Origin of the sequence: Cognatundibacterium luofuense (assembly GCF_018139685.1) — a bacterium.
Lineage (GTDB): Bacteria > Pseudomonadota > Gammaproteobacteria > Burkholderiales > Burkholderiaceae_D > Undibacterium > Undibacterium luofuense.
This window is the reverse complement of record NZ_JAGSPN010000001.1, coordinates 230,686-692,058: the sequence shown is the minus strand read 5'-3', so window position 1 is coordinate 692,058 and position 461,373 is coordinate 230,686. Positions and strand designations below refer to the sequence as shown.

The following is a 461,373-nucleotide window of genomic DNA, read 5'->3' as shown; positions in this document are numbered from 1 at the left end:
TTACCGGAGAGTCTGCACCGGTGATTCGTGAATCCGGCGGTGATTTCAGTGCCGTTACCGGTGGTACAAGGGTTTTATCAGACTGGCTGATCATCCGTATCAGTGTCAATCCGGGTGAAGCCTTTCTGGACCGTATGATTGCGATGGTGGAAGGTGCAAAACGGCAGAAAACGCCGAATGAAATCGCACTGACAATTCTGCTGGTTGCACTGACACTGGTGTTTCTGATGGCAACAGCAACATTATTTCCGTTTTCAGCCTTCAGCACCGAAGCCGCGGGCGGCGGAAGCACGGTCACAATCACGGTACTGGTCGCTCTGCTGGTTTGTCTGATTCCTACCACCATCGGCGGTTTGCTGTCGGCGATTGGTGTTGCCGGTATGAGCCGTATGATGCAGGCGAATGTGATTGCCACATCCGGGCGTGCGGTGGAAGCTGCCGGTGATGTGGATGTGTTGTTGCTCGATAAAACCGGCACGATTACGCTGGGTAACCGCCAGGCAGCCGCGTTTTATGCCGCACCCGGCATCTCCGAAGCGCAACTGGCTGACGCTGCGCAATTATCTTCGCTGGCAGATGAAACACCGGAAGGCCGCAGTATTGTGGTTCTGGCCAAGCAACGCTTTGCCCTGCGCGAACGTGACATGGAAAAACTGCAGGCAGAATTTATTCCTTTCACCGCGCAGACAAGAATGAGCGGCGTGGATCTGCATTCCGGCAATACAGTTCGCCGCATCCGCAAAGGTTCTGCCGATGCCATCCGTCGTTATCTGAATGAGTCGGGACAAGCGCTGCCGCCCGCCATTTCCGAAACTGTGGATCAGATTGCACGTCAGGGCAGCACGCCGCTGGTGGTGATTGATGATCAGACCGTGATGGGCGTGATTGAGCTGAAAGATATCGTAAAGGGCGGCATACGCGAACGCTTTGCAGAACTGCGCCGCATGGGCATCAAAACCATCATGATTACCGGTGACAACCGTTTGACTGCTGCCGCCATCGCAGCCGAAGCCGGTGTTGATGATTTTCTGGCCGAAGCGACACCGGAAGATAAACTGCGGCTGATACGCCAGCATCAGGCTGAAGGCAAACTGGTCGCAATGACCGGCGACGGCACCAATGATGCACCGGCGCTGGCGCAAGCGGATGTCGCCGTTGCGATGAACAGCGGTACTCAGGCGGCCAAAGAAGCAGGCAATATGGTGGATCTGGATTCGAATCCGACCAAGCTGATCGAAATTGTGGAAATCGGCAAGCAGATGCTGATGACACGCGGCGCACTGACCACCTTCAGTATTGCAAATGATGTTGCGAAATACTTTGCAATCATTCCGGCTGCGTTTGCAAGCACTTATCCGCAACTGAATGCGCTGAACCTGATGCACTTAAGCAGCCCTGCCAGCGCCATGATGTCGGCTGTGATTTTCAATGCCCTGATTATTATTTTTCTGATTCCGCTGGCCCTACAGGGAGTGCGCTACCGTGCGCTGGGAGCAGCCGTGTTATTGCGCCGTAACTTACTGATTTACGGCTTGGGCGGACTGGTTGTGCCATTTATCGGCATCAAACTGATTGATATTGTACTGACCGTCTTCGGTCTGATCTGAGGAGAAATTTCATGCAAATCTTACGCCCTGCGCTGACAAGTTTTGTACTGCTGTCCGCCATCACCGGCATCCTGTATCCGCTGGCTGTAACCGGCATCGGTCAGGCAGCATTTCCTGATCAGGTCAACGGAAGCCTGATCAGGCAGTCCGGTCAGATCAAAGGTTCTGAACTGATCGGCCAGCAGTTCAGCCAGCCACGTTATTTCTGGGGCCGCCCTTCTGCTACCGCTCCGTTTGCTTACAATGGTCTGGCATCCGGCGGTTCAAATCTGGGCCCGACCAATCCGGCACTGAAAACGGCGGTGGAAGAAAGAATCAAAGCCTTGCGTGAGGCTGATCTCGAAAACACAGCGCCGGTGCCAGTCGATCTGGTCACCGCTTCCGCCAGCGGACTGGACCCGCATATCAGCCCTGCTGCAGCAGAATATCAGTTGCAGCGCGTGGCGAAAGCACGCGGTCTGCAGGCAAAACAAGTTCGTCAGCTGGTCACGCAATACACGGAAGCACCGCAGTTCGGCATCTTTGGCGAAGAACGTGTTAACGTATTGAAACTGAATCTTGCACTGGATAGTCTGAAACCATGAATGTCGCCCGCCCCGATCCCGATACCCTGCTCGGCAAACTGCAGCGCGAGGAAGAACGCGCCGCACGCGGACACCTGAAGATTTTCTTCGGTGCCTGTGCTGGCGTTGGCAAAACCTGCGCAATGCTGCGCGCAGCCCATGCTGAACGGGAAAAGGGCCGCGACATCGTCACAGGTGTGATCGAAACCCACGGACGGAAAGAAACGCAGCAACTGGCTGACGGCCTGGAAGTCCTGCCACCACGGGCAATTTCTTACAAAGATAAGACGCTGTATGAATTTGATCTGGATGCCGCGCTGCAGCGCAAACCGGCGCTGATACTGATGGATGAACTGGCACACAGCAATATTGCCGGATCGCGCCACAGTAAGCGCTGGCAGGATGTGGAAGAATTACTGAGCGCAGGTATCAGCGTGTACACCACGGTCAATGTACAGCATCTGGAAACCCTGAATGACATCGTCGGACAAATCACCGGCATACGGGTATGGGAAACCGTACCCGACCGTATCTTTGATATGGCCGATGAAATCATGCTGGTCGATATTCCACCGGATGAATTGCTGCGCCGTTTGCAAGAAGGTAAGGTTTATCTGGAACAGCAGGCACAGCGCGCCGCCAGACATTTTTTCCGCAAAGGAAATCTGATTGCGCTGCGTGAGCTGGCATTACGCCGCACTGCCGATCAGGTCGATGTGGCAATGCGCGACTACCGCGCAGACAAATCCATACAGCAGGTATGGCAGGCAAAAGAACGATTGATGCTGTGTGTACCGCCAGGTGCAGCGGCGCTGAAACTGGTACGCAGCGCTGGCAGGCTGGCCAGCGGTTTACGGGCTGACTGGATTGCTGTGTTTATCGAAACAGAAGAAAACGCAGCCTCTGACAGCAGCAGCGAAGCCCAGCGCAAAGCCATGAAACTGGCAGCAGAGCTGGGCGCAGAAACCACCACGCTGGCGGGTGAAGATATTGCCGGACTGGTGCTGGCCTATGCCCACAGCCGCAATGTATCGCGGCTGGTCATTCCCAGAGAACACCGGCACTGGCTGCAACGGGTAAGACAGTTTGGCCGCCCTGCGCTGGCAGATGCTCTCAGTAAACGCGATCATCACCTGGATATTATTCTGATTCATGCCGAGGCAGCTGAATCAGTTTCCGCGCCCGAAACCGCCGGCGTGCAACGCTGGCTGAATGCGGAAACAGGAACAGGCTCGTTTGCCGGTTTTGGCTGGGCAGCGCTCGCCTGCACTGCCATCACGGCTTTGTCCGGTGTGCTGACACATTTTTTTGATCTGGCAAATGTGGTCATGCTGTATCTGCTGGCGGTCGTACTGATCTCGGTGAAACTCGGTCGTAATGCTGCGGTGTTCGGCTGTTTTCTCAGTGTTGCCAGTTTTGACTTCTTCTTTGTACCACCGCGATTTTCTTTCAACGTCTCTGACAGCCAGTATTTACTGACTTTTTTTGTGATGCTGGCGGTGTCGCTGATCATCAGTCAGCTGACCGCCACCCTGCGCGCGCAAACGCTGACGGCGCATTACCGTGAACGGCGTACCAGTGCCTTGTACACAACCAGCAAAGCTTTGTCCGGTGCGCTGATGTATGAACAGATTATTGAGATCGCGCTGGAACACCTGACGCCGGTGTTTCAGGCCCGCATTGCGATTCTGCTGCCGGATAGTCAGGATGTGCTGCGGCAACCGGTAATCAGCACGACTGCGGCGCATGATGCCTTACTGCCGGAACCGGATCTCAGCGTTGCGCAATGGGTGTACAGCCATCATCAGGCCGCCGGACTGGGCACCGATACGCTGCCCTCTGCATCAGCGCTGTACGTACCGCTGCGCGCGCCGATGCGCACCCGTGGCGTACTGGCGATTGCACCGCTGCAGAACGGGCTTCCATTCCCGCCGGATCAGCAATTACTGCTGGATACCTTTGCAGCACAAATCGCGCTGGCACTGGAGCGGGTGCATTATGTGGAAGTCGCGCAGGATGCGGTGGTCAGCATGGAAGCCGAACGCTTACGCAATTCGCTGTTATCCGCGGTATCACATGATTTGCGTACACCGCTGACGGCGATTGTGGGTCTGGCCAGTACGCTGCAACAGGATCTGGCGGCAACGCAACGCGATGAGCTGAACAAAGCCTTGCTGGAAGAATCGCTGCGCATGAACGGACTGGTGGTGAATCTGCTGGAAATGGCGCGCCTGCAATCCGGAAAAGTCACGCTGCAAAAACAATGGCAGCCGGTGGAAGAAGTCATCGGCAGCGCCTTGCGTGCCAGCGCACAGGCACTGAAATCCTGTCAGATATCCACACAGCTGGCACCGGATCTGCCGCTGGTGGAACTGGATGCTGTCTTAATCGAACGGGTCTTGTGCAATCTGCTGGAAAACGCAGCGCGCTACGGTCATGGCGAAATTCAGTTGCGGGCAACAGCGGATGACGGCGCAATGCTGATCAGCGTTTGCGATAACGGCCCCGGCTTACCGGCTGGTGTCGATATTTTTGAAAAATTCACCCGCGGCAATCCGGAAGCTGCCAGCCCCGGCGTTGGACTGGGACTGGCGATTTGTGAGACTATCATGCGCGTTCATCACGGCAGCATCCGGGCTGAAAACCGCGCTGAGGGCGGCGCCTGTCTGACCATCACGCTGCCGCTGGGTGAACATCCGCCGCTGCCGCCGTCAGCTGAAGAAGAGTACGAACATGAGTGAATCACGCCTGAACATCATCCTGATTGAAGATGAAAAACAAATCCGCCGTTTCCTGACTACTGCACTGGAAGCAGAAGGCATGAGCGTGTTTGAAAGTGAAACCGCGAAACAGGGTTTGATACAGTGTGCCACCCGCAAGCCGGATCTGGTCATCGCTGATCTCGGATTGCCGGATATGGATGGTGTGCAGCTGATCCGCGAACTGCGCAGCTGGAGCAGCATTCCCGTGATCGTTTTATCAGCCCGCACACAAGAAAGTGAAAAAGTCGCAGCGCTGGATGCCGGTGCAGATGACTTCCTGACCAAGCCCTTCGGCGTGGCAGAACTGATGGCACGCATACGCGCACATTTACGCCGCCGCCAGCCGGAAACCGCGCAGCAGGAATCGCTGTTTTGTATCGGTGAGATTCAGATTGATTTCAGCCTGCGCACCATCATGCGCAAAGGCGAAGCAGTACATCTGAGCCCGATTGAGTACCGTTTACTGAGCACCCTGTGCCGCCATCCCGGCAAGGTACTGACGCATCAGCAATTGCTGAAAGAAGTCTGGGGGCCGGGCAATCTGGAAAACGGACATTATCTGCGTATTTACATGGCGAACCTGCGCCAGAAGCTGGAAGACGAACCGGCGCAACCTGTGCATTTCATTACCGAAACCGGCGTTGGCTATCGTCTGGTGTTGTGAACATCCCGGCTGAAGGCTAAAACCACCCTCCTACCGTCATTTTTTGCCTCAAATGCGGACTTTCGCACAGGCATACGGCGGTCGTCGGCAGAAAGTCCGGCTCTCCGTAAATCAGGTTTGACGATATCCGCATAATTTACAGCCCGGGTAGCAGCCTGTTGCACTTCAGTCACCGGAATACGCTGCCCGGCGGACAAAGCAAGGTTGCTGCGCAAAAAACGGATTAGCATGGCATATCCATCAACGCGAAAGCTGACCACCGGAGACCCGTATGAACCTGAAACGCCGCTATCTTTGCCTGAGCTTACTGGGTGCCGTACACGGCATCACACTGGCCGCCCAGCCTGATCCTTTGTGGGAAAAAGTCGTGCAGCAATACAAAGCTGCGGACAACTACGCCGCCAAAGAAATACGTCAGAACATTACCGTCGAAAAAGATCAGGAAACCCGTCACAGCGTGGTGCGTTTGCAGCTCAGCGGCTGGAAAGACAATACGCCGGAGTACGAAATTGTCAGCATCGATCCAGCACCCAAAGAAAAGAAAAAGCCGATGAATATGGATGCGATGCTGAAAGACGCTTACCGGCAGGTATTCAGCACGACTGCACAACCCAAACGCAGCGATAACGTCAGACTCGGTGAACAGAACGCCACGCTGTTTGAGCTGGATGAAGGTTCGCTGCAGAAAGTCAGCCTGCAATTATGGGCAGAACCGTCCACCGGCAAAATCCTGCAACTGAAAATGCAGGCCAGAATGCCGATGGCGTTTGAAGCCAGCATCAGCACCAGTTACCGCCCCGGCCCCGACGGCATGAGTTTCCCCGCACAAAGGCAAACCGCGTTTGAAATCCATATCCCGTTTAAAAAAGCCAAAGGCAGCTTCGATGAAGCACTGAGCCAGTGGGAAGCCCGCCCCGCCTCAGCCGGCACCAGCGCCAAACCTGCTTCTCCGTAAACTGGCAATCCGTATTCAGCCTGCGATCGCACTGCCGTCTGTGTTGCTTTACAGGCACAACATGCAATATTCATATTTCCAGCCGGCATTTATTTAAATTAGGATGGCTTTTCGCTTTAAAAATATAACAACTCATCCCAGGGAAGACATATGAAACCAGTACGACGCCTGTTACTCGCAGCCATGCTGAGCATTATTCCGGCTGTCAGTATGGCGACAGAACACGACGCATTGTGGAGTAAGGTCACCGAGCAGTTCAACACTTCGGAGAGCTACGCTGCGAAAGATATACGTGAAACCATTCACTTTGAAATGAATGAAGAAACCCGGCATACCGTCATTCAACTGGCATTGGGGGGCTGGAAGAACGGTCAGGCGTATTACCAGACGATCAGCGTTGAACCTGCTTCCGCGACAAACAAAAAACCTTTCCGGTTTGATGAAAAAAGTAAACCTGCATTGCGTAAATTCTTTGCCAGCGAACAAGCACCGAAGAGAACCGATAACGTCATGCTCGGTGAAAAAAATACCATCCTTTTTGAAGGTTCCAATACGGAAGGAAAGGATAAGTTTCAGTTTCAGATCTGGGTCGATCCGGATACGGGCGCAATTCTTCAAAATAAATTTTATATGACCGGCCCAGCCAAACTGGTGATCTCCGCACTGACATCCTATGCGGTCGGACAGCAAGGTATCAGCTTGCCATCAAAGCGCCACATTGATCTGGAATTTAACGAGCCATTCCGAGTGAAAGGTACCGTCGACGAGGAACTGCTTCACTGGGAAGTGGCCCCCGACGTAACGCGCACCGGCAAACCAGCCTCTCCTTGACTATGTAAAGGCTTGCAAAGCGGTAATTCGACGCAAATGCAGATTCCGGCACAGCGATATGGCTGTCGCCAGCAGAAAGTCAGGGCTTTGCGAAAGTGCAGATGACGATGTCTGCACAACGATCACATCATCACCACGGCAATGCCTGTCCGTCGTAGCTGAAAAATCCGCCGCTATCCGCCGGTGTTTTGGCGCGGATCACGGATAACAGTTCCGCCGCAGCGATTTCCGGTGCGCGGGCGGCGTGGCCACCTTTGAATGGTGCGGACAGCGCCGATTGCACTGTGCCCGGATGCAAGGCCAGCAACACTTGTTGCGGACAAGTGCGCTGCACTTCAATCGCCGCCGTTTTGATCAGCATGTTCAGCGCGGCTTTTGAGGCGCGGTAACTGTACCAGCCACCGAGCCGGTTATCGCCGATGCTGCCAACCTTCGCCGACAAAAACGCCATTCTGCCCTGCTGTTTATCCAGCAGCGGATGGAAATAGCGCAATACCAGTGCGGGGCCGAAAGTATTGACCGCAAAGGTTTGCTGCAATTGCGCCAGGTGCAGATCGCCGAGTTTCTTCTCCGGCATTGCTTCGGGTGTATGCAAAACACCGGCGGCATGAATAATCAGTTGATACGGAGCCTGATCACGCAAGGCCTGTGCCGCCTGCTGCACACTGTTTTCATCAAGGAGATCCAGCACCGGCGTGCTGTTACGCGACAATGTCACAACCTGTATCTGCTCATCACGCAATTGCGCGGCGATGGCGCTGCCGATGGCACCGGAACCGCCGATCACCAGCGCACGCGTTTTTTGTTCAGCGTATATGATGTTTTCCTTCAGGGTTTTCAGAGTTGATCGAGATGGCTGCGGCACCACGCGGCACGTAACTGCAGCGCGGTTTTATCTTCTTCTTTCATTTTCGCCAGCTGCGGATAAATCATGCCGAGGCGCGGATTACGCGCAAACTGTTCGCGGTGACGTAAAAAGAAATCCCAGTACATGGCATTAAACGGGCAGGCTTTTTCACCGGTTTTCTGCTTGCGGTCATAAGCGCAGCCTTTGCAGTAATCGCTCATTTTGTGGATATAAGCGGATGTCGATACATATGGCTTCGTCGCCAGCAAACCACCATCAGCAAACTGGCTCATCCCCAGCGTGTTCGGCAATTCCACCCATTCAAATGCATCGATATAAATCCCCAGATACCACTGATGTAATTCCTGCGGATCCAGCCCGGCCAGCAAGGCAAAATTGCCGATCACCATCAGGCGCTGAATGTGATGCGCGTGAGCATGCTGCAAGGAAGCCTGTATCGATTGCGAAAGGCAGCGCATACCGGTTTGTCCATTCCAGAACCACGGCGGCAGCGATTGCGCGTGTTGTAAGGCATTCTGTTGCGCGTAATCCGGCATGGCAGCCCAGTAGATGCCGCGCACGTATTCGCGCCAGCCCAGAATCTGCCGGATAAATCCTTCCGCCGATGCCAGTGGCACCGCGCCGTTTTGGAAGGCTTGTTCGGCTGCGCGCACCACTTCCAGCGGGTGCAGCATTTTCACATTCAGCGCAAACGAGAGTAAGGAGTGGAATAAGCGTGGTGCAGCGCTGTGCATTGCATCCTGAAAACGTCCGAAGTACGGCAGCACTTCGCGGATAAAAAAGTCCAGTTGCTGCAAGGCTTCGTCGCGATCCAGCGGCCAGCGAAACCGCTGTGCCGATGGCTCGCCGAAACTCTTCACACCCGCCGCCTGAATTTCTTCCCACAACAAACGGTGATCATGCACTGGCCGCTGATCCTGCGGTTCTGCCGGTGTACCGCGCCAGGCTTCACGGTTATCGTGATCGAAATTCCATTGCGCGCCGACAGGCTGATTGCCATCCATCAGCACCTGATGTCTGACCCGCATCTGGCGATAAAAGCTTTCCATCAGCCAGCGCTGCCGCTGACTGAACAAGCGTTGCGCATCATCGCGCGCACTCAGAAAATGCGCGCTGTCGTCTGCACTGGTTTGTATGCCCGCTTTCTCAAAGTCCGCTGCAATCTGATGCAATTGCTGATCCAGCCGCCATTCATCGGGCAACTGATAACTGAATTTTTCTATCCGGTATTGCTGACACAATTGCTGCAGATTGGCGGCAATGCTGTGCTGATTTGCGCTGTCGCTGATTTTGAAATACCGGACTTTATGCCGGCGAGCGGACAGTTGCTGTGCCAGTCTCCGCATTCCGGCAAAAATCGCGATGATTTTCTGCGCGTGGTGCAGTACGTAGTCGGTTTCCTGACGAACTTCCATCATCACGATCAGCACTTCCGGGTCCGGCGTCTGAAACCACGGATGTTCGGGATTCAGCTGGTCTCCGAGAACCAGTCTTAAATGGCGTATGGTTTCACTCATACTGCAGTCCCCCAGCAACGGCGATAGTTGCCTTCGCTGTCATATTGTTTAATCTGACGGCGAATATCAAAATGCCGCCCGCCGCGCGGATCGGTGCCATGACCGGAAATGTATAACCAGTTACCCTGATTGCTGAATACATCAAAATCCAGCAATTGCGCTTCAAACCAGGCCGCACCGGCGCGCCAGTCACCCTGCATTTCATTCAGCCAGTAACTGGCCACAATTTGCCGCATACGGTTTGATAAATAACCGGTCAGCCGCAGTTCCCGCATACCGGCATCGACCAGATCACAACCGGTGTTACCGCTGGTCCAGCGCTGCCACTGCACTGCATCATGCTGCTCCGGCCCGTGATAAATATTTGACAGACCTTGCTTACGATACAAAAGACTGCCGTATTGCCTGTGTAAAAACCGGAAGTAATCCCGCCATAGCAATTCAAACCAGTGCCAGTAAGTGCTTTTGTTTTCGCCGGACTGCTGCTCTGCTTCGCGGATCATTTGCATCGCACGCCGTGGCGATAAACTGCCGCAAGCCAGCCACGGTGACCATTTGCTCGAAAAATCCAGCCCCTGCAAAGCGTTACGCGTGGTTTCATAGGTATGGGTTAGACCTTTTTGCGCATAGCGATTCAGATGCTGCAGCGCCACTGCTTCACCGCCCTGCCAGTGTGGATGTGTCAAAGGAAAAGAGCTGTACTGTTGGCGCCCGGCGATCTCAGGACTGACAGGAATATCCGGAATGACAGAACGCGCCTGCCATGCTGCGATGCCATCCGGTAATGGCGGCAATTGCAAAGGCGCAGGCAAGCATTCCGCCTCCCGAACCGACGCATTTTCCAGTTGCTGACGAAAATGGGTGAACACCGGTGGTAAATCCTGTACATCAAACGGCAACTGATGCGGCAACAGCAAGCTACTGTGCCAGACCGTGTTCAGCGTTACTCCCTGTTGTTGTAACACAGGCTGCAATGCCGCAAGCTGCTGCTCCTCTTCGGGCGCGGGTAAGTCTTCCGTCCATACCGCCCGGATTTGCAGCGTAGCGCACAGCTCAGGAATCAATGATTCCTGTTTTCCGTGCAACACCAGTAAATCGCTGCCTTTTGCACGCAGGGCTTGCTGTAAAGCCTGCACATTTTGTGCGAGCCAGTGCAAACGTAAATCGCTGTAACGGGCATGGCCCCAGCGCGTTTCCGAATTCTCCGGCCAGAAGAAGACCGGCAGTAAATCACCATTCTGTTGCAACGCCTGCGTCAGTACAGCATGGTCATGCAGTCGCAAATCCTGACGAAACCACAGCAATGCTGTCATACGCCCTCCTTCCCGTTTGCGCCCTGACGACGGCAACGTTCCGAGCAATACCGCACTTGTTCCCAGTCACGCTCCCATTTTTTTCGCCAGCTGAACGGCAGTCCGCAACTGACACAGACTTTGGTCGGTAATTCTGATTTTTTCCGCATCTTCATAGTATGAATATGTTTTTTAATATTTCAGTAAAACGGTTTTCTTATTCAAATAAAGAAGCTTGCACGACTTCCGGTAAAGTCTGACGGGGCTTACGTTTAGGTTTGTCTGTACGACTGACACGGGAGCCGTGTTTCTCAATAACCGCTGCTTTTGCGGCACGGACTTCCGGCTGTCCGCGGACTGCAAATAAGCGCTGTTTTGCAAGACGTGTCGCCTGCTCGAGCTCCACGGGTGGCTGCGGCAATTCCTGTCCCAGTGTGAAGCCGAGTTGCTGCTGCATCACCGGCGGCATTTTCCAGGGCTCAAACAACCATGAATCCGGCACTTTACGCATTGCAGGAAGCCACCGACGTACGAAGCGCCCATGCGGATCATGATCGCGTGCCTGTTTCAGCGGATTGTAAATACGCGGAACATTCATACCGGTCGTACCGGATTGCATCTGCATCTGACTCCAGTGAATACCCGGCTCGTAATCCACAAACTGTGTCGCCAGCCAGCAACCGACATCGCGCCAGTGCAGCCATAAAGGATAAGCCGCAACGGAGACCAGCATCGCGCGCATACGAAAATTCAGCCAGCCGGTTTCGCGCAGCATCGCCACACAGGCATCCACCAGCGGCCAGCCGGTACGGCCTTCCGTCAGCAATTGAAAATGCAATGGGTTCCAGCCATCTTCACGCAAACCGGTGTAACCACGGTGCATGGGCTGAAATTCGATTTCCGGCTCGCTCTCCAGCTTTTGTATGAAATGACAGTGCCAGTACAAGCGACTTTGAAATGCCTGCAACCCTCCGCGCTGGCGGCTTTCCTGCTCGGGCAGCTTTAGTAGTAGACGACGTACGCTTTGCACTGTTTCACGCATGCTGATGCAGCCATAACTCAGATATGGAGATATGCGGGAACAGGCCGTCGGCGCAGACAAGGGAGAAGAAATGCCGCCGCGATACTGCATACAGCGCTCCTCCGCAAAAGTGTTCAATGCTTGCAATCCCTGCTGACGACCACCGGGTTGCCGTGACGGCGGATCGGCCTGATGCAAACCGAGCGCCGCCGCAGCTGGCACCTGTACATCAAACGGCAGCTTCTGCCATTGCAATGACTCCGGCAATGTCTGCAAAGGTTTCGCCATTTCAGTTTCCCATGCAGTTTGCCAGCGGTTTCTGTCTCGCAAGCCGCGTACCACACCGAACTGGCGGTGCTCCTGCCATTGCACATTTTTTTCACGACACCAGACCGCGACCTGACGATCGCGTTCATAAGTCCAGCCATTACCGGTTTCTTCGTGTGAATGCATCGTATGGAATGGCGAATGATCATAGAGTGCGTTCAGAACGCTGATGATGTCGCCATGCAAAATCAGCAATTGTCCGCCCATTGCACGCAATGCTGCGTACAAAGACCGCAGGCTTTCGACGATAAAGTGATAGTGCGACGCGGCCATGTCCGGCTGTTGCCACAAGCCGGGCTCAATCACATATAAGCAGGCGAAGGGGCCGTTACGGGCAGCGGCCGACATAGCGGCGTGATCCTGCCACCTCAAATCACGTTTTAACCAGACCAGTGAATAGCTCATGAGGATAAGCTGTTTGCTGTCAACAGGCTGCATTCTGGCATGACTGCGAAAATGCCGCTGACGGGCCACTGAAAACACAAAAGCCGGCAAATGCCGGCTTTTGTTTTTCGTCTGATTAGCTATTTCAAACCATTTACGCGGTGGCTTTTTGTGCCACTGGCTGATAGCGTGTCAGGCTGCTTTCCAGATGCTGACTCAGTGTTTCATTCGAATCCACCGTCATACCGAGTGGCTGCAGCAAGCCATCCTGTAAGCCATAAACCCAGCCGTGTACAGTCACTTCCTGTCCGCGATCCCAGGCATCCTGAATGATGGTGGTTTTACATACGTTCACCACTTGCTCGATCACGTTCAGTTCGCATAACTGATCTCCGCGTACCCGGTCATCCACAATTTCGCCCAGATAGCGTTCATGCTTCTGATGGACATCCTGAACATGGCGCAGCCAGTTATCGGCCAGCCCGACGCGACGGTTCATCATCGCAGCATGCACACCGGAGCAGCCGTAGTGACCACAGATAATAATATTGCGCACTTTCAGCACATCGACTGCAAATTGCAATACAGATAAGGAATTCAGGTCAGAATGTACGACCACATTGGCGATATTCCGGTGTACGAATAATTCACCTGGCAGCATGCCAAGCAATTCATTGGCCGGAACGCGGCTGTCTGAGCAGCCTATCCATAAGTAATCAGGGGTTTGCTGGGAAGCCAGGGTTTCGAAAAAATGCGGGTCTTTCTGACGGATAGCGTCCGCCCAGCGCCGGTTGTTTTCAAAGAGTTGTTCCGGCGTAAATTTATTGGTTGTCTGTGCAGTCATCTTGTCGCCTGTTGATTGAACAGGCGAGATTTTACCCTGCCGCCTGCCGAAAGGCACGGACAAACGCAAGCAGCCCGCTCACTGGCGGGCTGTGATATTGATACGGCGCAGATCAGCGGTTATTGCCGCTACGTTCGTCCTGTTCTGCCAGCATGGCTTTTTTCAAGCCTTTATCAACAGGACTTTCACCCAGCCAGATTCGCAGAATCGCGTTATAGAAAGCCAGATCAGGATAAGGCTCTCCCATTTTCTTACCATTCAGCATCACGATCGTGCCCTGATTAGGAATCCAGTCAACAATCATGGTGTCGCCTTTTTTCAGCTCCGGCACCGATGCAAACAGCTCACCAAAACGCATGAACTGAGATGTCATTTTCAGCTTCTCAGACTTATCGGTATTTTGCTGAATACCTTGCATAAAGCCGCGACCGAAATCTTCGTTACTCAGGTCGCGCAGCATGGTGATGGCAACCCGGCGCGGCCCTTGTGCAGCCAGCACATCCGGCACAGTGTTCTTTTTTTCTTTCAGATACAACGCAGCGACGTAGACCTTAAAAATCGCTTTATAACGAATACCGGCACCGTTGAGCTTCAGCTCATTTCCGGCAACCTGCACCGCATCATCCAGCTTTACACCCGCTACCTCGGTTGCACCGGCATTCATCAGGCAACCCAGACTCAGACTCAAAGCAAGCATCCATTGTTTACTGCGTTGTCCAAACATAATCGTCTCCGTCTTGTTTTATATTATTTATCACTCCCTTGACTGAAATCCTTACCAGCGCGGGCGCTTTAGCATAACCGAAAATGCAAGCCACATACATGTCTGACAACCGAGCGTATCCTCTAGCACACACGACTGCAGAAAAATGATCACCAAAATAAAAAACGCAGATCAGAGATCTGCGTTTTTTACCGGGCAGCCTTTGCAGGCATCAGCGGGATTTATTCAAAAAACTTTTTGACTTTATCCATCCACGAATTGCTTTGCGGATTGTGTTTTGAACCGCCTTCCACCGTCAGCTGTTCAAATTCACGCAGCAAATCTTTCTGACGTTCTGTCAGACGTACCGGCGTTTCAATCACAACATGGCAGAACAGGTCACCGGCATAACCGGAACGCACACCCTTCACACCTTTACCGCGCAAACGGAAGGTTTTACCGGATTGCGTACCTTCAGGAATCGTGAACGATGCCTTGCCGCTGAGTGTCGGTACTTCCACATCACCACCGAGTGCAGCGGTTGCAAACGAAATCGGGATTTCGCAATGCAGGTCATCGCCTTCGCGCTGGAATACCTGATGCTGCTTAATGTGGATTTCAACATACAGATCGCCCGGAGGCCCGCCATTCACGCCGGGCTCGCCATTACCGGAAGAGCGAATCCGCATACCGTCATCAATACCGGCAGGCACTTTCACTTCCAGTGTCTTCTTACGTTTAATGCGACCTACGCCCGAGCAGCTTGTGCACGGCTCAGGGATAATTTTGCCTGTGCCATGACATTTCGGACAGGTTTGCTGAATCGCAAAGAAGCCCTGCTGAACACGAACCTGACCATGACCACCGCAAGTGGTACAAGTTACCGGTGACGTACCCGGCTTTGCACCGGAGCCGTGACAAGTATCGCACTCATCCCAGCTTGGTACCTGAATGGTAGTCTCATAGCCATTCGCAGCCTGCTCCAGTGTGATTTCCAGGTTGTAACGCAAATCTGCGCCACGATATACCTGCGGGCCGCCCCCACGACGGCCGCCACCGAAAATATCACCAAAAATATCACCGAATGCATCAGCAAAACCGCCCGCACCGGCACCGCCGCCACCCATGTTCGGATCCACGCCGGCATGACCATAGCGGTCATAGGCCTCGCGTTTTTGCGGGTCCGAAAGCATTTCGTAGGCTTCTTTGACTTCTTTAAACTTTTCTTCCGCCGCCTTGTTATCCGGATTACGGTCCGGATGGTATTTCATGGCGAGCTTACGGTAAGCTTTTTTGATTTCGTCATCGGAGGCATTTTTGCCCAGTCCGAGTACTTCGTAAAAATCACGCTTTGCCATGTCAATTAACCTTGTGATCGCTGCTGTCCTGACACTGCGGAAAACAGCCTGTTCCTGAATTGCGTTTACAACTGAGGCGCAGAGTACACAGAACTCAGTTCTGCGACCTCTGCGCCCCGGCAGATACGTTAAGCCTGAGACTTAACGATTATTTGTTGTCTTTGACTTCTTTGAACTCAGCGTCAACAACATCATCGTCTTTAGCTTTTGCATCCGCACCGGCTGCGCCGCCTGCTGCTGCAGCTTGTTCCTGCGCCTGCATATCGGCATACATTTTTTCGCCGAGTTTTTGCGCTGCAGTCGACAATTCACCGATCTTCGTATCGATCTCAGCTTTTTCGCCGTTTTTCAGAACATCTTCCAGCGCTTTGATCGCTGCTTCGATTTTCTCTTTTTCACCGGCTTCCAGCTTGTCACCGTGCTCACCCAGCGCTTTACGGGTGGAGTGAACCAGTGCATCACCCTGATTGCGGGACTCTGCCAGTTCTTTGACTTTCTTGTCTTCTTCCGCGTTCAGTTCTGCGTCTTTCACCATGCGCTGGATTTCATCTTCAGACAGACCGGAGTTTGCTTTGATGGTGATCTTGTTTTCTTTACCGGTTGCTTTATCTTTCGCGCCGACGTGCAGAATACCGTTAGCATCGATGTCGAAAGTCACTTCGATTTGCGGTGTGCCGCGTTGTGCCGGTGGAATACCTTCCAGATTGAATTCACCCAGCGCTTTGTTACGCGCAGCGATTTCACGTTCACCCTGGAACACTTTGATCGTTACTGCAGGCTGATTGTCTTCTGCAGTAGAGAATACCTGGCTGAACTTAGTCGGGATCGTGGTGTTTTTCTGGATCATTTTTGTCATCACGCCGCCCAGGGTTTCGATACCCAGAGACAACGGAGTCACGTCCAGCAGCAACACGTCTTTACGGTCACCGGACAGAACAGAACCCTGAATCGCCGCACCAACCGCAACTGCTTCATCCGGATTCACGTCTTTACGCGGATCGCGGCCGAAGAATTCTTTTACCGCGTCCTGCACTTTTGGCATACGGGTCATACCACCGACCAGAATCACGTCATCGATATCCGATGTTTTGATGCCAGCATCTTTGATTGCCAGACGGCATGGCTCGATCGTTTTCTGAATCAGTTCTTCTACCAGTGCTTCCAGTTTTGCACGGGTGATTTTCATGTTCAGGTGAGTCGGTACGCCATTTGCCATTGCAATGTATGGCTCATTGATTTCTGTCTGTTGCGAGCTGGACAGTTCAATTTTTGCACGTTCTGCAGACGCTTTAATACGTTGCAGAGCGATAGGGTCTTTGGACAGATCCAGACCGTTGGTTTTTTTGAATTCGTCGATGATGTAATCAATCATGCGCTGATCGAAATCTTCACCACCGAGGAAGGTATCACCATTAGTAGACAGCACTTCGAACTGCATTTCGCCATCAACGTCAGCGATCTCAATGATAGAGACGTCGAATGTACCGCCGCCGAGGTCATACACCGCAATCTTGCGGTCGCCTTTTTCTTTTTTATCCAGACCAAACGCCAGTGCAGCTGCTGTTGGCTCGTTGATAATACGTTTCACTTCAAGACCAGCGATACGACCGGCATCTTTGGTTGCCTGACGCTGAGCATCATTGAAGTAAGCTGGAACGGTAATCACTGCTTCAGTTACTTCTTCGCCGAGATAGTCTTCGGCAGTTTTTTTCATTTTGCGCAAAACTTCAGCGGAAATTTGCGGCGGAGCCAGTTTTTTGTCACGCACAGAAACCCATGCATCACCGTTGTCAGCTTTGCTGATCGAGTAAGGCATCAGACCGATGTCTTTCTGCACTTCTTTTTCTTCAAATTTACGACCGATCAGACGCTTTACTGCGTACAGTGTATTTTTCGGATTTGTTACTGCCTGACGCTTCGCAGAAGCACCCACCAGAATTTCACCATCTTCTTGGTAAGCAATGATCGATGGCGTAGTACGCGCACCTTCTGCATTTTCGATTACTTTTGGCTGGCCGCCTTCCATCACTGCTACGCAGGAGTTAGTCGTACCCAAGTCAATACCAATAATTTTTCCCATGATTTTCCCTCGGAAATGTCTGTTTTTTCGTTAATTTCGTGAATTCCTGATCATTTTCACTGATTCAGGCATTGTCTGATCCCGATATAAGGTAAAAAAAACGCTTTTCAAGCACTTTTTTTGCTTTTTTCAGTGTTTATTTACCTTGTGCAACTGTAACCAGCGCAGGACGCAATAAACGGTCAGCAATCATGTAACCTTTTTGCAATACTGTGACAACGGTATTTGCCTCCTGATCCGCAGGTACCATCGAAATTGCCTGGTGTTTGTTCGGATCCAGCTTTTCACCCTGTGCGGGATTCACTTCTGCCAGACGATTTTTTTCGAATGCAGCATTCAACTGCTTCAGTGTGATCTCCACACCCTCTTTCAGCGATTCGACAGTCGGCGCTTCCACTTTCAAAGCCATTTCCAGACTGTCTTTGACCGGCACCATGGCTTCAGCAAAGCTTTCGACTGCAAATTTATGTGCCTTAGAAATATCTTCCTGTGCGCGGCGACGGATATTTTCGCCTTCCGCCTTTGCACGAACGAAAGCATCCTGCATTTCGGCCAGTTTCAATTCCATCTCGGCAATTTTGTGTGCAGTTTCATCTGCCGGCTCTTCTGCTGCAGCCTGAACGAACTCTGGTGTCAGATCCTCAGTCACCATTTCAGCCGGCTCAACCGGAGCATCTGTTGCCGGCACCTCTTGTTGAGCCTGTTTGTTTTCCTGCTCTTGCATATCTTTCTCCAGTCTAAAAACATATTACCCGTCCATATAGTGGTGTCTTTCCCATTTTCAAGACTGAAGCTGAAACATTTTGCGACTTTTTTAAACACTGCAATAACACTAAAACATCCTAACCAGACTATGCTGAATTTATCCTAATTTGTATGCACCATTCATAGGGAGGGTCATATGCGACTGACCGTCATTTCTCTGGCGTTGCTGACGTATACCGTCATTACTGCCATTCTTATTTGCTGGGCGAAAATTGCCTGATTAACGGCAGACAGTCAGGCAAACACATCGACGAAATTCAACAAAACTCTAGTAAAATGAAGGGTTTATTATTCTTCTCCCATTTATCTGGAGTAGTGCATGATTTTTGTCACAGGCGGCGCAGGCTTCATCGGAGCCAATTTTGTACTGAACTGGCTGGCTCAATCCGATGAGTCCGTCCTCAATTTCGACAAACTGACTTACGCAGGCAATCTCAATACCCTGAAATCCCTGCAAAATGATCCCCGGCACTTGTTCGTACAGGGCGACATCTGCGACACAGCAGTGTTAGACAGCCTGTTTGCCAAACATCAGCCGCGTGCGATTGTGCACTTTGCGGCCGAAAGTCACGTTGACCGCTCCATTCACGGCCCTGCCGCGTTCATTGAAACCAACGTCAACGGCACGTTCAGTCTGCTGGAAGCAGCACGCAAATACTGGACTGGCCTGAGCGATGAAGCAAAAGCCGGCTTTCGTTTCCTGCACGTTTCCACAGATGAAGTCTACGGCACACTGGAAGCAGATGATCCGCCATTCAGCGAAACCACCGCTTACGCACCGAACAGCCCGTATTCAGCCTCCAAAGCTGCATCCGATCATCTGGTGCGCGCCTATCACCACACCTATGGCTTGCCGGTATTAACCACCAACTGCTCGAACAATTACGGTCCTTACCATTTCCCGGAAAAACTGATTCCGCTGGTCATTACCAGTGCGCGCGCTGGCAAAGACCTGCCAGTGTACGGTGATGGTTTGCAAGTCCGTGACTGGCTGTTTGTGACAGACCACTGCGCAGCGATCCGCCGCGTTCTCGAAGCCGGTAAGCCGGGCGAAACCTACAATGTCGGCGGCTGGAATGAGCAGACCAATATCAGCGTAGTCCACACAATCTGCGACCTGCTGGACGAACTGGCCCCGAAAGCCAGCGGCAGCTACCGCGATCAGATCCGTCACGTTAAAGACCGCCCGGGCCATGACCGCCGCTATGCGATTGATGCACGCAAAATTGAACGTGAGCTCGGCTGGAAGCCGGCAGAAACCTTCCAGACAGGACTGCGCAAGACCGTGGAATGGTACCTGAATAACAATGAATGGGTTGCCCAGGTGCAATCCGGTGAATACCAGAACTGGATCAACTTACAGTATCAGCAAGGATAAGCATGACGCAGGCAATCAACCGTAAAGGCATTATTCTGGCGGGCGGCTCCGGCACTCGCTTGTATCCGGTAACACAGGCTGTCTCGAAACAGCTGCTGCCGGTGTACGACAAACCCATGATTTATTATCCGCTGACCACGCTGATGCTGGCTGGAATCCGGGAAATTCTGATTATTTCCACACCGCAGGACACACCGCGTTTCCGCGAACTGTTGGGTGATGGCTCACAATGGGGCATCCGGCTGGAGTATGCGGTGCAACCGTCTCCTGATGGTCTGGCACAAGCCTTCATCATTGGCCGTGAGTTTGTCGGTAATGCCCCTTCTGCGCTGATCCTGGGTGACAATATTTACTACGGCCACGATCTCGTGTCTTCTCTGGAAGCAGCAAACCAGCGCACTGCCGGTGCAACGGTATTTGCTTACCATGTACACGATCCGGAGCGTTACGGTGTTGTTGAATTTAACTTAGACCGTCAGGCTGTCAGCATCGAAGAGAAACCACAGCAACCCAAATCCAATTACGCGGTGACAGGCCTGTATTTCTACGATCAGCAGGTATGCGATATTGCAGCGTCGATCAAACCATCTCCGCGTGGTGAACTGGAAATTACGGACGTCAACAATGTTTACCTGAAACAGGCCGAGCTGAAAGTTGAACTGATGGGGCGCGGTATGGCCTGGCTCGATACCGGCACACATGAGTCATTGCTGGAAGCAGGTCAATTTGTGGCAACGGTAGAAAAGCGACAGGGTCTGAAAATTGCCTGTCCGGAAGAAATTGCCTTCCGTCGCGGCTATATCAGCGCTGAACAGGTTGAAAAACTGGCGCAGCCGCTGAAGAAAAATGAATATGGTAATTATTTGCTGAAATTGTTGGAAAGACAGGCGTACTAATATGAAAATCATTCCGACGAGCTTACCTGAAGTATTCATTATCGAACCCCAGGTGTTCGGCGATAGTCGCGGCTTTTTTTATGAAAGTTTCAATGCACGTAAATTCGCAGAACTGACCGGCGTTCGGGCTGAATTTGTGCAGGACAATCACTCCAAATCCGGAAAAAACATTCTGCGTGGTTTGCACTATCAGATCCAGCAAGCACAGGGCAAACTCGTCCGCGTGGTGTCAGGTGAAGTATTCGACGTTGCCGTTGACATCCGAAAAAGCTCCCCGAACTTCGGTCAATGGGTCGGCGTCAATTTATCTGCAGAAAACAGCCGGCAATTGTGGGTGCCACCAGGTTTCGCACATGGTTTCGTAGTTCTGAGTGAACAGGCGGAGTTTTTGTATAAAACAACCGACTACTGGGCACCGGAACACGAACGTTGCCTCGCGTGGAATGATCCTGAAATCGGAATCGACTGGCCCATCAGCGAAGCGCCGTTACTGTCGGCGAAAGACCAACTCGGTAAAAGCTTGTCAGAAGCAGAGGTCTTCGCATGAAAATTCTGATCACCGGTGTCAGCGGCCAACTGGGTCGCAGCCTTGTGGAACGTCTTGGCAATGAGCATCAGATTATTGCGGCAGACCGGACAATGCTGGATCTCAGCAAACCGGATATGATTGTGACCACAGTCAGACAAATTGCGCCGGATCTGATCATCAATCCGGCAGCATACACGGCAGTGGATAAAGCAGAATCTGAACCGGAGCTGGCAGCAACAGTGAACACTCACGCTGTTGCCTCGCTCGCAGAAGTGGCTAAAACACTCAATATTCCACTCATACACTACTCAACCGACTACGTGTATGCAGGAAATAAAAAAGATACAAATGGCAAGTTAGCCGCTTATACCGAATCCGATCCGGTTGCGCCGTTGAACATCTACGGTCAGACCAAAGCGGATGGTGAACAAGCGATCCGCGACACTGGTTGCCGCCACCTGATATTCCGTACCAGCTGGGTATATTCACCCTACGGTAAGAATTTTTTACTGACAATGCTGAAACTGGCAAATGAACGTGAACAATTGAATATTGTGAACGACCAGTTCGGCGCTCCAACCTCGGCGATCACCATTGCTGATATTACAGCTCAGATTATTGCTCAGATGAGCTCTGCCAGAGATACCACTTGCGCGGAGAACTGGTGGAAAATGCATCAGGGAACCTACCACCTGGTGAATGCCGGCACGACAAACTGGTGTGATTTTACGCGCGCGATTGTGCAGGAAGCACAGCAAGCGGGCCTGTTAAAAACTCCGGGGCCTGCGATCAGCGGAATTCCGGCGGTCAGCTATCCGACGCCGGCCAAGCGTCCGGAGAATTCCATGCTTGATCTGAACAAGCTGAAACTGGCATTTGGTGTGTCGGTACCTGAATGGCGGGAATCCATGCAAGAGTGCATTCGGTATCTGAAGTAAATGCATTTCAATACAGTAATTAATCCATGATTTATATCGCCATCATCAGTCACGGCCACGAAGAAATGCTGATTGAAAGTCAGCTTTGCGGCCTGGCGGGTAACGCTTCCGTCCACATATGGGTTAAAGATAATTTACCATCTGTAAAACTCGAAAAATTTTGCCAGCAGCATCAGGTTCGCTACACGAAAGAAAAACCTGGCATGGGTTTTGGTGAGAACAATAATTTCCTGTTCAAAAAAATCAGCAGTGAATACGCGTTGTCGGTAAAGGATTTATTTGTGGTCATGAACCCTGACATCAGGGCAACCGCTGAGATGTTGCAATCCCTTGATCTGCAAATGCAAATGGATAAAGTGTCTCTGGCAACGGTAAATCTGTACAAAGATCAAAGTTATCAGCAACCCGATGCCAATATCCGGTATTTTCCGTCGTTGCTGACACCGTTTCGCGTTCTGAAAATACGCGGCCTAACGGAAGCAATACAAAAACCATTGTTAACCCGGGATTCTGACGTGGACTGGGCCTCCGGTGCCTTTCTGGCATTTCGCCCCGCACATTTTCAGGAGCTGAAAGGCTTTGATACCGACTTCTTTATGTATTTTGAAGATGTCGATATTTGTTACCGCTCTTCCTGCATTACAGGTCGCAAAGTACGTTATTACCCCGGGCTGAAGGCTGTCCACCAGGCAGCTCATCGCAATCGCAGCCTGCTGTCACCACATGCACGCTGGTTCCTGACCAGCTTCCTGCGCTTTTTGTGGCGCAGATCAGTCATCTATCCTTTTACGCGCGGAAAGATCAGGCAAAGCCTATGAACCAGTCTATCCTTATCACTGGCGCCAGCGGTTTTGTGGGAAATGCACTGACGGACACTATGCTGGATGCGGGCTACTCACTGATTTGCCCGACACGCCAGCCACTCGTCCGCCAGCATCCGGGATTACAAAATCCTCAAATCAGCAGTCTGGATAAACAAACCGACTGGCTACCGTTATTGCAGCATGTGGGCGCAGTCATTCACTGCGCAGCCCGCGTGCATGTTATGCATGAAACTGTCAGCGATCCGCTGTCCGTATTCAGATCTGTGAATGTTGATGCCACTGTACATCTGGCGCAACAGGCTGCAGCAGCCGGAGTAAAGCATTTTATTTTTTTAAGCTCTGTGAAGGTCAATGGAGAATCGACACAACCCGGGTACGCATTCACAGAACAGGATGTTGCAGCTCAGCATGATCCCTACGGCTTATCAAAACTTGAGGCGGAGAAAGCCTTACTCGCTGTTGGACGAAAGACAGGAATGGCTGTCACGATTATTCGCCCTCCCCTGGTTTACGGGCCGGGAGTAAAGGCAAATTTTCAAAGCATGCTGCAATGGGTAAGGCGCGGCATCCCGTTACCATTGGGATCCATTTGCAATCAGCGCAGTCTGGTGTTTGTCGGTAATCTGGTGCATTTTATTTTGCACTGTCTGTATCACCCGCAAGCGCGGCACGAAATCTTTCAGATATCAGACGGACAAGATTTATCAACGACTGAATTACTGGAAAACTGCGCTGTGGCGCTGAAGACAAAATCACGCCTGTGGAAAGTGTCGCCTGACTTACTAACGACATTTGCAAAAATTACAGGAAAACAAGCTATTGCTCAGCGTTTATGCGGATCACTGCAGGTAGATATCAGTAAGGCGCGTAATTTACTCGGATGGAATCCACCGTTCTCTGTGGCAGAAGGACTAGCCATTACCGTTGCGCCAGAATCTGAAGAAAAAGTATGAATATGAAACGTGCACTGGATTTAACTGTTGTTCTGATCGCAGGTTTTTTTCTGCTAGTACCTCTGATTCTGACTGCGCTTGCTGTCAGACTAACCTCTCGCGGACCTGTCTTGTACTGGTCAGACCGGGTAGGCAAGCATAACCGGATTTTCCGTATGCCTAAATTTCGCAGCATGCGTATCGATACTCCGGCCGTTGCAACACACTTACTGACCGACCCTGAGCAATATCTGACTCCTGTCGGTTCTTTTCTGCGTAAGTCCAGTCTGGATGAGTTGCCTCAGTTATGGAGTATCCTGTGCGGTGACATGAGTCTGGTGGGCCCTCGTCCGGCCCTGTTCAATCAATATGATCTGATACAAATGCGCACAGATTGCGGCGTCCATACCCTTGTTCCGGGCCTGACCGGATGGGCGCAGATTAACGGACGTGACGAAGTCCCCAACGAACAAAAAGTCGCGCTGGATCGCTATTATTTAGAAAATGTTTCGATCTGGCTGGATTTACGCATTCTCGTCCTGACTTTCATAAAAGTTGTACGCCGCGACGGAATTACCCACTGACAATAATGTTGCACACACTGACCAACTTACCCCGCCGCTATAAGCAAATAATGGCGATGGCAATGGATTTCATCTGCCTGCCGTTGTTGCTGGCTGTTGCCATCTGGCTGCGTTATGAGGGGCTGAATCCGGATTTGTTGCGCCACTATTTCTGGCTTTTTATCGCGGCTCCGTGCATCAGCGTACCGGTTTTCGCGCGCATCGGCTTGTACCGCGCGGTCGTCAGATTCATCGATCAGAAAATTATCGGCGTCATAGTTCTCGGCGCAACAACCTCGGTGCTGGCACTGACTTTCATCAGCCTGATGCTGCATATTCTGCCAATCTCGCGCGCGGTCTTCGGATTTTTCTGGATGGGCTCTATTTTTTACCTGTCCGCCAGCCGCTTTGCTGCACGACACTGGCTGGCAAGAGTCAGTCTGCACGAAGATGCAATTCCGGTGTGCATTTACGGTGCCGGACAAGCAGGTGCGCAACTGGCAGCAATGATGCGACACGACAGCCAGTATGTCTGCGTTGCATTCGTCGATGATAACAAGCAAAAACATGGCGCCCTGATCGGCGGCATTCGTGTCTACGACCCGAAGGAACTCAGTCGGTTAATCACGAAATTCGAGATCCGTGAGTTATTGCTGGCAATGCCATCCATATCCCGTGCACGTCATAAACAAATACTTGACCAACTGGAACCTTGTAAACTAAAGATCCGTTTGACGCCATCTCTGAAAACCCTGATGTCCGGCGAATTGAAAATGCAGGACATCCGGGAAGTCGATGTTGAAGATTTACTGGGACGCGATACGGTGGAACCGGATCAGCGTCTGCTCGGTCAGTGCATAAAAGGGCAATATGTTGCGGTGACCGGGGCCGGAGGTTCAATCGGATCAGAACTTTGCCGCCAGATTCTGCGCCAGCAGCCACTTCGGCTGATACTGATCGAATCATCGGAATATGCACTGTACTCCATTGAACAAGAGTTAGCGCAGTTAGCAAAACAATATGCACCGGACTGCGAATTACTTCCTGTTCTGTGCTCAGTACGTCAGCAGGACAAACTGGAAGCGTTGTTCTCTGCGTTCAGCATCACAACGGTCTACCATGCTGCAGCATACAAACACGTACCACTGGTGGAACACAATCCTGCGGAAGGTGTACTGAATAACGTTTTCGGCACCCTATCAGTAGCGCAGGCTGCGATGGCAACCGGCGTGAAAAATTTCGTACTCATTTCAACAGACAAAGCTGTCCGCCCGACCAATGTCATGGGTACAACCAAACGCATTGCAGAACTGATACTGCAAGCGTTTGCACGCGAACAACAAGGAACCCGTTTTTGCATGGTGCGCTTTGGTAATGTGCTTGGATCTTCCGGCTCTGTTGTTCCATTGTTCAAAAAACAGATTCTGGCGGGAGGTCCGGTGACGCTGACACATCCGGATATTACCCGTTACTTCATGACGATTCCGGAGGCCGCTCAGTTAGTCATTCAGGCTGGTGCGATGGGTGAAGGTGGTGACGTATTTGTATTAAACATGGGTGATCCTGTACGCATACACGATCTCGCGCGGCGTATGATTCATTTGTTTGGCCTTGAAGTCAGATCAGATGTGCATCCCAACGGAAGCATTGAAATACAGTATGTTGGCCTGCGCCCGGGAGAAAAATTGTACGAAGAGCTCCTGATCGGTGACAATGTTGAGGGCACGACACACCCGCTGATCATGCGTGCGCAAGAGACAGAGCTGCCTTGGGAACAGTTACAACAGCTGCTGAACAGGCTGCGTATTGCATGCGAACAAAATCAGGTGAACGAACTGCGTCTGATGTTGTTACAAATCGTGGCAGAATACCAACCGCAGTGCGGGATTGAAGATTTTCTGTGGAAACAGAAACAGCATACCTGACTTCCTTTTTTATAATCACAGAACAACATGACTCAACCAGCTCAAAGTATTTTCAAGGCCTACGATATCCGGGGCATCGTGGGTAAGACTCTGGACGCAAACGTCGCCCATCTGATTGGTCAGGCGTTTGGTACAGCGGCCCTGAAAAAAGGTGAAACCACCGTCGTCATCGGTCGTGACGGTCGTTTGTCCGGCCCGGAACTTGCCGGTGCGCTGGCTGCCGGCTTGCAGGCAGCTGGTGTCAATGTGATTGACCTCGGTCAGGTTGCGACACCGATGGTGTATTTCGGAACAAATGTACTGGATACCCGCTCCGGTATCATGGTGACTGGCAGCCACAATCCACCAGATTACAACGGTTTCAAAATGGTACTGGCAGGTGAAGCGATCTACGGAGATACGATTCAGGCACTGTATCAGGCTATTCTGAAACAGGAATTTTCCAGCGGCTCAGGCAGCTACCGCACTCACGATATCCGCGCTGCTTACCTCGAGCGTATCACCAGCGATGTCAAAGTCAGCCGTCCGGTCAAAATTGCGGTTGATTGCGGCAATGGTGTCGCTGGCGCATTTGCAGCGGACCTCTATCGCGGCATGGGTTGTGAAGTCATTGAATTATTCTGTGATGTGGATGGTACTTTCCCGAATCACCATCCGGACCCTGCACATCTGGAAAACCTGGAAGATCTGATTCATTGTCTGAAAACCACCGATGCGGAAATCGGTCTGGCATTTGACGGTGACGGCGACCGTCTCGGTATTGTGACCAAAGACGGACAAGTGATTTTCCCTGATCGTCAACTGATGCTGTTTGCAGAAGATGTACTGACACGTCATGCCGGCGCACAGATTCTGTACGACGTGAAATGTACACGCCATATCAGCGCATGGGTAAAGGCACGCGGCGGTGTGCCACTGATGTGGAAAACCGGTCACTCGCTGGTCAAAGCCAAACTGAAAGAAACTGGTTCGCCGCTCGGTGGCGAAATGAGTGGGCATATTTTCTTCAAAGACCGCTGGTACGGTTTCGATGATGGCTTGTATGCCGGTGCACGTTTGCTGGAAATTGTCAGCCGCCTGCCGGATATGACGGCGACCCTGAACGGTCTGCCGCAGTCCAGTTCCACACCTGAATTGCAACTGAAGCTGGAAGAAGGTGAGAACTTCCGCATCATCGCTGAAATGCAAAAACAGGCTGATTTCCCCGGTTCGGATGAAATCATTACGATTGACGGCTTGCGTGTTGAATATCCGGATGGATTTGGTCTGGCCCGTTCTTCCAACACAACACCTGTCATTGTGATGCGCTTTGAAGCCGAAACACCGGAAGCGCTAGCGCGCATTCAGTCTGCACTGAAAGCGGCTATTCTGCGCGTGAAGCCGGACGCTGTATTGCCATTTTAAGAAACAGATCAAAGACCGCCGGCTTCGTGCCGGCGGTCTTTTTTTCTTATTGCCTGAACTCAAACAACTGCGCTGCATATTGTGAAAATTTTATTGATCCGTGTCTCCTCGCTCGGAGATGTCCTGCATAACCTGCCACTGGTGGATGATCTGCACCGGCATTATCCGGGTGCGCAAATTGACTGGGTTGTCGAAGAAGCGTACGTCAGTCTGTTGCAGCTGCATCCTGGCATACGACGCATCATTCCGTATGCGCAACGGCGCTGGCGTAAGCATTTGGGACAAGCTGCGGTTCGACAGGAAATTCGCGGATTTATTCAGACTCTGCGCAGCGAATCTTATGATCTGATTCTGGAAACACAGGGATTACTGAAAACCGGCATTATTCTCGGTCTGGCGAAAAAAGCGCCCGGTGGCCGGAAAATTGGTCTTGCCAACGGCACAGCCGGTTCCGGCTATGAAGGTATTTCCCGTATCTTCCATGATCAGAGCATAGCGACCGATCCCTACACACATGCCGTTGACCGCGGACGTCTGGTTGCTGCAAAAGCCATTGGTAAAGAACTGAATACCCCGGCCAGTTTTGGTTTGCTGCCGCCATCTCTGGAAGCACCGTGGAAACCTGCGGGCATCTATATCGTATTTTTTCACGGTACCGCCGGAGCCGCAAAGAAATGGGCACGTGCAAACTGGATCGCACTCGCCGCGAAGCTCGCCAGTACCGGCATGCCGGTACTGCTGCCATGGGGCAATGAAGAAGAGAAAAAAGAAGCCGAGGCAATGGCCACTGCTATTCCGCAAGCCAGCGTATTACCCAGACTCAGCATGATGGAAGCGGTTTTACTCGCCCATTCTGCAAGACTGGCAATCGGCGTGGACACTGGCCTGACCCATATCGCTGCCGCCTACGAAACGCCGACCGTAGAAATTTATACCGCCTCACCACGCTGGAAGACTGAAGGCAACTGGTCACCGCGTATCCGCAATACCGGCGATGCCGGAAAAATCCCGTCTGTGGATGAAGTCTATGCTGCTGCTATGGAGTTACTGAACTGATGTCTGCCACTCTGCTGAAAAAAACACCCGCCATCAGCGTGGTGATTGTGAACTTTAACGGTGGCCAGCTGGTTCTGGATTGCCTGGCGAAACTGCGGGAGCAAACGCTGCGTCCGCTGGAAATCATTCTTGTCGATAACGCCAGTCAGGATGGTTCCGGACAACGTGCGGAAACAGAATTTCCCGAAGTCAAAGTTATTCATGCCGGCGCCAATCTGGGCTTTGCCAAAGGGAATAATCTCGCTGTGCAGCAGATGCATCCCGACAGTGAATGGATCGCCTTACTGAATCCGGACGCTTTCCCTGATCCTGACTGGCTATTGCAGCTCGCTATTGCTGCAGAAAATCACACTGATTTTGCCATTTTCGGCAGCCGGCTGATGGATGCTAACCGTGAACAGATGCTGGACGGCGTCGGTGATGCGTATCACCTGAGCGGACTGGTTTGGCGCGAAGGGCATGGACAAGCAGTGACACCGGCACATTTACAACAGAAAGAAATTTTCTCTTGCTGTGCTGCTGCCGGACTTTACCGTCGCGATGTGTTTGATCGGCTTGGCGGGTTCGATGAAGATTATTTCTGCTATGTCGAAGACATCGACCTCGGTTTCCGTTATCTGCTGGCAGGTTACCGCTGTCTGTATGTGCCAGCTTCCGTAGCACGTCATGTGGGCTCAGCAATTACTGGCCGCCGCAGTGATTTTTCTGTTTATCACGGGCATCGCAATCTGGTCTGGACCTATGTAAAAAATATGCCGGGACTGCTGTTCTGGCTTTGCCTGCCACTGCATCTGATGCTGAATCTGGTCGAAGTACTGCATTTTGCACGCCACGGCCAGTTTCAGGTGATTAAGCGATCCAAACTGGATGCCATCCGCCAGCTGCCGCATTTTTGGAAAAAAAGACAACAAATTCAAGCAAGCCGTCAGGCAAGTATTGCCACCGTCTGGCGCTTGCTGAACAAAAATCTGACCAGAAAGCGAAATTAAACTAAGATCACGCTCTTTTACGCGATTCGGTAGCTGCATGCGTTTGCTTTATTCTCTGATCTGGACTGTTTTACTGCCTGTCGTACTGGCACGTCTGTGGTGGCGTGGCCGGCGCGAGCCCGGCTATCGTCAGCATATCGGTGAACGCTTCGGTTTTTATCCACCAGTCAGCGCCAGCCGCATTATCTGGGTGCATGCAGTTTCTGCCGGAGAGACCCGTGCGGCGGAACCACTGGTGCGTGGCTTGCTGGAAAACTATCCGGATGCCAGCATCCTGCTGACCCATATGACTGCCACCGGACGTGAAGCCGGCACGCAATTATTCGGACAACATCCGCGGGTGATGCAAGCGTTTCTACCTTATGATCTGAAGCTGCTGGTACACCGCTTTCTGCGCCGTTTCCGTCCGCAATTATGTGTACTGATGGAAACAGAAGTCTGGCCGAACCTGATAGCTACCTGCCAGCAGGAAAAAGTTCCGGTGGCGCTGGTCAATGCCCGCCTGTCAGAACGCTCGCTGCGTAAAGCGCAGCGCCTGTCATCTCTGATCACACCGGCAGCCAAAGCTATTTCCGTGATCGCGGCGCAAACCAGCGAAGACGCGAGCCGCTTGCAAAGCCTGAGCGGCAGCACGCCCGCCATTACCGGCAATATCAAATTTGATGTCAGCGTTCCGCATGCGCAACTGCGGACCGGTGAGGCAATGCGGGCGCACTGCGACACGCGCCCTGTCCTGTTGTGCGCCAGTACACGGGATGGTGAAGAAGCCCTGATTTTAGAAGCATTTCTCAAAAAATGGCCGCGCGGCAACAATGCAAACAATGCACCATTACTGTTACTGGTGCCACGCCACCCGCAACGCTTTGATGCGGTAGCCACGATGCTGGCAGAAGCAGGCTTGCAGGTAGTGCGCAGGTCAGCCCTCACTACGCCGGAGCATATGGCAGCACTGGCATCCTGTGATGTGCTGCTGGGCGACAGCATGGGCGAAATGTTTATGTATTACGCAATGGCCGATCTGGCTTTCATCGGTGGCAGTCTGCTGCCGTTTGGCGGTCACAATCTGATCGAACCCTGCGCCATCGGCAAACCTGTACTGATTGGTTTGCATACCTTCAACTTTTCTGATGTCACCGGTCAGGCCATTGCTGCAGGTGCAGCTTTACGCTGTGCCGATGCGGGGTGTATGCTGGAATCCGCATCAGAATTGTTATCTGACCCTGCCGGACGGCAAACCATGGGTGGCAAAGCACTGGACTTTTTCCATCAGCATCAGGGTGCTACAGCACGCACACTGCAAGTGCTGAAACCTTATCTGTCCTGAAGTCTGCTCCTCCGAATTCATGTATTAGCCTGTAAGGAATTTCCGCCTGTCCGGAAAATCCTGCGGGCTGCCGCCGGTCTTGAGAGCAGTCAATGACATATTCCGGGCATTCTTTACACTGCCTTAGCCAAATCACTCCCGAGTTAATCCCTACTATGAACGCTGTTGATCAATTGCCAGGAATCACTGATATGAATCCCCAAGAAATTTCGCTGGATGTGTTGCTGGAAAAATATGCCAAGGGCGATGAAGCCACGATCCACGATGTGCAAAGCCGCGTTGCGCGTGCGCTGGCCAGCGTGGAGCAAGCAGATGTCCGCGCTTATTACGAAGAAAAATTTTTGTGGGCGCAAAAGAATGGTTTCGTGCCTGCCGGCCGTATCAACTCGGCTGCCGGTATGGATTTGCGTGCGACCCTGATCAACTGCTTTGTACAGCCTGTCGGCGACTCCGTATCGAATTCCACCGATGGCAAACCCGGCATTTATGCTGCTTTAGCGGATGCAGCGGAAACCATGCGCCGCGGCGGCGGTGTTGGCTATGACTTCTCTACCATACGCCCGAAAGAAGCACTGGTACGCGGCACACGTTCGCGCGCTTCCGGCCCGGTATCCTTCATGCATGTCTTCAATGCATCCTGCTCCACCGTGGAATCTGCCGGTGCGCGTCGTGGTGCGCAGATGGGTGTATTGCGTTGCGACCATCCGGATATCCGCGAATTTATCCGCTCGAAAGATCAGGGTGCTCTGACCAACTTTAATATCTCCATCGCTGTCACCGACGAATTTATGGAAGCCGTGGAAAAGGACGGTGATTTCAGTCTGGTACACAAAGCCGAACCCGGTGACGAGAAAAAAACCGCAGGCGCATGGCTGCGTGATGATGGCCTGTGGGTTTATGAAACCGTACGTGCGCGCGAACTGTGGGACATGGTGATGCGCTCCACGTATGACCACGCAGAACCGGGCATTCTGTTCCTGTCACGCATGAATGCAGAAAACAATCTGTATTACTGCGAAAAAATCGAAGCGACCAATCCGTGTGCGGAACAACCGCTGCCGGACTACGGTTGCTGCTGCCTTGGCTCCATCAATCTGACCCGCTTTGTGCGCAATGCCTTCCAGCCGGATGCCAGCTTTGATGTGGAAGCCTTCCAGAGCGTGGTGGCGGTCGCGACCCGTATGCTGGACAACGTACTGAACGCGACGGCATGGCCGCTGGCACAACAGGAAGCCGAAGCAATGTCCAAACGCCGTGTCGGCCTCGGTTTCCTCGGTCTTGGCAGCACACTCATCATGCTGGGCATCCGTTACGATTCTGAGCAAGGCCGCGCCTTTGCCGCCAAAGTATCGGAAGCCATGCGCGATCAGGCCTATTTATCGTCAGTGGATCTGGCCAAAGAAAAAGGCGCATTCCCGCTGTTTGATGCAGAGAAATACCTGAGCGGTACCTTCGCCCGCCGCTTGCCGAAAAACGTGCGGAATGCAATCAGTAAACACGGCTTGCGTAACTCGCACCTTTTGTCGATTGCACCGACAGGCACGATCACACTGGCCTTTGCTGACAATGCCTCGAACGGTATCGAACCGGCGTTCTCCTGGGTGTACAACCGTAAAAAACGCATGAAATCCGGCGAAACCCAGACCTATGAAGTGGCAGACCACGCATGGCGTCTGTATCGCGCGATGGGCCATGATGTTTCTGACAGCAGCAAGCTGCCGCAACAATTTGTGACCGCGCTGGAAATGTCTGCCGCCGACCACATGCAAATGCTGGAAGCAGTGCAGCCTTACATCGATTCGTCGATTTCCAAAACCGTTAACGTCCCTGCTGATTATCCTTACGACGATTTCCAGAGCCTGTATTTCGATGCCTGGAAAGCCGGTCTGAAAGGTCTGGCCACTTACCGTCCGAACAATGTGCTGGGCAGCGTGTTATCGGTTGCCAGCGAAACACCGGCAGCCGCACCTGAAGTCCGTACGCAGCCGGATGAAGACTTGCTGCGCAAGCAGTTTGAAGGCCGCCCTTTCGGCGATCTGGAATCAGTCACCTCCAAAGTGCAGTACACCACCTATGAAGGCAAAAAAACCGTGTATCTGACGGTCAGCTTCATCCATGTCGAAGGCGTAGTCGGTGGTGAGCGCGTGACGATTGAACGTCCGTTTGAATTCTTCATGCCAGCCGGTCAGAAAAATGATGGTCAGCAATGGATTTCCGCCAGTATGCGTCTGCTGTCGATGGCAGCGCGTTCCGGTGGCTCGATTGCGAAGGCTCTGGCTGATATGCGCGAAGTGGTGTGGGATAAAGGCACGGTGCGCTGCGGCACCATCACCAAAGAAGATGGCAGCACCGTACCGCTGTTCCATGAATCCGAAGTGGCTGCGATTGGCTACTGTCTGCAGCGTATTCTGGTCAAACGCGGTTATCTGGACGTCAACGGTAACCAGATTCCGGTACAGGTACTGGCAGAACGTTTCAAAGCCCGCGCACAGCAATATGGTCTTGAAGATCTGAACGACGAAGCTGACCACACACCGCTGCAAGCCAGCAGCGGCGGTAAAAAATGCCCGGAATGCGGTGCTCATGCATTGCAGAAAATCGATGGCTGCAGCCGTTGCGTTGCCTGCGGCTATGTCGGTGCCTGCGGCTGATTGAGCATACGCCGGGCATGGCTGACGACTGATGCCGGATAGCCGATTGCCAATGCTGCCGGCAACAGTTGAATGAAAAAGCGGACCTCGCCGGTCCGCTTTTTCTTTTGTCCGCCAGCGCCAGCCTTCCCCCGCCCCGACTCCGGATTGCTCCGGATTGCCTCAGAATTGCCCTAAATACCCTAAATGCGGTGTTCAGCACAGGTTTTAAGCCATTTTTCACGGTCGTCCGCGAAAACGCTCGCTCTCCGGGCAGGTGATTTTTTGGGTAAATGCGGACTTCTGCACAATGCTGGTCACAAACTGCTCAGATGAAGCATAAAAAAACCAGCCTGCGAACAGGCCGGTTTTCGGCTAACAGTATCAGTGTGACTCAGCGAACGCTTATTTCGCCGGACGGTTCAGATGGTCTTTCAGCCAGTCGAGCACGGTGTGATGCCACAGCACAGAATTGGCGGGTTTTGTGACCCAGTGGTTTTCATCCGGATAAATCAGCAGTTTGCTTTCAATACCACGACGTTGCAGTGCGGTGAAAGTGCCCAGTGCCTGTTCGGTCGGGATACGGAAATCAAGCTCGCCCTGCACTACCAGCATCGGCGTCTTCCAGTTTTTCACGAAACGCACCGGATTGAATTTCTCGTGCAGTTCCGGCACATCGTAGTAAGCGCCGCCGTTTTCCCATTCAGTGAACCAGATTTCATCGGTTGCATACGCCATACCCCGGGTATCGAAAACGCCGTCATGATTGACGATGCAGCGGAAACCATCGTTCCAGTTACCGGCGATCCAGTTCATCATATAGCCGCCGTACGATGCGCCCAGCGCACAGGAACGGCTGGTATCCAGCCACGGGTATTTCTGTGCCGCCGCTGCCAGACCTTTTTTCAGATCTTCCAGCGGTTTGCCGCCCCAGTCACCACTGATGGAATCGGTGAATTTCTGACCGTAACCAGTGGAACCGTGGAAATCGATAAACACCGCAGCATAACCGGCACCAGCATAAATCTGCGGATTCCAGCGGTAACCCCATTCATTGCCAAAGCTGCCCTGCGGGCCGCCGTGCACCAGAAACGCGACCGGATAACGCTGCCCCGGCTGCGCATTCCACGGCTTCATGACGTAGCCGTACACGGTTTCACCATTCGCACCGGCAAAGCTGAACTGTTCATAGTCGCCAAGACGGATATCTTTCATCATTTCCGCATTGCGCCCGGTCAGGCGTGTCATTTTGGTTGCTTCAGTCTGTGCAGCACTGCTGAGGCGGGTACTGAACAACTGACTGTCACCGGACAAGCTCGCATGGCTGATCACCAGCGTATCGCCGTGGGTATCAAAACCATTGACGGAACCGGCGCCAGTCAGCGCACGTACCTTGCCACTGGCAACATCCAGCGCAAACAAACGACGCTGGCCGATATCATCCGCTACCGCCAGAATCTGACGACCATCGCTACTCCAGCGGAAATCCATCGCCGAGCGGTCCCAGTCAGATGCCAGCGCGCGTTTCTTGCCAGTCGCCACATCCATCAGCATGACCTGAAAGCGGTCTGCTTCAAAGGTCGGACGTTTCATCGCCAGATACGCCAGCGTTTTGCCATCCGGCGAAAAACGCGCCTTGGTATCCCATGCCTGATTGTCTGCCGTCAGATTTTTCGGCAAAGCAGAACCATCTGCCGGCACCTGATATACATCGAAATTTGTCGACCAGGCTTCGGTTTTGCCCGCGATACGTGCCGCAAACACCACGGTTTTACCATCAGGACTGAACTGATATTCTTCGTGGTCACCATCCGGACGTGACGGCACATCGCCATCCAGTGTCAGGCTCAGTGGTACCGGCTCACCCTGTACCTTGCCATCATTGCCAAGCTCTGCGCTGAACAGCGTCGCACGGCGACCATCAGCCCAGACGTCCCAGTGACGTACGAACAGGCGGTCATAAATACGACCGGTGGCTTTTTGTTGTTTTTGTGCCGCCAGTTTGTCTGTCGTGCACTGCAGCACTTTGCAGTCATGGAACACCGCCAGACTGAATAAAACGCGGTCACCTTTAGGGGAAAGACGGAAATTGTCCACATCCAGCGGTAAATCCGTTACCTGCTGCGCTTCACCGCCTTGTAAAGGCAAACGCCAGATCTGGCTGCTGCCGGAACGGGAAGACAGAAAATAGACCGCGTCGCCATTTGGCGACCATTCTGCATCGCTGGCGTCGGTGGCGGTCAGACGCTGCTCTTTACCGGGCTTGCTCAGATCCTGCATCCACAGATTCGTAACGCCACGGTTTTTTTCCATGTCAGTCACACGCACGGTGTACAGCACTTTTTTGCCATCCGGCGATAACAACGGCGCGCCGACACGTTCCATACGCACCAGATCTTCAATCTGCAAACCACGTACATCAGCTTGTGCACTGCTCCAGCACATTGCGGCCAAGGCGGCCAGCAAACGGTATTTCATTACTCCTCCTGTCAACAATGCCGGCTCCCCCGGCAGCGCAGGCATTGTAACAGCAGCGGCATGCTGCATTCCGGTCCGCACCACAGCTTCGTTGATGCAGTGCGGCAATTTTCCGGGGAATTTTCCGGAACGAAACGGGTCACAGATCAGATCAAATGTTGTGACATTTGTTATAAGAATTTCTTTTCAGAAATCTCTAGAATCAAGCCATAAAACAAACAGTTATATTCAGATGCAGGACGGAGGAGGCGCTATGATCAGCATGCAACATTTCACAGCAGGATTGCTGACTCTGATGTTTTGCGGAATGGTCTGGCAAATCGCTCAGCACAGTAACGCCCCGGACAACGAGGAGCAGCAAGCACTGCGCGAACTGGGCTGGCTGAATTCTGCCAGACCCGAACAGGATGTCAGCGCAGCGATACGACGCGGCGACTACCGTTTCATCACCTGGAGCGACAGCCAGCATCAGGTACCGGGTCTGGAGCAGGCTTGTGCGATACCGCCGCATGCGATTAATAATATGAGCGGCACCACCGCCGTTGCACATCAGTATGAACACCGTAAGCTGGCGGCGATTGCGCAAGTCTATGCAGAAGAATACAACCTGCAAATGAGCACCTGGTTGCAGCGTGAAGGAAAATGGCGCTGTCAGGCGCCTGCATGACACAACGCAAGCACCCTGCTGACAGGTATTCCGGTCAGGCTTGCCGCTTGATACGCAGCAAGATACCGGAACACGGGAATGGCAGCATACCGCCTGGTCTGCATGACTCTGTTATGCTGACCAGCCGGTATGTGTCTGAGCACCAGCATTTCGCCTACCGCGCCCGTTATTACCCGTGATTCAACTTCAGAGAAAACCCCTGTCATGCCCGCCAAAATTGTTGTTCTGTTTCCTACTGCCACCGAAGCCAGCCTGTTCCGTTCTGATGATGTCATCAGCATTGTTTCCGGCGTCGGCCTGACCTGCACCGCCTACGCCACGATGAAAGCGATTTACGAACATCGTCCGGACTGGCTGATCTTGTCCGGTATTGCCGGTGTGTTTCCGCACTCAGACATGAAAATCGGCGATGTGGCGCTGGTCGAAGCAGAAGTTGAATCCGATCTGGGCTTCTTCACCAAAGATGGTTTTATCCACATGGCGCATTTACCAATCGAAATGGATTTCGAGCGCCGTCACACACTGCACTGCCCGCATTTTCCGGAAGATCTGGACATGCGTCGTGCACGCGGGATTTCGGTCAATGCCGCGATGGCACCTTTTATCGATACCACGCAGTCTGACCTTGAAAACATGGAAGGCGGTGCATTTTTCCATGTGTGTCTGAAAGAACAGCAACGCTTCATCGAGCTACGCGCCATTTCCAATATCGTCAGTACAGAAGATGATCAGTGGGATATGATGGGTTCTGTGGCGGCAATGACTGAGGGCTTGCATCGTTTGATTCGTCATCTGCAGCAAGGTTAAATACAGTTAAGAAACCGGCACGACGGCAAGACCGGTGTACGATAGCGGCAAGGAGACTCTTATGCAAACTGTTCATTGGCTGGAAACCAGCCAGCGTTCCATACTGGTCATGGTGCCGACCTGGATAATCTGGTGCGGACTGATCGCATTTTCTGCACCGTATCGTCCTGACGGCGTAGCATTCATGCTGTTTTTGTTTTCTGCCGGCATTTGTTTTCTTGGCTGCAGCTGGATGATGGCTCCGCTGATGCCAGAGCGTTTCGGTCTGTTTACGCGTTTGCTGTCGCAAACAATTTCCGGCCTGATCCCGTTTGCTTTCATCGTCCTGATCGGACATTATCTGGGAACAGCGACCCGTCACTGGCTCAGCTGAGCTTTACTGAAACCGCAGGACAGATACCAGCCTGCGGTGTTCTGTGCGATCATGGCAGACTGTTTACACTGCATGTACCTGCCAGCCTGTCATGTATCAAATTGCCGATCCGGATCCGCGTCTAACCAGTCTGCTGCTGCCAACACTGGTACTGCATCTTGATGGCTGCAGTGGCAATATCCCCGCCGCACTGAGCCCTTCCCTGCATTTTTTTCTGCGTGGCGGTGGTGAAATTCTCGGCCCCGACGGTGAATATCATCCGATTCCGGATGCTTATTTACTCGGTCCGTTCATCGAACATTTTCATACCCGCTATCAACCAGGCACTGTTGCGTTCTCCGTCTGCTTTCGACCGGGTGTGTTGTATGAAGCCTGTGACATTCATCCAGCTGGTCTGGTTGGTGCCTATCGGTTATTGCACGAAGTTTTCCCGGTTGCTGCCTGCGAAGCACTGATACAAGCCCGTCGTCAGCAAGTCAGCGTCAGCGATGGTCTCGCTGCGTTTCAGGCATTTTTGCTGGCTGTACTACCACACAGTAAAACCGGTTTGTTTGCCGACGTACTGATGAAGGCACAACACAAAATTTTTTTTCCGATGGTGGATTTGTCTGAGGCTTTAGGCTTTGGTCAGCGCCAGCTCGAAAGAAGAATTATGGATGCATTCGGTTTACCCTTGCGAGATATACGCCGCATGTCACGTTATGGTTATTCCATGCTGCATCTGCTGAGCAATCGCCCTGAGCATGGTGAACTGACACAGATTGCGCAGGAATTCGGCTATTACGATCAGGCACATATGGCCAGAGAATTTGCCAGCCTGATTGGCCACAGCCCGACGCAACTGCTGCAAAAAATCGCTTCCGATGATCCGGGTTACTGGCTGTACAGAATCGCCGCGCCGGATTTCCAGCGTCTTTTCTATGTGATGTAATAATAAAAAAACGCCTCACTCGGAGGCGTTTTTTACAAACACAGGCAAGGGTACAGACGAAAAATTACTGTTGCAGCAAGGTATTGATTTCGTTCAGGTCAGCTTCTTTCAGAGAACCCGCTGCAGCTTTCAGGCGCAAACCATTCAGAATCGTATCGTAACGGGCTTTCGCCAGATTCTGACGTGTGGTGTACAACTGTTGCTGCGCATTCAGTACATCGATATTGATACGTACACCAACCTGATAACCCAGTTTGTTGGATTCCAGCGCAGACTGGCTGGAAATTTCCGCTGCTTCATACGCTTTTACCTGCGCCAGACCACTGGTGACGCCCGCATATGCCTGACGCGCACCCAGTGCAGCCGCACGGCGGTTTGCCTCCAGATCGTTACGTGCTTTTTCTTCCAGCGCGATCGCTTCCTTGACTCGGCTGTCAACAGCAAAGCCGGAAAAAATCGGAACAGCCCACTGAATACCAATCGAATTCGATTTAGATACACCGCTGCCGCTGGCACCGGCAACGGAAGAACTACGACCAGATGATGCAACCAGATCGACGGTCGGGTAGTGTCCGGCGCGATTCAGCTGAATCGTGCGCTTTGCAATCTCAACACTGAGTTCCGATGCGGTCACACCGTAATTTTGTTTCTCTGCTGCGCTGACCCAGTCATTAATGCCAACCGGATCCGGAGAAGCCAGCTTCACAGCCGGTTTCAGCGTTGACAGTGCACCGGCAGGCTTGCCGATGATCTGCTGTAATGCAGATTTTTTCACTTCCAGATCACTCTGCGCCGCCAGTTCCTGCGCCGTTGCCAGATCGTAACGCGCCTGCGCTTCGTGAGTATCAGTAATGGTCGCCGTACCCACTTCGAAATTGCGTTTTGCAGATGCCAGCTGTTCAGAAATCGCAGTTTTCTGCGCCTTCAGTGTTTCCAGCGTATCCTGCGATGCGAGTACATCAAAGTAAGCCTGTGCCACGCGCAGAATCAGATCCTGACTTGCCTGTGCGAACTGTGCTTCGCTGATGGCAACTGACAATTTGCCTTGCTCATATTGCTGCCAGTTCGCCCAGCGAAACAGCGGCTGCGACAGACTCAGACTCACCGAATTGCTGTATGAAGTAACACTGCGGTCAGGAACCGGCAAGTCGCTTTGCAAAGTGCTGTTAGTACGGATATCGCTGCCGCTGAGACCAATGGTCGGCAGCAAACCGGAGCGTCCCTGTACGTATTTTTCCTGGCCTGCGCTCAATGCAGAACGGGCACTGGCAAACGTCGCATCATTTGCAAGTGCATCTTTATACACTTGCAGCAAATCCGTTGCCTGCGCCTGCAGACTGAAAAAAGCACTTGCGAGCAAAGTCGCAATCAAAGGCTTACGCATGTAACGCTCCGTCTAAAAGTAAAATTAATAAGTCGGCATTGAAGGGTCGACCTGCAACGCCCACGCATGCACACCACCGGTCATGTTCCAGACATTCGCAAATCCCTGAGCGATCAGAAAATGTGCGACCTGCATGCTGCGACCACCGTGATGGCAGATACAAACAATCTCGGCGTCCTGATCCAGTTCATTCATACGCACCGGCACGGTACGCATCGGCATCAGTTGTACGTTGGCAATATGACAGGTCTCATACTCTGCTGGTTCCCTGACATCCAGTAAAACCGGTGTTTTTCTTTGCGAATCCGCCAGCCAGGCGGCCAGCTCAGTAGCTGTAATGTGTTGCATGGACGGTTTTACTTTCTGTCAGAAACTGAATTTAGAAGCTGGTGTTGCGCCCGGCAGCAGTGGCAGCACGGTATCAAACACTTCCTTGCGGCTGAACGCGGTGTCAGACTCACGGGTAATCAGCAACGCACGCATCATTGGTAATTCGCCGACAAATGCCAGCAAGCGGCCACCGTTATTCAGTTGCTTTTGCAGTTGTTCAGGCAACTGATTCAGACCACCGGCGACAACGATCACATCGAAGCGACCGGATTGTTCAGCGGTCAGGCCATTCACATTCAGTACTGTTACGTTACGCACGCCATCAGCAGCCAGATTTTTTTCCGCCAGCGCTTTCAGACCTGCATCCGCTTCCAGCACAGTGACGTGGCGACCAGCATGTGCCAGCAATGCTGCCAGATAACCGGATGCTGCGCCCAGCAACAGAACAGATTCTTGCTTTTTGACGAGCACTTCCTGCATAACACGCGCTTCCACACGCGGGAACATCGCTTTATGTCCGCCCGGCAGTGGCAGTTCTGTATCAAAGAACGCCATCGATTTCTGCTCTTCAGGGAAATAATTCTCACGCTTCACCACGAGCAGCATGTCCAGCACATCTTTATCCAGAACGTTCCATGGACGGATTTGCTGCTCAATCATGTTGAAACGGGCTTGTTCGATATTCATTTCTTCACTCGGTGCATAAATTAAGGGAACCCGCATTTTAGCAAAGGCCATGCCCGCACAGGGGCGAATTCCCAGCTTTCTCTGTATTTCCTGTCACATCAGCAGCGCAGTTAAACGCTGTTCAGCAATCCAGCGGGCGCAAGCCATGCAAAGCCAGTTCAATATAGTGCGCCAGATAGTCGTCCAGCTTGTCCGGATCCACTTTGCAAACACCGGTTGAATGTTTCCACATCATCATCATGATCATCGGTGAAATCAGCAAGCGTGCATCAATTTCCAGATCAACATCACGGATTTCCTTGCGCTCCATACCCCGGCGCAACATGCTGGCAACCATACGCTCACCGCGTTCAATCACTTCTTCCTGATAGAAAGCAGACAACTCCGGAAAATTACCGGCTTCCGCCATCATCAGTTTCGGCAAACCTGATAACTTCGTATTACCGACGCTATCCCACCAGGTACGCATCAGCGTGCGAAACAACTCTTCTGTTGTGCCGGTAAATGAATCCACCATCGACTCAGCTTCCCCGATCAGCGGCACCATGCCATTACGCACAACAGCTTTAAATAATTCTTCCTTGCTCGAATAATACAAATACAAGGTACCCTTAGAGACGCCTGCGGCTTTTGCCACATCATCCAGCCGGGTTGCGGCAAAGCCGCGCTCGACAAATAAATCCAGCGCCGCTGACAGCAACTCCTGAGGACGCGCTTCTTTGCGCCGCTCCCACTTTGGCTTGCAAGGAAAAGACATAAAAGACCCGGTAAAAATAACTTACTCTTGAGTCAGTAATGTAATTCCTGCCGCATACAGCGTCAAGCGCAGACGGGTTGGATCATGTCAAACAAAGCGGCACAACACCATGTGTTTGCGACAGACTGACGGTTTAAAGGAACGGACTGCAGAAAACCCTTGCCGAAGCAGCAAATAAAACAGGGAGCCTGTGGCTCCCTGTATCTGAAGGAATTGCAGTGTATTCTGACTCAGACCCGGATTTTCATACTTGCACCGCCATTGAAATGCAACGCGATCCCGTCACCGGTCGGCACGATCGCTGATAATGCACCGCTGACCGGCGTTGCGCAGACTTTGCTGCCATCGGCACGGAACATGGCAAACCAGCGCTTACTGCTTTGTATCGCCCGGGAAGCAGAACTGACCGCCAGCAGTAAATATTCTGCACCGCGGATACGAATACTGGCGCTGTGCAATTCGCCCCTGGCAAACTGTAATGGCAACGGGGCATGAATGATTGTTTCGCCATCCCGCTCAACCTGCATCAGCATACTGCGGGTTGATTGTAGCGGAGACAACTGAAAGCGATACGCACCAAGTTGCGCAGGTGTACCGGAGCGAATTTCCGTTTGCTCGCTGAAACCCTGAAAACTGTTCGCTATCGCGGCGACCGCTGGCTGGTCTGCGGCGGCCGGTTCGGTGAATGAAGTTGCTGAGCTGAAATGATCGCTGCGGTCCATCGTCGTCTCCTGGTCGGTATGCATGTACTGGTTCAAAAAGTATTGTCGATCAAAGCACATTACTCAAACCGAATTCACAAGGTAGCAATAAGCAGTACTTTTCACTGAAAATTCCTGCCCATTTTTTAGGCATCGCTATTTCCCCCGCCCCGTCAGGCAACAAACTTCAGCAAAACAGGTGCCGTCTTACACAGGTTTTTGTGTGCCAGCGGGCATAGCGGCATGGTAAGCTTCGAGCCGTTTTATTTTTTCCAACCTTTCTGGCAAACGCAAATGGATCTGATACTCGCAATCAAAGTCATCATTATGGGCATCGTGGAAGGCCTGACCGAATTCCTTCCGATTTCCTCCACCGGTCATCTGATTCTGGCAGGCAGTCTGCTGGACTTTACTGGTGAAACACAGAAAGTGTTTGAGATTGTGATACAAGCTGGTGCTATTTTTGCGGTTTGCTGGGAATACCGAAAAAAAATTGCCAGCGTTTTGCTGGGACTGGGTTCCGACCCGAAAGCACGCATGTTTGCGCTGAAATTATTCATCGCATTTTTACCTGCAGCATTGCTGGGGGTACTGTTTTCCAAAAGCATTAAAGCCCATTTGTTTGCACCGGTACCGGTAGCGATGGCTTTCATCATCGGTGGCCTGATTATTTTGTGGGTGGAGCGCCGTCAGGATGGCAAACCGGCACTGGATGATTCAAAGGCTCGCATTCAGTCCGTGGATGACATGACGATTGCCGACGCGGTCAAAGTCGGTCTGGCGCAGGCATTTGCGCTGGTACCGGGTACCAGCCGTTCCGGCGCGACTATTATCGGTGGCATGCTGTTTGGTCTGTCCCGTAAAGCTGCCACTGAATTCTCTTTCTTCCTCGCGATTCCTACCCTGCTGGGTGCGACGGTGTACTCGCTGTACAAAGCGCGCAATGATTTGTCGGTGGCAGATTTGCCGATGTTTGGCCTCGGTTCCGTGGCCGCGTTTATTTCTGCATTCTTTTGTGTGCGCTGGTTGCTGCGCTACATCAGCTCGCATGATTTCCGCGTTTTCGCCTGGTACCGTATTGCGTTCGGTATCATGATTCTGATTACGGCTTACACTGGTGTGATTAACTGGGTTGATTAAGCTGCAGTGACTGATTCCGCTTCTCCGCTACACACTGCCGTGCCAGACGACGCACTGTCACAGCAAGCCTTGCATCTGCTGCAAACGGTATTCGGCTATCCGGCCTTCCGTTCGCAGCAGGCACAAATTGTCGGCCATGTCGCCCGCGGCGGCGATGCACTGGTGCTGATGCCCACCGGCGGTGGTAAATCCCTGTGTTATCAGATTCCCGCGCTGCTGCGCAAAGGCGTCGGCATCGTTGTATCACCGCTCATCGCACTGATGCAGGACCAGGTTGATGCACTGGAAGAAGTCGGCGTTCGTGCCGCCTTTCTGAACTCCACACAAAGCTTCGATGAAATTCTGGAAGTCGAACGCCGTATGCGCGAAGGCTCAGTCGATCTGGTGTACATCGCACCGGAACGCTTGCTGACCCAGCGTTGTCTGGAAGTACTGGAAATCACACCGATTGCCTTGTTTGCGATTGATGAAGCCCACTGCGTTTCACAGTGGGGCCATGATTTCCGTCCTGAATACATGCGCCTGTCGGTGCTGCATGAACGCTTTCCGGATATCCCGCGCATCGCCTTAACCGCGACTGCGGATCAGCAAACGCGGCAGGAAATTATTTCGCATCTGCAGCTGGAAAATGCGCTGCAGTTTGTCGCATCGTTTGACCGCCCGAATATCCGCTACCAGATCGTTGAAAAAGCCAACGGACGTAAGCAATTGCTGGACTTTATCGAAGCGCAGCACAAAGGCGACGCCGGCATTGTGTATTGCCTGTCGCGCAAAAAAACGGAAGAAACTGCCGCGTTTCTGAATGAGCACGGCATTCCTGCCCTCGCCTATCACGCTGGCATGGAATTGCAGGAACGCACATCGAACCAGTCCCGCTTTCTGCGCGAAGATGGCATTGTGATGTGCGCCACCATTGCGTTTGGTATGGGAATTGATAAACCGGATGTGCGTTTTGTTGCGCATCTGGATTTACCGAAAAGCATAGAAGGTTATTATCAGGAAACCGGTCGCGCCGGACGCGACGGTGCAACCGCGAATGCATGGATGGCCTATGGTTTGCAGGACGTCGTCATGCAGCGCCGCATGATAGAAGAATCCGAAGCCAGCGACCTGCACAAACGCGTACTCGGTGAAAAACTGGATGCGATGATCGCACTGTGCGAAACCCTGAGCTGCCGCCGTGTGCATATGCTCGGCTATTTCGGGCAGGCATCCGACCCCTGTGGCAACTGCGATACCTGCCTGCAACCGCCAACCTCATTTGACGGCACGGTCGCAGCGCAAAAGCTGCTGTCGACCATTTACCGTGTTGGTCAGCAATTTGCAGCCGGTCATGTAATCGACGTTTTACGTGCGCAGGAAACGGAGCGCGTTCAGCAATGGCGGCATCATGAGCTGACCGTATTCGGTATCGGCATCGACAAAAGCGAAGCGGAATGGCGCGCGATTCTGCGCCAGCTGATTGCACTTGGCTTTGTCATGGTCGATTACGAACATTACAGTGCGCTGCGTCTGACCGAAGCTGCGCGCCCTGTGCTCAAAGGCGAAGAAAAAATCCGTCTGCGCCAGTATCAGAAGGCAGCGAAAGCCGTCAAACATAAACGCCAGTCTGCGAGCGACTTTGCAGAAACTGAACTGAACAGCGAACAGCAGGCCATGTTTGAAAAACTGCGCTGGTGGCGGGTGGAAACCGCACGTGAACACAATGTACCGGCGTATGTGATTTTCCCTGATGCGACACTGCGTGAAATTGCGCGCAGTTGCCCGCAAACACTCGAAGCATTGCGCGGCGTTTCCGGTGTCGGTGATAAAAAGCTGGAAAGCTACGGCACAGCCATCCTGAAAATGACCTGCCCTTCCGGCGAGGATTAAGATGTCACGCGCAGAACGCTTGCTCGATCTGATGCAGATACTGCGCCGCCACCGTTATGCGATCACGGCGCAACAGCTCGCAAGCGAACTGGGTATCAGCGTGCGCAGCGTGTATCGCGATATCGCTGCCCTGCAACGACAGGGGGCAAAAATTGAAGGCAGTGCCGGTACTGGCTATGTGCTGCGCCCCGGCTCCACGCTGCCGCCGCTGATGTTCGACACCGAAGAAACCGAAGCACTGGCGCTGGGCATACGCTGGGTTTGTGACCGTGGTGATCCGCGGCTGGCGCTGGCTGCGCGCAATGCACTGGCAAAAATTGCCGCAGTATTGCCCGCTGAAGCAAAGCGGGAACTGGAAACCAGTGGCTTACTGATCGGCCCGGCATTCGACAATCCCGGTGGCGAACAATGGCTGGCTGAAATCCGGCTGGCGATACGCCAGCAAAACCGTATCCGCATTCAGTATCAGGATGAAAAACAGCGCAGCAGTGAGCGCTGCCTGTGGCCGTTTGCGCTGGCATTCTTCGACAACATACGGGTGTTAGTGGCATGGTGTGAATTGCGGCAGGATTTCCGCCACTTCCGTACCGACCGCATCGCAGGTCTGCATCGCCTGGATGAACACTATCCGGCATCGCGTTCTCAACTTTTGCAACGCTGGCGCGACCAGCAAGGCATCACTACTGACAAAAACTGACACAAGCCACAGGCATGATGTTGTTTGTCCGGTGCCATTTCGGCACCACCAACACCAGGAGAAATCATGTCTGCATCTACTTATCTGCTGTTTTATGTGAACGACCCGCAACGCAGTGCTGAATGGTACGCGCAACTGTTGCAAACAGCACCACTGGAAGCCAGCCCTGGCTTTGCCCTGTTTGCGCTGGCTGACGGTACCAGACTGGGTTTATGGAAACAGGCTGCGGTGCAACCGGCCAGTCAGCAAGCTGCCGGTGCCACTGAATTATGTCTGATGCTGGACAGTCAGGCTGCTGTGAATACCGAGTTCGCACGCTGGCAAACCCTGACACTGCCGGTACTGCAAGCGCCGCAAGACATGGACTTCGGCTTTACCTGCGTGACTGCTGATCCGGATGGTCACCGTATTCGCATCTTCCATCCTGCGGCGTAAGCAAGCACGATGACAAAGCGCTTCAGTGCATTGAAGCGCTTTGGTTTTTCCAGTAACGCATCAGCGCCGCTTTGCCGGAAATGCCGAGTTTTTCATACACCTGATGCGCCTGATTGCGCACGGTGGCAGGCTGATTACCGAGGGTACGGGCAATTTCTTTATAGCTCAGACCTTCACTGAGCAATTGCGCGACGCGGCTCTCCGCCGGACTCAGCGGCAACTGTATCCGGATTTCTGTTAACGATAAAAATAACAAACCATGTTCCTGACGCCAGCGTACCTGCAGCGAACCGTCCTGTACCACACCGGAAAAATCAGCCAGCAATAAGCGATGCAGGCGCTCGGGCAAAAACGGCGGACGCCAGTCCGGATAATGCTGAAACATCAGTGCAGACAATGCCGGATCGACATACATAATCTGCCCGTTGAGCCCGCTGATTAAGCTGTGATGCTGACTGCCGTACATTTTGCCGACGTGCAGTTCGCGGTTGGTCAGAAACGCACGGAAAATATGTGGCAGAACGGCATTCGCCAGCCTGCACTGGGCACTCGTATACCGCGCTGCCGATTTACGGCGCCACAGCGACAAGGTCTGCAAAGGATAACCGTTCGTGGCAGGCAGCACCATGGTCAGCGTATTCACCGCGTCAGTAGCATCTGCATACTCTTGCAAACGACGATCCCCGAAATCGGCAACGTTGCCGTGCACCGCTGTTTGCGGACGAATAAAGCCTGCTTTGATCAGCGGATCACTACTGACCAGTTCGCGCAGATCATGCATTTTCTCGTAGCCCAGCATTTCCATACGCAAGCGCAGCTTACGTTCTGCATCGATATTAAATGCCGATGCCGACGTCATTCTTAACTGCTGATGTTCTGCAGCAGAAAACTGTACGTATCCGCCACTGTCAAAGCGCAGCAGGGTTTGTAAATGTCCAAAAGCGTGGCGGGTGAATTGTTCGACATTCAGCGTGGGGACAGCATCGTACAAATCCAATAGATAACGGCTGAGCTGTTCGGTATTCATAGCAATCAGAAAAATAACAGATACACAATATCTGTCCGGTTGTGCGGGGCATTTTAGCCAGATTCAATTTCATACAACAAAAGCAATATCAAGGCGATGCGAAAATACCTGCATTACTTTCCGGGCATTCATTTTTTGTCGCCTGCATCTGACAATGCTTCCAGTACTGCGCGTGTCGCAGCCAGATTGTCATTTCAAAGGAAATAGCAGTCTGCATAAACTATAAGAACTTATAGCTTGACCGGCGGATTGCCATTCAATGCCGTATGGTCATGGTTGCAGCAAACCCAGCGCCAGGGCACGTGCCACGGCTTGTGTGCGTGTGCTGGTTTGTAATTTACGGCTGGCATTACTGATATGAAAGATGATGGTTGCTTCAGCCAGCCCGAGAATGCGGGAGATTTCCCACGAGGTTTTTCCTGCCGATACCCATTGCAGAACTTCGCACTCTCTGCGTGTCAGGCTGATCTGACTGACGGTGTGATTCACAGGCAAACCCAGCCTGCAAACAGATTCGTGCAGATACGCCAGCAACATATATCCCTGTGCCAGCCGGCTTTCTACGCGGCGGCGCTCGCTGGCATTAGTGCGCTCAGAGGTCAGACTGAAAATCGCCAGCTCGCTGCTTTTGCCGATCACGGAAAACGTTGCGCCGGCAGCCAGCCCGTGCTCAGACGCCTCATGAAACAGGGTTTTCACCCGCTTGCTGTCCGGCTCAGGCTGCTGATGCCAGATAACTGGGATGATGGATTGCGAGCAATGGCTGACCAGCGGATCAATCTCAATATACTTTTCAGACTGATAGCGTTCAAACCAGGATGCCGGATAGGAAGAAATCACGCCGCCATGTTGTTGCTCAGTACCATCGAAAATAAAGCGGGCACGCTCGCCATCGGCTTTGACCGGCGCATGTGCACCGTAATGAAATGAAGAAAATCCCAGCTGATGTGCCGCATCACGTACCGCTGCGCTCAGCGCTGTCACGGAAGTGGCCTGCAGTATGGCTTCGTAGGGATAAATCAGCTGGCTCACCGGCATCCGTGTCAGTATTTGAATTGCATTATTTTAATGCAACAGCTTGCCAGCTAAGTAAGGAAATGCTGTATCAGTCACACGCTGACCGGAGATACAACAAGCCATCTGAACCGGCGATATGGCGATGGAAAGCCATCGGAACCGTCAGGAATGCCAAAAAACAGCCGTTTTGCGGACTTCTGCACAGCAATCCAGCGGTCGTCGGCAGAAAGTCCGGCTCTCCGAAAAACACAAATGACGATATTTGCACAATAAAAGCAGACTTCGGGCGTCCTGCTCAGGAACCTGACCCGGAAAGTCTGTGTGTAAGAGTGGACGTATCCACAGTACGAAATCACCGGATTCCGGCCAAATTCAATATATCCCAACCAAAAAGTAAAAAAGCGCACCACAATGGATGCGCCTTTGATCTGCAAGCAGATGCCTGAGCCGTCAGTGCGTCAGGCCAAAACGGTTAAGCCTTTTTACGGAATACCAGATCCCAGACGCCGTGTCCCAGACGCAGGCCACGGTTTTCAAACTTGGTGACAGGACGATAATCCGGACGCGGTGCGTAGCCGTCTGCGGTGTTTTCCAGCGCTTTTTCTGCGCTTAACACTTCCAGCATTTGCACAGCATATTCTTCCCAGTCAGTTGCGCAGTGGATGTAACCTCCGGGTGCCAGACGGGAAGCCAGCAATTCCACCATCGGGCCCTGAATCAGGCGGCGCTTGTTGTGGCGCGCTTTGTGCCACGGATCCGGGAAAAATACATGAACACCGTGCAGACTGCCCGGCGCCAGCATGTAGTTCAGCACTTCCACCGCATCATGCTGAATAATGCGCTGATTGCTCAGGCCCATTTCTTCAGTCAGCTTCAGCAGGCTGCCTACGCCAGGCGTATGTACTTCAACGCCGACAAAATTCAGATCCGGTAAGGCCGCAGAAATTTTTGCACTGGTTTCGCCCATACCGAAACCGATTTCCAGCACCAGTGGCGCAGAACGCGGGAATGCGGTATTCAGATCAGTGACTTCTTTTTGATAAGAAATCATGTACTTCGGGCCCAGTTGTTCCAGCGCACGCGCCTGCGCATCAGACAAACGTCCGGCCCGGGTCACAAAGCTGCGGATACGACGCTCGTTCGGATCGTACAGCATGGATTTGGTGTTTTTTTCAGAATCAGACATAAGAAGATTTTTCGTGATGCGCGCACAGACAATCCGGCGCAAAACCCGTCATTGTACGTGGCTGCCTGTGGAATTGCCAGCGCAGCGGCATCTGCCAGCCGCGCACGGCACCGGCTTAATCATCGAGCAAGACGCCGCCATCCGGCCCGCGCCGCACATAAGTAATCCCCGGTTCCAGTGCTTCCAGCCGCTGTCTTTCCGCCTCTTCACGACTCAGATCACCGTGCAACTGTCGCGCTTCATTCGCCAGTTGTTTCTCTGCCAGAATCTGATCGTGACGTTCACAGGCTTGCGTGAACACCTCGCGTAACTCTTCCGTTGTCCATGGCTTGGAAATAAAACGGAACGCTTCGGCTTCGTTAATCGCACCGAGTATCGTCTTAAATTCGGCGGAAGCACTCAGCATCATGCGTACTGAATCCGGCTGCACTTCGCGTGCAATACGCAGAAACGCAACGCCATCCATTTCCGGCATATGGTAGTCGGCAATAATCAGATCAAATGCCGATTCCGCCAGCCTTTGTATCGCTTCTTTCGGTGAACTCAGACATTCTGTGGTCAGCGCATCCGGCCCGGCAATCTGGCGCAGGCTGCGGTTCAGGGCGGACAGCACATTCGGTTCATCATCCAGTAACAGGACATGGCGCATCATTTCCTCCTGTTTGTATAAATACGGACATTCATTTTGTGATCGAACGGTTCGCTGAAAATCTGCAAACGTTCAATCACATGTTCATCCAGCACATATTCTGCAGGTAACAGCAATAAACCATCTTTGGAAAGCACATCGGCAGACAACACCATACCGGGTTGCAGCAACAGAACATTCAGTTCCTGATCATGTGGCTCTTCAGGAATTCCGGCGATGATTTGCTGAAATACTTCCACCACTTTCGGATCATAGCGATTGCCGCTGCCACGCAAAATCAGCGGTACCGCCTCATCATGATGTACGCGCTTAGGCGCCAGCACGCCAATCTGTAAATTATCAAAATCGCTGGCCAGCGACAAAATCCGCGAACCAAGCGGAATCGCAGCCGCCGATAACTGATCGGGAAAGCCACGCCCGTCAAACCGTTCGTGCTGGTTACGGATAATTTTGGCGACACCCGCCAGATCCGGCAAAGGCATCAGCAACTCTTCCGCACGCAGCGTATGTTTGTGATACTGCCCGAGCTGATCACCGGTCATCTGACTGACCGGTGTGGCCAGCAAATCATCTGAAAATCCGATTTTTCCGATATCGGCCAGCAAAGCCGCTACAAACACTTCTTGAATTTCTTTGCTGTCCAGCCCCAGCCGTCGTGCGATTTTACGCGACAGATCAGCGACGCGGCGTACGTGGCCGGCAAGCTTACCGCCGCGCATTTCAATCAGGCTGGAAAAGACTTTAATCGAGGTCAGGAAATTATTTTTCAGCTTTTCATTCGCTTCCATCAGCGATGAATGGGCAAGCCACAGATCTGCTGTACGCTCTTCTACTTTCTTTTCAAGATTGCCGTTCAGTTCCCTGAGCTCGTCATTCTGACGGCGCGTCAGTTCTTCAAGCCGGTTCTTTTCTCTTTCCAGTTTTTTGCGTTCCAGCGCCTGCCGCACAATCAGCAGAATATCGTTGTCGTCCCAGGGCTTGGTGATGTAACGATAAATTTCACCATTGTTGATTGCTTCAATAATCGATTGCACATCAGCGTAACCGGTCAGCAACAGGCGGATGCAATCCGGCCAGCGCTCACGCACTTGCGCCAGAAATGCAGCGCCATCCATTTCCGGCATGCGCATGTCAGAAATCACCAGATCAACGCTTTCCTGTTCCAGCAGCGCCAGGCCTTCGCTTCCGCTGTTGGCAACAAACACCTGATAGCCACGGGCGCGGAATAAGCGGCGCAGCGATGACAGAATGTTCGGCTCATCGTCCACAAACAGCAGCCGCGGTGCGCTTTCCTGTTGCAGTTCAGTGTCGCTCATTATCGTCGTTATCGTTATTAATCGGTTCTGAAACACAGCTCCGCTCAAACCAGCGTCTTTCTGTCAGCATAGTCCAGCCAGTGCTGCAATCCAATAGCAAGCCTTAAGGCTGCACCCAGATACTCTGAATTTCGCGGAAACCGGCATCTGCTTTTTCCGCCATATCTTCCAGCAATTGCTCATCCAGATTCAGTATGCTCCAGATCAGCTCATTCCTGCGCAGTTGCTGAATTTTCTCCGGCAGACTGAAGGTTTCTTTGACCAGAAAATTCGCTGCGTGAATCAGTACCGATAAGGTATGCATTTGCATCGTTACCGGCATATGGTGCTCACCGACCGCCTGCTGCATTTCAGGTGGAAAATGCCAGTGTGCAGCGAGCAATTTTCCGACCTGAGCATGGTTCATTCCCATGATGCCCTCTTCCGCATCACATAAACTGATATCCTTAGTCTTCTGTAATTCGCGTACCTGCGCATAATGTGCAGGAAACTCTGACAGCAGAATCAGTTTCCCGAAATCATGAATCAAGCCCGCAGTAAATGCTTCTTCCGGCAAAAAATGAACATGTGATGCCAGCAGCTGCGCATGTACCGCAACCTGAATCGAATGATTCAGCAATGCTTCCAGTTCATGCTCATCCACATCGAAGTGATGAATCTGATTTGTCACCACCGTTGCCATCACCAGTGCACGCAGACTGCGGAATCCCAGTATCGATACCGCATCGGATAGAGAATGCACATGATAGGAAAGGCCGTAAAACGAGGAATTCGCAATGCGCAGGGTTTTGGTAGTTACAGCCTGATCCTGCGCCAGCTTCATAATCAGCGAACGCTGATCTGTATTGTCACGGTCAATCGCATGAATCACATCGGTCAGTGCTTTTGGCAGAGATGGTAATTCATGCATTTTTCTGAGAACAAAATCTTCTGTAACGGGTTTCATGATGACACCTGATGCATCCGTGGAACCAGCTGGTCCGGGCTGAACAATATCAAGACTTTACCGCGCGCTGTGGAATGCTGCCCCATCGCTTTCCAGCATGCGCGATAAAGCGTCTGATGCAGGTTCAGTTCGCGTATGGCACCTTCACTTGTTTCATGCAACACCGGCAGCAATGCCGGCATGGCAGTGCTGACGTATTCGTCCAGCGGCAGCATCTGATCTCGGAATAAGGTTTCAGCGGCAAGATTACAAAAAACAATTTTCTCTTCACTGTCCGTACCGATCACGGCGAAGGGCATCTGGTGCAAAATTTCACGGATTACGTTGATACTGACCTGATCGCGCCGTATTTGATGCTCCTGCTGATACAGTAAATCTGACAACTGGCGGTTCACATAAGCCAGCTCACGATTAGAAACACGGATTTCATCAGATAAGCGATGGTTCTCTGTCAGCATTTCCTTGAACGCAAACGCATCGGCAATATTCTTGCGTATCAGTTCATCGTCCCAGGGTTTGGTCAGGAATTTATAAATCGCACCTTCGTTAATCGCATCAGTAATGTATTGCAGCTCCGAATAACCGGACAAAATAATTCTGACGGTATCCGGCGACATTTTGCGTGCCTGACGCAAAAATTCGACGCCGGACATTTCCGGCATACGCTGATCAGACATGATCACATCGACTTTTTCATTACTCAGGATGTCCAGTCCCTCCGGCCCGCCGGAAGCAGTCAGAATGCGGTAGCCATCTTTGCGCAGCAAACGCCGCAGCGCCGATAAAATATTCGGCTCGTCATCCACCAGCAATAATGTACGCTCCGGCTGCCCAGCAGGCCGCATCACAGCAGGCAGTATCAATTCTGTATTCAGCCATTGCTCAGCCTCCTGCACACTCAGCGGCACAGAAAAATAGAAGCCCTGAATCTGGTCGCAAAGCTGTTCAGCCAGGAACTGACCCTGCTCCAGTTTTTCGACACCTTCAGCAATCACAGCAATTCCCATGCTGTGAGCCATCGAAATTATCGCTTTACAAATCGAAGCATCGCTCTGATGTTCCGGCAAACCACGTACAAAAGACTGATCGATTTTGACGTAATCAAACGGAAACGCTTTCAGATAACCAAGGGCTGAATATCCCGTACCAAAGTCATCCAGTGCGAAATGAAAACCCTCTTCCTTAATCGCACGCATCAGTTCCTGCAATGCAGCCTGATCGTGAATCAGTACACTTTCAGTAATCTCCAGTGAAAGTTCATGCCCACGCACACCATGCTGATGCGCCAATGTTTGCAACTCACTGAAAAACTGCGGATCTAAAAACTGTACAGGGGAAATATTGACCGCAATATTAGCAAACGGAATATTCGCTTCGCGCCATTGTGCGATCTGACGGCAAGCCTGTTGCAATACCCATTTACCCAGATCAATAATCATATCGCTGCGTTCTGCCAGCGGAATAAAACGCGCTGGCGGAATTTGTCCGAGTTCAGGATGATGCCAGCGTAACAGCGCTTCAAATCCTGCGTGATTACCACCGCTTAGTAAGGACACTTTCGGCTGATACACCAGTGTCAGCTGGTCTGTGCGGATTGCTTTGCGCAATTCGCGTATCAGCTTCAGATCGTCTTCGAGTTTTTCATTCAGCTGGCTGGAGTAAAAATGTAAATGCTCAGCACCGGCTGCCTGCGCTTTATGATAAGCAGATTCCGCACAACGTGTAATATCTTCCGCCAGTTGTCCGTCATCAGGATAGCTGGCGATACCTGCGGAAGCAGTGAACTGCATGGATTCATTCAGCAGCACAACCGGTTGTGTCAGTACCCGGGCGATACTCTGATAAAAGCCGATCAGCTCTTCGCTACTTCCTCTGTTAATCAGAATAAATAAGAATTCTCCACCGCCTACATGGGTCAGGATGTCGTTATTGCGCAAGGCATCACGCATACGGATTTCCAGCGTTTGCAGAATCAACCGTGTTGTTTCAAATCCGTGTGTATCCACAACATACTGATACTGATTCAAACCCAGATATACAACAGACATTTGCTGGATAGATGAAGAATGAGCCATCGAATGCTGAACCAGCTTGTCCAGTTTCACTCGTTTCTCATCGTGATTACTGTCCTGATCTTCTGCCACCGGTGCTGCCGGCTCATCGTCCGGCATCACACGCAACTCAGTCAGATAGGATTCGAAAAAGCGTTTCTTCTCAACTTCCGAATACACTTCGAGCGCAATACCCAGATCGAACATCGTAATTTTGAATACCAGCGACATCAGCACCGGCATTGCCTGCTGACTTTGCGAGACCGGCTCTTGCTTCAGATGCTCCCAGACCGGAGCCAGATATTTGCGGAATGCAGAAAAATACCAGTCTTTGTTCAAACCCATTTGCTGATGGGCGAACTCAATACGGCTGGGATCATTTCTGAATTGTTCTTCCCAGACCGGATTAGCCAGCCGTTCAAATAACTGGCTTTGCTGATGACGAATGCGGTCAATTAAACGTTCCGGCAATGCGTAGCTGATCAGGTGAGAATCCCTTAAGTGCGCCATGAATGCCTGATCAAGCAAATCACGGAACTCGTGCATACGAGGGCGTAAGCTTTCCAGCAATGCTGTTTCAGCTGGCTCCAGCTTCAGCGCTGTCATCATTTCAAACAAGGTACTTTGCTGCAGATTCAGCAAAGTAGAAAAAATTTCTGTTGCAGCCACAGGCCCGTTTTCCATGTCTGCTCCCTTATGCAACAGTAACTTTATCCGGATCAACCGGTAAATGAATCGTGAAACAGGTTCCTTTTCCTACTTCACTCTGTACTTCAATCCGGCCATTGTGTTTCTTAATGATTCCGTATGAAAGAGAGAGCCCCAGTCCTGTGCCCTGCCCGATGGGTTTGGTGGTAAAAAAGGGTTCAAAAATCCGGTTCAGAATATCCGGCGGAATCCCGCCGCCGTTATCGGCAACAGAAATGAAAACGCCGCCGGGTTCAGTACCGGTACGTATCGTAATCGTTCCTTTTTCTTTGATCGCATGAGATGCATTCACCAGCAAATTCATGACTACCTGATTAATTTGTGAAATCACACATTTCACCAGCGGCAGTTTTCCGTATTCTTTCTGTACAATCGCTTTGTATTTGATTTCGTTGTACACAATGTTCAGCGTACTATCGATGCCATGATGAATATCGGCTTCCTGCCAGTCGGTTTCGCCCACATGGGAAAAGTCTTTGAGCGACTGCACAATATCTTTGACCCGCTTCAGACCTTCCATCGATTCACGTACCAGATCACTGACATCGTCCTGCAGAAATTCCAGATCCGCGTCACGACGCAGTTTTTCCATCGCCGTCACCTGTGCCTGGGCTCCCGGACACTGACGTATCAGTTGCTCATATTTACCAATCAGTTCAAACAGACTGCCGACATAACTTTCCAGCGAACCCATATTCGAATTTACAAATCCGATCGGATTATTAATTTCATGTGCAATCCCGGCAGCCAGCTGACCAATCGACGCCATTTTTTCTGATTGCAGTAACTGATCCTGCGCTTCCTGTAATTTCTGGATCAGACGCTGCTGTTCTTCGCCCTGACGCTGTAACGATTCTTCCATTGCTTTACGCTCGCTGATATCCGTTAAAGAGCCCACAACTTCGAGGGGGTTACCGGATTCATCACGAATCAGACGCAGCGTGTCATGCATCCAGATGTATTGTCCGCTGCAATCTTTAAACCGGTATTCGTAAGTACGCTCGCCTTCAGAAAACAGCATGGCGAGACTGGAGAAAATTTTCGGCACATCGTCCGGATGAATATGCTCGAACCAGAAGTTCGGATCCGCCACCATAATGCGCGGGTCGTAGCCGAGAATACGGCGCGCGTTACTGCTGACATAAGTCATTTTAAAATCGCCGGTCGGCACGCTGCTGTAGATGATGGCAGGTGTGTTTTCGATCAGATAGCGCAGACGGCGCAGCTGACGCTCAGTCTGATCTGCCGGAGGCTCGGAGGAAACCGGAGCCTGACCGCTGATTTCTATATATTCCGATTGCTGTTCCATCTGTCATCCTCTGCGATTTTTTCACCGCGTGGCCGGTACAGACTGTTTTTGTGGTGGTGATGGGTCCTGACATTTGCAGACGGATACCCGTCACCGTTTATGGTTTCTGACCTGCCGGACGACGGCAAGTTTTCCTCAGAAACCGGATGCTTTTTTGTGCACTGCAGTGCGCAGGTCAGCGCACCATGAATGATTAAACAGCATCCCGGTTTTCATAGTATGCGCATTTTTTCTATCTGCAAGTGCGGTTGCGACAACAATTGTTAATTCAGGACAACATATCCTGCTGCTAATTTAACCGGCCATACAACACGCGGTGCATAAGCGCCGTGTTAGCATCATTTTTTCTTTTTTCGGAGCCTGAGATGGCACGACTGGAACTGAATTTACCTGAGCACGCATTTTGTTTCAGCACGCAAATTGAAGTCCGCGTGACAGATGTGAATGCAGCAGATCATCTGGGAAATGAAGCACTGGTGGCTTTACTATCTGAAGCGCGGGCGCGCTTTTTACAGCATTTGGGAATAGATGAAACCGGACACGATGGCCCCGGTATTCTGGTTGCTGATCTGGCGGTGAAATACCGCGCCGAAGCGCACCGCCATGATGCGCTGCTGTTTGAAACCGGATTTTGTGATTTCAATAAGTATGGTGCGGATATCATTTACCGCGTCAGCCGTCCGGCAGATCAGACACTGATTGCCATCGCCAAGACCGGCTTTGTGTTTTTTGACTATCAGGCAGGCAAGATGCTGACGGTGCCGGATAATTTCCGGCAACAGTTTGCCGCTGGCTGATACCGGCGGTAACAGCGGCGGTGACAGCGGCAGATTACAGATACAGCATGCGCTGACGCTCTTCATCGGAAGGCTCGATATCGTGCGCTTCGTAGAAGGCAAAAATCGCATCCACGATATTGGCCGGCTCATCGATCACTTGCACCAGATTCAGGTCTTCCGGCGAAATCAGACCGTTCCCTGCCATCTGGGTTTTAATCCATTCCAGCAAGCCGCTCCAGAACGTCGTACCGACCAGTATCACCGGAATCTTGCGCGACTTGCCGGTTTGCATCAGAGTCAGCACTTCACTGACTTCATCCATAGTGCCGAAGCCACCGGGAAACACGACGTAGGCATCCGCATATTTCACGAACGCCACTTTACGCGCAAAGAAATGGCGGAAAGTCAGGCTAATGTTTTGCCAAGGATTGCTGCGCTGCTCGTGCGGCAATTCGATATTCAGGCCTACCGACGGTGATGCGCCCTCATAAGCGCCCTTGTTGGCTGCTTCCATAATGCCGGGGCCGCCACCGGAAATGACGGAGAATCCGGCATCCGACAAACGCCGTGATAAATCCACGCATTTTTCATAGTAAGGATCATCCGGTTTGGTGCGGGCAGAACCGAAAATCGTGACTGCCGGACGAATCGATGATAAACGCTCGGTAGAGTCGATAAACTCTGCCATAATCGTGAACATGTGCCAGGACTCGCGTGCCTTGAGTGCTGTAGCCTTATCCTTATCCATAATCTGGCGCAGTTGCGCCACATTTTTTCTGTTTTCGATTTTTTCACTCATATGCAAAATACCCTGTTGTTAGTCGATGGGTCGAGTTATCTTTACCGCGCATTTCATGCGATGCCGGATTTGCGCAATGCACATGGCGAGCCCACCGGTGCGATTTACGGCATGATCAATATGCTGCGCCGTTTGCGCAGCGATTATCCGGCAGCATACATCGCCTGTGTTTTCGATGCAAAAGGCAAAACTTTCCGCGATGACATGTATGCGGAGTACAAAGCCCAGCGTGCACCGATGCCTGACGATCTGCGTGCCCAGATTGAACCGATACATCAGGTCGTGGCTGCCATGGGCTGGCCGATACTGATGGTGGAAGGTGTTGAGGCTGACGATGTGATCGGAACGCTGGCTGTAGATGCGACCCGCCTCGGCATGCAAACTGTGGTTTCCACCGGTGATAAGGATCTGGCGCAGCTGGTCAATGCGAATGTCACACTGATCAATACCATGAGCAATGAAATCATGGATGACGCCGGTGTGCTGGCGAAGTTCGGCGTACGCCCTGACCGCATCATCGATTATCTGACCTTAATCGGCGACACCGTAGATAACGTGCCCGGCGTCAGCAAATGCGGCCCGAAAACCGCAGTGAAATGGCTGACAGAATATGATTCGCTGGATGGCGTGATCGCCAATGCCGCCAGCATCAAAGGCGTGGTTGGTGAAAATCTGCGCAATGTGCTGGACTGGCTGCCAACCGGCCGTCAATTGATTACCGTAAAAACCGATTGCGACCTCAGTGCGCATATGCAAAGCATTACCGACACGCTGATCAGCAAACCGGAAGACAAAGAGGCGTTGCTTACCTTCTTTGGTCGCTACGGTTTCAAAACCTGGCTGCGTGAATTGTCCGGGGATGCCACTGCCGGCGCGACGCCACTGGCAACGGCACGTCCGCAACCGGATGCACCGCAACTGGCGGCTGATAGTCAGGGCAGTTTATTCGGCGATGCCACCGAAGCTGCTCCGGCAGAATATGTGACGGTACTGACCGAAGCCGCACTGGACGACTGGCTGAAAGCCATCGACGCAGCAACGCTGACGGCGGTGGATACCGAAACCAATTCGCTGGAACCGATGCATGCGCAACTGGTCGGCATTTCCCTATGCTGCGAAGCGGGCAAAGCTTGCTATATCCCGCTGGCGCACACGGCGCCGGGTTCGCCGGATCAGTTACCACGTGAACTGGTGCTGAACAAACTGCGCAGCTGGCTGGAGAATCCGGACAAACTGAAAGTCGGCCAGAATCTGAAATACGATGCCCACGTGTTTGCCAATGCCGGTATCACGCTGCGTGGCATTGCGCACGATACACTGCTGCAATCCTATGTGTTTGAATCGCACCGTCCGCATGACATGGACAATCTGGCGCTGCGTCATCTGGGCAAAAAAACCATTGCTTACGAAGAAGTCTGCGGCAAAGGCGCGAATCAGATTGGTTTTGCGGAAGTCGATATTGAACGTGCAACCGCCTACGCCGCGGAAGATGCCGACATTACTTTGCAGTTGCATCAGGCCATGTATCCGGAAGTGCAGAACAACAAAGGTTTGCAATACGTTTACAGCAATATCGAAGTACCGGTTTCTGTGGTGCTGCAAAAAATTGAACGCAACGGCGTGCTGATTGATGCGGACATGCTGAACCGTCAGTCCACAGAAATCGCGCTGCGTTTGCATGAGCTGGAGCAGCAAGCCTATGTGCTGGCTGAGCAAAACTTTAATCTGAATTCACCGAAGCAACTGGGCGAAATCTTCTTCCAGAAACTGGGTTTACCGGTCGTCAAAAAAACGCCGTCCGGCGCGCCATCGACCGATGAAGAAGTCTTGCAAAAACTGGCGGAAGATTATCCTTTACCAAAACTGGTGCTGGAATACCGTGGTCTGGCGAAACTGAAATCGACCTATACCGATAAGCTGCCGAAAATGATTCATCCGCACACCGGACGGGTACATACCAATTACGCGCAGGCGGTGGCGGTGACAGGTCGTCTGGCATCGAATGATCCGAATCTGCAGAATATTCCGGTGCGCACCGCCGAGGGCCGCCGCATCCGCGAAGCCTTTATCGCCGCGCCCGGTCACCATATCGTCTCCGCTGATTATTCGCAGATTGAACTGCGCATCATGGCGCATATTTCCGGCGATGCGAATCTGCTTAAAGCCTTTGCCAATGGCGAAGATATTCACCGCGCCACCGCCGCTGAAATTTTCGGTGTGACACCGGATGTGGTCACCAGCGAACAGCGCCGTTACGCCAAAGTGATTAATTTCGGTCTGATTTACGGCATGAGCGCCTTCGGTCTGGCCGGTAATCTGGGCATAGAACGCAGTGCGGCGCAAAACTATATCGACCGGTATTTCCAGCGTTATCCGGGTGTGGCGCAATACATGGCGGATACGCGTACCAAGGCGAAAGCCCACGGTTTTGTGGAAACTGTGTTTGGCCGCCGTTTGTGGCTGCCGGAAATCAATGGTGCCAATGGCCCGCGCCGTCAGGGTGCGGAACGGGCGGCGATTAATGCGCCTATGCAGGGCACGGCTGCTGATCTGATCAAACTGGCGATGATTGCTGTGCAAAACTGGCTGGAAAGTACACAGTTACAGACCCGCATGATTATGCAGGTGCATGATGAACTGGTGCTGGAAGTGCCGGACAGTGAACTGGAACTGGTGCGCACCCGCCTGCCGGAACTGATGGCGAATGTCGCAAAACTGGATGTGCCGCTGATCGCAGAAACCGGTATCGGTGCGAACTGGGAAGCAGCGCATTAATCTGCTTGTCGTACAGCGGCAGCAGGTTACCACCACTGTGCAATTATCGTCATTTGTACTTTGTAAAAGCCCGGACTTTCTGCCGACGTCCGGGCTTTTGCTATGCTGAACTCCGCAAATGGTGCTGTTCCGGGCTATTTTGGGTCGTTATGGGCTGATGAATACCTTTGGCGTGAGCGATACCGGTGCCCGCCGGATCAGCTCAGCAGTGGCTTCAGCGGCGGCTGACGGCCCGTCCGCCCCTTCCCTGCAATTGCCGCAGCCGGACGAATGCTCAGTCCCTCCGCCAGCATGAAGCGCGCTGCCATATCTTCGAGCTGATGACTGAGCCGTCGCATGGATTCCGATGCTGCTGCAGCTTCTTCCACCAGCGTCGAATTCTTTTGCGTAACCTGATCAATATTGGCAATGGCAGCCTGTATATGTTCAATACCGGTACGCTGTTCCGCGCTCGCATGGTCAATTTCAGCAATCACTTCGCCAACTTTTCTGACGCTGGATACCATACTGCTGATACTGGCTTCGGTTTCTTTGACCAGCCCCGTGCCTTTTTTCACTTTCAGTTCCGAATCGGCAATCAAGTCTTTGATTTCCTTCGCCGCTGACGCGCTGCGCTGCGCCAGTGTACGGACTTCGCTGGCAACAACGGCAAAACCACGTCCCTGCTCACCGGCGCGTGCTGCTTCTACCGCGGCATTCAGCGCCAGCAAATTGGTCTGAAAAGCGATGCCATCGATCAGGCTGATAATTTCCACAATTTTTCCGGACGACTCGCCGATTGCATCCATATTCCGTATCAGCGCCGCAACCATGTCGTTGCTGGTACCGGCCAGTGCTGTCGATTCAGACGCCAGTTGATTGGCCTTCCAGGCATTTTCTGCATTCAGGCGTACAGCCTCGGTCAGCTGTTCCAGTGCTGCTGCCGTTTCTTCCAGCGAACTGGCTTGCTCTTCAGTACGCTGTGACAAGTCAACGTTACCCGAAGCAATCTCATCAGAAGAATGCGCTAACTCACCGGCACTGCTGCGTAATTCCGCCACCATCACCGATAAGGCCTGACGCATTTCCGACATCGCAAACAGCAGGCTGCTGTTGTCTCCTGCTTCCACAATGACCGGTTTCGACAAATCACCGGAAGCAATAATGCCAGCCACCTGTACCGCATACGCTGGTTCGCCACCCAGTTGTTTCAGCAGCGAGCGGGTAATGGCAACCGAGATCACAATCACCAGAACCAGTGCAGAGGCTGTGATTCCCGCCATGATCAGAATACTTTCCTGATAAGCGAGTTCAGCCTGATGTTCATCCGCAAGATTCTTTCCCCGCTGCAACGTAATGAAATGGTGGATCATGTCCTGCCATTGCGTATTGGCCGGAATGGCTTCTTTCATCAGCACAGAAGCTGCCGCTGCCTTGTCTCCGGCCAGTTCCAGCGCCAGAAAGCGGTCGTTCAGCGGACGTGTGACTGTCGCCTGATGTGCAATCTCCTTCACAAATTGCGTGCCAGCATTGTCCAGCGGCATCGCCTTCAGCGACTCAAACGCTTTATTGTATTTTTCACGGGTTTCCGGAATCTTTCTTTCCTGATCTGTACGCGCAGCAACGTCATCCAACAACGCAACGGTGCGCATCACACGCGACACCACATGCACTGCATCCGACATATCTTCCAGCAATGCCATCTTGCGGACATTCACGTCCACCACGTGATGCAGCGCCTGATTGGATACCCGCAATCCGTAAAATCCGGTCACCGCCACCACCATCAGCAACATGAACATGAGCAGATAGCTCACGATCAGACGCCGGCGTACCGTCCACTGACTCAGTTTCATTTCTGTCTCCCTCACCGCTTTTTCTGTTTTTGTAATGCCCGATCAGCAAATCGCCTCGCCGGATACCAGGCCAGCCTACTGTGCAGAAGAGTTACTAAAAACCCCTCAGGACAGGCTGTTTATGCCATTACTTGTTTATTCGGTCAGCGTATTGCAATAGCCTCTGAGGTCAGAGTATAGAAAAATATTTCCGTACAGCAATCCAGTATGACAATTCTTCACTTTTCAGCAGCAAAGAAGCGACAGTGCTAATCTCCGACACATCTGTTGTGCAGATATCCGCATCTGCCATTTTCGGAGAGCCGGACTTTCTGCCGACGACCGCCGGATCGCTGTGCAGAAGTCCGCAAAACAGCCTGAAAATGCCGGAAATGGACAAAAAAAAGACCGGCACGCAGCCGGTCGGGATTCATGGTGGAAAGTCAGGCTTATTTCAGCCAGCCACGGCGGCGGAAATACCAGAACGGGGTAATTGCGGAAGCCACCATCAAGACCAGCGCAAACGGGTAACCGAGTTCCCATTCCAGTTCCGGGAACCAGCCTTTAAAGTTCATACCGTAGATGCTGGCGATCAGTGTCGGTGGCAGGAAAGCAACACTGGCAACCGAGAAAATCTTAATAATTTTATTCTGATTAATGTTGATGAAACCGACGGTCGCATCCATCAGGAAGTTAACCTTATCGAACAGGAAAGAGGTGTGACCGTCCAGCGATTCGATATCGCGCAGAATCTGACGCGCTTCCTCAAACTGATCAGCATTCAGCAAACGGCCACGCATCAGAAAGCTGACCGCACGGCGCGTATCCATCATATTGCGGCGGATACGGCCATTCAGATCTTCCTCTTGCGCAATGGCATTCAGCGCGGCAGCCGCGTCCTGATCGCTGAATTCTTTTTGCAGCACAGCGCGGCTGACGTCTTCCAGCTTCTGATAAATCCCTTCCAGCGCATCCGCAGAATACTCAGCATCGGTAGCATACAAATCCAGCAACACATCGCGGTAATCATTGATGGAACCCGGACGCGAGCGTGCACGCATACGCACTAAACGGAATACCGGCAAATCGGTGTGATGCACCGAGAACAGAATTTCCTTGGCCAGAATAAATGCCACGGTCACGGTCTGCGCCGGTTCATCTTCGTTTTCTTCATCGATCAGAAAATCGGTGCGCAAATGCAAATCACCGTTATCTGCTTCGTAATAACGCGCGGACGCTTCGATATCTTTGACTTCGTCTTCACCCGGGAGCGTGACGCCGTAAATGCTTTTCACCCATTCGCGCTCTTCTTCGTTCGGGTCGGTCAGATCGACCCATACCGGCAGCGTGTTCTCAAGATCAGCACGGCTTTCGATATTGATCTGACTGAGGCGGCCATTATGAAGAACGAAGACATTGATCATGGAGACATCCGGAAGAAGCGGGTTAATCGAATGACCGCGATTTTAAACGGGTTTGTGCGCGCTGAATACCAGAGCAGGCATTTTCCGGCATCGCGGAAGCAAAAAATTTCAGGCGGCGGATGTTGAGGCAAAAAGCAAAAAAGGCAGCCGCAGCTGCCTTTTTATCCGTACTGACGTGATCTGCCGTTAAGTCTCAGCGACTGGCTTTATCAATCGCCTTATTCAGCATTTTCTGACGGAAATCCTGATCGCCCACACTTGCGCTGCTGTCATCTTCTTTTGGCTTAGGACGTTCAAATCCTTTGGCATCATGCAGTTTGACGTTTTTTGCATCAGCACGCTGATTACATTCGGTATCCGAATACGTGGTGCGGCCATTAATCACACATTTTTTCACGCCGGATTCCACCGTCACCGGTGCTGGCATGTTTTCATTCGGTGCAACTGTACCGGACGCGGGTGCTGCAGTGTTTGCGCCGTTTGCCCCACTCACACCGGCGGCGTTTTTCAGTTCATTCGAAATCACACCGGCAGATTTGCCCCAGCGCTGTAACTGATCATTCAGCGGCAGACGACCGGTACGGATGGTATATAAAAATCCCATCGCCAGTGCACCCAGCAACATAAAAATAATCATCACAGAAATCAGACTGAGTCCTGCCTGCTTGCGAATTTTCATGGTAATTCCGCGCTGTTCATCCGTTTCAGGATCATATCCGTGCGTTTTTGCAGATAAGCTGATCCCTGGTGTTTATCGTAGTAGCGCGGACGCGGTAACATCACCGCCAGCCGCGCAGCCTGCGCAGGCCCGAGTGACGATGCCGGAATGCCGTAATAATGACGGCTGGCTGCTTCAGCCCCGAACACACCGACACCCCATTCCACCACGTTCAGATAAATTTCCAGTATCCGTTCTTTATCCATGCAGGCTTCCAGCATATAGGTGATGATGAGTTCCTCACCTTTGCGCAAATAACTGCGCTCACCGGATAAAAACAGATTCTTGGCAAGTTGCTGTGTGATGGTTGAGCCGCCAGACACCACTTTACCCTTTTTCTGGTTTTTTTGATATGCTTTTTGCATAGCTTCCCAGTCCACACCCTCGTGTTCTGCGAAGCCATCGTCTTCCGATGCAATCACGGCGCGTTTCAGATTGGCGGAGATTTTGTTATACGGCACCCATTTGTGCTGCAATTTGAATGCGGGATTTTGTTCGCTCAGCACCGCTTCCTGCTGACGCATGAAACTGGTGGAGGATGGATTGTGATCAACCCACCAGAGTATCTGTACAAAGAAATAGGCCTGTACCAGCAGGAACAGCAGCGTGGGCATCAGCACCAGCCAGAACAGTAAACGACGCAGCAACTTCACAGCCTTATCCTTTCTGCAGCATAGTCCTCAGTTCAGCCAGCACAGCCGTAGTTTGCGGTCTGACCTGACGCCACAGATAAAACGCTTCCGCCGCCTGCTCCACCAGCATACCCAGCCCGTCGCGGGTTTGTGCACCCTGCTCACGCGCATAACGGCAGAATGGTGTTTCCTGCGCGCCATACATCATGTCGTAGGCCAGGGTTTCTGCATGCATTAAGCCTGCCGGTAACGGTGGTAATTCTCCGTGCAGGCTGGCAGAAGTCGCATTGATAATCACGTCAAACGGTCCCTGCAAATCTGCAAACGTGCTCGCAGCAGCAACACAGTCCGGCGCATCACTGCGCAGCACGGCCAGTAAATCCTGTGCGCGTGCCAGCGTCCGGTTAGCGATCACCAGCGCAGCCGGGGCCTGCTCTGCCAGCGGCAGTAAAGCGCCGCGTGCCGCACCACCCGCACCCAGCATCAGCACCCGCTTACCACGCAGACTGCAGGCAGCGTTCTGTACGATGTCGGTGACCAGTCCGATGCCATCAGTGTTATCCGCAAGTATTCTGCCATCCTGAAACAGCAGTGTATTTACCGCACCGGCGGCACGGGCGCGCGCGGTCATGCTGTCTGCCAGCGCAAATGCTTCCAGCTTAAACGGAACAGTGACATTTGCACCGCGTGCACCGCTGTCCATTAGCTTGCGCACTGTGGCGGCAAATTCATCCAGCGGCGCTTCCAGTGTGCCGTACTGCAGCTGCTGCGAGGTTTGTGCAGCAAATGCAGCGTGTATGTAGGGAGATTTACTGTGTCCTACCGGGTTTCCGATGACAACATAAGCATCCGGTTGTTGCATTACTTCACGCCTCCGCGTAATTCGGTTTCCAGTTGCTGATCCCGCGTGAAGCGGAAATGGGTAATGACCACCCAGACATCGTCTTTATCGCGCGAACGCATGTTTTGCGGAAAATGCCCGTAGGGTGCAGAGTTACGTACGATTTTCAGTGCTGCTTTGTCCAGATCTTTATTGCCGGACGATTTTTCGATGCGCGGGCCGCCTTCTTTTTCATAGATGCTGCCATCCTGAAAAATCGGGATATACACAATCAGCTCGCCGTACATTTTCTTGCCGTCTTTACGCGGAAAGTTCAGCGTACCGAATTCTTCAATCCGCTTTTGCAATTGCTTGTAATAAATCGCATAACCAACGCGCTGTGTGGTTGGCGTAATGAACGATTTACGCGGGCGGCGGTTCTGGTCTTCAATCGTCTGATTAATTTCCGCCGCCATACGCGCAATTGCTTTGGACGTTTCCAGATCTTCTGCGCCCGGCGTGTTCACCGGCTTCTGATCCAGTTTGCGCTTATCCTGCTCGGCAACGTGGAAATTGGTTTTGGCTTTTGCCTGATCGAGCAAATGCTTCTGTACCTGCTCCAGCTCTTCAATGCGGCGCGCAGCTGCACGCAGGCTATCGCCGTTCTCTACTTTTTGCAGATCCGGCAGCGGTGATTTGCTGCGGCCATCTTCCGCATTACCGCCACCTTCCAGATCGGCCTGTGCCAGTAAGTCGGCCTTTGCCGGTTTTTTGTCGTGACGGGTATTCACCAGTATCACTTCCAGCCCTTTATCCTGCATGGCTTCAGAACGGGTCACCGGCGCGACAAAATGGACAAAAAACAAGACCAGCAAATGCATCAGTGCCGACCCGCCGAGGGTCAGCACCAGCAAACGATCAGAACGCGATAATTGTTTCAGCATGCTCAAAAAGAAAAGTAATCAGACTGCATTCAGTCCGGTATCAACAGCATCCTGTGGTTCGGTTTCCGGCATGGTTTGCGCATCTTCTGACGTGGCGACATCTGTTTCGGCTTCGCTGTCAGCGGACATTTCCTCTGACATATCAGCATCTGCATCAGCATCTGCCTCATCTTCCGCTTCGTCTTCGCCCAGATCGGTTTGTCCCAGCACTTCCAGCAAGCGTGCTTCGACACTCAGATCCAGCTCATCCCAGCGCAGAATATCCAGTTTCACCTGTGCGCCGCGTGCAACTTGCGCCATGCCCGGCATACGGATCACCAGGGGAATATCACTGAGACGCAGAATTTCATCTTTCAGCACCACCGCATCCACCTGACGCGCCTGCTCCTGTTGCAGCCAGCGCAGACACCAGTAGCGCTCCATGCCGGACTGGAAGTCCGCATACGCCGAATACGCCGCATCGAAACCGGACACAATCGCATACAGATCAGCATCTTTCGGTTTGAACGGCGCCACCAGCGGTGCGGTAATGCCGTGCTGCACACAAGCGATGATCTGCCACTGATTGATCAGATCGGTATAACGGCGCAGCGGCGATGTGCTCCATGCATACTGATCCACACCCAGCCCCTGATGCGGTGCTGCATGGGTCAGCATACGAACCTGCATACGCGCAGTCCAGTTCCCCGGACCACGTCCGCCGGCCACGCCCTGTGCACGGTAAATGCCCGGAATCCCGTGGTCAGCCATCAGCTTACCCCAGGTACTGTTTGCAAAAATCATCAATTCTGCAACCATTTTATCCAGCGGCGCACCACGTTTACGACGAACGATGCTGACAACGTCGTTTTCAACGTAGAAATTGAAATCGACGCGGTTATTCTGTTCCGGCTTCAGGCCAAAAGCTTCACGCTTGGCCATACGGGCTTTTTCCAGCACCAGCGCCCATTGCCAGATGTAAGCGATATCGGCCTTGTGCGGATATTCACCGGCGCCGGCTGCCAGATTTTCTTCCGTGACGAGTGCATCCAGATCGTTATGACGCAAATTCGACGCCACCGGAATTTTCTCAATCCGGGTTTCGGTACTGAGTACCGACCAGTCCTGCGTATCGAGCACGGTGTACAGGGACACCGCCGGGCGGGTCTGACCTTCGCCGAGCGTGAATACGTCGACCAGCGAATCCGGCAGCATCGTAATCTTATCGCCCGGCATATATACCGTCGACATGCGCGAACGCGCTAACTGATCAATTGCATCATCGCGCTGAATTGCCAGCGCCGGCGCGGCGATGTGAATACCGATACGCACTTTGCCGTCATCGAGCGGCGTAACAGAAAAAGCATCGTCAATTTCTGTGGTCGTGACATCGTCAATCGAAAAAGCGGCAACATCCGCAACCGGCAAATCGTCCGGCAGAACCGGCATAGGCAGTTCCGGGAAACCTGTGCCTTTCGGGAAATGCTCATAATGAAAGCGCGCCAGATGCAAATCTTTCGCCGAAGCAAAACCGCCGGTTTCCAGCAGCAGGCGTGCCGGTGTGGTTTGCAATTGCTCGCAGGCTTCCGCCAGCGCTTTATATTCGATGCCGTTTTTATCCGGTTTAAACAATAAGGCACGCGCTAGCGGTTTAAACGCATCCGGTAACTGATGCTGTTTCAGTTGTTCCACATAGGCAGCCTGAATCAGTAACTGCTGTTTCTTTTTCTCAATACCCGCCAGCGCCGCTTTCAGCGTTGCTTCCGGTGCGGCTTTATAACGACCACGCCCTTTTTTCTGGAAATACACCGGCGACTGATGCAATGCCAGAATCAGTCCTGCCGTTTCATGGGTGGCCGGTGTGCCACCGAAATATTCCGCTGCGAGTTCGGTAAAACTGAATTCTTCCTGCCCTGCCACTTCCCACAAAAATCCGAGATCCATGTCAGCAGCCACTGCGCGGGCTTGCTCCATCATGTCTGCCGGTTCAGGTGCACTGAATTGCAGGAACACATCCTTGCCTTTCACTTTGGTGCGTTTGCCGGTCGGCAATTCCACCTGAAATGCTTCGCCAGCCTGACTTAATATGCTTCCCGCTTTGAAATCGCCGGATTCTTCAAAAAAAACATTCATGCATTTATGCTTGGTTTAGGGAAACAGCAGACTGCACATCTGCAGCCTGCTGCTCCCGGTTAATCGTATTCACTGCACCGGCAGGTGGCAATTGCAGCACCGCCGGTAAAAAAACTTCGGTTACCATCAGACAGGCACCTTTACGCCAGAACAAAGAACGTCGTGCTGGCAGACTGTGAATGCCGCGCAATTCCGGCAACTCACGCCAGATGCGCTGCATCAGCGGATGTCCCGCATTCAGACGCGCAAATTGCAAATCACCGCGCTGCACCAGCGGATCAGAAAATAAAGTACTGCCAAGCGAGCGTTCACCCAGCGAACTGAATAAAGGCCATTGCTGATGGCTTGCACTTAATGGAACAACCGTGTGTCCGTAAATGACCGGCACACCGTCACAACGTAAAATCACTTCGCGCTGATGTACCCGTGTACGCCGCGCCAGACCAAGTGCCGCAAATTCATCGGAGAGACTGCATGCCAGTTGCTGCGACAGTTTCTGCACCCGGAATTGCCGGCAGCGTGCCACCAGCCTTGCCGTCAGTGATCCCCGGTCTTCCAGCCAGTGTTTCAGCGCGCGTCCGCCACCGGTGGCTGCACTGTGGGCATGCCATACTGCCGTGCGACGGAATTGCATTACAGCTGTCTGCTTCGTTGCATCAGCCATAACGACGATCACAGAATTGCAGAACAAACGGTAAATGATCGGCAAATTCAGCGATACCATGATCGCTGCCCTGAATAATCATTTGCATCGCGCCATGGTAGTAACTGAGCATTTCGCGATAATCCAGTACTTCGTCACCGGTCGAAGCCATCAGGAAATAGCGTTCAGGGCGCGTGATGCCACCGACTGCCAGCGCACGCAGCTCATCCACATATTCCGGCAAAAATTCAAACACTTCGTTACTGTGATAGTAAGTGGTGGTGCCGACATAGGATTCCAGCTCACGCGGTGGTTTCACCGCCGGATTCACGACCACTGCGCGACAACCGGTATGCTCTGCCAGCCAGGTCGCATAATAGCCACCCAGCGAAGAGCCGATCACGGTCAGTTCGCTAGCGGGAATGCCCTCAATCAACGACAGCGATTGTTCTATTGCGATTTTCGGCGATGGTGATAATTGCGGGCAGACAAAATCAGCGGCTCTGTCCTGCTGCTCCATGAAGGCTTGGATAGCACGGGCCTTGAAAGAGGCAGGTGACGAGCGGAAACCGTGTAAGTACAGAATCATGCTGCAGCGCTCCGCGCTTTCAGCACATCCAGTAATTTCTGATGCACACCGCCGAAGCCACCGTTACTCATCACCAGTACGTAGTCACCCGGTTTTGCAGCAGAGGTGACTGCAGCAATCAGCGCGGGCAAATCATGGTAGGCCGCAGCTTTTTCACCCAGCGGTGCCAGTGCGCCGGCCAGATCCCAGCCGATTGCATCCTTACCTTCGAGCGCGCCATAACCGAACACCAGATCCGCATCTTTCAGGCTTGGTGGTAAAGCATCTTTCATGGTGCCAAGCTTCATCGTGTTGGAGCGTGGCTCCAGCACTGCCAGAATACGTGCATTGCCGACACGGCGACGCAAACCGCTGACGGTAGTTTCAATCGCGGTCGGGTGATGCGCAAAATCATCGATAACCGTAACGCCACCCTCAACCCCGCGCACCTCCATACGGCGCTTAACGCTCTGAAATGCGGACAGAGCTTCTGCCGCAACTTCAGGCTGCACGCCGACATGGCGGGCGGCAGCAATCGCTGCCAGGGCATTCATACGGTTATGCGCACCATTCAGTTCCCACTGGACGCGTCCGCACAGCTTGCCGTGGAAATACACATCAAACGCTTCGCCTTCCTGCAATTCGAGTGACCACGCCTGACCATTACCAAACAGTTCACATTCACTCCAGCGACCGCGCTCCAGCACACGCCCCAGCGCCTCTTCATTACCGTTGACGATCAGACGACCGACACCGGGAACGGTGCGCACCAGATGGTGGAACTGTGTTTCTATCGCACGCAGATCCGGGAAAATATCGGCGTGATCGTATTCCAGATTATTCAGAATTGCGGTGCGTGCATGGTAGTGCACAAATTTACTGCGCTTATCAAAGAACGCTGTATCGTATTCATCGGCTTCAATTACGAAGAAATCGGAGCTGTGCGCTCCCTGCAGACGCGCAGAGATACCGAAATTGCGCGGTACGCCGCCAATCAGGAAACCCGGTGCATAACCGGCGTATTCCAGTATCCATGCCAGCATCGCGGAAGTAGTTGTTTTACCATGCGTCCCGGCGACCGCCAGCACCCAGCGCTGACGCAGTATGTGCTCACCCATCCATTGCGGGCCGGACACATAAGGCAAACCGCGGTTCAGGATTTCTTCCATCAGCGGATTGCCGCGCGAGACGACATTACCAATTACATATAAATCCGGTTCGAGGGCGGTTTGTTCTGCCCCGAAACCCTGAATCAGGGTAATGCCCTGCGCTTCCAGCTGGGTACTCATCGGCGGATACACATTGGCATCGCAACCTGTGACGGTATGACCAGCCTCTTTTGCCAGAACAGCAAGACCACCCATAAAGGTGCCACAAATACCCAAGATATGAATATGCATAGAATTTCCAAACATCCGAATCCTGCAATTCTACCTGAGCCTGTTGCTTTTCCCTATGCGCAGGCGCATAAGCTGCGCTGACGGAATCGCGGGTTTTCAGCTTCTGACCGGCGGCTGGCAGGCTTTTACCGCATACGATATGATGCAATCACTATGATTTATCACCCTCAAGAAGCAGAAGCACTCCGTGCTGAAATTGCCGCACTGGCGGCGCGTATGATCGCTGAAGACGGCGCGGACTATTCCAGCGCCAAACAAAAAGCTGCACGCCAGATTCTGGGCAAACAGAAAGTGCGCGGCGATTACCTGCCGGACAATGCCGAAATCGAACAACAGGTTCGTGAATATAATGAAATCTTCTTCGGCGACACCCAGCCCGCGCGCTTGCAGCAATTACGCGAACTGGCACTGGAACTCATGGAACAGTTGGAAGAGTTTCAGCCTTACCTGGTAGGCTCAGTATTGAATGGCACCGCCGGTGAGCATTCTGATATTTACCTGCACCTGTATCCGGACAATATCAAAGAAGTATCGATCTTCCTGTTAAACAAAGATGTACAGTTTGACGTCGGCGAGGGCAGTCGCGATGACGTGGAAGAGACGCTGAGCTTTATGTACCGGCGCGAAGGCGTGCATCTGATTGTGCATGACCGCGATGCAATACGCCGCGGGGGCACCAAAGCTGCCGAGCGGGCTGACATTACGGCTCTGCGCAGACTGCTGGAACAGACAGCGTCGGCAAGCGATACAGAATCGGAGTAAGATGCATTTGTTTTCTGGTATCCGCACGATACCCGGAATACATTTTTACGAAATAACTGACCGCGATCACCAACAGAACCCGGTATGAAAAAAAAATTCCTGATTGCCGCCATCCTGACCGGCACACTGAGTGCCGCCTTCGGCATTTATGCTGCAACCACGCCTGTGAACAATGATGCCACTGCGAGTCTGCTGAGTCGCCCGTTCAAAGACAGCAATGGCCAGACACAAACGCTGGCAAACTATCAGGGAAAAATGCTGCTGGTGAATTTCTGGGCAACATGGTGCGCACCATGCGTAAAAGAAATGCCTGAACTGTCAGCACTGCAGAAAGAAATGCAGTCCAAAGGCGTGCAAATCGTTGGCATCGGCATAGACAGCCCGTCGAACATCAAAGAATTCCTGCAAAAATATGATGTCAGCTATCCGGTGATGGTTGCAGGCATGGAAGGCACAGACTTATCCCGCCAGCTGGGCAATAAATCCGGCGCACTGCCATTTACTCTGTTAATTGACAGACAAGGTAAAGTCGCAAAAACCTATCTGGGCCGCCTGAAAATGGAAGAATTGCATACAGATATCACCAAATTATCTTCAGAAAAATCAAAATAACACGTTTTTTTCTTGCCATTCTTCATTTATTAGCGGCAAAATGCGGCCATCTTCGTCAAATTCAACGCGACTATGGCTGGCAAACTTCTGCTGCTGAACGGCCCGAATCTGAATCTGCTGGGAACGCGGGAACCCGCGACCTACGGGTCAACCACGCTGGCGGATGTTGAGGCGGCTGCGATTGCACAGGCACTGGCAGCAGGCGCCACGCTGCAATGCTTCCAGAGCAATCACGAAGGCGCACTGATAGACCGCATTCATGCTGCGCGTACTGAGCAAATTGACGCCATCATTATCAATCCCGGCGGTCTGACCCATACAAGCGTCGCACTGCGCGACGCACTGGCCGGCGTCGCCATCCCGTTTATCGAAGTCCACATTTCCAACGTTCACGCACGGGAAAGCTTCAGACACCACTCATATTTATCGGCAATTGCCCGCGGCGTACTCTGCGGCTTTGGCACAGATGGTTACCGCATGGCAGTCGATTTCGCATTAAAATCAATCTAAATCCATTTATCTTCGCGCATCTTCGATTTACGCGAATTAATTTAGGATATAATCCAATAATCATCAGCGTTGCAATAACCGAGGAATCATTCTATATTGCGCGCTTATTTTCAAAGAACCACTCTTTTCTAGGGGACTCCATATGGATTTAAGAAAACTCAAGACCCTGATTGACCTCGTCGCAGAATCGGATATCGCAGAACTGGAAGTTACCGAAGGTGAAGGCAAAGTCCGTATCGTCAAATCGTCGGCGATCCCTCAGAATCAAGTGGTCATGATGCCCCAGCACGCTCAAGTAGCGCCAGCTCAGGTTGCTGTCGCCGCACCAGGCGCAGCAGCACCTGCGACGCCGGCTGCACCAGCAGTACCGGAAGGCCATATCGTTAAATCCCCGATGGTCGGCACCTTCTACCGCGCATCTGCACCGGGCGCTGCGCCGTTCGCAGATATCGGCAAATCCGTTGCCAAAGGCGACACCCTGTGCATTATCGAAGCAATGAAACTGCTGAACGAAATCGAAAGCGATTTCGAAGGCACGATCAAACAGATTCTGGTTGAAAACGGCCAGCCTGTTGAATACGGTCAGCCACTGTTTGTGATTGGCTGATACAGGCCGGTGCCTTTCGCACTGTAAGCTGCAACCTTAGTCACAGCACACCTTATCATGTTTGAAAAAATCCTGATTGCCAATCGCGGAGAAATTGCGCTGCGTATCCAGCGCGCCTGCCGTGAAATGGGCATTAAAACCGTTGTCGTGCACTCCGAGGCCGACCGCGAAGCAAAATATGTCAAACTGGCCGACGAGTCCGTCTGTATCGGCCCTGCACCATCCGGCCAGAGCTATTTGAGCATGCCGGCTATTATCAGCGCCGCTGAGGTAACCGATGCACAGGCGATCCATCCTGGCTACGGTTTTCTGTCTGAAAATGCAGACTTCGCTGAACGCGTAGAACAGTCCGGCTTCGTCTTTATCGGTCCGCGCGCTGAATCTATCCGCATGATGGGCGACAAAGTTTCCGCCAAGCACGCAATGATCGCTGCAGGCGTTCCGTGTGTACCGGGCTCTGAAGGCGCGTTGCCGGATGATCCGAAAGTCATCGTACAAACCGCACGCAAGATCGGTTATCCGGTCATCATTAAAGCAGCCGGTGGCGGTGGCGGTCGTGGTATGCGTGTTGTGCATACCGAAGCTGCACTGATCAATGCGGTTACCATGACAAAAACGGAAGCCGGTGCAGCATTCGGCAATCCTGAAGTCTATATGGAAAAATTCCTGGAAAATCCGCGTCACGTGGAAATCCAGATTCTGGCAGACCAGCACGGCAATGCCGTCTGGCTGGGCGAACGCGATTGCTCTATGCAACGCCGCCATCAGAAAGTCATCGAAGAAGCGCCTGCACCGGGCATTCCGCGTGAGCAAATCGCGAAAATCGGTGAGCGCTGCGCAGAAGCCTGCCGCAAAATCGGCTACCGTGGCGCAGGCACCTTCGAATTCCTGTACGAAAACGGTGAGTTCTATTTCATTGAAATGAATACCCGTGTTCAGGTTGAGCATCCGGTCACTGAAATGATTACCGGTATCGACATTGTGCAGGAACAGATCCGTATCGCGTACAATGAGAAGCTGCGCTTTGCGCAAAAGGATATCCAGTTCCGTGGTCACGCGATTGAATGCCGGATCAATGCAGAAGATCCGTTCAAATTCATTCCTTCGCCAGGCCGCATTACCTCCTGGCATACGCCGGGTGGCCCGGGCATCCGCGTGGATTCACATGCTTACGCCGGTTACTTTGTACCGCCTAACTATGACTCCATGATCGGCAAAGTGATTGCCTACGGTGAAACCCGTGAACAGGCCATCCGCCGTATGCAGATTGCGCTGTCAGAAATGGTGGTCGAAGGGATACAAACCAACATCCCTCTGCACCGCGAACTGATGCTGGACGCCAGATTCTTTGAAGGCGGAACCAATATCCATTATCTGGAGCACAAACTGGCAGACATGCCGGGGCTGGATAAAAAATCGAAGTAATACCTTGCTGCCGGTCCCTGAGACCGGCAGTGTTTTGAGAGAGTCAGAAAAATGGGTTGGACAGAAATCGTTGTGGAAGTAGCCCGCGAACAAGCGGAACCTTTATCCGATGCACTGATGGAAGCCGGAGCTTTATCCGTTTCCGTAGAAGACGCAGATGAAGGCACCGAGGCCGAAAAGCCTTTGTTCGGCGAGCCAGGCATGGAACCGGAAGAAACCGCGTGGGAACGCAGCCGCGTCGTCGCGCTGGCGGATACCGATATTGATCATGCCGATCTGGTTCGTATCGCTGCTGAAGCTATCGGTCTGGCCGAGATCCCTGCCTGGCAAACTCGCAGTGTGGAAGAACAGGACTGGGTGCGCTTAACGCAGTCTCAGTTCGCTCCTATCCATATCGGTAAAAATATCTGGGTTGTACCAAGCTGGCACGACGCTCCGGAACCGGATGCACTGATTCTGGAACTCGATCCGGGTCTGGCATTCGGCACCGGCAGCCACCCGACCACGCGCCTGTGCATGGAATGGCTGGAAAGCAATACCCCTGCAGATAAAACCGTGCTCGACTACGGTTGCGGCTCCGGCATTCTGGCCATGGTGGCAGCGAAACTGTCCGCTAAATCGGTGGTCGGTGTGGATATTGATCCTCAGGCAATCGAATCTGCCAATTTCAATGCTGAACGCAATCATTGCAGTATCGAGTTTGCACTGCCTGAACCTTTTGCAGCCAGCTATCCTGAATCGCATCAGTTTGATGTCGTTGTCGCCAACATCCTGTCCAGTCCGCTGAAACTGATGGCACCAATGCTGTCCGGTCGCGTTGCGCCGGGTGGCTCGCTGGTATTGTCCGGTGTGCTGGCACGTCAGGCTGAAGAAGTTGCTGCAGCTTACGCACCATTTATTACACTGACTGTCTGGGCCGAGCACGAAGGCTGGGTTGCCCTGAGCGGTCAGAAAACACTGTAAGCCTATGGCGCTCGCCACCCGCTGCCCCCATTGTCAGACGACGTTCCGGGTTGCTAACGACCAGCTCAAGCTGCATGCGGGGCTGGTGCGTTGCGGCGCCTGTCATCAGGCTTTTAACGGCATAGAACATCTGGTGCCACCGGATCAGGCAGCACGTCCGGCACCGGCTGCGCCACAAGCCACAACCGCTCCGGCGACAAATTCAGTCACCGCAGCCGCAACTACCGTTACCGGCGTAGCTGCGACTGCCTCTGCTGCAGAAACAGAAAACACTGAAACTGCAGCATTGCCCAAGCAAGCATCTGCAGATTTATCCGAAGATTTATCCGTCAATTTGCCGGAAACTGACAATACCGGTTCTGCAGGATTACACAGCACAGCGTCAGCATCCGCAGCTGACAGAAACATCCACACTGAACAAGCACAGGAAGATGCGGTGCATGTGTCTGCTGAGCCGCCGCAAGTGTGGACCAACCCGCACAGAATTCCTCCCGCAGGTGATACCAGCGCCGATGCTGTTCTGAGTTTCCCTGAACCGGAACCTGAGCCTGAAACCGAGCCGGCAAGCTCGCAGCTCATACAGGATGAAGCAGATGTGCAGGTATTTCCGCCATCTGCGATTGAACCAGTATCCGAGCCTGCATCAGCAGCACCGAAAGATGATGTCCTGAATATTGCCAGTGCATCAGAAATCGAGTTTGACCTGGGTGACGATATGCCATCCATGATGGCAGAGTCTGTCGCCACCGAGCGCGCCCCCGAGCAGGATCTGGCAATGCAGATTGAGCTCGAAACCCGCGCTGCGATTGCCGAGCCGCAAATCGACTGGTCCGTCAGCGATGCAGCCGCTGAACTGCCGGCCGGACCTGAACCCGACCCTGAAGCAACGCTGGCTGCACTGGATCTGAGCCTGCCTGAGCCGGAAGCAATTGCTGACACCGCAGATGCAGCAACTGAGCAGGATATTCTGCTGGCTGCACCGGAAACCGGTTCCGGCGAAGCGGATGAAGATAAGCCGGAATTTGTATTGCAGGCAGAACGCGCTGCACGGCGCGGACGGGTGATGACCATTGTCTACAGCCTGCTGATTCTGATTTTGCTGCCCCTGTGTCTGGCGCAACTGGCGATTGTTAACCGCAATAGTCTGGCTGCGCATTATCCGCAAACCCTGCCTATGCTGAAGCAAGTCTGCGCGCCGCTGCATTGCGAAATCCACTTACCGGCAAGGATAGATCAGATATCGATAGAGGCGAATGAATTGCAGTCGCTGGATGCAGACAGAAATCTGTTCCAGCTGAATGTTCAGCTGATGAATACCAGCAGCGCGCCTATGGCCTGGCCGCATCTGGAACTGCAGTTGAATGACAGTAAAGACAAACCGGTCATTCTGAAAAGCTTTGCGCCGAAAGACTATCTGCCGGAAGGTACTGATGCGCTTAAAGGGATTGCCGGTCACGGTGATCAGCAGGTCAAAATTTACTTTGAACTGAGTACCAGCAAAGCATCCGGTTATCACGTCGCAGCATTCTACCCCTGAGATCCCCCTTATTTCATGCGGGTTTCCAGCCAGCCTGCCCGGAGAGCCAGACAGGACGCAGCTTTCCGGCAGGGGTAGCCCGGAAGCCTTACAGCATGCGGGCTTCAGGGCATCATACTTGCCGGATCTGCTTTAAATCTGCTTTAAAGCAGCCGCCAGACGCGCTCCGCACACCGCGTTATTTTTGACCAGCGCAATATTGGTCGTCAGACTGCGGCCGGCTGTCAGTTCTTTAATTCTTGCCAGCAGAAACGGTGTCACGGCTTTACCGCCTATGCCCTGCTGTTCTGCTTCAGCCAGCGCCTGATTCGTCATCGCCTCGATTTCTGCTTCCGGCATAGCGTCTGCTTCAGGTACAGGATTTGCAATCACCACGCCACCCTGCAAACCCAGTTCCCATTTGGTTTTCAGGAAAGCTGCCTGCTGCTCCGGCGTATCCAGACGGAAATCCGCTTTAAAGCCACTGTTACGGGTGAAGAAGGCCGGGAATGCCTCTTGCCCGACCGACACCACCGGCACACCGTGCGTTTCCAGATACTCCAGCGTCAGTCCCAGATCCAGAATCGATTTCGCACCGGCACAGACCACTGCCACGGACGTTTGCGCCAGTTCCTGCAAGTCTGCAGAAATATCGAAGCTGGTTTCTGCGCCACGGTGTACGCCACCGATACCACCGGTCACAAATACCGGAATATTTGCCAGCGCAGCACAAATCATGGTCGCAGCAACCGTGGTTGCACCGAGTTTTTTCTCGCTCAGTACATACGGCAAATCACGGCGGCTGACCTTGATCGCATCGCGTGACTGTCCCAGCAATTCCAGATCTGCATCCGACAAACCGATATGAATGCGGCCATTCATGATCGCAATTGTCGCCGGAACTGCACCGTGATCGCGGATAATCTGTTCAACCTCACGTGCTGTCTGCACGTTTTGCGGGTAAGGCATACCGTGCGAAATAATGGTGGACTCCAGTGCCACGACCGGACGACCATCAGCAATCGCCTGCTGAACTTCTTGTGAAAACTGTAAATACTGCTGCATCTTTTCCTCACTCAAAAATAGCCGGATGAAGATCTCCGGCAACGGTTTGTTCACTTTGCAGCGTCAGTGCAGCCAGCTTTAAGCCCTGACGCGCCGCAGCCTGCAAATCATCCGGTGCGCGCATCAGCCCGGCAAGCACACCGGCACTGAATGCGTCGCCCGCACCAGTCACATCTCTGACCTGTACCGGTAAGGCTGGTAAATGCCAGCTTTGCGTGGCTTCCACGCCCCACACACCGTGCTCCCCTGCGGTAACCAGTACTTTTTCAGCACCGCGCTGCAGCAGACTGCGCGCCAGCGCCTGCCAGTCCGCACCGGCATGACTTGTTGTACCTGTCGCTGCCAGCAATTCATCACGATTCAGTATCATCAGTGCCGTGCCATCCAGCCGCTCCGGCAAACGCGCCATTTTGGGCGCGGATACGGCGACGATGACCAGCTTTTGCAATCCTTTACTGCAACGCTGCATCAGCCACGCCAGACTGGCCGCAGGCAGATTCATATCCGCCACCAGTAGCGGATAGCCGCTGACCGGCACCTGCGCACTCAGATACGACACATCCAATTGTTCGTAAATATCCATCACCGCCAGCGCCAGCGTCATTTCGCCCTGTGCATCCAGCAGCGCGGTATACGTACCGCTGGACATATCACGGCAAATCCGGCTCAGAGACGTATCGATACCGCAAGCGCCAGCATGCTGCATCAGCCCCTGCCCGGCGCTGTCGGTGCCGACAGCCGTCAGCAAACTGACCGCCACGCCGGTACGCGCCAGATTTTCAGCAATATTGCGCGCCACCCCGCCAAAGCTCTCGCTCATGCTGGCCGGGTTCGATGTTCCCATTTGCAAAGGCAACGCAGTACGCAGCTTACGGTCCGTGTTTGCGCCACCGATGCAGAGCACTCGCGCGGCTTCAGGAAACTGGTAAGCACGCCCCAGCAAACGCCTTTCACGAATCAGTCCCGCAATGTGGCCCGCAACAGCAGAACGGGACAGCGACAGGCAATCCGCCAGCTCTTGCTGCGAAATCATGGGTCTTGCACGTATCAGTGCATAAAGCTGCTCTTTTTTTGACATAAAATTTTCTGGCTGACTGCGCAGCCAAGCTGTGCAGAATTCCATATTCAAACATTTGTTCGCGACATTAAACAAATGTTTGAATATGGTCAAGCGCAGCTGGTAGCAAAACGCCGTTTTTTGCATGACAACAGCGAAGAATTTGACAGTACACGGCAGGCAAGCCACAATCTGCGCCGCCGCCAGAATCAATTCAATTTAAGCGGCTCCGGCATCACATTCTTCTGACCTGTTTCCCCCGCCTTGCAGCCTGTCCGGCACACGTTCCCGGACGCTCGTGCTTTTGCCAGCGCTGACCTGCTGTGCAGACCGGAAAACATCAGCAGAGTGAGAACGGAAGAGACCAATCCTGCAATCGCTGTAAGGTAAAAAGCAAAGCCGCAGGCAAGGCTTGTTCAATATGCAGATTCTGCGTTTTTCAGAACGTGGAAGTTGCACAAAAAACAGGCAAAACCCGCGATTCTGCTTGACTGCTGACAGGCGGACATAGTTAAATACGAAAACGTTTGCGCAATCGTTTGCGCAACGATAAATAAAAACGAGTTACAAGATCATGAAGCCACAAATCTGTGTTGTCGGCAGTTTCAATATGGACCTGGTTTTCCGCACGCCGCGCATGCCCGCGGTAGGTGAAACCCTGCACGGTCACGAATTCCGTCAGATCCCGGGCGGCAAAGGTGCGAATCAGGCCGTTGCTGCCGCACGCCAGGGCGCGCACGTCCACTTCGTCGGCGCCGTCGGTGACGATGGTTTTGCCCACAATGCACGCGAAGCCTTGTCGGCTGACCAGATCAGCCTGAACCATCTGCACAGCATTGCTGCCACCGCAACCGGTGTAGCCGGCATTCTGGTCGATGATGCAGGCAGCAACAGTATTGTGCTGGCTGCAGGCGCAAATGCCTGCCTGAGCACTGCGCATATCGATGCTGCTGCGGACAGTATCCGCCAGTCAGCCATGCTGATCTGCCAGTTGGAAACACCCATGGACACTGTGACCCATGCGATCCGTACAGCCAAACAGGCCGGTGTGCCTGTCGTGCTGAATCCGGCACCGGCACAAGCACTGGACAGCGCATTGCTGGCCATGGTCGATTATCTGATTCTGAACGAAACTGAAGCCGGTCAGCTGAGCGGCATTCCTGTGACTGACCGTGACAGCGCACAGCGCGCTTCCGAAGCCTTACTGGCAATGGGTATCCGCGTCGTGCTGCTGACCATGGGCGGCGACGGTGCGATCATTGCAGAAGCCGGGAACGTTCGCTTTGTTCCGGCAGTCAGAGTCAGTGTCGTGGATACCACTGCAGCCGGTGATACTTTCGTCGGTGCATTTGCAGTAGGTATTGCGAATGGCTTATCGCTGGATCAGGCTGTTACCGAAGCGCAGTACACTGCAGCAATTACCGTGACACGTCTGGGCGCACAAACCAGCATCCCGCATCGTGCGGAAGTGCTGGCCCTGATGCAAGAAAGACAGGCTGCCTGACGTCAGGCGGCAACGGGCAGTGAAGTAAGTTTTGATACAATTTTTGCGCGGCGCGTGTTCACACCCGCCGCGTTTGGCATGTGATCAGGAACCAGTACGGCAGACCGGCACATGCTGACAACCTACAACTGAATAAGGAAGCTCTCATGAAACTGAAGCAAATCAGTCTGACTCTGGTCAGTATGCTGGCCGCAGCCAGTGCTTATGCAGCAGACCCGAAATTTGCGGTGATTTACGATGCCGGCGGTAAGTTTGATAAATCCTTCAATCAGTCTGCTTCCGAAGGCGCTGAGCGCTTCAAAAAAGAAACGAAAATCGGTTTCATGGAAGTACAGGTTGCCAGCGACACCCAAACTGAACAGGTTTTGCGCAATCTGGCCCGTAAAAAAGTGGATCTGATCGCAGCGATCGGTTTCGGTCAGGCGCAAGCGGTACAGAACGTTGCGAAAGAATTTCCGGCGACACGCTTCGTACTGATCGACGGCGTGGCAAACGGTGCCAACGTGAGTTCGGTATTGTTTAAAGAACAGGAAGGTTCTTACCTGGTTGGCGTTGCTGCTGCACTGGCATCCAAATCCAAAAAAGTCGGTTTCATCGGTGGCATGGATATTCCGCTGATCCGCAACTTCTCCTGCGGTTACGCACAAGGCGTGAAAGCGACTGACAGCAAAATCGAATTCGTTCAAAACATGGTCGGCACCACCACAGCGGCATGGAATGATCCTGCCAAAGGCGGTGAACTGGCACGTGCGCAAATGGAACGCGGCGTGGATGTGATCTTCGCAGCAGCAGGCGGCAGTGGTCTGGGCACCCTGCAGGCAGTCAAGGAAAAAGGCAAGCTGGGTATCGGCGTGGATTCCAACCAGAACTACCTGCATCCGGGCAATATGCTGACCTCGATGGTGAAGCGTGTTGATCAGGCGATTTACGACAGCTTCATGCAAATCAAAAACGGTACATGGAAAGCCGGCGTCGTTTATAAAGGCGTTAAAGAAGGCGGCGTAGACTGGGCGCTGGATAAAGATAACCGCAGCGTCATCAGCGCGGATATCGAAAAACGGGTGAATGCAGCGAAGCAGGACATCATCAACGGTAAGATCAATGTTGTTGATTTCCGCGAAGCCAAAAAATGCCCGGCCTGATATTCACGGTCTGAAACCACAGGGGCGTTAGACAACGCCCCGTCATTTTTTTAGTACTTAATCTTTGCCCTCCTGATACCCGGAACCTATGCAGCCAGCTGTCGAATTCCAAAACATATCCAAGCGCTTCGGTGCCGTTCAGGCCAACCGCGACGTGAGTTTTTCTATCGCCGGTGGCTCGATACACGGCGTGATCGGTGAAAATGGTGCGGGTAAATCCACGCTGATGAGTATCCTGTACGGCTATTACCAGGCCGACGAGGGCAATCTGCTGATTAACGGCAAAGCAGAAAAAATCCACAACAGCCACGAAGCAATCGTTCTCGGCATCGGCATGGTGCATCAGCACTTTATGCTGGTCGAAAACATGACCGTGCTCGATAACGTGATGCTGGGCGGCGAAGGCGGTTTCCGTCTGAATGCGAACCGCAAAAAAGTGGAAGCAGAACTGCGTGAGATCTGCCAGCGCTACTCGCTGGATGTGGATCCGCTCGACAAAATTGAAGACTTATCGGTTGGCGTACAGCAGCGCGTGGAAATTCTGAAACAGATTTACCGCAGCGCCAATATCCTGATTCTGGATGAACCGACCGCCGTACTGACGGTGCAGGAAACCCAGTCACTGTTTGATGTGTTACGCCTGTTCAAGGAACAAGGCAAAACCATCATTCTGATCACACACAAACTGCAGGAAATTCTGGACATCACCGACGAAGTCACCGTGATGCGTGCCGGTACTGTGGTTGGTTCAGTGCATACGCGTGACACCAGCAAAGAACAACTGGCTGAAATGATGGTCGGCCGTCCGATCGAAACCCAGTTACCGCGTGCGCCTTACAATCCGGGCAAAGTGGTGCTGGATGTGCAAAACCTGAATCTGATCAACAGCCAGCAAGTCAGCCTGCTGAAAGATATCAACTTCCAGATACGCGCCGGTGAAATCGTGGCGCTGGCCGGTGTATCCGGTAATGGTCAGAGTGAATTGCTGGAAATTCTCAGCGGTATGCGTGTGCCGGGTTCCGGTCAGATTACGCTGGATGGCGCTGCACTGCCGTATCAGGGTAAAAAAGATGCCGATGGCTTGCCAGCACGTTACCGCGAACTGGGGATTGCCCACGTTGCGGAAGACCGTCTGCGCCACGCCGTCGTGAAAAACTTTTCGGTACTGATGAACAGTTTCCTCGGCTACCAGAATAAATTCCGCAAAGCCTTTGGCCTGCTCGATAAAAAAGCCATTGCAGAACACTGCGACAAAATGATCCGCGATTTCGATGTGCGTCCGGCTGATCCGGCGCTGCGTATTGCGCTGCTGTCCGGCGGTAATCAGCAAAAAGTGGTAATGGCGCGTGAAATGGCGGCCAGCCCGAAACTGATTCTGGTCGGTCAGCCTACCCGTGGTGTGGATATCGGTACGATTGAAAGTCTGCATGCACGCCTGCTGGCGCTGCGTGATGCCGGTGTCGCGATTTTGCTGGTATCGGTAGAACTGGAAGAAGTGCGCGCACTGGCAGACCGGATTCTGGTCATGTCCGGCGGCTGCATTACCGGTGAACTGAAAGTCGAAGAATTTGACGCAACGAAGATCGGCCTGCTGATGGGCGGCCTGCACAAGCACTGATTGCCGTCTGCAACCTATCTGAACTGAGTGACAACATCTTATGAATCAAGCTGATCTGCCACGCTGGGCCACTTCGGTCGCCATGCCCCTGTTGAATCTGCTGTCTGCTTTGCTGGTCGCAGCCGGTGTGATTTACCTGCTCGGAGAAAATCCGGCCGAATCCATGGGCATCCTGATCAATTCAGCGGTACTCAATCCCGAAGGTCTGGGCTACACCCTGTTTTACGCTGCCACCTTTATCTTTACCGGTTTGTCGGTCTCGGTTGCAATGCAGGCCGGACTGTTTAACATCGGCAGCGAAGGCCAGATGTATCTGGGCGGTCTGGGTGCCACGCTTGTGTTACTGGCACTGGATCACACCCTGCCGGGCTGGTTGCTGATTCCGGCAGCGATTACCGGTGCGGTGCTGTTCGGCGGCCTGTGGGCATTCGTCCCCGGCTATCTGCAGGCGAAACGCGGCAGCCATGTGGTGGTGACGACCATCATGTTTAACTTTATTTCTGCCAGCCTGATGAATTACGTCATCGTCAGCCATCTGATACCTGACGGTGAACAAAGCCCTGCCAGCCGCGTGTTTGCGGAAAGCGCATGGCTGCCGAAACTCAACAGCATACTGCCTGTGCTGGGTGAAACACCGCTGAATATCAGCTTTGTGCTGGCGCTGGTGGCACTGGTCATTTACGGTGTCGCCGTCTGGCGTACCAGCTGGGGTTATCAGTTACGCGCTGCCGGTCTGAATCCGCATGCGGCGCACTATGCCGGTATTTCCATCAGTAAAACCATCATCGTAACCATGCTGATCTCCGGTGGTCTGGCGGGTCTGGCGGCAGTGAATCCTGTCATGGGTTCCACTCACTATCTGGGTCTGAACTTCCCCGCCGGTGCCGGTTTTATCGGGATTGCGATTGCTCTGATGGGGCGTCAGCATCCGGTCGGCATTCTGTTGTCGTCGATTCTGTTCGGCGCGCTGATACAGGGTGGTTTCGACTTATCTCTGGAGAAACCAAATATTCCGCCGGAGACCTTCATTTTCATTCAGGGTCTGATTATTCTGTTCTGCGGTGCGATGGAAAACCTGTATGCACCGGTTCTGTCGGCCATGTTCAAACGTAAGGACAAATGATGTTTGACGATTTTCAGTTTGCCAGCATTCTGGTATCCACTGTCCGTAACGCGCCGGTGCTGATTTTTGCAGCGATGGCAGGTTTGTTCGCCGAACGCAGCGGCGTGGTTGATCTGGCGCTTGAAGGCAAAATGCTGGCTGCCGCGTTTGTGTCTGCCGCTGTTGGTTTTACCACGCAGAATCCGTGGCTCGGTATCGCTGCCGGTATTGCAGTATCCGCTGCGATTGCGCTGCTGCAGGGCTTTGTCAGCATTACCCAGAAAGGTAATCAGCTGGTTGCCGGTATCGCGCTGAATATCGCGCTGAGCGGCCTGACTTTCGTGCTGGCGCAATTCTTTTTCATGCAGGGCGGACGCACGCCGGATCTGGGCGCAGCGCGTCTGAGCACCATCGTGCTGCCGGGCGCGGAAGCCGTGGCCGGTGTGCCTGTGATCGGCTGGATTTACAGCAGCCTGCTGAGTGGCCACACGATTCTGACGTATCTGGCGTTCGCGCTGATTCCGCTGGTGCACTGGGTGATTTATCACACCCGCTTCGGCCTGCGTCTGCGTGCTGTCGGTGAAAACCCGCATGCAGCGGATGCCGCAGGTGTGAATGTGGAACTCACTCGCTTTATGGCGATGCTGACCGCAGGTGTACTGTGCTCCTTATCCGGTGCCTATCTGTCCATCGTACAAAGCGGTTTCTTCCTGCGTGATATGTCCGCCGGTAATGGTTATCTGGCGCTGACGGCGCTGGTGTTCGGCAACTGGCGTCCGGTCTACACCGCGCTGGGCTGCCTGATGTTTGGTTTCTTTGCTGCGTTACAAGTACAGATCGAAGGCGTGGTCTTCCCTGTGATCGGTAAGGTACCGGGATCACTGATTCAAATGATTCCGTATGTTGTGACCGTCGTCGTTCTGGCCGGTCTGATGGCAAAATCTGTTGCACCAAAAGCCATCGGTCAGCCATTTGTGAAATCACGTTAATGCCGGTGCGCAGGCCGCGCTGTTGGTACAGCCGCGGCCATCTGTAACGCACATCGCAGAATACGGCCTCCTTGAACCGGGTCTATTGCAACAAATCGCTTCGCGTCTGGGTTCTGACCAATGGCCAGCCGGAGCAATTTTGGAGAATATCCATGCAAGTTAAACATAAAGTCATATTTGATACAGACCCGGGTGTCGACGATGCAATGGCGTTGTACTTTGCTCTCGCGCACCCTGAAATCGATGTAGTGGGTATCACCACAACCTTCGGTAATGTTTATGTCGAACAGGCGACTATCAATGCGCTGTACCTGACGCGCATCGCGGGACGTGAAATCCCGGTCGCACAAGGTGTGAATGTGCCATTCGCGAAAGCGGCCGGTACACCACCTGACTTTATCCACGGCGCAGACGGTCTGGGCAATCTGCCTGGCCGCGTCAGTGTGACTGCGAAAGCAGAAACCGAAAGTGCTGCTGAATTCATCGTCAAGATGGCACGTCAGCATCCGGGCGAAATTACTCTGGTGGCGGTCGGACCACTGGGTAACCTCGGTCTGGCACTGAAAATGGAACCGCAACTGCCTAAGCTGCTGAAACAGGTTGTGCTGATGGCCGGTACCGTGGATGAACCGGGCAATGTATCGCCGGTAGCAGAAGCGAACGTCTGGAATGATCCGGACGCAGCGGATCTGGTATTCACCGCAGGCTGGGACCTGACCATGGTTGGTCTGGATGTGACTCACCGCGTGGTACTGCCATCCACTTTCTTTGCCCGTCTGGCAGAACAACACAAGCACATCGCGATGGACACCCTGTCGCACGCAGTGAATTTCTACGCCAACTTCTACCAGAGCATCCGTCCGGATCTGGGCCACGCCTGCTACGGTCACGATGTACTGGCATTCGTCTGGCTGGTCGCACCGGAAATTTTCGAAACCCGCAATGGCCGCGTCCGCGTTGCCAAAGAAGGTATCGGCAATGGTCAGACCATGATGGCAAAACTGCCGATTCCTTACCCGCAACCGGGCTGGGAACCGACCAAACCGGAAACCCGCGTTTGTATGAAAGTCGATGCAGAAGCCTGCGCACGCCTGATCGATTCCACCCTGTCCCGCGACTGGCTGAAACCAGCGCTGACCAACTGAGGAGAACCACATGCTGATTCAACCAGTTGATTACCGCGATCCGGATGCCGCTCGCAAATTCACCGAAAGCCTGCACAACACCGGCTTTGGCGTACTGACTAATCACCCGCTGTCGCAAGACTTGCTGAACACGATTTATCAGGAATGGTACGACTTCTATCAAACCGATGCGAAGAACAACTACCACTACGACAAAGAAAAAATGGACGGCTACTTTTCTCCGAAAGTATCCGAAACCGCTAAAGGCTTTGAAAAACGTGATCTGAAAGAGTTCTATCACATCTACCCTACCGGCCGTTATCCGACCGAAGTGTCGGATGCTGCACGCCGCTACTACGACGCCGGTTCTAATCTGGCCAAAGAGTTGCTGCAATGGGTGGAAGATCACTCTCCGGCAGACGTAAAAGCAGGGTATTCCATGCCACTGTCTGACATGATTACCGACAGCGACCTGACCCTGCTGCGCGTGCTGCACTATCCGCCATTAAGCGGTGATGAAGAGCCGGGCGCAGTCCGTGCTGCTGCCCACGGCGACATCAACCTGCTGACCGTACTGCCTGCGGCAACCCAAGCCGGTTTGCAAGTGCTGGGTAAAGATGATGCATGGCACGATGTACCGTGCGACTTCGGTATGCTGATCGTCAATATCGGCGACATGCTGCACGAAGCATCCGGCGGCTACTATCCGTCCACCATCCACCGCGTACTGAACCCGTCCGGCGAAGAAGCGAAAAAATCGCGTATTTCTCTGCCACTGTTCCTGCATCCGCGTCCTGATGTGAAACTGTCTGAGCGTTACACCTCCGGCAGCTATCTGCAGGAACGTCTGCGCGAACTGGGCGTGAAGTAAGCGGCCATGACCGGTACATTGCGTACCGGTCAGCTCCGGTCATACCCATCCTGCCGTTCACCAGCGGGCATCAGCCATCCCTGATCTGCTCTGTTTGTGGACGGTATTTTTTTGTCTCAGCGTGAAAGCGTTGTGCAGAACTCCGCATCTGTGATTTTCTGACAGCCAGAGTTTCTGCCGACAAGCGGGGAATCGCTATGCAAAACTCCGCATTTCAGGCATTTTTACCCCATTTCCGGCGTTTCCACGCCCCGTTCAGGAGAACCTCAGATGAACCAGCAAGAACTGATCGCTGAAGCCAAAGCCGCACGCCAGCGCGCTTACGCACCGTATTCCCGTTTTCAGGTCGGCGCTGCCGTACTGACCAAAGACGGCAAAGTCTTCCACGGCTGCAATGTTGAAAATGCCTCCTACGGCCTGTGCAACTGCGCAGAACGCACCGCCCTGTTCAGCGCCATCGCCGCCGGTTACCGTCCGCGCCAGTTCGCCAGCATCGCAGTGACAGGCAACACCGACGGCCCGATCGCTCCTTGCGGTGCCTGCCGTCAGGTCATGATCGAACTCGGCGGCCCGGAACTGGAAGTAATTCTGACCAACGAAAAAGGCGACATCAAAGTCACCACCGCCGGTGAACAATTACCGGATGCGTTTTATCTGGCGACAGAGTAATTCCCGCCTGCCAGCTGCAGCTGCGCAGCTGGCAAACAATGCACACCATCATCCCTCTCCCGCTTCAGGCAATTGCTTGCAACAAATCAATATTCTGTTCAGAATGGCGTTTTGAATTTTTAATAATAATTATTCAAGAATAAGCTGTACCTTGCTTTCAGCTCTGATCTTAGCCTTGCCACCACCATCAGCACCGCTTCCCGGTACTGACAAAACTCAGCGCACAACTTATCGCGTGCCCAGCAAAGACACAGAAGCCTGAACAAGATGCTTGTCTCAGACAAGCCCAGCCCGCCAGCTATTGAAAGCAGAAATTTCAACACCGACTTTATTTACTAAAAACATATGGGAATTATTGCTTATTACGTTCACGTTGATGCTGACCAGCTGAAAACAATAAAAGAAAAACCTGCGCTGGTATGGAATATCAAAAATGATGCCAGGTTTAACAAAGCAGAGATCATCGATGTTGATAAAGACTGGCAGATTCTTTCGTGGCTGGCATCCCCGAATAAGAGACGGGAACAACAGCAAACGACTGCGATGATGAGGGTAATGGATCGAAGAAATGCAGACGAGTTAATGCAAGATGATAAAAAATATGACAAAGCCATCGCCGAAGAATGCGCAAAACTCGGGGTAAAACCGGAAAACATGAGAGATATCCCGAGTGACCCGATGGTAAGGGCACTTGAGGGACGCGGCACTGAAAAGCAAAGAGAAGCAGCATTCAATTTCGGATTCGGTGGAGCTCGCGTATTTCCGCCGGAAGAAGTGAAGATCATCGCAGTATCGTTCAGCAACTTCAAAGAATCTGAGCTGAATGCCAATTTCAACCGAAAAGAAATGCACAAATTTAATGTTGGTGGCGTTAACTGGCTGAACGAAAACGACACTGTATTAAATAATTTTCTTATTCCGAGTTTCAGAAAAGTAAGTAGGTTTTATCAAAATGCCGCCAGTCTGAATCATTATGTCCTGGTGATCTACCGCTGAAATGTGCTTTACACATCTTCTCAAGGTGCCGCCGGCACCTGCCATACAATACGCATGCCGCTGGTGACCTGATAGCGCGGCAGGTAGGCAATGGCGCGCGGGTTGGATTTCAGCAGTGCGGCGATTTGTTCGGCGTTCATTTCCTGTGGTGGGCGGCCGCGGCTGGTGAAGACCATGCGTGACCAGTAAGCGCGCATCTGATTGCGGTTTTTGCCGAGTAACTGCTGGTAAAACTGGTCGCGGATTTCACTCTCGGTCAAATCCAGCGGTGTCAGATTCTGTGTGGCTGCGCTACTGTTCTGACCGGAAAAAACCGCGCTCAGGGTTTCCGGTGTGATGTCTTTTAAATCGTTTTTTTCACTGACAACGACCACGATACGCATATCCGGAAGGCGTGCATCGGCCGGTGCAAATAAGGCAGCGGTCAGCAGTAACGAATCGATGCCCATGTCAGTAACTCCAATCCAGCACTACACTGAGTACCCGCACCCGCTCCTGCCCCGCTGGCAGCGGCGTTTGCAGCAAGCCGGGTTCACCGGCATTCACACGCACCTGATCCCATTGTGCTTTCAGCGCCATGCCGGGTCTGAGATCCCAGCGCACACCCAGCGACAGCGTTTGCTGCTCATTGCGCTTACCCAGTAGCAGTGCCTGCGCTGCCTTCAGCGCATTGCCCGTGACACGGTTTTCATCGAGATTACTGATGCCGCGCAGGCTGGCGAAACTGATATACGGCATCCAGTCGCCGACGCTGTAACCGGTGGTCAGATACCAGGCGCGCTGATCCGGCAGGGTTTTTCTGCGTAAATTGGTGCGGGCAAATTCGCCCTGTACCAGCCACGGATGCTGTTCGTAACGGAATCCGGCATTGCTGTAATGCAGCCAGCCGAGTTCACCGGTCTGATAGTCCGCTCCGGCTTGCGGATTCTGTGCCGTGATCAGATCCGCTACCGTCTGTGCAGCCGGTGCGTGGTAATCCGTTTTTGCCACCAGCGTCGAAACGCGGAACAACCAGCTGTTATTCGAAATACTCAGCGCCAGCGCTGCATTCGGATGATTCTGATAACGGTATAAAGGTCGGGCCAGTGTCACGCGGCCTGCGTGCGCGGTAACACCCAGCTGCCAGTCGCTGAGCGGACGGTGATAGCGCAGCATCACGCCATCGATATTCGATGTTTCACCGCCCAGGTTATACAGTTCCACCGGTGGTCTGACCCAGGGTTGCGCATAGCCCACCGCCTGATTATCTGAGGTCAGGAACAGCGTATTCTGAAAGCGTCCGGCCTGCACCGCCCATTCCGGTGCGGGCGTCCATTGCAGCATGCCCCACAGCCATTCTGCGCCGACTTCATCTCCGCCGTTGCGGCGCGCCAGTACGTGCGCCACCACCGCCAGCGAAGGGGATAAGGTGTAGCGGGCCTGCACGCCGATGCGGTCATCCAGCCGTCCACTCCATGTGTCATGCAGAATATTGCGGGAAGACACTGTAGGGCGATAACCGGCCTGTGCCTGATCGGTCGATGCCAGCCCCAGCGTGCCGTAAGCATTCAGTGTCAGCGGTGATTCCGTATTTTCTTCCGGCAGCGATTGCGCCATCGCCGGCAGATTCAGCGCACAAGCCAGCAGTATCAGTCCGCATTCTGAAAAAAAACGTGAGCGCATGATATTAGGCCTCGCTGTCTGTATGTTGCGGCAAACTCAGAATCATTTTTGTGCCCTGCCCCGGCTGGCTTTCTGCATGAATTTCTCCACCCAGCACACCGCTCACAAGGTTGTACACCATATGCAGACCCAGACCATTGCTACCCTGTCCGAAACGGGTGGTGAAGAAAGGATCAAAAATCCGGTTCAGGTCCTGCGGCGCAATCCCATGTCCGTTATCGGCAATGACAATGTGCACGCGGGCAGCGGCCGTTGATTGTGGATTGTCTTCCATTTCGGCAGATACGGATAATTCCGGTGCGCTGATTCCGCTTAAACCGTGTACCAGCGCATTGTCCACCAGTTGCATCAGTACGCGGTATAAAGCCTGATACGCGCAGGTCAGTTGCAATCCGGTCGTAATATGAATATTCAGAGTTACACCCATGCTCTGCCATTGCGTCTGCGTATCGCGCATGACCTGTTGCAGCAAGGTATCCAGCATCATCAGGCCGGGTTCAGCGGCACTGTCTTCGGTGGCAATCGCTTTAAAACTTTGTACCAGACTGGCCGCCCGCTCGATGTTTTTGATCAGCAATTCACCGGCCTGCCGGTTATCGCTCAGATACTGTTGCAGCGCTGATTTACGCAATCCGGTGCTGACTTGCTGCTCAAAGTCCTGCTGTTTATCCAGCATGGTGCTGGCAACGGTTAACGCGCTGCCCAGCGGCGTATTCAGTTCATGGGCGACACCGGCCACCATGCGCCCGAGCCCGGACAATTTTTCTGACTGAATCAATTTTTCCTGCGTTTGCTGCAGGGTCGATAAGGTACTGGCCAGTGCCTGATTTTTATCTGCCAGTTCCGCCGTGCGTTCTTCCACACGCTGCTCCAGTGCGGTATTCAGATCACGCAAGCGGTTCTGGGTTTCGCGCAGATCAAAAATATCCATCGCCACCAGCGTGGTGTAACGCTCACCATCCACCACAAACGATTCCGCATACAACATAAACGGATGACGGGTGCCATCGGCCAGAATCATGTCCATTTCCAGCGGCGGCAAGGCATCCAGCTGCGCCAGTTGCTGCATCAGTTGCTGTTTCGCCTGCATGCTGGCATATGGCCGGTGCGTGAGTTTGAAATCTTCCAGACGGCCAAAGCAACGGATGGCAGCCAGATTACGGTCGATACGCAACAGTTCACCGGCACTGTCCAGCCGGAACAGCGCCATCGGAATCGGCGCCGCATTCAGCACTGCTGCAAACTTTTTATCGCGGGTTTCCACTGCGCTGACCATGCGGTTGAACTGATGCGACAAATGCGCGAGTTCATCTTGTCCCTGCTCCGGTAGCCGCCGCGCGTAGTCGCCGCCGACGATATCCTGCATCGCCTGCATAATCTGATCCAGCCGCAATTGCAGCCGCTGGCCAAAAAATACCAGCACCGTTGCCGTCAGCACCAGACCGGCAATACTGACCACCAGTGCGATATTCAGCATCTTTTGCAGCACGGCTGAAATATCGCCGGTTGCAATACCGAAGCGCACTTCGCCGACCTGATTGCCGCTCAGTAAAACCGGTTGCCTGACATGGTAAATACCGGCTGCGATGGCGTGTCCGGCATCCGTGCTGGGTACGGGCAATGCCTGTCCGCGTAAGCCGACAGATAACAGCACCTGCTGCTTCTCATCGCGGATCACGATATAGCGCAAGCCTTCGTCTGATTCGCTGATCAGTTCACTGAAAAAATCACTGAGTACATCAAAGCGGCGCTCGTAGGCATACGGTGCCACGCTGAGATTCACTGACTGGGAAATGGTTTTGGCCGAGGTTTTCAGCGCCCGTTCCGCGCTTTCGCGCAAAACTTCGGTAACGATCAGATAAAACAGGAGCAGCAGCACGGTCTGCAACAGCATCCCTGCCAGTAACAGTTTTCCTTTCAGACTGTGTCTCAGTGAAGCGTGCTTCATCGTGGCCCTGTGGCGGAGGTTCCGGCCGGTTCGGAGGAAAAGTGCTAAGCTGCCGGAGCTTCTGAGTGTAAACGAAAATCACAGTGCCTCCGCGCAAACCTCTGGCAAATCTGATCACAGATTGCATAAATGCACTGTTGATTGCGTTTTTTTCCACAACTTTTATCAGGAAACACGCATGCAACCTTCACAAGACCAGCAAGATCTTTTCAGCCTGATTCAGCACGATGGCGGCGATAACAGCATCAGCCGCCGCCGCTTCTTACATACCGCACTGGGCGCAGGCTTTGCCGCCGCAGCCTTGCCAGTCTGCGCACAAACCATGATCACCACGCCGGATACCGGCCTCGTCACCGGCCAGTTTTCAGTCGATGTACAAGGACAAGCCGTGCCGGTCTATCTGGCTAAACCCGCTAAGGGCAGCAATTTTCCGGTGATACTGGTCACATCCGAAATTTTTGGCGTACACGCACATATTGCCGATGTGGCGCGCCGTTTTGCGCAAGCTGGTTATCTGGCGGTGGCACCGGATTTATTCGTGCGTCAGGGCAATCCGGCGGCGTATCCGACCATTGCCGAACTGATCAGTCAGGTCATCAACAAAGTGCCGGATCAGCAAGTGATGCAGGATCTGGATGCGGTGCTGGCATGGACTAAAACCCAGGGCGGCGACATCAGCCGCGCCGCGATTACCGGCTTTTGCTGGGGTGGCCGCATTACCTGGCTGTATGCCGCGCATAATCCGTCTATCCGCGCCGGTGTCGCCTGGTACGGCCGCCTCACCGGTAACCAGTCTGCGCTGAATCCTCAGCATCCTGTGGATATTGCCGCCGGTCTGCGCGTACCGGTGCTGGGCTTGTACGGTGCAAAAGATACCGGCATCCCGCTGAGCAGCGTGGAAGCGATGCAAAAGGCGCTGGCGCAGGGCAAGAGCCAGTCCGCCTTCCATGTCTATCCGGATTCCGGCCATGCCTTCCATGCCGATTACCGCCCGAGCTATATGGAAGCCGATGCACGTGACGGCTGGCAGCGCTGTCTGCAATGGCTGCGCGATCATCAGGCGGTTTGAAACTGAACTTCTGACAAGGTTTTACAGCGGCCGCAATTGCACAATAGCGGCCGCTGTGCTTTAATCTGCAACTTGGTTGCAAATTCAAAGGCTACAAAATTTCATCCCCATTATTCTCCATCATCCTGACCACCACACTGGCCGGGCTGATCAGCATTACCGCCGCCGCCATTTTTTCGTATGCTGTTTTGTCCCGCATGGTCGATCGTCTGGTCAGCCTGTCGGTCGGCATTATGCTGTCGACCTCGCTGCTGCACGCCTTACCGGAAGCCTTTGAATCCGGGGCGGACACACGCTCGCTGTTTATCTGTCTGCTCGGTGGTTTGCTGGCATTTTTCCTGCTGGAAAAAGCGGCGATTCTGCGTCACTCGCATCATCACGAAGGCGATGGCCATCATCATGAACACGGCCACGACGCGCACGAAGCCGGTAAAGCGGGCTGGATGATCTTAGTCGGCAATGGCATGCACAACCTGACCGACGGCATTCTGATCGCCGCCGCGTTTCTGGCCAATCCGCATCTGGGCATCGTCACTGCGTTTGCGATCATCGCGCATGAAATCCCGCAGGAAATCGGTGACTTCATCGTGCTGCTGAACGCCGGTTTCAGCAAAACCCGCGCTTATCTGTACAACCTGATCAGCAGCCTGATGGGCGTGGTCGGCGGCGTGACTGGCTATCTGATGCTGGAAAAAGCCGGTTCGCTGATTCCGTACGTGATGGTGCTGGCTTCGTCCGGCTTCATCTATATCGCGGTCAGTGATCTGATGCCGCAAATGCAGCGCCGCACCACCCTGCGCGAATCCATCCCGCAAGTCATCCTGATCGCCGCCGGTATCGGACTGGTGTTACTGGTCACCCACTGATTTTCTCAGTCTGCTTTCCCACCTGCTTTTCCACCCGTTTTCCCACACTGCACAGCACTGCAACACCCGCAGAGCTGTGCAAATCTCCGCATTGACCTTTTCCTGACGACCAGACTTTCTGCCGACGACCGCCGGATCGCTGTGCTGAAGTCCGCATTTGGGGCAAAAACGGGGGTTTTCGGGCAATCAAAAGACTATGGCAGGATGACTGAAACCCTGTGGTGTGGCCGATAAACAAACAGCCGGTTCGCAAACCGGCTGTTGTTGCGGGCAATGCAGATACGGATCAGGTCGCGACCGGGCGGGACGGGTCGGCGCACCATTCGCTCCATGAGCCGGGGTACAGCGCCGCGCCGGGCAGACCGGCATGTTCCAGGGCCAGCAGGTTGTGGCAGGCGGTGACGCCGGAGCCGCATTGCATCACGGCGGAAGTGATGGCAGGCAGAATTGCTTGCCATTCGGCGCGTAATTGCTCGGCGGGTTTAAAGCTGCCATCGGCTTGCAGATTGTCTTTGAAGAAGCGGTTAATCGCGCCCGGAATGTGGCCGCCGACCGGATCGATGGTTTCGTTCTGACCACGGAAGCGGTCCGGCGCACGCGCATCCACCACTTGCAGCGCACCGGTGCTCAGATTGGTAACCAGAAATCCGACATCAACCTGCGCCGTCAGCGCCGGTTTCAGATTCAGCGAACCTGTGGCAGCGACCGGTACGTCGGTCGTCAGCGGCAAGCCTGCGTTTTGCCATGCAGCCAGTCCGCCGTCCAGTACCGCAACGGCAGCGTGTCCCACCCAGCGCAGCATCCACCATAAACGCGCGGCAAACATACCGCCGTGCGCATCGTAGGCAATCACTTGTGTCTGATCGGAAATGCCGAGTGCGCGCATGGTCTGAATAAATTGTTCTTTGGATGGCAGCGGATGACGGCCGCGAAATACCGGGCCATCTTTCGGCGCGGACAACTGCGTATCAATATCCACAAACAAAGCACCGGGCAAATGGCCCTGTGCATAAGCATCTGCCCCTGCACGCGGATTCAGCAATTCGTGGCGGCAATCCAGCAACACCAGCGGTGTCGCACTGCTGCTCAGTGCTTGTAATTGCGTAACGGAAATCAGAGTGGAAAACATGCGTGCTCCTTTCGGGGTAATAAGCGGAGATTTTACCAAGCCTTATGCAGATCAGGACGCTGGCGGCAGATAACTGCTGTTACTGCCATGACGTACCAGAATATGCAACGCCGGATGTTGCAAACGCACGGCAAGCCAGCGCTGCAAACGTTGCTGTTCATCACGGCTCAGCGCCTGTGTGCTGTCTATCATTGTGATGAGTTCGGGCGGCGCGCCACTGTCTTTATTATCTGTTTTTTCAGAATCAGAAAAACGGCTGATTCTGACTGTGCTGACTTGCGGATACTGCGCCCGGATTTCGTCTGCCAGCGCAGCATACAATTGTCGTTGCTGCTGTTGCTGCGTTTGCTGCTGGCTGAGTTGCTGTTGCAGGCGCTGTATCAGCACATCTTTTTCATTCTGGCGCTGCACCAATGCAGGATCGTTCATCACGGCTTGCCGCAGTGATGCCAGATCGAGCGGGCGCTGTCCGGCCTGTGTGATGTCGAGTCTGGTGTCCTGCAACTGATAATCCGCCAGTTTTTTCTGCCAGTTGCGGATCATACTTTCAGTCTGCCATTGTCCGACCAGTTTCAGGCTGATGCTGCGTTGCTCCGGCTGAATGCGGCGTTCCGCGATGACGGCCTGTTCCGGCTGAATCTCCGCTGCAATAAACTGGCGTGCTCTTTGCTGAAACACTTCTTTGCTGACAAGATCATAGGCCAGAAAAATGGAGGGAATCGCAGTCAGCGCAACGATGCCGGTCACGCTGCGTCTTACCTGATACTGGGTGCGCTGATCTGCCTGACGACTTTCACGCGGCAACATCAGCGACAGCATAGTCAGCGTGGCAAACGCAATGAAGACGCTGTTAATTGAAAACAGATACAGCGCGCCGAGCATGAATGACCAGTTGCCATGGGCCAGCCCGAAACCAGCGGTACATAAAGGCGGCATCAGTGCAGTGGCAATGGCAACACCGGGAATCACATTGCCTTTGTCTTTGCGGGTTGCACCGATCACGCCGACCACACCGCCAGCCAGTGCAATCAGCACATCCCACAGTGTCGGGCTGGTACGTGCCAGCAATTCAGATTGCGCTTCGCCCAGCGGGCTGACAAAGAAATACATACCGGATGCCAGCAGGCTAACCAGCGAAGCAATCGCAAGATTTTTTAAGGATTTGCGCACCAGCGCAAAATCATAAATCGCGATACCGTAACCGGCACCGACGATAGGCCCCATCAGCGGGGAGATCAGCATGGCACCGATAATCGCCGATGCAGAATTGACGTTCAGTCCGATGGATGCCAGCAGAATCGCGCAAATCAGCGCCCACAGATTGCTGCCACTCAGCGACACACCGGCGCGTATGGTTTCGTCAATCTGCCGGTCATCGGCTTTATCGCTGTTCAGGTGAAAACGCTGGCGCAGATCACGCCAGAATCCGGGCGGATTATCCGCTGCCGTTTGCAGTGGTTCGGGTGCATTCATCTGACAATTCCTTTGATAAAAAGGGAAGCGTGGCAGGTGCTGCGTTGAGAGTGCGCACCTGCTGGCATCTTATGTCAGCTTGTTGCTGTGTGGTCAGTTACGGACGGGGACAAACCGCAGTTTGTCTGTTTTACCCCAATATCGCGCCTTGTCAGCGCGATATCAGCGCGATGTCAGTGGATGATCAGCATGGTATCAGCGCCGCGCCGCCTGTTGCTGGCGGTAGTTGTAAAAGCTGGCCAGCGAACCACTGCCCAGAATCACCAGTATGCCTATCCAGCTGAGGCCGCTGAGCGGATCGTTCCAGATCAGCAAATCCCAGATGCTGGAAAATACAATGCCCAGATATTGCAGATTCGCGACCAGCAAGGTGTTACCGAGACGGTAAGCGCGGGTCATCGCCATTTGCGCCGCCACGGCTGTCACGCCTATTGCCAGCAGCAACACGGTGCCGCGCAGGTCGTGGCTGTGCCAGCTGATCTGATCCGGATGACCGGGTAACAGCCATGTTCCCGCCATGCCAGCCACCGCGCAGGTCAGACAAAAGTAAAACACGACGCGGTATTCCGGCTCGCCGCGCAAACCCATATCACGCACCTGCATATACGCCAGCGCTGCAAGAACACCGGAAATCAGCGCCAGCACACCGCCCACCCACTGGCTGGCATGGATACTCGGTTGCAGCAGCAGAATCACACCGGCAAAGCCCATCAGGATCGCCAGTACCAGTCGCCAGTCCGGCAGGTTACGGCCTTTGCGCAAAGACGCGGTGAATAACATCGCGGCAATCCACAGTGGCGACATCGCATTCAGTGTGACGGCCATTGCCAGCGGTAACTGGCCAATCGCAAAAAACCACAACCACAATGCCGCCACACCAACCAGGCCGCGCCAGAAATGCGATGCGCCCATCGTAGTGCGCAGCGTGCCGCCGTGCAGACGCAGCAGACTGCCCAGTATCAGCATGCCGATCAGGCCGCGGTAACAGACAATTTCAGAGGTGGAATATTGCGCAGACGCCAGCTTGACGCACACACTCATCACAGAAAATAACAGACTGGCGACCAGCATCCACAGCGACTGCATAACTTGCTTTCTTCCAATAACAAAGGGAGGCCTGGCCTCCCTTTATTGTGTAACGGTTGTATTTCAGAACTGCATTTTGCGGCGATACCATTCATGGAAGTGCTGCATACCATCTTCCATTGGCGACTGATAAGGCCCGACTTCATTTTCACCGCGATCAAACAAGGCTTTGCGGCCCTGATCCATGCGGATACCGATTTCATCGTCTTCGATACAGGTTTCCATATACGCAGCACGTTCTGCTTCGATGAATTCGCGCTCGAACAGCACGATTTCTTCCGGATAGTAGAACTCCACCACGTTACGGGTTTTACCGGTAGCCGTTGGCCACAGCGTGGACACTACCAGCACATGCGGATACCACTCCACCATGATGTTCGGATACAGCGTCAGCCAGATCGCACCGTATTTCGGTGCTTCACCGTTGCGGAACTTCATCAGCTGTTCCTGCCAGCGCTGATACACCGGCGAACCGGAGCGGCGCAAACCGGCATTCACACCAACGGTCTGCACGCTGTAATCTTCACCGAATTCCCAGCGCAGATCAGAACAGGTCACGAAGTTACCCAGACCCGGATGGAAAGGCTCGACGTGATAATCTTCCAGATAGACTTCAATGAAAGTCTTCCAGTTGTAATCACATTCATGCACTTCCACGTGATCCAGCATATAGCCGGAAAAATCGAGGTCTTTGGTCACACTCAGTGTGGCCATGCGTTCCATCACGTTGTAACCGTTTTGCTCGAACAGCAAGCCATTCCAGTTTTGTAACGGTGTGCGTTTCAGATGCATGCAAGGCGTGTCGGCAAAGTGCGGCGCGCCGATCAGTTCACCTTTTAAATCATAGGTCCAGCGATGCAGCGGACAAACGATGTTGTCTGCATTACCGCGGCCTTTAAACATCAGCGCCTGCCGGTGACGGCAAACGTTGGACATCAGTTCTATGCCCTGTGGGCTGCGAACCAGCATACGGCCTTCGTTTTCAGCTTGCAGTGTCGCAAAGTCACCGACATTCGGCACCATGAGCTCATGGCCGACGTAGCGTGGACCTGCCTGAAAAAGTTCTTTGATTTCACGCTGTAACAGCGTTTCATCAAAATATACGTTGACCGGAAGTTGCGCGTCAGAACGCGCGAGTTTAGACAAAGAAGCCAGATCGGACATCCCCACCCCCAAATTAATTTTCACCAACCTAAGAGAGAAAGAATCCAAAAAAACTTTATCGCCCGGATCTGGCCCGGACGAAGTTCAGACGATCAAACGACTTGAAGAGGAATTTTGGACAGAGCGCGGGATTATACCCGAAATCATACTGCGGGGTATCCGGACTGAGAAAAATCTGTGAATAATCAAATTCTTACAGCAAATCAGGGGTAAAAAAGGCAACAAATGATATGGATCATTAGCGCCTCAGTATCTCAGATACGCCGTCAGGCGGAGGCTTCCTGCAATTCAGGTTCCGGGTTGTCGGCAGCGGCTTCCGGCAAGCGTTGCACCACTTCCTGCAAAGCGCGGTCCATGATTTTTTCGACTTCCAGCAAACGCGCCTGTCCCGAGCGGAAAGCCTGCTGCACTTCCTGTGTGGATAAAGAGAAAGTCTGATCTTTCTGTACTGTCGTGAAAATATACAGGCTGCGCATCGGGCTGACCCAGGCCAGTCGTACACGCACCGGTTCCGGCAAACCATCACGCTGCAAGGCCAGCCAGATACCGCGCTCCAGTTGCTCGACCAGTTGCACATACGGGTCTTGCGAGGTTTCCTGTTGCGCCACCTGCTCTTCCTGCGTTTTACGTTCGGCTTCAGCACGTTTTTCCAGACGGCGTTCGGCGGCACGCTGCGCGGCTTCCACGGCCAGTTCAAGCTGACGATCCGGCGACAATTCCAGCGGCGCACGCACAATCGAGGCGTGGCATTCCGCCAGTTCTGCAAAGAAACGGACGCGATCCGCGTCATCCCATTTAATCAGACTCAGCCATTTATTCAGACGCGCCAGAATCGCGGGCAAACGGCGCAATAATTCCTGCCGTTCCGGCATCGTGATCTTCGGCTTCACGCTCCAGATCAGATCATCCATGGTGCGGATCGCATCTTCCACCGCTTGCGGTTTTTCATCCTGCACGCTGTACGCCAGCGTCAGCACTTTGACCCAGCGGTTTTCCAGAAAGGTTTCGACAAACGCGACGATTTCACCGCTGCCAACGCGCAATTCCACTTCGTGATTCGCCGTCACAGTGGCCTGACGGATTTTTTCTTTGCGCAAGGCACTGCGTATCGGTGCCTGTAAGGCTTGTTCAGCCGCTTTTTCCTGAGAAGCCACTTCGGCTTCCAGATCGCGCAGCGCTTCATCGAACAGCGCGACTTCCTGATCGAATTCGCGGGTGACGCGCTCCACATGCTTTTGCATGCTTTGCAGCAAAGGGTCTTGTGCTGCTTTTGTTTCATCCACACCGGGGCTGAAACGCGACAATGCATCGATCAAACGGCGCGCCGGATGCTGGGTGTTAAAGAAAAACTGCTGATCCAGCATGGCTGCTTTCAGCACCGGAATCTGCAGCAGAGAAATCAGTTGTTTAACGGCAACCGGAATTTCATCGTTGCGGAATACTTCGTCAAAAACTTGCGACAGCACTTCCAGCGTTTGCGGCGCAACGCCCTGATGGAAGGCTTCCGGCATTTGCTCGCGCATGCGTGCCAGACTGACAGGACCCTGCTCCTGCGACAGCCATTGCATCAGTGCCTGACTGTTTTGTAATGCGGATAACTGCTGTAATCCTGCGGCGCTGGCAGCACTGCTGATTCCGGCACCGGCTGCACCCATAGCGCCGGTAACACCCGCCGTACCAGCGGCAGATCCTGCCTGACCGGGCATCCCGAAAGCCGCATTACCCTGAACACCCTGTCCCGCCTGCGCACCCTGTCCGCCTGCAGCGACGGCAGGTACTGCGTTGTCTGTGGCGCCGGACAAAAACTGGCGCAGACGTTCACCGTCATCAGCCGCTTTTTTATCGGCACTGCGGGTTCGGCGGACGCGGTAAGAATCCTGCAAGTCCGGCAAAATACCTTTGCTGACCAGATGCTGATTCAGTTCATGCAGCACCGGGGTCAGATCAAACAAAATATCGGCGTTCAGCAGCGGCAGCACCAATCCGTGCGTGCCCTGTTCAGGATCAAACTGACACCATGCATCCCACAAGGCATGCAGGATCACTTCAGGACGATAAGGATTCTGGGCGATGCTCAGCGCATCTTTCTGCAATAAGCTGGCAAAGCGCATATTCAGCGCTGCATACTGCTCGGCAGCCTGCAATTCCACCGCACGTGCGGCGCGGCTGAACGCCAGCTTCTTATCCATTTCTTCATAGCTGACCAGACTCAGCTCATCTTCAGACGCATTGCTGGCTGCACCGGCTGCTTTTCCGAGTAATACAGCGGTTTCGCGACGGAAGGCTTTTTCCAGCTCGGCAGACACCAGATAGTAGTAAGCGTAGGTATTTTTTTTGATCAGTTGTCCGGCACCAAAGCTCAGGCTGGCTTCACGCGAATCGTGGGCCGATTCAGAATGGGCCAGCAAAGCATTCGATAAACGCCCGGAAAAAGCATCTACCTGCGCCAGCATCAGATGGGTCGCCACAGAAACCAGCGCCTGCAACAGTGCCTCCGGATTTTCCCGGCTGCCACTGAAGGCGGTTTGCGCAGATGTTTCTGATTTCAACATGACAACAACCTGTGAACTGATTTCGATAAAACACTGGAAAAAAACGGACTGTAAGGCGGAGAGCTGGCCTGCATCTGATCGCAGGAACCGGTTACGCAACTATAGCCACTACGTTTCCACATGGAAATGAATTAAACGCAATTTCGCGTTTTTTTCGAGTGTAATCTGCACACATAACGACAACCGGTTTCAAATTCGAAATTTTTGTTTCTATTTGTAAGCAAAATAGGGCTACAAAAACAGGGGATTTTTTTATATCTTGAGCCGATTGCTCTAAAATAGCGGGTTGGACTCTGCATAAGAGATTTGCAATTTGATCAGAACCGTTTTAAATACCGCTGCAGCCCGTCTGCAGAGACGGATACAAAAAACTGGTTCAGGTCCTGTTCTGACAGGTGAGGCATGCCCAGAAAACAGACGGAACCGTCCCAGACCGCGCCAACGGATTTACCAGCCAGTTTTGAATCAGCCATGACAGAGCTGCAACAACTGGTCGAACAAATGGAATCCGGCAGTCTGGCACTGGAAGCATCGGTGGCTGCCTATCAGCGCGGTGCTGCACTGATACGCTACTGCAGCGGTCAGTTGGAACAGGTAGAACAACAAGTGCGGGTGCTGGAGAACGGCATGCTGCGCCCGCTGAACATCTCCCCCAGAGAGGATCTTGAATGAATCAGGAATTTCAGGTCTGGATGAAAAACATCCAGCAGACCTGTGAACAGGCTTTATCGGCTTATTTACCGCCGGTCAGCCAGACGCCGGCACATCTGCATGAAGCCATGCGCTACACCGCACTGGATGGCGGCAAGCGCGTGCGCCCTCTGCTGGTATTCGCTGCCGGCGCGCTGTTCAATGCACCGCAATCCCTGCTGGAACGCGCTGCCTGCGCTGTGGAAATGATCCATGTGTACTCTCTGGTACATGACGATATGCCTTGCATGGATGACGACGATATGCGTCGCGGCAAACCTACCGTGCATGTGAAATACGATGAAGCAACCGCATTACTGGTCGGTGATGCACTGCAAAGTCAGGCCTTCCTGACACTGGCACAGGCAGATGCAGCGCCAGCCACTGTGGTAGGCATGATACGCACACTGGCTGAAGCTTCCGGTTCTGCCGGTATGTGCGGCGGACAGGCAATTGATCTGGCCAGCGTTGGTCAGCAACTGAACCGCGCCCAGCTGGAACAAATGCACAGCCTGAAAACCGGTGCGTTGCTGCGTGCTTCAGTCATGCTCGGCGCACAGGCTGGTAAGGAACTCAGCGTAGCGGATATTTCTGCACTGAATACTTACTCGGCTGCCACCGGACTCGCTTTCCAGGTGGTTGATGATATTCTCGACGCCACCGCAGACTCTGCGACGCTGGGGAAAACTGCGGGCAAAGATGCCGCCGACAACAAGCCGACCTATGTCAGCCTGCTGGGGCTGGATGCATCACGCCAGCTGGCGGCAGAACTCTGCCAGCAAGCACACACTGCACTGCAGGCATACGGCGACCAGGCGCGCCAGCTGCACGATATTGCAGATCTGATTATTCAAAGACAAGCCTGATTTAGTGACGCTATGACGAGCTTATTACAACAAATTCAATCGCCGGCAGATCTGCGTAAGCTGCCGCGTCCGCAACTGAAAGCAGTGGCTGATGAACTGCGCCACTTCCTGCTGGATTCCGTTTCCAAAACCGGTGGCCATCTGTCATCGAATCTGGGTACGGTGGAGCTGACCATCGCACTGCATTATGTGTTCAACACGCCGGAAGACCGTCTGGTCTGGGACGTCGGTCATCAGACTTATCCGCATAAAATCCTGACTGGCCGCCGCGACCGTATGCCATCGCTGCGCCAGTATCAGGGTTTGTCCGGCTTCCCTAAGCGCGATGAAAGCGAATACGATACTTTCGGTACAGCGCACTCGTCGACCTCGATTTCTGCTGCGCTGGGTATGGCGCTGGCAGCGCGTACCAAGGGCGAACAACGCCACGCCGTCGCGATTATCGGCGATGGCTCGATGACCGCCGGTATGGCATTTGAAGCGCTGAACAATGGCGGCGTGTACGATGATGTGAATCTGCTGGTGATTCTGAACGACAACGATATGTCGATCTCCCCACCGGTAGGCGCGCTGAACCGTTATCTGGCACGCCTGCTGTCCGGCAAATTCTATGCTGCTGCGAAAAATGTCGGCAAATCCGTGCTGCCTTCCGGCATGCTGGAACTGGCAAAGCGTCTGGAAGAACATGCGAAAGGCATGATCGTGCCGGCCACCATGTTTGAAGAATTCGGCTTTAATTACATCGGCCCGATTGACGGTCATGATCTGGATTCGCTGATTCCGACGCTGCAAAACATCCGCAGCCTGAAAGGCCCGCAATTCCTGCATGTGGTCACCAAAAAAGGTCAGGGTTACAAACTGGCGGAAGCCGATCCTGTGCTGTACCACGGCCCGGGTAAATTCAATCCGGCGGAAGGTATCAAACCTGCCACCAGCAGCAAAAAAACCTACACCCAGATCTTCGGCCAGTGGCTGTGCGATATGGGCAAGGCCGATCCTAAACTGGTCGGTATCACGCCGGCGATGCGCGAAGGTTCCGGTCTGGTCGAATTTGAAAAACAATTCCCTGAACGTTATTACGACGTCGGTATCGCGGAACAGCATGCAGTAACCTTTGCAGCCGGTATGGCTTGCGAAGGTTTCAAACCGGTGGTGGCGATTTACTCGACCTTCCTGCAGCGTGCCTATGATCAGCTGATCCACGACGTCGCTCTGCAAAATCTGGATGTGACCTTTGCGCTGGACCGCGCCGGTCTGGTCGGTGCCGATGGTGCAACTCATGCAGGTAACTACGATATCGCGTATCTGCGCTGTATCCCGAACATGGTGGTGATGGCACCGGCGGATGAAAATGAATGCCGCCAGATGCTGACCACGGCTTACCTGTATCCGGGTCCGGCAGCCGTCCGTTATCCGCGCGGTGCAGGTACCGGCGCAGCCACCTCGGAAGCACTGGAAGCACTGGAAATCGGTAAGGGCAGCATTGTTCGCAACGGCAGCAAAGTCGCGATTCTGGCCTTCGGCTCGATGGTGCATCCTGCGCTGCTGGCTGCAGAAAATCTGGATCTGACCGTTGCCAATATGCGCTTCATTAAGCCGCTGGATAAAGAGCTGGTGGTTCAGCTGGCGCAAAGCCACGATGCACTGGTTTGCGTCGAAGAAGGCTGCGTGATGGGCGGCGCGGGTTCTGCCGTCATGGAAGCACTGGCCGAAGCCGGTATCGCCAAACCGGTGCAATTGCTGGGCTTGCCGGATCAGTTCATTGATCACGGCGATCCTGCAATCCTGCTGGCAAATTGCGGTCTGGATGCTAAAGGCATTGCCGCTTCGGTACAGCAACGCTTCGGCGATTTGCTGACACCGGCAGTCGCCGCGACCGGCACCTGAGCTGGTCACACGAACGATCAGACTCCGCTCAGCCGGTTTCTGATCGGGCGTTCAGCAAAGTAAAAAAGCAGCGTTTCCGGTGATGGAAAACGCTGCTTTTTTATTGTGTCTGTACCAATCTGCTTTTACGGGCTTTGTATCCGCTGTTCAGGCTGTCCCGCTGCCTCGCCCCCCTATGCTCTTTCATCATACCCAAGAGGCTGATAAGAGTCTAAAAGGGTCTCAAAAGGCCTGAAACTGCCTCAGATTGCCTCAAATGCGGTGTTCAGCACAGCGATCCGGCGGTCGTCGGCAGAAAGTCCGGGCCTCAGCGAAATACAAATGACGATAGCTGCACAATCAGAATGCAGTTCAGGCGAAATGCCATTCACGCTGGCTTTGCGACGCAAACGCAGGTGGTGCCTGACGGACATCATCGAAGCTGACAATTTCATAGGCTTCAGGATCTGCCAGCAAAGCACGCAGCAACTGATTATTCAGGCCGTGACCGGATTTATGCGCTTTGTAGCTGGCGATCAGCGGATGGCCGATCAGGAATAAATCGCCGATCGCATCCAGAATTTTGTGGCGCACAAACTCATCGTTGAAGCGCAAACCATCTGCATTCAGGATTTTGTATTCATCCATCACAATCGCGTTTTCCATCGAACCGCCACGCGCCAGTCCGATACCGCGCAGCATTTCCACATCCTGCATAAAGCCGAAAGTACGTGCGCGCGCCACGTCGTTGACGAAGGATACGTGGTCAAAATCCACTTCTGCGGTCTGCACAGTGCCATCGACTGCCGGATGATTAAACTCGATAAAGAAATGCAGCTTGTAACCATCATGCGGTTCCAGACGCGCCCATTTCTCCTGTGCGCCCTGCCCTTCGCGGATTTCCACCGGTTTCAGCACGCGGATAAATTTCTTCGCAGCATCCAGCTCCTGCAATCCCGCTTGCTGCAACAGATACACGAAGGAAGACGCAGAGCCATCCATAATCGGAATTTCTTCCGCGCTGACATCAATATACAAATTATCAATACCCATACCCGCGACCGCTGACAGCAAATGCTCCACCGTGGAAACACGCTGACCATCTTTGGTCAGGGTCGATGCCATACGGGTATCGCCGACAGCATTGGCATTCGCAGGAAAAACCAGCGGCGGATTCAGATCAGTACGGGTAAATACAATGCCGGTATCGGCTGGCGCAGGACGCAGAACCAGTTCGACTTTGGTGCCGGAGTGCAGGCCGACGCCGGTGGCGCGGACAGATTGGAGGATAGTGGTTTGTTTCAGCATCCCGTCATTATAGCGATTATCCGGCACGGCTTCCGGCACAACGCGGACGAGAGGCAAAGAGGACGCGCTGCGTCCTCTTTTTGGCAACATCAGCCCAGCTGTTTCAGCATGGTTGCTGCATCAGAGACTTCAAATTTGCCGCCGGCTTCCACATTCAGCTGCGCGACAACGCCGTCTTTGACCAGCATGGAATAACGCTGGGAACGTGTGCCCATGCCGTATTTGCTGAAGTCTGCATCCAGACCCAGCGCTTTGGAGAAGGCCGCATTACCGTCCGCCATCATGCGTACGATACCAGTTGCTTTCTGATCGCGACCCCATGCACCCATCACGAACGCATCATTAACCGAAATACACCAGATTTCATCGACGCCTTTGGCTTTCAGTGCTTCTGCGTGTTCGATGTAACCCGGCACGTGCTGTGCAGAGCAGGTTGGCGTATAAGCGCCCGGCAAGCCGAAAATTGCAATGGTTTTACCTTTTACCAGATCCGCCACCTCAAAGGTGTTCGGGCCTAAGCTGCAGCCATTGCCTTCTACTTCGATAAACTCTGCCAGTTGACCTGCAGGCAGTTTGTCTCCGGTCTGAATTGTCATGGGACTTCTCCTTTTTTCAAAAAAACGTGGCCTGAGATTAACATACTCCGTATTTTTTTTCCGGCGGCCCCCAAACAATGCCAGACTTCATGACGGGTCAATTACAATACCTGTTTGCGATAAATATATTTAAATACACGAGCAAGGGGATTCAGAATGCGTTTGCGACACTGGCCGGCACGTCCGGCAATTGCGCTGTTAACGATTTCAGCAATGCTGGGCGGTTGCGGCGGAAATGGCGACAAAGACCAGATCCGCAGTGCGGTATGTAACCGGGTGAATGATTTGTTTGCTTCCCAGATGGGTTGCAATGCCACACCGGCAAAACCTGTGGTCAGCATTGATGTTTTCGGCGCACGCGGACAAACCCTGATCGCCCGCGTCAGCACCGGCACCTGTACCGAAACACCCAAAATAGCCTGGAGCAATTCCTCTGGCCAGAGTCTCGGTACTGATCTGACGCTGGAAGACAGTACGCCAGACAGCAAACTGACCATTTCCGCCACCTGTGGCACCGGCAGCGCAACGCAAACGCTGGCAGCCAACAGCGTCAGTACCGCAGGCGCTGCGTTTGCCGTTTTGCAAAACGGTAAAGTTTATTTGTGGGGCAGCCCGGAATGGGGTGGCGCATACACACCGGTCGAAAGCATCAGCAATATCAGCAAAATCATCGCAACCGAACGCGGTTTCGCCGCCTTGCTAGCCGATAACAACGTGATGTCGTGGGGCCCGGATGCGATCACCATCGAAAAACCAGCCGACGCCACCAGCGGACAAACACCGAAAGCCACAGGCGCGCTGCAAAATCTGAAAGATATCCAGTCCGGCTATAACGCTTTCTTTGCGACGCGTCAGGATGGCAGCTTTGTCGCGTGGGGCAATCTGTATTCGGTCACGCAGGATGATTATTTCCCGCTGAACCATTCCCAGCTTGGTCTGACAGCAGAACAAATTACCGCGTTATCGAATTTCCGTTCCGTCGCTTACACCGAAAGCGCTTATGCGCTGATCGCGGCCGATGGCACCGTGCAGAGTTTTGGTGAAGCAGATTCCGGCGGTAACAGCTACAAGATCGGCAGCCAGAAACTGCGCCGCGTCGCTGGCAACCGTTATGATTTCGTCGCTCAGACAGAAGACGGCAACATGGTAGGCTGGGGTTCCGGCTACAGTTCACCGCTGTACACCAGCAGCGGCACACAACTGAGCAATGTCAGCAGCTTTGTACTGAATGGCTACAGCGGTGCTGCAATCGACAGCAGTGCTAAAGCACAGGCATTCGGCTCTCTGGCCTATATCGAAAGTGCAGATTCTTCTGCGGTCGCCGCGCAACTGAGTGACGTGAAATCCATCGTCGCTTCTGAATACAGCTTCGCCGCGCTGAAGAAAGACGGCACCGTCGTACACTGGGGCGACAGCCCGCGCATGCAGGCCAGCTTCGATGCCGTCAAAAGCAAGCTGACACAAGTCATCCGTTTATTTGCGAATGATCAGGCATTTGTCGCATTGAAATCTGACGGTACCGTCGTCAGCTGGGGCGACGCTGAAAAAGGCGGCGACAGTTCTGCCGTCAGCGCCGATCTGAACAATGTCCTGACGATCACTGGCAATCAGTATGCGTTTGCCGCGCTGCGTTCCGATGGCAGCGTAGTCAGCTGGGGTATGCAAAGTAAAGGCGGCAACAGCAGCAGCGTGAAAGCGCGCCTTGCGAATGTGCGTGCCATTTACGGAACCGCATTCGGCGGATTTCTCGCCGTCACCAAATCCGGTGATTATGTGACCTGGGGCGATGCCTGGGCTGGTGGTGACAGCAGCCGTGTTTCCGGCAAGCTGACCGCGATTCCTTACTACGCCCAATAAACAGATGATCACAGGTGACTTTATGAATTCTTTGTTTTCCCGCTTTTCTGTGACCGCAGTTCTGTTAGCAAGCGTTGTCACATCTCAGTCTGATGCAGCCAGCTTTCCGCGCCGCCAGATCAAATCCAAACCTGTCGCTGCGGAACAAGCTCGTCAACTGATCGTGCATTACCGAAACGATGCACGCTTTGCACGCAGTGCTGCTGCGCTGGCAGGTACTGCACCGCAACTGGAAAGCCAGTTACAGCTGCGCTCACAGCAAATCAACCGCTACGCTTCCGCAATCGGTGTGCGCTTTCAGCCTTTGCGTCAGATGAGTACCGGTGCGTGGGTATTCCGCGCGGACAAAGCGATGCGTGTACAGGATCTGCAGCAAATCAGCCGCCAGTTGCAAAGTAATGATCCGCAAATTGCGTATGCCGAGCCGGACCGCATCCGCCGCCCGTCTTTCGTTCCGACAGATCCGTATTTCTTCAGTGACCAGTGGGATCTGCAGGACACACAGGTTCAGAAAGGCGGCATGAATTTGCCTAAGGCCTGGGATCTGTCATTTGGTAAGGATGTAGTCGTCGCGGTGGTGGATACCGGTTACCGCCCGCATCCGGATTTAGTTGCAAATCTGATCCCTGCACCGGGTGGTCAGGGCTATGGCTACAACTTCATTAGCGATCCCGACACTGCACGCATTACCGTGGCAGATGGCGTGACATCAGCACGCGGGCCAAACGGTATTGATATGGGCGACTGGGTTGATGATTTCAGTTGCTATAACTCGGACAGCAGCTGGCACGGTACCCATGTGGCAGGCACGATTGCTGCCGCTGCGAATGGTAAAGGTGTCGTCGGCGTTGCGCCGCAGGCGAAGATCCTGCCGGTGCGGGTGCTGGGTAAATGCGGTGGCCAGACTTCAGACATTATCGATGGCGTTGCATGGGCTGCAGGTTTGCCGGTAGAAGGCGTACCAACGAATACCACACCGGCGAAAGTCATTAACCTCTCGCTTGGCGGCATGGACTTATGCAGCAAAACGGAAGCCGCCGGTTTTATGGCCGCCAAACAAAAAGGTGCGGTGGTTGTCGTTGCTGCTGGCAATGAAGGTCGTAATGCACGTCTTTCGACACCGGCCAGTTGCCCGGGCGTGATTCCGGTAGCATCCAACGGCATCGATGGCAGCCGTGCGTTTTACTCAAACTATGGTGGCCATGTAACCGTGACTGCTCCGGGCGGCGGCCGCAGCAGTGATCAGGACTGGATTTTATCCACTCTGAACGCAGGCAGAACCAAACCGGGTGACGAGGACTACTATGGCTACTACATCGGCACGTCGATGGCAGCTCCGCACGTAGCCGGCGTTGCCGCGCTGATGCTGGCAATCAATCCGGCTCTGACACCGGATCAGGTTCGTAATATTCTGATTAAGACCAGCCGCCAGGCACCTGCAAACTGTGTTGGCTGCGGCGCAGGTCTGGTCGATGCCGCTGCTGCTGTGAGTGCAGCCAAAGGCAATTAAAACTTCCACTTCATAAAAAATACTTTAAACGCCACTGTCATCAGTGGCGTTTTTTATTGTCACCTGCATCTGGTCTGCTGCCCGAAGCATTGCAGATTCTGCTTATGCAACTGCTGCGCGGCTGAACATAACTGGCTTATTTTCTGAGAATGGATGCCTCATCGTCGGTTATCGCATTAAGCTTTTCCGTAGCGAGCAGGCGATTCCGGTAAGGCTTACCGCACGCCTTTTTATCGAAAATTGCATCAAATGCGGTGTTCTGCATAGCGATCCAGCGGTCGTCGGCAGAAAGTCCGGACTTCCGAAAAATGTAAATGACGATAATTGCATAGTATCGCCACAAAACTGCGCGGCGTTACCAGAACTTATTTCATAAATATCGTGCAGCATCGCAGACTGAAATTCCGACCCCGGTTTCTTCGTCCGCATGATTCAGATGAAGAGAATCAGCTCAGGCATTACCGTTTCAGCGAATGCGGAATTAAGAAAGGCACAAAAACAAAAACCCGCCGGATGGCGGGTTTTTATCAGAACTATTTGCAAGCAAGCGCTTAGTCAGCCTGTTTGCGCAGGAAAGCAGGAATATCATAGGTTTCCATGCCATTCTTTTCCAGCGCACGCACTGTGTCGGAAGCGGACTCACGACGCCATACAGCAGGCTTAGTCAGACCGTCAAACGCAGGTACAGGAACAGGATTAATCATACCGTTGTTAACAGGAACTGTTTTTTCAACAGGTACGGCAAGGAAAGCTTCATTCGTCGTGCCGTCACGCAAAACTTTAGGCTGCACCAGCTGAATGCTCTTCTTACCACGGCCAAGGCCAGTCGCAACCACGGTCACACGGATTTCGTCGCCCATAGCGTCATCGTAGGCAATACCTTGCGCAATCGATGCATCAGGTGCAGCAAATGCACGCACTGTTGCCATGACTTCCTTGATCTCTTTACCTTTGAGACCACGGCTGGCAGTCACATTGACCAGCACGCCACGCGCACCGGACAAATCAATACCATCCAGCAACGGCGAAGCAACTGCCTGCTCTGCTGCGATACGCGCACGATCCAGACCGGATGCAGTTGCAGTACCCATCATCGCTTTGCCCTGCTCGCCCATAATGGTTTTCACGTCATTGAAGTCGACGTTGATATGGCCCGGCACATTAATGATTTCAGCAATACCGGCAACCGCATTGTTCAGCACGTCGTCTGCATGCTGCAACCATTCGATCATGCTGTCGTCTTCGTAAATCTCTTCGAGCTTCTCGTTCAGAATCACGATCAGAGAGTCGACATGCTGTGTCAGCTCTTCCAGACCGGCTTCTGCCAGCTCCATACATTTACCGCCTTCATAAGAAAACGGTTTGGAAACGACCGCCACGGTCAGCGCGCCGAGTTCTTTCGCAACCTGCGCTACTACCGGTGCCGCGCCAGTGCCTGTACCACCGCCCATACCGGCTGCGATAAACACCATGTGCGCGCCGCGCAGCGCATCTTCGATACGGCTGCGCGAATCTTCGGCCAGTTTGCGGCCAACATCCGGTTTCATACCAGCGCCCAGACCACTGTCGCCGATCTGAATCACGTTATGCGCTTTAGACGCTGCCAGCGCCTGCGCATCTGTATTTGCAGCAATGAACTCAACGCCGGAAACACCTTTGTTGATCATGTGCTGAACCGCATTACCACCCGCGCCGCCGACACCGACAACTTTAATCACAGTGCCCTGGGTCGCATTATCAACCATATCAAAATCCATCATGAATCCTCCTGGAAGGGCAGTTACCAGTCGCTAATGATCACTGGCGTCGAGACGACTAGCGACTAATAACTGCAGATCAGTTCATTATAAAATGCCTATACCAATAGTGGTACAAAATACTGCTTAAAAATTCCCCAAAAACCACTCTTTCATGCGCTGCCACACTGCTTTTGCAGATCCTTCCTGTCTTACGACAAGATGTCCCCGCAAATACTGCTTTTTCGCCTCAAGCAATAAGCCCAGAACAGTTGCATAACGCGGGCTGCGAACAACATCGGCAAGCTGACCTGTGTAAGCAGGCATACCGAGTCTGGTTGGTTTGAGGAAAATGTCTTCTGCCATTTCTACCATGCCCGGCATCGATGAAGAACCGCCGGTCAGTACCACACCGGAAGACAACACATCTTCATAACCGGATTCACGCACAACCTGATGCACCAGCGCGAATAATTCTTCAACACGCGGCTCAATCACAGCAGCCAGCGATTGCCGGGACAGCGAGCGCGGCCCGCGGTCACCGAGACCCGGTACTTCCAGCATATCAGCCGGATCTGCAAGCACTTGCTTCGCAACACCAAAGCGCACTTTGATTTCTTCTGCTTCGGATGACGGCGTACGTAAAGCCATCGCAATATCATTAGTGATCTGATCACCGGCAATCGGAATCACAGCCGTATGACGAATAGCGCCTTCACTGAAAATCGCAATATCCGTCGTACCGCCACCGATATCGATCAGCACAACACCGAGTTCTTTTTCATCACGTGTCAGCACAGCTTCTGCCGATGCCATAGGCTGCAGGATGAGATCAGATACTTCCAGACCACAGCGACGCACACATTTCACAATATTCTGCACAGCAGACACTGCGCCTGTCACGATGTGCACTTTGACTTCCAGACGAATACCGCTCATACCGATCGGCTCACGCACATCGTCCTGACTGTCGACAATAAACTCTTGCGGCAGCGTATGCAGTAATTGCTGATCCGTCGGAATATTCACGGCTTTCGCGGTCTCAATGACACGCGAAACGTCAGCAGCAGTAACCTCTTTATCTTTGATCGCCACCATGCCGCTGCTGTTAAAGCTGCGGATATGACTGCCTGCAATACCTGTATAGACGCGGGTAATCTTGCAATCCGCCATCAGTTCCGCTTCTTCCAGCGCGCGCTGAATAGATTCAACGGTGGACTCGATATTGACTACTACACCTTTTTTCAGGCCTTTGGATTCATGTTGTCCGAGGCCGATGACTTCATGACGCCCGTCCGGCATGACTTCTGCCACCACGGCCACAATTTTTGAGGTCCCGATGTCCAGTCCAACAATCAGATTCTTCGCGTCTTTAGTCATGTCTTTCCACTAGCTTTTGTCTGTTTTTTTGTCATCGCACTGTGCGATGAGCGAAGCGCCAGCCCGTTCGGGTAACGCATATCCACACTCTCTATGCTGTCCTGCAAGCTGTTCACTAACTGCGGATACACTGCCATTAAACGATCAACCCTTTGCCGTATCGTGTCTGCATCCTGCACACGCCCGAGCTCAACCTGCATTCCATTGTCAAGTTTAACGCTCCATGCATAGCGATTGGAATAGCTGACAGCCACCGGAGCCAAATGAATTTGCTGAAAACGCGATTTTAGCTCGGTATATTGCGCCAAAACCTCACGCTCACTGCCATCGGGGCCACTGAGTGCGACCAGATCTGCATCATCTTCAGCTTCAGCAAGATTGGCAGTGAACACATCGCCTTTTACCGAAATCAGTTTTCCCTGATCACCCCATGTTCCCATCACTGCATGCTCTTCCAGCGTTATGCGCAATTTATTCGGCCATTCACGCTGCACACTGGCTTTGCGCACCCATGGCACGCTTTCAAATGCAGCACGCACAGCGTCCAGATTCGCAGTAAAAAAGTTACCACGAATTTTAGGCAACGCAGCATTCCGCACCGTCAGTGCACTGACATGACGCAAACCCTGCTCGCCCGTGGCTTCAACACGAATCGACTGCAGTGTAAATACTGGTCGCTGAATCACCCACCAGACACCGGATGCAATCAGAACCAGCAGCACTGCGCCAAACAGCGCATTCGCAAGGTTATTAAGTAATCGGGCATCATGCCACATAGCCAGTCAACTCCGTCTTACATATTTTCCGAACGGATTTTCAGGCGTGCAGTACGCAAAATTTCAACGCACAGATCTTCATAACTCATACCGATTGCACGTGCCGCCATCGGCACCAGCGAATGTCCGGTCATACCGGGCGACGTATTAATTTCCAGCAAAAATGGCTGCTGATCTGTTTCGCGCAGCAGCACATCAATCCGCGCCCACCCCTCACAGTCCAGTGAGCGGTATGCTTTCACCACCATGTCCTGAATCGCTGCAGTCAGTTCATCGCTCAGCGGTGCGGGGCATAAATAGCGGGTATCGTCCGTAAAGTACTTGTTCTGATAATCGTAATTGCCATCAGGCGCCACAATTTCGATAATTGGCAGTGCCCGAGCATCTTTTCCTGTTCCGAGTACCGGTACAGTCAGTTCGCGTCCGGCAATAAACTGCTCTGCCAGCACCACATCATCAAAGCGCGCCGCAAGAGAGTAAGCCTCTTGCATTTGCTCCTGAGAAGTAACTTTTGTAATACCAATTGTCGATCCCTCGTGCGGAGGTTTCGCAATCAGTGGCAATCCCAGGTCATGCACAACTTGTCCGAGATCACTGTCCGGCGTCAGAACTGCATAAGCAGGGGTCGAAATATTATGGGTTTGCCAGATGCGCTTGGTGAAGATCTTATCCATTCCAACTGACGACGCCATAACACCGCTTCCGGTATATGGGATATTCAAATGTTCAAGAACACCCTGTATCGCGCCGTCCTCACCATAGCGACCATGAAGTGCAATGAAAACACTGTCAAATTTTTCATCGGCAAGCTCAGCAATATTGCGCTCTGCCGGATCAAAAGGATGGGCATCAATACCTTTGCTGCGCAATGCATTCAGAACGCCGGAGCCGGACATAATCGACACTTCACGTTCTGCAGAACGTCCGCCAAATAAAACACCGACTTTGCCAAAAGATGCTGGATCAAATGCTGTCATGACTTTTCCTGTTAAGCTTGTTTCGCCAGTTTTCCCGACACCGCACTGATACTGCCTGCACCCATTACAATCAGCACATCACCGTCGTGCAACTGGCGCAGCAGAGTTTCAGGCATTTCCTGAATATCTTCGACAAATACCGGCTCGACTTTTCCTGCCACGCGTAAGGCACGTGTCAGTGCACGACCGTCCGCAGCCAGTATCGGTGCTTCACCGGCAGCATAGACTTCTGCCAGTACCACCGCATCTGCAGCGGAAATGACGCGGACAAAATCTTCAAATAAATCACGTGTGCGTGTGTAACGATGCGGCTGAAAAGCAAGTACCAGACGGCGCCCGGGATAAGCACCGCGAGCCGCAGCCAGCGTCGCTGCCATTTCGACGGGATGATGGCCATAATCATCCACCAGCGTAAAGCTGCCGCCAGCAGGCAACGGGATATCACCATAACGGGTAAACCGGCGCCCGACGCCATGAAATTCATTCAGTGCGATGGTGATAGCCTCATCGCTCACACCCAGTTCACGGGCAATCGCGATGGCGGCACATGCATTCTGCACATTATGCATACCCGGCTGATTCAGACTGACATTCAGTGCCGGATAGTCTTTCTGGATGACAGTGAACTCCATTTTTCCTGCGACAGCTTTGGCATCCACTGCGCGTACTTCTGCATCTTCGTGAAAACCGTATGTCACTACCGGTTTGGATACCGATTCCATAATTTCTCTGACGTTTGCATCATCAATACAGAGCACAGCAACGCCATAAAATGGTAAGCGGTTAGTGAAATCAATAAACGCTTGTTTCAGGCGTCCAAGATCGTGACCATATGTTTCCATATGGTCTGCATCGATATTGGTGATCACTTCTATAACCGGTAACAGATTCAGGAACGATGCATCGGATTCGTCTGCTTCAACGACGATAAAGTCGCCGCTACCGAGCCGGGCATTGGCACCCGCACTATTCAGACGACCACCAATCACAAATGTCGGATCCAGTCCCCCTTGCGCGAGAATACTTGCGACCAGGCTGGTGGTAGTTGTTTTTCCATGTGTACCGGCAATCGCGATACCGCTCTTTAAGCGCATTAGTTCCGCCAGCATCATTGCGCGCGGTACGATAGGAATATGTTTTGCACGTGCTGCAATCACTTCCGGATTATCTGCTTTTACCGCGGTAGATGTGACAACCGCATCTGCATCGCCGATATTTGCAGCATCATGTCCGGTATAAATTGTTGCCCCCAGAGTTGCCAGACGCTGAGAAGCTGCGTTACTGGACAAATCAGATCCCGAAATAATGTATCCGAGATTCAAAAGAACCTCGGCAATACCACTCATACCGGAACCACCGATACCTACGAAATGTATATGTTTTACTTTATGCTTCATGCCAGCTCTTCCAGTATGCGGGCAATATTTTCACTTGCCTCGCGTCGACCCAGTGCATATGCAGTGATTGCAAGTTCGCTGCACTGTTTACGATTTAATTCTTGTATTGTTTTTGCCAGTGATTCAGGCGTCAACTCCGTTTGCGGCACGTAAAGTGCAGCTTGCTTCGCTGCCATCCAAACTGCATTTTGCTTTTGATGCGATGTGCTTGATGCCATAAAAGGCACCAGCAAACTGGCAACTCCCGCTGCCGTCAGTTCTGAAACGGTAATTGCGCCCGCCCTGCAAATAACCAGATCTGTTTCAGCGTAGCGAACAGCCATATCATTAATGAAATCAACTACTTCAGCCTCAATTCCTGCCCGTTGATAATTCTCCCGCAAAGCGGCGATATTCTGCTTACCAGACTGATGCGTTACATGTGGGCGTTTATCCTCCGGAATCAGCGCAAGCGCTGCCGGAATCGTATCATTCAGCACTTTTGCTCCAAGGCTTCCACCAACGACCAGGATGCGCAATTTCCCCTGACGTTTTTCGTAACGCAGATCAGGCGATGGCAACATACAAATGTCATGACGAATTGGATTTCCCGTCCAGACCATTTTGTCTTTTAACACCGTATCCGGCGGCAATCCGAACATCAGTCTTGCCGAGAATGGCAACAATGCATGATTGGATAACAACAGCGCTGCATCAGCATTCATCAGCACCACCGGTTTGCGACGTAACCACGCAATCAACCCGCCGGGAACAGTGACGTATCCGCCCATCCCGATAACGACATCCGGCTTTCGCTTTCCTATAATTCCCCAGCAGGTGTAAAGACTTCGCAATAATTTCCATGCGCCGGATAACGTATGCTTCCAGCCTTTTCCTCGCATGCCGGTGAAATCAAGTTTATCAAGATCAATTCCACGAGCTGGCACAATGTCCGACTCCATACCGGCACTGGTTCCCAGCCAGCTGACATCCCAGCCACGTGCTTTCATGAGCTCTGCAATAGCAAGCCCCGGAAAAATATGCCCGCCCGTTCCGGCTGCCATAATCAGCAAACGCTTTTTATCTGTACTCATGTTCGGCCTCCGCGCATCATGACACGGTTCTCATAGTCAATCCGCAGCAAAATAGCGAGTCCGACACAGTTAATCATGACACCGGAACCACCGTAACTCATCAACGGTAACGTCAGTCCTTTGGTTGGTAACAGCCCCAGATTTACCCCCATGTTGATGAATGTCTGGACGCCAATCCACAAACCAATACCTTTTGCTGTCAGTCCGGCAAAAGTCTGATCAAGTGCAATAGCCTGCCGGCCAATTTCAAAAGCACGTTTAACAAGAAAATAAAACAGCAGGATCACCGTCAGTACGCCGACAAATCCCAACTCTTCACCAATAACTGCCAGTAAGAAATCTGTATGTGCCTCCGGCAGATAATGCAGTTTTTCAACACTGGCACCGAGCCCGACTCCGAATAACTCACCGCGACCGAAGGCAATCAGCGAATGGGTCAACTGATATGCTTTACCAAGAGCATGGTCGTCGTCAAACGGACTAAGATAAGCAAAAATCCTCTCCCTGCGCCATGGAGATAGCAGGATAACCATGGTAAAAATTCCTACCAGAGTAGCGGCAATACCACCAAACCATACACCGTTAATTCCTCCGAGGAACAAAATTCCCATCGCAATACAAACAATCACGCCAAATGCACCGAGATCTGGTTCCAGCAACAATAACAAACCAACCAACCCGACTGCCGCCAGCATCGGCAAAAAGCCTTTTGTTAACTTGTGCATATACTGCTGTTTGCGCACGGTATAGTCTGCCGCATATAAAACCATGAACAGCTTCATTAATTCGGATGGCTGTAAATTAATTACCTTCAGTGAAATCCAGCGTTTTGCGCCGTTAACGCCTTTTCCAATAAACGGAATCAGTACCATTACTAACAATATCAGCGTTGCGACAAACAAGTATGGTGCAACTTTCTGCCAGGTTTCAATACGCACCCGAAATGCGAACGCCGCTGCCATTACCGACAAAAGTACAAACAAGCCTTGGCGAATAAGGAAGTGCGTATTTTTATAATTCGCGTATTTCGGTGAATCAGGCAAAGCAATCGATGCTGAGTACACCATCACCATCCCAAACAACATTAGGATCAGCGTCACCCAGACCAGTGGCTCGTCGTAAGTCATCATCCGGGAACGATTAACCAGCTGCGTCTGCGGTTCAGGAGCAGCAAAAGGAAGAAACTTCTGAAGAGACTGACGCCACTCCATCAGCAAACCTCCCCACGTTCCAGTGCGAATTCACGCACAGCATCTGTAAATACCTGAGCCCGGTGGGCGTAATTACGGAACATATCCAGACTTGCACATGCTGGTGACAACAATACTGTATCGCCCTCCTGTGCAATATTTCCTGCGCGCGCTACAGCATCTTCAAGTGACGAAAAATCTTCTAACTGGATATCTGTATCCCGCAATACATAACGAATCTCAGCGGCATCCTTACCAATCAGCATGACTGCTTTCGCATATCTCGCAACAGGCTGCATCAAAGGGAAAAACGATTGCCCTTTACCATCACCACCGGCAATCAGCACAATACGTCCGGCACGCCCTTGCTGCCCCAGCCCGTTTAATGCAGCAACTGTCGCTCCGACATTTGTACCTTTGCTGTCGTCAATAAAATCAATACCGGCGACTGTCGCAATCAGCTCAACACGGTGCGGCTCGCCTTTATATTCGCGTAATCCATGCAACAGCGGAGCGAGAGGCAATCCAATCGCCCTGCATAATGCCAGTGCGGCCATCGCATTTGCCATGTTATGCTGCCCACGGATTTGCAAGGCATCACCCGGCATCAGACGTGAGATCAGAACCGGTATTTCGACTGACTCTTTTTTACGTCTTTTGGATGGCGGAGCATCCTCTTCTGCAGGTGTCGCCAGCACCAGCCATTGCATGTCATGTTCGCTAAGCAAACCAAAATCACCAGCGCGCTCCGGCAAATTTAAGCCAAAACTGACTTGCATTGCTCCCTGACGCGCCATAGCCATCACATGGGTATCATCCCGGTTCAGAATCTGCACTGTTTTTTCACTGAAAATTTTCGCTTTGTCGTTGCAATACGCTTCAAGCGAACCGTGCCAGTCGAGATGATCCTGCGAAATATTCAATACCGTTGCAGCATCTGCATGCAGACTAGCTGCTGTATGCAGCTGAAAGCTGGAAAGCTCAAGTACCCATACGTCGGGCAAATCCTGATTCAGCTGGCATTGTAAAAGTACATCCAGCATCGATGGACTGATATTGCCCGCAATCCTCGTTTTTAATCCAGCTCTCTGACAAAGCAACCCGGTTAAACTGGTTACCGTCGTTTTTCCATTGGTTCCCGTAATTGCAATCACTTTTGGGTTGTACTGTGAGGCATCTTTCAGGGTACGCAGAGCGTATGCAAAAAGTTCGACCTCTCCCCAGACGGGTATATTTTTCTCGACAGCTAACGCTAAAACTTCTTTAAGCTCACCATTCGGAGACAAGCCAGGACTGACGAAAATAAAGTCCGCATCATCAGCTAAAGCCTCGCTAAACGCGCCGGAAACAAACTGAATATTTCCACCGAGTGCCAGCAATGCCTCCAGACGCGCAGGAGCCTCCCGTGTATCTGCAACAGTAATTTGTGCAGTTTCAGTCCGGTGCAGCCACTGCACCATCGCAAGTCCGGACTCTCCGAGCCCGAGGATAAGCAACTTTTTATCCGCAAACATTGTTAAGTCCGGTTATCGTAATTTCAATGTGGAGAGACCAACCAACACCAGCAGAATCGTCACGATCCAAAAACGGACGACTACCTGGGTTTCCTTCCAGCCCTTCTTCTCAAAATGATGGTGCAGCGGAGCCATTAAGAACAAGCGACGACCTTCGCCATAACGCTTTTTCGTGTATTTGAAATACGACACCTGCAAAATAATCGAGACAGTTTCCGCGACGAATACCCCACCCATAATGAACAAAACGATTTCCTGACGAACGATTACAGCAATCGTCCCCAATGCACCGCCTAAAGCCAGAGCACCGACATCCCCCATAAACACTTGCGCCGGATGTGCGTTAAACCACAGAAAGGCAAGGCCAGCACCGGCCATTGCACCACAAAAAATCAGAATTTCACCTGCGCCGGGAATGTATGGAATCAACAAATATTTCGAATAGATTGCGTGACCTGTGAAATAAGCAAAGAGTCCAAGCGCCCCACCGACCATGATAGTCGGCATAATCGCAAGCCCATCAAGACCATCAGTAAAATTAACCGCATTCGAACTGCCGACAATGACACAATATGTCAGGATAATAAATCCCCATACACCCAATGGATAACTGATCGTCTTAAAAAATGGAACTATCAGATCTGCTTTTGGCGGAAGATACATACTAAAACCGGATTGCGCCCAATCATAAATTAACGGCAAAATTTTCTCGCCTGTTGGTGCCGATACCGAAAACGCCAGATAAAAAGCGGCGGCAATACCAATCAGAGATTGCCAGAAATACTTTTCCCTCGAACGCATTCCTTCAGGATCTTTGTAAACGACTTTACGGTAATCATCGACCCATCCGATTGCACCGTAACCCAGTGTTACAACAAGAACTACCCATACAAAGCGATTACTTAAGTCAGCCCACAGCAGAGTAGCAATGCCGATAGAAATCAGAATCAGTACACCGCCCATCGTCGGCGTACCGCTTTTCACCAGATGTGTTTCCATTCCATAACTACGCACAGCTTGCCCGACTTTCAATCGGGTCAGCATGCGAATGACTGCAGGACCAGCAAATAAGCCGATTGCAAGCGCAGTCATGGTCGCGAACACCGCCCGGAAAGTGATAAAACCGAACACCCTTAAAAAGCCGATATCCGATTTAAAATATTCTGCCAACCAAAGCAACATGCCTTTATTTCCCGTATGTTTTTATATTTATCTAAAACAACTCAGTATTATGCTTTCAGCAAATACTGAACAACTCGCTCCATTTTCATAAAGCGGGATCCTTTTACAAGTACAGCCATTCCGCTCCGGACTGTTGCATCGAGCGCTTCATTCAATTCATCAAGTGAAGAAAAGAATCGCGCATTCGAACCAAAGCCGTCCGCAGTGTGCTTTACCAGATTCCCGAGCAAAAATACCTGCTCAATACCGGCCTCACGTGCATACTGTCCAATCTCAAAGTGGAATTCATCGCCTTTCTCTCCCACCTCTCCCATATCCCCCAGGATAAGCAAACTATCGGTATAGATGCGCAAAACATCAATTGCAGCACGCACGGAGTCCGGATTAGCGTTATAGGTATCATCAATCACAGTCACATGACTTTCAGACAAATGTACCTGCAGTCGTCCTTTAACCGGAGAAAACGACGTCAATCCATCAGCAATTTGTTTAAGAGTTAAGCCAGCGGCAAGGCAGCACGCAGCTGCCGCCATCGCATTTCGTACATTGTGAACACCGCTGGCATTTAACTTAAACGAAACACGTTCACCGAATGCTGTCAGATGGATCGTGTTTCCAGCCTGATCTGCTTCGTAGTCAGCTGTGACATCTGCATCCTGGCTGAAGCCAAATGAAATCACTTTTCTCTGCCCGGCAAACTCACGCCAAATAGAAGTGAAGATGTCATCCGCGGGGAAAACTGCCACTCCGCTCGACGGCAAACTATTGATTACTGCACCATTTTCTCTGGCAACCGCCTCAACGGTATGCATAAACTCCTGATGTTCACGCTGCGCATTATTTACTAATCCGATAGTCGGTTCAGCTGCGACCACAAGTTGTGCGATTTCGCCCGGATGATTCATTCCCATTTCAATCACTGCTGATTCATGAGAAGAATTCAGCTGCATGACAGTCAGCGGAACACCAATTTCGTTATTCAGATTTCCGGAGGTCGCAAGTCTTTTATTCTGACCAAAATGACTGGCAAGTACTGAGGCAATCATTTCCTTGACGGTTGTTTTTCCATTACTTCCGGTAACACCAATCACCGGAAGCATAAACTTACGACGCCAGAAGCGCGCAATCATTCCCAAAGCTACTTTGGTATCAGTTACCTTCAATGCCGGAGCATTCCACCCCTCGGGTAAGACTTCCGCAACGACTGCTGCGGCACCGTGGTCGATCGCCTGCTGCAGAAATTGATGTCCATCGAATTGTTCACCACGGATCGCGACAAACAACTGGCCCGGCTTAAAATTTCTGGTGTCAGTCGTTATGCCTGAAAAATTAACATCCTGAATACAAACAGCGTCAGGAATGTCCGCCGTCAGCGCCAGTAAACTGCCTGCTATCATGTGTTCCTCTTCATACTGGTTGCAACGGTTGCCAATGCCAGCGAGGCATGCTCCTCATCAGAAAATGGCCATTTCTTCCCGTTAATATCCTGATAGGTCTCATGGCCTTTGCCAGCAAGCAAAACAACGTCTTTATCCTGCGCATGCTTAATTGCATACAATATCGCCGTCGCGCGATCTTCAATCACATGTGGCTGAATTGTCATGCCTGATAAAATATCCCGGATAATTAAGGAAGGGTCTTCTGTACGGGGGTTATCACTGGTGACAACAATCTGATCCGCTTTTTGAGAAATTCGACCCATTTGAGGACGCTTACCCGGATCACGGTCTCCCCCGCAGCCGAACAGACACCAGAGTTTGCCCTGCCGTTCTTCAGCCACTGGTAATAAGGCTTCGATGGTTTTCTCAAGGGCATCAGGCGTGTGAGCGTAGTCAATGACAACCATCGCGTGCCCGGCTGAGCCCAGTAATTGCATACGACCCGGCACTGGCGTCAGCTTTTCAATGATCGACACTACCTTAGCAAAACTATGCCCGTTGCCCAGCAAAACAGCCATTACCGCCAGTACGTTACTGACATTAAAGCGGCCGACCAACTGAGTTCGTATTAAACCGTGGCCGAACGGAGAGTCGAGGTGAAAGCTGGTACCTGCATGCCCTGTCTTTAAATGGGTTGCCCGCAACAGGGGAAACCTTGCATCTGCAGTACCTTCGACGGAATATCCGATGATCGCCAAGTCAGGATGAGTCTTAATTATTGTTTCCGCAAATTCAGATCCGGTTTTGTCATCGACATTTAGAACCGCAAGACGTAATCCAGGCGTTTCAAAGAGACTGCGCTTAGCATCAGCATAAGCAGCCATCGTGCCGTGATAATCCAGATGATCGCGGGTTAAGTTTGTAAATACAGCTGTTTGAATATCGAGCCCGGTAAGTCGCCCCTGATGAATTCCTATCGACGAAGCTTCAATTGCGAGCGCCTTTGCCCCTGCCTGCTTAAGAGAATTTAAAGACCGCTGTAATTGAATTGCGTCGGGAGTCGTGAAGCCCGTCTCCCGCATTTCACTCAGGTGTCCCTGACTCCAAATACCATTTCCCAGCGTTCCTATTACTGCGCATTCGGTTTTCAGCAATGACATTGCTTTCGCTATCCACTGCGTCGTTGAAGTTTTGCCGTTTGTGCCGGTAACAGCGACAACGGCTAGCTCCGCATCTGGCATTTCGTACCACGAAGCAGCAATTTTCCCGCAAATTTTATCGAGGTTCTCTATCTGAATTACAGGTATATGCAGGGAGGTCAGAGATGCGCCATCACCTGCTTCCCTAACGATGGCCGCAGCGCCATTTTCAACCGCCTGCTGAATATAATCACGCCCGTCTCCGGCATGGGTTTTCATCGCAAAGAAAATATCACCAGGACGGATTTTTCTGGAATCCGCAGTTAAATCAGCCTTCGGTGCGATTGCCCGTAACTGTGAAATCAATTCTTCCATGTGCAAATCAGAATGTGTCGTCATTACATACTCTCCTGAACTGCATTTGTGTCCGGAATAATACTGGTGACCGAAGAGTCAGGTGTCACGTTCAGTGATCTCAATACATTTGCGGTAATTGCGGCAAAAACAGGTGCAGCAACTACCCCGCCATAGTGTCCACCGACCGTAGGCTCATCAATCATGACTGCGACGATTACGCGCGGCTTAGACACAGGAGCAAATCCGACAAAATCAGCAACATATTTATTCACATAGCGCCCGCCTTCAAGCTTATGTGCTGTACCTGTTTTACCTGCAACGCGATAACCCGGAATGCGCGCTTGCGTTGCAGTTCCACCGGGTTGCGTCACGGACTCCATCATCAGTCTCATCTGCTGAGCGGTTTTATCAGAAATGACCCGCTGCCCCTTCACAACACTGTCTGTCTTTTCGAACGTAACCGGAATCAAATCCCCGTCACGGGCAAAAATTGTGTAGGCACGTGCCATTTGCACAAGAGATACGGAAATTCCGTGTCCGTAGCTCATTGTTGCCTGCTCAATCGGACGCCAGTTTTTATAATTTCGAAGGCGACCCGCAACTGCACCGGGAAAACCGAGTTTCGGCTGCTGCCCGAATCCCACGGTTGTATACAACTCCCACATTTCTTTTGGTGACATTTGTAATGCCATCTTTGCCGTACCAATATTCGATGACTTCTGAATTACCTGCGCTACCGTTAGAGCACCTTCTTTATGCGCATCATGAATCACAGCAGGGCCAATCGTCATAATTCCTGGTGCAGTCTGAAAGACTGTCTCGGGAGTAACGCGGCCGGTTTCCAGTGCCCATGCAACTGAAATCGGCTTCATTGTCGAACCCGGCTCAAAGGTGTCAGTCAGTACACGATTACGCAACTGTGCACCAGTCAAGCCTCCGCGTTCATTTGGGTTGTAAGTTGGCAAATTAACCAGCGCCAGCACTTCGCCGGTTTGTGCATCAATAACAACTGCACCACCAGCTTTTGCTTTATGTTTTTCAACCGCTTCTTTTAAATGTGTATAGGCAATGTATTGAATTTTGCTGTCAATCGAGAGCGTCAGATCTTTACCGTTATGCGGTTCGCGAATAGCACGGATATCCTCAACAATGCGCCCCAACCGGTCTTTAATAACCCGGCGGCTGCCATTTTTCCCGGCGAGGTTCTTTTCGGCACCAAGCTCCATTCCTTCCTGCCCGATATCTTCGACATTGGTGAATCCAACGACATGGGCCATCACTTCCCCTTCCGGGTAATAACGCTTATATTCCTTTCGCGTATCAACCCCGGGAATTCCCAATGCAATAATTTTTTCTGCAATGTCGTTTTCCACCTGGCGCTTCAGATAAACAAATGTCTTATCTGAATTGAGTTTCTTTGCGAGATCTGCATCAGAAATGCCCAATAGTGAGGCTAGCTGACGCAGCTTCTCCTTGGGCGCGTCTTGTACGTCTTCAGGAATTGCCCAAATCGCTTTTACAGGAATAGAGGATGCGAGTACCTGACCATTCCGGTCAGTAATTTTTCCACGGGTTGCCGGTAGTTCCATTGTTCTCGCGTAGCGGTTTTCTCCCTGCTTTTGCAGGAAATCCGTGCTCTTTACTTGCAAAAAGAGTGCTCGTGAAATCAGTGCAACAAATGCAATAAACAAAAAAAACAACACCAGTCGCGAACGCCATGATGGCAACTTCACCTCCAGAACAGGACTGGATGAATAGGCAACACCACGTGATGCCGCTTTCCGCGAGACGTTACCAGACCTCTTCATTTCACTTCCGCCGCTTTGAGGAACTGCGTACGTTCCGGGGTGACCGGCACCATATTCAATTCGTTACGGGCGACAGACTCAATGCGTGAGGTTTTCCCGTAAATGGACTGATCCAGCCGCAACTGGGTCCATTCCGTCTCATATTGTTTACTTAGACCCTGTTCGCGCTCCAACTCAAAAAAGAGCCGACGAGCCTGATATTGAGAATTAATCAGCAACAAGGCGCAGATAATCAGAGAAAAACCAAGAGCGATATTAATTTTCGTCATCGGACCTCCCCTTGCGTACGCTCTGATATACGCAAAATGGCGGAACGTGCACGCGGATTGGCAGAAACTTCCGCATCCGATGGCTTAATTCGCTCAATCAGTTTAAGAGGTGGCTGGGGCAAATCCACTGCGCGAATAGGTAATCTGCGATCCGGTTGAATTACTGACGAATTAGAAGCGAAAAACTGCTTTACTATCCTGTCTTCCAACGAGTGAAAACTAATGACTGAAAATCTGCCCTGATAATCCAAAAGGGAAAGACCGGCATTCAGTCCGGTTTTGAGATCTTCGAGTTCCTGATTGATGTGAATCCGTACAGCCTGAAAGGTGCGGGTTGCAGGGTCCTTACCCTTCTCGCGAGTTTTGACGGCGTTTGCAACGATTTGTGCCAGTTGCCGGGTTCTGGTAATGGGCTCGACCTGGCGGCAAGCAATAATCGCCTTTGCAATCTGAAAAGCAAACCGTTCTTCCCCATATTCCTTAATTACCTCCCTGATTTTTTCTTCACTTTCAGTGGCAAGCCAATCCGCCGCAGAAATACCACGCGTAGTATCCATCCGCATATCGAGCGGACCATCCGACCTGAAACTGAAACCTCTTACAGCGTCATCCACTTGTGGCGAGGAAATTCCGAGGTCCAGCAAGATGCCATCTACTCTGTTAATTCCAAGTTCACGCAGGGAAGAACATACTGACGCAAAACTGTCATGAATAATTCTGAAGCGAGAGTCCTGAATCTGATTTGCGCAAGCGATTGCCTGCGGATCTTTATCAAATGCAATCAGTCGTCCGCGATCAGATAACTGACTCAGGATCAGGCGACTATGTCCGCCACGTCCGAACGTCCCGTCAATATAGGTACCGTGAACACGATCACCGGTCAGATTGAGACCGTCAACCGCTGCATCCAGCAGCACGGTTTTATGTGCGAATTCTGTCGCTTGCTGATTCATCATTGGCTGCGATCAGAAAGAAAAGTTATGCAAAACATCTGGTGCGCCAGCGGCTTTAGCGTTGGCTTCATTTTCAGCCAGCCTGCCTGCATCCCAGATTTCAAAATGACTCCCCATGCCCAGCATCATAATGTCACGCTGAATAGCAACAGCATTACGCAACTCAGGGGCAATCAGGATACGACCTGCAGTGTCCATATCTACATCAAAAGCGTTCCCCAGAAAGATACGCTTCCAGTCACGAGCCTGAATTGGCCATGCCGCAATTTGCTCACGGTGCGACTCCCATACAGTCCGGGGAAACAGCAACAGACAGCCATCCGGATGACGGGTCAGCGTTAACTTACCGTCAAACTCTCGAATCAGGGAGTCACGATAGCGCGCAGGAACAGACATCCTGCCTTTCGCATCGAGATTGATTGCGGATGGACCCTGAAACACGTTGTGACCTTTTTAGTGGAAATAAATACTGAGGAAGTTAATGGTGAAGATATCGGAATTAAGGGAATTTATCCCACAAAATTACACTTTTTCACACTAACGCCCACTTTAGTGGATGGTTGCCTTCCGGTCAAGCGCATTACCCTGACACGACGACAATTTCTTTAATGAAGTCAATGACTTAGATCAGCGTCGACTAAGGATTAGCGTAGAAATATGAGATAAATGAAGGACTTAGGCGATTATTCGAAGAAGTCGCCTGAAATTCAGAAGGAAAATGAAACACAAGTCAGAAATACGATGCAGCAACGATGCTGATTTCGTCAAAAACAGATAAATGTATTTGCTTCGATCAGTTCAATACTTGCTGTTGCAACAAAGCAAGAAAATCCCGGGCCGGAATCGCTTTGCTGAAAAAATAGCCCTGATATTCGTCGCAATCGAAATTTTGCAACGTTTGCAGTTGAGTTGCCGAATCAACTCCCTCTGCAATCACTTTTAAGCCGAGTGTATGCGCCATCGCGACAATCGTATGGGCAATCGCGGTGTCATTCGGATCTTCAGGAATATCTTTAATGAAAGACCGGTCGACTTTGACGCTATCAACAGGAAAACGCTTTAAATAAGCAAGAGATGAATAGCCCGTTCCGAAATCATCGATCGATAAGCTAAAGCCTTCTTTTTTGAATGCGTCCATTAAGACAATTGCCTGGTCGCGGTTATGCATCACCATGCTCTCGGTAATCTCAAACTCCAGCGCATTCGACGGAACACGCCAGAACTCCGTTACCCCACGGACCTCATCCAGTAGCTGATACTCATTAAATTGCGAAGCTGACAAATTAATTGCCACACGCCCGAATCCGGCATCAACCTGACGAAAACTGAGAATATCTTTACATGCAATATCCAGAACCAGCATACCCAGCCTGGAAATAAGCCCTGCCTCCTCCGCCAGTCCGATGAAGTCATTCGGAAACAAAATTCCGCGGTCTGGATGATTCCAGCGCACTAAAGCCTCTGCGCCGACAATTTTCCCCGTGGCTACAGACACTTTAGGCTGGTAATACACAACAAATTCACGTCGCTCCAACGCCTTACGTAAGCGTGCTTCAAAAGCAAGTTTCTCGACGGTGTGCACATTCATTTCCGATGCATAAAACTGGTAATTGTCTTTACCCTTGTTTTTTGCCCGGTACATCGCGATGTCGGCATTTTTTAGGAGCGTCTGCGCATCCTTTCCATCACTTGGGAAAGTTGCAATACCGATAGAGGCGCTCAGTTGACATTCCTGTCCATCAATTTCAAATGGCTGAGATGCTTCAAATAGTAATTTATCTGCAATACTTCCTAAATCACTAGGATCACTAAATTGATCAATTAACAAGATAAATTCATCACCACCGATTCTGGCAACAATATCGGACTCCCTTAACACCCGTGTAAATCGCGCGGCAACATCCCTGAGAACTTTATCCCCTTCGTCGTGACCGAATGTATCGTTGATATTTTTAAAGCGATCCAGATCAAGAAAGAGCACCGCCAGTTGCGTCTGATTTCTTTCTGCAAGAGAAAGTGCCTTACTCAAATGCTGGTTATAGAGAAATCGGTTTGGCAGTCCGGTCAACTCGTCATAATGCGCAAGACGTAGAATTTTCCGCTCAGATCGTCGCGCCTCGATTGCAATGATCGCAATTTCTATCATGGACATTATGAAGCTGTGGTCTTCTTCGCTAATTAATACAGCCTCGCGCAATAAGAGTGTAAAGCATCCCAGAACCTGGCCATACTTATCCATCAAAGGCCATGAAAATGCTTCCCGATAAACTGCAAGTTGTTCAAGTTGGTTCACAAACTGCATTGAACTATCATTTGGCAAGTCTTTAGCGTGCACTGGACTCGCATGCATTGCGGCATCACTCCACAGCCCGTTGCCATGGGTAACTGGCAGATCCTTTAGCTGCACATGAATAAATTCAGGAAAACGACTCCCAATGCCAGCAACAAAAGTACGCTGATCCTCACTAAGCAACTGAATACCGACAGTCCAGCGAACGCGAACCGAGTGCATAAAATCACATACAGCATTCAGAATTTCGATCGGGTCCTGATTTGCCCCGATCATTTGCAACAGCCTGTTTTGACCTTCCAGTAATTGTTCCGACTTTTTCCTGACACTGACATCACGCTCTACACAAAATACCAGTGGCTCGTTATTAATTTCTACTTTGCTCAGTGTTATTTCGATATAGCAAGGACTGCCATGCCTTTGCATGACCCACTCGAGTCGCTGCACCTCGCCATTGAACGCAAGATCAACATATTTCCTGACCAGCTGTTTGCTGCTTGTCAATGATTCTCCAGCGATATTCTGGTGTGTATCTGAGAAGTCTCCTGCCTGACGCCCTAGTACATAGCTGGCATCTTTCACCCCTAGTAACTCAACGGCAGCCGGATTACAGTCAACGTACTCATAATTCCGGTTAATCAGCAGAATTGCGTCCTGTGCACCAGCAAATAACAACCTGTATCGGCTTTCACTTGCTTCAAATCGCTCACGCGATTCCTGCAATCGCTTTAACTGAATCAGTAAAATAATGGCGAGGGTAAAGATGAACAGCAATGTCGTTCCGGTGAACAAGACTTTCTGATGCATGCGTCCGTGCCATTCCCGCAAAATATCGTCTACATTGCGCGAGAAAACCAACGTAACAGGAATACCTGAAACCTTACGAAACGCATATAACTGCTCCGCATCGGCTCCTTGCATATCCGGCGCTATCAGACTGCCATCTTGTTGATCTGCTGAAATTGCACGCAACAACCATTGCTCAGTTATAACGTGCGATTCAATACTTTGATCAAATGGTGCCCTGGCGAGTAACTGCCCCTGGTAGTCGTGCAAAGAAATTACACCACGATTTCCTCTGGACAATATTTCATAGAACTCGAGAAAATAGGCAAGGCGGACATCCGCTTGCACAATGGCGATCAGTTCGCCTGATGTGCTGAAGACATTTTTTGTGACTGGCAAGATCCATTCACCATTGCTCTTAACCTTCAGTGGGCGTCCGATAACCAATTGCTCAGAAGAGCTTAATTTTTGCGAATCACGGATTTGCTGGCTTGTAGCTGGCGCATCCTGCTGAACATCATATGCCCGGCTGGTTTGGCGAATCTGCCCGTAAGGATCGTAGATACTGACAGAAGCAAGAAATTGCGTATGAAGCGGAGCAGACCTTAGTAACTGGCTTACCGCTTCGCCATTCAGGTTATGGGAATGATCATCGTTTAGCACTACGCTGACCATGGAAATGGCTTTGACCGACTCACTGAAAGCCCGGCTTGCATGTTCCTCAAGTATGCGTACCGCGAACTCGCTGTTCTGGCGAGCCTCAGAAAGCGTTCTCTCCTGATCTTCGCGTACAGACCACCAGCTTTGCACAATAACAATTACCAGTATCAACACCATGCAGCCAACAAAGGCAAGCAAGGGAACATTGCGTTGAGACGGTTGTGTGCTCATAACGACTCTTTCAGATCAGTTGAAGCTTGTCCTTCTGCGTTTCGAACAGGGACTTAAAGGCGGCGCAAGTTTATCACCAGAAACTCCGCGATCACTGGCACCACAGCACCAAACAATGAAAATCATCAAAAACTCCACTGATCATTGCATCATAGTCACTCAGGTGCTGCAATTAAATAGCTTTACCAGTGCGAATGTCTAATAACAACAGGCCAGCACATCAATGATTCCGTAAAGTTCCGATCAGTGACATTTTTCGGAATACGCTATGAAAAAAGGGAAAGCGGATTTCTGATGGCTGAATTGCCATCCATCCGGTTAGTGAGGGGAAAAATAAAGCAGGCCGGTAGGCCGGATTCTGTTACGGTCTGATCACTCAGACTATGACAATCATTCCTCTAGGCGCTGGATTGCTCCAGTGCTCAAGCTTTCTACCCGCACGCTCCGCGAGCCACATCAATGCGTGCCTATTTGAAATTGCTCCGGGTGGAGGTTACCGCGTTTCACCGTAACTGAATACGCTCGTCTCTGTGGCCCTATTCCTCGCCTTATACCTTGCGGCTTTCAGCGTACGGCCGTTAGCCGTCACCCTGCTCTGTGGAGTCCGGACCTTCCTCCCGCTGCTACATTGCTGTAACAGCCAGCGATTGTCTGGCCTGCTTCGGTCGCTATTGTAACCGATCAGCGACGATTTGACCGCAACCGGAAAAATCCAGGCCACATCCCATGATTTCTGATCACCTTGCTATTGGAAAATCAAAATAACCGCGATTCCGTGCAGATACTTTTTACAGACACAATATAAGGAATCCATTCCACATAAGGCAGGCTTTCTGGTAGCTTACCGTTTTCTTTAACAACACGATAAAAAATACAATGGAGACAATCCGCTCTGGTGGTCAGTTGATAGTGGATGCTTTGCGCATTCATGGCGTTGAAACCGCATTTGGTGTTCCTGGCGAAAGTTATCTCGCGGTTCTGGACGCCTTACATGACAGTGATATCAGTTTCATTATTAATCGCCAGGAAGGCGGAGCCGCATTCATGGCTGATGCCTATGGCAAGATGACAGGTAAGCCCGGCATTTGCTTCGTTACACGTGGGCCGGGTGCAACCAATGCCTCCATCGGCATCCATACCGCCTATCAGGACTCAACGCCGATGATTGTATTTATCGGTCAGGTCGGTAACGACTTCGTCGAACGCGAAGCTTTCCAGGAAATCGATTACCGCCGAATGTTTGGTCAGATGGCAAAATGGGTAGCACAAATCGATCGCGCAGACCGTGTACCGGAAATGGTGGCCCGCGCTTTCCAGATCGCAACCAGCGGTCGTCCGGGTCCTGTTGTTCTGGCGCTACCGGAAGATATGCTGATACAAGAAGTCCGCGTCAGCGACACCCGTCGTTACCAACCGGTTCAGGCGCACGCTTCGCCAGCGCAACTTTCACAGTTCAGCTCTATGCTGGCAGCGGCGCAAAAACCCGTTGTCATTCTTGGCGGAAGTGGCTGGAATGCAGCAGCCTGCGAACAAATTCTGGCATTCGCCCGCAAACAGCACCTCCCTCTGTCTTGTGCATTCCGCTTTCAGGATCTGATTCCGAATAGCGATCCGCAATACATCGGCGATGTCGGTATCGGCATTAATCCTAAACTGGCTCAGCGGATCCGTGACTCGGATCTGGTGATTGCGATTGGACCGCGCCTTGGTGAAATGACAACCAGTGGTTATACGCTGCTGGAAGCACCTGTACCTAAGCAAAAACTGATACACATTCACAGCGATACTCTGGAACTTGGCCGTGTATATCAGGCTGATCTGATGATCAACAGTGGCATGCAGGAAATTGCAGCAGCACTGGTCGCCTTGCCTGCCGTTTCCGAAAACCCGGTCTGGGCCGACAGCGTTACCGATGCACGCGCTGAACTGCAAGCATGGCAGGCAGAGCCAGCCATTTTTGCCAAAGAAAATGCGCCATTAAATTTATGGCAAATGGTTCAGGAGCTGCAAAAACAATTGCCGGCCGACACAATCATCACCAACGGCGCAGGAAATTATGCGACGTGGGCACATCGTTACTTCTGCTACGGTGGTTTCCGCACCCAGCTTGCACCGACCTCAGGTGCAATGGGCTACAGCGTGCCATCCGGTGTTGCAGCAAAAATTATCGCGCCAGAACGTACGGTAGTCACTTTTGCAGGTGATGGCGAATTTCTGATGAACGGACAGGAACTGGCCACCGCTGCACAGTATCAAGCCGGATTGATCGTGATCGTTTTCAATAATGGCATGTACGGTACGATACGCATGCATCAGGAACGCGAATTCCCTGCCCGTGTTTCCGGTACGCAATTACAAAATCCCGATTTCGCTGCACTTGCACGTGCATTTGGTGGTCATGGAGAAACTGTGGCGACGACTGAAGCATTTGGTCCGGCATTAGCCCGCGCCGTCGAATTCACTCGCGAGCATAAAAAGCCAGCATTAATTGAATTGCAATATGACGGGAATCTGATTACGCCCGGAGCGAGTCTCATGACGATTCGTGAGCAAGCCATCACCTCTGGCAAATAACGCTTTACAAAGATCACAGCCGGTCATCCGTGACCGGCTTTTTCTTTGCCTGTTTGCAATCCTGATACAAAATGCTAGCCTGCTGATAACAAGACGACCTGACTCTTTGGGCAAATGTATAAGTCCCATGGCTTATTATCTGAAATCAGCAGCAGGCATTTTTTTTGCTATCCCGTTTGTATTTCAATCAAACTGCGCCAAGACTTAAAAGACACATGAACGACACAGCCTACACGTTGTCCTCCCCGCTTGCGGCAAAAGATCCGCAGGAGAATCCATTGCTGGCACTGACCATTTGCTGGCATCCGGATGAATCCCGAATCGGAGAACAGTTTATCTCCACGGATTTTGCCAACAAAATCGAACTGAACCGGTATTTTCCGGTATTCCAGAAAACCGGTGGAGAAGGCTTGCCAATCGGACATGGAGCCGTATCGCGTGATCCTGTCAGAATTGAACGCAGCGATCAAAACCGCATCACGATTACACCACCCTCCAGCAAAATGATTGTTGAGGTGAATGGGAATTCTGTTGCCGAACCGATCAGCTTTCAGTCGGAAGAAACCGCCAATGGAATTATTCTAGCACTGGGACGCAGCGTCATTATTTGCCTGCACTGGATGCGTTCGCTTCCGAAAATGAATGCGATTCCCGGTGTTATTGGTGTTAGCGATGCTGCAATTCACTTACGTGATCAGATCAGACAAATTGCCGGCACAGACATGCCTGTTTTACTGCTCGGTGAAACAGGTACCGGCAAAGAAGTAGCCGCACAGGCAATCCACCGGCTCAGCGCTCGTCAGCATTTGCCAATGGTCAGCGTCAACATGGCCGCACTCAATGAGTCCCTGGCAGCAGCCGATCTTTTCGGCGCAGCGCGGGGAGCTTATACGGGGGCGCAACAAACGCGGAAAGGTTATTTTTCTGAAGCCAGTGGTTCGAGCCTGTTCCTTGATGAGATAGGAAATACACCTTCTGCAATTCAGCCTATGCTGCTCAGGGTACTCGAAACCGGTGACTACCGGCCGCTCGGCGCTTCACAGGATATGCGATCTGATGCGCGGCTGATTACAGCGACAGATCAGGATTTATATTCGGTACAGTTTAACCAGGCTCTGTTGCGTCGCCTGGAAAGCTTCGTGATCCATTTACCACCACTGCGCGAACGGCGTGAAGACATCGGTGTACTGATCGTACATCTGCGCCAGCAAACTGGTATCGGAAGCCAGCAATTATTGCCATTCGAAATCATCAGTGAACTGATGCTGTACAGCTGGCCGGGAAATATCCGTCAGCTTTCGCATGTGTTACGACGCATACTGATTGCGTTGCAAAGTGGCGAAAACCCGCGTCTGGCGTCACTGGTACAGAGTTACGCACCGCATCACGACAGCGCAATTAACGTCACTCACAGCACACCAACGAGTTCAGCGAGCCACGCGAAGCCAGCAGCACAGAGAAAAAGGCTGCATGAGTTGTCCGAAGACGACGTGACCCGGGCGATGATTGAAAATGACTGGTATATCCAGGGAGCAGCACAGGCGTTAGGTATTTCACGGCCGTCCATGTATAAATTACTGGAGCAACACTCCCAGATTCGGAGGCCAGAACAAATCGCACACCATGAGCTTCAGACTGTGCTTCAGCATCACAAGATGAATATCGAACTGAGCGCTGCTGAACTGAAAACCCCGAGTGAAGCCCTCCGTCGATATGCCCGGGCAGTTAATCTGATCTGAACGCTCTGCCGCGTTACAAAAAAAAGGAACCTTTGCAGGTTCCTTTTTTCAACACTTCCGGAATTAACAATTTTCAGCCGAAGGTGGTGGATTACCTGTGACAATCACCATCTCCGGATCAGGTAACTGATATTGATATTGTTGCTGATCTTTGTCTGTAAATGTCGCGTAAATCGCATAGCACCAGGACATCAGTTGACTTGGCGGGAATGAGGTCGCAAAGTCTTCGCGAATCGTCAGCTCACCATCTGTAATATCCAGAATCGGGAAGTTGCCACCCGCTGCTCCGGTCACTGGATTTGCGCTCATCGCGTTTACTTTTGGTGTAAAGCGGATCACAGCAAAATTCAAGGTCAGCGGGCCATCATCAAATTTAAACAGAATCTGGTCACCACCGTACAGCACTGCCGGTGCGAAACCATCATGCCACTCGTAGCTGAGGTTACCAATCAAAGGATATCCGCCTCTGATTTGCGGCACTGTTAAGTTCAGTTGATAGATTGCCATACAATTCCTTTCGGTTGAGTTTGGTCTTCAATTAAGACCCGAAGGCCGGGTCCCTGCGCAATTCCAGCAAATCAGGCTCTGCTTCGATAAATTGTTTCGGATAACCCGCCACAATTGCCAGTTGCAGAGTCTGCATTGCGAGAGCACGCTTACCTAGCAATTCATATGCCAATCCTGCACGAAACAAATTATCAGCTTGCTTAGGAGCGAGTTTTAAAGATTCCTCAATCAGTGACATTGCCTCAGCTTCCAGTTTCAGTCGAGCTGAGTACAGTGCCAAACGCGAAATCAAGTCATAACGGCCGGGCTTTCGCTCCATCCGTTTTTTTAACAGTTCCCGTGCCTTTCCGTACGCCTGCATTGCAGATTCGCGCTCACCGGGCAACCACAACAGAGTATCCGCGAGATTCGCCCAACCTAAATAATCTCCGGGGTCACCTTTGTCGACAGAGACTGCATTTCTGAATGCATCTGCCGCAGCAACATAATTACCCTGCAAAAATAATAAATTACCGAGATTCGTAAACAAACCCGGACTCGACCTGATCTGCAGGCCTTTCTGTAAAATCTGCTGCGCTTCAGCGATACGGTTTTGCCGGATCAGGACATTTGACAAATTGATATAAGCAAACACAACATCCGGATCAATATCCAGACTGGCGCGAAAAGCTTTCTCCGCGGCTTTTAAATCTCCGCGCTGAAAGTAAATTTCACCGATAGAATCTGCAAATAAACGTTGTTTAGGATGCAGACGTAACTGCTCCGTAGCGATCTGTAAGGATTCGTCGTGACGCTTCAGCGCATTCAGCGTTGCGATTTTCAGCGTCCAAGCGAAGTAAGTGCCCGGATCCAGAGAAATCGCCTTGTCATAGTATTGCAGCGAAAGATCATAGTCATGACGCAAATAATGATACAAACCCATAGCAACCTGACTCAATGCCAGTGAACTGTTCAGTTTTTCGGCCTGTAAAGCACTCGCCTCAGCTTTTTTTAGATACAGTTCATCACTGAACTCAAACCAGTAACGGTAACTGTTCACGATCGACAAACCTGCAGCCGCTGCCGCATGATTCGGATCGTGCGCCAGCACACTCTGAAACGCTTCCTCAGCCGTCTTCAGAGAACCCGGTCTGTCGTTGTACTGCAAAGCCTGCAATCCGGTTTCCATTGCGCGTGACTCTGAAAATCGCTCGAACAGACCTGCACTGTTCAAATAGTGATTACCTGCCCACAAAGTCACAGATAATCCCAGCACCACTGCAAACACAGCAAGAATCCGGCGGGTCAGGGCTGGCCTGACCGGAAATACGCGAATACGGGCGGTATTTTCATCCTGCATCACCGCATTGATGGCACTGGCTGATGCCGCCGCAACAGGTGCCTCTGTCGTCAGTGCCTGCTGTAATGCCAGCATTGATGTAAAGCGGCGTTCGGTGGTTCTGGCAGTCATCTGCAAAATCAAACGGACTAATGGCCGTGAGATTTCAGCCGGATAATTCCAGCCGTCAGATGAGGTCTGCATCAGCGCTGCTGCCAGCGCCAGTCCGTTCCTTTCTGGGAATGGGCGGTGGCCAGTCAGCGCCTCGTAAAAGATAACACCAAGTGCATAAATGTCTGCTGATGCGGTCAGAGCGCCGCCCATCAGACGTTCCGGTGCCATGTAAGCTATGGTTCCTTGCGGATCAAGCTGATTCGTGGAGGTTGTGACCTCGGTATCGTTCACCAGTGCCAGTCCGAAATCAAGAATGCGATACCGCCCGCTGTCATCAAGCATGATATTTGATGGCTTCAGATCACCATGAACCAGACCGGAAGCATGGGCAACCTGCATGGCTGCAGACAATTGCATCAGCATATCGCGTGCATCCGGCTCGCTCATCGGCCCCTCATGCAAAATTTTGCGCAGGGTTTTACCGCGAATCAGCTCCATCACAATGGATGGCGGATCCTCTTCATCTTCAATCGCGTAGATTTTGACAAATGCCGGATGATCCAGCGATGCGGCAGCTCTGGCCTCATGCAAAGCCTGACGTGATTGGGAGCGATGCTCACCGGACTTCAGGCGCTTTACCGCAACATAGCGCTCAAGCTTGCTGTCCCAGGCCTGGAAAACCTGCCCGAAACCGCCCTCACCCAGCTGTTCACCCAGCAAATAGTGACGCAGGGTCGCAGAATACTCAGGCTCGCCCGAGTTGTTCGCTTGTTGCTGGTCCGGTGTAAATTCAGAATTCGGCATGGATCACTTCAGTGGTACAACCATAAAACAAATAAGTGGTTTGGATGCATTGTAGACGATTTATTTTACACGTTAATTAACACAGAAAAAGGCATATACATGTCAACAGCAAGAGCCTCCTGAATTCCGGGAATTCAAATCTATTCAGACACGGGTCAGCATGTTGAGTCCGGCGAGATCAGCGCATCTCTATATTGACGGCACAAATTCAGGCTACAACACCCGCCTTGTGATAAACCGGCAAAAAACCGTCAGGAAAATAAGTTTTTCTGATAAATCTGCGAAAACATCAATATGGACAGAATAATAATCAAGACTTGAGCACCTGTCCGTGCTTTTTCCGCGCAATGGATTGCTGCAAGGGAGGTAAGGAGGGTTTGGATGCGGATGACGTCGCCAATGCACCACAGAATCAGAATACTCTGCGGTGCACCGGATATCAGTCCTCGTTCAGGTCGCGCTGCCTGACGCGAACATTCAGCAATTGTTTTTCACTGCGCCGCAAAGAACGGACAGTCTGATGACGATCATGCGAACCGGCGGCTTTCTGACGTGCCGCCAGTGCATAAGGATTACGCGGTTTGACGGATAACTGTCCGCGTACAGTTTGAGATTTTTTCATAGGGTCTTTCTGTTAAGCGCAGCCGAATAGCTGCTCCAGATTGCACCCCGCCGGTCAGTTTACCGGAAAGTCGTGAAGCTGACTCAGAACGACTGATAAGTCACCGGAAAAGTGCATGTGTATTTTTGTGTAATGCCGAAGGTTTGCATCGCAATTCTCCTTTCCTGATGCTGAAATAAAGTCAGATTGCGCTGACTGCGTCCGGCTATTGATGCCGGAGATAGTTGCGCCGTTTTCCGGCTTAAGCTGTACTTACATGACAGACAAACAGCTTCGCTTCCTCAGTAAACTGTATGCTGACGGGCAAAAACGCGCGTATAACTGCGGCATTGGTACGCGTATGCTCCGATAAAACCGACATCGTATAGCTGCCTTCGCCTGCAATTGCCATCAGCAACAATAACTGATCGGCAAGATATTCTCCGACTGCGGCTTTACTGTCCAGAAATTCCTGCATCTCTGTCGCTGCCTGTTGCGCAATCTGCGGTGCAGGCACGCCTTTTTGTCCGAATGCGGTCACCATGTCCGTCACATGCTCAAATTCAGCACGCAGCAAAATTACATTTCCGGGCCCCCATGCTGCCGGTAACTCCAGAATGCGGGACGTATCGCGCGAAAGCTGAAACGAATCGCGCAATACTTCCAGCTCACGCACTGCGATGCGTGGCGGAATTCCTGCAACACAAGCAGTAGCATGCAGTGTCCGCAGTGCGCCGCGACCACTCAGGTGAATAAGCTGCAATCTGTCCACAGGTTGTAGTTTCACGGTCAGTTCACCGCCACCCGCCGGATAGAAACCGTAACGCGGGCAGTCTATCTCCACCTGCGCACCCATGCGCTGCAACAAGGGCTGATACACCTCACGTAAAAAATCTGCCGGTGGCGCCATGCCATTATGCGTGCCACCGCGTATGCACAAGGACGAGGGCTGTGCGGCAAACAGCAAAGCCGGAATCAGCGTCTGTGCCACCAGCGTCGTACTGCCTGCACTGCCGATATCAAAACTGAATTCACCGCCGCGTATCGCACCGGGGATAAATTCCAGTGTTTGCGAGCCCGGTTCAGCACCGCGTACTGTTGCCTGACTGATTTCTGCCGCCGCCTGCACCGCAACCAGATGCTGACGCAGCAAACCCGGCTTTGCACGTCCGGCACGGATGCGCCGGATACGGAAAGCGCGTCCGGTCAGCATAGCCAAAGTCAGCGCAGTTCTGAGTATCTGCCCGCCGCCCTCACCCAATGCGCCATCCAGTTCTATCCACTGTTGTTCTGCAATGCCATTTTTATTAATCAGATTATTCATACAATCGCTGATCACCCTTTCACGCAAACGACTTGTTTCAGGGTATGCACCACTTCCACCAGTGATTCCTGCGCCTGCATCACCGCATCAATATCCTTATACGCCATCGGAATTTCATCGATCACATCCGCATCTTTACGGCACTCCACACCTTCGGTGGCAGCAATCTGATCTTCAATCGTAAAGCGTTTTTTTGCCGCAGTACGGCTCATGGTACGACCTGCACCGTGGCTGCAGCTATCGAAACTTTCCGGATGCCCTTTACCACGCACGATAAAACTCTTTGCGCCCATCGAACCCGGAATAATTCCCAGTTGTCCCTGTTTGGCAGAAACCGCACCTTTACGTGTGATCAGCACATTTTTTCCGAAATGATGTTCGCGCTGCACATAGTTATGATGACAGTTCACCGCTTCCACATGGGTATCAAAAGGCTTACGGATTACCGTACGCAACGCTTCAATCACGTTCTGCATCATCACTTCACGGTTCATACGGGCAAAACGCTGCGCCCACTCCACCGCTTCGATGTAATCATCGTAGTGCTGCGTTCCCTCCGGCAGATACGACAAATCCTGATCCGGCAGACGGATGAAATGGCGTTCCATATCCTTCTTCGCCAGTTCGATGTAATGGGTACCGATCGCATTACCGACACCGCGTGATCCGGAATGCAGCATGATCCATACCGCCTGATTTTCATCCAGACACAATTCGATAAAGTGATTTCCGCTTCCCAGGGTTCCCAGATGGCGGTAATGATTGGTCTTTGCCAGATGCGGTGTTTTTTCGCAAATGGTTTCAAAATCATCTTTCAGATCCGCCCATACACGATCCACCAGCTTCGGCGGATTTTCCCAGCTACCTTTATCACGCCCGCGGAAACCACGGGTTTTCGGAGACATCCCGTGCGGCACGGCGCGTTCAATCGCGGTACGGATTCCGTGCAGGTTGTCCGGCAAGTCGCTGGCAAACAGCGTCGTTTTCGCGGCCATCATTCCGCAACCGATATCCACACCAACCGCCGCCGGAATCACCGCACCCAGCGTCGGAATCACGCTACCGATCGTCGAACCTTTTCCCAGATGCACATCCGGCATCACGGCAATATGTTTATAAATAAATGGCATGCTGGCAGTGTTTTTTAACTGCTGCATCGCATCGCCTTCCACCGGTACGCCTTTGGTCCACATTTTTATCGGCTTACCGTTGGCACCGGCTTCTACCACATCAAAATCTTCGTGTTTCATACACTGTTTTCCTTATGGATTCTTTACCGATTCGTTATCGGTTCTTTGTTCGTTTTTATCTTGTTGGTTGCTGATTCAGCGCTTTATTCATTTTTGCATGCCACAAGGTATTCGCAAGCAGCGTGCCAGCCACACCGAAATCAACAAAAATCAATCATAAGTAATTGATTTTAAATTGAATTACCGAAAATCGCGGCAATTTCCGAAAAATTTTCAATGCCGTCATTTCAGGCTAAAATGATCTTTTCAGATAAGCACTTATAAAAATGGATAAGCCTAAAAAGCGGGTCATGATCGGCATACTCGGCAGTCAGCTGGATGCCGGACGCGGTGCAAAGCGCTGGGAGAAATGGCGTCCCACCGTTGCCATGCATCAGCAAAACGATGTGATTATCGACCGCACCGAAATTCTGCACGCAGCATCACATCAGCAAATTGCTGCGCTGGTGCGCGAAGACATCATCAGTTCCTCACCAACAACCGATGTCCGTCTGCACGAAATGCAGGTCAAAGACCCGTGGGACTTAGGTCAGGTGTATGCGGCGCTGTTCGATTTTGCGCAACGCTATCCGTTTGATACCGAGCGCGAAGAATACTGGATACACATCACCACCGGCACCCATGTTGCACAGATTTGTCTGTTCCTGCTGACCGAAGCCCGCTATCTGCCCGGCGTATTACTGCAAACTTCGCCGCCACGCCGGCAGGATGGCAGCAGCCCCGGACATTACGGCCTGATTGATCTGGACTTATCGCGCTACGACCAGGTGGCGGTGCGCCATCAATCGGAATTACAGGAACAGCGCAGCCAGTTAAAAGCCGGTATTCCTACCCGTAACACCGCATTTAACCGCATGGTGGATGAGCTGAGCCTGATCGCTGTGCGCTCATCCGCACCGGTGCTGCTGATGGGGCCGACCGGTGCCGGTAAATCCTTTCTGGCGCAGCGTTTATATGAACTGAAAAAACAGCGCCATCAGCTCAGTGGTGCGTTTGTCGAAGTCAATTGCGCGACGCTGCATGGCGATGGCGCAGCATCGGCGCTGTTCGGGCATGTGCGCGGTGCATACACAGGCGCAGCGCAGGACCGCGCCGGTTTGCTGCGCAGTGCGCATCGCGGTTTATTGTTTCTGGATGAAATCGGTGAGCTGGGCTTAGATGAACAAGCCATGCTGTTGAAAGCCATCGAAGAAAAACGCTTTTATCCGGTCGGCAGCGACACCGAAGTACAAAGTGATTTTCAGCTGATTGCCGGTACTAACCGCAATCTGGCGCAGGATGTGCGCGCTGGACGTTTTCGTGAAGACTTGTTAGCGCGTATTAAACTCTGGACTTACACCCTGCCCGGCTTATCTGAGCGCCGTGAAGACCTCGCACCGAATCTCGATTATTTACTCGAACAGTTCAGCGCACAGCAAGGCCAGCGCATCCATATGAATAAAGAAGCGCGCGACATCTATCTGCGTTTCGCCGCATCGCCGGCAGCTTTATGGAGCGGTAATTTCCGCGATCTCAGCGCCAGTGTCACACGCATGGCGACGCTGGCGAATCAGGGTCGTATCGATACGCCGCTGGTGCAGCACGAAATTCAGCGCCTGCAGCGCGACTGGCAGGCGCTGGGCGCGGAACCGGCTGCATTGCAAACCGACAGCGTGCTGAGCAAACTGTTCAGCGAACAGCAACTGGCCGATATGGATTTATTCGATCAGACGCAACTGGAAACCGTGGTCAGCGTCTGCCTGAAAAGCGCCAGCCTGTCCGAAGCCGGACGCACCCTGTTCGCTGCTTCACGGGCACGCAAAGCACAAAGCAATGACGCCGACCGTGTGCGCAAATATCTGATGAAATTCGGTCTGCAATTCGAGCAAATCCGCGCAGCGGTGCAATGAAGTCTCAGCCGCCTGATGTCTTTACGCCTGAAACCAGCCGTCACTAGTCGCATTTGGTAAGACTTCGCGTGAGCTTTATGCAAAGTTCATAATTCTGGTTACAATCCCTGCGCGCCGCAGACCTGCTCTGCGTCGCCCGTACACAGCAGCCGCTGCGCACGGAAGGTTTTGTTTCCGGAATCAACGATGTTAAAACGCCTGACCCTCGCCCTTGCTCTGTTACTGAGCACCACCCTGAGTTTTGCCGCCGATTTTTCTAACTGCCGTGAATTCTTTGCCAAAGGCGAACCGCCGGTCATACAAGATCCCGCGCCGCTGAAAACCCGCGCCCTGTGTTTCTCGGAATTTGCCGTCATGCACTCCGGCCGCTCGCGCACGCCGCTGTATGTTGCAGAACGGATTAACCGCAGCACTTTAAGCGACGGCAAAGATCTCGAACGCACCAACCGCTTCTATGCCGATGCGCGTTTGCCGCGTTCGGAACGTGCAGAACTGGACGATTACAAAGGTTCCGGTTACGACCGTGGTCACATGGCACCGGCTGCTAACCGCTATAGCCCGGAAGGTATGGCGCAGAGTTTTTCGCTGGCGAATATGGTGCCGCAGTCTCAGGAAAATAACCGTAAAACCTGGGCAGGCATCGAGAAATCCGCGCGTAAATACGCCAGCCGCGCTGCCGGTGATGTGTACATCATTTCCGGCCCGGTATTCGCCGCACAACCGCCAACCATCGGCAGCAATAAAGTCTGGGTACCGAAAATCCTGTACAAACTGATTTACGATCCCGCTACCAACAAAGCCTGGGCTTACTGGGTGGAAAATACCGACGACGCCAAAGCCGGCAAACCGATCACCTATCAGGAACTGGTACAACGCACCGGCATCCGCTTCCTGCCAACGCTGAACCCAGCCGCAGTCAGCGGCGGCGCACCCGACTAAACATTCACTTCTGTTTCACGGCGGGCCAAAACAGGCCCGCCATTCCCGCCGTCCTTCCGCGATCGGTGCACCGCATCTGCAAGACCACCGTACCAACCCCGCCAGCGGTCATTCTTCAGCCTGTTTTTATCCGTTTTTTGCCCGTTTTGCGGATTCCTGCACAGCACTCTGTCGGTCGTCGGCAGAAAGTCCGGGCTTCCGCAAATGGCGGATGCGGAGTTCTGCATAATTAGTCTGAAGTTGCGAAAAAAGAGGAGGCAGCGAATTTGTATGACTTCATTCACCCCGCTGACACCATCAACATCAATGAAAAAGATAAATTCCTTTGTCAACATCATGATGCGATGCCGGTGAGGACAATCAGACACCTTTTAAACTAGCTAGTAGTTAAAGAAGTGCCTGCCCGTAATCAACGCAATAAACCGTAATTCATAATCCTGCCTCCTTCCATGACTTGAAATTCAGCCGCTTTAAGAGACGTCCAGAAAGACCACAACTCCAAGAACACATTTGAATTTTATGGTGAAAATGAGGTTGTTCCCGCCATAGTCTTTCCACGTATTCCAAAACCGATTGATAGAAGGCTGATTGCTCTGCTTGTTTTGGGAGACGATTTATCAAACTAAGAGTTGGTGAAATTTTATGGTTTGACGTAATCGCGGCAATGATTAGCTTCTGTAAAACGGGCTGCTTTATCGCAGCGGATGCTTGAGAAAAGCGATCGCACCATGAGTCGTCACGATTCCTCCATGCGTCAACAAGTGATGGGATATCCTCTTCCGACAGTCCTGCAATTAATTCCTCTGCATCAAGAAACGAATCGGTATCGTAGTAAATATCTTCATCTGAAGACAGCAAGGTATCAAGCTCTGGGAAGCCACTCATATTAACTCGCCAATCTGTATAAAAAACCCACTCTACCCGCTTGCCTCAGCATCACTGAATAACTTCTACTTCGATTTTTCGACCATTACAAACATTGGCAATCAATTCACCTTTTCGCCACGACACTGCCTCTACAGTCAGCCTGTTTGTTGCATTAAATGCTAGCGAATTAACCAAGCGACCAAAACCTCCCCTGAGCTCGTAGGCAGTAAAACCATCGTAGTACATTCTTCCAGACTGGCAGTCAAAGGAGTAACTACGCTGAATTGAACGAATACATACCGCTGGCGAACTGCTGGCTTTATCTTTGTTATGATAATTTTCGTTATCAAGCAGGGAATATGTCAGTTCGCTATGCGAGATTAGCCGCTTATCACCATTACTTAATGTCTCTAGCTTATTTGTTTCCAGGTTACCTTCCTCATTGATCAGAAGGGCACTCCAGTCATCACCAAGCAACTCACGAACCTCGGACTGAATACTGTCAACTGAATAAGAATTTCGGCTAAGCGTTAATGCCTGCTGATATTTTATTGAGCCAGTCGAAGAATTGGATGGGAGTGTTTTTTGACAGATATCAGTAATGGATTCTTCTGTCAGGGAGTCGATATACACTAAATGCCATCCCCACAAACTTCTGATTGGTTTGGATACTTCTCTGACACGCTCCGCGAACAACGCATCCTCAAACTCTCTCGGCATCTCTCCCATTTCAATAATTCCCAGATCTCCGCCTTTATCTTTAGAGCCGCGATCAATGCTCCTCTCGCGAGCAATTTTCTGAAATTCTTTGAATCGATTTTTCGTATTGATATCTTTTAATTTTCCATAAATGAAACTTGCCTGATTTAAGTCTTTAAACATAATGTGAAAGACATGCGCTCTTTTTAACGAGCCTCGCTCATCAGTGCCGTTAATTTCTTGAGCGACTGAATTTGTCGAGAATGTTAAGAAAAGTGTGATTGCAAGATAAGCTCTGAAAAATTTCAGCATGATTAGTTGGTAATTTCGATTATTTGGAAAGTTTAAATTTGTGCTTACCCGAATTATGATTCTTGGTTCACCTAAACACCAAGGATTATTAATGCAAGCGAAAATACTTCAATTTTTTCAGAATTTATCCTGATTGCATCATCACTCAAACATTGACTGAACAGCAATTCAGTCACTATTTTCTACGCTTCACACTCTTAACTTACGCACTATTTCTACCGGATACCAATCCGCATTTCTCTACACAACCGCCAACAGCCATTTTCAAGCCAATTTTTGCCCATTTTGCGGATTCCCGCACAGCACCCCGACGGTCGTCGGCGGAAAGTCCGGGCTTTCGAAAATGGAGGATGCAGAGTTCTGCATAATCGTCGTTTACTGAAGGCGAAAAAAACCGCTGGCCGGTGGTCCGGTCAGCGGCTTAAGCCTCGCTACTCTTTGGTTCTCAGGTACTTAGTCGAACTGAGAAAAATCCGGTTTGCGTTTCTGGAAGAAGGCGGTGAACGCTTCGCGGGCTTCCGGTGCGCCGAGCATGGCGGCGAAGTGGGCGTTTTCGGCGTTCATCACGTCCTGCACTTGGGCTGCCTGTCCCTGACGCATCAGCGCCTTGGTCACGCGCACGGATTTGGCTGGCAGCGCAACCAGTTTGTCGGCAACAGCGCGCGCATGGGCCAGCAGTTCGTCGGCTGGCAGCACTTTGTTGACGAAGCCGAGTTGCATCGCTTCTTCGGCGCTGAAGTTTTCGCCGAGCAGCAGCTTTTCTGCGGCGCGCTGATAACCGGCCATGCGTGGCAGCATCATGCTGGAGGCAAATTCAGGGCACAGGCCGAGCTGGCTGAATGGCATCGACAGTTTGGCATTGTCGGCCAGATACACCAGATCACAGTGCAGTAACAGCGTGGTGCCGATACCGACTGCCGCGCCGCTGACAGCAGCGATCACAGGTTTGCCGCATTCATTGAGTGCGCGCATGAACTGGTACACCGGTGGCACTGCGCTCGGATTGGCGATGCTGGCGGCGTTTTTCATGAAATCTTCCAGATCATTACCGGCAGTGAAAATGCCCGGTTGTCCGGTCAGGATGATGGCGCGTACTGTGTTGTCCTGTTCTGCGGCACGCAGCGCATCGGCCATCGCCTGATACATCGCTTGCGTGATGGCGTTTTTCTTTTCAGGACGGTTGAACGTGATTGTCAGTACGCCCTGTTCTATCTGGGTCAGAATATCCATAGTCTCCATCTTTCTTCTCAGCCGTGGCTGATGTTTGCTTAACTGATTGGCGTCAGTGCTGCGGGCGATGTCGCCTGCAGGAAAAAAGCCGCACAAATTGCTTTGTGCGGCCTCTTGAACGGACGATTAAACCGAATCAGACACGCTCAAAAATACCTGCAGCACCCATACCGGTACCAACGCACATGGTCACCATTCCGTATTTCAGGTTGTTACGGTGCAGTGCGTGGATGGTAGTGGCGGAACGGATCGCACCGGTTGCGCCCAGCGGGTGACCCAGCGCAATCGCGCCACCCATCGGGTTGACTTTGGCCGGGTCCAGACCCAGATCCTGCACTACTGCCAGAGATTGCGCAGCAAATGCTTCGTTCAGTTCGAACCAGTCGATCTGATCCTGTGTGATACCGGCAGCTTTACATGCTGCAGGAATCGCGACTTTAGGACCGATACCCATGATTTCCGGTGGTACGCCGCGTACTGCGAACGATGCGAAACGTGCCAGTGGTGTCAGGTTGAACTGTTTCAGGATTTTTTCGCTGACCAGAATCAGTGCGCCTGCGCCGTCGGATGTCTGGGAGCTGTTACCTGCAGTCACGGAACCTTTGGCCGCGAATACCGGTTTCAGTTTTGCCAGACCTTCCAGTGAGGTGTCAGGACGTGCGCCTTCATCGCGGTTCACGATACGTGTTTTCAGGTCGATCTGACCAGTCGCCAGATTCGGTACACGTTCGATGATTTCCACTGGTGTGGTTTCTGCATCGAAGTAGCCAGCAGCCTGTGCTGCCAGTGCGCGCTGATGAGATTGCAGTGCGAACGCATCCTGCGCTTCACGGCTGATCTTCCATTGCTCTGCCACTTTTTCTGCAGTCAGACCCATACCGTAGGCCATGCCGACGTTTTCGTCTTTCAGAATCGCCATGTTCATCGACGGGTTGTTACCCATCATCGGCACCATGGACATGGATTCCACACCTGCAGCGATCATCACGTCTGCCTGACCAACACGGATGCGGTCAGCAGCCATCGCCACTGCAGTGATACCGGATGCGCAGTAACGGTTGATAGTGACGCCGCCGATGGTGTTTGGCAGACCTGCCAGCAACACACCCATACGGGCCAGATTCAGACCTTGTGCGCCTTCAGGGAAGGAACAGCCAACGATCGCATCTTCGACCAGTGCCGGGTCCAGATCCGGCACTTGTGCCAGCGCGGATTGCAGCACTTTCACCAGCAGATCGTCAGGACGGGTATTACGGAAATAACCACGGCCAGACTTACCGATTGGGGTACGGGTTGCTGCGACGATATAAGCGTCTTGAAGTTGTGTAGTCATATTCTGTACTCCGATTAGTTACGTACTGGCTTACCGGTCTGCATCATGCCCATGATGCGTTCCTGCGTTTTCGGATGGTTCAGCAATTCCATGAATGCTTTACGTTCACCGTCGAGCAGCCATTGTTCTGTGACCTGGCTGTTAGCATCCATATCGCCGCCGCAGACGATTTCGGCAATCATCATGCCCAGTTTGAAGTCATGCGCGGAGATGAAACCACCGTCACGCATATTGACCAGCTGTGCACCAATGGTAGCGATGCCGTGACGGCCCGCAACCGGAATCAGTTTGCGCATTGGAGCGCGGTAGCCTGCGTCAAACATTGCACGGGCTTCGGATTTTGCGACGTGCAGCAGTTCGTATGCGTTGTACACGATCACGTCGCTGTCTGTCAGGTAACCCATTTTCTTCGCTTCCAGCGCCGATTTGGAAACGGCTGCGGTTGCGGCATTCATGAAGTAGCCTTTCAGGGATTGCAGCAGATCGCCGCCTTTGGCATCGGCTGCAGCGCGTACTGCGGCTTCTTTCAGACCGCCACCGCCCGGTACCAGACCAACACCGACTTCGACCAGACCGATATACGATTCCAGCGCAGCCACGCGGCGTGCTGTGTGCATCATCAGTTCGCAGCCACCGCCCAGTGCCAGACCGGCTACTGCAGCAACGACTGGAATATTCGCGTATTTCAGTGCCTGATGTGCATCCTGCAGACGGGAAATCGCTGGTTCAATTGCTTTGATACCGCCGGACATGAACAGTGGCAGCATCGCTTGCAGGTCAGCACCGGCAGAGAATGCGCCGCCTTCGGCTGCATCAGTATTCCAGATCACCAGACCTTTGAAGTTTTTCTCGGCTTCAGCAATCGCTTTTTCCATGCCTTCGATGACGCCAGGGCCAATCACGTGCATTTTGGTTTTCAGCGACAGGATCAGCACGTCATCGTTCTGATGCCAGATACGGACGGAATCATCTTCGAAGAAGGTGACGCCTGCGGTTTCGCCGGTGATTTCACCGGAGCCCAGTACCGGCGCGCGGAATGCCTGACGGTCATACACTTTGAGTGCGGAGCGTGCGGCGTAAGATGCCGTGGTCGGGTTCCAGGAACCGTCTTTGGTGTGAACACCGGTACGGCCATCGAATACCCATGCCGGCAGCGGTGTGCTGCACAGTGCTTTACCGGCTTCGATATCTTCTTTCACCCAGCCAGCCACTGCCTGCCAGTCGGAAGCCTGCCATGTTTCGAACGGGCCGACTTTCCAGCCGAAGCCCCAGCGCATTGCGAAGTCGATATCGCGAACGTTGTCAGCGATAGAACCTGCGTGCACAGCGATGTAATGGAATGCGTCACGGAAAATCGACCACAGGAATTGTGCCTGTGGATGTGTCGATTCACGCAGCGACTTCATTTTCTTCACAGGGTCTTTTTCTTTCAGCATGCGGTTCACCAGATCGTCCGCTTTCGCGCCGCCGGATTCGTACTGCATGGTGGAGAAGTTCAGACGCTGAATGTCTTTACCGACTTTTTTGTAGAAACCTGCGCCGGATTTCTGACCCAGTGTGCCCGCTTCGATCAGCTTCGCCAGCACTTCCGGTGTCTGATACACGGAGAAGAAAGGATCATCTTTCAGGTTGTCCTGCATGGTTTTGATCACGTGACCCATGGTGTCCAGACCAACCACGTCCGCAGTACGGAAAGTACCGGAAGAAGCACGGCCCAGTTTTTTACCGGTCAGATCATCCACCACGTCCACTGTCAGGCCGAATTGCTGTGCCTGATAAATGGTTGCCAGCATACCGAAGATACCAACGCGGTTAGCGATGAAGTTCGGTGTGTCTTTCGCACGTACCACGCCTTTACCCAGCGATGTAGTCAGGAAACCTTCCAGCTGGTCGATGATTTCAGGACGGGTCGATGCGGTAGGAATCAGTTCCACCAGGTGCATGTAGCGCGGTGGATTGAAGAAGTGAACGCCGCAGAAACGGGCTTTCAGCTCTACATCAAAACCTTCAGACAGCGCTGTAATCGACAGGCCGGAAGTGTTAGATGCGAAAATCGCGTTGGCGCTGATGTGCGGCGCAACTTTTTTGTACAGATCGTGTTTCCAGTCCATACGTTCTGCGATCGCTTCAATGATCAGATCGCAACCGGACAGCAGGTCCAGATTGTCTTCGTAGTTGGCGACTGCTATCAGGGCTGCATCTTCTTTATTGCCGAGCGGTGCAGGATTGAGTTTTTTCAGATTCTCGATGGCACGCAGAACGATGCCATTTTTCGGGCCTTCTTTTGCAGGCAGATCAAACAGCACTACAGGTACTTTCGCGTTGACGCAGTGTGCAGCAATTTGCGCACCCATCACGCCGGCACCCAGCACAGCGACTTTCTTAACGATGAAATTAGTCATGGTTTTTCCTTGTTGAAGGGCTCAGAGACAGCTTGGTATTGCCAGCCTGCTGCTGTGTTCTGCGGCCTGCTTCCGGGGAGGAAAGGCAGACCGCAGAGGTGTTTGCAACAGGTTTTTTACTCAGCTTCAGTGCATCAGAACAGATCGGCTTCCAGTGCCAGCAGGTTGGCGGAACCGGAACGCGCCTGACGGATCAGCATCGCTGTTTCCGGATACAGACGGGCAAAGTAGAAACGGATGGTTGCCAGTTTCGCTTTGTAGAATGTGTCGCCGGATGCTTCTTTTTCCAGCGCAATTTTTGCCATTTGTGCGAAGAAGTAGCTGTACACCATGTGACCAACCACACGCAGGTAAGGAACCGCTGCCGCGCCGACTTCGTCAGGATTCTGGAAGGCTTTCATACCGATTTCCATGGTCAGCTTGGTGACTTTGTCGCCCAGTTCAGCCAGCGGTGTCACGAATTCAGACATTTTTTCATCGGTACCGTTGGCTTCAACAAACGCCTGTACTTTCGCGCCGAATTTACGCAGTTTGTTACCGTTGTCCATCAGGATCTTACGACCCAGCAGATCCAGCGACTGCACTGTGTTTGTGCCTTCGTAAATCATGTTGATACGGGAATCACGTACGTACTGTTCCATACCCCATTCAGAGATATAGCCGTGGCCACCGTACACTTGCAGACATTCGGAAGTGGAAATCCATGCGTTGTCAGTGATGAAGGCTTTGATGATCGGTGTCAGCAGCGCAACTTCATCCGCGCATTCTTTACGGACTGCTTCATCAGGGTGATTCAGTTCTTTATCCAGTTGCAGCGCAACGTAGGAACAGAATGCACGGCCGCCTTCAGCGTACGCTTTTGCAGTCAGCAGCATACGACGAACGTCAGGATGCACGATGATAGGATCAGCTGGTTTTTCCGGTGCTTTCGGGCCGGACAGGCTGCGCATTTGCAGACGGTCACGGGCATATACCAGTGCGTTCTGGTAAGCGATTTCGGTCAGACCCAGACCTTGCATACCAACGCCCAGACGTGCAGCGTTCATGAATACGAACATTGCCTGCAAACCTTTGTGCGGACCGCCGATCAGCCAGCCGGTTGCGCCATCCAGATTCATCTGGCAAGTGGAGTTACCGTGGATACCCATTTTTTCTTCGATCGCGCCGCAGAAAATCGGATTGCGTGCGCCATTGCTGCCATCTGCATTCGGCAGGAATTTAGGAACGATGAACAGGGAAATACCTTTTGAACCTTCCGGTGCGCCTGGCAGACGTGCCAGTACCAGATGGACGATGTTCTGAGACATGTCGTGTTCGCCAGCGGAAATAAAGATTTTCGCGCCGGTGATTTTGTAGCTGCCATCTTCCTGTGGTTCTGCTTTCGTGCGCAGCAGACCCAGATCGGTACCGCAGTGCGGTTCGGTCAGACACATTGTGCCTGTCCAGTCACCCGAAATCAGTTTTGGCAGGTACAGGTTTTTTTGTTCGTCCGTGCCGTGTGCGTGGATACATTCATAAGCACCGTGCGACAGGCCAGGATACATGGTCCATGCCTGATTCGACGAGTTCAGCATTTCGTAGAACGAGTTGTTCACTGTCAGTGGCAAGCCCTGACCACCGTACTCCGGATCGCAGGACAGCGCTGCCCAGCCGGCTTCCACGTATTGCTGATACGCTTCTTTAAAGCCTTTTGGTGTAGTAACAGTTTTTGTTTCTTTATCGTGGTGGCAGCCTTCGCGGTCACCGGAATGGTTCAGCGGGAACAGTACCTGGGAAGTGAATTTGCCGCCTTCTTCCAGGATCTGGTTGATGATATCTGCATCGACTTCGGCGTACGCAGGCAATTGTTTGAGTTCCGCTTCAACATTCAGTAACTCATGCAACACGAACTGCATATCACGCAATGGAGCAACATATTGACCCATAATTTTCTCCTGACGGCAAATTGAATATGGTTAATTAAACAGGTACTGCAAATACCGGAAGATCAGGCGACTGCCTTCGTCACCGGCGCATAATATTTGATCATTCGTTCGAATCCGGCCTGAGCTCGTTCAACACTACCCGGTGTGCGCATAAAGCGCGCATCGTGATGCAGTGCCAGAATCAGGCCATACATTTCATACACAATCTGATCTGCGTCGACATCATTACGCAGATGTCCCAACTCGACTGCCTGTGCTGCTGCACGCTGCAAGGCACCTTGCCAGGCTTTGACCATCCCGACCAGCGCTTCGCGGATCGGGCCGGGTCTGTCGTCGTACTCGACTGCGCCACTGATATAAATACAGCCGGACGCAATCTCCACCGTCACCCGTTTCACCCACAATGCAAACATCGCTTGCAAACGTGGCAGTCCGCGTGCTTCTTTCAGGCTGGGGTAAAACACTTCCTGTTCAAAATGGTGGTGATACAGCTTGAGTACTTCGATCTGCAAATCTTCACGCGAACCGAAATGCGCGAACACGCCGGACTTACTCATGTTCATTTTCTCGGCCAGCAAGCCTATAGTCAGCCCTTCCAGCCCGTCCCGGCTGGCGGCATCCAGCGCTACGTCGAGAATCGCAGCCCGGGTCAGCTCACCTTTACGCATGAATTTTGATGTCATATTCATATCACATTGCAATTCTGAAATCATTTACTGCTTCACAGTTATAACAGTTAATCAGCAAATTTATCGAACGCTCGTACTATTATGCAGAGTGCCTTAAATGTCAAACTCAAAGGCTTTGCATTAGAGTGGAGTATCTATTTATCTGTGACGAACCGGCGTACCGGTTTTTCTCCTTTCTGACGGCTTGACCACCGCCTCGCAGCCTCTGTTTAACCCCAGCCGGAATCCAGCCTGCGGCGGTCACGCTTGGTCGGACGTCCGTGTATCGCAGCAGCCGGTTCATGAAAATAACGGCGCTTCTCAGCTTCTGTTGCCCGTGCATTGCGACTGGCTTCCGTTTCCTCATACATAGCCTGCGCCAGCGGTGCAGGGCCGCGTGTTTCTGAAACCAGTAACACCGTCACCGTCCACACTTGCTCCCCGTGATGGATTTCCAGAATATCGCCGCTGCGCACTGTATGTGCCGGTTTTACTCTTTGCTCATTTTGCAACACCCTGCCCAACTCAATCGCATTCGTTGCCAGTGTGCGGGTTTTAAAAAAACGGGCGGCCCACAGCCATTTATCGAGCCGGGTGGTTTCAATCAGCGGAAGTTTCATGGTGTTATCAATATCAGAAGAGACAGCATGCATAGTCAATATGTCATTGCAATGACATGCTGCGGCAATGCGGTGCAAGGGTAAATTGCACGTACGTTCATACTATTTCGTGCACTCTATTGCAGCAATGGTTGAATGACAAGGCATTTAAAAACGACGCCTTGCTACGTCTCTGCAGCAGGATTTCCGCGGGGGATTTCGAGAACGCAAAATATCATTTTTTGCATTAAGACATGATCCAGAGATGCATTCAAAGAACATTACATGTAAATTAAAAATCCTTACGTTCTATACACACAACAATACGTAGATTTTCGTTTTAAAACAGCACAATTTTCATCAAAATACGGCTATTCTTTAAAAATCAAAGAAGTACGTCAGGATTTGCGATTAAATTCCGGCTCGCGGTGTAACAACTGATACCAGCATGTAAGTTGAAGCAATGCGGTCTTAAAATAAAGTCGTGTGCCTGTCCCGCATTTTGACAGGCTGTTCAATCGCATCCCGTCCCACAAATCACCAATGAAAAAATCATTACTCTTTAAATATCTGGCAACCGGTATTTTTGCGTTATCCGCCAGTATGTCGTGGGCAGCGCAGTCTGCCGCAGTCTGTACGAATACCAAAGATAACGCAGAGCTTATGGAATGCCTTAATGAACAAATCAATTTACGGGCAGCGAAGCTTCGAAAGTATTTAGCGGCAGCGCGGAAACTGGAAAAAATGGCCGGTGGAACGGACAAAGAATTAGTTGAAACACAAAAAATCTGGACTAAGTATTCTGATCAGCATTGCGAATATGTTTTCAGACGCGAACCGGGAACCTCGCGTTATCGCTATTCGGCTGAATGTCAGATACGAATGCTCGATGATCGTATTTACGAAATCTGGGTAGATTATCTGGCTTACTATGACGAAAGAAATCCGCTGCTCCCGAATCCTAAAAAATAGCTTTTACACTCACGGCAGCATAGTAATACGCACCAGAGGGAATTAAAGTTGCAAGGATTAAGCTGTTAGTTGCACACTGAAATCGATTGTAGTTAACACTTGCATTCTGTTGGCAGCATCAGGGAGACGTCATGTCCGGTCAGGCGAACAGCGTATTACAGCAGGAAATGCCGTTTGACACCGTCATGCGGCAATCACCGCTGGGAATGGCCGTCATCGCCATGGACGGCACGTATGTGGCTGTGAACGATGCCTATGCGCGCATTTATGGTTACCTGCCGTCTGAAATGCAGGGACACTCTTTCCTGATGATTTTCCCCGAAGACCAACAGCAATCATTATTGCGTCTGCATCAGAATTTTCTGACGCGTGGCGGGTCGCTGAGTGGTGAGTGGGAGGTCGTTCGGAAAGACGGTACACATTCCCACGTGATCAGCGAATCTGCCTGCATCCGTGGGCAGGATGGTACTGACCGGAGACTGGTTTATGTCACGGACATTTCGCTGAGACGCAAAATCGAAGCTGAACTGGAAGCTTCCAAAATATTCGCGCATGCGGTGATTGACGGATTAAGTTCGCAACTGTGCGTGCTGAATGAAAACGGCATCATCGTTTCTGCCAATCATGCATGGCGTCAGTTCTACATTGAAAATGGTGGTGACCCGGAACTGCTGCTGAGACCAGTCAGTTATCTGGAAATCTGTGCAGCTGCCAATGGATCGCAGCGACGCGGGCAAACAGATAGCAGCGATTTTCCGGAGCAACTGAAACGGGTGTTACAAGGTGAATTACAGACTTTCGAAATCGAATACCCGTGGCATACAGTAACCGAACGCCGCTGGTTTATTGCCAGAGCGTGTCGTTTGCCGGGCGTCAGTCCGGCACGTATCGTGATCTCACACGATAACGTGACGGCATTAAAAAATGCGCAGGAGGAATTGCACGAAACCTTAAGGTTTACCCGCAAAATAATTCACTCCATGCAGGATGGCTTCATGGTGCTGGATAAGCGTTTTCGGCCTGTAGAAGTAAATCCTGCTATGTGCCGGATGACCGGATATACAGAATCCTTACTGCTTTACAGCGAGCATCCGTTTCCTTACCTGCGCCACATGGCGTCTGAAGAACTCACGCAATTGTTCCATCAGATTCACGATGCCACCGAACGCGAAATCGAATTTGTGATTACACATCCGGAAAAAGGACAATTTCCGGCCAGTATGACTGTATCGCGTATTTATGATGAAGATGGCGAAGTGATGCATTACATTGCCATCGTAAAAGATATTACCGAACGCCGCAGGGTGGAACAGGAAATTCAGCGACTGGCGTTTTACGATGCGCTGACAGGTTTACCAAACCGGCGCTTACTGCATGATCGCCTTGAGCATTGTCTGCGCGGCAGTCGCCGTCACGCGCTGCACGGCGCAGTGCTGATGCTGGATCTGGATAACTTTAAACCACTGAATGATCATTTCGGACACGATGCCGGTGACTGCCTGCTGATTGAAGTTGCCAATCGCTTACAGACCTGCGTCCGCGCATCCGACACTGTCGCACGGCTGGGTGGCGATGAATTTGTGGTGATTATTTGTGAACTGGATTCTGAAACTGGCGCATCGTTTGAGCTGGCGGCACAAATTGCAGAAAAAATGCAGCAGAGCCTGACCATTCCTTATCAATTGCGTTTGAGAAATGGCGAATCTGAAAAAGTGTTACAGCACCATTGCTCAGCCAGTGTCGGCGTCGCCTTATTTGCAGCACCGGAACATCACGCAGCCGACATTCTGAAACGCGCTGATCAGGCGATGTATCAGGCGAAAGAGCGCGGACGTAACCGCATCTGCTTTGCGGATTTTCCACCAAGACGGCAAGCGTCAGTTCACTAAAGCTCAGATTGTTTTTGCTATTGCGGAATTCACATCCGCAGCTCAGACATCACAGCCAGCGATCCAGCCTTCTAAGGCATCAAACGCCGGCAAACCCCAGTTGTGATCACGCCGCTGCCACGCCCAGCCTGCCAGCAATAAACACAGCAATGCATCCAGATGATCGCCACTACCATCCTGAATGATTTGCTCTGCAAAAACATCACAATCCACTTTCAGATACCAGCGTGTTTCACCGCGCTGCAATGCCTGCAAAATCTGTATACGTGCCTGCAAGCGTGCCTCAGTTTGCTTTTGTTTCTGATCATTCTTATAGGATGCGGTGGTAATACTGCGCGCGACCATGCCCGGATACGCCTCTAATGCAATCCGTTGCGGATGTCCATGCAGCATGCCCGGCAAGGTCGCGTTTGCTTGCAGCAATATAGGTACACCAGCATGCAGCATGATGGCGACCGGTGGATTGATCCATTTCATTGAAGGCGATGAACCCGCAGGCCGGTCGGTCTGCCGATGAGCGAATTTCTGACCGGGCGGATGTGCATCGCAGTACGCTTTGCAGGCAGCGCGTAGCTGATCACGACTGAGCTGCTGCAAGTGCTGTATCAGGTCGGGATAACTGAGCGGCCAGTCATGCCATTCGATCAATGCGCGCGGCAGCGAAAATGGTAAATCGCAGGCGGCCAGCCATGCAGGCTCTGCCTGCAACCAGTCGGCAAACTGCGCCAGCGTTATAAATGTTTTAAAGCCTGTTAAGTGCAGGCATTCAGCACGCACTTCACCGGTCGCCACCACAACAGGTTTGCGGCGCGAAGGCGCGCTGGTGAAATCCACACCAGCCAGTATCATCCGTAATATCCCAGCGTAATGATGCGCATCAGTGCGCGGTACACGACGTAAGCGAAACCGTTATACACCCTGCGCCACCAGGGAATTTTGTCGTAATCCGCAAGCAGAATTTCCCGCCCTTGGGCAATACCGTCGCGCAATTCTTTATCGATATCCGCTGTCAGCCGGTGATCGCGGACAACGATATTGGATTCGTGATTCAGAAACAGACTGAGACCATCGAAATTACTGGAACCGACGCTGGCCCAGTCATGGTCCACAATCGCGACTTTTGCATGCAGCTGCGTGCGATGAAATTCGACAATCCGCACACCACGCTTCAGCAGACGCGGATAGTAAGCCTGCGTCACTGCATCCTGCAGCCGAAATTGCCCGACGCCGACCAGCAGCACCACTTCCACACCACGCTGCGCCGCCATGGTCATAGCACGACGGAATTTACGGCCCGGTGCAAAGTAAGGTGTCACCAGCACGGCGCGCTGCTTTGCTTTGCCGAGCGCCTGCAAGAACGCCTTTTGTATGCTGGTTCGGTTACGCAGATTGTCGCGTACCAGCAAAGCAGCCAGACCGGTTTGCTGACTGGCGATGCGCGCCTCCTGACGCAAACTGCGCAGCAATTCAAAACGGGAGCGCAAATCCATCGTCCCTGCTTTACGCCACTGGGCATCAACTTCGCTGTGAATCAACGGCACCAGCGGGCCCAGTACGCGCAACGCGAAATCCCAGCGTGGAAACGGTAAAGGCATGCCGGAGCCGTCATCGGCAATCAGGTCATCAATGATATTCAGACCACCGACGAATGCGACCTGTCCGTCACACACAGTGATTTTACGGTGCGTACGCGCCAGTCCGCGCCGGAACCAGGGATTGAATAAGCGGCAGGCAACGCCTTCGCGCAACAGGGTCAGGCACAATTCCTCGGCTGCTTCGCGCCCGCTGCCCAGCCAGTCAATCACCACCCGCACACTGACGCCGCGTTGCGCAGCCTGTATCAGTGCTTGCCGGATACGTAATCCGGTATCGTCCGGCTGGAATATATAGGTTTCCAGATAAACTTCATTTCTGGCTTCACTAATGGCATGCAGCAATGCCGGAAAATATTCCGCGCCACTGCGCAGCAGGTGCAAATCATTGCCCTGAATGAATTCAACACGCGGCATGATCAGCGTTGCTCAGAAAAATCCAGTTGCACCATAATCGGTGCGTGATCCGATAACTGCCGCCACGGTGCGCCCTGTAGAACCATTGCTTCGCTGATACGAAAGCCCCGCGTGTACACGCGATCCAGACACAGCCACGGAAAGCCCGCCGGAAAGGTGCGTGCATGCACCGGCGCTTGTTTGCTCAGATGTCGTGCCAGCGGCAGTATGGCCGAAGTCTGCCCGTGTTCACATACTGCATCAAAGGCTTCGACCACGCCGAGTTCCTGATACAGAGTCTGACTCAGTTGCTGATTCCAGTCATTAAAATCACCGGCGATAATGACGGGTTCATTGTCAGGTGTATCGCGCTGCACGGTTTCGATCAGCGCCTGTATCTGACGGCGGCGGCTGGCCGCAAACAATCCAAGATGAATCACGAAACAGTGCACTGCGATCTCACCGATGCCAACCCGTGCATGCAGTATGCCGCGCTGCTCCAGCCGGTGATCGGAAACATCATGGTTTTCTGCGGAGAAAATCGGATAGCGGCTGAGTAAAGCATTGCCATGATGTCCATGCTGATACACCGCGTTTTTGCCATAAGCATGATGATGGCTGTCGCCCGCCAGAAATTCATGCTGTCCTGCATCCGGCCAGCCTGCATGACGCTGCGCATGCAGATCGTGCCTGCCCTGCACTTCCTGCAGAAACAGAATATCGGCATCGAGCCCGGCAATGGCCTGCTTCAGATGATGAATCCGTGCCTGACGCCCGAAGGCGCTGACACCTTTATGAATGTTGTAACTGGCGATGCGCAGTATGCTCATAAGGCGCTCATGATTTCCGGCTGGTGATAACGGGGCAATAGCAGTATCGCTTCGGTATTCGACGGTGAAAAGCACAAGTCAGCCGCTTCCCGCCACGGCAGCCAGCGGTAGCGCAGATGCTCACGCGGAGCCAGCGTCACGGCTGTGCCTTCCGGCACACACAAACCAAACACATGCTCGGTATTTTGTGTCACACCCGGCGCATAACGATGACGCCAGACCGGATAAATTTCATAGACATTGCGCAGCTGCCAGTCTGTCAGCACACCGCAGGCAGCATCGATGCCTGTCTCTTCCGCCACTTCACGTACAGCCGTCTGCAACAGCGGTTCATCCGGTGTATCGCGCGAACCGGTGACGGATTGCCAGAACTCTGGTTTATCGGTGCGCGCCATGACCAGTACATTCATTGCAGGCGTATAAATAACCACCAGTACCGATTCCGGAATTTTGTATTGAGTCATCCGTGATCCAGAAAAAAAAGCCAGCTCCTATTATAGAACTGGCTATCAGGTAACGCACGGACCGCCTCACGGCGACAGACAACAGAGTGAAGTTGCTTAACGCTTACAGCTGCTCAGACCAAACGGCAGATAGGCGGGACACCAGCGAATCAGTCCCGTCATCAGCGGAACAATACCCAGCCAGCCCCAGTTAGTCGGCACCAGCCAGACCAGACTCAGCAAAACCAGGCCAGCAATAATACGTACCAGACGATCTGCACCACCGACATTTGCCTGCATGATGTTCTCCTGAAAAAGATGATGGCTGTATTTCATCACACAGCCTGGTAAGGCTCAGTGACTAAGTCACGCTGACTGTTGCAGAAACTGCTGCATCTGATCAGGATCAAGCAAATGCAGGTTGCCGCGCTGAGTCTGCAGCCAGCCTTTGCGTTCAAATTCTTTCAGATAACGGGAAATCACTTCGCGCGCCGTACCCAGCTCTGCCGCCAGTTCCTGATGCGTTTTACGGATTTCGGTTTGCCCTTCTCCCGCCAGCTGCAGTAAACGTTCTGCCAGACGGATATCCAGCCGACGCAGGGCCACCGATTCCACCAGCAGAATAAGCTCACTAAGCCGCTCTCCAAAGGCCTGAAACACGAACTGACGAAACGCTGCACTCAGCCCCAGCAATTCGCTGAACACAGCAGAAGGTACCAGCATCAGATTCAGCGGCGTTTCCGCCACACCTTCCGCCGGATAAGGATCGGCTGCCAGCAGACAGGACGTGGTCAGCGCGCAGGTCTGGCCTTCGCCGACGCGGTACAGAACAATTTCACGGCCATTCTCAGCGAAGCGGCGCACCGCCACCGAGCCATTCAGCACGACGACGTAGTGCTGGCACAAATCACCCGCATGAAACAGGCTGGCGCCCGCCGGCACCGGCATCAGGCGAATCTGCGCTTGCAACTGTTGCCAGCGCGGCTGATGCTGTAAATCGGGAAAACGTGACCAGAAAGCCTTCAGTTCGGGCTGATCAGACATGGTAAATACCGGTGAAAAAAATGGATTATTTCACGCTCTGAAAGGCTGTACCAGCATGTCTCAGCACATCGTCATTATGCAGTTATCGTCACAGGCTATTCCGGAGGCCCGCTGTTTCTGCGGACGTCCGGGAAATCCTGTGCCAAAGTCCGCAAAACTCAGGGTTTTTGCCCTTTTACCGGCACTGCAGGTGGCAATTCTTTCGATTGCAGCATCTGCACCTGACTGACCAGCTTGTTATGCGCATCAAGGAAGGCGGCCACAATCACTTTGGCTTCGTTGGTATTGCTCCAGCCTGCTCCCAGACCACCACCACCGGCACCGAAGCTCAGACCACCGACACCCAGATCGGTCGATTTGGCGGAACCGGTTGCTGCTGCGATTTGTTCGGTCGTTTCATTGTCTGTCAGCAGCAGTGAAACCTGGGCTTCTTTAAAGCTGACTTTTTCTGCAAAGGCAGTGAAATTTTTCAGGAAGGGAATCATGCCCATAATCGCACCAATGCCACCACCTGCCTGTGTCTCCGAGAAAGTCAGCCCCGGCGTCATCGTGTATTGCGCTTCGTAACCCTTGCCTTTATGGACAGTGGAATTCTGACGAATGATGCCCTGATCTTTCAGACTTTGTTCCTGCACCACAGCTTTCAGGCCGGATGCACGATCCACCACGCGGAAGCATCCGCTTTGCTGCGCCAGCAAACGAATCAGCGGCACCGGAGAAGTTGGCAGGTGATACGAGCTTTGCAGCACGTAACCGTTAGGATTTTCGACAAGCGCCATCGTCGCCACCGGCGCGGTACATTTCACCAACGCCTTGTTCGCGCCGTTCGCACCGGCCGGCCCCGCAGAACCGGTTACTTCCGATGAACCCTGTCCGAGCTCGGTTTTCTTTTCATTACAGGCACTGAGCACCCCGGCCATCAGCAAAATGGCCACAGGCACCAGCACAGAACGCATTGTTGTCATCACTGGCCTCCGGAATAAAACCAGTAAATGTAACCGATGCATTCTGCATGATGATGGCTTTTTTGTAACAACTGTAACCAACTCACAATGAGTGCCGGGTAAATGCAAAAAGCGCGGAACCAGTCCGCGCTTTTTTGCTTACTGACCGGCCAAAGCCGGTCTGACATGAGTATCAGCCTTTGATTGCTGGCTCAGTCGCACGCAAACGAATGTGCAGTTCGCGCAATTGTTTTTCGTCGACCACCGATGGAGCGTGTGTCAGCAGACACTGAGCACGCTGGGTTTTCGGGAATGCGATCACGTCACGGATCGATTCTGCACCGGTCATCATCGTGACGATACGGTCCAGACCGAAAGCCAGACCACCGTGCGGAGGCGCGCCGTATTGCAGTGCGTCCAGCAGGAAGCCGAATTTCAGACGCTGTTCGTCTGCATCGATCTTCAGTGCGTCGAACACTTTTGCCTGTACGTCAGCACGGTGAATACGGACAGAACCACCGCCCAGTTCCCAGCCGTTCAATACCATATCGTAGGCTTTAGCAATACATTTGCCCGGATCGGTTGCCATGTAATCTTCGTGGCCGTCTTTTGGCGATGTGAACGGATGGTGCGTCGCTGTCCAGCGATCGTTTTCATCATCGTATTCAAACATCGGGAAGTCGATAACCCACAGTGGTTTCCATGTGTCTTCGAACAAGCCGTTCGATTTACCGAATTCGCTGTGACCGATTTTCACGCGCAGTGCACCGATCGCATCGTTAACAACTTTCGCTTTATCCGCACCGAAGAAAATCAGGTCGCCGTCTTTAGCGCCAGTGCGTGCCAGAATTTCTGTCAGCGCTGCATCGTGGATATTTTTCACGATAGGCGATTGCAGACCGTCGCGGCCTTTTGCCAGTTCATTGACTTTGATGTACGCCAGACCTTTTGCGCCGTAAATACCGACGAACTGGGTGTAGGCATCAATTTCTGAGCGTGGCATTGCGGCACCGCCCGGCACCAGCAGACCGACAACGCGGCCATTTGCCATATTGGCTGCGCCGGAGAATACTTTGAACTCCACGTCTTTCATGACGTCAGTCAGTTCAGTGAATTTCAGTTTTACGCGCATGTCCGGTTTATCGGAACCGTACAGGCCCATCGCTTCCGCAAATTCCATCACCGGGAACGGGTCTGGCAGATCGATATCCAGCACGTTTTTGAAGACCAGACGGATCATGCCTTCAAACATGTCACGGATTTCCTGCTCGCCCATGAACGAAGTTTCGCAATCGATCTGGGTGAATTCAGGCTGACGGTCAGCGCGCAGATCCTCATCGCGGAAGCATTTGGTGATCTGGTAATAACGGTCAAAGTTTGCCACCATCAGCAATTGTTTGAACAGCTGAGGGGATTGTGGCAGCGCGAAGAATTCGCCGGCATTCACACGGGATGGCACCAGATAGTCACGTGCGCCTTCCGGAGTGGATTTGGTCAGCATCGGTGTTTCGATGTCGATAAAGCCGTTGGAGTCCAGGAATTTACGGACTTCCATCGCCACCTGATAACGCAGACGCAGATTACGCTGCATTTGCGGACGGCGCAGATCCAGTACGCGGTGGGTCAGACGTGTGGTTTCGGACAGATTGTCGTCATCCAGCTGGAACGGTGGCGTGACGGATGCGTTCAGCACTTCAACCTGATGTGCCAGCACTTCGATTTTGCCGGATTTCAGATTGCTGTTTGTGGTGCCTTCCGGACGTGTACGAACCACACCGGTAATACGCAGGCAGTATTCATTACGTACAGATTCTGCTGCGGCAAAAACGTCTGCACGGTCAGGATCGCAAACGACCTGCACCAGACCTTCGCGGTCACGCAGATCGATAAAAATCACACCGCCGTGGTCACGGCGACGATGAACCCAGCCGCACAGGCTGACTGTCTGACCGAGGAATTCTTCTGTTGTCAGACCACAATATTGGGTACGCATGGACATATCTGTTACCTGTCGTAGGAAAAATTAATCACTTTACAAGACTGCAGCAAGCGCTGCCGTCTGCATTTATTTTTTTGGTGGTAATTGCTCGGGAGCCACCACGCCCATGGAAACGATGTACTTGAGCGCGGCATCCACACTCATATCCAGCTCAATCGCGTCTGCCTTCGGCACCATCAGGAAGAAACCGGAGGTCGGATTCGGCGTGGTTGGTACATACACACTGACATAATCGCCCTGCAAATGATTCACCACATCGCCACCCGGAACGCCGGTCAGAAAACCAATAGTCCACGAGCCCTGACGCGGATATTCAATCAGTACTGCTTTGCGGAAAGCATTGCCGGACGAGGAAAACAAAGTATCGGACACTTGTTTTACGCTGGAATAAATCGAATTCACGATAGGAATGCGGTTCAGCAAACCTTCCCAGACGCGCACAACATAGTTACCGATGAAGTTACGTGTCAGCAAACCAGTGATCAGGACGATCAGCAAAGTCAGTACAACACCGAAGCCGGGAATATCGTGTCCGAACAATGCCTTCGGACGCCATTGCTCAGGCAATAACAACAGCGACTGATCCAGCGTACTGATGACCGCATGCAGCACCCAGAAGGTAATTGCCAGCGGTACCAGAATCAGTAAACCGGTCAGAAAGTATTTACGCAGCATAGTCGGGCTTTCTTCGTCAGACTAAATCAGTTGTTGTAATTGCCTGATGATGATCAGGCGCTGGTATCCGTTGCGCAGCCACCTGCAGCACAGGCCGGAGCACCACACGCTGGTTCTGCAGGCGCACTGGCAGTCGCCGTCGCGCCGCCGGTTGCAGAGGCACCGCCGGAACCGCCACGGAAATCCGTGACATACCAGCCATTACCCTTGAGCTGGAAACCTGCGGCCGTGATCTGCTTGCGGAAAGCAGACTTCCCGCATTCCGGGCAATCTGTCAGCGGCGCATCAGAAATTTTCTGCAATACATCTTTGGCGAAGCCACATTCTTCACAACGATAGGCGTAAATTGGCATACTTTTGCTCTGAAAAACTGATAAAACCCTGAATTATAAAGGTTTTGGCTGAAAATTTGGGCACTCTGCTGTCAGTCAGGCCTTTATCAGACCTTTGCCTGATGACTGACCCATTGTGGCATCAGCGAACCCAGCACCATGCCGCTGATACTTGCCAGCAAACCAGCCAGTTGCGGTGGCCAGAAACCTTCCGGTGCCAGCAATTCAAAACCTATCCACACAGCAACACCGCAGGCAATCGACACTATGCCGCCCTGTGCTGTTGCACGCTTCCAGTACAGGCCGAAGGCTAATGGTACGAATGCTGCCACCAGTGTGACCTTGTAAGCATTCTCCACCATCTTGTAGATACTGGATTCGGTGTTCATAGCGAACATGGTTACAACCGCCGTAAATACAAGCACCACAACCCGCATCATGAACAGAAACTGCTTATCACTTTGCTTAGGGAAGAACGGTTTCAGGATATTTTCAGTGAAGGTGACCGATGGTGCGAGCAGGGTTGCACTGGCGCAGCTTTTGATTGCAGACAGCAAAGCACCGAAGAACATAACCTGCGCCAGCATCGGCACTTTGGTCATAATCAGTGTCGGCAGAATCAGCTGAGAATCTTTATCCAGCAATTCAGCGACCATAGCCGGATCAATCAATGTTGCCGAATACGCCAGAAACATCGGAATAAACGCAAAACCGAAGTACAGCAAACCACCAAGTACCGATGCGCGACCAGCAATCTGTTCGTTTGCAGACGAAGCCACACGCTGAAAAACGTCCTGCTGCGGAATCGAGCCCAGCATCATGGTAATCCACGCGGCAAAGAACCAGATCATTTCCCTCGCCTCTGGTTTAGGCCAGAATTCAAACTTGCCAGCATTCGCTGCATGTTCGATGACCATACCCGCACCGCCAACCATGCCGGACACTTCCCATCCGATATAGAACATACCGACGACAATAATGATCATTTGCAGGAAGTCAGTAATCGCTACCGACCACATACCGCCCATCAGTGTATAGACGAGCACACTGGCGGCACCGATGATCATGCCGACATTCATGGTGATGTAGCCACCGGACACAACGTTAAACACCAGTCCCAGTGCCTTAATCTGCGCGGCCACCCAGCCCAGATAAGAAATCACAATACAAATGGTGACCAGCACTTCCACCAGACGACCGTATTTATTGCGGAAATAATCGCCGATGGTCAGCAGGTTCATACGGTAAAGCGGGCGAGCAAAAAACAGACCGACCAGTACCAGACACAACGATGAACCGAACGGATCTGCCACCACGCCGCGCAAACCTTCTTTGACAAAGGTCGATGAAATTCCAAGTACCGCTTCTGATCCGAACCAGGTCGCAAACACCGTGGCTGTCACCACATACATGGGTAAGGAACGACCTGCGACGGCAAAGTCTTTGGAGTTATTGACGTAGCGCGCCGCGTAAAGGCCGATACCTACCGAGATCACCCAGTAAAGAATGACAAACCAGATAAGAGTGTTCATGAAAATGGAATATCAAAAGATCAATAAAAAGCCCGCTTTTCGGTTGCGGGCATTATAGACTGAGTTATCCAGCGGACTTCCCTGAAATTCGCGGAAATTGTCGCAGAATTGTCGTAATTAGGCCGGAATTTCTAATCCTGAACGGAAATCGCTGCAGGCTGAAAATTTCGGTCACAAGAACATATTTAAAAATCTATTCTTTTTTATAAAATCCAGGTTCAGATTATCTGTCTAATGATTAGTAGCACTACCAGCAGCAGCGACTGTTGACTGCCTTACCGGCAAACTACTCAGGCGCAGGTCAGCCTGACGTAAAGCCTGTTCGATCAGGTCAATCACTGCCATAAATTTCGCAGGCTGGATTTTCTCTGCGACATCTCCGGGCTGGTGATAATCTGCATGATCTTCCACACCGAAGTACAGGAACGGAATCCCTGCGCGGTGAAACGCAAAATGATCAGACTGGCTGGCCCAGTCATCCTGCCCAGTTCCCGGTAAATCATGCCCGGCAGTCAGACGCAATGCAGGATTGGCAGGAATTGCCTGCACCACTTCCTTCAAAGCCGGTGTATGGTGAGTACCTGCTACATATAATTCATCTTTATCTGCGCGCCCCACCATATCCAGATTGATATTCAGTGCTGTCTGACGTATCAGTTCGGGGTTATCTTTCACAAACATATGTGATCCGCGCAAACCCATTTCTTCAGCATCAAAAAAAGCCATTGCCACCGGATGCTCTGAAGGTGCCTGCTTCAGACGCGATGCGATTTCCAGCAATGCAGCAACACCGGATGCATTGTCATCCGCACCAAAGAAAACTTTCTCGTGATGTGCACCCAGATGATCGTAGTGCGCACTGAGCACAATTACTTGCTGATCTGCAGGCAAGGGCGACTGACAAGCCAGCACATTTGTTCCGGTCAGCATCTGACCATTCGCCTGAAACTGAAACCGCTGTTCCCAATGTTCACCGCAAGGTTTCCAGCCAGCATCGGTTAAACGCGATATCAGATACTGCCGCGCCAGTTCACTGCCGGCGCTGCCCGTCTTGCGGCCAGCCATTTGCAGCGATGACAAATGATACAAATCCCGCATCGCAGGGGTTTGCTGCTGCTCTGCCACTTCCTGCGCAGAAACAGACAAACTGCCAGCGAGTAAACACAAGCCAAACAAAAAACTGCGTATTTGATTACCTTGCCCTGCACCGTTCATTGCTGATCTCCGATGTTTGCAAAACGCAAAATGTAGCAGCAAAACGGCACAAAGGCACGGGGTACGACTGTTGAGTCGACCAGCAGCAACACTCCCTGCTGCGTCAGGCAGCAGGGCCCCGGTGAAAAATCAACTCCTCCACTGGCTCGCCCTGGCATAAATGCTGATCAATAATCTTATCCATATTGCTGTCTGTCACGTTGTAATACCAGATGCCGTCCGGCTGCACACACATCACCGGCCCGCCTTTGCATGCAGCAAAGCAACTGACGCGGCTGCGCTTGACCCGCAATTCGCCTTCGTTCAGTCCGGCCGCTTTAAACTTTTCGCCGAGACTGTCGAATAATTGCTGCGACTCACCATCCTGAGTACAACGGGTACCGGTGCAGACCAGTAAGTGTTTGCGATAACTGCCGATTTTCGGTTTCACAACTTCCATGCTTACCGCGTTTTTTTCATCGCTCATCGTTGTACTCCTTATTCCGCCGTATTACTTGCAGGGTCATCAGCCGCTGCATCAGAAAACTCTGGCACAGGCATTTGTTGCACCCTTTGCAGATAACTGAGCGGCAACCCGTATTCGGCAGCCAGATCGGAACAGGTTGCACCTGCTGCAAACTGCGCCTGCACTTGCGCTACCCATCCGTTTAATCCCGTACTTAGTGAGCGGCCTGCTTTCTCACCGTCTTTGGTGGAGCCATCTTCCATCGCATACTTATTCGCGTAACCACGCGGCGTGACCATCAGCCCGTGACGTACAAACGTATTACTGTTACCGATCAGTACCGTACTCAGCATACCGATATCGCACTCCGCCATAGCTGCCAGCGTTGTCATTTCAATTCGCTGTTTAGGGCGATAAGCGGATTTAACAATGGCGACCGGCGTTTCCGGTGTACGGTAGTGCAGAAAAATTGCCTGAGCTTCCAGAATTTGCTGAGTACGGCGTCCGCTCTTCGGGTTATACAAACCACACACAAAATCAGCGCTGGCAGCTGCATGCAAACGGCGCGCAATCACCGGCCATGGTGTTAATAAATCCGATAAGGAAATCGAGCAAAAGTCATGTGTCAGCGGAGCTCCCACCAGCGACGCGCAAGTATTCAGTGCCGTTGCGCCGGGTACAATCTCCAGTTCAATATCACTGTCCGGCGTCCAGCCCGCCTGAAACAGAACTTCAAAGGTCGGCCCTGCCATGCCGTAGACACCCGCATCACCGGAAGAAATCAGTGCAACTTTCTTGCCCTGCTGCGCCAGTTCCAGTGCATGAATTGCACGATCCAGTTCCTCGGTCATGGATTTCCGTACGATTTCCTTACCTTCAATCAGCTCTGCCACCAGCTTGATGTAGGTAACGTAGCCAATCACACTGTCCGCTTCTGCAATGACTTCTCTTGCACGCCGCGTCATATGCGCCTGATTGCCCGGCCCGATACCGACCAGCGAAATTTTTCCGCGACCAGTAGCATTTGTTAACGTTGATATTGCTTCACTCATATTCTTTGATCTTCCGCTATCGAAATCGTGACATTCTTTCCATCTTCACCACAGAATTTCAGTTTTTCCACCAGCAATTCCGGTGTGCTGTTACCGGGCTGAAAGCCGGCTGTTAATAAGGCCGCAGCTTCTGATACCGAAGGTGTTCCCATAAATTTCAACACCGTCGCTGATGGCTGACGTACTAGTACTTTTGCCAGTTCCTGCGCCGGATAAACGATAAAAGGCACTTTTAAACGTTGCACCAGATGCAGAATTGCTGTTTCATCAGATTTCTTGTCAATACTCGCAATATGACGAATCTGAGGCATTGCAGCACCGCACTGCATCAGCGCCAGATTCAGTCCTGTCATCAGCGTTTCTTCAGAAACATCACGATCGCAACCAATCCCCACACTCAGAGATTTCATACCTGACCTTCCGGCGGACGATAAACCACAAGCCGGTCACGCAGGGTTTCCCAGATATGGCCCGGGATATCCTGGCGGGTAATCCACAGTACAGAACGGTACTTATCCAGATCCACCGCATTCAGTTGCGAAAACAAATGGATGTTGTCGGGCAAAGGTGTAGTCCGTGTCCACCAGTGCGGACTTCCGGCCTCCTGCACCACGGCAATCAGTTCACCGTTCACAACATCAGCGGAAACACGGGTAATATGAATTTTCGGCGCAATGACTTCCCAGCCCAGCTCGCGACCAAGAATATCTACCGGAATCGTTTTACCTACATCGGATGCGGTGGTCAGTACAGCCTGCGCACCCATCAGATGCGCCAGATGTTCTGCCCACGCATTAGCGCCGCCAACGTGGCCGGATAAAACCGGAATCACAAACTGACCCGCATCATCCACGACAATCACGCCGGGATCTTCATCCTTACTGCGCAGCAGAGGTGCAATCAGGCGCACAACAGCACCCAGCGACACAAAGAAAATAATCTGATCGTAACTGGCAAATAGGTCCGCCATCTGATCGCGTAAAGCACCGCTGTACACCGTGCTGCGCTCAGAAAATTCCTGCACCTTCGCAGCGAATTTATCACTGACCAGTATCTGTGCATCCGGTAAGTGCGGCGCAATGGCAGTCAGTTGCTGCACGCCATGTTTGGTAATTCCCACCAGTGCCAGTCTGGCCTGGCGGGACTGAGGTAAATGATCAGTTTTCAAGAACCGGCTCCTGTGTTTTCTTTTTGCAGCCGCGCACCATCTCGCCGCGCTGACGATGCGGGTTGCGAACCACCAGTAAGGACAAATAGTTAACCTTCTCGCCGCGCAGGCTCAGCACGTCGTGCACGATACGCTCTTCCGGTGCACCGGCTTTCTCAATAAAACGGGCGTACTGCGCGATATCATGCGCTTCCAGCAGATTCAGAATGTCATCCAGCAAAGGCTTTACTTTCATCAGCACCAGCGTGTCGAAATCACGCAGCATGCGGGCAATCGCCGATGTACCGTAAGCAGCCGGTACGATCGCAATCGTGTCATCCTGCTCAGACAAAGGCATTTGCAATGTCGCGCATGCCGCATTGAACGCATTCACACCGGCAATCACTTGCGTTTGCAGATGCGGCGCAATCGCCTTCAGCGTGCGTCCCAGATAGATATAACTGGCATAGGTTGATGCATCACCTTCCACCAGAAACAAAACATCGCGTCCGCCTTCCAGCATTTGCTGCACCTGCTGTGCAGCGCGCATCCAGTGTTTCGCCAGAATCTCCGTGTCATGCGTCATCGGAAACAACAGGGCCTGATGTTGCTCCGGCATGTGCAAGCCTGCACGCTGTGCGATGGCCAGTGCATAACTGTCTTTTTTCAGACTGCGAACCGGATACGTCCAGATCGTATCGGGGCGGCACAGTTGCTCCCATGCATGGCGGGTAATCAGGCCCGGATCACCCGGCCCCATCGATACTGCGATCAGGCGTCCGTGCTGCATGGCGCCTCCTTGCTTGCGCAGACCAGCCACACAGGATTCTCCGCCGCCATTCTGTGCATATCGAGTATGGGTTTTGAACGCGCAGCCTGTAACATCAGCACGTCCCATTCGCAGCCGGACTCACTTAAAACGCTGGTTGCTGCCGCCAGATTTTCCAGCGTCACAAAATTCATGACCAGCCTGCCGCCCGGACGCATTCTTTCCATACAGAGAAGAATCAATTGCGCTAACTCGCCACCGGAACCGCCGATAAATACGGCATCCGGCGCTGGCCAGTCATGCAGACCTTCCGGCGCTTTGCTGTGGATTAAACTGTAGTTGGACACAGCTGCTGCGCGCCAGTTAGCAGTCGCAATCTCAACATCCGCTGCATTTTTCTCAACGGCATACACATGCCCGTTACTGCTTAAACGCGCTGCCTCCAGCCCGACCGAACCCGAACCGGCACCGATATCCCAGACGATACTGTCCGCACGCAACTGCATTCTTGCCAGCGATACTGCGCGCACTTCCTGTTTGGTGATCAGGCCTTTTTCCGGCTGCCTTTGCTGATAGGCCGTATCCGGCAAACCAAATATCACCGTTTCCTTTTTTTGCTCCGAACGCCACAGCAGCATCACATTCGGTTCTGCGAACTGCATACCTGCTGCTTCAGTGACTGATAATTCGCTGTGGATATGCTCATCCGGCAAACACAAATGTTCACACACTGCAATGTGCCAGCCATCCTGCATACCTTCTGCCAGCATCATACGTGCGATACGATCAGGGGAATTTTGCGGACTGGTCAGCACCACCAGCCTTGGTACATGCCGCAATTGCTGAAGCAATAAATACATGCCGTGTCGCGCATCACTGCCACGTTGCCATTCACCCGCATCCCGGCTATGAACGGAGCAAAGCTTCATTTCCTGCCACGGCATTCCCAGTCGCGCACATGCAAGCTGTATCGTGGAGACATTCGGAATCACTTCCAGCGCATCGACACACAAATGCGCCGCCAGATAACCGGCAATGCCATACATCAGCGGGTCGCCAGTCGCCAGCACCACTACCCGCAACGCATCGGCCAGCGCGGCACGAATGACTTCCGGTACAGCAGTCAGCGCGCCTTTCAGCGGACGCCGTATGGCTTGCACCGACATCACATCAGCAAACAAAGCCAGTGTGCGTTCCGCTCCTATGATCAAATCCGCCTGCGCCAGATGCTGTAAGGCGATTTCGCTGAGGCTGGCCTTACCGTCATCCAGTACACCGATAATGCGGCAGCGTGGGATAGCTTTCCTGTTGTTTAATTCGCTCATGCCGATACGGCCTCCGTTATTTTATTTCCGTCGAAATCACAAACCATGACACGTAAAGAGAACTGATCCGGGTAACGGTTTTCCAGTGTGGATATCACCCGTTTTGCCAACAGATGATGAAACGCGACGCCAAGTCCGATGGCATCCATACGCTCACCGGCATAACGTGCCGTTTCTGCCGCTGCGATATCTGTGCAAACATCTGCCGGCGCGCCCAGTTCAGCCGCCAGTTGCGCCAGCAATCCGGTATCCACTTCGGCGCGTCCGGCATGGGTGATTTCTTCGCCCTGCGCGATCTTGGTCAGCTTGCCTATCATGCCGCCGATCACTACATGCCGAATGCCATGCCGCTGCGCGGCGCTCATTGCGTAACGCAGAAAATCCCCCATCTGCACAAACGTTGCAGGTGGTAAATGCGGTAATTCCGTCATCACAAATTTTTCCGTGCGGCCGCCGGTCGTCAGCACCACCGTGGATAAACCCAGCGTCGCCGCCACCTGCACGCCCTGCACCACACTGGCGCGATACGCTGCGGTTGAATACGGACGCACAATACCGGTGGTTCCGAGAATAGAAATGCCACCCAGAATGCCAAGGCGTGCATTCAGCGTCTTCTTCGCCATCTCTTCGCCTTGCGGTACGGAAATCGTGACACGCACACCGCACTCATCTAAGACCGGCGCTAACACGGCTCTGACATTCTCAATAATATTTTTACGAGGCACAGGATTAATCGCCGGCCCGCCGACATCCAGCCCCAGCCCCGGCATGGTGACTACACCCACGCCAGATCCGCCGCACAGCTCCACGATGCCGGGCGCATGCGGCAACCATTCCAGATCGGCAGTCAGTCTGGCTTTATCGGTGCAGTCAGGATCATCACCGGCATCTTTAATCACTACTGCACGTGCTTTTTTGCCGTCAGTAACAGCATCAGTGACTTCGAAACACACTTGCTGACCATTCGGCAGCAGGCATTCCACTTTCGGAGGAACCTCGCCTTGCAGCAAACCCGTTGCCGCAGCACGCGCTGCCGCTGCTGAACAAGCACCGGTGGTAAAACCGGTACGGGTGCCGCGTGCTTCTTTTTTCATTGACGCTGTTCCGCTTCCGCCAGCCCCAGCAAAGCGTGAATCGCCGCAACCACCAGTGTGGAACCACCTTTACGGCCCTGAATAACAATCCACGGTACTTCACTGACGGTTTCCAACAGTGCTTTCGATTCTGCAGCCGATACAAAACCAACCGGAAACCCAACCACCAACGCGGGCCGGATACCCTCTTCCTGTATCAGCCTGACCAGCTCAATCAGAGCCGTCGGTGCATTTCCGATGCCGACAATTGCGCCGTGCAGTAAACCCAGCCTGTGCGCTTTACGCATGGCCTGCACTGCACGCGTCGTATCCTGCGCTTTGGCGTCACGTATCACGTCATCATCTGAAATAAACTGATGTGTGCTGAGCCCGAAATGCTGTAAGCGTGGTTTGGACAACCCAACGCAAATCATTTCCACATCGGCCACCAACGGCGTATCGCCTTTCAGAATCGCATGCATCGCGCTGCGGATTGCATCCGGATGAAATGCAGTTAAATGCTGAAAATCAAAATCCGCATTTGCATGAATCATCCGCCTGACCACCGCCCATTGCGCAGCATCGTAACTGTGCGCTCCGGCTTCTTGATCAATGATCGCAAATGAATCATGCTCAATCGCGCGTCCGGCAGCAGTCAGCTGTTCGGTAAACACATTGCTCATCACTTACCCCGCCCCGGCAACCGCACAATCGCCTCGGCCAGCTGCGCATGGCTGTGCTGATGATGTGTGTGGTGATGAATATGATCATGCGAATGATCGTGCTCATGGTGACGCTCATGCCCGTGCGCATGATCGTGGTGGTGAGCGTGCGTTTGTGCGTGTACATGTTCGTGCACATCATGCGTATGATGCGCATGGTCGTGATGATGGTGATCATCCGGTCCGTGATGATGCGGCCCCATACCATGTTCAGCCGCAAAGCTGCGGAATTTGCATCCATCACAAGCCATCATGCCTTGCGGTGCGCCGTGCTGCAGATCATGCACACGCTGCTCCAGCAATTCGGTAATTTCTTTTTCAAAACCGAAATAAGTCGAGGTAGCAAAGCGAATCTGCGGATACTGCAAACGCAGATGCTCGACCTGACGCTGTATGCGTTCGATTAATGTACCGGTGAACAGGTAATACGGCAGAATCACAATCTGTGTCATGCCGAGCAAAACCTGACGCTGCACCACGCGCTCAATACGCGGATGCGTGATGCCGGTAAAGGCCAGATCCACCAATTCATGATCACACTCTTCCATCAGCCAGCGCGCCATTTTCGCCATATCACCATTCGCCTGCCGGTCTGAAGAGCCGCGTCCAAGCACAATAACACCGGTAGTACGCGGGTCCGGCATATCCAGCTTATTCATTGCTTTGCGCAGATGGCGTTTCAGAATAGTCAGAATCGGATCGCAAGCTGTCAGATGCGGTGCATACAAAAATTCTGTAGAAGGATGACGGGAACGCGCCTGTTCGATGGCAGCCGGAATATCCATTTTCACGTGACCAGCCGCGTTCAGAATCAGCGGCAGCACATACACGCGCTCGCCTTTTTCTGCAGCACGATCCAGCCCCAGATCCATGGGTACATCAGAGAATTCGATAAAGCAGACTTCGATCTGCCAGTCAGGACGTTTAGCGCGCCACTGATGTGCGAATTCTTCAATCTCCAGATTGCCGGAAACTTCGCGGGAACCGTGTCCGACCAGTAAGATGCATTCTTTCATTATTCTGCCTTCAGGGTAATTTGATCTGCGAACGGCACGCTGACGCCGTTATCCGGAATGGCGCTGGCTTTGCGGAAACGATGCGTAAACGCCGGATCATAAAGTTTGGAGCGGATCAGCTGATCCCAGTGCCGCGCGCCCAGCGTGGGGCTGGCAATAATCATGGCCTGACTGTGAATCTGCTGTTCACGGCACAAAGCCTGTATCGTTGCTATCGTGCCGCGCACGACCTTTTCTTCACCGGGCCAGCTGGCTTTCTGCACCACCACTATCGGTGCATCTTCGGCCCAGCCCGCAGCCCGCAACTCGCGGCAGACTTTACCCAGTAAAGTAATACTTAAGAAAATACACAGTGTGCTGTGGTGTGATGCCAGTGCCGCCAGCGATTCACCTTCCGGCATCGGGGTGCGTCCTTCCACCCGCGTCAGAATCACGGTTTGCGTGACTTCCGGCAGTGTCAGGCTTTCGGTTGCAGCCGCTGCCGAAGCCATTGCGGATGAAACGCCCGGCACCACGCCTATGCTGATACCGGCCTGATCCAGAGGTTGTATCAGCTCGATCAGCGCGCCGTATAAAGACGGATCACCGGTTTGCAGACGCACGACGGTAGCGTGGCGGCTGGCTTGCCATTGCAGCCATGCCGACATTTCTTCCAGCGTCATATCTTTTGAATCGCGGATCTCGCAATGTTCCGGTGCCCAGCGCGTGACGGCTTCGCTGACCAGCGAACCGGCAAACAACACTGCACCGGCACGCGCCAGCAAAGCCTGTCCCTTCACCGTGATCAGTTCAGGATCACCGGGTCCGGCGCCGACGAACCAGACCTTGCCGGGCAAACCGGGTTGTTCAGCAAACTCATTCATACACGTGCCGACCAGCGACCTTCATCGAGGCAGACACGCATCCAGCGCGGCAGTTCCGGACGCTGACGCAATACACGAAACACCGATAACAAGGCCAGCGTCATGACCGGCTCAGCGGCAACCACCAGCAGATACGATGCAGCGAATTGCAGCCACGCGCTGAACGGCGTCGCCACTTCAGCCATGCTCAGCCAGAACGCCACCATCAGCGTGACACCGCTGTAATAGACCGCATCCAGCTTCAGAATACGCTGCCAGTTCAGTTCCGCAGTCTGTTTGCCGAAACGCCAGTGCACCACCGTCAGCGGGATCACCAGACTCAGCGTATTTACCGCCAGATGCACCATATCCTGCGGTTCAAAAATCAGTGCCTGCAAAAATAAACCGATGCCAAAACCCAGCATGGCCGGCAGATAACCAAAGCTCAGATACACCAGCATTGCGCCGATGAAATGCAGTTCGGACGGCCCCACCTGCATGTGGAAGGCCTGCATGAACATCGAAAAAAATACCGCTGCCAGCGCAGTGCGTACCCACAAGCGCGGCTGACGCAGCCAGCGTGGCAAAACACGGAGATAGACCAGCGCCGCAGTAGCAGCCGCAAGGCTGAGTTTAACGGGCGCAATAAGACCGGGTTCGATATGCATCCTGATTCCTTCGTGAAAAACCACAGTCGGACAGCAGGAATGCGCGCGCACCTCGCCTGATCAGCAATCAGACAGACGCAACGAACGATCCCGGCCGCACACCCGCGGTCTGGTTTAAAAAGGCAATCAGGGAAGGAAAAGATGGAGGTCCGGCAGTGACCGGAATTTGCTGAACAGGCAGAACTCCGCCATCAGGCAGAACTTCTGAAATCTGAACACCGCATGCATCGCCCTCCGCGATTAGCCCGTTATTGCTAAGGCCGGTATCAGGACTCAGAAGCGGTATCACCGCACGTTGCGCCTTCCCATGTTTTCACACAGTGGCATCCTGCAACGTGTTAACTTCTTTACCTTTGCGGGGGCAGTGCCGGAATAGCAGTCTGAAGACTACGCACCGGCTTCCCGTTTACTTTTGCCCGGACAGGCAAAACACCATTAGCAGTGCGGATTGTAAACGAATTTATTTGAGATACAAATATATCAATCAACTTTTCAGGATTGGCAGCCACCTGTTCTGAAGCAGGCAAGCAGACAATTCGGGGGAGCAGCAAGCGATGGATGATCCCGACAACTTCAACGGCTCTGCGCTTCAGCGAGTCGCAAAATCACGTTTTTTAGCTCACCAGGCCCCAAATGCAGACTTCAGCACAGCAATCCGGCTGTCGTCGGCAGAAAGTCAGGACTTCACAAATTGTCGGATGACGAATATTGCACAGCCTTTCCTGAATTTACGTGTCTGCAAGATGAATGGCTCCGCACGCTGTGCTGGATAAACCTGAAGCACATTTTGATTGTTCAGCCTGAACCCGGACCATTGCTTCAGGCATGTACGCATTAGTCAAAGAAGCATTAAGACTTGGCAACATACTCCGTCACTTCCGTGCTCAGCGCTTCTTTCCAGCGACGAACTCGCGCGATTGCCCGACGAATGACAAAAGTAAAAAGTAGCCCCAGAGGCATACCCAACATCATATGAGCGACACTCACAACCTCCGAAACCAGCGGTTGAACCGTTCGGGCCGATGCAGAGTAGGTGAAGTGCATACTATGACTATCGAGGTACTCCACGCGGACGCGCTGTTGCTCAGGTGAATGCGATTCGACCTGATATTCCCATGCGAGATCGGCAGTCTTACCAGTGCGGCCGGACAGTAACAGCGTCGCATCAGGATGCATTGCAAAGAAATCCCGGACTTCACTTAACAGAACAGCTTCAGGAAGCTCGCCTTTTTCCCGCTCGATCAACACCGTGAAACTCGCATGAGGTGCTTCACCGCGCTCCATGCTGCGTGAGCATCCGGTTTGCATGCAGACCAGTTCCATGCCGATGCGAGAGCCAGCCAAAAAGCTGACCGGCATGAACCACACTGAACCTATGATCGCCAGAGCCACACTCAACGTCTTATTAATGAAGGTTACTTGCATTTGCATTGCTGACGTTCGCTTTCAATGTATAGAGACGTAAAAAAACCAGTAAGGAATTCCCCTTACCGGTTTTTCAAGTTGTAACTGCCGCGAAATTTTATAGCGCTTGAAGAGCTTTGCAATAAAGCTGAAAATTCCGACGATCATTTTTTTTACTCTGTCTGGGTGCGAGCTACCACTGCCACCGCTACTTCGACATTGTTGAGTTTTTGCGGAGCGGCGCCAGGAAACATTGGTTTATGGGAATTCGCCCTTGCGAGACTACGCTCAATCTCCCTGCTCGCCGTTTAACGCTGCCAGCGAGCTTTTCCGGCTAAATGAGTAAAAAAACGCGACAATAAAACAATTCCGGTAGACTGAATTATTACAACAATCAACACGCTGAACCAAATCGCTAAGGCATCGCCAACACCGCCATTAAATAACCGAATCATTAATTCAAACAGTATATTTAAATTTTCATCAAGTTTATCTGGTAAAAACTTCACTATTACTGCCGCGGGAAAAATTACCGGAAAATACGAGATAGCAACAACGATCTCAACACCTTGTGAATGAGCCCAATTTTTTACGTGTCCTGCGAAAGAAACAAACAGTAGCAAGTTTGATGTATTGGCAATCATCCAAAGAACCGCCATTTTCTTAAACGAGCGACGCTCTTCAGAAAAGAACATGCATAAAATCCATAGCAACCAAATGAGGGAAACGTAAAAAAGCAGGAATACGGAAAAAGAATAAATTGCTTTTGTTATTACACTCAATAATGAAAATACGAGACCGAGAAGCACCGCAAACCGGGTAAATCTGTATATTGAATAAGTGGGCATATTAAATTAACTCTTAAAGAAGCGCTGATTTAGTCCTTTTTTCGCTGTCGAGCCAGGCATAAGTGGTTGATTTTTAAAGAAACTGATTTCCGTGAGGCGAATAAATCAGCGGTTCCCTAGTAGGTCGCCCTATCTTGGTGGTCCTGTCTCGGAATTTCTTTCGGATGAAAACTGACAGAAACCAAACAGCCAGGGTTTCTGTCCATAAATTCAAAAGTTATGCGTCCCCATCCCGAATACTGGACATAAAGCGTGCTATCCATTTCCCCATGTCCACGCTTACCCACTTCAACTTTTAACTCAGCAAAACGAGATCGCAGTTCTTTCTTTGGTATACATGGACCTTCAAAATCTATGAGCAATAAATCTGCCACATCAGTATTTTTCGGAGTCCGTAATAAAATTTTTGGGATTACCACACCATCTCCCAGCTTAATTAAATTCCCTTCCCAATAATTAAAATTAGTAGACGAACTACTTGCCGAAAATGGTGTTCCAAAATAATCATAAATTTTTTTATTCTCAAAAGACTTCAATGCCATTACGCCATCTACAATCTCCCACGCAGACTTCAGTTTTTCGGCATGTGATTCTTTAGGAAAATTTACACATCCTGCCAATAACAAATTAACCAATAGTACTGAAACGGCACTGTATAAAAAATTACTTTTTTTGCGGAAAATACTTTTCATACCAATCCCCACAACATTGTTAACAATTTTTGTTTTCAGGTGAGATTTAAAAAATTGCTGATTTAATTTTTTTTCGCCATCGAGTCAGGCATAAGTGCTTGATTTTCAAAGAAGCTGATTTCCGTGAGGCAAATAAATCAGCACCCCTAATTTAGCAAAAAATATTAAATATCACATCTTATTAATTTCTCGAAATAACAAAAAGCACAATAAATGCTATTCCAATTAGCGTCCAGGATATTAAGTCAATCATTGGTGAAGAGAAAGGCCATACTGTCAACCTGTAACTAATGCCAAACATAACCAATACAGAACAGATAAAAACAAGAGTCAATTTTATTATTTTCATTTGGCAGCGACTCCTTAAATACACAAACGTCATAGCGCATTAATTCAAGATGAATGCGGAAAAAACCAAAAAAAATAATATAGTGCCAAAAGAATAAAGTATTGCAAGTATTTAGGCGCCTGATCAACCTTGAATTTTGCTGCATATATTAGCCAGAAAAAAATACTCAGTAATACGAATGAGCCCGGCAAAAACACTGAATATCCGGGTGATCTTTTCTGAACCGCTGCTAACAAAGTGAAACCTAAAATAATCGCGACGATAACATTATCTCGAACATCGTATGCCAAAACTACTTTCGCACCGCAGCTCCGGCAATGATCAGGTCGCATGAATGGTATTAATCCACGTAATACCTGAGTGAACTGAATTGTTTTTTCCCCGCAAGCAGGGCAGCTGTACGATCGCATATGATTAACATTTAAAAATGACTATTTGATACATGCGCATTTTCGAAGCGCAAGGGGCAAACATCTACTGCAGCGAAACGTCAAGGTATAGCCCGTAGTTGAATGCGACAAGGCCGTTTTTGATATGTTCGACACTCATCTGCTGCTCACAATTTCCTGGTAAGCCTGTTCGTTCTGTTTCTTCCAGAACGGATCTTTCGTGCGGCTAACAGCAACATCAATTACCTTCATCAGATCGCGATCTCCCGCGACGTCATAGCTTTTTTGGATAGCCATTTGCTCAATCACGAGCAAAATATCCCTGGTCGTTGCATCGCTGCGTGAATGAGATAATTTCTCCTTCAATAATCCAGCTGCCTCCCGTCCTTTTTTTGCGAAGGGTATGGCCAAATGAACGGACGGCGGTTCTCTCGTCTGACATCCGCAAATGTAGATCGCATATTGCGTTTCTACATCCTGCTTGATGAATTCATCTGCCTGAGAAGTGACAGGCTTGCGGAAGAAAGTATCCGCAAATGCGGAACAATTCAAATGCGACAAATCATCATTTTCCGTAGTGCAGGCTGAAATCAGCATCATAATCAACAGCCATTTTATTGATTGCATCCGCATCCCCCATTTGCTTTTGTAAGTTCCATACGAATCTGCATTTTGCTTAGCGTATGTTTTTGATTCAGAATGAATTCTCCTTGCTCTGTCCATCCTGAAATTTCCAGAAAAAAAAATGATACGCCGTCCGTTGTCTTCATTACACAGTTAATGCGTTAGTCATACGGGATACAAAAAAGTGCAGAACGACGTTGATCTTAGCCGTAACGCCCGGCGTTAGCACGAGGCTCCACATGATCGCACCAAGCCGCGAACGACCTGATCAAACCGGATAGTTAATGCCTTACAAACCAGACACGGAAATGACTGCATACAACTGCCCTCAGAAATAATCTGAAAACGGGTTTCTTCTTACCTGACTTTGATGCCAAGAAGTGATTGTTGACACGGTACACTTATACAACGAGCAACTTTCCAGATAAAGCACTTTTACATGAGCTCACAACTTCGGCTGCCGGTTTTTTACCAAATTCACCATCGTCTTTGCGTGAGGCAAATGTGAGCAGATTTCTTCATCGATCTTTCGGCCATCACTTTCCGGCTATGAACGCTCTGCCAGTGCATGCTCTGGTCAGCGTCGGGAAGCCCAAAAATCGCCCGAAAACGCCTCAAATGCGGTGTTCCGCACAGCAATGTGGCGGTCGTCAGCAGAAAGTCCGGTGCTGGCTGAAATCAAAATGCGGGAAATTGCACAGCGCTGTGACTGTTTTCTTTCCAGTTTTCGGGTATTGCTTCTGAAAAACCGGGAATTGCCTGCCGCAGAAGGCGGGTTCTGTCGGGGCAATGAGTGCTTTTTCTGACAATTCTGGTATGCTGATTTCCTCATTTCCCTCAGACAACAAACGGATTAAGACAAAAAGCAACAAGCTGCGCAGCGGATTTGCGCTGTGTCGTCTGCTTGTCATGTTTTTCGTTCAGACTGAGGGATGGTGCCGGCTTCGGCGATACTGGTTTTTCAGTCCGGATTTTTACTAGGGTGAACTATGAAACAGACTTCTGCTCCACGTCGTGGATTCTTACAAGGTATGCTGGCAACTGCGGCCGGCGCAGGGCTGGCAGCGCCAGCGCTGGCAAAACCGGCAGCACCGGCGGCGGCTTCCGTTTATCTGGATCCGGCTAAATGGTCGCCGCGTAACCACGCTTTGCTGACTTCGATTATTGCGAAGCACGGCAACACCAGCAAAACGTACAATCCTAAACGCCGCCCTTACGCAGTGTTTGACTGGGATAACACCAGCATCATGAATGACTGCGAAGAAGCGCTGCTGATGTATCAGATCAATCATCTGGCTTTCAAACTGAGCCCGGCAGAGTTTTCTGCGATTATTCGTCAGAACGTGCCGGCAGGCCCGTTTGCAGCTGACTTCAAAAACAGCGCCGGCAAAATCGTTGATCTGGAAAGCATTTGCGCCGATCTGGACAGCGATTACGCTTTCCTGCACGCGAATTTCAAAGGCATGGCTGGCAGCAAGTCGCTGGAAGAAGTGACGGCGACTGAGCAATTCCAGGATTTCCGCGCCAAACTGTATTTCCTGTACGAAGCAGTCAATGACACTCACGGCGTGAACGTCGGTTATCCATGGGTCATTTACTTCTTCACCAACATGACCATGCAGGAAGTCACGCGTCTGGCAGAAGCGTCGCATGATGCAAATCTGGGCATGGGTCTGGCCAAAACCAAATACACCAGCCCTGCTTCGCTGCCGGGTAAAGCCGGTGTGATCACCACAACGCATTTTGCCGGTATCCGTCTGTGTACAGAGATCGGTACGCTGATGAATACTTTCCGTCAGCACGGTATTGATGTGTATGTCAGCACTGCGTCGCTGGAAGATGTGGTTGCAGTGTTTGCAACGCTGCCGAAGTACGGTTACCACGTTGCGCGTGAAAACGTACTGGGTCTGCGTCTGGAACAGGATGGCGATGTACTGAAAAACGCTTACCGTAAAAACTGGCCACTGAACTGGGGTCCGGGCAAATCGGTGGTGATTCGTCAGGAACTGATCGCGAAGAAAGGTTACGGCCCGCTGTTCGTGGCTGGCGACAGCGATGGTGATTACGACATGCTGCGCGACTTCCCTGAAACTGAACTGGGTCTGATCGTGAATCGTCTGAAAAAAGGCAAGATCGGTGAATTGTCCAAAGCTGCCGCTGACAGCCTGAAAGCGGAGAAACCACGCTTTGCGCTGCAAGGCCGTTTCGAGCAAACCGGTAACTGGCTGCCAGTCGAAACCACGATTAAATACGGTAAATCCGGCGACGCACTGCTGGGTTAATTCCGGCCGTAAAACACCGTTTCCGGTAGTCTGCAAACAACAGGCTGTGTGGCATAAGCTGCACAGCCTGTTTTTACTGGCAGCCAGCGCAGATTTGCGGTTATGATGTCTGGCTCCCGTCTTCGGGCGCATATCCCCTGCCCGACGCAAAATATTGTTCGGTTTCGCACGACAAAATCCTGCCATATCCGTACAAACTTCAAGGCTGTTGCAGCATTGTGCATCGCAATAAGCTAGAATGAAGGCAACCCTTCTAACTATTGCAATACCGCAAGGCCTGCTTCATGCGCAGACCCAGCCTGCCACGATCTGCCTTGCCTGCATGACAACATACATTCAGCAGATGAACGCCCCAATCCAACACGCTGTTCTGCCCGCGCAGACACACGAAGGCAAACCCGACCGGGTTCGTGAAATTCCGTACAACTACACCTCGTTTTCCGACCGCGAAATCGTGATCCGTCTGCTTGGCGCTGATGCCTGGCAATTACTGGATCAGTTACGCGGCAAACGTCAGACCGGGCGCTCCGCCCGTATGCTGTACGAAGTGCTCGGTGATATCTGGGTCGTGCGCCGCAATCCGTTTTTGCAGGACGACATGCTGGATAACCCGAAACGGCGTCAGGCGCTGATCGATGCTTTGTACCACCGTCTGAATGAAGTGGAAAAACGCCGTCTGAATACCGATGGTGACAAAGACGGTGAACGCAGCAGCAGCGTGGAAACACTGGTTGCCGCGGCACGTAAAGCGGTGGAACTGTTCGCCAGCGAGTTTGAACACAGCGCAGAATTGCGCAAAAAAACCAGCAAACTGCTGGCCCGCCACACTGCGCGCGACAATATCAAATTCGATGGCCTGAGCCGCGTTTCGCATGTGACCGACGCAACCGACTGGCGCGTTGAATATCCGTTCGTGGTGCTGACACCGGATACCGAAGCCGAAGTCGCCGGTCTGGTCAAATCCTGTATCGAACTCGGCCTGACAATCATCCCGCGCGGCGGTGGCACCGGTTATACCGGTGGCGCGATTCCGCTGACGCCGATGTCGGCCGTCATCAATACCGAAAAACTGGAAGATATCGGCGCGGTGGAATATGTGCGCCTGCCGGGTGTGGACCGCGATTACGCGACCATCGCCACCGGTGCCGGTGTAGTCACCAAGCGTGTTTCGGATGCGGCGGATAAAGCCGGTCTGGTGTTTGCGGTCGATCCGACATCGGCGGAAGCGTCCTGTATCGGCGGCAATATTGCGATGAATGCGGGTGGTAAAAAAGCGGTGTTGTGGGGTACGGCGCTGGATAATCTGGCTTCATGGAAAATGGTCGATCCTAACGGCGACTGGCTGGAAGTCACCCGCCTCGATCACAATCTGGGCAAAATTCATGATGTGGAAACCGCGCGTTTCCGCCTTGAATGGACGCATCCGGGTGAGAAGCAAGCCTTCCGTACCGAAACGCTGGAGATCAAAGGCCGCGTGTTCCGTAAAGAAGGTCTGGGCAAAGACGTTACCGATAAGTTTCTGGCTGGTTTGCCCGGCGTGCAGAAAGAAGGCTGCGATGGCCTGATTACGTCTGCGCGCTGGATTCTGCACCGTATGCCGAAATTTGCCCGCACCGTCTGTCTGGAATTTTTCGGGCAGGCGCGTGAAGCGATTCCGAGTATTGTGGAAATCAAAGATTTTCTGGATGCCGATGCCCGCAACGGCGGTGCGATTCTGGCCGGTCTGGAACATCTGGATGAACGCTACCTGAAAGCCGTTGGCTACACCACCAAATCGCGACGCGGCGTGTTGCCGAAAATGGCGCTGATCGGTGACATCGTCGGTGACGATGAAGATGCGGTCGCACGTGCTGCATCGGAGGTGATCCGTATCGCGAATACCCGCGTCGGCGAAGGCTTTGTCGCCGTCAGCCCGGAAGCACGTAAAAAATTCTGGCTGGACCGCGCTAAAACAGCGGCGATTTCTAAACACACGAATGCGTTTAAGATCAATGAAGACGTGGTGATTCCGCTGCCGCGCATGGGTGAATACACCGATGGTATTGAGCGCATCAATATTGAATTATCGATCCGCAACAAACTGGCGCTGACAGAAAAACTGCATGCCTTCTTTAAAAACGGCAATCTGCCACTGGGTAAAAGCGAAGATGCAGACGGTGACGATATTCCGGCCGGTGAATTGCTGGAAGACCGCGTACAGCAAACGCTGGCTTTGCTGGATCTCGTCAGCGCACGCTGGAACTTCCTGCTGCAGCAACTCGATATGCCGCTGGCCGAAGCACTGCCGCAACTGATGGCGCTGGGCATAGACAGCGCCGCTTTGCAGGCGCGTCTGGCAGCGCAACCGGACGTGAAATTATTTTCTGTGGTGCAGGACCGTACGATACGCATTTCGTGGAAGCAGGAATTGCGTGCGCCGCTGCGTCAGATTTTCAACGGCGCTGCCTTCCGTCTGATTCTGGAAGAATGCGTGGCGCTGCATAAACAAGTGCTGCGCGGCCGCGTGTTTGTGGCTTTGCATATGCATGCGGGTGACGGCAATGTGCATACCAATCTGCCGGTCAATTCCGATGATTACGCGATGCTGCAAGTTGCGCACCAGGCAGTGGAACGCATCATGCAACTGGCACGTTCGCTCGGCGGCGTGATTTCCGGTGAACACGGTATCGGTATTACCAAACTGGAATTCCTGACTGAAGAAGAATTGCGCGATTTCCGTCAGTACAAAGCCCGCATTGATCCGGAAGGCCGCTTCAACAAAGGTAAGCTGATGAATCTGCCCGGCTTCGCGGCAGATCTGCGCAATGCGTACACACCTTCGTTTGGTCTGATGGGTCACGAATCGCTGATCATGCAGCAAAGCGATATCGGCGCGATTTCCAACAGCGTCAAAGACTGTCTGCGCTGCGGTAAATGTAAACCGGTCTGCTCCACCCACGTACCGCGTGCGAATCTGCTGTATTCGCCGCGCAATAAAATTCTGGCGACTTCGCTGCTGGTGGAAGCTTTCCTGTACGAAGAACAAACCCGGCGCGGTATTTCGATCAAACACTGGGATGAATTCTCGGACGTCGCCGATCACTGCACGGTCTGCCATAAGTGCGCCACACCTTGCCCGGTCGATATCGACTTCGGTGATGTGTCGATGAATATGCGCAATCTGCTGCGTAAAATGGGTCAGAAGAAATTCAATCCGGGCACAGCAGCATCGATGTTCTTCCTGAACGCGACCGATCCGGCCACGATCAACGCTACCCGTCAGGTGATGGTGGGACTGGGTTATAAAGCCCAGCGTGCCGGTCATGAATTACTGAAAAACCTGAGCCGCAAACAAACTTCAGCACCACCGGCTACCGTCGGCAAAGCTACGATCAAAGAGCAGGTGATTCACTTTGTGAATAAAAAAATGCCGGGCAATCTGCCGAAGAAAACTGCGCGCGCCCTGCTGGATATTGAAGATAACAAAGTCGTGCCGGTGATCCGTAATCCGCAAAGCACCACCGTGGACAGTGAAGCGGTGTTTTACTTCCCGGGCTGCGGTTCGGAGCGTTTGTTCTCGCAAGTCGGTCTAGCAACACAGGCCATGCTGTGGCATGCCGGTGTGCAAACTGTGCTGCCACCGGGTTATCTGTGCTGCGGTTATCCACAACGCGGCAGCGGTCAGTTTGATAAAGCGGAAAAAATGATGACGGATAACCGCGTCTTATTCCACCGCGTTGCGAACACACTCAATTATCTGGATATTAAGACGGTGGTGGTTTCCTGCGGCACCTGCTATGACCAGCTGGCAACCTATGAATTCGATAAGATTTTCCCGGGTTGCCGGATTGTGGATATTCACGAATTCCTGATGGAAAAAAATATCCGTCTGGAAGGCGTAACCGGCACGCGCTATGTTTATCACGATCCCTGCCATACGCCGATGAAATTGCAGGACCCGCTGAAAACCGTGAATACGCTGATCAGCGCGGTGGACGGACAAGCCAAAATCGAAAAAACCGACCGTTGCTGCGGCGAGTCCGGCACGCTGGCAGTCAGCCGTCCTGACATTTCGACTCAGGTACGTTTCCGCAAAGAAATCGAAATGAAAAAGTCTGCCGACAAAGTGCGTGAAGACGGTTTCAGCGGCGATGTGAAAGTGCTGACATCCTGCCCTGCCTGCCTGCAAGGCTTATCGCGTTACAATGACGACAGTGGCACCCAGGCCGATTATCTGGTGGTCGAAATGGCCCGCCATTTACTCGGCGAAAACTGGCTGGTGGATTATGTGGAACGCGCCAACCAGGGTGGAATTGAACGCGTACTGGTATAAAACAATGGAACAATGTGAACTGTGCCGCGCCGGCGGCGAAGATGTGGTGATTCAGTGCCAATGGTGGCGGGTAATTCTGGTGAATGATCCGCTGTATCCGGGCTTTTGCCGTGTGATCTGGAATGCGCATGAGCAGGAAATGAGCGATCTGCATGAAGCAGAACGCGAAGAACTGATGCGCGTGGTCTGGCTGGTGGAAGCCGCGCAGCGTGAAGTGTTTCAGCCGCGCAAAATCAATCTGGCCAGTCTGGGCAATATGGTGCCGCATCTGCACTGGCATGTGATTCCGCGCTTTGAAGACGATGCGCACTTCCCGCAACCAGTCTGGGGACAGCAACAGCGCGAGCCGGATCAGGCCGTGCTGGAACAACGCCGCGCACAGCTGAATACGCTGCGTGACGCGATCATTTACCGCCTGAGCTGAGGTTCGTATGACCACATCACAGCATCAGCCGGTTTCTCTGGACGTCCGCACCCGCAGCCGCGTACTGGACATCAGTTTCGCCGATGGCAGCAGCTTCAGCCTGCCGTTTGAATATCTGCGCGTGTATTCGCCCTCCGCCGAAGTACGCGGCCACGGGCAAGGACAGGAAACCCTGCAAACCGGCAAGCGTCTGGTCGGCATCACCGGCGTGGAACCGGTCGGCCATTATGCGATTCGCCCTTTATTCGACGATGGCCACGATTCCGGCATTTACACCTGGGATTATCTGTACAAACTCGGACAGGAACAGCAAAGCCTGTGGGCCGCTTACTTGCAAAAACTGCAGGAAGCCGGTTACGAAGACGACAGCGGCCGCGACGCCGCCATGCTGCCCAAAGGCGGCGGCTGCGCAACCCGGCACTGATCTCTGCTAATTCAGTTCATAAATGAAGACAAAACGGACAGCTATGGCTGTCCGTTTTGTTTTGCGCTGGATCGTATTGCAATCAAGTTCACAAGGATGGCCTGTTGTTACTTGCTGAGCTTCTGACTGTGCAGCTATCCGCATCCGGTATTTCCGCAAGCCCGGACTTTCTGCCGACGACCGCCCGGGTGCTGTGCGGGAATCCGCATTTGAGGCAGTTTCAGCCCGTTTTCGGGCATTTTCTGGCCTGATGACGGTCTGATCCTGTCAGCGCAGCCGCTTTCTGCTGGCAGGCAGGAGAATCCGCCCACCGGTTCTTACCCGCGACTGCAGCGGTTTGCGGTCAGATAGCGGACAGGCCAGCCGCGCGCGCCGTCATGCTTTGCACCTTGCTGCTTTGCGGGAAAACAGATGCCGCCGGACACGACATCCCCTATAATGCGGCTTCTGAACAGGAGTCTTGTCACTATGAGCAATTCCACGCATTTTGGTTATACAACCGTTGCCGAAGAAGAAAAAGTCCATAAAGTCGCTGAAGTGTTTCACTCGGTCGCTGCCAAATACGACATCATGAATGACGTGATGTCCGGTGGCTTGCACCGTCTGTGGAAAATCTTCACCATCGCCCAGGCTGGCGTGCGTCCCGGCTTCAAAGTGCTGGACATCGCTGGCGGTACCGGCGATCTGACCAAAGAATTTGTCCGCCAGGCCGGTAAAACCGGTGAAGTCTGGCATACTGACATTAACGAATCCATGCTGAGAGTGGGACGTGACCGCCTCTTGAATAAGGGCTTAGTCACCCCCACCTTGCTGTGTGATGCTGAGAAACTGCCGTTTCCGGATAATTATTTCGATCGTGTCACTGTTGCGTTTGGTTTGCGTAACATGACTCACAAAGATCAGGCTCTGGCTGAAATGCAAAGGGTACTGAAACCGGGCGGCAAATTACTGGTTCTCGAATTCTCCAAAGTAAGCGAACTGCTGCAAAAACCTTACGATCTTTATTCGTTCAAGCTGTTGCCTGTAATGGGCAAGCTGATTGCGAATGACGAAGACAGCTATCGCTATCTGGCAGAATCCATCCGTATGCATCCGGATCAGGAGACCTTAAAAGGGATGATGGAACAGGCGGGTCTGGAGAAAGTCCAGTACTTCAACCTGACGGCAGGTGTGGCCGCTTTGCACACTGGTATCAAACTATAAAAATCCCAAGGAGTTTTTCCATGAAAAAGTTATTGCTTGCGATGGTCATGGTTGCCAGCACTCTGGCCATGACCGCACAGGATGCAGACGCAAAACGTCTGGGCGGTGGCGGTTCCAGCGGCCGTCAGTCGACTAACGTTGCACGTCAGGCAACACCAGCAGCACCCGCACAGCCGAATCAGGCGCAACGCCCTGCGGCAGCACCTGCACAAGGTGCGGCACCGGCGGCTGTTCCGCCAAAACCAGCTTCACCGTGGAAAGGCATCGCTGCCGGTCTGATCGGTGGCGCATTGCTGGGCGCAGCGCTGTCCCACTTCGGTCTGGGCGGTGCAATGGCCAGCGCACTGGGTTCGATTCTGACTTTCGCGCTGATCGGTCTGGCGATTTTCTTCATCATCCGTATGCTGCGCGGTATGCGTAACGGCGGCAATCAGGCGCAACCAGCGTTTGCCGGCATGAACAACGCGCAGCCAGCGTACCAGCCACAGGCATTCCAGCAACAACAGCCGGAACCGGCTGCGTATCAGGCAAACAATTTCAGCGGCGGCAGCACACCTGCGGCAGATCCGAATCAGGGCACCTGGTCGGTACCGGCTGACTTTGATGTCAATGGTTTCCTGCGCAGCGCTAAGGGCTACTTCATCCGTCTGCAGGCTGCATGGGATAAAGCGGATCTGAACGATCTGCGTGAATTCACATCGCCGGAAATGTTTGCTGAACTGCGTCTGCAGATTCAGGAACGCGGCAATGCAGCGAACGTGACTGACGTGGTCAGCATCGATGCGCAATTGCTGGGTATTGAAGACAATGGCCGCGATTATCTGGCCAGCGTACGCTTCACCGGCATGATCAAGGAAGATGCCGGCGCACCTGCAGAGCCATTCAATGAAGTCTGGAATCTGGCCAAACCATCCAATGGTTCCGGTGGCTGGGTGCTGGCAGGTATTCAGCAGGGCTGATCATCGTCACTTTGCATCTGCATCAAGCATTGTGCCGATCCATCCGGCCTGAGGCCGGAAACTGTTACACTGAAAACCGCCCGCATTCCGGGCGGTTTTTTTATGTGTAACGCACACAACAAACACCGACAGACGAACACTCTGACAGGATTTATGATTTCAGCTGCTCCTTTCATCAATCACTTGCTGGCCCGCGATGACCGCGCACGGCACATGCTGCAGGCCCATGCCGGAAAATCGGTATGTGCTGATCTGCAAAGCTTCCGTATTCATTTGCTGATTACCGCTGACGGTTATCTGCAGAATGCCGGTACGGAACAGCAAGCCAGCGTCACCATTCACATTCAGCCATCCGATTTGCCAGCCATGCTGCAACAGCGCGAACGCGCGTTCTCGTATGTGCGTATCGATGGCGATGCGGATCTGGCCAATACCGTGTCCGCGCTCAGCGACACGCTGCGCTGGGATGCCGAAGCCGATCTGAGCAAAGTGTTCGGTGATATCGCCGCCGTGCGCATGACCGCCGGTGCGAAACAATTGTGGCAGCACGCCGGGCAAGCACATCAGCGCCTGCAGGAAAATGTGGCTGAGTATTTACTCGAAGAAAAACAAGTACTGGTCCGGCCGGCGGAAGTCCGCCAGCAGGGTCAGCAAATCCAGAAAACCCGCGACGATACTGAGCGCTTACTGAAACGCATAGAACGTCTGGAAAGGAGTCGTTCATGCTGATGAAGTTTTTACGTCTGATCAAAATTTTGCGCGTCACCTTCCGGTACGGCATCGATGAAATCGCCTTAAGTGGCCTGAAAATACCGCGTGCATTGCAATTGCTGGAAGCGGTGATGTTCTGGCGCGATTTGTCAGCACCGCGCGGCGAACGTCTGCGCAAGGCGCTGGAAGAACTGGGCCCGATTTTTGTGAAATTCGGTCAGGTCTTATCCACCCGCCGCGATCTGATGCCGCCGGATATCGCTGAAGAATTATCGCTGCTGCAAGACCGCGTGCCGAGCTTTGATCCGGATCTGGCCATTGCGCAGATCAAAAAATCACTGGGTGCACATCCGGATGAACTGTTTGCCAGTTTTGAACGTCAGCCGGTGGCGTCAGCCTCGATCGCGCAGGTGCATTTTGCGACACTGAAAGATGGCCGTGAAGTTGCGGTAAAGGTGCTGCGTCCGGGCATGAAAGACACTATCGATAAAGATATCGCGCTGATGCAGGTTGCTGCTGGCTGGCTGGAAACCCTGTGGGCGGACGGCAAACGTCTGAAACCGCGCGAAGTGGTCGGTGAGTTCGATAAATATCTGCATGACGAACTGGATCTGATGCGCGAAGCCGCGAATGCCAGCCAGTTGCGCCGTAATTTTGCAAATTCGGATTTGCTGCTGGTGCCGGAAATGCACTGGGATTACTGCTCGCCATCCGTGATTGTGATGGAGCGCATGCACGGCATTCCGATTTCGCAAATTGAGCGTCTGCGCGAAGCCGGTGTGGATATGGGCAAATTGTCCCGCGACGGCGTGACGATTTTCTTTACGCAGGTATTCCGCGACGGTTTTTTCCATGCCGATATGCATCCGGGCAATATTCTGGTGTCCACCCGTCCTGAAACCTTTGGCCGCTATATTGCGCTGGATTTCGGGATCGTTGGTACGCTGAATGATTTCGACAAAGATTATCTGTCGCAAAACTTTCTCGCATTCTTCCAGCGTGATTACAAACGGGTCGCTGAAGCGCATATTGAATCCGGCTGGGCACCGAAAGATACCCGCGTGGATGAACTGGAAGCGGCGGTACGTGCCTGCTGCGAACCGATTTTTGATCGTCCGCTGCGCGATATTTCTTTCGGTCAGGTCTTACTGCGCCTATTCCAGACTTCACGCCGCTTTAATGTGGAAGTGCAGCCGCAACTGGTCTTGCTGCAAAAAACTTTGCTGAATATCGAAGGTCTCGGACGTCAGCTCGATCCGGATCTGGATCTGTGGAAAACTGCGAAACCTTTCCTCGAACGCTGGATGAGCGAACAAGTCGGCTGGCGTGGTCTGAAGCAAAAGCTGGCAGCGGAAGCACCACGCTACAGCCATATCTTCCCGCAATTGCCACGTTTAGCCCATCAGGCGCTGACCCGTTTATCGGAAGAGAAAGACGATCAGAAAGTGTTGCTGGCAATGCTGGAAGAACAGCGCAAAACCAATCTGTTGCTGCGTACCATTATTTTCTTCGGCGCTGGTCTGATTTCCGGTCTGATCATCGCGCAGATTCTGTTCCGGCATTATGTCCACTGAAACCGCAGTACCGCAGTTCACCCACCGCGATCCTGCGCTGCCTGCGTTCTGGGAAGAACGCTTTGCGCAGCAGTTCACACCGTGGAATCAGACTGCCGTACCGCAAGCCCTGCAGCAGTTTCTGGCGCAGCAGCCTGCCAGTAAAGTGCTGATTCCCGCTTGCGGACATGGTCACGAAATTCCGGCTTTTTTACAGGCTGGCTGGCAAACTGAAGCCAGCGATTTCTCCGCAGCGGCCGTGGACATCGCGCGCCGCCAGCCGGGTGTCAGCCCTGCTGCGGTTATCTGCGCTGACTTTTTTGAATATCAGCCAGCGTTCACGCCGGATCTGATCTACGAACGTGCCTTTCTGTGTGCCATCCCTGCTGTCATGCGGCCGCAACTGGTTGCGCGCTGGGCGGAATTGCTGCCCGCCGGTGGCTTGCTGGCCGGCTTTTTTCTGACCGGTAACCGCGACGCGGCAGCACGGCGCGGGCCACCGTTTTTCATCACGGAAGAAGACCTGCATGCCCTGCTGGAACCGTTGTTTACCCTGCGCGAACAGGCCGTTCCGCCGGATTCACTGGCCTTGTTTCAGGGCGGTGAACGCTGGATGGTCTGGCAAAGAAGATAATTGGCGCCTGTATGGCATAACGAAGTGCTACACTCCGTGTGTTCTGTTTTGAATTCTGACTATGCGATTTTTACGCCCCCGACATACGCTGGATCAACTGCCTGCTCTGGCAATCCGTCCTGAATCGGTAACCACGCTGCATTCTGCAGCGGACTATAAAGCCGAAATGCTGCACCGTATCCGTAGCGCAAAAAACCGTATTTACCTGTGCTGTCTGTATCTGCAGCATGATGAAGCCGGTGCTGAAATTCTGGCGGCACTGCACGAAGCTAAACTGGCGCGTCCGCAACTGGATGTGGTGGTAATGGTCGACTGGCACCGCGCCCAGCGCGGCCTGATCGGTGAAAAGAAAATCCCCGGACAATTAAGCGGCAATGCCGCCTGGTATCAGCAGCAAGCGGCGCTGCATCACAGCGGCGTCGCGATTTACGGCGTACCGGTGCAAACCCGCGAACTGTTCGGCGTGCTGCATCTGAAGGGTTATGTGTTCGATGATCTGGTGTTTTACAGCGGCGCCAGCCTGAACAATGTGTATCTGCACCAGTTTGCCAAATACCGTCACGACCGTTATCTGCTGATTGAAAACCGGGCGCTGGCCGACAGCATGACCGACTTCATGCGCGAACACTTGCTGGCATCGTCCGCCGTACACAGGCTGGATCAGCCGGAATTACCGGCCACCCGCCACATCCGTGGTGAAATCCGTGCCTTCCGTGCCCGCCTGAAAAAAGCCCACTATACGTTTTCTGCTTCGCAGGAAAAATCTGCAGGTACGCTGAATGTCACACCGCTGGTTGGCGTCGGCAAAAATAATGCGCTGAACCGTGTGATTTGCCAGCTGATCGCGCATGCAAAACACCGCATTGTGATCTGCACCCCGTATTTCAATTTCCCGCTGGCGATTACCCGCGAAATCAACCGCGCGCTGAAACGCGGTGTACAGGTGGATATTGTGGTCGGCGATAAAGTCGCGAATGACTTTTACATTCCGCCGGAACAGGGTTTCAAAGCCATCGGCGCGCTGCCGTATCTGTATGAAATGAATCTGCGCCGCTTCCTGAAATCGCATCAGAAAGCCATACGCCAGCAACAGTTGCAGGTGCATCTGTGGAAAGATGAAGACAATACCTATCATCTGAAAGGCATGTGGATAGATGACGAATATGCGCTGATGACCGGCAATAATCTGAATCCGCGCGCTTTCCGGCTGGATCTGGAAAACGCGCTGCTGATGCATGATCCCGAACATTTGCTACTGGCTCAGCGCACCGAAGAGCTGAACAGCATCATGCGCCATACCCGTGCTCTGCAGGCTTACACCGACCTCGATCAGTTGCAGGATTATCCGGCAGAAGTCCGCAAGCTGCTCGGACGCCTGAGTACAGTCAGGCTGGACCGGCTGGCTTACCGCGTACTGTAAGCGCCAGCACTCAGCAATCCAAAACGCCGCTGCATGCGGCGTTTTGTTTTGGATTACGGCAAACACAAAAGCGCAGCTAAGCAGGCTTTACTGCTGTGGAAAAAGCACTTCGCATCCACAGTTTTGTGCAGAGATCGTCATGCGTACTTTACGGAGGCCCGGACTTTCTGCCGACGACAGCGCGATCGCTATGCCACAATCCGCATTTGAGGTATTTTCGGGGGCTTTCGGGCGCTTTCAGGCAGCTTCCGGCAATCACATCATTGTCATGAGCTGCGGGCAGCGCTGCGGTTTCAGTCCCGTCACGGAACCCTGGCTGACTCAGCGATTGCAGCTCTGAACGTCAGCAGAAGTGACATAACGGACATCAAACGGAAGTCCGTCAGCTTACGCGTATATGACAGGGAGGCGGGGAAACTGGGATGTGGAAAAGCGTCGTTCAGTGCACATTGCAGACGCAACGCCGGAAGCAATCGCCCGACTCAGGCTACCGGCAGGATTTCGTTATTTTGCAGACGCTTGGCGCGGAGTTTGCGGCGTGCTGATCTGACTGCATTCATACTGCGTGCCATCGCAATCCGCCAGCCGGCATTCGGAACGCACTGCACTTCCTGATAACTGACTTCCTGCGGCCCCCAGCGGGTTTTGGAAACATCTTCACCAACCGACAAATTCACGCGGCGGTAGCCCTGCTCTATTGCCCATTTCATCGTCTCCGCCACCAGCGTAGTCATCACACTGTAGCGGCCATAGGCCAGATCGTAGCCGGAGTAATACAGATACAGTTCGTCCGGCATCGCAAACGCCAGCCGCATTGCCACCGCCTGTTCGCCAACATACAGCACCAGCATGCAGCAACGCTGAGCGGAGCCGGATGCGATCATGTCTTCAATCAGACGACGGTGACGTTCGACGCAAAAATAGTCGGGATGAGAAATCGTGTCTTCTGCCGATGCGCGCATGCCATGCAAAGCATAAAACCGTGGCAGAACAGCCATGATTTGCTCGCCCCGGAGCACTTCCAGCCGGTGACTGAGTTCATCGCGCTTCAGCGAGTTATAACAGCGGCGCAGCGATTCTTTGATATTACGTTTCAGGCCGCTGCGGAACTGCTCCCAGTCATCACCGAGCTCAACGATGAAATTTGGAATCGTCCGCTGCGACAGCAAGTGCAGATGCGGCGTGTGTTCTAAGGTGGATGCGGTCAGCGCGGCTGGCAGCACCATCTGAAATTCAGTCAGACCGAAGGTTTCACGCTCTGCCAGCTGATCCCAGACCAGCGCCAGTGCTTCTGTGTAAGCGGGATCTGCCAGCGGGACACGCAATTCCGTCAGGTTAGGATCTGCACCGAACGGACGGATGTTGCGGTATAAGTGGTAATCGCGGTGACCAAGCCGGGTATCCACCAGCGGCATGACTGCCACCAGCATTTGCTGATCAAACACGGCAGCAATCAGTAAATTATCTTTGATCCAGACCGCATTCCGTGCAAAATGCCGCCACCAGCAAACATTCCAGTCATAAGTCTGAAACGGTAATAAGCCGGGTACGCGGGATTCCAGCGCGCGCCAGCCGGCTTCCAGCCCTTGCAGGTCTGCTTCACTGGTGATCCATCTGACGGTAACTGCACGCATATCCGCTACATTACGTTACAAAAACAGTGCTTTATGCCACAGTTTATCGCTGAGGACAAGTTTGCACCGCCCGGACGGTGCAACAATGTTTTCTGTTGATTCATCCCCGCTTTGCAACTGAATGGTCTGCAACGGGCACTCCGGAACTCAGACTCATTTGTGCTGACTAAGTTCTGTTCTGCCGCTTACCGAGAATTTTATGCCCTTGTCTCATGCTTTACCGGAAGGTTTTGATCAGTGCGATCCCCTGCAACAGGCGCTGTACACCACGCTGTTTACCCGTCGTGATGTCCGTTCACAATTTCTGCCGGATGCAATTCCCGATGAAGTGCTGGCACGCCTGCTGACCGCCGCCCATTACGCACCGAGCGTTGGCTTCATGCAACCTTGGAATTTTATTCTGGTGCGTGATCCCGCGACCCGCGAGTCTCTGCACGGTGCCTTCATGGAAGCGCATCTGGAAGCCGCCGCCATGTTTCCCGATGAGCAGCGTGACAAATATCAACGCCTGAAACTGGCCGGCATTCTGGATGCGCCGCTCAGCCTGTGCATCACCTGCGACCGCGAACGTGCTGGTAAAGTGGTTCTGGGGCGCACCCATATGCCGGAAATGGATTTGTACAGCACCGTGTGCGCCGTGCAGAATCTGTGGCTGGCAGCGCGCGCCGAAGGTCTGGGCGTCGGCTGGGTTAGTATTTTTCAGCGCGAACGACTGCATCAGATACTCGGCATCCCGGACAATATTCAGGTCATCGCCCTGCTCTGCATCGGCTATGTCAGCCACTTTGAAGCGACGCCGGAATTGCAAACCAAAGGCTGGCGTCAGCGTCTTCCGCTGGATTCTCTGATCATGGAAAATCAGTGGAATCAGCCTTTATCCGCTACCGAATTCCGTCAAATGATCGTGCAGACTCAGCAATCTGCTGAGGTAATTGCGCACAACACGAATAAAGCAGTTAATGAAAGCTTGTTGACAACGCCAAAGTCATGAACAATCACATGCTGTTACCTGAAAAACCTGTACAGGAAATCAGCATGTCTACTCTGAATGAAATCGCAGAAAACTATGTCCGCCTGACACTGGCAGTCGGTGAACACGATCCCGGCTATATCGATGCCTACACCGGTCCGGCAGAATGGCAGCAGCAAGTGCGCCAAGCCAGCCTCAGTGATTTGCTGGCAACGGCAACTGAGCTGCAGCAAGCAATCGCGACGATGTCTGCCCCGCCTGCAGAAGAAACGGAACGCCGTGTCTATCTGGAAAAGCATATCGCGTCCGTCGCTACTTACATCCGCCAGTTGCAGGGACATTTCCTGCCTTTCGATGAAGAATCGGCGGCTCTGTACGATGCAGTCAGTCCTGCGCTGACACCGGAAGATCTGGACGCCACGCTGGCGCAACTGGATAAACAGGTGCCGGGTCACGGCGATCTGAATCAGCGCCTCAGCGCTTACAACCGTCAGTTCGAAATTCCTTCTGCCAAGCTGGACGCCGTGTTTCAGGCGGCGGTGGCTGAATCCCGTGCGCGCACACTGGCCAACATTCCGCTGCCGGAAAATGAAAGCTTTCACATCGCCTACGTGAATAATCAGGTCTGGAGTGCCTACAACTGGTACAAAGGCAATGCCTACAGCCTGATCGAAGTGAACACGGATTTCCCGATGTTCATCTCGCGTGCGATTGATCTGGCCAGTCATGAAGCCTATCCGGGGCATCATGTATTCAATCTGCTGATTGAACAGGATCTGGTACAGCAAAAACAGTGGATGGAATACGCGGTGTATCCGTTGTATTCACCGGCATCGTTTCTGGCCGAAGGCAGCGCCAATTACGGCATCGAAGTGGCATTTCCGCGCGCTGAACGTTTGCAGTTTGAAAAAGAAGTGCTTTTCCCGCTGGCGGGTATCGCGCCGGAACTGGCCGAAGATTACTACGCAATTCAGGATACGCTGCAAGCCCTGTCCTACGCGGGCAATATGGTCGCTAAAGATTATCTGGATGGTCGTACCGGCAAAGCTGAAGCAGTTGCCATGCTGATGAAATACAGCCTGTCCGATCAGCAGCGTTCAGAACAGCGTTTGCGCTTCATCGAAAAAAACCGCTCCTACGTGATCAATTACAACCTCGGTCAGGATGTGGTCAAAGCCTGGGTAGAACAACAGGCTGGCGACAATCCGCAGCGTCGCTGGGACGTTTTCGCTGATTTGTTACGTCGTCCGAAAACAGCATCCATGATGCGCTGAATCCGACCGCAGATGCGAGCGTGCATCTGCACATTCCGCTGCCAGACACAGTTCACAAGTATCAGGTCGATACTGATACTTGCCGTCAACGATTTTTCATTTTCTGAAAAAACTTTACGATGAGCAATACATCACAGGAAAACAGCCAGCAGGCTGCACGTCCCCTGTTCCGCGAGGCTGCAATCAGCCATCAGGGTCACCGCATGTACGGCACAGTGATCCTGCAGTATCCGGAAATTTTTAAATGGCTGACCGCCATCATCGTGGTGCTGATCGCTTTACTGATCGCATTTTTCTTTCTGTTTTCCACTACCCGTAAAGCGCAGGCCGGAGGCGTACTGATTCCTGCAGCAGGTCTGATCAGAGTGATTCCGGTACAGGCTGGCATCATCACCGAAAAATATATACGCGAAGGACAAGCAGTAAAAAAAGGTGATGTGCTGTTTATTCTGAGCGGTGACCGCGCAGGCAGCGACGGACAGGATGCACAAAAAACTATTTCGCGCTTACTCGAAAGCCGGCGCGACAGTTACAGCACGGAAATGCATCAGGTACGCGAACAAAGTACGCAACGCAGCGTGAGTCTGCAACAAAAAATCCGCGATGCGGAACTGGATGCCGTCAAAATTCAGGATCAGATTTTGTTGCAACAGCAGCGCGTGGACATGGCAGAACAAAATGTGAAGCGCTTCAGAGAATTGCAAAGCACCAATTACATTTCTGCAGCGCAATTACAGGAAAGACAGGCCGATCTGATTGATCAGCGCCAGCGACTGAATGAACTGCAGCGTGCCATATTAAACAACCAGCGCGATTTATCCGGCCTGCGCGCCGAACTGAAAGATATTCAGACCCAGAGCGAACGCGAAAAAGCCGCGATAGAGCGGAATATTCATGCACTGAGTCAGGATCTGACGGATAACGAAGCAAGGCGTCAGATTATTGTACGCGCCACGCAGGATGGCACCATTGCCGCTGTCAATGCGGAAAAAGGCCAGACCGTCACGCCATCCATGGCGCTGGCTACCCTGCTCCCGACCCGGACAGCGCTGGAAGCAGAATTGTATGTACCGTCGCGCTCGGTCGGTTTTGTCAAACCCGGCATGCAGGTACTGGTACGTTATCCGGCGTATCCGTATCAGAAATTCGGTCAGCATCAGGCTACAGTACGCGAAATTGCGCAATCGCCGCTGCGTATCGATGAACTGCCACCATCCGGCATGCAAAACACCAACGAACCTTTGTACCGTATCCGGCTGGTACTGAATAAACAATCGGTGACTGCTTACGGACAGGAATATCCGCTGAAACCCGGTATGCAGATTGACGCCAGCATACAACTGGAAAACCGTCGTTTGTATGAATGGGTACTGGAGCCGCTGTACAGCATTTCCGGCCGTTTGTAATTTTCTGGAATACCAATCATGAGTCATGATTTTTTATCGCAGCTGCGCTTCTGGAAGCATCAGCATTTACCGGTCATTCTGCAAACGGAAGCGGCGGAATGCGGACTGGCGTCAGTCTGTATGGTCAGCTCGTACTGGGGACACCGGATTGATCTGGCATCCATGCGCCGCCGTTTTTCGGTGTCGCTGAAAGGCAGTACGCTGAAAAGCCTGATCAGCATGGCACAGGGCATAGGATTGCAAACCCGTCCACTGAAGCTGGATATGGAGCATTTACCGGAACTGAAACTGCCCTGCATCCTGCACTGGGATATGAATCATTTTGTGGTGCTGAAATCGGTCACGGCGCAATTTGCGGTGATTCACGATCCGGCGGTCGGTGAACGTAAATTAAAGCTGGAAGAATTTTCACGGCACTTTACCGGCGTCGCGCTGGAGCTGACGCCGGGTGCTGAGTTTAAAAAAACCGAAGAAATTCAGCAGTTTTCGCTGCTCGCCCTGATGGGCAGAGTGATCGGACTGAAATCCGGTTTACTGAAATTGCTGCTGCTCGGACTCGCACTGCAAGTCTGCGCACTGGTGCTGCCGTTTTATATGCAATGGACAGTCGATGAAGCGCTGGTCGCTGCTGACCGTGATCTGGTCACGGTGCTGGGATGTGGCTTTTTATTGCTGGTGTTACTGCAAACCTGTATCTCTGCGACGCGCTCGTGGATGACAACCGTGTTGTCCACCAGCCTGAATTTCCAGTGGCTGAGTAATGCGTTCTCGCATCTGATGCGACTGCCGCTCCCGTATTTCGAAAAACGTCACACCGGTGACATCGTGTCACGCTTCGGTTCGATTCAAACCATGCAGCACAGCATGACCACGCAGTTTGTAGAGGGGCTGATTGATGGTGTGCTGGTGATCGGTACTTTTCTGATGATGCTGTGGTACAGCCCCTTGCTTGCAGGAGTTTCCTGTATAGCAGTGGTGCTGTATGCCGTATTGCGCTGGATGATTTTCCAGCCTTTGCGGAATGCTTCTGCGGAACAGATTATTCATACCGCCAAACAGCAAACCCATTTTATGGAATCGGTACGCGGCATCCAGAGTGTGCGCTTATTCAGCCGCGCAGAAGAACGCCGTGCAGGCTGGATGAATGCACTGGCTGATCAGTTCAATGCTGACCTGCGCATCGCCAGAATTGCGGTCAGTTACCAGACTGCGAACAGTCTGATTTTCAGCGCTGAGCGTATCCTGATTATCTGGATGGCGGCGCTGGCTGTGCTCGATCAGAAATTTTCAATCGGTATGGTGTTTGCGTTTATCAGTTACAAAGATCAGTTCAGTCAGCGTATCGCCAGCCTGATTGATAAGTTATTTGAGCTGCGCATGCTGAGACTGCATGGCGAGCGTGTCGCCGATATTTTGCTGACGCAGCCGGAATCTGAACAGCATCTGAACGAATATGATCCGGCGCAATTGAAAGCCGATATTGAATTCCGCAATGTTTCTTTCCGTTATGCAGATGGTGAACCGTATATTCTGCGCAATCTGCATCTGCATATACGCGAAGGACAATTCGTTGCGATTACCGGCCCGTCCGGCTGCGGTAAAACCACGCTGATGAAACTGATGCTGGGTTTGCTGGAGCCAAGCGAAGGTGAAATTCTGGTCAACGGTATTCGTTTGCAGCAACTGGGCTTGTCCAACTTCCGTCGTCTGCTGGGCACAGTGATGCAGGATGATCAGTTATTTGCCGGTTCGATTGCGGACAACATCGCATTTTTTGATCCGGCACCGGATATGCAGCGCGTACAAATGTGCGCGCTGATGGCCTCCGTCCATCAGGAAATTATCCAGATGCCGATGGCCTACAACACGCTGATCGGGGACATAGGCAGCGGTATTTCCGGCGGACAAAAGCAGCGCATTCTGCTGGCGCGCGCTTTATACAATCAGCCGCGCTTGCTGGTGATGGATGAAGCAACCAGTCATCTGGATGTGCAGAACGAACACGCAGTGAATCAGGCGATCCGGCAAATTCCGCTGACACGGGTCATGGTGGCACACCGCCCCGATACGATAGCGATGGCGGAACGTCTGATTGTGCTGGCGAATGGTCAGGTGCAAATCGATCAGATTCAGCATCCGCCGTCAGCGCAAACAGATACTGAAACTGAGGCTGACGCTGCACCGGCATCAGCCCATATGCGTAGCGAGCCAGTGGCCGAAACCGTCGGTCAGTGATAACAGCATCCAGGTCATCGTCAGATAACGCAGGAATTTGCCCAGCGCCATGTACGCGACGCTGGGCCAGAACGGTAACCTGAGCCAGCCTGCCAGCGTACAAATCGGATCACCGATTCCCGGCAACCACGCGAGCAGCATTGTTTTCGGCCCAAAGCGTTCCAGCCAGCGAAACCACGCTGTCTGGCGCTCGCTGTGAAACGCTTTTTTTGCAGCGTATCCCATACCATAGTCGATCACGCCACCCAGCGTATTACCCAGTGTCGCGACCAGAATGACCGGCCAGAACAAATCCGGATTGGCTTTCACGACAGCAAACACTGCCGGCTCCGAGCCCAGCGGTAACAAAGTTGCAGAAATCAGCGATATCAGAAATACCGATGTCAGGCCGATCTCCGGGACTGCGAGCACGCTCAGCAGCCACTGTATAAAAGATTCAATCATGCAAAAAAAACGAGCAGTCAGGGCCATCCATTATAATAGGGTGGCCCGTTTCCATTATTTTTCCTGAATATATTTATGAGCACCGATTATCTGAAGAAAATCCTGACCGCCCGCGTCTATGACGTTGCTGAAGAGACTCCGCTGGAATTTGCATCCAGTCTGTCTGCCAGGATGGATAACCGAATTATGCTCAAGCGCGAAGATATGCAGCGCGTATTCAGTTTTAAAATTCGCGGCGCGTATAACAAAATCGCCCATCTGACTCCTGCACAGTTAAAACGCGGTGTCATTTGCGCATCGGCTGGCAACCACGCGCAAGGCGTTGCCTTCAGTGCACGCAAACTGGGTTGCAAAGCGGTGATTGTGATGCCAACCACCACACCACCGGTCAAAATTGATGCAGTACGTACTTTTGGTGGTGACCTGGTCGACATCGTTCTGCATGGCGACTCTTACTCGGATGCGTACACCCATGCGCTGGAACTGGAAAAAAAACGCAAACTGACTTTCGTTCATCCGTTTGATGATCCGGATGTGATTGCCGGTCAGGGTACGGTCGGTATGGAAATTCTGCGCCAGCACTCCGGCCCTTTGCATGCGATTTTTGTGGCGATTGGCGGTGGTGGTCTGATCGCCGGTGTTTCTGCCTACGTGAAAGCGATTCGTCCTGATGTGCGCATTATTGGTGTGCAAACCAAAGATTCTGACGGCATGGCACGCAGCCTTGCCGCTGGTCGTCGTGTCACGCTGAATGATGTCGGTTTGTTTTCCGACGGTACCGCGGTCAAACTGGTCGGTGAAGAAACTTTCCGCCTGGCAAAGCAATATGTCGACGAAGTGATCACCGTGGATACCGATGAAGTCTGCGCCGCCATCAAAGATGTGTTTCAGGATACACGCAGCATTCTGGAACCGGCAGGTGCACTGGCCGTTGCAGGTTGCAAAGCATATATCGAACGAGCACGTCTGGCGAAGAAACCGGTAAAAGCAGAAACTATGGTCGCGATTGCCTGTGGCGCGAACATGAACTTTGACCGTCTGCGCTTTGTCGCAGAACGTGCAGAAGTCGGTGAAGCGCGTGAGGCAGTATTTGCAGTGACTATTCCGGAAGAGCGAGGCAGTTTCCGCCGTTTCTGTGAACTTGTAGGACCACGCAATGTCACAGAATTCAACTACCGCATCAGCGATGAAAAACAGGCGCACATCTTTGTCGGCATTCAGGTGCATGACAAAACTGAATCAGGCAAGATTGCACGCAACTTTGAAAAGCACGGTTTCCCGACGCTGGACCTGACCGAAGACGAGCTTGCCAAACTGCATATCCGGCATCTTGTTGGCGGAAAAAGTGCGCTGGCCAAGGATGAATTATTATATCGCTTCGAATTTCCTGAACGTCCGGGTGCGCTGATGCGTTTCCTGAACAGTATGGCTCCGAACTGGAATATCAGCCTGTTCCACTACCGTAATCACGGTGCGGATTATGGTCGTACGCTGGTTGGTCTGCAGGTGCCGAAAAAAGAAATGAAAGCATTCCGCGAGTTCTTGTCCACACTGGGCTACCGCTACTGGGATGAAAGTAATAACCCGGTGTATCAGCTGTTCCTTGGCTGATCCCGTACTATCGTTGAATCACTATGTCTGACAAAACCTTCGCAACCCCGGAGCAATCTGCGCTGGGGAAAGCAACAACGTACGAATCGGAATACAACCCTGCGTTGTTATTCCCGATTCCGCGCCTCGCCAAGCGTGAAGAAATTGGTGTAACCGGCAATCTGCCGTTTTTTGGTATGGATATCTGGAATGGTTACGAATTATCGTGGCTGAATCAACGCGGTAAGCCGCAGGTAGCGATTGCCCGTTTTCTGATTCCGGCGGATTCGCCTTTTCTGATTGAGTCCAAATCATTCAAACTGTATTTAAACTCTTTCAATCAGACCAGAGTCGCATCGACAGAAGATCTGGTGCAGATGCTGCAGAAAGATTTATCGGCTGCGGCCGGTGCCAGCGTACAGGTCAGCCTGACACTGCCTGAACAGTTTTCTGAACTGCAGTTCGGTGAGTTACCGGGCATGCTGCTGGATCGTCTGGATATCGACGTGGATCAGTATGAGCCCGTGCCATCGCTGCTGACGGCAAACTTTGATGACGCGATTGTCGAAGAACGTCTGGTGTCGCATTTGCTGAAGTCAAACTGCCTCGTCACCGGACAGCCTGACTGGGGCAGTGTGCAGATTCATTATGTTGGTCCGCAAATTGATCAGGAAAATCTGTTGCGCTACCTGATCGGATTCCGTAATCACAATGAGTTTCATGAACAATGCGTTGAACGCATTTTTATGGATGTCATGCGCCAGTGCAAACCGCAGAAATTATCCGTATATGCACGCTACACCCGGCGTGGCGGACTGGACATCAATCCGTGGCGCACTAATTTCAGCACCGCGCAAATGCCTTCCAATGCAAGGCATGCAAGGCAATAAGCAAGACAGATATTTTTCCGGACTAAGGTATGTTAACAAAACAATTCATGAAAATTTTCCCTGCACTGCTGAGCGCTGCATTACTGATGCCGGGCTTTGTACACGCTGAAGACACGCCAGAAGACAGCTGGTGGCAAAAATCCAAAGATAAAGTAACAACCCTGTACGATAAAGGTGAACTTTCATTGCTGGTTTCCGGCTGGGCGCGTCACGGACGCGGCACTTACACCCGCGAACGCATCGATGAACTGAATGAAAAAGCCTGGGGTCTGGGTTTTATGAAAACCATGCGTGATGGAAAAGACAATGAAGAAGCAATCTTCGGCATGGTCATTTCCGACTCGCACTTCAAACCTCAGCCTATGGCCGGTTACGCCTATCAGTGGATGAAGCCGATTAACAACGAATGGGAAGCCGGTATCGGTGCCACTGGTCTGCTGATCAGCCGTACTGATTACTTTGGTGGTGTACCATTTCCGGCTGTATTACCTGTTGCCTCCGTTGGTACGCGTCACAACAAACTGATGGCGGCATATGTCCCCCGCTTTTCGCGCAACAAAGGGAACGGCGATGTGCTGTTGCTGTTCGTCAGAATCGACCTGAATTAACTGATTGACGAAACACGCGCTGCTTGCCATCATAGACCGGATTGACCGGATTCTGCGGTATTAATCGCGAATCCGGTGGCTTACCCGAGCCATAGGCCGGGTTCGCCGGACCGGAAAGCGATAGCAGCCTTGCAACTGCCAGGATCACTTACCTCTGTTCTGCGAACCGGGATGTTGTTCAACCATCCTGCAGATTTTTGTCGTGATACCCGTCAACACGTCTAAGAACACACCAGTTCCACCCAGTGAAATCCGCTCTGAATGGCACCCCGGGCTATTGCAACTTTTACCAGACGCAGTCTATGTGCTGACCGATCAGCGCATCAGCTTTGCCAATCCTGCGGGATTAGAATTATTAAAGGCCGAATCTCTTTCACAAATTCTTGGCCTGTGCCCTGAAGAATTTCTGATCGCTCAGCATCACCAGACTGTCCGCCAGTTATTTGAAATCGGGAAGAACGAACGCATTCCCGGCCCTCAGTACTTTCAGTGTAAGGCGCTGGATGGCAGCCGCATTGACCTGGAAATTTACAGCCGCGGTTTTATGCTGGATCACATTCCGGCCATTCTGATTACTGCCCGCAAACAACGCAGCTCTCCGGCCGCGTATCCTGTGATGATCAGCAGCCAGCATCCGAGCAGCCGTGTGCATGAAGCGCTTCACCACGAGAAAGAAATTCTCGAAATGATTGCGCTGGATAAGCCACTGACAGATATCCTAGAAGACGTTTGCGACAGGATGGAGCGCTTGCTGGATAACGGTGCGATGTGCGCTATCAGTCTTTATCATCCTGAGGATGGTATTTTGCGTCTTGGCGCTGGCCCTTCCTTACCGGAATCCTTCACCCGCGCCCTGTCTGTTTTACAAGTTGGCACCAGCCACGGTTGTTCTGCTGAAGCAGTGTTTTATGACCGTATTACGATTGTGCAGGATATCAGCCTCAGCCCCTCGTGGGAAAACCTGAAATCAGTTGCCGCTGCTGCCGGTATCCGTGCAGCATGGTCGCTGCCGATTCGTACTGCGTTCAGCAATGTACTGGGTTCTGTTGATGTTTATTATGATTATGAACATCATCCGAATGACGATGAGCAAAGCATGATTACCGATGCTTCCGATCTGATCGGACTGGCCATCGATAAAAAGAATATGGAGCAAAGCCTGGAGGAAAGCGAGGAACGCTATCGCTCCGTGGTGACAAATCTGACAGAGGGAATTATGGTGATTGGCTCGAAAGGCCAGATCCTGACCAGCAATCCTTCTGCACTGAAAATTCTGAAAATCGACTATCCGGAAACATCGGAAAAACGACAGCGCTATTTCCGCCGATTATTCACAGAAGACGGCACTACCGTCGACACTGGCAATGATCCGGCATCCCGCGTATTCCGTAATGGTGAACCGATTCTCGATTTAACGCTGGGTGTGGAATTACAGGATAATTCCGTGGTCTGGCTGCAAATTAACTGTCTGCCGATTATCCGTAAATCCGGTGATACCGTCTCTTCGGTGCTGGTATCGTTCACAGACACCACAGAAATGCGTGCGACTCAGCAGCAGCTCAGTTACATGGCTTCATATGATGCGCTGACCGGCTTGCCGAACCGACACTATCTGAATCAGCGTCTGAATAAAGCCGTCTCCGATGCCGCTCAGTTACAGCAAAAAGTCGCGCTGATGTTTCTGGACCTGGATCGTTTTAAAAACGTCAACGATACGGCGGGGCATGCAGCAGGAGACACCCTATTGCGTGAAGTGGCTCAGCGTTTGCGTCTTTGTGTCAGTGAACACAATCTGCTGGCGCGGCTCGGTGGCGATGAATTCGTAATTGTTGTGGAAAATCTGCGCGATGCTGCACAAATCCGTGCCATCGGTGATCAGGTGTTACAGCAACTGCATATCCCGTTTTATATCGATGGCAAGGAATATCATCTGGGCACATCCATCGGTATCAGTATTTATCCGCATGACGGCAGTGATGTATCTGAACTGATGCGCTGCGCTGATTCAGCGATGTATCACGCCAAAGAATGCGGCAAAAATAATTATCAGTTCTTCACTACGGAGCTGAACGTCCGCGCACAACACCGGTACACCATCGAAAGCAGTCTGCGCCGTGCATTGATCGAGCATGAATTTGAGGTGTATTACCAGCCGAAAATCGCCATGCACAGCGGACAAATTATCGGTGCTGAAGCGCTGATACGCTGGAATATGCCGGGAATGGGTTTAACCTCACCTGCCGAATTTATTCCGATTGCGGAAGAGCTCGGACTGATTCTGCCGATAGGCCGTTGGGTGCTGGAACAAGCCTGTCAGCAAACTATGCAATGGCGGCGGCAAACCGCATCTGATCTGACAATCAGCGTCAATATTTCGCCAAAGCAATTTGCAGATGCTGCACTGCCTGCTTTTATCGCCGGAGTACTCGACCGGACTGGTTTACCCGGCACTGCACTGCAGCTTGAAATCACCGAAGGCTTATTAATGAGCGATCCTGAGCAACTGCTGCCAGTCTTTAATGCACTGCGTGCACTGGGTGTCAGTATTTCTCTGGATGACTTCGGGACAGGCTTCTCATCGCTCTCTTACCTGCAACGCTTCCCGATTGATAACCTGAAAATCGACCGTTCCTTCATTCATCAGATTCCTGACCATCAGGATTCCATCGCATTGACGCAAGCCATTATTGCCATGGCCAGTGCACTGAAAATGCGGGTAACGGCGGAAGGTGTGGAGACCGAGGCACAGCTGCATTTCCTGTCTGAAACCGGCTGCCACGATTTACAGGGTTATTATTTCAGCCCGCCGGTCACTGCTGAAAAATTCGGTGCACTGCTGTCGCGCAAGCCAGCCTGAATTTCACCATTCTCTACACCTGAGCAGGGTTTCCAGCCTATAATTCGGGTATTGCTGGTCTTGCATTTTGCACACTAGGCCGTCACTTTTATTGCATCATGACAAATATTGCAAAAATTCTCCCGCCTGGAAATGTTCTGCTGGATCTGGAAATCTCCAGTAAAAAAAGAGCATTTGAACAAGCGGGGCTGCTGTTTGAAAACAATTGCAGCATTGCCCGTTCTACCGTTTCTGAAAATCTGTTTGCACGTGAGCGCCTCGGTTCTACCGGTCTTGGTCACGGCGTTGCGGTACCGCATGGCCGTATCAAGGGCCTCAAAGCGCCGATCGCAGCGTTTGTGCGTCTGAAAGACGGTATTCCGTTTGAGTCACCGGATGGTCAGCCTGTCACTCTGCTGATCTTCCTGCTGATGCCGGACAATGTACTGCAACAACATCTGGAAACACTGTCGGAAATCGCGGAAATGCTGTCCAGCGAAAACTTCCGTAACGAACTCAGCAATGAACCCGATCCTGCCATCGTACATCAGAAAATTATGGCATGGCAGCCGGGTAGCCCGCAGCTTTCCTGAACCCTGATTTCAGCACCGAACCATGCCCTTAAATACAGAACTCACGATACAAAAGATTTACGACGATAACCGTGACAGTATGCAGCTTGGCTGGTTCGCCGGCTTTGCCGGTGCAGACAAATGTATCACCGGTGATGCCGCTTCTGCCGCTGACCAGGTTGGCCACTTAAACCTGATTCATCCTGGCCGCATTCAGGTGCTGGGCCATCAGGAACTTGCTTACTATCATCGTTTATCACCGGCATCACGCGGCAATCTGATCCGCGAACTGGTTGCAGGACAGCCACCGGCACTGATTGTTGCGCAGGGTCTGGATTCGCCTGCGGACTTTTTGACCAAGTGCGACGATAACAATATCCCGCTGTTTTCCACACCATTCCCGTCGGCACAGGTGATTGATTACCTGCGTGTCTATCTGTCCAAAAAACTGGCACAAAAAGTCACGATGCACGGGGTATTCATGGATGTACTCGGCGTCGGCGTGCTGATTACCGGTGAATCCGGTCTCGGTAAAAGTGAACTGGGTCTGGAACTGATTTCCCGCAGTCACGGGCTGGTGGCAGATGATGCGGTTGAATTTTCCCGTATCGCACCGAATATGATCGAAGGCCGCTGCCCGGAACTATTGCAGAATTTGCTGGAAGTCCGCGGTCTGGGCCTGCTGGATATCCGTGCGATTTTCGGTGAAACTGCCGTGCGCCGCAAAATGCGGCTGAAGCTGATTGTGCATCTGGTCAGACGCAGTACGCTGGAAGAAAACTATGAGCGTTTGCCGATTGATTCGCAGACCGAAGACGTGCTCGGCTTACCAATACGCAAAGTGGTGATTCCGGTGGCAGCCGGCCGCAATATCGCGGTATTGCTGGAGGCTGCGGTACGCAACACCATTCTGCAATTACGCGGAATCAACACGCTGGAAGATTTCATGGAACGCCAGCGCAAGGCGATGGAAGCCGGAGACTAAGCATGGAAATTTTACTCATCTCGGGCATTTCCGGTGCCGGTAAATCGGTCGCGCTGCGCGTGCTGGAAGATGCCAATTATTACTGCGTTGATAATCTGCCGCCGGGATTGTTGCCACAACTGGTGGAAACCCTGGTCACGGATAATCAGTTATCTGCCGCCATAGCAATTGATACCCGCAGCGCCAGCGGATTGCATTTTCTGCCGCAAACCATACAGATGCTGAAGAAAGAGGGTCACCATGTCAGGATTCTGTTTCTGACCGCCAGCACAGAATCTCTGGTCGCCCGTTTTTCTGAAACACGCCGCAGTCATCCTTTGTCACGCCGCCTGAATCTGGATATGAACCAGACGCCGACCAAAACCCTGACTGAATGTCTGGATGAGGAGCGCGACATTCTGGCGCCGATTCAGGGGCTGGCGCACGTGATCGACACCACCGATTTGCGTGCGAATCAGCTACGCGCATGGGTCAAAGATTTCATCGGCATCCCGAATATTCCTCTGGTGCTGATGTTTGAATCATTTGCGTTCAAACGCGGCGTTCCTCTGGATGCGGATCTGGTATTCGACGTCCGCATGCTGCCGAACCCGCATTACGATCTGGCTCTGCGTGATCTGACTGGACGTGATCAGCCGGTTGTTGATTTCCTTGAAAATCAGCCAATGGCGCATGAGATGTATCACGATATTCTGCAATTTCTGGAAAAATGGATTCCATCGTTCAAGAAAGATAACCGCAGCTATCTGACCGTGGCGATCGGCTGCACCGGCGGACAGCACCGTTCCGTGTTTATGGTGGAAAAACTGGCGCGGCATTTCGCGAAACTTGAAGATGTTCTGGTAAGGCACCGCCGTTTGCAATAAGCAAGCCATCGTATTTGCATAGTCTGATCTGAGCGGCGCACCGATGACAGTGCGCCGTTTTTTATTGCTGTTGCACACCATCGTACCGGAACTGACTTTGCTGCCCCGCATTGCCGGAAAATGCCTGTTTTGCGGAGTTCAGCACAGCAACTCCCCTGTCGTCGGCAGAAAGTCCGGACTTACGCTAATGGCCGATGACGATTTCTGCAGCATCCGACGTACGTGACTTCTGTTCCGGTTCAGGCGATGTCATTCCATCCGTTCCCTCAGTCGTCCTGTCGGTATCAGATATTCAAGGCGACGCTGGCAAAAAATCCAGCTTTCTCAGGAATTGTTCGAACGCAGGTTGCCATGCTGCCCGGTTACCGACAAAGCTGGCGTGACCATCTTCTTTATATGGCGGCAGTTGGACAAATTCGCCCTTGCCGCCCGCGCCGGTATACGCAGCAAGCCATTCAAGCGGCAGTTTTTTTCCCCAGAACTGATCGTTCTCGCTGTATAACCACAAGGTCGGCACCTTTGCCGTCGTACCGTAACTGCGGAACATTGCCGTCATCCGGTACGCGCTGCACGGAACACCGGGATGCCCGACCGGATCACCGCCACCACCGCCGGCAAAGTTCACTGCTGCCACCATGCCGGGCACCTCTCTGGCAGATAAAGCGATTGCCGTCGCTCCGCCAAAAGACTGGCCGACAACAATACCGCGCGCGGCGTTCACATAGGAATAGCCTGCAACGTGCTTCAGCACTGCGATGGTCTGATCGGCCGCTGCAGCATATGCAGGCGGGTACTGGCGGGAATCACAGCGGCCGGAGTCTTCCACATCCGGGCCGCCGGATTCGCCATAGCCGACACGGGTCGGCACCAGTACGGCAAATCCCAGAGAGACAAAATAGCGGGAGTTTTCTGAATAGCGCTGACGCTGCATACCAGCGAGATTGCCATTCGCAGGCCGGCCATGATTCAGCACCAGATACGGCGCATTCATGCGCTGATCGTCCCGAAAAACCGTTACTTTGATTCGCTGACTGACTTCCTGACCATATATATTCCTGACGCTGACCGGCACCTCGATAACTTCCTCGATAACGGTTGCGGTGGCATGTGCGGACATCAGCAAAAAAAGCAGCGACAAGCCGCATTGTTTCAACATCGTTTCACTCCTGAGTCATGGCTGATGATTAGAACTCATTTCATAAATAGCCACGAGTGCGAACGCGAGGTGCCGGGAGGCAGTGCGCGGCGCCGTTGCGCAGCACAGGCTGGTGCCTGTGCAAGCGACGCAACAAAGCAATGCGCCCGGCACCTCCGTTCCCGGAGGGTTTGCCTCATAGCGCACGCTGGACAGCGTTGGACGCGTTGTAAATAGCGCCGCTATTTACTGCCTTGTCCGCCTTGCCAGCCTGCGCTATGAGGCAAACGCATCTCGCGGGTATTTATGAAATGAGTTCTAGGCTCATCGCGCCCCGGCGGTATCACTTCAACACGGCCAGAGGCTATCTGCCGGCACGTAATTGCCCGTTTCCGTGCCAAATGCGGAGTTCAGCACAGCAACTCCTCTGTCGTCGGCAGAAAGTCCGGACTTTCAAAAAGCGCTGATGACGATATTTGCATAGCTTTCACATTCATCACAAGCATGAGGCGATAAAAAACCGCCGGTGAGTTCACACCAGCGGTTTGTCTTTTTGATGCCGCTTCGCAGTTACAGCATAACAACCTGACGCATTTTACGTGCTGTGTAAGCAAGGAAAATGACTGTCAACGCCGTTGCGGCAACCCATGAAACGCCGACTGCTGTCCAGTCCAGACTGGCTCCTTTGAGGATTTTGCCCAGCATCTGATTCTGTGTCAGCACGGGAACCCATGCTGTCCATGCCGGCTCACGTCCCGGGAACATAACCGGTACCAGAGAAATCATCGGAATGATCATCGTGGTCAGCTGCGTACGAATCTGCGCTTCTTTGAAGCTCTTGCAACTCAGCGACAGTGCAATCTGTATCGCCGACACCATCGCTACCAGCGGTGTCAGCACCAGCATGAAATAACCGGCATCGCGCAGGCCGAACTGAAATTCTGCCTTCAGAGTTTCATTCTGAATCAGCGCCTGCGTCGGGAAAAAGCTCAGTATTGTCAGCGCCAGCACTGCCATACCGACCAGCGTGACTGCCAGCCATTTACCGAGCGCCAACTGCACACCACCCACCGGATTCATCATCAGCGGTTCCAGCGATCCGCGTTCGCGTTCACCGGCTGTCGTGTCAATCGATGCATACATACCACCCACCACAATCGCCATCAGCACCATCATCGGCAGCATTTCCGTCACGGTGGCACGGCGCTCTTCCGCCGCCCGCAAATACACTTCCTTCACTTCCACACGCTGCAGCAAATCACTGGAAATACCACGCATGGTCAGATCAGCAATCATGGTTTCCTGTGCAAAACCCTCCAGCAGACGGCGCAAAGGACGTAAGCCGAATTCTGCGCTGCGGTTCGCTGTGTCATACGCGATTTTCAAAGTGACTTTTTCGCCATGGAGAAAGCGCTGTTCCGCATCTTCCGGCACCAGCAACACCGGCAGACTCAGTTCTTTACTGCGTGATTTCTGTTCGTAATCAGCAGGCGCTTTTAAGATGGTATAGCCCTGACGCTGAATGAAATTTTCCAGCTGTGGCGCATGTTCCATACCCACCGCCATGACTTCACGCCGCTCTTCCTGCCCTTCCACCTGCGACAAAACCACCGAAAAAATCAGCAGCATCAGCGGCACACCGAACAGCGAAGTCGCCAATGCTGTCAGCAGCGTACGTTTGTCGCGCAATGCATCTTTCAGTTCTTTCAGAACAATCGTGAAACCCACGCTCATACTGCCTCCTTGTGCTGATGCGACTGACCTGCAAATGCCAGCGATACAAATGCATCTTCAAAATCCTGATGTCCGGACAACTGCTTCAGCTGTGTCACAGTTCCCTCCGCCACATTGCGGCCGCCAGCCACAATCACCACGTGATCACACAAACGCTCCACTTCCTGCATGATGTGGGTGGACACGATAATGCACTTGCCGCCACCCTGCGGTGATTTCAGGAATAACAAAAATTCACGCAGGGCACGGGTTGCCACCACATCCAGGCCATTGGTCGGCTCATCAAGAATAATGTTTTTCGGATCATGTACCAGAGCACGGGCCAGCGCAGTTTTCATGCGTTCACCCTGGCTGAATCCTTCTGTACGACGGTCCAGTAAAGGCTGCATTTCCAGCCATTGCGCCAGCTGTTCAATACGCTGTTCCGTCTGCTCTGCACTCAGTCCGTGCAAACGGCCGTAGTAGCGGATGTTTTCGCGGGCAGTCAGACGCGGATACAGTCCGCGTGCATCGGATAACACGCCCATTTGCGACTGCGTGGCGTAACTGCCCGGTGTCACCGCTGCGCCATCCACCAGAATATTGCCGCTGTCAGATGGCAGCAGCGCAGCAATCATACGCAGCGTGGTTGTTTTTCCGGCGCCGTTCGCGCCGAGCAATCCGGTAATCGCGCCATCTTCCGCACGGAAGCTGACGCCGTTGACTGCCTTGACCAGTTCCTGCTGTTTTTTCATCAGACCCAGTGAGCGCAAAACCTGACGCCAGTCTGCTGTCGCCTGCGCTCCCTGACGGATGAAATGTTTATTGAGATCTTCAACAACAATCATGGCTGCACCTCCGACTTCGCCTGCACCGGCATCCAGGCCATCGGGCGCGGAATTTGTTTAACGCAACGCTGGTTCACTGCCAGCGCCTCTTTTTCATCTTTTGCATGAATGAAGCGATAGTTCACATCACGAATACATGCATTCATTAACATACCGTGTCCGGCGTGCTGCACACTGATATGTACCGTTTTCGCTCCCAGTGCTTTTGCAACCGCATCACCGTGGCGGGTTGGTGTAACCGGATCAATACCGCCACTCAGCAGCAGCACAGGCACAGGTGCAGGCGGAACAGAGTAAAATGCTTCAGGCACTTTGGCCCGTGGCCAGTTTTTACAGATGCGCTGATAATTTTCTTCGGCATTCTGCAGGAAGACACTGCCATCATTTTTCGGTGCCGGACGCTGCAAGGCTTCGCTGCACCAGACTGCATAGTGCATACCGAAACTCATACTGGCTGCACCCGGCAAATTACCGCCGCCGCTCATCGTCACCAGCGGCAGGAAATCTCCGTGTGCTGCACGGCTGATCGCGAACGGCAGCATTGCTGTCTGCGCCGGTACATATAAGGTTCGCTGTACCATTCCGATCACGGACGATGGTGTGATGGTCACTGTCTGCATCTGACCTGTACGGGGATGCTGGAGGCTGACTTTTTGCGGCGGGCTCTGCAGCAGACGATTCCATTGAGCGCGGACATCCGGATAGGCTTGCTTACAGGCTTTATCCTGCTCACAGAAAGCAAAGACGCCGTCCAGTGCCACGGCGGTATCTTCGGCAGGTAAGCGCATGTCCGGCGGTACAACACCATCCAGCACCAGGCGTCTTACCTGTGAAGGAAACTGGCGCAGATACTCAAGCCCGACGCGGGTACCGTAAGAAACACCAACCAGATTAATTTGCCCGTAACCCTGCTGACGACGCACCGCTTCCAGATCATTCACCGCAATACTGGTGATGTACTGATCGAGCTGACCATGCGGCAGTTTTTGTAACCTTGTCCGGCATTGCTCCATGCGCTGATACATGGTGTCATCGTCGCCGTTGAAATCATCTTTTTCCAGCTCGGGGCATTGCAGACTGGCACTCTTACCGGTGCCGCGCTGATCAACGAATACCAGATCACGACGTTTATTAAGGCGCGACAGCATGCCATTGCCGGCACCGGCTAACTGGATAGCACTCTGCCCCGGCCCGCCTGCTAATAAAAACACGGCATCCGGCAGTTTATTTTTATCCTGCGACGGCAGAACAACGTAATGAATATCGATTCTCTGACCGGAAGGCTGAGCGGGATTCAGTGGCTGTTGCACGACACCGCAACGCACTTCCTGTGGGAAATCCGGGTGGCGGCATGCTGTGGTTTGTGCAGCCGCGACACCGGAAAACAACAGACCGGACAGTAACCAGCCTGTGCGTGAAATAGCAGACAAGTGAAACTCCCTGTGTTGATACAAAACAAGGAGTGTAATTCATGCTTATTTTCTTAACTATGAAAATCTGTGCTGATGTGCAACATAAAACAACGGCCTCAGAGCGAACTGTCTTGCACCAGCGTTGTCAGCAAACTGCGAACCGGTGCAGGCAGCGCCAGCGTATCCGCTTGCTCAGGAGAAGCAATGCTGTATCTGCTTTCAGCCACTTGCGGCAACCAGCGGGAGCCCTCAGCAATCACCGGAAAAATCTGCAGCCGGAAGTGCGTAAATACATGTTCGAAATCGGGCAACAGGCGAACTGACTGCACCTCTGTGAATTTTTCTGCAAAAGCGCTGACGGCATTTGTATCCGGTTCAAACAATGCATCATCCGCCAGTTGCATACCGCCAATTTCCGGCAGCGACAGCAAACCACCCCAGATACCGGATGGCGGACGCTGCTCGAGCAGCACCTGTCCGTTTACCATGACGACCGGCATCAATACCCGCTTGCTCGGTACTGCTTTCTTGGGTTTGCGTACTGGTAACTCCGCAGTCAGCTGCTCACGATTGGCAACACAATGCGGCTGTAACGGACAAAGCATGCATACCGGTTTGCTCCGTGTGCACACTGTTGCGCCAAGATCCATCAGGCCCTGGGTGTAAGCATCGATTCCTTCGGCTGGCAACAGGCTGTCTGCAAGCAACCAGAGCTGATCCTCCACAGGCTTATTACCGGGATATTCGCGGATACCGAACACACGCGCAAACACCCGCTTCACGTTGCCATCCATAATCGCAGCACGGGTACCGTAGGAAAAAGCACTGATCGCAGCAGCAGTAGAACGACCGATACCCGGCAATGCCTGTAACAGCACAGGATCAGCCGGAAATTCCCCCCGATAAGTTGCAACCACTTCCTGCGCACACCGGTGCAGATTGCGCGCACGGGTGTAATAGCCCAGGCCTGCCCACAATGCCATCACATCTTCAATGGGTGCCTCAGCGAGGCTGAACACATCGGGAAAGCGCTGCAAAAAGCGCTCGTAATAGGGAATTACCGCCGTTACCTGTGTCTGTTGCAGCATAATTTCCGACAGCCAGACACGGTAAGCAGTACGGTTTTTCTGCCAGGGTAAATCGTGACGGCCATGCACACGCTGCCACTGAACAACACGATCGCCTAAAGAAGGCCCGTCAGAAAAAAAACTGGCGGCTGTTGCCGCCAGATCAGGATGTAAAACTGTCATACCAAATCAGGCTGCGACACGCATAGGGTTTAAGTCTGCAGCCAGCGCAGTGCGTAACTGCGTTTCAAGTTCAGACATTTTTTGCTTCTGCGCATCCAGCTCAGCCTGAATACTTTCAAAGCTGGCGATTTTATCTTCAAGGCTGTCAGTCGCAACGTGAATACGCTGAATCGATTGCATACGATTTTTCAGTTGCAGCTTATGTTCACGTATCTGTGCCTCTAACGGTGCCATCACCACTTTCTGCCATGCCTCTACATCTTTATTGGCTTGAAGAAAGTTTTGTTTAATACGCGCGGCAATCGAATCGAAGAATTTATGCATCAGCGTAGTACGGGTCTGCGGCAATATCGTCACGATATTAAACTGCTTCTGGAAAACCAGTTCGATCGCATCCAGTTCTTCGACATACTTATCCAGCGAAAAAGACATCGGTGCGGACAGCGCCAGTCCGTGTTCGGTAGAGAACTTACGGTACATCACGCCCATCATTTCTGAAATTTCATCCGTCTTCTTGTTAGACTGAATCAGATTTGCACGGGCACGGGAAAAGAATTGTTTGACTGCATCCAGCAATCCCAGCGATGTGCGGCTTTTTTCCATCGCTTCGCGGGTCTGACGCACTTCCTCACGCAGAATATCCATACCCAGTGTTGTGAACACTTCGGTAGATAAACGGGTAAAGACGGAACGCGTACCTTGCATGCGGATCAGGCTTGCATCGAATTCTTTTTTCTCGGCATCAACACGTTTCATCATGTGCTCGATGACATTCATGTTTTTACCGCGCAGGCTTTTCAGTTCCAGCATCTGCTCAATGACATTGCGACTGCGGGATGCCAGCATTGCCTGCTGTGTACCGACAATTTCATTGACTTCACTGGTCAGTTGCCCGCGGATAATATCCTGCTTGGCGGGAATCAGTTCTTTTGACAATGCGTGTTCCAGCGCCGGCAAACGGCTGCGCGCCAGTAATGGTGCATCTTTATTAATTTTTGCGACCAGACCTTTTTGCGCAGAAACCGGGAAAACCTGCTTCTCTTCCAGACCCAGTGTATGTGCGACAGTTTCTACCTGACGCTTCAGCTGCCCATCAACTTCTTCTTTGGTACGCAGCTCATCCCACATGCTGTCAATTTTGTTCAGCACAACCAGACGACCGAGCCCGTTACCGATATGGTTACGCCAGACATCAATGTCGCTCTTGGTTACACCGGTATCAGCTGCCAGAATGAACAATACTGCATGTGCGTTCGGAATCAGGTTCAGCGTCAGTTCCGGTTCGGTACCGATAGCATTCAGTCCCGGCGTATCAACAATAATCAGACCCTCTTTGAGTAAAGGGTGAGGGAAATTCACAACCGCATGACGCCACTGAGAAATTTCAACCAGTCCGTTTTCATCAACTTCAAGTGCGGCATCCGGGTCCTGTTCGTCAAACAGGCCATATTGTTTTGCCACATCCACGCTGACTTTTTTTGTCAGGCTAACCTGCCGGAACGCATCCAGCATTCCGTCACCTGACTGCACATCCAGCGGCAACACTTTCCAGACATGATTCTGTCCTTTGTATTCACTGGTGGATTGTGCTTCCGCACGGGTTTCGATTGGCAGCAAACGAATGCATGGCGGCACCGTTTCGTCATACATCAGCTCTGTCGGACACATGGTGGTGCGGCCTGCGGATGACGGCAATATGCGCTGACCGTAATCCGCAAAGAATATCGCATTGATCAGTTCAGACTTGCCGCGGGAAAATTCAGCGACAAATGCGATGGATAACTTATCGTCGACCAAACGTTCTGACAGGCGCGAGAGACGCTGATCTGTCGCCTGATCCGCCAGATCAGAACCACTGATCCAGGCGCGATAGTCCTGCAGTGCACGGGCCACGCCTTTGCGCCACTCACTGTATTCCTGGAAATTGCGAACCAGACTACTCATGTTTCCCTCTGATATTTTTTACTATCCCAAGTATATATGTAAGCGTGGCAAAAAATGCGCATTTCTCCTCTGAGCGGTGCACAGCCGTCGCATTCTTTCCGCAAAGTATCATTTTTGACAATGCTTACAGAAGAAGCTGCTGCGCTGTCCCTGCACAATACGCTGCACAGGGTGTGCGCAAATCCGGCAAGGCTGTGCTTCACGGTCATACACAAAATAACTTTGCTGAAAATAACCGCTTTGTCCGTCGACACCAATAAAGTCTTTCAATGTGCTGCCGCCCTGCTGAATCGCTGCTGCCAGCGTTTCACGAATCGCCTGAGCCAGTAACTGATAACTTTTTCTGCTGATCTTGCTTGCCGGTTTTTCAGGATGAATACCTGCTTTAAATAAACTCTCACAAGCATAAATATTACCGACGCCTACAACGATATCGCCGGCCAGCAACACCTGCTTAATTGCGGACTGTCGTTTGCGAGTAGCCTGATACAACACTTCTCCGTCAAAGCCATCATCCAGCGGTTCCACGCCCAGCTTTTTCAGTAACGCATGTTGCGCCAGCGGCAATGTATCTGCCGCATCATGCCAAAGCACTGCACCGAAACGGCGCGGATCCGTCATGCGGACTGCCTGCTCGCCAAACACAATATCCAGATGATCATGCTTTTCGGCGGGGCTACCGCGCGGCACCACCCGTAAATGACCAGACATACCAAGATGAATCAGCAAAGTGCCGTGCTCAAAGTGAAGCAGCAGATATTTACCGCGTCGTCCGGTGTGCTGTACGGTTTTGTTTTCCAGTAGCGCTGGCAACTGAGGCGGAAATGGCCAGCGCAAGCCTGCGCGGCGCATGACGACGGCTGTTACGGTTTTTCCGCTGATATGGGGATCAACACCCAGACGCGTTACTTCAACTTCCGGTAATTCCGGCATTTTCACTCCTTTTATTGCAGACCCGACAGTCTGAAAGTTTGTCCGAGTCTATCCGGCAGTACCAAAAAGACAGACAAAAAACATTTACAATCCGGCACAAGTCATTGAATACTGTTATTCACAATACAGCGTACAATCGGTCAGCTTATTTTTTATCGGATCTGCTTTGAATACCACTTTTGCACCCTTCAAACCTGCACTTTCAGCATTTCGCCCGATCAGTGCAATCGCCAGCTTACTGCTCCTGAGCGCCTGTGCAACGACTGGTCAGCAAAGGGCTCTGCAACCTGAAGATGCACACCATGCCCGTGATGCAGCAACTGCGGCACTGTCCACACCGGCTCCCGGTGGCAAAACAGCGAACACTATTGCTGTAGCGGAGGAAAAGCTGCCGAACGTCCGTCTGACCGATGAACTTTTTTACAAAATTCTGGCGTCCGAAATCGCTTTCCAGCGCGGGCAATGGCAACCGTCGTACGTCACTTTACTGTCCGTTGCTCAGCAAACACGTGATCCGCGTATTGCCAAACGCGCCATGGAAATGGCCCTTGCAGCCAGACAGCCCGGCGAAGCGCTCTCTGCAATTCGACTGTGGCGCGAATTATCACCTGAATCCAACGAAGCGACACAATACTACCTCGGCTTTATGCTGACTAACGGCGAGCTGGATGAAATCAAATCCGTCTACAGCCAGAAACTTGCAGAAAGTCAGCCTGCACAGCGCGGCATCCTGATGCTGCAGGCTCAGCGCCTGCTTTCCCGCGCAAAAGACAAACAAGCAGCATTAGCTGCGCTCGATCAGATTGTTGCACCATATCAGTCCGGTCCTGATGCCAAAGTCGCACAGGCACAGGCGGCGCTGAATGCAGGTGACAAAGCCCGCGCCATTCGTGAAGCGCGCCAGGTACTGACGTTGAAACCTGATTCTGAACTGGCAATTCTGACTATTGCACAAGCGTCTGCACCTGCCGAAGCAATTCCTGAACTTCAGACATTTATCGATAAAAATCCCGCTGCACAAGATCTGCGAATTGCGCTGGCCAGCCTGCTGATTGAGCAAAAACGTTATGCAGACGCCTCCGCTCAATTCAAACTGATCCTTCGTGACAAACCGGAAGACACCAACGCAACATACACACTCGCAGTACTGGCACTGGAACAACATCAGCTGGATGAGGCAGAAGCCGGCTTTATCCGCTATCTGCAACTGAGTGAGCAAAAAAGCGAAGAGCGCGATCTGACAATGGCGTATCTGAACCTTGCCCGCATTGCTTACGAAAGAAAAAATCCGCAGCAAGCTCAGGAATGGCTGGCAAAAGTAGATGCGATGGATGGACGCAATCCTGCGTGGTTTGGCGTACAACTGCGCCGTGCCAGTTTGTATGCACGCATGGGTAATCTCCCACAAGCCAGGGATATCCTGCACACCACGACTGCCGGCAGCGAATCCGAAGAAATTCAACTGATTCAGACTGAAGCGCAGTTACTGCGTGACAGTGGCAGCGTGCTGGAAACGGTGGAAGTCTTGCGACAAGGCATTAAGCGTTTTCCGAATGCCAGCGATCTGATGTATGACTATGCAATGGTGCTGGAAAGCCAGCAGAATTTCACAGAAATGGAGGCACAGTTGCGTAAAGTCATCCAACTGGCCCCTGATAATCAGCATGCTTACAATGCGCTGGGTTACTCATTTGCAGATAGAAATATCCGTCTGGATGAAGCAACTTCACTGATTGAGAAAGCAAATCAGCTTGCGCCGGAAGATCCGTATATTCTGGACAGCCTTGGCTGGGTTTACTTCCGTAAGGGTGATCATGCAAAAGCGGAAGAAATTCTTCGTAAAGCATTCAGCATGCGCACCGACCCTGAAATCGCAGCGCATCTGGGCGAGGTTCTTTGGGTAAAAGGGGATCAGTCAACTGCTCTGCAGATATGGCGTGACGCTTTGAAAAAAGATGCAACCAATCAGTCGCTGCGCAATACCCTTGACCGTCTGAAAGTTCAATTGTGATTCTTGTTCCGGTGGCGTAAATCACCGGAAATCTAAGCTATGCCAAGCATTTTTTCCCGACCGCTGCCATCAATGATGGCAGTTATTTTCTGTGCTATTTCACTCTCCGGATGTCAGAGTCTTTCACCGGTGGCGCATGTTCAGAAAAACATCAATCAAACCGCCGAACAGTCAGATGCATTCAGTTGCTCCGGAAAATTATTTATCCGGTATAACATCCAGGGGAAACCGCAACAATTTCCCGGAAGATTTGACTGGTCACAGCAAAAAGACAAACTGGAAATACAAATATACTCACCGGTAGGTCAGACCATTGCGCGCGTTACTGAACAACCGGAACAGGCTTCGCTGGAACAACCGGGCAAACCTGCTATTGTTTCTGCCAATCTGGATCAGTTACTGGAAGAAGTACTGCGCTATCCCTTACCAGCGAGCGGTATGAAAGGCTGGTTGCAGGGGAAAATTAAAAACGCTGACGGCCAATTCATACTGCTCAATCCGGAAGACCAGAGCCTGGAGCAAAGTGGCTGGAAGTTGCGCTTTGCCAGTTGGTATGCTGCGGGAAAACCCAAACGAATTGATATCAGCGGTTATACAGAACAAGCAGGTGAAGTCATAATACAAATCGTTCTCGAAGCTGAAGATTAAACAACATGACTCTTTCCCTGACCCGTTGCCCGGCACCTGCAAAACTGAATCTTTTTTTGCATGTGAACGGACGCAGATCCGACGGCTATCACCTGCTGCAAACAGTATTTCAGCTGATTGATCACAGTGATTATCTGGATGCAGAAGTTACTGATGACGGATGCATCACCCGAACCAATGATGTTCCTGGCGTACCGGAAGACAGTGACTTAATCGTCAGGGCCGCACGCCTGCTGCAACAGCATACAAATAGCCAACTCGGTGCCCGACTGACTCTGCATAAAACACTTCCTATGGGAGGTGGCCTCGGAGGCGGGTCATCAGATGCGGCAACCACACTGATGGCGCTGAACGCATTATGGCAAACCGGCCTCAGTCAGCAGGAACTCATGCGCATCAGTGTGCAACTCGGTGCAGACGTACCATTTTTCCTGTTTGGTGAAAATGCATTTGCTGAAGGTATCGGCGAGGAATTACAGCCGGTACAGACGCCGGATTGCTGGTACGTTGTAATTGAACCCGGAGTGCATGTACCGACCCCTGCAATTTTCAGCTCCGACCTGTTGACAAGGGACACCAAACCCGTCAAAATAACGGACTTTCCTGCTGACGAATTCGTTAAATGGAAAAATGATCTGCAGTCAGTAGCTTGCCTGCTGTATCCGGAAGTAGATAAAGCCGTTAAATGGCTAAATCAGTTCGGAGCAGCAAAAATGACAGGGTCCGGAGCGTGTGTGTTTTGCGCTGTTTCTGATGAATCAGAAGCCGATAAAATTATTACACAGCACGAGGGCAACTGGAAATTATGGAAAGCGAAATCACTGAACATTCATCCGATGATGAAAAAACTGCAGACAAAAGATTGATTCTGAAGCGAATTTCGTGATAAAATAATCGAAGTTCTGCTAGCAGAAAACAGGTTTTAGTGTAGGGGAATCGCCAAGCTGGTTAAGGCACCGGATTTTGATTCCGGCATGCAAAGGTTCGAATCCTTTTTCCCCTGCCAACATACAGAAAGCCGCCGCATACTTTGTGCGGCGGCTTTTTCAGTTTTTGCTTTTGATGATTTGTCGTATAGACTCAGACATCATCCTCACCGTATATTCAGCCGATAGGTCCCGCCATGGCAAACGCGCGCGTCAACGACAACATGATGGTCTTCACTGGTAACGCTAATCCGACTCTTGCAGCCGGTGTTGCCAAGCAATTAGGTATTCCGCTCGGAAAAGCCGATGTTTCTAAATTTTCTGACGGCGAAGTTGCTGTGGAGATTAACGAGAATGTTCGTGGTAAAGACGTTTTCGTACTGCAGTCGACCTGCGCTCCGACCAATGACAACCTGATGGAACTTATGCTGATGGTTGATGCACTGAAACGTGCATCTGCTGGTCGTATTACCGCAGCCATCCCTTACTTCGGTTACGCACGTCAGGATCGTCGTCCGCGCTCTGCGCGTGTGGCAATTTCTGCAAAAGTTGTTGCTAACATGCTGGAAGAAGCCGGCGTTGACCGCGTTCTGATTATGGATCTGCATGCAGATCAGATTCAGGGTTTCTTCGACATTCCTGTTGATAACATCTATGCATCCCCGATTCTGCTCGGCGATCTGGTTGCAAAAAATTACGAAGATCTGCTGGTTGTTTCGCCAGACGTTGGTGGTGTTGTTCGCGCTCGTGCGCTGGCAAAACGCCTGAACTGCGATCTGGCAATCATCGACAAACGTCGCCCTAAAGCGAACGTTTCTGAAGTGATGAACATCATCGGTGAAGTCGAAGGCCGTAACTGCGTCATTATGGATGACATGGTCGACACAGCCGGTACACTGGTAAAAGCTGCTGAAGTTCTGAAAGAACGCGGCGCGAAGAAAGTACTGGCTTACTGTACACACCCGGTATTGTCCGGCCCGGCAGTGGATCGTATTTCCAATTCCCCGCTGGATGAACTGGTCGTTACCGACACTATCCCGCTGACAGCCGCTGCACGCGCTTGCAGCAAAATCCGTCAACTGTCCTGTGACAGCTTGCTGGCAGAAACATTCCGCCGTATCACTAAAGGTGAATCGGTCATGTCTCTGTTCACTGATTAATTACACAAAGCATTCTTGCGCCGTCCGGTTCGGGCGGCGCTTTTTTTGCGGCCCTGGTCGCGGGGCCGTTTCACCGCAAGCATTGCTTGCACAATTTGGAGTTACACCATGAAAATCACAGCATTCGCACGCAAAGAGCAGGGGACCGGAGCGAGCCGCCGCCTGCGCCGCGCTGGCCAGACACCAGGCATCATCTACGGTGGCACAGAAGCCCCTGTAGCAATCACTCTGGATCACAACGCACTGTTCCACGCACTGCGTAAAGAAGCATTCCACGCTTCTATCCTGGATATGGAAGTAGATGGCAAAGTAGAAAAAGTTCTGCTGCGCGACTTCCAGATGCACGCTTTCAAACAAATGGTTATGCACGCTGACTTCCAACGTGTTGACATGACACAGAAGATCACTGTCAAAGTACCTCTGCACTTTGTTAACGCAGAAGTATCTCCAGCAGTTAAACTGTCTTCCGCTCTGATCAGCCACGTAGCGAACGACGTTGAAGTTTCCTGCCTGCCAGCAGATCTGCCAGAATTCATCGAAGTAGACCTGTCCAAGATCGAAGCTGGTCAGTCTGTCCACGCTGCTGATCTGGTTCTGCCAGCTGGTGTTACCGTTGTTCACGGTGACGCAACTGTTGCTAACGCAGCTGCTTAATCTGTTTATTCAGATTTCCGGAAAAGCCAGCCTTGTGCTGGCTTTTTTGTTTTTCTGAGCACTTATACTGCATTTACAGTTACCACAGTTTTTCCTTCCTGCCTCCCTTTTCACTTCCCTTCCCTGTTCCGTTTTTCGTCACCACACAATGACTAAAGTCTGGTCCCGACAATCGATCAGCGATAGCATACATCCGTCCTTACTCAGTTGTGCGGATATCCGGATTTATGATTAAACTGACAGGCTGTCATCAACTTGTCTGCACCGGCGATTCTGCCTGTCCAACGGAGCTACTCAGAATGAAATGGAAAACCGCGCTGCTGAGCGCCGCAATACTAAGTATTTGTGCCATCCCTGCCAGTCAGGCTCAGATTGCAGCAGGAATACGTTACGACACCAGCTTTCCGATTATCAGCCCTGTATATGGAAAAAGTGGCATGGTTGTCAGCGAGCAGGCACTGGCATCACAGGCTGGGCTGGATATTCTGCAACGTGGCGGAAATGCGATTGATGCTGCTATTGCAACCGGTTTTGCACTGGCTGTTGTTTTACCAAACGCCGGTAACATCGGCGGTGGCGGCTTTATGCTGGTGCATGACGCCCGCAGCGGGAAGCAGGTAGCACTGGATTTTCGTGAACTGGCACCACGCAGCGCGAAGCGTGATTTGTATCTGGACAGTCAGGGTAATGTCATCCCAGAAAAGTCTACCTACAGTCATCAGGCAGTAGGCATTCCGGGAACAGTTGCAGGTCTGGAGCTGGCGCATAAACGCTTTGGCAGTCTGCCTTGGGCGCAACTGCTTGCACCCGCGATACGCCTCGCAGAACAAGGCTTTACGGTCAGCCCCCATCTTGCCAGTCTGCTTGCAGCGGAAGCTGGTCATCTTGGTAAATGGCCCGCTGGTCGCGCAATCTTCTTCCGCAATCAGCAAGCTTTACAGGCAGGTGAATTGTTAAAACAGACAGATCTGGCGAAGTCCTTGCGACTGATTGCACGCGATGGCGCAAAAGCATTTTACGAAGGAGAGATTGCACAGAAAATCGCTGCAGAAATGAAGGCGCATGACGGGCTGATCACACTGGACGATTTGCGTGCATACCGTGCAGCAGAACGGGTGCCGGTACGCGGTGATTATCGTGGCTATCAGGTCGTATCCATGCCGCCGCCAAGTTCCGGCGGTGTACACATTGTGCAAATGCTCAATATGCTGGAACACTTCCCGCTGCGCGAACAGGGTCATAACAGCGCTGCGACTCTCCATCAGATGAGTGAAATCATGAAACGCGCGTATGCAGACCGTGCGGAGTATCTGGGAGATCCGGATCATGTCAAAGTGCCTGTTCAGGCGCTGACGAGTAAAGCTTACGCGGCCACACAGGTGCAACAAATTTCACAGGACAAGGCAACACCATCCGCTGAGATTCGCGCCGGCAAACTGCAACCCTACGAAAGCGATCAGACTACGCATTACAGCGTGGCCGATAAGTATGGCAATGTGGTCAGCACCACTTACACGCTGAATCTGAATTTCGGCAGCGGCATCGTTGCCAGCGGTACCGGCATCTTGCTGAACAATGAAATGGATGATTTTTCCGTTAAACCGGGTGTACCGAATGCCTTCGGACTGGTTGGTGGTGAGGCAAATGCCGTAGGAGCATGGAAACGGCCATTAAGCTCCATGTCGCCGACACTGGTTTTACAAAACGGTAAGCCCGTTATTGCAACCGGCAGTCCGGGTGGTAGCCGCATTATCACCACTGTTTTGCAAACACTGGTCAATATGATCGACTTTGGCATGAATCCCGCCGAAGCGGCTGTAGCGCCGCGTATTCATCAGCAGTGGCTGCCGGACCAGTTGCGCTATGAACCGGGCATCAGCGCAGATACCTTGCGTTTGCTGGCGCAACGCGGACAAAACCTGCAACCCGCTCAGGTGATGGGGAAAACACAGACGATACAGATGACTCCGAAAGGACTGGCGGGTTTTTCCGACCCGCGTAATCCGGATGGTAAAGCTGCGGGATATTAAAAAAAATGGACAAACAGACTCCCGCGTATGCGGAAACTGTTTGTCCGGAAAACTTAAAACCAATCAGAACTTGTGGTTCAAGCGCACTGAAACAAATCTTCCGCGCGGATCACCCTGAGTGATATCGAAAAAGCTGGTCGAGGAATCCCAGGATGGTTTTCGATTCAGCAGATTCTGTACGACCAGGCTGACGCTTGTCGTTGCATTAATTTTTCTGGTTGTTGTGAGATCCCACGTAGACCAGGCATCAACATGCTCATTCTGAGCCGTGGTCTGGCGATAGCCGCCTGTATAGCTCCAGATCAGCGCGTGCTGCCAGTCACCAGACTCCCAGCCAGCACTGCTGACACCGCGCAGACGCGGAATCGAACCGAAATAATTTGTCCCGACGCCATTTGTCAGTGCAGCTCCGGTTGTCAAAGGTTCGGCAAAGCGCAGTACATAGCTGAGCTGACCGCTGAGCTTCAGCGTTCCCCACTGCTGCAGATTCTGACGGTGGCGAATATCAATATCAAAACCCGCAACCTCACGGTTTCCCTGATTACGATACTGACGATACAAGGTTGTAATACGCCCTTGTTCATCACGCAGCACTTTACCCGGCACACTGAATTCATTACTGATAATCGTATCCGCGCTCTCCGTACCGATCACGCCCTTCTGGGTAATCTGATAGTAATCAATCCCGATACTGGTGTTCTGATCCGGTGCGATCACCACGCCCAGATTCAGGTTGTCCGAATGCTCTGGCTGCAATGCAGGATTTGCAATTGTGATATTCGTCACGCCACGCGGCTGATTCGGTGACACCGGATCGCGCGGATCCAGCACCCCACCGTAGCTGACGGTGGTGCTGCAGGTGATCTCTGGGAAAGACGGTGCACGGAAACCCCGTGACACTGTTCCGCGCAATAACAACCAGTCTGCCGCCTGATAACGTATCGCTAATTTCGGAGAAAATGCATTACCGAAATCGCTGTAGTGATCATAACGGCCTGCGACATTGGCGCTCAGATTTTTCGTCAGCGGCACACTGAACTCAGCAAACAACGCCGAAACATCCCGCTGACCATTAATGATATTAATTGCCGGACGCAACTCCGTCCCGCTCAGCACTGCGGTCGAGGTCTGACTATTCATAGATTCACGACGCCACTGCACACCACCTGCAAAACCTAATGGTCCTGCCGGTAACTGCAATAACTCTTTCGTCGCAGAGAAATCTATAGTGCTGAGTCCGGCATCTGCCGGGCGGCGTGTTGAGAGTCGTAAACGATTCCTGGCTTCTTCTGTGTTTTGCGCCTGATTCGCAAAGTTATAACTACCATCTGCCAGCACTTGCTGAAACGCATACCGGTTAACAAAGTTCAACACGGTTTCTACCATCACACTGGCGGACTGACCTGCAGACAGATCCCAGTCCCAGCCTGCGTTATATCCCTTAATACCTGCCAGAGCACGGTAAAAAGTCACCCGATCTGTTTTCATGCGCGGGCCGAGATCAAATAAGGTACTGGTAAATGCCAGTGGCGTGGTTCCCGGATTCGACGGATTACCCGGCGGCAGAATAACAGGGATCGTTTCGAGAGACTGTGTGCCATTATTCCATGCGCGCAGACTGCTCGATACCGTCAGCGGCGCACTGAAGGTCTGATCGGCTCGAGAATATCCCCACAGCCAGTCGGCATAGGCTTCCGTATCGTCATTGATTTTCAGTTTTCCTGATAATGCGGTGTGAACACGCTCAATGCCAGGAATCAGCGTTTTATACGGTGCAGGATTATAGGCGAGCACATTCCCGCTCTTGCCGGGTGTAATCGCGCCGTATGGCAGCACTTGCAAAGGTCCCTGTGCATTGCCAAGCCAGCGCGTAGGATCGGTACCGAGGTAATTCGTCGGTACCCAGGCCAGCGTACCGTTCTGCTGAGAGCGAAAATCAGCATCGCGTAGCCAACTGACATCACTTTGCTGCAACTTACCGCGTTTTTGTGCATCAACGGAAAATACCAGACTATAGCCATCTTCTGCCAGTTTGCCACGACCTGTCTGAAATAAAGCGCTCTGCTCTGTCTGTCCGGTTCCCGTTACCGACGAACCGGCCTGAACCGACAGCTCACTGCCCTGAAATTCTCTGGCGAGAATAATGTTAACAACACCAGCCACCGCATCCGAACCATATACAGAAGATGCACCATCTTTCAAAACTTCAATACGCTGTACGGCGGCCAGCGGCAGGCTGTTCAGATCCACAAATACTTCCTGAGTATTTTGTGCAGTCGCATAACTGCTGACGCGCTTGCCATTTACCAGAATCAGCGTATTTTTTTGTCCGATCCCACGTAAAGACAAGCCTGACGTACCCGCAGAGAAACTGCCGGTATATTGTTCGTTGTAGCTATTACCGCTGTTGGCAGAAATCGCACGCAGTACCTCAGCGACACTGGTTTTACCACTGTCGCGTAAGTCTTTGGCCGAAATCACCTGAACGGCAGCAGCACCCTCTTTCTGGCTGACGCGGATATGAGAGCCGGTAATTTCAACTCTCTCAGCTTCCTGAGCATGGGAATAAACAGGAAATGCGGCAGCCAGTGCCAGCGCAATACGTAATGGACGATAGTTTGTTTGCATAGCAGTCTCAGACAAAGGAATGTGTCAGGAAAAAGAAAGCCTCTTCCCTGGCTGACTTAACAGCCGGGACACGGATTAAAAAAACGATGAGGAAAAGAAATGCCGGCAATCAGCCGACGGGCACGCTCAGGTGCGACACATCATGTGCAGCAGGCGGCGATGAAGGAATGAAACACGGAGGAACAAAATTGGATGGTGCAGCATAGATGATTTTTTGCATTTATCATTTCCTGCCCGATGCGGGTAAGCACGGGCCAGCAAAGCACTCATATCCGGTCCGGAAGTAAGGCTCTGGAAACGATAAACGCAGATTACTTGCGGTTATTCATGGAAATGCATCCTAACGGTGCAAACCGGAATATCAAACGAATAAAAAATAAGTTGTATATACCGTTTATGCGTCAATCCGGCGCAAAAATGAAGTTTTCTGCAGAAATTACAAGCCATGCATTTCGGAAGCACATCAGACCGAAGGCAGCGGAACGGATATCAATGCACTCTCCGTCAGTATCATTTGCAAGGGCAAGTCATGCGGTTCCGCAGCAAATTCCGCTGCCGCCTGCGCATAAGCAATTCCGACAGCAATCGCCTCCGGCATGCCTGCCAGCGTACGGTCATAAAATCCGCCACCGTATCCCAGCCGGTACGCATGCTGATTAAAACCGACGCAAGGCACCAGCAGCATTTCAGGCTGTATCAGTTTTTCTTTATCTGCTGGTAAAGGGATGCCGTATTCATCGAGATCCATTGCGTCGCCCTGCTGCCATGCGAGAAATTTCAGCGGCGTGTTTTTTCCCACGACCCACGGCAGCGCCAGCTGTATGCCCATCGCTGTGATTTGCGGATACCAGTCGCGCAAATCGGGTTCTGCCTGTATTGGCCAGTACACTGCTAGACTGGATGGCTGGCGTTGCTGCAACCAGTGCAGCAACGCTTCCGCTATCTGCGCATCCCACAGGCGGCGCTGTTCCGCAGCCACAGATTTTCTCGCCCGCAGCAATGTGCTGCGTAAGGCTTTGCGCTGATTCGCCGGATTCGTCGCTTCAGAGTGTGCGTCAGGGTTTGCCTGTGTCATACTGTTAAGAATCGTTTTACTCATGATCAAAAAATGGCTGTCAAATTCTGGCTCAGCGCACTGAGCGTCACGATGTTAGCAGGTTTTCACATGTCCGCTGCACAAGCGGCTACAAGCAATAAAACGCTGGTCAATGATGATGACAGGCTGATGGCGCTGCGGGAAGCAGCGTTTCACGATGACAGCCAGTCGGCGGATCAGTATGCGGCGCAGCTTGGTAACTATGATATTCCGTCGTATGTGGATTACTACCGCCTGCGGGCGCGCATGGCGAAAGCCAGCAATGCCGAGTACCGCGAATTCATACAGAAATACGAAGGCAGTGCCATTGCTGACCGCGCCCGTAATGACTGGCTGCTGATGCTGGGACGGCGCGGCGAATGGGATTTATTTGATCAGCAATATCCGCAATTCGTGGTGGCTGATGATAATCAGCTACGCTGCTACGCCGTGCTATCACGCGCCACCAAATTACAAAAAGTGGCGCAGGATGCCAAAGCCTTGCTGAACAGCCCGAAAGACTACGGCGAAGGTTGCTACAGCATGCTGAATTACATGTACCAGAACCAGCAACTGGATGCAGGTTTTGTGTATTTCCAGTTAAGGATGGCCGCAGAAAACGGTGCACTGCCGCTGGCACTGCGCCTCGGAAAGCTTCTCGATATTCCGGAAAAGAAAATCAGCGAAGCATTTGAAAAGCCGGCTGTACTGATGAAAAAAGGTCCGGAGCAAAACAAAGTCTCGCGTGAATTATTTCTGGCAGCGCTGGCACGTCTGGCAAAAAATGATCCGGAGGAAGCAGCACAGGCTCTGTCACGCTACAGTGCGCGTCTGACGGAACATGAAAGAGCGAATGGCTGGGCACTGATCGCGCTGCAATCGGCGTACAAACTGGAGCCGGATGCAATCGGTTACTGGACCCGCGCTGACGGTGCGGATCTGACGCAGGAAGCCTACCAATGGCGAGTGCGCTCTGCATTACGTGAAACCGACTGGAAACTGGTACGTCAGGGCATACTCGCGATGCCAGCCAGTCTGCGCAATGATCCGGCATGGACTTACTGGCTGGGCCGCGCCTACAAGGCTGAAGGTCGCAATGATGAAGCGGGCAAACTGTTCAGCAGCATCGCCGATCAGCACCATTTTTACGGCCAGTTAGCAACAGAAGAAAGCGGCAGGAAAATCGGCGTACCACCGGCTGGTCGTCCGGTCAGTGCAGAAGAACTGGCGCAGACAGAAAAAAATCCCGGCCTGCAAAGGGCGCTGCGCTTTTACAGCATGAACCTGCGTACCGAAGGCACGCGCGAATGGAACTGGGAATTGCGCCGCATGACTGAGCGTCAGATTCTGGTTGCAGCGGAACTGGCACGTCAGAATCAGTTACTGGACCGTATGGTCAACACCTCAGACCGTACCCGTGGCGAAACCGATTTCGGCCAGCGCTTTCCAACCCCGTTCAGCGACAGCATGTACCGTATGACCAGCTCACTCGGTCTGGACATGGCCTGGGTGTATGGTCTGATCCGTCAGGAATCGCGCTTTGTGATGACGGCAAAATCGCATGTCGGCGCGTCCGGCCTGATGCAAATCATGCCTGCGACAGCACGTTATGTTGCTAAAAAAATCGGGCTCAGCGACTTCTTACCGCATCAGGTGAATGACATCGACACCAATATTCAGCTCGGTACCAATTACCTGAACATGGTGCTGACTGATCTCGGCGGCTCGCAGGCGCTGGCTTCAGCCGCCTACAATGCAGGGCCGGGTCGTCCGCGTGCGTGGCGCGCCAAACTCAGCAAGCCGGTGGAAGGAGCGATTTTTGCAGAAACCATTCCTTTTCAGGAAACCCGTGGCTATGTCAAAAACGTGCTGTCGAATGCGACTTACTATGCCGCTATCCTTGAGAAAAAACCACAGTCACTGAAAGCCCGTCTGGGTGTGGTCGTGCCGAAAGGAATGTCCGCCAGCGATGCCGATTTACCTGATGACAGGAAATTCTGATGCAAGAAACCGCAATTCACCCCGCTATTGCCGCGTTGATGAAAGATCAGCGCCCTTCACTGAAACTGGTGATCGGCAATAAAAATTACTCTTCGTGGTCTATGCGTCCGTGGGTAGTGATGCGCGCCTTTGGCATTCCGTTTGAAGAAATCCGTATTCTGCTTGGTCAGGGCGATACCACCAGCAAAATTGCTGACTATTCACTGGCCGGTAAAGTGCCGGTGCTGATCGCGAATGAACATGTGATCTGGGATTCACTGGCAATTTGCGAATATCTGGCAGAACAGTTTTCGATACTGAATCTGTGGCCGCAGGATGTGCTGGCGCGTGCCCATGCACGCAGTATCTGCGCTGAAATGCATTCCGGTTTTTCTTCGCTGCGCTTTGATATGCCGATGAATATCAAAGGCCGCTTCCCTGGCAAAGGCCGTACGATGGGTGCGCAGGCGGACATCGGGCGCATTTGTGAAATCTGGGAAGACTGTCTGGCACGTTACGGTGCGCATGGTTATCTGTTCGGTGCGTTTTCGATTGCCGATGCGTATTTTGCGCCGGTCGTCATGCGTTTCCGCACCTACGGCGTCGCGCTGGCACCGGCGCTCGAAGCCTATGCTGACCGTGTGATTGCCCACCCTGCCGTCGCCCACTGGATACACGGCGCCGAAATGGAAACCGAAACACTGCCTATGCATGATGCGCGGATTGAAAGGCAGGGTGAATGAAGATTTATCAGGTTGGCGGCGCAGTGCGTGACCGCTTACTGGGCTTACCGGTGCAGGATGTCGATTATGTGGTTGTCGGCAGTACACCGGAAGCCATGCTGGCTGCCGGTTACAGACCGGTTGGCAAAGACTTTCCGGTTTTCCTGCATCCACGCAGCCATGAAGAATATGCACTGGCCCGTACCGAAAGAAAAACCGCAGCCGGTTACAAAGGTTTTGCGTTTTACACCGATGCGTCGGTGACGCTGGAAGAAGATTTAATCCGCCGCGATCTGACGATTAATGCGATGGCGCTCGGCGACGACGGTCAGATTATTGATCCTTACGGCGGACAAGCCGATCTGGCTGCGCGCGTTCTGCGCCATGTGTCGCCGGCGTTTGAAGAAGATCCGGTAAGGATATTGCGGCTGGCGCGCTTCGCCGCCCGTTTTTCTGCGCCTGGTCAGGAATTCAGCGTGGCACCGGAAACCATGCAGCTGATGCGGAATATGGTCGCCGCTGGCGAAGTGGATGCACTGGTTCCGGAGCGGGTGTGGCAGGAAATTGCACGCGGCCTGATGGAACAGCGTCCGTCGCGCATGATAGAAATTTTAAAAGAATGCGGTGCCCTGGCACGCTTGCTACCGGAGTTACTGCGTTTGTGGGGTGTGCCGCAACCTTTGCATTACCATCCGGAAGGCGATACCGGCGTGCATTGCATGCTGGTGGTCGATCAGGCCGCGCAGCGCGGCTATCCGCTGGCTGTGCGCTTTGCGGCGCTGCTGCATGATCTGGGCAAAGGCGTCACCGATCCTGCTGCCTGGCCTGCCCATCACGGGCATGAAGCACTGGGTGTGCCGCTGACGGATGCTGTTTGCCAGCGCCTGCGCGTACCGGCAGATTGCCGCGATCTGGCCGTCATGACGACCCGTGAACACGGCGTCTGCGGTCAGGCTGCGATACTGCGTCCGGCCACGATTGCGGATTTATTTCAGCGCTGCGATGCTTACCGCAAGCCTGACCGTTTCCGCGCGATGTTGCTAGCGATTGAATGTGATTATTGCGGACGCACCGGTTATGAAACCCGCGAATTCCGCCAGAAAGCCTTGCTGGAAGCGGCTTTGCAGGCTGCACTGAGTGTGGATGCCGGGGCTGTGGCGAAAGCTTGTACAACGCCGGCACGCATTCCGGAAGCGGTACGCAGCGCAAGAATCGATGCAATCCGCGCATGGCGGAAAAGCACGGACTTGCCGACCGGCGAAGACGACGGCGCAGTCTGCGCTGCTTCCTGATACCGAGCCTGTTGCATCGCAGCAAAATATTCGCTGACGCAGCGCAATCCGGCTGCTATTCTGGAGCAATTACTCGGTGGTACGGACTTTTCGTCCCCGCAGGGCTGACCTACAATAGTCAGAATTGTGCGTTGCACAAACCGTATATGGAAATCTGACAGCAGTCACACTATGGCTGTCGTTTTGTGGAGCTGCGATGAAAACCTCTGATGTGTTTCCCGTTCAGACACCGGACCCGTCCGGCAAGCATGCGCGGCCGGTGATCCGGGTCAAAGAATTGTCGGCCAACGACCGCCACCGTATACTGCGCCATTTTCTGGGGCTGGAAGACAGTGACCGCCTGCTGCGTTTCGGCACCGTGCTGCCCGACGCGCTGATCCGCAAGTATGTGGAAAGTCTGGATTTTTCCCGCGACAAAGTTTTCGGCGTTTTCAGCCACCATTTTCGTCTGGTTGGCGTCGGCCATCTGGCGTTTATGGCGCGCAAAGACTATGACGACAATACGGAGAAGCGGCAGGTCGCGGAATTCGGGGTCTCGGTTTCCTCGTATGCTCGCGGCAAGGGCATCGGTTTCCGCCTGTTCCAGCGCGGCGCGATTCACTGCCGCAATGCCGATGTGGATACGCTGTACATGCATTGTCTGGCCTCGAATCAGACCATGATCCATATCGCCAAAAAAGCCGGCATGCAGATACACCGTGAATACGGCGAAGCGGACGCTTATCTGAAACTGCGTCCGGCATCGGCGAAATCGATACTGAAAGAAGCGATGGATGAACAGGTCGCGTTTCTGGATTACACCTGGAAAGCGAATGCCCGCGCGGCGGTCAAACTGTTACGTCATTTACCGGGCTTTAAATAAGATATTCGAAATCATCGGTTTGCCACCTGCGCCGTTCGTGTACAGCGCAGATGCTGTGCAGAAGTCCGCATTTACCCCTGAATTACGCCAGCGGAGCCTGCTGACGCTGCACCAGATGGGCGGTCACCAGATCTGCCAGTGCCGTCCCTACTGATTTGAACAGCGTAATTTCCTGCGCATCACGCCGCCCCGCTTCACCGCGACAGCAGGCAGCAAGATCCGCACGAATCTGCTCCAGCGTAAACCGCCCTTCTGCCACCGGAATCAGCAATTCACCGGCTTCGCGGCAGACATTCGGCGCGTAATCGACAAACACCGCTGATTTTTCCACCAGTGCCGTATCGCATTCGCGCCGGTCAGGGCTGTGATTGCCGAGCAAATCGACATGGCTGCCAGCCTGCACATCCTCCCCCAGCACCAGCGGTTCGGCGCTGCCCGTCGCCGCGACGATGATATCCGACTGCCGCACTGCCGCCCGCAAGTCGCTGACCACGCTGATCGTCAGTGCCGGCTGCTCTGCGCGGAAAGCGGCGACGATGCGCTCAGCTTTGGCAATATCCCTGCCCCAGACCTGTACCGAACTCAGCGAACGCACTGCTGCATGAGCGCGCAGCAGCGGCAGCGCCAGATTGCCGGTGCCGAGCAACAGCAAACACGAGGCATCCGCACGCGCCAGTTGCTGCGCCGCCAGCGCCGATACCGCAGCGGTGCGCCAGTAGGTGACGCTGGTGCCATCCACCATCGCCAGCGGTTCGCCGTGATCGCGTTTAAACAGCAGAATTTTGGAAAACAGGCTGGGTAACTGATGCGCGCCATTGTCCGGGAAATACGTGAACGCTTTCACGCCGATCACATCCTGATTCCATGAGGGCAGCACCGCAAACGCATCCTTACAGGCCGCATCCTCCGATAAATGAAACACCTGGCGCGCCGGCATATGAAACGGTGCAGCGAATGCCTGCGCCAGTGCGGCGGTCAGCGCCGGAAAATTCAGCGACTGGTGAACCTGTTCTGCGGAAATGACCTGCATACGCCCTCCTGATATATCTAAAAAATACTAACATTATCCCGTGTCACAAAGGCCGGCGACAAGGCAAAAAACCGCTGAAATGCGGAGAATGGCACAGTTTTTCACCGACGTCCGCAGAAACACTGGCGCTCCGGACACCCATGCTGACGAAGTCTGCACAATCATCAACGCTAGCGAAGTCGCTCAGGCTGCGCCCAGCGGCAAGGCGGTAGTATCTTTGATCTGTTGCAGCGCGAAGCTGGACTTCACATCCAGCACCGCCGGATGGCGTAACAGGGTTTCCATCATGAAACGGGAAAAGTGATTCATGTCTTCCACATGCACCCGCAGCAGATAGTCCATTTCACCGGTCATTGCATAGCAAGCCACCACTTCTGCCCATTGCGCCACCGATACCGCGAAATCATCGCGCGGCGAACGCGAAGCGCCTTTCGACGGCACATCGCTGTGCTTTTCCAGCCGCACATTCACATAGGCCAGCAAGCCGAGGCCGATCCGCGCCGGTTCCAGCAAAGCCACGTACTGGCGGATCACGCCGCTCTCTTCCAGACGCTTGATACGGCGCAGGCAGGGCGACGGCGACAGATTGACCCGCTCTGCCACTTCCTGATTAGTCAGCCGCCCGTCGGCCTGCAAAATCGCCAGAATTTTGCGGTCAATTTTATCCAGTTCAACCTGCGCCATTTTTCTCCCCTTATCCTGAAATTATGCGCAACATTATTGCGTACATCATGCAATCTTTGGTGAATTTTGGAATTAAATGGCGTGTTACGCCGACTATACTGTGAGTTTGCGCTGTATCAAACCGCACACAAATGTGCCGGTTGAAGCAGAATTTCAAACGAATCCCCCACAGGAGACAAACATGACATTCCAAACCTGGGAAAACCCGATGGGCACCGACGGCTTCGAATTCGTCGAATACGCCGCACCTGATCCGGCTGCCATGGGCAAGCTGTTCGAAACGATGGGCTTTGTGGCTATCGCTAAACACCGTACCAAAGATGTCACACTGTACCGTCAGGGTGATGTGAACTTCATCATCAACGCGGAACCGGATTCGTTTGCACAGAAATTCGCACGCAAACATGGCCCTTGCGTCTGCGCATTTGCTTTCCGCGTCAAAGATGCGAACTTTGCGTACAAACGCGCACTGGAACTGGGCGCATGGGGCTTCGATAACAAAACCGGCCCGATGGAACTGAATATTCCGGCCATCAAAGGTATCGGCGATTCCCTGATTTATTTCGTTGACCGCTGGCAAGGTAAAGACGGTGCAGCACCGGGCGCGATCGGCAATATCAGTATTTACGACGCTGACTTCGTCGCGATTCCGGGCGTGGATCCGAATCCGGTTGGTCACGGTCTGACTTACATCGACCATCTGACCCACAATGTTTACCGTGGCCGTATGAAAGAATGGGCTGACTACTATGAAACCCTGTTCAACTTCCGCGAAATCCGTTACTTCGATATCGCCGGTAAGCACACAGGTCTGAAATCCAAAGCGATGACCTCGCCTTGCGGCAAAATCCGTATCCCGATCAATGAATCTTCCGATGACAAATCCCAGATCGCTGAATATCTGGATCTGTACCACGGCGAAGGCGTTCAGCATATCGCGATGGGTACTAATGATGTATACAAAACCGTTGCCGGCATGAAAGCCGACGGCGTCAGCTTCCAGGATACCATCGAAACTTACTACGATCTGGTTGACCGCCGTCTGCCGGGCCACGGTGAAAATCTGGAAGAACTGCGCAAGCTGCGTATTCTGATCGATGGTAAATCCACCGAAGAAGCGCGTCAGTTACTGCTGCAAATCTTCACCACCACTGTGATTGGCCCGATCTTCTTCGAGATCATCCAGCGCAAAGGTGATCAGGGCTTCGGCGAAGGCAATTTCCGCGCTTTGTTTGAATCCATTGAGCTGGATCAAATCCGCCGCGGTGTGCTGAAAGACGAAACCACCACAGCGTAAGCAAAACCGATATGAGACAATCGCAAAAGGCTGCACACTCCCGGGTGTCAGCCTTTTGTCTTAACAAGTATAAATAAAATCATGGATACCACCGTCAGTAACGAAGACTTTCTGGCCACTGTGGCCGAAAAATCCCACGGCGCCGCCTTACGCGGAGACTACGCGAGCGCCGATGCTCAATACGTTGTGCAGCAGGACTGGGCTGCGTATACGGAAGAAGAACACGCGCTGTGGCGCCGTTTGTATCAGCGTCAGATGGCGCTGTTGCCGGGCCGTGCCTGCAATGAATTTATCGAAGCGCTGCAAGGCTTAAACGCTGCGGATGGCATTCCGCAATTTGAAGCTACGTCGAAAAAACTGGAAGCAGCAACAGGCTGGACCATCGTCGCCGTACCGGGCCTGATTCCTGAACTGACCTTCTTTGAACATCTGGCCAACCGCCGTTTCCCGGTCACCGTGTGGCTGCGCAAACCGGAGGAATTCAATTACATCGTTGAACCGGATGTGTTCCACGATTTCTTCGGCCATGTACCGCTGCTGTTCAATCCTGTATTCGCAGACTACATCCAGCGTTACGGTCAGGGCGGCTTAAAAGCCATGCAGCTCGGCGGCCTGGATCAGCTGGCGCGCCTGTACTGGTACACCGTGGAATTTGGTCTGATCAACACACCGGAAGGCTTGCGTATTTACGGCGCCGGTATTCTGTCATCCGGTGGCGAAGTCGAATACTGTCTGACACCGGGCACGACATCGCGCCATATTCATCTGGATATCAAACGCTGCCTGAACACGCTGTACAAAATCGATACCTATCAGGAAACCTATTTTGTAATTAACAGTTTCGATGAACTGTTCGAAGGCACCGCACCGGACTTCACCCCGTACTACGACGAACTGAAAACTAAAACACCATATCCGGCCAATAGTTTGCTGGATGGTGAAACAGAATTGCTGCCAGGCTGATCAGGTTCCTTCGGTATTTAAAAAAAAGCCAGTACATTCTGATGTACTGGCCTTTACTTTCTTAATTTTTGTAATTCACCAAACGGTGAGAGTCAAATCTGAGTTTGATGGTTCTCTGCAATCCTTCCGCCGGAATACTCAACATCAAAAAATCTTCTTTTTTCATTCTCAGATCCAGACTTCGTGATCAGAATACTCGTCCGGAATATACGTCAGGTACTGCACTATGCGGGGTTTGTTTCCGTAATTTGGCGTTGCACAATGCGGCAATGCTTGATGCCAGATGACAAAATCACCGGCATTGCCCGGCACGGCCTTTGGCACCAGTGTTTTTTCCGCTGTTTCACGCGGGTTAGCTCCCGCAGGTAACTGCTGCAACCAGTCAGCTAACTGGCGATGAAAACCCGGAACGCAGTGAAATGCACCATCGCGGGGGCCGCAATCAGTCAGATATAACAAGCCCTGAAACTTGTCCGGCATCGGCTGCGCTAAACTGACATCCCAGTGCAAACCGCTGCCGCTGAATGGATTTTCTGAGCTTAACGGCGGATTAAAGCTGGCATGATCAATCGTTTTATACAGTGCGTCTGTTCCGTACAATTGCCGGTAGGCAGCACGGATTCGCCCTGATTCACGGTTCGCGTTAAGCCGGGGATGATTGTAAAAAGGCATCATCAGGCCAAGTTTTTTCTGATTCGCCAATTGCCAGCTGGATGGATCATCCTGCTGCACGCCCAGAAACTCACAAATTGCCTGACAGGTTTCAGCGCATATCTGCCTGTCGAACACCGATGGAAGAACAAGATAACCATGCGTGTTCCAGAATGCGATTTGTTCCGGTGTCAGTACCCAGTCGTCCTCGTTGCCCTCATTCATGTTACCGGAAGTTTCCGCTAACTGATAATCCACCTCAGACTGCGCCACCCATGTTAAAAATTCCGGCAACGACGGGCGCTGTTCCAGCAAATATCGTAATGCAACCGGGTAAGCAATCTGATGTGCATACAAGGTTTTTACCTGCAAATTCCATTGCTTTGCGTGATCAGATTGTCCGGATTGATCCGCCTTAGCAGGCTCGCAAATGTGCTGCCAGAATTGCTCAAGTATCTGCGTATGCTGCATGCCATGCCTCATCAATTGATTCAGAATTGCTCTTCAGTGTAATTCTGAAGTGACATATCAACAATTCATTTCATTTAAACATCTGAAAAAAAGATACATAATCAGAATTTATCTGATCAATGATTGTGATGATCATGGTGATGATGATTGCCATTAAGAAGAGCATGGCATATGCCGCAGATATTCAGAATGACATTGCATTCCGTATGCACTACGCAGTTCATCAGTTTGCAAAAACCTGCTTACGGCAGCCCGGTCTTTCACGGGCTGCCGGCAAATCTGACTCAGGCGGATCTGCGATACCTGCCCTGCTCTCTTCGCATCAGACCGTGTACCACAAGCTCACGACGTAAAGTTGCAACATCATCGTGAACGGGTCGTATCAACTGATTGAGTTCAATTTCAGAGTAATCGCGCCCCGCAGCAATTTGCTTCACCAGCCATTGAAGTATGACCAGTCGCTTTTTTCGCTGCTGCGGAATTTTCAGCAAACGCCCGTCGGCAACGAAAGTTGAGAGCGTCGCGGCTGCCTCGTCTGCATTACTTTGCAATGCTTGCTGATCTGCCTGCGCATCCCAGCATTTTTCCCATCGTTCCAAACGTGTCTGCTGCAAACGAAGTTCTGCCAGCATTACCCATTCCGGGCTTCCACGATGGGCCACCAGATCACAATCTAAGGACTGCCAGATATCTGCGCTTGCCTCAATACCCGCTTCCTGCAAAAACGCTGATTCAACCAGCACAAACTGATGACGGTAAGGCAGTAAATAGCGATCACGCTGTTGCGCATGTTGTTGCTTCGCTTGGGCGTAGTCGGAAAACCAGAGATTCGTGAATCCGGCGCTGTGCTCACCGTACCAGAATGAACCCATATCCGCCATTTCACTGCCGGAAGTTGTGAACGCACGGCGCGCATGTTCCCAGTCGCGAAAACCGGTATCTGCTGCGACCAGGTTCATACACTGACTCAGGCTGGGTTCAGTCTCCGGATTCCAGCGCTGCTGGCGACATAAAATGCGCACGCGCTTGATACTTGGCTGATGACCGCGTTGCAATTGCTTTTGTAGTAAACGTGCGCGGGTTTTGATTTCTTCTGTTAAACGATTCATGTAATTCCTCCGTGAATGGCACGGACATGAGACGTCAGAAAACAGGATAAAGACTGAGGCAACATGACCGCTCCGATTCGTTATGCTGACGACCCGCTACGTCAAACGAATACTGGCTGATCACATCGGAAAGATGGCAGATACCGGATTTGCATCACTGATCTGCAAAGACAGCAGGGTGAGATCCTCTTTTGCGGGCAGGCGCCCCTACGCACCTGTCCCGCCATTCTAGGTTGATTACACTGAATGCGCAACAGATCAGTAAAAGCCGGCCTCGCCTTCCGGACGTGTCTTAAACCGTTTATGCGCCCAGAAATATTCTGCCGGCGCCAGCCGAATCTGACTTTCAATAAACGCATTCATATGGCGTGTCGCTTCGGTCAGACTGGCGTCGCCCGGATAGTTATCCCATGCCGGATGGAAGCGCACCTGCCAGCCTTTGTAATCCGGCAGATAGGTAGCAGTGACAGGAATCACTTTCGCACCGGAAGTCGCCACCAGACGTGGCAAGGCAATCAGCGTGGCAGCAGGCACGCCGAAAAACGGAATAAATTCCGCGTTCTTAATACCAAAGTCCATATCCGGCAGCATGAAGTAAGGCAAGCCTTGCTGCATTGCACGCAGTATCGGCTTAATACCTTCATTGCGGGAAAACAACTGCACCGGACGAAAACGCGAACGGCCTTTGCGCAGCGCACGGTCAAACACTTTATTTTTTTGCTCGGAATAAATCGAACACAGTGAAGATTCCAGCATGGTCGCCACACCGGCGACTTCCAGACATACAAAATGCGGACACATGATCACCACAGGGCCAGCCTGAATCTCCGCCAGCGGCACACCCGGCTCAACGCGGATCAGTTTTTTCAGACGCGATTCCGGCGCCCACCACAGTATGCCGCGCTCAAATACGCTGCGCGCGTAATAACGAAAATGCTGCTTCGCCAGTTGATACCGTTCCGCTTCGCTGAGTTCCGGCATACAGAGTCGCAGATTAGTCAGCGTGATATTCCGTCGTTTCTTAATTACATAAAATAACAAACTACCAACCACTTCACCGAAACGTCCCAGCAGTGGCAGCGGCAACCAGTGCAGCAGCCACATAATGAATAACATTAGTCTCATACTGCATCCTGCTCCGGCCCGCTGACACCTTCCGGTGTTTTATAGCGGTTGTAACTCCAGAAATACTGTGCCGGTGCAGCCAGAATCAGTTTTTCCATTGCACGGTTAATCGCTTCCGCCTGGCCTGCAGCATCTTCCGGCAGTGTTTCTTCAAACGGCAGGAAACGTACCCGGTAACCACGTCCGAACGGCAGGCGTTCAGCATAGGTCACAATCACCGGGGCACCGCTCATGGTGTGCAGTTTGGCAGACAGCGTCATGGTATACGCCGGCTTACCGAAGAAGCGTGCCCACACGCCCTCACCTTCCTGCGGCACCTGATCCGGCAGCAAACCAATCGCTTCGCCTTTGCGCAGTGCTTTTGCCATGATGCGCACACCGGATAAGTTAGCCGGCGCCAGCAACAAATTGTCGCGGGCACGCGCGCCTTCAATCAGCGGTTTCAGCGCTTCCTGACGCGGCGGACGGTACATCACCGTTAAGCGAGTGCGCTCTGCAATAGACTGCGCCACAATCTCAAAGCAACCCAGATGCGGCGTCAGGAAAATCACACCTTTACCGGCATCCAGTGCTGTTTGTACCAGTTCCCAGTTTTCCAGCGTCGCGGTTTTTAATACACGCTCAGGTCTGGCACACCAGATAAAAGGCAGCTCCGCAATATTTTTGCCGGCTTCGCTGACCGCTGCACCCAGATGCGCTTCCACACCGGCAAGCTGCATATTGTGTCGCATACGACGACGATAAGAACCGGATAAACCGTACACCAGCCAGCCAAGCGCCGCACCGCCTGCATGCAGCACCGGCAAAGGGAAATATGAAAAGAATCGAAATAGACGAACTAGCATGACGCCGCTCAAGTACCAGTGAAAAAACGAGGGGTATTCGACAGAATATCGAGAGAAGGCGTAAAATATCACACATTGCGCACCGGAATACTGTTCCGGCACAGCTTTACCGCCGAGTTAACAGACAACTTGCGAGGCGGTTTATAAATTCCGCTAAAGCGTCGCAGGTTCACTTTTTGACTGCGGCACATTTTTTCGGTCATTTTTTACAGGAGCCTGCGATGGCAAGTGACTTTCTCTTTACCTCTGAATCAGTATCCGAAGGACATCCGGACAAAGTAGCTGATCAGATTTCCGATGCGATTCTGGATGCCATTCTGGAACAGGACCCGCGCTCCCGCGTAGCCGCTGAAACTCTGACCAATACCGGTCTGGTTGTGCTGGCTGGTGAAATTACCACCAACGCCCACGTCGATTATATTCAGGTTGCCCGCGACACCATCAAACGTATCGGTTACGACAATACCGATTACGGCATTGATTACAAAGGTTGCGCGGTACTGGTCGCTTACGACAAACAATCGAATGATATCGCTCAGGGCGTGGATCACGCATCCGACGACCATCTGAACACCGGTGCAGGTGATCAGGGTCTGATGTTCGGTTATGCCTGCGACGAAACACCGGAACTGATGCCAGCGCCGATTTACTACGCGCACCGTCTGGTAGAGCGTCAGGCGCAACTGCGTAAGGATGGCCGCCTGCCATTCCTGCGTCCGGATGCAAAATCTCAGGTCACCATGCGTTATGTCGATGGCAAACCGCATTCTATCGACACTGTTGTACTGTCCACTCAGCATCACCCTGACCAGAGTGAATCTGCGACTAAGATGAAAGCCTCGTTTATCGAAGCCGTCATCGAAGAAATTATCAAACCGGTATTGCCGACAGAATGGCTGCAGGATACGAAATACCTGATCAACCCGACAGGCCGTTTCGTGATCGGTGGTCCGCAAGGCGATTGCGGTCTGACCGGCCGTAAGATCATCGTTGATACCTACGGCGGCGCATGCCCGCACGGTGGTGGCGCATTCTCCGGTAAAGATCCGACAAAAGTAGACCGTTCCGCTGCGTATGCTGCGCGTTATGTAGCGAAAAACGTCGTGGCCGCTGGTCTGGCGCGTCAGTGCCAGATTCAGGTTGCGTACGCTATTGGCGTTGCACGTCCGATGAACGTAACTGTTTACACGGAAGGTACCGGTGTTATCCCTGATGAGCAAATCGCCGCACTGGTGAACGAGCACTTCGACCTGCGTCCGAAAGGCATCATTCAGATGCTGGATCTGCTGCGTCCGATTTACTCGAAAACTGCTGCATACGGGCACTTCGGTCGCGAAGAACCTGAATTCAGTTGGGAACGTACCGACAAAGCTGCGATTCTGCGCGCTGCTGCCGGACTGTAATACAAGGAGTCAGTGCCCTGATGCCACGTCGTTTCGCAGTAGCCTGCACGCTGGCATCGTGCACCGTACTGATGCCTTACACGGCGGTTGCCTCCGGCGCCGCCGCTTCATCGCCCCCCTCTGCCAGTGAACACTGGTGCAAAACCATCACGCCGCAACTGCCCGCCATCTCCGAACAGGATTGTCAGCGTCTGCATCTGGCTCCGTCCGGCGCGTATTCGGTGAAGCGAATTCCGCTGATGATGCGCTTTTTCAGCGCCAAAGCCGGCAACCCGAATGCCTTACGCATTCTGCTGCTCGGTGGTATCCACGGCGACGAACAGACTTCTTCCGCAATCACGTTTAAATGGATGGAAAAGCTGTTGCGCAACGGCCCCGGCGAGTTTCAGTGGAAAGTGGCGCCGGTTGTGAATCCGGATGGATTACTGGCAAAACCGGCCACCCGCGTGAATGCGAACGGTGTGGACCTGAACCGCAACTTTCCGACACCGGAATGGCAGAAAGAGGCCGAAGATTATTGGGTGCGCACTACCCGGCGTGATCCGCGCCGCTTTCCCGGCAAACAACCGGTCTCCGAACCGGAAAGCCGCTGGGTCAATGAAGAAATCGAACGCTACAAGCCGCATGTGATTATTTCCGTCCATGCGCCCTACGGCGTGCTGGATTTTGACGGTCCTGCCGAGCCACCGGTACGTTTCGGCCGCTTAATTTATAACCGTGTCGGCGTCTATCCTGGCTCACTCGGCAATTACAGCGGACTGCACAAAGATATTCCGGTGGTAACCATCGAATTACCGAATGCACGGCAAATGCCGTCAGATGACGAAATCAGCCGAATCTGGGATGACATGCAGCAATGGATAAGAAAAAATCTTTCCAAAGCATCGGTAAAAGACTGATATTTTTTCAGCCAGCTAAATTTCCTCCGCAAAAAAAGAAAATTTCTTTACAAAATTTTTCCAAATTCAGGCGAAAATAGCGTCTGTTGCATTCCATTACATATGTATCTTGTAATGATTACTGCACAATCAAAAATTCAGGGAACTTTTTCGAGGTTTACCTGTTCTGATTCAATGACTTAGCAGCGCTCACCGAAGCCGCTGCCTCAACGGCAATCACAGTCGTTCTTTCCTGTCAATGTGTTTTTGGTAAGCACTTTACTGACTGTCAATCTTTTTAGTTAAAACTGTTTTGTTTTAAAGGTAGACTTTTCCACCTTTTTCGCTCCGCATTATTCATTTCGCATGAAACTTGTTTGAAAAAATTGGCAACTGAAGAAATTTTGTTCCGAAAAAATTTCTTTACAGTTTTCCTCTATTTTTCACAAAACAACAAGTCAGTTTCCGAATTTAATTTTGTCTGTTTAACTTCCGTCTCGTCACAGCGATGTGGCGAATCCATCAGGGAGTGAGCAGGCTGCATACCGTATCCCGGTCACGAGTCGGGATTCTGCTCCGTTCCAATCGTTCTTTGCGGTTCATTTTCACCCGACCGTGAACCGGCGGGATCAACAAAATCTACAAGAAATACTGGAGAAAAAATGACACGAGCTTTGAAAACAAAACAGTTGTTCCGTCCAACCGTGATGGCAGTCATGCTGGCAGCAGCATGGAGTGCTTCCGCGGCAGATCGTATTGATCTGGACAAAAATGCACCAGCGCTGTCCACAGCGTCCCGTGCATCGCTGGCAGCAGGTGGTTCTATCCAGGCGCATCAGGCACTGGGACTGGCATCCGGCGAACTGCAGGCACTGCGCAGCCAGACGTATGCTGACGGTAAAGTTGTTACCCGCTTCCAGCAATTGCACCAGGGCGTACCAGTCTGGGGTGAAGCGATCGTTGAACACCGTGTGCGCGGTTTCGCAGCACCGGTCATGAGCGGTTCCATGATCCGCAACATCGACAAAGATCTGGTTTCGATCAAGCCACTGTACTCTGACAAACAAGCACTGGGCATGGCCAAAACACAGGCACGTGCACACTCTGCTGAAAACGAACAGTCCAAACTGTTTGTAAAACTGGATGACAACAACAAAGCACAACTGGTTTACGCCGTTTCCTTCGTTGACACATCCAATCCGAACAAACCAAGCCGTCCACACTTCCTGATCGATGCGAACACCGGCAAAGTACTGCAACAATGGGAAGGTCTGACACACACACTGTCCGGCACAGGTCCTGGCGGTAACCAGAAAACCGGTCAGTATGAGTACGGTACAACTGCTGGCTACGGCTTCCTGGACGTTGTTGTTTCCGGCTCCACCTGTAAGCTGAGCAGCACCAATGTTGATACTTACAACATGAACGGCGCGACTTCCGGCTCCGGCACACTGCATTCCTTCACATGCCCGCGCAACACAGTGAAATCGATCAACGGCGCATACTCGCCAATGAACGATGCGCATTACTTCGGTAACCAGGTATTCAACATGTACCAGGCGTATCTGGGCGTGCGTCCTATCAGCCAGAAACTGGTCATGAAAGTGCATTACGGTTCCAGCTATGAAAATGCATTCTGGGACGGTACAGCAATGAGCTACGGTGACGGTGCTTCCACTTTCTACCCGCTGGTTTCTCTGGACGTAACCAGCCATGAAGTGTCCCACGGCTTTACCGAACAAAACTCCGGTCTGGTGTATTCCGGTATGTCCGGTGGTATGAATGAAGCGTTCTCTGATATGGCCGGTGAAGCAGCGAAATACTATGTTCGCGGCACCAACGACTTTAAAGTCGGCACTGACATTTTCAAAGCATCCGGCGCGCTGCGTTACATGTACAACCCACCACTGGATGGCGGCTCTATCGATAACGCTTCCAAGTACACCAGCAGCATGGACGTTCACTACACCAGCGGTGTGTACAACAAAGCGTTCTACCTGCTGGCAACAACTGCAGGCTGGAATACTCGCAAAGCCTTTGAAGTCATGGCTGATGCAAACCGTCTGTACTGGACATCCAGCAGCACATTCAACGCCGGTGCATGCGGTGTGGAAAAAGCCGCTGCAAACCGTGGTTACGTTGTAGCTGATGTTACCAATGCATTCAAAGGCGTTGGCGTATCCTGCTCCACAACACCACCAAGCGGCACAGCACTGACTAAAGGCGTACCGGTAACCGGTATCAGCCTGGCATCCGGCGCAAGCAAGATCTACACACTGGTTGTTCCATCCGGTGCGAAAAATCTGAGCATCAAACTGTCCGGCGGCACTGGTGACTCCGATCTGTACGTGAAAGCGTCCGCAGCACCAACCACAACCACTTATGACTTCAAGTCTGATGGTTCCACCAACACAGAAACTGTTTCTGTCGCGGCACCAAAAGCCACTACCTACTACATCATGGTATATGGCTACTCGACTTCCAGTGGCATGTCTCTGGTAGCAACTTACCAGTAATCCACAGGGTCCTGAAAATAAAAAATCCCCGGTTCGCCGGGGATTTTTTTATGGTGCGGTGCTTCACTGCAACCAACTTCTACCCTGCAAATATCTGCAAGCGAAGCTGGTTACCGTAAATGCATCAGTCGTTTTTAATCGTCAGCGGCGTGCCCTGCGCACCGGCGTAAAACACGATCAGTACGACTGGCTCGTCGCCACTGGTGCCACGGTGAATACTACCGACCATTTCCGGTAAGACCTGGCCCGGACCGAGTAATTTCTTTTCACCGTTTTCCTGCTTTTCCACGGTCAGCTGACCGGATACCACATACGCGGCGTTCAGTACCGGATGATGGTGCCACGGCAGACTGGTTTTCGGCGGAATCGTGATCTTCAGCACGGTCATTTCCGGCTGTCCGGCCGGATAAGCCGCGTAAGCTTTGCCATCCCAGGAAGTAGTACTTTTCAGCAATACTTCCGACACCGCACCGGCATGTGCAGCACCATCTGCCAGTGCAATGCTGCTGAAGCCGGTCAGTGCCATACCGGCCAGTAACGCAGCGAGACGGGAAGTGACGAATCCTTGCATGATTTTCTCCTTACTTAGTGTCATTTAGATAATGCGACACTATACCCTGCCATCCGCCGTATGCTGTACCGCGTTCAGCATGCAATACGCATATTTCGGTCAGAACCGTCTTCCGGCATAGCAAATACAACAGAAATCAGGCAATCTCAGCGGTATGCGTACCGATCTGCCGCAGCTTCAATACAGAGCTGGATTTCACTGCAACTATGCAAATATCCGCATCAGGCATTTTCGGAGAGCCGCACTTTCTGCCGACGACAACGGAATCGCTGTGCTGAACACCGCATTTGAGGTAAAAAATGCCTGTTTTCCGGCTGCAACAGAGTGTAGGACGGACTGTTCACAATTCTGCGTAAAAACGAAATTTTTAACGGCAGCGCACACCAAAAACCAGCGCTTCGCTGTTTTTGCTGACTTTCCCGAACTTCGGTGTTTTTAAGGCATCGAAAACCTTGCAGTCATACTTTGCGAATGCGAAGATCGCTGTCCCGGATACCTGCAGCGACACCGCCTGAACCAGCTTTCATGGCAAAGCGGCGCGCTGCTGACAACACGACCAGACCCGAGAGGAGAACAATGAACAAGCAATATCACTGGCCAGCGATCACCGCGATCGCCCTTGCCCTGACCGGTTTTGCCGGCCAGGCCGCTGCACAACAAGACCCTTTCCAGTGGCTGGAAGAGGTCGAAGGTAAAAAGCCGATGGAGTGGGTGACAACGCGCAATGCAGAAACCCGCGCCAAGCTGAAAGATGACGCCGGTTACGCCAAGCTCAAAGATGACTTGCTGGTGGTACTGAATTCCAAAGACCGGATTCCGGGCATTTATAAGATGGGCGATTTCGTCTACAACTTCTGGACTGATGCAGCCAATCCGCGCGGCGTATGGCGTCGTACCACACTGGAAGAGTACCGCAAAACCACACCGGCATGGGAAACCGTGCTGGACATCGATGCAATCGGCAAAGCGGAAAATGTTAACTGGGTATTTAAAGGCGCGAACTGCCGTGAGCCGGTGTATGACCGCTGCCTGATCAGCCTGTCGCGCGGTGGTGCGGATGCAGTGACTGTGCGTGAATTTGATATCGCCAGCAAATCCTTTGTGAAAGACGGCTTTACATTACCGGAAGCCAAACTGTCCGCCGACTGGCGCGATCTGGACAGCATCTATGTTGCTACCGATTTCGGTGCAGGCAGCATGACGGATTCCGGCTATCCGCGCATCATCAAAGAATGGAAACGCGGCACACCGCTGCAAAATGCGACCACTCTGCTGGAAGGCAAAACTACGGATATGAGCGTCAGCGCACAGCTGAGCCGCCATCAGAACCATCAGTACGAATTACTGCACCGTCAGATAACGTTCTACACCGCAGAACACTTCTACCGCGACGGCGACAAACTGAACCGTCTGGAAGTTCCGGCCAAAGCTGATATCGGTTTCTTCCGCGATCAGATGCTGATCACGCTGCGTGAAGACTGGGCTGTGAACGGCAAAACCTATGTCAGCGGCAGCGTACTGGCAACCGGTTTTGACAGTTTCAAACAAGGTGGCCGTGAGTTCACCGTGCTGTTCACACCGACTCCATCCACATCGTATGTCGGCGCGGCAGAAACCAAAAATTTCCTGTTGCTGCAAACACTGGAAGATGTGAAAAGCCGTCTGACTGAATGGAAACTGGAAGATGGTAAATGGAGTTCCCGTCAGGTCAATCTGCCGACCATGGGTGCTGTCGGCGTGGCCGGCTGGGACGCAGAAAGCAGTGATGCGTACACACTGAGCTTCTCCGATTACCTGACACCGGCTGTGTATATGATGGCGAATGCCGGCAGCGATCAGCGTGAATTACTGAAATCTGCGCCGGCCTTCTTTGATGCCAGCGCGTATGAAACAGTGCAGCAGTTTGCCACCTCGAAAGATGGCACCAAAGTGCCTTATTTTGTGGTCAAGCGCAAAGATGCGAAACTGGATGGCAACAATCCTACCCTGCTGTACGGCTACGGCGGCTTCCTGGTACCGCTGACACCGTCGTATTCCGGTGGCCTCGGCAAGAGCTGGCTGGAAAAAGGTGGCGTGTACGTGGTGGCGAATATCCGTGGTGGCGGCGAATACGGCCCGCGCTGGCATGAAGCAGCGCTGAAAGGCAATCGTCAGCGCGCGTATGATGACTTCGCCGCTGTGGCGCAGGATCTGATCAGCAAAAAAATCACCAGCCCGCGCCATCTGGGTGCAATGGGTGGCAGTAACGGTGGCTTGCTGGCCGGCGTGGCGCTGACGCAGCGTCCGGATCTGTTCAATGCGGTTGTCAGTCAGGTGCCGCTGCTGGACATGCAGCGCTTTAACAAACTGCTGGCCGGTGCTTCGTGGATGGGTGAATACGGCAATCCGGATATCAAAGCCGAATGGGATTTCATCCGCCGTTATTCGCCGTATCACAATGTCAAAGCCGGTGTGAAATATCCGAATGTGCTGTTCATCACGTCCACCCGTGATGACCGCGTGCATCCGGGTCATGCCCGTAAGATGGCTGCTAAGATGCTGAAACAGGGACATAAAAATGTCTGGTACTATGAAAACATCGAAGGCGGCCATGGCGGTGCGGCAAATAATGAGCAACGCGCTGACATGAGTGCCATCACTTACACCTTCCTGTGGAATATGCTGAAACCGGATAACGCTGCCAACGCAGTACACAAATAATCCGGCTTTTCGCCCTTCCGCAATCCGTTACTCCATGCCGGAGTAACGGATTTTTTTATCTGACAACGCTATGACACTGTTTCAGTTTCTGTGGTCTTTTATACGGCGGCACCGGCGCAATTATGTGCTGGCGGCGATGATGCTGGTTTCGATTTCTGTACTGACGGTCTGGATACCGCGTCAGGTCGGCTATCTGATTGATCAGCTCGCCAGTCATCAGGCCGATGCCAGCGTCCTGATACGCGAACTCGGCTGGCTGCTGCTGGCGGGTATCACGATTTATTTTTTGCGGGTTGGCTGGCGCATACAATTGTTCACCGCGTCTTATCAGCTGGGTGTGGAATTAAGGACGCGGTTGTATCAGAAACTCTGCCTGCAAAGCGGCGCTTTTTTTGATCAGCAGAAAACCGGCGACCTGATGGCCATGGGCACCAATGATGCGGACGCGATTGAACTGGCCGCAGGCGAAGCTGCGCTGGCGGGTTTCGACGGCAGTGTTACCTTCGGACTGGTGATCGGCATGATGCTGACCGGCGTTGACTGGCGGCTGGCCCTGGCCGCATTGCTGCCGTTTCCGCTGATGGCGTTTGCTTTCCGCCGCATTACCCACCATGTGCACGATGCGTCCAAAGCTTCACTGGATAGTTTCAGCGCCTTAAACGAACAGGTCCAGGAATCTCTGGCTGGCGTGCGCACTATTCGTGCGCTGGGTCTGGAACAGCGTAATGCTGAGCAATTCTCAGCGCTGGCCAGTGCCGCGCGCGAATCCAGCTATCAGGCACAGCGCTGGGAAGCCGCGTATGAACCAGCCGTCGGGCTGAGTCTGACTGTCGCCGGATTCATGACACTGGCGACCGGTGGCTGGCTGGTCTGGCAGCATGAAATCACCATCGGCGCGCTGACCAGCTTCAGCATGTATCTGGGCCAGCTGATCTGGCCGATGTTTGCCGCTGGCTGGGTGCTGGCGTTGCTGGAGCGCGGCAAGGCGGCATGGAAACGGCTGGAACCGATTCTGAACGCAGAACTGCAAGTCAAAGATAATGGCACGCTGACCACCCTGCCCGCACCCGCACTCAGCATGCAGCATCTGCAATTCACTTATCCTTCGCAACAGACACCGGCATTGCAGGATCTGAGTCTGGAGATCCGTGCGGGACAAACCATCGGTATCGCCGGCCCGACCGGCGCCGGAAAATCCACACTGGTACGTCTGTTGTTACGTCAGTATGAAGTTCAGCAGGGACAGATACTGTGGGGCGGGCAGGCTTTGTCCTCCTATCAGTTAGATGCATTACGCAAGCAATTGAACTGGGTCGCGCAGGAACCGTTTCTGTTTTCCGCATCCGTGGCAGAAAATATTGCGCTGGCGGCACCGGGTGCAAGTCAGGCGCAGATTGAGCGTGCAGCGACGCTGGCATCGGTACATGAAGATATTCTGCGTTTCCCGCAGGGATATCAGACACCGGTCGGTGAACGCGGCATTACGCTGTCCGGCGGTCAGCGTCAGCGGGTGGCAATTGCACGTGCCTTGCTGACTGACAGTGCACTGCTGATTCTGGATGATGCCTTATCTGCGGTGGATACGGCGACTGAAACGCAGATCCTGCAGCACTTACGCCATCTGCGCCAGCAACACCCTTCACGCACCATGATCATCATCAGCCACCGTCTGAGTGCGCTGGCTGAAGCAGATCAGATTCTTGTGATGAAAAACGGAAAAATCCATGAACAGGGAAATCATGATTCCCTTCTTCAGCAAGACGGATGGTACGCCTCGCAATGGCGTTATCAGCAACTGGAGGCGAGTTTAGATGCAGCCTGAGCAACAACAACCACTGACACCGGCGGAACAGCGTCAACGCGCATTGCAATTACTGTTCGGCGCTGCCGGTCCGGAAAAAACGCAGGTACGTAAAGGCTTGCTGATGCTGCTGATCGCAGCCGGTCTGGAAGCCGTCGGCCCGTGGCTGGGTAAAGCCTTTATCGATCAGTATCTGCTGCCACGTCATCTGGCATGGGCTGAAATTATCCCCTTACTGCTGGCCTTTCTGGTGTCCGGCTGGATAGCCACCTGGCTGCGTTATCGGCAGCTGGTCAGGCTGGCGGGTGTGGCAATGCGCTCGGTGCAGCGTCTGCGCGAGCAGGTGTATGCGCATGTGCTGAAATTACCGATGGCATTTTTTGACCGCAGCATGACGGGTCAGCTGGTCAGCCGCGTCACCAACGATACCGAAGCAGTCAAAAATCTGTATGTGCAGGTGCTGTTTGTGATGCTGGACAGTTCGATTGTGGTCGTTGGTGCAATGGCCGGTATGGCCTTGCTCGAATGGCGCCTGATGCTGGTAGTACTGACACTGATTCCTGCTGTGGTGCTGATTGTCTGGTTTTACCAGCGCTGGAGCGCTCCGGCAGTGTCCCGTGCACGCCAGTTGCGCAGCGATATCAATGCTCAGTTAGCCGAAAGTCTGCAGGGCATGCATACACTGCAGGCGAGTCGCGCAGAGCAAAGATTTGCGCAGCGGTTTGATCAGACCGGGCAATTGCACTACGCTGCCCGTTTGCAGGAACTGAAAGCCAATGCATGGTTATTGCGCCCGGCACTGGACTTTCTGAATATTCTTCTTCTGATCATCATCATTTTCAGTTTCAGCCAGCAGCGTTTTTCCGGTGTGGAAATCGGTATTCTGTATGCGTTTGTCAGCTATATCGCGCGTGTCGTCGAACCACTGATTCAGATCACCATGCAGTTTGGGCAGATTCAGCAAGCCATCGTATCGGCCGCGCGCGTGAATACGCTGCTGCAGGAACCGCAAGGGGCTGAACAGAATGGCAGCGCACATATGGAGAGCGGCAGTATTGCGATCCGCGACCTGAACTTCTCTTATCAGTCCGGCAAACCCGTCCTGAAAAATCTGAATTTACAAATCGCTGACGGGCAAATGACCGGTATCGTCGGACACACCGGCAGTGGCAAGTCCACGCTACTGAGTCTGCTGCTGCGTTTTTACGAAGCTGACTCTGGCACAATCCTGATCGATGATAAACCGGTGCATGCTTACGGCACGCAACACTTCCGTGAGCGCGTCGGACTGGTTCCGCAGGAGCCGTATTTGCTGGCGGCCAGTATTGCCGATAACATCCGCATGGGTCGTGATATCGCTGAAGGCGAAATAATTGCTGCGGCAAAAGCCGCGCATATTCATGATTTCATCAGTGCATTTGAACATGGTTATGCAACACAGCTGGGTGCCGGTGGCGTGCAATTGTCGTCCGGACAAAAGCAACTGATCGCGATAGCGCGTGCGCTGGCTGGCAAACCCGGCATTCTGTTTCTGGATGAAGCGACCTCGCATATCGACAGTGAAACCGAACAGATTGTGCAGCAGACACTGAATGAATTACGCGGCAAGGTCACCGTCGTCGCGATTGCGCACCGCTTATCCACGATACGCGACGCTGATCAGATTATCGTGTTAAATCACGGCGTCATTGCTGAACAGGGGCAGCACGCCAGCCTGATGCAGATCGAGCAAGGTATTTATCAGCGCCTGTACACCTTACAGACGCTGGAAGAAAGGGAAACAATATGAAGTGGTTATTAGGACTGGGCGCACTCGCCGGTACTGCTGTACTGGGAGTCGCAGGCTATACCTTTCTGGTACTGGCACCCGGCTTACCTGATCTGGATGCGGTAACCGATTACCGCCCGAAAATTCCGCTGCGGATTTACACGGCAGATAATGCACTGATCGGTGAATTCGGTGAAGAACACCGTGAATTTGTTGCCATCAAAGACATGCCGAAAGTGATGAAAGATGCGTTGCTGTCGACCGAAGACGCACGCTTCTATGAGCACAATGGCGTGGATTTCATTGGGGCCGGACGTGCTGTACTGGCAGATTTGCGTGGTGGCTTTCATCAGGGTGCTTCCACCATTACCATGCAGGTGGCACGGAATTTCTTCCTGAGTCAGGAAAAAACCGTGAATCGCAAACTCAAAGAATTACTGCTGACATCGCGCATCGAATCGGCACTTAGCAAAGACCAGATTCTGGAACTGTATATGAACCAGATTTATCTGGGACAACGCTCTCATGGTTTCGCCGGTGCGGCGCGCACATATTTCAATAAATCTTTAAAAGATGTGACGCTGGCAGAAGCAGCGATGCTGGCTGGCATTCCGAAAAATCCGGTACGTCATAATCCGGTGGCGAATTTCCAGAAAGCGAAACAGCGTCAGGAAGTGGTGCTGAAGCTGATGCTGACGCGCGGTGTGATTACCGAAAATCAGTATGATCAGGCGGTACATGAAAAAATCACCGTGACCGGCAAACAGATTTTTGATTCGCGTGCGGACTATGTCGCGGAAATGGTGCGCCAGAAAGTCGTCGAAGAATACAAAGAGCAAGCCTACACCAGCGGCATCCGCGTCTATACAACGCTGCTGAAGGCAGATCAGGATGCTGCGTATGAAGCTGTACGTAAAAACGTGATGGCTTATGATCAGCGCCACGGTTACCGCGGCCCGGAAGCCTTTATTCAATTGCCTTCCGACAGCGAAGAACGTGACGATGCGATTGATGATGTGCTGAAAAAACATCCTTCCAGCGATACGCTGCTGGCGGCCGTCGTCACCGAAGCCAGCCCGCGTAAAGTGATTGCAGAACTCGCCAGCGGTGAGACTGTGACGATTGATGGTGACGGTTTGCGTTTTGCCAGTGCAGGTCTGCAAGCTAAAGCAGCGTCTGCATTAAAAATTGTGCCGGGCGCTGTGATCCGCGTGATCAAAGACAGTAAGAACCGCTGGAGTATTACGCAGCTGCCGGAAGTCGAAGGTGCATATGTGGCACTGAATGCGGATGATGGTACGGTGCGCGCGCTGGTCGGGGGTTTTGACTTCAACCGGAAAAAATTCAACCACGTCACCAGCGGCTGGCGTCAGCCGGGTTCGAGTATGAAGCCGTTTATTTATTCGGCTGCGCTGGAAAAAGGCTTTTCTCCGGCGACCCAGATTAACGACGTGCAGTTATCGCAAACCACGGATGAGGTACTGAAGTGGGATCCGCGCAATGACGACGGCAAATATGAAGGGCCGGTCAGTATGCGTTATGCGCTGGCGCATTCAAAAAACGTGGTCTCCGTGCGGATTCTGCAAGCGATAGGCGTACAGCATGCACTGGACTGGTTACAGCATTTCGGTTTCAGCAAAGATAAACATCCGGCCAATCTGACACTGACACTGGGCACTGGTGCGGTGACACCAATGCAGCTTGCGGGTGCGTATGCGGTGTTTGCAAACGGCGGCTATCAGGTCAGCCCGCAACTGATTACGAAAATCACGGATGCCAAAGGTCAGGTACTGAAGTCCGTACCGGTGACCAAAGTGGATGAGTCGGCGCGTGTGATTGATGCCCGCAATGCTTTTATTACCGACAGTATGCTGCGCGAAGTCACCCGCAGCGGTACGGCTGCATCGGCCAGTAGCAAACTCGGGCGTGCCGATCTGGCGGGTAAAACCGGTACCACCAGCGATGCAGTGGATGGCTGGTTTGCCGGTTATGCGGCGAATGTGGTGGCGGTTGCCTGGATGGGTTATGACGATCCGAAATCGCTGGGTGGACGTGAATTCGGTGCGACGCTGGCTTTGCCAATCTGGATTGACAGTATGCGCGCTGCACTGGCCGGTAAGCCGCAAATCGTGCGTGCTGCGCCCGAAGGTGTCAGCAATGCGGAAGGAGACTGGATGTATCAGGAATGGCTGAACGGTGGTGGTGTGCGCCAGCTGGGTCTGGAAGAAGCGCCGCCGGCTGTCATCACACCGCCTGCGCAATAAAAAAAATCCCGCGGCAAACGCCGCGGGAAAAACATCCTGACCTTTGGAGGAGAAGCAGTAGGACAGTCCTTATCATAGCGAAACCGCGTGACAAGCGTATGACAGCCCTATTGCTCCTTCAGGGAGAGTCAGGCTGCACGAGCCAAACGCGCCTGCTCTCGCAAAGCGTCAAATCCTTGTTGCAGATCGCTGATCAGATCTTCCACACATTCCAGTCCCACATGCAAACGTATCATCGGCGCAGTCCATTGCGCAGCACGATGGTTGCGGACACGCGAAGGATCGGTCGGCAGAAGCAGACTTTCATAACCGCCCCAGCTGAAACCGATACCGAATAAATCTGTACTGTCGATCAGCGCCGCGACTTGCTGACGGCAGATGTCGTCATGAAAACGCGCACCCATCAGACCGCAGGCGTATTTCGGATCAAAGTCACGTTTCCAGATTTCATGACCCTGTGCACCCGGCATAGGCGGATACAAGACTTCAGCCACTTCCGGTTGCGCAGCCAGCCATTCAGCAACGCGCATTGCACTTTCACGATGCACCGCCAGACGGGCTGCCATCGTACGCAAACCGCGCAGCGCCAGTGCGGCATCATCGCCACCTATCGCCAGACCGAGTTGTTTGTAAGTATCGCGAATCGGCGCTTCCAGCGCTGCATTCGTCAGGATCGCACCCATCAGCGCATCCGAGTGACCGACGATGTATTTGGTCGCTGCATGGATCGACACATCCACGCCCAGTTCAAACGATTTCCAGCCGACCGGCGTCGCCCATGTGCTGTCGGATACCACCACTGCACCGGCTGCATGTGCTGCAGCGGCAATCGCAGGAATATCCTGCACTTCAAAGGTCAGCGAACCCGGAGATTCAACAAAAATGACTTTGGTATTCGGTTTGATCAGTGCAGCAATGTCTGCACCTGCCAGCGGATCATAGTATGCGGTTTCCACGCCCATTTGCTTGAGCATGTTGTCGCAGAAGTGGCGCGTCGGATCGTAGGCGGAATCGGTCATCAGCAAATGATCGCCGGATTTCAGCAACGCCAGCAGCGTTGTGGTGATTGCCGACAAACCGGACGGTGTCAGCAGACAGGCAGCAGCACCTTCCGCTGCGCACAGCGCCTGTTCCAGCGCATGGGTGGTTTCATTGCCGTGGCGGCCATACACACGACGTGTGCCATAGGCTTCCTGCAGCGATGCGCAATCCGGGAACAGCATGGTCGATGCGCGCACCAGCGGCGGATTCACCGGCCCGTGATGACGTTTGCCTTTGCGTCCGGCGTGGGTCAGTCGGGTAGCGGTCTGAAATTCTGTGCTGTGGTCTGCCATGGTGCGCTCCTGCATAAAAGTAACTATGCAGAAATCGTAACAAGAGGCGCGGAAAATTTTTTACCAAATTAAGTGCGATTTTGAGCTAACATTAAAAAAATTTTCTACAAATCTGAACTTATGGATAAAAAAGACCTAGAAATCCTCGAAATTCTACAAAAAAATGCGAGTATTTCGATGGCTGAACTGGCCGAATCTGTGCATTTATCCGTCACACCGTGCTGGCGACGGGTGCAGAAAATGCAGGAAGAAGGCGTGATTCAGGCGCAGGTGACTTTATGTGATCCGGTCAAACTGAATCTGGGGCTGACGGTAATGGTGGCGCTGAAAGCGGCAAGACATAACGAAACCTGGATGCAGAAATTCATCAGCGGCGTGCGTGATATTCCGGAAATCGTGGAAATTCTGCGCATGAGCGGCGACATCGATTACCTGCTGAAAGTGCATGTGCCGGATATGGCCGGATTTGATCAGGTGTATAAAAAGCTGGTGCGCGTGGCGGATCTGCAGGATGTCAGTTCCAGCTTTGTGATGGAAGTGATTAAAAGCACCACCGCATTGCCGCTGGATTATGTGCAACTGAAAAAATAAGTTTCCGTCCGCCGGTTACGGTTGATCTGCCGGTGTATTGACCAGCACAGCTTACTAATCAGGCCGGCGTGGAATGCCTTTCCGGCGCACCAATTGTGCAAATATCGTCATACCCACTTTTGCGAGGCCCGGACTTTCTGCCGACGACAAGCGCATCGCTATGCTGAACTCCGCATTCAAGCCGTTTTCAGGGTTTTCCGGGCCTTTTTCAGGCTGTTATCCGGCTCTCAGTATCTCTGAAGCAATTGCAGTGATTGACAGGTCAAACCAGCAATAAAAAACGCTGCAACCATCACTGGTTTGCAGCGCTTTGCATTTGCTCAGCACATGCTGGCTGGTATGAAGCCGGACTTATCCGCGATAACGGTAATGTTCCTGTGTGAACAGATCGATACCGCATTGCAGGTTTTCAATCCAGTCCAGGAAAGCGTGAATTGCTTCGCGGCCTTTGAAATAGCGACCGTGCTGTGGCACCAGCATCTCCACATCCATCTCACGTACCATGGCGGCCCAGTAGCGGCAGACTTTATTCGACACCATATAACGCTTATGGAAACCGCTCATGGTGTGCAGTGAGGCCAGAAATTCTTCTTTGGTTTCAATCGGCTTTTCAATTTCATGCTCATCCACCATGGATGCGCCAACGTCACCGGAAAACAGAATTTTGGATTTAGTATCGTAAAACTGGAAATTGCCTTCGGCGTGCAGAAAGTGCGCCGGTACTGCGTGGATGATGGTGTCGCGCAAATGCACAGGCATGCCCTCATCCGGAATACCGATGATGCGGCCCTCTGCGCGGTTCAGATTACAAAAATGCGGCACAAAGCGTGACCACAGCTTAGACACATACAGTTTGCACTCGGTGCTGAACAGCCACTTATCCAACGCGCCGATAATGTCCGGGTCCTGATGCGAAGCAAACAGATATTTCAGCTGCTGCTTCGGCAGGTAACGGTGCATCGATAACACCAGCGAGTTATAGGTCAGATGTCCGGATGGATCAATCAGCGCGCCCTCGCCGTCAGACACCACCAGAAACTGGTTAGCCTGGACAGCATGATCGGTAGCATCTTTAACGAGATCGTTGAACATGACACAGACGTGCTTACCATCGTTATACAGTTCGATTGCCAATGTATTCTCCCGTTATGCTGTCATCCAAAATCGGACATCAGATTGTAACGAGCAGCGCCATACAGTTTCTTGACTTACATCAATTTGATGAGGTACGCATAGAACCACTTGCTACAGTTCCTGACAAATGGCGGCAAGTTATGCGAATTACACGACTTTTCTGCCACCTGTTTCTTTTGTTGAAACTCTGCTGTCATACGGGGAAAAATGGGAGGAAACGAACTTCAGTTGCTGCCAGTCTGTCGCCACTCAGCAATGAAGCCAGATGCACAGATAAAAAAACCGCAGCGCATGGCTGCGGTTTTTTTCAGGACTTTATGGCCGGATCAGAATGTGCCTTGCAAAGATACAGACAATACACGTGAATCGCCAAAGAACTGATAAGGATAATGGGACTTGTCTTTGGAAATATCGTACTGCACTTTCAGCGCCATATTTTTACGGAAATCCCAGCGCAGTGACAAATAATGCGAGCTCCGCGCTTCAATCGGTTCAGTGACCGTTGTGTACTGCGAATAGGTATACATCGGCGTCCATGCACCGTAGTTGTAGCCGATACCGATCAAAGCATATTTATAAATATTATTAATACCCAGCGCAGGATTTTTCTGTTCAAAACGATCAACCTCAGTTTTGATCAGCCAGTTTTTATAATCCATATTGGCGGACAAACCGTAGATACGGGTTGGCTGATCTTTCAGCAAATACACGGTACCCGCTGAAGGATCATTTTGCGATACGGTTTCTTCATGGCGCATCATCATCGCGCGCACATCAAAGATGCCATTATTTGCCGATACCGATACGCCCAGTATTTTTTTCCATGCATCATCCGTCGGCGTGCCGTAATACAAACGGGTGTAATAGGCGTTATTGCTTTGCGAATAGCTGCCAGTCCACGCGGTGGCAGTCATTGCCCAGTCAGATTGCCCGATCTGCGTACGGTAACTGACATTCGCTCCGTCATAAGAAAAAATCGGCCAGCCATACACATCCGGTGCGGGGCGTACCCACGGATAAGCATAACCGACGTATAAATAATCACTGTAGTAATACAAAGGAATACGGAAGCGCCCCGCCTGAAATGTCCATGCAGAATCGTCTGATGGCTGCCATGTCAGGTATGCCCAGTCAACCGTCGGACGTGAACCCTGATACGGGTTATTAGCACGTGCGATCAATTGTGCGGTGGCAGAAAACGTACTGCTGAAATCTTTTTTGATTTGCACGCCGATCAGCGATTCCTGATCAAACTGCCAGCCCTTTTCTTTTTCATAAACGCCGGTGTATTCCCAGTTCTGAATCGAACAAGGGCATTTGTACTGCATGTAATTCCACGGTGTGGAATTACCGAGCGCAGAACCACTGATCACTTTCGCGCCGGTGATGTTGTAAAAGCCGCTCAGCTTCAGTGAACCCGATTCGTCCAGATCAATTGCAGATGCCAGACCGGGCAGGAATAACAAAGCACATACAAGCTTCTTCATGGTAATCCTCCTGACAATGCAGCTGATTGTTAAGGAACGACAGCGACGACTTTAACCGAATCATCGGCAGTGGCTTTATCCACATAGCCAATGGCGTTCGGTGTCTCAGCAACGTACTTACGTACTTCAGCTGCCGTTTTAAATTCTTTCGGTGGTTTTGCCTTACCAGTGAATGTCAGCTTTGCCCAGATCGCCTGCACCTGCGATGGCTCTTTATCAAGTACTTTCTTATAAAATTCTGCCTTCAGTGAAGACGTTTCTGCAAGCTCCACCGGTGCAAATAAGCTGGAACCACCCAGATAGAATTGCGACACCTGACTCAGGTACATCTTGGTTGCGGGATTGTCTTTATTCACAATCACGACCAGTTCCGCATTTGCCAGCGATGGCAGCATTGCTGCCAGCATTCCGCCGGAAACCAACCAATCACGCATTTTCATACAGCCCCTCCCCGCTTTACGACAACAGCGATGACCGATACATGATTTCCCGTATCCGCGGATTCAGTAAAACCCTGATACAGGAACGCTTGAATGCTCAGAAAACGAATGTTATTTTTTTGAAATAACTTATTGATAGGCTTCCCCGCACCAGCCAGTCCCCTGAATTCACTATAGGCACAAATGCAGACCAGTTCCAAGGCAAGTCTGGTTTCCTGACAAAAAGCAACAATTCATTTGCAACGTGGCGACATTGTTATTTTCCTGTTCATACAATGATCAGCACCGGATACCTGGACGTTGTTATGCTGTACCGGCAGATTGCCGCAAAAGAAAAAGCACCCTTGGTGGGTGCTTTTTTGTAGCCGTTGTACTGATATGCAATCAGTGACAACTTTTCTTACTTATTTGCCGTGAGGCGATTCCAGATTTCGGTCGTGGCGATTGTCTGATTCAGCGAGTAGAAATGCAGGCCGGGTGCGCCACCAGCGAGCAAGCGTTCGCACATATCCGTCACAACATCCAGACCAAAGGCTTTGATCGACGCGGTATCGTCACCAAAACTTTGCAGTTTCAGACGCACCCAGCGCGGGATCTCTGCACCGCACATATCCGAGAAACGCAGCAATTGCGAGCTGCTGGTAATCGGCATAATACCCGGCACCACCGGTACATCCACGCCCTGCTTCTGCACCTCATCGACAAACTGGAAGTAAGCATCGGCATTGTAGAAATACTGAGTAATCGCAGAATTGGCACCGGCTTTGACTTTGCGTACAAAATTGTTCACGTCGTCCTGCGGCGAACGCGCCTGCGGATGCATTTCCGGATACGCAGCAACTTCGATGTGGAACCAGTCGCCGGTTTCAGCGCGGATAAATTCCACTAATTCGTTCGCAAAACGGAATTCGCCGCCCATACCGTAACCACTCGGGAAGTCACCGCGCAGTGCAACCACGCGGCGAATGCCGAAGTTCTGGTACTGACGCAGAATCGCACCAATGGACTCTTTGGTACCACCAATACACGATAAATGCGGTGCTGCCTGCATCCCTTCACGCTGGATTTCGACTACGGTATCCAGTGTGCCTTGTTGTGTTGTGCCACCGGCACCAAACGTGACAGAAAAATATTGCGGCTTCAGTTGCGCCAGCTTTGCGCGTGTTACGCGCAGTTTTTCCGCACCCTCTGCCGTTTTCGGCGGGAAAAACTCAATACTGAAATTCGGGCTAGTCATGATTGCTCAAAAATTAAAGTCGACAAAGTCCAGGAAATCACGCTGTATAACAATGCACCGCCGGTAGCAGACCAGAATCCGGTGACATGAAAACCATCCACCATATTTGCCACGCCCCAGAACAGCAAACCGTTAATCACAAAGATAAATAATCCCATGCTGAGCATCGTGACCGGCAAGGTCAGCAATACCAGCAAGGGCCGGATCACGGCATTTACCAGTCCCAGCACCAGTGCCACCACCAGTGCAGTGCCGAGTCCGTCGATTTGTACTGAGTGCATCAGATACGGAATCGCCAGCAAGGCAATGGCATTGATCAGCCAGTTGGCTAACAAACGCATATCAGCTCCTGAAAAAAACTCCCCGGTCTGACGAGCATGGCGGGGAGTTTTGCAGATTAATAACGGTAGTGTTCAGGCTTGTACGGGCCTTCTTTTTTCACACCGATATAGTTCGCCTGTTCTTCGGTCAGCTCGGTCAGCTGGGCGTTGAAACGTGTCAGCTGCAAACGGGCCACTTTTTCATCCAGATGTTTCGGCAGCGTGTATACGCCGACCGGATAGTCTGCATTACGCTGGAACAGTTCGATCTGTGCCAGTGTCTGATTCGCGAAGCTGGAGCTCATCACGTAGGATGGGTGACCGGTTGCGCAACCCAGATTTACCAGACGGCCTTCTGCCAGCAGAATGATGCGTTTGCCATTCGGGAAGATCACGTGATCGACCTGCGGTTTGATGTTTTCCCATGTGTACTGCTTCAGGGAAGCCACGTCGATTTCATTGTCGAAGTGACCGATGTTGCAAACGATAGCCTGATCTTTCATGCGCAGCATGTTGTCGTGCGTGATCACATGGTAGTTACCGGTGGTCGTCACGAAAATATCGCCGTGTTCTGCCGCGTATTCCATCGTCACTACGCGGTAACCTTCCATCGCAGCCTGCAGTGCGCAGATAGGATCGATTTCTGTGACCCAGACTTGGGCAGACAGCGCGCGCATCGCTTGTGCAGAACCTTTACCGACGTCACCGTAACCGCAGACAACAGCAATTTTACCGGCAACCATCACGTCAGTCGCACGTTTGATACCGTCAACCAGAGATTCGCGGCAACCGTACAGGTTATCGAATTTCGATTTGGTCACGGAATCGTTCACGTTGATTGCCGGGAAGGCCAGTTTGCCGTCTTTATGCATTTGATACAGACGATGCACGCCGGTGGTGGTTTCTTCGGTCACGCCTTTAATTTCTGCCAGACGTTTGGAATACCATTGCGGATCTTTCGCCAGATGTGCGCGAATAGAATTGAACAGGCACACTTCTTCTTCGGAACCCGGTTTGTCCAGCACAGACAGATCGCTCTGAGCGCGGGTACCCAGATGCAGCAACAGCGTTGCGTCGCCGCCGTCGTCCAGAATCATGTTGGAGTAACCACCGTCAGTCCATTCAAAAATACGGTGTGTGAATTCCCAGTATTCATCCAGACTTTCGCCTTTGAATGCGAATACGGGCGTGCCGCCGGCAGCAATCGCTGCTGCTGCGTGATCTTGTGTGGAGTAAATATTGCAGGAAGCCCAGCGTACTTGCGCGCCCAGTGCGATCAGTGTTTCGATCAGCACAGCGGTCTGAATCGTCATGTGCAGGGAACCGGTGATACGCGCGCCTTTCAGCGGCTGGGACGCAGCGAACTCTTTACGAATTGCCATCAGGCCCGGCATTTCGGTTTCAGCGATGCGAATTTCTTTACGGCCCCAGTCAGCCAGACTCAGGTCAGCAACCAGAAAATCCTGTTGGGTTTGTTGTGTTGTGGTGGCGTTCATCACGCCCTCCTTTCTGAAATGAAAAAAGTAACGTGAGCGCAGTTGAATTCGGTGATATCCGGAAAACAGATCAAGTGAGCCTCGGCCACATCAGAACTGCAGAAAACGGATCAGAGAAGTTTTTCCAAGCCTGGCAGGGCTGACCTGTCGCAACGCTCCTTGGAAAGACTGAAGTATAAACCAGCCTGCCGATTTCTGCACCTGCAGCGCATTGCGGAACCGCGCCTTATTCTCTGTTGAGTTTCAGGCAACGCCGTTATCCGGCAGCAGTAATTTGCCCATACACAGCGACAAATTGCTTTCTGTATATTTTCCGAACGGCGCAATCGCGGCATAGCCATGCTTGCGGTAAAACGCAATGGCGCGCGGATTGCTGTGCCTGACCGCCAGACAGATCTGACGATAACCCCATTGCAGTGCCTGCTGTTCCAGCCAGCCCAGCACTTGCGCTGCGACACCGGGCTGACCCGGGCGTGCATACATGCGCTTGAGTTCCGCGACTTGCTGTCCGCCGGGCCGTATCGCTGCACAAGCGAGTGGCACGCCCTGCGGATTACGCGCCACAACAAAGCAGGCACCGTCCTGCTGCACATCGCTGGCGCAAAAACTGCTCTGGCCACTGTCACCGGTCAGCAGCACCAGCCTTGCTGACAATTCTGCCAGTAACAGACGTGCGTCCGGATGATCGGGAGATTCAGCTTGTATCAGCACTGGCAGCATAAACGGACTCCGGAAAAGAAAACGGATGAGGGAAACTCATCCGTTTTACGCAAAATCAGTGCCAGCCTGACAAGGCTGCTGACGGATTATTGATCAGTGACCGTCGAAATTGCAGATGGTAAACAGTGGCAAGCCGCTGTCTTTAATGATGCGCGAACCGCCCAGTTCCGGCAGATCCACAATCACCGCACCTTCCACCACTTCCGCACCCAGACGTTCCAGCAATTTTTTGCCGGCCATCATCGTGCCGCCAGTTGCGATCAGATCATCGATCAGCACAACGCGGTCGCCTTTTTTGCAGGCATCGGCATGCAGTTCCACCGTTGCGCTGCCGTATTCCAGTTCATACTCTTCGGACACGGTATGGAAAGGCAGTTTGCCTTTTTTACGAATCGGAACGAAACCCAGATTCAGTTCATAGGCCAGCACGGAACCGATAATAAAGCCACGTGCATCCAGACCGGCGATCACGTCGATTTTTTCGTCCATGTAGCGATGTACGAACATATCGATCAGAACACGGAATACCTTCGGATTTTGCAGTAACGGCGTGATGTCGCGGAACATCACACCCTGCTGTGGCCAGTCAGGTACGGTACGGATATGCTGTTTGATGTACTCGGAGGGATTTAACATCGCCGGAGGTCCTTCAGATTTTTACGATAACCCGCTATTTTAGCAGCCGGAGCTCTGCTCTTGCGACTGCTTCCGAGGTTCCCCTCAAAACAATCACATCACCGGCCTGCAAACCTTGTTCAGCCTGCAACTCCAGACGGCGGCTGCCGCGACGCATGCTGTGAATTTCTGCTTCGGTATCTTCCAGCGCCAGTTCGGCAAGCGTTTTGCCGACTGCCGTGGCACGTTCGGTCAGCACCACCGTATGTAAACGAATCTGCATCGCATCCGGACTGTCAGACGCATCGCTGGCACCGTGGAAGAAGCCGCGCAGGGATTCGTAACGCGCATCCCGTGCTGCCTGTACACGGTGCACCACGCGGCGCAAAGGCACGCCGAGCAGCACCAGTGCATGCGAAGCCAGCATCAGGCTGCCTTCCATCAGTTCCGGCACCACTTCGGTCGCACCGGCAGCGCGCAGTTTTTCCAGATCAACATCATCATGGCTGCGCACAATCACCGGCAGACTCGGATTCAGTTCATTCACAAAATGCAGAATACGCAGCGCAGAAGCGGTACTGGTATAGGTGATGACCAGCGCCGAAGCGCGGTTAATCCCGGCGGCCACCAGACTTTCACGCCGTGCAGCATCGCCATACGACACATTCGCACCACCGGTCTGCGCTTCGCGCACACGGTCGGGGTCCAGATCCAGTGCGTGATAATCAATATTTTCTTCAGAGAGCAAACGTGCCAGATTCTGTCCGCTACGACCAAAACCGGCGATGATGACATGCTTGCGGGTGGACATCGTGCGCGCTGCGATCTGGGTCAGCGCCAGCGACTGCATCATCCATTCATTCGCAGACAGCTTCATCACAATCGCATCCGATTTCGCCAGAATGAAAGGCGATACCAGCATCGACAACACCATCGATGCCAGAATCAGTTGCAGCAATTCTTTATCGATCAGCGACAAGGCACCGGCCTGATTCAGCAGCACAAAACCGAACTCACCGGCCTGCGCCAGCGCCAGCCCGGTACGCAGCGCAACGCTGGTGGTGCTGCCGAACAAGCGCGCCAGACCAGCGATCAGCACGAACTTCAGCAACAACGGCACCACGAACAGGAACAGCACGATGCCTGCGTTGCTGAATACCAGTTTCAGGTTCAGCAGCATCCCGACGGTAATAAAGAACAAGCCGAGCAACACATCGCGGAAGGGTTTAATGTCTTCTTCCACCTGATGCCGGTATTCGGTTTCAGAGATCAGCATACCAGCGACAAACGCCCCCAGCGCCATCGACAAACCGGCGCGGTCTGTCAGCCACGCTGCACCCAGCGTCACTAGCAACAGGTTCAGCATGAATAATTCCTGCGAACGCCGTTTCACCACGATGCGGAACCAGGTACGCATTAAGCGCTGACCAATCACCAGCAATACAAACAGCACCAGCACCGCTTTGCCACCGGCCCATGCCAGCGTCTGCACGATGTCGCCGGAATGGGCGGCCATCGCCGGTACCAGAATCAGCAGCGGCACCACGGCCAGATCCTGAAACAACAGGATCGCGATAATCTGACGGCCGTGCAGGCTTTCCAGCTCCAGCCGCTCTGTGAGCATTTTGGACACAATCGCCGTGGATGACATGGCCAGCGCGCCACCCAGCGCAAATGAAGCCTGCCAGCTGATGGCAAACCACTGCGGCAGCCAGTAACTGACAATCGCACCACCTGCCAGCGCGGCAACGATCGTCACCACCACCTGCGCCATCCCCAGCCCGAACACTTGCTTGCGCATGGTCATCAGCTTGGGCAGCGAGAATTCCAGCCCGATCGAAAACATCAGGAACACCACGCCGAATTCCGCCATTTCATGCGTAATTTCATTGTCTTCGGCAAAGCCCAGCCCGTGCGGGCCTATCATGACTCCGACCACCAGATAGCCCAGTATCGGTGGCAGTTGCAGCATACGGAAAGCCACCACACCAAGCACGGCGGCGGTCAGCAGGGATAAGGTCGTGTCGAGTGCATTCATACAATTATTATTGCCGATTTGCCGCGCTTGCTGGCTGTTTTTATCAAACTGCAAAATACCGGAATGCGACAGATTTCCGCATCAGCCACTTCCGGAGAGCCGCGCAAACTCTGGGACAACGGCAAATGGCTATGCCGGATGCCGCATTTCAGGGATTGTTGGCGTTTTTTACGGCAGTTGGCGGCATTCCGGTATGCCACTGTCCGCTGCCCAGCAAATACGCTGAAAGAATGAGCACGCCGGAACACTGTGCGACCGTGGCGCTGTGTCGCCCGCTCCTGTTTCACAGCGATACCGGAACCGGCAATCCCGCAGAAAATGGAAGTACAGCTATGCAACTATCCGCACAGGCACATGCCGGAGAGCCGCGCAAACCGTGAGACAACGCTGTTTTGCTATGCAGAACACCGCATTTTGCGTATTTTCAAGCCATTTCAGCCCTGCTTCTGCCTTTCTGCCGCTTTATCACCCTGAATGCCGGAAAAACACACAAGGCTGACAGCGGGCCAGCGCGTCGCTACCGGACAGCGCATCTGTCTGGCGCAAAGCAATGTTACATCTGGCAGAGTTTTTGCTTACCGGATTTCGTTTATACTTCGGGCATGAAGAATCTGAATGCTCAACCTGTTGAAATACCGCGCCTCTCTGCGGATGCAGCCGGACGCGCAGTAGCGCTGGCAGCGGAAACACTGCAAATTGAAGCCGATGCACTGCTCGCGCTGCAAGGCCGCCTGCAGGGCGAAGACGCCGAAGCCTTTACCCGCGCCGTTGAAGCGTTGCTCGCCTGCAACGGCCGCGTCGTCGTGTCCGGCATCGGTAAATCCGGCCATATCGGCCGCAAAATTGCTGCGACATTTGCCTCGACCGGCACGCCCTCTTTCTTTGTCCATCCTGCAGAAGCAGCGCATGGCGATTTAGGCATGGTGACTGCACAAGACGTATTTATCGCGATTTCCTATTCCGGCGAATCCGCCGAGCTGATGGCCATCGTGCCCATCATCAAACGTCTGGGCGTGACTACGATCACCATGACCGGCAATCCGGCATCGGGACTGGCAAAGATTGCCGATATCCACCTGAACCTGCATGTCGATAAAGAAGCCTGCCCGCTGAATCTGGCACCAACCGCATCCACCACCGTCACACTGGCACTCGGTGATGCGCTGGCTGTGGCAGTACTGGATACCCGTGGTTTCCGCGCTGAAGATTTTGCCCGTTCGCACCCCGGTGGTGCACTCGGTCGCCGTTTGCTGACGCATGTGAAAGATGTTATGCGCAGTGGTGATGCCGTTCCGGCGGTCACACCGGATACACCGTTGACTACGGCATTGCTGGAAATCACCAAAAAAGGCATTGCGATGACTGCGGTAGTTGATGATCAGCAGCGCATACTCGGCGTATTTACCGATGGTGACCTGCGCCGCCTGATGGATGGCGCGCGTGATTTCAGCGCGATTCGCATCGGTGATGTGATGCACCGCCAGCCACGCACCATCCGCGCTGAAAAACTCGCGGTTGAAGCAGTGGAAATGATGGAAACCTACCGCATCAACCAGTTATTAGTCAGCGATGAACAAGGCCGGCTGACCGGCGCGCTGCATATTCACGATCTGACCCGTGCAAAGGTAATCTGATGTCTGCAATTAATCAAAAAGCAGCGGCTGTCCGCCTGATGATCTTTGATGTGGATGGCATCCTGACCGATGGCAGCCTGCATTTTTCCGCCGATGGCGAAATCATCAAAACTTTTAACGTGCTCGATGGTCAGGGCATACGTCTGTTACAGGACGCCGGCATCATGACCGCGATCATCAGCGCCCGCCAGTCACCTGTGGTGCTGAAACGCGCCAGCGATCTGGGCATCAGCCATATCCGTCAGGGCATCCACGATAAAGCCAGCGCTTTTGCTGCCTTACTGGAAGAATTACAACTGACACCGGCGGAATGCGGCTTCATCGGCGACGACGTCATCGATTTACCGGTATTGCGTCAGGTCGGCTTTGCCGCCAGCGTACCGAATGGCCATGCAGAAGTCCGCAGCCGCGTGGACTATGTCACCACAGCACAAGGCGGTCGCGGCGCAGTACGTGAAGTCTGCGACCTGATCCTGAAGGCACAGGGTCATTACGATGCAATGCTGGCAAGGTTCCTCGGATGAATATGTGGCTGACCGCTGACCGCTTTAAGACCTGGGCCGGCATTTCCGTTCTGGCAGCGATCACCATGGGCGTGATCTGGTACTGGCACAGCGTCACCCACTTCGGTGGCGGTGACGATCCGTCACGTCAGCGCAAAGAGCCCGATTACTATATCGAGCACTTCAACTACATCAAAATTTCCAACAACGGTAAAGCCAATTACCACGTAACCGGCCAGCGCCTGCAACATTTGCCGGTTACAGATCAGATTGAGATTTTCCAGCCGCTGATCCATAGCTACGATGCCCGTCGCGAACCGGTGACATTGCGTGCTGACAGAGCACTGGTGGAACAAAAATCGACAGCTGAAAATAATACCCGTCAGGAAGACAAAGTCCATTTACACGGCGATGTGCGGGTTGTGCAGGCTGAACCGGCGCATCCGGAATTTATGCAGTTACAAACCAGTTATCTGATGCTGCTGCCAGACGCTGACAAGGTTTTCACTGATCAGGCAGTTGAATTAATGACGCCGCGCGTACGCGCAACAGCGGTCGGGCTGGAAGCCGATCAGATCACACAACAACTTCAGTTACGCAGTCAGGTAAAAGTGCATGTGCAGCCGCGCAGCATGAGCCGCACTGCAACCACTTCAAGGAATCCATCATGACTATCCGACTCCGTCGCTGGCTGCGATGCCTGCTGCCTGTCAGCATGATGCTGCTGACGCTCAGCAGCCACGCTGAAAAAGGCGACAAATACAAAGAAATCGTCGCGACTGCCGGTAACTCCCGCGCTGATCTGAAAAAGAATGTTCTGCATTTAACGCAGGGCGTGGAAATCAGTCAGGGCTCTCTGGTGATCAAAGCCAACAATGCGGTAATGAGTGAGCTGTCTGATGGCTCCACACAATACCTGCTGAACGGCGTTTCAGGTACAAAAATGCAATTCCGCCAGAAAATGGATGGCGGCAACCGCTGGATCGAAGGCGAAGCCGAAAAAGCGACGTTCAATTCCACATCCGGCATGGTCATTCTGACCGGCGACGCGCGCGTGCGCAATCTGGACAGCGGCAAAGTCACTCAGGAACAAAACGGCGAATATCTGTCCTATGACACCGTCAACGAAGTCTTCGTCAGTGCGAACAGCACCAGCGGACAGCATGATGCCAGCAAGCCAAAGGTACGCATCGTCATCCAAAGCAAACTGACACCACCGGCGGAGTAAACATGGCAAACGCGGAAAGCACATTGTCAGTCAAAGGTTTGCAAAAACGCTACGGCGCACGTCAGGTAGTGCGTGATGTGTCGCTGATGGTGCGCAGCGGTGAAGTCGTTGGTTTGCTTGGGCCAAACGGTGCAGGTAAAACCACCTCGTTTTACATGATTGTCGGTCTGGTTCCATCCGATGCGGGTGAAATCCGGATTGATCAGCACGATGTCAGTCGTCACGCTATCCATGAACGCGCCGTGATGGGTTTATCCTATTTGCCACAGGAAGCGTCAGTATTCCGGAAGCTCACCGTGGAAGAAAATATCCGTGCGGTGCTGGAATTACGAAAAGATAAAGACGGCAAAGCACTCAGCGAAAAGCACATCCGTAAAAAACTGGATGCCTTATTGCATGATCTGCAAATCGAAGGTTTAAGAGAAAATCCGGCGCTGTCACTGTCCGGCGGTGAACGCCGCCGCGTTGAAATTGCGCGTGCACTGGCAACTGAACCGCGTTTTGTGCTGCTGGATGAGCCGTTTGCAGGCGTTGATCCTATCGCCGTGATTGAAATTCAGCGTATCGTCCGCTTCCTGAAAGAACGCGGCATCGGTGTTCTGATCACCGATCACAATGTACGCGAAACGCTGGGTATTTGTGATCACGCTTACATCATCAATCAGGGTGCGGTACTCGCCAGTGGCAAACCGGATGACATTGTGCAGAACGAATCTGTGCGCAAAGTCTATCTCGGAGAACATTTCCGCATGTAAGCGTCTATGAAGCAAAGCCTGCAATTACGCACCTCTCAGCATCTGGCACTGACGCCTCAGTTACAGCAATCTATTCGCTTGCTGCAATTGTCAACGCTGGAACTGCATCAGGAACTGGAAGCAGCACTGATAGAAAATCCTATGCTGGAGCGTATTGATGATCCGCTGGATCAGGCTGTACGTTTGCTGGCAGATGGCGCACTGAATACGGCAAGTCTGCACAATGATGCCGGAATGCAATCTGCCGCGCCAGCCACCGCCGACAACACACCATCGGAGACACCTGCTCAGGAAACTGATTTACCGGCCGCAGAAAGCGTCAATCCGGATGACTGGGGTTCTGATACCCGCAGTAATGGCTCCGGTAACGACGATGATGATCTGCGTCCGCAGCTGGAAGCAGCGCCGCAGACATTGCGTGAATTTCTGCTGAGCCAGACCGCTCTCACAGTACGTGAGCCACGCGATCATGCCTTGCTTGAACTGATGATTGATGCGCTGGACGATAACGGCTATCTGTCGGAATCGCTGGAAGATTTACACGCCAGCCTGCCGCTGGAATTATGCGTCGAACAGGAAGAACTGCAGTTTGCGCTTAACCTCCTGCAGTCCCTGGAGCCGGCTGGTATTGGTGCCCGTAATTTATCCGAATGTCTGGCACTGCAAATCCGGCGGCTTCCTGCAATTCCATTTGTGACACGCCGCCTCGCATTGCAAATTGCTGAAAATTATTTACCGCAATTTGCCGCACGCGATTTTACCCGTCTGCGTAAAGCTCTGAATTGCGACGATGAAGATTTGCGCGATGCACAACAAGTTATTCGTTGTTGCAATCCGCGTCCGGGTGCTGATTACACCCAGCCTGAAGCTGACTACGTAGTACCGGACGTCATCGTCAGGAAATGCGGAAATCAGTGGCAGGTCGTGCTCAATCAGGACGTGATGCCGAAACTTCGCGTCAGTTCGCTGTACGCGGGTCTGGCACGCGAATCACGGGCCGAATGTGGCCTGCATAATCAGGTTCAGGAAGCACGCTGGCTGATCAAAAATATGCGCCAGCGTTTCGAAACAATTTTGCGCGTTGCACAAGCCATTGTTGAGCGTCAGCGTAACTTCTTTACACATGGTGAAGTCGCCATGCGCCCCCTTGTTTTGCGTGAAATAGCTGATACACTAGGTTTACACGAGAGTACTATTTCTCGTGTAACCACTCAGAAATACATGCTGACCCCGCATGGCATGTTTGAACTGAAGTATTTTTTCGGAAGCCATGTCGCGACGGAAACCGGGGGTGAAGCATCATCCACCGCGATACGCGCTCTGATCAAGCAGTTAATAGGAGCAGAAGACCAGAAGAGCCCACTCTCTGATAGCAAAATCGCAGACATGCTGGGCGAACAAGGCATGGTGATTGCACGACGCACCGTCGCCAAATACCGGGAAGCCCTGAAAATTCCTCCAGTGAGTATGCGAAAAATCTTGTAGTGCAATTCTTGTAATTCAGGCTTTCATTGCTATATATGATTTAGCGCAACGTCAGAAAAACTGAGACCGCGCATTCTAGTAGCAAGATCATCACATAGGAGCACAGTATGAATCTCACCATCAGTGGACATCACGTCGAAGTTACTCCTGCAATCCGCGAATACGTACAAACCAAACTCGAACGCATCCGGCGTCATTTCGACCAGGTCATTGATATTGCTGTTATCCTCACGGTAGACAAACTGCGTGAAAAAGAAAAACGTCATAAGGCAGATATTAATCTGCATGTCAGTGGCAAAGATATTCATGTCGAAAGCCTCGCACATGATTTATATGCAGCGATTGATGCACTGATTGATAAACTGGATCGTCAGGTAATTAAACATAAAGATAAAATTCAGGATCATAACCACGAAGCAATTAAACATATGCCGGATCCGGCATCAACGTAAACAGTTTAGGTTGTATCTGAATACAGGGCGGAAACGCCCTGTTTTGCTTTCCGGAATCCGCAAATCTGATATTTTTCAGCTGTTTATTTTTAATGCTTTTGCCTGCTGCATTCAATAACAGTTATCTACAGTTATTTTTCGCATACGAATTTTCTATGAATACAATGATACGTACCTCTGTTATCAATCAGATCGGACATATAGAACTAAACCGCCCGCAGGCGTTGAATTCTTTATCACTGGAAATGATACGGACTCTCACAGCAACACTGATGAACTGGAAATCTGAGCCCGAAGTAAAGGCCGTACTGATATACAGCAGTAGTGAGCGTGCTTTTTGCGCCGGTGGCGATATACGCTTTTTCTATGAAGTCGGTAGCAAAACGCCACAAGGCGGCAGTGCTTTGCTCGAGGATTTTTTTACAGAAGAGTATGCGTTGAACCATCTGATTCACCACTATCCTAAACCCTATATTGCGTTAATGAATGGCGTTGTAATGGGTGGAGGAATGGGAGTTGCACAGGCAGGTCCGCAGTCTGCAATACGCATCGTCACCGAAAAAACCAAAATGGCAATGCCTGAAGTGAATATCGGCCTATTTCCTGACGTCGGCGGTGGTTATTTTCTTTCGCGCATGCCAGGCCAGACAGGGCGCTATCTGGGACTGACAGGTGAAATTATGCGAGGCGAAGACGCCATTGAGACCGGGCTCGCTGACATATTTCTGCGGACAGAACATATTCCTGCATTGATGCATCTGCTAAAAACCTGCGATACAAAAAATATTAAAAATCAGTTGATACAATTTTCCGAATCATTGCAGGCAGAAGTAGCAGAAAATTCTTTCATCAAAAAGAACCGTCAATATATAGATCACTATTTTTCAGGAAACTCTGTTTCTGAAATATGCCAGAAACTGAAGTCAGGCGAAGACTTTTTCGCACAAAGCGTTACTGATGCAATGTCAAAACGATCACCACTGATGATGTGCGTCACGCTGGAGCAATTAAAACGCTCTGCAATGATGAATGTTGCCGAATGTTTGCGTATGGAGCGCACCATGGTCAGGCACTGTTTTGAACGAAACGAAGTCATTGAGGGAATACGCGCACTGGTCATCGACAAAGATAATCAGCCAAAATGGCAACATCAGGCAGTAGATGATGTCAGTGAAGCTGAAGTTGAGAGTTTCTTTGTGGCAGTATGGCCCGATATTACGCATCCGCTTCGCATGTTGACAGACTCAGCATCAGCGTAATTAGTAAACTCCCGCCGTTTCATACATCTATGACAGCGGGAGTAGTCCGCAGAAATATCAGTGCCCTCCACCCAGATAGGCAGCTTTTACCGCAGGATCATTTTTCAATTGTGCTGCCGGACCATGTACTGAGATTCGCCCGTTTTCGAGAACATATCCATAATCCGCGACAGCGAGCGCCGCAGCGGCGAACTGTTCAACAAGCAACATCGTTCTGCCTTCATCTTTCAACCTCTGCAGTATTCTGAATACTTCATCCACCAGAATTGGGGCCAGTCCCATTGATGGTTCATCTAACAAAATGACCTCAGGATTCAGCATGACCGCTCTTGCCATTGCAAGCATCTGTTGTTCCCCGCCGGATAAGGTTCCAGCCTGTTGATTCCGGCGCTCCCGAAGACGTGGGAATAACTCCATTGCACGCTGAAGATCTGTATCAATATCCCCTCTGGGGCGACTACCGGTATAACGAGGAAATGCGCCAAGCAGCAAATTATCCATCACAGTCATCGTTGAAAAAACCCTGCGCCCTTCCGGGGAGTGCGCCAGACCTGCTCTTGCGATTTTATGTGAATCCAGTCCTGTGATATTTTTTCCAGCCAATGAAATATTGCCGCTTTTTGGTTTCAGCATGCCAGATACGGAGCGCATTGTTGTCGTTTTTCCTGCTCCGTTTGATCCTATCAGAGTCACAAGCTTTCCCTTTGGCACATCCAGAGAAATTCCGTGCAGAACTTCGACCTTCCCATACGCAGCATGAAGATTTTCTATTTTCAGCATGTTTCCCCCGTAGCTGTTTTCGCATTGCCAGTATCTTCCTGACTGCTCCCCAGATAGGCTTCAATCACTCTGGTATCTCCCTGTATTTCCGCAGGCGTTCCTTCAGCAATTTTCTGCCCGAAATCCAGAACAGTCACAATATCGCAAACTGACATCACCACATCCATGTGATGCTCAATCAGAATAATCGTTACACCACTTCCTTTAATTTTCTTAATTATCTCAGTTAACTCTTTAATATCAGGTGCCGTCAAACCAGCAGCTGGCTCATCCAGTAACAACAGCCCCGGATTTAATGCAAGTGCGCGTCCGATTTCCAGTAAACGCTGTTTACCGTAAGGTAAATTGCGCGCCTCTTCATCTGCCAAATCGGATAACCCGACAAAACCGAGAATACTTGCAGCACGTTGACGAGCGTTTGCTTCATGACGACTATCACTACGGTTCGCAACTAAAATATCCCATAGCGAACTGCCAAAACTATGATGCAGTCCGACCAGAATATTTTCTGTTGCGCTCATTTCCCCGAATAACTGGACATTTTGAAATGTCCTCGCTATACCTGCCAGAGCAATTGCCGAAGGTGTTTTCCCTGAAATTAATATTCCTCCGTAGTTTACTTTGCCATCAGTTGGAAAATAAATCCCTGTAAGGACATTCATCATTGTGCTTTTACCTGAACCATTTGGTCCGATTAATCCGTGCACAGTGCCTTTCATGATCTGAAGGTCGACCCGGTTGAGTGCTTTCAAGCCGCCAAATTGCATAACAATCTGATCTGCACTCAGAATGCAGCGATCCGTCTGACTATCCTGAAATTGCACCGCACCGACATTTTCATTAGCACCGGTGTGTGAGGTGATATGTCGGGACCGATATCCGGTCAGGCTCATAACAAAACCGACAATACCATCTTGCAAATAATAGACAACAAAAAGAGTCATCAGCCCGAAGATTGTCAGTCGCCAGTCCGTTATGCTCTCTAATTTATACGCGAACAACGCCATACCAATTAATGCAACAACCGGAACCAGCAAATCACGCCACCTCGCACGCGCACGCACGAATGTAATCAGCGCAAAAACCAAGCCAAAAAAGGCAGCTCCTGTTGCGATTTTTCTGAATAAATCGATATCAGCCAGCAACGAGGGAAGCATTACAACAATGAGTGCACCAAGCAGAGATCCGGCTCGCGATTTTCGCCCCCCCATAATCACTGCCAGTAAAAATAAAATTGTCAGCTCAAAGTTATACGTATTTGGTGAAATGTACTCTTCGGAATAGGCGTAGAGACTTCCTGCAAGTCCTGCAAGCGCAGCACTGATAACAAATGCCAAGACTTTATACCGGTATACCGATACCCCCATACAATCGGATGCGATCGGACTGTCCCGTAATGCCTGAAATGCACGCCCCAGATAAGACTTCAATATCCGGTGCACACACAACATTGCCAATAGCATCATCACCGCAACAAAATAGTAATATCCGGTCTCTGTGAGCTTAATGCCAAAAATTACCGGCTTTGTGACCTTGATACCCATCGGACCTTCAGTCAGAAAACTCATTTCATTGATCAAAATCTGAATGATTGTTCCGAATGCAAGGGTTACCATCGCAAGGTATGGCCCTGTTACCCTTAAAGCTGGTAATGCCAGCAGTGCACCGAAAGCAGCCGTTGTTAAAATACTTGCCGGTATCGTCAGATAGAAAGGCAGTCCGAGCTTTAGCAAAAGTACACCAGTAGTATAAGAACCTATGCCGAACAGACCAGCGTGGCCCAGAGACACCTGACCTGTGTAACCGACGACAATATCAAGTCCGAACAACAGAATTGCGTATATCAGTATGGTCTCAATCAGATGCAGGTAATACGGATTGTGAATAAAAGCAGGTACAAGCAAAATTCCAATCACACCGAACCAGGGTGCAATACGCAGTATTTTCTTCATATTGATCCTCATACTTTTTTAATTGCTGTTTTCCCAAACAGCCCGGCTGGTTTAATTGCCAGCACAAGCAGTAAAAGTAAGAGTCCCGGAACCTCTTTATATCCGGTGGAAATATAAAAGCCCGTCAGCGTCTCAGTAATGCCGAGTATCAGACCACCGACGACAGCACCAACACCAGAGGTTAGCCCTCCGATAATCGCAACAGCAAATGCTTTTAAACCTAGTGCAGAGCCCATCGTTGCACCTGTTAATGTCAGCGGTGCAACCAGAACTCCCGCGAAAGCTGCAGTTGCAGACGAAAGCGCATAAGAAAATGTAATAACAAGGCTTGTGTTTATACCCATCAAGCCTGCCGCATCTCTGTCATTAGACGTAGCAACCACAGCCTTTCCGTATATGGATTTCCTGTTAAATATTTCTACAGCGACCATCATGCCGATCGCACCAAGCACAACCACTATTTGCATTGGCTGAATATTCGCCCCGAACACCTGAAATGGCACAGCGCTCAGCGGGGATGGGAAAGTCAGATCATCTTTACCCCATATGTTTTCAGCGACATTCTTAAAAATGATTGCTAACGCAATTGTCGACATTATCCAGCCAAATTCGGACTTAATTTTTATTGCAGGACGAACGCCTATCCATTCAACAAATGCCCCCTGCAATGCTCCGAACATTAAGACCAGCGGAATCATCAGCCAGTAATTAAGATATGGCCCGCCATGTATGTTCCCGACCAAACTCAAACCGACAAGCGCACCCAACATCAGCGCCTCGCCCTGCCCAAAATTCAGCGTTCCGGACGTGGCAAAAGTCAGTTGATAACCAAAAGCAATCACAGCGTAAATCATGCCCAGTGCAATGCCGCTGAAAACCAGTTGCAAAAAAATATCCATAGTATGTTTCCTGTTGTCACTTCACACTTGCAGCCAGCGAAAAGAAAAAGCCGGCTTGGCTGCCGGCTTTTTCTGGATGCATTTATTTGGATAACACGATATGACCGTCTTTTGCTTCCCCCATCACAGGAATTCCGGGTTTGATTGCCTCATGGTCATCATGGGTATATGGTTTGACATAGATTGTCACAACACCCTCAACCTTTTCATTGAGATTTTCCAGGGCTTCCCGGACTTTAGTGCCATCGGTAGTTCCTGCCTGACGAATTGCGGCAGCAAGTAAATAAATCGAATCATACCCCTGCGCTGCAGATACCGGCGATGGAATACGTTCTAATTTATATGCTTTTTGGTAAGCTTCGATAAATGCTTTACGTTTTGGAGTATTCGGGTCCTGAATAAATGTTTGCGGCATTGTTGCACCGTTTCCATTTTTCCCGGCGTTATCCAGAAAGTTTGCCATCGACAAAGTCCAACTGCCGATCATTGGTACCTTCCAGCTGAGTTTTTCCATACCATTTGCGATTTGAGCCAACTCCGGTCCGATGCCGTATGTCAGAATCGCTTGTGCCCCAGCCTGTTTAGCTTTCAGTAACTGGGGAGTCATATCAACATCTTTAATATTGAATTTTTCAACAGTTACCGCTTTCATCCCCTTTGCTGAAAGTGCCTTTTCGAGATCTTCCCTGCCAAGCTGCCCGTAGTTAGTCGAATCAGCAAGAATCGCGACTTTCGTCAGCTTTCTTTTTCCGACAGCTTCTTCGACAATCATGGCAGACTGAATTGTGTCATTTGCTGAGACGCGGAAAATATAATTTTCCTTATGTTCCGGCGACAGAAATTGTTTTGTGATAACACTTCCCGTAGCTACATTATTCATCACAGGAATTTTTGCTTCCTGATAAAAACGCTGCGATGCAAGGGCGACACCAGTGTTGATGTATCCAACTGTAGCAACTACCTTTTCTTTATTGATGAGCTCTTGCGCAACCTGTACTCCGCGCTCATTTTTTGCTTCGTCATCACGTTCGATTAATTGAATCTGGCGGCCCAGTAAACCACCTTTTGCATTAATTTCTGCCACAGCCAGCTTTACGCCGTCACGCATAGAAACGCCCATCGGAGCAGACCCACCTGTCAGTGGCCCTGAAACGCCGATACGTATCGGATCTGCAGCGAATGCTGAGGAAATTAATGAAAGGGATGTAATGGCAAGAACTGCCTTGAATTTACCGGACATACAGGTCTCCTGTCGTGATTATTTTGATTGCGCATCCGCAAGCCCGGAAGCGCAGCTAGTGCAACAACGAAATAAAGAACATTCCAACGAAAGCGCTATAAATCTTTTATGCTGACAACATCTGCCATACTGGAATATATTCGTTTTCGAATTTATCCCTTTTAAATCAAAAATCAACTTTGAAAAACTTATGCCGACCGATTTGACTAAACCAGTTTGCTGATTATTTATCAAATATTCAGGTCAACATTTACATCTAAAATCTGCATCTTCAACAATCTAATAACTCACTTATAAAAAAAAATCAATCAAATAACTACTGAATGAACCAAGTTTATTTTTTGGCATGCATTACATTCACTTTATTTTTTACATTGAATCAATTCAGCAATGAAAAAACTTTGGAAATTGCCTTACTGCCGGCACCTAAGGGATCTTTTCGAATTGCTTTCTCTTCCTCACCAATCATTACAAAAAGTGCATCCAGCGCTCGTTCGGTCACGTATCCCTCAACTGTGGACTCTTGTGAATTGACAACGCCAAATTTCTGAACCTGCGCCATTACATTATTGTATTTTGATGATAAACCAGATTTATCCGTAACATTTTTGACTACAGGTAAAAATTCCCTACCAAGCTGGCTGCTCGTTTTTTGACGAAAAAATTCTGTAACCGATGTGTCCCCGCCAGTCAGAATATTTTTCGCATCGGAAATCGTCATTGACTTCACTGCGTTCAGTAGCAATGGCTTTGCTTTCGGAACTGCTGCCTCGGCAGCACGATTCATTGCGACAACCAATTCATCAAGCTGGCCAGACTTTCCTGTCATTTGTAAGACAGGACGAATTTTCTCCAGTGTTGATGGCAATGGAATTTTTACTTTTTCATTACTCAGAAAACCGTTCTCTTTTCCAAGTTGCCCTACGGCTGCACTCGCACCTTTCTCAAGCGCCGCTTTCAAGCCAACGCTAGTTTCTTGATTGGATAAGTCACTTAAACCTGCACCACACACGGGATGAGACGCAAACATAAACAACGCAAGCAGAGTAGCTAATAGAGACCGTTTCATATGATCAGTTATAGTTAAATTAGTGGCTCATGAAGAGAGAAAATACGGCAATGTTCCCGTATGGCATACCGATCCGTCATGCCTGCTATATAGTCGGAAATACGCCGAGCCTGCCTATCTCTGCCATTTGAATTTGAAAGACTTAATTGATAGTCAGCAGGTAGCAAACTGCTATCTTGCATAAATGCATCAAACAGTTCTTCAATAATAATACGTGCTTTCCGCATCATCCGGCTCACCTGATAATGTCGGTAAAGATTTTTAAATAAAAATTGCTTTAACTCTGTTGCTTCTGAAGAAATCTGATCGGAAAAGCCGACGAGAGTTGGCAAGTCTCTGACCTCATCGACATGCTGAGGATTATATTGCTGAATTTTTTCTGATGATGTCCGGATCAGGTCTGTAATGAGCGTGTGAATGATTCGCCGTATCGTTTCTGAAACCATTCTTTTCCCATAAAGGCCCGGATACATTTGCTCTACTATCCGTCGATGACGCTCATATAGTGGCACGGTGCGTAGCTGGCAGTCCGTGATCAATCCTGAACGGATGCCGTCATCAATATCGTGATTGTTATAAGCGATTTCATCAGCTAAATTTGTTAGCTGCGCCTCAAGACTGGGACGTTTTTTTTGCAAAAACCTTTCGCCTATTTCACCCAGCATTTCAGCATTTGACGCTGAACAATGCTTAAGGATACCTTCCCTCGTTTCAAAACAGAGGTTTAATCCATTGAAATCAGCGTAACGCTCTTCCAGACAGTCAACAATTCGCAAGCTTTGCAGATTGTGCTCAAAACCGCCAAACTCACGCATACAGCTATTTAGCGCATCCTGGCCAGCGTGACCAAACGGGGTATGTCCCAGATCATGAGCTAAAGCAATCGCCTCAACCAGATCTTCATTCAATTTAAGGGTTCTTGCTATTGAACGCCCAATCTGTGCCACCTCAATACTGTGCGTCAGCCGGGTACGGAATAAGTCACCTTCATGATTTACAAAAACCTGCGTTTTGTACTCAAGCCTACGAAAAGCGGAACAGTGGATAATGCGATCCCTGTCCCGCTGGAATTCAGTTCGCCCCGCTGGTGCCGGCTCGGAGTGAATCCGCCCGCGTGATGTATCAGGATGAACAGCAAACGGTGCGAGCAAAAATGACATTCATCACCTTCTTTCGATACCTGCTTTGTAAGCGAATATGATTAGTGGAGAATTTCCCTGAGAATTTGTGATTCAATCTCTGTTATGACCGCCGTTCCAAGCGGTTTAATTAAAATAAAGCGTATCTTGCCGCCTTCATTTTTTTTGTCGACTTCCATCAACTCCAGCCAGCGCTGAAATCCCAATTGTGGCGGGATCGTTGGCAGACCTGCGTCACTAACGAGCTGAATCAGGCGAGTTCGTTGCATGAAATCAATATACCCGACCTTATATGCTGCCTCTGCCGCCAAAACCATACCACAACCAACGGCCTCGCCATGCAACCAGGTACCGAAACCTAAACCAGCCTCAATAGCATGCCCAAAGGTATGACCGAAATTCAGAATTGCTCGCAATCCACCCTCACGTTCATCCTGCCGGACTACGTTCGCCTTAATTTCGCACGACCTTACAATCACATGTGCTAATGCTTCAGGTTTTCTTTGACGAACAGCTGCCATATTAGATTCAAGCCATTCAAAGAATGCAAGATCGGTGATCGCACCATGTTTAATAACTTCGGCGATGCCAGCAGACAGCTCGTTATCAGGCAAGGAATTTAATGTTGCAGTGTCTGCGATCACCGCCTGCGGCTGATAAAATGCACCAATCATATTCTTACCAGCGGGATGATTAATTCCTGTCTTTCCTCCGACCGAAGAATCGACTTGCGAAAGCAAGGTTGTAGGCACTTGTACGAACGGGATACCACGCATATACGTTGCGGCAGCGAATCCCGTCATATCACCTATAACCCCGCCTCCCAGTGCAAGCAGCATCGTTTTACGATCACATTTTCCAGCTAGCATGTGATCAAAAATCTGCATCAAGGATTCCCAGGTCTTAAATTCCTCTCCATCTCTAAGGACTACCGCACTAACCTCTTTATTAAGCAGCATCAGCTTTTTCTGCAGCTTATCCAGATACAACGGAGCCACAACGTCATTTGTGACGATAACTACTCGTTTCGCCCGAATGCTCTCCTGCAAAATCTTTTCATCATCCAGAATGTTCTGCCCGATAAAGATCGGATATGAACGCTCGCCCAGTTCCACTTTCAATGTCTGTACACTTTGGCCGGATGCATTGATGTGAACTGTTTTCATAGTTTCCAAGGTAAGTGGCGTTCTATCGGACAAGGGCAGCTTTTCAACGATTTGCTGTACAAGATGATTGATGTGGGGACGCCCGGTTTCAATGATCACATGAGCGGTTTGTTGATACAAGGGATGTCGCTGTTGTTCCAGCTCTTCCAGCTTCTTTCTGGGATCGGCTGTCTTAAGTAATGGCCGATTTTTGTCATGGCGAGTTCTCTGCAGGATACTGTTGACGCTGGCCCGCAAGTAAATGACGGTACCTCGCTCGTGAAGAAATTTACGGCTCTCCGCATTCAAAATTGCGCCGCCCCCGGTTGCCAGAACTATATCGTCTCTTGCGGTCAGTTCTTTGATGACTTCAGCCTCGCGAGCACGAAAACTCGCCTCGCCTTCAATTTCAAATATTACGGGGATGGAAACACCGGTACGGGATTCGATTTCGTGATCAGAATCGATAAACCGTTTATTGAGTTTTCGGGCCAAAGCCCGGCCAACTGTCGTTTTGCCGGAGCCCATTAGCCCTACTAAAAAGATATTACCTGCCATGTTCGCTTCCTGAGCCTGACCGGCACTCAGGAAGCTGTAACTTACGATTGCGCAGAATCAGCACCCTGATGTCGGATTATTTTTAATCATCATTGTACTGGTAGTTGAGCGATTTAAACTATCGACGATTGTGAAAGTTATCGTAGTATCACCAGCTACGCATCGCGTACCTTGTGTTCCAACACGAATACTGAGCGTGCCGTCATTAAAGAACGTTGACGAAGGCAAACTTAAATCGGTACCAGTACTTGTGTATACGTTTGCCAGCGCTTTATTATTCCAGAATATTTGATAAGGCCCATTTCCACCATTGAGAGTCATTGTAACCGGTGCACTTGTTACCTCATCAATCGTCCAGCTGGAAGGCGTAACCCAAAATCCGGTGGCTGCAGCACCTACCGTAGAAATAGCGACAGTTTGTACTGCACCGGTAGCATCAGATACAACTATCTGATTTGCCGTTCCTGATGCTCGCGTCAATTGAGCAGTGAAGGTGCCTCCCGAACTCGATAACACCGTGCCGCTTGGGATACTGATTGCGGCTGAATTATTCGACAAAATTGTATATGGCGGAACACCACCGTCTACACGGAAGTAAAGAATATCACCAAGACTGCCAGCAGTAACGTTACTAGGCGAAACGGTGAATGCTGGCCCGGTTAGAGCGAGCACTTTTACAGCAAAGCTCGCCTGAACGCCTTTTGCGTCAGTCACCGTAATTGTCGATGTACCAGCTGCTACAGCTTTAATAGAAAATATAGTAGTTAAAGTTGGGAAAGTTGCAGGAGAGCTAATTTTCGCGACGGTCACATCAGATGACACCACATTAAATGGCGGCGTTCCACCGATAATGCCGTAATTGCCATTATCTGTATCAGTTGATCCAAGCTTCAGCGTTACACCAGACTGTGGAGCTGTGGTATTTAAAGTTCCAGGCAAGGTGTTGGTCACAGTCACAGAAATTAACGGAACTGTTTTACCTGTGCTGTCAGTGATAAGCACAGATGCAGACCCGTCAGCCTCGCCTTTCAACGTAAAACTACCACCAGAAGCAGCAACTGTTGGCGTCACAACTGACACTACCCCTGCATTACTACTGATCACAGTGTATGGGGCAACGCCACCGGAAATTGTATATGACGGTTGCGAGCCAGTTGCCATCGTGATTGCAGATGGCGCCGTTGTGAACAAGGTCAGTGTTGAACCACCTGATACTGTGACATCAATATCTGGCAGCTTATTACCTTTTGAATCTGAAATCGTTACTTTAGCATTGCCTGCAACTTTACCTGTAATCGACAAATTGTTACCCGTAACATTACTGTCAACAACTGACGGATTACTAGGAATCGCCGAATATGGCGGCGTACCACCAGAAACGAGATATGAACCGCTTACAGATGTTTGCAGCGTCAGGGCTGATGGTGCATTTGTAAACAAGGCCAAAGGTGCTGTCGAAGTATCTTTGACAGTAACATTTATACTGACAGGAGAACCTGTACTGTCTTTCAAAGTAATTGTCGTCGTACCTGGTGCAACACCATTCACGATGAAGGTACTTCCTGTACCAAGAGCGACCTTAGCAACCAACTCATTTGCAGACACTGCTGTATATGGCGGTGTACCACCACCGACGTTAAATGTCGGAGATGCATTACCTGCCCCAACAGTAATATCTGAAGGCGAAGATGTGAAAATTGCGGTTGTTGCATTTCCAACCTGAACGGCAATCGGCAAATTCTGACCAGTTGTATCCAGAACTTTGATCGAAGCATTTCCGTTTCCTTTACCGGTAACTGTCAGTAAATTTCCGGAAACAGATGCACTGACAATCGAATTATCAGAGCTACCGACTGTGTACGCAGGAGTACCGCCACTGATTGTATAAGTAGCAGTCTCATTTAATGCAAGCTTAATGGTAGACGGAGCAGTTGACGTCAATGAAGCGCTGCTGGATGTGCCGCCGGCAGTGACGGTTACTTTAAGGGAAATTTTCCCACCCATTGTGTCGGTAATAGTTACATTTGCCGTTCCTGCAGCACGCGCAAAAAGAGAAAAACTGTTATTGATCCAGCTCAGTGCTACAACCGATGAATTGTCTACGGAGACGATGTACTCAGCAGATCCACCACCGATTACAAATGAGGATGTACTTGCGCCGACTGCCATTGAAAACTCTGTTGGTGCAGAAGTGAACAATGGAATGCCAGTTCCTATTGTAACTGCGATACCAACTTTATTACCCGCACTGTCAGTAACGGTAATCTGAGATGTACCACCAGCCACTGCTGTAACAGTCAGGACTTTGTCTTTAATCGTAGCAATAATGCCGGACGTGGCCGTTGCAACAGCATAAGATGGCACACCGCCACCGACTGTGTACTGCACGGTCTGTCCTGGAATAATTGTAATGGCGCTCGGCGCAGAGACGAACAATGCTGCCCCGTTACCTGATGAACCTGCCGAACCACCGCCACCGCCACAGGCAGTAAGCATCGCCGCGAATAAGATCGCAACGAAGTAGCGAAACAGCATGGCTAGCCCGAACCCGTTTTTCTGCAGTCGTATCATTTTATTTTCCTGTCCTATTACTTAATACTAAACCGGTCAGCCATAATTTTTGGCGTGATAAATATCAGCAGCTCGGTCTTGTCATTTACTCTGCCAGTGCTTTTGAATAAATTACCGAACAATGGCAAATCTCCGAAAAATGGAATTTTTGTCATGTTATCACGTTCCGTCTGCTGGTAAATACCACCCAAAACGACCGTGCCACCATTCTCAACCAGTACCATAGTACGGACTTGTTTGGTATCAATGGCATAGCCCATCCGCGTTTCCTGACCAACACTGTCTTTATGCACATCAACATCCAGAATAACGTTACCGTCAGGTGTAATTTGTGGCGTAACTTCGAGACGCAATGAAGCCTTACGGAAAACAATTGATGTCGCACCGCTGGCTGTTGCAACCTGATATGGAATTTCGGTACCCTGCTCAATCGATGCTTTAAGCTGATCAGCTGTCACAACACGAGGACTGGAGATAATCTTTCCCTTACCATCCGCCTCAAGTGCAGACAACTCAAGATTCAGGAAGCGATTAGCCGCAGATGAAAATAAACTGACGGCAAGACTACCTGGGGACAAACCATTAATACCTGCTGCTGGCAAATTCACAAATTGCGAATTAGGTACGAAACTCTGATCAGTTATCTTTGCCTGCCCAGTCTGCTCACCAACACCAAGATAATTACCTGTTAATGCCACGCGCTGATTACCGGAAACCTGATATCCGGCATCCCCGCCGCGAAGACCTCGCATATCAGTAAATCCGAGTTTGGCGCCGAGGTTTTTACTGAACTTATCATCCGCCTCAACGATACGCGCCTCAATCAAAACCTGCTTAGAAGCGATATCCGTTTTCTGGATCAGTTTACGCACCTCTTCAAGCTTAGAAGGAATATCCGTCACAAATAACTGATTAGTCCGAGGTTCAATCACCGCGCTGCCACGTTTCGACAAAATACGGTTAGTAGACGCACCATCAACACCGAAAACTTGCTTGAACGCCTCTGCCTTTTGATAATTCAGCTGAAAAGCTTCTGTTTTCAATGGTTCAAGTTCAGCGATCTGCGCTTTTTGCTCCAGCTCCAGCTTTTCTTTCGTCAACAACTCGTCTTTCGGCGCGACCCACATCACGTTGCCGTTTTTACGCATATCAAGACCCTTGATTTGCATAATATTATCCAGCGCCTGATCCCAAGGAACGTCTTTCAAACGCAAAGTAATGGTGCCGGTTACAGTATCACTGGCGATAATATTCAAGCCGCTGACCTCAGCAATAATTTGCAGAATCGCACGTACTTCAATATTTTGGAAATTAAAAGAGATACGCTCACCGCGATAGCCCTGGGTTCCCTGAGTCAGCTTATTAGGATCCTCTTTGATCGGACGTACCTCTAACACAAACTGTGTATCACTCTGATAAGAACTGTGTTCCCATAAGCCTTTTGGCTCAACGACCATTTGTACATTTTCACCGTTCGGTGTGGTCGTAACGATCTGCACAGGCGATCCGAAGTCCGCTACATCTAATCGCTTGCGTAACTTTTCTGGTAAGGCAACTTTCAGGAAGGTTACAAAAATCTTCTGTCCTTGCTGACGAACATCAACAGCAACCTGAGTTAAAGGTAAGTCAACAACTACTCGCCCTTCACCTGCAACGCCACGACGAAAATCAATATCGCGCAATTGAGGTTTATTACCGTTAGCAAAACTCACAGGCTCAGGATTTGCTGGCAAACCTTGAGAATTGACTGCAGTCGCAACGCCACCTGATCCGTCAATCGTAATGATCAGATTGTTGCCCTCAATCGTTGTCGCGTAATTGAGCGCTTTATTGAGATTAAAGACCATGCGCGAACGACCCGCAGCCTCAACCAGATTGACCGTACGCAGATCACCGATATTGACATCAATAGTCGTTTTACCGGTGGCATTCAGTGTGTCATGGAAATCCAGTGCAATTCGCGCAGGGTTATTAATTGAAAATCCTACAGGCGCTTTTTGAATCGGATTTTTCATACCGACTTTGACGACGATATTGGCACCTTGCTGATTAGCAACAACGGACTCAATACTGTTCGATTGTGCAAGTGCTGGCAAACAAAGTGCGCACAACGCAATCAGGCAGATTCTTACAAACATCGCGCCACTTTTGATTTTACTTATCAACGCTGTCATTTTTGACTCCCCTGCAACTCAAGCTTAGCTTCACGTTCTACCCAATCTCCGGCCGCATCCTGCACCGTCTCTTTAATCTGTATCTCAGACTCGGATATTTTGACAATTAACCCAAAATTTTGCCCTATGTATCCACCAAGTTTTGCCTGATACACTTTCTTATCTGACTGAATCAGCGCAAGTTTCAGGCCATTCTTTTCAATCAAACCGACCATCTTCAGCGTATCAAGCGGAAAAGACTCCAATTCTTCTCTCGGTCTTTCCATATTCGGCTTAAGACGTCCGCCGTTATCTTTCATTCTTGCAAGCACTGCCATCAGTTTTTCGGGATTGAAGGGATCAATATCAGCCTTCACCTCGTACGGAACCGGCATGTAGGTTTTTGGTGGATTCAGTTTCGGCACAACAAGACGCGTCTCTTTTTTAACGGACTCCATCCAGTCACGCAGTTCGGTCGAATCATCCTGCCCACAGCCACTAAGCCAAAGCGTACTGACAAGTACGGACAGCATTGTCAGTTTTGATCTCATTTCTTCGCCTTTTTCTGATTTGCCTGAGCCATCACTTCATCCTTATCCAGATACCTGAATGTCTTTGCAACAACCTCAAGAGTTAATCCTCCGTCTTTATTGGTTGAAACTGCAAGGTTATTCAAAGTAACAATACGCGGAAGTTTCGCGATATCAGCAACGAATTCACCCAGATCGTGATAACTGCCACTCAAACGCACATCGATCGGCAATTCAGCGTAATAGTCTTTAACGACTGGCGTACCTGGTTTGAAGGAGTCAAACTGCAATCCACGACCAATACCAGCCTGATTAATATCAGACAATAAAGCATCCATCTCAGCCTTACTTGGCAGTTGCTTTTCCATCGTGGAAACATACTGCTGCACAAGTGCACGCTGATCTTTCAAAGCATCAAGATTAATCGCCTTTTGCATTTTGTCGCGATACTCTTGCTTCAGTTGAACTTCCTGAGCCATTTTCAGCTCAATCTCTTCATTCTGTGCGCTCCAGTAGAAGAACCATCCCAGCAACATAACTACAGCAAAAACACCTGCAGCTGCACTCATACGCGGAATGACAGGCCATAAGCCAGGATGCAATCCACTGGTATCAGCGAACTGCGACCGTACATCGTCCGCCAGTTCGTTGAAATTGATGTTTAAATTTAATTTCGCAGCCATTCAGACTCTCTCGATTCCATGCGGTATTAATTTGGCTTCGCACTGTCAGGGCGAACATTTTCCGCCGTGGAGGACGCACTTTCATCACGCTCACGCGGACGTTTGATTCCCACATTAACTGAGAAATCAGAAACTTTACGTGCGTCACGCCCCTGACCAATTCCTGTTGAGTGAATATCAATCAGGTCAGGTTTGTACATCCATTCAGATCGACTGCCAAGATTACGGATATATTCAGCAACACGCTCCTGTGACTGCGCATAGCCACTGATCGTGACGCGCTGGCCTTCTTGTTTCAAAGTGCGTAAATAGACACCTTCAGGCGTGTGACGTACCAGCTCCTGCAAAAGGAAGACAGGCTGGTTTCGGTCACCCTGAAGATCTTCAACAGCCTGCTGACGCGCCTTCAATGCATCAATTTCCTGTTTCAGGTTAGCGATTTCCTTGATTTTTTCATCAAGGATTGCGTTCTCTTTCTTAATAAAAGCCAGACGCTCATCCTGCACGGTAATTTCATGCTGTTTCAACGCGCCAACCACAATGACAACAAACGCACCGACAATTGCCGATAACAGCAGCAAAGAATAAAAATCTTTAATCTGCTGTTTACGCTTTTCTTCGCGATGCGGTAAAAGATTAATCTTAATCATCAGTCGAATCTCCGCAGTGCGAGTCCGCATGCTATCGCGTATCCCGGAGCATCATTACGAAGCGCTTTTTCATTAACGCCCGGCGCCAGCTCCATGCCTTTGAAAGGGCTGATAACTGCAGTAGAGATTTTCGTACGTTCTGCAACGATGTCAGCAAGACCGGTAAGCACAGCACAACCACCTGTGAGAAAAATCTGATCCACACGTGTATAAGGGGTGGAAGTGAAGAAAAATTGAATAGCGCGCGTTACTTCAAGCGCAGCATTTTCCAGGAATGGCTCAAGTAATTCCATCTCGTAGCTATCAGGCAAATCGCCGTTTTTCTTTTTAATTTCCGCTTCGTCCTGCGACAAGCCGTAGTTTCTGACAATATCCTGAGTAAGCTGACTACCGCCGAACTGCTGCTCACGCTCGTAAACCACTTCACCGTTGAAGATGATGTAGACGTAAGTCCGCTTTGCTCCCAATTGAAATACTGCGAATACCTGATCACGTCCTTCATTTGCCTGTTTATCAATCAGACGCTGTGCAGCAGCTCTGGCGGCATAGGATTCAATATCCATCACTTTCGCTGTCAAACCGGCGGCTTCTGCGACTGCCACCCTGTCTTCGACTTTTTCTTTACGTGAAGCTGCCAGCATAACTTCCATATCTTCTTCATTAGCTGCAGGACCAATGACAGAGAAATCCAGACTGACTTCATCCATTGAAAACGGAATGTACTGACTGGCCTCTGACTCTACCTGCACTTCCAGCGCCTGCTCACTTAACGCAGCGGGAAGATAAATTTTCTTGGTAATAACAGCAGATGCCGGCATGGCGAGTGCAACATTTTTCGCACTGGCGCCGCTTTTTTTCAGCAATTTTTTAATGGTGTCTGCGACTTGTTCGATATTTTCGATATTACCGTCAAGCACAGCGCCTTTTGGCAAAGGCTCAGAGGCATAACGATCAAGCCGGTAAGATTTGTTGCCCGACTCGGACAACTCAACCAGTTTGATATCGAACGAGCTGATATCCAAGCCTATCAGTGGCGGATTTTTTCTGCCAAGCAAGGTAGCAAGATTGAAAGCCAAGAATATCCCCTCATGAACGACATACGCGTTCTTATTACAAATTGAAACAAAAACCGTTATAAAATACCAACTGCATACAAAGTGACTGCATTTTCTAACAATTACAAATACAGTCGGCCTACCCTACATGAAATCCTAGCAATATCACTTGCTTTGGTAAAGGAATTTCCTCCCGAGCGTTGCGCGCTTCGTTGCCAATACCCCACTCAGTTTTTTGCATCTGTCATTCCGATTAACGGGTTTTCCGTCTGAGCCCAAAGCACAACCGTTATAATCCGGTTTGTGATTGATATTGTGAAAACTCATGTCTGAACATAACTCTTCCCAGCAAACAGAACAGCCATCTCCCAAAAAACGATCGCTCGCCGCACGCATTGCAATCGGCGGCGCCGTTATCGTTACCGGTCTGGCGACCAGTCTGGTTCTGATCATTCTGTTTGCTCTCACTATGGCATATCCGAATCTGCCGGATATTGACGCAATCACCAGTTACAACCCGAAAATGCCATTGCGCATTTACACGGCGGATCACGTACTGATTGGTGAGTTCGGTGAAGAACGCCGTAACGTCGTACGTTTTCAGGAAATTCCTGATGTGATGAAAAAAGCGGTACTGGCAATTGAAGATGATCGCTTCTACGAGCACGGTGGCGTAGATTATCTTGGAATCCTGCGCGCGGCTTTGCATAATCTGACAGGCGGCGCGAAGCAAGGCGCATCAACGATTACCCAGCAGGTTGCCCGTAATTTCTTTTTATCGAGTGAGCAAACATTCAAGCGGAAAATTTACGAAATTCTGCTCGCCTGGAAAATTGAACAAAACCTGACCAAGGATCAGATCCTTGAGGTCTACATGAATCAGATTTATCTGGGGCAGCGGGCATATGGCTTTTCTTCCGCAGCGCAGATTTATTTTGGCAAGGCACTCAAAGATGTGACGCTGGCCGAAGCTGCCATGCTGGCAGGCTTGCCGAAAGCGCCGTCAGCCTACAACCCTGTCGCCAACCCGAAACGGGCAACTGTGCGTCAGCAATACATCCTGCAGCGCATGAAACAACTGGGCTACATCTCTGAAGCACAGTTTGAACAAGCTCGTACCGAAGAATTACAGGTCAAAACTGACAGCAGTGATTTTGGCGTACATGCCGAATACGTGGCAGAGATGGCGCGCCAGCTGGTCTATGAACAGTTCAAAGAAGAGACTTATACCCGTGGCCTGAACGTGTATACCACCATCACGAAAGCCGATCAGGATGCTGCGTATTTATCGCTGCGTCGCGGTGTGATGGATTATGAAAAACGTCATGGCTATCGTGGTCCTGAAGCCATTGTGGAACTGCCTGCGAACAAAGAAGCTGCCGAAGAACTGATCGAGAAGAAATTATCCGAACATCCGGCCAGCGATGACTTGCTGGTTGCGATGGTGCTGGACGCGACACCAAAGCAGGTGCGCGCTGTTCTGGCATCCGGCGAAGAGATTCGTATTGAAGAAGCTGGTCTGAGTTTTGCCGCCAGCAGTCTGTCAGCAAAAGCGCCGGCGAATAAACGTATTCAGCGCGGGGCTGTCATTCGCGTGATGCAGGAAGGTAAAAACTGGATCGTCACACAAATGCCGGAAGTGCAGTCTGCTTTTGTAGCTGCCAGTACCACTGATGGTGCGATCAAAGCACTGGTTGGCGGTTTCGACTACAACCTGAACAAGTTTAACCACGTGACTCAGGCATGGCGTCAGCCAGGCTCTTCGTTTAAACCGTTTATTTACTCTGCGTCGCTGGAAAAAGGTTTCTCACCAGCCACCATGATTGCTGATGAACCGATCAGTTTCGATGCAGGGCAAACCGGCGGACAAGCCTGGGAACCGAAAAACTACGACGGCAAATACGAAGGTCCGATGACCATGCGTAAAGGTCTGACGAAATCGAAAAACATGATTTCGATTCGTATCCTGCATAAAATCGGTGCCAAATATGGTCAGGAATACACGACACGCTTTGGCTTTCTGCCGGAAAAAAATCCGCCTTATCTGACGCTGGCACTGGGTGCAGGTGCTGTTACGCCGCTGCAACTGGCCGGTGCATACGCCGTGTTCGCGAACGGTGGCTACAAAATCAATCCTTACCTGATTGCAAAAATCACCGATGCCAGCGGCAAAGTGTTAGCGCAGGCCAAACCGGACACCTCAGGTAACGAAGCCTCGCGTGTGATCGATGAGAGGAATGCTTTCCTGATGGATAGCATGATGAAAGACGTCGTGCGCTATGGCACTGCAGCGAAAGCGATGGTACTGAAACGTACAGACCTCGCGGGTAAAACCGGTACGACCAATGATTCCGTCGATGCATGGTTTGCCGGCTATCAGGCAAAGCTGGTCGGGATTGCATGGATAGGCTTCGATCAGCCGCGCAATCTGGGTAACCGCGAAACCGGTGGTGGTCTGGCGTTGCCGATCTGGATAGGCTACATGCAGAAAGCCCTGAAAGACATTCCGATTGAAGAACGTCCGTTACCGCAGGGAATCGTGCAAATTAACGGTGATTATTACTATGTGGAAAATCAGCCCGGAACTTTCGATCCGGGCGCGCCACCAGTGATTGAAGAATAGCGCCGCTCAGCGCTTATGCCCGGCTTTGTTCCGCTGCGAGGCGGGACAAAGTGGCAAAAAATTCGCTGCCGTCGCGTGTATTCAGCCAGTGCTGACCATCGTAACGGTAGTGAAAACCACCGCTGCGCGCAGCCAGCCACATTTCCTGCATCGGTGCCTGACTGTTGACGATCATTTTGCTGCCGTTATTCACGAATTCGATGGTCAGCACATTGCCACTGCGGCTGCACTCAACATCCATTTCATCGCGCTCAAACGCTTGCTCAAACATCTCTTCGACCTGACGCAGGCAGGCTTCCGCCAGATCATGGAATTCAGATTCAGTCATGCTACACTCCGTGAAATTCTTACTGAGAAATCAGCATTCTAACCGTTCCGGAATTTCTGCGATGCGCACCTTGTTTTCTGTTCTGCTGCTTACTGTGATGTTGTCCGCCTGTGGCCAGAAAGGGCCGCTGTACATGCCGGACAAACCTGCCGCACATCCGGCATCCTCTCCGGCACCGGCTAAAGCGCCGGCGAAAGACGAGTCGGTCAAACCTTAAGCCTGATTACCGCCCTGAGTTTCGTCGGGTTTCAGTCTGATCGGGCCAGCCAGCGCAGGGCGACAGCCCTGCACATCTTTGTAGACAGCCGCAATTGCCGCCATATCGGTGTCCGGATCACCGGTCAACGTCAGATAATCCGTCAGGTTGATGCATTTTCTGCGGAAATCAAAATAAGCGCAGGCCAGCGGTACATTGGCGTTGCGGGCAATGTGATAGAAGCCGCTGCGCCAGTAAGGGCGTAAACTGCGCGTGCCTTCCGGTGCCAGCGCCAGCCAGTACCAGTCCGCCTTATGCATTTGCTCTGCAATCCTGCCGATCGCGCCGGTAGACACTCCGCGCTCCACCGGTGAGCCGCCGATGGCGCGCAAAAACGGGCCAAACAATGCGCCGGTCACACCTTCAAACAAAGACGACTTGGCGATAAAGCGGAAACGCTGTCCGATCGCGATTTTTCCCAGTACGCCAATCGGAAAATCCCAGTTGGACGTATGCGGATAAACGATGATGACGCCACGCGGTCCGGGTAAGGGTTTATAAAACACTTTCCAGCCAAACAAGCCCAATACCAGCAAAGCAAGCTTACGTGACAGTTCACTGGTCTGGCCCGGCTTCAGTAAATACGACTGCATGATGATTCCCGTTTCGGTTTGCGACCGGAAATTGTGCGCCGCTGTGCATAAAATCTCAATCGTTTATACGATTACTGCAACAGAAAAAACCGAGTAAGTCCTCAGACCGGACGCAGAGAACGGCGCGCAAACCAGATCCGTAAGCCCAACAGCAATACGGTGATACCGCCGTACACCGCAGGCCAGAAAAAGTCATGTTTGCCGGATTTCATCCAGTACACATGCAGCACCGCCACCGGCACCAGCACATACATCAGCTGATGCAGACGCTGCCAGCGCTTGCCGCCCATCCAACGTAATACTGCCTGCGGACTGCTCACTGCCAGCGCCAACATCATGCTCCACGAGACCATACCAGCCAGTACAAACGGGCGCTTGATGATGTCCGGCCAGATGGTTTCCCATTCGAAAAAATGGTCAAACCACAAATACATCGTCAGATGCAGGCTGGCGTAAAAAAACCCATACAAGCCCAGCATACGCCGGAATTTCTGCAGCCAGTTCCAGCCGCTGATGCGACGCAGCGGGGTAATCGCCAGCGTCAGCAGCAGAATATAGATGGCCCACGAACCGGTATTGCGGGTCATCCATTCCAGCGGATTCGCCCCCATTTTATCCAGCAGCGCCCAGACGATGATGCGTACCAGTGGCAGCAAGGCCAGCAAAAACACGGCGATTTTCCAGCGACTGACCGCTGCCGCACTCAGATGCAGACTGCGCATCAGTAGAACTTCCTCAGATCCATGCCGCTGTACAGCGATGCCACTTCCTGATAGCCGTTAAACATCAGGGTTTTGCGTTTGCGGGTGAACAAGCCATCTTCGCCGATGCGGCGCTCGCTGGCTTGCGACCAGCGCGGATGATCGACTTCCGGATTCACATTCGAATAGAAGCCGTATTCGCGCCCATTGGCGCGGTTCCACGAGGTTTGCGGCTGATCACGCACGAAACGGATTTTGACGATGGATTTAGCCGATTTGAAGCCGTATTTCCACGGCACCGTCAGCCTGACCGGTGCACCATTCTGATTCGGCAGCACTTCGCCATACATGCCGAAAGTCAGCAGCGTCAGCGGATGATTAGCTTCATCGAGGCGCAAGCCTTCGGTGTATGGCCAGTCCAGCACCGGATAATTCAGGCCAGGCATTTGTTTTTTATCGTTCAGCGTCACGAATTCGATATAACGTGCATTGCCGTTCGGTTCGGCACGACGGATCAGATGCGACAGCGAATAACCGATCCACGGAATCACCATCGACCAGCCTTCCACGCAGCGCAGCCGGTAAATACGCTCTTCCATCGGTGCCAGTTTCAGCAGTGCTTCCAGATCCAGTACAAACGGCTTTTTGACTTCACCTTCGATACTGATGCTCCACGGATGGGTTTTCAGCGTGCCTGCCGTTTGCGCAGGATCGGCTTTATCCGTGCCGAACTCGTAGAAATTGTTATACGTAGTCGCATCTTTGCGGCTGGTTTGCTTTTCTGTCAGCTGGTAAGCCGGATTCGCCGCTGCCGCCAGTCGCTGCGTCGCCTGTGCTGCGGCGTCAGTCCAGCGTAATCCGCTGACACCGGCTAAGCCGCCGGCAGCCAGCATGCCGAGTAACTTGCGGCGCTTTTCAAATACCTCGCGCGGCGTGATTTCAGAAGCGTAAGGGCGGTCCGTTCCGTTCGGACCCGGTAGTATCAGCATGACAAACTCCCGTGGATAATCGATGATCAGTGCACAGTGCAAAACAACAGCGCAGTGTAACCCGCCTTTGTTTTTTCAGCAGACGGACTGGTTTTGCACAGACCTGCGATTAGTCGGACGGTTCCGGAAAACCTGACACCGGATCGCGGCAATTTGTATCGGCTTGTAGCGGGAGTACGCTGAACAACGCAGGGCTCTGCAACGACACCGCTGACCTGGCCGTGTTTCTGACGCGAAAAGAGACGCAGCGGACGGCCTGCATTGTGCAAAGATCGTCATTTGCATTTCACGGAGGCCCGGACTTTCTGCCGACGACCGCCGGATCGCTATGCAGAAAACCGCATTTAGCCTGTTTTTAGCCTTGTTTTGACCTGCTTTCAGTCGTTTTGCAAAGCCGGCGACGGGCTGCAGTGTTAACGCACCGGCCGCAATAAAAAACGCACCGTTTCCGTTTGCCGGAAGCGGTGCGTTTGATGGTGTGTCAGGCAGAAATTACAGCGTGCCGTAAGAATGCAGGCCGGATAAGAACATATTTACGCCGAGGAAAGCAAAGGTCGTCACCAGCAATCCAACCAGCGCCCACCAGGCGGCCGGTACGCCGCGCAAGCCCTTCATCAGACGCATGTGCAGCCATGCCGCGTAATTCAGCCAGACGATCAGCGCCCAGGTTTCTTTCGGGTCCCAGGACCAGTAACCACCCCAGGCTTCTGCCGCCCACAACGCCCCCAGAATGGTCGCGATGGTGAAGAAAGCAAAACCAACGGCAATCGCTTTGTACATCACATCATCCAGCACATTCAGCGCTGGCAGGCGGTCTGCCAGAATACCCTTTTCTTTGAGCAGATAAGCTACCGCGACCATCGCAGCCAGCGAGAACGTGCCGTAACCGATAAAGTTCGCCGGTACGTGAATTTTCATCCACCAGCTTTGCAGTGCTGGCACCAGCGGCTGAATCTCAGATGCTTCGCGGCTCACGGTGTACCAGAACAGAAAACCGACCGCAGCAGTAATCACCAGCGACACGAAAGCGCCCATCTGACGGGTACGGTATTGCTGTTCGTAATACAGATAAAACAGGCCGGTAATCAGCACGAACAACACAAACACTTCATACAGATTCGATACCGGAATATGACCAACGTCCGGCCCCAGCAGATACGATTCATACCAGCGCACCAGCAAGCCGGTAAAACCCATCAGTACCGCCGCCCAGCACAGACCGGAACCGACGCTGCCACCGAATTCTGAACGGGCCAGTAACCCGACCCAGTAAAACAGCGTGGATAAACAGAAAAATACGCTCATCCACAAAATCGCTGACTGGCTGGACAGCAGATATTTCAGGAAGAATTTTTCATTCGCCAGCGGCAACTGACCGTTGTACAGACTGATCGCAGACAAGGCCAGCAGCGTCATGCCCAGCATCAGCGGTTTCACCGGCTTCCAGCGCCAGCCCAGCCAGCCAAAGGTCGGCACGGAGGCGACCAGAATCGCTTTGTCGTAGATATCCATAAAACTGCTGAAACGCTGCAGCGCAAACGCTGCCATCAGCGCCAGCAACAGACTGAAACCCCAGTCCTGCCAGCTCAGTTGTTTCAGAATGCCGCCAGCGGCGGAAACATTACGGGTCATTTCCATCTTATTTTCCTTGTGCAGCAAGGGAAGTTTCCGTTGCGTCAGTAATCTCCGCTAACTGCGCACGGCATTGTTCAAACTCTTTTTCAAAGTCCAGGGTTTTACGCTGGGTACTCATGGCCATCAGTATATGCGAACCGGCGTCGCCTTTTTTGAGCCAGATCCACAGCCTGCGTTCACGGATATAGAACATCGCAAACACACCCAGCACCAGCAGCAGGCAACCAAAGTAGACGATACCCTGCCCCGGCGAGCGTGTGATCTGCAGCACGGTGGCTTTGACCTCGTCAAACGATTCCAGTTGCAGATACACAGGCGCACCGTAGAAACCGGCATCCGACAGCGCCGCCATAGACAGTTGCAGGAAACGACCGTGTTTTTCATCCGCTTCCAGTGTTGTCAGGCCATCCTTTTCACGCGCAATCATCCACAAATCCCATAAACTGCCGTTCAGGATTTTCATCATCACATCAGCGGCTTTCGCCTGCTCTGCTTCGGGAATTTTCTTTTCCAGATAATCGGATACCGCACGGTAACCGGCAGATTTTTCATCACCGGCGAACAAGGTCAGCGTATTCATCGCCGACGAAATCATTTGCTCCTTCATCGCCGGATTACCTGCAAGGCTGGCCGGTAATGCATGAGAAGTGAAGCGTTCAGCCGCCAGTTTGCGCAGTTCCGGATTTTGCAGCGCGGCGCGGATACGCATCCATTCCTGCGGGCTGTCGTTATCATCCGCCGGAATTCGCAGGAAGCGGAACTGATCCGCCGGAGATTCACGCATACCACTGAGGAAGACGGTGCTGCCTTCAATTTGCGATGGCTGCATGAAGTTCATGTATTCGCGTGCCTGTCCGGCAGCATCGCGCAGTTTGTACTGGATGCTGGGGCCGACGTTACGGAATTCTTTACTTTCTGCCGATTTAGCGGCGGAACCCAGATGGCGGCTCAGGCCTTTTTCTTTGTCCGCTTCACTGACCACTTTGGCCACTGGCTCCACATTGAAGACGCGGAAGCCGGACCACTCAATGTTATAAGCCTTCTGACCCGGCGGAGCCCACGGCGTACTGCCGCCAACTTCACCACGCAGCGCAAAAGGCTGATTTTGTGCACCAAGCATAGGCCAGACCTTCAGACGCAGGCGGCTGCCGCCGTCTTCAAAGCTGGACTGATAAAACGCCAGACCTTTGTACACCAGCGGCTGGTTCACGCGTATGGTTGCATCGAAACTTTTACCGGTTTCATGGTCAGTCAACGTCACATCACTGGCAAACAATTTTGGCATACCGGTGTTGTAAAACTCGATATGGAACTGACGCAGACGTACGGAAACCGGCAAATCCTGAATCAGAACACCACTTTGCTGCGACAAAATCGCGGTATCTGCGACGCCACCTTCCGGAATCATGGCATTGCCACGGAAGCTGGGATTGCGCTCGGATAAGCGGTGTTGTTCCGGAATTTTCGAAATCAGACCAGCACCGTCATACGGCACTTTGCCCAGAAACCATTGCTGCGCTTTGACCGGCAATTCTGAATCCAGCATCGCACCGAGCACGATCACGACAATCGCGCTGTGCGCAAAGATGTAGCCCCATTTGTTACCTGCACCGCGTTTGGCGGCGATCAGCACCGCATCGTCTTTGGCGACGACTTTGCTCTGATAACCACTGGCTTGCAGATAAGCACTCAGGCGCTCAGCCAGCGTCACGGTATCCTGTGCAGAAGCATATTCGGCATGATGATGAAAATTGCGCAGCGATTGCTCGCGGACGTTTTCACGCCAGCTGCGCATGTCTTTCAGCATTTTCGGAGTATTGCGGATCACGCACAGCGAGGTGGATAACACCAGCACGCCGACCATCAGCAAAAACCACCACGCGGAATAGACCGAATACACCCCGGCTTTATCAAACACTTCATACCAGAACTGGCCGAACTGGTTGATGTAATTCGGGGCGGGTTCGTTTTGTTTGACCACGGTACCAATCACGGCACCAATGCAGATCAGCACTAACAGGCTGATCGCGAAACGCATGGAAGACAGCAATTCCACGCTGTCAGCCAGCACGGTATTGCGGGTTTGCAGACGGATACCGGCGGTATCTCCGGCGTTTTCGTGTTCCAGCGGATTATCCATATTCAACATTTGCAGCTGACAAAAAGGGGTGGCTGACTGCCACCCCCTTCCGTATAAAAATCTGATTGTGGTGCGAAATTATTTCAGACCGGCGATATAGTCTGCAACGGCGCGCATTTCATCTTCAGACATCGATTTTGCAATCGTCATCATTTGCGGGCTGTTCAGACGCGCACCGGCGATTTTTGCGCCGCCTTTACGGGAACCGTTCTGGAAATTCAGCAGCTGTGCCAGCGTGTAATCCTGATGCTGACCGGCCAGACGCGGATATTGCGCAGGAATACCGGCACCGTTCGGGCTGTGGCAGCCTGCACAGGCTGGCACATTTTTCTCAGCGATACCGCCACGGTAAATTTGTTTGCCGAGCTCGACGATGTCTTTATTTTTCGCGGCGCCCGGTACGGATTTCTGCGCATTCAGATAGACAGCGACGTTTTTCATGTCTTCCGGTGTCAGGGATTTTGCGAACGCGGTCATGGTCGCATTGTTACGTGTGCCGGACGCGAATTCGGTCAGTTGTTTGACCAGATACACATCGTGCTGGGCAGACAGTTTAGGGTTAACCGAAATCGTGGAATTGCCTGCATCACCGTGGCAGGACACACAGGCAACGATGCCGCGTGCTGCATCACCACCTTTGTACAGGGCTTCTCCTTTGGCCGGATCGGCTTTGACCGCTTTGGCATCGGTATTTGCATACGCTGCCGGGATCATCGACGACACTGCCAGCACGGCAATGCCAAGGGATTTCATCACTGGAAAGAAAGCACGGTTCATTCAAACACCCTGAGACTAGTAAGAGGATTCTGCCCTGAAGGCGAAAATGGCGTTGACACTGCTGGTCTGCCACACGTAAGACTAGAGCTGACAACCGGGTTCGTCATCGGGGGAAGCCCCCGCATAGCGAGCCTTATTGTACAATAGCTTTCCGGCAGCATACGCGCCGCATGTTGCATTTTTCCAAGATCCGAATCTATGTCCCTTCTCTGGCAAGCCCGTTTTTTTACCACGGTCAATCACCTGCGGGATCTGCCTAAGACGCAGATTCCTGAAATCGCTTTCGCTGGCCGTTCCAACGCCGGAAAATCAAGCGCTATTAATACACTAACCAACCAGAAGCGACTTTGTTTTGCATCAAAGACCCCTGGCCGGACTCAGCATATTAATTATTTTTCGATTGGTGGCGCCCACGTAGGCCAGCATCGTAATGATGAAGCCCGTTCTGATGAAATCCGCGCCATGCTGGTCGATTTGCCCGGCTACGGCTATGCCGAAGTCTCCGGTGCCGCTAAACAACACTGGAATATTCTGCTCGGCAATTACGTTCAGAAACGCGATCAGTTAGTCGCGCTGGTGCTGATTATGGATTCCCGCCGTCCGTTCACTGATCTGGACGTGCAAATGCTGGAATGGTTCGCAGACAGCGGCCGTCCGGTACTGTGTCTGCTGACCAAAGCCGACAAGCTGAACCGCAGCGAAGCCACAGCGGCACTGCGTAAGGCGGAAGCCTTTCTGGAACAGTATCACGACGATGAAGGCCCGCTGTTTCCTTACCATGTGCAATTGTTTTCTTCACTGAAACGCACCGGCGTGGAAGAAGCCGATGAAGTGATTCGCCAGTTACTTGGGCTGGATCAAGATCCCGACCAGCCTTTGTCTGACAATACCTCCTCTGAACAGCCTGACAGCTCTGCATGAGACCGCGGGGCGATGACGCCCCGTCAGGCTGCACCGAATTGTTACTGCAAAGGATATCCATGACTGCTCCTGCTCATCCCCTGTTTCCGGCCATCCGTATGCGCCGCATGCGCAAAGATGCGTTTTCCCGCGCGCTGATGCGTGAAAACCATGTCACGGTGGAAGACCTGATTTATCCGGTATTTATTGTGGAAGGCGAACAACAGCGTCAGGCGGTTGGCTCTATGCCGGGTGTGGAACGGATGTCGGTGGACGTGTTGCTGGAAACTGCGGCGGATTGCGTCGCGCTTGGTATTCCGGTGATTGCCCTGTTCCCATCGGTCGATGCTGCGCTGAAAACACCGGATGGCCGCGAAGCCTGCAATCCGGATGGTTTGGTGCCGCGTGCGGTACGTGCGCTGAAAGCAGCATTCCCTGAACTGGGCGTGCTGACCGATGTGGCGCTTGATCCTTACACCAGTCACGGTCAGGATGGCGTGATCGATGAAAACGGTTATGTGCTGAATGATGAAACTACCGCGATTCTGGTACAGCAGGCACTGACACAAGCTGCCGCCGGTGCCGACGTGGTTGCACCGAGCGATATGATGGATGGCCGTATCGGCGCGATTCGCCAGGCGCTGGAAGAAGCGGGTCATATTCATGTGCGTATCATGGCTTACTCTGCCAAGTACGCATCGGCTTACTACGGTCCTTTCCGCGACGCGGTCGGTTCGGCCTCGAATCTGGGTAAGAGCAATAAAGCGAATTACCAGATGGACCCGGCCAACAGCGATGAAGCACTGCGCGAAGTGGCGCTGGATCTGGCCGAAGGTGCGGATATGGTGATGGTGAAACCGGGGATGCCGTATCTGGATATCGTGCGCCGTGTTAAAGACGAATTCCGTGTGCCGACATTTGCCTATCAGGTCAGCGGTGAATACGCGATGATCAAAGCCGCCGCGCAAAACGGCTGGCTGGATCACGATAAAGCCATGATGGAAGCGATGCTGGCATTCAAACGCGCCGGTGCCGATGGCGTGCTGACTTACTTTGCACGTGATATCGCCCGTCTGCTGAAAAAATAAACGCTGACTCTCCGGCTCCGGCGATCACATATCGCCTTCATACCGGACAGATCCGACAACAAACCGCTGTCTGCAATGCAGGCGGCGGTTTTTGTTTGGGCGGCGATGACTGAGATAACGGCGCTGGCGACGGGCTGCCGAATGGTTTGTGGATAAGCAGGCATCTGTTCACAGCCCAAAGCCGTTTCCGACTGCATCTGCACGCGTGCCTGACTTTCTGAAAACACCGGAAGCTGCGGATTTGCGCATCTGAACGGACGCTGTGTTCCTTTTCTGACGCTCACTCGCTGTGGATAATCCGCATGTTGCGCACAACGCGGCGCAAATCAGGCGTTCCTCTAAGCCATCAAAACGGGCATTTTTGCCTAGAAAATACCCCCGGGGGTATTTTAAAACGCCCAGTATTCATGCCGACAATCAGCCGGTTTTGCCATATACCCCCTTATTTTCTGCTTTTCAGTGCTGAATAGTGCGAACAAACAGGGCCTGAAACCGTATGTTAGCGACGGTGTTTGATGACAGGCTCTGACAAAGTTTTACACGCATTACCCTGCGCGAAGCTTCTTTTTGCTTGAAAAAATTCTGTGCCGTATTACCCTGACCGATCCGCGCAGGAATTGTTTAAATCATTTAGCTGCGATCTCACCACCAAAAAGAAAGCACACGATGTTCACTTCACATCCCTGGCTGATGCTGGCTGTCATGCTGGCGATGGGACTGGCCATCCTCACTGAAGCCCTGTGGCGCTGGCGAAAAACCCGCGAACTGCCGCTGGAAGACATCGTCAGCGGTATCGGCATAGGCGGCGCCAGTCAGCTGGTGGCGGTGTATCTGCAAGTGCCGGGGCTGCTCGCTTACGATGCGCTGTGGCAGCACGCACGCTGGTTCGACTGGGATACGGGGACAGCAGCGCTGTGGCTGGGCACGCTGCTGCTGTACGATTTTTGCTATTACTGGCTGCACCGTGCCGGACACCAGATTCACTGGCTGTGGGCGCTGCACGGCGTGCATCATCAGGGCGAGCTTTACCATCTGGCCGCAGGTTTGCGCCAGAGCCTGTTCAGCCCGCTGGTCAGCTGGCTGTTTTATCTGCCGCTGGCGATACTGGGTGTGCCGCCATCCGTATTCATGGTCATCGCACTCGTGCATATCGCTTACCAGTTCTGGATCCATACCGAAGCCATCGGCCGCCTCGGCTGGCTGGATCAGGTATTGGTCACGCCGGAAAATCACCGCATCCACCATGCATCGGACGATGTATTTCTCGATAAAAATTACGGTGGCATGCTGATTATCTGGGACAAACTGTTCGGCACTTACGCGCAGCGTCTTGACGACCATCCACTGACTTACGGCACCCGCAGTCCGCTGCGCAGCTTTTCTTTATGGGATGCGAATCTGCAGATCTGGCGCAGCATGCTGCGTCAGGCACGCGCCCTGCCGCGCTGGCAGCAAGGCTGGCAATTGCTGTGGCAGGCACCGGGCTGGTGGCCGGCACAAACCGCAAAGCCGCAGACAACGGAAACGACGTGGCAAGCCGGTGCAGCCCCCTTCCGCCAGCCGCAAACACCGGCGGCACAAGCATTTTTGCTGTGGCAGCTGGCCGGTTTATTGCTGATAGGCTGGGTCAGCCTGTGCATAAACCTGTCCTTGCACACAGGCTGGCAAATTGCACTGCATGGCTGGTTGCTGTGGGGATTTTCCAATCTCTGCTACCGCATCGGAGATGCCCGCCTCGCAACCCGGCGCGAATGGTCGCGGCTGGCACTACTGGCGCTGCCGCTTGCGGCTTTTTCGCTGGTGATGCCGGATTGGTTTTATACTGCGGCTTTCACCACTCCGTGGCTGTTACTGAGCGGACTGGCCTGCATAATGTCTGCAGCCCGGTTATGGCTGCTCAGCGGCCCGCAATCTGCGCATGGAAAGATTTCACATCACTGAACAAAGCTGCCACAAACTCAGCGAAGCAAGCGCGTGGCAGCCGGGCACGTCCGGCTTTCTGTGGCTGGATATGCATCATGAAGAAATTCCGGCCGACGCCGAACTCTGGCGTCAGCAGATCGCCAGTCTGACCGGCATTGACGTGTTTGATCTGCATTTGCAGGATGCCGCTAATCTGAACCATCCATCCAGTTTTGAAGATACACAAGACTACACGATGCTGGTATTCCGCAAGCTGTTGCTGAATGCGGAACCGGTGCGCAATCCGGAAAATGCCGACACTGCCCGTCGCCGCTTACCTGCAGCATTGCAGAAACTGCAGACTGCACCGGTGAGTTTTATATTTACCGATGATGTACTGATCACGGTGCGTCCGGCACAAAGCCGTACCATCGAATCGCTACAGCAAAAACTGTTATCACTGACGCCGCGCAGCGATACACCGCAACGCAACGCACGTATGCCATCCAGCCCGACCGATCTGATGTTGCGCTTACTGAATGCGATGGTCGATCAGTATCTGGAATTACGTCAGCCACTGACACAACAGCTAGATCGCTGGCAACAGGCTTTGCTGAATCCGCGCCGTCCGTTTAATAACTGGATGGCGTTGCTGGAAGCACGCATGGAATTACGGCGGCTGGATAATCTGTGCGAAGAACAGCACGATGCGCTGCAGGAATTACGCGATCATCTGGTCGATACCTACGACAGTTTCGATGACAACAGCGCACGCGCCAAAGACTGGCTGCTGGTACGCACGAATGATGTGATGAGCCATGTGCAGCGGGTACTGAATCATGCGCGCCGGCTGGAAGGAACTCTGGAATCCGCGGTGCAAATGCATTTCTCGGCAATGGCGCACCGCACCAGCGAAATCATGCGCGTGCTGACCGTCATCACTGCCCTGTTCATGCCACTGACCTTAATCACCGGTATCTTTGGTATGAATTTTGAACATATGCCACTGATCAAAACCGATCACGGCTTTGGTTACACAATGGCAGGAATGGCGTTTATCGTTGTGCTGCTGTTACTGGTATTCCGTCGCCAGCGCTATCTTGAAGATCAGATCCGCGATCAGATCTGATTTTCCATTTCTTATCTATACAGATTAATAAATATTCATACATTTACCGCGCTATCACACAGCGCTGATCAGCATGCAAGCATACAGTTTTCTCTGGCACGATTATGAAACCTTTGGCGCCGTGCCGCGCAAAGACCGTCCGGCACAGTTCGCCGCGATCCGCACCGATGCCGACCTGAATGAAATCGCCGAACCGGTCATGTTGTTCTGCCAGCCTGCACCGGATTATCTGCCTGATCCGGTGTCCTGCCTGATTACCGGTATCACACCGCAGCAATGTCTGGAACAAGGCGTAACGGAAGCGGAATTCGCACGCCGCATCGAACAGGAACTGGCGCAGACCGGTACGATAGGCGTCGGCTATAACACCATCCGTTTTGATGATGAAGTTACCCGCTTTTTATTCTGGCGCAATCTGACCGATCCGTATGCGCGCGAATGGCAGAATCAATGCGGGCGCTGGGATATTCTGGATCTGGTGCGTACCGCATGGGCACTGCGCCCTGACGGCATACAGTGGCCACGCAATGATGAAGGCCGCCCGAGTTTTCGTCTCGAACATTTAAGTGCCGCGAATGGCCTCGCGCATGAAGCGGCGCATGATGCGTTATCCGATGTGCGCGCCACCATTGCGCTGGCACGTTTGCTGAAACAACAGAATCCGCGTCTGTTTGATTTCTGCCTCGGACTGCGCCGTAAAGAACGGGTACTGGAAGAAACCGGCTGGCCGCAGCGCAAGCCTTTCCTGCATGTATCCGGCATGATTCCGGCGGAACGCGGTTGCATTACCGTGGTGTGGCCACTGGCAATGCATCCGACCAATAAAAATGAAATGATCGTCTGGGATTTACAAGCTGACCCGCGCGAACTGGCAAGTCTGGATGCAGACACCATCCGCCGCCGCCTGTTCACCCGCAACGAAGATTTACCGGAAGGCGAACAGCGTCTGCCGCTGAAAACCATCCATATCAATAAATCACCGGTAGTCATCGGCAATCTGAAAACCCTGAGTGCGGATCGCGCTGCGCACTGGCAAATCGATATGCAGCAAGTCATGGAACATGCTGAACATGCCGCTGCACTGTCCCTGAACGACGAACTATGGCGACAGGTGTATCAGCGCCAGGGCAGCAGCGATGGCGATGCGGATGTGGATCAGGATTTGTACGGCGGCTTCATCGGTGCCGGTGACCGCAAAATTCTGAATCAGTTACGTGAGCTGGATGGTTATGAAATCGCGAACCGTTCTGTGCATTTTCAGGATCATCGTCTGAACGAATTACTGTTCCGCTACCGTGCGCGTAATTTCCCCGAAAGCCTGAATGAGGAAGAGCAGGAGCAATGGCAGCAGCACTGCACAGACCGTTTGCATGACGGTGCCGGTGGCGCGCTGACCGCGGAAGCGTTTTTTGACCGCATCGATCAGTTATCAGAAGAAGCCGATGAACGCGCTGAGGAAATTCTCGGTGCTTTATACGATTACGCGGAACAAATTATTCCGATGCGATAAAATGCATTAATTCATATTCAGAGGGAGCAAACATGATTCTGGGCAGCACGTTTCATCTGCGTTATCCGCGTAAAGAAGAAATTCCGCATCTGGTACATTTGATGAATCTGCCGGAAGCGCGCGGACAATTTCTCCCGCGCGAATTGTTCCTGCCTGCCGTGATGGAAAAGCGCCTGATGGATGCACAGGAGTCACGTGAACATATGGAGTTTTTTGTGATTGCGGATCAGGCTGATCAGATTCTCGGTCGCGTGTTTCACTTTAAAACCGTGCCGTATTTTCAGTCACGCGAAATCGGTTATTCGATGTTCACCGATGAAGTCCGTGGCAAAGGCATCATGACAGAAGCAGTGACACTGCTGCGTGATTACCTGTTCGACACCACGCTGCTGAACCGGCTGGAAATTCACATGAATACAGAGAACAAAGCATCAGAACGGGTTGCCGTCAAATGCGGTTTTCAGCTGGAAGGCACAGCACGCGGCGCGGTATTTGACCGTGGCCGTTACCATGACATTCTGATGTATGCCTTGCTGCGGGATGAGTGGAAAGCCTTACGTGAATCCTGAGTTATTCTGCGTGCAGCTGAGCACGCAGCGCGCACAGAAACAAAAAGCCCGCCTTCTCAGGCGGGCTTTTTAATCCGTATATTCAGATTATTTGTTTGGCTGCGGTGTGATACGCAGATAAGGCTTCGGTGCTTTATAGCCTTTCGGATATTTCTGTTTGATCACTTCTTCATCTTTGACCGACAACGGAATAATCACGTCATCGCCATCGCGCCAGTTACCCGGTGTTGCAACGGTGTGAGCATCGGTCAGTTGCAATGCATCGATCACACGCAGCACTTCATCAAAGTTACGGCCTGTGCTCAGCGGGTAAGTAATGATCAGACGTACTTTTTTGTTCGGATCGATGATGAACAGGGAACGTACTGTCACGGTATCAGACTGATTCGGATGAATCATGTCGAACAAGCCTGCCACTTTGCGGTCTGCATCGGCAATGATAGGGAAGCCGACCACTGTGTTCTGGGTTTCTTCGATATCTTTGATCCAGTCCAGATGGGATTGCGCACCGTCTACGGACAATGCTATGGCCTTGACATTGCGTTTATCGAACTCAGGTTTCAGTTTGGCAGTCAGGCCCAGTTCTGTGGTACAGACTGGTGTGAAATCGGCCGGGTGAGAAAACAAGACAACCCAGGAATTGCCTGCCCACTCATGGAACTTCAGCGGGCCAACGGAAGAATCCTGTTCAAAATCAGGAGCGATATCGCCTAAACGCAAAGTCATGGAATTCTCCAAAAATGTTAGTCACAACAATATAGGGGCAGCATCTCACAACACCAACGACGAAGTCGTGAGATGCTTATTATGACTGGTTATAAAGCGCCTTTATCTGTCTTTTGCAAAGACTGGTAAAAGGTTTCTGCATTCTGATAACCAACGACGCGGGTATCCTGCATTTCCTGTCCGCGTGAATCGAAGAAAATAATGCCGGGTGGCCCGAACAAACCGAAGCGCTTCAGCAAAGCTTTGTCATCGGCGTTATTGGCCGTTACATCAGCTTGCAGCAACAGCATGGTTTCCATTTTGGCGCGTACGCGGTCATCGGTGAAGGTCAGCTTTTCCATCTCCTTACACGAAACGCACCAGTCGGCATAAAAATCCAGCACAGCGACTTTGCCTTTGTTCTGTGCCAGTACCTGATCCAGTTCAGCGACAGACTTAATCCGCTTGAATATGACTCCGTGCTTCTGCGTGCCGGTCAGATGTGCGACCGGTGCAAACACATCACGACCACCGGTCGCAACGCCAACACCCTGCAGCAAGCCCAGTAATACAAATATCGCGCCAATCGCCTTACCCAGTTTGCCGGAACGCTGAATGGCCAGTGCATAGACACCGTAAGCAACGAACAGCAAGGCCCAGCCTGTCATTTGCAGCCAGACAGGAATCACCGGTGAAATCATCCACAGCGCCATACCGAGCATCAGCACGCCAAAGAACTTTTTAATGTTCTCCATCCAGATACCGGCTTTTGGCAACAGACTGCCTGCAGAAATGCCAACCAGTAACAGCGGCACACCCATGCCGATCGCGATCGAAAACATCGCGATACCACCGACCATAATGTCGCGGGTCTGACTGATATACACCAGCGCACCGATCAGCGGACCGGTCACGCAAGGGCCAACGATCAGCGCCGAAACTGCCCCCATCAGAAACACGCCCAGCAGCTTGCCGAACCGGCCGTCGCGCTGTTTCTCAGATACCTGTGTCAGGCGGGTCTGAATCGCAGCCGGCATTTGCAACTGATAGACGTTGAACATGGACAGCGCCAGAACCACCATCAGCAAAGCAAACACGCTGAGTACCCACGGATTTTGCAAGGTTGCAGCCAGCCCTTCACCGGCCAGACCTGCTGCAATCCCCATACCGGTATAGATCAGCGACATACCGAGCACATAGGCCAGCGATAAGGCAAATGCACGTGCGCGTGTGACCGAAGCACCTTCACCAACGATAATGAAAGACAGAATCGGTACCATTGGCAATACACAAGGCGTCAGCGACAAGCCCAGGCCCAGTACAAAGAACAACGGGATGATCACAACCAGACGACCGCTCTTCAGCGCACCAGCGATACGGCTGCTCAGATCACCCTGCGCCGCACTTTCTTTCGGTGTTTCCGTTGCTGTTACAGGTACAGAGCCAGCGCTGCCAGCATTACCGTTAGCGGCTGTTGCAGTCAGCTTAAATTCCTGATCCAGAGGCGGGTAACACAAGCCCTGATCCGCGCATCCCTGACGTGTGACTTTCAGTGTAAAGCTACCGTCTGACAGTACCGGAATGCGGACAATCAGACCGTCACGGTAAGTTTCGACTTCCTTATTAAAGGTTTCATCGAACTTCACTTTGCCGGCCGGCAGCACGGGTTCGCCGATTTTTCCGTCAGAAGAGCTGAATTTCAGTCGCTCGCGATACAGATAGTAACCACTCGCTATCGTAAATTTCACCTCAGCAACGTTGCCGTCGACAATTTGTGCCTGAACCGGGAACGCCTGCTCCGGATCCAGAAACTCCTGCGCAGTGGCTGCCGTCATCATGACCAGCCAGGTGGTCAGCAACAGAAACATCTGCTGCAATTTCAGGATCCAGGATGCGGATCCTTTCTGAATATAAGTCGCTGCTTTCATTCTTATCCTGTCTGTTCCTCTATCCAATGCAGATACGCCGGCAATCCGGCCACGACGGGGATCGCAATGATCTCCGGTACATCATAAGGGTGGTGTTCATGCAGATAGGCTTCCAGCGCCGCATAACGCGTACTGAGAGTCTTGATATACATGCTGACTTCAGCGGCCTGCTCAGTTTTTCCATCCCACCTGTACACTGACTGTATTCCGGGCAGGATGTTCACACATGCAGCAAGTTTATTTTCAACAAGTGCATGAGCAAGTGTCGTTGCAACTGTCTGATCAGGTACATTGGTCAGTACCAGTATGGATTGTGACTGTGCACTTTTCATCATCGCTATTTTACCTTTCAGTCAGAATTTTTTCCCGCAGCAGCGAGGTCAGCGCGGAGGAAAACATTCAGATAAAAAAAAACCGCTCAGCGAACTGAGCGGTTTTCCGGAAAATCTGAGAATTACTCAGCAGCTGGAACTTCAGCTACGTCAGAAATCTCTGGACGATCTACCAGTTCAACAAAGGCCATAGGTGCATTGTCGCCAACGCGGAAACCCATTTTCAGGATACGCAGGTAGCCACCTGGACGGGTAGCGTAGCGTGGGCCGATTTCAGCAAACAGCTTCTGAACGATTTCGCGGTCACGCAGACGAGCGAATGCCAGACGTTTGTTTGCCAGTGTGTTTGTTTTACCCATAGTGATCAGAGGCTCAACAACGCGACGCAGCTCTTTTGCTTTTGGCACGGTTGTTTTGATTGCTTCGTGACGCAGCAGGGAAACTGCCATGTTACGGAGCATTGCCAGACGATGGGAGGAAGTACGGTTCAGCTTACGTAAGCCGTGACGATGACGCATAATAATTTCCTTTCAGGTTTATAAAAGCCAGCTCTTCTATCAGCACAAGCTGCGGGCCGGTACGCTACTACTAAGGGAGGGATGAGTTACCTCATCCCGAATTCTTCAATTACTTCTCAAGACCAGCTGGTGGCCAGTTTTCGAGTTTCATGCCCAGAGACAGACCACGGGAAGCCAGAACTTCTTTGATTTCGTTCAGGGACTTACGGCCGAGGTTCGGTGTCTTCAGCAGTTCGTTTTCGCTACGCTGGATCAGATCACCAATGTAGTAAATGTTTTCTGCTTTCAGGCAGTTTGCAGAACGTACTGTCAGTTCCAGATCATCAACAGGACGCAGCAATACCGGATCAACCGCAGGTGCGCGGGACGGTGCTTCGGTTGTTGTTTCTGTGCCTTCCAGTGCTGCGAATACGGTCAGCTGATCAACCAGTACGCGGGCGGACTGACGAATCGCTTCTTCTGGGGAGATCACACCATTTGTTTCGATGTTAATCACCAGTTTATCCAGATCGGTACGCTGTTCCACACGAGCAGATTCAACTGCGTAGGAAACACGGCGAACAGGAGAGAAAGATGCATCCAGAATCATGCGGCCAATGGTTTTATTCGCATCTTCAGACAGACGACGAATGTTACCAGGCACATAACCACGGCCTTTTTCTACTTTGATCTGCATATCCAGTTTGCCACCTGTGCTCAGGTTAGCGATCTGGTGTTCAGGATTGATGATTTCAACGTCGTGCGGCAGTTCAATATCGGCTGCCAGAACAGCGCCTTCACCATCTTTTTTCAGTGTCAGGGTCACTTCATCGCGATTGTGCAGTTTGAAAACTACACCTTTCAGGTTGAGCAGAATATCAACGACGTCTTCCTGAACACCGTCCAGCGAGGAGTACTCGTGAACAACACCGGCGATAGTTACTTCTGTCGGTGCATAACCAGTCATGGTAGACAACAGTACGCGACGCAGCGCATTACCCAGTGTATGACCATAACCGCGCTCAAACGGTTCCATTGTCACTTTAGCGTGACCAGGACCCAGTGTTTCTACGTCGATAATACGTGGCTTCAACAGATTTGTTTGCATGAAATGTCCTTTTCAATACCCTCGGTTCGTTACACCGATAAGGCTGATGGCATTAAAGAAAAACGCCTGCCTGAAAACTCAGGCAGGCGGTACAGACCCGGATTAACGGGAATACAATTCAACGATCAGAGATTCGTTAACATCGTGAGCGATGTCGGAACGGTCTGGCATCGATTTGAAAGTACCTTCCATTTTCTTGGCATCAACGGAAACCCAGATTGGGAAACCAATGTTTTCTGCCAGAGACAGGGATTCAACGATACGAGCTTGTTTTTTGGATTTTTCACGAACAGCAACGACGTCGCCTGCTTTAACTTGGTAAGAAGCGATGTTAACAACGTTACCGTTAACAGTGATCGCTTTATGGCTTACCAGCTGACGCGCTTCTGCACGTGTGGAACCGTAGCCCATACGATACACAACGTTGTCCAGACGGGATTCCAGCAATTTCAGCAGAGTTTCGCCAGTGTTACCTTTTTGGCGGTCTGCTTCAGCGAAGTAACGACGGAACTGACGTTCCAGAACGCCGTACATACGTTTAACTTTTTGCTTTTCGCGCAGCTGGTTACCGAAGTCAGAAGTACGTGCACCGGAAGTGCGACCGTGCTGACCTGGTTTTACGTCCAGTTTGCATTTGGAATCCAGGGAGCGACGTGCGCTCTTCAGGAACAGATCTGTGCCTTCGCGGCGGGCCAGTTTGGCCTTAGGTCCGATATAACGTGCCACAATAATTTCCTTTTCAATGACGCAAGACAAGCCTGCGCTAGTCTGACTCAGAAATAGTCAGACAGTGGTCTTAAAAAGCTTTTCCCCCACATATGAGGACTAGCAATACACAACACAAAACCCGCCTATTGAAGGGCGGGCCTAGATTCTAACGAAATAATCGTCAGAACACCAGCGACTTTCGTCACTGATTAGATACGGCGACGCTTTGGAGGACGGCAACCGTTGTGCGGAACTGGTGTAACGTCCTGGATCAAAGAAATCTTGATACCCAGTGCGTTCAGTGCGCGTACAGAAGATTCACGGCCTGGGCCTGGACCTTTGATACGAACTTCCAGATTTTTGATACCGCATTCAACTGCAACTTTACCTGCAGTTTCAGCAGCAACCTGAGCTGCGAAAGGTGTCGATTTACGAGAACCTTTGAAGCCTGCACCACCGGCAGTTGCCCAAGACAACGCATTGCCCTGACGATCAGTGATCGTGATGATAGTGTTATTGAAAGAAGCGTGAACGTGTGCGATACCTTCCGATACGTTCTTTTTAACTTTCTTACGCGCACGTGCTGCTGCTGCGCTAGATTGAGCTTTTGCCATAATGTTTTCCTTGGATCCGGGCTAGCCTGGATTATTTCTTCAAAGATTGAGCTGCTTTACGTGGACCTTTACGTGTACGCGCATTGGTGCGTGTACGCTGGCCACGAACTGGCAGACCCTTACGATGACGCAAGCCACGATAGCAACCGAGGTCCATCAGACGTTTGATGCTCATGGACAATTCACGGCGCAGATCGCCCTCGACGACAAACTTCGCGATTTCGTCACGCAGTTTTTCGAGTTCGCTGTCGTCCAGATCTTTTACTTTTTTAGTGGTCGGAACGCCAGTCGCTGCACAGATATCTTGTGCGCGTGGACGGCCGATACCATAGATCGCTGTCAGGCCGATTACGGTATGCTGATGATTTGGGATGTTAACCCCTGCAATACGTGCCATTCGTTATTCCTCGTTCAATAGGTTTATCAACCTTGGCGCTGTTTATGACGTGGTTCGGTGCAGATCACACGAACAACGCCTTTGCGCTTGATGATTTTGCAGTTGCGGCAGATCCGCTTAACTGATGCGAGAACTTTCATAATTGCCCTCTTCCCTTATTAATTCACTTAAATTTACTTGGTACGGAACACTATTCGCGCCCGGCTTAAATCATAAGGCGTCAATTCTACCGTGACCTTATCACCAGGCAAAATACGGATGTAGTTCATACGCATTTTGCCGGAAATATGGCCAAGCACAACATGTCCGTTTTCCAACTTAACTCGAAATGTTGCATTCGGAAGATTCTCCAGAATCTCGCCTTGCATTTGTATAACGTCGTCTTTTGCCATTCGTTCTGATCCCGCTTATCGTGTCGGCATGCCGCCTTTGAAATTTGCCTTGCGAAGAAGTGACTCATATTGCTGGGACATAATGTAATTCTGTACCTGCGCCATGAAATCCATCGTCACGACAACAATAATCAACAGCGATGTACCACCGAAATAGAAAGGAACTTTCCATTTCGCCACCAGAAACTCCGGCAGCAAACAAACCAGCGTGATATAGATTGCGCCAGACAATGTCAAACGCATAAGAATCTTGTCGATATAACGCGCTGTCTGATCACCGGGACGAATACCAGGAACAAATGCACCGCTCTTTTTCAGATTGTCTGCCGTCTCTTTGCTGTTAAATACCAGTGCGGTATAAAAGAAGCAAAAGAATACGATTGCAACTGCGTACAACAGAGCGTGAATCGGCTCCCCTGGCGCCATCGATGCAGCCAGATCCTTCAGAAAATTAACGAATCCCGAAGAAGAATCTGCACCTTTGGTAAACCAGCTGGTGATTGTTGCCGGAAACAAGATAATAGACGAAGCGAAAATCGGAGGAATGACACCAGCCATATTAAGCTTCAATGGCAAGTGTGTACTCTGACCGCCGTAAACCTTGTTACCGACCTGACGTTTCGCGTAATTAACCAGAATCTTCCGCTGACCACGTTCAATAAATACAACCATGTACGTGACAGCAGCGGCAATCACACAGATCAGAAGAACCGAAAAACCGCCCATCTGACCTTCATTTACCTGCTGCAACAAGCCACTCAGCGCGGCTGGCAATCCCGCAGCGATACCGGCAAAGATAATGATGGAAATACCATTACCCAGACCGCGCTCGGTGATTTGTTCGCCAAGCCACATCAGAAACATTGTTCCTGTGACCAGCGTTACAACGGTTATAAAACGAAATGCAAAGCCCGGATCCAGCACCAGACCAGTCTGCCCTTCCAGTCCAAACGCGATAAAGTAAGCCTGCAATGTAGCAAGCACTACCGTACCGTAACGAGTGTACTGGGTTATCTTTCTGCGGCCGGCCTCACCCTCTTTTTTGAGGGCTTCCAGCTGCGGAGAGACAATGGACATCAACTGCATGATAATCGATGCCGAAATATACGGCATGATACCGAGCGCAAACACGGTTGCCCGTGACAATGCACCACCGGAGAACATGTTAAACATCCCCAAAATACCACTCTGGTTCTGCTTAAACAAGTCATCCAATGCAGTCGGGTTGATGCCAGGAACAGGAATATGTGCCCCGATCCTGTAGACAACCAGCGCGGCAAGCAGGAACCAGAGACGTCCCCATGGAAATCCGCTTGCGGCACTTTTTGCTTGTTGTGGAGATGTCGCCAATTGTTACTCCGGTGTCTGCACTGATTAAGCGACCGTACCGCCAGCAGCTTCGATTGCAGCTTTAGCGCCTTTAGTGACAACTAAGCCGTTCAAAGTTACTTTCTTGGAGATCGAACCGGACAGAATCACACGTACGGAACGTGCGAGTTCATGGACGACACCGGCTTGTTTCAATGCCAGTACGTCGATTTCTGTCACAGGCAGATTTTCCAGGTCGGACAAACGTACTTCTGCTTTAAACGGTGTTGCCAGCGATTTGAAACCACGCTTTGGCAAACGACGTTGCAGAGGCATCTGACCGCCTTCGAAACCAACTTTGTGGAAGCCGCCCGAACGGGATTTCTGACCTTTATGGCCACGGCCTGCAGTTTTACCTAATCCAGAGCCGATACCACGACCAACGCGACGTTTGGCGTGTTTTGCACCGGCAGCTGGTTGAATGTTATTCAATTCCATTATTTTGCTCCGAGTCTAAGCCTGTCGACTTAGCCTACTACCTTTACCAGGTAGGCGACTTTATTGATCATGCCACGTACTGCTGGTGTATCTTGCAATTCCGAAACGGAATTTACACGACGCAGACCCAAGCCACGTACTGTTGCACGGTGATCCTGACGTGTACCGATCAGGCCTTTGACCAATTGCACTTTAATAGTCTTCGACATTGTGCTCTCCTTAACCGAGGATTTCTTCAACGGTTTTGCCGCGTTTCGCTGCAATATCCGCTGGAGTGCTCATTTTTGCCAGACCATCCAGTGTTGCACGAACCATGTTGTAAGGGTTTGTGGAACCGTGGGATTTTGCAACCACGTTCACTACGCCCATTACTTCAAAAATCGCGCGCATTGGACCACCAGCGATCACACCAGTACCATCTTTAGCTGGAGAAATCATCACAGTAGATGCACCGTGTTTACCTACAACAGAGTGCTGCAGAGTACCGTTTTTTAACGGCACTTTGATCATTTTGCGACGTGCTTCTTCCATTGCTTTCTGAACAGCAACTGGAACCTCTTTGGACTTACCTTTGCCCATGCCGATGCGGCCATCGCCATCACCAACGACTGTCAACGCAGCGAAGCCCATGATACGACCACCCTTAACCACTTTGGTTACGCGGTTGATCGAAATCATTTTTTCGCGCATGCCGTCATCCGGTTTGTCGGCTGCTGTTTTTGCTTGCATTTTTGCCATGACAATTTTCCTTAGAACTTCAAGCCGGCTTCACGGGCAGCTTCTGCCAGTGCTTTGATACGGCCGTGGTAACGGAAACCGGAGCGGTCAAACGCAACTTCGGTAACCCCTGCTTTGATAGCCTTCTCTGCAACACGTTTGCCGATCAGAGTTGCTGCTGCGACGTTGCCGCCAACACCAGTTTTGCCAGCCAATTCTGCACGAACTTCTTTTTCCACAGTGGAAGCGGAAGCTACTACTTTGGCGTCTGGGCCAATGATGTTTGCGTAGATGTGCAGGTTGGTGCGATGCACGGCCAGGCGATTCACTTTGAGTTCTGCGATCTTCGCACGGGTTTTGCGTGCGCGGCGCAGACGTGACTGTTTCTTGTCCATCGTCAACCCCTATTACTTCTTCTTGGTTTCTTTGATAATAACCACTTCGTCCACATAACGAACACCTTTGCCTTTATATGGCTCTGGGCTACGGTATGCACGGACTTCAGCTGCAACCTGACCAACTTTTTGTTTGTTAACACCTTTGATAACAATTTCAGTTGGAGTCGGAGTTGCACAGGTTACGCCTTCAGGCATCTGATGTACCACTGGGTGAGAAAAACCCAGAGACAGATTCAGTTTATCGCCTTGAGCTTGCGCTTTGTAACCAACGCCAACCAGAGACAGCTTTTTCTCAAAGCCTTTGGTTACGCCAGTTACCATATTATTGACCAATGCGCGCAGCGTACCGGTCATCGCGTTTGCTTCGCGAGTTTCGTTTGCTGCTACAAAAGTCAGGGTACCGTTATCGTTAGCAACTGTAACCAAGCCATTCAGACCTTGGCTCAATACACCTTGCGGACCTTTAACTGTGATTTGCTCTGCAGAAATCGCAACTTCTGCGCCGGCTGGCAGAGCGATTGGCATCTTACCTACTCGAGACATCTTTCACTCCTTAGGCGATGTAGCAAATTACTTCGCCACCGACGCCGGTTGCGCGTGCTTTACGATCCGTCATAACGCCTTTTGGTGTAGATACAATCGCTACACCCAGACCGTTCAACACACTTGGGATCTCGTCTTTACCACGGTAAACACGGAGACCTGGGCGCGATACACGTTCCAGACGCTCAATAACAGGACGACCTGCGTAATATTTCAGACCGATATTCAGTTCAGTCTTACCTGCAGTTTCAGAAACTGCGAAATCTTCAATGTAACCTTCGTCTTTCAGAACAGTTGCAATTGCAACTTTCACCTTGGAAGACGGCATCGCAACGGAAGCTTTGTTAACAACTTGTGCGTTACGGATGCGGGTCAGCATATCGGCGATAGGATCGCTCATACTCATTGCTAATTCTCCTATTACCAGCTGGCTTTAGTCATACCCGGGATTTCGCCACGCATGGCGATCTCACGGACCTTAATACGGCCCAGACCGAATTTACGGAATGTACCACGTGGACGACCTGTCAAAGCGCAGCGGTTGCGTTGACGTGTAGGATTCGAGTTACGTGGCAGAGTCTGCAACTTCAGACGCGCTTCGTAGCGCTCTTCTTCTGTTTTAGACTGGTCTTCGATGATGGCCTTCAGTTCAGCGCGTTTGCCAGCGAATTTCTTCACCAGATCCGCACGCTTCTTCTCACGATTAATCAGTGCCAGTTTTGCCATGGCGACCTCAGTTTCTGAACGGGAATTTAAATGCGGCGAGGAGCGCTTTCGCTTCTTCGTCGGTCTTAGCTGTCGTCGTGATACTGATATTCATACCACGCAGCGCATCGATTTTGTCGTATTCGATTTCAGGGAAAATAATCTGTTCCTTGACACCGATGTTGTAGTTACCACGACCATCAAATGCACGACCAGACACACCGCGGAAGTCACGCACGCGTGGCAAAGCAACGGTGATGAAACGATCCAGGAATTCGTACATATGCGCGCCGCGCAGAGTCACCATACAGCCAATTGGGTAACCTTCACGGATTTTGAAGCCAGCGATCGCTTTACGTGCTTTAGTAACAACAGGCTTTTGACCTGCGATCTTTGTCAGATCACCAACAGCATGCTCAATCACCTTTTTGTCTGCAACAGCTTCAGACAGACCCATATTCAGAGTGATTTTAGTGATACGTGGAACTTCCATCGAAGACTTATAACCGAATTTTTCAGTCAGTTCGCTAACGATTTTATCTTTATATAATGCTTGGAGACGGGCCATGATGTTACGCCTTCACAACTTCGCCAGTAGACTTAAAGACGCGAACTTTTTTACCATCCACAACTTTAAAACCTACACGGTCTGCCTTGCCAGATGCAGCATTAAACAACGCTACATTGGACACATGAATCGGCATCAGTTTATCTACGATGCCACCAACTGCGCCTGTCATTGGGTTAGGCTTAACTGCTTTTTTCGCAACATTAACACCTGCAACGATAACATAATCAGCACTGACAACTGTCTGCACTTGACCACGTTTACCTTTGTCTTTACCCGTCAAGACGATGACTTCGTCATTTTTACGAATCTTATTCATGACGACCCCTTACAGTACTTCAGGAGCCAGAGACACGATTTTCATGAAGCGCTCAGTACGCAGTTCGCGTGTCACTGGGCCAAAAATACGTGTGCCGATAGGCTCAAGTTTATTATTCAACAATACTGCCGCATTGCCGTCGAATTTGACCAGCGAGCCATCTTGACGACGAACACCTTTAGCTGTGCGAACTACAACGGCGTTATAAACTTCACCTTTTTTCACACGACCACGAGGAGCAGCAGACTTTACAGTGACCTTAATAATGTCACCGATACCTGCGTAACGACGCTTGGAACCGCCCAACACCTTAATGCACAATACTTCGCGTGCACCAGTGTTGTCGGCCACTTCCAGCCGACTTTCTGTTTGAATCATAATATTCTCTTTCCCAACTTAATCCACACAACTTGCGCACTGCAAGCTTGTAGTCAGTCTTGGACCCGCCAGCCAACCCCTACACAACCCACAATGCACGAGTCAACTGATTAGGTGGACGATTTAACTAATTTCGCAGCGAGAACTGCTACGAAGACGTTTTAGGCTGCTACCCACATTATCTGCAGATAACAGCCTTAGATTATCGCACCAAAAAAATTTTTGTGCAATAAATTTGTTATACAGTCTGTGCGACTTGGATCACACGAGTTACTGTCCAGGATTTAGTCTTGGAAATCGGACGACCTTCCTGAATTTCGACTGTATCGCCTTCCTTTGCTTGGTTAGCTTCATCGTGTGCATGGTACTTTGCAGTACGAACGATGATCTTACCGTACAGAGGATGTCTTACGTGACGTTCAACCAGTACTGTAACTGTTTTATCCATCTTGTCAGACACGACTTTGCCAATCAATGTGCGTTTCAATGCCACTTTAACTTGATCGTTCATTATTTGGCACCCTTCTGATTGATGACGGTTTTCACGCGGGCGATGTCACGACGAACTTTTTTCAGTTGCGCTGTGTTTGTCAGCTGTTGCGTTGCTAATTGCATGCGCAGGCTAAACTGAGCTTTCAACAGATCATTCAGTTCTTTTGTCAAAGCCGCTTGATCCTTAGCTTGGAGTTCAGATGCTTTCATTGTGGACTCCTAATTATTGACCGATTTGACGAACGACGAAAGTCGTAGCCAGTGGCAACTTTGCAGCTGCCAGGCGGAACGCTTCGCGTGCGAGCGACTCATCGACACCTTCCATTTCGTACAACATTTTGCCTGGTTGAATCTCGGCAACGTAGTACTCAGGATTACCTTTACCATTACCCATACGAACTTCAGCTGGCTTCTGGGAAATTGGCTTGTCTGGGAAAACGCGAATCCAGATACGACCACCACGTTTGATGTGACGAGTCATAGCACGACGCGCAGCTTCGATCTGACGCGCTGTGATGCGGCCACGAGCAACCGCTTTCAAACCAAATTCACCGAAAGAAACTGCTGTGCCGCGTTCATGGGAAATACCCTTGTTACGACCTTTTTGTTCCTTACGATATTTTCTGCGTGCTGGTTGCAGCATGATTATTCTCCTGCTTTCTCAGCTGGTGCAGCATCTGCCTTACGAACACGTTTGGCTGGTGCTGCAGCTGTGTTTTGTCCGTCTGCACGTTTTGCGCGTGGGCGGCTGTTTGGCTTACCGTCATCGCGACGTGGACCACGACGTTTTTTATCGTCTTCTGGTGCAGTATCGATTACTGGTGCTTCGCCATTTGCCAGACGATCACCTTTATAAACCCAGACTTTAACGCCGATAATACCGTAGGTAGTCGACGCTTCGCCGAAACCGTAGTCGATATCAGCACGCAGAGTATGCAGAGGCACGCGGCCTTCACGATACCATTCTTTACGTGCGATCTCGATACCATTCAGACGACCACCGGACATGATTTTGATACCCTGCGCGCCGAGACGCATTGCGTTCTGCATCGCACGCTTCATTGCGCGACGGAACATAATACGTTTTTCGAGCTGCTGAGCGATCGAGTCAGCGATCAACTGTGCGTCGATTTCTGGCTTACGAATTTCTTCGATGTTCACGTGAACAGGAACGCCCATCATTTTGGACAGTTCTGCTTTCAGAACTTCGATATCTTCGCCTTTTTTACCGATTACAACACCCGGACGGGAGCTGTAAATGGTGATACGTGCATTTTTTGCAGGACGCTCAATAGTGATACGACCTACAGATGCATTTTTCAGTTTCTTTTTCAGGTAGTCACGTACCTTCAGATCCTCACCCAGCATGGAGGCAAAATTTGCATTGCCTGCGTACCAGCGGGAAGACCAGTTACGTGTTACTGCCAGACGAAAACCGGTTGGATGTATCTTCTGTCCCATCGTGACTCCTTAGTTACCAACAGTCACGTAGATGTGACAGGATTGTTTAGAGATACGATCACCACGACCCTTAGCGCGTGCTGTGAAGCGCTTCAGAATCGCACCTTTTTCGACATAAATCGTTTTAACTTTCAGTTCGTCGATGTCTGCGCCGTCATTATGTTCTGCATTCGCGATTGCGGATTCCAGAACTTTCTTGATGATTGCAGCACCTTTTTTCGGGCTGAAAGCCAGGATGTTGAGTGCCTGATCTACTTTTTTACCGCGGATCATATCTGCCACGAGACGACCTTTTTGCTCTGACAGACGAACACCGCGCAGAATTGCTTTAGTTTCCATCATCGGTCCTTATCGTTTAGCCTTTTTGTCGGCTGCATGGCCTTTGAATGTGCGCGTCAGCGCAAATTCACCAAGCTTATGACCAACCATATTTTCGGAAACATATACCGGTACGTGTTGCTTACCGTTATGAACCGCAATAGTCAAACCGATAAAGTCCGGCAAAATTGTCGAACGACGGGACCAGGTCTTGATTGGCTTTTTATCTTTAGCAGCTTGCGCAGCTTCGACTTTCTTCACCAGGTGGGCGTCACAAAACGGCCCTTTTTTCAATGAACGTGTCATGTGTTATCCCTTATTTCTTACCACGGCGAGAGACGATCATCGAAGTAGTACGCTTATTGCGACGAGTCTTCTTACCTTTAGTCTGTTGACCCCATGGAGATACTGGATGACGACCGGCTGCTGTTTTACCTTCACCACCACCGTGCGGGTGATCGATCGGATTCATGACCACACCGCGAACGGTAGGACGAACACCGCGCCAGCGCATCGCACCAGCTTTACCAATCTTACGCAGGTTATGCTCACCATTACCTACTTCACCGATTGTCGCGCGGCATTCGATATGAATACGGCGAACTTCACCGGAACGCAGACGAACCTGCGCGTAGGTACCTTCGCGGGCCATCAGAACAACGCCAGCACCTGCTGTACGTGCGATCTGAGCACCTTTACCCGGCAGCATTTCTACGCAGTGCATAGTGGAGCCAACAGGAATATTGCGGATAGGCAAGCAGTTACCGGCTTTGATAGGTGCCTGGGAACCGTTCATCAGCTGATCGCCAACGGAAACACCCTTAGGAGCGATGATGTACTTACGCTCACCGTCTGCGTAGCACAACAGTGCAATGTGCGCAGTACGGTTAGGATCGTATTCGATACGTTCAACTTTAGCAGGAATACCGTCTTTGTTGCGCTTGAAGTCAACAACACGGTAATGATGCTTGTGACCACCACCGATATGACGGGTAGTGATGTGACCGTTATTATTACGGCCGGAAGTTTTGGTTTTCTTTTCCAACAAAGCAGCAAATGGACGACCTTTAAACAGACCTTCCGTTACCACTTTCACCATACCACGACGACCTGGTGAGGTTGGCTTCATCTTAACGAGTGCCATAATTATGCCTCCTCAGTGAAGTTGATTTCTTGACCAGGCTTCAGACACACAAACGCACGTTTGGTGTGATTGCGACGGCCAACAAATCTACCGGTACGTTTTTGTTTACCTTGGCGATTTGCTACTTGCACAGATTGAACCTGTACTTTGAACAGCAATTCGACGGCAGCTTTGATTTCTGGCTTAGTTGCATCCGGAGCTACCAGAAAAACAACTTGTTCATTCTTTTCAGCAACCATAGTTGCTTTTTCAGAAATAACAGGAGCCAGCAATACCTTCATCAGGCGTTCTTCGCTATGTTTGACTACTGCGTTCATGCCAGCATCTCCTCAATCTTAGCCAGTGCTGGTTTGGTGATCAGTACTTTTTTGTAGAACACCAAAGAAACTGGATCAGCGTAACGCGGCTCTACAACCAGCACGTTCGCCAGGTTACGTGCAGCCAGCATCAGATTTTCATTGAAATCTTCAGTGATAATCAGCACCGAGTCGGAGCAACCCATTGTTTTCAGCTTCGCAGACAACAATTTTGTCTTCGGAGCCTCAACGGTCATGCTATCGATAACTTGCAGGCGATCTTCACGAGCGAGCTGAGACAGAATCGAGCAGACACCTGCACGATACATCTTTTTGTTAACTTTGTGAGAGAAGTTCTCTTCAGGCGAATTCGGGAATGCACGACCACCACCACGCCACAGAGGAGAAGAAGACATACCAGCACGCGCGCGGCCAGTACCTTTTTGACGCCACGGTTTCTTTGTGGTGTGCTTAACTTCTTCACGATCTTTTTGTTTGCGGTTACCGCTACGTGCGTTCGCTTGGAATGCAACTACAACCTGATGAATCAGGGCTTCATTGTAGTCGCGACCGAAGATCGCATCAGAGGCTGCAACATTAGATGCTGCTTGACCTTGTTCGTTCAGGAGCTTCAGTTCCATGAATTATGCTCCCTTCTTGGCTTTAACTTTAACAGCAGGAGATACAACCACCTGACCATTTTTTGCGCCTGGTACGGCACCCTTAACCAGCAACAAAGAACGCTCTGCATCGATACGTGCGATTTCGAGGTTTTGTACTGTGCACTTAACGTCACCCATGTGACCAGTCATGCGCTTACCAGGGAAAACACGACCTGGATCCTGCGCCATACCGATCGAACCCGGAACGTTATGGGAACGGGAGTTACCGTGAGTTGCGCGACCAGAAGAGAAGTTGTAACGTTTAATGGTACCGGCATAGCCTTTACCAATAGAAACGCCCTGAACGTCAACTTTTTGACCGACTTCAAACAGACCGACAGGCACAACATCACCTGCCTTCAGCTCAGCAGCCTTAGCAGCATCAACGCGGAATTCTTTCAAGACGACGCCAGCTTCAACACCTGCTTTAGCAAGGTGACCGGCAGCCGCTTTATTTACGCGGGAAGCACGGCGCTGACCAAATGTTACCTGAACAGAAGTATAGCCGTCTGTTTCAGGAGTTTTGACTTGCGTCACGCGGTTGTTGGATACGTCCAGCACAGTAACAGGGATAGAATCACCGTCATCTGTGAAGATGCGCATCATACCAACCTTGCGACCTAAAAGGCCCAAGCTCATTATTTTCTCCATTCTCACCTACGGTTGGGTGAGGCTGATGTTTAAAAAAACTTAAACAAATAGGTCAGCTTTCGCTGACCTACGTTTAAGCCCTCCATTGTAGCCCGCAAACTTTTTATTTGCAAGAAATTTTCACACCAGACCAGCAAGCATCTGACGCAAAAGAACAATGCAGGGTTACCGTATTATTGCAGTTTAATTTCGACGTCAACGCCAGCTGGCAAATCCAGCTTCATCAGTGCATCAACAGTTTTATCTGTTGGATCAACGATATCCATCAGACGCTGATGGGTACGGATTTCAAACTGATCGCGAGAAGTTTTATTAACGTGCGGGGAACGCAGAACGTCAAAACGCTGAATACGTGTCGGCAGAGGAACCGGACCTTTTACAACTGCACCAGTACGCTTGGCTGTTTCTACGATTTCCAAAGCAGACTGATCGATCAGTTTGTAATCAAACGCTTTCAGACGAATGCGGATTTTTTGATTTTGAGTAGACATTGCTATTCCTATAAAGAACGGTGCTAGATTCTTGAATCCAGCGTTTTTACAAAGAACGTAAAAAAACGGCTGCCAAAATTTTTGGCAGCCGCTTAGTGTACACCAAAATTACGAGAATTACTCGATAATTTTCGCTACAACGCCCGCACCAACGGTACGACCGCCTTCACGGATCGCGAAACGCAGACCTTCTTCCATAGCGATTGGGGAGATCAGTTTCACTGTGATGGAAACGTTATCACCTGGCATCACCATTTCTTTGTCTTTTGGCAGCTCGATCGCACCAGTCACGTCAGTTGTACGGAAGTAGAACTGTGGACGGTAGTTGTTGAAGAATGGTGTGTGACGACCGCCTTCATCTTTCGACAGAACGTAGATTTCGCCTGTGAAGTTGCTGTGTGGTTTGATAGAACCTGGTTTAGCCAGAACCTGACCACGCTCAACGTCTTCACGCTTAGTACCACGCAGCAGAACACCAACGTTGTCACCAGCTTGACCTTGGTCCAGCAGTTTGCGGAACATTTCAACGCCTGTGCAAGTTGTTTTTACTGTGTCTTTGATACCAACAATTTCGATCTCTTCGCCGACTTTGATGATACCGCGCTCAACACGACCGGTAACAACAGTACCACGACCAGAGATGGAGAATACGTCTTCAACTGGCATCAAGAATGTGCCGTCGATTGCGCGTTCTGGTGTAGGGATGTAAGAATCCAGTGCCTCAGCCAGCTTGATGATTGCTTCTTCACCCAGCGCGCCTTTGTCGCCTTCCAGCGCCAGTTTAGCGGAACCACGAACGATCGGCAGATCGTCGCCTGGGAATTCGTATTTAGACAACAACTCACGAACTTCCATTTCAACCAGTTCCAGCAGCTCTTCATCATCCACCATGTCGCATTTGTTCAGGAATACGATGATGTATGGAACGCCAACCTGACGTGCCAGCAGGATATGCTCACGTGTTTGCGGCATAGGACCGTCTGCTGCGGAGCAAACCAGGATCGCGCCGTCCATCTGCGCCGCACCGGTAATCATGTTTTTAACGTAGTCAGCATGGCCTGGGCAGTCAACGTGCGCATAGTGGCGGTTTGCTGTTTCGTATTCTACGTGAGCAGTGTTAATGGTAATACCACGTGCTTTTTCTTCAGGAGCGGCATCGATCTCGTCGTATTTCTTTGCTTCGCCGCCGAATTTTGCGGACAGAACAGTTGCGATCGCTGCTGTCAGAGTAGTTTTACCGTGGTCAACGTGACCAATTGTACCGACGTTCACGTGCGGCTTGGTACGTTCAAACTTACCTTTTGCCATTTTGAATTTTCCTTCGAAAGAACAATTTTAAAAACTTAAAAACCCCGGTGCAACACCGGGGGATCTCAAGAAACAGATTACTTCGCTTTTGCTGTGACGATTGCGTCGATCACATTTTTAGGTGCTTCGGAGTAATGTTTGAATTCCATTGTGTACGTAGCGCGACCTTGAGTTGCGGAACGCAGAGATGTGGAATAACCAAACATTTCAGACAGCGGCACTTCAGCCTTAATGATCTTACCACCACCACCTGGAATTTCATCCATACCCTGAACCATACCACGACGGGAGGACAAATCACCCATTACCGTACCAGCATAATCTTCTGGTGTTTCAACTTCTACTGCCATCATCGGCTCCAGAATAACCGGAGACGCTTTACGGCAACCGTCTTTGAACGCCATCGAAGCCGCCATACGGAACGCGTTTTCGTTGGAGTCAACATCGTGGTAAGAACCAAAGAACAGTGTAACTTTAACGTCTACCACAGGGTAGCCTGCCAACACACCATTACTCAACGTTTCGATAACACCCTTCTCAACCGCAGGGATGTATTCACGCGGAACCGTACCACCTTTGATCGCGTCAACGAATTCAAAACCTTTACCCGGTTCTTGCGGCTCGATCTTCAGAACAACGTGACCGTACTGACCGCGACCACCGGACTGCTTAACAAACTTACCTTCAACTTCTTCGCAAGTTTTACGAATAGTTTCACGGTATGCAACCTGTGGCTTACCGACTGTCGCTTCAACGTTAAATTCACGCTTCATACGATCAACGATAATTTCCAGATGCAACTCACCCATACCGCCGATGATAGTCTGACCGGATTCTTCGTCAGTTTTAACACGGAAAGAAGGATCTTCCTGTGCCAGACGATTCAGTGCCAGACCCATTTTTTCCTGGTCAGCTTTGGTTTTTGGTTCAACGGCCTGTTGAATAACTGGCTCAGGGAAAACCATTTTTTCCAGAGTGATGATAGAAGTCGGATCACACAGGGTTTCACCGGTAGTTGCATCTTTCAGACCAACCGCAGCAGCGATATCACCAGCACGAACTTCTTTGATTTCTTCACGCTGATTTGCGTGCATCTGCAGAATACGACCCAGACGCTCTTTTTTGCCTTTGATCGGGTTGTAAACTGTGTCGCCGGAATTAATAGTACCGGAGTAAACACGGAAGAAAATCAGCTGACCAACAAACGGATCAGTCATGATCTTGAATGCCAGCGCAGAGAATTTCTCATCGTCGGCAGCTTTACGTGTTACTGGCTGATCGTCTTCATCGGTACCAGCAACCGGTGGAATATCCACTGGGGATGGCAGGTATTCAATAACCGCGTCCAGCATTGCCTGTACGCCTTTGTTTTTGAATGCAGTACCGCACATCATCGGAACGATTTCAGAAGCGATGGTACGCTGACGCAGCGCTTTCTTGATTTCTTCTTCAGACAAATCACCTTCTTCGAGGTATTTGTTCATCAGTTCTTCACTGGCTTCAGCAGCTGCTTCAACCATTTTCTCACGCCATTCGTTGGCCTGATCAACCAGTTCAGCAGGGATATCACGGTAGTCAAATTTCATACCCTGACTTGCATCATCCCAGATGATCGCTTTCATTTTGACCAGATCAACAACGCCCAGGAAGTTTTCTTCTGCGCCGATCGGGATTTGGATTGCGATTGGGTTTGCTTTCAGACGAGCACGCATCTGGTCGTAAACTTTGAAGAAGTTTGCGCCGGTACGATCCATCTTGTTAACAAAAGCTAGACGTGGAACTTTGTATTTGTTAGCCTGACGCCAAACTGTTTCGGACTGAGGCTGCACACCACCCACTGCACAGTAAACCATGCAAGCACCGTCCAGAACACGCATAGAGCGCTCAACTTCGATAGTGAAGTCAACGTGGCCCGGAGTATCAATAATATTGATACGGTGCTCAGGGAAGTTGTTTGCCATACCTTTCCAGTGACAGGTAGTAGCAGCAGAGGTAATAGTAATACCACGCTCTTGCTCTTGCTCCATCCAGTCCATGGTTGCCGCGCCATCATGAACTTCACCAATTTTGTGATTTACGCCTGTGTAAAACAGTACGCGTTCAGTAGTGGTTGTCTTACCAGCATCAATGTGAGCGGAGATACCGATATTACGGTAGCGCTCAATAGGAGTCTTGCGGGCCATAATTAGTCCTAATTCGTTTAATGTACAAAACCGAGCGCGACTTTTTTACAAAAATTGCGCCCGGCTTGATTCAACATGCACACACGAGCTAATGCGTTGATCCACATCAGCCCGGCTCTCATACTACAATCAGAAGCGGAAATGAGAGAATGCTTTATTCGCTTCTGCCATGCGGTGAACTTCATCACGTTTCTTCATCGCACCACCACGGCCTTCAGCAGCTTCGAGCAACTCACCTGCGAGACGCTGCGGCATGGATTTTTCGCTACGCTTATTAGCGGCTTCACGCAACCAGCGCATAGACAGGGCCAGACGACGAACTGGACGCACTTCTACAGGAACCTGGTAGTTAGCACCACCAACGCGGCGGGATTTAACTTCAACGATTGGTTTAGCATTGCTCACAGCCTGAGCAAAAACTTCCAGTGGATCTTTACCAGTTTTTTGCTGGATGTGATCGAACGCACCGTAAATGATGTTTTCGGCAACAGATTTTTTACCGGACAGCATCAGTACGTTAACAAATTTTGCAACTTCTACATTGCCGAATTTTGGATCCGGCAGAATGTCCCGTTTCGGGACTTCACGACGACGTGGCATTTCAATTCCTTTCATTCTTCAGTTGAGCACAGAATAACAACTCATTCCTGCTCGCGACAAACCATCATAGTTTGTCACTTACTCGACCCATTCCGGATCGACCACTGAAATCTACAGAATATAACTTTAATTAATGACGACTAAATGACGCCATTGCGGGAGATTACTTCTTAGCAGCCTTAGCACGCTTCGCACCGTATTTGGAGCGAGCTTGTTTACGGTCTTTAACGCCTTGAGTATCCAGAGCACCGCGAACCATGTGGTAACGCACACCCGGCAAATCTTTTACACGGCCGCCGCGGATCAGTACGACGCTATGTTCTTGCAGGTTATGGCCTTCACCACCGATATACGAAATAACTTCGAAACCGTTGGTCAGACGTACTTTGGCAACTTTACGCAAAGCCGAGTTAGGCTTCTTAGGAGTTGTCGTATAAACACGTGTACATACGCCACGTTTTTGCGGGCTGTTTTCCAGCGCCGGCGATTTGCTCTTAGTCACGGCGGAAACGCGTGGCTGGCGAATCAGTTGATTGATGGTTGGCATCGTTTTAAATCCAACAAAATACAACGTTAAACACAAGCCCGGAAACGGTTGCCCGGGCACTCAGAAAATTTCACCATCCGGAAAACCTCACGGATGCTCCCGACTGTTGCCTGCTTTCTGAGCAATTTTTCCTGAAAACAACCGGAAGAAATAAGCGAAAAAACACAAACCCAAAATCGAGAACTCGCAATTCTAAGTCGCTTTTCGCAAGCGTGTCAATGAAAATCGCGCCCGGGTTTATGAGCGAATCGGTGCGCATGTCAGGCTCTCAGGATAGAAAAAACATAGCGAAAATCAAGGCATAACGATCAGTCATACCATGACGGAAGCTGTTGTAAGTATTTGAATTGCTATATATTGACGGGCTTTGATCGTCCGTCCGCTGCCCCCCGAAGTCTCATGCCACATTCCAATCTACGCTCACCGAAGCTATGGCTAGTTGCATTTTGTTATGCGTTGCTATCAACGGTTCCGTGGCTCAGTTTATTGAACGGACAAGCGCCGGATCAATCTGTATTGCTGATGTCTCTGACCGCTATCAGTTGGGTAGGCATGTGGGCCATGACCGGATCACTACGCTGGCTGCACTGGGTCATGCTGCCTGCTGTATTGCTGCTGCCTGTCGAGATTTATCTTCGGCAATTTTATGGCCAGGGAATCTCTACACATCATCTCGGGATTATTGCGGAAACCAGTCCGCGCGAAGCAGCTGAGTTTCTGGGAAGCAAATTATGGCTGGCAGGCGCGGGCCTGCTAATGCTCACTGGCTTCTGGTATTTCCTGTGGCGTCAGATAAAAGCCCTTGAATGGCTCCCTTGGCGACACTGGAGTCGCTGGCCTGCACTGGCGCTCGCGTTACTGCCATTATTTATTTTTCAATATGGGTACAGAGTTGGCGTACAAGCTGGTTCAGGAAGCTCAGCATCTGTCAGCGCGCACGCATTCAGTCAGGTGCAACTGGAAGTGATACGAAACTGGCTGAGCAAAAAGACCGGCCCATTACCTGGCTGGGCACGGCCACCTTTTGATGATGAGTTAGCTATGCGTAGCTGGCCGTTCGGGCTGATATTGCGTGGCATTGATTTCTGGAACGAACGAATGTATCTGGAACAGCTCAGCGAAAAAAGCCGCAACTTTACTTTCGGTGCGCGCGCGGCATTATCGAAAGATGAACCGCAGCTGGTCATCATGGTCATAGGTGAATCGTCACGTTTTGACCGCTGGGGGCTGAACGGCTACGAACGGGACACGACACCCAATCTTTCTGCAATGGAAAATCTGGTTCCGCTGACAGATATGATTACCGCCGTTTCCGCAACCCGTTTATCCGTGCCCATCATCGTGTCGCGCAAACCAGCAGCACAAGGATTGCAGGCTGGCTTTGCGGAAAAGTCTTTTTTATCTGCCTATCGTGAAGCCGGTTTTAAAACCTACTGGATTTCTAACCAAATGAGTTTCGGACAGTTTGACACGCCAACATCTGTCTTTGCAAAAGAAGCCGACGTTACTCAATTCCTGAATCTTGGCGGATATACCAATCAGTCAAATCTGGATGAAGTGCTGCTTCCTCCGTTACAAAACGCCCTGAACGATCCTGCGCAGAAAAAACTGATTGTCCTGCACACACTTGGAAATCACTGGAATTACAGCCACCGCTATCCGGCATCTTTTGATCACTGGAAACCATCGCTGTTCGGTGTCAGCAATCCCGCATACACCGACTTGCGTAATAAAGACGCGCTCAATAACAGCTATGACAATTCTGTCCTTTATACCGACTGGTTTCTTTCAGAGGTGATTCAACGCCTAAAGGGTGTGACTATACCTGTGTCGATGATGTACGTTGCAGATCACGGGCAAACGCTTTACGACGACAGTTGCAACCTCGCATTCCATGGACACAATACGCAGTACGAATTTCACATTCCCGCCTTTGTCTGGTATTCCGACCTGTATGCTGATCAATTTCCGGAAAAAATCAAGCAGTTACATCGCCACAGAACCGCGCGCTTAAGCACTGAAAATGTGTTTCACACGCTGCTGGACATGGCTGAAATACGTTATCCGGATGAAAATCTGAGCCGTAGTTTTGTCAGCGCCGCCTGGCGTCCGCACATACGTTATGTAGACAGTTACGGATGGACAGATTATGACAATGCAAGCCTGCGCGGCGATTGCCGGGAAGTCATCGCGAATCGCGATAAGCCGGTAAAGAAAAAACGCTGAACCGATTGGCATACTTGAAACTCTGACTTACACTCAGGCCATGCTGACTGAATCTGAACCGACTCTGAATTGCTGCCCCGACGCTCCCGAACGCATTATTCTGCAGGGAGCGTGGATTGCTCACCGGCTTGCAAAAGCGCACAGGCTGGATGAGCTTCAGAAGACGCTGAATAATCTGCAACAGCAACCAGGACGCATCTGGGATTTACGCCAGTTAACAGGACTTGACCATCTCGGCGCGCAGCTTTTATGGCGTAGCTGGGGAAGAACGTTACCGCAACAACTGCTTTGCACGGAACAGCATGAAGGCTTGTTCCGGCGCCTGTCACAGTTACATCCGGATCAATACCCGCCTCCCGTCAAAGCCAGACTCACACCGTTAATGCAGCTGGGCAGCGGGGTTATCACATTTTTTCACCATGCCGGCGACATGGCGGTACTGCTTGGGCAGCTGGTACTTGATCTGATGCAGTTTATCCGCCATCCCCTGCGTGGCCCGTGGAAAGAAATATCTGCCAATGTTTATCGCATGGGTGCGCAGGCAATGGGAATTACAGCGCTGGTCGGGATACTGATCGGCATCGTATTGTCTTACTTGTCCGCACAACAATTACGTACTTTCGGCGGTGATTTATTTATCGTTAATATTCTCGGAATGAGTATTATCCGTGAGCTGGGACCTATGCTGGCGGCGATTCTTGTTGCCGGGCGCTCAGGCTCTGCGATTACCGCGCAACTTGGCGTGATGCGGGTCACGGAAGAGCTCGATGCAATGCGTGTCATGGGAATTCCGCATGGCTTCCGGCTGATTATGCCTAAAGTACTTGCACTGGCAATTGCAATGCCATTAATCGTGATCTGGACCGATCTGATGGCGCTGGCAGGCGGAATGATCTCCGCACAAGCCCTGCTGGGTATGACGCCTGAGTTTTTTATCTATAAATTACCAGAGGCGGTTCCTATTCTGAACTACTGGATCGGTCTGCTGAAAGGTGTCACGTTCGGGATACTGATTGCGCTGATTGCCTGTCATTTTGGTTTACGTATCGAGCCCAACACAGAAAGTCTCGGCAAGGGAACCACCAGCTCCGTCGTCAGCGCGATCACACTCGTCATCATTGCGGATGCGATTTTCGCCATTATTTTCAGCAAGGTTGGCTACTGATGGCGCAAAACAGCGAAATTCTGATCGATATTCAGGGCTTAAGAACACAGTTCGGCCGCATTGTTGTGCATGACCAGCTCGAATTACAGGTCAGACGTGGCGAAATTCTGTCGGTTGTTGGTGGCTCGGGTACGGGAAAAACCGTGCTGATGCGACAGATGCTGGGACTGGAAACACCGGCACGCGGAAAAATTCATATCTTTGGCGATGATTTGCACCGCGGTGACAGCGACCATTTGCATTACCTGCGCCAGCGGTCAGGGATGCTGTTCCAGCATGGCGCACTGTATTCGGCACTGACTGTTTACGACAATGTCGCACAACCACTCCGGGAACTGGGCAAACTGCCGGAAGATCTGATCCGGGATATGGTGTACCTGAAATTGCAAATGGTGAATATCGGACTCGAACATGCGCGGAAAATGCCATCTGACCTTTCAGGCGGCATGGTCAAGCGTGTCGCGCTGGCACGTGCACTGGCACTCGATCCTGAACTGCTGTTTCTGGATGAGCCGACAGCAGGTCTCGATCCTGACCGTTCTGACAGCTTTGTCGAACTGATACAGTCACTGCACGCACAGCTGAAACTGACCGTCATCATGGTGACGCATGATCTTGACAGTCTGTTTGCCCTCTCACACCGTATTGCCGTGCTGGCAGAAAAGAAAGTGCTGGTGATCGGCACACCGGAAGAAGTGATTCGTTATCCACATCCGTTTATTGATGGCTTTTTCCTCGGTGGCCGCGGTCGCCGGGCGATGGAAGCTCTCCCTGAAAAACGCTAGGAACAAAATGGAAAACCGCTCACATGCGCTGATTGCAGGTGTTTTTACTGTGACCCTGATTGCACTGGCAGTCTTGCTGGCAATCTGGCTGGGCCGCGACAAAATTCAGCGCGTCCCGTATGAAATCGTTACCCGCCAGGCCGTTTCCGGACTGAATTTACAGGCAGCTGTACGTTACAAAGGCATTAAAGTCGGCAATGTGACAGACATTGATTTCGATCCGGCACAACCCGGGCAAATTATCCTGCGTCTGGAAGTCATGCCGGATACACCAGTCACCGGCGCCACGTTTGCCACACTGGGTTATCAGGGCGTTACCGGCATTGCATTTGTTCAGCTGGATGAAGACGAAAAGCACCCCGCTGCGGGTCGTGCGCTGTCCGGCAGCGACGGGGGCATCACACGTATTCCTATGCGACCGGGGGCATTACAAAATCTGGAGCAACGCGGTATGGCGATCCTGTCACAGGCAGAGGAACTGACGCGACGCCTGAACCAGCTTCTTGCTCCGGAAAACCAGCAAAAACTGATGCACACAGTGGAAATGGCGGGCAAAGCTGCGGAACAATGGAGCCAGATTCCCGCCCGGCTGGAGCCGGGATTAAAGCAATTACCGGATGTACTCCATCAGGCAAAAAACACTCTGCATGGTATGGAACAACTGTCCACCCAGGCGACGCAGCTGAGTGGCAATCTGAACACATTAACACTGCAATTGCAGTCCAAAGACAGCCCGCTGTTCCGTTTCTCACAAACGGTTGATCTGTTGAATCAGAACCTGCAATCCGAAACGCTGCCGCGCCTGAACCAGCTGAGTCAGGATGCACGTACCAGTTTGCGATCAGTAGGACAAACCGCCGAGCAATTACGCGAACGCCCGCAAAGTCTGCTGTTCGGTAACAAAGCGCCGTTACCCGGCCCCGGCGAACCGGGTTTTGTTGCTCCGGCCAGTTCCCAGAAACCATAACCTTGCGAGCTGACATGTCTACTGTCCGTTTATTTGCCTGCAGATCCCGTTTCATGAAATCTCTGCTGTTATCCGCCATATTCTTACTGAGTGCATGCCAGAGTACGCAACCGGTTGTCAGTAAAGCAGCCTACGATCTGGGACCTGCGCTTTCTGCTGGCATGACCAACACCGCAGCGCCGTCTTTTTTACTGAGCGACATCCGCAGCAGCAGCGCACTGGAATCGACTGCCATGTGGTACCGCTTATATGATCAGCCACAGCAATTAAAAGCTTTTGCCTTCGCGCGCTGGACCAGCACGCCGGCAGAACTGCTCAGCCTACGGCTGAAACAACTGACCGCACAGCATGGTGGCCGGGTTTTGCAAAGAAGCAGTGGCGAACTGACACTGCCGCAGGTACAGATAGAACTGGATGAGGCAGCTCAGCATTTCAGCAGCGCCAGTCAGAGTGTTTTCGTGCTCAGTGGCAGAATTCTGGTTCAGACACCCGGAAAACCGGCGATGATTCGTGTGTTCAGCCTGCAGCAGGCAGCAGGCAGCGATGCAGCAAGCGGCGTACTGGCTGCACAGAAAACTGCTGACCAGCTGATCGAAACCGTCTGGCAACTGATCCGCTCTGCAGGACAAAACACACCATAACCGGCGCATGCAAAACCCGTTTCCAAGTTCGCCTTTCGCGCGGATCAGTCTGCTGGCATATATCGCCATCATTCTGTACGCCAGCTGGTTTCCATTCAGCGGCTGGCAAGCCAACAGCCTGTCTGCACTTCCGGATGTGATTCGTCAGTGGCCGCGCTACTGGACAATGTTTGACGCAATCACCAATGTGATCGGCTATATACCGCTGGGTATTTTGCTGACGTTTTCGGTGTATCCGTATCTGCGCCGCTGGAAAGCGTTCATCTTCGCTTCGCTGTGCGGCGCTCTGCTTTCTGCGACTGCGGAGCTGGTGCAGTTTTTCCTTCCCAGCCGCGTCACCTCACTGCTGGATTTTCTGACCAATTCCGCAGGCAGCACGATTGGTGCCGTCATTGGCATCTGGCTGACAGTTCCTTTGCTGGAAAAAGGGCGTCTGCGTTTGCTGCGCAGGGAATGGGCCTTACCGGGCAGCAGCCGGGATCTGGTGCTGATTGGTTTATGGCCACTGGCACAGATTTCACCGCAGGCTTATCTGTTCGGTCTCGGTGGCTGGCTCGCGGTCATTTCGCAGCATGTGTCCGACTGGCTGGAAATGGATATTGATCTGAGCGTCTGGCTGTTACACGGAATTGATCTGAGCGCGGACGATTATCTATTAGCAGAGACACTGATTACCGCCAGCGGTGCCAGCGCCGCGCTGATGTTTTGTCTGTCCGTCCTGACCAAACGGGCTCCGAAAAGTGCGATCGCCGCATTACTACTAGCTATCGGCCTTGCTGCAAAATCGACTGCAGCCGTTTTGTTTTTCGGTCAGGATGCTGCATTCAGCTGGCTGACACCGGGCGCACGCGGTGGTTTGCTGATTGCTTTACTGATGCTGTATGGCTTTTCCTATGCGCCGCTGGTGGTACAGCAACGCCTGACTTTCCTGCTGTTGAGTATCAATCTGTTCATTCTGAACATGCTGCCCGACAATCCGTATTTCAGTGTGACGCTGCAAAGCTGGGAACCGGGAAAATTTCTGAATTTCAACGGCGCTGCCGCTGCGCTGAGTCTGTTCTGGCCAGTGCTGGCATTGTGGGCAGTGCTGACGCGCCCGCGTATCCGGCAGCCGGATGAAGTATCATAGCAGCCTTTCGCGTAACCCCGATTTGAAAGGACCATCATGTCCGATACCCTGTATTTTCGCAAACATGTTTTCTTTTGTATGAACCAGCGTGAAGACGGCCGCCCGTGCTGCGCAGAGCGCGGTGCGCAGGCAGCGCAGGAACATGCAAAGCGCCGCATCAAACAAATGGATATGAACGGTCAGGGCAAAATCCGTATTAATAAAGCCGGATGTCTGGACCGCTGCGAAGAAGGTCCGGTGATGGTGGTGTATCCGGAAGGTACCTGGTACACCTGGGTCGATCAGTCGGATATCGATGAAATTATTGACGTCGATCTGGTAGGCGGCGGTGTGGTCGAACGTCTGAAGTTACCGAATACCTGATGATCAGCCTGCCAGACCGGCGGCAAAAAGAATTTTTGTTATGAATGCACAAACTGAATACCTGATGATCGATGGCGCAGTCGGCAAACTGCAGTGCGCGATTGATCTGCCTGATCCCGATACACAGGGCGCACCGCGCGGTCTGGCGCTGGTCGCACATCCGCATCCGCTGTACGGCGGCACCATGGATAACAAAGTCGCGCAGACACTGGCCCGTACCTTTACCGGCCTCGGTTATGCAGCGGTGCGTATGAATTTCCGTGGCGTCGGTCAGACCGAAGGCAGCTACGATGCCGGCATTGGTGAAACCGATGATATGGAATTGCTGCTGAATGCGATGCGCCTGCGCTTTCCGGATCTGCCACTGGCGCTGGCCGGATTTTCGTTCGGCACCTTTGTTCAAAGCCGCCTGCAATTGCGTTTGCAGGAACAGAACCGCCCGGCAGACCGTCTGGTACTGATCGGCGCTGCTGCGGGTAAATGGGATATGCCGGCGATTCCGGCAAACACGATACTGATCCACGGCGAGCTGGATGACACCATTCCGCTCAGCGCCGTACTTGACTGGCTGCGCCCGCAGGAAATTCCTGTCACGGTAATTCCCGGCGCGGATCACTTTTTCCATCGTCGTCTGCACCATATCAAACAGCTGGTGACCAGCCTGTGGGACTGATGCAGATTTTTTGTTGTCTGGACTTATAAAGAAACTATGAAGAAATTTCTCGCAGCTGTGGCAGCTTCACTTGTCACTGTGAGCGCTGTCGCGCAAACCCTGCCTGCACCGACTGTTGCCGCTAAATCGTGGCTGTTACTGGATGTGACCAGTAATCAGGTCATCGCAGCACAAGATCCGGATCTGCGTATCGAACCGGCTTCGCTGACCAAAATCATGACTGCCTATCTGGTGTTCGGCGCATTACGCGACAAGAAACTGGACCTGAATCAGAGCGTCAATGTTTCGACCCGCGCATGGAAAGTGGATTCCAGCAGTTCTAAAATGTTTATTGAGCCGAACAAACCGGTTACGATCAATGAACTGTTATACGGCCTGATCGTGCAGTCCGGCAACGACGCCGCCGTGGCGCTGGCGGAAGCCGTAGCAGGCAGCGAAGAAGCTTTCGTTGCACAGATGAACCGTGAAGCCCAGCGCATCGGCATGAAGAGCAGCCATTACGGCAATCCGCACGGCCTGCCAAGCACGGAAAACTATGCGACCGCACGTGATTTATCTTTGCTGGCATCGCGTCTGATTTCCGATTTCCCTGAGTATTACAAAACCTATTACAGCACCAAGAGCTATACCTATAACAAAATCACTCAGCCTAACCGTAACCGCCTGCTGTTCCTCGATCCGACTGTCGATGGCATGAAAACCGGTCATACCGAGGCTGCGGGTTACTGCCTGATTTCCTCTGCTATCCGCCCGAACGGCACTGGTCAGCGTCGTTTGTTATCGGTAGTCACCGGCACTGCCAGCGATCAGGTGCGCGCGCAGGAAAGCCTGAAACTGCTGAACTGGGGTTACCTGAACTTTGACACCGTCAAGCTGTACAGCAAAGGTCAGGCAATTGCGACGCCGGAAGTCTGGAAAGGCTCACAGCGTCAGGTCAAAATCGGTTTCGACCGCGATCTGTACGTGACCCTGCCGAAAGGTGCAGCCGCCAATCTGAAACCGGCGCTGGAACGCAAAGATCCGCTGGTCGCACCAGTACCGCTGAACAGCAAAGTCGGCACCATGAAAATGATGCTGGATGGCAAAGTCGTGGCGGAATTTCCGGTGCAGTCGCTGGAACAGGTTGATCAGGCAGGTATTTTCGGCCGTGCCTGGGATTCGATCCGTATGATGATGAAGTAATTCAGATATCGTCATCCATCGTCAGGCATCTGCAGACGCAATGATAAAGGGCACCGGAGGTGCCCTTTATTGTTTCCGGTGCTTTGTTATCAGCTCACCGGAGAGTGCCGGACTATCCGGCTTTGTCGCTGCAGACAGCGACGGCATGCCATGTCAGCTGCTGAGTGTCCAGTAGGCGACCAGTACGGCAAGTACCAGTTCCACACCGATCCAGCGGGCGCGCACATGACGGCGCTGTTCTTTTTCAAAATGCGATTTGCGGTGTTCCTGACGGCCGCCTTTCGCGAACGGCAAACGATTTATCATATTTCCTCCTGTTTTTTGCTCTGTTTTCTGAACAATAGCTGATTTCATATCAAAATGGCGTTAAATTTCGCGAAGTCGCTTTGAATAATCTGCAAGGGTGCAGGTTACAATCATCGTTTGCTGTTTTTTTGCAGCGTTTTTACGGAATTTTCAGATGAGCACCGCTACCCTCCCACCTTGTCCGCAATGCCAGTCGGCCTATACCTATGAACAAGCACCACTGCTGATCTGCCCGGAATGCGGTCATGAATGGAACCCTGCTGCGGAAGCCGCAACCAGTGCAGATGACGGCGCGCTGATCGTCAAAGATGCCAACGGCAATCTGCTGGCGGATGGTGACAGCGTTGTTGTGATCAAAGATCTCAAAGTCAAAGGTGCGTCGTCTGCACTGAAAGTCGGCACCAAAGTACGCAATATCCGCTTAGTCGACGGCGATCACAATATCGATTGCAAGATCGATGGTTTCGGTGCAATGCAACTGAAATCCGAATTCGTACGTAAAGCCTGATCCGCCGGCTTAACGCTCCGCACGGAGACTGCATATGAATACCAACGTTCAGAATCCGTGGGCTGCCTTACCGGCATCCCATCAGAAAGCCCTGCAGTATTTGCAGCAGCGCGGGGTCAGTGAGGCAGATGCTGCACCGGCCATTTTCCGTCTGTTGTGGAAAGCCGGTGTGATGGTCAGGCCACCGCATTTCGTTCCCGCGTACCGGCTGGCGATTGGTCACGCGCTGTACTTTGGTATTTTCTGGTCGTCGCTGATGCAGATTATCCATCTGGTGTCACCAACCATCCGTGCACCCGGCATCATCGCCACGGTCTTCGCCGGTGTGTTCTTCGGTGTCAGCATGGCGCTGATCTATGCGCTGCGCAAACGCCGTCTGCAACTGGCGGACTGGCAAACCGTCACGACCGCATCCGCGTGATCTGTTTCAGGCTGCTTCAGGTTTTTTTCCGGCTTTTTTCCGGCCTTTTTTGCAGCCTGATTCCGGTGCTTATGCAATTCTGGCATGAGCGCCATCCGTCTCCGCGCTGCTGCGCAATCCGCTTTTCCGCTGTCACGCATAACTCAGCCCTATTCCTGCATGCATACTTTGCATAAGCATGGCTGCAGAATTGTGCAAGAATCCTTCTCATCCCTGCCGCTGTCAGTGCCGCGTTGTTGCGTCAACGATCAGCCGGTTTTGTCGGTTTTTCTGATCTTTTGTGAGAATGCTATGCACGACGCGCTTGTTTATCTGAACGGTGAATTTCAATCTTTGTCGGAAGCCCGCATTCCGGTGCTGGATCGCGGTTTTATTTTCGGTGATGGCATTTACGAAGTAATTCCGGTGTATGGCCGCAACATGTTCCGCGCGAAGCAGCATATGGCGCGCCTGTTCCGCAGTCTGGACGCGATCGGTATTCCGAATCCTCACTCAGAAGAAACATGGATGACGCTGATTCAGAAAGTGATGGATGCGCATCCTTCTGATGATCAGATGGTGTATCTGCAAGTGACGCGCGGCGTTGCCAAACGTGCGCATGCATTTCCGAAAGAAGTGACACCGACGGTGTTTATCATGACCAATCCGCTGGTACTGCCTTCTGCGCAAGTCCGCGCCGATGGTGTGGCTTGTGTCACGATGGAAGACCGCCGCTGGCTGCATTGCGAAATCAAATCAATTTCCCTGCTCGGCAACGTGCTGGCAGCCCAGCACGCGGCAGAATCCGGCGTAACGGAAAGCATACAGTTCCGCGATGGCTGGCTGACCGAAGGTTCGTCGTCGAATGTCTGGGTGGTTAAAAATGGCGTGATCATGGGCCCGCCGAAAGATCATCTGATCCTCGAAGGCATCCGTTACGGCTTGCTGCAGGAACTGTGTGAACAGCACGGTATTCCGTTTGAATCGCGTAAAATAACGAAAGAAGAAGTTTTTGCGGCAGATGAGCTGATGATCAGCTCCGCAACCAAAGAAATTCTCCCGGTGGTCCGGCTGGATGCGCAGACTATTGGAAATGGCGCACCCGGCCCCATTTACCAGCAGTTATACGCCGCTTACCAGGCCGCCAAACACGCCTGAACACCCGCCAGTCTGTGATGCCAGCAGGCCACAGCCGGACGCGGTGGCCTGAACTGAACTGGAATTATCATGGACATCAAACCTATCCCACCGGAAGACAGCCTGATCGAGTATCCGAGCGAATTTCCGATCAAAATCATGGGCGTCATGCATGACAACTTTGCCCAGACTATCGTCGAACTGATCGTGCTGCACGATCCGGGCTTTCATGCCGGCAAAATGGATATGCGCGCTTCCAGCAAAGGCACGTATCTGTCGCTGACCGCCACTGTGACCGCCACCAGCCGCGAACAGCTGGATAACCTGTACCGCGCGTTGTCCGGCCATCCTATGGTCAAAGTAGTGCTGTAAGCCGCTTTTTGGTCTCAAATATACCCCCGGGGGTATCTGAAAAGCCCCAGTGTTGACGCCGACAACAGGGCAATTTTCTGAAAAATACGGGGGGGTATCTGTTTTCAGCTTGATTTCGGGTTGATTTCAGATTGTTCCGGGGCGAATCAGACCTGCGCAGACTGGTAAATTTTCCTGCGCTCAGACGCTGATTTTCGCTACAAACTGCGGTGATTTCCCTGAAAATCACCCGCTGTCTTTGGTCAGAGCGCAGATTTTCACCGCAATGTTCGGCAAAAATCCTGCTTTTCACGGAAATCCCCGCTTTTACGCCGCTTCCTGCGCAAAAAACGTGCAATGCAGCCGCCTGAGCCACGACGCAAAATGTTACACTAGCAGACTATGCAAGCCGTTCTCACCCCTTCCCCGTCGTTACGCATCCTGCACCGTGGTCTGGAAGACTACCAGCAGAGCTTTGATGCTATGCGCGCATTTACCGATGCCCGCACCGCTGACACCCCGAATGAATTCTGGATTGTTGAACATCCGCCCGTCTATACACTGGGACTGGGCGCCGACGTCGGCCACGTGCTGAATCCGAATGGCATTCCTGTGGTGCAGACCGATCGCGGCGGCGAAGTGACATATCATGGTCCCGGTCAGGTCGTCATTTATCTGATGATGGATTTGCGCCGCAGCCATCCGAAAGCCCGCCTGTATGCACGCGAATTCGTGCACAAAATCGAACAGGCAGTGATCGACACTCTTGCCCGCTGGCAGATTCACGGAGAGCGCAAAGAAGGCGCGCCCGGCATCTACCTCAGCGACGGCTCGCACAAAGGCGCAAAAATCGCCGCGCTGGGTCTGAAAGTACGCGGCAACGGCTGTACCTATCACGGCGTTTCGCTGAATGTGGATATGGATCTGGCACCTTTCAGCTGGATTAACCCTTGCGGTTACGCCGGTATGGAAACCATCGATATGAAAACACTGGGCGTGACCGCTGCGCTGGCCGATGTCCAGCAAGCGCTTGCACAACGATTACATGAACTGTTGTCAGTTCCGGCTGACCTTACCTGACTCTGAAAAAGGGTTTCGCACCATGACTACTGAACAAACACCTGGCACTGGCGATACCGCAGCAGCGGCTTACGATCCGACCGAGAAACAAAAGGGCGCAAATAAAACATCGCGTATCCCGATCAAAATCGTCCCGGCAGAACGTTTGCCGAAACCGGACTGGATTCGCGTCAAAGCCGGTTCGCCAACCACGCGCTTCTACGAAATCAAAGACATTCTGCGTTCCAACAAACTGGTTACCGTCTGTGAAGAAGCCACCTGCCCGAACATCGGTGAATGCTTCGGTAAAGGTACGGCCACCTTCATGATCATGGGCGACAAATGTACCCGCCGCTGCCCGTTCTGCGACGTTGGTCACGGCCGCCCTGATCCGCTGGATGAAAACGAGCCGGGTAATCTGGCACGCACCATCGCCGAACTGAAACTCAAATACGTGGTGATTACTTCCGTCGACCGTGATGATCTGCGTGACGGCGGTGCCGGTCACTTTGTGGAATGTATCCGTCAGATCCGCGAACTGTCGCCAAGTACACAGATCGAAATCCTGACACCGGACTTCCGTGGCCGTATGGACCGCGCGCTGGAAATTCTGAATGCCGCACCACCGGATGTGATGAATCACAATCTGGAAACCGCACCGCGTCTGTACAAAGAAGCACGCCCGGGTTCCGATTACGAATATTCGCTGAGCCTGCTGAAACGCTTCAAAGAACAGCATCCGGACGTACCAACCAAATCCGGCATCATGGTTGGTCTGGGTGAAACCGACGAAGAAGTGCTGCAAGTGATGCGTGACATGCGCGCTCACAATGTCGATATGATCACGATTGGTCAGTATCTGGCACCAAGTAACCATCACTTGCCGGTGCGCCGCTACGTACATCCTGACACCTTCAAAATGTATGAAGAAGAAGCGTACAAAATGGGCTTCGCGCATGCGGCAGTCGGTGCGATGGTTCGTTCCAGCTACCACGCAGATCAGCAGGCACACGGCGTGACTGCTTAATCTGCCATCCGGCTCTGCAACAAAAAACCCGCTTCACAGCGGGTTTTTTATTCAGTAACACAGTTACATTAATGCAGGCTGTGTACAGGCTGTATCCTGACTTTTATGCAGCCTGCTCAAGCGAAAATTCTTCCAGCTGCCAGCGCAGATCCTGCTCCCAGCAAACCCGGCCCCAGTAGGAAAACGGTAGTTCAAGGTACAGTGCGGATGTCAGAAAACACCAGTCAGGATCGAAATCTTCAACCTCTTTGCACCACACATCACCCGGTTGCAAGCATTGCTCGCTCCACGGTAACACTTTGACCTGCATGCCAGCAGCCTGCAGCACCACTTGCAGCAATGGCGTCAGCTCAGGGGTTTCCAGCGTCAGCAAAATGCGACTGCCTTTCGCAAGTCCCAGATAATGCAGAAAGCCACGCCAGTCTGCGCGCAGCGGCAAACCGTATTCAGTCTGCTGTGCGGAGCCGTTGGAAGCAGATAATTGTGCGCCAACCAGGGCGATACTCAGAGAATTCATCAGCAGACCTCACTTTCAATGATACCGGCAGTGCCACGGCGATATGCCACTGCAGGCATTGTAAACACCTGTATTAAGAAAGAAAGTGCTGCAATCAGCGCAATTGTCAGAGCTTGTTAAATCCACATGGTTCAGCGCAAAATCTGCACAATATAGCCAAGAAGCAATACCACTTTAACGACACTGTTTCCGAGTGGAATGATAAACGCCTTATTAATAAGGCGTTTACTGCGCAGACTTTAGTAATTGCAGCAACGAGTATCTAGATACCAGTTTTTGCTGTCGAAAAGCTTTCATTAGAATCTTCTGACTATGCAGACTCTCTGCAACTGTGTCAGAAATCAGCCACTCGCGCCACGAAACTGCTGCGCCACCGGGAAACACGATTTCCCCGCGCAATGGCAAGCTGTTGGAAAAATGGCGCAGAATCGTGAGGCCGGATACCAGATGTTCCTGATCCTGCGGACGGAACAACAGCCGGATTTCGGTATCCGGCTGCAGATAAGATAAGCCGGTCAGAAATTGCCATGCCGCCAGACCATAGACCCGGAAAGTGATACCGGCTTCGCGTCCGGCCTGATGCAAAGCTTGCAAACCCGGCTGCCATTCAGGCAGTACATGACTGAGGATGGAATGCAGCGCCAGACATGGCTGGTGGCCGGTAATGTGATGGCTGGATACCGCGACGCGGCAAGCTTGTGTGCTGCCATCGGGCTGTAAAAACACCAGCCCCAGATTCAATTGCTCAGATGGTAAATGGTGATCGCGACGCGTCACTACCAGTGGCCAGTCGCCGTATTGCCAGCGCAGACTTTCGCTGTGCCAGGCCAGCGGAATCTGTGGTCGAATTTGCTCCCAGCCCTGCGTCGATAGCCAGACCAGATCATGACGCTGAAACAAGAGATCCATGTCAGACCGCCTCCGGTTGTAAATCCGGACTGCGCGGATTTACAGCTTGTAATGCCTGCATCACCGGATATGCGGCTGTACGGCCTTGCCGCTGCCAGCCCAGCAGATTGCGCTGATCCAGTAATGGTAAACATGTATTTGTCCGTTGTTGTTGCAGTAATTCCGTAGCCCAGTCATCCAGCATTGCACGGTCCGGCAAATCACACAGATGATGTAACGCACCGGTTTGCCAGTGCGCCTGCGCAGTCTGTGCCAGCATCGCGGTATCCGGCTGCACAGAGCTGCCGGTCACTTGCGCGATTGCCTCTGGCGACATCACTCGTATGCTGGCCTGCGGCAATGCCCACAGTGCATCGCATTGCATGCCGCCAGTAACAAGCGCACTGGCAGTAGCCTGATCGCAGACCAGCCCCAGTACCGGCTTGCCCGCCTGACGTAATGCAAACAGACAAGCCGACAAATGTAGCATGACCTGATGCAGACTCAGCATTTCTTCCTGATAACGCAGACGCTGACCGCAGGTGCTGATCAGCAGCAGCACCGCATCCACCGGTTCCTGCAATGCCTGCATACAGGCCGCTGCCTGCGCCAGCACCAGGGCCGTGCCGGATTCCGCACCGCCCGCCGTGCCGATGACCTGCCAGCGATAACGGCTTTGCCATTGCCCGATGACAAAACCATACGGACTGATCTGCACATCATCGTTGATTGCCAGTTGGTCTGACACTTGCTGCTGTAAAGCGCTGATCTTCACTGCTTCGGGTTCTGCGGCAGTGGTGGTGCGGGCTTGCTCCTGTAGCCACGTCGCTGGCAATGCAAGATTGTGTGACTGCCAGTAAGAGATCACATCGGTGCAGGATTTTCCTGCTTGCCAGCGTTCAGACAATGCCTGTTGACGCTGCCGCAAAACCGGTAAGGTGAAAAAATCACCTGCCTCACTGACAGGCTGCGCCAGCAATCCGGCAATTTGTTGCCGCAGCGTCGCGGGTTCGTGATCGGGTAACAGTATCGCTTCATGCAACTGGCTGCGATGCCAGGCACCGTGAGTGCGTGCATGCAGCGCTTTGTCTTCGGGATCAAATTCCGTATTGCCGTGCGCCTGTGCAATGACTGCTGCACCGCTCATACCCCAGCGCGCAGCAGGCGTCATCCAGACCTGTGTTGCTGCCGCCGCGATTAAGCCCATACCACCGAAACAGCCACGCCCCTGATCAATCAGCACCAGCACCGGAATACCCGCAGCACGTAAGCGCAGCACACCATCGATACACTCTGCGACTGCAATCAGTCCCGCGTTGGCTTCCTGCAAACGCACACCGCCGGATTCCGCAATGATCATCACGGCATTGGCTTTGTCAGTCAGCGCCCGCTGCAGCAGCGCACATAAACGCGCACCATGCACTTCGCCGATCGCGCCGCCCGTGACCTTGCCATCCTGCACCGCCAGCCATATTTTTTTGCCATCCAGACTGGCGCGGCCAAGCCAGATGCCATCGCCGTCCGGCGCGCTGCCCTGCTCTGCAGGCCAGTGCGGACTACATTGTGTCTGCGAGGTTTTCCATTGCCACAAATGATCCCACACCGGCAGCCAGCGCTGCAGTGCTGCCGGACTGTCTGCGGACAACAGCGGCGTACTCATCGGGTTCCGTTTCGTTTTTCTGTATCGAAGAAATAGGTCATACGCTTGCGCGGACTCAGGTATTCATACACTTCCGGTGCCAGTTGGCGCGGCTTGAGGCTGGCGACAATTTCCACGGCGGGATCATGTTCCAGATCCAGAATAATCGCTTCGTTCTTCGGCACCGATGCATCATAGATCAGCACGCTGGGGCGCAGCGGTTTACCGGAATTCACACCGATCACCATGCCCAGCGTACCGTCATTCAGTTGCACCACGGTTCCCGGCGGATAAATTCCCATGCAGCGGATAAACAGATTCAGTGCCGGTGCATCGAATTGCTTACGCATGTGGGCAAACATATACGACATCGCCTCATACGGCGTCATAGAATCCACCGGATTCGCACGGTTGCATAAATTGTCGTAGGTATTGGTGATCGCGACGATACGTGCCAGCGGTGCGATTTTTTCCGCGCGTAAAAACTGCGGATAACCGGTGCCGTCTGCGTATTCGTGATGTTGCGTGATGATATCCATGACACCTTTGGCCAGACCGAGTTTCTGTCCGATCTGCTGGCCGTACATGACATGCTGCTGCAACAGACTTTGCTCCGCCCGCGTCAGTTCAAATGTTTTATTGACAATACGGTCGGGAATTTCGATTTTCCCGATATCGTGAAACAAACTGCCCATGCCCAGCAATTTAATATCCGGTGCCTGCAAACCCAGTTCTTTACCGAGCATCATGGTCAGCACACTGACATTCAGAGAATGGTAATAGGTTTCCTCACCGGCGATTTTGTCATTCATTAAATGGATCGCGATGTCTTTGTCGGTCAGCAGCGAATCCAGCATTTGCTGAATCAGATTATCAGCCTGCGCCACCGATTCTTTCGGACGCGAAAACAAATTGCGCGTAATGTCTTTCAGGGTACTGGCGGCTTTAACTATTTGCTTTTCGCAACTCGCAATCGCTTCGCGCTCGCGCACCAGCCGCTCAACCCGCGCCCGTTTTTCTGCGATCTTTTGCCGTTCTTCTTCGGTAATCACCACCTGTTGCTGCGCCTCATCCGCACTTGCCGAAGCTGCTTGCGCAGGCAAAGGCCGGCAATCGGAGCGCGAGGGATTCACACGTATCGTTTTCAGACCAAGCTGACGCAAAGCCCGCAAGTCATCTTCGGACTTGATCTTGAAACTGTTGAGGGCAAATGAATGGTCGAGCCAGGATACGTCCAGATGGACATATAAGCCCACACACAGACGTTCAACCGGAACATCAACCGTAATCGGTGCTGCACACATAGACAAAAGCGGGAAAATTCAGAGTTAACCCATTTTAACAGTCTACACCTGTGCAGCACACGTCACAGACATGCCGGTGACGCCGGAATGCCTCAGCAACCGGAACGGATACCCGCTTTACGCAACAGCGTTTCCATCAGACACCAGCGGGTAAAACCGCTTTGCCATAAATTCAGACCGACGAAAGCGGTAAACGCCAGCCACCATTCACTCTGAAACAGCGGGCTGCCGTGCCAGCCCAGTGCCAGACTCAGCAGAATAAAAATACCTGCCACGATACGTACGATTTGCCAGCTATGCATGTCATTCTCCCTGCGTTGCATACTGGCGGCGATACGCGCTGAAATACAGCAGCGGAATCACCACCAGGGTTAATAAAGTCGATACAAAAATCCCGAAAATCAGCGAAATCGCCAGACCGTTAAAAATCGGATCATCAAGAATAAAGAAAGCGCCCAGCATGGCTGCCGCACCGGTCAGGATAATTGGCTGAGCACGGGTAATCGCAGCGCCCACCACCGCATCGGCAAACGCGATACCCTGCGCCACCTGCACCTGTATAAAATCCACCAGCAGTATCGAGTTACGCACGATGATGCCGGCCAGCGCGATCATGCCTATCATCGAGGTTGCGGTGTATTGCGCGCCAAGCAATGCATGACCCGGCATCACGCCGATGATCGTCAGCGGAATCGGTGCCATGATAATTAACGGCGTCAGATAAGAACCGAACTGCGCCACCACCAGCAGATAAATCAGTACCAGCCCGACGGCATAGGCAGCACCCATGTCGCGGAAGGTTTCATAGGTCACCTGCCATTCGCCATCCCATTTCAGGCTGTAGCCACGATAAGGATCGGCCGGTGCCTTGATGAAATATTCCTGCAGCGCAGCGCCATCCGGCATCTTCAACTGCGCCAGCGCACTGCGCATACCGAACATGCCGTACAGCGGGCTGTCGATACGGCCAGCCATATCCGCCATCACATACACCACCGGCAAACCGTCTTTGTGATACAGCACCTGATCGCGCAGACTGCGTTCCACCTGCACCAGCTCGCGCAGCGCTATCCATTGTCCGGCCTGCGTGCGCACACCCAGCGCCAGTGCCGCATCCAGCGCGCCCATCTGATCGGATGGCAATTGCAGCCACAAAGGCACGGGATATTTGCTCTGGTCATGCAGATAACCGGCCGCACTGCCCGCCATCGCGGTATTCAGCAATTGCACGATTTCCTGCTGACTGACACCGGCCGCCGCCGCTTTACTGCGATCCACCCGCAGCCACAAGCGCGGACTGTCGGCCTGCGCACTACTGTCGGTATCGACGATGCCGCTGGTTTGCTCAAACACTTTGCGCACCTGCGCAGCAGCCTGACGACGCCCCTCATCATCCGGCCCGTAAATTTCTGCCACCAGTGGTGCCATTACCGGCGGGCCGGGCGGTACTTCCACCACTTTCAGACTCGCACCGTAAGGTTTAACGATCGCTTGCAGCGCCGGACGCACGCGCATTGCAATCGCATGGCTTTGTTCTTTGCGGTGATGTTTATCGACCAGATTGACCTGAATATCGCCCTGCTCGCTGCCCTGACGCAGATAGTACTGACGCACCAGACCGTTAAAACTGATCGGCGCGGACGTACCGGCGTAAGCCTGATAATCCTGCACTTCCGGCACGGTTTGCAGATAAGCGCCGAGTTCGCGCAGCACACCAGCCGTTTTTTCCAGCGGCGTACCGGCAGGCATATCCAGCACCAGCTGAAACTCGGATTTATTATCGAAAGGCAGCATCTTCAGCTGCACCCAGCCGATCACCGGCAAGGCCACCGACACCAGAATCAGCGCCAGCACCAGCAAACCCAGTTGCATACGGCGTTTTGCACCGTCCAGCGGATCAAGAAAACGGCGGAAGAATTGTTCGAAACGACGTGCCAGCGCGGAGCCTTGTACGGCAGAACCATGCTCAGCATGTTCGCCCTGCGCATGTGAAGATTTCATCCATAAACGCGACAGCCACGGCGTCATCACAAAGGCAATCGCCAGACTCAGCAGCATGCCCATGCTGGCATTGATCGGAATCGGGCTCATGTACGGCCCCATCAGACCCGTCACAAATGCCATTGGCAGCAAAGCAGCAATCACAGTCAGCGTTGCCAGTATGGTCGGGCCGCCGACTTCTGCCACTGCACCGGGAATAATTTCCGTCAGCGTGCGCTGCGGAAATAAAGCCTGATGACGGTGAATATTTTCGACCACCACAATCGCATCATCGACCAGAATCCCAATCGAAAAAATCAGCGCGAACAGCGATACCCGGTTCAGCGTGAAGCCCCATGCCCAGGATGCAAACAAAGTCGCGGTCAGCGTCAGCAAGACTGCTGTACCGACAATCGCCGCTTCGCGTTTGCCCAGCGCAAAGAACACCAGCGCCACCACGGATAAGGTGGCAAACAGCAGTTTCTGCATCAGCTTGCTGGCTTTTTCATCGGCGGTCTGACCGTAATCGCGGGTGATACTCAGTTCCACACCGGCGGGCAGTACGGTATTGCGCAGTAATTCCAGCCGCGCTTTAACTGCGCTGGCGACTTCAACCGCGTTCTGTCCGGCTTTTTTGGTGACCGACATCGTGATAGCCGGATATTCACCGCTGGCGCCGCCGGTACGGGTGACGCCATACCAGACATACTGGCCCGGCACCGCGCTGCCATCGGTCACGCTGGCCACATCATGCAGATACACCGGACGGTTCTGGCGCACCGCCACCACCAGTTGCTCCACTTCCCTCGCATCGCTGAACCAGCCACCGGCATCCAGCTGAATTTGCTGATTCCCCGCCAGTAACTGACCGGCTGGCAGACTGCCGCCCGCGCCCTGCAAGGCACGCTGCAATTCATTCAGACTCAGTTGCACGTTCGCCATGCGCGCCACATCCGGTTCTATGCGTATCATGCGGCCCGGCGCACCGGTAGTCAGAATTTCGCGCGTACCGGCTACCCGTTTCAGATCAGCTTCCAGACTGTGTGCCACCGCCTGCAACTGCGCCGCACCCTGCTCTGCATCTTTACTCCACAGCGTCCACGCCAGCACCGGCACATCTTCGATGCCTTTCGGTTTAATCAGCGGCGGCAAGGCACCCAGCGACGGCGGCAGCCAGTCAGCATGGCTGTTAACCGCGTCATACAAACGCACCAGCGCTTCGGTGCGCGGCACACCAACGGCAAACTGCACGGTCAGAATTGCCTGACCGGGACGCGCCACCGAATACACATGCTCGACACCCGCCATTTGCGACAACACTTGTTCTGCCGGTGTCGCGACCATTTGCTCAACATCTTTGGCGGATGCGCCGGGCAGCGCCACCATCACATTCGCCATCGTCACATTGATTTGCGGCTCTTCTTCGCGCGGCGTGACCAGAATCGCAAACAAACCGAGTAGAAACGCAACCAGCGCCAGCAAAGGCGTGATTTGCGCTTGCTGAAAATACGCCGCGATGCGGCCGGAAATGCCGTCGGTACGACTCATGGCTGCCCCCCGCTGGCAAGACGTGCAGCAACCTGCGGTTCTGCAGCCAGCACATCACCGGCATTCACACCGCTGAGAATTTCAATTTCTTCGCCCTGTTGCGGGCCGGTACGCACCTGACGCAACAGAATTTTCGGTCCTTGCACCACATACACCGCACTCAGTTCCGCACGACGGATCACCGCGCTGCGCGGCACCAGTATCCGCGCCGGTGTTCCCTGTGCGCCCTGCGCATTGCCGTTATCCAGCGCCAGCGACAAACGGGCAAACATGCCGGGACGCAAACCCTGCACCGTGTTCGGCAATGCAGCACGCAACTGTATGCTGTGGCTGGCCGGATCAGCCGCCGGTAAGACCGTGAACTGAGTCAGACTGATTGCTGCAGGCTGCACGCCGCTTTGCTGCCAGCTGACCTGCACAGCACCGTCTTTGCGCAGACGCGCCGCCTGCTGTTCAGGAATCATCGCCGTCACGCGCAAGGCACCGGGCTCATACATGGTCAGCAAAGGCTTACCGGGCATCGCCATATCACCGGGCATGGCCGGTACTTCCGACACCACGCCGCTGTACGGCGCTGTCAGCGTGTAAAAACCGGACTGTGTACGCACCGCACCGGCAGCGGCGATCTGCGCGCGGGTTTCCGCCGCAGCGGCCAGATACTGCGCACGCGCCTTATCCAGTTGCGCTGCCGAGATAAAGTGCTGCGCTGCTAATTGCTGACTGCGCTGCCAGTCTTTTTCCGCCACCGCCAGACTGGCATTCGCCGCTTCCACCTGCGCCTGACTCGCATTCGCCTGCTGCTGCGCCGCGCGCGCATCCAGCCGCACCAGCACTTGTCCCGCTTTTACGCTGTCACCCGGACGCACCAGAATCTCGGTAATCGCCCCGGCCACCTGCGCCGATATCTGGGTCTGGCGCACCGCTTCCACCACCGCATCGGCCTGCGCGCGCTCTGCACTGGCAGTACTGCGCGCTTTCACGGTTTTCAGTGCCGCAGCGGCAGTTTCCGCCGCCATCACAGACACGCTGCACGCTGCTGCCAGCACGCCCGGCAACACCACTCTGAACATCTTTGCAAATTGCATCATCACTCCTCCGGAGGAAATACAGGTTGATTTTTGATGGACTCATAGTATCCTTATTTGCGTATATACGCAAATAGTTATTTTTAATTGGCAGCCCGTCGCCGTAAAAAGGTATGATGTGAACTTTTCAGCCCCCGCGTGTTTTGTGATGCAAGGATTATCCGAACAGGCGCTGACTCAGGTCGCGCAGTATTTTTCCGCTTTATCGGAACCGAACCGCCTGCGCATACTGAATTGCCTGCGCGATGGTGAACTCAATGTAGGCGAACTGGCCGAACGCTGCCAGTGCTCGCAAGCGAACGTGTCGCGCCATTTATCGACGCTGGCCAAACACGGTTTTGTGGAACGCGAAAGTCGCGGCACCACCGCGATTTACCGCATCGCCGACCCGTCCGTTTATGCGCTCTGCGATTTAGTCTGCGGCAACGTCATGCGCCAGCTCGAAGCGCAGGCTGCCCTCGCGCAAAGCTTCCGTCACGAATAAGCGCCGCCGCGCTTATTCAATTTCCTCACCCGCAAAAAAAACGGCCTGCCGCTGGCAGCGCCGCGCTGCTCCGCCGCATCATCAGGCACGCTTTGCGCCGGTCAGATCAACCCGCCACCGCCTACCCGTTGTGCAGAACTCCGCATCTGTCATTTCCGGACAACCAGACTTTCTGCCGACGACCGCCGGATCGCTGTGCTGAACCCCGCATTTGAGCTGTTTTCGGGCTGATTTTTGCCGTCCGGCGACTTACAATCGCAGCAACACATCAATCCCGCCAGCGATGATCACCGACGAATCCAACCCGCCACGCTACAGCCTGCGCAGCCACAGCGAATACAAAAGCAAACTGCTGAATGCACGAGGCCAGCCAATCGCCGTGGTCAATGGCGAGGCCATCAGTTTTCAGCAGGATTTCGGTGAACTGACCCTGATCGCCACCCACTACGATTTCTTCGACGGCTGCAATCACTGGCTGTATCTGTTCAGAGGCAACACCCTGCTCGACCAGCTGACGCTGCCGGACAGCTTTGGCTTCGTCGACAAAGTACAGCGACGCAGCGCAGATACCCTGCAATTCAGCTTCCATGTGATCTGCAAACCGCAGGACGATGAGACACCGCAGGCGCGTAGCTGGCGACTGTATTGCGAAAAACATCAGGCGTGGGAAGTAAGGATCAATCCGCACGGCAACTGGGACTGGAAATGGACAGCGCTGATGCGCCGGCCTGGCCGGTTTTTGCTGAGCAGGCGGTATTTGCAGGTGCTGTGCGTTCGCGTGGACAATTTGGCGAAAGATTAAGGGATGAGGCTCAAATACCGCATTAGACTCACGTCGAAGTAAAAAGCGTCAGCAATTAGCTAATTTGACCTCTTGAAGCACATTTTTCACAGCTCATTCATTTACGTTTTTTATAACCATGAACAAATTCGACACCATTGAATCCGCCACTGAATTGGTTGAATGGCTCATACACGAGTTCCGCGACTTCAGTTTCCCAGCAACACTCCGGAACAAAATCTCCGCATCATGCTTTGCAGTTGCACAAGAACATCAACACGCCATTGTTTTGTGCCTAAGTCAGCAAGCTGCGCTAAATGCATCGGCATTTTCATTGGTCAGGGTTCAATACGAAGCATATATACGTGGCATGTGGATTTCTCATTGCGCAAGAGAAGATGAGATAGATGCTTTCTCCAAGGGCAATTTAAAGTTGGCGAACATGGATGTTTTAGTTGCTGCTATTGATCACTCAAGTGAAGTGAAAGGTCAGCTGCTTTCAACTCTGCATAAAAATGTTTGGAAAAGCATGTGTGCTTACACCCATACCGGGCCACAACAAATTCAGCGATGGATTACAGAAGAAAGTATCGAACCAAATTACAGCGCTGCCGAAGTTAAAGAAGTACTCGCCTTTTCCAGCAAAATTTCCCTACTGTCCGCAGTAAGTGTTGCATCATTAACCAATAATCACATCCTCGCAAATAAAATTCTTGAGAAGTATGACAGCTGACCAACTATGCAACTATCCGCATCCGCCATTCCCGGACAGCCAGACTTTCTGCCGACGACCGCCGGATTGCTGTGCTGAACTCCGCATTTGAGGTGTTTTCAGCGCTTTTTCAGCGCTTTTTCAGCGTCTGCAATGTCGGAGAAGGTTCAGGTGCCGAGAGCGCGCCAGCACAGGCTGAGGGCGACCAGGCTTAGCATCAGTGCGAAGCCTTGTTGTACGCGGCGGGCGGGCAGGTGGTGGACGAGGCGGCGGCCGGCCAGCATGCCGGCGATGGTGGCGATCACGAAGCCGCCGGAAAAGGCCAGCGGCAGGCTGGCGCCGTGTGCCAGCGCGGAACCGACGCCGAGCGTGCCGACCATCGCAATAAAAAATAAGGAAGTGGCAATCGCGCCGTGGATGGTCAGATTGGTGAAGTGGCGTAGCATAGGGACGATGATGAAGCCGCCACCGACGCCGAGTAAGCCCGTCATCAGACCGGCCAGACTGCCAATGCCAGCCATCAGGCCACCGGTTTTCCAGTTCCAGACAAAGCGACCAGTGGCACTGTTGATGGTAGCCAGTGCGCGTTGTTCTTCATCGCAGGCTGGCTGGCTGAGTTGGCGCCATAAGCGCAGTGAGACACCCGCCAAAATGGCGGCAAACAGGATCATCAGCGTGGCTTGCGGTAAGCGTCCGGCCAGCCAGACGCCGGTCCAGGTCGGAATCACGGCGGCCGCAGCCATCAGCATAGCGGCGCGGTAACGCACCAGCCCTTTGGCAAATCCTTCCGCCGCACCGGCCACGGCACCGGCAGTCACGGCCAGCAATGCCACCGGCATCGCTTGCTGCATGCTCCAGCCCTGCCCGTACACCAGCGCGGGTACGGCCAGTATGCCGCCACCGGCACCGGTCAGCCCCATCACGCTGCCGATCAGTAAGCCGGTCAGTGCCGCCATCAGTATTGCCATGTTGTCTCCTTGCGTTTGCAGCCGCCATCCTAATGCCGGTTTTGTGTGCGGTCTGTGACGGCGGTCACAGTGTGTGCCGCCGCTTTCTTGCTATGATGATAGTCATTCAACTTACCGGGAAGCAATGATGAATGCCCAGATCCTCAGCTTTTTTGATCCTGTGACCGGCACCGGCACGCATCTGGTGTTTGACCAGCCGGGTGGCCGCGCAGCGGTGATTGATCCGGTGCTGGATTACGATCCGAAATCCGGCCGCACCCGCCATCAGAATGCCGACAAGGTACTGGCGGCGCTGCGCGAACATCAGCTGACGCTGGACTGGATTATGGAAACCCATGCCCATGCCGATCATTTGTCGGCGGCAGTCTACCTGCAACAGCAGGCAGGCGGCAAGACGGTGATTGGTGCCGGTATCGCCGGTGTGCAACAGGTTTTCCGCAAAGCTTTTGACCTGGAAGCGGAATTTGTGTGCGACGGTTCGCAGTTTGATCATTTGCTGCACGATGGCGATACGCTGCCACTGGGCGCGCTGCATTTCACCGCGATTGCGGTGCCCGGCCACACACCGGCGGATATGGCGTATCAGATCGGCGATGCGGTGTTTGTCGGCGACACGATGTTTATGCCGGATGCCGGTACGGCGCGCTGTGATTTTCCCGGTGGCGACGCCAGCGCTTTATATCAGTCAGTACGCAAATTACTGGCATTGCCAGCAGCAACCCGTTTATTTCTGTGCCATGATTATCCGCCCGCCGGTTCCGGCCGCAGCCCTTGCCTCGTAACGACGGTGGCTGATCAGCGCGCCGCCAATATTCATGTGCATGACGGCATCAGTGAAGAGGATTTTGTGGCGATGCGCCGCAAACGCGATGCAACGCTGGAAATGCCGCAACTGATACTGCCATCGGTACAGGTCAATATCCGCGCCGGACATTTTCCGCCAGCCGCAGAGAATGGCGTACACTACCTGAAAATTCCGCTCAATTTTTTCTGAAGAAGTATATTTATGTCAGCAGCTCAATCCACAGCACGTCGTAAAATTGCGATCAGTACCGGCGGTGGTGATGCACCCGGTCTGAATGCGGTGATTCATGCCGTCGTGATGTCTGCCACCCGTCTGGGCTGGGAGTGTTTCGGTATCCGTGAAGGCTTCAACGGCATACTGCGTCCGGATCGTTATCCGGCCGATGGCATTATCGCGCTGACACCAGCCATGACCGAGCATATCAGCAGCACCGGCGGCACCATCCTCGGCACCACCAATCACGGCAATCCGCTGCATTATCCGACCACCATGCCGGACGGCAGCGTGCAGGAAACCGACCGCACCGCCGACATTCATGCAGCGTTGCGCGCACGCGGCATTGACGCGCTGATCTGTATCGGCGGCGATGGTACGCTGACGATTGCCCATGCACTGCATCAGCAGGGTTTAAACGTGATCGGCGTACCGAAAACCATCGACAACGATCTGGACAAAACCTTTACCACATTTGGCTTTGATACCGCTGTGTCATTCGCTACTGAATGTGTGGATCGTTTGCACAGCACGGCAGCCAGCCATCAGCGCATTATGGTGGTGGAAGTGATGGGACGTTACGCAGGCTGGATTGCGCTGCACAGCGGCTTAGCCAGCGGCGCCCATGCGATTCTGATTCCTGAAATTCCTTACGACACCGAAGCGCTGGCCACCTTTCTGCGCGAACGCGAACAGCAAGGCCATCATTATTCGATTGTGATGGTGGCGGAAGGTGCGCACGCTGCCGGACAGGCGCTGCATGTGCAGGCGGCCGCCGGTCAGGGTTATGTGGAAAGGCTGGGCGGCGTTGCTGCACATCTGGCGGCAGAACTGGAAACACTGACCGGCAAAGAAGCGCGCGCCGTGGTGCTTGGCCACTTGCTGCGCGGCGGCAGCCCGAGTGCGTTTGACCGCGTTTCTGCGCTGCGCTTCGGCGCGGCTGCTGTGCGTGCGCTGGCGGAAGGTCAGTCCGGCATGATGGTCGCGCTGGCGTTCCCGAATGTGAATTATGTGCCGTTGGAAGAGGTCGCCGGTCGTATGAAAGCCGTACCGGCTGACAGCGATACGCTGATGACGGCAAAGGAAACCGGGATTTTTACCGGCCAGCCATAGTCGCTGACGCAGTGCAGTCAGTCACCGGAACCGGCTCAGCGGAATACAAGTAAACATAAAAAGCGCAGCGATTTTGTCGCGGCGCTTTTATGTTTTTTATTCCTTACTTTTAATTATTACCTGCACTTGCCATCATCATTGCAGATGATTTTTCAGATCATGCTGCACCCAGCGCAGGAAATCATCCGGCGGCAAAGGTCTTGAAAAGAAATAACCCTGAATTTCATCACAGCCCTGCCCTTGCAGGAAATGCAGTTGATCGTGCGTTTCCACGCCTTCTGCAATCGTAATCATTTCCAGCTTATGTGCCATGCTGATAACCGCGCTGATGATCGCTTCATCTTCCGGATCTTCGCTGACATCATGTACGAATGATTTATCGATTTTTAATTTGTATACTTTAAACTGCTTCAGATAACTGAGCGAAGAGTATCCGGTTCCGAAATCATCAATCGACAAACGAACTCCCTGCGCGTGCAACTGATTCATCATCGCAATCGCCGCTGCCGGATCATGCATTGCCATACTCTCGGTCAGTTCCAGCTCCAGACAATCCGGCGGTACACCGGTTTCTTCCAGCAAACGCTGTACCAGTGAAGGCAATTCTTTATTTCTGAACTGCACTGCGGATAAATTCACCGCCATGCAAAAGTCGGATAATCCCTGATCGCGCCAGACTTTCAGCTGCTGCAACGCGGTACGCAATACCCATTCGCCAATCTCCAGAATCAGTCCGCTTTCCTCGGCCACCGGAATAAATTCCGCCGGTGACACCACGCCAAGCGCGGGATGCGTCCAGCGCAATAAGGCTTCTGCGCCAGCCAGTTTGCGACCGGTCAGGCTGATTTGCGGCTGGTAATGCAGTGCGAACTGCTGCCCTGCCAGCGCGTGCCGTAAAGCATTCACCAATTCGAGATGGCGCGCAGAACGCTCCTGCATTTCGCGGGTAAAGAAACTGAAAGTATTTCTGCCCTGCGTTTTGGAGCGGTACATCGCTGCATCTGCATTGCGTAACAGCGTTTCCAGATCTGTACCATCTTCCGGATACACTGCAATCCCGATTGACGGCGTCACATTCAGCTCGTAGCCGCCGATAGAAAACGGTGTACTGACCAGCGCGATAAGTTTTTGTGCAATACGTTCGGAAGCTTTTTCATCGACATCGGTCAGCATCACGATAAATTCATCGCCCCCCAGACGCGATAGTAAATCTTCTTCGCGCAGATTCTGACGCAGACGGCTTGCGACTTCGACCAGCAGACTATCGCCGATACTATGGCCCAGCGTATCGTTGACATCTTTAAAGTGATCCAGATCCAGAAACAGCACCGCCAGACGACGCTGATTGCGCTCAGCGTGATTAATCGCGGCACGGGCGCGCTCTTCCAGCAGGCTGCGGTTCGGCAATCCGGTCAGCAAGTCAAAGTGCGCGAGATACCGTATGCGCTCATCATTACGTTTTTTGTCCGTAATATCTTCCTGAATCGCAAGGAAGTGAGTGACATGGCCTTTTGCATCGCGGATCGGTGAAATGTGAGTCAGATCCACATGCTCAGTACCATCGGTGTAACGGTTAATCAGTTCACCTTTCCAGCTTTCACCTTTACGTAACTGATCCCACATTTCCTGATATGTTGCGGGCGGCGTTTTGCCGGAGCTCAGGATACTCGGACGTGATCCGATAATATCCTGCAAACGACGACCGGTATTTTGCAGATAACTGGCATTCGCATACTCAATCTGTATGTCACTGTCCGTAATCAGAATCGCATTCGAACTTTGCTCCACAGCCTGCGATAACTTGTGCTGGGCATCGAGTGACTGTCTGTGTTCAATCGCCAGCGCTGCCAGCCCCGCCGCCATTTCCAGCAACTGTAAATCATATGCAGACGGTGCCCTTGGTTCCGCATGATAAATAGCAAAAGCACCAAAAATCTTGCCGGAGGTCGACATAATCGGTTCTGACCAGCAGGAACGCAAACCGGCACGCTGGGCAAGCGGCCAGTAATCGCGCCAGAAAGGATGTACCGAAAGGTCTTCTGCAATCGTGCGCTCACCTGTCGCAATCGCGTTGCCGCAAGAGCCTTTACCGGGGCCGACTTTCAAGCCATCGATCGCTTCCGAGAAAAATACAGGCAGACTCGGCATCGCACCGGTGCGTAAAGTGACGCCGTCTTTATCCACCAGCATGACAGTGCAGAAACAATGCGGCAGAATCGCTTCAACTTTAGTTACCGCTTCTTCGAGGAAATGATGCAGCGTCAGTGTCGCAGTGACTTTTTCCAGCAGGAAGCTACGCAATTCTTCAATCTGCAATGAATGACGCCGCTCTTTTTCCAGTTCAAAACGGTTCAGCACATGGCCGACATCGACCGCAAATTCAGTCAGTAAAGTGCGGATGACTTCATCAAATGCTGCAGGATTTTCAGCGCAGACGATGAAGCTGCCAATCGCGCGGTGATTCACCATCAGTGGCAGTGCCGCAATCGCACCGCAATGGTATTGCTGCGCCAGCAAACGCCAGCCTTCTGCCTGGGCAGGATCATGAATATCCGGAAACCAGACTGCTTCTCCACGACAACAGTAAGGGAAATGAAAATCAAACTGGCGCTGTTCAAAATACTCCGGAATGTCCTCGCCACCATTCAGTATGCCGCTACTGCATTCACTGACGACCTGCATTTCCTGCTTCAGCGGATCACACAATGCAACCCATGCGACTTTCAATCCGGCCAGAATCACTGCATCCTGACAAATACGCGGGAACAGATCATCTTTTTCTTCAATCCGCAAAATGGACTGGTTGCACTGTGCCAGCGCCAGATACATCTGATTAATACGATGACTTTTTTCCAGCTCGGCGCGTAATTCCAGATCAATGCGTGCCAGTTGCTGACGCGTCGCCTGTATGCCGCCCATGATGCTGTACGGAGGTGCCTCGGCTTGATGTGGCGGTGTTTCAAACTGACCACGGCCCAGTGCCGCCAGACACTGCTGCAGATCACCGACATTTCCACCGAGAATTTTTTGTAATTGCAGATAGGCGCGTAGAAATAAACCGAGCGTCACTACGCCAAGTAACAAAAAAGCAATCAAAATCCGCAGCGCAGTTTTTTTGCTTTCTTCCAGACGTATATCCAGTCGCCCCGACATCAGGCGATGCGCTTCCGCAATCGGCGCGAGAATATTCAGCTTGGCGGCGCGGTATTCTTCGTCATACAGCAAACGAATCGCACGCTCACGTCCGAGGTCAACATTGGGTCCCGGATTTTCTGCCATATCCATGGCTTTCTTTTCCAGCCTGGTCAGAATATCGGAATTTGTTTTTGCAACCAGTAACAGTTCAAACTCATGGTCAGATAAGCCGGTCTCACGCAGTAGTTGCATAATCGGCTTACCGGGCACAGTCACCATCGGGCTGCCTGACTCCTGTATCGGTGTCAGATCATGGAAAGCATATTCCCCGGCCGGTAAACGCTGACGCTTACCTTCCCTTACATCCATGACTTCATTAAAGTACCGGCGATATATAGTATCGCCGGTTACTACGTAGGCGCGTGCAAAACGGGTCAGATCTTCCGACGTCCGGATCAGTTCATCCGTCATCTCGTGTGAGATAAAGCGATTCTCACTCACTTCATCTACTTCTTTTTCTGCCATCACATACAAACCGAATGCAACAGCAAATGCGCAAAATGACACCAGCGTCAGCCAGAAACTGAGTTTGAATTGTCCTAATGCTGCTTTTCCACCCATATGCTTTTACCCGCGATGATTGATATCAGAGCTGCACAAAGTTCATCTTCTATCAATATAGCTGAATTGGCGGAAGGAAACACCGTGTTCATGCTACGTCATGATGTTTCACATTTTCGCGTGGGGGAACACAAAGTTTTTGGTGCATCCCGGCACTTGTCAGGACAGCGTCAGGTATATCTGTGTTGATATAAAAAACGCAGTACAGCGTTTCCGCTGACTGCGTTTTTTACTACCGGCAACCAGTTTTATGACAAGGCCGAACAGTCAGTTTTCGTGATGATTTGCCTGCGCTTCTTTCGGATGAATCCTGACCAGCACAATGCGCGGACCATTCATTTTCTTCACGACAGCATCGAAACGGTCAAAAGAAATTTTCTGACCTTCCGACGGGATTTCACCGAGCTTTTCCATGATCAGGCCACCGATGGATTCGACCTCGTCATCATCAAGTTCAAAGCCCAGCGCCATACCCAGCGTATGCAGCGGCAAACTGCCCTTACCCAGCAAAGTACCGTCGTCCAGCAATGTCCAGTCGTTTTCATTCTGACGGAACTCATCACGGATCTGGCCGACCAGCGCACTGAGCAGGTTGTCCAGTGTCAGAAAGCCGACCGGATTACTGCCTTTGTGCCCCACAATCGCAAAGTGCGGCGCACCTTTACGGAAGCGGCGGAATAACTCCAGTGCCGGCATGGTTGGCGGTACATATTCGACCTGACGCAAGTGGCGACTCAGATCTTCCAGCGGTTTACCAGCCTGTTGCGCCAGAAATAAATCTTTCAGATGCAGCATACCGAGCACGGTTTTTTCATCGTCATCAAAATACGGATAACGGCTGAAACGGTGGCGGGCCGCCGTTTCCATGTTTTCCTGCAGAGACTGGCTTTTATACATCGCCACGACTTCATTGATAGGACGCATCAGATCGGAGACTTCCAGTCCGCCGAAATCCAGCGCCTGCGCCATCAGGCTCCATTCATCGTTGCCGGCATTCGTTTCATGACCGCCGCGCAGAATTAAGCGCAGCTCTTCCTGAGAATAATGTGCATCGCTGCCGTGAACTGCATCCAGCCCCAGCCAGTGCAGTACTTTGTTGGAACTGGCGTTCAGCACCCAGATTGCCGGGAACATGATCCAGTAAAACGCATACAACGGCGGTGCGGTCCATAAAGACACCCGTTCCGGCATGCGAATCGCCATCGACTTCGGTGCCAGTTCACCGACTACGATGTGCAAAAACGAAATGACAAAGAAAGCGAAGAAGAAAGAAACTGCATGTATCAGTTCCTGTGATGTGACGCCGGCCAGTGCAAACAGCGGTTCCAGCAAACGTGCAAATGCCGGTTCACCGATCCAGCCCAGTCCCAGCGATGCCAGCGTAATGCCCAGCTGACAGGCAGATAAGTAAGTATCGAGATGGCGGTGTACGGTCAGCAAAAGTTTCCCGCGCAGACCTGTCTTGCGCGCAAGACTGCGTACCCGTGTCTGACGCAGCTTCACCAGACCAAATTCCGCTGCCACGAAAAAGCCGTTCAGCAGCACCAGAGCAAATGCCGCAACGACCAGTAACAAATTATTCAACGCTTTCCCTTAAGAATAAACACGCCGATACTGTAGACGAAATTTATGAGACGTGCATGGTTTCCGCATGCAAACAGTCTTAATTTTCAATACTTTGCCGAAAAAAGGAACTATTTCCGGCTAAATTCATCAGACTGTGGCGTGTGCATGCGCCGCATCGCGGCATCACAGCGCCGGTTCCGCAACAGGCACAGGAGCAGACCACAACGCATCCTGCCACCCATTCAGGGCGCTCCCGATTGCAGATCATTGTTCCGGCACGAGCACCCGCAGATACTGCTCCGGGTTTGCTGTCCGCAGCAAACTGACAAGCTTGTGCAGCAATGGATGACAAGGCTGTCAAAATCAGTTACAACACGGATACCAACACTTTCCCCTGTGACAAGTATGCACGGTATCCGTTCCTCAGAAAGGAGTTTTCATGTCCTTTGATCATATTTTGTCCTGCATTGCACAGGCTGTGCATGAAAATCCGCAAACCAGTGACATCACGCATTTACGCGCACTGATCAACACGATACGCCCGGCGAAAGCCCGTGATATTCAGCGTGCCACCGATAATCTGCGTGCGCTGTGCTTTTTACTGCGCCAGCGGCCGGCATGGCGGCATGCGCTGCGCTGTTATCTGACGCAGATTGTCTGCCGCCGTAAGCTGGTGCATTTGCTGACCGATACCGGTATCACACTGAATGATGGTTTCTGGGGCGCTGCCGCCACCCGCGTGTTTAACCGCTTGCTGCCGCCACTGATCAATGATGAATATCTGAAAGATGTATTCGGTCAGATTTTCGACCGCGACGACGATTATCTGTGGGTGCAGGGCGTCAGTGATGAAGCCTGGGCAGATCTGATCCGCAGCCTCGGCGGGCGCTTACCGAAAGTGCGCCATACCCACAAGCTGATGACGGATGAAGTACTGAATGCAGTACAGGTTTTGTCATACCGCATTACCACCATCGGTCTGGAAGCTGAACTAGTGCGCAACTATCCGGCCATTGAAAAATTCGAATCGCCGTTCCTGCGCCAGAATGATGAAATCAATAATTACGCTGAAACCTACCGCGCCTGGTTTCACAATCCGCAACTGGCGCGCGAAGACAGTCAGCACATTGCGATTCTGCTGGATCAGTGCGATGACATCGTGCAGCGCATCCGTAAAACGGCGGCGCAAAACGGGGTTTCGGTCAGTCTGACCCGTTTACTGTTGCGTCTGACGCAAAGTATGCGGCGTCTGCGAACGCTGCTGGCTTTGCTCGACAGCCGCGAACTGCGCGATACCATCACACTGGCCGTGCCTTTGTTCAAAGAACTGGTCAGGGCAGATAACCGTCAGCACAGCGTGCGTGAACTGGTGCAAAGCAATACTGAACTGTTATCACTGCAGGTGACCGAGCGCGCCGGTCGCAGCGGCGAACATTATGTGACCAGCACCCGTGAAGAATGGCTGGCGATGATGAAATCCGCGATGGGTGCGGGCTTGATCGTCGGCTTCATGGCGCTGATTAAAATTCTGTTCGGTGCCATGGCGATGGCTCCGTTTGGCTATGCATTACTGTACAGCCTGAATTATTCCGCCGGTTTCGTGCTGGTGCATATTCTGCATTTCACGATTGCGACGAAACAGCCCGCAATGACGGCAGCGGTAATCGCCCGCACCATTGATCAGGGTAAGCAAAAGCTGGATGAGCTGACCGAACTGATCGTGCGCGTGATCCGCTCTCAGCTGATTGCGATTGCCGGCAATATTGTGCTGGCGATGCCAACCGCGCTGATCATCGCTTGGCTCTGGTACGGTTTTACCGGCGACCATTTAGTCAGTCCACAAAAAGCAGAACATTTGCTGCACGACCTTGATCCCCTGCACAGCATGGCATTACCACATGCAGCGATTGCCGGTGTCTGCCTGTTTTTATCCGGTCTGATTTCCGGCTACTACGATAACAAAGCCAGTTATGCGCAAATTCCGGCACGTCTGCGCCAGTTGGGCTGGTTGCGTCGCCTGCTCGGCGAACAGCGTCTGCAACGCATGACCGATTACATCGGTCAGCATCTGGGTGCGCTGGCCGGTAATTTCTTTTTCGGTGTGATGCTGGGTTCGATCGGCCAGTTCGGACAATTCTTTGGCTTGCCAGTGGATATCCGCCATATCACTTTCTCCAGCGCCAATTTTGTATTCGCCCTGACCGGACTGGAATATGCAGTGTCGTGGCAAGCGATGCTGTACAGCTTTATCGGCGTACTGCTGATTGGTCTGGTCAATCTGGGCGTCAGTTTCAGTCTGGCACTGATGGTGGCGCTGCGTTCACGCCGTGCCAGCTTCGGTCTCAGCGGACCTTTAGTCGGCTTGCTGTGGAAGCGTTTCCGTCATGGTGCACGTGACTTCTTTCTGCCGGAAAAACCGCTCGCGGCTGGCATGACTGCAGGCGAAGGATGGGTTGCACAGGAACCGGTACTGGCGCAGGAGGCTGCGAATGATGCCCTGCTGGAACAGCAAACCGATGCAGCAAACAGCACGGCCGACAATGCTGCGACCGTCAAAAACGACATGCCGGTTGATGAAACCGCATCCGTCAGTACCGATCCAGCGGTTGCCGGGCGTCAGCAAAAATTACTCTGACGCACGACGCAGCGTTGCACTCAGCCTCCTGCTGTGCTGCAAGGCTTGATACAACGCAAGACAGCGCATATTGTGAAGCGGGCAGACGCGGGAAGCACCCGCGCTCTGCGTACAATCCGGTAATTGCCTACTGAATGCGCTGCCATGTCTGACACCACTTCTCACACACCCCCACCTGCAGCAAAACCGCTGACACGCCGTTTTGTGCCGCACAGCTGGTTTGAAGATGTACTGGCGATACTGACCGGTACGTTGCTGGTTTCACTCGGCGTGGCCTTATTCAATCAGGCCGGATTGCTGACCGGCGGCACAGCCGGACTGGCATTTCTGACGCATTACCTGAGCGGTTACAGCTTCGGTACGGTGTTCTTCATCATCAATCTGCCGTTCTATTATCTGGCCTTCAAACGCATGGGCTGGCCATTCACGATCAAAACCTTTTGTTCGGTCGGGCTGGTCTCGCTGATGTCCGGCCTGCACCCGAAAATCATTCATCTGAGTCAGGACAACACGCTGGCCATGTTTTATGTGGCGCTGACCGGCGGCTTGCTGATGGGTGTCGGCTTTATTGTGTTATTCCGTCATCAGGCCAGCCTTGGCGGCATCAATATTCTGGCGCTGTATCTGCAACAAACCCGTGGCATCCGCGCAGGCAAACTGCAAATGGGTCTGGATATCCTGATCGTGCTGGCGTCGATCCGCGTGGTCGGCTGGCAAGCACTGGCAGCTTCGGTGGTCGGCGCATTTGCACTGAATCTGGCGATCAGTCTGAACCACCGCCCGGGTCGCTACATGACAGTCTGATCCTGGCAGCAAGTTCCCTATCAGGCTGCGGGAGCACAAATTCCAGCAGCGCTGTCCATTTCCGCAGCAAGCGCACCATTTTGGAACAAGCACTCTATTTCGGTAATCCGCTGCCGGAAATGTCATCGCTTCTGTGTAAAATGAAGCGACGAAGTCGCGTTTTTACGCCCCGCCAACACTATGGCGACTGACGGTGTTTTGCCAGCGCAAACTGCCAGCCGCTCTTTACAGAAAGCCTGCAATGAATCAAGTCGTTATCAGTGGTACCGGTCTGTACACGCCTGCTGAATCTGTTTCCAATGAAGAACTGGTTGCCTGTTTCAACGCCTATGTGGAACAGTACAACCACGACAACGCCGCTGCGATTGCCGCCGGTGAACTGACTGCGCTGGAAGGTTCCAGCACCGCTTTTATCGAAAAAGCTTCCGGTATTCAGTCGCGTTATGTGATGAACAAAGAAGGCGTACTGGATGTGAAGCGCATGGTGCCGCGCATTCCGGAACGTGCGGATGACGAACAATCCATCATGTGCGAAATGGCCGTTGCCGCTGCCCGTCAGGCGCTGGAACGTGCCGGTAAAACCGCCGCTGATGTGGATGCCGTACTGTGCGCCGCCTCGAATATGCAGCGTGCTTATCCGGCAATGGCCGTCGAAATTCAGAATGCACTCGGCATCGACGGTTACGGTTTCGACATGAACGTTGCCTGCTCTTCCGCCACCTTCGGCATTCAGGCAGCGGTCGGCGCAATTCAGTCCGGTCAGGCACGTGCCGTACTGGTCGTGAATCCAGAAATTACCAGCGGCCACCTGAACTGGCGCGACCGCGACAGCCACTTCATTTTCGGTGATGCCTGTACCGCGATCCTGATTGAGCGCGCTGATCTGGCAACTTCTGCACATCAGTTTGAAATCGTCGGCCTGAAACTGAAAACTCAGTTCTCCAACAATATCCGCAATAACTTCGGCTTCTTAAACCGCGCCGATGAAAGCGGTGTTGGTCAGCCTGACAAACTGTTCCGTCAGCAAGGCCGTAAAGTATTCAAAGATGTCTGCCCTATGGCGGCGGAAGTGATCACCACTACCGTGCAGCAAGCCGGTCTGGCGGTCAACGATATCAGCCGTTTCTGGCTGCATCAGGCCAACCTGAACATGAACCTGCTGATCGCCCGCCTGATTCTGGGCCGCGACGCAACACCGGAAGAATCACCGACCATTCTGAACGAATACGCGAATACCTCGTCTGCCGGTTCGATTATCGCTTTCCACAAATATCAGGACGATCTGCAAAGCGGCCAGCAAGGCGTCATCTGCTCGTTCGGCGCCGGTTACTCTATCGGTTGCGTCGTGGTACGCAAACGCTGATTCACGCCGCTGAATCAGGTAACCACATCGCCGGCTGACATAACACCGGCCAGACACAAACCGCGCTACGGCGCGGTTTTTTATTTGTCTGCTGCGGTGCCGGTTTTTTGTACCACCATCAGCAACCGGCACGCTGCCTCCACAAAGACCATCACAAGTGCTCAGCTGTCATTACTGGCAATCATTCATCATCATCCGGCGTTGCGCGAATTGCCCGAAATTGTCTGAAACCACCTGAAAGTGCCCGAAATGCGGATTTTCGCATAGCACTCTGGCGGTCGTCGGCAGAAAGTCTGGCTGTCTGAAAATTGCTGATGCGGAGTTCTGCACAATCAACGCTACGGAATGCAGACAATCCGGCCTGATGGCGGCGCAGCGGGATGTTTGCTGAAAAAGACTAAGCCAGCAAAAAAGAGTAGCAGTCCGGTACTGTGTTCAGCAGTGAATCAACAGAGCGGTCAGAACTGCGGTTAGCGGTGAGTAGAGAGCAGAAACAAAAACGGAGCCGAACAGGCTCCGTTTTTTGGGGATGATCCGGCGTCAGGCTTTCAGCGCGGTTTCCAGAATTTTGTGTAACTCTTCCATCGAAGGCTGCCCCATATAACGCTTGAGGATTTTGCCTTTTTTGTCGATCACGAAAGTGGTGGGTGTCATGCGCACACCATCGAAGGCTTTGGCCAGTCCACCGTCCACATCCAGTGCTACCTGAAACGGTAACTGGCGGGTTTCGGTGAAGTTCAGTACATAGTTCGGCGGATCGTACTGCATCGCCACGGCGATAAATTCCAGACCTTTATCATGGTATTTCTGATAGGTCCGCACCATGTCCGGCATTTCTGCGACGCAGGTGGAGCAGGATGTGGCCCAGAAATTCACCATCACGACTTTGCCGCGCAATTGTTCGCTGCTGATTTTCTGGCCCTGCAGATTGGTAAAGCTGACCGGCGGCATCACCGGTTGTGCATTGCGCGCGACATTCAGTGCCCACAGCAAAGCACCCGCTGCGAGCGCAACAAACACGATAAACAAGCGAAAATGACGGGCGTTCAGAGACTTCAGCATGATCAATAATCCTGACAAAGGAGCAAGCGCATTGTACCCGTGTTACGGAAAACTGTGCGCCGCTTCCCTTCCCTGCATGATACGCATCAGAACAATTTTCCCAGCGGTATCACGATACCGGTAAATACGCTCCAGTCCGGACTGCCAGCCGCCAGACCGCGTGTGAAGCCGATATCCAGCGTCATTTTCGGGGTCGGGCTGTATGATACCGCCATCAGCAACTGGTGCTGGCTGGCAGTGCCGCGCCGGTAGGCAGTGCTCAGTTCTGCGGTCAGATCGGTTTTCTCCGCCACGCTCCAAGATGCAGCCGCAGACAAACCGGTTTGCCATGCTGAGCTTCCCGGTTCTGCAAAACCGAGACGACTGGTATTCAGATTGATATCCAGCGCACGGCTGCCATCGTCATAACTCCAGATGCCATTCAGCACATAATCGGTTTTGCCGCTGCCCAGACCGAATTTCGCGGTCGGCAGCTTATTGCCGAATTCCAGCCCCAGCGCACGTTTGTCGTCCAGCGCATACGCATATTTCAGGGTGATGCTGGTATCGCCGATGCCGCGCTGCGTGCTGCCGTCATCATTCTGCTGACGGAGATGTGCATCGCCACCGAGCAGCACGCCCCAGCGCGGATTGAAAGCCAGCTTCAGCAGATACGGCACACTGTCGCGATACAAGCCGTCACTGCGGCTGCGCGTGAAACCGGCTTCCAGTTCGAGCTGTCCGGTTTGCGGTAAAAATGCGGTGTTCGATACTGAAGGCCGGTAAGGTGTGACGCCATCCTCTTTTTCATCATCTGCATAAGAAGCCAGACTGATACAGCTCAGCAAACACAACAGGCTGATATGAACAGAAGGTTTCATCGAAGCTCCTAAACGGACGGCGGTGTAATCACTTTGCCATTAACGTGAGTGGTCAGCACAATCGCGGTAGAAGTAGAACCGAATGCATTGAGCTGATTAATCAGGCGCTGCAAATGTTCAACATCGGTTGCCAGCACTTTCATCACGCAGCCGTCTTCGCCGGTGACGGTGTAGCAATCAATAATTTCCGGACTTTGTGTCACGTATTGCGTGTACGGTCTGCCCTGTTGCGTCGAAATACGGATCATCGCTGTCATCTGATAGCCGAACGCTTTCGGATCGACCTCTGCGCGGTAACCGCGGATTACGCCGCTGGATTCCAGTCTGCGTATGCGCTCTGACACCGCAGGCTGACTCAGATGCACCTGCCGCCCGATTTCCGCATGTGACATACGGGCATCCTGCTGCAATAAAGACAAAATTTTCTGATCAAACTGATCGATTTTGGAATTCATAAGCAAATCACCGTTTTTCCCGATGAGTACACCTTATCAGAGCCTGATCACTTATGAAATCCTATTCAAGCATCGCGTGCAAATTGTTAGAGTAGCGTACAACACTTGCTTCGAATTTCAAGGAAAACCATGAAAGCCCGCCTCTCCGCCAGCCAGCTGGCCAGCCTTGCCGATCAGTATCAGACGCCGTACTGGGTGTATGACGCCAGCGTGATCCGCGCGCAGATTGCACGCCTGCGTGCCTTTGATGTGATTCGCTTTGCGCAGAAAGCCTGCAGCAATATTCACATTCTGAAATTAATGCGCGAAGAAGGCGTGCTGGTCGATTCCGTTTCGCTGGGTGAAGTGGAACGTGCGCTGGCAGCGGGTTTTGATCCATTGGCGCAGACTGATCATGCACCGATTGTATTTACAGCTGACGTACTGGATCAGGCAGCGATACAGCGCGTGACGGAACTGAATATTCCGGTTAACTGCGGCAGCCCGCAGATGCTCGAACAACTCGGTAAAGCCAAGCCCGGCCATCCGGTCTGGCTGCGTATCAATCCCGGTTTTGGTCATGGCCACAGCCGTAAAACCAATACCGGTGGCGAGCAAAGCAAGCATGGAATCTGGCACAGCAATCTGGATCAGGCACTGGCGATCATCGATCAGTATGGCTTGCAATTGCAGGGCTTGCATATGCACATCGGCTCCGGCGTGGATTACAGCCATCTGCAGGCAGTCGGCGACGCGATGGTGGCGCAAGTCAAGTCGCTGGGCCGTGATCTGAAAGCGATTTCCGTTGGCGGTGGCTTGTCGATTCCTTACCGCGACGGTGAAGCGGAAGTCGATACCGATCATTACTTCACAGTCTGGCAGGCAGCCCGCCGCGAAATCGAAGCGCATCTTGGTCATGCGATCAGTATGGAAATTGAACCGGGTCGTTTTCTGGTTGCTGAATCAGGTTTGCTGGTGGCGGAATTGCGTGCGCAAAAGCAGGCGGGGAATAATTTCTTTGCGCTGGTGGATGCCGGCTTTAATGATCTGGCGCGTCCGGCCATGTATGGCAGTTACCACCGCATAAGCGTGTGCACCCGCGACGGGCAGGAGCGCACAGGAGCATTGCAGCCAACCGTGGTGGCGGGTCCGCTGTGCGAATCCGGCGACGTATTCACGCAGGAAGACGGCGGCGTTGTGACCACACAAAATCTGCCGGTGGCAGAAATCGGCGATTTGCTGGTATTCCACGATGCCGGTGCTTACGGCGCCAGCATGTCATCGAATTACAATTCCCGTCCGCTGCTACCGGAAATTCTGGTGGAGCAGGATCAGGTGAAACTGATACGCCGTCGCCAGACGATACAGGAACTGATCGCACTGGAAACCGGCATCTGATTTTTATTTATCAATATTTGTATTGATATTGATATTGATATTTTAAAATCCGAATCAGCATTCCATGCGGAAATAAAAAAGCACGCTGTCAAAGCGTGCTTTTTTGTATCCGGCGATAACTCATTTCCCCGGTGGCTCATCCAGTATGCCGGCTTTACGGGCACGCATTAAGCCGTGATTTATCTGATCAATCAAGCCCTGATCTTTATCGGCACGAATCGCAAAATGCAGCGTATCTGCCATCAGCGGTTCCGGCGATGCGACCAGCTTCACATCATCGAGCCCGCCGACACCGGCAGGTTGCTGATCACGTATCGTTTGTAAACGACGTTCTATCCACGCAGGATTGGCAACCGGACTGGCAAACAGTGCGGCATCCATGCGTTTAAATAATAATTTATAAATACGTGAAATTGGCTGCGGGTGATCCTGCTCCAGCTTAAATACTTTGTCGCGCATCATTTCGAATTCATCAGTGAACTGAAATCCGCGTGGCACACCAATCACTTTACCTTTTAAGTCCTGCAGACTCTTCACCGGAAACTGCGCATCAGCACGGGTCACGACAAAAATATACCGCGTCACAACCTGCTGTGAGTAATGCAGGGTTTTCTCACGTTCTTTGTTTTTGCTGATGCCAAAAATTAATCCCTCGCCCTGCTCCACCATTTTCAGAGCCCGCGGCCACGGCAGACACACCCGTTTCAGTTGTAATTGTTCCGTAGCGCTGATGAAGTCCAGTAAATTCCGGGTCGTATCCGATGGCACTGGGCCGGCACATTGTCCGTCCGGTGTTTCCTGAGTAAATACCTGATATTCGAGTGCTGCTGCCGGCAATCCGGTGCATAGTAAAGTAGCAAGCGCCACATAACGGATAACAGCTAACGCTTGAAGACAAGGTGAAGACACAGCACTCATAGATATCAGGCTCAGAAATGATGGACTGATTCTGGCACAGAGTACGTATAAATCTGCCGAAAAACTGGTATTAACGCTTATTTGGTACAGGTTTGCAGAAATTGCCGTAGCTTTTCTGCGACGCTGCGGCTATGCGTACCAAATCCGATATGACCAGTGTCTGCCAGGGTCATCAATTCTGCGCGTCCTCCGGCTTGCTGATAGCTGGCCGTAAAACGCTGTGATTGCGAAAGTGGTACGGTCTGATCCTGTTCACCATGAATCAGTAACAGTGCCGGCAGCGCTTCCTTGCGGCGTTTGATCTTATCTCGCTGATCCAGTTGCCATTGCGGGCTGGCTTTCTGATACAGCGCAGCAGCCTGCGGATATGCTGCGCCCGTCAGCGCTTTCAGCATCACACGCGGCGACATCATATCCTGCCGGTCAGGATCAGCAGTTTGCCACCAGGCGGGTAAATCCAGCGGCGCACCGTGCAATGCTGCGCAACGCAAAGGCGAAGTGTTCGTTGTTTCCCACCGGCCGGGCGTAGTCTGCGATAAGGCCAGCAAATGCGCTCCGGCAGAAATACCGATGCCTGCCATACGTTTGCCATCGCCACCGTATTGCGCTGCATGTTGCTGCAACCAGCCCAGCACACATTTCATATCTTCGATCTGGGCCGGAAAGCGTGCTGCAGGCGCCAGCCTGTATTCAGCGGCGGCAGCAACATAGCCTTGCTGACTCAGCCATTGCAGCAACTCCGGATAATCCTGACGGCTGCCGCCTATCCAGCCACCGCCGTGCACAACCACCACCACAGGCGCTGGCTGCTGCAAACGCTGAGCCGGTGGCAGAATATCCAGCGATAAACCCTGACACAGCGGCACGGTTTGCAGCGCCGCGACAGATACGCCGTGCAACAGGGTAAAACTCAGCAGGCAAACGAGTCGTGCAGGCAGCATACAGGTTCAGTTCAGGGTCAGCGGAATATCCGGCAGACGGGCAGAACGGCTGCCCGGCAACGGCGGATTGTCTGCGGCATGATACGTGAACACCAGCGAGAATTTCGTCTGCTGCGTCTGATTATTCCCTGCCGCGTGGAATAACTGGCTGTGGAACAACAACACATCGCCCTGCTGCAAAGGTACGGCCACGGCCTGTTTCAGTAAATCCTGATTGTCCGGATGATCTTTGATCAGAAACTGCAAATCATCGAGCTGGCCTTCATGCAGCGTCAGTTTGTGCGTTCCCGGTATCACCCACAGACAACCGTTTTCCACTGTTTCATTCCGCAAGGCCAGCCATGCGGAAACCAGATCGGCACGCGCAAATTGCCAGTAACGGCTGTCGCGATGCCAGCCGGTGGCTGTGGAATAGCGCGGCTGCTTAGTCATGATGCAGTTGTGATGTGCCTGCGACAAAGCAGCGCCTTCGCCGAGCAGACTGATCAACGGTGCGGCCAACTGCGCGCCGGTGGCCCACTGCGCCAGTTCCGGACTGCGCGCATATGCCTGCAGCAAACGACGCGCTGTCATGCCACCTTCCGCATCACGCGATGCCGGTGCGCCCGGATAGCGGGTATCCGCTTCGTATTCAATCTCACCGCAATGACTGGCCAGCGCGGCTTGTGCATCCGCAACAATCTGCTGACAGTATGCCTGGTCTGCCAGACCCGGCAGCACCAGATAGCCATGCTCACGGAAGAAAGCGATCTGTGTAGGGTTCAACATCTGCAGTTCCTGCAAAAAACTGGTATTGTTCCACAGGCAAAGCAAGACAGGGAAAACAGTTATGCGAATTTTCTGCCGCAGCAGTTTTGTCTGACAAGCATTGCAAACAACGGTTTTGCAACAAAGCTGTGATTGCTTTCCGCGCCAAAACTGCGGATTACACAGCTTTTTGCGCCGCATCAGGAATTCGGGCAATAATGTGGATTAGAACCGGATACGGTGGCTACCCGCCACGGTGTGACCGGCACCACTGCCTGCAAGGGCCAGCCCCTTGCTCCACCCTGCGCAGCCCGGACCCCGGGTCAGGCAGCACTGAAGCCATTATCCGTGGCTGACACGGCAAACATGCTCTGATGAACCGCAGAAGTCACAGACTTCATTTCATCCGTATCCTGCGCCTTCACGGCGGGCGGGTCACGGCTGATATGCAGTCCGCACTTGCTGCATTTATTTTTTAAGATTGTATTTAACATGACGCAAATACTGGAAAACATTAACGTCAGCGCGTTCGACAATATGCCGACGCCTGAAGAACTGCACGCTAAACTGCCACTCAGCGAAACCGCTGGCAGCGTCGTAGAACAAAGCCGCAACACACTGCGCGCGATTCTGGAACGTAAAGACCCGCGCCTGTTTGTGGTGGTGGGGCCATGCTCGATTCACGATCCGGTCGCCGGTCTGGATTACGCGCGCCGACTGAAAGCCCTGCAGGCAGAACTGGAAGATGTGATGGTGCTGGTCATGCGTGTATATTTTGAAAAACCACGCACCACCACCGGCTGGAAAGGCTTCATCAATGATCCGTATATGGATGATTCTTTCCGTGTCAATGAAGGCATGGAAAAAGCACGTCAGTTCCTGCTGGATGTCTGTGAACTGGGCTTGCCAACAGCGACCGAAGCACTGGACCCGATTTCGCCGCAATATCTGGGTGATCTGATCACCTGGACAGCGATCGGCGCACGTACCACCGAATCCCAGACTCACCGCGAAATGTCATCCGGCTTATCCACGCCGGTCGGTTTTAAAAATGGCACCGACGGTGACATCGGTATCGCGATCAATGCGATTCTGTCGGCATCGCATCCGCATTCTTTCCTCGGTCTGAATGCACAGGGCCGTGTTTCCATTGTCCGCACCAGCGGCAATCCGCATGGCCACGTAGTGCTGCGCGGCGGCGGTGACCGCCCGAATTACGATACGGTTTCGGTCGCGATGGCACAGCAGGCGCTGGTGAAAGCCAAACTGCCGCCGAATATCGTGATCGATTGCTCACACGCCAACAGCTACAAAAAACCGGAACTGCAACCGCTGGTGATGGCCGATGTGGTTAATCAGATTGCCAACGGTAATCAGAATATTGTCGGCGTGATGATTGAATCAAATCTGGCAGCCGGCAATCAATCGATTCCGGCAGATCTGAGTCAGCTGAAATACGGTTGCTCGGTCACCGATGCCTGCGTGGACTGGGAAACCACCGTCACCATGCTGCGTTACGCAGCAGAACGTCTGCGCAGCGCGAAGAAAGCCTGAAGCTTTTCCGCGCAACATTCACCTGATAAAGAAACAACAATTCATCTTAAATAGATTGCAAAAATGATGTCATCTGCACAAAGATGGTGATGTTATAAATTGTTGACATGACGCCGGCAATGTACCGGCGTCTTTTTTTTCAGGGAAAACCATGTCTTATCTGCGTATTTTCAGCATTTCCGCGCTACTCAGCGCCAGCCTTGCCGTACCGGCTCAGGCACAACAATCTTCTGCACCAACCGATCCGCGTGCAGTGGCTTTGCAAGCTGCCTACGATGCCGCTGCCAAAGTAAAAACAGATGGCCCGGCCGTCATTCATCTGAACGATCAGGCCGATCTGAAACTGCCCGCCAATCAGATTTATATCCCGATGCCGGAAGCCGGACGCATTATGCAGGCGATGGGTAATCACAATGACCCGACCACACTGGGTTTGATTTTCCCGCGCGAAGGCCAGTGGATGGCGGTCGCTAAATGGGAAAAATCCGGTTACATCAAAGATGATGATGCGAAAAACTGGAATGCCGATGATTTGCTGAAAAGCCTGAAAGAAGGCACGGAAGAGCAAAACAAAGAACGCGAAAAAATGGGCATTCCAGCGATTATGGTTGATCGCTGGGCAGAAGCACCGCGTTACGATGCTGCCAGCCATCGTCTGGTCTGGTCCATTCTTGCCAAATTAAAGCAAGGTGAAGATCCTGATCCGGGCGTCAACTACAACACCTATGCGCTGGGACGTGAAGGTTATATCAGCGTGAATATGATTACTTCCGCCAGCCAGATCGCGACGGATAAAGCCCAGGCACAAACGATACTGGATAGTCTGCAGTTTAACGAAAGCAAACGCTACGCTGACTTTAATCCGGCGACCGACAAAGTGGCTGAATACGGACTGGCCGCACTGATTGCCGGTGTCGCCGCGAAAAAACTCGGCTTTTTCGCGATCATCGTCGCTTTCCTCGCCAAATTTGCCAAACTGGCGATTGCCGGCGTGATTGGTCTGGGCATGGCAGCCCGCAAATTCTTCAGCAAGAAAGAAGAAGATGCACCGGTCGCTGTGCCGCAAGATCACAATAACGACCAGCCGAAAACCGGTACCTGAGTCCGCTGCTGACACCGCTGCACGACAAGGCAGCGGTGTCGCACTGGCGCGTGAGTTCGTATCTCACACCTTCTGCCAGCAAATGCACTTGCTGACTCAAGCCCCTCCTTCCCCGGACTCTGCTCTTCAAGCACCCCTGCCTCGTGAAGCCACCTGCAGCCGTCTGAAATGGCCAGAAATGGTTCGAAAAGGCCTGTTTGCGGATTTCAGCATAGCAAAATCGCTGTCGTCGGCAGAAAGTGCGGGCCTCCGTAAAATCAAAATGCGGAGTTCTGCATAACGACCACGGTTCCGTGAAAGGCTTTACCGGATCACGAGGCAAAAACAAACCGCCCGGCGGATAACTCCGGCGGGCGGTTTTTGTTGGTATCAGTAGATACCTTTTGCTGTGTGACTTATGCCTCAGATTGTCAGGCAGACTGTCGGCCACCTGACGAGCACGCTTTCAGCAGATTACTTCGGTGCAGCCGCTTTTTTCGCAGCACCGGCGAAATCACCTGCGTACACATGAGACAGCAGTTCAGGCTTGATCATGCTGCGGATCGCGGCATTGACCTGATCCAGTGTCACTGCCTGCAGCTTGTTATCACGCTCTTCATGCCATTTCATCGTGCGACCCAGATTGGCATTGCTGCGCAAGTAGTTAGCCAGTACTTTGTCCTGTGCACGGATCACTTTGGTTTCCTGCTGGATCGCTTTTTTCGCTTCATCCAGCTCTTCCGCAGTGATACCGTCTTTAACGAAGCGGTCCAGCTCTTCTTTGACACCGGCTTTCAGCTTATCCAGATTTTGCGGTGCAAACATTGCGTACACCAGCAGACGGGATGCCGGATCCTGAGAATTGACTGCCAGCTGGCTGCCTGCACCGTAGCTGATGCCGTCTTTCTGACGCAGACGGTTAAACAGACGGGATTTGATACCTTCACCCAGAATCTGGTTCGCCACTTTCAGTGCCGGCACTTCTGCAGTGCTGTCACTGATTGCCAGCGGCAGAACAGCCAGATACATCGCATTGGCTTTATCCGGTGTTTCAAAACTTTCGGTGCTGGCTTTCGCCTGTGCTTTCAGCAACGGTGCGCGCTGATACGTTTGTTTCGATTTCCAGTCGCCAAAGGCTTTGTTCAGCGCTTCTTTGATCTGCGCATTGTCAAAGTCACCGACGATGGAGAACTCTGCATTGTCTGCACCCAGGAATTGCTGATAGAAGTTTTTCGCGTCATCCAGTTTGGCGGCACTGTACAGTTTCAGCGATTCTTCCAGCGTGTAATCGTAACGGATGTCACCAGGCTGATAACCGGTGTTGCTCAGGCGTTTCAGCGCGTTCGATGCGACTGCCTGTGGCTCATTACGCTGGGCTTCAATCGCTGCCAGATTTTCTTTTTGCAGCGTATCAAATTCTGTCTGTGGGAAAGTCGGACGACGCAGGATGTCGGACATCAGTTCGATCAGTTGCGGCAGATTAGAACGCACGGTTTCAAACTGAATATTCACATTCTGACCGCTGTGAGAAACACTGAGTTTCGCTTTCAGTTCTTCCAGACGGCTGGCGATATCAGAACGGCTGTATTTGCCTGCGCCGCGCATCAGCATATCAACCGCAACATCCATATTCACGGACTGATTCATCAGACTTTGTTCAGTACCCAGATGCAGAGTGACCGCACCGCTGACGGTTTCGCCGCGGTTTTTCTTGCTCAGCAGACTGACTTTTGCACCGTTTGCCAGTTTAGTGTTTTCGGTACGTTTATCGATATTTGCAGTGCTGGTATCGAAGGTTTCACCGGCTGCCACTGCGGCGCGGCCTTTATAGCCATCCACCAGTTTTGCCACATCCGGAGTATCCGGAATTTCAGCGCGTTCCGGTTTCGCTACAGGAATATACTGACCGAAGCTGCGGTTATCTTCTTTGAAGTAATTCAGCGCAACACGTTGTACATCTTGCAGTTTCAGTGCTTCGATGCGGTCACGTTCGATGAAGAACATGCGCCAGTCGCCCAGTGCGATCGATTCAGACATCGCAACGCACAGCTTTTGCGGATCATTGATGGTTTTTTCAATGTCGTTCAGCAGCGAAGTTTTTGCAAGTTTCAGTTCTTCTTCGGTTACTGGTTGTTTCGCAAAACCTTCGACGGTATCGACCAGTACTTTTTTAGCCTGATCCATGCTCTGATCTTTACTCAGCACGGCCAGATACATCGCATAGCCCGGTTCTGCCAGACTGAAAGGCATTTCACCAACGCCAACCGCCATTTTTGTATCCACCAGTTTTTTATGCAAACGGCCATTCGGTGCATTACCGATAATGTGGCTGACTGCAGCAATCGCTGCGGCATCCGGATGGCTGCCAGCGGAGGTCGGATACAGTACAGCAGCCATTTGCTGGTCAGTGACGCGACGTACAGTCACTTCACGCACGCCGTCACGCGGTGCTTCGCGGGTCCAGGTTTTTTCCAGCTGACGTGTTGGTTTTGCCAGTTTGCCGAAGTTCTTTTCGATCAGTTCCAGCGTTTTCTTCACATCGAATTTACCTGCCACCATCAGCACAGCGTTGTCCGGCTGATAGTATTTGCGGTAGAACGCTTGCAGATTATCGATCTTCACGCCTTCCACGTCGGCTTTCGCGCCGATCGTGTTATGGCCGTAGTTGTGCCAGTCAAATGTCACAGCGGCCAGTTGTTTCCACAGTACGCGGAAAGCATTGTTTTCGCCGATTTCCATTTCGTTACGCACAACGGAAAATTCAGTATCCAGATCGCTGCGGGCGATACGGGAATTGACCATACGGTCTGCTTCCATTTCCAGCGCCCATTGCAGATTATCGTCAGAAGCCGGGAAAGTTTCGAAGTAGTTGGTACGGTCGTAGAAAGTGGTACCGTTGAATTGCATACCGCGTTTGCTCAGTTCCTGCATGATGTTGCCGCGCGCTTTGGTGCCTTTAAACACCATGTGCTCCAGCAAGTGAGCCATACCGGTTTCACCATAGCTTTCGTGACGGGAACCGACCAGATACGTCACATTGACTGTTGTGGTTGGCTTGGATGCATCCGGCGCCAGCAACACGCGCAGGCCATTGGCCAGACGGTATTCTGTGATCCCTTCCACGGAAGTAGCAGCGGTCGCCGCTGCAGCTGCCGACGCTTTTGGCGCAGCAGCCAGAGCCGGCATTGCTGAAACAGCGCTGAATGCCAGCGCAATTGCAAAGCAAACGGGTTTCAATTTCATGGTGTATCCAGTTCTTTCTGTAAAAATTTTGAAGTTTGCAGCGTGCTTGCTGCAGACCACACCGGGATTGCGGTGTCGGGCAATATAGCAAAAAAAGTATTTTTTTACATTTTTTTGCACTCAGGACACAAAAAAACAGCCTGTGATGCAACATCACAGGCTGTCAGACCATTAAACAATAGTTTAGTTTCAACACACACCGGTAATCAGACAACGGGATTACCGTTTAAGCCGTTTCGTACTCTCAGGCAGTGCGTAAAGCACGCATACAGGCGCGATAACTGTGCTGAATCGCATCCTGACGGATATGACGTCCGTCTGATACCACTTTGTGTCCGCCGGCATACACATCGCGCACCAGATTATCGTTACCGGCCAGCAACCAGGTATTCAGCACTTGCTGCACCGGTAAATTGGCCAGATTCGGATGTTCTGCATCCAGCACCACCAGATCAGCCTGATAACCGGGCTGTAACTGGCCGGTGCGGCGGCCGCTGGCTTGTGCGCCACCCGCCAGCGCCTGTTGCCACAGGAAATCGCCGACCCGCTTCTGCTCCGCGCTGTGCGCAATATTGCGGCCCTGCAAGCGCAAACGCTGACCATATTCCAGCCAGCGCAACTCTTCCACCGGACTTTGTGAGACATGGCTGTCACTGCCGACACCGAAACGCCCGCCCTGCGCCAGATATTCAGGCAACGGGAAGAAGCCATCGCCCAGATTTCCCTCGGTCGTGGTGCAAATACCCGCAACCGCGCCGGATTGTGCAATCGCCGTGACTTCGGCAGCATCCAGATGGGTTGCATGTACCAGACACCAGCGACTATCCACTGCCAGATCCCCGGTCAGCAAAGCCACCGGACGTTTGCCGTGGGCGGCGACACATGCATCGACTTCGCGCATTTGTTCCGCGATATGGATATGCACCGGACGGTCAGCAGGCATGGCTGCCAGTACGCGACCTATCTGCTCTGTGGTAGTGGCACGCAGGGAATGTGGTGCAACACCGACTTCGACTTGCGCAGAGCGGAAACGCTCCAGCCTGCTGATCAGATCCAGAATGCTGTCTTCATCGGTACGGAAGCGGCGCTGATCTTCACGTAAAGGCTGCTCCAGAAAATCCGCGTAGCTGTACAACACCGGCAGCATCGTGATCGCGATACCGGCGCTGTCGGCTGCAGCCAGCAGGCGTTCCGACATTTCAGCCGGATTGTCATACCAGTCACCACCAGGGGCGCGGTGTAAATAATGGAATTCACATACACCGGTATAACCGTGACGCAGACATTCCATATACAACTGCGCAGCGATGGCTTCCAGCTGATCCGGACGCAATTGCAGTGCATAGCGATACATCAGTTCGCGCCATGTCCAGAAGCTGTCTTTGCTATCGCCTGCCACTTCAGTCAACCCTGCCATCGCTCGCTGAAACGCATGCGAATGCAGATTGGTGATACCCGGCAGCACCAGTTCAGCACTGGCTTCACCCACTTGTTGCGCCACACCGGTTTCCAGCTGTGTCAGCGTGCCGCTTGCATCCCAGTGCAAACGTACATTCTCTGTCCAGCCCTGTGGCAGATATGCCTGTTGCGCGTATAAAGTATTTTTTTCAGACACGGTTCAGCCTTTCTGTTGTGCTTGCGCCCAGTTCACGCAAGCCTGCAATAATTCCTGCAGCAACGGTTGTACCTGCGCAGCGTTGTCAGGCAGATATATAAACGGTGCGCTTTCATTCATATACACACACTGCGCCATTTCCAGCTGCACTGCGTGAATATCTTGCTGCGGCTGACCATACTGGCGTGTGATATAACCACCTTTGAAGCGTCCGTTAAAAACATGCGAATAGGCCTGCGCATGAGCTGAGGTCTGCAATACACCAGCCAGCGCTGCGGATAATCCGGCATCACAGGATTTACCGTCTGCCGTACCAAAATTCAGATCCGGCAATTTGCCTTCAAAAAAGCGCGGAACGACCGAAGCAATCGAATGTGCATCCCACAACACCACTGTACCGAACTGCTGTTTCAGACGCTGTAACTCGCTTTGCAATTGCTGATGATACGGCTGCCAGTAAGTGTCAATACGGCGCTGGATTTCCTGTGCATCCGGCTGCTTACCTTCTGCATACAAGGCTTGTTTATGAAATGTATCGACCGGACATAAGCCTGTTGTGTCTTGTCCCGGATACAGATTCGCATTGTCCGGCGCGCGGTTTAAATCAATTACATAGCGCGATTGCTGCGCTACCAGCAGCGAGGCACCCAGCTGTTCCGCCATGTTGTACAGCGCTGGCAAATGCCAGTCGGTATCCGCCAGCACCGCCGCTTCCGGCAATAATTGTTGCTGCACTTCCGGTGCGATCTGTGTGCCGACATGCGGCATGGAAATCAGCAAGGGCACCGAACCGGCGCGGAAAGTAAAAACTTCGGACATGATGTTTCCTTATCGGTGAAGTAAGCGCTGCCGTATGCGGTCAGCGGCAAGACAAGTCTGTTGTATCCATTCCGTGATGTGATGGCTGGCACGTTGCGATGGTGCCATCAGCGATACCGTGGCGATCAGTTGTGCGCGTGGCAGCAATACCGGCGCACTGACACCCCAGACACCCTGATCAACTTCGTGCTCACTGACCGCATAACCGCGCTCGCGGATTTGCTGCAGGCATGCACTGAATTGCATCACCGCCGTATTACCCGGCTGATCCGCCGTATCCGGCAAAGCTTCCACCAGCAAGGGTTGCACCAGTGCCTCCGGCAAATGTGCCAGCAAGGCTTTGGCCGAGGCACCACGTATCGTCGAGCGCGCCACGCCTTTGACAAAGCTGCAACGCAAAGCATACTGACTCTCGACCAGATCCAGACAAACAATATGCCCATGAAGGAAGCACAACAATCCAGCACTTTCACCAGTACGGGAAGACAAAGCCTCAAGTTCTGGTCGGGCTGCTTGCATCAGCCAGGAATGCTGATCAAAACCGTGCGCCAGTTGCACCGACATCGGTCCTGGCTCATACAAACCAGTATGCGCATGTTCCTGCACCCAGCCCCATTTTTTCAATATCTGTAAATGACGATAAACGGTACTCAAAGGTACATCCAGCGCCTCCACCATTGCACGCGCCGATACCGGCTCTGCGGCCCTTGCTAACAAGGCCAGAATTTGTAACGCACGTTCGGTTGGAGAGAAAGTCATCAGATTACACACAAAAAAAGAATCAATGCATGCTAATCACAGAAATCAGGAATCACAAGATTAAATTCCCATTTTTTGAGAATTAATCGATTTTCCTGGTATCAAAATACGCATCTTACGGAGCCCCAGCACAAATCTTGCTTAATCGACATATCGCAAAACCGCGTACTTATGCTATTTTCAAGAGTTTTCCGAAGTGGTCTGCCAACGGTAGTTTTTTCACTTCAGATAATCAGGTTGTCGGATCACTATGACAGATTTTTTTTCAGCGCTGTTACGCAAACCGCGCATGCTTGCTGCAACACTGGCTTTGATGTTCGGCGCTTTATATGTCAGCCAATGCTGGAGTCCTTCTTCCTACGGTTTTGTCCTGGAACAATTCTGGCAATCACCGCAAACCGGTATTGTCGCGGGTAAGCCGCGTCCGGTGCGCAGCGACGAATGGTCTGTCGTCACGCCGCTGACACAGGCAACAGTCAACAATCATTTAGAGCGCTATAACAAAACTTCTTTGTATCAGGAAGATTTGCGCATCAATTACGGTATGCCAATTGCTGACTGGGGCATGGCACTTAAACCGACCATGTGGGCGTATTTGCTAACGGATCCAGCTTACGCTTACTCTCTGCACTGGTATCTGATCTTTGTGCTATTTATCGCAGGATATGCACTGCTGTTTCGCAAAGCCGGACTCAGTGCGGGACTCAGCGTTATCATCAGCATGAATCTTTATCTGACTGGGTTCTCACAGTTCTGGTGGAATGAAAAAGGTCCTGTTTTCGCACTGTTTCCATGGGTACTGCTGCCCTGGATGACCAGCTGGCCACTCTGGTTGCGTGCACTGACCGGATACTGGTTGGCCGCAAGCTGGCTACTGACCAATTTCTACCCGCCCGTACAAGTCTCACTGGCCTTTGTCGGCATTATTTATATGCTGACAGTACGCCCTGATCTGTTCCGCAAATCCACCCTTCCTGCCGTGCTGATGGCTGGTGCTGCAGCAGCCGGAACGACTGTATGGTATTTATGGGATTACCTGAGCCAGACTGCGACGACTTTATATCCGGGTGGCCGCCATGTGGGAGGCGGTGGCGTCTCAGCCCAGGTTGCAGCTTCATGGTTTTTTCCTGCCATTAGTTTTGATCGTCTTTACCGCCCTCTGACTGATACCAATATTTCCGAAACCGGCGCAGTCGGGATGTACCTGTTCCCCCTGTTAATGTGTTTTACTGATCTCCGTGCATTGCGTACATCAATGCAAACCACTGCACTGGGTCGTCAGTTGCGCATCGCAGGTTCTGGACTGGCCATGATGTGTGCCTGGATCTTGTTACCGCTGCCAGCCTGGGCGGGCAAAATATTCCTGTGGGATCACATTCCGCCGGTACGCATGCAATTTGCGAGCGGAGTTCTGATGACTTTCATCGCGGTTCTGATCCTGAAACATGCACAATTGCGGATAAGCTTAGCGCGTACCGGCATATTTACAGCTCTGACTATCGGCTGTTGGCTGCTGTTCAAATATGGCGCAGGCTACATCGTCTGGGAAGACCTGATTTTCCTCGGGATATTGCTTATCTGTCTGCTGCTGGTTCACAAAAAAACGGACAAACTGAAACACCATCTGGCACTTATCTCTTGTCTGCTTGCATTCATTGTGTTTGGCCGGTTCAATCCCTTGCAATCTGCCTGGCCGATTTTTCATTTACCGCAAACACAGGTACTCAGTAGTTTGCGGCAAATGCAAAATGATAATCAGGGTGTTCTGGCAGCCAGCGGTTTTATCGGGGCGACACTGAACGGTGCTGGCTTCCGCTCGGTCACACATGTCACACCCGTGCCACATCTGGCTTATTGGGCTGCCCAGTTTCCTGCAATGCAGCAAGGGCAGCGGCTGCAGGTATTTAATCGCTACTCGCATTTACAGCTGGATGACATTACTCAGCCTTACAGCCCGCGATTGGATGTCGTAGTAATTCCGCTCACGCATTTTCAGCCTGGCATACCACATCGTGTCAGTCTGGCGGTTAGCAACACAGCACAACTCACCACCGGTGGTCGCTTTATCGTGACAAACAATGAACACGGTCTGATACTGAAAGGCTGGCTGCCTGCTGATTTTCTACTGAGCAATACTGTTTTTCAAATCAACGGCGTTTCTGCTGATACGGCAAATGCAGCTCGCATATATCAGCTCTCACCTGCTGAATCCATCATGGATGGTGACGATCAGCAAACTCCGATTCCATTATTAAACGGATTTTCGATACATCTGCCGGAACAGTTATCCCTCCGCTGCCTGACTCTGACAGCGCGTCAGAACTCTGATGGAAAAGCGATACTGATCCGCAACCCTGACTCTACGACTGCGTGCCCGACATGAACGATTCCTATTTACAACCCCGCGTTGCTGTTCTGATTCCTTGCTACAACGAAGAAATCAGTGTCTGCAAAGTCATCGATGATTTCCGTGCTGCCTTGCCGGATGCAGAAATTTACGTGTTCGACAATAACTCTACAGATAACACCTGCACCGTTGCACGCTCTGCCGGAGCAACAGTAATTACGGCGCACCAGCAGGGCAAAGGCAATGTCGTACGCCGCATGTTTGCCGATGTGGATGCCGATGTGTACATCATGGTAGATGGCGATGCAACCTATGATGCATCCTCAGCGCGCGCGTTGATGCAAGCACTGATTGATCAGAATCTGGATATGGTAGTTGGCTGCCGCATAGATGAGGGTGAAGCGGAAAATTACCGTCCGGGTCACCGCTGGGGTAACCAGTTACTGACGCGCTCAGTCAGCACCATTTTTGGTGGTGAGTTCACCGATATGCTTTCTGGTTATCGTGCATTCTCACGCCGCTTTGTGAAATCATTTCCTGCCCTGGCCAAGGGCTTTGAGATTGAGACAGAGCTGACGATACATGCACTGGAACTACGTATGCCTTATGGTGAAATTCAGACACGCTACGGCGCACGTCTGGAGGGCTCAGTCAGTAAATTATCGACCTACAAAGACGGTTTTCGCATTCTTTGCACCATTATGCGTTTTTACATGACAGAACGTCCGGTGCATTTTTTCAGTCTGATCGGAGGCTTACTGGCGTGCGTCTCATTATTGCTGTTTTTCCCGATACTAGCGCATTATGTAAACGCTGGTGATGTGCCGCGTTTACCGACTGCTATTCTGAGTTTTGGTTTATTACTGGCCGGTTTGCTGTCATTTTTATGCGGTCTGATACTGGACAACGTCACCCGTGGACGACATGAAATGAAACGTCTCGCTTATTTATCAGTACCCCGTCTGGATTTGCGTCGTCGCCATGCTCAGTAAAGAATTTTTCCGGTTCGCGCTGGCAGGCGCGGCCGGATTTATCGTTGATGCCGGCATCCTGCACCTGTGTCAGCCTGCGCTGGGCTACTACGGCGGCCGGGCATTGTCGTTTGCCTGCGCCGTTTTCACCACCTGGCTGATTAACCGCAGCCTGACATTCCGTAACAAACACAGTGGATTATCCTTGTGGCAGGAATTTCTGCGTTATGTGTCGCTGATGCTGGCAGGCGGTGCCGTCAATTACGGCTGCTATGTGGTACTGACACTGGTTTCCGCTACCGTGCGCGAATTCCCTGTGCTTGGTGTGGCTGCCGGCAGTATTGCCGGCATGCTGGGGAATTATCTGTCCGTAAAATTCTTATTATTCAAGCATCAGGAATGAACCCGGCTACGAGAATCCATCCCGGCTTCATCAGCGTTTACGCTGCTTACCCCATAAATCACAATAGGTTGTGACGTTTTCAAAATTATCGCTGCTACCATCGCTTTCGATGATTTTGATAAAGCCGTTCGGCTTTTGCGGTGTTGGTGCTGCACCGCAATTGGTATGCACCCAGTGAATACCTTTGCTGCCATCGTCATACAGCTGGCCGCACAGTGCGAGTTTGTCGCCGGTGCGGATCTGCGCCAGCGATTCCGGCACTTGCTTGCTGTTTTTTTCGTAACCCTGGGCGAAGACGTTATCAATCGCCACATCGTAAATATCATTGCTGCCGTCCGGCTTGACTTTCAGATGGGTATGCGACAGTTCAACGCCTTTCAGAAATTTGCCGGAAGTGAATTTCGGCCCTTTCACCACCGTAGCAGTCATATAGCTGCCTTTTCCTGCGTCGCATTGTGCTTTGTTTTCATCGGCATGTGCCACACCGGCACATAACAACAGCGCTGCCAGCATCCACCGTGATTTCTGCATTTTTTATTCTCCCGATCATTGTTCCGTGCACAGCGTTTCCGGAACTAGTTATACAAATTGCAGTCCATTGTAGTGCCGCGCTGGCGGCGATCCAATCCTTTCCATGAGAAAAATATGAAAATCCGACATTTATCCATCGCAGGATTCGTCAGCCTGATGAGTCTGCAGGGAGGAGTCAGTATGGCCGCTTCCAATACCGACAGCGTCAAGCCGCCGGTCGCTGCAACCAGTCAGTGGCAGGAAGTCCGCCACGGCGAAACGGTGACTGATCCTTACCGCTGGCTGCATAAAAAAGACGACCCGAAAGTCATCGACTATCTGAAAGCAGAAAATGCCTACACCGATGCGATGACCGCGCACGTGAAACCGCTGGCCGATAAGCTGTTTCAGGAAACCCGCGCCCGCATGAAAGAAACCGATCTGTCGGTGCCGGTACGTCGCGGCAACTACTATTACTACAATCGTTTTGAAGCCGGTAAGCAATATCCGTTTTACTGCCGCCGTCCTGCAGCTGCAAATGGTCAGGACGATGTGAATGGCAAAGAAGAAATTCTGCTGGATGGCAATGCGCTGGCAGAAGGTCAGAAATTCATGGGCATGGGCGGCACGTCGCTGAGTCCGGATGCGAATCTGATCGCGTACTGGGTGGATTACACCGGGTTCCGCCAGTTCCGTCTGCAAGTTAAAGATTTACGCAGCGGTAAAGTGCTCAGCGATACCGTTGAGCGTGTGACCAGCGTGGCCTGGGCGGCGGACAATCAAACCCTGTTTTATACACAGGAAGATCCGGTCACCAAACGTTCTGACCGCTTATTCCGCCTGAAACTGGGCAGTCAGCCTGAGCAAGTGTATTACGAAGCGGTTGAACAATTCGCGCTGGAAGTCGGCACCACCAAAGACCGCGCGTTTGTGATCGTGCATGCGCAAAGTACCGATACCACCGAAGACTGGGCGATTCCGGCTGATAAACCAACGACGACGATGCGCTCGGTGCTGGGTCGTCAAACCGGTCACCGTTACGATACCGATTCGCACAAAGGTCAGTTCCTGATCCGCACCAACCGCAATGCACGTAACTTCCGTCTGGTGTCTGCACCGGTTGCCACACCGGATGAGGCGCACTGGACCACGATTGCCGAACACCAGAACGATGGCCTGATCACCGGTTTTGAAGTGTTTGAAAACTATCTGGCCGTGGCAGAAAAATCGCAGGCGCTGAACCGTATCCGCATTTACGATTTTACGAAAAAGAACTGGAAAACCATCGCGTTTGATGATCAGGTCTATCTGGCGATGAACACCGGCACACCGGAATACCGTTCCGGCACCATGCGCATCAATTACCAGTCGCCGGTCACCCCCTCTACGGTGATGGAAGTCGATCTGGCAAGCGGTCAGCGCAAAGTCCTGAAGCAACAGGAAGTGCTGGGCGGCTATGATGCCAGCCGCTACGAAGCACGCCGTATCTGGGTGACTGCGCGTGACGGCGTGCGCGTACCGGCCTGGGCCGTCATGAAAAAAGGCGTGGAACTGAACGGCAAAGCACCGCTGTTGCTGTACGCCTATGGCAGCTACGGTATTTCGATGGAACCATCGTTCTCGCTGGCCCGCCTCAGTCTGCTGGATCGCGGCGTGATCTATGTACAAGCTCACATCCGTGGCGGCACAGAAATGGGTGAACACTGGCATGACGACGGCATGCTGATGAAAAAGAAAAACACTTTCTATGACTTCATCGACGTCGCAGAATACCTGACCAAAAACGGCTGGACCAGCCGCGACCGCCTGATTATTCAGGGCGGCAGTGCCGGTGGTTTGCTGATGGGTGCTGTGACCAATCTGCGTCCGGATTTATTCAAAGCCGTTCACGCTGCCGTACCGTTTGTGGATGTGATGAACACCATGATGGATGCCAGCCTGCCGCTGACCACAGGTGAGTATCTGGAATGGGGCAATCCGAACGAAAAAGCTGCGTACGACTACATGCGCAGCTATTCGCCTTACGACAATCTGGAGAAAAAAGCCTATCCGGCGATACTGGTCACCACCGGCCTCAACGATAGTCAGGTCATGTACTGGGAACCCGCCAAATACGTGGCCAAACTGCGTACCCTGAAAACAGACAACAATCCGTTGCTGCTGAAAATGAATATGGACGCCGGCCACGGCGGCGCTTCCGGCCGTTACGACGCGCTGAAAGAAGCTTCCTTCAATTTCGCTTGGATGCTGGATCAGTGGGGCATCAAAGAATAAGCGCCTGCTGTCATTCTTTCTCGCCTGACAAAAAAGCCCGGACTGGTTCCGGGCTTTTTTTATTCAAAGTGGCGCCTGTGTTTTCAACTGCATTGGCGTCGGTGCCTTTGTCAGCATCATGGCCAGCGTTTCCGTCTGCACCGGCACGAACCACACCCGGCTATGCCGTTATCCGCATCCGCGATTTCCGCAAGCCCGGACTTTCTGCCGACGACAGCGGGGTTGCTATGCTGAACACCGCATTCGGGGCGTTTTGAGCGGGTTTCAGGCGCTCTGGCGAGCCTGTGGTGTCAGACGGGCGAGGCAAACCAAAAGTAATCACCATCGCCCATGAAAAAAGCCCGCTGCGCTGGCAACGGGCTTTCGGGCAGATCAGGCCGGATCTTACTGCTGACGGGTGGTTTTATTGTCCTGGCAGCTGCGGGTATCGAAGGCTGGCAGGCTGGCTTTGATGCTGTCCCATTTGGCTTGCTCATCCGCTGTGACCTGACGGAACTGGAAAGCAAAACGGGTGGAGCTGACCGCACGCGGCATGATGCGGGCGGTACGTACACCTTTGTTGTTCAGTTGCGCTAAATGCTGTTTGGCAGCTTCTTCGGTTTTAAACACGCCGAGCGAAATGCTCCATTTCAGCGCGCTCTGATCCTGAATCACAAAGTAATCGCCAACGCCGATACGTTTCAGTTCGCCGACTTTTTTATCCGCGCCTTCTTTGCTGCCCTGCGACGGGATATACACCATGTGGGTCGCGGTTTCGCTGATATTCACACGGGTCTGACGGTCGCCCAGACCGAGCGTGCGTAATTTCTCTTCCACCTTTGCCAGATCGCTTTGCTGAAAATTGCCGATTTCCATACAGGCCAAGGGTTCAGGCTTTTTCTCAGCTTTGGGTTCCGGTTTGGCTTCGGGCTTGGCATCCGCTTTGGTGTCTGGCTTTGTATCGGTTTTGCCGTCAGCTTTCGTTTCTGCTTTTTTCTCGCCTTCAGCGTCTGTTTTGGCGGCATCAGTGTCTGCGGAATCCGGAGCAGGTGCGCTGGCCGCACTGGCCGAAACCTGCTTGAGCAGATTCACATGATGCTGTTGTTTCAGGCGTTCAGGCTCGCGGGTATCGAGCGTCCAGTGACCGAGCCAGCCCATCTGAAAGGCCGCCAGACCGGCGTTTGCTGCTAACAGTAACCAGAATAAAGATCGCAACATAAATATTATTGTTGAAAGAGTTCCGGATGGGATTGTGCCACGACCCGCAAGCCCGTCAAGACCAGCGACGGAATTGCTTCTGCTTTGCCCTGCAAATGCGGCAGCAGGTAAGGCGCTGCCCCGCCGGAAATCAAGCAGCGCACCGGTTGGCCGGTTTGCTGTTCGCGCGCCTGCAATGCCTGCAGAATCGCACCGGTTTGCGCATGAATGCAGCCGCTGACAATGGCCTGATCAGTATTATCGGCGAATGGCTGGCTGACTTGTATGCTTTCTGCGACTTGCGGCAATTGCGCCGTTTGTTTTGCCAGTGATTCCGCCATCAGTTTCAGTCCGGGCAAAATCATGCCGCCTTCAAAATGACCGGCGCTGCTGACAATATCCACCGTGGTCGCCGTGCCACAGGTAGCGATCAGCAATTCCTGTTGCGGATACAGGGCGCGCGCACCGATTGCGGTGGCAAAGCGGTCTGACCCGAGCTTTTCAGGAAACCGGTAATGATTCTCCATACCGGCGACACAGGCGGTTGAACGAAAGCGCACCGGACTGAGCGCCGGAAATGCCTGCGCCAGACGCTGTTCTATCGCTTGCTGTACAACATCACCGGCGACATTCGAGATCAGCACGCGGCTGACCGGCAAGGTCTGCCAGTCGGCAAGCACCGTATCCAGCGCGTCATGCGCCAGCGATTCCATGCGCAGCCATGCTGACAGGCGGGTATCCGGTACAGCCTGCTCGTCGGGCAGCGCCCATTTCACGCGGGTGTTTCCGGCATCAATCAAAAGCAGCATGGTGATTTCCTATTCCGTGACCGGGCGCAATGATACATCGCCACTGACCACCCTGCGTACACCGGCTGGCGTGTTCAGCAGCAGATAGCCTTCTTCATCAACGCCCAGCGCCTGCCCTTCCAGCAGCACTTTGCCCTGATCCTGTATCTGCACCATGTGTCCGGCAAACACATGCAGCGCATTCCAGCGTGCAGCGAACGGTGCAAAACCGCTGATCGCAAATTGTTCCAGCAAGCGTGCCAGCGCATTCAGCAAGGTGCCGAGTAACTGATTTCTGTCCATTTGCGCCAGCCACGGCGCATCTGCGACCTGTACCCCGAGGCTCGCTTCCAGTGCTTCCGGTACCAGCAGATTTAAACCGATACCCCCGACTATCCATGTGCCGCCACCTGCAGCCGGTGCGGACTCAACCAGGATACCCCCCATTTTTTTGCCATCGCGCCAGATGTCATTCGGCCATTTCAGTCCGGCCGGCACGGCCAGCGCTTTCAGGGTTTCTGCTACTGCAAGACCAATCACCAGCGGCAAGCCCATCAGTTGCGCACCGGACTGCGGCAGTTTCCATGCCAGCGAAAAGGTCAGCACACCACCGGGAACGGATAGCCAGCTGCGTCCGGCACGACCACGGCCGGCGGTCTGGCGTTCAGCCACCAACAAAACCGGGCGCTGCAGCGTTGAAAGGCGCTGCATCAGATCGGTATTGGTGGAACCGGTTTCCTGCACCACTTCGACATCGGCTAACACACCGAAGGCGTCGCGCCAGCCGGCAATCGCCTGTGCATTCAGGACATATGTATTCTCTGTATCGCTCATACCTGCTTGCTTGAATAAGGGTTTCCGGCCGCAAAACGGGCGACGGATACGCTATTCACTTTTCTCACTTCAGACAAAAACATCAAAAAAAACGACAAAAAAACGTCGCAAAACCATCGACAAACACTTCAGATATCGACAGAAAATCCATAAAAAAACGGCACCGGAGAATTCCCCGGTGCCGTTTTCAGATCAGCATACTGCCAGATCAGGCTTCGCCGCCTTCAGCAGTATCAGGTGCTGCGAACTCTGCAGTTTCAACAGCCACTGATGTGCGTTCAGCTTCCAGCATTGCCTGACGCTCATCCGCTTCCCAGCCTTCTTTCAGCTTGCGGGCGCGGTGGAATGCCAGACCGGTACCGGCAGGGATCAGACGACCAACGATCACGTTTTCTTTCAGACCACGCAGACCGTCTTTTTTGCCCATGATCGCTGCTTCGGTCAGAACACGGGTAGTTTCCTGGAACGACGCTGCGGAGATGAAGGAATCTGTCGACAGAGACGCTTTGGTAATACCCAGCAGGATGTTTTCATAGGTTGCAGGAATACCGTCGATCTTGTTAACGCGATCGTTTTCATCCAGCAATTCAGAACGTTCAACCTGTTCACCAACGATATAGTTAGTATCGCCAGGGTTCACAACAACCACACGACGCAGCATCTGACGCACGATCACTTCGATGTGCTTGTCATTGATCTTAACGCCCTGCAAGCGGTAAACGTCCTGCACTTCGTCAACGATATAACGTGCCAGCGCTTCGATACCCAGCAGGCGCAGGATGTCTTGCGGATCAGCCGGGCCGTCCACAATCATTTCACCCTTGTTCACCACCTGGCCGTCATGCACCAGAACCTGTTTATCTTTGGTGATCAGGAACTCGTGTTTCTGACCGTCCATGTCGGTGATTTCCAGACGCTGTTTACCTTTGGTTTCTTTACCAAACGCAACCGTACCAGTCACCTCTGCCAGCATACCGGCATCTTTCGGAGAACGGGCTTCGAACAGTTCCGCAACACGTGGGAGACCACCGGTAATATCACGGGTTTTTTGCGATTCAGTCGGGATACGCGCCAGAACTTCACCCACGGAAACGTGCTGACCGTCTTTCACGGTAATCAGCGCGCCAACCTGGAAGCCGATCGTTACAGCGTGTTCTGTACCGGCAATTTTCACTTCCTGACCGAATTCGTTCAGCAGTTTCACTTGCGGACGTACAGATTTACCTGCTGCGCCACGACGTTTCGGATCGATAACAACCAGTGTGGACAGACCTGTTACTTCATCAACCTGTTTCGCAACGGTCACGCCTTCTTCGACGTTTTCGAACTTCACAGTACCGGTGTACTCAGTGATGATCGGACGTGTCAGCGGATCCCATGTTGCCAGTGGTGTACCGGCTTTGATCACGTTACCGTCTTTGACCAGCAGTGTCGCACCGTAAGGTACTTTATGACGTTCACGCTCACGGCCCAGATCATCAGTGATCAGCACTTCGCCGGAACGGGAAATCACGATCTGATCGCCTTTGCCGTTCGTCACATAACGCATAGTTGCTGTGAAACGCACGGTACCGTTGGATTTTGCTTCAACGGAAGATGCAATCGCTGCACGGGACGCCGCACCACCAATGTGGAACGTACGCATGGTCAGCTGTGTACCCGGTTCACCGATCGACTGCGCAGCGATAACACCAACTGCTTCACCGGAGTTCACCAGGGAACCGCGGCCCAGATCACGGCCATAGCACTTCGCGCACAGACCATAACGGGTTTCGCAGGACAGTGGTGTACGGACTTTCACTTCGTCGATACCCATTGCTTCGATTTTCTCGACAGCAGCTTCATCCAGCAGTGTGCCAGGATGGAACAGGGTTTCCTGAGTTTCAGGATTCACGACTTCGTTTGCAGTCACACGACCCAGAATCAGTTCGCGCAGCGGAACGTTAACTTCACCGCCTTCAACGATGGCTTTCATCGCAGAACCAGCGCTTGTGCCGCAATCGTCTTCGGTAACAACCAGATCCTGTGTAACGTCAACCAGACGACGTGTCAGGTAACCGGAGTTCGCTGTTTTCAGCGCCGTATCTGCCAGACCTTTACGCGCACCGTGAGTGGAAATAAAGTACTGCAGAACGTTCAGACCTTCACGGAAGTTCGCGGTAATCGGTGTTTCAATAATGGAGCCATCAGGTTTTGCCATCAGACCACGCATACCTGCCAGCTGACGAATCTGTGCTGCAGAACCACGCGCACCGGAGTCGGCCATCATGTAAATCGAGTTGAAGGATTCCTGTGTGGAGTTGGTGCCGTCACGTTTAACGACTGGCTCAACTTTCAGCTGTTCCATCATCGCCTTACCGACTTCGTCACCGGTTTTACCCCAGATATCAACCACTTTGTTGTAGCGTTCGCCGGCAGTCACCAGACCGGAAGCATACTGCTGCTCGATCTGTTTGACTTCCTGTTCAGCTTTCGCAACCAGATCCACTTTTTGCGGCGGAATCAGCATGTCGTCGATACAGATAGAGATACCTGCACGGGTCGCCAGGCGGAAACCGGATTGCATCAGCTGGTCAGCAAACACAACAGTTGCACGCAGACCGCACTTACGGAAAGAAGTGTCGATCAGACGGGAGATTTCTTTTTTCTTCAGCGGACGGTTCAGTACGCTGAATGGCAGACCTTTCGGCAGAATTTCCGACAGGATGGCACGGCCAACGGTGGTTTCGTAACGTTTGATCGTTTTAACGAATTCGCCGGTTGCAGCATCTTTCGGATATTCCGTGATACGCACGGTAATACGTGTGGTCAGCTCAACTTCTTTGTTTTCCCATGCACGGATCGCTTCGGATACGTCAGGGAACATCATGCCTTCACCTTTACCAGCGATACGTTCACGGGTCGCGTAGTACAGACCCAAAACGATATCCTGAGAAGGAACGATGGATGGTTCGCCGTTGGAAGGGAACAGAATGTTGTTCGACGCCAGCATCAGTGTACGTGCTTCCATCTGTGCTTCGACAGACAGAGGAACGTGGACCGCCATCTGGTCACCGTCAAAGTCAGCATTGAATGCCGCACAGACCAGCGGATGCAGCTGGATCGCTTTACCTTCGATCAGAACCGGTTCAAACGCCTGAATACCCAGACGGTGCAGCGTAGGCGCACGGTTCAGCATGATCGGATGTTCGCGGATAACTTCTTCCAGAATATCCCAGACCACTGGTTCTTGTTGCTCAACCAGTTTCTTCGCCGCTTTAATCGTCGTTGCCAGACCCATCAGCTCCAGTTTATTGAAGATGAATGGTTTAAACAGTTCCAGCGCCATCAGTTTTGGCAGACCGCACTGATGGAGTTTCAGCTGAGGACCAACCACAATAACGGAACGACCGGAGTAGTCAACACGTTTACCCAGCAAGTTCTGACGGAAACGACCGCCCTTACCTTTGATCATTTCAGCCAGCGATTTCAGCGGACGCTTGTTCGCGCCTGTCATCGCCTTACCGCGACGCCCGTTATCCAGCAGAGAGTCAACCGCTTCCTGCAGCATACGTTTTTCGTTGCGGGTAATGATTTCCGGAGCGCGCAGTTCCATCAGGCGCTTCAGACGGTTATTACGGTTAATCACGCGGCGATACAGATCGTTCAGATCGGAAGTCGCGAAACGGCCACCATCCAGCGGAACCAGCGGACGCAGTTCCGGCGGCAGTACCGGCAGAACTTCCATAATCATCCAGTCAGGCTTAATGCCGGAACGCTGGAATGCTTCCAGAACTTTCAGACGCTTTGCGTATTTTTTGATCTTGGCTTCAGATTTAGATTCTTTCAGCTCAGTACGCAGTGCTTCGACTTCGCGGTCGATGTCGATAGAGCGCAGCAATTCGCGGATACCTTCGGCACCCATGAATGCGGTGAATTCATCACCGTATTCTTCGTATTTTGCAGCGTAATCGTCTTCCGACATGATCTGGCATTTTTTCAGCGGAGTCATGCCAGGGTCGGTCACAACGTATGCTTCAAAGTACAGAACGCGCTCGATATCGCGCAGTGTCATGTCCAGAACCATACCCAGACGGGATGGCAGAGACTTCAGGAACCAGATGTGTGCCGTTGGGGAAGCCAGTTCAATGTGGCCCATACGTTCACGACGAACTTTTGCCAGCGTCACTTCAACGCCGCATTTTTCGCAGATCACGCCACGGTGTTTCAGACGTTTGTATTTACCGCACAGGCATTCGTAGTCTTTGATCGGGCCAAAAATTTTGGCGCAGAACAGACCGTCACGCTCAGGCTTGAAGGTACGGTAATTGATGGTTTCCGGCTTTTTGACCTCACCATACGACCAGGAACGGATTTTATCCGGCGACGCCAGACCAATTTTGATCGCGTCGAACTGTTCGTTAGGCTGGACTTGCTTGAATAAATCGAGCAGAGCTTTCATTGATATCACTCCATTAAAGCGCCTGTGGCGCCCGGTGGCTGAAGATGCTGCAAGTGTGCATTCGTCGCTGACCCTGTTCGCATCAGCGGGAGAGCCCGGGTGCATTCTGCACGCGGGTTCCGCGGATACCGGGAACGAAAAGCCACTTCCAAACTGCTGATAATTAAACGACTAAAGCCCGAAACAGGTTCGGGCATAGTCAATTACTGAGATACTGCAAATTCTTTTACTTCAGCGGCTGGTGAGCGCTTGTCAGTAAGCAAGCGCTCACAGCGAGTTCGCTGATCAGTCACGTTCCAGATCGATATCGATACCCAGAGAACGAATCTCTTTGACCAGAACGTTGAACGATTCCGGCATACCTGCATCGATCACGTGATCACCTTTTACCAGGTTTTCATAAACCTTAGTACGGCCATTCACGTCATCTGACTTCACGGTCAGCATCTCTTGCAATACATAAGATGCGCCGTATGCTTCCAGTGCCCAAACTTCCATCTCACCGAAACGCTGACCACCGAACTGTGCTTTACCGCCCAGTGGCTGCTGCGTGACCAGAGAGTAAGGACCGGTCGAGCGGGCATGCATTTTATCATCAACTAAGTGATGCAGCTTGAGAACATGCATGTAACCGACAGTTACGCGACGTTCAAATGCTTCACCGGTACGACCATCATACAGTGTTACCTGGTTTTTGGTCTCATTCATACCCAGATGGGCAGCAATGTGATCAGGGTATGCCAGGTTCAGCATACGACGGATTTCAGATTCATGCGCACCGTCGAACACAGGTGTTGCGAACGGAACACCGTTTTTCAGGTTGTTTGCCAGTTCCAGCACTTCACCGTCAGTCAGGCCTTCCAGATCTTCTTTCTTGCCGGACTCGTTATAAATCTTACCGAGGAAGCCGCGCAGTTCGTCAGCCTGTGATTTCGCTTTCAGCATTTCGCCGATACGAAGACCCAGACCTTTTGCCGCCCAGCCCAGATGCACTTCCAGAACCTGACCCACGTTCATACGGGACGGAACACCCAGCGGATTCAGTACGATGTCTGCCGGCGTACCGTCAGCCATGTATGGCATATCTTCGATAGGCACGATACGGGAAACCACACCCTTATTACCGTGACGACCCGCCATTTTGTCACCAGGCTGCAGACGGCGTTTTACCGCGAGGTAAACTTTAACCATCTTCTGAACGCCCGGAGGCAGTTCATCGCCCTGTGTCAGTTTGGTACGTTTCTCTTCAAACGCCAGATCGAACTGGTGACGTTTTTCAGCGATTGAATCTTTGATTGCTACCAGCGCATTCGCTGCTTCATCAGAAGCCAGACGAATATCAAACCACTGGTATTTATCAATGCTTGCCAGATATTCGCGTGTGATTTTGCTGCCTTTAGCCAGTTTGTTCGGGCCACCATCAGCAATCTTGTTCTCGAGCATACGCTCCAGACGTTCAAACGCGTCGCCTTCCACGATACGCAGCTGGTCATTCAGATCCAGACGGTAACGTTTCAGTTCGTCATCAATAATCTGCTGTGCACGTTTATCACGCTGAATACCTTCGCGGGTAAATACCTGAACGTCGATAACGGTACCCACCATGCCGGAAGGCACGCGCAGGGATGTATCTTTTACGTCAGATGCTTTTTCACCGAAAATTGCACGCAACAGTTTTTCTTCCGGTGTCAGCTGAGTTTCACCTTTTGGTGTGACTTTACCAACCAGTGTATCGCCGGCGGAAACTTCTGCACCGATGTAGACAATACCGGATTCATCCAGACGTGCCAGCTGATTTTCAGCCAGGTTGGAAATATCACGGGTGATTTCTTCAGGACCGAGCTTAGTATCACGTGCAACAACGGACAATTCTTCGATATGGATAGAAGTGTAACGGTCATCCGAAACAACTTTTTCCGAAATCAGGATCGAATCCTCGAAGTTATAACCATTCCATGGCATAAACGCGACCAGCATGTTCTGACCCAGCGCCAGTTCGCCCAGATCGGTCGAAGCGCCGTCAGCCAGTACGTCACCTTTGGCAACCACGTCGCCGACTTTCACGATAGGACGCTGGTTGATATTGGTGTTCTGGTTAGAACGTGTGTATTTGATCAGGTTATAGATGTCCACACCGACTTCACCAGCCTGTGCTTCTTCATCGTTGACACGAATCACGATACGGCCAGCATCAACGTAATCAACTTTACCGCCGCGCAGTGCCTGTACAGTTGTACCGGAGTCAACTGCGACAGTACGTTCGATACCAGTACCGACGAATGCTTTTTCAGGACGCAAGCAAGGAACTGCCTGACGTTGCATGTTGGCACCCATCAACGCACGGTTCGCGTCATCGTGCTCAAGGAAAGGAATCAGCGATGCCGCTACAGAAACAACCTGACCGGTAGCAACGTCCATGTACTGAACACGTTCCGGAGAAACCAGAATTGTTTCCCCTGCCTGACGGGAGGAAACCAGTTCGTCAATCAGCGTACCTTGCGCATCGATAGTCGCATTCGCCTGAGCGATCACATAACGACCTTCTTCAATCGCAGACAGGTATTCGATCTGATTGGTAATCTTCTTGTCGATCACCTTACGATAAGGCGTTTCGAGGAATCCGTATTCGTTCAGACGGGAATACAACGCCAGCGAGTTGATCAGACCAATGTTCGGACCCTCTGGTGTTTCAATCGGACATACGCGACCGTAGTGAGTCGGATGAACGTCACGTACTTCGAAGCCGGCACGTTCACGTGTCAGACCACCAGGACCCAGCGCAGAAATACGACGTTTATGGGTAATTTCAGACAATGGGTTAGTCTGATCCATAAACTGTGACAACTGCGAAGAACCGAAGAATTCACGGATAGCAGCAGAAATCGGTTTGGAATTGATCAGATCGTGCGGCATCAGGTTATCGGACTCAGCCTGACCCAGACGCTCTTTGACTGCACGTTCAACACGTACCAGACCGGCGCGGAATTGATTCTCAGCCAGCTCACCAACGCAACGTACACGACGGTTACCCAGATGGTCGATATCATCGACTTCGCCACGGCCATTGCGCAGCTCAACCAGGATTTTGATCACAGCCAGAATATCTTCGTTTGACAGTGTCATCGCACCTGTCAGTTCATCACGACCAATACGGCGGTTGAACTTCATACGGCCCACCGCGGACAGATCGTAACGGTCTTCACTGTAGAACAGACCATTGAACAGCGCTTCAACAGATTCCTCTGTTGGCGGTTCGCCAGGACGCATCATACGATAGATCGCTACACGCGCTGCAGTTTGATCCGCAGTATCGTCCATACGCAGTGTCTGGGAAATGTAAGCACCCTGGTCCAGATCATTTGTGTACAGAGTCTGAATATCACGAATGCCAGCGCGGCGCAGTGTACTCAGCAATTCCTCTGTCAGCTCATCGTTTGCACTTGCAACAACTTCACCTGTATCCGGATCAATGATGTTTTTTGCCAGTACACGACCGAGCAAATACTCTTCCGGTACAGAAATATGCTTCACGCCACCAGCTTCGATTTCACGTACATGCTTTGCATTGATACGTTTATCTTTGGCAACAATGACCTTACCAGCTTTATCCGCGATGTCAAAACGGGCAACTTCACCGCGCAGACGTTCAGCAACAAATTCCATTTCTGCGCCTTCGCTGTGCAGACTGAAATTATCGAAGTTGAAGAAGTTCGCAAGAATTTGCTCATTGTTCATGCCAATAGCACGGAGCAAAATTGTCACCGGCATCTTACGACGACGGTCAATACGGAAATACAGGATATCCTTCGGGTCAAACTCGAAGTCCAGCCAAGAACCACGGTAAGGAATAATACGCGCAGAGAACAACAGTTTGCCAGAGGAGTGCGTTTTACCGCGATCGTGCTCAAAGAACACGCCCGGAGAACGGTGCAACTGGGAAACAATAACGCGCTCTGTACCGTTGATCACAAACGAGCCGGTAGTCGTCATCAAAGGCAATTCGCCCATGTAGACTTCCTGCTCTTTCATTTCTTTAATCACTGGCTTGGTCGGCGATTCCTTATCCAGAATGACCAGACGTACTTTTGCACGCAATGGTGCAGCAAAAGTCAGACCACGCAACTGACATTCTTTCACGTCAAATGCAGGATCGCCCAGAACATAGGACAAGAACTCCAGACGGGCAAAGCCGTTGTGAGAAACGATAGGGAAAATCGATGTAAAGGCCGACTGCAGGCCTTCATTTCTTCTTTCTGCAAAAGCTCTGTCTTCTTGCAGAAAATTTTTGTAGGACTCGATTTGAGTCGCCAGCAGGAACGGTACGTTGTGAACGTTGGCGCGTTTCGCAAACGATTTACGAATACGCTTCTTCTCAGTAAATGAGTAGTGCATGGACACTCCGTGAGTGACAAGGAAGGATGGAGAATTCAGGATTCCTGACGCCTTGTGTCTTGCAGCGACAAAAAACCTCAAGTCTCAGCCCTTCGGGCTTATCAGAATTTAATGGTTCAAACAAAACAATACAAACGCCAAAGATGCCAAAGAGGAACCCTCTCTTTCAAGAGGATTCCTGCTTCGACACAGGCAGATCCGCAGATCTGCCGTAAAACGGAATTACTTGAGCTCTGCTTTCGCGCCAGCATCTTCCAGTTTTTTCTTAGCAGCTTCAGCGTCAGCTTTAGCGATGCCTTCTTTAACTGCTTTAGGTGCGCCGTCAACCAGATCTTTAGCTTCTTTCAAGCCCAGACCAGTGATTTCGCGAACTGCTTTAATAACGCCAACTTTGTTGGAGCCAGCTTCAGACAGAATTACTGTGAATTCTGTTTGTTCTTCAGCTGCTGCTGCAGGACCAGCTGCTGCAGGACCAGCTGCAACTGCTGCTGCGGAAACGCCGAATTTTTCTTCGAAAGCTTTTACCAGGTCGTTCAGGTCCATTACGGACATCGCGCCTACGGCTTCCAGGATATCGTCTTTGCTAATTGCCATTTGAAACTCCAATTAATTAATTACATTGATACGGTATTTGACGAAAACAAAAACTGCAATTAAGCAGCTTCTGCTTCTTTCTTCGCTGCCACAGCTGCCAGAGCGCGTGCAAATGCAGATACAGGTGCCTGCATCATGCCCACAACTTGCGCCAACAGTACTTCGCGGCTTGGGATACTTGCCAGTGCAACAACACCAGCTTTATCCAGCGATTTGCCTGCATAGTTACCTGCTTTAACAACCAGTTTGTCATTGCTTTTTGCAAAGTCGTTAACGACTTTCGCTGCAGCAACAGCATCATCCGAGATCGCATAGATCAGCGGACCGGTCATTTCAGAAGCGAGGCTTTCGAATGCAGTACCCTCAACAGCACGACGTGCGAGTGTGTTTTTCAACACGCGCATGTAAACGCCCTGAGCACGTGCGTTAGCACGCAGTTGCGTCAAATGACCGACCTGGATGCCACGATATTCAGCCACGACGATAGTCTGTGCAGTTGCTACTTTTGCAGAGACTTCAGCGACGACGGCCTTTTTGTCATTCAGATTGAGACTCACGGTCAACCTCCATTAATGATATTTGAACCATGCAGCAGGATGCTACAGAGCTCGCCTATCGTTTCGAACACGGCGTCCGAAGTTAGGAGTTTCACTGGGGAACCAGTAATCACTACAAAACTTGTTCGGGTACACCATCTGCGTTGGGTTTCTGTTAACCACCAGAGGTTTAACTGAATCTTTAGCAATTCAGCCCAACGGTCTTTGACACTCTGAATGCCCTGACGGCATTCAGCCCAAAGATGCGCCTGATCTTTTCAGATCAGGACTTGATTCTTTATTACGCCAGGCTAGCGTGATCCACACGTACGCCTGCACCCATCGTAGAAGACAGGGAGACTTTACGCAGGTACACACCTTTAGAAGACGCAGGTTTAGCTTTGTTCAGAGCATCGATCAGAGCAACCAGATTTGCCTTCAGGTCTGCATCGTTGAACGATTTACGACCGATAGTGGAGTGAATGATACCCGCTTTATCAGTACGGTACTGAACCTGACCAGCTTTTGCATTTTTAACTGCAGTAGCAACGTCCGGTGTTACTGTACCAACTTTTGGATTAGGCATCAGACCACGTGGACCCAGAACTTGGCCCAGTGTACCAACGATACGCATAGTATCAGGAGCAGCAATCACAACGTCAAACGGCATATCGCCAGCTTTAACGCGCTCTGCCAGATCTTCCATACCAACGATATCTGCACCAGCTGCTTTCGCTTCTTCTGCTTTTGCACCTTGTGCAAATACAGCAACGCGAACAGATTTACCTGTACCAGCTGGCAGAACAACCGCACCACGAACAACCTGGTCAGATTTCTTAGGATCTACGCCCAGTTGGACAGCAACGTCGATAGATTCATTGAATTTTGCAGTTGCGCACTCTTTAATCAGAGCAACAGCGTCGTCGAAAGCATATGCTTTAGTACGATCAATTTTACCTGCCAGCGCTTTTGCTTTTTTAGTCAACTTAGCCATTACAGTCCCTCCACCGTGATACCCATAGAACGGGCAGAACCAGCGATAGTACGGATAGCCGCTTCCATATCAGCTGCAGTCAGATCTTTTGCTTTTACTTTTGCGATTTCTTCAGCTTGCGCACGTGTGATCTTACCTACTTTATCAGTATGCGGCTTAGGAGAACCTTTAGTAATACCAGCAGCTTTTTTGATCATGTATGTTGCAGGAGGCGTCTTCATCACGAATGTGAAAGACTTGTCTGCAAATGCGGTGATCACAACTGGAATCGGCATACCTGGTTCCATACCTTGAGTCTGTGCATTGAATGCTTTACAGAACTCCATGATATTCAAACCACGTTGACCCAGAGCTGGACCGATTGGAGGGGATGGGTTTGCTTTACCTGCTGGCACTTGCAGCTTGATAAAGCCAATAATTTTCTTTGCCATGTTGGCTCCTCTTAAATTGAGTAATAACGCCCTTCTTTTGATATTTAAAAGACGGGCTCCTCGCGATTGTCAGTTTTGGCTTACGCCAGGCACTGACTGACCTTAATCAAACTTTTTCTACCTGAGCAAACTCAAGCTCAACTGGTGTTGCACGACCGAAAATCGTAACAGTGACCCGAATTTTTGATTTTTCGTAGTTCACTTCCTCGATCATGCCGTTGAAATCAGTGAATGGACCTTCTTTAATTCGAACAATCTCACCAACTTCGTACAGTACTTTTGGCCTTGGCTTCTCAACACCATCTTGCATTTGCTGCAAAATCTTATCAACTTCATGCATTGGAATCGGCGAAGGCTTGTTTGCTTTACCACCGATGAATCCTGTTACTTTGCTCGTGTTCTTCACCAAATGCCATGTATCGTCTGTCATTTCCATTTCAACGAATACATAACTAGGGAACAGTCTTCGTTCAGTAACCGCTTTACGTCCGTTACGAACTTCAATTACTTCTTCAGTGGGAACCAGAATACGACCAAATTTATCCTGCATTTCGGCACGTTCAATACGCTCAGTCAAAGCTCGCTGAACGCTTTTTTCCATGCCGGAGTAAGCGTGAACGGCGTACCATTTTTTTGCGCTTTTAGGCACAGACACCTCAGGCGCTGCACCTTGTTCGTTTTCCTGAATGTTTTCGCTCATTATTTTTTCCATCCGAGGATTACGTCATACAACAAAAACTCCAGGATCTTATCTGTTCCCCAGAGAAAAATTGCCATAATCAACACAAACCCGAAAACCACTGCAGTTATTTGCCCAGCTTCCTTACGTGAAGGCCAGACAACTTTCTTGGTTTCGCGTACAGATTCTTTACCAAACTCAATGATACCTGCACCAAGATCAGAGATTGCGATCAGACCGCCACCGACAATCAAACCTGCAACCAGTGCAGCCGCACGAATCCAGCCTGACTGACCTGCCAGCAGATAAAATCCAACGATACCAGCAACAACAGCAACAACCGCCAGAATGACTTTTACTTTGTCATTGGAGGTGCTTACCGTTTCAACGGATTGACTAGACATACTGTTTAAACTTTCGATGCGCCGCAGGCTAGACGGTGGCAGGGGCGGAGGGAATCGAACCCCCAGCCTACGGTTTTGGAGACCGTCGCTCTGCCAATTGAGCTACACCCCTGTACCTGAGAAACAACTTGACTTGATGTGGCGATCAGAACAGATCGCCACATTATAACCGATATTACTCGATAATTTTCGCTACAACGCCCGCACCAACGGTACGACCGCCTTCACGGATCGCGAAACGCAGACCTTCTTCCATAGCGATTGGGGAGATCAGTTTCACTGTGATGGAAACGTTATCACCTGGCATCACCATTTCTTTGTCTTTTGGCAGCTCGATCGCACCAGTCACGTCAGTTGTACGGAAGTAGAACTGTGGACGGTAGTTGTTGAAGAATGGTGTGTGACGACCGCCTTCATCTTTCGACAGAACGTAGATTTCGCCTGTGAAGTTGCTGTGTGGTTTGATAGAACCTGGTTTAGCCAGAACCTGACCACGCTCAACGTCTTCACGCTTAGTACCACGCAGCAGAACACCAACGTTGTCACCAGCTTGACCTTGGTCCAGCAGTTTGCGGAACATTTCAACGCCTGTGCAAGTTGTTTTTACTGTGTCTTTGATACCAACAATTTCGATCTCTTCGCCGACTTTGATGCTACCGCGCTCAACACGACCGGTAACAACAGTACCACGACCAGAGATGGAGAATACGTCTTCAACTGGCATCAAGAATGTGCCGTCGATTGCGCGTTCTGGTGTAGGGATGTAAGAATCCAGTGCCTCAGCCAGCTTGATGATTGCTTCTTCACCCAGCGCGCCTTTGTCGCCTTCCAGCGCCAGTTTAGCGGAACCACGAACGATCGGCAGATCGTCGCCTGGGAATTCGTATTTAGACAACAACTCACGAACTTCCATTTCAACCAGTTCCAGCAGCTCTTCATCATCCACCATGTCGCATTTGTTCAGGAATACGATGATGTATGGAACGCCAACCTGACGTGCCAGCAGGATATGCTCACGTGTTTGCGGCATAGGACCGTCTGCTGCGGAGCAAACCAGGATCGCGCCGTCCATCTGCGCCGCACCGGTAATCATGTTTTTAACGTAGTCAGCATGGCCTGGGCAGTCAACGTGCGCATAGTGGCGGTTTGCTGTTTCGTATTCTACGTGAGCAGTGTTAATGGTAATACCACGTGCTTTTTCTTCAGGAGCGGCATCGATCTCGTCGTATTTCTTTGCTTCGCCGCCGAATTTTGCGGACAGAACAGTTGCGATCGCTGCTGTCAGAGTAGTTTTACCGTGGTCAACGTGACCAATTGTACCGACGTTCACGTGCGGCTTGGTACGTTCAAACTTACCTTTTGCCATTTTGGACTCCTAACGATTTTTACGAGAATACTCAGGACGCGCCCGACGTTTTCAGACTAGATAACACCAGTTTTATGGTGCCCTTGACGTGGATTGAACACGTGGCCTCTCCCTTACCAAGGGAGTGCTCTACCACTGAGCTACAAGGGCAGCATGTTGACCATGTAAATACTGGAGCGGGTGAAGGGAATCGAACCCTCGTCTTAAGCTTGGAAGGCTTCAGCTCTACCATTGAGCTACACCCGCAGGGGCTACCACTTCAGCCGCAAATTCTTTATTCTGGTGGAGAGGGCTGGATTCGAACCAGCGTACTCAAAGAGGGCAGATTTACAGTCTGCTGCCATTAACCACTCGGCCACCTCTCCGCAGAAGAGCCCCGAATTGTAGAGATCATTTCAGGGTTTGTCAAGAACTTTTTCACCGAAGCGCTAAGTGTAGACTTTGACGCTTAAAACCAGAGGGCTGACGGATCAGCCTAGCTGTGAAAGGCGAGACTATATCAGTTTTTTGCGTGATTGAGTTGAAAAGATTCAACCCCGTTAAAACATCGGAATTCGTCCGCAAGCTTGCTGACCGGCATTGCGCTGTGACGATCTGCAGCAACCGCTACAAATCTCCATTCAATCTTACCATCCTGCATACTGACCGACAGGGTATTGCCTGCGACCTGATATCCACGCTGCTGTGCCAGCGCATGCAATGCCCGCTCCTCAGGCTGAAAGTCTTTAGCAAACCGGAGCATCACAGCGATAGCAGCCTGGGAAGGAAGCCACGTTTCCAGTTTGTGCACCCACACCATACAAGCTGCGCTGAGCCCCGCCAGCAAAATAGCCGCTGCATAAAATCCGATGCCGACCAGAATACCAATCGCCGATGAGGCCCAAACCGAAGCAGCCGTTGTCAACCCGCTGATCGTGAAGCCCTCTTTCATGATAACCCCGGCACCCAGAAAGCCAATGCCAGTCAAAATACCCTGAATCGTTCTCGAAGGGTCTGGAATCACTGTACCTGCAGCGCGGGCACCAAACCAGAAATCAGGATATCCGGCGATCACGACGACCGCTGCAGATGCCATACATACCAGACCATAGGTCCGCATCCCTGCAGCACGCCCATGATAGGAACGCTCATAGCCGACAACGAAACCAAGCAGCATCGCCCCGACGATATTAAGAAATATAATAAGATTCGCATGTAACTCCTGAGGAGACCAGAAGCTCAGAAAATGATTCATGTAAAAAGTGGTGTCCATGCCGGTCCGCAAAAAAATGTAATCAATGCCAAGCATAATGAGGCCTTCAGCATACAGCAACCATTAGAACTCATTTCATCAATAGCCACGAGTGCGAACGCGAGGTGCCGGGATGCAGTGCGCGGCGGCGTAGCAGGACAAATGGATTGCACCGCAATCCACCTGTGAAGCGACTTCCGCATATTTGCGGAAGGCTACACGCAGCTGCACAGGCTGGTGCCTGTGCAAGCGACGCAACAAAGCAATGCGCCCGGCACCTCCGCTCCCTAAGGGTTTGCCTCATAGCGCACGCCACCATGCGGGATTTGCGCGGTCGTACAGGAAAGCGAATTTTTTATGCGGCGTGTTCATTTCCCGTTATAATTCGGCCTCTCATTCAATGGGGAGTAGCCTGCCGCTTTGCGGGCGTTGCATCAACATACTTGGCAGCATGCCATGGTGCAACGGATAACAAGCATTCAAAATTGTTATTTGGCAAGACCACTGACTGAGCGTGTATTTCTTCCAGGGATGGGGTAATGCATGCTCGTCTGCTGGTTAACCTTACCCCGTCCCCCTGTTCATCATTATGGAAGCATTTCTGATCTCCGCCATGGCCGTCACCGTTGGTGAAATCGGCGACAAAACGCAGTTACTGGCTTTATTGCTGGCGGCGCGGTTTAAAAAACCTGTCCCTATTATTCTTGGCATTCTGGCCGCTACTCTGGCGAATCACGCACTGGCTGGCTGGCTGGGGCATTTCATTGCAGGCGCGATTCCCGCCGAATGGTTGCGTATTGCACTGGGTATTTCTTTCCTTGCAATTGCCGCTTGGACACTGAAACCAGATGATATGGAAGACACCGGCCTCTCCGAAAGTCGTTATGGCGTGTTTTTACTGACGTGCATTACCTTCTTTCTGGCAGAAATCGGCGACAAAACCCAGATCGCAACCGTCGCTCTGGCGGCACGTTTTCAGGACTTGCTTCCGGTGGTTGCCGGAACAACACTTGGCATGCTGATTGCGGATGTGCCTGCTGTGATTCTGGGGAAAACGGTCTCACCGCATTTTCCGTTTAAACTGGTGCGCTGGATCGCAGCCTCTGTATTTGCCATTCTCGGTCTGCTGGTTCTGAGCGGACTGCAACTTCCTTTTTAATTGCTATGACAATCACGATTTACCATAACCCGCGCTGCTCAAAATCGCGCGAAACACTGGCGCTGGCAGAAGCGATCGCCTCGAACCAACAACGTCAGCTGATCGTTGTGGAATATCTGAAACAGCCGCTGAATGAGGATGAGTTACGGCACTTATGGCAGCAAACAGGCGAGTCACTGGACGCATTTGTCCGCACCTCAGAAGAAGAGTTTGCAACAAATAATCTGAGCCTGGCCGATGCAGACAAAGTGTTCTCAGCAATGGCAGTGGCACCAAAACTGATGCAGCGTCCGGTTGTCGTCGTTGACGGACGTGCGGTGATTTGCCGTCCACCTGAAAAAATTCATTCCCTGTTTGCGGAGGCCGTATGAGCACACAACAACTCGGCGCGGGCAGTGTAGTCCGTTTCGGCTGCACAACCAGACAATTAAGTGCGATCCTGCAGCACGGTATTCCGGAGAATGAAGCCGGGATTCCGGTCGGAGAACTGATGGCTTACCACGCGGCAGCCATGGCTTTCTATCACGACACACTGGCATCGCATGCCGCGCATGAAGACTTACTGAAACAGTTTGCCGACTTTCTGCAAGCCAATCCGGGTAAAGTACCTTCTATGGATCTGACTCCGGCGGCGGAACTCGCCAGTCTGCCGGTGGTGATTGATATTCGTCTGGAAGAGGCCTGCAATGTGACCGCAGACACGCATTTTGTGCCGGATGGTTCAGCAGAACAAAGCTGGAAGCAATGGTTCAGTGTCCGCATACAACGCGAAGGTGGCATTCCGGCCAGCTGGATACAGGAAATCCGCTTCCCGCGTCTGATTGGTTTCCGTGAACTGGAACAAAAGCGCAGCAGTCGCGCAGCTGAACAAACCGCAGATGCAGCACTGATGGTGGGCGGGCTGATGCAGTACTGGCACAAAGATGCGCCGATGGGGCTGATGAAAGCGTTTTATCAGCAACACCGCCGCACCGGCTTCTCGCAATCACTGCCTGCCAGTGCGGACGGCTTACAAAAAATGCTGCAACTGGAAGCTGTACGTGATCCGGCAGCGTTGTTGCTGAATCAGATTTGCCTGTGGCAAGACTTGCTTGCCATGTGCGCGCGTCAGCGTATCAGCCTCAGCTGACCGCAGCTGTTGCCGGAGTGCGGCGTACGAACAACAGCGCCGCACCGATTGCCATCAGCAAACCGCCAAACACCTGATTCTGGCGACGCTGCCATGAAGGATCGCGCAGAAAGCGCTGCATGGCTGAAGCAGCCGCAGCGTAACTGTGCATCACAATCAGATCCACCGTACACATCGTCAGTGCCAGAATCAGCAATTGCGGCAACAGCGGATCAGACTGAGAAATAAACTGCGGCAATACAGCAACCATGAAAATAATTCCTTTCGGGTTGGTGGTATTGGTCAGGAAACCTGTCATGAAACGACGATTAATGCTCGGGATCTGCACAGCCCGCCCTGTTTCCGCATTCAGCGAAGGGCCGGCATCTGAGCGCCACTGAGACCAGCCCAGGTAAATCAGATAGCAGGCACCGACAACCTTAATGACATTAAAGGCGAGCGCAGACGCAATCAGCAGGGAGCCAACGCCGGCACCGGCAATGGCCAGTATCAGCAGCAAACCTGCCTGCAAGCCGAGAATCGTGACACTGGCGCGTTTCACGCCGTAATTAAGTCCATGCGACATGGATAAGACCGCGCCCGAACCGGGCGAAATCGCGATGACCCAGGCGGCCACCATAAATGCAAACCAGGTTGAAAAACTCATGATCTCTGTCTCTTTCTGAAAAGCCCGACGGCGTCAGTACCATACTGACCTTGTTGAGCTTACCAGAAAAGTCAGCGGCCTTTACTTGCGGGAAATGCTTAGACCGTATTTACGCTGCAAATCTTCGTACAGCGTCCGGATCGCTTTCAGACGCGGGTTCATCGGATCAAGGCGGCGTGCTGCTTCGATCAGTTCGCGGGCATGCTCACCTGTCGCGTTGTCCCAACCCATATTTTCGATGCATTTGAGTGTCGCGAGCGCGGCATTCAGCACTACTTGCGGATTGTCCGGCGACTTACGCGCCGCTGCCAGCATCAGATCAACAGAACCACGGAAATCGCCCTGTTTCGCCTTCTGCACACCCTGCGCGACGAGCTCCATCACTTCACGCTGACTGCGTTGAGCCAGTTCGCGCGCAAGATGTCCCTTACCGGCAGACTCAAATACCCCGATCGCTTTGGATAACATGCGCTGATTGCTGGCATTTTTCATCACGTCCAGAATGACTTCTGAAGCATGATCATCTTTATTGTTATCAAGGCAGGTTTTTGCCAGCCCGAGTTTGGCACCGGTGGATAAACCAATATCTTCACGGGCAGCATTAACGGCATTTGCAATTTCATCATGCACGCGCTCATCACCGGTTTTGGAGTGCACCAGTGCAGAGGAGATTGCGCGGCAGGCCTCGGTTTTTTTCAGGCCGGCCATACTGCGTTCCATTTCACGAATCACCGTTTTAGCCTGATTGGTATCACCTTTTTTGACCAGTGCATCGACCAGATTTAAGTGATCTTCCGGATCACGGAATTCGGAGAAACGGGCACGGCTGACGACTTTTTTGAACGCATCTTCCGCACTCGCAATATCGCCGGATTCCATCGCGATTTTGCCCAGTTGGCGGATACGGCGCACCCCGTGCGGCGACACCGCTACCGCAGCATCCAGCACCTCTTTCGCTTGCGGCAACTGATCCATCATTTCGTGGGTTTTTGCCAGCAAATCATAGGCATCCATGTACTGCTTATTCTCTGCCAGCAGACTCTTCAGGATTTGTTCTGCTTCCTGATATTTACCCTGCATGAACAGGGTTTTTGCGAGTCCGAGACGCGCCCACGCGACCGCTTTCAGTTCAAATAAATGCTGATACAGCACCTCTGCCTCCGCAGCCTCGCCGAGTACGACGTGCAACTCAGCGCGCAGTCGCATGAAATCCACTGCATAACGCGGATAATCGCGTTCGCCATGATGGCAGGCTTGCAGCGCCTCGGTCACCGCACCGTTTTCCATGTGCGTGAACACTTCCACGAAGGCTTTACGTTTTTCCAGCGCTTTCAGCACGCGGTCCAGCAGGGTGTCTGCAGTAAATGGCTTCAGCAGGTAATCGGATGGTGCCAGCTCGGCAGCACTGACAACTTTGGCATACGCACGTTCGGCGGTAACCATGATGAAAATCGTCGACAGCGGCGCAAGCTTGTGATGACGCACATCTTCCAGCAATTGCTGACCATCCTGGCCGACGCCGAGGTCGTATTCGCACAGAATCAGGTCAAACACTTTATTCTGGATCGCACGCACGGCGGTTCCTGCCGTCAGCGCGTGTTCAATTTTGTTGATACCACACAGGTTCAGCATGTTATGCAGGCTCACGCGCATGCCCTGATGCGGTTCTACCAGCAATGCGCGGATATCACTGAGTTCACTCATTATGGCCTTACTCTGGATTCAGACTGTTCAGACGACAAAAGCAGCCCGCTGAACGGGCTTTGTTACGATTCATTATAGGGAAGTGACGGCACAAACGCGGTATTTCTTGAGTTTGCTTCCGTGAAATAGTGCGCAATTGCTGCGCACACGCAACTGGCTGCTATTTATTTGAGCACTCTGGCCACCAGCAATACAAACAGGCAGACCAGGATCGTTGAGGCAAACGGGAATACGAACTGGCGGCCGAACAGGCGGAAGCGCAGATCGCCGGGCAGTCGGCCTATGCCCAGCTTTTCCAGCCATGGCAAGGCGCTGGAGAACACAACCACTGCCAGAAAAATCGTTAAAAACCAGCGAAACACAGATACCCCCCTGCCTTTTTGAAGAAATCGCCCTATCGTCGAGAGAATCCGCGGGGGTTTTAAGATACCCCCCGGGGTATTTTTAGTGCCTCAGAGGCGGTGTGAGCGGTCCTGCAACTGCAACAGCGGTGGCAGATCAGCGCCGGTGCCGATGATCAGCACCTTAAATAACTCGCCCATTTCTGCCGGCGATGTCAGTTTTTGCAGTGCCTGTGATTGCGGCAGGTAACTCAGTGCGTCTTCCGCAGAGGTGCGCGACAGCAGATCGGTAATCCCCGCACCCAGCAGGAAAGCCGCCTGAGACTGGTAAAACTGCACCTGTGCACCTGCCTGCGATGCCGCCACTGCCATCGCGGTGAAATCCACGTGGGCGGTGACATCCTGCAAACCCGGCAGATAAAACGGTTCCGGATGTGCGTGATGGCGGTAGTGGCACATCAGCGTGCCCTGATCCCGTTCCGGATGGTAATACTCGCGCTCAGGGAAGCCATAATCGATCAGTACCGCCACGCCGTGCAAACCGGTTTGCTGCTGACCTTGGATCAGCATTTGCGACAGGCTGCGCATAAAGCCGCAGGCTACCGGATGGAGTTCCGTCAGATAACCATCCGGTAACTGTTCGTGTTCCGTGATTTGTTCCAGCCATTCTGCAGGAGCCTGCGGCCCGTTCTGCCAGCAAAACGCGCCGTTTGCATCCAGCGCCACGCCGCGTTCGCGCCAGACCCCGTTTTCACGCTGCACCAGATTCACCGGCATTGCATCCAGCACTTCATTGCCCAGTAACAGACCAGAAAAGGCTTCAGGCATCTGATCCAGCCAGACGACTTCCGGAAAGGCAGCCAGCGCTTCGCGTTGTCTCGCCTGCAATTCGCCGGACAAATCGACGATCGCATAACGGCGTACCGCGATACCTGCCGCGCGGCATTCGGTCAGGAAATCCTTGGCCAGTTTGCCGGTACCGGCTCCGAACTCCATGACTTCCGGTGCAATCGCAGGCAATAAGCTGGCATACAAGCGTGCCAGCGTGCCACCAAACAGCGGCGAAATCTCCGGTGCCGTTGTAAAATCACCGTCTTTGCCTAATTTAGTCGCACCGCCACTGTAATAACCCAGTTGCGGGGTATACAACAGCTTTTCCATAAACTGCGAAAACGGGATCCAGCCCTGCTCTGCCACCGCTGTCCGCAGTTGCTGAGTCAGTGCTTCCGATGCTGCCAGCGCCTCGGGCGCCGGAATGGGTAAAGATAATTTTTGCATCCCGGCATTGTATTAAAAACCCTACCTCTGCGTGAACTTTTTCCATGAACCAGCCTGCTACTGCCTCTGTTGAGAGACTCGCCCTGATTACCGGGGCTGCCCGGCGCATCGGCCGCGAAATCGCTTTGCATCTGGCCCGTCAGGGCTGGAACATTGCCGTGCACTGCCATCATTCCCGCACCGAAGCGGAACACACGGCGCAGGAAATCCGCGCGCTGGGTCGTAAAGCTGAGGTATTTTGCTGTGATCTGGCCGACGAAGCGGCAGTGCGTACTTTGTTACCGGCAGTGAATGCGGCGATGGGAACGGTGGATTGCGTGGTGAATAATGCCTCGCTGTTCAGCGAAGACCATGCGCACAGTTTCAGTTATGCAATGCTGAATCAGCATATGCATGCGAATCTCGGTGCACCGTTATTGCTGGCACAAGCACTGCACGCACAGTTGCAGGAAGGTCAGCAGGGATCGGTGATTAATCTGCTGGATCAGAAATTATTTAATCTGAATCCGGATTTTTTATCGTACACCCTGTCCAAAGCCGCATTACACACCGCAACCGTGATGCTGGCACAGGCGCTGGCGCCGAAAATCCGTGTGGTCGGCGTGGCGCCGGGCATTACTATGGTGTCCGGTCATCAGACCGAAGCCGATTTCGCCGCTGCGCATCAGATCACACCGCTCGGTCGCTCGAGTACACCACAGGATATCGCCCGCACCGTCGCGTTTGTCGCCGACAGTCCGGCCATGACCGGCACTACCTTGCTGGTCGATGGCGGGCAGCACCTGATTCCTTTGCAGCGCGATGTCATGTATCTGGCGACTGCAAACCAATCTCAACTTTCTTCTGAATGAGTTTCTTATGTTATCCGTCCTGCACCATCCGCAACTGACCGGTTGCCGCCGTCTGTTTTTGCGTAATTATGAAATCTATATCAATATCGGCGTGCACGATTTTGAAAAAAAAGGCGAACAGCGCGTGCTGATCAATGTTGATCTTTACATTCCGCTGGAATTATCAACACCGAAAGAAGATCAGCTGGATGAAGTCGTCGATTACGATTTTATGCGCGGCACCATTGCGCAGCGCGTATCTCAGGGTCATATTCATTTACAGGAAACTCTGTGTGATGACGTCGCCCGTATGATGCTGACCCATCCGCGCGTCCGTGCAGTCTGCGTTTCCACCATGAAGCCGGATGTATATCCGGATTGCGATGGTGTCGGTGTTGAAGTATTCCATGTCAAAGAAGCCTGAGGTTGTGATGCAAGCTTTATATGAAACATTGCAGGATGCAGCACCCGCAGAAGATACTTCCGCAAGCAGCGGACGCTCGCCGGAAAAAATCGCGTACGAAAACAATAAACTGCATAAGCGTTTATGCCGTCAGGTAGGTCAGGCCATCGGCGACTTCAATATGATTGAAGATGGTGACAAGGTCATGGTGTGTTTGTCCGGTGGTAAAGACAGCTATGCTTTGCTGGATATTCTGCTGACCCTGCGTGAGCGCGCACCGATCAAGTTCGATATCGTTGCGGTCAATCTGGATCAGAAACAACCGGGTTTCCCGGAAGATGTGCTGCCAGCGTATATGGAAAAAATCGGTGTGCCGTATCACATCGAAAATCAGGATACCTACAGCATCGTCAAACGTCTGGTACCGGAAGGCAAAACCACTTGCTCGCTGTGCTCACGCCTGCGTCGCGGCATTCTGTACCGTGTGGCGGACGAACTGGGCGCGACCAAAATCGCACTTGGTCACCACCGTGACGATATTCTGGAAACCTTTTTTCTGAATATGTTCTTCGGCGGCAAAATCAAAGGTATGCCACCGAAACTGCAATCCGATGATGGTCGCCATATCGTGATCCGTCCGCTGGCGTATGTAAAAGAAGCGGACACCGAACGTTTTGCGGAAGTGCGCCAGTTCCCGATTATTCCTTGTAATCTGTGCGGTTCTCAGGAAAACCTGCAGCGCAAACACGTTAAAGCCATGCTGCGTGACTGGGAGAAAAAACATCCGGGTCGCGTTGATCATATTTTCTCGGCTTTATCGACTGTCGTGCCATCACATCTGATGGACAGAGATATGTTCAATTTCAGTGATTTGAAAATTGACGGTGTCGCCAAACCGGACGGCGATATCGCATTCGATGAAGAACCATGCAGCACACCGGCTGCCGGTGTAATCCAGATGCATCTGGAGTAAATCTGAAGCAAATCTGAAGTGAACATGCGGGTGCGGTATTCAAGCTGCACCCGATTCGTATCTGACACAATTCATCCAACCCGTATTCCCCACCAACTGTCTGTCATACTTTCCAGCCGACTCACCCCGCTTTACCAATATTGACTATTACTTGTGATAGCACAGATAGCGTGCAATATGCATTTCGCATATTAATTTAATTTTACATGTAAATCAATTGGATATACAGAGCATCTGACTAATCATGCAATGCAATGGTAAGTGTTTCTTACCCCCTTCCATCAATTAATATATGTATAATATACCAATAAACAGCTAGGAACGTTTAACTCCGGATTCTTCGTTTCCGTTTCAGCTTTACATCTATTGAGATTCTGCTTCTGCGTGGCCTGTCAGCATCAGCCTTACCCTACTCCGCCACAATCCGGTGCGCCACTGATGCAACAGACAGGCGACAGACACTCAGCCTTATGGGTATTTGCATCTATGAATATGACTTCAGGTTCAGAACTGTTCGATACATTGCTGCATGTACATACCGAAACAGCCTGGCTGAACACTTGTATTACGATCAGTCAGCAACTCGGATTTCCGTATTTTCTGTTCGGTTATCTGCCACACAAACTGACACCGCTGACGGATGCAAAAGTGCTCGGCAATATGCCGCAAACCTGGTTGCAAACCTATCTGACAGAGCAGTGCAAGGAAACAGATCCGGTTTTACAGCATTGCGCGCGCCATCAGCGCCCGTTTTTCTGGGCGGAAGAATACTTTGCCGATATACAGGCACAGGCAACTTACGCGTGTGCTGCCGGGTATGATCTGAAATACGGTCTCGCGTTGCCCGGTCGCGGTCAGGATGCCGAGGTCAGCATCATGCTGCTGTTATCGCCAGACCCAGCGCGTCATCCGGCAACGCTGGGGGCACAGCAAATCGGACAATTGTGTCTGTTCCGGGATTTTGCAATGGATGCGCTGCGGCCATTACTGCTACCACCCGATGCGGCTCCTGTTAAGCTGACACCGCGTGAAATCGAATGCCTGATCTGGGCGGCACGCGGAAAATCTTCATGGGAAATAGCACAAATTCTGACGTGCGCAGAAGCCACTGTTAATTTCCACATTAACAATGCTAAACAAAAATTCGGTGTCACCAGCCGCCAGCAGGCTGTGATACGTGCCATTCGTGGTGGATGGATTGCAATTAACTGAGCACATACGCTGCGTTTTCAGGTTTGTCGGTTAAGGAAAAGATAGTCAGAAGCCTGAAGCAGCGTGTCACGCCTGTGCGAAAGTATCTCAAAGCGTCAGTCTGCTGATCCAACAATCCTTATTTGTATCAATGAAAAACGGCCAGTCAGGTTGACTGGCCGTTTTTACGCAAAGTTGCGGATCACCGAAGCGTTTCTTGGGGGGTATCACCCCGGCGATCCGCACCGGCAACCATAGGAGAGCAATCCCGGTCACCGGTAAAGCAAACTTCAGCACATGATGTGCGGATTACCACCACGTTTACTGCAGATGTCCATGACTTGCTGCAGCAAGTGTTCAGGGATACTGCCACTGACATATAAACTGACCAGCATCGCCACCGACAACGGAGCGCTTCCGGCTTTTTCAATACGGCTGCCACAGGACTGGCTGACTCCGAAACGTTGCCAGAACTGGGTCTGGGTTTCACCGCGCTGTAAGCGGAGCTGCCGGAAATTCATGCCTGATAAAGCCGGATTTTTTTCTGGATGAGAGAAGTCTTTCATGAGAATTCCATATCGCAATAGCAGAGAACCAGATTCTTACATTGTTAAATAATATTGAATACTGGCATTTCTGATAGGTAATATTTTTAAATATGCAGCATTCAAAAGAAGAACACACTGAATGCATCACTTCGCAGGATTACAACGTCAGGCGATGAAAAAAGTGACGGCAGGTACGGGCATTTGCTACTGTGGTGACTTTCCTTTTTTCGGTTTTGCATCATGCTGCCATTACCTGCGCCGGGCCAGTTATTGCCCGCGATTCCGCCCACCGCACCGACGCTGACCTACGAACCACTGGAAGCCGGTAAAAATTTCTGGGTGATCGATAATGTTCTGCCGAATGCAGAAGAAGTCAGTGCACGCTGTTTTGCAAGAGAAAAGTGGGAACTGGGTAAACCGTATGCGCCGGAAAGCTGGCCGGGTATGCGTTTTCACGGCGCGCTGTTACCGGAAGAACTGGCCGCGCTGGAAGCGAAAGTACGTGAACTGACTGGCAAGCCACGTTTATGGATGGTGCAACCGCCGGGCGGCTTGCGACTGGACAGCAACGTAGCGCAGCTGGTCGGGAAAAATGAAGGCATGCCGCATCCGCATACCGACAGCCGGCATTTATGCCGTTATGCAGCAGTGATTTATCTGAGCCCGAATCCGGCACCGGACAGCGGTACCAGCTTTTGTCGTCTGCGTTATCCGAATGGCGCGATCGGCGGCAATATCGTGACCGATCCGCATAAAAATCTGGTGGATGCTTTAAAGGTACGCGCTCTGCCGATGCAAGCGTGGTACGAAGATATGCGGGTACAGAATGTGTTCAACCGCATGATTCTGTACAAAGCGAATCTGGTGCACAGCGCGACCGGGTATTTTGGTGAAGCCATGCCGGATCGTCGCCTGACTGCCGTATTTTTCTGGATGGCGGACGATTAAACAGCAGCCTTCCTCATGAGCACGCTGTACAAACAAAAATCCCTGCAGTCTGACGACCGCAGGGATTTTTTCATACGCCGATGATGCAGCAGTATCTGCGCAGCGAACTCAGATCTGACGTGCAGGCAGCAAAGTACCCGCGACTTCACCAAAACCGATACGCGGTGCGCCTTCTTTGTGCGCCCAGCCACGCAATACGACCGTATCGCCATCTTCCATAAACACGCGCTGCTCGCCATTACTCAGTTGCAGTGGCTTTTTACCGCCTTCGGTCAGCTCCAGCAAAGACCCGGCTTCTTCCGGTGCAGGGCCGGACTGTGTACCGGAGCCGAGCAAATCACCGGCGTGCAGATTGCAGCCGTTGACCGTGTGGTGCGCGACCATCTGCGATACCGTCCAGTAAGAGTGACGGAAGTTCGACAAAGACAAACGTTCTGCGGCGGCACCCGCTGTTTTCATAGCCGGTGTCTGCAACAGTACTTCCAACTGAATATCGAAAGAACCGGAAGTACGTACACTTTCACCATCCAGATAAGGCAATGGTTGCGGATCAGCCGCATCGCGATGCCATGCCAGGCGGTATGGTGCCAGCGCTTCCAGTGTCACGATCCACGGAGAAATCGTCGTGGCAAAGTTTTTGGCGAGGAAAGGACCGAGTGGCTGGTATTCCCAGGCTTGCATATCACGGGCTGACCAGTCATTCAGCAGACACAGACCGAATACATGGGATTCTGCCTGTTCCACCGGAATCGAGGTGCCCAGTGCATTGCCCTGACCGATGAAAATACCCAGTTCCAGTTCGTAGTCCATGCGTTTTGCAGGTCCGAACACCGGTTCTTCCACTGTTGGTGGTTTGGTCTGACCGAGCGGACGGTGGAATTCCTGACCGGACACACCAATCGACGACGCACGGCCGTGGTAACCAATCGGTACCCATTTGTAGTTAGGCAGCAAAGGATTGTCCGGACGGAACAGTTTGCCGACGGCAGTTGCATGGTGAACCGAAGTATAGAAATCGGTGTAATCGCCGATATGCGCAGGCAATGCATATTCCGCCTGTGCCTGTGGCAGCAGGCAGGCGTGCAGTGTGCCTTGCAGCGCAGAACCTTCACGCAATACGCGCGACAAAGCCAGACGCAGTGCCGACCAGACCGGCGCCCCCAGACCCATTAAACCATTCAGGGTTTGTGCATTCACCGCCGTGGTGAAATGGCCGCCCTGCAGTTCGGTAAAACCGGCAAATGCATGCACTGCATGCGCTGCCGGCAAATCCAGAATCTGATCGCCGATCGCCACACCGATACGGTAAGGCTGATGGCTGCCTTTGCGGCGGAACACCGCAAACGGCAGATTCTGAATCGGGAAATCACAGGCCGGCTGATTGGCAGACTGTACCCAGCTGCGCAGTTGCAGATCGTGTGTTTCGTTAAGTTGTACCGTCATTTATTTTTGCTCCGGATTGAAATACTTTTTGATACCTTGCCAGCACTGATAATAATCGGCCTGCAGCAACGGTGTTTCCATAGCGGCGCGGGTCGGTTTGATGATCTGGCGGGTTTCGATCATAAACGCCATCGTATCAGAGACCTTTTGCGGGGTGGAAGTATCGATGTTACTGGCTTTCTCAAAAGTCGGTGCATCCGGGCCGTGGCCGCTCATACAATTGTGCAGGCTGGAGCCGCCCGGACGGAAGCCGGTGGACTTCGCATCGTACTGGCCATGAATCAGCCCCATGAATTCGCTGGCGATATTGCGGTGGAACCAGGGCGGACGGAAAGTGTTTTCACCAGCTAACCAGCGTGGCGGGAAAATCACAAAGTCGATGGTATCCACGCCCGGTGTATCGCTAGGCGATTGCAGCACCAGGAAAATCGACGGATCAGGATGGTCATAGCTGATCGAGCCTATGGTGTTGAAATGACGCAGATCGTATTTGTACGGTGCGAAATTGCCATGCCATGCGACCACATCCAGCGGCGAATGCCCGATTTTTGCAGACCACAGATTGCCGCTGAATTTGGCAACCAGTTCGAAGTCGCCTTCTTTATCTTCATACCAGGCCACCGGTGTCTGGAAATCACGCGGATTGGCCAGACCATTGGAACCGATCACGCCCAGATCCGGCAGTTTCAGCATCGCGCCGAAGTTTTCGCAGACATAGCCACGCGCTTCGCCGTCCGGCAAACGCACCTGAAAACGCACACCACGCGGTACTACCGCGATTTCCTGCGGTTCGATCAGCAGGCGACCCAGTTCAGTCAGCAACAACAAACGGCCTTGTTGCGGGATGATCAGCAATTCTGCATCTGCGTTGTAGTAATAACGGGTTTCCATGTCGCGATTGGCCGCGTACAGATGGATAGCACAGCCGCCCTGCGCATCAGCAGAACCATTACCGGCCATGGTGAACCAGCCATCGACAAAGTCTTTGGACTCTGCCGGCATCGGCAGCGGGTCCCAGCGCAACTGATTCGGGGTGGATGGTACCTGCGCGAAGTCATTGGTCATCTGACCATTGCTGATCTGACGGAAAGGCTGATGCATGGCTGCCGGACGGATGCGGTACATCCAGGAACGGCGGTTGGCATGGCGTGGCGCAGTGAATGCAGTGCCGGAAATTTGCTCGGCATACAAGCCGTAAGCGCATTTTTGCGGGGAATTCTGGTGCTCAGGCAAGGCGCCCGGCAAAGCTTCGGTTACCAGTTCATTGGCAAAACCGGTCATGTACTGCAGGTTCTCTGGTGTTCCCATGGTGGTCTCCTTGTACAGAATGTTCTGATATCCAGCGCAATGTAATGCAAGCCTGTAATTTTTACGATATAAATACAAAAATACAGACCATTCACAGGATCAATAATGATCGAAGCCAAGGATACTGACCTGAATCTGCTGGTGGTGTTTCAGGCGGTATATCAGGAAAGACAGATTTCGCTGGCGGCACGGCGGCTGGGTTTGTCGCAACCAGCCATCAGCAATGCGCTGGCAAGACTGCGCCGCACCCTGAATGACCCGCTGTTTGTGCGCACCGCCGCCGGCATGCAACCAACCCCGCGTGCCGAGCTGTTTGCCGACAGCGTCGGCCCGGCGCTGCAACAGATTACGGCAGCGCTGAATCAGCAGGGTGGCTTTGACCCGTCCGGTGGGATGCGGCGCTTCACGCTGGCGATGAGTGATGTCGGTGAAGTGTATTTCATGCCAGTGCTGGCAGCGCGTTTACCGGCGCTGGCCCCCGGCGTGCAGATCAGCACGGTGCGCGCGAATACTGTCGATCTGAAAACCGAAATGGAATCAGGCAGAATTGATCTGGCGCTCGGTGCATTTGATCAGTTATCTGACGCCTGGTTTCAGAAGCGGATTTTCCGGCAATCTTATGTCTGCATGATGCGCAGCGAGCATCCGCTGGCCGGTGCCGAGCTGACACCGGCGGCGTTCCGCAATGCGCGTCATCTGATTGTGAATGCGCGCGAAGAACCCTATCTGCGCATTAATCAGGCACTGGAAAAAGCCGGCGTCAGTATCGCTGCACAGTTGCAAGTGCCGCATTATGTGGCTGTGCCTTACATCGTGGCGCAAAGCGATTTACTGGTGACGGTGCCGCAAAAACTGGCAGAACGCGCCGCCGCACCGTTTGGCCTGTGTTACCGCAAGCCGCCGGTGCAGTTGCCGGACTTATCAAGCTATCTGTTCTGGCACCGCCGCTATCAGTCTGATCCCGGCAACCAGTGGCTGCGGCAGCTGATCGTGGAAACCTTTACCGAGCTGTGATGCGCAAGTACCGCAAGGCCTGACGGAAACCGCCGCGCGTTCTACAATGCAAGACAGTCACCCGAACGGAGCCCTGTATGCCAGTCATTACCTGCGTCGAAGATTTGCGTCTGTTGGCAAAAAAGCGCGTACCGAAAGCGTTTTACGATTATGCCGACAGCGGCTCGTACACCGAATCCACCTACCGTTCCAACAGCAGTGCACTGGCGGATATCAAACTGCGCCAGCGGGTGGCGATCAATGTCGATCAGCGCAGCACCCGCAGCAGTCTGATCGGCCACGATGTCAGCATGCCGGTGGCGATTGCGCCGACCGGACTGACCGGTATGCAGTGGGCCAACGGTGAAATGCTGGGTGCGATGGCGGCAGAACAGTTCGGCATTCCGTTCACCTTATCCACCATGAGTATCTGTTCGCTGGAAGATGTCGCGAGCGTCACAAGCAAACCGTTCTGGTTTCAGTTGTATGTGATGCGCGATCGCGGCTTTGTGCGGGAACTGATACAGCGCGCCAAAGCCTGCGGCTGTTCGGCACTGGTGCTGACGCTGGATTTACAAATCCTCGGCCAGCGGCATAAAGACTTAAAAAACGGCATGTCGGTGCCGCCGCGCCTGACGCTGGCGAATCTGCTGGATCTGGCGACGAAACCGGGCTGGGCACTGCGGGCGCTCGGAGGCCGCAAAACCTTCGGCAATCTGGCAGGTCATGTCAAAGGCATGGATGGCATCACCACCCTGAGCCAGTGGACAGCAAGCCAGTTTGACCCGACGTTGAACTGGGATGATGTCGCGTGGATACAGCGCGAATGGGGTGGCAAGCTGATTCTGAAAGGCATTATGGATGCGGAAGATGCGCGTACCGGTGCTTCCCTGGGTGTGGATGCGATCGTGGTCAGCAATCACGGCGGACGGCAGCTGGACGGTGCACCGGCGTCAATTGATGCCCTACCAGCGATTGTGGATGCCGCCGGTCATCTCAGCGAAATCTGGTTCGACGGCGGTATCCGCAGCGGACAGGACATCCTGAAAGCCTGCGCACTGGGCGCCAAAGGCTGCATGATTGGCCGTGCGTTTCTGTATGCACTCGGGGCGATGGGGCAACCGGGCGTCAGCCTGATGCTGGACATTCTGCGCAAGGAACTGGATGTCAGCATGGCCCTGACCGGTCTGCGCGATATCCGCGACGCCAGTCCCGACATCCTTATCCGCTGACTGCTTGCCGAACAAGTCTTAGAACAAGCCGGAAGCTGGTTTTCCGCCGATGCTGATCAGCACATCATTGTGCAGAAGTCCGCATCTGCATTTTATGAAGGCCCGGACTTTCTGCCGACGACCGCCGGATCGCTGTGCCAGAATCCGCATTTGAGACATTTTCAGGCTGTTTTGAGTGGTTCGCAGGCCATATCAGACGATACGGCTGCCGGTGAATGAACAAACACGAATCGTTGCGCCAACGCCTTCACGGAACGCACTTGCCATACTAACGGCTGTAATGACGGCGGTAATGCCTCAGCGGTGCCGCTTTCCGTACTGGCTGATCAGTCCGGCAATTTCCTGCAGCGGCACGATACGGTCAACCGCGCCACGCTTCACCGCCTCTTTCGGCATGCCGTACACCACGCAGGTTTTTTCATCCTGCGCCAGCGTTTCAGCACCGGCCTGATGCATTTCCAGCAAACCGAGTGCGCCATCGTCCCCCATACCGGTCATGATCACGCCCAGCGCATTCGCACCGGCATGTTTGGCGACCGAGCGGAACAGCACATCCACCGAAGGTTTATGACGATTAACCGGCGGGCCATCGAAAATATCCACCTGATACTGTGCGCCGTTGCGGCGTAACTGCATATGTTTGCCACCGGGCGCGACCAGCGCCAGCCCGTCCAGAACGCGGTCGCCGTGGGCGGCTTCACGCACTTCGATCTGGCAGATTTTATTCAGCCGCTCCGAAAATGCAGCGGTGAATTTCTCCGGCATATGCTGCACGATGACGATGCCCGGCGAATCAGCAGGCAGTGCAGATAACACCAGCTCCAGCGCCTGCGTGCCTCCGGTAGAGGTACCGATAGCGACCAGTTTATCGGTGGTTACCGCCATCGCCGTGACTTTTTCACGGATATCTGCCGCCTTAACCGGCTTTTGTAATTCCGGTACTGCAGACGGCGTTGACGGCATGGTGGCGCGCAGCCGCCGCATATCAGCCGCCGCCGCTTCTTTCACCGTCTGCACCAGATCCCCGGCATCGCTGGCCAGAAAATCGCGCAATCCCTGTTTAGGTTTGGTCACAATCGCTACCGCACCGGCAGACATCGCCTGCACCGAGGTCGCTGCGCCTTTCTCGGTCAGTGTGGAACAAATCACCACCGGCGTCGGACGCACTGCCATCACTTGCTTCAGAAAGGTGATGCCATCCATCCGTGGCATTTCCACGTCCAGCACCACCACATCCGGCCAGTTCTGATTCATTTTGTTCATGGCGAACAAGGGATCGGCAGCGGTGGCAATCACTTCCAGTTCAGGATCGCGCGCCAGCACCGCTGCCAGTACCTGCCGCACCACAGCGGAATCATCAACCAGCATGACCTTAATTTTTTTACTCATGGCAACATCACTTTTTCCACATGCCGCACCCAGACATCGCCGGACCACACGTCAAACATCACGTTCCGGTGACCGACGCCACCCAGATGCTCGCTTTTCAACTGAAATTCGTATTTTTCGAGCAATTGCCTGCCGGATTCAATATTCCGGTCAGGAATCGCAAACACTTTGGCAGAGTGTTCAGGAAACTGGTTCCCGCCGCCAAACATTTTGATTTCATATTCCCACGGATGAGTGCGGCTCGCCCGGATTTCGCGCAAAAACATTTTCAGTGCATCTTCCGCATATTTGCCATCCAGATCATGCTCTGCATTTTTCTTGCGGTAAGGCAGCATGTAATGGCACATGCCGCCGATGCGTTTTTGCGGATGCCACATCGTAATCGCCACGCACGAACCCAGCAGCGTACGGATACGTGTTTCGGCATCGCCGAAATAAAACTCTCCCGGCTGCAAAAAAATATCAATCAGAAAATCTGGGACTGGCATTGTTCATCACCGTGCCGTTACCGGCTCAGCCCTCCCGTTGATACACTGACGGATACAGCATCGTTAAATCGTTGCTGATACCGTTCAGTGTTTCCGAATGCGAGACCAGCAAATAGGCGCCAGGTTTCAGATGAGGCAGCATACGCCGTATCAATGCCTGCTTGGTCGGCACATCGAAATAAATCATGACATTGCGCAAAAAAATCAGATCAAACTGCCCGAGTTCTTCCGGAAAACGGTTGATCAGATTCAGCGATGAAAACGTAACCCGCTGCCGCAGCGACGGATCAATCAGAAAAAAGTCTTCGTATTCTTCTTTGCCACGCAGACAAAAGCGCTTCAGATACGCAGCCGGAATTTTTTCTGCTGCCTGCATCGGATACAAACCGGAGCGCGCTTTTTCCAGCATCCGCTCAGAAATATCGGTACCGGTAATTTCCCAGCGTGGTAAGCGGCCATCTGCCGCAATCACCATTGCAGTAGTGTAGGCTTCCTCACCGCTGGAGCTGGCTGCACTCCAGACACGGAATGGCGCTGCAGTGCGTGCTTTGGGCAGAATTACTTCCCGCAGAAAATCGAAATGCCGTGGCTCGCGGAAAAAGTACGTTTCATTGGTCGTCAGCAAATCCATCGCCAGCCGGGTTTCTTCTTCGTAACCGGGATGCCCGAGTAAGCTGAAATACTTGTCATAGGAAGCAATCTGCAGACGCCGCAAACGCTTTTCCAGGCGCCCCATCACCATCGCCTGTTTTCCGTCTTTCAGTGCGATACCGGTGCGCTGGTATAAAAACCGGCAAATCCAGTCAAACTCGCCCGCAGTCAGTTCTTTGACCGGTTTTTCCCATGAGGTGTCAGCGTTCATACTCCTGCTCCTGCGTGGCTGCCACGCCGGTCAGCGACTGTCCGAGGCTGGTCATTTCAGCCACCGACAATACCTGCGTCAGATCGAGTAACACCATAAACCTGCCCTGATGTTTTGCCATACCGCCGATGAAATCCGGCCGGATTCTGGCACCGAAAGACGGCGGTGGTTCGATGTCAGCATCTGCGATATCAACCACTTCATTGACCGCATCCACCATCACACCCATGGCTTGTACCGATACATCTTCTTTATCAGTCATTTCGATAATGATGATACTGGTACGGCGTGCCACTGCTGTCAGGTCACGACCAAAGCGGGCATTCAGATCAATCACCGGCACCACCTTGCCACGCAGATTGATCACACCGCGTATGAATGAAGGCATCATCGGTACTTCGGTCAGTTCACCGTACTGAATAATTTCTCGTATCGGCAGAATCGGAATCGAAAACACTTCTCCCGACAGCATAAACGTCAGGTACTGTGCACTGCTGTCCCGCTTTCTGGCTTCCTGCGGGACAGGGCTGGTACTGCGTGCTGCGGTTTCTGTCAGCGCTCCCATAATCCGCTCCTAGAAGCGTTCAAACTTGGCTTCATCAAAATGCACCGGCGCGCTGCTGCGGGTGCGGCGGGTGCTGCGTGATGCGCGTGCAGCACGGGGCTCATCAGCTTCAGCACGTATGGTTTCCTGACCAATACGGAAGAAACTGACCAGTTCTTTGAGCTGCTCTGCCTGACTTGTCATTTCTTCCGCTGTCGCTGCCAGCTCTTCACTGGATGATGCATTCTGCTGCGTGATCTGATTCATCTGGTTCATCGCAGTATTGATCTGACCAACTCCCGCCGATTGTTCCTGCGATGCAGCGGCGATTTCCTGTACCAGATCGGATGTGCGTCCGATACCCGGCACGATTTCATCGATCAGTTCACCGGCACGTTCTGCAGTCTTCACGCTGCCACCGGCAAGATCACCAATTTCTTTGGCGGCAATCTGACTGCGCTCTGCCAGCTTACGTACTTCCGCTGCTACCACCGCGAAGCCTTTGCCGTGTTCACCGGCACGCGCCGCTTCAATCGCCGCATTCAGCGCCAGCATATTGGTCTGATACGCGATGTCATCAATGATACCGATGCGGGATGCAATATCGTTCATCGCACTGACGGTATGTTTGACAGCTTCGCCACCTTCCTGCGCTTCACGTGCTGCTTTTCCGGCAATTCCATCGGTGACTTTGGCATTTTCCGCATTCTGATTAATACCGGCCGCCATTTGTTCAATGCTGGCGGAGGTTTCTTCCACACTGGCCGCCTGCTCACTGGCAGCCTGCGACAGCGATTGCGATGTTGCACTGACCTGCTCTGCGGCATTCGATAAGGCATCAGTCGCGTTAATCACATCAGTGACGATCTGAGACAGTTTTTCCACCGTCTGATTTGCTGCCTGTTTCAGATCATCAAATGCACCCTGAAATTCACGGTCAATGGTTTGTGTCAGATCGCCGTTAGAAATAGCACCGAGCACACGCTGAATTTCAGTCAGCCCGGTGTCGCTGGTCACCATCAGGGTATTGATGTCATGACTAAGCTTATTAAAGAAACCGGCTTTGCCATCCTCAACAATACGAGCCTTAAAGTTGCCGCGTGCTGCCTGTTCCACAATCGCGCTGACTTCTTTTTCAATGGCGACTTCTTCGGTACGGTCTTTCCATTCCACCACACTACCGAGACGCTCGCCTCTTTCAGAAATCACCGGATTAGCAGACAAGGAGAAGGTCCGGCCGCCAAGATTAATTTCTGCACGGTGATTAATCGTGAACGTTGCCAGCATATTCGCCTGATGCGCCGGATTTTTATGGAACTGATCAATGTTCGAACCAATCAGGCGCGATGCTGTAAAGTTTGGCAAGGCTTTACGGATATCACTTTCAGCCGCCTGCATGGTCGCCAGCACCGACTTATTGATGTAAATGATATTCCGGTCATTATCGGCAATCATGACATTGGTGGAGCAATTATCCAGCGCAATCTTGATGCGCAGATTTTCTTTCGCAATCGCTTCGGTTTCTTCCATCCGCAATTTGATATTACCAACCATTGCAATCAGATTCGCCGCAATACTGGTGACATCGTTATCACGCAGCTTCAGCTCGGCACTGAAATCACCGGATGACACTTTGCTCGCATAATCGACGACAGTTGCCGGTTCCTGACCAACCTGTTGAACAATCGTGCGTATCATCAGCCAGGCCAGCGCTACAACAATCAGGAACAGAAACAGGCAGGCACCGACCATTTTCAGACGCAATGCTTTTTGCTCTTCCAGTCGCGTATCTGTACGGCTCTTCATTGCTTTCAGAATGGATTGTTCAAGTTCATGCACCGCATCAATTGCTGATGATAAACGCAGCGAATAATCCTTCACTTCAAAATCGAATTTGCTGGTTTCCAGAATCTGCTCAGCGATCAGTTGCTCGGTTTCGCGCAGCTTCTGATTCTGCTCCCCGAATTTCGAACCGATAATGTCTTTGTATTCCGGTGACAAGGAAATCAGTTTGTTGTAAGTACGCTCGCTGCGTTTGATATTTTCCGCAATCACCGCATGCAGTTCTGCCACTTTCGTACGGTCTTTTTCACTCAGCGATTTCGCTGTCAGTACATCCAGCCCCAGTGCACGTGCTTTACGGATATCTTCCGTCAGGCGAATCACGCTGTCTGTCGACAAAGTAGCCATGAAAAAAGTGGACGGGTCATTGCTCAGCAGTAACTCGGACGCATCCGTCGTTTTATCCATTAACTGATAAATCTGACTGATCAGCGCCAGATGGCGGGCACGGTTATCGTCGACTTTCATGCGATCCGCTTCCGACAGCAGACTAGTCCAGTTTTGCTTCAGCTGGGCAGCAGCTTCATCCAGACGTAAATCCGGTACCTGATGCGATGTGACGGTCAGTTGATCCATGACTGCAGTCATTTCCTGTGCAGTAGCATCACGCTGCGAACGCATATCGCTCTGACCATTAATGACCAGCGTATTCAATCCGGCATGCCGCTGTGCCAGTTGCAGTGACTTTGCCACCAGTGGCAACACCGACGCTCCGGCTTTTTCTGAAGCCGCGGCATTCACATCACGACTGACCCACTGTACATACAAGGACAGCGGCAAGCCGAACAGAACCACGACAAATAAGCCGACCAGGGCAAACTTCTGCCACATTTTCAGCGATTCCAGGAACGATTTCATCTGTACTTCCTTTCGTTTATCAAGCAAGCAGATCTGATACGGAGACTGAAGCGAAAACTAGGAAACAATACTGCTGCCCGGCAGCGACAATGCGGAGGCACTGCCTTGCAGGCGGAACTGCTCTTTCTTTCTGTAATGCTGCAGCATGGCGGGAATACTGAGTATCAGGGCGACTTGCCCGCTGCCCAGAATGGTGGAACCGCCGATTCCCTGCACATGCTGGAAAATACGTCCCAGCGGCTTAATCACGGTTTGAAACTCACCCATCAGACTATCAACCACGAGACCGGTTTTCTGTCCGCTATAGCCCACCACTACCACGTTCTGACGACGCGGCATCGGTGCCTGAATATCAAACAATTGTCTTAACCGGATATACGGCAGGACTTCGCCGCGCAAATCCATATAATCCTGCTGCAGACTTTCCGGTGGCAACTCCAGACACTCAATGACATGATCCAGCGGTACCACAAATGCAGACTCACCGACACCGACCAGAAAGCCGTCAATAATCGCCAGCGTCAGCGGCAGTCGTAAACGCATCGTGGTGCCAACACCCATCGCCGAATCAATTTCAATCACACCGCGCAGCGACTGCACATTTTTCTTGACCACATCCATACCGACACCGCGACCGGACAAACTGGATACCTGTTCCGCCGTTGAAAAACCCGGTTCAAAAATCAGTTCAAAAATTTCTTTTTCACTGAGTACGGCATCCCGTTCGATCAGACCGCGTTCAACTGCGCGTGCCAGAATTTTGTCTTTGTTCAGCCCCCCGCCATCGTCACTGACTTCAATCACAATGCTGCCAGACTCATGATAGGCATGCAGCCTGAGCGTACCCTGCGCCGGTTTGCCGCGTGCTTCCCGCACTGCCACTGACTCAATACCGTGATCCATAGAATTACGTACCAGATGCATCAGCGGATCACCGATTTTTTCGACCACGGATTTATCCACTTCGGTTTCGCCACCGGTGATGTCCAGCACAATATCTTTGCCCAGCTCCAGACTGACATCACGCACCACGCGCTGAAAACGGCTGAAGGTTGTGCCGATCGGTACCATGCGTAACTGCAATGCACTGTCGCGGACTTCTTCGACTAAACGCATGACTTCGCTGGTTGCTTCCGACATTGCAACATCATGCAGTTTGCTGGCACGCAGATTGGCACCGGCACCGGCAATCACCAGTTCACCGACCAGATCAATCAGCTTATCCAGCCTTTCTGCATCCACCCGTATGCTCTGGCGCTCGCGGGCTTTTTGCTCTTTGACCTGCTGCTGTTTATGCAAAGCAGCATCCAGTAACGGCGCCTGAATCAGTTCTTCGCGAACCAGAATTTCCCCGATTTGCGAATTTGGTTTCGCACCGGCAGGCTGCTCACGCTGAAGCGCTTGTTTTTGCAGACAACTGTCGAGTTCCAGCCGTGTCAGCACACCGCTTTTCACCAGAATTTCACCGAGCAATTCGTGATCTGACGGTAAAGCATTGATGATGTCGATGTACTCATCGACGCGACTGTTCGGCGCAATGATGCGTATCGTGCTGTCTTCGCGGACAAATTCAAAAACACTTTCAATTGCTTCTTTGGTGGCAGCGCTCTTAAGAACAATTTCAAATCCCAGATAGCAGGATTCCGCGTCCATTTGAGGCAGCTCCGGAATCGCAGTGATGATGCTGGTAAGGTGTACCACATCGCCCACGGTGCTCAGGTAACGAATGAATGACAACGGGTCCATACCGTGACGCAGACAATCTTCGCCAAAACGCAGGGACAAATACCAGTTGCCAGACTCCACAGCCGCTTTCTCTCCAGCGACTGTCTGTACTTCAGTTTGATGCGCAACCACTTTGCGACCGGCGCCGGGTTGCGCGCCATCCATCACCTGTTGCAGCGCCTGCTGCAATTCCTGTCCGTGCGCTGACAGCTCCGGCGGATCTTCCATACGTCCCGCAGCAATTGCATCCATCAGCGTAACCAGATGATCACGGCATGGCAGTAGTACAGCAATCAGACCACCGGATACCGGAATGTCGCCATCGCGCACCTGATCGAGCAGACTTTCCAGCGTATGCGTAAACCGGACGATATGATCTATACCGAATAAACCGGCAGAGCCTTTGATGGTGTGTGCAGCGCGGAAAATCGCATTCACTGCATCGGCCTGATTCTGGCTGTGTTCCAGATTCAGCAGCAGTTCTTCCATGTCCTGCAGCAAATCACGGCTCTCAACGATGAAGGTTTCCATCGCGGCCTGCATTTCGCTGTCAAAGCTCATCCTTTCCTCCGCTGTCGATACCGCACGTTTATCTGCCACTGCGGATCTCCCGCCGTGCCGCCGCTTAATCGTGTACCAGCACTACCTGATCGCCAAACCACGCTGTCAGATTTGTGAATTCAAACATCTCCAGAACCGGTCTGCTGTGCATCACATAACTGAGTTTCTTGTTGAGTTTTTGCGCTTCTTTTTTCAAGGCAATCAGAATCTGCAATCCGGCTGAATCAATTTCAGACACTCCGGATAAATTCAGTTCCAGCACATCGTCGCTGTATAAAAAGCTTTGCAGCCGCTGCTTTTCTGTTGCAGCGGTATAGATGGTGAGTTCGCCTTCCACAGCGGTCATCTGCATGATGACCTCCTAAGGCATGATCAGTTTAGACACTGCTGCCAGCATTTGTGCCGGCTGAAAAGGTTTGACCACCCAGGCTTTCGCCCCGGCTGCCTGCCCCTGCAGTTTTTTACCTTCCTGAGATTCTGTGGTCAGCATAATCACCGGCGTGAATTTGTAGGCCGGTAATTTTTTAACTTCGGTGACAAAAGTGATGCCGTCCATGACCGGCATATTGACGTCAGAAATGATCAGATGCACTTTCTGACCAGTGAGTTTTTTCAGCGCGTCGCTGCCATCGACGCCTTCAATCACGGTGTAACCTGCACCGCGCAACGCCAGCCCGACAACCTGACGGACTGAGGCAGAATCATCAACGACTAATATGGTCTTCGACATACCATACCCTTTCCTGGCAAACCACATCGACAATGAACAAAGACTGACAAAGCCTGATACCGGTATTTCTGCTGCAGGTGGTGTCTTTCCCGCTTTGATATACGGGAAGAAATGTTGTCTGACCATCATAACGCAAACTTTCTGCGAACAACACGGCTTTATGGTGATTTTTATTCTCAATCAAAGATGTCTGTCTGTAATTACAAACAGATCATAAGCTTGCGCAAAAAGAAATTTCCTTGCAGGAAATATTTACGTGCCAGCTATTGGTTTTAAACACGTTTTTCATGACAGTCACGGGTTTTTTCCGTGAATATCACGCACAGCGCAGCCACCCTACTACAATACCGGTTTTACGAATTTTTCCTGCATCAGGCTACATCTGTTGCAGGCCAACACAGGGTTAAACAATTGGCTAAGCTTTATTTTCGCTATTCGGCCATGAATGCCGGCAAATCCACTGCGCTGCTGCAAGTGGCACATAACTACGAAGAGCAGGGACAGAACGTGTTTCTGTACACTGCCGCGATTGATCACCGCTACGGCGTCGGCAAAGTCACGTCACGCCTCGGTCCGCAGCGCGATGCAGCCACCTTTGACGGGCAGTTTGATTTTTTCACGCAGGCACCGGATGTCAGCTGTATTCTGGTTGATGAAGCTCAGTTCCTGACAGCAGATCAGGTGCGGCAATTGCACAAGCTGGCACATGTACGCGGCATTCCTGTGATTTGCTACGGTCTGCGTAGCGATTTTCTCGGCGAACCGTTTTCCGGCTCCACCTATCTGATGGCGCTGTCTGACACTATCGAAGAGCTGAAAAACATTTGCACTTGCGGCAAAAAGGCGACCATGAATATCCGCGTCAGTGAACAAGGGCAGCGCATCACCGAAGGTGCGCAGATTGATATCGGCGGTAACGAACGCTACCAGCATGTCTGCGGACGCTGCTTTTATAAATAATACTGTTAACATTCAATAAAACAGGCATCCGGGTTACCGCTTGCCTGTTTTATTTTTTGATTTCTGTAAATAGAAGAATTCCTCTAGGGCTTTTGTCATCAGGCGGAAACATCCGCCACCTATCGTTTTCTGATTTGCACTATTGTCCGTATCTGCCTTTGCTTACAAAGAAGAAGCAAAAGGCTTATACAACAATAAATCAGGAGATAAACCCAGATGGATCGTCGTCAGTTTCTGAAGTACAGTGGCTTTTTCACTGTGTCCGTTGCCAGCACCGCGCTGACCGCTTGCGGTGGCAGCAGCAATAACACCGATACCACAACCGCAGCCCTGCCTGCCGCCAGCGGTGGCAGCTGGACTTTTCCGCAAAGTATTGCTTCCGGCGATCCGCGTCCGGACAGCGTTGTGCTGTGGACCCGCGTGGTGCCGGCCAGCGCCGGTATCGCCAGCGTTGCCGCCGCCGGTAACGATGTCAGCATCCGTCTGGTGGTGACTGCCGCCGATAACAGCAGCGCACTGGGCGGCAATACTGCACTCAGCGGCACTGCTGTGGTCGATACCCGTTTGCCGGTAATGGCCAGCTTTGATAACACTGTCCGCAACAAAGTCACCGGTTTGCAACCGGGCACCGTGTATTTCTATCAGTTTGTTGCTGGCGATGTGCGCTCCAACGTAGGCCGTTTCAAAACCGCACCTGCCGCCGGCGCTGATTTATCGCAACTGCAGTTTGCGTATCTGACATGTCAGGACTGGAGCGTCAATCACTGGGGCGCGTTTGATTACATCGCCAAGAATGAAAATCTGGATTTCGTGGTGCATCTGGGTGATTACGTGTACGAAACTGTCGGTGCTTCGTTCCAGACCGGCAGCGTGGAAGCGCGCCACACTGCATTGCAATTGCCGGATGGTACGGTACTGAACGATGCAAGCGGTAAAGCGACCACAGCTAAATACGCCACCACCACCAACGATTACCGCTATCTGTACAAAATGTACCGCAGCGATCCGCGCCTGCAAGCTGTGCATGAACGCTTTGCGATGATTGCGACCTGGGATGACCATGAATTCTCCGACGATGCATGGCAGGATGCGGTCACCTATGAAAACAATAGTCTGGACAGCGCAGGTAACAATGTCCGCAACACGACACGCCGCCGCTCTGCGAATCAGGCATGGTTTGAATACATGCCAGCCGATGTGAATCTGGACAATGCGAATACCTCATTCCAGAACATTCAGATTTACCGCGACTTCCAGTTCGGTAAGCTGATGCAACTGGTGATGACCGATGAGCGTCTGTACCGCACCGATCACGTCGTGCCTGAAAACCTGATGAATCCGGCCACCGGCAAACCGCTGAACAGCAGCTTAGGTTCCCGTTACATCGTGCCGAAAGATGTGTTTGATGCACTGGAAGGCCAGAAAGTCACGGCAGCAACCGCAATGACCGGCGATCCGCTGAACAACACTTCCATGCTCGGCAAAACTCAGCGCGACTGGTGGAAAGGCAAAATGTCTGCCGCTACCGCAACCTGGAAAGTCTGGGGCAATGAAGTATCGTTGCTGCGTATGGGTCTGAATGGTACCGATGCGATTGCAACGCTGATCGCACTGAACTCTGTATCGACACTGGCCAGCAGCATCACCAGCGCACTGGCGAATCCGGCATTGCAGGGCAATGTGCTGGTCGCATCTGCACTGGTTGCTGCCGTTACTGCAGGCGCCAGCCAGCAAGTCGCTGCCGGTGCCGGTATTGCGATTGCCACCGCCGATGCAATGTCCGGCAATCCGCTGAGCGCCGCCACCTCTGCCGGTTTGACCGCAGCGCAGGCAGGGATCGCTGTCGCTGCCTACAATGCTGCCAAAACGGCTGCACCTGCCGGTACGGCAACGCAGGTTGGCGCTGCTGCACAAACCATCGCGTTTGGTTATATCAAACCGGATGTGCAGGCGAATAAACAAAATTCTCAGTTCGTGATTGCGTCCGGCCAGCAAGCAGCACTGTCGTCGTTCTTCACCCGCTTCCTGCTGAACTGCGATCAGTGGGATGGTTATAACGCAGAACGTAAAGCACTGATGCAATTCCTGCAAACATCCAAAATCAGCAACGTGGTCGCCATTACCGGTGATATTCACGGCTTCTTCGCCGGTACGGTCAACACGGATTTTGATGCAGCCAATGGCGGCACGCCGGTGATGGTGGATCTGGTCAGCGCCGGTATCAGCTCCGATTCTTTCTTCACGTATCTGAAAGACGGCGCGGGTTCCACCGGTCTGGCGACCATCATTTTCTGGCCACTGACGATTCCGGTACCGAATATCGGCAATGTCACGATCAACGTCAATCTGCTGGATTACACCATGGGTAAAGCAGCGCCGACGGTGGATGATCTGGCTGAACAAATCCGCGTACAACTGACCGGTGCACTGGCGGCCAAAGGTGTACCGGAAGGTGCAACGCTGACTGGCACGGTCGCTGCGGTACTGGCAGGTCTGAAAACCAACAGCGATTTCAACACCAGTCTGGTGGGTCTGGCGCAGCAATTGTCGGCACTGAACAGCAATCCGTGGATGAAGCATATCAACGCGGATGCACAAGGCTATACCGTGGTGACACTGACGCCGGGCAAACTGGTTGCGCAGTTCAAGCAAGTCAATAAGCTGGTAAACACTGGCAGCATGACTGCACCAGCGAATGTGATTGCGCGTATCACTACCGCTACCGTGAATGCCGGTACTGCCGGTCTGACATTGAGCTGATCCCGACTGTCTGACGCAACGCGCTGCGCCAGCGGCCGTTGTTTTTGCAATCACAGCGATATAACACCGCCTCCGGCAACCGGAGTGCGGTGTTTTTTATTGTACGCTGTCTGCTGGTCTGCCATCCGGTCTGCTTGCCGTCCCTGACGCCGGAAGCACAGAAAAGCCGGTTTTCGGTCTGAAAATGCCTGAAATGCGGAGTTCAGCACAGCGATCCGGCGGTCGTCGGCAGAAAGTCCGGGCCTCCGTCAATGCCGGATGACGATGTCTGCACAATTCCTGACGCTGCGCTGCGGCGGATGCAGGCGGGATAACTTACCACTTACCCACAGGTCAGGCAGCCGCATTTTCGCCGTCTGTGTTCCGCTGATGACACAGGGATAGCAGCTGTCCGGCACTTTTCATCAGCCTGACACAGTACGCAGGCACACTGGCCAGAACGCAGAATCCGTATATTGCGATGCAACAATGCGGTTGATCCCTGTCAATCCTGTGTGAAAAAAACGAAAAAACTGCCTTTCCGTACATGCCAGAAAGTCAGCTTTTTTTCAAGTATGGGGTTTTGCGAATTTTAGAGAATTTAATCTAACACCACCCAATTTATAGCTTACTGAATTCAATTGCAGGCAACGTAAAAATATAGCAATAAATACAACATCAAATAACAATGTTTTTTAACGAATTTTGATTATCAAAAGCACCATTACACCCTCTGAAATTATTCACGCATCCCCCTGCGACTGGCTTACAATCTTGGGCGCTGTCCGTCTGACGGATAGTCTTACCGTGTGCCAGGGGCCTGCAAACGGGGGAAAATCAGGCCCGTTGTGTCAAGGAAAGCAATGAAACGTTTAGATGACTTCCGCCTGAAGTTAGGCAAAGATGAACTGGTTCCTATCATGATTGGTGGGATGGGTGTCGATATTTCCACCGCAGAACTGGCACTGGTTGCCGCACGTCTGGGCGGTATCGGTCATATCTCGGATGCCATGGTGCACGATGTTTCAGACCGCCGCTTTGACACCAGCTATATCAAAGAAAAAACCCGTCAGTACAAATACAACATCAATAACTCGGACAAATCCGAGGTGAAATTCGATCTGGCCCATCTGGCAGAAGCCACCCGTTTGCACGTGGGTAAAACCATGGAAGCCAAACAGGGCAAGGGCATGATTTTCGTGAACTGCATGGAAAAGCTCACGATGAATGCACCGAAAGAAACCCTGAAAGTGCGTCTGGAAGCCGCGCTGGATGCGGGTATTGACGGCATCACCATGAGCGCCGGTCTGCATCTGGGTTCGTTCGCGCTGATCGCTGATCATCCGCGTTTCCGCGAAGCCAAGCTCGGCATCATCGTTTCATCGCTGCGCGCCCTGCAATTATTCCTGCGTAAAAATGCCAAACTGAACCGTTTGCCGGATTACGTGATTGTTGAAGGTCCGCTGGCCGGCGGCCATCTGGGCTTTGGTCTGGACTGGGCAGAATATGATCTGCAAACCATCATCACCGAAATTCACCACTGGCTGAAAGAAGAAAAACTGGATATTCCGCTGATTGCAGCGGGCGGTATTTTCACCGGCAGCGATGCAGTTTCTTTCCTCGAAAACGGCGCAGCCGGTGTGCAGGTAGCAACCCGCTTCACTGTGACCAAAGAATGCGGTCTGCCGGACAAAGTCAAACAGGAATACTTCAAAGCCAGCGAAGAGGATATTCAGGTCAATCAGATTTCTCCGACCGGCTATCCTATGCGTATGCTGAAAAACACACCGGCGATCGGTGACGGCATTCGTCCGGGCTGCGAATCTTACGGTTATCTGCTGGATGGCAACGGTAACTGCGCTTACATCACTTCGTATAACCGCGAAGTGGCTGCGCATCCGGATGCGAAAAAAATCAGCGTGATGGACAAAACCTGTCTGTGTACCCACATGCGCAATTTCAATTGCTGGACTTGCGGTCATCTGACCTACAAACTGAAAGACACCACCAACAAACTGGAGGATGGTTCGTATCAGATTCTGACAGCAGAACATGTGTTCAAAGATTATCAGTTCAGCACCGATAACCAGATCGCACTGCCTGAAAAAGAATAAGCCGCTTTCCGGCCTGCTTCAGACAAAACGCCCGGCAACAGTTTCTGTGCCGGGCGTTTTTATTGCTGCTCATCAGCAACTAATATCACTGCCACTCACCAGCGCGAAAAATGGTTCTCGGTCACGCCGACCAGATTTTTCACTTCGCGCCACGGCTTGTCTTTCGCCGCTCTCACCCGTCCGTTAAACACGCCGATTGGTTGCTGATAACGGCTGGCGGCAATGATCAGATTCTTGTCTTCGGCACGCACGCCTTCCGGCTGAAACACCAGATCAATCAAGCCATCTTCACTGGTAATCAGCCATGCCTGTTCCGGCTGTTCCGCCTGAAACTGAAAACGCACCGCGCCCAGCGGAATCAGATTGCCATCCAGCCACAAAACATTTTCCTGTTCGCCCAGATAACCGGACTGCAGATTCCAGCCCAGCGATAAGCTATGCGCCGACGCCCACTGCCACGCCGTTTCACGCGCCAGAAAACCCAGACTGTGATCGGTACTGGCAATCATTTTCAGCTTCCAGAACCGTTCTCCGACCCTTACACCGGCTTCACAAGGCATGGCAGAGGATTTGTAGGTGGTATGCACGGTGCCGCCTTGCGGACGTGCAATCGCGGTCATACCGGGCACCACGTGCAGGCTTTCGCCACCGGCTTCCAGTTCCCATTCAGGAAAAATCAGCCGCAGCTTAAAGCCGTATTCATCCTGTTCATAGCGCATCGATTCGCGCCCGAATTTGAAATCGGCAAAAGCACCGGCCGCAGGATGATCCGATAAACGCGCAGTCAGCCCCGGAATGCCGTCACGCGAATAACTGGCGATCAGGCGTTTCGCGGTACGGTCAAACACATAGGCAAACGCGGTATTGGTCCAGCCCACATCCACAATCGCCATCGCACAAAACAATTCATCGCTGGCCAGCGCCACATAATGCCAGTGCTTGCGATGGGTGCGTTCCCACCACCAGCTGCGGCGGTATTCCGCATCCAGCCTGTCATACGCAATCTGATCAGGCGCCCCGGCGTAACGGCCAAACAATGGCTGGCCGTACTGATCGCACACCGAGGGCGGCACAGGTTTCAACATACAAACTCCCGATTGAACAATGCTGTTGTACCCGAAAACGCAGGTTTTACGTGTAAAGCAGCAACCCCGTTCAATGTACCCGAGACTGCACAACAATGGCGCAGGATCGCGGCGACTTCCTGCATTTTGTCTGCAACAAGCTACAATACGGTTTGCAACCATCTGCCGGAACACTGTTTTGAATCTCGCCGCCACACCCCTCGCTTTTATCGATCTGGAAACAACGGGAACCGTTGCCACCCAGGACAGAATTACTGAAATTGCCATCATCACCTGGGATGGCGAACAATCGACCAGCTGGTCTGCGCTGATTGATCCGCAAACTGGCATTCCGGCATTTGTCGAACAATTGACCGGTATCACCAACGATATGGTGCGTGGTCAGCCGGTATTCGCCGATCTGGCACATGAAATCGCAGCGCGTCTCAGCGGCCATATGATCGTCGCGCACAATGCACGCTTTGATTACGGTTTCTTAAAAAACGAATTCAAACGCTGCGATATTTCTTTTCGTGCACCGGTGCTGTGTACGCTGAAATTGTCACGTAAATTATTTCCGCAGCACTTCAAACACAATCTGGATGCGATCATCGAAAGGCATCAGCTGGATGCCGGCGACCGCCACCGCGCGATGAGCGATACCAGCGTGCTGTTTCAGTTATGGCGTCAGCTAGAGCAGCAATTCAGCACTGAACATTTGCATGCAGTGGTCAAAGAACTGACCACCCGCTCCAGCCTGCCGCCGCATCTGGACCCGGCGATTGTCGATCAGTTACCGCAAGCCTACGGCGTGTATTTGTTTTACGGTGAAAACCGGCTGCCGATTTACATCGGCAAAAGTAATCAGCTGCGCCAGCGCGTGTTATCGCATTTCTCTGCGGATCATGCGATCAATAAAGAAATGCAGTTATCGCAGCAAGTGCGCGATATCGAATGGATAGGCTGTGCCGGTGAAGTCGATGCGCTGATTACCGAAGCACGACTGGTCAAAGAAAAACAACCGACACTGAACCGCCAGTTACGCCGCAATACGGAATTCTGTTCATGGCAGTTAGCAGCGGATGAGGATGGCTATCTGCGTCCGCAACTGGTGTATGCGCGCGATTTGCAACCGGGCAAGCAGGATGAATTATTCGGGCTGTTCAAAAGCGGCGCCAGCGCCAAAGAGTTTTTGCTGAAGGCGGCGAAAGAATATCAATTGTGTAATGCGATACTGGGACTGGAAAAACTACCGGCCGGTAAGCCCTGCTTTTCGTTTCAGCTGAAACAATGTCGCGGTGCCTGCTGCGCACGCGAAAAACCGGCGCCGCATAATCAGCGTCTGCAAACTGCGTTGTCGGAAGAAAAACTGAAAGCATGGCCATTCAACGGCCCTGCTGTATTACCGGAAGGCGATATCTGGCATGTGATTGATGCCTGGTGTTATCTGGGCAAAGCCAGCAGTCCGCAGCAAGCCGGAGAAGTATTGCAATCCGGCCAGCCGCGTTTTGATAAAGATACTTACCGTATTCTGGTGAAATACGGTAATCGCATGCAAGCCTTAGCGTCCCTGACCGGCGCTGTCACTGAGTAAGCTGCTGGTTGCCTGCAGCTTGCCACGGGATGGCAGCGCAGGCACACCGGCTACCTGCATCAGCAAAGGATAGACATCCACATTCTGCAATTCTGCAATCTGCGCACCGGCACGGAAAGCCGGACCATTGGCAATAAACAGCGCAGCCATCTCCGGTGCCAGATTGTCATAACCGTGCGCACCGCCGGATGAGCGCAGTTTCGCTTTTTCATTCGCGACGATTTGCCAGCCCGGTTCTGCCAGACAGAACACCGCAGGCACACGGCGGTTGCTGCCGAATTCCAGACGCGCCGGAATCTCGCTCTTACGCCAGCATTCCATGTGTTCATGTTTGCCGAGTATGGCTTTTTCCGCCTGCGCCGCTGTTTCGGCTGTCAGTTCAATGCCTGCAAATGGGCCGGTAGTGATAGTACGGAACTGATTATCCGGCAGCAATTGATTCAGGCGGATCACGCGCTGATCCGAGACCGCTGCCATACCGTGATCAGACACAATTACCAGATTGGCCTGCATGCCGCGCTGCTGCAAACCGGCACGCAGGCGTCCGAGTGCCGCATCGACTTCGGCAACTGCCTGAGCAATCTGCGGGCTGTCCGGCCCGAAATCATGCCCTGCATGATCAACCTGATCAAAATACAAAGTCAGCAAACGCGGACGCTGTTCTGCCGGTAAATCCAGCCAGCCGAGCAGCGTATCGACACGCGTTGCCGGAGTCATCTTTTCATCAAACACCGCCCATTGCGAAGGCCGCACGCCCTGAATATCAGCTTCCGAACCGGGCCAGAACATGGTGCCGGTTTTCACACCGGCTTTTTCCGCCGTCACCCAGAATGGTTCCGCCATATCCCACCAGCGACGGTCTGTGACAGCTTCGCGTTTGCTCAGTGCGAAACGTACACCGGGAATCTGCGGATCTTCCATCGTGTTGGCAACAATGCCGTGCTGATCCGGACGCAGGCCAGTGACCAGCGTGTAATGATTCGGAAAAGTCACCGACGGAAACGAAGGCCGCATCACCGCAGCACTGGCACCTTGCTGCGCCAGCTGATTCAGCACCGGACTGACGCCGCGCTGTAAATAATCCGGACGAAAACCGTCTATCGAAATCAGAATCAGCGGCTGATTTGCCGGCGTGACTTTCTGTGTCGTTGCGGACGCAGAACTTGCCGACGGCGCAGCGGCAGGCAGCAGGGAAGAACAGGCACTCAGCAGCGCCAGACTTGCCAGCATTGCTGGCAATCGGGATAAAACAAACAGGGACTTCATCAGTTTCTTTCAGCAAACCGTCTGCAGCGCACACCGCATAACGTATGCGGCCAGTCAGAACTCTGCATGCACACGGACGGCCACCGCCCTGACCGGGCCACGGTCGCGGTTATACGCCGGATTCCGGATATGCTGCAGGTCTGCGCTCAGACTCAGTGCAGAAGACCATTGCCAGCGGTAAAAAGTTTCCAGTATCTGTTCACGGCCATAGTTCAGACGACCATCACCGATCAGCAAGCCTTTACCGCCCGCTGCAAAGTAAGCACGTGCATCGGCTGACAAAGCATTGACCGCAAACGCCAGCCCCAGCTTATCCGCCGGACGTCCCCACCACTGACCGGACCACAGCATACCGCCGGAAAGCGAGGACTGGATATCGGTAAATTCATAGGCTTCCTGCTCACCGCGATTCGCACTGGCACGCAGGAAAACGCCGCTGTTCTCTGCCACTTCCTGTTCCCAGTTCAGCGCCCAGCCGGTTTGCGTCGCACGCCGCCGTACCGATCCGGTATCCGGTGTCTGTCCGTTCTGCGCTGCTAAGGTCAACGCATCGCGGTAACGCCCCATCTCGCTGCGGTTCAGAAACACCAGCGCACGCAGTTTGCCGGGGCGGCCTGCCAGCGCATAGCCTTGCTCGAATTCGGTCACCCACATGAATTTGTCGAAACTGACACCGGCAATTTTGGCGTTCGGTACCGGTGACAACTGAAACACACCGGAACGCAAAGCCCGTTCGCCGCTATTCCATTCCAGCACCGCACCATTGGTGTAACCCCACACATCCGCTGCATAATCGAATGCACCGGCATCAATCACCGACCAGTTCAGAAAATCGGCACGCGGATCATGCGCATACTGGTTGTTATCAAAAATATCCACCACCGAGAAACGCCCTGTTGTCAGGGTGATGCGTTCATCGGCACGACTACCTGCCAGTTGATTCGCGCTGCCAGCCACGGCGGATGTGGTCTTCCCCAGCGCCAGCTCATGCCTGACAAACACACGCGGCAAACGCAGATAAGGCTGATTCTGGCCGAGTTTGTACGCCCCGCCGCTCAGGTAACCGGCAGCACCCAGCGTATCACCGACACCAAAACCCTGATCGATTTCCGGATTGATCCAGATTTCGGTAGATGGCGTCAGCCGCCAGCCTGCAAACAAAGTGATATCGGTGGTTTCTTCGGTACGCCCGCCGGAAGGCAGACTGTTTTCACCGCTGTAGGGTGCGCGAAAGCGGTTCAGTTTCTGGGCGATCGTGGTGTACTGACCATGTATCGCCCAGTTTTCTGTTTCCTGTTTTACATCCGCTGCTGCTTGCTCAACCGGCGCTGCGGATTGTGCCGCGGCATGACCTGCACTCAAAAAAAGACCCTGCAACAGCAGGGTCAGAATCGTTTTCTTCATACATTCTGATAAAAAGACTAATTGCGTACTATTGTAGTGTCCCGGCATGTCGGTGGAATGACAAACTGTATCGTGTTTGCGCCAGCTCTGGTGTCAGCGCTGCGCCGCCATTTGCTTCAGATACACCAGCAAATCATCCAGCTCTGCTTCCGACAATACTTCCTTGCTGAAACCCGGCATGCTTTGCTGCGGCCATGTACGCACCGATGCCGGATCGCGGATTAACTGGCGCAGCATCTTTTCCTGAAAATACTCGGTTGGATTGTGCGGCAGATTCAGATCAGGGCCGATACTGGCATCACCGGCTTTGTTCAGCGTATGGCAAACGCTGCAATGGCGACTGTAAGCCTGCAGGCCGCGTAAAGCTTGTTCTTTCAGCGGTGCAGACGCCGCTGGCAGCAATGCCGGAAAACGCTCAGTCAGCGACTGCACCGGCGCGACAGACGCAATCTGATACGGCCATTGTTCCTGACTGATATTGCCGCGTGCGGCATCGGTCCAGATCAGATAAAACGGCCCTGCCGATGGCTTACCTGCACCCAGCGCAGGCCACGGCTTTGCTGCGGTTTCAAACGCAATCCACGGTGTGGCCGCCGATAGCAGCGTGTCATCGGCAATCGTCGCCACAAAACCATCGCTGGCTTTGAACTGGGTATGACCACCGGCTTTCAGTGAAGGCAGCAGCGCATGCAAAGGCACGGCCTGCCACTGACGCGGCTGATGGTAAGCCGGATCATCCGGCGTTTGCACTGTCTGGCGCGCCGGATGCGACATCAGCGTGGTCACCGTCCAGCCTTGCTGTTCCTTGCCGGTGCTGATCTGCAATACCGGTTCTGCGGCAGATGGCACAGACTGCGCAGACTGCGGATTGGCGGACTGCGCCGTCGTGCCGGTGTTCTGGCACGCCGCCAGCACCGCAACCGATAACAGACTCAGGGAAACAGCGTAGAGAATTTTTTTCATACAGACTCCGTCACAGAGGTGTCAAAGACAGCCGCGCCGCCTTGACTTACAATTCTGGCTGATTCTGCAACCACCTTAACGACTATGCAAGAAGAACTTAGCGATCACGAAGACCTGACCATCCCGCCGAAAGAGCGGCAGGCCGCCACCCAGCGCAGCACCTGGACCAGTGTGGTGGTGAATATTGTGCTGACCACAGTACAGCTGATCGTCGGCGTATTCAGCCATTCGCAAGCGCTGATTGCGGACGGTATCCATTCCTTATCCGATCTGTTGTCAGATTTTGTGGTGTTGCTGGCCAGCCATCACAGCAAAAAAGAAGCCGATCACGATCATCCTTACGGACATCAGCGTTATGAAACAGCGGCCTCGCTGGTACTCGGCGGCCTGTTGCTGGCAGTCGGTATCGGCATGCTGATCAGCGCCTTTCACAAACTGGAAAATCCCGAAGCGATTCCGGCGGTACACAGCATTGCGCTGTGGGTGGCAGTAACAGCACTGATCGCGAAAGAAGCGCTGTTCCGCTACATGCTGAAGCTGGCGCAAAAAGTGAAATCCAGCATGCTGATTGCGAACGCGTGGCATGCACGTTCCGATGCTGCATCGTCGCTGGTGGTGGCGATCGGTATTATCGGCAATCTGGCCGGTTATCCGCTGCTTGATCCGGTCGCCGCGTTAATCGTCGGTTTCATGGTCAGTAAAATGGGCTGGGAATTCGGCTGGGAAGCGTTGCACGATCTGATGGACCGCGCCGCCGACGATGAAGAAGTCGAAGCCATCCGCGCCACCCTGCGAGACACCCCGGGCGTACTCGGCGTGCATGATGTGCATACGCGCAAAATGGGCGACATGATCATGGTCGATGCGCATCTGGAAGTGGATGCACAGATCACCGTGGAAGCCGGTCATGAAATCGCCGTACTGGCACGCCAGCGCGTCATGCAACGCCACCGCGTACTGAACCTGATGACCCACCTCGACCCCTGGCACCGCCACGACGGCGACCACGACACCCCGCGCTGACCCCGCTTTTCCCCCAAAAAACATGCCCGCTTATCCCAAAAGGACAGCGGGCTTTTTCATGTCCGCCTGCGGATGGCTCTGCAAAGCCCTAAAACGGCCAGAAATGACTCAAATGCGGCATTCCGCATAGCAATCCGCCTGTCGTCGGCAGAAAGTCCGGGCTTGCGTGAAAGCCTGATGACGATGTTTGCACAGTGTGCGGTGCGGCGGTGGTGCTTATGACAGCCAGCCGGGCTGATTCAGGCGGGTGAGGATGTCGGCGCGCAGGCTGCTGGGGCTGACGCCGGTCCAGCGTTTGCAGGAGCGGCGGAAATTATTCGCGTCGTGGAAACCCAGCCAGTTGGCTACCTGTTCTGTATCCATGCCCTGCACGGTCAGCAGATACAGCGCCATGTGGGTGCGGCACAAATCCAGTTCCGCCTGAAAATGGCTGCCGTGCTTGCTCAGATAGCGTTTCAGTGTGGCCGGACTCAGACCGAAATCCTGCGCCGTTTGCTCGAGCACCGGCTGCTGACGCAAACGACTTTGCAGATAATCATAAAGCTGGTTCAGCAGACTGGGATTGCAGGCCGGCGGCGGACTTTGTTGCTGCGCCAGTTGCCACGCGATCTGACTGGTGCGCGGCCATGCACGTTCTGCCTGTTCGCGTGAAATCACCATCGCATCCAGCTGACAGGAAAACTGCAGGTCGTGGCCGAGAAAAGTCTGATGCTGTTCCGCCGTGCGTGGTGGCGGACGGTTAAAGCAAAAGCGCCACTGAAAGCGGCATTCGGCCAGCCAGCGCGCCAGCGCCACAACCGCACTCATATGCATTTCGACCAGTTGATTGCGCAGCGCAGGTACGCCGTAACTGTCGCACCAGTACAGAATCAGAAATCGTTCGCTTTCAATCAGGCGTGGTCGCAGCAAAGGACACAGGATCTGATAATGCACGCAGATATGGCGCAGTGCATCGCGCAGATTCGGCGCATGAATCAGTGCCTGACTCAAATGCCCGTAATGCCCGGGCAATAACTGCTGACCGAGTAAAAAGCTGCTGTCGCGTTCAGGACGCTGACTGAAAAAACTGCGCAGTGCTTGCAGATAAGTTTGCGGCGTAATCGCGGTTTGCTGTGCAGCAGCCTGACTCAGCGCATGCTGTTCGCTGAGTGTGATCTCTTGTGTGCGTGCCAGATCCAGCAATAAAGCAGCCTGACCGTGACCGGGCAATACCGCATCGCTGATCTGATGAAAAGCCAGCGGTGACAATGTGTCGGTGTGCATTATGCGGCGGCTTGTTGTAACTGGCGGCTGAGCATGCTCAGGGTATCGCTGTGCATTACATCGCTGACCGTAAACCGCATTTGCAAGCGCACACGCTCGCGCGATGCCGCAGCCGTTGGCAGCGCTGTCTGCGATAAAGGAAAACCGGTTTGCTGTATCAGATCGCACAATGTTTGCGCATACTCTGCCGCCTGCTGCGGGTTCAGACCGGGCAACAGCAGCACATAATGATCGGCGGCATAACGACACAGTACGTCCTGCGCATCGGTATGCATCACAATCCACTGCGCCAGACTCTGCAGAATATGATCGCCCTGCGCCTGTCCGAAATGGCGGTTAATTTTATGAAAGCCGCAGATATTCAGCATCACCAGACAGGCCGCACCATGCTGACTTTGCCAGCTGATTTGCTGACGCAGATAATCTGCATTGGCGATCTGGGAAACGCGGTCAATTGCGCGGTGATCACGGAACACGCGCTCGCGTTTTTCCATATGGCGGTTGAGGCTGCGCTGTTCTTCCTGCCAGAAGTACATGCCAGCCGTCAGGCTCAGCATGCCGCCGAGATTCAGGCCGGATTCGAGAATATTGTCCCAGAGGTGAGATTTCGGAATAGCGAAAAACTCATCCAGACAGTCTGCGGTATTGCCGAGCATCAGCGCTGCAAAACCGAAAGCAAAACAGCGCGTCACCAGACCGCGCGGGCGGTTATAGCAAATAATACCGAGCCAGACTGCCGCCATAACAGCCGTGCCGCCTTCGCCGAAAATGTCTATCCACTTCCAGTGCGCGAAGGGTTTCAGTTGTCCGACATACGCATACAGTGACACCAGCAGCGGCACGAGGGCGGCAACAGTCAGTAAAAAATAGCGGTGCAGTTTCAGCATGGCGGTGACGGACTTAAAGCGACGCAGCCTAGCGATGACATATGACAGGCTGATGAAATGCTGCCCACTGTTGTATGCAGTCCACCGGCGCTGCAAAAACGCGTCAGCAGTGCAAACGGCTCAGGCAATTGCTCTCACCGCTGGCGTATACACCCGCTCCGCCCTGCGCACTGCAAGGGTTACCAGTCAATTCAGCTCAGTTCATCAGCAAAACCGCATGGCAGCGGACGTTTTACGCAGCATCACCGTGCCGCTGCGTTACCGCTGTCACAAATCTGACATCAGCGCTGCCTAGACTGCGCCCCATTCCTCGTTCAACTCCATCCGCATCATGTCTGATTTTAAATATTCAAAAACCGTCAGCCCGCTGGCGTACCGCGTTATGACCATCGCTGTTCTGCAGGCGCTGGCTGCTGTCAGCAGCGCACAGGCTGCCGAACCAGCACAGGAAGTCACCGTCAGCGGCCAGCGTGCCAGTCTGCGCAAAGCGATTGCCATTCAGGAGAAAGCTGACCACATTGTCAGTGCAGTCAGCGCCGATGATATCGGTGGTCTGCCGGATAAAAATGCGGCTGAAGCACTGGCGCGTCTGCCCGGTCTGGCTGTACAGCGCGATCAGGGCGAAGGCCGTTATGTGGTGGTGCGTGGTTTAGCACCGGATCTGAACAGTGTCAGCATTAATGGCAATCAGATTCCGTCACCGGAAGCCAGCCGTCGTGCAGTGGCGCTGGATATTCTGCCGGCCGGCATGATCCGTTCGCTGGAAGTCAGCAAAACCCTGCGTCCGGAACATGATGCCGGTGCGCTCGGTGGCAATGTGGAAGTCAAAACCTTGTCTGCATTCGATTTACCCGGTGCAATGCTGAATGCGTACACCGGTCTCAGCTATGACGGTGCCAGCGGCAAAACCAGTCCGAACGCCGGTGCTTTATGGGCGCAGCGTCTGATGAACGGTAAGCTTGGTGTGGCAATGGGTATCAGCGCGGAGAAGCGCAGTTTTGCATCGGACAATATCGAAACCGGCGGCAGCTGGCAGGATGGCAAACTGGGCAGCGTGGAATTGCGTGATTACCTGCCGGTGCGTGAGCGCCATGCACTGGCGCTGAATATGGATTACCGCCCGGATGCAAATCAGCAAACCTCGCTGCGTTATTTCCTCAGCGATTTCAGTGATGATGAAGTGCGTGACCGCCTGACCTTCAGTAATTTTGCCAGCGGCACAATGGCAGAAAATGCCAGCACCAGTGCGCGTGCGGAGCGGCGTCTGCGTCAGCGTAAATACACGCAAACTCTGCAATCGCTGAATATCGCCAGTGAATGGAAATTCGGCGATAACTGGCTGAAGATTGCCGCCGCCGGCAGCCGCGCCAGCGAAGATACGCCGGAATCGATTAACGATGCGCGCTTCCGTGGCACAGCAAATTTCAGCGGCATCAGTTTCACCAATACCGAACAGCCGCGCATCAGCGCACCGGAAGCCGTTTACTCACCGGCCAGCTATGCCCTGAACAGCATCACACTGCAGCAGCGTTATTCGTCTGACAGCATACAGCAATTCCAGACTGACTTCAGAAAAATCCTGCAAGCCGGAGACAGCGATATCAGTCTGCAGGCGGGATTCAAATTCAGCCGCCGCGATAAAGACAATGACACCAATCAGTGGGCGTACAACAGCAGCAAATCCACCAGCCCGAATTACTGGGGTGCAGGTTCTGTCAGTCTGGCGGATTTCACCGGCGGCATGCTGGATTATCCGCTTGGCCGCATCGGTGCCGGTATCAATCCGGATCTGATCCGCGCCCGGGTTGCGGGGCTGAACCGTGATGCGGCAAAACTGGTGAATGAATCCGCCATCAATGATTACCGCATGCAGGAAAATCTGGATGCAGCGTATCTGCAAGTCAGCTGGGACCGTCATGCATGGCATCTGACCGCGGGCAGCCGTCTGGAACGCACCCGCTTCAGTGCCAGCGGCAATCAAATCAGTGGTGCGCAAATCACCGGTCTGCAAAAGCAGCACGATTATCAGAACTGGCTGCCATCGGTACATGCACGCTATGACTTCGATCAGCAAACCAGTCTGCGCGCGGCATGGACTTCGGCACTGGTGCGCGCCAATTTCAGCCAGCTGGCACCGGGTACGAATCTGATCAGCAATACCGAAGCGCAAATCGGCAATCCGGATTTACAGGCCATGACAGCGCGCGGACTGGATCTGGGTGTTGAAAAACTGCTGTCGCATGACGGCGTGGTTTCCGCATATCTGTTTCATAAAGATGTCCGCAATTTCACCTACACCACCAATCTGGCAGGCAGCGCCGCATGGAAGAATTACAGCAGCGTTGTCAGCTATGCCAACGGTGGCGACGGCAAACTGAACGGGCTGGAACTGGCTTACAGCCAGCCCTTAAAAATGCTGCCTGCACCGTGGAATAACCTGATTCTGGGCGCGAACTACACCTTCGTTCGCAGCGATGCAGAGATTGGCCGTTATGACAGTATCAGCGGCAAATTCCTGAACCGCAGCATACGCTTACCCGGCCAGGCTGACCGTTTGCTGAATCTCAGTGTGGCCTATGAACAGGGGCCGTGGAGTGCGCGTCTGGCACTGAATTCCAAATCAGAATATTTACTGGAACTGGGTAATGACATTCTGAATCCGGCGCAGGACCGTATCGTCGCACCACAAAAACAAATCGATCTGTCTTTATCGTGGCAGTTTGCAAAACGCTGGAGCCTGTTGTTTGAAGCAGCAAATCTGAACAATGAAAAATACTATGTATATCAGGGCAGCCCGGCGTACAACGCGCAGTATGAACAATATGGCCGCAGTTACAAGCTGAGCCTGAAAGCGAGCCTGATGTAAGGCTGATGCTCAGATAAAAAAGCGCTGCAGTCCGCATGCTGCAGCGTTTCTGTGCTTCATGCTTCGCTATCCGAAATTTTTATCCGCGAAGGGTAATACCTTCTGTCATTTACCGATTATGTTAACTAAACAAATAATTCGCATCAGTCTGAGCAGCATGATGATGCTCGCAGCGACGCATCTTTCAGTCAGCGCAGCGGAAATCAGTGCTGCAACAAATGCGACACCACCTGCTGCGCTACAAAAGTCACAGCAGGCATTTCAGCTGGATCATGGCCGCTGGCTGAGTCTGGATAAAAATGCGCTGCGCTTACTGGCCGGTGACGGCACAACGCTGGCGCAATACAAAATCCGCGCGAAGCATCTGGATTTACGGCGCCGCCAATCGCAATGGATGGCACTGAGTTTTGATGCAGACAGCATGCAAACGGTGGTGCTGCAGATTGATGCCGCAGCAGGCACTATGCGTGAAACTGCCAGCCTGCCTGCGCCGCCGTTTTCGCTGGAAACCAGTTGCTGGTACAGCGATCCGCAATCGCTGCCGCAGGTATTTCTGATTGGTAAGGAAGGTATCAGTCAGCAATGGCTGCTGGAACCGCAACCGCGTCTGATTCGTCAGCTTGCGCTGCCACCGCACACGGAACAATGCCTGAGCGATGACAGCAGCGGCCGCTTGCTGCTGAGCGAGCAATCCGGCCGCGTCTGGAGTTATCGCGCGGACCCGGAAGGCCCGTTGCACGCCGATTTACTGCTGAACACACAGGCTACCGAAAAACACAGCCAGCGTTTGCTGGCACTGGATAACGGCCAGTTCCTGATCGCTCAGGCGCAGCGGCAATGGTTGTGGCGTGCGGATCAGCCTGCGCATTTGCAGGCCTTACCTGCATTGCGTCAGCCACAGCGTTTATCTGCGCTGATTGCCGGCAACAATCAGGCTGCCAAGGCTGGCTGGTGGACACAGATCAGTCCGCCTGCCAGCCAGCCTGCTGCATCTACGGCGATGTGGCAGCACCACCCGCTTCCGCTCACACGTACAGCACCAGCCGGACAAAACATGCCGGTGGCGATTGTCATGCCACTGGTACAAACCGCCGGCATGCAGCAGTACGGCGACAGCGCGGATGATCCTGCCATCTGGCGCAATGCAGGCAATCCCTCCGAATCCCGCGTACTCGGCACCAATAAAAAATTCGGTCTGATGGTGTATGACATGCAGGGACGACAAACACAGGCGCTGGCCACCGGCAGGCTGAACAATGTCGATGTGCGCCAGCAGGTACGTTTCGGAGCAAATGCGCCGCTGGATCTGGCTATGGCCACGCAGCGCGATGAAAACAGTCTGGTGCTGTTTCAGATCAGCACTGAAGGAACAGTCAGCGAAGCTGCCCGGTTTCACACGCCGCTCGATAAAATCTACGGCTTTTGTCTGTACCAGCCGCTATCCGGCGGCCTGCAGGCCATCGTCAACGATAAAGACGGACGCTTCCTGCAATACCGTATTGATTATCAGAACAATCGCTTCAGCGCAGAACTGGTCAGACAGTTCCGCACCGCGAGCCAGCCGGAAGCCTGCGTTGCTGATGACAAACGCGGTCAGTTATTCATCGGCGAAGAAAAACGCGGAATCTGGGTACTGCCAGCCGCAGCCGATGCCAGCCCGGACATGCAACTGATCCACGCCACCGGCAAAGCACTGGTCGCGGATACCGAAGGTCTGGCGCTGTATCACGGCGAGCATGCAAGCTATCTGCTGGTATCCAGTCAGGGCGATCACAGTTATCTGGTGCTGGATGCTGCCGCTCCGTACCGCCTGCGCGGCAAATTCCGTATCGGCATCCATCCGCAACTGGGTATCGACGGCACGTCGGAAACCGATGGCATCGAAGTCACCTCCGCCAACATGGGAGGCGCATTCGCGCAAGGGATGCTGGTGGTACAGGATGGCTATAAGCGCTTGCCGGATGGCCAGCAAAACTTTAAATACGTACCGTGGTCTGCAATACGCGAAGCCTTAAATCTCCCATAATCTGAAACACTGATTACCCTGCAAAGAAAGCCCGCCTGCATGCAGCATGGCGGGCTTTCTTTTGTTAGAACAAATATGAACAAATAGTGTATTTAATAGCATTCTAAGAGAATCAATTTTGTTGAAAATCACACATTAAATAGTTATATTTTTAAAATCAAAAATGTATCATATCTGGATTTGCAAGATAAATAATTTCCTTTAATTCACGAAAGAGAAAAGAACATGCGTAAACTCACCATCCTGCTATCTTTGATTGTTCTCACAGCATGTAGTGGCCCAAAGGACACTCCATTACCACGCGAACTAGACAAGATGGATACCATTAAACCCGCGATGGAAAAATTGACGGCTGAGGAAAGGGAACTTGCTCTCAGCTACATCATGCGCCATACGATTACCGCAAAAATTGGCGGATTATTCGGTGGAAAAGAAGGCCCGGGAATTCCGGAAGGAATGACCCTTGGAAAAGCCATTGAGGAGCAACGCAAATTCAAAGCAGACGCTGCGATTGAGGAAGCCAAACAGCAGGCGTTAAAGGCCAAACTTAAGGCTGAGCGCGAAGAAGCACAAAAACAAATGCGCGAGGCAATCACCGTAACGCTGATATCAAAGAAAATTTCTGAAGAACGTGGCTACAGCGGCATAGTAACCGATGAAAATCTTCGGGTAGTTTTCGGCTACAAAAACAATACCGATAAAGAAGTCGCCGGTGTAAAAGGTTATGTTTCAATCAAAGATTTGTTTGGCGAAGAAATTTCGGGATTCCTGATTTCCAATGACACAACCATTCCCCCCGGGCAGTCGATTACATGGACTGGATCACGTTCAGTCAAATATTCAACCGGACGTAGCGACGATCGTAAGCTTGCCGAACTGCCGGAGGAAAAATACAAAGTAGTTTGGGAACCAGAAATGATCGTATTCAAGGATGGTACAAAACTTACCGGACCCAAGGAGTAAAATGGCAAAAACAGCCAAAATGCGGCATTCAGCACAGCAACCCGCTTGTCGTCAGCAGAAAGTCCGGGGTTACGTGAAAGGCAAATGACGATATTTGCACAATCTGATGTCAGTTCAGGCTGACGGATTTCAGTAGTCGGATAAGCAACTCTCCTGTGATATCAAAGAAAAAGCCCGCCTGCATGCAGCATGGCGGGCTTTTTTTATACCGGGAATGCTTGCTCAGGCAGCGGCGCCGCCCAGCATTCTGACTAAGAACGCATGTGTTTTGGGTAAGGCGTCGGCGAAGACCTGATCCTGTTCCAGCGGGGTGCGGACGGACTGGTTGCCGAGTGCGGCGCGGATTTGTTCGCTGTAGTGGGCGACGAACATCTGGCTGATTGCCTGTTCCGACACCTGACCTTGTGCGGTCAAGGATTCCAGTGTTTTACGGGCGGCGTTCAGTACCACCATGATGCGGTTCTGATGCCATAAATGTTCGGCGTGTTCTTTGTTGCGCTGGGTCAGTTTGTCCTGCGCATTCTGCAATTCCTGTTGCAGCTCAGTCATGCGTTCTGCCTGTGCTGCCTGTTGTGCCTGCCATTGCTGGCTGGCGTGGACTTCCGTTTCGGCGGCTTCCAGTTCGCGCACCCGTTCCAGCAAACGGCTGATCTGCTGTTGCTGGGCTTCCAGCTGCGCCTGCAACACTTGTTTGTCGGCGACCTGTTCACGGGTGAACGCCAGTT

411 protein-coding genes, 5 tRNA genes, 1 other RNA gene and 3 riboswitches (2 of these 420 cut by a window edge) are annotated in these 461,373 nt (G+C 52.3%); of the genes, 167 read left to right on the top strand and 250 right to left on the bottom strand.

Annotated features, from left to right (window positions below):
• The 6 genes from kdpB to KDM89_RS03085 all read left to right on the top strand — a co-directional run.
• Positions 1-1,607, top strand: partial view of a potassium-transporting ATPase subunit KdpB gene (kdpB, locus tag KDM89_RS03110; protein WP_212686455.1) — the 3' portion only. 475 nt of this gene lie to the left of the window's left edge; only the last 1,607 of its 2,082 coding nucleotides appear in the window; its start codon lies off the left edge, out of view; the stop codon is at positions 1,605-1,607.
• Positions 1,608-1,618: 11 nt separating this feature from the next.
• The gene (gene kdpC, locus KDM89_RS03105) at positions 1,619-2,191 is read left to right on the top strand and encodes a potassium-transporting ATPase subunit KdpC (protein WP_212686454.1); all 573 of its coding nucleotides are present in this window, start codon (positions 1,619-1,621) and stop codon (positions 2,189-2,191) included.
• Positions 2,188-4,911, top strand: a complete 2,724-nt coding sequence (locus tag KDM89_RS03100; protein ID WP_212686453.1) for a sensor histidine kinase — start codon at positions 2,188-2,190, stop codon at positions 4,909-4,911. The genes kdpC and KDM89_RS03100 overlap by 4 nt, the downstream gene beginning before the upstream one ends.
• Complete coding sequence (gene kdpE / locus KDM89_RS03095) at positions 4,904-5,596, top strand: two-component system response regulator KdpE (protein ID WP_212686452.1); 693 nt, start codon at positions 4,904-4,906, stop codon at positions 5,594-5,596. The genes KDM89_RS03100 and kdpE overlap by 8 nt, the downstream gene beginning before the upstream one ends.
• Positions 5,597-5,867: 271 nt before the next feature.
• Positions 5,868-6,551, top strand: a complete 684-nt coding sequence (locus tag KDM89_RS03090) for a hypothetical protein (protein ID WP_212686451.1) — start codon at positions 5,868-5,870, stop codon at positions 6,549-6,551.
• A gap of 150 nt (positions 6,552-6,701) precedes the next feature.
• A complete protein-coding gene (locus KDM89_RS03085; RefSeq protein ID WP_212686450.1) occupies positions 6,702-7,382 on the top strand; it encodes a hypothetical protein in 681 nt (226 codons plus the stop codon).
• Positions 7,383-7,512: 130 nt separating this feature from the next.
• On the opposite strand, the gene KDM89_RS03080 is transcribed toward KDM89_RS03085, so the two are convergent.
• The 10 genes from KDM89_RS03080 to grpE all read right to left on the bottom strand — a co-directional run bounded on the left by KDM89_RS03080 (position 7,513) and on the right by grpE (position 18,500).
• Positions 7,513-8,247: an SDR family NAD(P)-dependent oxidoreductase gene (locus KDM89_RS03080; protein ID WP_329604604.1), complete on the bottom strand. Its 735-nt coding sequence runs from the start codon at positions 8,245-8,247 to the stop codon at positions 7,513-7,515.
• Complete coding sequence (locus tag KDM89_RS03075) at positions 8,220-9,767, bottom strand: cryptochrome/photolyase family protein (protein ID WP_212686449.1); 1,548 nt, start codon at positions 9,765-9,767, stop codon at positions 8,220-8,222. The genes KDM89_RS03080 and KDM89_RS03075 overlap by 28 nt, the downstream gene beginning before the upstream one ends.
• Positions 9,764-11,080 (bottom strand): DASH family cryptochrome, encoded by a 1,317-nt coding sequence (locus tag KDM89_RS03070; RefSeq protein WP_212686448.1) that lies wholly within the window; start codon positions 11,078-11,080, stop codon positions 9,764-9,766. Before KDM89_RS03070 ends, KDM89_RS03075 begins: the two co-directional genes overlap by 4 nt.
• Positions 11,077-11,229: a DUF2256 domain-containing protein gene (locus KDM89_RS03065; RefSeq protein ID WP_329604603.1), complete on the bottom strand. Its 153-nt coding sequence runs from the start codon at positions 11,227-11,229 to the stop codon at positions 11,077-11,079. The genes KDM89_RS03070 and KDM89_RS03065 overlap by 4 nt, the downstream gene beginning before the upstream one ends.
• Positions 11,230-11,276: 47 nt before the next feature.
• The gene (locus KDM89_RS03060; RefSeq protein ID WP_212686446.1) at positions 11,277-12,812 is read right to left on the bottom strand and encodes a cryptochrome/deoxyribodipyrimidine photo-lyase family protein; all 1,536 of its coding nucleotides are present in this window, start codon (positions 12,810-12,812) and stop codon (positions 11,277-11,279) included.
• 133 nt (positions 12,813-12,945) lie between these two features.
• Positions 12,946-13,635, bottom strand: a complete 690-nt coding sequence (gene can / locus KDM89_RS03055; RefSeq protein ID WP_212686445.1) for a carbonate dehydratase — start codon at positions 13,633-13,635, stop codon at positions 12,946-12,948.
• 112 nt (positions 13,636-13,747) lie between these two features.
• Complete coding sequence (locus KDM89_RS03050) at positions 13,748-14,359, bottom strand: chalcone isomerase family protein (RefSeq protein ID WP_212686444.1); 612 nt, start codon at positions 14,357-14,359, stop codon at positions 13,748-13,750.
• Positions 14,360-14,580: 221 nt separating this feature from the next.
• Positions 14,581-15,696, bottom strand: a complete 1,116-nt coding sequence (gene dnaJ, locus KDM89_RS03045) for a molecular chaperone DnaJ (RefSeq protein WP_212686443.1) — start codon at positions 15,694-15,696, stop codon at positions 14,581-14,583.
• 148 nt (positions 15,697-15,844) lie between these two features.
• Positions 15,845-17,776, bottom strand: a complete 1,932-nt coding sequence (gene dnaK, locus KDM89_RS03040) for a molecular chaperone DnaK (RefSeq protein ID WP_212686442.1) — start codon at positions 17,774-17,776, stop codon at positions 15,845-15,847.
• A 136-nt stretch (positions 17,777-17,912) separates the two neighbouring features.
• Entirely contained in the window at positions 17,913-18,500 is a 588-nt protein-coding gene (grpE, locus tag KDM89_RS03035) for a nucleotide exchange factor GrpE (RefSeq protein ID WP_212686441.1), read from the bottom strand.
• Between the two features lie 360 nt (positions 18,501-18,860).
• Here grpE and rfbB point away from each other — a divergent pair, with 360 nt between their 5' ends.
• The 13 genes from rfbB (at position 18,861) to KDM89_RS02970 (ending at position 33,950) form a co-directional block, all read left to right on the top strand.
• Positions 18,861-19,919: a dTDP-glucose 4,6-dehydratase gene (rfbB, locus tag KDM89_RS03030; protein ID WP_212686440.1), complete on the top strand. Its 1,059-nt coding sequence runs from the start codon at positions 18,861-18,863 to the stop codon at positions 19,917-19,919.
• Positions 19,920-19,921: 2 nt separating this feature from the next.
• Entirely contained in the window at positions 19,922-20,815 is an 894-nt protein-coding gene (gene rfbA, locus KDM89_RS03025) for a glucose-1-phosphate thymidylyltransferase RfbA (protein WP_212686439.1), read from the top strand.
• A 1-nt stretch (position 20,816) separates the two neighbouring features.
• A complete protein-coding gene (gene rfbC, locus KDM89_RS03020) occupies positions 20,817-21,362 on the top strand; it encodes a dTDP-4-dehydrorhamnose 3,5-epimerase (protein WP_212686438.1) in 546 nt (181 codons plus the stop codon).
• A complete protein-coding gene (rfbD, locus tag KDM89_RS03015; RefSeq protein ID WP_212686437.1) occupies positions 21,359-22,282 on the top strand; it encodes a dTDP-4-dehydrorhamnose reductase in 924 nt (307 codons plus the stop codon). Before rfbC ends, rfbD begins: the two co-directional genes overlap by 4 nt.
• A gap of 26 nt (positions 22,283-22,308) precedes the next feature.
• Positions 22,309-23,100, top strand: coding sequence for a glycosyltransferase family 2 protein (locus tag KDM89_RS03010; RefSeq protein WP_212686436.1), 792 nt, complete (start codon positions 22,309-22,311; stop codon positions 23,098-23,100).
• Entirely contained in the window at positions 23,097-24,059 is a 963-nt protein-coding gene (locus KDM89_RS03005) for a UDP-glucose 4-epimerase family protein (protein WP_212686435.1), read from the top strand. The genes KDM89_RS03010 and KDM89_RS03005 overlap by 4 nt, the downstream gene beginning before the upstream one ends.
• Before the next feature lie 2 nt (positions 24,060-24,061).
• A complete protein-coding gene (locus tag KDM89_RS03000) occupies positions 24,062-24,622 on the top strand; it encodes a sugar transferase (protein WP_212686569.1) in 561 nt (186 codons plus the stop codon).
• Positions 24,623-24,627: 5 nt separating this feature from the next.
• Positions 24,628-26,526 carry a polysaccharide biosynthesis protein gene (locus KDM89_RS02995; RefSeq protein ID WP_212686434.1) on the top strand — a complete coding sequence of 633 codons (1,899 nt, stop codon included), beginning with the start codon at positions 24,628-24,630 and terminating at the stop codon, positions 26,524-26,526.
• Positions 26,527-26,553: 27 nt separating this feature from the next.
• Positions 26,554-27,930, top strand: coding sequence for a phosphomannomutase/phosphoglucomutase (locus KDM89_RS02990; RefSeq protein WP_212686433.1), 1,377 nt, complete (start codon positions 26,554-26,556; stop codon positions 27,928-27,930).
• An 81-nt stretch (positions 27,931-28,011) separates the two neighbouring features.
• On the top strand, positions 28,012-28,986 hold the full coding sequence (gene waaC, locus KDM89_RS02985; protein WP_212686432.1) for a lipopolysaccharide heptosyltransferase I: 975 nt from the start codon (positions 28,012-28,014) through the stop codon (positions 28,984-28,986).
• Complete coding sequence (locus KDM89_RS02980) at positions 28,986-29,975, top strand: glycosyltransferase family 2 protein (protein ID WP_212686431.1); 990 nt, start codon at positions 28,986-28,988, stop codon at positions 29,973-29,975. Before waaC ends, KDM89_RS02980 begins: the two co-directional genes overlap by 1 nt.
• Before the next feature lie 37 nt (positions 29,976-30,012).
• Complete coding sequence (waaA, locus tag KDM89_RS02975) at positions 30,013-31,299, top strand: lipid IV(A) 3-deoxy-D-manno-octulosonic acid transferase (protein WP_212686430.1); 1,287 nt, start codon at positions 30,013-30,015, stop codon at positions 31,297-31,299.
• Between the two features lie 155 nt (positions 31,300-31,454).
• On the top strand, positions 31,455-33,950 hold the full coding sequence (locus KDM89_RS02970) for an adenosylcobalamin-dependent ribonucleoside-diphosphate reductase (protein ID WP_212686429.1): 2,496 nt from the start codon (positions 31,455-31,457) through the stop codon (positions 33,948-33,950).
• Between the two features lie 384 nt (positions 33,951-34,334).
• Here KDM89_RS02970 and KDM89_RS02965 read toward each other — a convergent pair whose 3' ends face one another.
• On the bottom strand, positions 34,335-36,407 hold the full coding sequence (locus tag KDM89_RS02965) for a S9 family peptidase (RefSeq protein WP_212686428.1): 2,073 nt from the start codon (positions 36,405-36,407) through the stop codon (positions 34,335-34,337).
• Positions 36,408-36,660: 253 nt separating this feature from the next.
• Here KDM89_RS02965 and KDM89_RS02960 point away from each other — a divergent pair, with 253 nt between their 5' ends.
• From KDM89_RS02960 to KDM89_RS02940, 5 genes are all read left to right on the top strand, one after another.
• Complete coding sequence (locus KDM89_RS02960) at positions 36,661-37,074, top strand: hypothetical protein (RefSeq protein ID WP_212686427.1); 414 nt, start codon at positions 36,661-36,663, stop codon at positions 37,072-37,074.
• Complete coding sequence (locus KDM89_RS02955) at positions 37,071-37,253, top strand: hypothetical protein (protein WP_212686426.1); 183 nt, start codon at positions 37,071-37,073, stop codon at positions 37,251-37,253. The genes KDM89_RS02960 and KDM89_RS02955 overlap by 4 nt, the downstream gene beginning before the upstream one ends.
• 25 nt (positions 37,254-37,278) lie before the next feature.
• Positions 37,279-37,881, top strand: coding sequence for a phosphorylase family protein (locus KDM89_RS02950; protein ID WP_212686425.1), 603 nt, complete (start codon positions 37,279-37,281; stop codon positions 37,879-37,881).
• Positions 37,882-37,942: 61 nt separating this feature from the next.
• Entirely contained in the window at positions 37,943-38,254 is a 312-nt protein-coding gene (locus KDM89_RS02945; protein ID WP_212686424.1) for a hypothetical protein, read from the top strand.
• Positions 38,255-38,345: 91 nt separating this feature from the next.
• Positions 38,346-39,185, top strand: coding sequence for an AraC family transcriptional regulator (locus KDM89_RS02940; protein WP_212686423.1), 840 nt, complete (start codon positions 38,346-38,348; stop codon positions 39,183-39,185).
• A 64-nt stretch (positions 39,186-39,249) separates the two neighbouring features.
• Here KDM89_RS02940 and KDM89_RS02935 read toward each other — a convergent pair whose 3' ends face one another.
• The 5 genes from KDM89_RS02935 to KDM89_RS02915 all read right to left on the bottom strand — a co-directional run bounded on the left by KDM89_RS02935 (position 39,250) and on the right by KDM89_RS02915 (position 43,065).
• On the bottom strand, positions 39,250-40,569 hold the full coding sequence (locus KDM89_RS02935) for a TolC family outer membrane protein (RefSeq protein ID WP_212686422.1): 1,320 nt from the start codon (positions 40,567-40,569) through the stop codon (positions 39,250-39,252).
• A 24-nt stretch (positions 40,570-40,593) separates the two neighbouring features.
• Positions 40,594-40,917 carry a rhodanese-like domain-containing protein gene (locus KDM89_RS02930; RefSeq protein WP_212686421.1) on the bottom strand — a complete coding sequence of 108 codons (324 nt, stop codon included), beginning with the start codon at positions 40,915-40,917 and terminating at the stop codon, positions 40,594-40,596.
• A gap of 18 nt (positions 40,918-40,935) precedes the next feature.
• On the bottom strand, positions 40,936-41,586 hold the full coding sequence (locus KDM89_RS02925; protein WP_212686568.1) for a protein-L-isoaspartate O-methyltransferase family protein: 651 nt from the start codon (positions 41,584-41,586) through the stop codon (positions 40,936-40,938).
• Positions 41,587-41,707: 121 nt separating this feature from the next.
• Positions 41,708-42,343 carry a TetR/AcrR family transcriptional regulator gene (locus KDM89_RS02920; protein ID WP_212686420.1) on the bottom strand — a complete coding sequence of 212 codons (636 nt, stop codon included), beginning with the start codon at positions 42,341-42,343 and terminating at the stop codon, positions 41,708-41,710.
• A 230-nt stretch (positions 42,344-42,573) separates the two neighbouring features.
• Entirely contained in the window at positions 42,574-43,065 is a 492-nt protein-coding gene (locus KDM89_RS02915; RefSeq protein WP_212686419.1) for a hypothetical protein, read from the bottom strand.
• Positions 43,066-43,338: 273 nt separating this feature from the next.
• Between KDM89_RS02915 and KDM89_RS02910 the strand changes: the two genes are divergently transcribed.
• From KDM89_RS02910 to KDM89_RS02895, 4 genes are all read left to right on the top strand, one after another.
• Complete coding sequence (locus KDM89_RS02910; RefSeq protein WP_212686418.1) at positions 43,339-44,184, top strand: undecaprenyl-diphosphate phosphatase; 846 nt, start codon at positions 43,339-43,341, stop codon at positions 44,182-44,184.
• Positions 44,185-44,223: 39 nt separating this feature from the next.
• Entirely contained in the window at positions 44,224-46,056 is a 1,833-nt protein-coding gene (gene recQ, locus KDM89_RS02905; RefSeq protein WP_212686417.1) for a DNA helicase RecQ, read from the top strand.
• 1 nt (position 46,057) lies between these two features.
• Positions 46,058-46,753 carry a helix-turn-helix transcriptional regulator gene (locus KDM89_RS02900; protein WP_212686416.1) on the top strand — a complete coding sequence of 232 codons (696 nt, stop codon included), beginning with the start codon at positions 46,058-46,060 and terminating at the stop codon, positions 46,751-46,753.
• A 66-nt stretch (positions 46,754-46,819) separates the two neighbouring features.
• On the top strand, positions 46,820-47,188 hold the full coding sequence (locus KDM89_RS02895) for a VOC family protein (RefSeq protein WP_212686415.1): 369 nt from the start codon (positions 46,820-46,822) through the stop codon (positions 47,186-47,188).
• A 22-nt stretch (positions 47,189-47,210) separates the two neighbouring features.
• Here the strand turns inward: KDM89_RS02895 and KDM89_RS02890 are convergent, their stop codons facing one another.
• Together KDM89_RS02890 and KDM89_RS02885 are read right to left on the bottom strand one after the other, a co-directional pair.
• A complete protein-coding gene (locus KDM89_RS02890; RefSeq protein WP_212686414.1) occupies positions 47,211-48,215 on the bottom strand; it encodes a helix-turn-helix domain-containing protein in 1,005 nt (334 codons plus the stop codon).
• A gap of 270 nt (positions 48,216-48,485) precedes the next feature.
• A complete protein-coding gene (locus KDM89_RS02885) occupies positions 48,486-49,247 on the bottom strand; it encodes an autoinducer binding domain-containing protein (protein WP_212686413.1) in 762 nt (253 codons plus the stop codon).
• A gap of 8 nt (positions 49,248-49,255) precedes the next feature.
• On the opposite strand from KDM89_RS02885, the gene KDM89_RS02880 reads away from it, so the two are divergent.
• Positions 49,256-49,678 (top strand): hypothetical protein, encoded by a 423-nt coding sequence (locus KDM89_RS02880; RefSeq protein ID WP_212686412.1) that lies wholly within the window; start codon positions 49,256-49,258, stop codon positions 49,676-49,678.
• A gap of 26 nt (positions 49,679-49,704) precedes the next feature.
• On the opposite strand, the gene trmB is transcribed toward KDM89_RS02880, so the two are convergent.
• The 6 genes from trmB to KDM89_RS02850 all read right to left on the bottom strand — a co-directional run bounded on the left by trmB (position 49,705) and on the right by KDM89_RS02850 (position 57,397).
• Complete coding sequence (trmB, locus tag KDM89_RS02875) at positions 49,705-50,418, bottom strand: tRNA (guanosine(46)-N7)-methyltransferase TrmB (RefSeq protein ID WP_212686411.1); 714 nt, start codon at positions 50,416-50,418, stop codon at positions 49,705-49,707.
• A gap of 115 nt (positions 50,419-50,533) precedes the next feature.
• Positions 50,534-51,070 carry a response regulator gene (locus tag KDM89_RS02870; protein ID WP_212686410.1) on the bottom strand — a complete coding sequence of 179 codons (537 nt, stop codon included), beginning with the start codon at positions 51,068-51,070 and terminating at the stop codon, positions 50,534-50,536.
• Entirely contained in the window at positions 51,067-52,383 is a 1,317-nt protein-coding gene (gene nosR, locus KDM89_RS02865) for a response regulator c-di-GMP phosphodiesterase, NosR family (protein ID WP_212686409.1), read from the bottom strand. The genes KDM89_RS02870 and nosR overlap by 4 nt, the downstream gene beginning before the upstream one ends.
• A gap of 103 nt (positions 52,384-52,486) precedes the next feature.
• The gene (locus tag KDM89_RS02860; RefSeq protein ID WP_212686408.1) at positions 52,487-53,329 is read right to left on the bottom strand and encodes an HDOD domain-containing protein; all 843 of its coding nucleotides are present in this window, start codon (positions 53,327-53,329) and stop codon (positions 52,487-52,489) included.
• Entirely contained in the window at positions 53,326-56,064 is a 2,739-nt protein-coding gene (locus KDM89_RS02855; protein WP_212686407.1) for an EAL domain-containing protein, read from the bottom strand. The genes KDM89_RS02860 and KDM89_RS02855 overlap by 4 nt, the downstream gene beginning before the upstream one ends.
• A 10-nt stretch (positions 56,065-56,074) precedes the next feature.
• Positions 56,075-57,397, bottom strand: a complete 1,323-nt coding sequence (locus KDM89_RS02850; RefSeq protein ID WP_212686406.1) for an ATP-binding protein — start codon at positions 57,395-57,397, stop codon at positions 56,075-56,077.
• 365 nt (positions 57,398-57,762) lie between these two features.
• On the opposite strand from KDM89_RS02850, the gene KDM89_RS02845 reads away from it, so the two are divergent.
• Complete coding sequence (locus KDM89_RS02845; protein ID WP_212686405.1) at positions 57,763-58,194, top strand: acyl-CoA thioesterase; 432 nt, start codon at positions 57,763-57,765, stop codon at positions 58,192-58,194.
• A gap of 34 nt (positions 58,195-58,228) precedes the next feature.
• On the opposite strand, the gene KDM89_RS02840 is transcribed toward KDM89_RS02845, so the two are convergent.
• A complete protein-coding gene (locus KDM89_RS02840; RefSeq protein ID WP_212686567.1) occupies positions 58,229-58,963 on the bottom strand; it encodes an LOG family protein in 735 nt (244 codons plus the stop codon).
• A 12-nt stretch (positions 58,964-58,975) separates the two neighbouring features.
• Here KDM89_RS02840 and polA point away from each other — a divergent pair, with 12 nt between their 5' ends.
• Entirely contained in the window at positions 58,976-61,750 is a 2,775-nt protein-coding gene (polA, locus tag KDM89_RS02835) for a DNA polymerase I (protein ID WP_212686404.1), read from the top strand.
• Positions 61,751-61,947: 197 nt separating this feature from the next.
• On the opposite strand, the gene KDM89_RS02830 is transcribed toward polA, so the two are convergent.
• From KDM89_RS02830 to mpl, 10 genes are all read right to left on the bottom strand, one after another.
• On the bottom strand, positions 61,948-63,585 hold the full coding sequence (locus KDM89_RS02830) for a methyl-accepting chemotaxis protein (protein ID WP_212686403.1): 1,638 nt from the start codon (positions 63,583-63,585) through the stop codon (positions 61,948-61,950).
• Between the two features lie 428 nt (positions 63,586-64,013).
• Positions 64,014-64,988: a magnesium/cobalt transporter CorA gene (corA, locus tag KDM89_RS02825; RefSeq protein WP_212686402.1), complete on the bottom strand. Its 975-nt coding sequence runs from the start codon at positions 64,986-64,988 to the stop codon at positions 64,014-64,016.
• 193 nt (positions 64,989-65,181) lie between these two features.
• Positions 65,182-65,667: a PulJ/GspJ family protein gene (locus KDM89_RS02820; protein WP_212686401.1), complete on the bottom strand. Its 486-nt coding sequence runs from the start codon at positions 65,665-65,667 to the stop codon at positions 65,182-65,184.
• Positions 65,664-66,359, bottom strand: coding sequence for a monofunctional biosynthetic peptidoglycan transglycosylase (gene mtgA, locus KDM89_RS02815; protein WP_212686400.1), 696 nt, complete (start codon positions 66,357-66,359; stop codon positions 65,664-65,666). The genes KDM89_RS02820 and mtgA overlap by 4 nt, the downstream gene beginning before the upstream one ends.
• Before the next feature lie 4 nt (positions 66,360-66,363).
• Positions 66,364-67,200: a shikimate dehydrogenase gene (gene aroE / locus KDM89_RS02810; RefSeq protein ID WP_212686399.1), complete on the bottom strand. Its 837-nt coding sequence runs from the start codon at positions 67,198-67,200 to the stop codon at positions 66,364-66,366.
• Entirely contained in the window at positions 67,200-68,102 is a 903-nt protein-coding gene (locus KDM89_RS02805) for a TonB C-terminal domain-containing protein (protein ID WP_212686398.1), read from the bottom strand. Before KDM89_RS02805 ends, aroE begins: the two co-directional genes overlap by 1 nt.
• Before the next feature lie 18 nt (positions 68,103-68,120).
• Positions 68,121-70,214, bottom strand: coding sequence for a ribonuclease catalytic domain-containing protein (locus KDM89_RS02800; protein WP_212686397.1), 2,094 nt, complete (start codon positions 70,212-70,214; stop codon positions 68,121-68,123).
• A gap of 4 nt (positions 70,215-70,218) precedes the next feature.
• Entirely contained in the window at positions 70,219-70,848 is a 630-nt protein-coding gene (locus KDM89_RS02795) for a chorismate--pyruvate lyase family protein (protein ID WP_212686396.1), read from the bottom strand.
• A gap of 22 nt (positions 70,849-70,870) precedes the next feature.
• Positions 70,871-71,446, bottom strand: coding sequence for a YqiA/YcfP family alpha/beta fold hydrolase (locus KDM89_RS02790; protein ID WP_212686395.1), 576 nt, complete (start codon positions 71,444-71,446; stop codon positions 70,871-70,873).
• Complete coding sequence (gene mpl / locus KDM89_RS02785; RefSeq protein ID WP_212686394.1) at positions 71,443-72,825, bottom strand: UDP-N-acetylmuramate:L-alanyl-gamma-D-glutamyl-meso-diaminopimelate ligase; 1,383 nt, start codon at positions 72,823-72,825, stop codon at positions 71,443-71,445. The genes KDM89_RS02790 and mpl overlap by 4 nt, the downstream gene beginning before the upstream one ends.
• Positions 72,826-72,978: 153 nt before the next feature.
• Here mpl and KDM89_RS02780 point away from each other — a divergent pair, with 153 nt between their 5' ends.
• The 7 genes from KDM89_RS02780 (at position 72,979) to KDM89_RS02750 (ending at position 79,241) form a co-directional block, all read left to right on the top strand.
• A complete protein-coding gene (locus KDM89_RS02780) occupies positions 72,979-73,587 on the top strand; it encodes a hypothetical protein (protein ID WP_212686393.1) in 609 nt (202 codons plus the stop codon).
• 84 nt (positions 73,588-73,671) lie between these two features.
• Positions 73,672-74,199: a TlpA disulfide reductase family protein gene (locus KDM89_RS02775; RefSeq protein ID WP_212686392.1), complete on the top strand. Its 528-nt coding sequence runs from the start codon at positions 73,672-73,674 to the stop codon at positions 74,197-74,199.
• A gap of 72 nt (positions 74,200-74,271) precedes the next feature.
• On the top strand, positions 74,272-74,709 hold the full coding sequence (aroQ, locus tag KDM89_RS02770; protein ID WP_212686391.1) for a type II 3-dehydroquinate dehydratase: 438 nt from the start codon (positions 74,272-74,274) through the stop codon (positions 74,707-74,709).
• A gap of 142 nt (positions 74,710-74,851) precedes the next feature.
• Positions 74,852-75,316: an acetyl-CoA carboxylase biotin carboxyl carrier protein gene (accB, locus tag KDM89_RS02765; protein ID WP_212686390.1), complete on the top strand. Its 465-nt coding sequence runs from the start codon at positions 74,852-74,854 to the stop codon at positions 75,314-75,316.
• A gap of 57 nt (positions 75,317-75,373) precedes the next feature.
• A complete protein-coding gene (gene accC / locus KDM89_RS02760) occupies positions 75,374-76,741 on the top strand; it encodes an acetyl-CoA carboxylase biotin carboxylase subunit (RefSeq protein ID WP_212686389.1) in 1,368 nt (455 codons plus the stop codon).
• A 51-nt stretch (positions 76,742-76,792) separates the two neighbouring features.
• Entirely contained in the window at positions 76,793-77,704 is a 912-nt protein-coding gene (prmA, locus tag KDM89_RS02755) for a 50S ribosomal protein L11 methyltransferase (protein ID WP_212686388.1), read from the top strand.
• Positions 77,705-77,708: 4 nt separating this feature from the next.
• Entirely contained in the window at positions 77,709-79,241 is a 1,533-nt protein-coding gene (locus KDM89_RS02750; protein WP_212686387.1) for a DUF3426 domain-containing protein, read from the top strand.
• A gap of 132 nt (positions 79,242-79,373) precedes the next feature.
• On the opposite strand, the gene KDM89_RS02745 is transcribed toward KDM89_RS02750, so the two are convergent.
• Positions 79,374-80,285 (bottom strand): pseudouridine-5'-phosphate glycosidase, encoded by a 912-nt coding sequence (locus KDM89_RS02745; RefSeq protein ID WP_329604600.1) that lies wholly within the window; start codon positions 80,283-80,285, stop codon positions 79,374-79,376.
• A 7-nt stretch (positions 80,286-80,292) separates the two neighbouring features.
• The gene (locus tag KDM89_RS02740) at positions 80,293-81,363 is read right to left on the bottom strand and encodes a PfkB family carbohydrate kinase (RefSeq protein WP_212686385.1); all 1,071 of its coding nucleotides are present in this window, start codon (positions 81,361-81,363) and stop codon (positions 80,293-80,295) included.
• Positions 81,364-81,916: 553 nt separating this feature from the next.
• On the opposite strand from KDM89_RS02740, the gene rbsK reads away from it, so the two are divergent.
• The 9 genes from rbsK to KDM89_RS02695 all read left to right on the top strand — a co-directional run bounded on the left by rbsK (position 81,917) and on the right by KDM89_RS02695 (position 91,357).
• On the top strand, positions 81,917-82,846 hold the full coding sequence (gene rbsK / locus KDM89_RS02735; protein ID WP_212686384.1) for a ribokinase: 930 nt from the start codon (positions 81,917-81,919) through the stop codon (positions 82,844-82,846).
• Positions 82,847-82,992: 146 nt separating this feature from the next.
• Positions 82,993-83,988 carry a BMP family lipoprotein gene (locus KDM89_RS02730; RefSeq protein WP_212686383.1) on the top strand — a complete coding sequence of 332 codons (996 nt, stop codon included), beginning with the start codon at positions 82,993-82,995 and terminating at the stop codon, positions 83,986-83,988.
• Positions 83,989-84,076: 88 nt separating this feature from the next.
• Complete coding sequence (locus KDM89_RS02725; RefSeq protein WP_212686382.1) at positions 84,077-85,606, top strand: ABC transporter ATP-binding protein; 1,530 nt, start codon at positions 84,077-84,079, stop codon at positions 85,604-85,606.
• A gap of 40 nt (positions 85,607-85,646) precedes the next feature.
• On the top strand, positions 85,647-86,729 hold the full coding sequence (locus KDM89_RS02720) for an ABC transporter permease (protein WP_212686381.1): 1,083 nt from the start codon (positions 85,647-85,649) through the stop codon (positions 86,727-86,729).
• Positions 86,726-87,697: an ABC transporter permease gene (locus KDM89_RS02715; protein WP_212686380.1), complete on the top strand. Its 972-nt coding sequence runs from the start codon at positions 86,726-86,728 to the stop codon at positions 87,695-87,697. Before KDM89_RS02720 ends, KDM89_RS02715 begins: the two co-directional genes overlap by 4 nt.
• Positions 87,698-87,849: 152 nt before the next feature.
• On the top strand, positions 87,850-88,842 hold the full coding sequence (locus tag KDM89_RS02710; protein ID WP_212686379.1) for a nucleoside hydrolase: 993 nt from the start codon (positions 87,850-87,852) through the stop codon (positions 88,840-88,842).
• A gap of 10 nt (positions 88,843-88,852) precedes the next feature.
• Complete coding sequence (locus KDM89_RS02705) at positions 88,853-89,692, top strand: isopenicillin N synthase family dioxygenase (protein WP_212686378.1); 840 nt, start codon at positions 88,853-88,855, stop codon at positions 89,690-89,692.
• A gap of 270 nt (positions 89,693-89,962) precedes the next feature.
• Positions 89,963-90,361, top strand: a complete 399-nt coding sequence (locus KDM89_RS02700) for a cytidine deaminase (RefSeq protein ID WP_189357000.1) — start codon at positions 89,963-89,965, stop codon at positions 90,359-90,361.
• Positions 90,362-90,706: 345 nt separating this feature from the next.
• On the top strand, positions 90,707-91,357 hold the full coding sequence (locus KDM89_RS02695; protein WP_212686377.1) for a DUF1877 family protein: 651 nt from the start codon (positions 90,707-90,709) through the stop codon (positions 91,355-91,357).
• A 20-nt stretch (positions 91,358-91,377) separates the two neighbouring features.
• Here the strand turns inward: KDM89_RS02695 and KDM89_RS02690 are convergent, their stop codons facing one another.
• The 3 genes from KDM89_RS02690 to KDM89_RS02680 are packed head-to-tail and all read right to left on the bottom strand — an operon-like array spanning position 91,378 to position 94,967.
• Entirely contained in the window at positions 91,378-91,806 is a 429-nt protein-coding gene (locus KDM89_RS02690; RefSeq protein ID WP_212686376.1) for a hypothetical protein, read from the bottom strand.
• A 1-nt stretch (position 91,807) separates the two neighbouring features.
• Positions 91,808-93,019, bottom strand: a complete 1,212-nt coding sequence (locus KDM89_RS02685; protein ID WP_212686375.1) for a hypothetical protein — start codon at positions 93,017-93,019, stop codon at positions 91,808-91,810.
• 4 nt (positions 93,020-93,023) lie between these two features.
• The gene (locus KDM89_RS02680) at positions 93,024-94,967 is read right to left on the bottom strand and encodes an ATP-binding protein (protein WP_212686374.1); all 1,944 of its coding nucleotides are present in this window, start codon (positions 94,965-94,967) and stop codon (positions 93,024-93,026) included.
• 178 nt (positions 94,968-95,145) lie between these two features.
• On the opposite strand from KDM89_RS02680, the gene KDM89_RS02675 reads away from it, so the two are divergent.
• Together KDM89_RS02675 and KDM89_RS02670 are read left to right on the top strand one after the other, a co-directional pair.
• Positions 95,146-96,036, top strand: coding sequence for a dienelactone hydrolase family protein (locus KDM89_RS02675; RefSeq protein WP_212686373.1), 891 nt, complete (start codon positions 95,146-95,148; stop codon positions 96,034-96,036).
• Positions 96,037-96,158: 122 nt separating this feature from the next.
• Entirely contained in the window at positions 96,159-96,902 is a 744-nt protein-coding gene (locus tag KDM89_RS02670) for a ZIP family metal transporter (RefSeq protein WP_212686566.1), read from the top strand.
• A 286-nt stretch (positions 96,903-97,188) separates the two neighbouring features.
• Here the strand turns inward: KDM89_RS02670 and KDM89_RS02665 are convergent, their stop codons facing one another.
• The 5 genes from KDM89_RS02665 to KDM89_RS02645 all read right to left on the bottom strand — a co-directional run bounded on the left by KDM89_RS02665 (position 97,189) and on the right by KDM89_RS02645 (position 104,306).
• Positions 97,189-98,031, bottom strand: a complete 843-nt coding sequence (locus KDM89_RS02665; RefSeq protein WP_212686372.1) for a sulfurtransferase — start codon at positions 98,029-98,031, stop codon at positions 97,189-97,191.
• A 51-nt stretch (positions 98,032-98,082) separates the two neighbouring features.
• Positions 98,083-99,504 carry a DUF389 domain-containing protein gene (locus KDM89_RS02660; protein ID WP_212686371.1) on the bottom strand — a complete coding sequence of 474 codons (1,422 nt, stop codon included), beginning with the start codon at positions 99,502-99,504 and terminating at the stop codon, positions 98,083-98,085.
• A gap of 195 nt (positions 99,505-99,699) precedes the next feature.
• Positions 99,700-100,590, bottom strand: coding sequence for a DMT family transporter (locus KDM89_RS02655; protein ID WP_212686370.1), 891 nt, complete (start codon positions 100,588-100,590; stop codon positions 99,700-99,702).
• A 63-nt stretch (positions 100,591-100,653) separates the two neighbouring features.
• A complete protein-coding gene (locus KDM89_RS02650) occupies positions 100,654-101,754 on the bottom strand; it encodes an aromatic ring-hydroxylating oxygenase subunit alpha (RefSeq protein ID WP_212686369.1) in 1,101 nt (366 codons plus the stop codon).
• 266 nt (positions 101,755-102,020) lie between these two features.
• On the bottom strand, positions 102,021-104,306 hold the full coding sequence (locus tag KDM89_RS02645) for a DUF1631 family protein (RefSeq protein ID WP_212686368.1): 2,286 nt from the start codon (positions 104,304-104,306) through the stop codon (positions 102,021-102,023).
• Positions 104,307-104,708: 402 nt separating this feature from the next.
• Between KDM89_RS02645 and KDM89_RS02640 the strand changes: the two genes are divergently transcribed.
• From KDM89_RS02640 to dxs, 3 genes are read left to right on the top strand one after another with little or no spacing between them, the layout of a single operon-like run.
• Positions 104,709-104,978, top strand: a complete 270-nt coding sequence (locus KDM89_RS02640) for an exodeoxyribonuclease VII small subunit (protein WP_212686367.1) — start codon at positions 104,709-104,711, stop codon at positions 104,976-104,978.
• Positions 104,975-105,862, top strand: a complete 888-nt coding sequence (locus KDM89_RS02635) for a polyprenyl synthetase family protein (RefSeq protein WP_212686366.1) — start codon at positions 104,975-104,977, stop codon at positions 105,860-105,862. Before KDM89_RS02640 ends, KDM89_RS02635 begins: the two co-directional genes overlap by 4 nt.
• A 12-nt stretch (positions 105,863-105,874) precedes the next feature.
• Positions 105,875-107,749, top strand: a complete 1,875-nt coding sequence (gene dxs, locus KDM89_RS02630; protein WP_212686365.1) for a 1-deoxy-D-xylulose-5-phosphate synthase — start codon at positions 105,875-105,877, stop codon at positions 107,747-107,749.
• A 351-nt stretch (positions 107,750-108,100) separates the two neighbouring features.
• On the opposite strand, the gene lpxC is transcribed toward dxs, so the two are convergent.
• Together lpxC and KDM89_RS02620 are read right to left on the bottom strand one after the other, a co-directional pair.
• Positions 108,101-109,036 carry a UDP-3-O-acyl-N-acetylglucosamine deacetylase gene (gene lpxC, locus KDM89_RS02625; RefSeq protein ID WP_212686565.1) on the bottom strand — a complete coding sequence of 312 codons (936 nt, stop codon included), beginning with the start codon at positions 109,034-109,036 and terminating at the stop codon, positions 108,101-108,103.
• An 89-nt stretch (positions 109,037-109,125) separates the two neighbouring features.
• Positions 109,126-109,632, bottom strand: coding sequence for a peroxiredoxin (locus KDM89_RS02620; protein WP_212686364.1), 507 nt, complete (start codon positions 109,630-109,632; stop codon positions 109,126-109,128).
• Positions 109,633-109,788: 156 nt separating this feature from the next.
• On the opposite strand from KDM89_RS02620, the gene KDM89_RS02615 reads away from it, so the two are divergent.
• Positions 109,789-111,489 carry an RCC1 domain-containing protein gene (locus tag KDM89_RS02615; protein WP_212686363.1) on the top strand — a complete coding sequence of 567 codons (1,701 nt, stop codon included), beginning with the start codon at positions 109,789-109,791 and terminating at the stop codon, positions 111,487-111,489.
• A 22-nt stretch (positions 111,490-111,511) separates the two neighbouring features.
• Positions 111,512-112,999 carry a S8 family peptidase gene (locus KDM89_RS02610; protein ID WP_212686362.1) on the top strand — a complete coding sequence of 496 codons (1,488 nt, stop codon included), beginning with the start codon at positions 111,512-111,514 and terminating at the stop codon, positions 112,997-112,999.
• A 551-nt stretch (positions 113,000-113,550) separates the two neighbouring features.
• Here KDM89_RS02610 and ftsZ read toward each other — a convergent pair.
• The 17 genes from ftsZ to rnpB all read right to left on the bottom strand — a co-directional run bounded on the left by ftsZ (position 113,551) and on the right by rnpB (position 134,759).
• Positions 113,551-114,756 carry a cell division protein FtsZ gene (gene ftsZ, locus KDM89_RS02605; protein ID WP_212686564.1) on the bottom strand — a complete coding sequence of 402 codons (1,206 nt, stop codon included), beginning with the start codon at positions 114,754-114,756 and terminating at the stop codon, positions 113,551-113,553.
• Between the two features lie 126 nt (positions 114,757-114,882).
• Complete coding sequence (ftsA, locus tag KDM89_RS02600; protein WP_212686361.1) at positions 114,883-116,115, bottom strand: cell division protein FtsA; 1,233 nt, start codon at positions 116,113-116,115, stop codon at positions 114,883-114,885.
• The gene (locus KDM89_RS02595) at positions 116,112-116,891 is read right to left on the bottom strand and encodes a cell division protein FtsQ/DivIB (RefSeq protein ID WP_212686360.1); all 780 of its coding nucleotides are present in this window, start codon (positions 116,889-116,891) and stop codon (positions 116,112-116,114) included. Before KDM89_RS02595 ends, ftsA begins: the two co-directional genes overlap by 4 nt.
• Positions 116,892-116,908: 17 nt before the next feature.
• A complete protein-coding gene (locus KDM89_RS02590; RefSeq protein ID WP_212686359.1) occupies positions 116,909-117,868 on the bottom strand; it encodes a D-alanine--D-alanine ligase in 960 nt (319 codons plus the stop codon).
• 11 nt (positions 117,869-117,879) lie between these two features.
• Positions 117,880-119,265, bottom strand: coding sequence for a UDP-N-acetylmuramate--L-alanine ligase (murC, locus tag KDM89_RS02585; protein ID WP_212686358.1), 1,386 nt, complete (start codon positions 119,263-119,265; stop codon positions 117,880-117,882).
• Positions 119,262-120,338 (bottom strand): undecaprenyldiphospho-muramoylpentapeptide beta-N-acetylglucosaminyltransferase, encoded by a 1,077-nt coding sequence (gene murG, locus KDM89_RS02580; protein ID WP_212686357.1) that lies wholly within the window; start codon positions 120,336-120,338, stop codon positions 119,262-119,264. The genes murC and murG overlap by 4 nt, the downstream gene beginning before the upstream one ends.
• Complete coding sequence (ftsW, locus tag KDM89_RS02575; protein ID WP_230427643.1) at positions 120,335-121,468, bottom strand: putative lipid II flippase FtsW; 1,134 nt, start codon at positions 121,466-121,468, stop codon at positions 120,335-120,337. Before ftsW ends, murG begins: the two co-directional genes overlap by 4 nt.
• 80 nt (positions 121,469-121,548) lie before the next feature.
• Positions 121,549-123,042: a UDP-N-acetylmuramoyl-L-alanine--D-glutamate ligase gene (gene murD / locus KDM89_RS02570; RefSeq protein WP_212686355.1), complete on the bottom strand. Its 1,494-nt coding sequence runs from the start codon at positions 123,040-123,042 to the stop codon at positions 121,549-121,551.
• A gap of 12 nt (positions 123,043-123,054) precedes the next feature.
• Complete coding sequence (mraY, locus tag KDM89_RS02565; RefSeq protein WP_212686354.1) at positions 123,055-124,224, bottom strand: phospho-N-acetylmuramoyl-pentapeptide-transferase; 1,170 nt, start codon at positions 124,222-124,224, stop codon at positions 123,055-123,057.
• Positions 124,225-124,271: 47 nt separating this feature from the next.
• On the bottom strand, positions 124,272-125,621 hold the full coding sequence (locus KDM89_RS02560; protein ID WP_212686353.1) for a UDP-N-acetylmuramoyl-tripeptide--D-alanyl-D-alanine ligase: 1,350 nt from the start codon (positions 125,619-125,621) through the stop codon (positions 124,272-124,274).
• Positions 125,618-127,141 (bottom strand): UDP-N-acetylmuramoyl-L-alanyl-D-glutamate--2,6-diaminopimelate ligase, encoded by a 1,524-nt coding sequence (locus KDM89_RS02555; protein ID WP_212686352.1) that lies wholly within the window; start codon positions 127,139-127,141, stop codon positions 125,618-125,620. Before KDM89_RS02555 ends, KDM89_RS02560 begins: the two co-directional genes overlap by 4 nt.
• Entirely contained in the window at positions 127,141-128,907 is a 1,767-nt protein-coding gene (locus KDM89_RS02550) for a peptidoglycan D,D-transpeptidase FtsI family protein (RefSeq protein WP_212686351.1), read from the bottom strand. Before KDM89_RS02550 ends, KDM89_RS02555 begins: the two co-directional genes overlap by 1 nt.
• Positions 128,904-129,176, bottom strand: a complete 273-nt coding sequence (gene ftsL, locus KDM89_RS02545; RefSeq protein ID WP_212686350.1) for a cell division protein FtsL — start codon at positions 129,174-129,176, stop codon at positions 128,904-128,906. The genes KDM89_RS02550 and ftsL overlap by 4 nt, the downstream gene beginning before the upstream one ends.
• Positions 129,173-130,132 (bottom strand): 16S rRNA (cytosine(1402)-N(4))-methyltransferase RsmH, encoded by a 960-nt coding sequence (gene rsmH / locus KDM89_RS02540; RefSeq protein ID WP_438947492.1) that lies wholly within the window; start codon positions 130,130-130,132, stop codon positions 129,173-129,175. Before rsmH ends, ftsL begins: the two co-directional genes overlap by 4 nt.
• 9 nt (positions 130,133-130,141) lie before the next feature.
• Positions 130,142-130,570: a division/cell wall cluster transcriptional repressor MraZ gene (mraZ, locus tag KDM89_RS02535; RefSeq protein WP_212686349.1), complete on the bottom strand. Its 429-nt coding sequence runs from the start codon at positions 130,568-130,570 to the stop codon at positions 130,142-130,144.
• A 352-nt stretch (positions 130,571-130,922) separates the two neighbouring features.
• Positions 130,923-134,096, bottom strand: coding sequence for an EAL domain-containing protein (locus KDM89_RS02530; protein WP_212686348.1), 3,174 nt, complete (start codon positions 134,094-134,096; stop codon positions 130,923-130,925).
• Positions 134,097-134,427: 331 nt separating this feature from the next.
• Positions 134,428-134,759: RNase P RNA component class A (gene rnpB, locus KDM89_RS02525), an RNA gene on the bottom strand.
• A 213-nt stretch (positions 134,760-134,972) separates the two neighbouring features.
• On the opposite strand from rnpB, the gene KDM89_RS02520 reads away from it, so the two are divergent.
• Together KDM89_RS02520 and KDM89_RS02515 are read left to right on the top strand one after the other, a co-directional pair.
• Entirely contained in the window at positions 134,973-136,670 is a 1,698-nt protein-coding gene (locus KDM89_RS02520; RefSeq protein WP_212686347.1) for a thiamine pyrophosphate-binding protein, read from the top strand.
• A 215-nt stretch (positions 136,671-136,885) separates the two neighbouring features.
• Positions 136,886-138,409, top strand: a complete 1,524-nt coding sequence (locus KDM89_RS02515) for a sigma 54-interacting transcriptional regulator (RefSeq protein ID WP_212686346.1) — start codon at positions 136,886-136,888, stop codon at positions 138,407-138,409.
• Positions 138,410-138,472: 63 nt separating this feature from the next.
• Here the strand turns inward: KDM89_RS02515 and KDM89_RS02510 are convergent, their stop codons facing one another.
• The 5 genes from KDM89_RS02510 to KDM89_RS02490 form a co-directional block, all read right to left on the bottom strand.
• Positions 138,473-138,916, bottom strand: a complete 444-nt coding sequence (locus tag KDM89_RS02510; RefSeq protein WP_212686345.1) for a hypothetical protein — start codon at positions 138,914-138,916, stop codon at positions 138,473-138,475.
• 31 nt (positions 138,917-138,947) lie between these two features.
• Positions 138,948-141,152 (bottom strand): serine/threonine-protein kinase, encoded by a 2,205-nt coding sequence (locus KDM89_RS02505; RefSeq protein WP_212686344.1) that lies wholly within the window; start codon positions 141,150-141,152, stop codon positions 138,948-138,950.
• A 439-nt stretch (positions 141,153-141,591) separates the two neighbouring features.
• Entirely contained in the window at positions 141,592-141,774 is a 183-nt protein-coding gene (locus tag KDM89_RS02500; RefSeq protein WP_212686343.1) for a hypothetical protein, read from the bottom strand.
• Between the two features lie 241 nt (positions 141,775-142,015).
• Positions 142,016-143,077, bottom strand: coding sequence for an RNA 3'-terminal phosphate cyclase (rtcA, locus tag KDM89_RS02495; protein WP_212686342.1), 1,062 nt, complete (start codon positions 143,075-143,077; stop codon positions 142,016-142,018).
• A gap of 11 nt (positions 143,078-143,088) precedes the next feature.
• Entirely contained in the window at positions 143,089-144,327 is a 1,239-nt protein-coding gene (locus tag KDM89_RS02490; protein ID WP_212686341.1) for an RtcB family protein, read from the bottom strand.
• Between the two features lie 266 nt (positions 144,328-144,593).
• On the opposite strand from KDM89_RS02490, the gene rtcR reads away from it, so the two are divergent.
• Positions 144,594-146,216 carry an RNA repair transcriptional activator RtcR gene (gene rtcR / locus KDM89_RS02485; protein ID WP_212686340.1) on the top strand — a complete coding sequence of 541 codons (1,623 nt, stop codon included), beginning with the start codon at positions 144,594-144,596 and terminating at the stop codon, positions 146,214-146,216.
• A 186-nt stretch (positions 146,217-146,402) separates the two neighbouring features.
• Complete coding sequence (locus KDM89_RS02480; RefSeq protein WP_212686339.1) at positions 146,403-147,155, top strand: DNA/RNA non-specific endonuclease; 753 nt, start codon at positions 146,403-146,405, stop codon at positions 147,153-147,155.
• Here KDM89_RS02480 and KDM89_RS02475 read toward each other — a convergent pair.
• The 9 genes from KDM89_RS02475 to KDM89_RS02435 all read right to left on the bottom strand — a co-directional run bounded on the left by KDM89_RS02475 (position 147,152) and on the right by KDM89_RS02435 (position 157,211).
• Positions 147,152-147,493, bottom strand: a complete 342-nt coding sequence (locus KDM89_RS02475) for a hypothetical protein (protein WP_212686338.1) — start codon at positions 147,491-147,493, stop codon at positions 147,152-147,154. The genes KDM89_RS02480 and KDM89_RS02475 overlap by 4 nt on opposite strands.
• Before the next feature lie 91 nt (positions 147,494-147,584).
• Positions 147,585-148,040, bottom strand: a complete 456-nt coding sequence (locus KDM89_RS02470; RefSeq protein ID WP_212686337.1) for a hypothetical protein — start codon at positions 148,038-148,040, stop codon at positions 147,585-147,587.
• Positions 148,041-148,091: 51 nt separating this feature from the next.
• On the bottom strand, positions 148,092-149,033 hold the full coding sequence (locus tag KDM89_RS02465; RefSeq protein ID WP_212686336.1) for a peptidylprolyl isomerase: 942 nt from the start codon (positions 149,031-149,033) through the stop codon (positions 148,092-148,094).
• 453 nt (positions 149,034-149,486) lie between these two features.
• On the bottom strand, positions 149,487-150,263 hold the full coding sequence (locus KDM89_RS02460; RefSeq protein WP_212686335.1) for an enoyl-CoA hydratase: 777 nt from the start codon (positions 150,261-150,263) through the stop codon (positions 149,487-149,489).
• A 136-nt stretch (positions 150,264-150,399) separates the two neighbouring features.
• A complete protein-coding gene (locus KDM89_RS02455; protein ID WP_212686334.1) occupies positions 150,400-151,596 on the bottom strand; it encodes an acetyl-CoA C-acyltransferase in 1,197 nt (398 codons plus the stop codon).
• 14 nt (positions 151,597-151,610) lie between these two features.
• Positions 151,611-153,998, bottom strand: coding sequence for a 3-hydroxyacyl-CoA dehydrogenase/enoyl-CoA hydratase family protein (locus KDM89_RS02450; protein WP_212686333.1), 2,388 nt, complete (start codon positions 153,996-153,998; stop codon positions 151,611-151,613).
• A 134-nt stretch (positions 153,999-154,132) separates the two neighbouring features.
• A complete protein-coding gene (locus KDM89_RS02445) occupies positions 154,133-155,923 on the bottom strand; it encodes an acyl-CoA dehydrogenase C-terminal domain-containing protein (protein ID WP_212686332.1) in 1,791 nt (596 codons plus the stop codon).
• A gap of 62 nt (positions 155,924-155,985) precedes the next feature.
• Positions 155,986-156,591, bottom strand: coding sequence for a TetR/AcrR family transcriptional regulator (locus tag KDM89_RS02440; RefSeq protein WP_212686562.1), 606 nt, complete (start codon positions 156,589-156,591; stop codon positions 155,986-155,988).
• 230 nt (positions 156,592-156,821) lie between these two features.
• Positions 156,822-157,211, bottom strand: coding sequence for an RNA-binding S4 domain-containing protein (locus KDM89_RS02435; protein ID WP_212686331.1), 390 nt, complete (start codon positions 157,209-157,211; stop codon positions 156,822-156,824).
• 522 nt (positions 157,212-157,733) lie between these two features.
• Between KDM89_RS02435 and KDM89_RS02430 the strand changes: the two genes are divergently transcribed.
• Positions 157,734-158,162 (top strand): lysozyme inhibitor LprI family protein, encoded by a 429-nt coding sequence (locus tag KDM89_RS02430; RefSeq protein WP_212686330.1) that lies wholly within the window; start codon positions 157,734-157,736, stop codon positions 158,160-158,162.
• A gap of 131 nt (positions 158,163-158,293) precedes the next feature.
• Positions 158,294-160,051, top strand: coding sequence for a sensor domain-containing protein (locus tag KDM89_RS02425; RefSeq protein WP_212686329.1), 1,758 nt, complete (start codon positions 158,294-158,296; stop codon positions 160,049-160,051).
• Between the two features lie 42 nt (positions 160,052-160,093).
• Here the strand turns inward: KDM89_RS02425 and KDM89_RS02420 are convergent, their stop codons facing one another.
• The 27 genes from KDM89_RS02420 to KDM89_RS02290 form a co-directional block, all read right to left on the bottom strand.
• Complete coding sequence (locus tag KDM89_RS02420) at positions 160,094-160,900, bottom strand: DUF429 domain-containing protein (protein WP_212686328.1); 807 nt, start codon at positions 160,898-160,900, stop codon at positions 160,094-160,096.
• Positions 160,897-162,060, bottom strand: coding sequence for a phospholipase D-like domain-containing protein (locus tag KDM89_RS02415; protein ID WP_212686327.1), 1,164 nt, complete (start codon positions 162,058-162,060; stop codon positions 160,897-160,899). The genes KDM89_RS02420 and KDM89_RS02415 overlap by 4 nt, the downstream gene beginning before the upstream one ends.
• A gap of 2 nt (positions 162,061-162,062) precedes the next feature.
• Positions 162,063-162,869, bottom strand: a complete 807-nt coding sequence (locus KDM89_RS02410; protein ID WP_212686326.1) for an endonuclease/exonuclease/phosphatase family protein — start codon at positions 162,867-162,869, stop codon at positions 162,063-162,065.
• Positions 162,866-163,333, bottom strand: a complete 468-nt coding sequence (gene nudB, locus KDM89_RS02405) for a dihydroneopterin triphosphate diphosphatase (protein WP_212686325.1) — start codon at positions 163,331-163,333, stop codon at positions 162,866-162,868. Before nudB ends, KDM89_RS02410 begins: the two co-directional genes overlap by 4 nt.
• Before the next feature lie 96 nt (positions 163,334-163,429).
• Complete coding sequence (locus KDM89_RS02400) at positions 163,430-163,612, bottom strand: YgaP family membrane protein (RefSeq protein WP_212686324.1); 183 nt, start codon at positions 163,610-163,612, stop codon at positions 163,430-163,432.
• A 66-nt stretch (positions 163,613-163,678) separates the two neighbouring features.
• Complete coding sequence (locus KDM89_RS02395) at positions 163,679-164,356, bottom strand: Crp/Fnr family transcriptional regulator (RefSeq protein WP_212686323.1); 678 nt, start codon at positions 164,354-164,356, stop codon at positions 163,679-163,681.
• Between the two features lie 158 nt (positions 164,357-164,514).
• Positions 164,515-165,312, bottom strand: a complete 798-nt coding sequence (locus tag KDM89_RS02390) for a CsgG/HfaB family protein (RefSeq protein WP_212686561.1) — start codon at positions 165,310-165,312, stop codon at positions 164,515-164,517.
• 181 nt (positions 165,313-165,493) lie between these two features.
• Positions 165,494-167,299 (bottom strand): aspartate--tRNA ligase, encoded by a 1,806-nt coding sequence (gene aspS / locus KDM89_RS02385; RefSeq protein WP_212686322.1) that lies wholly within the window; start codon positions 167,297-167,299, stop codon positions 165,494-165,496.
• A 66-nt stretch (positions 167,300-167,365) separates the two neighbouring features.
• The gene (locus tag KDM89_RS02380; RefSeq protein WP_212686560.1) at positions 167,366-167,971 is read right to left on the bottom strand and encodes a DUF502 domain-containing protein; all 606 of its coding nucleotides are present in this window, start codon (positions 167,969-167,971) and stop codon (positions 167,366-167,368) included.
• A 56-nt stretch (positions 167,972-168,027) separates the two neighbouring features.
• The gene (locus tag KDM89_RS02375) at positions 168,028-168,327 is read right to left on the bottom strand and encodes an FmdB family zinc ribbon protein (protein WP_212686321.1); all 300 of its coding nucleotides are present in this window, start codon (positions 168,325-168,327) and stop codon (positions 168,028-168,030) included.
• Positions 168,328-168,413: 86 nt separating this feature from the next.
• Positions 168,414-169,838: a high affinity choline transporter 1 gene (locus tag KDM89_RS02370; RefSeq protein WP_212686320.1), complete on the bottom strand. Its 1,425-nt coding sequence runs from the start codon at positions 169,836-169,838 to the stop codon at positions 168,414-168,416.
• 231 nt (positions 169,839-170,069) lie between these two features.
• Positions 170,070-171,053 (bottom strand): M28 family peptidase, encoded by a 984-nt coding sequence (locus KDM89_RS02365; protein WP_212686319.1) that lies wholly within the window; start codon positions 171,051-171,053, stop codon positions 170,070-170,072.
• Between the two features lie 103 nt (positions 171,054-171,156).
• A complete protein-coding gene (locus tag KDM89_RS02360) occupies positions 171,157-171,519 on the bottom strand; it encodes a (2Fe-2S) ferredoxin domain-containing protein (protein ID WP_212686318.1) in 363 nt (120 codons plus the stop codon).
• 11 nt (positions 171,520-171,530) lie between these two features.
• On the bottom strand, positions 171,531-172,550 hold the full coding sequence (gene cobJ, locus KDM89_RS02355) for a precorrin-3B C(17)-methyltransferase (protein WP_212686317.1): 1,020 nt from the start codon (positions 172,548-172,550) through the stop codon (positions 171,531-171,533).
• The gene (locus KDM89_RS02350) at positions 172,547-172,960 is read right to left on the bottom strand and encodes a cobalamin biosynthesis protein (RefSeq protein ID WP_212686316.1); all 414 of its coding nucleotides are present in this window, start codon (positions 172,958-172,960) and stop codon (positions 172,547-172,549) included. The genes cobJ and KDM89_RS02350 overlap by 4 nt, the downstream gene beginning before the upstream one ends.
• Positions 172,957-173,718, bottom strand: a complete 762-nt coding sequence (locus tag KDM89_RS02345) for a cobalamin biosynthesis central domain-containing protein (protein WP_212686315.1) — start codon at positions 173,716-173,718, stop codon at positions 172,957-172,959. The genes KDM89_RS02350 and KDM89_RS02345 overlap by 4 nt, the downstream gene beginning before the upstream one ends.
• On the bottom strand, positions 173,708-174,487 hold the full coding sequence (gene cobI / locus KDM89_RS02340) for a precorrin-2 C(20)-methyltransferase (protein WP_212686314.1): 780 nt from the start codon (positions 174,485-174,487) through the stop codon (positions 173,708-173,710). The genes KDM89_RS02345 and cobI overlap by 11 nt, the downstream gene beginning before the upstream one ends.
• Positions 174,469-175,791, bottom strand: a complete 1,323-nt coding sequence (gene cbiE, locus KDM89_RS02335) for a precorrin-6y C5,15-methyltransferase (decarboxylating) subunit CbiE (RefSeq protein ID WP_212686313.1) — start codon at positions 175,789-175,791, stop codon at positions 174,469-174,471. The genes cobI and cbiE overlap by 19 nt, the downstream gene beginning before the upstream one ends.
• Positions 175,788-176,885 (bottom strand): cobalt-precorrin-5B (C(1))-methyltransferase, encoded by a 1,098-nt coding sequence (locus KDM89_RS02330; protein ID WP_212686312.1) that lies wholly within the window; start codon positions 176,883-176,885, stop codon positions 175,788-175,790. The genes cbiE and KDM89_RS02330 overlap by 4 nt, the downstream gene beginning before the upstream one ends.
• Positions 176,882-177,547, bottom strand: coding sequence for a precorrin-8X methylmutase (locus KDM89_RS02325; RefSeq protein WP_212686311.1), 666 nt, complete (start codon positions 177,545-177,547; stop codon positions 176,882-176,884). The genes KDM89_RS02330 and KDM89_RS02325 overlap by 4 nt, the downstream gene beginning before the upstream one ends.
• A complete protein-coding gene (locus tag KDM89_RS02320) occupies positions 177,547-178,602 on the bottom strand; it encodes a sirohydrochlorin chelatase (protein WP_212686310.1) in 1,056 nt (351 codons plus the stop codon). Before KDM89_RS02320 ends, KDM89_RS02325 begins: the two co-directional genes overlap by 1 nt.
• Entirely contained in the window at positions 178,602-179,465 is an 864-nt protein-coding gene (gene cobM, locus KDM89_RS02315) for a precorrin-4 C(11)-methyltransferase (protein ID WP_212686309.1), read from the bottom strand. The genes KDM89_RS02320 and cobM overlap by 1 nt, the downstream gene beginning before the upstream one ends.
• Complete coding sequence (locus tag KDM89_RS02310) at positions 179,462-180,112, bottom strand: energy-coupling factor ABC transporter permease (protein WP_212686308.1); 651 nt, start codon at positions 180,110-180,112, stop codon at positions 179,462-179,464. Before KDM89_RS02310 ends, cobM begins: the two co-directional genes overlap by 4 nt.
• A gap of 241 nt (positions 180,113-180,353) precedes the next feature.
• Positions 180,354-180,565, bottom strand: a riboswitch (cobalamin riboswitch).
• Positions 180,566-180,961: 396 nt separating this feature from the next.
• Positions 180,962-181,537, bottom strand: a complete 576-nt coding sequence (locus KDM89_RS02305; protein ID WP_212686307.1) for a hypothetical protein — start codon at positions 181,535-181,537, stop codon at positions 180,962-180,964.
• 287 nt (positions 181,538-181,824) lie between these two features.
• The gene (locus KDM89_RS02300) at positions 181,825-182,211 is read right to left on the bottom strand and encodes a hypothetical protein (RefSeq protein WP_189357072.1); all 387 of its coding nucleotides are present in this window, start codon (positions 182,209-182,211) and stop codon (positions 181,825-181,827) included.
• A gap of 269 nt (positions 182,212-182,480) precedes the next feature.
• The gene (locus KDM89_RS02295; RefSeq protein ID WP_189357073.1) at positions 182,481-183,056 is read right to left on the bottom strand and encodes a hypothetical protein; all 576 of its coding nucleotides are present in this window, start codon (positions 183,054-183,056) and stop codon (positions 182,481-182,483) included.
• 894 nt (positions 183,057-183,950) lie between these two features.
• Complete coding sequence (locus KDM89_RS02290) at positions 183,951-184,517, bottom strand: hypothetical protein (protein ID WP_212686306.1); 567 nt, start codon at positions 184,515-184,517, stop codon at positions 183,951-183,953.
• 890 nt (positions 184,518-185,407) lie between these two features.
• Between KDM89_RS02290 and KDM89_RS02285 the strand changes: the two genes are divergently transcribed.
• From KDM89_RS02285 to pssA, 10 genes are all read left to right on the top strand, one after another.
• On the top strand, positions 185,408-186,700 hold the full coding sequence (locus tag KDM89_RS02285; RefSeq protein ID WP_212686305.1) for an HAD family hydrolase: 1,293 nt from the start codon (positions 185,408-185,410) through the stop codon (positions 186,698-186,700).
• A 343-nt stretch (positions 186,701-187,043) separates the two neighbouring features.
• Entirely contained in the window at positions 187,044-191,012 is a 3,969-nt protein-coding gene (locus KDM89_RS02280) for a DUF3683 domain-containing protein (protein WP_212686304.1), read from the top strand.
• A gap of 4 nt (positions 191,013-191,016) precedes the next feature.
• Entirely contained in the window at positions 191,017-191,436 is a 420-nt protein-coding gene (locus tag KDM89_RS02275; RefSeq protein WP_212686303.1) for an HIT family protein, read from the top strand.
• 7 nt (positions 191,437-191,443) lie between these two features.
• Positions 191,444-191,860, top strand: coding sequence for a gamma-butyrobetaine hydroxylase family protein (locus KDM89_RS02270; protein WP_212686302.1), 417 nt, complete (start codon positions 191,444-191,446; stop codon positions 191,858-191,860).
• Positions 191,861-192,328: 468 nt separating this feature from the next.
• Positions 192,329-193,063, top strand: a complete 735-nt coding sequence (gene ubiE / locus KDM89_RS02265; RefSeq protein WP_212686301.1) for a bifunctional demethylmenaquinone methyltransferase/2-methoxy-6-polyprenyl-1,4-benzoquinol methylase UbiE — start codon at positions 192,329-192,331, stop codon at positions 193,061-193,063.
• 20 nt (positions 193,064-193,083) lie between these two features.
• Positions 193,084-194,022 (top strand): Tim44 domain-containing protein, encoded by a 939-nt coding sequence (locus KDM89_RS02260; RefSeq protein WP_212686300.1) that lies wholly within the window; start codon positions 193,084-193,086, stop codon positions 194,020-194,022.
• A 153-nt stretch (positions 194,023-194,175) separates the two neighbouring features.
• A complete protein-coding gene (locus KDM89_RS02255; RefSeq protein ID WP_189357089.1) occupies positions 194,176-194,751 on the top strand; it encodes a ubiquinone biosynthesis accessory factor UbiJ in 576 nt (191 codons plus the stop codon).
• Entirely contained in the window at positions 194,745-196,307 is a 1,563-nt protein-coding gene (gene ubiB, locus KDM89_RS02250; protein ID WP_212686299.1) for a ubiquinone biosynthesis regulatory protein kinase UbiB, read from the top strand. Before KDM89_RS02255 ends, ubiB begins: the two co-directional genes overlap by 7 nt.
• Complete coding sequence (locus tag KDM89_RS02245; RefSeq protein WP_212686298.1) at positions 196,297-196,920, top strand: class I SAM-dependent methyltransferase; 624 nt, start codon at positions 196,297-196,299, stop codon at positions 196,918-196,920. Before ubiB ends, KDM89_RS02245 begins: the two co-directional genes overlap by 11 nt.
• A 61-nt stretch (positions 196,921-196,981) precedes the next feature.
• Entirely contained in the window at positions 196,982-198,340 is a 1,359-nt protein-coding gene (gene pssA / locus KDM89_RS02240; RefSeq protein WP_212686297.1) for a CDP-diacylglycerol--serine O-phosphatidyltransferase, read from the top strand.
• Between the two features lie 482 nt (positions 198,341-198,822).
• Here the strand turns inward: pssA and KDM89_RS02235 are convergent, their stop codons facing one another.
• Complete coding sequence (locus tag KDM89_RS02235; protein ID WP_212686296.1) at positions 198,823-199,974, bottom strand: GNAT family N-acetyltransferase; 1,152 nt, start codon at positions 199,972-199,974, stop codon at positions 198,823-198,825.
• Between the two features lie 199 nt (positions 199,975-200,173).
• On the opposite strand from KDM89_RS02235, the gene bluB reads away from it, so the two are divergent.
• From bluB to KDM89_RS02215, 4 genes are all read left to right on the top strand, one after another.
• A complete protein-coding gene (gene bluB / locus KDM89_RS02230; RefSeq protein WP_212686295.1) occupies positions 200,174-200,965 on the top strand; it encodes a 5,6-dimethylbenzimidazole synthase in 792 nt (263 codons plus the stop codon).
• Between the two features lie 44 nt (positions 200,966-201,009).
• On the top strand, positions 201,010-202,218 hold the full coding sequence (locus tag KDM89_RS02225) for a hypothetical protein (RefSeq protein WP_212686294.1): 1,209 nt from the start codon (positions 201,010-201,012) through the stop codon (positions 202,216-202,218).
• A 119-nt stretch (positions 202,219-202,337) separates the two neighbouring features.
• The gene (locus KDM89_RS02220; protein ID WP_212686293.1) at positions 202,338-203,624 is read left to right on the top strand and encodes an HlyD family secretion protein; all 1,287 of its coding nucleotides are present in this window, start codon (positions 202,338-202,340) and stop codon (positions 203,622-203,624) included.
• 18 nt (positions 203,625-203,642) lie between these two features.
• The gene (locus KDM89_RS02215; protein WP_212686292.1) at positions 203,643-205,859 is read left to right on the top strand and encodes a peptidase domain-containing ABC transporter; all 2,217 of its coding nucleotides are present in this window, start codon (positions 203,643-203,645) and stop codon (positions 205,857-205,859) included.
• On the opposite strand, the gene KDM89_RS02210 is transcribed toward KDM89_RS02215, so the two are convergent.
• A complete protein-coding gene (locus KDM89_RS02210; protein WP_212686291.1) occupies positions 205,812-206,303 on the bottom strand; it encodes a YqaA family protein in 492 nt (163 codons plus the stop codon). The genes KDM89_RS02215 and KDM89_RS02210 overlap by 48 nt on opposite strands.
• Positions 206,304-206,378: 75 nt before the next feature.
• On the opposite strand from KDM89_RS02210, the gene ilvA reads away from it, so the two are divergent.
• The 7 genes from ilvA (at position 206,379) to rapZ (ending at position 214,650) form a co-directional block, all read left to right on the top strand.
• Positions 206,379-207,914, top strand: coding sequence for a threonine ammonia-lyase, biosynthetic (gene ilvA, locus KDM89_RS02205; RefSeq protein ID WP_212686290.1), 1,536 nt, complete (start codon positions 206,379-206,381; stop codon positions 207,912-207,914).
• A gap of 23 nt (positions 207,915-207,937) precedes the next feature.
• Positions 207,938-208,783, top strand: coding sequence for an NADPH-dependent 7-cyano-7-deazaguanine reductase QueF (gene queF / locus KDM89_RS02200; RefSeq protein ID WP_212686289.1), 846 nt, complete (start codon positions 207,938-207,940; stop codon positions 208,781-208,783).
• Positions 208,784-208,812: 29 nt separating this feature from the next.
• Positions 208,813-209,391, top strand: coding sequence for a hypothetical protein (locus KDM89_RS02195; RefSeq protein WP_230427620.1), 579 nt, complete (start codon positions 208,813-208,815; stop codon positions 209,389-209,391).
• A 277-nt stretch (positions 209,392-209,668) separates the two neighbouring features.
• A complete protein-coding gene (locus tag KDM89_RS02190; protein WP_212686288.1) occupies positions 209,669-212,248 on the top strand; it encodes a bifunctional diguanylate cyclase/phosphodiesterase in 2,580 nt (859 codons plus the stop codon).
• Positions 212,249-212,346: 98 nt separating this feature from the next.
• Positions 212,347-212,820, top strand: a complete 474-nt coding sequence (locus KDM89_RS02185; RefSeq protein ID WP_212686287.1) for a PTS sugar transporter subunit IIA — start codon at positions 212,347-212,349, stop codon at positions 212,818-212,820.
• Between the two features lie 22 nt (positions 212,821-212,842).
• The gene (gene hprK / locus KDM89_RS02180; RefSeq protein WP_212686286.1) at positions 212,843-213,784 is read left to right on the top strand and encodes an HPr(Ser) kinase/phosphatase; all 942 of its coding nucleotides are present in this window, start codon (positions 212,843-212,845) and stop codon (positions 213,782-213,784) included.
• A gap of 2 nt (positions 213,785-213,786) precedes the next feature.
• A complete protein-coding gene (gene rapZ / locus KDM89_RS02175; protein WP_212686285.1) occupies positions 213,787-214,650 on the top strand; it encodes an RNase adapter RapZ in 864 nt (287 codons plus the stop codon).
• 292 nt (positions 214,651-214,942) lie between these two features.
• Here rapZ and KDM89_RS02170 read toward each other — a convergent pair whose 3' ends face one another.
• The 7 genes from KDM89_RS02170 to mutM form a co-directional block, all read right to left on the bottom strand.
• Positions 214,943-215,806, bottom strand: a complete 864-nt coding sequence (locus KDM89_RS02170) for a dienelactone hydrolase family protein (protein ID WP_212686284.1) — start codon at positions 215,804-215,806, stop codon at positions 214,943-214,945.
• Between the two features lie 549 nt (positions 215,807-216,355).
• Positions 216,356-217,519, bottom strand: a complete 1,164-nt coding sequence (locus KDM89_RS02165) for an ABC transporter permease (protein WP_212686283.1) — start codon at positions 217,517-217,519, stop codon at positions 216,356-216,358.
• The gene (locus KDM89_RS02160; protein WP_212686282.1) at positions 217,516-218,346 is read right to left on the bottom strand and encodes an ABC transporter ATP-binding protein; all 831 of its coding nucleotides are present in this window, start codon (positions 218,344-218,346) and stop codon (positions 217,516-217,518) included. Before KDM89_RS02160 ends, KDM89_RS02165 begins: the two co-directional genes overlap by 4 nt.
• Complete coding sequence (locus KDM89_RS02155; RefSeq protein ID WP_212686281.1) at positions 218,343-219,776, bottom strand: alpha/beta hydrolase; 1,434 nt, start codon at positions 219,774-219,776, stop codon at positions 218,343-218,345. The genes KDM89_RS02160 and KDM89_RS02155 overlap by 4 nt, the downstream gene beginning before the upstream one ends.
• A 98-nt stretch (positions 219,777-219,874) precedes the next feature.
• A complete protein-coding gene (mutY, locus tag KDM89_RS02150; protein ID WP_212686280.1) occupies positions 219,875-221,008 on the bottom strand; it encodes an A/G-specific adenine glycosylase in 1,134 nt (377 codons plus the stop codon).
• Between the two features lie 6 nt (positions 221,009-221,014).
• Positions 221,015-222,952 carry a dynamin family protein gene (locus KDM89_RS02145; RefSeq protein ID WP_212686279.1) on the bottom strand — a complete coding sequence of 646 codons (1,938 nt, stop codon included), beginning with the start codon at positions 222,950-222,952 and terminating at the stop codon, positions 221,015-221,017.
• 108 nt (positions 222,953-223,060) lie between these two features.
• The gene (gene mutM / locus KDM89_RS02140; RefSeq protein WP_212686278.1) at positions 223,061-223,885 is read right to left on the bottom strand and encodes a bifunctional DNA-formamidopyrimidine glycosylase/DNA-(apurinic or apyrimidinic site) lyase; all 825 of its coding nucleotides are present in this window, start codon (positions 223,883-223,885) and stop codon (positions 223,061-223,063) included.
• A 166-nt stretch (positions 223,886-224,051) separates the two neighbouring features.
• On the opposite strand from mutM, the gene KDM89_RS02135 reads away from it, so the two are divergent.
• The 7 genes from KDM89_RS02135 to ggt all read left to right on the top strand — a co-directional run bounded on the left by KDM89_RS02135 (position 224,052) and on the right by ggt (position 231,314).
• Entirely contained in the window at positions 224,052-225,896 is a 1,845-nt protein-coding gene (locus KDM89_RS02135) for a tetratricopeptide repeat protein (RefSeq protein ID WP_212686277.1), read from the top strand.
• A 72-nt stretch (positions 225,897-225,968) separates the two neighbouring features.
• On the top strand, positions 225,969-226,544 hold the full coding sequence (locus KDM89_RS02130; protein WP_212686276.1) for an outer membrane lipoprotein LolB: 576 nt from the start codon (positions 225,969-225,971) through the stop codon (positions 226,542-226,544).
• 5 nt (positions 226,545-226,549) lie between these two features.
• Entirely contained in the window at positions 226,550-227,410 is an 861-nt protein-coding gene (ispE, locus tag KDM89_RS02125) for a 4-(cytidine 5'-diphospho)-2-C-methyl-D-erythritol kinase (RefSeq protein WP_212686275.1), read from the top strand.
• A 63-nt stretch (positions 227,411-227,473) separates the two neighbouring features.
• Positions 227,474-227,550: transfer RNA gene (locus tag KDM89_RS02120), tRNA-Gln, on the top strand.
• A 117-nt stretch (positions 227,551-227,667) separates the two neighbouring features.
• Positions 227,668-228,630 (top strand): ribose-phosphate pyrophosphokinase, encoded by a 963-nt coding sequence (locus KDM89_RS02115; RefSeq protein WP_189357114.1) that lies wholly within the window; start codon positions 227,668-227,670, stop codon positions 228,628-228,630.
• Between the two features lie 108 nt (positions 228,631-228,738).
• On the top strand, positions 228,739-229,284 hold the full coding sequence (locus KDM89_RS02110) for a 50S ribosomal protein L25/general stress protein Ctc (protein ID WP_212686274.1): 546 nt from the start codon (positions 228,739-228,741) through the stop codon (positions 229,282-229,284).
• 299 nt (positions 229,285-229,583) lie between these two features.
• A complete protein-coding gene (gene ggt, locus KDM89_RS02105; protein ID WP_212686273.1) occupies positions 229,584-231,314 on the top strand; it encodes a gamma-glutamyltransferase in 1,731 nt (576 codons plus the stop codon).
• A gap of 63 nt (positions 231,315-231,377) precedes the next feature.
• On the opposite strand, the gene KDM89_RS02100 is transcribed toward ggt, so the two are convergent.
• Both KDM89_RS02100 and KDM89_RS02095 read right to left on the bottom strand, forming a co-directional pair.
• Positions 231,378-233,942, bottom strand: a complete 2,565-nt coding sequence (locus tag KDM89_RS02100; protein ID WP_212686272.1) for a TonB-dependent receptor — start codon at positions 233,940-233,942, stop codon at positions 231,378-231,380.
• A gap of 463 nt (positions 233,943-234,405) precedes the next feature.
• A complete protein-coding gene (locus tag KDM89_RS02095) occupies positions 234,406-235,041 on the bottom strand; it encodes a 5-formyltetrahydrofolate cyclo-ligase (protein WP_230427619.1) in 636 nt (211 codons plus the stop codon).
• Between the two features lie 9 nt (positions 235,042-235,050).
• Between KDM89_RS02095 and KDM89_RS02090 the strand changes: the two genes are divergently transcribed.
• From KDM89_RS02090 to KDM89_RS02075, 4 genes are all read left to right on the top strand, one after another.
• On the top strand, positions 235,051-237,018 hold the full coding sequence (locus tag KDM89_RS02090) for a lytic transglycosylase domain-containing protein (protein WP_212686271.1): 1,968 nt from the start codon (positions 235,051-235,053) through the stop codon (positions 237,016-237,018).
• On the top strand, positions 237,018-237,740 hold the full coding sequence (locus KDM89_RS02085) for a glutathione S-transferase family protein (RefSeq protein WP_212686270.1): 723 nt from the start codon (positions 237,018-237,020) through the stop codon (positions 237,738-237,740). The genes KDM89_RS02090 and KDM89_RS02085 overlap by 1 nt, the downstream gene beginning before the upstream one ends.
• A complete protein-coding gene (locus tag KDM89_RS02080; RefSeq protein ID WP_212686269.1) occupies positions 237,737-239,011 on the top strand; it encodes a multifunctional CCA addition/repair protein in 1,275 nt (424 codons plus the stop codon). The genes KDM89_RS02085 and KDM89_RS02080 overlap by 4 nt, the downstream gene beginning before the upstream one ends.
• Before the next feature lie 196 nt (positions 239,012-239,207).
• Positions 239,208-239,873 carry a GNAT family N-acetyltransferase gene (locus tag KDM89_RS02075; RefSeq protein WP_212686268.1) on the top strand — a complete coding sequence of 222 codons (666 nt, stop codon included), beginning with the start codon at positions 239,208-239,210 and terminating at the stop codon, positions 239,871-239,873.
• Positions 239,874-239,955: 82 nt separating this feature from the next.
• Here KDM89_RS02075 and lhpI read toward each other — a convergent pair whose 3' ends face one another.
• The gene (gene lhpI / locus KDM89_RS02070; protein ID WP_212686267.1) at positions 239,956-240,903 is read right to left on the bottom strand and encodes a bifunctional Delta(1)-pyrroline-2-carboxylate/Delta(1)-piperideine-2-carboxylate reductase; all 948 of its coding nucleotides are present in this window, start codon (positions 240,901-240,903) and stop codon (positions 239,956-239,958) included.
• A gap of 183 nt (positions 240,904-241,086) precedes the next feature.
• The gene (locus KDM89_RS02065; protein ID WP_212686266.1) at positions 241,087-241,587 is read right to left on the bottom strand and encodes an Lrp/AsnC family transcriptional regulator; all 501 of its coding nucleotides are present in this window, start codon (positions 241,585-241,587) and stop codon (positions 241,087-241,089) included.
• 181 nt (positions 241,588-241,768) lie between these two features.
• Here KDM89_RS02065 and hppD point away from each other — a divergent pair, with 181 nt between their 5' ends.
• Entirely contained in the window at positions 241,769-242,884 is a 1,116-nt protein-coding gene (hppD, locus tag KDM89_RS02060) for a 4-hydroxyphenylpyruvate dioxygenase (RefSeq protein WP_212686265.1), read from the top strand.
• 81 nt (positions 242,885-242,965) lie between these two features.
• Positions 242,966-243,847 (top strand): phenylalanine 4-monooxygenase, encoded by an 882-nt coding sequence (phhA, locus tag KDM89_RS02055; RefSeq protein WP_212686264.1) that lies wholly within the window; start codon positions 242,966-242,968, stop codon positions 243,845-243,847.
• A 168-nt stretch (positions 243,848-244,015) separates the two neighbouring features.
• On the opposite strand, the gene KDM89_RS02050 is transcribed toward phhA, so the two are convergent.
• From KDM89_RS02050 to KDM89_RS02035, 4 genes are all read right to left on the bottom strand, one after another.
• Positions 244,016-244,969: a phytanoyl-CoA dioxygenase family protein gene (locus KDM89_RS02050; protein ID WP_212686263.1), complete on the bottom strand. Its 954-nt coding sequence runs from the start codon at positions 244,967-244,969 to the stop codon at positions 244,016-244,018.
• Positions 244,970-245,253: 284 nt separating this feature from the next.
• Positions 245,254-246,078 carry a DUF2087 domain-containing protein gene (locus KDM89_RS02045; RefSeq protein ID WP_212686262.1) on the bottom strand — a complete coding sequence of 275 codons (825 nt, stop codon included), beginning with the start codon at positions 246,076-246,078 and terminating at the stop codon, positions 245,254-245,256.
• 258 nt (positions 246,079-246,336) lie between these two features.
• Positions 246,337-247,203: an LpxL/LpxP family acyltransferase gene (locus KDM89_RS02040; protein ID WP_212686261.1), complete on the bottom strand. Its 867-nt coding sequence runs from the start codon at positions 247,201-247,203 to the stop codon at positions 246,337-246,339.
• A complete protein-coding gene (locus KDM89_RS02035; protein ID WP_212686260.1) occupies positions 247,200-248,048 on the bottom strand; it encodes a lysophospholipid acyltransferase family protein in 849 nt (282 codons plus the stop codon). Before KDM89_RS02035 ends, KDM89_RS02040 begins: the two co-directional genes overlap by 4 nt.
• Before the next feature lie 221 nt (positions 248,049-248,269).
• On the opposite strand from KDM89_RS02035, the gene metK reads away from it, so the two are divergent.
• The 3 genes from metK to KDM89_RS02020 all read left to right on the top strand — a co-directional run bounded on the left by metK (position 248,270) and on the right by KDM89_RS02020 (position 252,845).
• Positions 248,270-249,451, top strand: a complete 1,182-nt coding sequence (metK, locus tag KDM89_RS02030) for a methionine adenosyltransferase (RefSeq protein WP_212686259.1) — start codon at positions 248,270-248,272, stop codon at positions 249,449-249,451.
• A 20-nt stretch (positions 249,452-249,471) separates the two neighbouring features.
• Positions 249,472-250,350 (top strand): M14 family zinc carboxypeptidase, encoded by an 879-nt coding sequence (locus KDM89_RS02025; RefSeq protein ID WP_212686258.1) that lies wholly within the window; start codon positions 249,472-249,474, stop codon positions 250,348-250,350.
• Positions 250,351-250,991: 641 nt separating this feature from the next.
• Positions 250,992-252,845 (top strand): M4 family metallopeptidase, encoded by a 1,854-nt coding sequence (locus tag KDM89_RS02020; RefSeq protein WP_230427618.1) that lies wholly within the window; start codon positions 250,992-250,994, stop codon positions 252,843-252,845.
• A gap of 124 nt (positions 252,846-252,969) precedes the next feature.
• On the opposite strand, the gene KDM89_RS02015 is transcribed toward KDM89_RS02020, so the two are convergent.
• Positions 252,970-253,416 (bottom strand): cupin domain-containing protein, encoded by a 447-nt coding sequence (locus tag KDM89_RS02015; protein ID WP_212686257.1) that lies wholly within the window; start codon positions 253,414-253,416, stop codon positions 252,970-252,972.
• Positions 253,417-253,570: 154 nt separating this feature from the next.
• Between KDM89_RS02015 and KDM89_RS02010 the strand changes: the two genes are divergently transcribed.
• From KDM89_RS02010 to KDM89_RS01990, 5 genes are all read left to right on the top strand, one after another.
• Entirely contained in the window at positions 253,571-253,855 is a 285-nt protein-coding gene (locus tag KDM89_RS02010; RefSeq protein WP_212686256.1) for a hypothetical protein, read from the top strand.
• 137 nt (positions 253,856-253,992) lie between these two features.
• Positions 253,993-256,116, top strand: coding sequence for a prolyl oligopeptidase family serine peptidase (locus tag KDM89_RS02005; protein WP_212686255.1), 2,124 nt, complete (start codon positions 253,993-253,995; stop codon positions 256,114-256,116).
• Between the two features lie 70 nt (positions 256,117-256,186).
• Positions 256,187-257,938, top strand: coding sequence for an ABC transporter ATP-binding protein (locus KDM89_RS02000; RefSeq protein WP_212686254.1), 1,752 nt, complete (start codon positions 256,187-256,189; stop codon positions 257,936-257,938).
• Positions 257,928-259,706 carry an ABC transporter ATP-binding protein gene (locus tag KDM89_RS01995; RefSeq protein ID WP_212686253.1) on the top strand — a complete coding sequence of 593 codons (1,779 nt, stop codon included), beginning with the start codon at positions 257,928-257,930 and terminating at the stop codon, positions 259,704-259,706. Before KDM89_RS02000 ends, KDM89_RS01995 begins: the two co-directional genes overlap by 11 nt.
• A complete protein-coding gene (locus KDM89_RS01990) occupies positions 259,703-261,949 on the top strand; it encodes a penicillin-binding protein 1A (RefSeq protein WP_212686252.1) in 2,247 nt (748 codons plus the stop codon). The genes KDM89_RS01995 and KDM89_RS01990 overlap by 4 nt, the downstream gene beginning before the upstream one ends.
• A 128-nt stretch (positions 261,950-262,077) precedes the next feature.
• Here KDM89_RS01990 and metC read toward each other — a convergent pair whose 3' ends face one another.
• Positions 262,078-263,283, bottom strand: coding sequence for a cystathionine beta-lyase (gene metC, locus KDM89_RS01985; RefSeq protein ID WP_212686251.1), 1,206 nt, complete (start codon positions 263,281-263,283; stop codon positions 262,078-262,080).
• 120 nt (positions 263,284-263,403) lie between these two features.
• Between metC and KDM89_RS01980 the strand changes: the two genes are divergently transcribed.
• The gene (locus tag KDM89_RS01980; protein ID WP_189357136.1) at positions 263,404-263,874 is read left to right on the top strand and encodes an Lrp/AsnC family transcriptional regulator; all 471 of its coding nucleotides are present in this window, start codon (positions 263,404-263,406) and stop codon (positions 263,872-263,874) included.
• Positions 263,875-264,225: 351 nt separating this feature from the next.
• On the opposite strand, the gene KDM89_RS01975 is transcribed toward KDM89_RS01980, so the two are convergent.
• From KDM89_RS01975 to KDM89_RS01935, 9 genes are all read right to left on the bottom strand, one after another.
• Positions 264,226-265,008 carry an oxygen-binding di-iron domain-containing protein gene (locus KDM89_RS01975; protein ID WP_230427617.1) on the bottom strand — a complete coding sequence of 261 codons (783 nt, stop codon included), beginning with the start codon at positions 265,006-265,008 and terminating at the stop codon, positions 264,226-264,228.
• A gap of 326 nt (positions 265,009-265,334) precedes the next feature.
• The gene (locus tag KDM89_RS01970) at positions 265,335-266,495 is read right to left on the bottom strand and encodes a porin (protein WP_212686250.1); all 1,161 of its coding nucleotides are present in this window, start codon (positions 266,493-266,495) and stop codon (positions 265,335-265,337) included.
• A 29-nt stretch (positions 266,496-266,524) separates the two neighbouring features.
• Positions 266,525-266,935: a type 2 periplasmic-binding domain-containing protein gene (locus tag KDM89_RS01965; RefSeq protein ID WP_212686249.1), complete on the bottom strand. Its 411-nt coding sequence runs from the start codon at positions 266,933-266,935 to the stop codon at positions 266,525-266,527.
• Between the two features lie 400 nt (positions 266,936-267,335).
• Positions 267,336-268,172, bottom strand: coding sequence for a methylenetetrahydrofolate reductase [NAD(P)H] (gene metF, locus KDM89_RS01960; protein ID WP_212686248.1), 837 nt, complete (start codon positions 268,170-268,172; stop codon positions 267,336-267,338).
• Positions 268,169-268,513: a phage holin family protein gene (locus tag KDM89_RS01955; protein ID WP_189357141.1), complete on the bottom strand. Its 345-nt coding sequence runs from the start codon at positions 268,511-268,513 to the stop codon at positions 268,169-268,171. Before KDM89_RS01955 ends, metF begins: the two co-directional genes overlap by 4 nt.
• Positions 268,514-268,569: 56 nt before the next feature.
• Positions 268,570-269,988: an adenosylhomocysteinase gene (ahcY, locus tag KDM89_RS01950; protein ID WP_212686247.1), complete on the bottom strand. Its 1,419-nt coding sequence runs from the start codon at positions 269,986-269,988 to the stop codon at positions 268,570-268,572.
• A 27-nt stretch (positions 269,989-270,015) separates the two neighbouring features.
• Positions 270,016-270,155, bottom strand: a riboswitch (S-adenosyl-L-homocysteine riboswitch).
• A gap of 76 nt (positions 270,156-270,231) precedes the next feature.
• On the bottom strand, positions 270,232-270,708 hold the full coding sequence (locus tag KDM89_RS01945) for a GNAT family N-acetyltransferase (RefSeq protein WP_212686246.1): 477 nt from the start codon (positions 270,706-270,708) through the stop codon (positions 270,232-270,234).
• A 93-nt stretch (positions 270,709-270,801) separates the two neighbouring features.
• Entirely contained in the window at positions 270,802-271,344 is a 543-nt protein-coding gene (locus KDM89_RS01940; RefSeq protein ID WP_189357144.1) for an adenine phosphoribosyltransferase, read from the bottom strand.
• A gap of 34 nt (positions 271,345-271,378) precedes the next feature.
• Positions 271,379-273,361: a monovalent cation:proton antiporter-2 (CPA2) family protein gene (locus tag KDM89_RS01935; protein WP_212686245.1), complete on the bottom strand. Its 1,983-nt coding sequence runs from the start codon at positions 273,359-273,361 to the stop codon at positions 271,379-271,381.
• A 602-nt stretch (positions 273,362-273,963) separates the two neighbouring features.
• Here KDM89_RS01935 and KDM89_RS01930 point away from each other — a divergent pair.
• The 8 genes from KDM89_RS01930 to KDM89_RS01895 all read left to right on the top strand — a co-directional run bounded on the left by KDM89_RS01930 (position 273,964) and on the right by KDM89_RS01895 (position 280,677).
• Positions 273,964-274,995 (top strand): KpsF/GutQ family sugar-phosphate isomerase, encoded by a 1,032-nt coding sequence (locus KDM89_RS01930; RefSeq protein ID WP_212686244.1) that lies wholly within the window; start codon positions 273,964-273,966, stop codon positions 274,993-274,995.
• On the top strand, positions 274,995-275,519 hold the full coding sequence (locus KDM89_RS01925; protein ID WP_212686243.1) for a KdsC family phosphatase: 525 nt from the start codon (positions 274,995-274,997) through the stop codon (positions 275,517-275,519). The genes KDM89_RS01930 and KDM89_RS01925 overlap by 1 nt, the downstream gene beginning before the upstream one ends.
• Positions 275,516-276,169 carry an LPS export ABC transporter periplasmic protein LptC gene (lptC, locus tag KDM89_RS01920; protein WP_212686242.1) on the top strand — a complete coding sequence of 218 codons (654 nt, stop codon included), beginning with the start codon at positions 275,516-275,518 and terminating at the stop codon, positions 276,167-276,169. The genes KDM89_RS01925 and lptC overlap by 4 nt, the downstream gene beginning before the upstream one ends.
• Complete coding sequence (gene lptA / locus KDM89_RS01915; RefSeq protein ID WP_212686241.1) at positions 276,166-276,726, top strand: lipopolysaccharide transport periplasmic protein LptA; 561 nt, start codon at positions 276,166-276,168, stop codon at positions 276,724-276,726. Before lptC ends, lptA begins: the two co-directional genes overlap by 4 nt.
• Positions 276,727-276,728: 2 nt before the next feature.
• Positions 276,729-277,481 (top strand): LPS export ABC transporter ATP-binding protein, encoded by a 753-nt coding sequence (gene lptB, locus KDM89_RS01910; protein ID WP_212686240.1) that lies wholly within the window; start codon positions 276,729-276,731, stop codon positions 277,479-277,481.
• A gap of 6 nt (positions 277,482-277,487) precedes the next feature.
• Complete coding sequence (locus tag KDM89_RS01905) at positions 277,488-278,966, top strand: RNA polymerase factor sigma-54 (RefSeq protein WP_212686239.1); 1,479 nt, start codon at positions 277,488-277,490, stop codon at positions 278,964-278,966.
• A gap of 107 nt (positions 278,967-279,073) precedes the next feature.
• On the top strand, positions 279,074-279,418 hold the full coding sequence (gene hpf, locus KDM89_RS01900) for a ribosome hibernation-promoting factor, HPF/YfiA family (RefSeq protein ID WP_212686238.1): 345 nt from the start codon (positions 279,074-279,076) through the stop codon (positions 279,416-279,418).
• Between the two features lie 155 nt (positions 279,419-279,573).
• Positions 279,574-280,677 (top strand): enoyl-CoA hydratase/isomerase family protein, encoded by a 1,104-nt coding sequence (locus KDM89_RS01895; protein WP_212686237.1) that lies wholly within the window; start codon positions 279,574-279,576, stop codon positions 280,675-280,677.
• 57 nt (positions 280,678-280,734) lie between these two features.
• On the opposite strand, the gene KDM89_RS01890 is transcribed toward KDM89_RS01895, so the two are convergent.
• The 13 genes from KDM89_RS01890 to KDM89_RS01830 all read right to left on the bottom strand — a co-directional run bounded on the left by KDM89_RS01890 (position 280,735) and on the right by KDM89_RS01830 (position 297,122).
• Positions 280,735-281,457 carry an ABC transporter ATP-binding protein gene (locus tag KDM89_RS01890; protein ID WP_212686236.1) on the bottom strand — a complete coding sequence of 241 codons (723 nt, stop codon included), beginning with the start codon at positions 281,455-281,457 and terminating at the stop codon, positions 280,735-280,737.
• The gene (locus KDM89_RS01885; RefSeq protein WP_230427616.1) at positions 281,451-283,409 is read right to left on the bottom strand and encodes a branched-chain amino acid ABC transporter ATP-binding protein/permease; all 1,959 of its coding nucleotides are present in this window, start codon (positions 283,407-283,409) and stop codon (positions 281,451-281,453) included. Before KDM89_RS01885 ends, KDM89_RS01890 begins: the two co-directional genes overlap by 7 nt.
• Before the next feature lie 8 nt (positions 283,410-283,417).
• On the bottom strand, positions 283,418-284,308 hold the full coding sequence (locus KDM89_RS01880) for a branched-chain amino acid ABC transporter permease (RefSeq protein ID WP_212686234.1): 891 nt from the start codon (positions 284,306-284,308) through the stop codon (positions 283,418-283,420).
• A gap of 82 nt (positions 284,309-284,390) precedes the next feature.
• Entirely contained in the window at positions 284,391-285,548 is a 1,158-nt protein-coding gene (locus KDM89_RS01875; protein ID WP_212686233.1) for an ABC transporter substrate-binding protein, read from the bottom strand.
• A gap of 379 nt (positions 285,549-285,927) precedes the next feature.
• Positions 285,928-286,617, bottom strand: coding sequence for a DUF4197 domain-containing protein (locus KDM89_RS01870; protein WP_212686232.1), 690 nt, complete (start codon positions 286,615-286,617; stop codon positions 285,928-285,930).
• A gap of 14 nt (positions 286,618-286,631) precedes the next feature.
• Complete coding sequence (locus KDM89_RS01865) at positions 286,632-287,777, bottom strand: deoxyguanosinetriphosphate triphosphohydrolase (RefSeq protein WP_212686231.1); 1,146 nt, start codon at positions 287,775-287,777, stop codon at positions 286,632-286,634.
• A gap of 41 nt (positions 287,778-287,818) precedes the next feature.
• Positions 287,819-289,459 carry a bifunctional shikimate kinase/3-dehydroquinate synthase AroKB gene (gene aroKB / locus KDM89_RS01860; RefSeq protein ID WP_212686230.1) on the bottom strand — a complete coding sequence of 547 codons (1,641 nt, stop codon included), beginning with the start codon at positions 289,457-289,459 and terminating at the stop codon, positions 287,819-287,821.
• Between the two features lie 57 nt (positions 289,460-289,516).
• Positions 289,517-292,030 (bottom strand): beta strand repeat-containing protein, encoded by a 2,514-nt coding sequence (locus tag KDM89_RS01855; RefSeq protein ID WP_212686229.1) that lies wholly within the window; start codon positions 292,028-292,030, stop codon positions 289,517-289,519.
• A gap of 17 nt (positions 292,031-292,047) precedes the next feature.
• A complete protein-coding gene (pilQ, locus tag KDM89_RS01850) occupies positions 292,048-294,168 on the bottom strand; it encodes a type IV pilus secretin PilQ (RefSeq protein WP_230427641.1) in 2,121 nt (706 codons plus the stop codon).
• Positions 294,169-294,200: 32 nt separating this feature from the next.
• Positions 294,201-294,734 carry a pilus assembly protein PilP gene (locus KDM89_RS01845; RefSeq protein ID WP_212686227.1) on the bottom strand — a complete coding sequence of 178 codons (534 nt, stop codon included), beginning with the start codon at positions 294,732-294,734 and terminating at the stop codon, positions 294,201-294,203.
• Positions 294,731-295,396, bottom strand: coding sequence for a type IV pilus inner membrane component PilO (locus tag KDM89_RS01840; RefSeq protein ID WP_212686226.1), 666 nt, complete (start codon positions 295,394-295,396; stop codon positions 294,731-294,733). Before KDM89_RS01840 ends, KDM89_RS01845 begins: the two co-directional genes overlap by 4 nt.
• A 26-nt stretch (positions 295,397-295,422) precedes the next feature.
• The gene (locus KDM89_RS01835) at positions 295,423-296,046 is read right to left on the bottom strand and encodes a PilN domain-containing protein (protein WP_212686225.1); all 624 of its coding nucleotides are present in this window, start codon (positions 296,044-296,046) and stop codon (positions 295,423-295,425) included.
• A complete protein-coding gene (locus tag KDM89_RS01830; protein ID WP_212686224.1) occupies positions 296,046-297,122 on the bottom strand; it encodes a pilus assembly protein PilM in 1,077 nt (358 codons plus the stop codon). The genes KDM89_RS01835 and KDM89_RS01830 overlap by 1 nt, the downstream gene beginning before the upstream one ends.
• 304 nt (positions 297,123-297,426) lie before the next feature.
• Between KDM89_RS01830 and KDM89_RS01825 the strand changes: the two genes are divergently transcribed.
• Entirely contained in the window at positions 297,427-299,724 is a 2,298-nt protein-coding gene (locus tag KDM89_RS01825) for a penicillin-binding protein 1A (protein WP_212686223.1), read from the top strand.
• Between the two features lie 13 nt (positions 299,725-299,737).
• On the opposite strand, the gene cyaY is transcribed toward KDM89_RS01825, so the two are convergent.
• A complete protein-coding gene (cyaY, locus tag KDM89_RS01820; protein WP_212686222.1) occupies positions 299,738-300,052 on the bottom strand; it encodes an iron donor protein CyaY in 315 nt (104 codons plus the stop codon).
• A gap of 61 nt (positions 300,053-300,113) precedes the next feature.
• Here cyaY and lptM point away from each other — a divergent pair, with 61 nt between their 5' ends.
• Positions 300,114-300,269 carry an LPS translocon maturation chaperone LptM gene (gene lptM, locus KDM89_RS01815; protein ID WP_212686221.1) on the top strand — a complete coding sequence of 52 codons (156 nt, stop codon included), beginning with the start codon at positions 300,114-300,116 and terminating at the stop codon, positions 300,267-300,269.
• Here lptM and KDM89_RS01810 read toward each other — a convergent pair.
• The 6 genes from KDM89_RS01810 to KDM89_RS01785 all read right to left on the bottom strand — a co-directional run bounded on the left by KDM89_RS01810 (position 300,266) and on the right by KDM89_RS01785 (position 307,143).
• The gene (locus KDM89_RS01810) at positions 300,266-300,901 is read right to left on the bottom strand and encodes a 1-acyl-sn-glycerol-3-phosphate acyltransferase (RefSeq protein WP_212686220.1); all 636 of its coding nucleotides are present in this window, start codon (positions 300,899-300,901) and stop codon (positions 300,266-300,268) included. The genes lptM and KDM89_RS01810 overlap by 4 nt on opposite strands.
• A gap of 101 nt (positions 300,902-301,002) precedes the next feature.
• A complete protein-coding gene (locus KDM89_RS01805) occupies positions 301,003-301,623 on the bottom strand; it encodes a protein-methionine-sulfoxide reductase heme-binding subunit MsrQ (protein WP_212686219.1) in 621 nt (206 codons plus the stop codon).
• Positions 301,623-302,591 (bottom strand): protein-methionine-sulfoxide reductase catalytic subunit MsrP, encoded by a 969-nt coding sequence (msrP, locus tag KDM89_RS01800; RefSeq protein ID WP_212686218.1) that lies wholly within the window; start codon positions 302,589-302,591, stop codon positions 301,623-301,625. The genes KDM89_RS01805 and msrP overlap by 1 nt, the downstream gene beginning before the upstream one ends.
• 492 nt (positions 302,592-303,083) lie before the next feature.
• Complete coding sequence (gene ccsB / locus KDM89_RS01795; RefSeq protein ID WP_212686217.1) at positions 303,084-304,229, bottom strand: c-type cytochrome biogenesis protein CcsB; 1,146 nt, start codon at positions 304,227-304,229, stop codon at positions 303,084-303,086.
• A gap of 1 nt (position 304,230) precedes the next feature.
• Positions 304,231-306,375: a cytochrome c biogenesis protein ResB gene (locus KDM89_RS01790; protein ID WP_230427615.1), complete on the bottom strand. Its 2,145-nt coding sequence runs from the start codon at positions 306,373-306,375 to the stop codon at positions 304,231-304,233.
• A gap of 69 nt (positions 306,376-306,444) precedes the next feature.
• The gene (locus KDM89_RS01785; RefSeq protein ID WP_212686216.1) at positions 306,445-307,143 is read right to left on the bottom strand and encodes a c-type cytochrome; all 699 of its coding nucleotides are present in this window, start codon (positions 307,141-307,143) and stop codon (positions 306,445-306,447) included.
• A 198-nt stretch (positions 307,144-307,341) separates the two neighbouring features.
• On the opposite strand from KDM89_RS01785, the gene yihA reads away from it, so the two are divergent.
• The 6 genes from yihA (at position 307,342) to KDM89_RS01755 (ending at position 314,241) form a co-directional block, all read left to right on the top strand.
• Complete coding sequence (gene yihA / locus KDM89_RS01780) at positions 307,342-308,064, top strand: ribosome biogenesis GTP-binding protein YihA/YsxC (RefSeq protein WP_212686215.1); 723 nt, start codon at positions 307,342-307,344, stop codon at positions 308,062-308,064.
• A gap of 59 nt (positions 308,065-308,123) precedes the next feature.
• On the top strand, positions 308,124-309,131 hold the full coding sequence (hemB, locus tag KDM89_RS01775) for a porphobilinogen synthase (protein ID WP_212686214.1): 1,008 nt from the start codon (positions 308,124-308,126) through the stop codon (positions 309,129-309,131).
• A gap of 666 nt (positions 309,132-309,797) precedes the next feature.
• The gene (locus KDM89_RS01770) at positions 309,798-311,072 is read left to right on the top strand and encodes a sterol desaturase family protein (RefSeq protein WP_212686213.1); all 1,275 of its coding nucleotides are present in this window, start codon (positions 309,798-309,800) and stop codon (positions 311,070-311,072) included.
• Positions 311,050-312,162, top strand: coding sequence for a magnesium transporter CorA family protein (locus KDM89_RS01765; protein WP_212686212.1), 1,113 nt, complete (start codon positions 311,050-311,052; stop codon positions 312,160-312,162). The genes KDM89_RS01770 and KDM89_RS01765 overlap by 23 nt, the downstream gene beginning before the upstream one ends.
• 73 nt (positions 312,163-312,235) lie before the next feature.
• Positions 312,236-313,672 (top strand): exodeoxyribonuclease I, encoded by a 1,437-nt coding sequence (sbcB, locus tag KDM89_RS01760; RefSeq protein WP_212686211.1) that lies wholly within the window; start codon positions 312,236-312,238, stop codon positions 313,670-313,672.
• Positions 313,673-313,704: 32 nt separating this feature from the next.
• Entirely contained in the window at positions 313,705-314,241 is a 537-nt protein-coding gene (locus tag KDM89_RS01755; protein ID WP_212686210.1) for a GNAT family N-acetyltransferase, read from the top strand.
• 87 nt (positions 314,242-314,328) lie between these two features.
• Here KDM89_RS01755 and KDM89_RS01750 read toward each other — a convergent pair whose 3' ends face one another.
• The 36 genes from KDM89_RS01750 to rpsL all read right to left on the bottom strand — a co-directional run bounded on the left by KDM89_RS01750 (position 314,329) and on the right by rpsL (position 336,509).
• Entirely contained in the window at positions 314,329-314,967 is a 639-nt protein-coding gene (locus KDM89_RS01750) for a peroxiredoxin (protein ID WP_189357181.1), read from the bottom strand.
• Positions 314,968-315,056: 89 nt separating this feature from the next.
• Entirely contained in the window at positions 315,057-316,874 is a 1,818-nt protein-coding gene (dsbD, locus tag KDM89_RS01745; RefSeq protein ID WP_438947491.1) for a protein-disulfide reductase DsbD, read from the bottom strand.
• A 2-nt stretch (positions 316,875-316,876) separates the two neighbouring features.
• Positions 316,877-317,209 carry a divalent-cation tolerance protein CutA gene (gene cutA, locus KDM89_RS01740; RefSeq protein ID WP_212686209.1) on the bottom strand — a complete coding sequence of 111 codons (333 nt, stop codon included), beginning with the start codon at positions 317,207-317,209 and terminating at the stop codon, positions 316,877-316,879.
• Between the two features lie 119 nt (positions 317,210-317,328).
• Positions 317,329-317,724 (bottom strand): 50S ribosomal protein L17, encoded by a 396-nt coding sequence (rplQ, locus tag KDM89_RS01735; protein WP_189357184.1) that lies wholly within the window; start codon positions 317,722-317,724, stop codon positions 317,329-317,331.
• A gap of 109 nt (positions 317,725-317,833) precedes the next feature.
• Complete coding sequence (locus tag KDM89_RS01730) at positions 317,834-318,811, bottom strand: DNA-directed RNA polymerase subunit alpha (protein WP_212686208.1); 978 nt, start codon at positions 318,809-318,811, stop codon at positions 317,834-317,836.
• 102 nt (positions 318,812-318,913) lie between these two features.
• Entirely contained in the window at positions 318,914-319,537 is a 624-nt protein-coding gene (gene rpsD / locus KDM89_RS01725; RefSeq protein ID WP_212686207.1) for a 30S ribosomal protein S4, read from the bottom strand.
• Between the two features lie 191 nt (positions 319,538-319,728).
• Positions 319,729-320,133 carry a 30S ribosomal protein S11 gene (rpsK, locus tag KDM89_RS01720; protein WP_212686206.1) on the bottom strand — a complete coding sequence of 135 codons (405 nt, stop codon included), beginning with the start codon at positions 320,131-320,133 and terminating at the stop codon, positions 319,729-319,731.
• 31 nt (positions 320,134-320,164) lie between these two features.
• The gene (gene rpsM, locus KDM89_RS01715; protein ID WP_189357188.1) at positions 320,165-320,530 is read right to left on the bottom strand and encodes a 30S ribosomal protein S13; all 366 of its coding nucleotides are present in this window, start codon (positions 320,528-320,530) and stop codon (positions 320,165-320,167) included.
• A 26-nt stretch (positions 320,531-320,556) separates the two neighbouring features.
• Positions 320,557-320,670 carry a 50S ribosomal protein L36 gene (gene rpmJ / locus KDM89_RS01710; protein WP_014004415.1) on the bottom strand — a complete coding sequence of 38 codons (114 nt, stop codon included), beginning with the start codon at positions 320,668-320,670 and terminating at the stop codon, positions 320,557-320,559.
• A gap of 33 nt (positions 320,671-320,703) precedes the next feature.
• Positions 320,704-320,922: a translation initiation factor IF-1 gene (gene infA, locus KDM89_RS01705; protein ID WP_005663428.1), complete on the bottom strand. Its 219-nt coding sequence runs from the start codon at positions 320,920-320,922 to the stop codon at positions 320,704-320,706.
• 15 nt (positions 320,923-320,937) lie between these two features.
• Positions 320,938-322,272, bottom strand: coding sequence for a preprotein translocase subunit SecY (secY, locus tag KDM89_RS01700; RefSeq protein WP_212686205.1), 1,335 nt, complete (start codon positions 322,270-322,272; stop codon positions 320,938-320,940).
• 24 nt (positions 322,273-322,296) lie between these two features.
• Positions 322,297-322,728: a 50S ribosomal protein L15 gene (rplO, locus tag KDM89_RS01695; RefSeq protein WP_212686204.1), complete on the bottom strand. Its 432-nt coding sequence runs from the start codon at positions 322,726-322,728 to the stop codon at positions 322,297-322,299.
• A gap of 29 nt (positions 322,729-322,757) precedes the next feature.
• Positions 322,758-322,937: a 50S ribosomal protein L30 gene (gene rpmD / locus KDM89_RS01690; RefSeq protein ID WP_189357191.1), complete on the bottom strand. Its 180-nt coding sequence runs from the start codon at positions 322,935-322,937 to the stop codon at positions 322,758-322,760.
• Between the two features lie 10 nt (positions 322,938-322,947).
• Entirely contained in the window at positions 322,948-323,466 is a 519-nt protein-coding gene (gene rpsE / locus KDM89_RS01685; RefSeq protein ID WP_189357192.1) for a 30S ribosomal protein S5, read from the bottom strand.
• An 11-nt stretch (positions 323,467-323,477) separates the two neighbouring features.
• Complete coding sequence (gene rplR / locus KDM89_RS01680) at positions 323,478-323,840, bottom strand: 50S ribosomal protein L18 (protein WP_189357193.1); 363 nt, start codon at positions 323,838-323,840, stop codon at positions 323,478-323,480.
• A 12-nt stretch (positions 323,841-323,852) separates the two neighbouring features.
• Entirely contained in the window at positions 323,853-324,386 is a 534-nt protein-coding gene (gene rplF / locus KDM89_RS01675) for a 50S ribosomal protein L6 (RefSeq protein WP_212686203.1), read from the bottom strand.
• 10 nt (positions 324,387-324,396) lie between these two features.
• On the bottom strand, positions 324,397-324,792 hold the full coding sequence (rpsH, locus tag KDM89_RS01670) for a 30S ribosomal protein S8 (protein ID WP_212686202.1): 396 nt from the start codon (positions 324,790-324,792) through the stop codon (positions 324,397-324,399).
• Between the two features lie 14 nt (positions 324,793-324,806).
• Positions 324,807-325,112: a 30S ribosomal protein S14 gene (gene rpsN, locus KDM89_RS01665; RefSeq protein WP_212686201.1), complete on the bottom strand. Its 306-nt coding sequence runs from the start codon at positions 325,110-325,112 to the stop codon at positions 324,807-324,809.
• A gap of 7 nt (positions 325,113-325,119) precedes the next feature.
• Positions 325,120-325,659, bottom strand: coding sequence for a 50S ribosomal protein L5 (gene rplE, locus KDM89_RS01660; RefSeq protein WP_189357197.1), 540 nt, complete (start codon positions 325,657-325,659; stop codon positions 325,120-325,122).
• 4 nt (positions 325,660-325,663) lie between these two features.
• Positions 325,664-325,978 carry a 50S ribosomal protein L24 gene (gene rplX / locus KDM89_RS01655; protein ID WP_212686200.1) on the bottom strand — a complete coding sequence of 105 codons (315 nt, stop codon included), beginning with the start codon at positions 325,976-325,978 and terminating at the stop codon, positions 325,664-325,666.
• A 9-nt stretch (positions 325,979-325,987) separates the two neighbouring features.
• Positions 325,988-326,356, bottom strand: coding sequence for a 50S ribosomal protein L14 (rplN, locus tag KDM89_RS01650; protein ID WP_212686199.1), 369 nt, complete (start codon positions 326,354-326,356; stop codon positions 325,988-325,990).
• Between the two features lie 238 nt (positions 326,357-326,594).
• Complete coding sequence (gene rpsQ, locus KDM89_RS01645) at positions 326,595-326,867, bottom strand: 30S ribosomal protein S17 (protein ID WP_212686198.1); 273 nt, start codon at positions 326,865-326,867, stop codon at positions 326,595-326,597.
• Complete coding sequence (gene rpmC / locus KDM89_RS01640) at positions 326,867-327,058, bottom strand: 50S ribosomal protein L29 (RefSeq protein WP_189357201.1); 192 nt, start codon at positions 327,056-327,058, stop codon at positions 326,867-326,869. Before rpmC ends, rpsQ begins: the two co-directional genes overlap by 1 nt.
• A gap of 13 nt (positions 327,059-327,071) precedes the next feature.
• A complete protein-coding gene (rplP, locus tag KDM89_RS01635) occupies positions 327,072-327,491 on the bottom strand; it encodes a 50S ribosomal protein L16 (protein WP_212686197.1) in 420 nt (139 codons plus the stop codon).
• A gap of 2 nt (positions 327,492-327,493) precedes the next feature.
• A complete protein-coding gene (rpsC, locus tag KDM89_RS01630; protein ID WP_212686196.1) occupies positions 327,494-328,309 on the bottom strand; it encodes a 30S ribosomal protein S3 in 816 nt (271 codons plus the stop codon).
• A gap of 9 nt (positions 328,310-328,318) precedes the next feature.
• On the bottom strand, positions 328,319-328,651 hold the full coding sequence (rplV, locus tag KDM89_RS01625) for a 50S ribosomal protein L22 (protein ID WP_189357204.1): 333 nt from the start codon (positions 328,649-328,651) through the stop codon (positions 328,319-328,321).
• Positions 328,652-328,657: 6 nt separating this feature from the next.
• Positions 328,658-328,933, bottom strand: coding sequence for a 30S ribosomal protein S19 (gene rpsS / locus KDM89_RS01620; RefSeq protein ID WP_212686195.1), 276 nt, complete (start codon positions 328,931-328,933; stop codon positions 328,658-328,660).
• A gap of 10 nt (positions 328,934-328,943) precedes the next feature.
• Positions 328,944-329,771 (bottom strand): 50S ribosomal protein L2, encoded by an 828-nt coding sequence (gene rplB, locus KDM89_RS01615; protein WP_189357206.1) that lies wholly within the window; start codon positions 329,769-329,771, stop codon positions 328,944-328,946.
• A 2-nt stretch (positions 329,772-329,773) separates the two neighbouring features.
• A complete protein-coding gene (rplW, locus tag KDM89_RS01610; protein ID WP_189357207.1) occupies positions 329,774-330,088 on the bottom strand; it encodes a 50S ribosomal protein L23 in 315 nt (104 codons plus the stop codon).
• Positions 330,085-330,708: a 50S ribosomal protein L4 gene (gene rplD / locus KDM89_RS01605; RefSeq protein ID WP_212686194.1), complete on the bottom strand. Its 624-nt coding sequence runs from the start codon at positions 330,706-330,708 to the stop codon at positions 330,085-330,087. Before rplD ends, rplW begins: the two co-directional genes overlap by 4 nt.
• A gap of 3 nt (positions 330,709-330,711) precedes the next feature.
• A complete protein-coding gene (gene rplC, locus KDM89_RS01600) occupies positions 330,712-331,368 on the bottom strand; it encodes a 50S ribosomal protein L3 (protein ID WP_189357209.1) in 657 nt (218 codons plus the stop codon).
• Between the two features lie 185 nt (positions 331,369-331,553).
• A complete protein-coding gene (gene rpsJ, locus KDM89_RS01595; protein ID WP_110255911.1) occupies positions 331,554-331,871 on the bottom strand; it encodes a 30S ribosomal protein S10 in 318 nt (105 codons plus the stop codon).
• A gap of 117 nt (positions 331,872-331,988) precedes the next feature.
• Entirely contained in the window at positions 331,989-333,179 is a 1,191-nt protein-coding gene (tuf, locus tag KDM89_RS01590) for an elongation factor Tu (protein ID WP_212686193.1), read from the bottom strand.
• 77 nt (positions 333,180-333,256) lie between these two features.
• A complete protein-coding gene (fusA, locus tag KDM89_RS01585) occupies positions 333,257-335,362 on the bottom strand; it encodes an elongation factor G (RefSeq protein WP_212686192.1) in 2,106 nt (701 codons plus the stop codon).
• 129 nt (positions 335,363-335,491) lie between these two features.
• A complete protein-coding gene (rpsG, locus tag KDM89_RS01580; RefSeq protein ID WP_189359093.1) occupies positions 335,492-335,962 on the bottom strand; it encodes a 30S ribosomal protein S7 in 471 nt (156 codons plus the stop codon).
• Positions 335,963-336,125: 163 nt separating this feature from the next.
• On the bottom strand, positions 336,126-336,509 hold the full coding sequence (rpsL, locus tag KDM89_RS01575; RefSeq protein WP_189359091.1) for a 30S ribosomal protein S12: 384 nt from the start codon (positions 336,507-336,509) through the stop codon (positions 336,126-336,128).
• 522 nt (positions 336,510-337,031) lie between these two features.
• On the opposite strand from rpsL, the gene KDM89_RS01570 reads away from it, so the two are divergent.
• Genes KDM89_RS01570 through KDM89_RS01530 form a run of 9 tightly spaced genes read left to right on the top strand, consistent with a single transcriptional unit; the run spans position 337,032 to position 345,640 of the window.
• The gene (locus tag KDM89_RS01570) at positions 337,032-338,735 is read left to right on the top strand and encodes a phosphoethanolamine transferase (protein WP_230427613.1); all 1,704 of its coding nucleotides are present in this window, start codon (positions 337,032-337,034) and stop codon (positions 338,733-338,735) included.
• A gap of 40 nt (positions 338,736-338,775) precedes the next feature.
• Positions 338,776-339,900, top strand: coding sequence for an MlaE family ABC transporter permease (locus tag KDM89_RS01565; protein WP_212686190.1), 1,125 nt, complete (start codon positions 338,776-338,778; stop codon positions 339,898-339,900).
• The gene (locus tag KDM89_RS01560; RefSeq protein ID WP_212686189.1) at positions 339,900-340,685 is read left to right on the top strand and encodes an ABC transporter ATP-binding protein; all 786 of its coding nucleotides are present in this window, start codon (positions 339,900-339,902) and stop codon (positions 340,683-340,685) included. Before KDM89_RS01565 ends, KDM89_RS01560 begins: the two co-directional genes overlap by 1 nt.
• A 7-nt stretch (positions 340,686-340,692) precedes the next feature.
• Positions 340,693-341,652 (top strand): MlaD family protein, encoded by a 960-nt coding sequence (locus KDM89_RS01555; protein ID WP_212686188.1) that lies wholly within the window; start codon positions 340,693-340,695, stop codon positions 341,650-341,652.
• A 53-nt stretch (positions 341,653-341,705) separates the two neighbouring features.
• Positions 341,706-342,293 carry an ABC-type transport auxiliary lipoprotein family protein gene (locus tag KDM89_RS01550; RefSeq protein WP_212686187.1) on the top strand — a complete coding sequence of 196 codons (588 nt, stop codon included), beginning with the start codon at positions 341,706-341,708 and terminating at the stop codon, positions 342,291-342,293.
• 7 nt (positions 342,294-342,300) lie between these two features.
• The gene (locus tag KDM89_RS01545; RefSeq protein ID WP_212686186.1) at positions 342,301-343,422 is read left to right on the top strand and encodes a VanZ family protein; all 1,122 of its coding nucleotides are present in this window, start codon (positions 342,301-342,303) and stop codon (positions 343,420-343,422) included.
• A gap of 36 nt (positions 343,423-343,458) precedes the next feature.
• Positions 343,459-343,785: a (2Fe-2S) ferredoxin domain-containing protein gene (locus KDM89_RS01540; RefSeq protein WP_189359079.1), complete on the top strand. Its 327-nt coding sequence runs from the start codon at positions 343,459-343,461 to the stop codon at positions 343,783-343,785.
• A gap of 40 nt (positions 343,786-343,825) precedes the next feature.
• The gene (locus KDM89_RS01535; protein WP_212686185.1) at positions 343,826-344,458 is read left to right on the top strand and encodes an alpha/beta hydrolase; all 633 of its coding nucleotides are present in this window, start codon (positions 343,826-343,828) and stop codon (positions 344,456-344,458) included.
• Positions 344,459-344,494: 36 nt separating this feature from the next.
• Positions 344,495-345,640 (top strand): D-alanyl-D-alanine carboxypeptidase family protein, encoded by a 1,146-nt coding sequence (locus KDM89_RS01530; RefSeq protein WP_212686184.1) that lies wholly within the window; start codon positions 344,495-344,497, stop codon positions 345,638-345,640.
• A gap of 153 nt (positions 345,641-345,793) precedes the next feature.
• On the opposite strand, the gene KDM89_RS01525 is transcribed toward KDM89_RS01530, so the two are convergent.
• Positions 345,794-345,946 (bottom strand): hypothetical protein, encoded by a 153-nt coding sequence (locus KDM89_RS01525; protein WP_212686183.1) that lies wholly within the window; start codon positions 345,944-345,946, stop codon positions 345,794-345,796.
• A gap of 154 nt (positions 345,947-346,100) precedes the next feature.
• Between KDM89_RS01525 and KDM89_RS01520 the strand changes: the two genes are divergently transcribed.
• The 6 genes from KDM89_RS01520 to lipA all read left to right on the top strand — a co-directional run bounded on the left by KDM89_RS01520 (position 346,101) and on the right by lipA (position 350,428).
• The gene (locus KDM89_RS01520) at positions 346,101-346,454 is read left to right on the top strand and encodes a zinc ribbon domain-containing protein YjdM (RefSeq protein ID WP_212686182.1); all 354 of its coding nucleotides are present in this window, start codon (positions 346,101-346,103) and stop codon (positions 346,452-346,454) included.
• A 34-nt stretch (positions 346,455-346,488) separates the two neighbouring features.
• The gene (locus KDM89_RS01515) at positions 346,489-346,875 is read left to right on the top strand and encodes a DUF6404 family protein (protein ID WP_212686181.1); all 387 of its coding nucleotides are present in this window, start codon (positions 346,489-346,491) and stop codon (positions 346,873-346,875) included.
• Positions 346,876-347,166: 291 nt separating this feature from the next.
• Complete coding sequence (locus KDM89_RS01510; RefSeq protein ID WP_212686180.1) at positions 347,167-348,012, top strand: D-amino acid aminotransferase; 846 nt, start codon at positions 347,167-347,169, stop codon at positions 348,010-348,012.
• Positions 348,013-348,081: 69 nt separating this feature from the next.
• Positions 348,082-348,363, top strand: coding sequence for a DUF493 family protein (locus KDM89_RS01505; RefSeq protein ID WP_189359066.1), 282 nt, complete (start codon positions 348,082-348,084; stop codon positions 348,361-348,363).
• Positions 348,364-348,744: 381 nt separating this feature from the next.
• Complete coding sequence (gene lipB / locus KDM89_RS01500; RefSeq protein ID WP_212686179.1) at positions 348,745-349,422, top strand: lipoyl(octanoyl) transferase LipB; 678 nt, start codon at positions 348,745-348,747, stop codon at positions 349,420-349,422.
• 22 nt (positions 349,423-349,444) lie between these two features.
• A complete protein-coding gene (lipA, locus tag KDM89_RS01495; RefSeq protein WP_212686178.1) occupies positions 349,445-350,428 on the top strand; it encodes a lipoyl synthase in 984 nt (327 codons plus the stop codon).
• 103 nt (positions 350,429-350,531) lie between these two features.
• Here the strand turns inward: lipA and KDM89_RS01490 are convergent, their stop codons facing one another.
• From KDM89_RS01490 to KDM89_RS01460, 7 genes are all read right to left on the bottom strand, one after another.
• Positions 350,532-350,945: a hypothetical protein gene (locus KDM89_RS01490; protein ID WP_212686177.1), complete on the bottom strand. Its 414-nt coding sequence runs from the start codon at positions 350,943-350,945 to the stop codon at positions 350,532-350,534.
• Positions 350,946-351,170: 225 nt separating this feature from the next.
• The gene (gene mdcG, locus KDM89_RS01485) at positions 351,171-351,854 is read right to left on the bottom strand and encodes a malonate decarboxylase holo-[acyl-carrier-protein] synthase (RefSeq protein ID WP_212686176.1); all 684 of its coding nucleotides are present in this window, start codon (positions 351,852-351,854) and stop codon (positions 351,171-351,173) included.
• A gap of 1 nt (position 351,855) precedes the next feature.
• Positions 351,856-353,493 (bottom strand): biotin-independent malonate decarboxylase subunit gamma, encoded by a 1,638-nt coding sequence (locus KDM89_RS01480; RefSeq protein ID WP_212686175.1) that lies wholly within the window; start codon positions 353,491-353,493, stop codon positions 351,856-351,858.
• Positions 353,490-354,776 carry an HD-GYP domain-containing protein gene (locus tag KDM89_RS01475; protein WP_212686174.1) on the bottom strand — a complete coding sequence of 429 codons (1,287 nt, stop codon included), beginning with the start codon at positions 354,774-354,776 and terminating at the stop codon, positions 353,490-353,492. The genes KDM89_RS01480 and KDM89_RS01475 overlap by 4 nt, the downstream gene beginning before the upstream one ends.
• Positions 354,777-354,868: 92 nt before the next feature.
• A complete protein-coding gene (locus KDM89_RS01470) occupies positions 354,869-355,078 on the bottom strand; it encodes a YgaP family membrane protein (RefSeq protein ID WP_212686173.1) in 210 nt (69 codons plus the stop codon).
• A 1-nt stretch (position 355,079) separates the two neighbouring features.
• On the bottom strand, positions 355,080-358,304 hold the full coding sequence (locus KDM89_RS01465) for an efflux RND transporter permease subunit (RefSeq protein WP_212686172.1): 3,225 nt from the start codon (positions 358,302-358,304) through the stop codon (positions 355,080-355,082).
• Positions 358,301-359,392 carry an efflux RND transporter periplasmic adaptor subunit gene (locus KDM89_RS01460; RefSeq protein WP_212686171.1) on the bottom strand — a complete coding sequence of 364 codons (1,092 nt, stop codon included), beginning with the start codon at positions 359,390-359,392 and terminating at the stop codon, positions 358,301-358,303. The genes KDM89_RS01465 and KDM89_RS01460 overlap by 4 nt, the downstream gene beginning before the upstream one ends.
• A gap of 145 nt (positions 359,393-359,537) precedes the next feature.
• Between KDM89_RS01460 and KDM89_RS01455 the strand changes: the two genes are divergently transcribed.
• The 3 genes from KDM89_RS01455 to KDM89_RS01445 all read left to right on the top strand — a co-directional run bounded on the left by KDM89_RS01455 (position 359,538) and on the right by KDM89_RS01445 (position 361,387).
• On the top strand, positions 359,538-359,873 hold the full coding sequence (locus KDM89_RS01455) for an ArsR/SmtB family transcription factor (RefSeq protein ID WP_212686170.1): 336 nt from the start codon (positions 359,538-359,540) through the stop codon (positions 359,871-359,873).
• A 283-nt stretch (positions 359,874-360,156) separates the two neighbouring features.
• The gene (locus KDM89_RS01450; protein WP_212686169.1) at positions 360,157-360,675 is read left to right on the top strand and encodes a hypothetical protein; all 519 of its coding nucleotides are present in this window, start codon (positions 360,157-360,159) and stop codon (positions 360,673-360,675) included.
• A gap of 118 nt (positions 360,676-360,793) precedes the next feature.
• Positions 360,794-361,387, top strand: coding sequence for a DUF6988 family protein (locus KDM89_RS01445; RefSeq protein WP_212686168.1), 594 nt, complete (start codon positions 360,794-360,796; stop codon positions 361,385-361,387).
• Between the two features lie 146 nt (positions 361,388-361,533).
• On the opposite strand, the gene KDM89_RS01440 is transcribed toward KDM89_RS01445, so the two are convergent.
• Positions 361,534-362,328, bottom strand: coding sequence for a sulfite exporter TauE/SafE family protein (locus KDM89_RS01440; protein WP_212686553.1), 795 nt, complete (start codon positions 362,326-362,328; stop codon positions 361,534-361,536).
• Between the two features lie 133 nt (positions 362,329-362,461).
• Here KDM89_RS01440 and KDM89_RS01435 point away from each other — a divergent pair, with 133 nt between their 5' ends.
• A complete protein-coding gene (locus KDM89_RS01435) occupies positions 362,462-363,328 on the top strand; it encodes an MBL fold metallo-hydrolase (RefSeq protein ID WP_212686552.1) in 867 nt (288 codons plus the stop codon).
• 12 nt (positions 363,329-363,340) lie between these two features.
• The gene (locus KDM89_RS01430) at positions 363,341-364,465 is read left to right on the top strand and encodes a 6-phosphofructokinase (protein ID WP_212686167.1); all 1,125 of its coding nucleotides are present in this window, start codon (positions 363,341-363,343) and stop codon (positions 364,463-364,465) included.
• 135 nt (positions 364,466-364,600) lie between these two features.
• Here KDM89_RS01430 and KDM89_RS01425 read toward each other — a convergent pair whose 3' ends face one another.
• Both KDM89_RS01425 and KDM89_RS01420 read right to left on the bottom strand, forming a co-directional pair.
• Positions 364,601-368,221 (bottom strand): sensor domain-containing phosphodiesterase, encoded by a 3,621-nt coding sequence (locus tag KDM89_RS01425; RefSeq protein ID WP_212686166.1) that lies wholly within the window; start codon positions 368,219-368,221, stop codon positions 364,601-364,603.
• 267 nt (positions 368,222-368,488) lie between these two features.
• Positions 368,489-369,805 (bottom strand): hemolysin family protein, encoded by a 1,317-nt coding sequence (locus KDM89_RS01420; protein WP_212686165.1) that lies wholly within the window; start codon positions 369,803-369,805, stop codon positions 368,489-368,491.
• A 421-nt stretch (positions 369,806-370,226) separates the two neighbouring features.
• On the opposite strand from KDM89_RS01420, the gene KDM89_RS01415 reads away from it, so the two are divergent.
• The 3 genes from KDM89_RS01415 (at position 370,227) to KDM89_RS01405 (ending at position 374,589) form a co-directional block, all read left to right on the top strand.
• A complete protein-coding gene (locus tag KDM89_RS01415) occupies positions 370,227-372,422 on the top strand; it encodes a site-specific recombinase (protein WP_212686164.1) in 2,196 nt (731 codons plus the stop codon).
• A gap of 144 nt (positions 372,423-372,566) precedes the next feature.
• Positions 372,567-373,226 carry a YitT family protein gene (locus KDM89_RS01410; protein WP_212686163.1) on the top strand — a complete coding sequence of 220 codons (660 nt, stop codon included), beginning with the start codon at positions 372,567-372,569 and terminating at the stop codon, positions 373,224-373,226.
• A 241-nt stretch (positions 373,227-373,467) separates the two neighbouring features.
• On the top strand, positions 373,468-374,589 hold the full coding sequence (locus KDM89_RS01405; RefSeq protein ID WP_212686162.1) for a beta-ketoacyl-ACP synthase III: 1,122 nt from the start codon (positions 373,468-373,470) through the stop codon (positions 374,587-374,589).
• Positions 374,590-375,129: 540 nt separating this feature from the next.
• Here the strand turns inward: KDM89_RS01405 and KDM89_RS01400 are convergent.
• From KDM89_RS01400 to KDM89_RS01390, 3 genes are all read right to left on the bottom strand, one after another.
• The gene (locus KDM89_RS01400; protein ID WP_212686161.1) at positions 375,130-375,651 is read right to left on the bottom strand and encodes a TlpA disulfide reductase family protein; all 522 of its coding nucleotides are present in this window, start codon (positions 375,649-375,651) and stop codon (positions 375,130-375,132) included.
• A gap of 86 nt (positions 375,652-375,737) precedes the next feature.
• On the bottom strand, positions 375,738-376,511 hold the full coding sequence (locus KDM89_RS01395) for a transporter (protein ID WP_230427611.1): 774 nt from the start codon (positions 376,509-376,511) through the stop codon (positions 375,738-375,740).
• An 8-nt stretch (positions 376,512-376,519) separates the two neighbouring features.
• Positions 376,520-376,966, bottom strand: a complete 447-nt coding sequence (locus KDM89_RS01390) for an Lrp/AsnC family transcriptional regulator (RefSeq protein WP_189359019.1) — start codon at positions 376,964-376,966, stop codon at positions 376,520-376,522.
• A 129-nt stretch (positions 376,967-377,095) separates the two neighbouring features.
• On the opposite strand from KDM89_RS01390, the gene lysA reads away from it, so the two are divergent.
• On the top strand, positions 377,096-378,343 hold the full coding sequence (gene lysA / locus KDM89_RS01385; RefSeq protein WP_212686160.1) for a diaminopimelate decarboxylase: 1,248 nt from the start codon (positions 377,096-377,098) through the stop codon (positions 378,341-378,343).
• Positions 378,344-378,463: 120 nt separating this feature from the next.
• Here lysA and KDM89_RS01380 read toward each other — a convergent pair whose 3' ends face one another.
• The 3 genes from KDM89_RS01380 to KDM89_RS01370 all read right to left on the bottom strand — a co-directional run bounded on the left by KDM89_RS01380 (position 378,464) and on the right by KDM89_RS01370 (position 380,970).
• Entirely contained in the window at positions 378,464-379,261 is a 798-nt protein-coding gene (locus KDM89_RS01380) for a substrate-binding periplasmic protein (RefSeq protein WP_212686159.1), read from the bottom strand.
• A gap of 77 nt (positions 379,262-379,338) precedes the next feature.
• Complete coding sequence (locus tag KDM89_RS01375) at positions 379,339-380,202, bottom strand: alpha/beta hydrolase (protein WP_212686158.1); 864 nt, start codon at positions 380,200-380,202, stop codon at positions 379,339-379,341.
• Positions 380,203-380,208: 6 nt separating this feature from the next.
• Complete coding sequence (locus tag KDM89_RS01370; protein ID WP_212686157.1) at positions 380,209-380,970, bottom strand: phytanoyl-CoA dioxygenase family protein; 762 nt, start codon at positions 380,968-380,970, stop codon at positions 380,209-380,211.
• A 471-nt stretch (positions 380,971-381,441) separates the two neighbouring features.
• Between KDM89_RS01370 and KDM89_RS01365 the strand changes: the two genes are divergently transcribed.
• Positions 381,442-382,503 (top strand): 3-deoxy-7-phosphoheptulonate synthase, encoded by a 1,062-nt coding sequence (locus KDM89_RS01365; RefSeq protein WP_212686156.1) that lies wholly within the window; start codon positions 381,442-381,444, stop codon positions 382,501-382,503.
• Between the two features lie 151 nt (positions 382,504-382,654).
• Positions 382,655-383,605 (top strand): DUF2167 domain-containing protein, encoded by a 951-nt coding sequence (locus tag KDM89_RS01360; RefSeq protein WP_212686155.1) that lies wholly within the window; start codon positions 382,655-382,657, stop codon positions 383,603-383,605.
• A gap of 453 nt (positions 383,606-384,058) precedes the next feature.
• Here KDM89_RS01360 and KDM89_RS01355 read toward each other — a convergent pair whose 3' ends face one another.
• The 4 genes from KDM89_RS01355 to KDM89_RS01340 form a co-directional block, all read right to left on the bottom strand.
• A complete protein-coding gene (locus KDM89_RS01355; protein ID WP_212686154.1) occupies positions 384,059-386,827 on the bottom strand; it encodes a M16 family metallopeptidase in 2,769 nt (922 codons plus the stop codon).
• A gap of 244 nt (positions 386,828-387,071) precedes the next feature.
• Complete coding sequence (locus tag KDM89_RS01350; protein ID WP_212686153.1) at positions 387,072-388,442, bottom strand: formimidoylglutamate deiminase; 1,371 nt, start codon at positions 388,440-388,442, stop codon at positions 387,072-387,074.
• Positions 388,443-388,445: 3 nt separating this feature from the next.
• The gene (gene hutG / locus KDM89_RS01345; RefSeq protein ID WP_212686152.1) at positions 388,446-389,261 is read right to left on the bottom strand and encodes an N-formylglutamate deformylase; all 816 of its coding nucleotides are present in this window, start codon (positions 389,259-389,261) and stop codon (positions 388,446-388,448) included.
• Positions 389,262-389,270: 9 nt separating this feature from the next.
• Entirely contained in the window at positions 389,271-390,020 is a 750-nt protein-coding gene (locus tag KDM89_RS01340) for an IclR family transcriptional regulator (protein WP_212686151.1), read from the bottom strand.
• A 250-nt stretch (positions 390,021-390,270) separates the two neighbouring features.
• Between KDM89_RS01340 and KDM89_RS01335 the strand changes: the two genes are divergently transcribed.
• The 3 genes from KDM89_RS01335 to KDM89_RS01325 are packed head-to-tail and all read left to right on the top strand — an operon-like array spanning position 390,271 to position 393,741.
• Complete coding sequence (locus KDM89_RS01335; protein WP_212686150.1) at positions 390,271-392,403, top strand: DUF7657 domain-containing protein; 2,133 nt, start codon at positions 390,271-390,273, stop codon at positions 392,401-392,403.
• Positions 392,400-393,359 carry a glycosyltransferase gene (locus KDM89_RS01330; protein ID WP_212686149.1) on the top strand — a complete coding sequence of 320 codons (960 nt, stop codon included), beginning with the start codon at positions 392,400-392,402 and terminating at the stop codon, positions 393,357-393,359. Before KDM89_RS01335 ends, KDM89_RS01330 begins: the two co-directional genes overlap by 4 nt.
• Positions 393,349-393,741 (top strand): GtrA family protein, encoded by a 393-nt coding sequence (locus KDM89_RS01325; protein ID WP_212686148.1) that lies wholly within the window; start codon positions 393,349-393,351, stop codon positions 393,739-393,741. Before KDM89_RS01330 ends, KDM89_RS01325 begins: the two co-directional genes overlap by 11 nt.
• A 30-nt stretch (positions 393,742-393,771) precedes the next feature.
• Here KDM89_RS01325 and KDM89_RS01320 read toward each other — a convergent pair whose 3' ends face one another.
• On the bottom strand, positions 393,772-394,272 hold the full coding sequence (locus KDM89_RS01320) for a hypothetical protein (protein ID WP_212686147.1): 501 nt from the start codon (positions 394,270-394,272) through the stop codon (positions 393,772-393,774).
• Positions 394,273-394,386: 114 nt separating this feature from the next.
• Between KDM89_RS01320 and KDM89_RS01315 the strand changes: the two genes are divergently transcribed.
• On the top strand, positions 394,387-396,525 hold the full coding sequence (locus KDM89_RS01315; protein ID WP_230427610.1) for a S9 family peptidase: 2,139 nt from the start codon (positions 394,387-394,389) through the stop codon (positions 396,523-396,525).
• Positions 396,526-396,909: 384 nt separating this feature from the next.
• On the opposite strand, the gene KDM89_RS01310 is transcribed toward KDM89_RS01315, so the two are convergent.
• The 17 genes from KDM89_RS01310 to KDM89_RS01230 all read right to left on the bottom strand — a co-directional run bounded on the left by KDM89_RS01310 (position 396,910) and on the right by KDM89_RS01230 (position 414,448).
• Positions 396,910-397,722, bottom strand: coding sequence for an SPOR domain-containing protein (locus KDM89_RS01310; protein ID WP_212686146.1), 813 nt, complete (start codon positions 397,720-397,722; stop codon positions 396,910-396,912).
• 5 nt (positions 397,723-397,727) lie between these two features.
• Complete coding sequence (locus tag KDM89_RS01305) at positions 397,728-398,510, bottom strand: type III pantothenate kinase (RefSeq protein WP_212686145.1); 783 nt, start codon at positions 398,508-398,510, stop codon at positions 397,728-397,730.
• A 9-nt stretch (positions 398,511-398,519) separates the two neighbouring features.
• Positions 398,520-399,323: a biotin--[acetyl-CoA-carboxylase] ligase gene (locus KDM89_RS01300; RefSeq protein WP_212686144.1), complete on the bottom strand. Its 804-nt coding sequence runs from the start codon at positions 399,321-399,323 to the stop codon at positions 398,520-398,522.
• A gap of 208 nt (positions 399,324-399,531) precedes the next feature.
• On the bottom strand, positions 399,532-403,764 hold the full coding sequence (gene rpoC / locus KDM89_RS01295; RefSeq protein WP_212686143.1) for a DNA-directed RNA polymerase subunit beta': 4,233 nt from the start codon (positions 403,762-403,764) through the stop codon (positions 399,532-399,534).
• Between the two features lie 285 nt (positions 403,765-404,049).
• Positions 404,050-408,156, bottom strand: coding sequence for a DNA-directed RNA polymerase subunit beta (rpoB, locus tag KDM89_RS01290; RefSeq protein ID WP_212686142.1), 4,107 nt, complete (start codon positions 408,154-408,156; stop codon positions 404,050-404,052).
• A gap of 222 nt (positions 408,157-408,378) precedes the next feature.
• Entirely contained in the window at positions 408,379-408,750 is a 372-nt protein-coding gene (gene rplL / locus KDM89_RS01285; protein WP_212686141.1) for a 50S ribosomal protein L7/L12, read from the bottom strand.
• 59 nt (positions 408,751-408,809) lie between these two features.
• A complete protein-coding gene (gene rplJ, locus KDM89_RS01280; RefSeq protein WP_212686140.1) occupies positions 408,810-409,307 on the bottom strand; it encodes a 50S ribosomal protein L10 in 498 nt (165 codons plus the stop codon).
• A 280-nt stretch (positions 409,308-409,587) separates the two neighbouring features.
• On the bottom strand, positions 409,588-410,280 hold the full coding sequence (rplA, locus tag KDM89_RS01275) for a 50S ribosomal protein L1 (protein WP_212686139.1): 693 nt from the start codon (positions 410,278-410,280) through the stop codon (positions 409,588-409,590).
• Positions 410,280-410,711, bottom strand: a complete 432-nt coding sequence (gene rplK / locus KDM89_RS01270; RefSeq protein ID WP_189358979.1) for a 50S ribosomal protein L11 — start codon at positions 410,709-410,711, stop codon at positions 410,280-410,282. Before rplK ends, rplA begins: the two co-directional genes overlap by 1 nt.
• 106 nt (positions 410,712-410,817) lie before the next feature.
• Positions 410,818-411,411 (bottom strand): transcription termination/antitermination protein NusG, encoded by a 594-nt coding sequence (gene nusG, locus KDM89_RS01265; RefSeq protein WP_212686138.1) that lies wholly within the window; start codon positions 411,409-411,411, stop codon positions 410,818-410,820.
• Complete coding sequence (gene secE, locus KDM89_RS01260; protein WP_212686137.1) at positions 411,411-411,794, bottom strand: preprotein translocase subunit SecE; 384 nt, start codon at positions 411,792-411,794, stop codon at positions 411,411-411,413. Before secE ends, nusG begins: the two co-directional genes overlap by 1 nt.
• 36 nt (positions 411,795-411,830) lie before the next feature.
• Positions 411,831-411,906: transfer RNA gene (locus tag KDM89_RS01255), tRNA-Trp, on the bottom strand.
• 63 nt (positions 411,907-411,969) lie between these two features.
• On the bottom strand, positions 411,970-413,160 hold the full coding sequence (gene tuf, locus KDM89_RS01250; protein ID WP_212686136.1) for an elongation factor Tu: 1,191 nt from the start codon (positions 413,158-413,160) through the stop codon (positions 411,970-411,972).
• A 75-nt stretch (positions 413,161-413,235) separates the two neighbouring features.
• A tRNA-Thr gene (locus KDM89_RS01245) sits at positions 413,236-413,310 on the bottom strand.
• Between the two features lie 22 nt (positions 413,311-413,332).
• Positions 413,333-413,406 (bottom strand) — tRNA-Gly (locus tag KDM89_RS01240).
• Positions 413,407-413,440: 34 nt separating this feature from the next.
• A tRNA-Tyr gene (locus KDM89_RS01235) sits at positions 413,441-413,525 on the bottom strand.
• 134 nt (positions 413,526-413,659) lie between these two features.
• Positions 413,660-414,448 carry an MgtC/SapB family protein gene (locus tag KDM89_RS01230; RefSeq protein WP_329604595.1) on the bottom strand — a complete coding sequence of 263 codons (789 nt, stop codon included), beginning with the start codon at positions 414,446-414,448 and terminating at the stop codon, positions 413,660-413,662.
• Positions 414,449-414,781: 333 nt separating this feature from the next.
• A riboswitch (yybP-ykoY riboswitch) is annotated at positions 414,782-414,885 on the top strand.
• 95 nt (positions 414,886-414,980) lie between these two features.
• Here KDM89_RS01230 and KDM89_RS01225 point away from each other — a divergent pair.
• From KDM89_RS01225 to KDM89_RS01215, 3 genes are read left to right on the top strand one after another with little or no spacing between them, the layout of a single operon-like run.
• Positions 414,981-415,550, top strand: coding sequence for a TMEM165/GDT1 family protein (locus tag KDM89_RS01225; protein WP_212686135.1), 570 nt, complete (start codon positions 414,981-414,983; stop codon positions 415,548-415,550).
• Positions 415,551-415,555: 5 nt separating this feature from the next.
• A complete protein-coding gene (locus KDM89_RS01220) occupies positions 415,556-415,921 on the top strand; it encodes an arsenate reductase family protein (protein ID WP_212686134.1) in 366 nt (121 codons plus the stop codon).
• Positions 415,918-416,679, top strand: a complete 762-nt coding sequence (locus tag KDM89_RS01215) for a hypothetical protein (protein ID WP_212686133.1) — start codon at positions 415,918-415,920, stop codon at positions 416,677-416,679. The genes KDM89_RS01220 and KDM89_RS01215 overlap by 4 nt, the downstream gene beginning before the upstream one ends.
• Here KDM89_RS01215 and KDM89_RS01210 read toward each other — a convergent pair.
• The 4 genes from KDM89_RS01210 to KDM89_RS01195 all read right to left on the bottom strand — a co-directional run bounded on the left by KDM89_RS01210 (position 416,672) and on the right by KDM89_RS01195 (position 420,648).
• Complete coding sequence (locus KDM89_RS01210) at positions 416,672-417,325, bottom strand: LysE family transporter (protein WP_212686132.1); 654 nt, start codon at positions 417,323-417,325, stop codon at positions 416,672-416,674. The two genes, KDM89_RS01215 and KDM89_RS01210, sit on opposite strands and share 8 nt — an antisense overlap.
• Positions 417,326-417,406: 81 nt before the next feature.
• Positions 417,407-419,029 (bottom strand): tetratricopeptide repeat protein, encoded by a 1,623-nt coding sequence (locus tag KDM89_RS01205; protein WP_212686131.1) that lies wholly within the window; start codon positions 419,027-419,029, stop codon positions 417,407-417,409.
• A 164-nt stretch (positions 419,030-419,193) separates the two neighbouring features.
• Positions 419,194-419,391 (bottom strand): DUF2905 domain-containing protein, encoded by a 198-nt coding sequence (locus KDM89_RS01200; RefSeq protein WP_212686130.1) that lies wholly within the window; start codon positions 419,389-419,391, stop codon positions 419,194-419,196.
• 90 nt (positions 419,392-419,481) lie between these two features.
• Positions 419,482-420,648: a class I SAM-dependent methyltransferase gene (locus KDM89_RS01195; protein WP_212686129.1), complete on the bottom strand. Its 1,167-nt coding sequence runs from the start codon at positions 420,646-420,648 to the stop codon at positions 419,482-419,484.
• Positions 420,649-420,692: 44 nt separating this feature from the next.
• Between KDM89_RS01195 and KDM89_RS01190 the strand changes: the two genes are divergently transcribed.
• From KDM89_RS01190 to KDM89_RS01175, 4 genes are all read left to right on the top strand, one after another.
• Positions 420,693-421,499, top strand: coding sequence for an SDR family oxidoreductase (locus KDM89_RS01190; protein ID WP_212686128.1), 807 nt, complete (start codon positions 420,693-420,695; stop codon positions 421,497-421,499).
• A 7-nt stretch (positions 421,500-421,506) separates the two neighbouring features.
• Positions 421,507-421,902 (top strand): dihydroneopterin aldolase, encoded by a 396-nt coding sequence (locus tag KDM89_RS01185; protein WP_212686127.1) that lies wholly within the window; start codon positions 421,507-421,509, stop codon positions 421,900-421,902.
• A 7-nt stretch (positions 421,903-421,909) separates the two neighbouring features.
• Entirely contained in the window at positions 421,910-422,854 is a 945-nt protein-coding gene (ttcA, locus tag KDM89_RS01180) for a tRNA 2-thiocytidine(32) synthetase TtcA (RefSeq protein ID WP_212686126.1), read from the top strand.
• 486 nt (positions 422,855-423,340) lie between these two features.
• Positions 423,341-424,066: a helix-turn-helix transcriptional regulator gene (locus KDM89_RS01175; RefSeq protein ID WP_212686125.1), complete on the top strand. Its 726-nt coding sequence runs from the start codon at positions 423,341-423,343 to the stop codon at positions 424,064-424,066.
• Positions 424,067-424,335: 269 nt separating this feature from the next.
• Here the strand turns inward: KDM89_RS01175 and KDM89_RS01170 are convergent, their stop codons facing one another.
• Positions 424,336-424,611, bottom strand: a complete 276-nt coding sequence (locus KDM89_RS01170; RefSeq protein ID WP_212686124.1) for a helix-turn-helix domain-containing protein — start codon at positions 424,609-424,611, stop codon at positions 424,336-424,338.
• Positions 424,612-424,833: 222 nt separating this feature from the next.
• On the opposite strand from KDM89_RS01170, the gene KDM89_RS01165 reads away from it, so the two are divergent.
• Positions 424,834-425,541: a DUF6445 family protein gene (locus tag KDM89_RS01165; protein WP_212686123.1), complete on the top strand. Its 708-nt coding sequence runs from the start codon at positions 424,834-424,836 to the stop codon at positions 425,539-425,541.
• 108 nt (positions 425,542-425,649) lie between these two features.
• On the opposite strand, the gene fahA is transcribed toward KDM89_RS01165, so the two are convergent.
• Entirely contained in the window at positions 425,650-426,984 is a 1,335-nt protein-coding gene (fahA, locus tag KDM89_RS01160; RefSeq protein WP_212686122.1) for a fumarylacetoacetase, read from the bottom strand.
• A complete protein-coding gene (gene hmgA, locus KDM89_RS01155; protein ID WP_212686121.1) occupies positions 426,985-428,292 on the bottom strand; it encodes a homogentisate 1,2-dioxygenase in 1,308 nt (435 codons plus the stop codon). It lies immediately after the preceding gene.
• A 105-nt stretch (positions 428,293-428,397) separates the two neighbouring features.
• Here hmgA and KDM89_RS01150 point away from each other — a divergent pair, with 105 nt between their 5' ends.
• Positions 428,398-429,306 (top strand): LysR family transcriptional regulator, encoded by a 909-nt coding sequence (locus tag KDM89_RS01150; protein WP_212686120.1) that lies wholly within the window; start codon positions 428,398-428,400, stop codon positions 429,304-429,306.
• Positions 429,307-429,383: 77 nt separating this feature from the next.
• Entirely contained in the window at positions 429,384-430,517 is a 1,134-nt protein-coding gene (locus KDM89_RS01145) for an alpha-hydroxy acid oxidase (RefSeq protein WP_212686119.1), read from the top strand.
• A 297-nt stretch (positions 430,518-430,814) separates the two neighbouring features.
• On the opposite strand, the gene KDM89_RS01140 is transcribed toward KDM89_RS01145, so the two are convergent.
• The 8 genes from KDM89_RS01140 to KDM89_RS01105 are packed head-to-tail and all read right to left on the bottom strand — an operon-like array spanning position 430,815 to position 439,516.
• Positions 430,815-431,906 carry a protein-glutamate methylesterase/protein-glutamine glutaminase gene (locus KDM89_RS01140; protein ID WP_212686118.1) on the bottom strand — a complete coding sequence of 364 codons (1,092 nt, stop codon included), beginning with the start codon at positions 431,904-431,906 and terminating at the stop codon, positions 430,815-430,817.
• A complete protein-coding gene (locus KDM89_RS01135) occupies positions 431,903-432,394 on the bottom strand; it encodes a chemotaxis protein CheD (RefSeq protein WP_230427608.1) in 492 nt (163 codons plus the stop codon). The genes KDM89_RS01140 and KDM89_RS01135 overlap by 4 nt, the downstream gene beginning before the upstream one ends.
• 25 nt (positions 432,395-432,419) lie before the next feature.
• Positions 432,420-433,256 carry a CheR family methyltransferase gene (locus tag KDM89_RS01130; protein ID WP_212686117.1) on the bottom strand — a complete coding sequence of 279 codons (837 nt, stop codon included), beginning with the start codon at positions 433,254-433,256 and terminating at the stop codon, positions 432,420-432,422.
• Positions 433,246-433,821: a chemotaxis protein CheW gene (locus tag KDM89_RS01125; protein WP_212686116.1), complete on the bottom strand. Its 576-nt coding sequence runs from the start codon at positions 433,819-433,821 to the stop codon at positions 433,246-433,248. The genes KDM89_RS01130 and KDM89_RS01125 overlap by 11 nt, the downstream gene beginning before the upstream one ends.
• Positions 433,822-433,830: 9 nt before the next feature.
• Entirely contained in the window at positions 433,831-436,500 is a 2,670-nt protein-coding gene (locus tag KDM89_RS22340; RefSeq protein ID WP_230427607.1) for a methyl-accepting chemotaxis protein, read from the bottom strand.
• Between the two features lie 57 nt (positions 436,501-436,557).
• Positions 436,558-438,825, bottom strand: a complete 2,268-nt coding sequence (locus tag KDM89_RS01115; RefSeq protein ID WP_329604594.1) for a chemotaxis protein CheA — start codon at positions 438,823-438,825, stop codon at positions 436,558-436,560.
• Positions 438,826-438,850: 25 nt separating this feature from the next.
• Positions 438,851-439,138 (bottom strand): STAS domain-containing protein, encoded by a 288-nt coding sequence (locus tag KDM89_RS01110; RefSeq protein ID WP_212686115.1) that lies wholly within the window; start codon positions 439,136-439,138, stop codon positions 438,851-438,853.
• Between the two features lie 9 nt (positions 439,139-439,147).
• Positions 439,148-439,516, bottom strand: a complete 369-nt coding sequence (locus KDM89_RS01105; protein ID WP_212686114.1) for a response regulator — start codon at positions 439,514-439,516, stop codon at positions 439,148-439,150.
• 411 nt (positions 439,517-439,927) lie between these two features.
• Here KDM89_RS01105 and KDM89_RS01100 point away from each other — a divergent pair, with 411 nt between their 5' ends.
• The 3 genes from KDM89_RS01100 (at position 439,928) to KDM89_RS01090 (ending at position 445,329) form a co-directional block, all read left to right on the top strand.
• Positions 439,928-440,476 carry a thymidine kinase gene (locus tag KDM89_RS01100; protein ID WP_212686113.1) on the top strand — a complete coding sequence of 183 codons (549 nt, stop codon included), beginning with the start codon at positions 439,928-439,930 and terminating at the stop codon, positions 440,474-440,476.
• A 216-nt stretch (positions 440,477-440,692) separates the two neighbouring features.
• The gene (locus KDM89_RS01095; protein ID WP_212686112.1) at positions 440,693-443,236 is read left to right on the top strand and encodes an alkaline phosphatase D family protein; all 2,544 of its coding nucleotides are present in this window, start codon (positions 440,693-440,695) and stop codon (positions 443,234-443,236) included.
• Between the two features lie 842 nt (positions 443,237-444,078).
• A complete protein-coding gene (locus KDM89_RS01090) occupies positions 444,079-445,329 on the top strand; it encodes a nitronate monooxygenase (protein ID WP_212686111.1) in 1,251 nt (416 codons plus the stop codon).
• 95 nt (positions 445,330-445,424) lie between these two features.
• On the opposite strand, the gene KDM89_RS01085 is transcribed toward KDM89_RS01090, so the two are convergent.
• On the bottom strand, positions 445,425-446,414 hold the full coding sequence (locus KDM89_RS01085) for a DUF2804 domain-containing protein (protein ID WP_212686110.1): 990 nt from the start codon (positions 446,412-446,414) through the stop codon (positions 445,425-445,427).
• Positions 446,415-446,592: 178 nt separating this feature from the next.
• Here KDM89_RS01085 and KDM89_RS01080 point away from each other — a divergent pair, with 178 nt between their 5' ends.
• On the top strand, positions 446,593-447,987 hold the full coding sequence (locus KDM89_RS01080; protein ID WP_230427606.1) for a 3'-5' exonuclease family protein: 1,395 nt from the start codon (positions 446,593-446,595) through the stop codon (positions 447,985-447,987).
• On the opposite strand, the gene KDM89_RS01075 is transcribed toward KDM89_RS01080, so the two are convergent.
• The 3 genes from KDM89_RS01075 to KDM89_RS01065 form a co-directional block, all read right to left on the bottom strand.
• Positions 447,955-449,253: an alkaline phosphatase family protein gene (locus KDM89_RS01075; protein WP_212686108.1), complete on the bottom strand. Its 1,299-nt coding sequence runs from the start codon at positions 449,251-449,253 to the stop codon at positions 447,955-447,957. The two genes, KDM89_RS01080 and KDM89_RS01075, sit on opposite strands and share 33 nt — an antisense overlap.
• 54 nt (positions 449,254-449,307) lie before the next feature.
• Positions 449,308-450,657, bottom strand: coding sequence for a carbohydrate porin (locus KDM89_RS01070; RefSeq protein WP_212686107.1), 1,350 nt, complete (start codon positions 450,655-450,657; stop codon positions 449,308-449,310).
• Between the two features lie 93 nt (positions 450,658-450,750).
• Positions 450,751-451,620, bottom strand: a complete 870-nt coding sequence (locus KDM89_RS01065) for a cytochrome c (protein ID WP_212686106.1) — start codon at positions 451,618-451,620, stop codon at positions 450,751-450,753.
• A gap of 84 nt (positions 451,621-451,704) precedes the next feature.
• Here KDM89_RS01065 and KDM89_RS01060 point away from each other — a divergent pair, with 84 nt between their 5' ends.
• Positions 451,705-452,643, top strand: a complete 939-nt coding sequence (locus tag KDM89_RS01060; RefSeq protein WP_212686105.1) for a cation diffusion facilitator family transporter — start codon at positions 451,705-451,707, stop codon at positions 452,641-452,643.
• A 216-nt stretch (positions 452,644-452,859) separates the two neighbouring features.
• Here the strand turns inward: KDM89_RS01060 and KDM89_RS01055 are convergent, their stop codons facing one another.
• Together KDM89_RS01055 and KDM89_RS01050 are read right to left on the bottom strand one after the other, a co-directional pair.
• Complete coding sequence (locus tag KDM89_RS01055) at positions 452,860-453,906, bottom strand: AraC family transcriptional regulator (protein WP_212686104.1); 1,047 nt, start codon at positions 453,904-453,906, stop codon at positions 452,860-452,862.
• The gene (locus KDM89_RS01050) at positions 453,906-454,793 is read right to left on the bottom strand and encodes a GGDEF domain-containing protein (protein ID WP_212686103.1); all 888 of its coding nucleotides are present in this window, start codon (positions 454,791-454,793) and stop codon (positions 453,906-453,908) included. The genes KDM89_RS01055 and KDM89_RS01050 overlap by 1 nt, the downstream gene beginning before the upstream one ends.
• Before the next feature lie 331 nt (positions 454,794-455,124).
• Here KDM89_RS01050 and KDM89_RS01045 point away from each other — a divergent pair, with 331 nt between their 5' ends.
• The 3 genes from KDM89_RS01045 to KDM89_RS01035 all read left to right on the top strand — a co-directional run bounded on the left by KDM89_RS01045 (position 455,125) and on the right by KDM89_RS01035 (position 460,648).
• A complete protein-coding gene (locus KDM89_RS01045; protein WP_212686102.1) occupies positions 455,125-457,659 on the top strand; it encodes a TonB-dependent receptor in 2,535 nt (844 codons plus the stop codon).
• Positions 457,660-457,816: 157 nt separating this feature from the next.
• Positions 457,817-459,685, top strand: a complete 1,869-nt coding sequence (locus KDM89_RS01040) for a phytase (RefSeq protein ID WP_212686101.1) — start codon at positions 457,817-457,819, stop codon at positions 459,683-459,685.
• Between the two features lie 225 nt (positions 459,686-459,910).
• Entirely contained in the window at positions 459,911-460,648 is a 738-nt protein-coding gene (locus KDM89_RS01035; protein WP_212686100.1) for a DUF4398 domain-containing protein, read from the top strand.
• A gap of 222 nt (positions 460,649-460,870) precedes the next feature.
• Here KDM89_RS01035 and KDM89_RS01030 read toward each other — a convergent pair whose 3' ends face one another.
• Positions 460,871-461,373 carry the 3' portion of a FliH/SctL family protein gene (locus KDM89_RS01030; protein ID WP_212686099.1) on the bottom strand. The gene runs 238 nt beyond the window's last position, so only the last 503 of its 741 coding nucleotides appear in the window; its start codon lies beyond the right edge, outside the window — the gene reads right to left on this strand; the stop codon is at positions 460,871-460,873.

Bases quoted from the DNA above. Each gene is read 5' to 3' on its own strand.
- KDM89_RS01790 (WP_230427615.1), bottom strand. From the start codon at position 306,375: ATGTTGAATATGGATAATCCGCTGGAACACGAAAACGCCGGAGATACC.
- KDM89_RS01470 (WP_212686173.1), bottom strand. From the start codon at position 355,078: ATGCATAGCTGGCAAATCGTACGTATCGTGGCAGGTATTTTTATTCTG.
- KDM89_RS02660 (WP_212686371.1), bottom strand. From the start codon at position 99,504: ATGAATGCACCCGAACCACTGCAAACGGCAGCGGATAATCCGCCCGGA.
- KDM89_RS01445 (WP_212686168.1), top strand. From the start codon at position 360,794: ATGAACAAATTCGACACCATTGAATCCGCCACTGAATTGGTTGAATGG.
- murC (WP_212686358.1), bottom strand. From the start codon at position 119,265: ATGAAGCATAAAGTAAAACATATACATTTCGTAGGTATCGGTGGTTCC.
- rtcR (WP_212686340.1), top strand. From the start codon at position 144,594: ATGGATAAGCCTAAAAAGCGGGTCATGATCGGCATACTCGGCAGTCAG.
- KDM89_RS02725 (WP_212686382.1), top strand. From the start codon at position 84,077: ATGCAGCCAGCTGTCGAATTCCAAAACATATCCAAGCGCTTCGGTGCC.
- pssA (WP_212686297.1), top strand. From the start codon at position 196,982: ATGCGATTTTTACGCCCCCGACATACGCTGGATCAACTGCCTGCTCTG.
- KDM89_RS02040 (WP_212686261.1), bottom strand. From the start codon at position 247,203: ATGAGACTAATGTTATTCATTATGTGGCTGCTGCACTGGTTGCCGCTG.
- KDM89_RS02015 (WP_212686257.1), bottom strand. From the start codon at position 253,416: ATGCAAGGATTCGTCACTTCCCGTCTCGCTGCGTTACTGGCCGGTATG.
- KDM89_RS01885 (WP_230427616.1), bottom strand. From the start codon at position 283,409: ATGAAGAAAATACTGCGTATTGCACCCTGGTTCGGTGTGATTGGAATT.
- aroKB (WP_212686230.1), bottom strand. From the start codon at position 289,459: ATGGCAGGTAATATCTTTTTAGTAGGGCTAATGGGCTCCGGCAAAACG.
- lhpI (WP_212686267.1), bottom strand. From the start codon at position 240,903: ATGCAGGTCATTTCCGCAGAACAGGTTCACCAGTCGCTGAATTTTCCG.
- KDM89_RS02170 (WP_212686284.1), bottom strand. From the start codon at position 215,806: ATGTTGAAACAATGCGGCTTGTCGCTGCTTTTTTTGCTGATGTCCGCA.
- rpoC (WP_212686143.1), bottom strand. From the start codon at position 403,764: ATGAAAGCTCTGCTCGATTTATTCAAGCAAGTCCAGCCTAACGAACAG.
- ftsL (WP_212686350.1), bottom strand. From the start codon at position 129,176: ATGACGAAAATTAATATCGCTCTTGGTTTTTCTCTGATTATCTGCGCC.
- hpf (WP_212686238.1), top strand. From the start codon at position 279,074: ATGAATCTCACCATCAGTGGACATCACGTCGAAGTTACTCCTGCAATC.
- KDM89_RS01755 (WP_212686210.1), top strand. From the start codon at position 313,705: ATGATTCTGGGCAGCACGTTTCATCTGCGTTATCCGCGTAAAGAAGAA.
- KDM89_RS01450 (WP_212686169.1), top strand. From the start codon at position 360,157: ATGATCACCGACGAATCCAACCCGCCACGCTACAGCCTGCGCAGCCAC.
- KDM89_RS02925 (WP_212686568.1), bottom strand. From the start codon at position 41,586: ATGAATATCGAACAAGCCCGTTTCAACATGATTGAGCAGCAAATCCGT.
- kdpC (WP_212686454.1), top strand. From the start codon at position 1,619: ATGCAAATCTTACGCCCTGCGCTGACAAGTTTTGTACTGCTGTCCGCC.
- KDM89_RS02955 (WP_212686426.1), top strand. From the start codon at position 37,071: ATGACACAACGCAAGCACCCTGCTGACAGGTATTCCGGTCAGGCTTGC.
- KDM89_RS02220 (WP_212686293.1), top strand. From the start codon at position 202,338: ATGAGCAATACATCACAGGAAAACAGCCAGCAGGCTGCACGTCCCCTG.
- mutY (WP_212686280.1), bottom strand. From the start codon at position 221,008: ATGACAGTTTTACATCCTGATCTGGCGGCAACAGCCGCCAGTTTTTTT.
- KDM89_RS02790 (WP_212686395.1), bottom strand. From the start codon at position 71,446: ATGATTCTGTACTTACACGGTTTCCGCTCGTCACCTGCCTCTTTCAAG.
- KDM89_RS02690 (WP_212686376.1), bottom strand. From the start codon at position 91,806: ATGGGCATCGATTCGTTACTGCTGACCGCTGCCTTATTTGCACCGGCC.
- KDM89_RS02900 (WP_212686416.1), top strand. From the start codon at position 46,058: ATGTCACGCGCAGAACGCTTGCTCGATCTGATGCAGATACTGCGCCGC.
- KDM89_RS01940 (WP_189357144.1), bottom strand. From the start codon at position 271,344: ATGTTAAATCCCTCCGAGTACATCAAACAGCATATCCGTACCGTACCT.
- KDM89_RS02695 (WP_212686377.1), top strand. From the start codon at position 90,707: ATGGGAATTATTGCTTATTACGTTCACGTTGATGCTGACCAGCTGAAA.
- KDM89_RS01540 (WP_189359079.1), top strand. From the start codon at position 343,459: ATGTCCGATACCCTGTATTTTCGCAAACATGTTTTCTTTTGTATGAAC.
- secE (WP_212686137.1), bottom strand. From the start codon at position 411,794: ATGTCTAGTCAATCCGTTGAAACGGTAAGCACCTCCAATGACAAAGTA.
- KDM89_RS02850 (WP_212686406.1), bottom strand. From the start codon at position 57,397: ATGGAACAGCAATCGGAATATATAGAAATCAGCGGTCAGGCTCCGGTT.
- KDM89_RS02320 (WP_212686310.1), bottom strand. From the start codon at position 178,602: ATGAAAGAATGCATCTTACTGGTCGGACACGGTTCCCGCGAAGTTTCC.
- KDM89_RS01170 (WP_212686124.1), bottom strand. From the start codon at position 424,611: ATGAAAGACTTCTCTCATCCAGAAAAAAATCCGGCTTTATCAGGCATG.
- aroQ (WP_212686391.1), top strand. From the start codon at position 74,272: ATGGCTGGCAAACTTCTGCTGCTGAACGGCCCGAATCTGAATCTGCTG.
- metK (WP_212686259.1), top strand. From the start codon at position 248,270: ATGGCAAGTGACTTTCTCTTTACCTCTGAATCAGTATCCGAAGGACAT.
- KDM89_RS01075 (WP_212686108.1), bottom strand. From the start codon at position 449,253: ATGAAGTCCCTGTTTGTTTTATCCCGATTGCCAGCAATGCTGGCAAGT.
- rtcA (WP_212686342.1), bottom strand. From the start codon at position 143,077: ATGAATAATCTGATTAATAAAAATGGCATTGCAGAACAACAGTGGATA.
- KDM89_RS02845 (WP_212686405.1), top strand. From the start codon at position 57,763: ATGGCACGACTGGAACTGAATTTACCTGAGCACGCATTTTGTTTCAGC.
- KDM89_RS01750 (WP_189357181.1), bottom strand. From the start codon at position 314,967: ATGACTTTGCGTTTAGGCGATATCGCTCCTGATTTTGAACAGGATTCT.
- rplP (WP_212686197.1), bottom strand. From the start codon at position 327,491: ATGCTGCAACCAGCACGCAGAAAATATCGTAAGGAACAAAAAGGTCGT.
- KDM89_RS01990 (WP_212686252.1), top strand. From the start codon at position 259,703: ATGAAGTGGTTATTAGGACTGGGCGCACTCGCCGGTACTGCTGTACTG.
- murD (WP_212686355.1), bottom strand. From the start codon at position 123,042: ATGTTTGCGGATAAAAAGTTGCTTATCCTCGGGCTCGGAGAGTCCGGA.
- KDM89_RS02050 (WP_212686263.1), bottom strand. From the start codon at position 244,969: ATGCAGCATACGCAGATACTTGAGCAATTCTGGCAGCACATTTGCGAG.
- KDM89_RS02500 (WP_212686343.1), bottom strand. From the start codon at position 141,774: ATGAAAAAATCTCAAACTGTACGCGGACAGTTATCCGTCAAACCGCGT.
- ccsB (WP_212686217.1), bottom strand. From the start codon at position 304,229: ATGGAAATGACCCGTAATGTTTCCGCCGCTGGCGGCATTCTGAAACAA.
- mdcG (WP_212686176.1), bottom strand. From the start codon at position 351,854: ATGGATCTCTTGTTTCAGCGTCATGATCTGGTCTGGCTATCGACGCAG.
- mraY (WP_212686354.1), bottom strand. From the start codon at position 124,224: ATGTTGCTTTGGTTGGCAGAATATTTTAAATCGGATATCGGCTTTTTA.
- KDM89_RS03050 (WP_212686444.1), bottom strand. From the start codon at position 14,359: ATGTTTGGACAACGCAGTAAACAATGGATGCTTGCTTTGAGTCTGAGT.
- KDM89_RS02275 (WP_212686303.1), top strand. From the start codon at position 191,017: ATGGAACAATGTGAACTGTGCCGCGCCGGCGGCGAAGATGTGGTGATT.
- KDM89_RS03100 (WP_212686453.1), top strand. From the start codon at position 2,188: ATGAATGTCGCCCGCCCCGATCCCGATACCCTGCTCGGCAAACTGCAG.
- KDM89_RS02080 (WP_212686269.1), top strand. From the start codon at position 237,737: ATGAAGATTTATCAGGTTGGCGGCGCAGTGCGTGACCGCTTACTGGGC.
- KDM89_RS02915 (WP_212686419.1), bottom strand. From the start codon at position 43,065: ATGGACCGCAGCGATCATTTCAGCTCAGCAACTTCATTCACCGAACCG.
- rfbC (WP_212686438.1), top strand. From the start codon at position 20,817: ATGAAAATCATTCCGACGAGCTTACCTGAAGTATTCATTATCGAACCC.
- KDM89_RS02145 (WP_212686279.1), bottom strand. From the start codon at position 222,952: ATGAGTAGTCTGGTTCGCAATTTCCAGGAATACAGTGAGTGGCGCAAA.
- KDM89_RS02260 (WP_212686300.1), top strand. From the start codon at position 193,084: ATGAAAAAGTTATTGCTTGCGATGGTCATGGTTGCCAGCACTCTGGCC.
- ispE (WP_212686275.1), top strand. From the start codon at position 226,550: ATGACTCTTTCCCTGACCCGTTGCCCGGCACCTGCAAAACTGAATCTT.
- KDM89_RS01215 (WP_212686133.1), top strand. From the start codon at position 415,918: ATGAGCACACAACAACTCGGCGCGGGCAGTGTAGTCCGTTTCGGCTGC.
- KDM89_RS02010 (WP_212686256.1), top strand. From the start codon at position 253,571: ATGCGTACCGATCTGCCGCAGCTTCAATACAGAGCTGGATTTCACTGC.
- rplB (WP_189357206.1), bottom strand. From the start codon at position 329,771: ATGGCACTCGTTAAGATGAAGCCAACCTCACCAGGTCGTCGTGGTATG.
- prmA (WP_212686388.1), top strand. From the start codon at position 76,793: ATGGGTTGGACAGAAATCGTTGTGGAAGTAGCCCGCGAACAAGCGGAA.
- KDM89_RS02025 (WP_212686258.1), top strand. From the start codon at position 249,472: ATGCCACGTCGTTTCGCAGTAGCCTGCACGCTGGCATCGTGCACCGTA.
- hemB (WP_212686214.1), top strand. From the start codon at position 308,124: ATGACTGCTCCTGCTCATCCCCTGTTTCCGGCCATCCGTATGCGCCGC.
- KDM89_RS01110 (WP_212686115.1), bottom strand. From the start codon at position 439,138: ATGCAGATGACCGCTGTGGAAGGCGAACTCACCATCTATACCGCTGCA.
- KDM89_RS02295 (WP_189357073.1), bottom strand. From the start codon at position 183,056: ATGAAAAGTATTTTCCGCAAAAAAAGTAATTTTTTATACAGTGCCGTT.
- KDM89_RS02300 (WP_189357072.1), bottom strand. From the start codon at position 182,211: ATGTTCTTTTCTGAAGAGCGTCGCTCGTTTAAGAAAATGGCGGTTCTT.
- sbcB (WP_212686211.1), top strand. From the start codon at position 312,236: ATGCAAGCATACAGTTTTCTCTGGCACGATTATGAAACCTTTGGCGCC.
- KDM89_RS01805 (WP_212686219.1), bottom strand. From the start codon at position 301,623: ATGCGCAGTCTGCATCTGAGTGCGGCAGCGGTCAGTCGCTGGAAAATC.
- rpsE (WP_189357192.1), bottom strand. From the start codon at position 323,466: ATGGCAAAAATGCAAGCAAAAACAGCAGCCGACAAACCGGATGACGGC.
- waaA (WP_212686430.1), top strand. From the start codon at position 30,013: ATGCGTTTGCTTTATTCTCTGATCTGGACTGTTTTACTGCCTGTCGTA.
- KDM89_RS02705 (WP_212686378.1), top strand. From the start codon at position 88,853: ATGCTGATTCAACCAGTTGATTACCGCGATCCGGATGCCGCTCGCAAA.
- KDM89_RS02465 (WP_212686336.1), bottom strand. From the start codon at position 149,033: ATGCTGAAATTTTTCAGAGCTTATCTTGCAATCACACTTTTCTTAACA.
- KDM89_RS01435 (WP_212686552.1), top strand. From the start codon at position 362,462: ATGAATGCCCAGATCCTCAGCTTTTTTGATCCTGTGACCGGCACCGGC.
- KDM89_RS02270 (WP_212686302.1), top strand. From the start codon at position 191,444: ATGACCACATCACAGCATCAGCCGGTTTCTCTGGACGTCCGCACCCGC.
- KDM89_RS01165 (WP_212686123.1), top strand. From the start codon at position 424,834: ATGCTGCCATTACCTGCGCCGGGCCAGTTATTGCCCGCGATTCCGCCC.
- infA (WP_005663428.1), bottom strand. From the start codon at position 320,922: ATGGCAAAAGACGACGTTATACAAATGCAAGGCGAGATTCTGGAGAAT.
- KDM89_RS02095 (WP_230427619.1), bottom strand. From the start codon at position 235,041: ATGAGTAAAACGATTCTTAACAGTATGACACAGGCAAACCCTGACGCA.
- KDM89_RS02350 (WP_212686316.1), bottom strand. From the start codon at position 172,960: ATGAAATCTCTGAGTGTGGGGATTGGTTGCGATCGTGATGTTTCTGAA.
- KDM89_RS02910 (WP_212686418.1), top strand. From the start codon at position 43,339: ATGGATCTGATACTCGCAATCAAAGTCATCATTATGGGCATCGTGGAA.
- KDM89_RS02920 (WP_212686420.1), bottom strand. From the start codon at position 42,343: ATGTCTTTTCCTTGCAAGCCAAAGTGGGAGCGGCGCAAAGAAGCGCGT.
- KDM89_RS01150 (WP_212686120.1), top strand. From the start codon at position 428,398: ATGATCGAAGCCAAGGATACTGACCTGAATCTGCTGGTGGTGTTTCAG.
- hmgA (WP_212686121.1), bottom strand. From the start codon at position 428,292: ATGGGAACACCAGAGAACCTGCAGTACATGACCGGTTTTGCCAATGAA.
- KDM89_RS01840 (WP_212686226.1), bottom strand. From the start codon at position 295,396: ATGGCTGCGAAATTAAATTTAAACATCAATTTCAACGAACTGGCGGAC.
- KDM89_RS01070 (WP_212686107.1), bottom strand. From the start codon at position 450,657: ATGAAGAAAACGATTCTGACCCTGCTGTTGCAGGGTCTTTTTTTGAGT.
- KDM89_RS02195 (WP_230427620.1), top strand. From the start codon at position 208,813: ATGTTAACAAAACAATTCATGAAAATTTTCCCTGCACTGCTGAGCGCT.
- rplL (WP_212686141.1), bottom strand. From the start codon at position 408,750: ATGGCAATTAGCAAAGACGATATCCTGGAAGCCGTAGGCGCGATGTCC.
- KDM89_RS01315 (WP_230427610.1), top strand. From the start codon at position 394,387: ATGAAAATCCGACATTTATCCATCGCAGGATTCGTCAGCCTGATGAGT.
- KDM89_RS02685 (WP_212686375.1), bottom strand. From the start codon at position 93,019: ATGCGCTCACGTTTTTTTTCAGAATGCGGACTGATACTGCTGGCTTGT.
- dnaK (WP_212686442.1), bottom strand. From the start codon at position 17,776: ATGGGAAAAATTATTGGTATTGACTTGGGTACGACTAACTCCTGCGTA.
- cobM (WP_212686309.1), bottom strand. From the start codon at position 179,465: ATGAATGAGTTTGCTGAACAACCCGGTTTGCCCGGCAAGGTCTGGTTC.
- rplA (WP_212686139.1), bottom strand. From the start codon at position 410,280: ATGGCTAAGTTGACTAAAAAAGCAAAAGCGCTGGCAGGTAAAATTGAT.
- KDM89_RS02870 (WP_212686410.1), bottom strand. From the start codon at position 51,070: ATGATGCGCCATGTCCTGTTACTGGATGATGAACCGAATGTGCTGTCC.
- KDM89_RS02665 (WP_212686372.1), bottom strand. From the start codon at position 98,031: ATGTTTTCCACTCTGATTTCCGTTACGCAATTACAAGCACTGAGCAGC.
- KDM89_RS02160 (WP_212686282.1), bottom strand. From the start codon at position 218,346: ATGATTGTTGTTGAAGATCTCAATAAACATTTCATCCGTCAGGGAGCG.
- KDM89_RS02280 (WP_212686304.1), top strand. From the start codon at position 187,044: ATGAACGCCCCAATCCAACACGCTGTTCTGCCCGCGCAGACACACGAA.
- KDM89_RS02210 (WP_212686291.1), bottom strand. From the start codon at position 206,303: ATGATTGAATCTTTTATACAGTGGCTGCTGAGCGTGCTCGCAGTCCCG.
- accC (WP_212686389.1), top strand. From the start codon at position 75,374: ATGTTTGAAAAAATCCTGATTGCCAATCGCGGAGAAATTGCGCTGCGT.
- KDM89_RS01545 (WP_212686186.1), top strand. From the start codon at position 342,301: ATGCAAAACCCGTTTCCAAGTTCGCCTTTCGCGCGGATCAGTCTGCTG.
- KDM89_RS02945 (WP_212686424.1), top strand. From the start codon at position 37,943: ATGCAAACTGTTCATTGGCTGGAAACCAGCCAGCGTTCCATACTGGTC.
- KDM89_RS01190 (WP_212686128.1), top strand. From the start codon at position 420,693: ATGAACCAGCCTGCTACTGCCTCTGTTGAGAGACTCGCCCTGATTACC.
- bluB (WP_212686295.1), top strand. From the start codon at position 200,174: ATGCCCTTGTCTCATGCTTTACCGGAAGGTTTTGATCAGTGCGATCCC.
- KDM89_RS02775 (WP_212686392.1), top strand. From the start codon at position 73,672: ATGAAAAAAAAATTCCTGATTGCCGCCATCCTGACCGGCACACTGAGT.
- KDM89_RS01465 (WP_212686172.1), bottom strand. From the start codon at position 358,304: ATGAGTCGTACCGACGGCATTTCCGGCCGCATCGCGGCGTATTTTCAG.
- KDM89_RS01880 (WP_212686234.1), bottom strand. From the start codon at position 284,308: ATGGATATTTTTTTGCAACTGGTTTTCAGCGGCATTGCACTGGGCATG.
- KDM89_RS02510 (WP_212686345.1), bottom strand. From the start codon at position 138,916: ATGGCAATCTATCAACTGAACTTAACAGTGCCGCAAATCAGAGGCGGA.
- KDM89_RS02020 (WP_230427618.1), top strand. From the start codon at position 250,992: ATGACACGAGCTTTGAAAACAAAACAGTTGTTCCGTCCAACCGTGATG.
- rfbA (WP_212686439.1), top strand. From the start codon at position 19,922: ATGACGCAGGCAATCAACCGTAAAGGCATTATTCTGGCGGGCGGCTCC.
- KDM89_RS01090 (WP_212686111.1), top strand. From the start codon at position 444,079: ATGAAACGTTTAGATGACTTCCGCCTGAAGTTAGGCAAAGATGAACTG.
- rpsM (WP_189357188.1), bottom strand. From the start codon at position 320,530: ATGGCACGTATTGCAGGGGTTAACATCCCAAATCATCAGCATACCGTA.
- KDM89_RS01125 (WP_212686116.1), bottom strand. From the start codon at position 433,821: ATGGGAGCGCTGACAGAAACCGCAGCACGCAGTACCAGCCCTGTCCCG.
- KDM89_RS01050 (WP_212686103.1), bottom strand. From the start codon at position 454,793: ATGCTGAAACTGCACCGCTATTTTTTACTGACTGTTGCCGCCCTCGTG.
- KDM89_RS01455 (WP_212686170.1), top strand. From the start codon at position 359,538: ATGCAAGGATTATCCGAACAGGCGCTGACTCAGGTCGCGCAGTATTTT.
- KDM89_RS02390 (WP_212686561.1), bottom strand. From the start codon at position 165,312: ATGCGTTCTGTGCTGGTGCCTGTGGCCATTTTGCTGATGGCCGGGGTG.
- KDM89_RS01095 (WP_212686112.1), top strand. From the start codon at position 440,693: ATGGATCGTCGTCAGTTTCTGAAGTACAGTGGCTTTTTCACTGTGTCC.
- KDM89_RS01890 (WP_212686236.1), bottom strand. From the start codon at position 281,457: ATGCTGAAAATAGAAAATCTTCATGCTGCGTATGGGAAGGTCGAAGTT.
- KDM89_RS01300 (WP_212686144.1), bottom strand. From the start codon at position 399,323: ATGAGCGATACAGAGAATACATATGTCCTGAATGCACAGGCGATTGCC.
- ggt (WP_212686273.1), top strand. From the start codon at position 229,584: ATGAAATGGAAAACCGCGCTGCTGAGCGCCGCAATACTAAGTATTTGT.
- KDM89_RS01425 (WP_212686166.1), bottom strand. From the start codon at position 368,221: ATGGGTGGAAAAGCAGCATTAGGACAATTCAAACTCAGTTTCTGGCTG.
- KDM89_RS02655 (WP_212686370.1), bottom strand. From the start codon at position 100,590: ATGCAGTCGCTGTGGATGCTGGTCGCCAGTCTGTTATTTTCTGTGATG.
- KDM89_RS02480 (WP_212686339.1), top strand. From the start codon at position 146,403: ATGTTAAAACGCCTGACCCTCGCCCTTGCTCTGTTACTGAGCACCACC.
- lptM (WP_212686221.1), top strand. From the start codon at position 300,114: ATGCGCACCTTGTTTTCTGTTCTGCTGCTTACTGTGATGTTGTCCGCC.
- KDM89_RS01560 (WP_212686189.1), top strand. From the start codon at position 339,900: ATGGCGCAAAACAGCGAAATTCTGATCGATATTCAGGGCTTAAGAACA.
- KDM89_RS01570 (WP_230427613.1), top strand. From the start codon at position 337,032: ATGTCTCTGACCGCTATCAGTTGGGTAGGCATGTGGGCCATGACCGGA.
- KDM89_RS02000 (WP_212686254.1), top strand. From the start codon at position 256,187: ATGACACTGTTTCAGTTTCTGTGGTCTTTTATACGGCGGCACCGGCGC.
- KDM89_RS01730 (WP_212686208.1), bottom strand. From the start codon at position 318,811: ATGCAAACAAATCTGTTGAAGCCACGTATTATCGACGTAGAAACACTG.
- ftsW (WP_230427643.1), bottom strand. From the start codon at position 121,468: ATGATGACTTACGACGAGCCACTGGTCTGGGTGACGCTGATCCTAATG.
- rpoB (WP_212686142.1), bottom strand. From the start codon at position 408,156: ATGCACTACTCATTTACTGAGAAGAAGCGTATTCGTAAATCGTTTGCG.
- KDM89_RS01515 (WP_212686181.1), top strand. From the start codon at position 346,489: ATGAATACCAACGTTCAGAATCCGTGGGCTGCCTTACCGGCATCCCAT.
- KDM89_RS02400 (WP_212686324.1), bottom strand. From the start codon at position 163,612: ATGCAGGCAAATGTCGGTGGTGCAGATCGTCTGGTACGTATTATTGCT.
- KDM89_RS01305 (WP_212686145.1), bottom strand. From the start codon at position 398,510: ATGCTGCTTTTGATTGATGCCGGAAACACCCGCGTGAAATGGGCGCTG.
- KDM89_RS01415 (WP_212686164.1), top strand. From the start codon at position 370,227: ATGTCCTTTGATCATATTTTGTCCTGCATTGCACAGGCTGTGCATGAA.
- ttcA (WP_212686126.1), top strand. From the start codon at position 421,910: ATGCAAGCTTTATATGAAACATTGCAGGATGCAGCACCCGCAGAAGAT.
- rapZ (WP_212686285.1), top strand. From the start codon at position 213,787: ATGGAAATTTTACTCATCTCGGGCATTTCCGGTGCCGGTAAATCGGTC.
- KDM89_RS02530 (WP_212686348.1), bottom strand. From the start codon at position 134,096: ATGAGCACACAACCGTCTCAACGCAATGTTCCCTTGCTTGCCTTTGTT.
- KDM89_RS01335 (WP_212686150.1), top strand. From the start codon at position 390,271: ATGACAGATTTTTTTTCAGCGCTGTTACGCAAACCGCGCATGCTTGCT.
- rplQ (WP_189357184.1), bottom strand. From the start codon at position 317,724: ATGCGTCATCGTCACGGCTTACGTAAGCTGAACCGTACTTCCTCCCAT.
- KDM89_RS02185 (WP_212686287.1), top strand. From the start codon at position 212,347: ATGACAAATATTGCAAAAATTCTCCCGCCTGGAAATGTTCTGCTGGAT.
- rpsS (WP_212686195.1), bottom strand. From the start codon at position 328,933: ATGACACGTTCATTGAAAAAAGGGCCGTTTTGTGACGCCCACCTGGTG.
- KDM89_RS01040 (WP_212686101.1), top strand. From the start codon at position 457,817: ATGATGATGCTCGCAGCGACGCATCTTTCAGTCAGCGCAGCGGAAATC.
- KDM89_RS02330 (WP_212686312.1), bottom strand. From the start codon at position 176,885: ATGAAAAAAGAAGCACGCGGCACCCGTACCGGTTTTACCACCGGTGCT.
- KDM89_RS01140 (WP_212686118.1), bottom strand. From the start codon at position 431,906: ATGAGTAAAAAAATTAAGGTCATGCTGGTTGATGATTCCGCTGTGGTG.
- KDM89_RS02980 (WP_212686431.1), top strand. From the start codon at position 28,986: ATGTCTGCCACTCTGCTGAAAAAAACACCCGCCATCAGCGTGGTGATT.
- rplE (WP_189357197.1), bottom strand. From the start codon at position 325,659: ATGGCCCGTCTCCAAGCATTATATAAAGATAAAATCGTTAGCGAACTG.
- pilQ (WP_230427641.1), bottom strand. From the start codon at position 294,168: ATGTTTGTAAGAATCTGCCTGATTGCGTTGTGCGCACTTTGTTTGCCA.
- KDM89_RS02750 (WP_212686387.1), top strand. From the start codon at position 77,709: ATGGCGCTCGCCACCCGCTGCCCCCATTGTCAGACGACGTTCCGGGTT.
- ftsZ (WP_212686564.1), bottom strand. From the start codon at position 114,756: ATGGATTTTGATATGGTTGATAATGCGACCCAGGGCACTGTGATTAAA.
- KDM89_RS01565 (WP_212686190.1), top strand. From the start codon at position 338,776: ATGCTGACTGAATCTGAACCGACTCTGAATTGCTGCCCCGACGCTCCC.
- KDM89_RS01505 (WP_189359066.1), top strand. From the start codon at position 348,082: ATGGACATCAAACCTATCCCACCGGAAGACAGCCTGATCGAGTATCCG.
- murG (WP_212686357.1), bottom strand. From the start codon at position 120,338: ATGAGTACAGATAAAAAGCGTTTGCTGATTATGGCAGCCGGAACGGGC.
- KDM89_RS02590 (WP_212686359.1), bottom strand. From the start codon at position 117,868: ATGACAGCATTTGATCCAGCATCTTTTGGCAAAGTCGGTGTTTTATTT.
- cobI (WP_212686314.1), bottom strand. From the start codon at position 174,487: ATGCAGCACGGACGCCTGATCGCAGTATCGATGGGGCCGGGTGATCCG.
- KDM89_RS01055 (WP_212686104.1), bottom strand. From the start codon at position 453,906: ATGCACACCGACACATTGTCACCGCTGGCTTTTCATCAGATCAGCGAT.
- KDM89_RS02635 (WP_212686366.1), top strand. From the start codon at position 104,975: ATGAATCAGGAATTTCAGGTCTGGATGAAAAACATCCAGCAGACCTGT.
- KDM89_RS01130 (WP_212686117.1), bottom strand. From the start codon at position 433,256: ATGAACGCTGACACCTCATGGGAAAAACCGGTCAAAGAACTGACTGCG.
- KDM89_RS22340 (WP_230427607.1), bottom strand. From the start codon at position 436,500: ATGAAATCGTTCCTGGAATCGCTGAAAATGTGGCAGAAGTTTGCCCTG.
- KDM89_RS02450 (WP_212686333.1), bottom strand. From the start codon at position 153,998: ATGACTAATTTCATCGTTAAGAAAGTCGCTGTGCTGGGTGCCGGCGTG.
- KDM89_RS01945 (WP_212686246.1), bottom strand. From the start codon at position 270,708: ATGCTGCCAGTGCTGATACAAGCTGAATCTCCCGATCATCCGGACGCA.
- KDM89_RS01895 (WP_212686237.1), top strand. From the start codon at position 279,574: ATGAATACAATGATACGTACCTCTGTTATCAATCAGATCGGACATATA.
- KDM89_RS02490 (WP_212686341.1), bottom strand. From the start codon at position 144,327: ATGAAACACGAAGATTTTGATGTGGTAGAAGCCGGTGCCAACGGTAAG.
- KDM89_RS02090 (WP_212686271.1), top strand. From the start codon at position 235,051: ATGGCTGTCAAATTCTGGCTCAGCGCACTGAGCGTCACGATGTTAGCA.
- ubiB (WP_212686299.1), top strand. From the start codon at position 194,745: ATGCTGATGAAGTTTTTACGTCTGATCAAAATTTTGCGCGTCACCTTC.
- KDM89_RS02855 (WP_212686407.1), bottom strand. From the start codon at position 56,064: ATGGAAAACGGGCCTGTGGCTGCAACAGAAATTTTTTCTACTTTGCTG.
- queF (WP_212686289.1), top strand. From the start codon at position 207,938: ATGTCTGACAAAACCTTCGCAACCCCGGAGCAATCTGCGCTGGGGAAA.
- metF (WP_212686248.1), bottom strand. From the start codon at position 268,172: ATGACTAGCCCGAATTTCAGTATTGAGTTTTTCCCGCCGAAAACGGCA.
- KDM89_RS01845 (WP_212686227.1), bottom strand. From the start codon at position 294,734: ATGAGATCAAAACTGACAATGCTGTCCGTACTTGTCAGTACGCTTTGG.
- KDM89_RS02360 (WP_212686318.1), bottom strand. From the start codon at position 171,519: ATGAGCGATGAAAAAAACGCGGTAAGCATGGAAGTTGTGAAACCGAAA.
- lptC (WP_212686242.1), top strand. From the start codon at position 275,516: ATGAATATGTGGCTGACCGCTGACCGCTTTAAGACCTGGGCCGGCATT.
- hprK (WP_212686286.1), top strand. From the start codon at position 212,843: ATGCCCTTAAATACAGAACTCACGATACAAAAGATTTACGACGATAAC.
- KDM89_RS01765 (WP_212686212.1), top strand. From the start codon at position 311,050: ATGGAAAGATTTCACATCACTGAACAAAGCTGCCACAAACTCAGCGAA.
- KDM89_RS02965 (WP_212686428.1), bottom strand. From the start codon at position 36,407: ATGAAATACCGTTTGCTGGCCGCCTTGGCCGCAATGTGCTGGAGCAGT.
- KDM89_RS01405 (WP_212686162.1), top strand. From the start codon at position 373,468: ATGAATCAAGTCGTTATCAGTGGTACCGGTCTGTACACGCCTGCTGAA.
- KDM89_RS01360 (WP_212686155.1), top strand. From the start codon at position 382,655: ATGTCTTATCTGCGTATTTTCAGCATTTCCGCGCTACTCAGCGCCAGC.
- rsmH (WP_438947492.1), bottom strand. From the start codon at position 130,132: ATGATGAATCAGCAAGCGACAGAATTCGCACATAAAACCGTGCTGCTG.
- KDM89_RS02425 (WP_212686329.1), top strand. From the start codon at position 158,294: ATGTCCGGTCAGGCGAACAGCGTATTACAGCAGGAAATGCCGTTTGAC.
- rpsN (WP_212686201.1), bottom strand. From the start codon at position 325,112: ATGGCAAAACTGGCACTGATTAATCGTGAGAAGAAGCGTGCGGATCTG.
- KDM89_RS01460 (WP_212686171.1), bottom strand. From the start codon at position 359,392: ATGATGCAATTTGCAAAGATGTTCAGAGTGGTGTTGCCGGGCGTGCTG.
- KDM89_RS01785 (WP_212686216.1), bottom strand. From the start codon at position 307,143: ATGAACCGTGCTTTCTTTCCAGTGATGAAATCCCTTGGCATTGCCGTG.
- aspS (WP_212686322.1), bottom strand. From the start codon at position 167,299: ATGTCCATGCGTACCCAATATTGTGGTCTGACAACAGAAGAATTCCTC.
- rplD (WP_212686194.1), bottom strand. From the start codon at position 330,708: ATGGAACTGAAGCTCCTGAACGAACAAGGTCAAGCAGCATCTAATGTT.
- KDM89_RS01230 (WP_329604595.1), bottom strand. From the start codon at position 414,448: ATGCTTGGCATTGATTACATTTTTTTGCGGACCGGCATGGACACCACT.
- dsbD (WP_438947491.1), bottom strand. From the start codon at position 316,874: ATGAAAGCAGCGACTTATATTCAGAAAGGATCCGCATCCTGGATCCTG.
- rfbD (WP_212686437.1), top strand. From the start codon at position 21,359: ATGAAAATTCTGATCACCGGTGTCAGCGGCCAACTGGGTCGCAGCCTT.
- KDM89_RS01380 (WP_212686159.1), bottom strand. From the start codon at position 379,261: ATGAGTGCTGTGTCTTCACCTTGTCTTCAAGCGTTAGCTGTTATCCGT.
- KDM89_RS02365 (WP_212686319.1), bottom strand. From the start codon at position 171,053: ATGAACGGTGCAGGGCAAGGTAATCAAATACGCAGTTTTTTGTTTGGC.
- KDM89_RS02930 (WP_212686421.1), bottom strand. From the start codon at position 40,917: ATGCAACACATTACAGCTACTGAGCTGGCCGCCTGGCTGGCGGATTCG.
- KDM89_RS01980 (WP_189357136.1), top strand. From the start codon at position 263,404: ATGGATAAAAAAGACCTAGAAATCCTCGAAATTCTACAAAAAAATGCG.
- nosR (WP_212686409.1), bottom strand. From the start codon at position 52,383: ATGAGCGACACTGAACTGCAACAGGAAAGCGCACCGCGGCTGCTGTTT.
- ilvA (WP_212686290.1), top strand. From the start codon at position 206,379: ATGAGCACCGATTATCTGAAGAAAATCCTGACCGCCCGCGTCTATGAC.
- rpsK (WP_212686206.1), bottom strand. From the start codon at position 320,133: ATGGCAAAAGCTCAATCTAGCGCAGCAGCAGCACGTGCGCGTAAGAAA.
- rpmD (WP_189357191.1), bottom strand. From the start codon at position 322,937: ATGTCGAAGACTATTAAAGTGCAATTGGTCAAAGGCCTGATCGGTACA.
- KDM89_RS01325 (WP_212686148.1), top strand. From the start codon at position 393,349: ATGCTCAGTAAAGAATTTTTCCGGTTCGCGCTGGCAGGCGCGGCCGGA.
- grpE (WP_212686441.1), bottom strand. From the start codon at position 18,500: ATGCAAGAGCAGGAAAACAAACAGGCTCAACAAGAGGTGCCGGCAACA.
- KDM89_RS01475 (WP_212686174.1), bottom strand. From the start codon at position 354,776: ATGTGTGCAGCACCGATTACGGTTGATGTTCCGGTTGAACGTCTGTGT.
- KDM89_RS03090 (WP_212686451.1), top strand. From the start codon at position 5,868: ATGAACCTGAAACGCCGCTATCTTTGCCTGAGCTTACTGGGTGCCGTA.
- KDM89_RS02710 (WP_212686379.1), top strand. From the start codon at position 87,850: ATGCAAGTTAAACATAAAGTCATATTTGATACAGACCCGGGTGTCGAC.
- rpsH (WP_212686202.1), bottom strand. From the start codon at position 324,792: ATGAGTATGAGCGATCCTATCGCCGATATGCTGACCCGCATCCGTAAC.
- KDM89_RS02100 (WP_212686272.1), bottom strand. From the start codon at position 233,942: ATGCAAACAAACTATCGTCCATTACGTATTGCGCTGGCACTGGCTGCC.
- KDM89_RS02800 (WP_212686397.1), bottom strand. From the start codon at position 70,214: ATGAATGTTTTTTTTGAAGAATCCGGCGATTTCAAAGCGGGAAGCATA.
- ahcY (WP_212686247.1), bottom strand. From the start codon at position 269,988: ATGAACGCCACCACAACACAACAAACCCAACAGGATTTTCTGGTTGCT.
- tuf (WP_212686193.1), bottom strand. From the start codon at position 333,179: ATGGCAAAAGGTAAGTTTGAACGTACCAAGCCGCACGTGAACGTCGGT.
- hutG (WP_212686152.1), bottom strand. From the start codon at position 389,261: ATGTCCGAAGTTTTTACTTTCCGCGCCGGTTCGGTGCCCTTGCTGATT.
- KDM89_RS01035 (WP_212686100.1), top strand. From the start codon at position 459,911: ATGCGTAAACTCACCATCCTGCTATCTTTGATTGTTCTCACAGCATGT.
- KDM89_RS01535 (WP_212686185.1), top strand. From the start codon at position 343,826: ATGAATGCACAAACTGAATACCTGATGATCGATGGCGCAGTCGGCAAA.
- KDM89_RS02520 (WP_212686347.1), top strand. From the start codon at position 134,973: ATGGAGACAATCCGCTCTGGTGGTCAGTTGATAGTGGATGCTTTGCGC.
- KDM89_RS01935 (WP_212686245.1), bottom strand. From the start codon at position 273,361: ATGAATGCACTCGACACGACCTTATCCCTGCTGACCGCCGCCGTGCTT.
- KDM89_RS01370 (WP_212686157.1), bottom strand. From the start codon at position 380,970: ATGTTGAACCCTACACAGATCGCTTTCTTCCGTGAGCATGGCTATCTG.
- KDM89_RS02475 (WP_212686338.1), bottom strand. From the start codon at position 147,493: ATGATGTTGACAAAGGAATTTATCTTTTTCATTGATGTTGATGGTGTC.
- cyaY (WP_212686222.1), bottom strand. From the start codon at position 300,052: ATGACTGAATCTGAATTCCATGATCTGGCGGAAGCCTGCCTGCGTCAG.
- KDM89_RS01395 (WP_230427611.1), bottom strand. From the start codon at position 376,511: ATGAAACCTTCTGTTCATATCAGCCTGTTGTGTTTGCTGAGCTGTATC.
- KDM89_RS02310 (WP_212686308.1), bottom strand. From the start codon at position 180,112: ATGCATATCGAACCCGGTCTTATTGCGCCCGTTAAACTCAGCCTTGCG.
- KDM89_RS01555 (WP_212686188.1), top strand. From the start codon at position 340,693: ATGGAAAACCGCTCACATGCGCTGATTGCAGGTGTTTTTACTGTGACC.
- rplR (WP_189357193.1), bottom strand. From the start codon at position 323,840: ATGGACAAGAAACAGTCACGTCTGCGCCGCGCACGCAAAACCCGTGCG.
- KDM89_RS02595 (WP_212686360.1), bottom strand. From the start codon at position 116,891: ATGTGGCATGATGCCCGATTACTTAATAACCTTGCGAATGCGCTGTTT.
- KDM89_RS01480 (WP_212686175.1), bottom strand. From the start codon at position 353,493: ATGAGTACGCCGCTGTTGTCCGCAGACAGTCCGGCAGCACTGCAGCGC.
- KDM89_RS01870 (WP_212686232.1), bottom strand. From the start codon at position 286,617: ATGAAACGGTCTCTATTAGCTACTCTGCTTGCGTTGTTTATGTTTGCG.
- KDM89_RS01220 (WP_212686134.1), top strand. From the start codon at position 415,556: ATGACAATCACGATTTACCATAACCCGCGCTGCTCAAAATCGCGCGAA.
- KDM89_RS02620 (WP_212686364.1), bottom strand. From the start codon at position 109,632: ATGACAATTCAGACCGGAGACAAACTGCCTGCAGGTCAACTGGCAGAG.
- KDM89_RS02990 (WP_212686433.1), top strand. From the start codon at position 26,554: ATGACTCAACCAGCTCAAAGTATTTTCAAGGCCTACGATATCCGGGGC.
- KDM89_RS02645 (WP_212686368.1), bottom strand. From the start codon at position 104,306: ATGTTGAAATCAGAAACATCTGCGCAAACCGCCTTCAGTGGCAGCCGG.
- KDM89_RS02895 (WP_212686415.1), top strand. From the start codon at position 46,820: ATGTCTGCATCTACTTATCTGCTGTTTTATGTGAACGACCCGCAACGC.
- lptA (WP_212686241.1), top strand. From the start codon at position 276,166: ATGACTATCCGACTCCGTCGCTGGCTGCGATGCCTGCTGCCTGTCAGC.
- KDM89_RS03085 (WP_212686450.1), top strand. From the start codon at position 6,702: ATGAAACCAGTACGACGCCTGTTACTCGCAGCCATGCTGAGCATTATT.
- KDM89_RS02045 (WP_212686262.1), bottom strand. From the start codon at position 246,078: ATGAATCGTTTAACAGAAGAAATCAAAACCCGCGCACGTTTACTACAA.
- rplW (WP_189357207.1), bottom strand. From the start codon at position 330,088: ATGAACGCAGTAGTCAAACATAGCGAAGAACGCCTGATGAAGGTATTG.
- KDM89_RS02555 (WP_212686352.1), bottom strand. From the start codon at position 127,141: ATGACGACACATTCTGATTTGCACATGGAAGAATTGATTTCACAGTTA.
- KDM89_RS01970 (WP_212686250.1), bottom strand. From the start codon at position 266,495: ATGAAGAAGCTTGTATGTGCTTTGTTATTCCTGCCCGGTCTGGCATCT.
- KDM89_RS01410 (WP_212686163.1), top strand. From the start codon at position 372,567: ATGTCTGACACCACTTCTCACACACCCCCACCTGCAGCAAAACCGCTG.
- KDM89_RS02325 (WP_212686311.1), bottom strand. From the start codon at position 177,547: ATGAGCAATGTGTTTACCGAACAGCTGACTGCTGCCGGACGCGCGATT.
- KDM89_RS02830 (WP_212686403.1), bottom strand. From the start codon at position 63,585: ATGAAACTGAGTCAGTGGACGGTACGCCGGCGTCTGATCGTGAGCTAT.
- KDM89_RS03075 (WP_212686449.1), bottom strand. From the start codon at position 9,767: ATGAGTGAAACCATACGCCATTTAAGACTGGTTCTCGGAGACCAGCTG.
- KDM89_RS02970 (WP_212686429.1), top strand. From the start codon at position 31,455: ATGAACGCTGTTGATCAATTGCCAGGAATCACTGATATGAATCCCCAA.
- KDM89_RS02440 (WP_212686562.1), bottom strand. From the start codon at position 156,591: ATGCGTAAAGGTGAGCTGACCCGGGCTGCGATTCTCGACGTAGCGCTG.
- KDM89_RS02995 (WP_212686434.1), top strand. From the start codon at position 24,628: ATGTTGCACACACTGACCAACTTACCCCGCCGCTATAAGCAAATAATG.
- KDM89_RS02085 (WP_212686270.1), top strand. From the start codon at position 237,018: ATGCAAGAAACCGCAATTCACCCCGCTATTGCCGCGTTGATGAAAGAT.
- KDM89_RS02675 (WP_212686373.1), top strand. From the start codon at position 95,146: ATGCAACCTTCACAAGACCAGCAAGATCTTTTCAGCCTGATTCAGCAC.
- KDM89_RS02460 (WP_212686335.1), bottom strand. From the start codon at position 150,263: ATGGATATTCTGACCCAGATAGAACAGGGCGTACTGACAATCACGTTC.
- KDM89_RS02290 (WP_212686306.1), bottom strand. From the start codon at position 184,517: ATGGACAGAGCAAGGAGAATTCATTCTGAATCAAAAACATACGCTAAG.
- KDM89_RS02215 (WP_212686292.1), top strand. From the start codon at position 203,643: ATGAGTCATGATTTTTTATCGCAGCTGCGCTTCTGGAAGCATCAGCAT.
- cutA (WP_212686209.1), bottom strand. From the start codon at position 317,209: ATGATGAAAAGTGCACAGTCACAATCCATACTGGTACTGACCAATGTA.
- KDM89_RS01225 (WP_212686135.1), top strand. From the start codon at position 414,981: ATGGAAGCATTTCTGATCTCCGCCATGGCCGTCACCGTTGGTGAAATC.
- KDM89_RS02245 (WP_212686298.1), top strand. From the start codon at position 196,297: ATGTCCACTGAAACCGCAGTACCGCAGTTCACCCACCGCGATCCTGCG.
- KDM89_RS02505 (WP_212686344.1), bottom strand. From the start codon at position 141,152: ATGCCGAATTCTGAATTTACACCGGACCAGCAACAAGCGAACAACTCG.
- fahA (WP_212686122.1), bottom strand. From the start codon at position 426,984: ATGACGGTACAACTTAACGAAACACACGATCTGCAACTGCGCAGCTGG.
- KDM89_RS01810 (WP_212686220.1), bottom strand. From the start codon at position 300,901: ATGCAGTCGTATTTACTGAAGCCGGGCCAGACCAGTGAACTGTCACGT.
- KDM89_RS01490 (WP_212686177.1), bottom strand. From the start codon at position 350,945: ATGAATTCTCTGAGTATCGCCCTGGTTGGCGCACAATTATCTGCTTCC.
- KDM89_RS02700 (WP_189357000.1), top strand. From the start codon at position 89,963: ATGAACCAGCAAGAACTGATCGCTGAAGCCAAAGCCGCACGCCAGCGC.
- KDM89_RS01530 (WP_212686184.1), top strand. From the start codon at position 344,495: ATGAAGAAATTTCTCGCAGCTGTGGCAGCTTCACTTGTCACTGTGAGC.
- KDM89_RS01210 (WP_212686132.1), bottom strand. From the start codon at position 417,325: ATGAGTTTTTCAACCTGGTTTGCATTTATGGTGGCCGCCTGGGTCATC.
- rplV (WP_189357204.1), bottom strand. From the start codon at position 328,651: ATGATGGAAACTAAAGCAATTCTGCGCGGTGTTCGTCTGTCAGAGCAA.
- KDM89_RS02715 (WP_212686380.1), top strand. From the start codon at position 86,726: ATGATGTTTGACGATTTTCAGTTTGCCAGCATTCTGGTATCCACTGTC.
- KDM89_RS01045 (WP_212686102.1), top strand. From the start codon at position 455,125: ATGTCTGATTTTAAATATTCAAAAACCGTCAGCCCGCTGGCGTACCGC.
- KDM89_RS03010 (WP_212686436.1), top strand. From the start codon at position 22,309: ATGATTTATATCGCCATCATCAGTCACGGCCACGAAGAAATGCTGATT.
- KDM89_RS02640 (WP_212686367.1), top strand. From the start codon at position 104,709: ATGCCCAGAAAACAGACGGAACCGTCCCAGACCGCGCCAACGGATTTA.
- rpsG (WP_189359093.1), bottom strand. From the start codon at position 335,962: ATGCCACGTCGTCGTGAAGTCCCGAAACGGGACATTCTGCCGGATCCA.
- yihA (WP_212686215.1), top strand. From the start codon at position 307,342: ATGTCCCTTCTCTGGCAAGCCCGTTTTTTTACCACGGTCAATCACCTG.
- KDM89_RS01995 (WP_212686253.1), top strand. From the start codon at position 257,928: ATGCAGCCTGAGCAACAACAACCACTGACACCGGCGGAACAGCGTCAA.
- KDM89_RS02110 (WP_212686274.1), top strand. From the start codon at position 228,739: ATGAAAATCACAGCATTCGCACGCAAAGAGCAGGGGACCGGAGCGAGC.
- KDM89_RS02005 (WP_212686255.1), top strand. From the start codon at position 253,993: ATGAACAAGCAATATCACTGGCCAGCGATCACCGCGATCGCCCTTGCC.
- phhA (WP_212686264.1), top strand. From the start codon at position 242,966: ATGGATACCACCGTCAGTAACGAAGACTTTCTGGCCACTGTGGCCGAA.
- KDM89_RS02805 (WP_212686398.1), bottom strand. From the start codon at position 68,102: ATGCTGAAACAATTATCGCGTTCTGATCGTTTGCTGGTGCTGACCCTC.
- dnaJ (WP_212686443.1), bottom strand. From the start codon at position 15,696: ATGGCAAAGCGTGATTTTTACGAAGTACTCGGACTGGGCAAAAATGCC.
- rplF (WP_212686203.1), bottom strand. From the start codon at position 324,386: ATGTCTCGAGTAGGTAAGATGCCAATCGCTCTGCCAGCCGGCGCAGAA.
- cbiE (WP_212686313.1), bottom strand. From the start codon at position 175,791: ATGAGCGAATTAAACAACAGGAAAGCTATCCCACGCTGCCGCATTATC.
- KDM89_RS02720 (WP_212686381.1), top strand. From the start codon at position 85,647: ATGAATCAAGCTGATCTGCCACGCTGGGCCACTTCGGTCGCCATGCCC.
- KDM89_RS02165 (WP_212686283.1), bottom strand. From the start codon at position 217,519: ATGAGCGTGGGTTTCACGATTGTTCTGAAAGAACTGAAAGATGCATTG.
- KDM89_RS01320 (WP_212686147.1), bottom strand. From the start codon at position 394,272: ATGCAGAAATCACGGTGGATGCTGGCAGCGCTGTTGTTATGTGCCGGT.
- KDM89_RS02780 (WP_212686393.1), top strand. From the start codon at position 72,979: ATGATTTATCACCCTCAAGAAGCAGAAGCACTCCGTGCTGAAATTGCC.
- KDM89_RS02435 (WP_212686331.1), bottom strand. From the start codon at position 157,211: ATGAAACTTCCGCTGATTGAAACCACCCGGCTCGATAAATGGCTGTGG.
- KDM89_RS01355 (WP_212686154.1), bottom strand. From the start codon at position 386,827: ATGAAATTGAAACCCGTTTGCTTTGCAATTGCGCTGGCATTCAGCGCT.
- ubiE (WP_212686301.1), top strand. From the start codon at position 192,329: ATGAGCAATTCCACGCATTTTGGTTATACAACCGTTGCCGAAGAAGAA.
- kdpE (WP_212686452.1), top strand. From the start codon at position 4,904: ATGAGTGAATCACGCCTGAACATCATCCTGATTGAAGATGAAAAACAA.
- KDM89_RS01955 (WP_189357141.1), bottom strand. From the start codon at position 268,513: ATGCGTTTGTTAGCCAACTGGCTGATCAATGCCATTGCCTTGCTGGCG.
- KDM89_RS01965 (WP_212686249.1), bottom strand. From the start codon at position 266,935: ATGAAAATGCGTGATTGGTTGGTTTCCGGCGGAATGCTGGCAGCAATG.
- dxs (WP_212686365.1), top strand. From the start codon at position 105,875: ATGACGAGCTTATTACAACAAATTCAATCGCCGGCAGATCTGCGTAAG.
- KDM89_RS02235 (WP_212686296.1), bottom strand. From the start codon at position 199,974: ATGCGTGCAGTTACCGTCAGATGGATCACCAGTGAAGCAGACCTGCAA.
- KDM89_RS01430 (WP_212686167.1), top strand. From the start codon at position 363,341: ATGTCAGCAGCTCAATCCACAGCACGTCGTAAAATTGCGATCAGTACC.
- hppD (WP_212686265.1), top strand. From the start codon at position 241,769: ATGACATTCCAAACCTGGGAAAACCCGATGGGCACCGACGGCTTCGAA.
- lptB (WP_212686240.1), top strand. From the start codon at position 276,729: ATGGCAAACGCGGAAAGCACATTGTCAGTCAAAGGTTTGCAAAAACGC.
- trmB (WP_212686411.1), bottom strand. From the start codon at position 50,418: ATGTCTGATTCTGAAAAAAACACCAAATCCATGCTGTACGATCCGAAC.
- KDM89_RS02415 (WP_212686327.1), bottom strand. From the start codon at position 162,060: ATGCCGCGTGTTGAATTCATTCAGGGCAATGATTTGCACCTGCTGCGC.
- KDM89_RS01195 (WP_212686129.1), bottom strand. From the start codon at position 420,648: ATGCAAAAATTATCTTTACCCATTCCGGCGCCCGAGGCGCTGGCAGCA.
- KDM89_RS02065 (WP_212686266.1), bottom strand. From the start codon at position 241,587: ATGGCGCAGGTTGAACTGGATAAAATTGACCGCAAAATTCTGGCGATT.
- KDM89_RS01400 (WP_212686161.1), bottom strand. From the start codon at position 375,651: ATGCTGAAGTCTCTGAACGCCCGTCATTTTCGCTTGTTTATCGTGTTT.
- KDM89_RS02470 (WP_212686337.1), bottom strand. From the start codon at position 148,040: ATGAGTGGCTTCCCAGAGCTTGATACCTTGCTGTCTTCAGATGAAGAT.
- KDM89_RS02615 (WP_212686363.1), top strand. From the start codon at position 109,789: ATGCGTTTGCGACACTGGCCGGCACGTCCGGCAATTGCGCTGTTAACG.
- KDM89_RS02225 (WP_212686294.1), top strand. From the start codon at position 201,010: ATGTCTACTCTGAATGAAATCGCAGAAAACTATGTCCGCCTGACACTG.
- KDM89_RS02730 (WP_212686383.1), top strand. From the start codon at position 82,993: ATGAAACTGAAGCAAATCAGTCTGACTCTGGTCAGTATGCTGGCCGCA.
- rpsL (WP_189359091.1), bottom strand. From the start codon at position 336,509: ATGCCAACCATCAATCAACTGATTCGCCAGCCACGCGTTTCCGCCGTG.
- KDM89_RS03005 (WP_212686435.1), top strand. From the start codon at position 23,097: ATGAACCAGTCTATCCTTATCACTGGCGCCAGCGGTTTTGTGGGAAAT.
- KDM89_RS01825 (WP_212686223.1), top strand. From the start codon at position 297,427: ATGTCTGAACATAACTCTTCCCAGCAAACAGAACAGCCATCTCCCAAA.
- lpxC (WP_212686565.1), bottom strand. From the start codon at position 109,036: ATGCTGAAACAAACCACTATCCTCCAATCTGTCCGCGCCACCGGCGTC.
- KDM89_RS01905 (WP_212686239.1), top strand. From the start codon at position 277,488: ATGAAGCAAAGCCTGCAATTACGCACCTCTCAGCATCTGGCACTGACG.
- KDM89_RS02075 (WP_212686268.1), top strand. From the start codon at position 239,208: ATGAAAACCTCTGATGTGTTTCCCGTTCAGACACCGGACCCGTCCGGC.
- KDM89_RS02860 (WP_212686408.1), bottom strand. From the start codon at position 53,329: ATGAAACCCGTTACAGAAGATTTTGTTCTCAGAAAAATGCATGAATTA.
- KDM89_RS02515 (WP_212686346.1), top strand. From the start codon at position 136,886: ATGAACGACACAGCCTACACGTTGTCCTCCCCGCTTGCGGCAAAAGAT.
- KDM89_RS02115 (WP_189357114.1), top strand. From the start codon at position 227,668: ATGGCAAACGCGCGCGTCAACGACAACATGATGGTCTTCACTGGTAAC.
- KDM89_RS02445 (WP_212686332.1), bottom strand. From the start codon at position 155,923: ATGGGTCAATATGTTGCTCCATTGCGTGATATGCAGTTCGTGTTGCAT.
- KDM89_RS02820 (WP_212686401.1), bottom strand. From the start codon at position 65,667: ATGAAAATTCGCAAGCAGGCAGGACTCAGTCTGATTTCTGTGATGATT.
- lipB (WP_212686179.1), top strand. From the start codon at position 348,745: ATGCAAGCCGTTCTCACCCCTTCCCCGTCGTTACGCATCCTGCACCGT.
- KDM89_RS01205 (WP_212686131.1), bottom strand. From the start codon at position 419,029: ATGAGTGAACTCAGTGATATCCGCGCATTGCTGGTAGAACCGCATCAG.
- metC (WP_212686251.1), bottom strand. From the start codon at position 263,283: ATGGCAGACCACAGCACAGAATTTCAGACCGCTACCCGACTGACCCAC.
- KDM89_RS01925 (WP_212686243.1), top strand. From the start codon at position 274,995: ATGTCTGCAATTAATCAAAAAGCAGCGGCTGTCCGCCTGATGATCTTT.
- KDM89_RS01065 (WP_212686106.1), bottom strand. From the start codon at position 451,620: ATGAAAAAAATTCTCTACGCTGTTTCCCTGAGTCTGTTATCGGTTGCG.
- KDM89_RS01525 (WP_212686183.1), bottom strand. From the start codon at position 345,946: ATGATAAATCGTTTGCCGTTCGCGAAAGGCGGCCGTCAGGAACACCGC.
- fusA (WP_212686192.1), bottom strand. From the start codon at position 335,362: ATGGCCCGCAAGACTCCTATTGAGCGCTACCGTAATATCGGTATCTCC.
- KDM89_RS01175 (WP_212686125.1), top strand. From the start codon at position 423,341: ATGAATATGACTTCAGGTTCAGAACTGTTCGATACATTGCTGCATGTA.
- KDM89_RS02960 (WP_212686427.1), top strand. From the start codon at position 36,661: ATGATCAGCATGCAACATTTCACAGCAGGATTGCTGACTCTGATGTTT.
- KDM89_RS01550 (WP_212686187.1), top strand. From the start codon at position 341,706: ATGAAATCTCTGCTGTTATCCGCCATATTCTTACTGAGTGCATGCCAG.
- KDM89_RS02935 (WP_212686422.1), bottom strand. From the start codon at position 40,569: ATGCGTAAGCCTTTGATTGCGACTTTGCTCGCAAGTGCTTTTTTCAGT.
- KDM89_RS02430 (WP_212686330.1), top strand. From the start codon at position 157,734: ATGAAAAAATCATTACTCTTTAAATATCTGGCAACCGGTATTTTTGCG.
- KDM89_RS01135 (WP_230427608.1), bottom strand. From the start codon at position 432,394: ATGCCAGTCCCAGATTTTCTGATTGATATTTTTTTGCAGCCGGGAGAG.
- tuf (WP_212686136.1), bottom strand. From the start codon at position 413,160: ATGGCAAAAGGTAAGTTTGAACGTACCAAGCCGCACGTGAACGTCGGT.
- msrP (WP_212686218.1), bottom strand. From the start codon at position 302,591: ATGCTGATACTACCGGGTCCGAACGGAACGGACCGCCCTTACGCTTCT.
- rpsJ (WP_110255911.1), bottom strand. From the start codon at position 331,871: ATGTCTACTCAAAATCAAAAAATCCGCATTCGTCTGAAAGCGTTTGAT.
- KDM89_RS01185 (WP_212686127.1), top strand. From the start codon at position 421,507: ATGTTATCCGTCCTGCACCATCCGCAACTGACCGGTTGCCGCCGTCTG.
- KDM89_RS01390 (WP_189359019.1), bottom strand. From the start codon at position 376,966: ATGAATTCCAAAATCGATCAGTTTGATCAGAAAATTTTGTCTTTATTG.
- KDM89_RS03070 (WP_212686448.1), bottom strand. From the start codon at position 11,080: ATGACAGCATTGCTGTGGTTTCGTCAGGATTTGCGACTGCATGACCAT.
- nudB (WP_212686325.1), bottom strand. From the start codon at position 163,333: ATGACTCAATACAAAATTCCGGAATCGGTACTGGTGGTTATTTATACG.
- KDM89_RS01930 (WP_212686244.1), top strand. From the start codon at position 273,964: ATGAAGAATCTGAATGCTCAACCTGTTGAAATACCGCGCCTCTCTGCG.
- rpmC (WP_189357201.1), bottom strand. From the start codon at position 327,058: ATGAAAGCATCTGAACTCCAAGCTAAGGATCAAGCGGCTTTGACAAAA.
- ftsA (WP_212686361.1), bottom strand. From the start codon at position 116,115: ATGACTAAAGACGCGAAGAATCTGATTGTTGGACTGGACATCGGGACC.
- mutM (WP_212686278.1), bottom strand. From the start codon at position 223,885: ATGCCGGAATTACCGGAAGTTGAAGTAACGCGTCTGGGTGTTGATCCC.
- rplO (WP_212686204.1), bottom strand. From the start codon at position 322,728: ATGGAATTGAATAACATTCAACCAGCTGCCGGTGCAAAACACGCCAAA.
- KDM89_RS02410 (WP_212686326.1), bottom strand. From the start codon at position 162,869: ATGAGCATACTGCGCATCGCCAGTTACAACATTCATAAAGGTGTCAGC.
- KDM89_RS02375 (WP_212686321.1), bottom strand. From the start codon at position 168,327: ATGCCAATTTACGCCTATCGTTGTGAAGAATGTGGCTTCGCCAAAGAT.
- KDM89_RS02680 (WP_212686374.1), bottom strand. From the start codon at position 94,967: ATGAAGCACGCTTCACTGAGACACAGTCTGAAAGGAAAACTGTTACTG.
- KDM89_RS02455 (WP_212686334.1), bottom strand. From the start codon at position 151,596: ATGACTACACAACTTCAAGACGCTTATATCGTCGCAGCAACCCGTACC.
- can (WP_212686445.1), bottom strand. From the start codon at position 13,635: ATGACTGCACAGACAACCAATAAATTTACGCCGGAACAACTCTTTGAA.
- KDM89_RS03060 (WP_212686446.1), bottom strand. From the start codon at position 12,812: ATGAGCTATTCACTGGTCTGGTTAAAACGTGATTTGAGGTGGCAGGAT.
- rplC (WP_189357209.1), bottom strand. From the start codon at position 331,368: ATGAGCTTGGGCCTTTTAGGTCGCAAGGTTGGTATGATGCGCATCTTC.
- KDM89_RS01865 (WP_212686231.1), bottom strand. From the start codon at position 287,777: ATGTCATTTTTGCTCGCACCGTTTGCTGTTCATCCTGATACATCACGC.
- KDM89_RS02285 (WP_212686305.1), top strand. From the start codon at position 185,408: ATGAAACAGACTTCTGCTCCACGTCGTGGATTCTTACAAGGTATGCTG.
- KDM89_RS01330 (WP_212686149.1), top strand. From the start codon at position 392,400: ATGAACGATTCCTATTTACAACCCCGCGTTGCTGTTCTGATTCCTTGC.
- rpsC (WP_212686196.1), bottom strand. From the start codon at position 328,309: ATGGGACAGAAGATACATCCAACCGGTTTTCGTCTGGCAGTAACACGT.
- mpl (WP_212686394.1), bottom strand. From the start codon at position 72,825: ATGCATATTCATATCTTGGGTATTTGTGGCACCTTTATGGGTGGTCTT.
- KDM89_RS02255 (WP_189357089.1), top strand. From the start codon at position 194,176: ATGATTTCAGCTGCTCCTTTCATCAATCACTTGCTGGCCCGCGATGAC.
- aroE (WP_212686399.1), bottom strand. From the start codon at position 67,200: ATGCAACAACCGGATGCTTATGTTGTCATCGGAAACCCGGTAGGACAC.
- polA (WP_212686404.1), top strand. From the start codon at position 58,976: ATGCAAAATACCCTGTTGTTAGTCGATGGGTCGAGTTATCTTTACCGC.
- KDM89_RS01340 (WP_212686151.1), bottom strand. From the start codon at position 390,020: ATGACTTTCTCTCCAACCGAACGTGCGTTACAAATTCTGGCCTTGTTA.
- KDM89_RS02795 (WP_212686396.1), bottom strand. From the start codon at position 70,848: ATGCAATTCCGTCGCACGGCAGTATGGCATGCCCACAGTGCAGCCACC.
- KDM89_RS01145 (WP_212686119.1), top strand. From the start codon at position 429,384: ATGCCAGTCATTACCTGCGTCGAAGATTTGCGTCTGTTGGCAAAAAAG.
- rpsQ (WP_212686198.1), bottom strand. From the start codon at position 326,867: ATGAACGATCAAGTTAAAGTGGCATTGAAACGCACATTGATTGGCAAA.
- KDM89_RS01375 (WP_212686158.1), bottom strand. From the start codon at position 380,202: ATGCTGCCTGCACGACTCGTTTGCCTGCTGAGTTTTACCCTGTTGCAC.
- cobJ (WP_212686317.1), bottom strand. From the start codon at position 172,550: ATGAGTGAAGCAATATCAACGTTAACAAATGCTACTGGTCGCGGAAAA.
- rbsK (WP_212686384.1), top strand. From the start codon at position 81,917: ATGAAGCCACAAATCTGTGTTGTCGGCAGTTTCAATATGGACCTGGTT.
- KDM89_RS02650 (WP_212686369.1), bottom strand. From the start codon at position 101,754: ATGTCCGATCTGGCTTCTTTGTCTAAACTCGCGCGTTCTGACGCGCAA.
- KDM89_RS02610 (WP_212686362.1), top strand. From the start codon at position 111,512: ATGAATTCTTTGTTTTCCCGCTTTTCTGTGACCGCAGTTCTGTTAGCA.
- KDM89_RS02420 (WP_212686328.1), bottom strand. From the start codon at position 160,900: ATGATACTGGCTGGTGTGGATTTCACCAGCGCGCCTTCGCGCCGCAAA.
- KDM89_RS01310 (WP_212686146.1), bottom strand. From the start codon at position 397,722: ATGTTGCGATCTTTATTCTGGTTACTGTTAGCAGCAAACGCCGGTCTG.
- KDM89_RS03065 (WP_329604603.1), bottom strand. From the start codon at position 11,229: ATGCGGAAAAAATCAGAATTACCGACCAAAGTCTGTGTCAGTTGCGGA.
- lipA (WP_212686178.1), top strand. From the start codon at position 349,445: ATGACTACTGAACAAACACCTGGCACTGGCGATACCGCAGCAGCGGCT.
- KDM89_RS02395 (WP_212686323.1), bottom strand. From the start codon at position 164,356: ATGTCTGATCAGCCCGAACTGAAGGCTTTCTGGTCACGTTTTCCCGAT.
- KDM89_RS01085 (WP_212686110.1), bottom strand. From the start codon at position 446,414: ATGTTGAAACCTGTGCCGCCCTCGGTGTGCGATCAGTACGGCCAGCCA.
- KDM89_RS02740 (WP_212686385.1), bottom strand. From the start codon at position 81,363: ATGTCAAAAAAAGAGCAGCTTTATGCACTGATACGTGCAAGACCCATG.
- KDM89_RS02745 (WP_329604600.1), bottom strand. From the start codon at position 80,285: ATGCAGCAGTATTTACAGTTTTCACAAGAAGTTCAGCAGGCGATTGCT.
- KDM89_RS01835 (WP_212686225.1), bottom strand. From the start codon at position 296,046: ATGATTAAGATTAATCTTTTACCGCATCGCGAAGAAAAGCGTAAACAG.
- KDM89_RS02130 (WP_212686276.1), top strand. From the start codon at position 225,969: ATGATGGCAGTTATTTTCTGTGCTATTTCACTCTCCGGATGTCAGAGT.
- KDM89_RS01510 (WP_212686180.1), top strand. From the start codon at position 347,167: ATGCACGACGCGCTTGTTTATCTGAACGGTGAATTTCAATCTTTGTCG.
- rpmJ (WP_014004415.1), bottom strand. From the start codon at position 320,670: ATGAAAGTTCTCGCATCAGTTAAGCGGATCTGCCGCAACTGCAAAATC.
- rfbB (WP_212686440.1), top strand. From the start codon at position 18,861: ATGATTTTTGTCACAGGCGGCGCAGGCTTCATCGGAGCCAATTTTGTA.
- KDM89_RS01520 (WP_212686182.1), top strand. From the start codon at position 346,101: ATGAGCACCGCTACCCTCCCACCTTGTCCGCAATGCCAGTCGGCCTAT.
- KDM89_RS01770 (WP_212686213.1), top strand. From the start codon at position 309,798: ATGTTCACTTCACATCCCTGGCTGATGCTGGCTGTCATGCTGGCGATG.
- KDM89_RS02035 (WP_212686260.1), bottom strand. From the start codon at position 248,048: ATGCTAGTTCGTCTATTTCGATTCTTTTCATATTTCCCTTTGCCGGTG.
- lysA (WP_212686160.1), top strand. From the start codon at position 377,096: ATGAAAGCCCGCCTCTCCGCCAGCCAGCTGGCCAGCCTTGCCGATCAG.
- KDM89_RS02940 (WP_212686423.1), top strand. From the start codon at position 38,346: ATGTATCAAATTGCCGATCCGGATCCGCGTCTAACCAGTCTGCTGCTG.
- KDM89_RS02950 (WP_212686425.1), top strand. From the start codon at position 37,279: ATGCCCGCCAAAATTGTTGTTCTGTTTCCTACTGCCACCGAAGCCAGC.
- KDM89_RS01855 (WP_212686229.1), bottom strand. From the start codon at position 292,030: ATGATACGACTGCAGAAAAACGGGTTCGGGCTAGCCATGCTGTTTCGC.
- KDM89_RS02550 (WP_212686351.1), bottom strand. From the start codon at position 128,907: ATGAAGAGGTCTGGTAACGTCTCGCGGAAAGCGGCATCACGTGGTGTT.
- KDM89_RS02890 (WP_212686414.1), bottom strand. From the start codon at position 48,215: ATGAATACCGAACAGCTCAGCCGTTATCTATTGGATTTGTACGATGCT.
- KDM89_RS02370 (WP_212686320.1), bottom strand. From the start codon at position 169,838: ATGAACACTCTTATCTGGTTTGTCATTCTTTACTGGGTGATCTCGGTA.
- corA (WP_212686402.1), bottom strand. From the start codon at position 64,988: ATGATCAATGTCTTCGTTCTTCATAATGGCCGCCTCAGTCAGATCAAT.
- rplN (WP_212686199.1), bottom strand. From the start codon at position 326,356: ATGATTCAAACAGAAAGTCGGCTGGAAGTGGCCGACAACACTGGTGCA.
- KDM89_RS02560 (WP_212686353.1), bottom strand. From the start codon at position 125,621: ATGATAGCAGGCAGTTTACTGGCGCTGACGGCGGACATTCCTGACGCT.
- accB (WP_212686390.1), top strand. From the start codon at position 74,852: ATGGATTTAAGAAAACTCAAGACCCTGATTGACCTCGTCGCAGAATCG.
- KDM89_RS02305 (WP_212686307.1), bottom strand. From the start codon at position 181,537: ATGCAAGTAACCTTCATTAATAAGACGTTGAGTGTGGCTCTGGCGATC.
- nusG (WP_212686138.1), bottom strand. From the start codon at position 411,411: ATGAGCGAAAACATTCAGGAAAACGAACAAGGTGCAGCGCCTGAGGTG.
- KDM89_RS01060 (WP_212686105.1), top strand. From the start codon at position 451,705: ATGCAAGAAGAACTTAGCGATCACGAAGACCTGACCATCCCGCCGAAA.
- KDM89_RS01875 (WP_212686233.1), bottom strand. From the start codon at position 285,548: ATGTCCGGTAAATTCAAGGCAGTTCTTGCCATTACATCCCTTTCATTA.
- KDM89_RS01365 (WP_212686156.1), top strand. From the start codon at position 381,442: ATGACGCAAATACTGGAAAACATTAACGTCAGCGCGTTCGACAATATG.
- rplX (WP_212686200.1), bottom strand. From the start codon at position 325,978: ATGAATAAGATTCGTAAAAATGACGAAGTCATCGTCTTGACGGGTAAA.
- rplK (WP_189358979.1), bottom strand. From the start codon at position 410,711: ATGGCAAAGAAAATTATTGGCTTTATCAAGCTGCAAGTGCCAGCAGGT.
- KDM89_RS01105 (WP_212686114.1), bottom strand. From the start codon at position 439,516: ATGTCGAAGACCATATTAGTCGTTGATGATTCTGCCTCAGTCCGTCAG.
- KDM89_RS03000 (WP_212686569.1), top strand. From the start codon at position 24,062: ATGAAACGTGCACTGGATTTAACTGTTGTTCTGATCGCAGGTTTTTTT.